The organism is Mycobacterium sp. DL99, assembly GCF_004762045.1.
GTDB lineage: Bacteria > Actinomycetota > Actinomycetes > Mycobacteriales > Mycobacteriaceae > Mycobacterium.
This window is the reverse complement of record NZ_SJOM01000007.1, coordinates 2,525,943-2,945,819: the sequence shown is the minus strand read 5'-3', so window position 1 is coordinate 2,945,819 and position 419,877 is coordinate 2,525,943. Positions and strand designations below refer to the sequence as shown.

Below are 419,877 nucleotides of genomic sequence, written 5' to 3'. Positions count from 1 at the left end.
GCCCCGATCGATGACGATAGTGCCGATTCGAAACTGTCGAAGTCTGCGCCGCCGGATCCACCGGTGAAGCTGTGGCTGTTGTCCGACGACGACGAGTTGTACCAATCAGGTTGGGGTGCACCGGCACCCATCGTGTCCTGATATTTCTTGGCCCACAGTGCGGCGCCGCCGCCGGCCACTGCGAACGGAATGTAGGCCAGGTAGAGATCCTTGCGGGCGGCGAAGTCGAACCGGGTCTCGGCCGAATCGGTGGACAACAGACGATGGAAACCCTCTGCCCGCGACCACAATTCCCGGCCAGCGGGGGTCCGGCGAGTGCCGACACCGCCAGACCAGACACCCACGGAGAACACGAAGAACGCGGCGAACGGCAGACCGCACAACGTGACCGGTATCCCGAACCACAGCCAGAACCCGGCCACCGCGGCGAGGAACGCCACCACGTTGGCGACGCATATCCACAGTTCCTTGCGGCGCTTGACCATGAAGCCGCCGTCGAACGCCCATTTGCGCACGGCGACCACCATGTCCGCCTTGGCCTTGCTGAGCTTCTTGCCCGATGTCGCGGTGTTGTTGGCGGAGAACTCGGCACCGCGGGACATCACCTTGAGCGCTGCACCCACGTCGATGCCGACCGGATCGACATCGGCCCACTCGGCCGGCTTGGCGAGACCTTTGATCTTCCAGTGTTGGGCACTGACCTGCCGCAGCTCCACGAGTCCACGCTCGGCAAGGTGGAACAGGGTTGCGCTCAGCCCGTTCTTGGGGACGCTCTCGGTACGGATGAACTCGGTCTGCACCGGCCCGAGCCCTTCCGGCGGGGCGTACTGCACCGGGAACCCCGGTGCGGGTTCGACGGTGGTCCTCGACCAGAAGTAGGCGAGCAGTCCCATCCCGGCGGTCAGCAACGCGAACCAGACCAGAGCGGTTACCGACCGCCCGAGGATCCGGTCCCACGTGTACGGCCACGGCAACGTCGTCTGCGGCGGTGGGGCCACGTCGACGCCGGCGCGCAACGTCACCGGGGTGTGTGGCTCCAGGCCGGTCGCCACCAGTCGCACGGTGTTGCCGTCGGTGCGCAGATCCGTGCAGGCGCTGCCGACGCCGAATCCGACACTGCAACCGGCGCCGGTGACCTCGGCCGGCAGCGTGACCGAGATTTCGGCCCGCTCGATCGTGTTGTTCCACGCGGGTGCGACGACGTTCCAGTAGAAGGCGGATCGGGCGTCGGGATTCCCGGTACTCCCGGCGAACTGACGGCCGGCACCGACGCTGCCCGGATCCAGGACACCAGCGATGGTGTAGCGGATCTCGAAGACGTGGCTGCCGTAGTCCAGGGTGGTGTCGGGGTCACCGACCTTTGCCACCCGGAACCGCTCACCCTTCTCCCACAGCAGTTGGTAGGGCGCCGGCGCGCCGTCCAGCGTGATCGACGTGATCTCGGGTACCTGCCGGAGGCGGGAATTGTTCTGGTTGGCCACGTCCCAGTAGCGGAAGATGCCGTGCCGCCCGCTGGGGAAATTACCGGTGATGGTCTCGACCGCGGTCATCCGTCCGGCGGTGTCAACGGTGAAATCAGCACGGTAATCGGTGATCAACACCGGATCGGCAGGCCCGCCGGCGCCCGACCCTGACCCGCCGGTGAACAGCAGCGGCCACAGCAGGCCAAAGGCGATGAGCCCCAACGTAAACAACCACGACCACACCCGGCGCATCGCAGCCTCCTGGTTCGGCACTCACCGGTACCGGGTGAAGTGTTCGCCCTACCCTATGTGCAATGGATCAATTTGGATACGACACGGTTGCTGATCCTTGTGGGCGCTGCTGCTGCTCGGCGACAGTACAGCGATCCACTATTAGCCGTTCCCACCGCAGACGCTGCGTCCTTGGAACACTACGCGGTGATACGGAGCCATCCGACTTCGCGCTCAAAATGCAGGATTGCAGCAAATGAGCCGGGTGGAACTCATGGGGTCTTGCATCGCGGTAGTGTTCGCCCAGGCACGGCCCTACTGGCTCAGGAGACAAATGACTACGACCGCCAGCGAGCGTCCCTCGACTCCACTTGCCACCGGCAGCGCAGGCCTCGACCCGGCTGAACCGTCGGGCGAGGATTCGCTCGGCTTCGATTTCGAGGCTCATCAGGTCCGCGCCGAAGACGAGTATCGACGCATACGGGGCACGTACCAGGATTTTGCAAAGACAATTCGAGATATCCTGGAACGGTCTCTGAATCACGACAATGTGATGGTTCACTCCATTGAATCGCGGGCTAAGGAAATTGAGAGTTTCGGCAAAAAAGCAGCGTCCCCACATCCCGAGGATCCAGACCGGCCCAAGTATGGGAGTCCACTTCAGGATATCACCGACCTCGCCGCCGCACGTGTGATTACATTCTTTCTATCCTCGTTGGCGCACGTCGACAAGATAATCAAAGATCAATTCGACATCGTCGAGCGAAACGATCGAGGAGGCGAGAAAAGCGGCGAAGCTCGTTTGGGGTACCAAAGCATCCACTACCTCGTGAAGATTAAAGACAATCGCATACAACTTCCCGAATACGCGCGGTTTAGTGGATTCATTGCTGAAGTCCAGGTGCGGACAATTCTCCAACACGCCTGGGCGGAGATTGAACACGAGATTCAATACAAAGCAGTAGACGTGCTACCAAAGGAAATTCGTAGACGATTCCTTGCGCTCGCCGGAATGTTGGAGATCGGCGATCGAGAATTCCAAGCACTGGAGGACGCGCACCGCAAACTACTAGAGGACGCCCGGAAACGCATCGCTTCTGGCGATCTCGATGTGGAGCTTACTCCCGATAGCTTGAAGACACTTCTCGACAAGAAATTGGGAGAGGATGGACGCATGCGAGAGTGGAGTTACAGTTTCGCAACCCGCATGCTGAAACACTTAGGCTTTACGTCAATCAAGCAGGTTGACCATGCCCTCGACGGCTATAACGATGACACCATCAGCAGAATCGCCAATGGTTCACGGATGGGACAAATTACACGCTTTGAAGACGTACTACTCGCCAGCATGGGTGAAAACTACAAAAACAATCATCCGTGGTCGGGAAAGGAAACCGACTGGTTTGAGGACTTATGCACCTTGAAACTAAAAAGGCTTGAACTCGCTGGTGTAAAAATCGGGAATTACGCCCCGAGGAACGACGTATAACGAGAATTTCCTGAGCAGTCGTCCCGTATTGACATCTAACCTCAACAATTTTTGCGTCACGCAGGCCGCGAGTAACCCATTCGCGGGTTTCCCCCTCGCTCTTATGTGGACCTTGATTCCGCACGGGAAGTTGCGAACGGCACGGTTGCAGCCAGTGCGGAAACCGTTGCAGCACTGCGTGCTTAGAGCCACAACGGGAGAAGTATCCGCCTTACCCGATATGCAGCGGGTCGATTTGGATACGACACGGTTGCTGATCCTTGCGCGCGCTGAGCACCGCGGTGGCCTTGCGGAGCGCGGCCGCCAGCTCCAGGCCTCCGTCGCGGGGCACCCGGACCAGCATCCGGCTCACCTCGGCGTCGGCGTCGAGGCCCGGTGGCCGGCGTGCGCCGACGGGCAGTTCCACCGGCCCGAGGATTTCCGCGATATCGGGCAGTTGCGCGGTCTCGAGTAGTGCCTCGACCGCTGTCGTCGTCCCGTCGATGGCCGCCATGTGCACGGCGGGTGGCAGTCCGACCTCGCCGCGCCCGTCGAGCTCGGCGTCGGCATGCCCCACCGGATCCCACCGGATCAGTGCCTGCACGGTGAAGATCGCCGACTCCGCCACCACGGCCACCACCCCGCCGTCGGTGCGCGGCCGAACCAGGGCAGCGGCGGCCATCCATCGGCGCAGGGTGTCCTCGGCGGCACGCAGATCCTGCCGGCCCAATAGCGCCCAGGCGTCGAGCAGCAGGGCCGCGCCGTACCCGCCTTCGGCGATCGGCTCCGCACCGGGCGTGCTGACCACCAGGGCAGGGCCAGCCCCCACCGTACCGAGCACCGCGTCGCCGCCCGAGGTGATCACGGAGGTGCCAGGAAACGCCCGGCCCAACTCCTCCGCGGTACGGCGCGCTCCCACCACGACCGCCCGCACCGCATCCGAACCGCAACGCGCACAACGCAATGCAGGTTCGGCCCGGCCGCACCACCGGCATTCGGCAGCTGCGCTCCCGCGGTCCGGCAGGGCCAGCGGGCCGGTGCAGTGCCTGCAGCGGGTCACGGCGCGACAGCGCGCACAGGCCAGCGCAGGCACGTAGCCGCGGCGCGGAACCTGGATGAGCACCGGGTGTTCGGCCTGCAGCGCCGAACGGGCCGCCTGCAGCGCCATGGACGGCAGCCGGGCGGTGTGGGCGGCCGGGTCGCGTTCCTGGGCGTACCCGCTGCCTTCCAGCGCGACCACCCGTGGTGCGGCGGCGCGGACCACCGGCCGGGCCGCCACCACGTCGTGCGCCCAGCGGGTGCGCACCAGGGCCTGTGCCTCGGCGGTCCGTGCATAGCCACCGATGATCGCGGCGCAGCGCAGCTGATGTGCCCGCAGCATGGCGACCTCGCGGGCATGGGGGTACGGCGCGCGCGGCTCGGCGAGGTTGTCGTCGCCGTCGTCCCACACCAGCACCAACCCGAGGTTGGTCACCGGGGCGAACACCGCACTGCGGGTGCCGATCACCACCTGGGCCTGTCCCCGCAGCGCAGCCAGCCAGCGGCGGTACCGGGCCGACGGGCCCAGCCCGGCCGACAACGCCACCACCCGCGACGCGGGCACCTGTTCGGTCGCCGCGGCATACAGCGCATCCACATCGCGCTGATCCGGCACCACGGCCACCACGCCCAGACCCGCGTTGACCGCCACGGCGGCCGCCTCGGCCAGCCGGTGTGTCCAGTTCTCCCCGGGTAGCGCCTGCCACACGGCCCGCGCCGCACGGCCTTCACCGATTGCGGTCAGGAACTGTTCGCCACGGCCGTAACGGGCCCAGGCGCTGGTGTCGACCGGGATGGCCGCGACCGGCTCCGGCTCGGCGGGAGTCTGCTTCTCGGCCCTGGCGTGGCGCGGCGGCACCGCCAGACGCAGCACGTCCGCGCGGGTTCCGGCGTAGCGGGCCGCGACGGCGTCGACGAGCCGCCGGATCTCCGCGGTGAGTACCGGCTCGGGCGAGACCACCCGATCGAGCCAGCCCAGCTTTCCGGTGTGGTCGGTGTCGGACCGCCGCTCCAGCAGGTACGCGTCGACCAGCCTGCCGTTGAAGCGCACCCGGACCCGCACGCCGGGCTGGGCATCGTCGGATTGTTCTTCCGACACCAGATAGTCGAACTCCCGGTCCAGGTGCGGAACGGTGAGCAGGGGAAGCACCCGCGCGATGGGCTCATGCTCGGCGGCGCGGCGGGTGATCGTCACTTCACAGCTTTAGCAGACTTGTCTGACGCCCGGCCGAAGAACATGCCCGCCGTGATCAGCAGTAGCGACGTCGCGTACGCCCACCAGATCGGAACGGCGAGCAACTGGTCGCCACGCACGAACTGACTGATGCCGATCATGGAGTCCGACACCGCGAAACACACCGCCCCGGCCGCGGTCCACGGGGTGGGCAGACGGGCCAGCAGCGCCGTGCACACCATGGCTCCGAGCACCGCGATGTAGGCGACCACCGGAACGGCCATCCCTTGTTCGACGAGCCGGGGCCAGAACCAGGTCAGCAGCGCCAGGCAGGCGAGGATCGTGACTGCGACGGCGATCAGGCGCGGCGTCGAGCGCCGCACCAGGGGCAGCAGTGCGCCCAGGAAGCACAGGTGCGCGACCAGGAATGCGGCCAGTCCGAGCACGAAGGACGGCTGCCACCACGGGATGGCGAGCAGGAAGTCGCCGAGCGCGGAGAACACCAGCGCACCGACCAGCCAGCGGCGTTCCCGCACGATCGGATGTGCCCACGCGGCCGCCGCCAGCAGCAGGGCAGGCAGCGCCTTGACCGCGGGCTGGGCGAAGAACTGGCCGGTGAGATCGGCACCGGCCGGCAAGCGCAGAGCCACCACGAGCAGAAACACCCCGTAAGCCGCGCCGACGACCGCGGCAGCGCCCCACAGCCACACCGTCCGGCGGTGTGCGTACGGTGGCGGGATGTCCGTTGCTGACGAGAAACCAGCTGTCGATGCCATCCTGCAGAAGGTACTGGAGGCGGTGCCGTTCCAACTATCCACCGATATAGGTGTCGAGGAGGCCCGGCGCCAGTTCAGTGAGATTCCGCGGCTGCCGGTCCACCCCGAGGTGCAGGTCGAGGATCGTGTGATCCCGGGACCGGCCGGCCCGATCCCGGTGCGGGTGTACCGGCCGCCGACCGCCGACGGCGCGACGCTGCCGGTGATCGTGTTCATCCACGGTGGCGGCTGGGCGCTGGGTGACCTGGACAGCTACGACGGCACCGCCCGCCAGCACGCCGTGGGCGCCGACGCGGTGGTGGTGTCGGTGGACTACCGTCTGGCTCCCGAACACCCCTACCCCGCGGCGGTCGACGACGTGTGGGCCGTGACGCAGTGGGTGGCCGCCAATGCCGCAGAACTGGGCGCCGACGCCGACCGGCTGGCCGTGGCCGGGGATTCGGCGGGTGGCAACCTCAGCGCGGTCGTGGCGCTGCTGGCGCGTGACGCCGGTGCTCCCTCGCTGCGTTTCCAGTTGCTCTGGTACCCGGCCACCACGTGGGACACGAGCCTGCCGTCGTTCACCGAGAACGCCGAGGCGCCGATCCTCGGACTCGACGCCGTCCAGGGCTTCTCCCGTTGGTATGCCGGACACGTGGATCTGTCCGATCCGCCGGCCACGCTGGTGCCGGCCCGCGCGGCGGACCTGTCCGGCCTCGCACCCGCCTACATCGCCGTGGCCGGACACGACCCGTTGCGTGACGACGGTATCCGCTACGCCGAATTGCTTTCCGCCGCAGGCGTTCCAGTGCAGCTGGACAATGCCGAGACCCTGGTGCACGGCTACCTCGGCTACGTCGGTGTGGTCCCCGCCTCCACCGAATCGTTCGAGAAGGCCATCGCCGCGCTGCGCGAGGCGCTGCACGGCTGACGGTTCACTCCCCTACTCGTCGGGATGATTCCGGTTGGGCCACAACGACATTCGACGCAGAATTCCGTCGCGCAGAGCCAGGGTGTGGAACAGCACCGCACAGATGTGCGCGGTGAACGTCGCGAACAACACGTAGGCGGCCACAGTGTGTGCCGTGCGCAGCGCCGCGTAGAGGGTGATGTTGTGTGGGGCGATCGCGGGCAGGTGCAACGCCCCCACCATCACCACCGGGGACTGCGCGGCCGACAGCATGGCCCATCCGATCAGGGGCTGCACCAAAAGCAGTGCGTACAAAAGGTATTCGGAATAGCTGGCGACCCGCCGCTCCACCGGTCCCATCGTGGCCAGGAACGGCGGCAGCCGATGGGTCAGCCGGTTGATCAGCCGCACGATCGCGAACACCAGGATCGCGATGCCCAGCGGTCGGTGGATCGCCAGCAGCAGCGGGTAGTAGCTGAGCGCGGCGATCATCGTCACCCCGATGAAGAACTGCGCGATCACCATGACCGCCATGGCCCAGTGCAGCAGTCTGGCCGGCAGGTTGAACCGCGTGATCGGCGGTTTCGTCTCGGTGGTCATTGCTCACCCCCGGGGACGACGACTGCGCTGGGCGACTTGGGTTCTCGGGCCCTCCGGTTGAACGAGCGGGCATAGACCGCGGATCGCGCACTCAGCAGCGGATCGTCGGACGCGGCCAGACCGTCGGGCAGCACCATCGGATCGAAGTTGATGTCGCGGGCGTTTCCAGGGGCCTCGGTGTGGACCGCGTCGATGGTGATGGTGCCCGCCTCGATCGTGGGGCGGTTCGCCGGCCATGGCAACGTCGGGTCGTTGGTGGGGTCACCGGGTTCGGCGAGCGTGAGGATCAGTTTCCAACTGACCGGGCCGCGGGCCACCGTGTCGATCAACGCCTCGAAGAGGCGGTTCTTGTCGTTGCTGTCCGGCGGTTCGGCGGGCTGTTCGGGTGACACGGGCTGTTCCGGCATGGCTGTCCACCGGATAAACGTCGTCTCGCCTTTGTCGTTGATGGCACGGAAGGCGTGCAGCCCGCGGTAGGTGCTGTCGGCGAATCCGGCGCTCGGCGGGTTCTGCTTGATGATTTTCATCGCCGCGGCGGTCTCCGGATGGGCGGCCAGGAAATCCGCCATCGCCTGCGGGTCCGGCTTGCCGGTCTGCGGTTGTGGGCGTGACGCGAGCATCCGGTCGTAGAAGCCCTGCGGGGTGTTGTCGGTGAACACCGGGATGTTGACCATCGCGATGCGCCACTGCTCGCCGTCGGGAAGCCGGAACATCAGGCCCAGTCCCCGGCCGGTGTCGGGCTTGTCAGGCTGGTCAGGCAGGCCGCCCGACAGTGAGAACCTGCCGACGACGGGCACCGTGCCGGGTTTGAACACCGCCGCCCGACTCACCTGAGCACCTGCACCCGTGCTGGTGAACGTTCCGGTGGCGGCCAGTCCCTTGGCATGGTTGCGCCGGAATCCGTCGTGCCGGCCGGCGATCTGTTCGAAGCGGTCGACGAAGTCGGCCGGCGTCAGCGCATCGGGCCGCAGCCAGCCGGCGGCCTCGGCGAGTCCACCGACACCGACCGCCGCGACACCACCGACCGCGGCCAGGCCGAGCAATGCTCTCCTGCGGTTGAGCGGCGGAACATCATCGGATTTCATCGTGGTCGCACCCCTCTTCGCCGCCGGACTTCCTCCAGCGTGAAACGGTATGCGGGCGCGCGCCGTTCATTCGGCCGAACGCGGTGCCGTGTCTGCGTATCGGCGTGCCATGCAACCGCGGAAGTCGTCGTGACGTCCATCGACGATCGACTGAACAGCAAGCGCATGTTTCTTCATGGCCTGCCGCATCAACTGAATCTGATCCAACAAGCCCGACTCTAGAAACGGGTGGACTCAGAAACGGGAACTCGGCACACTTATGATGCGGTTGTGCATACCTTGTTCAAGGATCCGCCTACTGGGTCCGCACATACTTGAACGGTATGCGCCAGGCTGGGTAACCGACCGTGTCACGGGGTGTGCATGCTGCGGATCCGCGGCGACACGAGAGGACTGCATGGGCGGTTTTGTTCGTTTCCAGGACGGTAACTGGTCATGGAAGAGTTCGATGACCAGCTTCTTGTTCGATTTTCTTGAGGACACGCTGCCGGAGGGGCCAGCGCGCCAGGAAATTCACGAACTGAATGAAAACAATGTCCTGATGCTTGATTTGCGGGATCCATCGCGTGGCGAGATGGTGGATCTCATCGCCGACCAGCTTCTTTCGTGGGTGGCGACAAACGCCGCGGACCCTGCAGCACTTTCCAAGGGTTACGGCGAGCTGGTTGACCTCGCCAAGATGCAACAGGGTCGCAATCAGGAGGCAGCCGAATTCAGGAAGTGATCGCAATCCTGACTTCTGGTTGACCACTACGGGATGTTCGGGGATCTGCATCCCGCGGCTGATACGTGTCTTTCCGCCGCCACGCGAAGCCCACCGCGGGTCGAGCCCTGAACAGTTACAGCTATCAAGTCACCCAACGCCACGCCGAAATCGCCGGCCAACAATGGTCCCTTCTGTTAGCGTCGTTCCGCCATCATGGAGTAGATCAGCGGTAGATCGCCCGGCTTCGGACCGGGAGGGCGCGGGTTCGATCCCCGCCTCCATGTCGACGCGACCGCCATGTCGCAACCTGGTGTAGCTCAGCGGCAGAGCATCCGGCTCTTAACCGGAAGGGCGTGAGTTCGAACCTCGCCGCCAGGTCACCACTTCAATTCTGGAGACTGACGTGCCCGACGAGCACTACCCCACCGCGTCCATGGCGTACGCGACCCAACAGCTGCAGCGCGCGATGGCCCGGGCAGTTGAGCTGGGCGATGCCGCGGACCGTGAGCGGGTGCGGCAGAAAGTACGACGCTGGGAAGATGTCGTGTTCGGGATCGCCAGCGGCCAGATTTCCGTCGGCAATCGCACACCTGTCGCCGACACTCCGGTTTGGGTGACCTTGGAGGTCGCCCACGGGGGCTTCGCCACCGGACGGTATCTGGCGGAGAGCGCACTCGATGACGACGAAGTGGCGCTGCTGACAACGCTGCCCGGCGATACCCCGGGTGCGAATGAGCGTGAACGGCTCAATCTGTGGTTTCTAAGCGATGCCGGGCAGACGCGGCTGCGCGAGGCCTTGCATAGCGGCCACTATCGCGTGGAGATACCTGAAGAGGCCGCTCTCAGCGTCGTAGTGCTGTTGTTGGACAACGGCTTCCCGGAACAAGCGTTGGACCTCGTCGCAGAACTGAGGCCGTTCATGAACCGGCTCAGGTTCACCCCACGGTTCGAGTCGGTGGCCCGCGTGTCGGGGGCTGCGGTGCGGCTGGCCTCTGCCACGCAGACGGCACAGTCATTACGAGCGGTGACAATGCCGCCCCAGATCGCCACGATGCGGGCAACGCTGGCCGTATGGAACCCACTGTATGACCGACTCGTAGCGCTGTGGTCCACCACAGTTGAGGGTGAACTGCCTCACCGCGACGGAACTCGGGCCGTGCATGGAGGCTGGCCCTGCCAACAATGGCCGCCAAAGTGGTCGCACGACAGGGCCCGCTGGCTCGCCGACTTCGAACAAGCATGCGACAGTGTTGAATTCGTTGGTCGCCACGCCCACCCCAAGAGCAATTTCGCCACGCTGCACCGCGCTCTTGAAAGCTGCCCAAACGGGGGTGAAACACTGCCCGTCCATGAGGTCGGCGGGATCCGTCGCGCTCTGGCGAACACGATCACCCGACACGGAGCCGCCGGCTCTCAGCACCGAGACACACTCCGAGCGACTCAGCTCAGAATCGCCAACGCGCCAACATACGCCGCACTGGCCCGCGTGCTCGCCCGACGCTTGGACCGCTACCCCGCGAACGCAGGTGTGCCTTCGCTAGATTCGATCGCCGCCGACGTCACCGAAGCCGATGAGACAGTCGACAGCATCCCCACGGGGACACCGATCCCGCAACACTTGCTGCAGAAGGCAACTCGCGCGCTGGAAGCGCCCGTGGATGAGTTGGTGCGCCGTGGTGTCATCAGCTCCAGCGAGGTGCTCGCGATCGTGCTGCCGCAGCTGACATCACGGCTTACAGCAGCAAGCATCGGCGATCCGGTGCTGGCCGGCCTCTATGAGCAGACCTACACGGCGTTCCGCCGCCGTCGCAGCCTGCTGCTCCTCAACCTCGAACACCAGGTGCGCTTTGAGGAATTGCCGTGGATCGCTGCGCTGCAACCATGCCGATCTCGGCACGCGGACAACGCCAAGGCGGCCCGGCAATCTCTGCGACAAGCCAGCATGCTTGCCTTGACCACGTTTCCCCACACCATCTTGCCCAACCCACTGATCCGCGAACTCGGCACGCTGGCGACCGAATCCGGGCTGCAACTGCCGCTGGTGGAGGAAGTCGCCGCTGACATCTTCATGGGCACCTTCACCTCAAAATGGCGTAGCGCCGCTGCTATCGCTAGCCGCACCATGGCCGGCACCCTCTACGCCGACTACTACGATCTCCCGCCTGCTTGGTTCTGGGCGGCCCGAAGCGACGCCCCGAAACGATGGGGAAAGCCGACAGCAGAGGACTTCGCTCAGGTATGCGCTAGGCGAGCCGAAGAGGCAGGCGCCACGGAATACCAAGCCCGCAACGGCTCCCGGGTCGCTCGCAACGGCGCCATTCTGGAACAAAGCCAGATCCTTACCACCCATAACCTTGCGACACTCGTGTACGAACTCGACCTCCTTGACCAGTTGCGCGATAGCTCACCCCAATTGGTCCGCAACACATTCACCTGGGCTATCCGACGACTCGCACAACCCACCCATGACTGGCACTCTGCACTGATCCAAATCAAGAACGCCGCATACGCCTGGCGTCAGGCAATCTTCCTGCTCACCTTCTGCGATCCTGCGGTGCAACAGTCACAGGTGGGGATGCTGCACGGCGAAGCCCTTGCGGCCGGCATCCACAACCAATTCCGACCAGCGATCGACGGACTGGACCACGTCATCGGCGGAAAGACATTCGCAGCGAGCGGCACCGTGCCGGCGGGTACGGGCCGACGTTTCCTCGGATGGGCAGTGGGCCGACACTGGTATCAGCCTCAGCCACAACGCCGGTGAGTCACAGATTGCCATCACGCGGGTCAGCCAATACGCCTGGCGGACACCAGCTTCACGGTCAATACGCAGAAGCCAGCCAGCACGGTCACAGCGCCGACCGCCGTAGGGAAAGCGATGCTCAGCGGGTTGTTCGCGGCCATGAGGGATAGCCACGCCGCGATCACGAGCACCGTGGCCGGCAGGCCCCAGCGTCGGCGGACGAGTCGCAGGACGCCCGGCGGTAGCCGTTTGGTTTGTTCCCGGTACAGCCAGGCCACTCCCACCGCTGCGGCGATCACCAGAATCGTGCCGAGAACGGCCATCACAACCGGATGCACCGTGGCGCTGAACAGCGACAGCATGAGCACGAACCAGACGACGAAAGTGGCGAGCGTGATCCCCGTGGTTCTACGCACGATCCCGCGGGCCAGCTCGGTGGCGTCGATCATATGGGCGTCGATCGCCGCCGAGGCGAGGGCGGAGTCGACCGACCGGACAAACCGAAAACGGTAGCGGGCGACCTCGGCGGCAACCCTGTGGGTAAAGGCTTCGCTGGGATCAAGGCGCAACGCTTCCATGAGGTGGGCGTCGGCGCGCCGCAGTGGGCCACGTCGCCGAACATACATATAGAGCCACGCCATGGCCCAGAAAATCAGCACCAAACCCCGGGTCAGCACCACGGCCACCACCGCCCACACCAGACCAACTCTGAGGAACTTGGCGCGGTCGATCTCGACGATCGCTTCCGATAGCGGGCCCAACGGTGAAGCCGGGGCGACGGTGCGGATCGACTCCGCGGTCGACTGCGCGGCCTTGCGTTGTTTGGCCCCGAGCTGGGCGCGCGTCAGCGTGTAGCGGTAGTAGGCGGGGGTATGTGCGAGTCGCACTGCCGCACTGGCAGATTCGACTGCCTCTTTGGGCTTACCGGCGCCGTTGATGATGGCTCGCGCCCGGATGTCATGGACCCAGGCCTGGTTCGGGTCGATCGACAGCGAGCGGTCAGCCCACTTCCGCGACTCACGCACATGGCCGTCCTCGTACAGCGCGGAGGCCAGAAGTCCCAGCAGCTCCGCATTGTTCGGGTCGCTCTGCAGCCCAGTGCGTGCCGCCTGAGCGGCCTCTTCGTTGCGGTCGAGATCGAGAAGAACCCGCACCTTCTCGGCGGCACGCTCGGCCATCGACGTCATCGCCGCTTCTTTCGCCTCGTGAGGTAGCGCTCGAGTTCGGCGTACTCTTCCCGGTTCTCGGCGAACGCGACATAGTTCTGGGCCAGGCTGAACCACGATGCCGTGCTGGCCTGGGTGTCCTTGAGTGCCGCGTCGAGGTGACGTTGGTTGACCGGTTGTGTGGAGCCGCGTCGCACCGAGTCGTGTAGTGCGAACTCGACGGCGCGCCGGCACAGGCCAGCCAGGTCCGCGCCCGAGTACCCGTCGGTGCGCTCGGCCACGGCTGCCAGGTTCAGCCGATCAGTCGGGCTGGTGCGCAGGTGGTGCGCCAGAATCGCCTCTCGGGCGGGTCGATCGGGCGGCAGCACCAGTACTTTCCGGTCGAATCGGCCCGGACGCAGCAGTGCGGGGTCGACGTCCCACACCTGGTTGGTTGCTCCGAGTACCAGCAGCCCCTCGTTGTCGCTGGTCGCCCCGTCGAGTTCGAGCAGCAACTGGTTGACGATGCTGCGGATGAAGCTCGAAGTCTGCGCACGCTTGTGGCCCAGCGCGTCGAGCTCGTCGATGAACAACACGGTCGGGCGCATCTGCCGGGCTTCTTCGAAGACACCCTTGATGTTCCGCTCGCTGTTGCCGAGCCATTTGTCGAGGATGTCGGCGATACCGACATGGATGAAGAACAGCCCGAGTTCGCCCGCCAGAGATTTCGCCAGGAATGTCTTGCCGCATCCGGGCGGACCCCACAACAGCAGACTGGATCGCAGTGCATGCCCGAACGACTTGCGCAGTTCCTCGTTACGCATGGGTTCGAGAAAGCTCATCCGCAGCCGCTGTTTGACGTCGTCCATGCCGGCCACATCGTCGAGCGTGAGCTCCGGGCGGACGATCTCCATCAGGTCACTGACAGGGATGGCGTCGTCATCGTCGTCGGCCGTGGCCCATGCTTCGGCCTGCGGCACCTGCGCCGGCGGCACCTGTTCAGGTGGCGGCGCGGCGGAAACCTGCTCGGGGACAGGCGATTGCGGCGTAACAGTGGGCATGCCGAAACCGTCGAGGGCCGCGGTCTTACGTACGAGGACCTCGGCGTCCCCAGGGGTCTGCTGCAGGAGAAGTTCACAGTGACCGAGCGCGGCGACGTACTGCCCGTCGTCGAGGAGCAGGTCTGCCAGGTGCAGGCGCAGTGCACGGTTGGCCGGGTCAGCGCGAACCGCACCGTCGATCGCAGCCAGAAGCTGAGGGTCTACAGCCATTCCGTGCCATCCTCCCGCCCACAAACGGTCATCCAACGGGACCGCGCACCGACAGAGTAATCATCTGCTCCGACTTGGACTTCTACTCCACATATATTGCGCGCATTGCTTGACGCAACGCTGTACCGTCCGCGTTGAACTCGGCCGTCAACAGGCGGGACAGCAGGACTCAGGCGATTTCGTGCACAGCCGAATAATCGAGCAGAGGATCCAATGAGCCGCAGCGAGGAAACCTCGTCCGATACGCAATACCCATCCGAGCCAGTCGGCGCGACCGATCCCCGCGACCTCACGCTGCCGCTGTACGGAGCGTCATTCGGCCAGGCGGTGTCGCGGTTCCTCCACAGCTACGCCCGCTTCTCCGGCCGCGCGTCGCGCAGTGAGTACTGGTGGGTCCAGCTGGCAGTCGCAGTAGTCGCCTTTATCTGCGCGGCATTCGCTGGCGTAGCCGGAGATGCCAGCGCGCTCGGGCGCGTGTCCCTGCTACCCGTGGCCGTATTCGTACTGGTGTGCGCGATTCCAAGCTGGGCACTCTTGGTCCGCCGGCTCCATGACGCCGACCTGTCAGGATGGATGTCCCTGCTATTCCTGTTGCCCTACATCGGATCCGTGTTCCCGATCGTCTTCGGTGTGCTGCCCTCCAAGCCGCTTGGTGAACGTTTCGACCACCGTGATGACTACGACGATGATTCGGCTCCCTGATCGGAATGCAATCGATGCCGCATCAGCACGGCATCTTGTCACCGACGGGTTCTCCAACGTGTTCGATGCCGAACCTCTGATGAGGACGGCTCCTGGGCAGCCTTGAGCGTGGTCCTCGCCGAATAGCCCAGCAGGGTCTCGATCTCCGATTACCCGCGTGGTAGCTCAGCCACTTGGCCGAGGGCGTCCGCGAACGGCCCTTCGACGAGAAGCGCGATGGATTCGTTGTCCCCGTCAATGCGAGTAATCGGCTGCGCCGAGCCGCCGTACCAGAAGTAAGTGTTGTAGCTGACCACCCCGCCCAGTGGATTGTCGGCCGCACTGACGGTGGCCGAGACGATCCAGGGTGCTGCTTCCAGCGTGGACTGCCCCACTCGGTGCAAGAACAACAGACCGCGGTGGGGCACGCTGAACAACACGCCCATCGGCGCGACACCATCGAGGACCGTCTCGATCAGCCGCGGCATGTTGAGGGCCTTGGACGCAATGAACAACGAGTCCCCCGACAACGCAAACACCTCATGGTCCAGCGCTTGGACATCGACAGGTTCGGCGTCCGTGTTGCGCTGACCGGCCTGGAAAAGCAAGTCGATGTCGCGGCCGGCGATGTCGCTGTCGCTGACGGTCTGCACGGCGGTAGGCAGATCGCGGCGAAGCTCGGCCACGAGTCCGTCGAAAGCCGGTCTGGCATAGTCCAGTGACAGCTCACCGCCGGTATCCGGTGTGATCAGCCGAGTCCGCATCTGAGCGAGGAATTCGGCATCGGACAGCTCGGACATCGGTGGGGCGTCCTGCCCAGCCAAGGTCTGGTCGACCTCGAATCGCACTGCGTCCGGCAGCTCCTCGACCGACACGTCACGGCAGCGCGTGTGCATGTTGCTCAGCCACAGCACGGTCCCCGCGTCGGTGGCCAAACGGTCGTCACCTGGCCTATCACCGGGTGCAGGGCTCACCGTCATTCCGCGACGCTGCAGGTCGTCGATCACGAGCTCGCGTACGTAACGGTGGCGGTCAGCTTCCGTTGCCAAGACCGTTGTCTTGCGTCGAGGTTTCCAGGGAAGACGCATCGTCACCTTTCTTTCGGCACGGCCGACGGGAATCGAATGCAAAGTATGGGTCAAAACTTGCGTGACCATAGGTGGAATCGCGCCAACTCAAACCGCACCTAGGCCAGGCCTGTGCCGATCCTTCGACACACCGGTAAGCCCCCTCGAGCGAGCCGGAGCTAGTGGGGATCTCGCAGTAACAGACCCAAATTCGCGATGCGCTCCGCGCGATAGTCGCCGAAGTCGATTCCCGTGAGTACTTTTTCCGCGCCGTCGATCAGGAGCCGGCACCATCACCTGAAAGCGACCACCCCGGACGACCGCACGCGAATCCTCGAACCCGCATCTACCGTTCGGGCATGATTGCGCGGTGAACTCGCGGCGACCGAGCCTCTTTGACCGGATGCTGTACTGGCTGGGATGGATTGGTCCGATCCTGTACTTGGGGATCGGCATCTGCATGAGCTGGCTGGCGATTCAATCGATCCCGAACACCCCCATGCCGAACCAATGGGTTGCGTGGGGAATTCTCGCGTTTGGTCTCGGGTGCTTACGGCAGGCCTACAAGGAGTTTCTCGAGGCCCGCGATGACGAGCTGCGTTTCTCGCCGCCCGACCCACCGCGGCCGGACTCGACCCCGTGGCAGCACCCGCTTGCGCCTGAACTGCGCGAACAACTGCTGTCCACGTTCGCGTTACTGGAAACGGCCGGGATTCTCGGGCCCGACGAAGTAGCCGATGACGACGTCATCGAATGCGCCGAACACACCGACGTATTCGAGGACATGGAGTTCCACTCCGTGACGATGGTTCTGGAGATGCTGGGCGACGAACGAGACCCGCCGCTTCGCCACCTCGCGTTCTTCACGAACCAGGTGGAGTACTACGACGACGATGCACTCGAGATCGTGCGCGAGTCTGCTCGCATCAGCGGATATGACGGGCCGTTGCGTCAGATCAGGTCCGACATGACCGGCGACTACCCACCGGGTGCCGACTTGGACCCGGCACCGAACGCCATCATCGAATTCGAGACGGGCACCGCCCGATACTCGCTGCCCTTCACCATGTATCGCAAGTACCTACCCAACGGGCTGATCGAACAGTTGGCACCCATCTTCGCCCGGCCCGAACGGGCGGAACGCTTCTACCTCGCGTGGGACAGCGAGAATCTGGACATCACATACGCAGACCCGGCGAAGATCTCGGAGTTCAACGCCGCCCTCGGACCGGAACCATCCTGGGTGGAAATCAAATGATCGGAAGGGTTTCTGAGAGCGGAGGTGGTCTGCGGGATGGGCACACATACGATCGTGATCAGGGGTAAGCCAGGCGTCGACAGTTTCGTTGCGGCCGTCCAAGGCTTGGACGACGACTACCCCTCCATGGGGGAACCCGAACAGATTCGCCGCGAACTCAACGCGCGCATCGCGGCCGCCGGGATCGCATCAGAGTGGTTCGATGAGTCGTCTGGCGTGAATTGTCCTGATGGCGTTGATGCGATCGACCTCTACATCCACGGTGGTCTTGTGCGATCGATCTTGGTCTCACGACCGACTAGTGACTTGTTAGAGATTCTGTGCCGCTGGGGTCAGGTGGTTGGGTGGCGGGTGTTTGATGTTGGCAGTGGGTCGGAGTACACCCTCGATGACATGATTTGAGAGCCGCTGTCCATATACCAATCGGCGAAATGCACTCGTGCACTTCCGTTTCCAGCGCGGGGTGACGGCATGAACAAGCGTCTGCCCGAAATTGGGCTGGAGCGGGCAGGCACTGGCTAGGGTCGGGGTGTGTACTGGAATCCGCTCCCGCCAGTTGCGACGTCGGTAGGCCTGGAAGTCATTCAGTACCCTTTCGGGACTGCGTTCCTCGGGCCGCCTGAGGGATATCTACATGGAGAGTGGAGCAAGCGGGATTGGCGCAACGTGCCGGGGCCGTTCTACTGCGCCGAAACCGACAACTGCCTAACCGGGTTCGTCGCACCGGCCAATGTCGCTTTCACGGATGAATTCGTCTCGGAGTTCGTCTACCGGCAGCCGCGTGATGAGCATGAGGTTCACCTGCTGCTGAGTGCGGCGTGTCAGGAGGTATTCGAAGCCTATGCGTGTGACGGAGACGAACACTGGACGCTGGCGCTGGTGCGAGAGTGGTGGGCCGAGCGGGACCGACTGCTCGACTGGATCGGTGCAGCCCAAGAAATGTGGTCCGAACACAGAGGTTGGGACATGACGTTCCTGATGAGCGAGTACTGGGCGTTCATCACGGGTGGTCTCGAAACCTATCTCCGAGAGTATGGATTCTGGCTCGAGCACCGCTGCCCCGCATTGCCGAACGAGGCGCTGCCAAGGCTTTCCTAGCGCGGAGAGTCGGCACCGGTCCCAGCTTCGTGGATTCGCCGAAGCCTGCCGATGGTTCATCGAACCCGTTGGGCTACAAGGAACTTATCGATTTGATGAACGCGGGCGACGCGCGCCCGACGAATCATTCCGGCTGACAGCGCACTGCGAGTGGCGACATCCTCGAAAGGTACGGTTCCGACATGATCGTCACACGATGTAGTGCCGACACGATCGAGCGCAATAGCGCGTTGGCCGCCGGGCGACAAGCGTCAATGCGATTGGGGTGTAACTGATGCCCCGCTGGGTGAGCATCCTCGTCGGAGTTGTCCTCAGCCCGATCCTGGGCCTCCTCGCCTACGGCGTCTCCACAAAAATCGTGCTCGCCATGCTGGAGACCTGCCTCCGAGAAGTCGACGCGGGTGACACCTTCATCGTCGTCACTCTGTTGGGACCAGCCGTGCTCACCATCGCCGCCACCGCGGTCACCTACACAGTGGTTCACCTACTCATTGAGCGTGACTGGTCGATATACGTCGCAGTCGCCGCAGCCTTCCTGGTCGCAGCGGCCATGGTCGTCTACGCAATCAACTCCCAATACAACGCCGTCCCAACCGAACTCTGTCCCACCGGCACCCCGTCGTGGTGGCCGTGGCAGGTGGACTAGTTGTCTCAAGCATCGAATGCCAGATGCAGCGGTCTCAGCATCGGCGATTGGTGAGGAGTCGCTGATTCCTTTGCCGGAACGGCCTTTTGCCGCGGCGGTGTGCAGTCGGTTGCTCCTGGAATTCCCAAAACCCTATTACTCTCCTGGCCAGCATGGCTACGACGGAGATCCACATCACCGCGGACGGCAGCGGAGCCAACACGTCATACCCGAACTCTTCCGTTGCGGGAAGCGGGATTTTATGGCCTCTCCGGTGGGTCGTTAGCGTCGGATTCATGGAGTGGAATTTTCGGTCGGCTGAAGAGTTGGTTGTCGCGTTGCGCGCTGGAGAGGTGTCCTCGGTGGAATTGACTGAGGCGGCGATCGCTGGGATCGAGCGAGATGACGAGGCGACCAACGCGATTTGTGTGCCGGACTTCGATCGGGCGCGGGCGGCTGCGCGGCATGCCGACCAGGCGCGTGCCCGGGGTGAGGATCGGCCGCTGCTGGGTATTCCGGTGACTGTCAAGGAGTCCTACAACATGTCGGGCCTGCCCACGACCTGGGGCATGCCCCAGTACCGCGATTTTGTGCCGGCCGAGGATGCGGTACAGGTATCGCGGCTCAAGGCCGCTGGTGCCGTGGTGCTCGGGAAGACCAATGTGCCGTTGGGGCTGCAAGATATCCAGAGCTTCAACGAGATCTACGGCACGACCAACAATCCGTGGGATAACGAGCGCACGTCGGGCGGATCCTCCGGCGGATCGGCGGCTGCCCTGGCGTGCGGATTCGGCGCGCTGTCCGTCGGCTCCGACCTGGCCGGTTCGCTGCGCACCCCCGCGCATTTCTGCGGTGTCTACGCCCACAAGCCGACAGTCGGGCTGGTGCCGACCCGCGGTATGGTCGCGCCGCCCGCACCGGCCCTGCCGACCGACCTCGACCTCGCCGTCGCCGGTCCGATGGCGCGCTCCGCGCGCGACCTCACCCTCCTGCTCGACGTCATGGCCGGACCCGACCCTCTGACACTCGGCGTCGCGTACGACGTGACGCTGCCGCCCGCGCGGCACGAGCGGCTCCGCGACTTCCGTGTCCTGGTCCTCGACCAGCATCCGCTCATTCCGACCGGGTCCGCGGTGCAGGCAGGTGTGAACCGCGTGGCCGACGCCCTCGTCGACAGCGGTGCCCGCGTCGAACGAGACAGTCTGCTGCCTGATCTGGCCGAGGCCGCGATGCTCTACACGCAGTTGCTGTTTTCGGGCTCCGCTGCACGTTTTCCCGTGGACGCGTACGAGCAGCTGCAGACCCGCTCCGCCGGACTGAGTGCCGACGACCAGAGTCTCGATGCGGCGCGGCTGCGCGGGATGGTGTTGAGCCACCGCGATTGGATCGAGGTGAACAACCGTCGCGAGCTCCACCGCCACGGTTGGCGGCAGTTTTTCGCCGAATTCGATGCTGTGGTGTGTCCGATCACGCCGACTCCCGCGTTCCCGCACGACCACGACCCCGACCTGCTGGAACGCCGGATCGACATCGACGGCGTCGAGTACCCGTACTTCGACCAGCTCGTCTGGGCTGGCCTGGCTACCATGCCCGGACTGCCCGCCACCGCCATACCGGCGGGCCGATCCCCCGAAGGTCTGCCGGTGGGAGTGCAGCTCATCGGACCGATGTTCGAGGACCGCACCCCGCTGCGGCTGGCCGAACTACTCGAACAGGAGATCGGCTGCTTCCAAGCACCGAGCTAGGGCAATCGAGCCCCCGGTCGTGCGGACAAGGATCACCGCGCCATTGGCAGGGTGCGCGCCGTTTCGAGGAATGCGAGTTGCTCTGGTGTGCCGGCAGACAGTGGGCGGTCGATACGGTCCAGAATGACCACCGATGGAGCCAGTATCGACTCGAGCATTGCGCGCCGAATTCGGTGGGTGCTACGGAAATTCGCTTCGAATACCGTCTTGACCAGCACCTCGAAAACGTCAGGGTCGATGTAGTAGTAATCCGACGCCATCTTGTTCAGCCCAGTCGGGACAGCTAGTAGATCTCCGACCTGCCCAACAAACCGAACGTACAGTTCGCCAACCTGCAGGGCCGGACTCCACACAGTGTCGTCCCCGACGTCGAAGATGAAACTCACGATGACCTTTCGCCACGCATGTTAGGTATGCCGAATCCAATTATTAGCCGGTACAGGTGATTCCACAGAGATTTGGACGTCCAGCGTTGGCTCATGTTCAGCGGCCTCGGTCACTCGGGCGTTCATTTCGTCAGCGTGTCTGTGAGAACGTGCTGGGTGGCACTCCGTGCCAGCGCTTGAAGGCGTGGCAGAACGTCGAGGTCTCGGTGTACCCGAGGCGCCGCGATACCTCGTCGACGGTCAGCCCGACATTGCACAGCAGATCGCGCGCGAGCGCCGAGCGTGCCTCGTTCACCAGTGCGCGGAATGAGGTGCCCTCCTCAGCGAGCCGGCGCCGTAGCGTGCGTGGATGCATATCGAGTTCGGCTGCCACCTCGGGCAGGGCCGGGAACCCGCCGGTATCGCGAAAAAGCTTGCTACGCACCACAGCAGTGATACCGCGACGGTGCTCATAACGCTGCATCAGCGCATCGCATTGGGCGATGCACAGATCGAGGGTATACGGATCGGCTTGCGGCAACGGCTCATCGAGCATGGCGCGGGGAAAGTGCAACCGGGAGTGGGCACGGCCGAACGCCACATTCGGGAGCGGCATCAAGGTCAAGAGCGGCTGCAGCACTTCCTCGTCAATCGATACCTCGGCGGTTATGCGGTCGGCGTACTGTGCCACCACCGGATACGCGAAACTGGTTGTGGTGGCGATCATTCCAGCGATATCCCGTTCAACGAAGAAGCGCTGGACATCGCGAGGAAGATGGCCGGCGTTGAGTTCCAATACGCAGTCTTCGGCACCCTCGAACAGCTGCAGATCGATCTGCAGGGTGGTCAGGGCGAAGTACCGCATCCCGATGCTGAACAGTTCGCGCAGCGTGGCACACGACATGACCGCGAACCCGAACAGACCCATGTGCGTCAGGGCCGACCGGCCACCGACATCGACGCCCAGTCCGGGTGCATCGGGCAACTGGGCCTGCAGGTGGCGCACCGCCAGAATCTCGTCGTGGGCGCTGATCACAGCATCGGGATCATCGAGATCTGCGGGCGTCAAACCGGTTCCGGCCAGGACCCGTGTCGCCGGGACGCCGCGCTCCACGGCCACCTCACACAGCACCCGGGTGGCATGAATCGGATGGCATACATCGGCTGACCACGCTGAACCTGACCTGGCCATGGCCCTCCAGCCGTTGTCCCAGAATCCCAACTCCGTGTCCGATAGTCCCATTCCCCGTCGGTCCTGTCACTCATACGCTGGATTCATGGCGGCTCCGGCGGCGCGACTGAACACGTGGACGATGACCCGCGAGGCCATCACGGTCGGATTCAGCACCGACGGCGGCTTCCTGAGCCGGACCCAAGGCCGGGACATCACCCGATTCCGCTGCGCAGGAAGACGTTTCGTATCGATTACGCATCCCGAATACATCGACCACGTGCTCCACCAGGCACGTCTCCGCTACGTCAAATCCAACGAGTACGAGCCGATTCGGGCCGCAGCGGGGATCAACCTGCTGACTGACGAAGGCGACTCCTGGGCGGGCCACCGAATGGTCCTGAATCCGACGTTCGCACGCCGTCACCTCAACACGATCGTCGACCTGATGATCGCCCCGATCGAACGGGCCACGACCGAACTCACCGAACAGGGCGACGGCGTGCAGTTCGACATGCACGCGGCGATGGTGGAAACAACCCTGCGGGTGGTCTCCAACGCACTGTTCAGCCAGGATTTCGGCCCGATCGTGCACAGCATGCGAGACCTCACGACGCGTGGACTCAGGCGTACCGAACTGCTGGCCAGACTCGGGCTCTTGGGCCTGCTCCCCCGTCCGGTCTACGACGCCATCGCTTCGAGCACGTTCTCCGGAATCCGGCTGCCACCACCGCTGCGCGAAGGCCAACGGATCGCCCTGGCCCTGGATGGCGCGGTGAACACCGTGCTCAACGATCGAATCGCCCACCCCACAGAATCGGCCGACCTACTCAATGTGTTGTTCGGCGCCGACGACGGAACCTGGCCACGCCGGCGCGTCCGGGACGAGGCACTGACGTTCATGCTCGCCGGGCACGAGACGACGGCCAACGCGATGGCCTGGTTCTGGTACCTGATGGCACGCCATCCCGACGCCCGGGACCGGATGCTGACCGAGGTGGACGAGGTTGTCGGTGCAGGTCGTCCGACGGCCGCCGACCTGACCCGGCTGCCGTGGACCACCGCGTGCCTGCAGGAGTCACAGCGGTACTACTCCGCGGTGTGGATCATCGCTCGCGAGGCCGTCGAGCCCGACGACATCGACGGCCACCACATCCGTCCGGGTACCACGGTGATCATCCCGATTCACCAGATCCACCACGACAGAAGGTGGTGGCCCGATCCGGAATCCTTTGACCCCAGCCGTTTCCTCGGCGATGCGACCAAAAGCCGCCCACGCTCGGCCTATCTCCCCTTCGGCGGTGGACGCCGCATCTGCATCGGACAGAGTTTCGCTCTGATGGAGATGGCGCTGATCGCCGCGATCATGAGCCGACGGTTCGTATTCGATCTCAATCCTGGTCACTCGGTGGAGTTGGAGGCTACGTTGACGTTGCGACCCAAACACGGCGTCCACATGATCGGACGCAGCCGGGAGGTGGCTTGATGCCCGACTTTCACACCCTCATCGTCGGCGCCGGCTTTTCCGGCATCGGCGCCGCGATCGCCTTGGACAAGGCGGGGCTGCACGACTATCTGATCCTGGAGGCCGGGGACGGAGCCGGCGGCACCTGGTTTTGGAACACCTATCCCGGTGTCGCCGTGGATATCCCGTCGTTCTCCTATCAGTTCTCGTTCGAGCAGTCGCGAAAATGGTCCCGCACCTACGCCCCCGGTAGTGAGCTGCGGGCCTACGCCGACAATTGCGTCGACAAGTACGGCCTGCGGTCCCGGATCCGGTTCGACACCACCGTCGCCCGCGCGGTCTTCGATGACGACGAGAACCTGTGGCGGCTCGATCTCGGTTCGGGTGAAGCGCTCACAGCTCGGTTCCTGGTCAACGCCAGCGGGGTGCTGACCATCCCGAAGCTGCCCGACATCGACGGCGTGGACTCCTTCGCCGGGGTCACCGTGCACACCGCCCGCTGGGACCACACCCTGGATTTGACGGGCAAGCGGGTGGCAATCATCGGCACCGGCGCGTCCGCGGTGCAGGTGATCCCCGAGATCGCACCGAAGGTCAAGCAGCTCACCGTGTTTCAACGCACGCCCATCTGGTGCTTCCCGAAGTTCGACGTGCCGATCCCGCCGGTCGCCCGCAGGCTGATGCGGCTGCCCGGCGGCCGGACGCTGCACCGGCTGATCAGTCAGGCGTACGTGGAGTTCACGTTCCCGCTGGCCGCGCAGTACTTCACGATCAACCCGTTCGCCAAGCGGGCCGGCGCGGCCGGCCGCGCCTACCTGCGCCAGCAGGTGCGCGATCCGGAGGTGCGCGACAAGCTCACACCGCGGTACGCGGTGGGATGTAAGCGACCCGGGTTCCACAACACCTATCTGGCCACATTCAACCGGGACAACGTCCGGCTGGTCACCGAACCGATCGACAAGGTCACCGGTTCGGGTGTCGCCACCACCGACGGTGAGAGCCACGACGTCGACGTGCTCATCCTGGCCACCGGCTTCAAGGTGATGGATGTCGATGCGCTGACCTTCGACATCGTGGGGTCGGGCGGACAGTCGCTGAGCGAGTTCTGGGAGCGGCACCGGATGCAGGCCTACGAAGGCGTCAGCGTTCCCGGTTTCGCGAACTTCTTCTCCGTGATGGGCCCATACGGCTACGTCGGGTCGTCGTACTTCGCGATGATCGAGGCCCAGACCCGCCATCTGGTGCGGTGCATCGAGCAGGCCGACCGCCGGACCGCCCGCCGCGTCGAGGTCCGCCAGGAGGCCAACGACCGGTACTTCGCCGAGATGATGCGCAAGCGTCACCGCCAGATCTTCTGGCAGGACAGCTGCAGCCTGGCCAACAGCTACTACTTCGACCGCAACGGGGATGTCCCGCTGCGGCCCGCCACCACATTCGAGGCGTACTGGCGCAGCCGGAGCTTCCCGCTGGACGACTACGCGTTCACCTCGTAGCCATTCAGGACTCGGCGCATGCCTTGATGGCGGTGAGGGTCTGCTCCATTCCGACTTCCAACAAGTCGGTGAACGCCTGCTGTCCGCCGAGGTGCGACTCGGTCAGTTCGAGCGAGAATTCCGATATCCCGTCGGGGGTTTCGCGCCGTTGTATGAGCACGGCGGCGTCGTCGTCAGCGGTGATCGAGAACGACCAGATCGTGTAATTCTCGGCGATTCTGAAGGCGATCTCGTTCTCGGGGGCATACCGCACCACCTCACCATGTGTGATCCACTCGAGCTCGCCGAGGCGGTTGAGGTTGGTGAACGTGGATCCGAGCCGGATGTCATCGTCGGGACCTCGCAACTTCACCGATACCACCTGCGGACTCCACTCCGGCATGCGACGCACGTCACGGATGACGTCCCAGAGCGCGGAAGGTGTCGTATCGATGGTGATCCGGCGTTCCAGTAGCGCCTTGAAGCCGGTGGCCATTGCTTCTCCAATCTATACGACCGATCGGTCGTGAATAGGTTCGTGCTGACCGTACGCGACCAGGCCGTCCCACGTCCACGGTCTGACTACTGTGAACTGATGACAGCCTTGCCTGCAGCTGACGGGCGCCGGGTGCGCGGTGACGCCACCCGCCGGCTGGTCGCGCGTACCGCAGCGGACGTTGCGACCACGCACGGCCTGGACGGGATCACCGTGGGTGGTCTGGCCGCGTCGACCGGGCTGAGCAAGAGTGGAATCCTCACGGTCTTCGGCAACCGCGAGGCGATTCAGCTGGCCGCGGTGGCTGAGGCGCGCCAGGTCTACATCGACGTCGTCATCCGTCCCGCACTGAGCGCTGCGCCGGGAGCCGCACGGCTCGACGCCCTTCTTGATTCGTGGCTGGCATACCTGCGCGCCGAGGTGTTCCCCGGGGGCTGTTTCGTATCGGCGACTTCGGTCGAGTTCGGGCATCGCACCGGAGCCGTGGCCGACGCGGTGCGGAACCTGAAGCGGGAGTGGCTGGATCTGCTGGAAAACGAGTTCTCCGTGGCGGGTTCACCTGATCCTGCGAAAGACGCCTTCCGGGTCGACGCCTACCTGTGTGCGGGCAACACACGCCGCGAGCTGTTCGGCACCGATACCGGGCTGGAGTGGGCACGTGGACTCGCGGGCGGCCTCGTGCAGCGCTACCGACAGGCGTAGCAGACGTCGTACTGGCCGGTTCGCGGTGACCGGCGTCTTAGGATTTGGACATGGGTGCAGGATCCGACGATGAAACCGCCGCCAAGAAGAAATTGTCGAACAAGGTGTACGAAGCCGAGTTGTTCCGGCTGCAAACCGAATTCGTGAAACTGCAGGAGTGGGTCAGACACACCGGCGCCCGCGTGGTGGTGGTGTTCGAGGGTCGCGACGCCGCCGGCAAAGGCGGCACCATCAAGCGGATCACCGAGTATCTCAGCCCCCGCGTCGCCCGGGTGGCGGCACTGCCGGCGCCAACTGAACGCGAGCGGGGCGAGTGGTACTTCCAGCGATACATCGCGCACCTGCCCGCCAAGGGCGAGATCGTGCTGTTCGACCGGTCTTGGTACAACCGCGCGGGTGTCGAACAGGTGATGGGTTTTTGCACGCCGCAGGAACATCAACTGTTCCTGCGCCAGACGCCGATTTTCGAGCAGATGCTGGTCGAGGACGGGATCCTGTTACGGAAGTACTGGTTCTCGGTATCTGACGATGAACAGTTGCGTCGGTTCCGGTCACGGCTGGACGACCCGGTCCGACAGTGGAAGCTCTCGCCGATGGATCTGGAATCGGTGTATCGCTGGGAGGACTACTCGCGGGCGAAGGACCAGATGATGGTTCACACCGATACCCCGCAAAGCCCTTGGTACATCGTCGAATCCGATGTCAAGAAGCACGCGCGGCTCAACATGATGGCGCATCTGCTGTCCACCATCGACCACCATGATGTAGAGCGGCCGCAGGTGACACTGCCGGAACGGCCCGTGCAGAGCGGTGATTACCGACGCCCGTCGCGCGACCTGGCCCGATATGTCGACGATCACGTGGCAACGCTGATCGGGGACCGAGAGTAGGGCCTACGGCACCAGGGCTCCAGCTCTTGCGGCGGAAGAGTGGCGTGCCCTCGAACGGGTTCCAGCTGGTGCTGCCACGGGTGGCGTGGAGGAAGTAGGCCCAGTTCGCGGTGCTGGAGTAGAGCACGCCGTTGTCGGTCACCGCGTGTATAGCTAGCTGTCGAGTCAGATCCGTGTTTGCTTGCGCCCGTGTGGTTCCGGTCTCTAAACGCAGTCAAGCCGCCACAGTCAGTGGCGGCTTGACATAGGAGCTACTGCTCTGCGAAAGAGGCGGCTAGACCGAAGCCTTCAGGTCGTCGACCTTGTTCAGCTGCTCCCAGGGCAGTTCGATATCGGTACGCCCGAAGTGGCCGTACGCCGCCGTCTGGGCGTAGATCGGCCGCAGCAGGTCCAGGTCGCGGATGATCGCGCCGGGGCGCAGATCGAACACGCTGCTGATGGCCTTCTCGATGCGGGCCGGGTCGACGGTCTCGGTGCCGAAGGTCTCGACGAACAGACCGACCGGGGCGGCCTTACCGATCGCGTAGGCCACCTGCACCTCGACACGTTCCGCCAGCCCGGCGGCGACGATGTTCTTGGCCACCCAGCGCGTCGCGTACGCGGCCGAACGGTCCACCTTTGACGGATCCTTGCCGGAGAAGGCGCCGCCGCCGTGGCGGGCCCAGCCACCGTAGGTGTCGACGATGATCTTGCGGCCGGTCAGACCGGCGTCACCCATCGGCCCGCCGAGCACGAACTTGCCGGTCGGGTTGACCAGCAGGCGGTAGTCCGACGTATCGAGGGTCTCGTGGCCGAGGTCGGCCAGCACGGTGTTGACGACCTTCTCCCGGATGTCCGGGGTCAGCTGACCGTCGAGGTCGATCCCGTCGGCGTGCTGGGTGGACAGCACCACGGTGTCCAGGCGCACCGGTGTCGTGCCGTCGTACTGGATCGTGACCTGGGTCTTGCCGTCCGGGCGCAGGTAATCGAGCACCCCGCCCTTGCGCACCTCGGTCAGCCGGCGCGCCAAGCGGTGGGCCAGCGCGATCGGCAGCGGCATCAGCTCCGGGGTGTCGCTGATCGCGTACCCGAACATCAGGCCCTGATCGCCGGCACCCTGGGCGTCCAGGGGATCCCCCGCGCCCTCGACACGCGCCTCGTGGGCGGTGTCCACACCCTGGGCGATATCGGGCGACTGGGCGCCGATGGCGATGTTCACACCGCACGAGGCACCGTCGAAACCCTTGGTCGACGAGTCGTAGCCGATCTCGAGGATGCGGTCACGCACGATCTTCGGAATGTCGGCGTAGGCGGAGGTGGTGACCTCGCCGGCGACATGCACCTGGCCGGTGGTCACGAGGGTTTCCACCGCGACCCGCGACTTGGGATCCTGCTCCAGCAGCGCGTCGAGCACCGAGTCGCTGATCGCATCACAGATCTTGTCGGGGTGTCCTTCGGTTACCGACTCACTGGTAAACAGGCGACCTTGGCTCACGGTCTGCTTCCTTCCTTGCCGATCTGAAAAGTTCTCAGTCTCAAAACTACTTAGTTAGGCGAATAATATCTATGCCCTGTTGCACCCAAGCGCGTGGGACGCAAATGCGCAACCCTTATCCGCATCTTGGTACGGACGTCGGATCACCCGTCGTGCGTGCCCAGAAACGCCGCGATCGAGTCCACGATACGGGTGGCCATCAGAGTCTTCGAACCGTGCTCGAGTGCGACCTCGGCACCATCGGCGCTCAGCAACCAACCGTCATTGTGGTCGACCTCGAACGCGCGGTTCTCCCCCACTGCGTTGACCACCAACAGGTCGCATCCCTTGCGCTGGAGTTTGGCCCTGGCATGGAACAGCACATCGCCGTTGGCGTCGCCGGTCTCGGCAGCGAAACCGACGATGGCCCGCATGTTCGGCAGCTGCCCATCGGCGCGGGCCCGCACCGCCCCGGCGAGCACGTCGTCGTTGCGGACGAGGTCGATGGAGCTGGGCTCGGACGCGCCGCCCTTCTTGATCTTGCTGGTGGCCACCTGCGCGGGCCGGAAGTCGGCGACGGCCGCGGCCATCACCAGGACGTTGGATTCCGGGGCGTACTTCGTCACCGCGTCACGCAATTGCGCGGCCGAGCCGATGTGCACCACGTCGACACCCGCCGGGTCGATCAGACCTGCGGTGTTACCCGCGACGAGCGTCACGTCGGCGCCGCGCTGGGCCAGGACCCGGGCCACGGCATATCCCTGCTTGCCGGAGCTGCGGTTGCCGATGAACCGCACCGGATCGAGCGGTTCGCGCGTACCGCCGGCCGTCACCAGGGCCTTGACCCCGTTCAGGTCGTAGGGCAGTGCGTCGGCCCGCTCCAGCAGGAGCTGCGCGAAAGTAACGATCTCTTCGGCCTCGGGTAGCCGCCCCGCGCCGCTGTCGGCCCCTGTGAGCCGGCCGGATGCGGGTTCCAGCACCACCGCGCCCCGACGGCGCAAAGTGGCCACGTTGTCGACGGTGGCCGGGTGGAACCACATCTCGGTGTGCATGGCCGGGGCGAACAGCACCGGACATCGCGCCGTCAGGAGCGTTGCGGTCAGCAGGTCGTCAGCCCGGCCGGCCACCGCGCGAGCCAGCAGATCGGCGGTGGCGGGTGCGACGACAACGAGATCGGCCTCCTGGCCGATACGGACGTGCGGAACCTCGTGCACGTCGGTGAACACACCGGTGTGCACGGGATTGCCCGACAGGGCCTCAAACGTGGCGGCTCCGACGAAGCGCAGAGCCGACTCGGTGGGCAGCACACGCACCGAATGACCGGCCTCGGTGAGTTGACGGACCAGGGTGCACGCCTTGTAGGCGGCAATGCCGCCGGCCACACCGACGACGACTCGCTTGCGCGCGCTCACGTGCCCGGCCCTGGCCTGGCTACTCGCCGCCCTCGGTGTGCTCGAGCAGGTCCTCGTGGATCTCCCGCATCGCGATGGAAAGCGGCTTCTCCTGCAGACCGGGCTCGACCAGCGGGCCGACGTACTCAAGGATGCCGTCACCCAGCTGGTTGTAGTAATCGTTGATCTGACGCGCGCGCTTGGCTGCGTAGATCACCAGCGCGTACTTGCTCGACGCGCGGGACAGCAACTCGTCGATGGGCGGGTTGGTGATGCCCAACGGTGTGTCATAGGCGCTGGCAGCGGACGAATCGATACCCAAGTCGTCCGCAGCGGCCAGCTGCGCGTCGGCGTGCGGGGTGCTCACGAAAAAGTCTCCTGGCGGTTAGCGAAAATGCGTTTAGTGGACAGCGTGCAGGTGGCTCGCGGACCCGATCGCGTCGGTCCCGGCACGATGAGTCATCGGCTGTCCACCAGCAAGGATACCAATTCAGCGCATGCGGTATCCAACTGGCGGTTTACGACTACCTGGTCAAAGTCGGACTTCGCGGCCATTTCGGCCCGCGCTGTCTCTAATCGCCTGGCCATCACCTCGGGCGTCTCGGTGCCCCGGCCGGACAATCGGCTGACCAGTTCGTCCCAGCTCGGCGGTGCCAGGAACACCGATATCACCTCGGGCATGGCCTGCTTGACGGCTCGCGCCCCGGCCAGATCTACCTCGATGAGCACCGGGCGCCCGGCCCGGGTGGCGTCGCGCACAGGCTGGGCCGGCGTTCCGGAGCGGTGCAATCCGCCATGGATGTCGGCCCATTCGAGCAGCTCACCGTCATCGATCAGCTGCTGGAATCGTTCCGCGGACACGAATATGTAGTCGACACCGTCGACCTCTCCCGGCCGTGGTGCCCTGGTCGTGACCGAGACAGAGAAATACAGGTCGGGAAGCCGCTCCCGCAGACAGCGGACCACGGTGGACTTCCCGACGGCGGAGGGACCGGACAACACGACGACCGGAGCCGTCGCTGTGTGTTGTCCAGCCCCTCTACCAGCGGTCAATGCGGGGGCCTCTACTGGTCGAACTTCTCCAGGAGGGCCTTGCGCTGACGATCACCGAGGCCGCGCAGACGGCGGGTCGGGGCGATCTCCAGCTCGGTCATGATCTCCTGCGCCTTGACCTTGCCGACCTTGGGCAGGGCCTCCAGCAGCGCGGAAACCTTCATCTTGCCCAAGACCTCATCGGTCTCGGCGTCGGTGAGCACCTGCTTGAGGTTGGTGCCGCCGCGCTTGAGTCGATCTTTGAGCTCGGCTCGCGCTCGACGTGCGGCGGCAGCCTTCTCCAACGCTGCCGCGCGCTGTTCGTCGGTCAACTGGGGAAGGGCCACGGGTTCCTCCGTCTCCTGGCGATTCTTCTTCGGCCATCTCTTGTTTTTTACGGCTGGAGTGCAAACCAGCCAGCGACGACGAACCTACCCACGCTGGCTGACGAAAGCGAACGCCACCCCCTGGTTACGGCGCTAAAAGCCCAGCGTGTAGTGCGCGCACGCGACACCCCGTTTCCGTCCGAAAACGCCGTCTGGCATCGCCCCGGCCACCACATCGGGCCGGATATTCCTGCAAGTCAATGGTTTTCGAGCGATCGACAGCTAACTACTCAGGCGCCCGGTACCGGTTCCGACACCACCGGACCCGGTTACCGCCGGGTATTCGAGAAAATTTTCGCTGGTCACGGCGTGTCGGGCGTGTCGGAGCCGGTGACGCGCACGTCGGGTGGGTGCATTTCACAACGCCTAGCCCGCGCCTAATTGCCACAAAGCAATTACACAGCTTGGCTAAATAGCCTTCACAGGGTCGGGAATCCATGACCCCCGAAGGGAAGCTGGATATGAACATCAAGCGTCTGACCTGCGCTTCTGCCCTCGTCGTAGCGCTCGGAACCGCCACCTTGGCGGCGGGAGCCGGCGTGGCAGCGGCCCAACCCGGACCGCCGTGCGGTTTCGGCAATTGCCAGGGGCCGGGCGGGCCGGGTGGACCGGGAGGACCGGGAGGACCGGGAGGACCCGATCGTCCCGGCGGCCCAGATGGACCAGGCGGACCTGATCACCCAGGCGGCGGACCCGGCGGCCCGGGTGGACCGGGAGGCCCCGGTGGACCCGGCTGGCCGGGCGGACCGGGTGGCCACGACCGACCGGGAGGTCCAGGCGGACCCGGCTGGCCCGGTGGGCCTGGCGGGCCGGGCGGACCTGGCGGGCCGGGCCCATGGGACAACCCGCCCCCACCTCCGCCGGACATGGCCTGGCGCGGGATCGACCAGGGCCGCTTCGATCACCAGCCGTTCAACTACAACGGCCACTGGGTGTCACCGTTCTTCAACCCGCAGTTCAACAACTGGGGCTTCTGGTTGTTCGGGATCTGGATTCCACTGTGACCCGGTGCGCCGCACCGTATCTGGCAGCGCGCTGACCAAACCGGTTGCATCCGAGCAATTCTCGTCGGAGGGACCGGGCCGCCCGGTGCGGCAAACCGTGCAGTGCTGACGAAAAGGCGGACCGCCACCCACGCGGTCCGCTTTTTCCGTTCTGTTGATGCCTTGCGACCCCATACGATATGACCGTGATCCGGTCTGTCAGTGCGGTCCTCATCCTGTTGTTGATCGGGCTGACAGCGAACGTCGCGGCCCCGGCCTGGGCTTGTGGATGCGGCGCATACATCCCCGACCGTGAGGGCGCCAGCGTCGCCGACGAGCGCGCCCTGGTCGCGTGGGACGGTGTCACCGAGGACATCCTGATGTCGTTCAACGTGCGGGGCAGCTCATCGAAGGCGGCCTGGATCATGCCGGTGCCGTCGGAAGCCGAAGTCACGCTCGGCGAACCGGCGGTCTTCAGCGCATTGTCCGCACTGTCGGCACCACGTATCGAGTACCACGACTCCTGGTGGCCGAGGTTCGGTTGGCTGTCGACGTTGTTCTCCCAGCGCGCCGGCGGCCTTGTCAGCGCTGCCGCTCCCGACAGGGTGACGGTGCGCAGCCAGCAGCGACTCGGGCCGTTCAACGTCACCCGGCTGGCCTCCGACGATCCCCATGCTCTGGCCTCGTGGTTGTCCGAGAAGGGATTTCCGCAGCCGCCCAGCCTGGCCGACAACCTCACGCCCTACGTCGCCGGAGGTTGGGAGATCGTCGCCATTCAGCTGTTTCCCGACGCCGCCGGCCAGTCCCTCACCGGCGATCTGCAGCCATTACGGTTGTCGTTCGCCTCCGGCACCGTGATCTACCCGATGCGCCTGTCTCGCGCGGCGAAACTTCCGCTCGCCGTCGACCTGTACGTGCTGGCCGACCACCGGATGGATCCGACCGCCCTCCCGGTCTCCGGACGCAACCCCGAGTTGCAGTTCGCCGGACGCATATCGAGCCGGATGCGCGAGCTCGATCCGTATCTCGAAGCGGGTGACTACCTGACCCGGTGGACCGACACGATCGACTCCCCCGCGTCGATCGACGGCGACTACGGCTTCGCCGCTGCCGCGGCGGACGACGACTACCGGGCCGTGATCTACCGCGAACGGGATCGGGGCGACCTCACCGGCCTGGCCCTGCTGGTGGCTGCCGGCATCGGTGCCGTGGCCGTCGTCGTACGGGTGGTGAGGGTCGGCGGCCGCCGTCAGGCGAGATAGGCAACTTCGTCGCGCAGGCGCTCGGCCGCCGCACGCAGATCCGCCACCGCCGGGCCCGCCCGCAGCACCTCGCGCGACACCGTGGGCAGCACCAGCCGGGCCCCGCCGAATCCGCCCAGCGCATCGGCGCGCCCGCCCTGAGCTCCGACGCCGGGCACCAGCACCGGCCCACCGAGCGCGCTGAGATCGGGCAGTTCGGTCACCGTCGCCCCGACCACCACACCCACCGAGCCGATGGGCCGGCCGGCAGCCTGGTTCACCGCGGCCACATCGTCGACGACGGACTGCGCCACGGTGCGTGACCCGGCCATGGCGCGCTGCACGCTCGCCCCCTCCGGATTGGAGGTGGCGGCCAACACGAACACGCCCCGGCCATGGGCCGCGGCCATGTCCAGCAGCGGCTGCAATGAACCGAAGCCCAGATACGGCGATGCGGTCACCGCGTCGGCCGCCAGCGGCGAGTCACCGGCCCAGGCCGCGGCATAGGCAGCCATGGTCGAGCCGATGTCCCCACGCTTGGCATCGGCCAGCACCAGCACCCCGGCCTCGCGCAGGGCAGCCATCGTGCGCTCCAGCACCGCGAAACCCGCCGAGCCGTAGGCCTCGAAAAACGCCACCTGCGGCTTGACCATCGCGAAGCCGGCGAATGCCGTCACGCAGATGTCGCTGAACGCGGCCAGACCGTCGGCGTCGGCGGACAGCCCCCACGCCTGCAGCAGCCCGGGGTGCGGGTCGATGCCGGGACACAACGGCCCCCGCTCGGACACCGCATCGGCGAGCCGTTGCCCGAAAGCCTCCATGGTCAGCGCGATTCCAGCTCGCTGTGCAGTTCCTGCAGTGACATCACGCCGATATCGCCGCGGATACCCGCCTCGATACCCTGCACCGCGGCCGAGGCGCCCTGCACCGTCGTCACGCAAGGAATGTTCATCGACACTGCGGCCGAACGGATCTCGTACCCGTCGACGCGCGGCCCGGAATTTCCGTACGGCGTGTTGATGACCATGTCGACCTCGCCGGCCTTGATGACGTCGACCGCGGACGGCAGATCGCGGCTTCCACTGGGTGGCTCAGAGTGCTTGCGCACCTCATCGCAGGGAATGCCGTTGCGGCGCAGCATCTCTGCGGTGCCCTCGGTGGCCAGCACCCGGAATCCGAGATCGGCCAGGCGCTTCACCGGGAACACCAGCGAACGCTTGTCGCGGTTCGCCACCGAGACGAAGACGGTGCCCTCGGCCGGCAGCGACCCGTAGGCCGCCGTCTGGCTCTTGGCGAAGGCGGTGCCGAAGTCGTGGTCGATGCCCATCACCTCGCCGGTCGACTTCATCTCCGGTCCCAGCAACGAATCGACCTGAGCCCCGTCGGCACGGCGGAACCGGTGGAAAGGCAGCACGGCTTCCTTGACCGCCACCGGAGCGTTGCGGGCAATGTTGGCCCCATCGCCGGTCTTGTTCAGCAGCCCTTCCGCACGCAACTCGGCGATGGTGGCACCCAGCATCACCCGGGCACAGGCTTTGGCCAGCGGCACCGCGGTGGCCTTGGACACGAACGGCACGGTACGGCTGGCGCGGGGGTTGGCCTCCAGCACGTAGAGCACGTCGTCCTTGAGCGCGTACTGGACGTTGAGCAGTCCGACCACGCCGATTCCATGGGCGATGGCCTCGGTGGCGCGGCGCACCGCTTCGATGTCGCTGCGGCCCAAGGTGACCGGGGGCAATGCGCAAGCCGAGTCACCGGAGTGGATACCGGCCTCCTCGATGTGCTCCATGATGCCGCCGATGTACACCTCGTTGCCGTCGCACAGCGCGTCGACGTCGATCTCGATCGCGTCCTCCAGGAACCGGTCGACCAGCACCGGGTGTTCCGGGGACAGCTGGGTGGCACGGGCGATGTAGCCCTCCAGGGTCGCCTCGTCGTAGACGATCTCCATGCCGCGCCCACCCAGGACGTAGGAGGGACGCACCAGCACCGGGTAACCGATCTCGGACGCGATCCGCCGGGCCTGCTCGAAGCTCGTGGCGGTGCCGAATCGCGGGGCCGGCAGGCCCGCGTTGACCAGAACCTCACCGAACAGGCCTCGGTCCTCGGCCAGGTCGATCGCTTCGGGTCCGGTGCCCACGATCGGGACTCCGGCGTCCTCCAGGCGCTTGGCCAGGCCGAGCGGGGTCTGTCCGCCGAGCTGCACGATCACACCGACGACACCGGGACCGGTCCCGTCCTCACCCTTACCCGAGGCGTCCTCGGCGTAGTAGACCTCCAGCACGTCCTCGAATGTGAGGGGCTCGAAGTACAGCCGGTCGGCGGTGTCGTAGTCGGTGGAGACCGTCTCGGGGTTGCAGTTGACCATCACGGTCTCGAACCCGACCGAACTCAACGTGGTCGCGGCATGCACGCAGCTGTAGTCGAATTCGATGCCCTGGCCGATCCGGTTCGGGCCGGAACCCAGGATCAGCACCTTGGGCTTCTCGGTCTGCGGGGCGACCTCGGTCTCCGCGGCGGGATCGAGCTCGTAGCTGCTGTAGTGGTACGGCGTCTTGGCGTCGAACTCGGCAGCGCAGGTGTCGACGGTCTTGTACACCGGGTGGATACCGAGGCGGCGGCGCAGCGCGCGCACGCCCGACTCGCCGGCCAGCTCCGGCCGCAGCGCGGCGATCTGGCGATCCGAGAGCCCGCTGTGCTTGGCCCGCCGCAGCAGGTCCGCGTCGAGCACCGGCGCTTCCAGCAGCTCGACCCGCTGCGCGACCAGACCGGCGATCTGCTCGATGAACCACGGGTCGACGCCGGAGGCCTCGGCCACCTGCTCGACACTGGCGCCCAGGCGCAGCGCGTGCTCGATGTCGTAGAGCCGGCCGTCCACCGGGGTGCGCAGACCGGTCAGCAACTGCTCGACCGTGACATCGGGGTCCGGGCCGGTCCAGAACCCGGCCCGGCTGGTCTCCAGCGACCGCATCACTTTGCCGAGGGCCTCGATGAAGTTGCGGCCCAACGACATCGCCTCACCGACCGACTTCATCGTGGTGGTCAGCGTGGCGTCGGCGCCGGGGAACTTCTCGAATGCGAACCGCGGTGCCTTGACCACGACGTAGTCCAGCGTGGGTTCGAAGCAGGCCGGAGTTTCCTTGGTGATGTCGTTGATGATCTCGTCGAGCGTGTAGCCGATGGCCAGCTTCGCCGCGATCTTGGCGATCGGGAAGCCCGTCGCCTTCGATGCCAGCGCCGAGGACCGCGACACCCGCGGGTTCATCTCGATGACGATCAGGCGGCCATCGCTGGGGTCGATCGCGAACTGGATGTTGCAACCGCCCGTGTCGACGCCCACCTCGCGCAGGATCGCGATACCCAGGTCGCGCATCTTCTGGTATTCACGGTCGGTCAGTGTCATCGCCGGCGCGACGGTCACCGAATCACCGGTGTGCACGCCCATCGGGTCGAAGTTCTCGATCGAGCAGACCACCACGACGTTGTCGCGGCTGTCGCGCATCAGCTCGAGCTCGAATTCCTTCCACCCATAGATGGATTCCTCGATCAGCACGTTCGCCGAAGGCGAGGCGGCCAGGCCGTCACCGGCCATCCGCTCGACGTCCTCGGCCGAGTACGCCATGCCGGATCCCAGCCCACCCATGGTGAACGACGGGCGGACGACGACGGGCAGTCCAAGCTCGGCGACGGTGTCGCGGACCTCGTCCATGGTGAAACACACACGGCTGCGGGCGGATTCACCACCCACCTTGGCGACGATGTCCTTGAACTTCTGCCGGTCCTCGCCGCGTTGGATGGCCTCGAAGTCGGCGCCGATGAGTTCGACCCCGTACTTCTCGAGCACACCGTTCTCGTGCAGGGCCACCGCGGTGTTCAGCGCGGTCTGCCCGCCGAGGGTGGCCAGCACGGCGTCGATCTTGTTGCCGCGCTCGGCCTGCTGGACGATGACCTTCTCGACGAAGTCCCAGGTGATCGGTTCGACGTAGGTGTTGTCGGCGTACTCGGGGTCGGTCATGATCGTCGCCGGGTTCGAGTTGACCAGGCTGACCTGGATGCCCTCGGAGCGCAGCACCCGGCAGGCCTGGGTGCCCGAGTAGTCGAACTCGCAGGCTTGGCCGATGACGATCGGGCCGGACCCGATCACCAGCACGTGGTTGAGGTCAGAGCGACGTGGCATCTACTTCTCTCCTGCCATCAGGTCGACGAACTGGTCGAACAGGTACTCCGCGTCGTGTGGTCCGGCCGCGGCCTCCGGGTGGTACTGGACTGAGAACGCCCGGCCGTCGGCCAGCCGGATCCCTTCCACCACACCGTCGTTGGCACAGGTGTGGCTGACCTCGGCTGCGCCGAAGGGGGTGTCGAAGGTCTCGCCCGCTTCGCCTTCGAGCGCGAAGCCGTGGTTCTGGGCGGTGATCGCCACCCGGCCGGTGATGTGGTCGATCACCGGGATGTTGATGCCGCGGTGGCCGAACACCATCTTGTAGGTGGACCTGCCCAGCGCACGGCCCAGGATCTGGTTGCCGAAGCAGATGCCGAACAACGGGATTCCGGCACTGAGTACCTCGCGGGTCACCGCGACGATGTGGTCGGCGGTGGCCGGGTCACCGGGGCCGTTGGACAGGAACACCCCGTCGGGTTTGAGGTCGGCGATCTGATCGAAGGTCACCGACGACGGCAGGACGTGGCTGCGGATCCCGCGCCGGGCGAAGTTGCGGGGGGTGTTGGTCTTGATGCCCAGGTCAACCGCGGCGACCGTAAACCGGTGACCGCCTTCGGGTTCCACGATGTAGGAGCTCTCGGTGCTGACCTGACCGGCCAGATCCGCGCCCAGCATCGAGGGCTGGTCGAGAACGCGGGCCACCAGCTCGTCGGTCCCCGCCAAGGCGGCGCCGGAGAACACCCCGGCCTTCATCGACCCGCGCGTGCGCAGGTGGCGCACCACCGCCCGGGTGTCGATCCCGGCGATGCCCACGATGCCCTGCCGAACCAACTCGTCGTCGAGAGTTCCGCTGGCCCGCCAGTTCGACGCACGCGGCGAAGGGTCGCGCACGGCGTAACCGGCCACCCAGATCTTGTCGTCACGGCTTTCGCCGTCCTCGGTGTTCCAGCCCGTGTTGCCGATCTGCGGAGCGGTCGCGACCACGATCTGGCCGTGGTAGCTGGGATCGGTGAGCGTCTCCTGGTAGCCCGACATGCCTGTGGAGAACACCGCCTCGCCGAGGGTCTGCCCGACCGCCCCGAACGTCGTACCGGTGAAGACGCGCCCGTCCTCGAGTACCAGGACCGCCTTTTCGTTGCTCTTGTTGCTCGTCATGCCTCTTCCTCCAGCCAGCGGTCGTACTCTGCGCGATTGTCGGCACGGAACCCGGTATCGATCTCGGTGCCCGAGGGCAGCCGCCACCTGATGGCCAAGATTCCGTCGTAAGTCAGTGCCTTGCCTGCGATTCCGCGTTCAGTCCTGATCGCGGTGACCGACTCGGCAGGGATCCAGATCGGCCCGGCACCGCTGCGCTGCATCATGATTCCCTCGGGATAGCGGGTCAGCACCGCCTTGGTGCGAAAGCCCAGATCCCCCGCGGCGACCTTGTCGTTCCAGTGCGGAACCAGCGTGCTGCCGACGTACATCCCTTTGGTGGCCGCGATCGTCGCCGCACCGACGGTGTCGGGCAGCGTCGGCAGCGTGCCGATCAGCTCGGCCTGGCGCTGCGCACGATGCAACCAGCCGCGCATCATCTGCCGGATCAGGAACGCGATCAGCACGGCCAGCACGGCGGCCAGCACCAGCGACGCGATCAGCGTGGGAGTGTTCAACGCGGACACTTCCCGTCCAGGGCGGTGATCTTGCCGCGCAGCAGCGTGGCGGTCACGGTCGCCGGCAGCGTCATCGATTCGAAAGGCGTGTTGTCCGAGCGGCTGGCCAGCTCGTCGCCTTCCACCGTCCAGGTCGCGTCGGGATCGATCACGGTGAGGTTGGCGGGCTCCCCCACCTCCAGCGGCCGGCCCTGATCGGGCAGACCGACGATCGCAGCGGGCGCCTCGCTCATCACCTTGGCGACGCCGCGCCAGGTCAGCAGGCCGGGACGCACCATGGTTTCGGCCACCACGGACAGCGCGGTCTGCAGGCCGAGCATGCCCGGGCGGGCTACCGAGAACTCGCAGCACTTCTCGTGCTCGGCGTGCGGGGCATGGTCGGTGGCAACACAGTCGATGACGCCGTCGGCCAGGGCCTGACGCAACGCCACGGCGTCACTGGATTCCCGCAGCGGCGGGTTGACGCGGTTGCGTCCGTCATAGCTGGCCAACCGGCCGTCATCGAGCAGCAGATGATGCGGGGTGACCTCTGCGGTGATGGAAATACCTTGTGCCTTGGCCCATTTCAGCAACTCCACGGTGCCGGCGGTGGACGCATGGCAGATGTGCACCCGGGCGCCGGCGTCACGGGCCAGGATCGCGTCCCGGGCCACGATCGACTCTTCGGCCGCGCGTGGCCAACCCGCCAAACCCAGCCGGGCCGCGTTCGGCCCTTCATGGGCGACGGCGCCGACGGTCAGCCGCGGCTCTTCAGCGTGCTGGGCGATGAGCACGCCGAGGCCGGTGGCGTACTCCAGCGCCCGCCGCATCACCAGCGGATCGTCGACGCACAAACCGTCGTCGGAGAACATCCGCACCTGGCCGACACCATCGGCCATCAGGCCCATCTCGGTGAGCTGCTTGCCTTTGAGGCCGACCGTGACCGCACCGACCGGGTGCACGTCGACCAGGCCCACCTGCTGGCCGCGGTTCCACACGTGGTCGGTGACCACCGCGGAATCGGCGACCGGATCGGTGTTGGCCATCGCGAACACCGCGGTGTAGCCACCCAGAGCCGCTGCGGCGGAACCTGTTTCGATGTCCTCGGCGTATTCGCGGCCGGGCTCGCGCAGATGGGTGTGCAGATCGACGAAGCCAGGCAGCAGCACCTGGCCGGCAGCTTCGATCACCTCGGCATCCTCGGGAGCCTTGAGGGCCGAACCGATCTCGGCGATCTGCCCATCGGCGATCAACACGTCGAGCGCGTCACCCTCACCGTAGAGACGGACCCCGCGGATGAGGACCGGCGGATTCGAGCCTGCGATGTGTTTCGTCATACGCTGATCGCCTCCCGATCCGCGCCCACCAGCAGATGGAACAGCACCGCCATCCGCACGTGAACACCATTTGAAACCTGTTGCAGAACGGCCGATTGCGAGGAATCGGCGACCGGGAACGCGATCTCCATGCCGCGCAGCATCGGTCCCGGGTGCAGCACCACGGCGTTGCCGGGCAGCATGGCCTGGCGCTTCTCCGACAGCCCGTAGCGCACCGAATACTCACGTGCGGACGGGAAGAACGCACCGTTCATCCGCTCGGCCTGGACCCGCAGCATCAACACCGCGTCGGCGGCGGGCAGTTCGGCATCGAGGTCGTGCGACACCGTGACCGGCCACCCGGACACCCCAACCGGCAGCAGCGTCGGCGGCGCGACCAGCACCACCTCGGCACCCAGGGTCGCCAGCAGCGACACGTTCGACCGGGCCACCCTGCTGTGCAGCACGTCGCCGACGATCACCACACGCTTGCCCTCGATGGAGCCCAGGCGTTGGCGGATGGTCAAGGCGTCGAGCAGCGCCTGGGTCGGATGCTCGTGCGTACCGTCGCCGGCGTTGATCACGCTGGGTCCGCCGCCGCCCTCCTCGGCGGTCCATTCGGCGAGCTGCTGAGCGGCACCCGAGGCCGGGTGGCGGATGATCAGGGCATCGGCCCCGGCCGCACGCAGGGTCAGCGCGGTGTCGCGCAGCGACTCCCCTTTGGCCACAGAGGATCCCGAGGAGCTGACGTTGATCACGTCGGCGCTCATCCACTTCCCCGCGACCTCGAACGACACCCGGGTCCGGGTGGAGTTCTCGTAGAACATCGTGATGACGGTCCGGCCGCGCAATGTCGGCAGCTTCTTGACCTCACGGCCCAGCAGCGCCTCACGGAAGCGGTCGGCGTCATCGAGGATCGCCGTCGCGTCATCCCGGGTGAGATCCTGCGCCGATAGGAGATGACGTGTCGTCATTTCGAAATCACCACCCCATCACGGTCGTCATCCTCGGACAGCAACACATGGACACTCTCGGTGCGGGACGTCGGCACGTTCTTACCAACGTAATCGGCGCGGACCGGCAGCTCCCGGTGGCCGCGGTCGACCAGCACCGCGAGCTGCACCACCCGCGGACGGCCGATGTCGCGCAAGGCATCCAGCGCCGAGCGCACCGACCGCCCCGAGTACAGGACGTCGTCGACGAGGATCACCACGGCGTCATCGATGCCGCCGGGCGGGATGGACGTTGCCGCCAACGGCCGCGGCGGCTTGAAGTTGAGGTCGTCGCGGTAGAGCGTGATATCCAAGGCACCGACCGGCAACGCCACATCGGCGAACTCACTGATCTTGGCGGCCAGGCGCGTGGCCAGCGTCACGCCCCGCGTGGGGATGCCGAGGAGAACGACCCGCTCACGTTCGGCGGGATCGTCAAGAGCGGTCTTTTCGATGATCTGATGGGCGATCCGGGAAATGGTGCGGCCGACGTCCGCCGCAGACAACAATTCCCGGTCGGCACTTGAAGAGCCCATGAGGTGACCCTGACCTCCTTCTCCGCCTCTCGGGACGGATCGTTAAAGGACGTCGAACTGCGGGGTAGCTTAGCAGGCCGCAAACACCCGGCCCGCCACGGTCACCTCGCAGAGTCTCTCGGTACGGCGTCCAGTTCGGTTCCCTTTGTCTCGGGCAGCAGCACGGTCGAGACGATGCTGACGACGACGAAAGCCGCCATCATCGCCCCGACAGCCCAGCTACCCAGCGTGGCCACCAGCACTCCGGCGACCAACGGTGGAATTGCCCCGCCGACGATGCCGGCCAGGTTGAACGAGAGACCCGCGCCGGTGTAGCGGTAACGCGTGGCGAAGATCTCAGGCAGGAACGACCCGATCGGCCCGTAGGACAGGCCGAAGATGCAGAAGATGCCGGCGATCGCCACCGCGAAGCCCACCGGTGAACCGGAGTCGATCAGCGGCATCACCACGAACGCCCATGGCAGGGCCAGCCCGAAGCCGGCGAGAATGACGCGCCGGCGGCCGTACCGGTCGCACAGCACCGCCGAAATCGCCGAGAAGATCATCAGCGCGACGCCGGCGAGCACGCCGACGCCGAGGATGAGGCTGCGCGGGTGCCCGATGCGGGTGCTGGCGTAGCTCATCAGGTAGGTGCCGCCCAGGAAGCTCATGGTGAAGATGCCGACCATGCAGCCCGCCGCGAGCGCCACCTGTCGGCTCTGAGTCCGGAACAGTTCGCTCAGCGGCGCCTTGGGCACACCGCCGGTCACCTGCTCGCGGGCGAAGACCGGCGTCTCGTCGATGCTCAGCCGCACGTACAGCGCCACGATCAGCAGTACTGCGCTGAACAGGAACGGCAGCCGCCAGCCCCAGTCCAGGAACACCGCGCTCTTCTCGCCGACGGTCAGGCTGACGATGAAGACCACCAGGTTGCTCACCGCGAGCCCGGCGCCCGCACCGAGTTGGGTGAACATCCCGTACATGCCGCGCTTTCCGACCGGCGCGTACTCGGCGCTCAGCAGCGCCGACCCGGCCCATTCTCCGCCGACGGCGAAGCCCTGCATCAGTCGCAGCACCAGCAGGATGATCGGCGCGGCGACGCCGATCGTCGCCGCGCTGGGCACCAACCCGACGCAGATGGTCGACAGACCCATGATCAACAGCGTCGCGATCAGAGTCTTCTTGCGGCCCAGTCGATCTCCGAAATGGCCGAACACCGCGGCACCGATCGGGCGGGACAGGAACGCGACCGCGAACGTGCCGAGTGAGGAGATGGTCGCCATCGTGGGACCCATGTTCGGGAAGAACACGTGAGGAAAGATCAGCGCCGCGGCGGTGCCGTAGATGTAGAAGTCGTAGAACTCGATCGCGGTGCCGACAAAGCTGGCGAATGCCACCCGCTTCATGGGGTGGGGCTCGGGTGTGGAGCCCGAGCTTGGGTCGCCGTCGATCTGGTCCTGCTGGGTCATCAGCCTCTTCTCACGCCATATCCGCCAGGGAAGTATCGCCCAAGCCGCGGCGATTCTTGTGGGGAATGCCCGGCAGGGCCCGGAGACTGGACTGCCGAGCCTTCCAGGGGGCCGCTAACGTGGCCCGGGTGAACCTCGACGGCAACCAATCGTCCATCCGTGAGGCCATCGACGCCGGACTGCTGGCCGGCGCGGTAACGCTGGTGTGGCAGGCAGGCAAGGTCCTGCAGGTCAACGCCCTGGGGCACCGCGACGTCGACGCAGGGCTGCCGATGCAGCGCGACACCGTCTTCCGGATCGCCTCGATGACAAAGCCTGTGACGGTGGCCGCGGCGATGGCGTTGGCTGAGGAGGGCAAGCTGGCCCTGAACGAGCCGGTGACCAAATGGCTGCCCGAACTGGCGGACATGCGTGTGCTGCGTGATCCGCGCGGTCCGCTCGACCGCACCGAGCCCGCGCGCCGGCCCATCACCTTCGATGATCTGATGACCCACCGCAGCGGCCTGGCCTATGTGTTCTCGGTGCTGGGTCCGCTGGCGTCGGCATACGGCAAGTTGTCGCTGCGCCAGGACCAGGACCGCTGGCTGGCCGAGGTGGCCAAGCTGCCACTGGCGCATCAGCCCGGTGACCGGCTCACCTACAGTCACTCCACCGATGTGCTGGGAATCGCGCTGTCCCGGATCGAGGGCAAGCCGTTGGCCCAGGTGCTGTCCGAGCGCATTTTCGCCCCGCTCGGCATGGTCGACACTGGCTTCTCTGTCGACGCGGCCGGCCGGCGGCGGGCGGCGACGATGTACCAACTGACCGCCGACAACACCCTGACCCACGATGTGATGGGTCCGGCACCGATCACCGATCCCCCGTTCTGCACGGGCGGGGCGGGGTTGTTCTCCACCGCCGACGACTATTTGAAGTTCGCCCGGATGTTGTTGGGCGGCGGCACGGCCGACGGCGTACGCGTGCTGTCCGAGGAGTCGGTACGGGTGATGCGTACCGACCGGTTGACCGCCGAACAGAAGCAGTTCCAGTTCCTCGGGGCGCCGTTCTGGGTCGGCCGGGGCTTCGGCCTGAACCTCTCGGTGGTGACCGACACGGCGAAGTCGCGCCAATTGTTCGGGCCGGGCGGACCGGGCACATTCAGCTGGCCCGGCGCCTATGGAACCTGGTGGCAGGCCGACCCTTCGGCGGATCTGATCCTGATCTATCTGGTTCAGAACCATCCGAATCTGTCGGTGGACGCCGCCGCTGTCAGCGGCAACACCTCAACGGCCAAACTGCAGACCGCACAACCCCGATTCGTCCGCCGCACGTATCAGGCGCTCGATCTCTGAGCGACTGATCGGCTCACCGTCACAGCGGCGCATACGCTGTGGCGCATGGAGCAGCCCACCATTCTTGTCAGCGGCGCCGGAATCGCCGGACCTGCATTGGCCCACTGGCTGAGCGATTTCGGATACCGGGTGATCGTGGTGGAATCCGCGCCAGGGATCCGGCCAGGCGGACAGACTGTCGACCTGCGTGGTGCCGGTCGCGACGTGGTGACCCGGATGGGTCTGATGGCCGAACTGCAGCGCCGGTTGATCGACCAGCAAGGGATAGCCTGGGTACGCGCCGACGGCAGCCGCCGCGCGGAGATGCCGGTGACGGCGTTTCACGGCAACGGCGTGGTGTCGAAGCTGGAGATCCTGCGCGGTGATCTGGTGGACACACTGTACGAGTCCACCAGGGCGCGCGCCGAATACCGATTCGGCACCCGCATCACCGTGCTGCATCAAAGCCCCGGCGGTATGGAGGCGGTATTGAGCGACGGCACCACGGTGACTGCGGATCTGGTGGTCGGGGCCGACGGGCCACACTCCTCGGTTCGCCGGTTGGCGTTCGGTCCCGAGGAGCAATTCGTCAAACTGCTCGGCGGCTATAACGCCTGGTTCACCGGCCCGGACACCGCCGGACTGGACGGCTGGTATCTCATGTATCAGAAGCCCGGGCTCAACGCGTCGATGCGCCCAGCACACGACTCGGCGCTCTGCAAAGCCGGATTGGCGTTCCGATCTGAGCCGCTGTCGTTCGACCGCCGCGACCCTGATGAGCAACGGGCGTTGCTGGCAAGGTATTTCGCTGACGCCGGCTGGCACTGCGAGGCGTTGCTGGCGGCGGCAGAACATGCAGACGACTTCTATTTCGATGCCTTCCTGCAGGTGCACATGCCGACGATCTCGAACGGTCGGGTGACGCTCGTCGGCGACGCCGGCTACTGCGCCTCACCGCTGTCGGGTATGGGCACCAGCCTGGCGCTGGTCGGCGCTTACGTCCTGGCCTGCGAACTCGGCCCGGCTGAATCCCTTGATGCCAAACGGATCCCAGGCGCGCTGATGCGCTATGAGGCGGTGATGAGGCCTTACATCGACCGGTGCCAGACCCTGGCGCAGGGTATCGACGGCTACCTCCCCAGGTCGTCCAGCGACGTAGCGGTAATGGCTCAGATGATGAAATGGATGCAGCGCCGGCCTTTTCGTCGGTATGCCGAGCGAAAATGGTTCACCACCGCCGACTCGATCAACCTGCCGGACTACCCGTTGCCGGTGGGCTGAGGTCCCGCCAAGCACCTCGGCGAGCAGACGCTGCCGCCAGCTTCGCCTCGGCGATCCGGTAGAGGCCGTCGAGTGCGGACTCCTCGATACTGAGGTATTCACAGACGACCTCGCGGGCAACCCCGGCGTCGCGCAACCGCAATGCCAGCGAGTACGGCAATGGCAGTTGCCGTAGCGCCTGCTCGCGTTTCTCGCCCTCGTCGGCCATGCGATCCAGGATGCGATGGATCAGCCGAGCCGAAGCGAGTAACCCCATACTCGAATCAGCGGTGCCGTCGGGGTAGCAGCGCGACCAGTTCGGCCCGGGTGGACACCCCGGTTTTCGCCATCGCGCGGTAGATATGTCCCTCGACGGTGCGCACCGACAGCCGCAGCCGGTCGGCGATCACCCGGCTCGACACCCCGGTGCCGAGCAGCATGGCGATCTCGCGCTCCCGGTCGGTCAGGGGCAGACGTTCGGCGGTGGCGACCAATGCCGGGGTGGTTGCACCGCCGCACGCCTCGGCCAGCGCCGTGGCCCGGGTCGCGGACGCCATCGCCGATCCGCGCATGCCTTTGCGCCGGTACGCCACCGCTGCCAGAGCAGCAGCGTCGGCGGCCGCCACCAGGTCGCCGAACTCCTCGAATGCGGTTGAGACCTTTGCCAACCCGTCACCGTCGTCTCGGGCAAGGGCCAGGGACAGTGCGGCGGCGGCACCGACCCGCGGTCCCTCGACCATCCCGGTCAACTCGTCGAGCCGGCGCGTACGGGAATGGTCGCCGAACTGTGCCGCGGTCTGTAGGCACCACACCTCGGCCGCCAACTGCCCGTTGGCCCCGGCGGTGTCGGCGGCCTCGAGCGCGATGTTGACGGCCTCCGATACCGCGCCCTGGGTCGCAGCGACCCAGGCCCGCACCAAGTCGTGTTCATAGGCGAGATAGCGCCAGCTGGCATGACGGTATCCGTCGAGTTCGGCCAGGGTGCCGTCGTCGGCCATACCCCGGATGGCCAGCGCCGTCACCCGAGGCAGGTGGAAACGGTAGCCGAAGCCGTTCCTCTCCCCCGCGGCCCGCATCATCTCGACCACCGGATCCAACAGTTCGGCCACGACGCCGAGCTGTCCGGCTCCCGAGGCGGCACGACCTGTCAGCGCGACGCCGAACAACTGGGCTGCGCCGGGCAGGTTCGCGGCGTGCCGGCTCAACTGCTTGGCCTCCTCGCGCGCCTCCCGGATCCTCCCGGCCAGCAACAGCGCACCGATGTGTGCGTCGGCGATGACGAACCGCGTGTGCGCGGCATCGAAGGAACCGTCCGTGATGCGGTAACCGACGTGGGCGGCTGTGACGGCCTCGTCCGCCCGGCCGGCATCGCCGCACGATGCGGCCACCGCCCACGTGGTCACCGCGCCCACGATGGCGGGCAGAGCGTCCAGATCGAGGCCGCCGAACGCGGCCCTGGCCCGCTCTGGATCGCCCATCGCGGCCCAGTACACCGTGTAGAACGCGTCGATCGCGGCCCGGGCTTCCGCCGGGATGCCCGCCGCCGCCTCGTCGACATGCCGCTTGGCGCCGACCGGATCGGCAAGCGACCACAGCATGTTGGAAGCGCGCAGGAAGGCGAGCCGGGCCCGCCCGTCGTCGGTGAGATCGGCGGTCTCGATGGCGTCGAGCACGGCGTCTGATTCCTCACCCCGGCTGAGCCACGACAAGGCGTGCGCGCGAATGAATTTCGCCTCTGCGTCGGCGCCGGCCTCGATCGCCCCGTGAGCCAACCGGTCGGCCAGCGACAGATCGGACATCCACACCGCGCCCTGTGCCGCCCGGGTCAACAACTCGGGATCGAGCGCCAGATCCGAATCGAGCATCAGCGCGGCCCGCCGCACCACCACCCGCATGGCGTCGCGGTCCTCCCGGTCACCGAGCGCCGTGGCCACCATCCCCCGCAGCCGGCGCAAGCGTGAACCCGGCACCCGGTTGCGTCGCACCTCGGCGTAGAGCGGGTGGGCGACGCGGACCTCGCGGTCGGTGGCATCGATCGTGATCAGGCCACGTGTCTCGGCAGCAGCCACCGAATCGGCATCGGTGATCGCGGTCAGCCGGTCCAGCTGGATCGGCTCGGCCACCGCCAGGACATCGACGACCTCACTCACCTCCGGCGGTAGCGCGCCGATCCTCGTCTCGATCAGTTCGACCAGCCCGGGCGGCATCACCGGATCTCCGGTCCACCGCCAGCGGCCCTCCTGACAGGCGAGCCGGCCCTGGGTGACTTCCTGTTCGACGATGTTGCGCAGGTAGAGCACGTTTCCCCGGGTGAGCCGCCATAACCGTTGTGCCGCTTCGGGATCGAGGGGGCCGCCGAGCGCGGCTGTCAGCAACCGGGTCGACTCGTCCCGGGACAGCGGCTGCAGGTCCAGCCGCTCGAACCGGCCACGGTCACACGCCGTCAGAACCTCGGCGGGTACCGGTGCACCGGTACGCACGGTCAGCAGGAGCTTGGCCGCGTCGCGCTGCACGATCTGTTGCAGCACGAAACCCGACAACCCGTCCAGCAGGTGCGCGTCATCGACGCAGACCAGCACCGGCTGACCGTTCGACGTCTCGGTCAGACCGTCGATCACCCGGCCGACCAGTGCCACACTGTCGGCATCCGACGTTCCCACCCAACGTGCAAACGTCCCCAACGGCAGCGCCCGGGCGGCTGATGTCCCCACCGCCCAACGGGTTTCATTGCCGGTGGCGCCCACGGTCGAGAGTGCTTCACGGGCGATACGGCTCTTGCCGACTCCGGCAGCTCCATAGATCACAATCCCGGACAGTTCGGTGGAGACCAGCGCGGCGTCGATCAGTCGGGTCTCCTCCAAACGCCCCGTCAGCGGCCAGGCCAGTCGCACGCAACGAGAGTAAGCCGAGGCAAGGTCGTTAGCACGGGTAACGACGAACTTCGGTGTTGCCGCTCGGCAGTGTGGAGAGATCAACCGGGATTACCCGGCAGGTAATTGTCTCGCTCACCGTCACCGCGCGATCCTCGACAACATGTTCACAGAGCCGCTACGCACACCAGACATCCACCGACTGACCGACCCGAAGGCCGATTCGACGCTGGCCGGGAAGGTAGCGGTCGTGACCGGCGCCACCGGTGGCATAGGCGCCGCAGCGGCCGAGGTCTTCGCGGCTCACGGCGCGTCCGTGCTCATCAGCGGACGTCAGGTGGATCGCGGCGAATCTCTGGCTGCCCGACTCGGCTCGTCGGTAGCATTCCACCGCGCCGACGTCGCCGACGAATCGCAAGTGCGCGGGTTGATCGAACATGCGCTGGAGCGATTCGGTCGGCTCGACGTGCTGATCAATAACGCGGGTACCTCGGGCACCCTCGGCTCCGTCGAGGAACTCGACCTGGGCGCCTTCGCTGAGACCCTGCGGGTGCATGTGCTCGGGATGGCCGCCGGGATCAAGTACGCCGCAGGGCCGATGACCATTCAGGGCGCTGGCAGCATTGTCAACGTGGCCAGCCTGGGCGGACATATTGCCGGGTGGACACCGGTGGACTACTCGGTGGCCAAGGCCGCGGTGCTGCAGTTGACGCGATGCGCCGCAGTGGAGTTGGGTGAGCAGGGCGTGCGGGTCAACAGCATCTCCCCCGGACCCATCCCCACCGGTATCCAGCTCAAAACCACTGGTGTCGACTCAGACGCCGCCGAGCAGGCGGCCCCGGCGCTGCAAGCCATGTTCGCCAGCGCCCTGCCGACGTGGCAACCGATGAAGCGGGTCGGCCGGACCGACGACGTCGCCGCCGCCTTGCTCTGGTTGGCCAGCGACGCCTCGAGTTTTATCAATGGCCAAGACCTCGCCATCGACGGCGGCATTTGCGCCGGACGGCCGGCCTCGATCTCGGCCAACGAGTATCTCCAGCTGTCCCAGCTGCTCAAGTAGTGAGCGCCTAGCGGGAAACTTCGGTGCTGCCGCTGGGTCACCGGCCGGTCGCGCCGTCGATCAGTTCGCGCAGAATGTCAGCGTGGCCGGCATGGCGGCCGGTCTCCTCGATCATGTGAGCCAGTGCCCAACGGACAGTGGGTGCGGGCCCTCCCGGCCGCGGTCGAGGAACCGGTGCAGACAGATCGGTGCAGTCGTCGAGCACTTCGTTGGCGCACTCAACTGCCTTCCGGTAGCGGGCGACGACATCAGCGATGCTGTCCGACGGTTCGACCGAGAACGTTGCCTGCCAGTCGGTGACGTCGTCCCCGAGAAAGATCCACCGTTCGACGTAGGTCAGGTGGTTGAGGAGGCCGAGCAGCGTGGTGCCCGATGGCACCGACGTCGTCCGTGCCATCGGTTCAGGTGCGCCGTCGACCTTCGCGGCGATCGACGTGCGGAGGTAATCGAGAAATCCGCGCAAGACCTCGGATTCGCTGTTCGCGGTACGGGGCGGCGGATTGTCGTGTCGGCGGTGTTGGCTGGTGGCCACCGGCCTCCTTCCTGCACTCGGGAGGGTCTGACTGCGGCACCCAGTATCACCGGAGCGGCGCCTTCCGACACGAAACTTGCTGTTCTGGCAAGGCAGCCCGAACCCCTCGCCGATCTCGCCAAAGGTGTACTCGCCCAAGCCGCGCGGGTGCGCCGCCGCTCACCCGGCCAAAGCCTGGCGGGCGTACGCGCGCACATCGGCATCACTGTCGTCCAAGGCCACGGTGAGTGCCTGACGGGCCGTCGACTCCGAACCCGCCCACCGGCTCAGGCTCAGCACAACGGCCTTGCGGACATCGAGATGCTGGTCGTCCAGCGCCCGCGACAGGGTGGGAACCGCCACTTCCGGTAGGGCCCCGGCCAACGCCCGTGCCGCGCCCTGGCGGATCTGCCAGGCCGACTCCGTGAACGCCTTCTCGACACTGACCACGTCGTCCCCGGTGCAGCCAACCGCGCCGAGTGCCGCCAGGGCCGCCGCCCGCACCAGCGGATCGGTGTCGTCGAGCGCCCCGCGCACCGCATCGGCGCCGGCACGCAGGGTCGCCAGTCCGCCTACCGCGGCGATCCGGACCTCCCGGTTCTCGTCGGCGGTGGCTGCCGCCACCCCGGTGTGGTCGTCGACCGACACCAGCGCCCGCATCGCCTCGATCCGCACCCGGTGATCGGAATCGGTCGACGCGAGGCGGTACGCCTGGGCGTCGCCGACCCGCCGGGAACTCAACAGGTAGACCGTGACCGCACGGACCACCGGGTCCGCGGACTCCAGCCGGTCGGCGAAAGCGCCCGGGTCGGGCAGGACCTCGACGAGTTCACGTACCGCATCCGCGGTTTCCCGTCGCACCTCGGCGTCGCCATCAGCCAGTGCGGCAACCAGCACGGGCTGGTACCCGTCGGGCAGATGCTCGACGAGAGTGGCGACCGCGGTTCTGCGCACGCCGGGGTCGGAATCTGCCAGGTAGGCGCTCAGATCCTCCAGGGAGGGCTCCTCCAACGCCAGGACCGCCGCGATACGTGGTGACGGCGGTTGCGCGGATCCGGCCGGGCGCACCCGGGAGCGTTCGGCGGCAGGCGCCCGGCCGCCGTGCAGGTGGGGCTGTTCGACGGTGGTCACCGGATCGTGGGAAGTCAGGTGGTCCAACTCCGGCACCGCGACGAAATACGGTGCCACCGGCCGCTTCACGAACTGCATGGCGCCGTCGGCGTCCTTGTAGAGGTTGAGGTGGTAGCGCCACTGCGCATCGTCGCGCTGCGGCAAATCGGCCCGCTCGTGGTACAGCCCCCAGCGTGACTCGGTGCGCGTGAGCGAGGACCGGGCCGCCATCTCCGCGCAGTCCCGGATGAAGGACACTTCCGCGGCGCGCATCAACTCGTGCGGGGTACGTGCCCCGATGCCCTCGACCTCGGTGGTCATGCGCTCGAAGGTCTGCACCGCGATCGACAACTTGGTGGCGGTCTTCGGCGGTGCCACATAGTCGTTGACGAACCGCCGCAGCTTGAACTCGACCTGCGGCTGCGGCGGACCGTCCGGGTGCCGCAGCGGACGATAGATGAGCTCGTGGGCCTGGGCCACCTGATCGTCCGGAAGCTCCACCGGCGCAGCCACATCCGACAGTGTCGAGGCGGCGTGCTCGCCGGCGAGATCGCCGTATACGAAGGCGCCGATCATGTAGTTGTGCGGAACGCACGCCAGATCTCCGGCCGCGTACAGGCCGGGCACCGTGGTGCGGGCATGCTCGTCCACCCACACTCCGGAGGCGGAATGCCCTGAGCACAAGCCGATCTCGGAGATGTGCATCTCGATGTCGTGGGTGCGGTAGTCGTGTCCGCGATTGGCATGGAACGTTCCGCGGGTGGGTCGCTCCGTGGTGTGCAGGATGTTCTCCAGCGTGGTCAGTGTTTCATCGGGCAGATGGCTGACCTTGAGGTAGATCGGCCCGCGGGCCGATTCGATCTCCTCCTTGACCTCGGCCATCATCTGGCCCGACCAGTAGTCGGAGTCGACGAACCGCTCCCCCAACGCATTGACCTGATAGCCACCGAATGGGTTGGCCACATAGGCGCACGCCGGTCCGTTGTAGTCCTTGATCAGCGGATTGACCTGGAAGCACTCGATTCCCGACAGTTCGGCGCCGGCGTGGTAGGCCATGGCATATCCGTCGCCGGCGTTGGTGGGATTCTCGTAGGTGCCGTACAGATATCCCGAGGCCGGAAGCCCGAGGCGGCCACACGCGCCGGTGGACAGGATCACGGCCTTGGCCGCCACCGTGACGAATTCTCCTGTGCGGGTGTTGAATGCAGCCGCACCCACCGCCCTTCCCCCTTGGGTGAGCACACGGACCGGCATGAGCCGGTTCTCGATGCGGATCTTCTCGCGCATCGAGCGTTGGCGCAGCACCCGGTACAGCGCCTTCTTGACGTCCTTGCCCTCGGGCATCGGCAGCACATAGGAGCCCGAACGGTGCACACGCCGCACGGCGTACTCACCGTGCTCGTCCTTCTCGAACTTGACCCCGTACCGTTCGAGCCGCTGCACCATCGCGAACCCACGGGTCGCGGTCTGATAGACGGTGCGCTGGTTGACGATTCCGTCGTTGGCCCGGGTGATCTCGGCGACATAGTCCTCGGGCTCGGCCTTGCCGGGGATGACGGCGTTGTTGACGCCGTCCATGCCCATGGCCAGCGCTCCGGAGTGCCGCACGTGGGCCTTCTCCAGCAGCAGCACCTGGGCGCCGTTCTCGGCGGCGGTCAACGCCGCCATGGTGCCCGCGGTGCCACCGCCTATCACCAGCACGTCGCAGTCGATGCGAATCGCGTCTGAAATATCGGGAATCTGGGTCAATTCGGTCACGGTTGCTCCAGGGCGGCAATGATCTCGGCGCGCAGCGCGGATCGTTCGGGATGGTCGGTTCGGGGCTGGGCCACCTCGATGAGGGTGCGCAGCGGCTGTCCGGCACGGCCGAGCACCGCAACGCGGTCACCGAGCGTGAGCGCCTCGTCGACGTCGTGGGTGACGAACACGATCGTGGTCGGATGGGCCTGCCAGGTGTCGATCAGCAACCGCTGCATAGCCGCCCGGGTCTGGGTGTCCAGCGCGGCGAACGGTTCGTCCATCATGACCGCACGGGGCGCACCGGCCAGCCCGCGTGCGAGTTGAACCCGCTGCCGCATACCGCCGGACAGGTTCTTCGGCAGGAACTCGGCGAATCCGGACAGGCCGACCTCGGCGATCCAGCGGTCGGCACGTTCGCGGCGACCCGCCTTGGGTTCACCCCGCAGCTGCAGGGCCAGCTCGATGTTGGACCGCACCGTGCGCCATGGCAGCAGCGCACTGTCCTGGAACACCATGCCGCGGTCCCGTGAGGTGGTGGTGACCGGATCGCCGTCGGCCAGCACCCGGCCGGCGTCGGGCCGCAGCAGCCCGGTCAACGCGCGCAACACCGTGGACTTCCCGCACCCCGACGGACCGGTGAGCACCAGGATCTCACCGGGCTCGACGGTGAGGCTCAGATCGTCGATCACCGGAGTGCCGGTGTAGGACAACCGGATTCGATCGAGTTCCAATCGCATTCCGGTGGCGGCCCGGCTAGCGGTGTCGGTGGGGCTCATCGCGTCACCTCCTCACCGCGCGGCAACCAACGCGTCGCCCGCCGGCCGATGAACTCGACCGCCGCGGCGGTCACGAAACCGAGTACGCCGATCGTGATGATGCCGACGAACACGTCGGGATAGTTCAGCACCGTGTACGCCTGCCAGGTGCGGTAACCCACACCGAGGCGGCCAGAGATCATCTCGGCCGAGATCACGCAAATCCAGGCAACCCCCATGCCGACCGAGAGCCCGCCGAACAGTCCGGGCAGGATGCCCGGCAGCACCACCTGGCGCAGCACGTCGAGATGACCGCCACCGAGGGTGCGCACCGAGTCCTCCCAGATGGTCGGAAGCGCACGCACCGCATGCCGGACGCTGACCATGATCGGGAAGTAGGCGGCCAGGAACGTGATGAACACGATTCCCGCCTCATCGCTGGGGAACAGCAGGATCGCCACCGGCACGATGGCGATCGCCGGTATCGGCCGGGCCAACTCGGTGAGCGGACCGAAGATGTCGGCGAACCAGGCGGTGCGCCCCAGCAGGATTCCGGTGATCACACCGACCACCGCGGCGACCCCGAACCCGGTGAGAATCCGGATCAGCGACTGGCCGAGGTCCAGCCAGTACTCCGGCGTGCCCAGCCGGTTCACCAGGGCCGCGGTGATTTCGGTGACGGTCGGCAGAGTGTCGAACCGCAGCCCCACCCGCACGTTGTTGGCGGTCAGCAGCTGCCAGAGGACGACCGCGCCGACCACCGAGGCCAGCCGCACCAGACGATGCGGCCAGACCGAAGGCGTGCGGCGGTGATGGGTTTCCGCCGGGTCGACGGGAGGGTCGCCGACCGTGACGGGCGGGGTATCGGTGGTGGTCACACCGCACCTGCCAGCGCTTGGCGGTAGTCGACGATCGCAGCGCCGGGATGCGCAGCGGTATAGCGTTCGGCACCGGCCTGGGTTCCGAACGGTAGGAAGCCCTCGGCGCCCGGTGCGGGCAGCCGCACCCACACGGACTTGTCGGCGAACCACCGGGTGCCCAACTCGGCGTCGGAGACATAGGCGGCGCGGACCTTCTTGCCCTCGCCTTCCGCCTGCCGGATCGCCTTGAGCAGGCAGACCGGCGTCGCGGCCGCCGTGGTGGTGTCCGATCCGTCGAGCCAGAGCTCGCCGGCCGTGGCGGGATTGTCGACGGCGGTGTGGCACACCGGGTCGGTGCCGCCCAACGCCGACGGGTTGGCGTTCGAGTTCAAAGCCTTGTCATAGTCCTGACCGCGCGCGGAGTACGCCGCCCGCAGGGGTCCGTCCTGCACGAAACCGGTCACATCGAGGTCGGCGAAATTGTCGATCGACTTCAGGTACGGCACATCGCCTTTGAGCGCGTCGATCAGTGACGGCTTGAGGGTGGTGTCGAACGAGGTGCCGCCCGGCCCGTTGTACAGGTAAACGACCTCCTGCGGCAGCCCACTGCCCTCGGCCACCAGGCGGGCCGCCTCCAGCGGCTTGGTGTTGAGGAAGTCGGTGGCGTCGAGTTGCGCCTGCAGGAACGCGTCGAGCACCTCAGGGTGCTCAGCCGCATACGCCCGGCGAACCACCACACCGTGCAGGGTCGGGTAGTTCAGTTCGGCACCGTCGTAGAGCAGCTTGGCCTTGCCCTGGTGGACCAATAGACCCGGCCAGGCGACGAACTGCGAAAGTGCCTGGACCTGACCGGATTCCAGCGACGACGCGCCGACCTGAGGCTGCTGGTTGAGCACCTCCACACCGGTCTTGGCGTCGATCCCGCCCTTACCGAGGGCCTGCACCAGCATGCCGTGGCCTGCCGATCCGACGCTGGCCGAGACCTTCTTGCCGGCCAGGTCGGTCAACGACTTGGCCGGCGAATCCGGTACCACCACAACCATGTTCAGTGCACCCTTGGGGTTGTACCCGGTGACCGACACGATCTCGGTCTTGGCGCGTTCGTTGGGCTGTGTCTTGGACCCGTTGATGAGCATCGGATAGTCGCCCATCGAGCCGATGTCGATCTTCTCTGCCACCATCTGCGCGGTGATCGGCGCGCCGGTGTCGTAGTCCTGCCACGTCACGTTGTACTTGGTGCCGGTGCGGGTCGTGATGTCAGCGAGACGGCGTTCCAGGTACCCCTGGGCGCGCAACAACGTTCCGGCGGTGACGGTGTTGATGGTCTTGGACTGGTAGCCGACGACGACGTCGACGGTGTCGGCCGATTTCGTCGCCGAGTCCAGGGAGCAGCCGGCGGTCGCGAGCGTGAGACCGGCGGTGAGGGCGATCAGGGCTGTTTTCACATCGGGTCCTCTAGCGGATGAGATAGGGCATGTTGACGGTGACGGCGCCGGTGGGACAGCGGGCCGCGCATGGGCCGCAGTACCAGCACTCGTCGACGTGCATGAAGGCCTTGCCGTTCTCGGGATTGATGGCCAGCGAATCCAGTGGACACACGTCGACGCACAGCGTGCAGCCCTCGATGCACAGTGACTCGTCGATGGTCACCGGGACATCGGCGCGCTGATTGACCAGTGTCATGCGTCTCTCCTAACGAGGTTGCCGCGCATGGTGATTCGGTCACCACGCATCCTGATGTACTCCAAGTCGACGGGCGTGCCGTCGTCCAGACTCGTGAGCCGTTCGGCCATCAGCAGCGCCGATCCAGCCGGTACCTGCAGCGTCGCGGCGGAATGCGGGTCAGCCGAAACCGCTTCCAGGGCAAGGCTTGCCCCACCCAGTCGGCGACCACTGACGCGTTCGATGAGCGCGAAGATGTCATTGCTCTCCAGCGGATGACCGATCACCTGCTCGCCGATCTCGGGAGTCAGGTAGGTCAGATCCAACGACAGCGGTAGGTCGGCGAGGTAGCGCAGACGCTCGATGAACACCACCTGGGCGCCGGGTTCCAGCGCGAGCTTGCGCGCCACCGCGGGCGGGGCCGAGAGGCGCTGCACGGCACGGACTTCATTACGGACGTCGCCGTAGTCCTTGAAGGTCTCCTTGAGTCCCACCAATGCGTCGAGGCCGTGGTCGTACTTGCGGGCCGCTACGTGCGTGCCCACCTTGGTGCCGCGGTCGATCAAGCCTTCGGTCTTGAGGACGGCGAGAGCCTCACGGATGGTGTTGCGGGAGACGAAGAACTCGGCGGCCAGCTCCGCCTCGGCCGGCAGGGCCCCGTCATACGTGCCTTCGTAGATCTGGTGGCGCAGTACATCGGCCACCTGGCGCGCCTGATCGGCACGCGCACGGCGACTCGGCAGCGATACAGGATGGGCTTCGGGCTGGGACGACACGCACTCAAGGTAAGGGGCGATTCATGCGTGTCGCAGTGCGGCGAATCTGCCGTTTGCCCAGGTTAACTGATTGCGCCGCCGGCCGACGAGCCGTACCTGGCGAAACCGCCGTTGCGGCTCGCATTGCGCCACCTCGGCCCGGACAAGAATTTACAAATCGCGATGATCGAAACGTCGCCAAGATCCGATTGAGTCAGCCCGAGGCGGGCCCGAAAAACTTTGGCCACTTTGACCACGTGAGTCCCAATTGGCGGATCCTTGTCAGGATGTCGAACTAGTGTTCGAATCATGGTAGTCGGGTTGGCGCAGGACCGGGGTGTGGTGCAGGCCGCCCAGGCCGGCCGCCGCGCCGCCACCGCGGCGCTGGCCGATGCTGATTTCACCGGGTTCGCCACCGCGGAGTTGCTGGCGCTCCAGTCCGAACGGGAACGGCAGGCCCGCACCGAGGCGATGATCGATCACCGGATCCAAGCCGCCCTGATGACTGCGGCCGCCCCGCACGAGATCGGCGGCAAGTCCTGGAAGGACGTGCTGGCCACCCGGATGCGGATCAGCGGCAAGCAAGCCGCACGCCGCGTGGCCGCCGCCGCCGAACTGGGCCCGCGCTATGCCATCGGCGGTGAGGTACTGGCACCGCGACTGCCCGCCTGCGCCACAGCACTGCTGGCCGGCACGATCAACACCGAACACATCACCATCATCGGTGACACCCTGGGCAAAGCGGCCCACTACGTCAGCACCGCCGAACTCGCCCAGATCGAATCCGACCTGGTGGCCGCGGCGACCCGGGACACCCCCGAAACACTGAAAGCCGCCGCCGACAAACTGCTGTATCTGCTCAACCAAGACGGCGACTCACCCGATGTCGCAGCACACCTGCGTGGGCTGCGGATCGGCACACAAGACGCCGACGGACTGGTACACGTCCAGGGCTGGCTGGACCCCGAGACCGCGGCATACCTGACCACCGTCACCGGCGTGTGGGGTGCACCGGGCATCAACAACCCCGCCGATCCCGAACCGATCCACAACCCCACACCCAACCCAGTCGACACCCCCGACACCGCAGCAGTGCCTGACGTGCCCGAGACCGACGTGGACGATCAATACAGTCCTGCTCACGAGGCTCCCGACGCCTCTCACGAGCAAGGCATCGCTCACGACCAACAGGACCAGGACGCGGCGGCCCGCCGTGACACCCGCACCCAGGCCCAGCGCAATCACGACGCGCTCAAAGTCGCATTGCGGGAACTGCTGATGTCCAAACGACTCGGCCAACACGGCGGCCTTCCGGTCACCGTGGTCGTCTCCACCACACTCGCCGAACTCGAAGCCGGCGCCGGAATCGCCGTCACCGGCTCAGGCATCCGGATGCCGATGAAAGACCTCATTCGCTTGGCATCCCACAGCTTTCACTACCTCACCGTCTACACCCACCACACCGCAGAACCCCTGTACCTGGCCCGCACCCAACGATTGGCCACCAAAGCCCAACGACTGCTGCTCTACAACCGGGACCGCGGCTGCACCCGCCCCGGCTGCACCGCACCAGCCGACCACTGCCAGGTCCACCACGCCAAAACCGACTGGCAACACGGCGGACAGACCAACGCCCCCGACCTCGCACTGAGCTGCGGACCCGACAACCGCCTGGCCGGCCTCGGCTGGACCACCACCATCGACCCAAACACCGGCCGCACCCACTGGCACCCACCACCCCTGATGAACACCGGTCAAGACACCCTCAACCACCACTTCCACCCAGAAGAACTACTCGTTCCCCCGGAACCAAGTGGTTGACGGGACCAACCCGCGACCCACTGCGCTCATCGCAATCACGCTGTCATACAACGTGATTGACTCCCATCAGGGCGCACTCGATATGTTCCGTGAGTGGTGAACGCTAGATCGTCGTCCGGCTGACCGTGACCGGGATGCCGTTGAGCGCACCGTTTCCGGACGGCTCATCGATGAAGTCGGGCAACGACAAGATGTTGGTGTTCACCCCGGGTGACGCGTTCGCGACGCCAAGCCGCGTGCCGGGCTGACCATGGCCCCAGCCGTGCGGCATCGACACCACGCCGAGCTTGATCGCGTCGGTCACCTCGACCGGCACCACGATCTTCCCGGCGCCCGAGGCCACTTCCGCGCTGTCGCCATCGGCGATGCCCCGCGATGCCGCATCCTGGCTGTGCATCAGCAGGGTGCATCGGTCGCGTCCCTTCATCAACGGGCCGACGTTGTGGAGCCAGGAGTTGTTGGACCGCAGATGCCGCCGGCTCACCAGTACCAGTTGGTCGGGGGCGCGATCGAGACGATCGGCCAGCCGCGGCAGGTCGTCGAGCAGATACTGCGGGGCCAGCCGGATCTTCTGGTCGGCGGTGCCGAGCACCTCTGGAACCCGGGGCACCATCGGCCCATAGTTGATTCCGTCCGGCTGGGCCTTGAGCTTGTCCAGGGTCAGACCGTCGGGATTCTCGCCGTACCGGTCGCCGAACGCGGCGGTCCGCAGTGTCAGATCGAGCATCCGCTCGGGACCGCCGTGGTCGTAATGCTTACGGATCTCGGCCCCGTCGAGCCCCTGGGTGAAGCACAGGTAGTCGAACCAACCGTCGTCGAGCGCGGCGATGTCGACATCCTCGGCCGGGGTTCCGGTGCACAGCCCGGTCAGCCGGATCAGGATCTCCCATTCCTCCGGTGCGTCGGGATCCTCGCGATGGAACACCGGCGGCGAGTACCGGGCGAAGCTGTTGATCGCCGCACCCAGCAGCAGGTCTGCGGAGTGCGGCTGCTCGAGCGCCGAGGCGCCGGGCAGGATGACATCGGCGTGCCGGGTCGTCTCGTTGAGCCACAGGTCCACCGAGATCATCGCGTCCAGCTGCGGCAACGCCTCGTCGAGTTTGTCGCCACCGGGAGTGGAGAGCACCGGATTGCCCGCGACGGTGATCAGGGCTTTGAGCTGCCCTTCGCCGGGGGTGGTGATCTCTTCGAGCATGCATGACACCGGGACCTGACCGAGCACCTCTTTGGCTCCGCGGACCCGGGTGCGGTAGCGGCCGAAGTTCGGCGCCCCGTCCTCCAGCCCAGGGATCGGCTGGCTCGTAATCGTCCATGCCGTCGGCCGGGCGAACATCGCGCCGCCGGGGGTGTCGAAATGCCCGGTGACGATGTTGACCACATCCACCAGCCAACTGGCCAGGCTGCCGAACTCCTGATTGCAGGTGCCGATCCGACCGTAGACCACCGCGCGCGGCGTACCGGCCAGCTCGCGAGCCAGGCCGCGAATGCGCTCCGCATCGATACCCGTTGCGGCAGCGACCCTTTCGGGTGACCAATCGGCCACAGCCTGCTGCAGCTCGGGCACCCCGTCGAGGTGCTGTTCCAGCTCGCCGAGATTGACCAGCCCTTCGTCGAACACGGTGTGGACGATCCCGAGCAGCAGCGCCGCGTCGGTGCCCGGCGTGATCGGCAGCCATTCGTCGGCCTTGGCGGCGGTCTGGGTCCGCACCGGGTCGATGACGATCACCTTGCCGCGCTTACGGATACCGGCGATGATGCCCATCACGTCGGGGGCGGCCAAGAGCGATCCCTGCGAGGCCGCCGGGTTGGCACCCATCACCACCAGCAGGTCGGTGCGCTGGATGTCCGGTGTCGGGAAGGCCCACCAGCTGCCGTACATCAGGTGCGACGACAGGTTCTTCGGCCACTGGTCGATGGTGCCCGGCGAGTAGGTGATCGGCATACCGGACAGGCCGAGCAGGATGGCCGAGTAGCGGGACAGCGAGAACGAATGCGCCAGCGGATTTCCGGTGTACGCCGCGACCGCGCCGATACCGTGCTTCTCGATCACGGGAGCGAGCAGTTCGGTGCAGCGACGGAACGCGGTGTCCCAGTCGACCTCGTGCCACTCGCCGTCGACCTTGATCATCGGCCGCCGGATCCGGTCGGGATCGTCGTGCAGCGCGGCCAGCGAGGCGCCTTTCGGGCAGATGTGCCCCGCACTCCACTGGTCGGACTTGTTCGGCCGAACGCTCGCCACCTTGCCGCCGGAGACCTGGATCTCCAAGCCGCACATGGCCTCACACAGCGGGCAGGCGTGCAGGTGCAGGCCGTCCTCGCCGACGTCCGCAATGCTTCTCGGCTCGTGTCCCATCAAGGCCTCCGGATGTCGGTACGGGTGAAAACACACGTAACAACATCGTGGCACCGAACGGCATCGATGATCCCGATGTCCGGGACAGTCCCTACTGTTCGGGGCGGTCCTGGATCGCGCCCTGCACGGCCGCGGCGGCGGCCCGGATCTGCGGGGTCACCAGCATCACCTGGCCCAGCACCCCGTTGACGAATCCGGGCGACTCATCGGTGGACAGCTCTTTGGCGAGCTCGACGGCCTCGTCCACAGCGACGGGTTCGGGGACGTCCTCGGCGTGCAGCAGTTCCCAGACGGCCACGCGGAGGATGGCCCGGTCCACGGCAGGCAGCCGCTCCAGCGTCCACCCCTGCAGGTGCGCCGAGATGAGATCGTCGATGTGGGCGGAGTGCTCGGTGACGCCGCGCGCCACCGACACCGTGTAGGGGTTGAGCGGCGTGACGTCGGCCTGATCCTCGGCCAGCGCGGCACGACCATCGGCCACCGCCTCCGGCGTCAGACCGCGCGCCTCAGCCTCGAACAACAGATCGACGGCGCGCTTGCGGGCCTGGTGACGGCCCCGGTCACCACGGCGGTCAGGCATGGTCAGCCATTCACGCGGCCGAGGTAGCTACCGTCGCGGGTGTCGACCTTGAGCTTGTCACCGGTGTTGATGAACAGCGGCACCTGGATCTCGGCGCCGGTCTCCATGGTGGCGGGCTTGGTGCCGGCGCTGGAGCGGTCACCCTGCAGGCCGGGCTCGGTGTGGGAAACCTCGAGCTCGACGGACACCGGAAGTTCCAGGTACAGCGGCGCGGACTCGTGGAAGGCGATCTGCACCGGCAGGCTCTCGAGCAGGAAGTCGGCCAAGCGGCCGACGAGCGCCTCGGACAACGGATGCTGATTGAAGTCCTCGGAATCCATGAAGACGAAGTCGTTGCCGTCGCGGTACAGGTAGGTGGCGTCACGGCGGTCCACGGTGGCGGTCTCCACCTTCACACCGGCGTTGTAGGTCTTGTCGACGACCTTGCCGGACACCACGTTCTTCAGCTTCGTCCGCACGAAGGCCGGCCCTTTGCCCGGCTTGACGTGCTGGAATTCGACGATCTGCCACAGCTGTCCATCGATTTGCAGGACGAGCCCGTTCTTGAAGTCGGCAGTCGATGCCATGAGGGTGTAGCTCCTAAGCTTTTGTCACAAAATGGCCAGTTCCTTGGGGAACCGGGTAAGCAGGTCGGGTGCCGCCTCTCCGACGACCAGGGTGTCCTCGATCCGGACACCGCCGCGATCGGGCAAGTAGACACCTGGCTCAACGGTGACCGCTGAGCCAGCAAGCAGTGTACCGGCGGCAGCGGCATTGATTCCCGGCGCTTCGTGGATCCGCAGCCCCACTCCGTGTCCGAGGCCGTGGCCGAAGTTGTCGCCGTAGCCGGCATCGGCGATGACCTGGCGTGATGCGGCATCCACCGTGCTCAGCGAAACCCCGGGGGCCAGCGCTTCGCAGCCGGCCTGCTGAGCGGTGGCCACCAGGTCATAGATGTCGCGCTGCCACTGTGCCGCCGGGCCCAGCACGAACGTGCGTGTCATGTCGGAGTGGTAGCCCTCCACCAGGGCCCCGAAATCGATCTTCACGAAGTCCCCCGCCGCCAGCACCGCATCCGTGGGCCGGTGGTGCGGGATGGCCGAGTTCGCGCCCGTCGCCACGATCGTCTCGAAGGACGGCCCGTCGGCGCCGTGATCGAGCATCAGGGCTTCCAGCTCGTTCCGCACCTGACGTTCGGTGCGGCCCGGCCGCAGGCCACCGAGCTCCAGCAGATCTGTGAGCGCCGCGTCGGCGGCCTCACAGGCCAACCGCAGCATCGCGATCTCCCCGGCGTCCTTGATCTCGCGCAGGGCCTCCACGGTGCCCGCCGCGCGCACCCACTCGACCGTGTCGCCGGCAGCCTTCTTCAGGGCGGCGAAGGAATCCACGGTCACCACGTGGCTTTCGAAACCCAGCCGCAGCGCCCCGCAACGCGCCGCGCGGCCGGCCAGATGCGACCCGCAGGCCCGCTCGATGACCACCTCGGCGTCCGGGGACTGCTGCGCGGCCTGGGTGCGGTAGCGCCCATCGGTGGCCAGCACCGGGGTGGCATCCTCGGCGAGGACCAGAAGCGCCGCGTTCGAACCGGTGAATCCGGACAGATACCGCACGTTGACCAGGTCTGTCACCAGCATCGCGTCCAGGCTCAAGTCGGTCATCCGACGCCGCAGCCGATCCCTGCGCTGGGAAATAGTCACGGTCTGTGACGCTACTCGCTACAGTGTGCCCCCATGAGCAAGTGGTTACTGCGCGGAGTGGTGTTCGCAACAGCGATGGTCATAGTGCGCTTACTGCAGGGAGCACTGATCAACGCCTCGCCGGGTAATGCCACCTGGTTCAGCCTGGGGCTGGTCACGTTGTTCGGTATCGGAGTGCTGATCTGGGGTCTACTCGACGGCCAGAATGACGCACGTGCCAATCCGGACCCGGACCGTCGTGCCGACATGGCGATGACCTGGCTGATCGCCGGCCTGTTCGCCGGCATCGTCAGCGGCGCCGTGGCGTGGCTCATCGGGATGTTCTACAAGAGCCTCTACACCGATGCGCTGCTTAACGAGGTCACCACGTTCGCGGCGTTCACCGCCCTTCTGGTGTTCCTGCTCGCGGTCGCCGGTGTGACCATCGGCCGTTGGCTGGTTGACCGCCACGCCCCGCCGATGCCCCGCCAACGCCACCACGGCCTGGCGGCCGACGAGCGTGCCGACACCGATGTGTTCGCCGCCGTGACCGCCAATGGAGCCACCGAGAACGCAGACACCGAGCAGACCACCTCGGTCGACCACCCCGAGCAACCCAAGCAGTAACGGGCCCCTGCCCGGGAGGGCAGAAGATTCAGGCGCGAGTGGCGCGGGCAGTCAGGCCCGCGCCACTTCTGCGTATGCGGCCGCCAACAGCGATGGATCCGGGCCTTCCAGACGACCCGGCTTCGCCAGCCCGTCGAGCACGACGAACCGCAACACTCCCGAACGGTTCTTCTTGTCGCCTGCCATGTAATCCATGAGTTGGGGCAGCGCGTCGCCGTCGTAGGTGACCGGCAGCCCGAGCGCGGTCAGCACTGTGCGGTGCCGGTCGGCGGTCTCGTCGTCGAGACGTCCCGCGAGCCGGCCCAGTTCGGCCGCGAACACCAGGCCCACCGACACCGCGGCGCCGTGGCGCCACTTGTAGCGTTCACGACGCTCGATGGCGTGCGCAAGGGTGTGGCCGTAGTTGAGGATCTCACGCAACTGCGACTCTCGTTCGTCAGCAGCAACCACCTCAGCCTTGACCGCAATTGCGCGGCGGATGAGCTCGGGCAGGACCGTCCCGGTGGGATCAAGTGCTGCTTCCGGGTCGGCCTCGATCAGGTCGAGGATGACCGGGTCGGCGATGAAGCCGGCTTTCACGATCTCCGCCATCCCGGCGACAATCTCGTTGCGCGGCAACGTTTCCAGGGTAGCGAGGTCCACCAGCACCGCAGCCGGCTGATGGAAGGCGCCGACGAGGTTCTTGCCGGCGTCGGTGTTGATCCCGGTCTTGCCACCCACCGCCGCGTCCACCATGCCTAACAGGGTGGTTGGCACGTGCACGATGTCGACGCCGCGCAGCCAGGTGGCGGCAGCAAAGCCCGCTACGTCGGTGGCCGCTCCCCCGCCCAGGCTGACGACAGCATCCTTTCGGCCAATACCTATGCGCCCCAACACTTCCCAGATGAAGCCGACGACGGGCAGCTCCTTGCCCGCCTCGGCATCCGGAATCTCGACCCGGTGGGCTTCAATTCCCTTGTCGGCCAAGTGTTGCCGGACCGCCTCGGCGGTCTGCGTCAGCACCGGCTGATGCAGAATCGCCACCTTGTGCCGGCCCTCGAGCGTATTGCCCAGTTCGCCGAGCAGGCCGGTTCCGATGATGACCGGGTACGGCCGGTCCACCAGTACCTCGACGATTACCGGGTCAGTCATCATTACGCTCCGCGTTGCGAGCGGCCAGGGCCGCGGGGGTGGGTATGGCTGTAGGTTCGGCATCAGAGGTGGCCGGGACGGTGTTGCCGCCCTCGGCTTCCGAACCGGAGGACTGTGCGGGGGCCGAACCGCGCCGCCACGGCGGGCGACGCCGGCGCCGCTTGATCGCCCGCGGCTGCTGAGCCTGCTTCTGGGGCGGGGGGCTTTCCAGTCGCGTGACGATCGTGCGCACCACCGCACCCGGATTGCGCCGGTTGGTGTTGATCCGCATCGTTGCGACCCGACGGTAGAGCGGCACCCGTTCGGACATCAGGGCACGGAATTTCTCCGCCCGGTCGGGCCCGGCCAGCAGTGGCCGGACCGTGGAACCGCCCGTGCGGCGGACCCCCTCGGCCGCGCTGATCTCCAGATAGACGACGGTGTGCCCGGCCAGTGCGGCCCGCACTCCAGGGGTGGTGACCGCGCCGCCGCCCAGGGACAGCACGCCGTCGTGGGTGGCCAGCGCCGAACGGATGACCTCTTCCTCGATCCGGCGGAACTCCGCCTCGCCGTCGGTGGCGAAGATGTCGGCGATCGTGCGGCCGGTGGTCTCCTCGATCGCGGCGTCGGTGTCGAGCATCGTGAGGTTCAGCGCTTTGGCCAGCCGGCGGCCGATGGTCGACTTGCCCGAACCCGGCAGGCCGATCAGTACCGCCTTGGGGGCCATCAGCCCAGGGCCTGCCCCGCCGGCTCGCGCTCGGCGACGGCCCGCAGGTAGGCGTCGATGTTGGCCCGGGTCTCCGCCAGCGAGTCCCCACCGAACTTCTCCAGCACGGCGCGGGCCACCACCAGTGCGACCATGGTCTCCACCACCACACCGGCGGCCGGCACCGCGCACACGTCGGAGCGCTGGTGGATGGCGACGGCTTCCTCACCGGTTGCCATGTCGACGGTGGCCAACGCCCGCGGGACGGTCGAGATCGGCTTCATCGCGGCCCGGACCCGCAGCGCCTGGCCGTTGGTCATGCCGCCTTCCAGGCCGCCGGCCCGGTTGGTCGAGCGCAGGACTCCGTCGGGGCCGGGGTACATCTCGTCGTGGGCGACGCTGCCGCGACGGCGCGCGGTCTCGAAGCCGTCGCCGATCTCGACACCCTTGATCGCCTGGATACCCATGACTGCGGCGGCGAGCTGGCTGTCGAGGCGGTTGTCGCCACTGGTGAACGAGCCCAACCCGATCGGCAGACCCGCGACGACGACCTCGACGACACCGCCGAGGGTGTCACCGTCCTTCTTGGCGTCCTCGATCTCGGCGATCATCGCTGCCTCGGCGTCCTTGTCGAAGGCGCGCACCGGGCTGTCGTCGATCGCCTCCAGGTCGGAGAACTGCGGCGGCGGACCGTCGTAGGGCTTGGACGCGCCGATGGAGATGACGTGCGAGACGACCTCCACACCGAGCGCAGCACGCAGGAAGGCGCGGGCCACGGTGCCTGCCGCCACCCGTGCAGCCGTCTCGCGTGCGCTGGCACGTTCCAGCACCGGGCGGGCATCGTCGAAGCCGTACTTGAGCATGCCGGCGTAGTCCGCGTGCCCCGGGCGGGGGCGAGTCAGCGGGGCGTTACGGGCGACATCGAGTTCGGCCGGGTCCACCGGGTCCGGAGACATCACGGTCTCCCACTTGGGCCATTCGGTGTTGCCGATCTCGATTGCGATCGGCCCGCCCAGGGTGGTGCCGTGCCGCACCCCGGCCAGCATGGTGACCTGGTCCTGTTCGAACTTCATCCGGGCGCCCCGGCCGTAGCCGAGACGACGACGTCTGAGCTGCACCCCGATCTCGTCGGAGGTGATGGGCACGCCGGCAACCATCCCTTCGAGCATGGCCACCAGGGCGCGGCCATGGGATTCACCAGCTGTGGTCCAACGCAACACGGGTGTCATTCTCCCACGTCGGGGTTTGCCTCCCGAAATCCGTGGTCAATCGTGACGAACGCTAGTGCTGTTGAGGCTGCTGCGGCGCCTGCTGATGCTGACCGTACTGATACCACCACTGCGCGTAGGCCCGCGCCTGCTCGACTTCCTCGCGCAGTTTGGCCCGCGCACCCGCGTTGCTCAGCAGCGAGAGCCAGTTCATGAACAGGATCGACAGGAAGCTCCACCAGCCCAGGACGAGGTTGTGCCGCTGGGCGCTGGTCAAAGCGGCCTCGCACTGCTCGGCGGTCCCGGTCACCACACGGGTCTGGTTGAACCACAAGACCAGCAAGCCGGTGTGCCGAGTCGTCTCCACCCGGAAAACCGGAACCGCGGGCGGCGGCGGATACTGCTGCGCGGCCTGCGGCCAATTCGGTTGTGACATGCGGACTCCCCCGGGACGAATCGCTACCGGTGATGAGCGTAAACGCGGATTCCGCGGGTCCTTCGCACCAAAATCGCGACCACGACTCGGCTACACCAGAACCAAAGCCACCGCGGCGGCACTCGCCGCACACATCGAGGGGCCGTGCGGCACCGTCCGAATCCCACGTAGGGCTGCACCCAACGCCAACACCGCGGTGCACACCGGTGCCGCCAGCGCCGCCAACAGCCAGACGTCCGCACCGAACGCCCCGGTCATCGCGCCCAATCCAATGGCCAGTTTGACGTCGCCGCCACCCAGGGCCCGCGGGGAGAGCAGATGCACCACCAGGTACGCGGCCGTCAACGCCAAGGCCCCGACTGTCGCTGCGAGACCGCGCCCGGCCACCGCCGCCGCCACCAAGACCAGCACCGCGCCCGGAAGCGTCAGCCAATTCGGCAGCCTGCGTTCGGCGATGTCGTAGCCGCTGAGTGCCAGCAGCCAGGCGGACACGACGACGGTCACCCCCAGCCCCATCCACCGAGGCTAAGCGCGGCCGGCTGCCTTCGAATGCGCTTCTTTCGCGAGTCAACGCGCCCGAAGAGCGGTGGCCGCCTCGCCCACAGCGTCGGCGAATCCGTCGAAATCCACGTCCGGCCCCAACGGCTGGAGCACCAGCGTCTGAGCTGGATAGCCGGCGAGGCCCGCGACGATCTCGTCGACCGTCCCGCTGACGCCGTAGCCGCCGGGTGCCAAACCGCGTTCCGCGGCCACATCGTCGAGGCGCTGCCGTCCGGTCGCACCGGGTACACACGCCAGGTACTGCACCGACTCAAATGGTGCGGAGACGACCCGGTCTGCCTGCCCGGCAGCCACGTGTCCGAGCGCTGCGCGGACGGAGTCAGGGGTGTTCCCGCTGTCGATGATCACGCCGTCGGCAATCTCACCGGCGAGCCGCAGCGTCTTCGCGCCGATCCCGCCGATGAGCACCGGAACGGGCTGGGGCGGCACCCAGTCCAGCTTCACCCCATCAAGACGCACGAACCTGCCTTCGGTGGAGACCGTCCGGCCGACCAGCAATTCCCTTAGCGCACTGTGGTATTCACGCAGCAGCGTCAGCGGAGAGGGCACGGCGGCCCCTGCCTGGCGCATCCAGGCCTGCACACCGTGACCGATTCCCACCCGGACCCGGCCGGGGAACATCGTGGCCAGGGTCGCGATCTCCATCGCGGTGGACACCACATTGCGCAGTGGCGCCGGGAGCACACCGATACCGACGGCGAGAGTTTCGGTACCAGCCAAGGCAACCGCCGCCTGCGCGATGCCGCCTTGCAGGAAACAGTCTTCCCACAACCAGAGTTCGTCGACGCCCGCCCGTTGCGCAGCTGCCGCACTGCGGGGCAGGGCTTCGGGTGAGCGGTCGGGACGAAACACCACGCCGACGCGGGGCGGGTGGCCGGTTCGGATCATGTTCGCCACCCTACGGTTACCCCGGCGCCGCCTGGAAAATCGCTTGCGGCCGTATGACACGGTCGTGTTGCGCACACTGGCGCAGTTGCGGACGGACGCTGCCGCTGTCTTCGCCCGACGCGCTCCCCGTCCAGACCCCGCTGGCGCGCCTGGTCGGATCCAAGGAATACCTCTACAGCTCCTACCACCTGGGAACGTTCGTCCCGTGACGGCTCAGCCCAGCGCGGCGCGCATCGCCTCTTTCGGGGCGGGCATCCCGGTGAACTGCTCCACCTGAGCGAAGGCCTGGTTCAGCAGCATCTGCAGCCCGTTGATCGCCTCACCGCCCGCCGCCTGGACGGCCTCGGCCAGCGGTGTCGGCCACGGATCGTAGATGGCGTCGAGCACGCGTGGCACCCCGGCCAGCGTGTCCGCATAGGCGGCGGCCGCCTCGGCCGGAATGGTGCTGACGGCCGCATCGGCGGTGGCTACCGCGTCGGTCAGCGCGGTGCCGCCGATGTCACACCAGCTGCCCTGCGCTCCGCACCGCCCAGCCAACTCCACCAACCGTGACGCCTTGCCCTCATCGCGTGCCACGACGGTGATCCGCTGCACGCCGAGCTCGGCCAGGGCGACCACGGCGGCCGGGGCGGTACCGCCGGATCCGATCACCAGCGCCGAGTCACCGGCCGTGCCGAGCGCACCGATCACGCCGTCGATGTCGGTGTTGTCGGCACGCCAGCCACCGGTCGGCATCCGGACCAGGGTGTTGGCCGAGCCCACCAGCTCGGCGCGTTCGGTGCGCTGATCGGCGAACTCCAGTGCGGCGAACTTGCCCGGCATGGTGACCGACAGTCCGACCCATTCCGGGCCGAGGGCACCGACGAGGCCGGGCAGTTGTTCGGCCGTGCACTCGATGCGTTCATAGGTCCACGACGGCAGCCCGAGTGCCCGGTAGGCGGCCAGATGCAGCTGCGGCGAGCGCGAATGGGTGATCGGCGAGCCGAGAACGGCGGCTTTGCGCCCGCTGTTTGGCACGGCGGGGGGTGGCCTGTCTGGCACGGCGGCGGGCCGCCTATCTGGCACTGTCGAGGACACCGTTGTGTTGCGCCAGTTCGATGTTGGCCAGGTGTTGGTCGTAGTCGCGGGTGAACAGCGTGGTGCCCTGCAGGTCGATGGTCACGAAGTACAGCCAGTCGCCCTCCGCCGGCCGCTCGGCGGCGGCCAGCGCTTCGGTGCCGGGCGAGCAGATCGGAGTCTGTGGAAGCCCTTGACTCATATAGGTATTCCACGGCGTGGTCCTGGCCCGGTCATCGTCGGTGGTCGCCACTTCCTGACGATCGAGGGGGTAGTTCACGGTCGAGTCGAACTCCAGCTTGCGGTGTTCGGCCAGCCGGTTGTAGATCACCCGCGCGACCTTGGCGAAGTCCTGCGGCTTGGCTTCGCGTTGTACCAGGGATGCGACGGTGAGGATCTGATACGGCGACATCTGCATTGCCGCAGCGGTGTCGAGCAGACCGCTCTGGGTGTAGAGCGTGGCGCTGCCGGCGATCAGGGTGGACAGGATGTCCTGCGGGGCGCCTGCGGGATCGACATTCCAGGTGCCGGGTGCGATCAGCCCCTCCAGCCGCCGGTGGTCGTTGGGCATCGCCGCGACGGGAGCGGCGGCCCAGTCCGGTACGGCCAGCGCCGCGGCGGGTGTCGATTGCGCGGCCGCGCGGAGCGCGTCGACCGGTACGCAGCGCTTCTCGCCGTCGAGTTCGACGCAGGAGGCCTGCGAGATCAGGGTGAAGACGCCTTCGGTGACGGCCTTGGTCTTGACATCGGCCGTGTCGTCGAGCTGGCGCCCCTCCGGAATCGTGAGCTTGCCCACTCGGCTCTCCGGATCAGCCAGGCGCTCAACGGCATTGGCGGCCGGGATCTCGGTGCGCAATTTGTAGAAGCCGGGCTGGATCGCCGAGATCGCCTCGTTCTCGTGCGCCGCGTCGACGAAGGCCTTGACCGTGGCGACCACTTTCTTGTCCTGCAGGGTCTTGGCGATGGCCGTAGTGGAGTCGCCGTCGTGGACCTGGACGACGACATCGGCCACGCCGTCACCCGCGTAGTCGTTGGCGGTGCCGGACATGCCGTGCCAGAACTTGGAGCCGAGGAACACCGCGCCGATCACCACCACGATGAGCGCTGCGATGGACAAGCCCCGGGTGGTGCGTCGCTTGCGGTCGTTGCGGGCTTTGCGGGCCCGGTCGGCCTTGCTCAGCCCACGCCGCGGTGGTCCGACCGCCTCGGGCTTCGCTTTGTCGGCACCCCACTTCTCAGCCATCCATGCCCTCTCCGCGCGCAGCCAGAGCCGCACGTCGCTGATCCAGCCAGCTCTGCAGAATGCCAACCGCAGCGGCCTGGTCGATCATCGCTTTCTGTCCCTTTGCCCGAACCCCCGCTTCGCGCAACGACCGTTGAGCCGACACAGTAGTGAGCCGCTCGTCGGCCAACCGCACCGGTATCGGGGCGATCCGGCGGGCCAGCACATCGGCCAGTTCGATGGCGTCGACTGCTGAGGTGCCCGCCCGGTCGGCGAGTGTGCGCGGCAGCCCGACGACCACCTCGACCGCCTCGTACTCGCCGATCAGGTTCACCAGTCTGCGCAGGTGCTTGCCCGAACGGTCCCGCTTGTCCCGCTGAACGGTCTCGACCGGGGTGGCCAGTATCCCGTCGGGATCGCAACTGGCCACGCCGATCCGGACGGTGCCGACGTCGATGCCGATGCGCCGCCCACGTCCGGGGTCGTCGTCCCCTGGGCGGTCCGGTAGCCGGTCGTCGACCGTGTCGGACACGAAGCTAGCCCCGGCCGATCTCGGCGCGCAGCGCGGCCAATGCCGCGTCGATACCCGCCGCCCCCTTACCGGAACCTTGTGCCATGTCCACTTTGCCGCCGCCGCGGCCGTTGACTGCCGCGCTGAACGGTTTCACCAGCTCATTGGCGCGCAGCCCCAGATCCTGAGCGGCCGGGTTGACCGCGACCACGAAGGGCACCGCGTCGTCCTCGCCCTCGGCGATCAGCGCGATCACCGCCGGGTCGCTGCCGAGCTTGCCCTTGATGTCGCCGACCAGGGTGCGCAGATCACCGCCCGACATGCCGCCGGCCATCCGCTGGGCGACGACCCGGACCTTGCCGATGGTCTCGGCGCCGGCGGCCGCGTTGGCCGCCGCGGCCCGGGCGTTGGCCAGGCGGGCCTTGTCCAGTTCCTTCTCGGCGGCCTTGAGACGCTCGACCAGGTTGGCCACCCGGGCGGGCACCTCTTCGGAAGGCACCTTGAGCGACGAGGCCAGGCCTGCCATCAGGGCGCGTTCCTTGGCCAGGTGGCGGAAGGATTCGAGACCGACGTAGGCCTCCACGCGGCGGATGCCGGAGCCGACCGAGGACTCCCCGAGGATGGTGACCGGGCCGATCTGGGCAGAGTTCCGCACATGGGTGCCACCGCACAGTTCCAGTGAGAACGGTCCGCCGATATCGACCACCCGCACCTGGTCGGGGTAGTTCTCGCCGAACATCGCCATGGCGCCCATCGCCTTGGCCTTGTCCAGTGCGGTGACGAAGGTGTTCACCTGGTAGTCGGCCTCGACGGCCTCGTTCGTGACTTCCTCGATCTGCGAGCGCTGATCGTCGGTGAGCGCGCCCTGCCAGTTGAAATCGAACCGCAGATAGCCCGGCCGGTTCAGCGAACCGGCCTGAACGGCGGTGGGGCCCAGCACCTGTCGCAGTGCGGCATGCACCATGTGGGTGCCGGAGTGGCCCTGCGTGGCGCCGTGGCGCCACTTGGGATCCACTGCGGCGGTGACGGTGTCGCCCTCGACGAACTCGCCGGACTCGACGGTGATCCGGTGCGCCCACAAGGTCTTGGCGATCTTCTGCACATCGGTGACGGCGGCCTTGGCGGTAGCCGAGGCTCCGGTACCGGAAATCGCGCCTTCGTCGGCGATCTGGCCGCCGGACTCGGCGTAGAACGGGGTGCGGTCCAGGATCAGCTCCACACGATCGGCGTCCAGGCCGTCGTGGGTCACCACAGGCACCCGCTTGCCGTCCACAAAGATGCCGAGAATCCTTGCTTCAGTGGACAATTCGTCGAAGCCGGTAAATTCGGTGGGCCCGGCGTCGACCAGCTCGCGGTATGCGGACAGATCGGTGTGGGCCTGCTTGCGCGCGGCGGCATCAGCCTTGGCGCGCCGACGCTGCTCGGCCATCAGCGTCCGGAAACCCTCCTCGTCGACCCAGAGGCCGGCCTCGGCCGCCATCTCCAGTGTGAGGTCGATCGGGAAGCCGTAGGTGTCGTGCAACGTAAATGCGTCGTCGCCGGAAAGCACCGTGGCGCCCGATTTCTTGGTCGCGGCGGCGGCATCGTCGAACAGCTTCGACCCGGCGACCAGGGTCCGGTTGAACGCGGTCTCCTCGGCGACGGCGATCCGGTTGATGCGCTCGAAGTCGGTGACCAGTTCCGGGTAGGACGGGCCCATCTCGTCGCGCACCGTGGACATCAGCCGACTCATGATCGGCTCCTCGACGCCGAGCAGTTTGGCGGAGCGGATGATGCGGCGCAGCAGTCGCCGCAGCACGTAGCCGCGGCCTTCATTGCCGGGGCTGACCCCGTCGCCGATGATGATCGCCGCGGTGCGGCTGTGGTCGCCGATGATGCGGTAGCGGACATCGTCCTCGTCGTCGCCGGCGCCGTATCCGCGGGGGGCGATCCCGGCGACCAGGTCGATCACCGGACGCACCAGGTCGGTCTCGTAGACGTTGTCCACGTCCTGCAACAGGCAGGCGATGCGCTCGACGCCCATACCGGTGTCGATGTTCTTGCGCGGCAGCGGGCCGAGGATCTCGAAGTCGTCCTTCGAGGTGCCCTCACCGCGCTCGTTCTGCATGAACACGAGATTCCAGATCTCGATGTAGCGGTCCTCGTTGGCCTCGGGCCCGCCCTCGATGCCGTATTCGGGCCCCCGGTCGTAGTAGATCTCCGAGCACGGTCCGCAGGGTCCGGGGATGCCCATCGACCAGTAGTTGTCGGCCATGCCGCGGCGCTGGATGCGCTCGAGCGGCAACCCGGCGACTTCCTGCCACAGCGCGATGGCCTCGTCGTCGTCCAGATAGACCGTTGCCCACAGCCTTTCCGGGTCGAATCCGTAGCCGCCCTCGCTGACCGGGTTGGTCAGCAGGGTCCAGGCCAGCTCGATGGCGCCCTTCTTGAAGTAGTCGCCGAACGAGAAATTGCCGGCCATCTGGAAGAAGGTGTTGTGCCGGGTGGTGATGCCCACCTCGTCGATGTCAGGCGTGCGGATGCACTTCTGGACGCTGGTGGCGCGGTCCCACGGCGGCGTGCGCGCACCGAGGAAGTAGGGCACGAACTGCACCATGCCGGCGTTGACGAACAACAGGTTGGGGTCGTCGAGGATCACCGAGGCACTGGGCACCTCAGTGTGGCCCGCCTTCACGAAATGATCGAGGAAGCGCTTCCTGATCTCGTGTGTCTGCACGTTGCTCGTGTCCTCGTGTTCGTGGGTGGCTGGGGTTGCGCAGGCAACCACCAGTTCGAACGCTTTACATTACCGTTCTGCGCGTTCACCCCGAAAAGGGCGACAAGCCTCACGCCCCCAGAAAGCTCAGCCGCACCGAACGCTGCGGGTTGTCGCGGTTCAGATCGACCAGCACCACACTCTGCCAGGTTCCCAGCAACGGTCGGCCCGCCTGGACCGGCAGCGTGACCGACGGCGACACCAGGGCGGGCAGCACGTGATCTGCGCCATGGCCGAACGATCCGTGGCTGTGCCGGTAGCGGTCGTCACGCGGCAACAACCGTTCCAGGGTATCGAGCAGGTCGTCGTCGGAGCCGGCGCCGGTCTCGATGATGGCCACACCCGCCGTCGCGTGCGGGACGAACACGTTGCACAGGCCATCGCGGTGCGCGCCGCAGAACCTGCGTACCGAGTCGGTGAGATCGACGATGCGGCGCCGTGAGGTGTCCACGTCGATCACATCGGTGTCCATCGGCCCAGCCTACGAGCCTCGCGCCACACCATTGCCACCTGCGACACACCGGAGGATGGTTGGGAGTGGAACCGGTGGCGCCACCGGGGCGCCGCCCTGGCAGGAAGGGGTGGACCGTGTTCGCACGTTCAACCACGATTGCGGCGCGCACCCGGGCCGTCAACGCCGGTATCGCCCATGTCCGCGACGAGGTCATGCCCGCCATAGACACCATCGACGGTTGTGTGGGCCTGTCTCTGATGGTGAACCGGGAATCGGGCGAGTGTGTCCTCACCACGGCCTGGCGGTCTGAAGATGCCATGCATGCCAGTGCCGACGCGGTAGCGCCGATGCGCCATCGGGTGGTGGAGGTATTCGAAGGCGCCGCCACCGTCGACGAATGGGAGATCGCGCTGGTTCACCGCGAGCAGTACTCCCGACCCGGCGCATGCGTACGGGCGACGTGGCTGCGAACCCGCCCCGAACTGTTCGACCGGGCCGTGGACTTCTACCGCACCTCGGTGTTGCCCGCGATGGAGGATCTCGAGGGTTTCTGCAGCGCGAGCCTCATGCTCGACCGCGGGACGGGACGTGCGGTGTCCTCGGCCACTTTCGACAGCGCCGAAGCGATGGACCGCAACCGCGATGAGGCACGGGCGTTGCGCACCGCCCGGCTCCGCGACCTGAGTGCCGATCAGATCGACGTCGGAGAGTTCGAACTCGTGCTCGCCCACCTGCGAGTGCCCGAGATGGCCTGACCCGCCCCGCGCCACGGTCTCGGTTGAATAATCAACCGGGACCGTGGTTTTCGTTTGGCCCGGCCGGTATCAGCGTCGCCGGCGAATGATGGCCCGCAGCTTGTCCACCCGGGTGACCAGCTCGCGTTCGAAACCGCGCCCGGTCGGCTGGTAGTAGTCCACCCCCACCAGATCGTCTGGCGGATACTGTTGCGGCACAACACCATCGGGATGATCATGGGCGTACTTGTAGCCCACGGCGTTGCCGAGTTTCTGCGCTCCCGAGTAGTGACCGTCCCGCAGCTGCGGGGGCACCAACCCGGCCTTGCCGGCCCTGATGTCGCCCATCGCCGCACCCAACGCCGTGGTCACCGCGTTGGACTTGGGTGCGGTGGCCAGATGCACCGTGGCATGAGCCAACGTCAGCTGGGCCTCGGGCATCCCGATCAGCTGCACGGTCTGGGCTGCGGCTACGGCGGTCTGCAGCGCGGTCGGGTCGGCCATCCCGATGTCCTCGCTGGCCAGGATCATCAGCCGGCGCGCCACGAAGCGTGGGTCCTCCCCCGCCACCAGCATCCGGGCCAGGTAGTGCAGGGCCGCGTCGACGTCGGATCCGCGGACCGACTTGATGAAGGCGCTGACGACGTCGTAGTGCTGATCGCCGTCGCGGTCGTAGCGCACGGCCGCCTTGTCCAGCGACTGCTCGATGATCTCCACGGTGACCTGTTCACCGGGTTCGGCGGCGACTTCCAACGCGGTCAGCGCCCGCCGCGCGTCACCCGCCGAGAGCTGCACCAGGAGGTCGACGGCCTCGTCGGTGACCGCGACAGCACCACCCAAACCGCGCGGGTCGGTGATCGCGCGGCGCAGCACGATCTCGACGTCCTGCGGGGCCAGCGGTTGCAACTGCAGGATCAATGACCGTGACAGCAGCGGCGCGACCACCGAGAACGACGGGTTCTCCGTGGTGGCCGCCACCAACAGCACGACCCGGTTCTCCACCGCCGCCAGCAGCGCGTCCTGCTGAGTTTTGGAGAAACGGTGCACCTCGTCGATGAAGAGCACGGTCTGTTCGCCGTGGACGGCCGCGCGCCGTGCCACATCGATCACGGCGCGGACCTCCTTGACGCCCGCGCTCAACGCCGACAGCGCCTCGAACCGGCGGCCGGTGGCCTGCGAGATCAGTGATGCCAGGGTGGTCTTGCCGGTGCCGGGCGGGCCGTAGAGGATGACCGATGCCGCCCCAGACCCCTCCACCAGGCGGCGCAACGGCGAACCGGCCTGCAGCAGATGGGTTTGGCCGACGACCTCGTCGAGGCCCGCCGGGCGCATCCGCACCGCCAGCGGCGCCGTGCCGGGTGCGGCAAGCGCGCCGGGGTCACCCGGCCCCGGGTCACCTGGCACGTCGAACAAACCGTCTGACACGCCTTCTGCTTACCACGCCGGCACGACGGACTACGCCGGCGCGGTGACGAAGTCGATCAGTTCCTCGACCCGGCCGATCAGTGCGGGCTCCAGGTCGTTCCAGTCCCGGACCCGGCCGCGGATACGCTGCCACGCCCGCGCGATGTCGGCCTGGTCCTGGTGTTGCCAGCCCAGAGCCTCACAGATGCCGTGCTTCCACTCCACGTTGCGCGGGATGGTCGGCCAGGCCTTCATGCCGAGGCGGGCCGGTTTGACGGACTGCCAGATGTCGACGAACGGGTGCCCGACCACCAGGGTGTGCTCACCGCCGGGGCCGCGGCGCACCGCCTCGGCGATGCGGGCCTCCTTGGAGCCGGTCACCAGGTGATCGACCAGCACGCCCAGCCGGCAGCCCGGTCCGGGCGCGAACTCGGCCACGATGTCGGCCAGGTCGTCGACGCCGCCGAGGTATTCGACGACGACACCTTCGATACGTAGATCAGCGCCCCAGACCTGCTCGACGAGCTCGGCGTCGTGGCGGCCCTCCACATAGATCCGGCTGGCCAGCGCGACCCGCGCCTTGGCATTCGGCACCGCGACCGATCCCGAGGCCGTGCGTGCCGGCGCCGCGGTCCGCTTGGGCACCACGAGGCTCACCGGCTTGCCGTCGATCAGGAACCCCGGCCCCATCGGGAAAGCCCGCACCTTGCCCCGGCGGTCTTCGAGTTCGACCCGGCCGCCCTCGATCCGCACCACCGCACCCACGTAACCGCTCTGGGCATCCTCGACGACCAGGCCCTTCTCCGCGGGCTGCTCCTTCGATCGAGTCAGCTTCGGGGTGTGCGGATTTCGGGCCAGAATGTCGGAACCGTAGCGATCAGTCACGCGGCGATCCTAGGAACGCCTGCGGCGAAAGCAGGGTTGCGACATACGATCGTGATCGTGCTGTTAGATCGGCCGACTGCCGATGGCATTGCCGACGGGACCATCTCGCTGGTGCTACGGCGTTGGGACAAGCCCCGGGCCAAACCGGGCGGAACCCAACGGACCCAGGCCGGCACGATTCGTATCGAGTCGGTCACCGAACACCCGGGCGGTTACCGCGTGAGCACCGCGCAGGCCCGCGCCGCGGGATATCCGGATGCTGCAACAGCGCAGGCCCAGCTCGACCGGAGACCCGCCGCGCACACCTACCTCGTCGCAGTCTCCTACCTGGGCCCGGACGAGCGGCCCGATCTGGCCGCCGACGACACACTTACCGACGCCGACATCCAGCTGATCGATGCCCGGCTGGACCGCTGGGACACGGCCAGCGGTGACGGCGCGTGGACCCGCAGGTACCTGACGATGATCGCGGCCAACGAGGCCGTCCGCGCACCGGATCTTGCGGCGCGCGTCGGCCTCGAAGTGCCGCGGTTCAAGCGACGGGTCCGTCAGCTCAAGGGGCTGGGCCTGACCATCAGCCTCGACGTCGGCTACCGGCTCGCCCCACGGGGGCGTGCCTACTTGGCGGCCACCAGGGTCAATCCGGATTCGTGAACCGGGCGAGCGCGATGCCTCCCACGATCATCGACAGCGCCAGGGCGCGCCCCGCGCTCAACAGGTCCCCGTGGATGAGCACACCCAGAGCGATCGCACCGGCCGCGCCGATGCCGGTGAAGACCGCGTACGCGGTGCCGACCGGCAGACCGCGCATGGCCAACGACAGCAGGTACACCGACAGCGCACCGACCGCAACGCACACCACGGTGGGCAGTGGCCGGGTGAATCCTTCGGTCGGCTTGATGCTCTGCGACCAGGCGACCTCCACCAGCCCCGCCAAACCCAATATCAGCCAACTCATTTCGCGTACTCCACGGCCAGGGTGCGGGCCACTGCAAGGGCCTGCGCCAGCGATTCGTCGTGTGTCGACCGAAACTTCGCCAGCGCGGGATCTACCCGCGCGTTGGCCATCTCGGCATTGATGAACACGGTGTCGGTCACGCCGTAGTGCCCGGCGACGAAATCCCGCAGGAACCGTTCCTGGTAGTCGAACGCGGCTTTCGGCGAGCCGGGTGAGTATGCGCCACCACGGGCAGTTGCCACGACGAATCGTCTCGGCGCCAGGGACATTCGCGGAAAGGTCACCTGGTCCAGCCAGGCCTTGAGCGAGGCCGGAATGGAGTAGTTGTACATCGGCGTGGCGATCAGCACGACGTCGGCCGAGCGCAGTTCACCCAGCAGCGGTTTCACGATCGCCCAGGCCGCGGCCTGCTCCGGCGTGCGCGCCAACTCTTCGAGCCGGTCCAGATCGGTATTGCCTGCGGCCAGTACCGCGTCACAGAGTTCGGTCCAGCCCTCACCGATGAACGGCACCGGATCGGCCGCGACATCCCGGTAGAGGTATCGGCCGTCCGGATGTGCGGCCTGCCAGGACCGGGCGAACTCCGCGCCGATCTGACGACTGACGGACCGATTGCGGGCGCTCGCGTCGATGTGAAGAAGCGTGGTCATGCCTACCTCCGAGTTAAGTGGACAATACGTCCGGTTCAGCATCGCAAGTAACCGGACATTTCGTCCACTTATTTCCCGGATCGGCTACAGTGCAGTGATGGACATCGGCGCAGACCTCCTTGCGTCCGACGACGCCGGCTCCGAACGGGTCGGCGCGCTGCGGGCCGATGCGGCCCGCAACCGCGCGAAAATCCTTGCCGCGGCGGCCACGGTGTTCGCCGGCCGCGATCCGCGAACGGTCACGATGGACCACATCGCCACGGCAGCCGGCGTCGGGCGTGGCACGCTCTATCGCCGTTACCCGAGCACCGGCGCCATAGCCGAGGCTCTGCTCGACGAACACGAACGCGCACTACAGCAGCAGCTATTGTCCGGCGAGCCGCCGCTGGGCCCGGGTGCGCCACCGGCCGAGCGACTCGCGGCGTTCTACGCGGCGATGATCGAACTCCTGGAGACGCACGCCGATCTGGCGCTCGGCGCCGAGACCGGGGGCGCGCGGTTCACCACCGGTGCATATGGTTTCTGGACCGCCCATGTACGCGCACTGTTGATGGAAGCCGGTGCGGCTGAACCGGATCCATTGGTCGATGTGTTACTGGCACCCTTGGCGGCAGAGAGCTTCGCCCACCAGCGCGCGCGTGGACTGAGCGTCGAACAGATCAAGGGCGCGCTCTCCCGGCTCGCCCACGGGATTCTCGATCCCGGTAGCCCGCCGGGGGTCTAGGCGGTGAGCTCGTCGATGACGGTGTGAACGAACCGCACCTTCTCCAGCACCGCCGGGGGCAACACGAACGGGTAGAGATCGTCGTGTCCCATCGACCGGTTCACCATGTTCAGCGACCATGCCAGTGGCAGCCACATCTCGATGATCGTGTCGAAACCGCTGGGCCCCAGTATTTTCCGTTCGAAGGTTGCCCCGGCCGGAGCAAATCCATAGGCCGCTGCAGTATCCAGGGTGTCGCGGATGTGCAGATAGTGCGCGAACGTCTCGGCCCAGTCTTCCGCCGCGTGCATACTGGCATACGACGACACGAATTCGTCATCCCAGCCCGCGGGCGGACCGCTCTGGTAGTGCCGGTCCAGGGCGGCCTGATAGTCGGCGTCCGGATCCCCGAACAACTCACGGAACCGCGCGGAGTAGCTCGCCGACGGGGCAACCAGCCGGTAGAAGTAGTAGTGGCCGATCTCGTGGCGGAAGTGGCCCAGCAAGGTGCGATACGGCTCATCCATCGCGATCCGGAGCTGCTCGCGGTGCACATCGTCGCCTTCGGCGAGATCCAGTGTGATGACGCCGTTGTGATGGCCGGTGAAGACCTTCTCGGACTCGCTGGAAAGCAGGTCGAACGCCAGCCCGAACTGGGGGTCCTGGTCGCGGCCGACGATCGGCAGCTTCAGTTCGTGCAGTTCGGCGATCAGCCGGCGCTTGGCCTGCTCCGCCTCGCCGAACGACGACATCGCCGCGGTATCGGTGTCGGCCGGCCGGGTCCGGGTGAGTGCGCACGAGGCGCAGAGCCGGCCGCCCTGCCCGATGTGCACCAGCCAATTGCATTCGGCCAGATGCAGATTCGCGCACAGCGCGTACTGGCCCTCATCGACGGCACCGGCGTGACCGTTCTGATCGGTGTCGGTGATCACCAGCAGCGCCATGTCGTCGAGCGAGAATCCCAGGGCACTGCCGCACGAAAGGCACAGAGAGTTCTCGAAAGCCAGGTGCTGGCCGCAGTTCGGACAGGTGAAATCACGCACGCAGCGATCCCCCTCGAACGGGCGGGTGCGGTGCCACATCCACGGACACCTCGATCACACTACTGTCCGAATCCGTGTAGATGATGCCGCGCAATGGGGGTACATCGGCGTAGTCGCGGCCGAACCCGGCCACGATGTAGCGCTCGTCGACCATCTGGTCATTGGTCGGATCCATTCCCAGCCAGACATTCTGCGGCGTCCACACCGACGCCCAGGCATGTGTCGCGTCCACCCCGATCATCCGTTCCTTGCCCGGCGGCGGATCGGTTGCCAGATAGCCGGAGACATAACTGGCGGCCAGACCGTTGGCGCGCAGGCAGGCGATGGCCAGCCGGGCGAAGTCCTGGCACACCCCCTCGCGCGCCGCCAGCACCTCGGCCACCTGGGTGGACACCGTGGTCGAGCCGGACCGGTAGGTGAAGTCGGAGTAGATCCTCGACGTCAGGTCCCGCAGCACATCGATCAGCGGCCGTCCGGGCACGAAACTCGGTGAGGCATATTCGCGCACCGCGTCGGTGATCTCCGGCGGCGACAGGTCCAGGGTGAACTCGGCGGCCAGCGCACCGTCGCCGCCGACCGGGCGGGCCAGCTCCCACGGCGCTCTGGCCGAAGCACCGGAATAGCGTTCGGGTGTAGGCGGATCCACCTCCACCACGGAGTGGCTCGTGATGCTCAGCGTGCGGTGGCGTTCGGTGACGTGGAAATACGAGCTGATGTTGCCGTAGGCGTCCCGGCTGGTGGAACGATCGGCCGCGTCCGGTTCGAGCACCAGCTCGTGGGACAGGCAACGCTGCCAGTCCAGGTCACGAGGCGTGAGAAAACCACGGCCGTAGGAGCTCGTGACGTCGTCGGAGTAGCGATAGACCGTGCGATGGGTGATGTCGTAGCAGCGGGTGCCGGGTTGGGTCATGGCACCACCCGCCGTTCGTCAGGTCCCCACAACGGTTGCATGCCGCCGGGCAGCGACAGGTGGGCCGCGGTGATCACTCCGGACAGGTCCCGCAGGCCGGCATGCATGCCGTCGAGCAGGGCAGCCAACTCGGCGCGGGTCCCCTCGCCGGTGACCTCCTCGAGGTCGGCCGGGTCGAGCCGGCGCAACCGGGTGGCCAGTTCGTCGACCAGACGTTCCGAACGCGACGAGCCCGACGATCCGGGCAGGGTCTTGAGACCGGATCGGATCCGCTCCAACTGGTAGATCAACGATCTGGGGTTCTCGGCATCGAACAACACCAGTTCCGCGATCGCTGCGATCTTGATCTGGCCGGGATTGCGCCGTCGGTAGATCACCGACGATTCGCAGGCGACCAAGGCCGACTCGGTCACCGCGCGTTCGGCTTCCGCGCTGCGCATCGTCGTCAGGGTGGCTCGCAGCAGCGCGGTGAGCGCCAGGCCCCGCTCGATGCGCTTACCGAGATCCATCATGGTCCAGCCGATGTCCTGCACCATCGACTCTGCCGCCACCCCGGACAACGCCAGCATGCCGGCCAGGGTCTGGCTGTGCGCATTGGCGAGGTAGAGGTCCGCGGAGGTGGGCGATTCGGGCGGAGCGGCCGATGGCCGCAGCACGGCACGTTCGACCCCGGCCAACACCATCCAGGTGTCGTTGGACATCTGGTCACGCACCGAGCGGGCGGCCAGCGCGAGGCGCTCCACCGATTGGGCGAGCGAGCCCGACCGGTGCCGGTCCGCGGTGGCCGACCACAGTGTGGCCGGGGCGATCGCGATCATCTCGTGATCGTCGTCGGCATCGCCGGTATCGGTGCCCGTGATCGATCCGAGCGCCGCCAACAGCACCGGAACACATTGGCTCTCTTCGAGATCCGGGCGATAGCGGAATTCGTGGTAGCGCTCTCGGGTGACGGTGAGCAACCGGGCCGTGCTCTCGGCACGTTCGGCGTAACGCCCCATCCAGAACAGGTCGGAGAGGACACGCGGCGAACTGACCGCCCGGGTAGAGCTGGGGATCGCGCCGGGCGCCACCAATTCGACCGAGACCACCGGGGCGCGCTCGGCTGTGACCCGCTGCGGGGTCCGCACCCAGACATCCTTGGCGGCAAGCGTGTTCATCCGGTAGGCAGAGTTTCCCGGGGCGACCACGTAGCCCAGCCCACCGATCATCGGGGCATACCCGCCGCGTTGCGCCACGGTGAACAACCGCATGCCGACATTTCCGGCCGACAACCCCTTGGCCCGATAATCGGTTGGTGCGGTGGAGAACTGAGGTAACTCCTGCCCCACCCACTCGACCGGCTCAGCCTCGATACGTGCCGCCAGATTCTCGCGATCTGCAGCCGACAGCGTCGGCCCGACGATCATCTCACCGCCGCTGACGGGCCGGATCAACAGTGAGGTCAGCTTGGTGAGCAGATGGGAGCGTTCGATGTCGATGCCGCCCCAGTACATCGGAGCGGCCGTCAGTTGCGGTTTCTCATCCAACAGCAGCTCGGCCAACTCCGGCAGAAATCGGGCCAGGCCCGGACTTTCCAGAATCCCGCTGCCCAGCGTGTTGACCACCGTCACCGCGCCGCGGCGCAACACCTCGACGAGGCCGACCACGCCGAGCCGGGAATCGGGGCGCAGATCCAGCGGATCCATGTAATCGGCATCGACACGGCGCAACACCACGTCGACGCGTTTGAGGGTGCCCAGCGACCGCATCCACAGCGTGCCGTCACGGACCACCAGATCGGCGCTCTCCACGAGTGGGAAGCCGAGCACACCGGCCAGGTAGGCCTGGTCGAAGGCTGTCTCAGAATGGATTCCGGGGCTGAGCACCACGACCACAGGCTCTTGGGCGGCCTCGGGCGCCGCGTCCAGAAGGGCCAGGCGCAGCGCCTGCGCCCACGGTGAGGCCGGCCGCGGGCCGATCCGCTCATAGAGGTCGGGGGCCGCGTGGGCGATGACGCGGCGGTCGGCCAACGCGTAGCCGGCGCCCGAGGGTGCCTGCGTCCAGTCCGCATTCACCATGAAGGAGCCGTCGTCGCCGCGGCTGACGTCGCAGCCGTGCAGAAACAACTGATGGCGTCCTGGCACCACGACGCCACGCGCGGCGCGCACGTATCCGGGATGGGCGAACAGCAACTGGGCGGGCAGTACCCCGCTGGTGATCGAGCGGCGGGCACCGTACAGATCGGTGAGCACCGCATCGAGCAGCCGGGAACGCTGCACCAGACCCGATTCCAGCGAATCCCAGTCCTGCGCCGAGATCACCAGCGGCAGCGCATCAAGATGCCAGGGGCCGGGTACGGCGGTGCCGTCACCGTCGGTGACCACCTCCCCGTGACGGTCCACCTGGATGTAGGTGATGCCGTCGTTGTCGACGAGGCCGCGCACCACGGCGCGGAGCCGGTCCAGACCGTCACGGCCCCGCTCGCCGACGCCCTCGGCCAGCTCCCGCCAGGCCGGGCGGACGTCGCCCGAGGCATCGACCAACTCGTCGTAACCGGCACCGCCGCCGTCGTCGCGCACGTCGAACAGCGCCTGCTGGGCCCGGGAACTGCGATAGGCGGCCAGTACGCCGTCAACATCCACACCGGTGTCCGCGGCAACACCAGTGGCTTGGGCTGACTCCGGTGAGCCGTTCGCACGTAGAACCATCAGTTAAGAACGGTACGCACCCGACGTAGATCCAGAATTCCGGGCGCGCCGACATCAGTGGATTGGCGTGCCTGCTTCTCCCTCAGATCCGCCAGGTCGATGGTGCCCGGGGTGAATCCCGCCGCTTCGAATCGACGGCCACGCCGCGACTCGGCCTCGACCGCGTTGACCGGTGGGGTGTCGTAGGACCGTCCACCCGGGTGTGCCACGTGGTACGTGCAGCCGCCCTTGGACTGCCCGGTGCTGCCGTCCACCAGTTCGAACTGCAGCGGGGAGTCCACGGTGATCGTCGGGTGCAGTGCGCTGGGCGGCTGCCAGGCACGGAACCGCACACCGCCCACCTGGACGTCGGGATTGTCGGTGGCCAGCAATGGGATCGGGTAGCCATTGGCGGTCACGATGTAGCGGTGCCGGTCGGCCCCGACCAGCCGCACCTGGACCCGCTCCACCGACGAGTCCACGTAACGGGCGGTGCCCCCGGCAGTCGACTCCTCCCCCAACACATTCCACGGTTCGATCGCGCCGCGCAGCTCGATCTCCACGCCGTCGCAGACCGTGGTGCCCACCCGCGGGAACCGGAACTCGGTGAACGGATCCAGCCAGCTGGTGTCGAAGTTGATGCCATGCGCCCGCAGGTCGGCCGCGACCTCGGCGATGTCATGAATCAGGAAGTGCGGCAGCAGGTATCGGCCGTGCAGATTTGCACCGTGCCGGATCAACGGAGCCCGCAACGGCTCCTCCCAGAACCTGGCGACCAGCGCGCGCACGAGCAGCGACTGCACCATCGCCATCTGGAAGTGTGGCGGCATCTCGAAACCCCGCAACTCCAACAGCCCCAGGCGCCCCCGCGCGCTGTCGGGGCTGTAGAGCTTGTCGATGCAGAATTCGGCACGGTGGGTGTTGCCGGTGATGTCGGTGAGCAGATGACGGAGGGCACGGTCGGTGACCCAGGCCTGTGCGGTCCCGCCGGCATCCGTGAGACGCGCGATCTCGGCGAAGGCGATCTCGAGTTCATAGAGCGCTTCCGACCGGCCCTCGTCCACCCTCGGCGCCTGTGAGGTGGTGCCGATGAACCGGCCGGCGAACAGGTAGGACAACGAGGGGTGGCGCTGCCAGTAGGTGAGCAGCGACACCAGCAGATCGGGCCGGCGTAACAGCGGTGAGTCGGCCGGAGTGATGCCGCCGAGGGTGATGTGGTTGCCGCCGCCGGTACCGCCGTGGGTTCCGTCCACGTCGAACGATTCGGTCGACAGCCGGGCCTGCCGGGCCTGCTCGTAGAGGGTCTCCAGTTGGGCCTTCTGTTCGGCGAAGCCGGCGGTCGGTGCGACGTTGACCTCGATGACGCCCGGATCCGGGGTGATCGACATGGCCGCGATGCGAGGGTCCGGCGGCGGCCCGTACCCCTCGATCACCACCGGCGTGTCCAACTTGGCGGCCGCGGATTCGACGCGGGCCACGAGGTCGACGAAATCGTCGAGCTCCTCGGTCGGGGGCAGGTAGATGTAGAGGAACCCGGACCGGATCTCGGCGACCAGCGCCGTGGTGGGTGCTTCGTCGGCGGGCTCGAGCGCGGCGTCGTCGGGTTCGGCGCGCACGTCGGTGCGCCGCGACAGCGGGTCGGCGTCGTAGGCCGGGCGCGGCGGATGCCAGCTGATCGCATTCAGCGGCAGCCGCAGCCCGGCCGGCGAATCACCCTCCGTGAGCACGATCCGGCCACGCCGCAGCTGCCAGTCCGCGCTGGCCCAGCCGGACCCGTCGGCGCGGCGGTGCAGGGGCAGGACGTAGGCGGCGGGCTGATCGACCGGGGCATCGAGCCGGGCCAGCAGCTCGGCCCGGGCGTCCGGGGTGTCATCGGCCAGGTCGTCGGCGGCGGCCACCGGCTCGCCGGCCGGCTGCCGCGCGGCGGCCGCCAATCGGCTCAGCGCATCCTCATATGCCGGGCGAACCTGACCGGCGGGAAGCCCGAAGTCGGCGGCGACCGCTGCGAGGATGCGCTGACCGGCGTCGTCGGCCAGGGCGGGCACCGCACCACCCCACGGATCGGCCAGCAGCGCCGCGTCGTTCCACAGTGGCTGATCGTCGGTACGCCAGACCAGGCCGATCTGCCAGCGCGGCAGGGGCTCGCCCGGATACCACTTGCCCTGGCTGCGCTGGATCAGCCCGGCCGGGGCCCACACCGCCTTGAGACGCGCCGCGAGCACCGAGGCTCGTTCGCGCTTGTGCTTGCCGTCGGCGTCGGTGGTCCATTCCGGATCGACCTGATTGTCGATCGAGACAAAGGTCGGCTCGCCCCCGACGGTGAGCCGCACATCGCCGTCGGCCAGGCGCTGATCCACCTCGGCACCCAGCTTCGTGATCGCTGTCCAGGCCGCGTCGGTGTACGGCAACGTCACCCTCGGGTCCTCGTGGATCCGAGTGACCACGTTGGAGTACTCCAGCGCGGATTCGCACGGTCCGGTGGCGCCGGTGATCGGGGCCGCCGATTCCGGGTGCGGGGTCGCCGAGAGCGGGATGTGGCCCTCCCCGGCGAACAGTCCCGACGTCGGGTCCAGGCCGATCCAGCCGGCCCCCGGGATGTATGCCTCGGCCCAAGCGTGCAAGTCGGTGAAATCCGCGGCGGGGCCGGACGGTCCGTCGAGGGCCTCTACGTCCGAGGTCAGCTGGACCAGGTAACCCGAGACGAACCGGGCCGCCAACCCCAGCCGACGCAGGATCGACACCAACAGCCACGCCGAGTCGCGGCACGAACCGATTCCGGTGCGCAGCGTGACGTCCGGGGTCTGCACACCGGGTTCCATCCGGACGGAGTAGCCGATATCGGCATTGACGGCACGGTTGAGCGCCACCAGATAGTCGATGGTGCGGGTGCCTGGCGGCACGGTGAAATTGCTCACCCACGCCTTCACCAGTTCGCCCGGACCGGATCCCTCGGCCTCCTCGTCGACCGGGCGCAGGTATGGCTTGAGATCCTCCAGCAGGGCTTTCGGGTACTCGAAGCCGAAGCTCTCTGCGTAATCCTCGATGAAGAAGTCGAACGGGTTGATCACCTTGAGATCGGCGATGAGCCCGACGGTGATGGTCAGCATGCGCGTCCGGTCCGGGAACACCAAGCGGGCCAGGAAGTTACCGAATGCGTCCTGCTGCCAGTTGATGAAATGGCCGGCCGGCTCGACGGTCAGTGAGTACGCCTCGATGGGGGTGCGAGAGTGCGGCGCCGGGCGCAACCGGATGACGTGTGGATGCAGCTCCACCAACCGGTCGAAGGTGTAGCTGGTGCGATGCTCCAGCGCCACTTTGATCCCCATCTACAGATCCCACCACATGGCGAACTCCCCCGCACTGCGTGCAACGGGCGGTCACGGTTGACGCGCCCGGATTCGGCCGTAGTCGGTCAGCGCTGGTTGAATTCAGCGGTGAGGTAACTGAGGTGAAGGGATGTGGCCGCCCGCGATGTGGAGCACCGTGCTGGTGATGGCCGCCGTGGCGGCAATCGATCCCCTGAGAATCGGGGTCGTTGCCTTCATGCTGTCGCGGTCCCGGCCCTTGCGTTTGCTGCTCCCGTTCTTTCTCTTCGCCTTCACCGCCAACGTCGCAGTGGGCGCCGCGGTGGTGTTCGTGTTCAAGAACGCCACGGGCGACGGCGGCAGCACGATGCCGCCGGGACTGGAGATCGGCATCGGCGCCGTGGCGCTGGTGATCGCTGTCCTGTCCGCGACAGGACAGCTCGAACGCCTGGTCAACCGGGTGCGCGCGCGACGGGCCGTACCGGTCGCAGTGGGCGACGGCACCGATACGCCGCCCGCGGAGGAGGCGGTGCCAGGTCTGTCGAAACTGCCAGCGGGGATGCAGGCCGCCCTGCGTGGTGAGGCACCGTGGGCCGCCGCGCTCCTGGGCCTCATCAACGGTTTCCCCACGCCCTACTACCTGGCCGCGATGGCTGCGGCCCTCACCTCAGGTGCCGCATTGGCCGAGCAGATGGCCGCAATGGTCGTGTTCAACCTCGTCGGTTTCCTGGCGGCGCTGATCCCGATCATCAGCTTCTGGGTGGCGCCGGAGGCCACCCGGTCGGGCGTGGAGCGGCTGTATGCCTGGATGGGCCGGCACCATCGCCTGGTGGTGGCCGTGATCGCCGGCGCGGTCGGAGTGTTCTTCCTGGCCTCGGGCATCAGCCACTTGTGACGGCGCGGCGAACCTTCGTGCGACTGCCGACTTTCGCGCGACGGTAGACCGCGAGCGTCAGCACACCGGCCATGGTGATACCCAGCAGGTTCACCAGCAGCTGCAGCACCGAATCGGCGGCGACATCCCAATCGCCGACGGTGGCGGCCACCACCGCGAAACCCGCGGCGGGGACGGTCGTCACCGAGATGAAGACACCCACCAGCGCGGCGGATTTCGACGATACGAGCGACAGCATCCCGGCGGCGCCGGCCAGCAGTGCGACGACGAATGAGAACGGTCCCACCTGGAAGATGAAGTCGACCTGGGTAAGTTCGCTGAACGTGGTCAGCTGCACCCATCCGAGCGCTTCGAATCCGAGTGTTGCCAGCCCGGTGACGACCATGGCCACCGGGAATCCGACCAGCAGCGCCGCGCCGGCCCGCCGTGCCAGCGAGACCCGGCGTTGGACGAGCGCGACGGCGAGCGCCGCGAGCGGTCCGAACTCAGGTCCCACCACCATGGCGCCGACCACGGTGATCGCCGAGTCGGTCACCACTCCGATGGCCGCGAGCAGGCACGCGATGCACAGGAACATCAGGAACGTGACACTGAGGCTGGATTCCTCGCGGGTCCGCGATACCAGCTCATCCCAGATCACCGCATCGGCTCCGTCACCGCCCGCGACATCCTCGGCGTGGTAGGCCGCGCTCGACAGCACGGTGTCGAGCGGCTCGAGGGTTATGGCGCCGAAGTGCTGCACATCAAGGGATTTCAACCGCTGGACAATCTCATCGGCCGCTTCCCGGGCGACATCGGCGGTGATCTGGTCACCGGCAGGATCAACCGCGGCACCGGCCAACAACACGATGTGGGCGACGCCGGGCTGCTCGCGCAGGACACGGAGAATCGGCTCACGCAGATCGGCCGGCGCTATGACGCGTAAGTGCAGCACCGGCCGAGACTAGCGGTTTCAGTCCCACCAGAAGGCCCACAGGGGGTGAGCCAGCATGCGCGCCAGCGCGTCGAGTGAGCCGGCCTGGGTGTTGACCGAATCGTCGCAGTACAGGTAAGCCTCCAGCGCGGCCGCCAGACCCTCCTGCCGGGTACGCGGCGGCTGGTCGACGGTCAGCAGCAGTGACTCGTCGTCGAGGGCGAGCAATTCGGTCCCGTAACGGTCTGACCAGCGGCGCAGGATCGCTGCATGCTCGACACCGCGAACGTCCGAGTTGATCGCGCCCGACCATTGGAGCAAGCCGGGTACCAGCCAATCGGCAGGGGTGGGCACCAGGGCCAACTGCGTGTACTCACTGCGAGAATCGAACTCGGCGAACTGCTGTTGCCAGTCTTCGGAGTCGACGGCCTCGAAGGCGGCCGGATGTCTCGGGATGTTGTATTCGGCTGTGCGCTCTTCGAATTCACGTTGCAGCCAGCGGACTCCGTCGAGTTCGGCCGCAAGCACGGGGCTGTCATCGGCGATACCGTCCATCCCGAGCCGGTGCCAGGCCGATTTGGTGAGCAGCACGGGCCACAAGCCCGTCGCCGGGAACTGGGAACGAACTGCCAGCCATGCCGCGGCGGCGGGTGCACCGGGCGGCACCGGTACCGACCACATGGGTGCCCGGTGGGCCAGCACGTCGTCATGGCGTTCCAGTTCGCCGAGATGGACGCCGAGCAAGGCCAGCGCGGCCGCCGGATCGGTAGGCGGCCGTACCGCGGCTGGTGGCGGGCCGGACGGGTCGGGCCTGAAGGGCGGCTGGGCAAGGGGCAGAACAGGTTCCGTAGCAATGGATTCCGGAAGGAACGGCCGTGCGGACGACGGCGCGAACGCTTCGACGGCCCGGCCGGTAAGGGCGCGGGCCAACCCGGTCAGGTCCGCGCTCACAGCGGCCACAGTGTTGTCCTGGATCGCCCAGACGGTCGGGTCCAGGTCGGGCCCCTGCCGGAGGAACGCGACGCCGTAGACCGGTACCACCCTGGGCTGATCGGCGAGCTTCGCGCTGGCGAGCCTCAGTGCCGCGTCACCACCGGGGTTGTGGCCCCAGGCGGAAAGCCACAGTTGACCTTCGCGCACCGCATGCAGCAACTCGCGAACCGGCCGACCGATGTGCATCCGCAAGGTCACCTCGTCGGCGTTGCGCCAGTCAGGCCAGCCGGAGCCCACCGGCACTCCGGCGGACAGGAAGTCACGGTGATCAGTGTTGAGCCGCAGAGAGAACCGGGACTCGAGGGCGTTCAGTTCGGCTTCGGTGAGTCCGGGTTCGATACGCCATCGGCCGTCTTCGGCGAGCGTCTCCAGCGCACGCGCACCCACCGTCACGACGTGTGACGCTCGACGCGAACGACGAGTTCGTCGGCCGGCACATGGTGTCCTTCCTCACAACGGATTTCGACGCCGGCCAGCGCACCGCACCCGTCATGCGCGAGCCGCAGCCCGGTGTCGTTGAGATGCTTGCGGCCCCACTCGAACATGGCCCACACCACCGGCATGAAGTCGGTTCCGGATTCGGTGAGCACGTACTCGTCGCGCTCGCGCTGACCGGGCTCGCGATAGGGCCGTTTTGCCAGCAGCCCGGCCGCCACCAGGTCGGACAACCGTGCTGAGGTTGCCGCCTTGGTGATCCCGACCCTGCGGGCGAAGTCTTCGAAGCGGGTCGTGCCGTAGAAGGCCTCGCGCATGATCAGCATCGCCGACTTGGTGCCGGCGAACGCCATGGTCCTCTCGATCGGGCAATGGCCCACTGCCGACCAGCTGTCCCGGTCGGCGAGCTTGCCCTGCAGCATTCCCACGGAATCAAACCCCATCCCTGAGTTGTTCTCACTATACCCAGGTGTTATACCTGGGTAGTCATCACAATACTCAGCGTGGAGCATCAGGAGGCCCAGATGACCGGATATGCAGACCGGGACGCAGTCATCGTCGGAGCGGTCCGGACCCCGATCGGCAAAGGCAAGGCCAACGGCGCACTGCACGGCGTCCTGCCGGCCGATCTGCTGGCCCACAGCCTGCGGGAGCTGATCACCCGCACCGGTGTCGACCCGGCACTCGTCGACGACGTCATCGCGGGCGCCGTGACCCAGGTCGGCGATCAGGCCGTCAACATCGCCCGCAATGCCCTGCTGGGCGCGGGCTTCCCGGAGACCGTTCCGGGGACCACCGTGGACCGACAGTGCGGCAGTAGCCAGCAGGCGATCAGCTTCGCCGCGCAAGGTGTGCTGGCCGGCGCCTACGACATCGTGATCGCCGCGGGTGTGGAGTCCATGTCACGGGTGCCCATGGGGAGCTCGGTACTGCCGGGCAGCGATCCGTTCGGCCTGGCCTTCGCCGAGCGCTACTCTGAAGGCCTTGTCCCACAAGGGATCAGCGCCGAGTTGATCGCAGCCAAGTGGAGCTTTTCCCGCGCCCGGCTCGACGAATTCTCGGCGGGCAGCCACGAGAAGGCGGCGCGGGCCACCAAGGACGGATTGTTCGAGGCCGAACTCGCGCCGATCGCCGGACTGAGCACCGACGAGATCATCCGCCCGGGGACGACGGTCGACACCCTGTCCGGATTGAAGCCGGCGTTCTACAACGAGGCCTATGCCGCCCGCTTCGGCCAGATCAACTGGGAGATCACCCCGGGCAACTCGTCGCCGCTGTCCGACGGCAGCGCGGCGGTGATGATCACCAGCGGGGCGATGGCCAGGAAGCTCGGGCTCAAGCCCCTGGCACGCGTCCATACCACCACCGTGGTCGGGTCGGATCCGCTGTACATGCTGACCGGCGTCATCCCGGCCACCGAAAAGGTGCTGGCGCGTGCGGGTCTGACGCTGGCAGACATCGACCTGTTCGAAGTCAACGAGGCGTTCGCCCCCGTCGTGCTGGCCTGGGCGCATGACACAGGTGCAGATCTGGGCAAGACGAACGTCAACGGTGGCGCGATTGCCATCGGCCATCCGCTGGGAGCCAGTGGTGCACGCATCATGACCACCCTGGTCAATGCGCTCGAGCAGCGCGGCGGGCGCTACGGCCTGCAGACGATGTGCGAGGGCGGCGGCATGGCCAACGCCACCATCATCGAACGCCTGTAGCCCGATTCCGGCCGAAACGGTATTCCAGCGGCGAAAGTGCGAGTCGCAGGCGGCTGGAATACCGTTTCGGCGCCGAGGGACTAAGCGCGGACGATTTCGAACAACGGGATGGACCGAGTGGTGTTGGCCTGGTAGTCGGCGAACACCGGCGCAACCTCGGTGATCTTCGGGTAGGCGGCGTCGCGCTCGGCATCGGGCAGTTCCCGGGCCGTTGCGTCGTAGGCGTCGGTGCCCAGCTCGATACGTACCTTCGGATTGGCCCGCAGATTGTGCACCCATGCCGGGTCTTTCGGCGCACCTGCGTACGACCCCACGATGAGCATCTTGCCGTCGACGGTCAGATAGGCCAGCGGCGAGAGCCGTGGCTTGCCCGACTTGGCGCCGGTCGTGTGCAGCAACAGCAGGTCGGCCTGCTCGAACGGGCCGCCGACCTTGCCACCGTTCCCCCGGAATTCCTCGACCACGTTGCGGTTGAAGTCATCGAGGTATTCCGTGTCGGTGTAGAACTTGCCCTTGTCCATCTCGGTCATGACTTCTCCAGCTTCTCCGGTGGCGCTTCTATTCCACGATGTCTGGCCCAGGTCGGTTCCAGACCCGTGAAAACGCGCCGAAAACGGTAGGCTCCTGCGATCCTGGCTATCTCTGACGATCCGGTCAATTCGCCTCGGACCGCCCAATCGGAGAGGGGCGCTACGTGCGGTGACATCGGCGACGCTCGACATCAGCGGCCGCGTGGTCGACCGACGACGCGAGCTGGGCGAACTTCGCGCCGCAGCGGCGTCAGCCGAACGGAACGGCGGGACATCCGTGCTCATCAGCGGGGTTCCCGGTGTGGGCAAGTCGACCCTCCTGCAGGCCTTCGGAGATGAACTCGCAGATCGCAACTGCACGTTCGCCTACGGCCGCTGTCGAGACGGGGCTCCGGCCCCGTATTCGGCGATAGGCGATGCACTCACCGCGCTGGTCCACTCCATGGTGGCAGCCGACCCGGCGGAGCGCGACGAATGGCGCGCGGATCTCAGCGTCGAGACTTCGCCGCTGACAGGCGTTCTCGGGGATCTCGTGCCGGAGCTGACCGACGCGCTCGGCGGGGCCGCACCGGTGGCCGACCTCGATGCCGCCGAGACCCGCCGCCGGTTGCACCGCGCCGTCATCCGTCTGCTTTCGATCACCGCCGCCCACCGGATGGTCGTGCTCGCCATCGACGACCTGCAATGGGCGGACCAGGACTCGCTGCTACTGCTGTCGGAACTGCTCGCGGTGGCACCTCGCGGTGTCCTTGTGCTCGGCGCGTACCGCGCAGGCGAGTTCGACGCAGCCGCAGCCGGCATCACCTCGCCCCACGTACGCAGTCTGGAGCTGGGCACGTTGGGCCCCGAGGACGTCGAGGAAATGCTCACCGACGTGACCGGCCGAAGCCTTGAGCTGGCCGAAGTGGCGGCCGAATTCCAACACCGCACCGGGGGCAATCCCCTCCAGATCCGCCAGCTGCTGTACCGCGCACAGCGTGAAGGAGCCCTGAACCCGGCCGGCGACGGACAGAGCCCGGTGTGGGATCTGCGCGCACTGTCCTCGATCGAGGTCTCCGCCACCGAGGCGGAGTTTCTCGGCAGCTACCTCAACCAGTTGCGTCCGTCCGATCTCGCGGTGTTGAGCTCGGTGTCCTGTATCGGCGGCGAGTTCGACCTGGCCGACGCCGCGGTAGCCTCAGCACAACCGTCAGACATTGCAGCACAAGCCCTTTGGGCATGTATGGAACTGCGGCTCGTCGAGGCGGTCGACAGCGGCGGCCGGCGCATCGCGAACGCGATCAGCCGTGACGCGCGTTACCGCTTCAGCCACGACCGGGTCGCCGAAACCGCTCGGGCCTACCTGTCCGACGACGCACAGCTCGAGGTGCACCTACGGCTGGGCAGGCGGCTGATCGAACTGGGCGACGAGCGGTTGTTCGAAGCCGCGCGGCACGTCGGGATCGGCGGCCTGGCCGGCACCGACGGCGCCGAGCGAATCCGCTTCGTCGACGTACTGCACCGCGCCGCCCGGAAAGCCCGGGCCCAGGCATCATTCCCCTTGGCGCTGGAGTACTGCCGCAATGCCCTGCGGCTGCTCGGCCCGCAGCGCTGGGCCACGAACTTCCCGTTGGCCAGGGAACTGCACCTCGACGCCGCGGACGCCGCACTGCTCGTCGGCGATGTCCCGGCGTTGTTCGCCTTGCTCGACGAGGCCGACGACGCGTTGTCCGACCCGGCCGACCGCGCCCGGCTCGCGTACCTGCGGCTCAAAGGTCGCGTCGCGCAGAACCGGTTGCGTGAGGCGATCGAGATCGGGCTGGCCGCGCTCGACGAGCTGGGCGAGCCGCTGCCTGCCCAGGCCGGCAAGCCACGGATGGCCAATGCGATGGTCCGGATGCGGCTGACGATGCGCCGTTGGAGCAACGACCGGCTGCTGGACCTGCCGTCCTGCCAGGATCCGCGCGTCATCGAGGTTCAGCGGATCCTCACCGAGATGCGCAGCATCTCCTATATCGTCCGGCCGAATCTCTTCCCCCTGTTGGTGCGCAAGCAGCTCGAACTCACCCTGGCCTACGGCCATACCCCGTCCTCGCCCCTGGTCTTGGCCAGCTACGGGCTCTTGCTGGTGATACTCGGTGATCGTTCGGGCGCCCAGCGGTTCGGGGAGGTCGGGCTGCAGCTGGCCGAGCGGCCGGAATTCCGGGAGGCCAGGCCGCAGACGCTGTTCATGCATCTGAACTTCATCCACCACTGGCGTCATCCACTGCGCGACGGGCTCGGCCTGCTCCGCGGCGCCGTCACCGAGGCCCTCGACCAGGGCGATCAGGAGTATGCCGGATTTCTTGCCGCGACCCTGATCTCCCAGTCGTTCTGGGTGGGCCGACCCCTCGCCGAGATCGACGCACTGGCACAGTCCCTGATCCCCCAGTTCCGTTCACAACGCGCACCCAGCATGCTCTGTCAGGCGCAACAACAGATGGCGCTGAACCTGATGGGCAGGTGCGAGGATCCCCTGCTGCTCGCCGGTGAGAGCGGCTACGACGAACGGGAGGTGCTGGCCGCGGCACAGCGTGAGGGCGACGAGGTCGCCATGGGGATCGTGGCGGCGATGAAGCAGGGTTTGTGTTTCTGGTCCGGCGACCACGCGGGCGCCATCCCGTTCACCGAGGAGGCCGTCGAGCACATCGACGGCCTGGTCGGCACCTCGGTCTCCCAGCTGGTCTACCTGATCGGCGCGTTGAGCCTGATGCAGAACGCGCCGCGCGACCGCGCGACCGCCCGCTTCGTCCGCCAGGCGATGAAGTTGCACCGCACCTGCGCCGAGACCGCGCCGGAGAACTACGCGGCGGCCTACGAGCTGCTCCAGGGCTCATGGGCGCGCGCCCACGGTCACTACGGCCAGGGTGAGCGCCATCTGCACCGGGCAATTGCGCTCGCCGAGACACACCAGCTACCCATGATCGGCGCCCGTGCCCACGAGGAGGCGGCGTTGCTGTACGCCGAGACCGGGCGAATGCCGCTGCGCGATCACATGTTGCGCTCGGCCTACCAACGCTGGCTCAGTCTCGGGGTGGCGATCCGCACGGACTGGCTTGCCCAGCAACATCCCTGGCTGCTCAGCCGCGACCTGGTACATCCGGGTGCGGTCGGTATCGACCCCGTCAGCGCCCACCAGTTGCTGCGGACCCTGGCCGGCGCGCGGACCGCCGATGGTGTGGCTCGCATCATTCTGGGCTCGGTCGCCGACACCACCGGGGCCCGCCGCGTACAGCTGCTCACCAGAGCCGCCGACGAATCCTGGGGTGTGCGCGCCTTCTACGAGCACGGCGCCGCCACGATCCTCGACGAGCGCTCGACCGAAGCGAGCTATGACGGCGAGCTGGTCCGGCTGGTTGCCTCCAGCGGTGTCCCGCATGTGGCCACACGCACTCTGGCGTCACCGATAGTGGTGCAGGACAGGGTGATCGGGGTGATCTGTGCCCAGCGCGACGATACCGGCGGACATTTCACGTCCGATCAGCAGGACGCGGTCATGTTCCTGTGCGCACAGGCCGCCGCACCGTTGTGGAACTTCCAGCTCGAGGCACGGCTGAAGGCCGCCGATGAGTACCGGCAGTCGCTGATCGACGTGCAATCCCGATTCGTGCCCAACGAGCTGCTGCGCATCCTCGACATCGACGACCTCCGCCGCGTACGCGCCGGCTACCGCGTCGAGCGCGAGATGACGGTCCTGATCAGCGATATCCGCGGTTACACCACGATGATCGAGGACATGAATGTTTCGGAGGCCGGCAATCTGGCGATGGGCTTCCTGCGCGCGGTCGAGCTGCCGATCATCAGCTGCAACGGTTTCGTCCAGGACGTACGCGGAGACGAGATCGTCGCCGTTTTCGAGACCCCGGACGACGCGGTCCGGGCTGGTCTGGCGATGCTGCGATCCTTGCGCGACCACAACCGGGAACGGCTGGCACACGGCTCCGAGGAGTTGCGCGCGGGCATCGGCATCAATACCGGAGCGGTGGGAGTCGGACTGGTCGGCGGCGTTAACCGCATGGTGCTGACCATCATCGGCGATGCGGTGAACCTGGCCGCGCGTATCGAGAGCACCAACAAACGTTACGGGTCCGCTTTGCTCATCTCTGATGCGACCATGACCCGGCTGGCTCGATCCCCGGGGTTCGACGTCCGACGCATGGAACGGGTGATGGTCGTCAACCGGCGCAGGCCGGTGACGATTTACGAAGTCTACGACGATGATTCGGATACCCTGCGGTCCGCCAAACGTGCGGCGCAACCCGCCTTCGCGGAAGCCTTCGCACTGTTCGACGCCGGGGATGTCGACCGGGCCCGCACCGCATTCAAGCGGTGTCAGCGATTGCTGCCGGATGATCCCGTCGCTCCGCTGCACCTGGCGCACTGCGAAGCGATGGCACGCGGCGAGATGACGCCCGGGCAGGAAGTGGTACTCCACCAGAAGTAGTTCACGCCGAAACGACCACACCCGCCGGTGCGGTCTGCGATGCTTTCCTGATCGGGGTCAGGGGGTCACCAAATGTATTTGACTACAGAACAATTGACCATCGCCAACCAGGCAGTCACCGAGACCTTCGAGCAGACGTGCATCGCCTGGCAGGCCATCCCCCATTGGAACACCTGTGACCCGGGCCAGCGCCGGGTACGCAACGACGTCGTCAACAATCCCGGCTTCTTACGAGTCCGCTCCCGGGAGGTCAGTTTCCAGGTCACCCTGGTCCAGACCACCGCGCCGACCCTCGATTCCCTGATCGACGAAGTGAACTGGGCTGCAACCAGACTCGCCCGCAGAGTGGACAACAGGGTCATCAGATCACTGCGCAACAATGCGTTCTACACATTCAACTTCGACGCCGCAACATCCCAAATCCTGTTGGACAACCTCATCGACGCCCGGGCAAAGATCGAGGATGCCGGTTACCGGTCCCCGTCGTGTCTCATCTCCGACACCCAGGGACTGAAGGAGCTCAGCGATCTGACTGCCGGCTATCCCGTCACCAATGAGCTGCTCGCCGCGGCACACGTCAACTCACTGCACCGCGCGTCACAGCTCAACAGGCAGATGGACGAGGTCGACAAGACCGGAGCGATCACGGGCAAGAAAAGGCCTGGCACCGTCATGGTGATGCTCGGCCGGCGCCAGCTCATCGCGCATGCAGGCGCCCCCGAGGCCTCACCGGGTGAGGAGCCGATAGACCTCGCCATCAGTGTGTTGCCGAGTCTCGAGGTACTCGGTGAGACCACGAACTCGCGGATCGAAATGGCCGTCCGAATCCGGTTCGCCCTGCGGATCAAGGAGAAGCGAAGTCTCGCGGCGTTGTACGGGAGGCCGGTCAAGAAGTGATCAGCCATGACCTCGACCCTTCCTGAGGCGCCCCCAGCGCACACCGAACCGAATCCACTCGACGCCTACCTTGCCCTGTGCAAGGAGGCCTGTGACGGCGAGATCACCAGGATCTACGGCAGCGGAACAGGATCCAGCGGTCTGCGGGAGTTGATCCTGGACTACCCGCGCCGCGGCGGGAAGGCGCTCCGGCCGGCGCTGAGCATCGCCGTCTGTCTGGGGCTCGGCGGCCATCTCGATGCCATCCTGCCCACCGCCGCGACACTAGAGCTCTACCACAACGCATTCCTCATCCATGACGACATCGAAGATGAATCATGGTGGCGGCGAGGCAAACCCGCTCTGCACATCGATCACGGCGTCCCGGTCGCGGTCAATGTCGGCGACGCCATGCTGTCACTGTCGCTGCAGCCGTTGCTGGACAACGTCGAGCGCATTGGATTGGGCCCCGCGCTGCGCATCCTTAAGGCCGTCGCGCACATGACCCGGCAGACCGTCGACGGCCAGGCGATCGAACTGGACTGGGTACGGACCAACACCTGGCGGCTCGACGACAGCGACTATCTCCGGATGGTGGAGCTCAAGACCAGCTGGTACTCGTTCATCACCCCACTGCAGGCCGGTGCCATCGCCGCCGGAACAGTCCCTGAGCACCTGACATCGCTGGAGCGTTTCGGCCGCCACCTCGGCGCCGCGTTCCAGATCACCGACGACCTGCTGAACCTGCGCGCCGCCCCCGAGGCCTACGGCAAGGAGATCGGTGGCGATCTCTGGGAGGGCAAACGAACCCTGATGCTGTTACACGCCCTGCGCGGCGCGGAACCGGCCGAACGAGAGCACGCCGTGCGCATCCTGGCCAAGCGGCGCCCCGGCGCTGAAGGCGAATCAGGGCTGACCGGCCTGCTCGATCGCCTCACCACCCGGGGCGAACTCTCCCGCACCGGCCACAGTGCGATCACGAAATTCCTTCATGCACAACACATCACCGAACCGAAAACCCTCGATGAAATTCACTGGCTCTTCGGTCTGCTGCACCGGACCGGATCGCTGACACACGCCAGGGACATCGCCGCCGAGCACGCCGGGCATGCCGCCGCGGTACTGACTGATCTCGACTGGCTGCCACCGAGCCACCATCGGCAGGCTCTCGCCGCCCTGGTCGACTATGTGCACGGGCGGACCCGATGAGTCCCGAAGTGCTGATCGGAATGCTCGCCGAGCTCGATCGGATCCGGGCTCTCACCCTCGACCTCACCGAGCGCCAGGCTCCACAGCTGCTGCCCGCCCCCGACGGTGCCTCACCAGCCGAGCGCACCGTCCACGAGCTGCTCGTGGGAGCCCGTCGCGCGGTTCTCGGCAATCCGGCGGCAGCCCGCGGGTTGCACGATCTCCTCGTCGCCGAGGGCCGGCGTTACGCGCGGAGCCCCGCGGGCGCGCGACTGCGCGACGCACTCATCGCCTCGGAGTCCGTGGAGAACCTTCGCCGCCTCTGGGAGACGGTGAGCCTCAACGTGCTCGACGGGCCGGCCGTATCCGACTCCGCTCCGACCGCATGGGCGGAGTTGCTCGCCGACGCCGTCATCGGACACGGGCTCGACGACGCGATACTGTCCCGCCTCCGTCCGGAGGGCTTCGCATGAGCCTCTCCGACCCCCGGGCGGCCCTGGCCGAGCAGAGCAGCTTCATCGAGTATCTGGTCGGTCTGGCGGCAGTGTCGCGCGCCATCCACGCCCTGGCCGGTGACGGCACGACACCCGTACCGCCCCGGCCCGCGGACGATTTCGTGCATGCGCTGCTGGGGCTGGCCAGCCTGGGGACTGCGATCGAGCGGCTGGCCGAATCCGCCACCGGACAAACCGCCGCGGCCCCGCCACCGGACAGCCCGAGGAGGTGGCTGCGATGACCGCAGTGCTCGCGGGCAGCGATTTCCTTCGCGCCCCTGTGCTCGCCGCGACGCACCCTGAAGCCTTCAAAGAGTGGCACCACTTCGTCATTCACGGGCCGGGCCGACACATCCTGATCAACTTCAGCCTCGCCGACGAGACAACCGCGACCGGACGTCATCACCTGGTGCCACGGGTGATCGTGATCGCCCACGACGACCGGTGGACCGGAGCTGTCGAACGGTTCGACAGCTCCGCGCTCGACGTGTCAGCCGACCTCGGCGACCTGACGATCGGCGGCAACCGGATGACGGTGGCCCCTGACGGCTACCGGGTGCTGATCGATCTCCCCGAGCAGGATATTCGGGGCGATCTCACCTTCGCACCGGTCAGCCGGCCGTTCGTGGTCAACAATCAGCCTGTCGGCGAGGGCCGGATGAACTGGCTGTTCGTGCCGCGACTGCGGGCCGCCGGACGGCTGTACATCGGCGGCCGCGAGCATCGCATCGAAGATGAACTCGCCTATCACGACCACAACTGGGGTCGCTTCCGGTGGGGTGACGACTTCGGCTGGGTCTGGGGCACCATCCTGCCCCGGGAATCCGGCGATCCGTGGTCGATGGTGTTCCTCCAGATGACCGACCGGCGTCGGTTGCACTACCTGTCCCAGGCGCTCTACGTGTGGCACCACGACGAGCCCGCCGCGATCTTCCGGCACGCCGCGGTCACCACCGAGCGCGTCGGCGTGCTGATGCGAGGGCCCGACTGCACCTTGCCACCCCCGATGCGGCTCGTCCTCGACGGTGCGGCGCCGGGGGTACCGGAGAAGTTCCGCATCGCTGCCGCGCGGGTCGACGACGAGGTACACGCCGAATTCCGGGTCGCTTCCTACGCGCGGCTCGCACAACCCAGCGAGCTCAGTCTCACCCGGTCGACGGTGCTCTGCGAAGCCAACGGCACCGCCACCGTGACCGGAAGAATCGGGGGCAGGCAGATCGACTTCGCCGGCGCGGGTGTATTCGAGTTCCTCTATGGCTGAACAGGTTTCGTCGCTGCTGCGGCGCTCGATCGAGCACCTCGCCGAGGAGGGGCCCGCCGGTTACCGGCTGCTCCTGCAACAGCTGGGGCCGCTGGTGGTCGAACTCGACGTGGACGGCGAGACCTTCGCACTGTCGGGTGGACACGAACTCCAGGTCACCGATGGCGGCGCGGACGCCCCCGCTGTGCGGATACGCACCTCCCGTTCCGCCATTCTCGACGTGCTGGATGCGACGGTCGGCCTCGGGGATGCCGTGGACACCGACAAGCTGTGCGTCCGAGGCACACTCGACGATGTACTGCGCGCACACGACACGCTTCTCGCCTACGTCCACGCCGCGGTCCGGGCGCCGGCACACCCGGCCCTGCTGAGAGCACTCCGCGCGGGTGCGCCATGACGTGCGTGTCGACGCCCGCGTCGTGCACCCCGCGCCCCACCGTCGTCGTTCTGGGCGCCGGAATCGCCGGCCTCACCGCGGCACATGAGCTGGCCGACCGCGGTTTCGACGTCACGGTGTACGAGCCGCGGGAGGACGAACGCAACGGATTCGACACCGCGACTCCCGGCAGCCATCCCCCGGTCAAGCTCGGCGGCCTTGCCGCATCCCAGTTCTCGACCATCGGCCCCGTCGGCGGCAGCCCGGCGGAACTGCGTCCGTTCCCGGGTCGCCGGGGCAATCCGTGTCCGCCCGAGTGCGCCGTCGCGGGTGAGCACGGCTTCCGCTTCTTCCCGGCCTACTATCTGCACATCTGGGATCTCTTCCAACGCATCCCGGTCTATCAGCGCACCGGTGCCGGCCAATGGCAGCCGACATCACGCACCGTCATGGACAACGTCCGGCGCGTCGTCACCCAGGGCACGACCGTCGACGGCAAACCCTCTCTGGTGTTCCCCCGCGAGCTGCCGCGCAGCCTTGCCGAATTCCTCGGCATTCTCCGCCAGCTCACCCAACTGGGTTTCACCGCAACCGATGTCGCAGCGTTCCAGGGCCGGCTCCTGCGCTACCTGGTGACCAGCCCGTTGCGCCGTGGTCGGGAATTGCAGAACCTGTCCTCCTACGACTTCTTCGTCGGGCGTGACAACGACACGACCGGCAGGCGGCTGTCCTACTCACCGAACTTCGAGGCGTTGCTGCGCGAAATGCCTCGCGTGCTGGCCGCATTCGACCCGCAGTGGGGTGACGCCCGCACGAATATCACCACCTATCTGCAGCTGTACCTGAACATGGACCGCCGCGACGACAAGGCCGACGGCGTGCTCAACGGCCCCACCACCGAGGCGTGGTTCGACAACTGGCATCGGCACCTCGTCGAGCTCGGGGTCCGTTTCGTCGCAGGGGCGGCCGCGCAGCTCACTGCGCCCGACATCGACCCGAGCCTGCCGGCGCACCTGAGGCCCCGGGTGCAGGTCGTGCTGACCGACGGCACCCGGCTGAACCCGGACTACACCGTGGTCGCCGTGGATGCCCCTGCAGCCGAACAGATCACGGCCGCCCTGCGGGTCGCCGGCACCGGTGGCACCGTCGCGGGCCTTGACGGCTTCACGACCTCCGCTCCGCCGCCGGACGGGCCGCTGCAATCGCAGCACACCCGGCCGCCGATCGCACGCGACCCTTGCCTCATGGACGAGATGGGACGCGTGCCCTGGGACCGGTTCCAGACCCTCAGTGGCATCCAGTTCTATTTCGACACGGAGTTCCAGCTGATCCGCGGGCACATGTACTACGCCGGGACCGAGTGGGCGCTGTCATCGATCAATCAGCACGGACTCTGGGAGAACCGACCCCGTCTTGCCCGCGACGGGTACGTCTCGGTGCTCTCGGTCGACATCGGGGATTTCAACGCGCCGTCCCGTCACCTGGTCGACGAGTTGGGACGCGGCAGGGCGGCCCGGGAGTGCACCGCCGACGAGATCGCCGCCGAAGTGTGGCGCCAGATCGTCACCGCCCTGACCAACGATGCCGACAACTCCGCGGAGGAATTGCTGCCCTGGCCCGTCTGGTTTGCGCTGGACCGGGGTCTGGTGATGGCCGACGGGCCGGGCCAGGGCAGGGGCCGGGTGGTCCGCAACGAAACCCCTTACCTGGTACCGATCATCGGGGACTGGGACAACCGGCCCGGTGGTGACCCGTGGAACCCGCACGGCACGTCGTGGAGCTTCGCTCCGACCGAGGAATGGTGGCTGCAGGACCTCGAGCAGCGCCATGTCTGGCAGGCCCGCCACGGCGGCTATCAGGTGCACCACAACTCGGTGGTCTTCGCCGGCACCTGGGCCAGGACATTCACCCGGATGACCTCGATGGAAGCCGCCTGCGAATCAGCCCGGCATGCCGTCAACGCCGTCCTCGATCACTACGTCTGGGTACGATCGGGCGGCCTTGACCGCCGCGAAAACACCACGCTCCCTTGGCTTTTCCCGTACGGGTTCCTCGATCAGGGGCTCTCCAGCCCGATCCGGATGCCTACGCCCGCCGGAGACTACTGCTACATATTCGACGTCGAGAACCGCGAACCCGCCGACACCCGGGCACTGCGCATCCTCGACTCCGAGTATTGCCAGCACTCACTTCCCCACCCGTTGGACACCATCGCCCCATCCGCTGTCCCAGCTCCGTCAGGAGGCCGACCATGACGTACCCACCCGACCACAACCAGCAGATCTACGCCTGTCTGCAGGCCTGGCGGCAGTTTCTGGAGCCGCTGACCGCCATGGCAGCCATGGCCGCCGGCATGGCGTACCCGGCTGGCCCGTGGACCGGGCCACCCACGTATCCCATGCCCGGTGCACCGAGCCTGCCGCCGTACCCGCCGACATACCCGGTACCGCCGCAGGCGCCCGCGGCACCGGCCGTCCAGCCCCCGGCCCAGATGCCGGCCGACTACGCACAGCAACTGTTCGGCTATCTGCAGGGCTGGCGACAGCAGCTCGAACAGATGACCGGCGCGCCACCTACGCCCCCGTCGTCGTACGGGAACGACGGGGGATCCCCGGGCCGCCGGCCGCTGCCGCCGGACGCGCCCGATGTCGGCAGAACGTCCCCACCGGCGGACGGCAGTCTCTACCCCAAGCAGGGCACGACAGCACCCGTCGAGCCGCCCAAGTACGCCATGGCGCCTGCCAACCCGGGCGGCAGTCTGATGCCCGGCGAGCAGCTCCAACGCGACAGCCTCAGGCAGGCGGCCGTGGTGGCGCGCGGACCGCAGATCGGCATGGCGCCGGTCGCCGAACTCGGTCGGGTGCGCCAACGTGACGTCACCGGCCCGCGCGTGACCAGCGCGCCGGTCGGGCGCACCGTCGCGGCGAACCCGGCGATCCAAACGGCACCACGGTCGAACTACGCCGCACTCACGAATCGCGCGCTGGGCAACGTCGAGAGCGGCTAAGCCTTCGACTCGGCCTCGGGCTTCGGCTCAGGCTTGGACTTCGACTCCGGCTTGGCGTCGATGCCCGATTCCTTGCGCTGCTGCGGGGTGATCGGCGCGGGAGCATCCGTCAGCGGGTCCACACCGCCGCCGGACTTGGGGAACGCGATGACCTCGCGAATCGAGTCCACCCCGGCCAGCAGCGCGGTGATGCGGTCCCAGCCGAAGGCGATTCCGCCGTGCGGCGGCGCCCCGAAGGCGAAGGCGTCCAACAGGAATCCGAACTTGTCCTGCGCCTCGTCGTGGTCGATGCCCATCATCGCGAACACCCGCTCCTGGATGTCGCGCCGGTGGATACGGATCGAGCCGCCGCCGATCTCGTTGCCGTTGCAGACGATGTCGTAGGCATCGGACAACGCGTTGCCGGGATCGGTGTCGAAGGTGCCCTCCGATTCGACCTTCGGCGCGGTGAAGGCGTGGTGCACGGCCGTCCAGGCACCCGAACCCACGGCCACATCGCCCGAGGCCGTCGCCACATCGGCGGGCTCGAACATCGGGAAATCCACCACCCAGGTGAATGCCCAGGCGGCCGGGTCGATCAGGTCCAGGCGCTTGGCGATCTCGATGCGGGTGGCGCCCAGCAGCGCCCGCGCCGTGCGGGCCGGGCCTGCCGCGAAGAACACGCAGTCACCGGGCTTGGCACCGACGTGGGCGGCCAGGCCGTCACGCTCGGCGTCGGTGAGGTTCTTGGCCACCGGGCCAGAGAGAGTGCCGTCCTCGCCGACCAGCACGTAGGCCAGGCCCTTGTGGCCACGCTGCTTGGCGAACTCCTGCCAGCCGTCGAGCGTGCGGCGCGGCTGCGACGCTCCGCCCTCCATCACGACCGCGCCCACGTACGGGGCCTGGAACACCCGGAACGGGGTGTCCTTGAAGTACTCGGTGCACTCGATGAGTTCGACGCTGAACCGCAGGTCGGGCTTGTCGGAACCGAACCGGCGCATCGCATCGGCGTAGCTGATGCGCGGCAACGGCAGCGGCAGTTCATAACCGATCGTCGACCAGACCGCCCGCAGGACCTGCTCGGCGATCGCCATGACATCGTCGGCGTCGACGAAGCTGAGCTCCATGTCCAGCTGGGTGAACTCGGGCTGCCGGTCGGCGCGGAAGTCCTCGTCGCGGTAGCAGCGCGCAATCTGGTAGTAGCGCTCCATGCCCGCCACCATGAGCAGCTGCTTGAACAGCTGCGGGCTCTGCGGCAGCGCGTAGAACGAGCCGGGCTGCAGACGCGCGGGCACCAGGAAGTCGCGGGCGCCCTCGGGCGTCGAGCGGGTCAGCGTCGGGGTCTCGATCTCGACGAAGTCGTGCTCGGACAGCACTCCACGGGCGGCCGCGTTCACCTTGGAGCGCAACCGGATTGCGTTGCCCGGGCCCTCACGGCGCAGATCCAGGTAGCGGTACTTGAGCCGGGCTTCCTCGCCGGCGGTCTCGTCGAGCTGGAACGGCAGCGGGGCACTCTCGGACAGCACGGTCAGCGAGGTGGCGTTCACCTCGATCTTGCCGGTCGCGATGTCGGGGTTCTCGTTGCCCTCCGGACGGACCTCGACCACGCCGGTGACGGCGACGCAGAACTCGGCGCGCAACCGGTGCGCGGCGGCGAGCACATCACCTTCACGGAACACCACCTGCGACACACCCGACGCGTCGCGCAGGTCGATGAAGATGACGCCGCCGTGATCACGGCGACGCGCGACCCATCCCGCCAAGGTGACCGTTTGACCGGCATCCGCGGCCCGCAATGAACCGGCGGCATGACTGCGCAGCACGAAAACTCCTGAATGTTGAGATCAGACGGGTGGTGACGAGTGACCAGTCTAGAGAGTCGCCTGCGGCGGTAACTTGGCAGCAGTGAACTCCCCCATCGCCGTCATCGGCCCGGGCGCCATCGGATCCACCGTCGCCGCGCTGCTACACGCCGCCGGCCGGACCGTCCTGCTGTGCGGACGGACCCCACGCGACGGCGTCGAGGTCCGGCCCGACGACGGGGATCCCATCCGGGTGCCGGGCCCGGTGCACACCGATCCGTCCTCGGTCGACGGCCCGCTCGACGTGGTGTTTCTCGCCGTCAAGGACACCCAGAACGCACAGGCAGCGGCCTGGCTGGACCGGTTGTGCGACGAGAAAACCGTGGTGTGCGCGCTGCAGAACGGTGTCGAGCAGGTCGAGCGGGTATCCGAGGTCAGCCGGTACACGGACGAGGCCCACGTCGTGCCGGCAGCGGTGTGGATCTCATCGGAGATGCAGCCCGGCGGCTGGGTGCGGTTGCGCAGCGAGGCCCGGTTGGTGCTGCCGGACACCCCGGCGGCGGCGACCGTGGCCGACACGGTGCGCGGTACCGGGATCGTCGTCGAACGCGATCCAGATTTCCGCAGCGCGGCCTGGCGCAAGCTGCTGGTCAACGCCGTGGTCGGGTTCATGGTGCTGGCCGACCGGCGCGCGGGGATGTTCCGCCGTGACGACGTGGCCGCGCTGGCGCGGCGCTATCTGACCGAGTGCCTGGCCGTGGCCCGCGCCGATGGCGCCGGCCTGGGTGACGAGGTGGTCGACGAGATCGTCGGCATGCTGGCCGCGGCGCCGGAGGACCTGACCACCTCGATGCTGACCGACCACCAGGCCGGCCGGCCTCTGGAGTGGGATATCCGCAACGGTGTCATCGCCCGCAAGGCGGCGGCGTACTGCCTGCCCACCCCGATCAGCGATGTCGTCGTCCCACTGCTGGCCGCGGCCGGCGACGGGCCGGGCTGACCCGCCACTAGACACTCTCCCCTAGGGTGTCTGGTCATGGCCCGGACCTATGAGTGTGAACGCGTCGAGTTGGACTTCATCGACCGTGCGCCGTTCCGCTTCGTCAGCACCGTCGACCTCGCCATCACGCCCGAGCAGCTGTTCGAGGTACTCAGCGACGCGACCTCCTGGCCACAGTGGGCCACCGTCATCACCAATGTGGAATGGACCAGCCCCGAACCCCGTGGTGTCGGCACCACCCGCACGGTCACGATGCGCGGGCACATCACCGGCGATGAGGAGTTCCTGGCGTGGGAACCCTTCTCCCACATGGCTTTCCGCTTCAACACCAGCACCTCGAACGCGATTTCGGCGTTTGCCGAGGACTACCGCGTCGTGGAGACGGCCGACGGCTGCCACCTGACCTGGGTGATGGCGATGAAGCCCAGCGGGCTCGCCGGGCGGCTCGGCATGACCATGGGTCAGCCGGTGATGGCATGGCTCTTCCAGCGGTTCCTGCACAACCTGCGCCGTTACAGCAACGAGCGATACGGCAAGTAGGGCGTCAGCCCAGCCCTTCCCACGCGACGCGTCGCGCCACGTCGGGATCGGCGACGGTCTCGTCGCGCGTGGAACGGATCACCCGGGTCAGGCGCTGCTCGACGTCGTACTGCGGCCAATCGGCGACCTCGGCCCGGGCGAAATCCAGCCAGGTGCGTTGCATCCGCCGACCCACCGACGGCTGGACGCGCCGGCCCAGCGGATGCAGCTTGCGCCCCAGATACGACCCGTAGCTGTGCTGGATGTGCACGATCTCGCTGCCGTGGGTGGCGCCAAGGCCCAATACCTTCAACGTCCAGGTGGTGTGGTCGAACCGGTACACGTGAGTCGGTGCGTGCCCACTGTAGGCATCGGCGAACGCCCAGGTCGGCGCCCCGAACATGACGTCGGAGCCGAACGCGATCAACGCCCGGCGGCGCGGGAGATCCGGATAGGCGGCCAATACCCGATCGCGATCGTGCGGGGTTCGGCGGCGCAGATAGTCCTCGACACCGGCCAACGTCGTCGGCAGCATCGGCGGCTTACCCCAGGCGAACATCGATGCCTCGTGGCTGTTGGTGCCGATGATCAACGGCACCGCGGACACCGCGCCCGCACGTGCGGCTTCGGTCGGGTGCAGCGGCAGCAGGTCGACACCGTGGGTCAGCCCGTAGGCCAACGTCGGTGTCTGCTGCGCACTCTCGAGCTGTAGCTGACCGGCCGCGCGGCGCAACTGACGCTGCGGCAGCACCTTGAGCGCCTCGGCGCCCACCCCGAGCAGTTGCATGAAACGCCGCGACTGGCGGGCCCGGTCTTCGCGATCGGCGATCAGCGGCAGCGCCGGACTCTGGGCGATGGCCCGGGCGAACAGACCGTCGGCCGCCGGGCTGGCCAACAGCGCCAACACCGATGTGGCCCCGGCCGATTCACCGAACACCGTCACCTGTTCGGGATCGCCGCCGAATGCCGCGATGTTGTCGCGCACCCACTGCAGCGCGGCGATCTGGTCGCGCAGGCACAGATTGTCGTCGAATCCCTCGCCCAGGTCACCGAGCTCGAATCCGCCAAACACGCCGAGCCGATACGTGACATTGACGACGACCACGTTGCCGTTGGCTGCCAGCCGCGAGCCGTTGTACAGCTGCAACTGGCCGGCGCCGTAGACGAACGCCCCGCCGGGGATCCACACCATCACCGGCAGCGATCCACCCGTATCGGGCGACCACACCGTGACCGTCAGGCAAGCCTCGTCGCGGACCTTGGGGTCGTCGCGGCCTCCCCCGACGAACGAACGCCCTTGTGGCGGCAACGGGCCGTGCTCGACGGCGTCGCGCACCCCGGTCCAGGGCACCACGGGCCGCGGCGCCAGGAAGCGCAGCGCGCCGATGGGCTGCTGGGCGTACTCGACACCCCGCCATACGCTGACCCCGCTTTCGCGGGTGCCGCGTAGCCGCCCCAGCGAGGTGTGGGCGATGGTCGCATGTTCCGCAACGACGGACACGTGTGAATCCTAATGTGGCAAGCTGAACGGGCTGTTGAGCACGCACCTACCGGCGAATGCGATGGAGTGACGCGATGACCTTCAACGAGGGTATGCAGATCGACACGAGCACCACCTCCAGTACCGGCGGTGGCCGTGGCCCCGGCCGTGGCATCGCGATCGGTGGAGGGATGGGCGGTCTGTTGATCGTGGTGCTCGCGTTGTTCCTCGGTGTGGACCCCGGCACCGTGATGCCTCAACAACAGCAGCAAATCGACACCAGCGGCGCCGGGGGCGAGGGATTCGATCTGAGCCAGTGCAAGACCGGCGCCGACGCCAACTCGAAGGTCGAATGCCGCGTGGTCGCCACCGGTAACTCCGTGGACGGCGTGTGGCAGCAACTGCTCAAGGGCTACACCCGCCCGCACGTGCGACTGTTCAAGGGTCAGGTCCAGACCGGCTGCGGTCCGGCCACCAGTGACGTCGGGCCGTTCTACTGCCCGGTGGACAAGACGGCCTACTTCGACACCGACTTCTTCCAGGTGCTCGTCGACCAGTTCGGTTCCAGCGGAGGCCCGCTCGCGCAGGAGTACGTGGTAGCCCACGAGTTCGGTCACCACGTGCAGGACCTCCTGGGGGTTCTCGGCCGGGCCCAGCGTGACCCTGAGGGCGCCAAGGGCGCGGGCGTGCGCACCGAACTGCAGGCCGACTGCTACGCCGGCGTGTGGGCGCACTACGCGTCGATCACCCGGCAGGAGGGCACCGACGTGCCGTTCCTGGAACCGCTGAGCGACAAGGACATCACCGACGCGTTGTCGGCGGCCTCCTCGGTGGGCGACGACCGGATCCAGAAGCAGGCCACCGGCCGGATCAACCCCGAGGCCTGGACCCACGGTTCCTCCGAGCAACGCCAGAAGTGGTTCACCATCGGATACCAGACCGGTGATCCGAACAAGTGCGACACCTTCGCCGCGAACAACCTTGGCTAGGGCCACCACCCCCGTCGACGCGGTAGCCGAGCGCTACCTGGACACCTATGCGCGCCTCGACCCGTGCGCAGCAACAGAACTGGGTATCACCGGACACGACGACGACGTCACCGACTACTCCCCGCAGGGAGTGACGGCACGCGCCGAGGCGGCCCGTGCCACCTTGCGGGAGCTCGTTGGGATCGAACCCGTCGACGACGTCGACGTGGTCACCGTGGCCGCACTGCGCGAGCGCCTCGGCGCGATCGTCGACGTGCACGATGCCGGCCTGGACCTGGGCGAGCTCAACGTCATCGCGTCGCCGCTGCAGACCATGCGTGACGTATTCGACCTGATGCCCACCGATACCGAGGATGATTGGGCGCTGATCGCCGCGAGGTTGGCGAAAGTACCCGAGCGGGCCGCAGGTTATGCGGACGCATTACGCGAAGCGTCCGGCACCGGCCACGCCCCCGCCCTGCGCCAGGTCACCCGCGGGGTCACCCAGTCCCGCCAGATCGCCCAGTTGTTCGCCGAGATGTGCACCGGCGCGGCGCCGGCAACCCCGCGACTTCAGGCGGAGTTGCAGCAGCGCAGCGACGCCGCGGCCGACGCCTACCGGCAATTGGGCGATGTGCTGCGTGAGGAGATCGCCCCACGGGCCCGTCAATCCGACGCCTGCGGGCGCGACGCCTACGGGCTCATGTCGCGGTTGTTCCTGGGTACCTCCGTCGATCTCGACGAAGCCTACGAGTGGGGTTTGGGGTTGCTCGATGCCGTTGTGGCCGAGCAGGAATCGATCGCCCAACAGCTCTATCCGGGTGCCACGGTCGCCGAGACGCTGCGCCGGCTCGACGAGGAGCCGCGATACGTCATCAGCGGTACGGACGCCCTGCAGGCCTGGATGCAGCAGCTCTCCGATCGCGCGGTGGAATCACTGGCCGGCACCCACTTCGACATCGAGGGGCCGCTTCGCACGCTTGAGTGCCGGATCGCGCCGACCCAGACCGGCGGCATCTACTACACCGGGCCGTCCGAGGACTGGTCGCGCCCCGGGCGCATGTGGTGGTCGGTACCGCCCGGGATCGAGCGATTCCACACCTGGCAGGAAACGACCACGGTCTTCCACGAAGGCGTCCCCGGCCACCATCTGCAGATCGGCCGCGCGGTGGCCCTGGCCGATCGGCTCAACCGGTGGCGGCGGCTGGGTTGTTGGGTGTCGGGCCACGGTGAGGGCTGGGCCCTGTACGCCGAGCGGTTGATGGCCGAGCTCGGCTGGCTCGACGATGCCGGCGACCGGATGGGAATGCTTGACGCGCAACGATTCCGCGCGGCCCGGGTGGTCCTCGACATCGGTGTGCACTGCGGCCTGACCGCGCCCGACGGTGAGGTGTGGGACGCCGAGCGGGCATGGAACTTCCTGACCTCACATTCGGCCATGGCCGAGGAGAACCTGCGCTTCGAGCTGGATCGCTATCTGGGCTGGCCGGGGCAGGCACCGTCGTACGCCATCGGGCAGCGGATCTGGCACGAACTGCGCGACGAGACCCTGCGCCGGGGATCGTCGTTGCGGGAATTCCACAGCCGCGCACTCGATCTGGGTGGACTGCCACTCGATGTGCTCAGATCGGCGTTGTCGTCCGGCTGACCGGTAACAGACACTGGTGTCATGGACCCCGCACTGGAACCCGACAACAAGGACTGGACCTGGGTACTGTCCCGCTGCTGCCCTGAGTGCGGGTTCGACCCGACGGTGGTGCACCGGAGCGAGGTGGCCGGCCGGATCCGCGACGATGCCGCACTGTGGGTGTCCCGCCTGCACCGCCCCGGGGTAGGTGTCCGGGCTCGTGCGGACCGCTGGTCGATTCTGGAATACGGCTGCCATATCCGTGACGTGCACCGGATCTTCGAGCACCGGGTGCAGTTGATGCTGACCGAGCACGATCCGCACTTCCCCAACTGGGATCAGGATGCCACCGCGATCGCCGACGACTACGGGTCGCAGGACCCGGGGACCGTCGCGACCGAGCTGTTCGAGGCGGCCGGGGTGGTCGCCGACACCTACGATCGCGTGCCGGCCGACGCCTGGTCGCGCCGCGGGTTGCGCAGCAATGGCAGCGAGTTCACCGTCGCGACGATCGCGATCTACCACCTGCACGACATCGTCCACCACGCGCACGACGTCGCGGAGATGTGAGTCCCACCGCGCTCAGCCATTGACCAGATTGAACACATATCGTTAATGTGTTCAAATGTCCGAGCCCGAGCGAACCGTGTCACCCGCACTGCTCGTTGCCACCGCGGAGACCCTGAGGCATTTGGGCCCAAGGCAATTCAGCCTTACCGCAGTAGCTGAGGCTGCCGGCGTATCCCGCGGCACCGTGCATAACGCGCTCGGCAGCCGCGACAACGCCATCAAGGTCGCGCTCGATCACCTGACGACGGCATTCATCGAGACCGTCGCCGCCGCGCTGGAGCACGAGACCTGCCTGACCGGTCAGGTCGCCGCCGCGGCGGGGGTCATCTGCGCGCACCGGCAGCAATCCGACTCGGTCATCGCCAGCGGATTCAACGAGAGCATCGTGGTGTTGCTGCTGCGCAATACCGGCGACGACTTGATGCGGCGCTCGATCGAGCTGTGGAAGCCGCGGGTGCGCGCGGCCCAGGAGCGCGGCGAGGTCGGTGCCGACATCGCACCGGCCCGGGCCAGCGAGTGGATCGTGCGAATGCTGATGAGCTTCGAACTTCTCCCACCCATCGGCGTGAACCTCGACAGTCCACGTGCGGTGAAACGATTCGTGTCCGACCACATCGTCGTCGGCCTGACCGGAAGGCAGTAATGAGCACGCCCGATTACGAGGTGGCGATCATCGGCGCCGGCCCCGGTGGCATCGCCACAGCACACATGTTGCGCCAGAAGGGTATCCGCGACTTCGTCATCATCGAACGCGGCAACGACTTCGGCGGCACCTGGCGCGACAACCACTACCCCGGCCTGGCCGTCGACATCCCCACCCTGTGGTACCAGCTGTCGTTCGCCCCCAACCCGAACTGGAGCAGGTTCTTCGCGCCCGGCCCGGAAATCGGCCGTTATCTGCAGGACACCGCCGCCGATCTCGGACTCTACGAACACCTGCGCCCCAACTCCGAGGTGATCCGCCAGCAGTGGGACGACACACACGGCTTGTGGCGATTGGAGATCCGCGACGGAGCGCCGGTGACCGCACGGTTCCTGGTCAGTTCCGTCGGCGGATACGTCAACGCCAAGAACACTGTCGACATCGAGGGCGTCGAAGACTTCACCGGAACCATCCTGCGCCCCAACGCCTGGGACGACAGCTATGACACCAGCGGCAAGCGCATCGCCGTGATCGGGACCGGATCATCCGGCGTCCAGATCACCGGCGCCCTGTCCGCGGAGGCCGCCAATCTCGATGTCTACCAGCGCACTCCGGCCTGGGTGCTGCCGAAGGTCGACTTCGACATCTCGCCGCGGATGCGCCGGTTGTTCCGGCTGCCCGGAGTGGTCCCAGCTGTCAATGCGGCGGGCCGGCTCGCCATGGACATCTTCATGGTGGCACCCATCATCCACGTGTTCTCCCGGCTGCCGGACAAATGGTTGCGCCGCTTCATGCCGCTCTACGATGGCTGGTCCCGGCTGCTGTACAAGCTGCTGCTGCGCGCTGTCGTCGACGACCCGGCGACCCGGCGAGAGTTGGTGCCGCGCTACGGCATCTTGGCCAAGCGGCCGGTGATCTCAAGCGCATTCCTGCCCGCGCTGAACAATCCGAACACCAACCTGATCACCACACCGATCGAGCGGATCACCACAACCGGGATTCGCACCGCCGACGGCGTCGACCACCCGGCCGACCTGCTGGTGCTGGCCACCGGCTACGAACTCTGGATCGACCCGGAGACCTACCGCCCGGACACGATCCTGGGCGCATGCGGTTTCGACCTCGCCCAGTACTACCGGGCGCACGGCCTGCAGAGCTACGCGGGCACGGCCCACCCGCGCCTGCCCAACCGCTGGGAGATCGTCGGCCCGCTCGGTTTCGTCGGATTCGCCTGGCTGGACTATGTCGAGACGGTCGCCGCACACGCCGTGCGGATCATCGATGAGACCCGCCACCGCGGCGCTCAGGTCGCCGCCGTCAGCCAGGACGCGTTCAACCTGTGGAACGAGCGGATGCGTCGCGACGGCCGCGTCGCGTACCTGTACTACACCGCGGCATCGGGCCTGAACACCTATTTCGTCAACTCCCAGAACGAAACCCCGTACTACCGGCCGCAGACCATCACCGGATCCCGGCAGTTCGCCCGGCACTCCCCGCTGTCCGACTACGAGTTCACCAATGTCCGCGTCTCCGCCCTACCCGAGGAGCAATCCGCATGAGCAACACCGATACCCCACTGGCCGGGCGCGTTGCCTACGTCACTGGTGCCGCCCGTGGGCAGGGCCGCTCGCATTGTGTGCGGCTGGCCCGCGCCGGCGCCGACATCGTCGCGCTGGACGCCTGCGCGCCGGTCGCCGAGCACAACGGGTATGCCGCCGCCACCCCGGAGGAGCTCGCCGAGACCGTGGCATTGGTCGAGGGTGAGGGACGCAAGATCCTGGCCCGCGAGGTCGATGTGCGCGACGCCGAGGGCCAACGCCGCCTGGTGGCCGATGCGGTCGAACAGTTCGGCCGGCTCGACATCGTCGTCGCCAATGCCGGTGTGCTCAACTGGGGCCGGTTGTGGGAGATTCCGGCACAGCAGTGGCAGGACATCATCGATGTGAATCTCACCGGGCTCTTCCACACCGTGCAGGCGGTGGTGCCTCCGATGATCGAAGCGGGCAACGGCGGTTCGATCATCGCGATCAGCTCGGCCGCGGGGATCAAGGCCGTTCCCGGCTGTGCGCACTACTGCGCCAGCAAGTTCGGTGTCGTCGGGCTCACCAATTCACTCGCTGTCGAGCTGGGCGAGTTCGGTATCCGGGTGAACTCGGTCCACCCCTACGGCACCGACACCCCGATGGGCAACGACCTGTCGATGTACAAAGTGCTGCAGGACCATCCGAACTACATCCACAGCTTCTCCCCCGGCGCGCTGCCGACGGATTCGCTCATCGCACCGGACAACATCTCCGACATCGTCGTGTGGCTGGCCAGCGATGCCTCGGCATTGGTCACCGCCGCCCAGATCCCGGCAGACAAGGGGTATCTCAAGATCTGAGCGGCGGCGCCGGTCTACAGCCGCGAGTGGGCCGAGATGGTGGTATCGGTGGTGCGCAGCGGCCGGATCAGCGCGTCCTGGCTGAACGACGCGATGAGCTCACCCTCTTCGGTGTGCACCGCGCCGCGCACGTACGACATGCCCGAGCCGACCTGGGTGCTCTCATGGCTGTAGAGCAGCCAGCCGTCCCAGCGGACCGGCTCGTGGAAACTCACCGTGACAGTCATCGGCGCGGTCGAGACGGTGAGATGAGCCTGGGCGGTACCGATGCCCTCGTGGGCCCGCATGGTGGTCGAAATACCCAGGTGCCCAGTGAAGTACGCGATCAGCGCCTTGGCCAGATCGTCACGGGCCGGCACCGGGTCATAGTGCAGCCAGGCGTACAGCTCGGGGGGACCGACCTCGTCGGGGCTGTTCACGTCCACCACGTCGACGAGCCGAAGCTCGCGGCCGATCATCGGCATGTGCGAGACGTTCGAATCGGCCGGGCCCGCGACCTCGGGCCGCGGCAGGTGATGGCGGATCACGTCACCGGACGGCACATCGGTGAACACCGTGATGGTGATGCAGCGCTTGCCGTTCTGCGACGCGGCGACCACCGCGGTGGCCGTGGACCGGCCTTCGCTGATCACATCGATGTCGAGTTCCACCGGCGGTCCGACCATCACCGCGCGGGCGAACACCGCGTGCACCGAGCGAATCGACTTGTCCGGAAACCGTTTGGCCGCTGCGACGATGGCTGCACCCACGATCTGGGTTCCTTCCACCACCTGACGCTCGTCGACACCGGCGATGCCGGTCTGCACGGTGAAGCGGTTCTCCCCCGCCGGTTCGGCGTCGAACAGGTCGAGCAGCATCTGCAGCGTCCACTGCGCCGGCTCGGCCTCTTTTGGTTCGGCTGTCATCGTCCTTGTTCCTTTCATGCATTGATGACTGTCTCGGCGAATTCCGAAATAGTTTGGGGTGCCGCGAAATCGGCGAACCACACGTAGAAGCGTTCGACCCCCTGGGCCGACAGCCCGGCGAAATGGGCGGTGAGTTCGGCAGCGTCACCGCACACCAGCCCGTCGCCGAGGTGCCCGAACAACCGGGTGCTGCGGTCGGTCACCGTCGAGCGGTCGGCGTCTCGACCCACGAAGCCGACCATCTGCTGTAGCGAGACCCGCGCCGAGCCCACCGTCGGCAGCAATGTGGGCAGTCTATCGAGCTGATGCGACGGGATGTTCCACCAGTCGGCATGAGTCCGTACCAGTTCCATCATGTGCTTGCCGGTTCCGCCCAGTACCAATGGAATTCGACGGGCCGGCCGCGGCGTCTGCGCTCGTTCGTCGTCACCGTCCCAGTACTGGTGCAGCAGCCGCAGATTCTCACCGAGCCTGCGTACCCGCGCCGCGGCGTCACCGGTCTCGATACCGAACCGCTCGAACTCCTGCGGCCACGAACCTGAGCCCAGGCCGAGCTCGAACCGGCCGCCGCTGGCTGCCGACAACGTGACGGCCTGTTTGGCCAGCACTGCCGGATGCCGGAAGGCGTCGCACAGCACCAGGTGGCCGATCTGGAGCCGCTCGGTGCGGGCCGCCACCCACGTGGCGACAGTCATTGCCTCCCAGATGTTCTGGTGCGTCGCGCCCGGGGCTTCCAGATGGTCGATGAACGCGATGCCGTCGAATCCACTGGCCTCGGCCACCCGCGCACGCTCCACGACGTCATCGACGTCCAGCCGTACCTGGGGCAGGAACAGGAACCACTCACTCACATCGCTGCTCCGCCCGCAGTCGATCCAACACAGTAATCACAAGCCGCCTATTGCTTCTACAGAACCGGTAACGTCATTCTCGCAAGTGCAGCATGACGGAGGTGATGGCGCAATGGTCAGGCCGGCCGAACGACCGTCCGACGGCGCACGCGCCGAGGCACAGGCGGACCGGGCCCGCCGCTTCATGAAATCGGCCCTGACCATCCTGGGCGAGACGGGACGCACCGACTTCACCGTGTTGGAGGTCGTGGAACGCTCCAAGACCTCATTGAGGTCGTTCTACCAGCACTTTTCCACCAAAGACGAGCTGCTGCTGGCCCTCATCGACAAGATCATGGCCGAGTCCACACAGCGCTGGCGCGCCGACACCGACGGGCTGCCCGGACCCGAAGCACTGCGGTCACTCATCGAGCGCATCACCATCCCTGCGTCGTCGAGCACCCAGGACAGCATCAACCGCGGCCTGACCTTCTACAACGACCATCTCGCCGAGTCGTTGCCCCGTGAGTACGCCCGGGTGCTGGCGCCGTTGCACGAGCTCATCGGCGACATCCTGCGACGCGGAATGGACTCGGGAGCCTTCCGTCCCGACATTGACATCCAGAGCACCGCGGCCCTGATCATGCAGTCCGTGCTGGGTGCGATGCGCCTGCGTTCACTCGGCGTGGAACTCAACGGAACGCCGATCGACGGCGAGCACATCTACGAGTTCTGCGTGCGCGGCCTACTGGCACCCGAATCTGCCACCTGAACAGCGCTTTTACGCGATTTTGAGCGATCGCCCGAATGGGCTCGTCGCCGCTGGTCATCACGTGGTAACGTCATTACCAGTTTCGAAAACAAGACTCTTCCAGGAGGCGAACATGCCGTCACGCGAGCTTCCCTATCCGGTGTTCGACGCCGACAACCACTTCTATGAGCCCAAGGAAGCGCTCACCAAATTCCTGCCCGAGCACCGCAAGGGCGTCATCGACTACATCGATGTGCACGGCCGCACGAAGATCGTGGTGCGCAACCACATCAGTGACTACATCCCGAACCCCACGTTCGAGGTCGTCGCCCGGCCCGGCGCCCAGGAGGAGTACTTCCGTCACGGCAGCGGCGGCAAGAGCTACCGCGAGGTGATGGGCAAGCCCATGAAGGCCATCCCGGCGTTCCGCAATCCCGAAGCGCGCCTTGAGGTTCTGGACAGCCTCGGCCTGGACTACACGATCATGTTCCCGACGTTGGCCAGCCTGGTCGAGGAGCGCCTGAAGGACGATCCGGACCTGATCCTCGACATCATTCACGCGCTCAACGAGTGGATGTACGAGACCTGGCAGTTCAACTACGAGGGCCGGATCTTCTCGACACCGGTCATCAACCTCGGCGTCGTCGACCGTGCGCTGGAGGAACTCGAGTGGTGTCTGGAACGCGGCGCCAAGACCGTGTTGGTCAGGCCCGCGCCGGTGCCCGGCTACCGCGGCAGCCGTTCGCTGGGTCTGCCCGAATTCGATCCGTTCTGGGATGCCTGCGTCAAAGCCGGTATCCCCGTGTGCATGCACGCCTCCGACAGCGGTTATTCCCAGTACCTCAACGATTGGGAGCCGGCCGAGGAGTTCACGCCCTTCAAGCCGACCTCGTTCCGGATGGTCGCGATGGGCAAGCGGCCGATCGAGGACACCATGGCCGCACTGGTCTGTCACGGTGCGCTGACCCGCAATCCGGATCTGCGCATCCTGTCGGTGGAGAACGGCGCCTCCTGGGTGCCGTACCTGTTCTATCAATTCAAGGACGTCTACTCGAAGATGCCGCAGGAGTTCCCCGAGGACCCGGTCGAGGCCTTCAAGCGTGCCATCTACGTCGCCCCGTTCTGGGAGGACGATTTCAAGAAGATGGCCGACCTGTGCGGTATCGACCGCATCATCTTCGGATCCGACTGGCCACACCCCGAGGGGCTGGCCGATCCGATCAACCTGGTCGACGACCTGCAGGCACATGGCCTCGACGAAGAGGGTGTCCGAAAGGTCATGGGCGGCAACCTGGTCGACCTGTTCAAGGTCGAGAACAAGAAGGTGTACCGGCCCGATGTCCCGGCGCTCGTCCTGAACTGATCCAGTCCTCCTCACACCCAAGAAGCTGGGCCGACTTTATGACCGATGTGGCAAATCCCGAACAGATGCTGTTCACCTCCACCGCGCAGGCCTTCCTGGAAAAGGAGGTGCCGCTGACCCGCGTGCGCCAGCTGCACGCCGAGGGAGTCGCGTTCGACTCCCAGTGGTGGGGCCGCGCAGCGGAATTGGGTTGGGCCAGCCTGCTGGTGCCCGAGGAGCTCGGCGGCGGCAGCCCGTCCGGGGACGGCGTCACCGACCTGGCGCTGCTCGCCGAGCAGGCCGGCCGCACGGTGGCGCCCGGCCCGTTGCACCCGGTCAGCATCGTGCTGGCCGGCCTGGTCGAAGCACCCAGCGGGCATGAGGAATTGATCGAGGCTCTGGTGTCCGGCGAGACCGTGGCGTCCTGGGCGGCCTATGAGCCCAACCGGCCGTTCGGGGCCCTGCAGTCCGCCACCGGCATCGGCACCACGGCAACCCGCACCGCATCGGGGTACCGGATCGACGGTGTCAAGGACCGCGTCGAAGCCGGCGACCAGAGCGGCACGGTGCTGGTGGTGGCCGTGTGCGACGGGCAGATCCGGCAGTTCGCCGTGCCCACCGATACGGCCGGGGTCACGGTCACCCCGCAGAAGTCGGTGGACCTGGTCAAGCGTTATGCCCGAGTGCAATTCGACGGCGTCGAGGTCGGCGAATCCGCCGCGGTGGGGTCCGCCGAGCAGACGCCGGCCATCATCGAACGCCAGCGCCAGGTGGCCCTGCTGCTGCAGTGCGCCGAGATCGTCGGAATCCTCGACGCGGTGCTCACGATGACCAATCAGTGGCTCGTCGACCGGCACAGCTTCGGTCGCCCGTTGGCCTCGTACCAGGCCCTCAAGCATCGCGCGGCCGACATGAAGATGTGGTTCGAAGCCGCGCGCGGCACCACGGCAGGTGCGGTGGCCGCGGTGGCCGAACGTTCCCCGGACGCACCGAAGCTCGTCAGCGTCGCGAAAGCCTATGTGGCCGAACGCGCTCCAGTGATGCTGCAGGACTGCGTGCAACTACACGGCGGCATCGGCGTGACCTGGGAACACGACCTGCATCTGTACCTGCGCAGGGTCTCCCTGTACCGAGCCATGTACGGCTCACCCGAAGACCACCATCGCGCGGTGTACGCGCTGAGCCGCAAGATCCGCGCAGCCGAGGAGGTTGGGGCATGACTGACACCGTGAGCACGACCGCCACGACTGAGTCTGCCGAAGAATTCGCCCTGCGCGCCCGGACCTGGCTGGCCGAGAACATGCCGTCCATCGATCCGGACAACCCCCCGTTCTCGGTGCGTGCCGAAACCGAATCCTGGGAGCGCGCAAAGGAACTGCAGAAGCGCCTCTTCGAAGGTGGATTCGCGGGCATCTGCTTTCCGCGCGAGTACGGCGGCCTGGGACTGGATTATGCGTACCAGAAGGCGTTCAACGACGAGTGCACCGCGTATGAGATGCCGCTGATCCTCAACACTCCCTCGTTCACCATCTGCGGCGCGACGATTCTCGACATGGGCAGCGAAAAGCAGAAGCGCGAGCGCATTTCAGCCGCGATCCGCGGTGACGAGGTGCTCTGCCAGTTGTTGTCCGAGCCCAGCGGCGGGTCGGACCTGGCCGGTGTGATCACCCGCGCAGAGCTGAAGGGCGACACGTGGATCATCAACGGCGCCAAGACCTGGAGCACCAGTGCATTTGCCGCCGACTACGGGTTGATGCTGGCCCGCACCGATTGGACCGTGCCCAAACACGAGGGCCTGACGATGTTCCTGGTGCCGCTGAACGCTCCGGGTATCACGATGCGCCGCATCACCGAGGTGAACGGTAACGAGGAGTTCTGCGAGGAGTTCTTCGATAACCTGGAGCTTCCCGCGGACGCCGTGGTGGGCGAGGTCAACGACGGCTGGACGGTCGCCTCGCGCCAGCTGCACCACGAACGTCGCGCTGTCGGGGGCGGATCCGAGTTCGCCAGCGGGACCGGGGCCGAGAACGCGAACGAGATGCCGCCGGATCACATCGCACTCGCCGAGGCCACCGGGCAGGGTGACGACGCCCGGGTCCAGGACCTGGCAGGCCGCGCCCTGGTGCGGCGCATCGTCAAGAAACAGCTCATCGACCACGTCGGCAGCGCCATCGCCAACGGCTCGCTGCCACCCAACGCGGGCACCCTGATCCGGCTGTTCCACGCCGAGACCACCGAACTCGAGGTCGACACCGCGTTGGCCATCGCAGGCACAGCAGGTGTGATCGACGAAGGTTCGGCAGATGTCCCCGGCCTGCTCGACATCGGGGTCCGCTACCTGTCTCGCCAGACAGGGTCGTTGGGCGGCGGCAGTTCGGAGATGGCACGCAATGTGATCGGCGAGCGGATCCTGGGCTTCCCACGCGAACACGCGGCCGACCGCGGCGTGCCGTTCAATGAGGTCAGGCGCAACAAGAGCTGACTGTCCTTCAGCACTGAGGCACGGTCGTGTCGACAGGTTTGCCGCGTACGGTGGGGACCAGTCAACGCAGGGGGAATCCCGATGCCCACCATTCATTTGGAACGAGTGATCGCAGCACCGCTCGAGCAGGTCTTCGACTGGATGGCCGACCCAGCGGGTCTGTCCACCGCACCGCTGGTGCTCCGGTCCCGGTGGGCGGCGGGTTCGTCGGAACCCGCCGTGGGGGCCGTACGGGCGGTGACCGGAGCCGGTATGTGGTTTCGGGAGGAGATCACGGCCTACGACCGCCCGAACAGTTACTCGTATCTGATCATCGGGTCTTTCCCGCCGTTCGATCACGACGGCGGCACACTGACTTTCGCACCCCGCGGCGACGGTACGCACATCGACTGGACGACGAGCTACACCCACCCCGCACGCGCCGGCGGTAAGGCGATGGAGGCCATCAGCTCACGGCTGCTCCCGTGGAATTTCCGCGGCATCCTCGCCAACTGCGCCAGGGCGCTGGAGCACTAGGCAGTCTCTCCAAGAAGACACTTCCCATGATAGGCATCATGCGATTAGCATGATGCCTATCATGCGAAATCCAGCGACGAAGCGTGCCGACAGCAAGCAGGAGTCTCAGGACCGGATCCTCGATGCCGCCGCACGCAGGCTGCGCGAAGAGGGACTGACCGGTGCCGGCATCGCCGCAGTGATGCGCGATGCCGGGCTCACCCATGGCGCCTTCTACTCCCACTTCAGCACCAAGGACGAGCTTGCGGGTGCGGCCTTCGCCCATGCCATCGGCACCGGTCGCCCGCGCTGGATCAAGCCGTCACACGGTGAATCCTGGCGAGCCCGCCTGAGTGGCCTGGCCAAGCGCTATCTCACTCCGGCACATCGCGACGACCTGGCGACCAGCTGCGCCTTCGCCACCTTGGGCTCCGAGGCAGCTCGTGGATCCGACGAATTTCGTGCCGCGTACGAACGCGAGCTCCGCACGTCGCTGTCCGCGATCTGCGGCGACGACACCGACGACGAACGGTTCGACGAGGCCATCGCGCTGATGGCAGTCTGCGTCGGCGGCATGACCCTGTCCCGGGCGGTCGCCGACCCTGAATTCTCCGCGCGCATCTTACGTAGCGCTCGGGCCGCCGCCGCCAAAGTTGCCGAAGACCAACCACATTGAGGAGAACGTCATGGTCAGCGCTGAACCGTACGGAAAGCTGCAGTACAAGGAAATCAACGGTAAGCAGATGGCCTACGTCGACGAGGGTGACGCCGCGGCCGCTTCGGCCATCGTGTTCCAGCACGGCAATCCCACCTCGTCGTACCTGTGGCGCAACGTGATGCCCCACCTGGAAGGCCTCGGCCGGCTGGTGGCGTGCGACCTGATCGGCATGGGCGGCTCCGACAAGCTCGACGATTCCGGGCCGGACCGCTACCACTATGCGGAGCAACGCGATTACCTGTTCAAGCTCTGGGACTCACTGGATCTGGGAGACCGTGTGGTGCTCGTCCTGCACGACTGGGGATCGGCACTGGGGTTCGACTGGGCCAATCAGCATCGCGACCGCGTGGCCGGGATCGCCTACATGGAGGCCATCGCGTCGCCGATGACGTGGGCGGACTGGCCCGACCCGGTGCGGGAGGTCTTCCAGGGTTTCCGCTCCCCCTACGGTGAGTCAATGGTCTTGGAACAGAACATGTTTGTCGAAGGTGTACTCCCCGGAGCGATCCGGCGCACACTGACCGACGAGGAGATGGACCACTACCGCGCGCCGTTCCGCGCGCCAGGTGAAGACCGCCGGCCTACGCTCTCGTGGCCACGCAACATCCCGGTCGACGGCGAGCCCGCCGACGTCGTCGCCATCGTCGAGGACTACGGCAACTGGCTCAAGACCAGCGACGTCCCCAAACTCTTCGTCAACGCCGAACCCGGCGCCATCATGCGCGGGCGCATCCGTGAATTCGTCCGGGCCTGGCCGAATCAGGCCGAAGTGACAGTTTCCGGTTCGCATTTCATTCAGGAGGACAGCCCCGACGAGATCGGTGCGGCCATCGCGGACTTCGTTCGCGGGCTCGCCGGCTAGTTCGTGGAGCTGGCTACGGCCTCGGGAACGACTGACTCGACTTCGCGGTCATCCCAGTCGCTTTCACCGCCAGGAGCATGCCCGCGGGTCAACACGAACAACGCTGTCGCGGCCAGTGCGGCACAGCTGAACATCAGCGTCCCCATCGGCACCGCGCTGTGCTCACCGGCCAGACCTACCAAGGGCGACGCCACGGCGCCGAGGCCGTATTGCACGAATCCGATGATCGCCGAGCCGGTTCCGGCCGCGTACCGGACCTCCCTGATCGCCAGCGTGGTCGCGTTGGCGAAGGTGAAGCCGACGGTAGCCATGAAGCCGGCCATCAGGGCCACGGTCACCCATGGCAACACCCCACCGACTGTGACATTGAGCAGCATCAGCAGCGTGACGATGACCATGGCCGAGACACCGCACAGCAGAAGCTTGCGTGGCGAGACGGTACGAACCAGCCGGGCCGACACCACACCCGACACGGCTACCGCCAGGGCGCAGGCGCCGAATGTGAGCGAGTAGGCCCGAGGCGACATACCGATGATGTTCTGGAGCACGAACGGCGAGGCCGAGATATAGGAGAACATCGCCGCCGCGGCGAAGCCGAGGGTAAGCGTGTAGCCCATGAAGCGGCGATTGCCGAGCACCGAAACAGCGTTTCGGGCAAAGGCGTTGATTCCGGCGGGACGGCGATTCTCGACGGGCAGCGATTCTCCTGCCAGGAAGAATGCACCGATCAGCATCAGCAGGTTCAACCCCGCGAGTGCGAAGAACACCGCGCGCCAGCCCAGGCCGGCGACCACCTGACCGCCGAGCACGGGCGCCAGGATCGGCGCCAGCACCCCGATGACCATCATCACCGAATACAGCTGCGCTGCCTGGGAACCGCGGGTGCGGTCGGTGATGATCGCCCGGGCGATGACCACCCCCGCGGCACCGGCGAATCCCTGCACGAACCGCAACGCGATCAGAACCTGGACCGACGGGCTGAACGCGCACAACACACTGGCCGTCAGGCAGGCGACGACGCCGATCAGCATCGGACTGCGCCGCCCGAGCCGATCGGAGAGTTGGCCGATGAACAACTGCCCTACCGCCAGGCCCACCAAAAAGGTGGTCAGGGTCAGCTGAATCATCGACGCCGACGTCCCGAACTCGTCTGCCATGCCCGGAAACGCCGACATGTACATGTCGACCGAGAACGGTGTTACGGCGGTGAGTAACGCCAGAACGATGATCAGTGCCACTGAAGGTGGCGTGGTGGCCGGAGTTGCCGATCGAAAAGCCATGTGCCCCTTACTTCAATATTTGAGCGTTAAGATTACTTATATCAATATACTTATTGACCCATAAGTATTGAAGGGTGATATGGACGACACTTCGCCTCCCGCCGACGGTGGCCGACTCCGCGAACTCGCACTCGTGCTGCACGACCTGTCTTGGCGGATCGCACGGTTGGGCCCGGCCCAGGTCGGAGTGGATCCACTTCCGGCATCTGAACTCGCAGTACTGCGCTCGATCATGGAGCAACCGGACCGCAGCGTGTCCGAGGTCGCCGACTCCCTGTCGATGCAGACCAGCAACGTGAGCACCGCGATCCGTGCATTGACCGAACGCGGGCTGGTCGGCAAACGGGTCGCCGACAACGACCGGCGCGTTTACCTGCTCTCCCCCACGCCCCGGGCCCTTCGCGAGCGCGACCAGATCGAGAACGCGATTGCAGCGACAGTCTCGGCAGCACTCGACGCCATCCCGAAAAGTCAGCTCAGCGCGCTACAGAAAGCCGCACCCGCCTTGGAGGCACTGACCCACCAGGTCGGGCCCCACTCGTGGTGACCACTGACGAATACCGGCTCAGAACAGCGTCGGCTGCACGGGCGACGCGGCAGTCGTAGCCGAACCGGCGTCGACAACCCGCGGTGCGCCCGTCAACCCATGCCTGGCGACCAAAGGCCGGACCCGGGCCCGCAGCATGTCGCGGTAGTCCGCGGGCAGGTATGCCCCACGCCGATACAGCCGCTGGTACTCACCGACCAGATCAGGACGCGCGCGTCCCAACCAATCCATGAACCAGCCCCGTGTCGAACCACGCAGATGCAGACCGAAAACGGTCACCCCGCTCGCACCGGCCGCCGCGATCCGGCCCAGCAACGCGTCGAGATGCTCGACGGAATCGGTCAGGTACGGCAACACCGGGGCGACCATGACGTGGCAGTCCAGGCCCGCCTCACGGATCGCCGAGATCAAGCCGAGGCGCGCTTGCGGCGAGGGTGTTCCGGGTTCGACGTCGCGGTGCAGATCTTCATCGCCGACCGCCAGCGACACCGCCACACTCACCGGCACCCGGTCGGACGCGTCGGCGATCAAACTCAGGTCCCGGCGCAGCAGTGTGCCCTTGGTGAGGATGGAGAACGGCGTGCCGGAATCCGCGAGCGCCGCGATGATCCCGGGCATCAGCGCGTAGCGGCCCTCGGCCCGCTGATACGGGTCGGTATTGGTGCCCAGTGCGACCGTCTCCCGGTTCCAGGACGGGCGACGCAGTTCGCGGCGGAGCACTTCGGCGACGTTGGTCTTGACGACCACCTGCGAGTCGAAATCCGAGCCGGAATCGAGGTCCAGGTACTCGTGGGTGGGCCGGGCGAAGCAGTAGCGACATGCATGACTGCAGCCGCGGTAGCCGTTGACGGTGAAGCGGAACGGCAGTGCGGATGCGGCCGGCACCTTGTTGAGGGCCGATTTGCACAGCACCTCATGGAAGGTCATGCCCTCGAACTGCGGCGAGCGGACGCTACGGACCAAACCGACCCGCTGCAGGCCGGGCAATGCACCGTCGTCGACTCCGACCGCTTGCCCATCCCAACGCACACTCCCATCGAACATCTGTTCGATGTTGATGTCAAGGTAATTCCACCCGTGTCGAACATGCGCAGACGAAGGCCGAATGGATACGTCGAATGAAGACTGGGTGCGCCGATGCCGCGGTTTCGGGTACGGCATCGGCGCGCGCCGAGGGCGCTTGCCCAGTCAAACGCACATCGGGCCGGAAGCGGAACCGCCCGACGTGCACTCGCTTATCGAACAACAGTTCGAGTGCGTAGTCAAGGCGGATCTCAGTCCGTGGGATCCTCGCGAATCCCGCATCGGGGCGTCAGCTCACCGATTACCACTGACCGAGCTGGCAGCGCGGGCTGTACGGATGATCGTTCTGGACGGCGATCTGACCGTCGACGGCGATCTCGCAGTGCGCGTTGGGCTGGGCCTGGCCCCCGTGCGTCGTGCTCGCGACGGTGAAGATCGCCCACTGCGGGTCGGCGAGCGTGGTCTCGAAGACCCAGGGCGCGTCGGGACCGACGTTCACCGTCGCCTTCTGCAGGTACTTGTACGCGTCCGCGTTGTAGGCGTCTTTGCTCGCAGGCTGCGCCGTCAGGTAGTAGAGGTCGAATTCGTAAGGCGCGCCAGACGTGAGCGTGTACTTCACCTGATGGCCTTGGCCCGCCGGGTCCGCATACGACGTTGCGTTGGAGACCGCCATACCCGCGGCCGCCAGAACCAGCGCCGCACCGACCGTGGTTGTCGCTTTTCGCATGTTCCTCATATCGACGCAGGCTACCGCCTTGTTACAGGTGCGACTAACGGGTCTCGTGACGCCGCGTCAACGGCAAACCAACTCTGCCTAGCTTGAGGTTAATTTGTTTGTCACACACAGACATTTCCCAGTAACAGCTGCGCTCTAACGTCCCGATTCGACACCCGCACAGGGTGTCAGCCTCTTGCACCGCTGCCGATCGTGATCGGCCGAGAAGCGCTGCCATTCAAGGGAAAGGTCGCCCATGCGAGTTCCAGGACGTGTCCCGTTCCGTCGGTCAACGTTAGCCGCAGGGAGTTTGATCGCAGTCGCCGGCTTGCTACTGGCCGGCTGCGGCAGCCGGGCGAGCGACACCGACACAGCAAACGCGACTTCCTGTGTGGACACCTCCGGCCCGAAGATCAAGGTCGGATCGTTGAACTCCCTGTCGGGCACGATGGCCATTTCCGAGGTGACGGTGCGCGACGCGATCAAGCTCGCGGTCTCCGAGATCAACTCCAAGGGCGGCGTCCTGGGCAAACAGATCGAACTGATCGGTGAGGACGGGGCGTCCGAGCCCACGGTATTTGCCGAGAAGGCCGAGAAGCTGATCAGCAGCGATTGTGTGGCTGCGGTGTTCGGCGGTTGGACGTCTTCGAGCCGCAAGGCGATGCTCCCGGTGTTCGAGAGCGCCAATGCCCTGCTGTACTACCCCGTGCAGTACGAGGGCCTTGAGTCGAGCAAGAACATCTTCTACACCGGCGCCACCACCAACCAGCAGATCGTCCCGGCACTGGACTATCTCAAGGAGAAGGGCGTCAAGTCGCTCTACCTCGTGGGCAGCGACTATGTGTTCCCGCAGACCGCCAACCGAATCATCAAGGCCTACGCCAAAGAGAACGGCATCGAGATCAAGGGTGAGGACTACACCCCGCTGGGCTCGACCGACTTCTCCACCATCGTCAACAAGGTCCGCAGTGCCGACGCCGACGCCGTGTTCAACACCCTCAACGGCGACTCGAATGTGGCGTTCTTCCGCGAGTACCGCAACGTCGGCCTGACCCCGCAGGAGATGCCCGTGGTCTCGGTCTCGATCGCCGAGGAAGAGGTCGGCGGCATCGGTGTGCAGAACGTCACCGATCAGCTGACCGCATGGAACTACTACCAGACGATCGACACCCCGGTGAACAACGCCTTCGTCAAGGCCTACAAGGACTTCGTCAAGGATCCCAAGAAACCCACCTCGGATCCCATGGAAGCCGCCTACGTCTCGGTCTACCTGTGGAAGAACACCGTCGAGAAGGCCAAGTCGTTCGACGTCGCGGCGATTCAGGAAAACGCCGGCGGCGTCAGCTTCGATGCCCCGGAAGGCAAGGTCACGATCGACGGCGAGAACCACCACATCACCAAGACCGCGCGGATCGGCGAGATCCGGCCCGACGGCCTGATCTACACGATCTGGGAGTCCAAGGGTCCGATCGATCCCGACCCGTACCTGAAGTCCTACCCGTGGGCCGCGGGGCTGTCCGGCTGACGAGCGAAGCGACGGGGGAATCGAACACCGCATGGACATCCTCATCGGCCAGCTGGCAACAGGATTGAGCCTCGGCTCAATCCTGTTGCTGGCCGCACTCGGCCTGTCCCTGACGTTCGGCCAGATGGGCGTCATCAACATGGCGCACGGCGAATTCATCATGGCCGGCTGCTACACCGCCTACGTGGTGCAGCAGGTCATCACCAATGCCGGTGCCTCACTACTGATCTCGCTACTGGTCGGGTTCCTCGTCGGCGGCGCCATGGGCGCACTGTTGGAGGTGACGCTGATCCGGCGGATGTACCACCGTCCGCTGGACACGCTGCTGGTCACCTTCGGCGTCGGCCTGATCCTCCAACAGGTGGCCCGCGACATCTTCGGTGCGCCTGCGGTCAATGTCGTTGCCCCGGATTGGCTCTCGGGTGGCGTCGAGATTCTCGGCGCCGTGGTGCCCAAGACCCGCATATTCATCCTGGTGTTGGCAGTCGTATGTGTGGCGGTGCTCGCCACCGTGCTCAAGACCAGCCCGATGGGGCGGCGGATCCGGGCCGTGGTGCAGAACCGCGATCTGGCAGAGACCAGCGGGATCTCTTCCCGCAGAACCGATATCACCACCTTCTTCATCGGATCCGGCCTGGCCGCCGTGGCCGGTGTGGCGCTGACGCTCATCGGCTCCACCAGTCCGACCATCGGCCAGAGCTTCCTGATCGATGCCTTCCTGGTGGTGGTGGTCGGCGGTCTGGGCCAGATCAAGGGCACCGTGATCGCGGCGTTGGCCCTCGGTTTCCTGAATTCGTTCATCGAGTACAGCACCACAGCGTCGCTGGCCAAGGTGATCGTGTTCGGCATCATCGTGATCTTCCTGCAGGTGCGCCCGCAGGGATTGTTCACGGTTCGGACCAGGAGTCTGGTATGAGCGCACTGACACAGGGAATACGGACGAACCTGGGCCGCTGGCAGACCTGGGCCGGATTCGGCATCGCGGCGGTGGTGCTGTTCGGCGTCGCCCCCGCCGCGCTGTCGGACTTCCGGCTCAGCCTGCTCGGGAAGTTCCTGTGCTTCGCGATCGTGGCGGTGGGCATCGGATTGGCCTGGGGCCGGGGCGGAATGCTGGTACTCGGGCAGGGCGTGTTCTTCGGCCTCGGCGGCTACATGATGGGCATGCACCTCAAGATCGCCGACGCCGAGATCCGCGGGCACGACGTGCCCGACTTCATGCAGATCGCCGGGGTACGGCACCTGCCTACCTATTGGGAACCGTTCGCCTCCCCCGCATTCACGTTGTTGGCAATCCTGGTACTGCCGACGGGAATCGCAGCCCTGCTCGGCTTCGGCGTGTTCAAGCGCCGGGTCAAGGGCGCCTATTTCGCGATCCTCTCGCAGGCGTTGGCCGCGGCGCTGGCGATCCTGCTCGTCGGCCAGACCAGCCTCGGCGGCAGCAACGGGTTGACGAACTTCCGAACCTTCTTCGGGTTCAACCTCAATGACCCGACAAACAAGCGGATGGTCTATTTCATTGCGGCAGCGACTCTGCTGATCGTGGTCGCCGTGGTGCGTCAACTGATGTACAGCCGTTACGGCGAGTTGTTGGTCGCCGTGCGCGACGGTGAGGAGCGCGTGCGGTTCCTGGGCTACGACCCGGCCAACATCAAGGTCGTGGCCTACACCCTGGCCGCTTTGTTCGCCAGCATCGCCGGTGCGTTGTTCGTGCCGATCGTCGGCTTCATCGCGCCGTCACAGGTCGGCATCGTGCCGTCCATCGCCTTCCTGATCGGGGTGGCGATCGGCGGGCGCACCACGCTGCTCGGCCCGGTTCTCGGCGCCATCGGTGTGGCTTGGGCCCAAACCCTGTTCTCCGAACGGTTTCCGTCCGGGTGGATCTACGCGCAGGGCCTGTTGTTCATCGTCGTGGTCGGATTCTTCCCCGCCGGCCTGGCCGGGCTCGGTGTGCTGTTCGCCCGGTGGCGGCGCCGGCGGTCCACCACAGCGGATGCCGAGGAGTCCCAGCCCGAGGCGGCATCAAACACCGATACGGAGAAAGTAGGTGCCTCATCGTGACCGGAGCCGAGCAGGCCACCGAGGCGCCCGAGCCGATGGCCGGCGGCAACGCCGGCATGGGTGCCGAGTATCTGGAAGTCCGCGGTCTCACAGTAGATTTCGACGGGTTCAAAGCGGTCAGCGATGTCGACCTCACCCTGTTTCAGGGTGATCTGCGCTTTCTGATCGGCCCCAACGGGGCGGGAAAGACGACCGTCATCGACGCCATCACCGGCCTGGTGGCAGCCACCGGTTCAGTGAACAAGTCGGGTGTGGAACTGCTCGGTAAGAAGGTGCACCAGATCGCCCGACTGGGCGTGGGCCGCACATTTCAGACCGCGAGCGTGTTCGAACAGCTGACGGTGTTGCAGAACCTCGACATCGCGGCGGGCGCGGGCCGTTCGCCGTGGACACTGCTGCGCCGCCGGCGCGGCATCCTGCCCGCGATCGAGGAAGCACTGGAAACCACCGGGCTGGCAGACCTGGCCGACAAACCCGCCGGCGTACTGGCTCACGGCCAGAAGCAGTGGCTGGAGATCGGCATGCTGCTGGTGCAGAACGCCGATGTCCTGTTGCTCGACGAGCCGGTGGCCGGGATGAGCCACGAGGAACGTGAGGAGACCGGAAACCTGTTGCGCCGCATCGGCGGAACCCGCACCGTGGTCGTGGTCGAGCATGACATGGATTTCATGCGGGCATTCGCGACCTCGGTGACGGTGCTGGCCCGCGGCCAGGTGATCGCCGAGGGTTCGGTGGCCGAGGTGCAGGCCAACCCGAAGGTCCAAGAGGTCTACCTCGGCACTGCCGCGGCCGGCGTGGAAGGAATCTCCTGATGCTCGAACTTCTCGATGTCCGAACCGGTTACGGCCGATCCGAGGTGATCCACGGCGCGAGCATCGCGGTGCCGTCCGACGGTGTCGCGGCGGTGATGGGTCACAACGGCGCAGGCAAGACGACGCTGCTGCGGGCGGCCGTCGGACTGCTCAAATGCACTGCGGGCAAGGTGCTTTTCGACGGTGAGGACATCACCAGACTGCGGCCGAGTGCGAGGGTGGCCCGGGGCCTGGCATACGTACCCCAGGGACAGCAGTCCTTCGGCCAGCTGACGACCGCCGAGAACCTTCAGGTGGTCGCCGATGGCCGGCGTAACGGCAAGGCGCTGATCGATGAGCAGCTGGACCTGTTCCCCGCCCTCAAGGAACTGCTCAACCGGCGGGCCGGTCTCCTGTCGGGTGGCCAGCGGCAACAACTCGCGATTGCCCGGGCATTGATCGCCAGCCCCACGTGCCTGATCCTCGACGAGCCGACCGAAGGCATCCAGCCGTCGGTGGTGGCCGAGATCGAAGCCGCGATCACGTCGCTGACCGCACGCGGCGATCTGGGCGTGCTGCTGGTGGAGCAGCACATCGGGTTCGCGCTGGAATCCGCTCAGCGTTACTACATCCTGGAGGCCGGCCGCATCACCTCGAGCGGCACCGGTGGCTCGACTTCAGAAGCCGACGTCCGGGCCGCAATGGCCATCTGACCCCCTGCACCGCGGGGCGATGGGTCAGGCCAGCCGGGAAAGCACCTCGGCCACAACGGAATCGGTGGCGATATCCACCTGTTCGCCGGTCGCGAGATCCTTGAGCCCGATGGTGCCGGCCTCGATGTCGCGGTCGCCGGCCACGAGCGCGTACTTGGCGCCCGAACGGTCGGCCGCCTTCATCGCACCCTTGAGCCCGCGGTCGCCGTAGGCCAGGTCCACCCGCACGCCGCCGGCCCGCAGCCGCGCGGCCAGCTTGGCCAACTCCAGCTTGGCGGCGTCGCCCAGCGGCACGCCGAACACCTCGACGCCGCCGACACCGGTCACCGACTTGCCCTCGGCCTGCAATGCGAGCAGCGTGCGGTCGACGCCGAGCCCGAAGCCGATGCCGGACACGTCCTGCCCGCCGAGCTGACTCATCAGGCCGTCGTAACGCCCGCCTCCGCCGATGCCGGACTGCGCGCCCAGCCCGTCGTGCACGAACTCGAATGTGGTCTTGGTGTAGTAGTCCAACCCGCGCACCATCCGCGGGTTGATCACATACGGCACACCGAGACCGTCGAGGTGCGCCTGTACCACCTCGAAGTGGGCCTTGGCACTATCCGACAGGTGGTCGAGCATGAGCGGGGCGTCGGCGGTCATCTCCCGCACGTGGGGCCGCTTGTCGTCGAGCACCCGCAGCGGGTTGATCTCGGCGCGACGCCGGGTGTCTTCGTCGAGGTCGAGCTTGAACAGGAAGTCCTGTAGCAGCTCCCGGTAGGCCGGCCGGCAGGTGTCGTCGCCCAGGGAGGTGAGCTCGAGGCGGAAGCCGTCCAGACCCAGTGACCGGAATCCGGCGTCGGCGATCGCGATCACCTCGGCGTCGAGCGCCGGATCATCGACGCCGATGGCCTCCACCCCGACCTGCTGCAGCTGGCGGTAGCGTCCGGCCTGGGGCCGTTCGTAGCGGAAGAACGGCCCCGAGTAGCAGAGCTTGACCGGCAACGCGCCCCGGTCCAGCCGGTGCTGGATCACCGCGCGGATCACGCCGGCGGTGCCTTCGGGCCGCAGGGTCACCGAGCGGTCGCCCCGGTCGGCGAACGTGTACATCTCCTTGGACACCACATCGGTCGACTCGCCCACACCTCGGGCGAACAGCGCGGTGTCCTCGAAGATCGGCAGTTCGATGTCGCCGTAGCCGGCGCGGCGCGCCGACGCCAGCAGGCCGTCCCGGACCGCCACGAACTGCGCCGACTCCGGCGGTAGGTAATCGGGCACGCCCTTGGGCGCCTGGAATGCAGATGTCACAGAGTCAAACCTTCGAGAAACGGGTTGGTGCGGCGTTCGTGCCCGATGGATGTGCGCGGGCCGTGTCCTGGTAATACCACGGTGTCGTCGTCGAGTACCAACAGCTTTGTCACGATCGACTCGAGCAGGTCGCGTCCGCTGCCACCGGGCAGGTCGGTGCGGCCGACCGAGGACTTGAACAGCGTATCGCCTGTGAAAACAGTCCTGTCGACCCGGAACACCACCGATCCCCTGGTGTGCCCCGGGGTGTGGTCGACGGTCACCGAGAGGCCGCCGAAATCGAGGGTCTGACCGTGCCGGTCCAGCTCAATCAGCTGTTTGGGCTCGGAGAGCAGCACACCGAACGCCAGGCGGGACAGCCGCCCAAAGACGGCGGGCCCGAAATCCTTGATCGGATCGGTCAGCATGAACCGGTCCTCGGGGTGGATGTAGGCAGGACAGCCATAGGTGTCGGCCACCTTCTGGGCCGACCAGATGTGATCGATGTGACCGTGCGTCAGCAGGACAGCTGCCGGGGTGAGCCGGTTCTCGTCGAGAATCCGGCTCAGCCGGTCCATGGCCCGCTGGCCTGGGTCGACGACGATCGCGTCGGCCCCTGGCCGCTCGGCCAGGACATAGCAGTTGCATGCCAGCATCCCGGCCGGGAATCCGGTTATGAACACGGCCCCAGTTTCCCACGGCCGCGCCGCCACCTGCGGTTCCCGCGGGTCGCAGACCCAGGACCCAAGCTCGCCTGGCAGACTCGTCACCAATCCCGACCGCCCACAAGGAGGACTGCCGCGGTGCCGACCAACGAAGAACGGCGTGAGACCGCCAAGCGCAAGCTGGAGGAACAGCTGGAGCGCCGCGCCGCCCAGGAACGCAAACGTCGCATCCTGACCATCGCGGGCTCAGCCGCTGCGGCAATCGTCGTCATCGCGGCCGTCGTGGCCACGTTCGTGTTCACCAGCAAGGACTCGGGCAGCACCACCGCCTCGGCGGACACCACCACCGCGACGTCGGGGGCGCCGGCCCAGCCTGCTGCCAACGGCCAGCTGCCGGCCTTCGTCGCACCCGCCGACCTCGGCGCCAACTGCCAGTACCCGGCCGCAGCTGCGGCCAGCAAGCCCGTCGAACCGCCGAACACCGGTAAGGTCCCCACCGATCCGGCCACCATCAGCGTCAGCATGGTCACCACCCAGGGGAACATCGGGCTCCAGCTCGACAACGCCAAGGCGCCGTGCACGGTCAACAGCTTCGCGAGCCTGGCCTCGAAGAACTACTTCAACGACACCCCGTGCCACCGGCTGACCACGGGTGGCCTGTCGGTGCTGCAGTGCGGTGACCCGACCGGCCAGGGCACCGGTGGCCCCGGCTACCGGTTCGCCAACGAGTACCCGACCAACCAGTACCAGCCGGACAACCCGGCGCTTCAGCAGCCTGTGCTCTACCCCCGCGGCACGGTGGCGATGGCCAACGGCGGGCCGAACACCAACGGCAGCCAGTTCTTCCTGGTGTACCAGGACTCGCAGCTGGCACCGAACTACACGGTGTTCGGCAAGATCGACGAAACCGGTCTGGCCACGCTCGACAAGATCGCCGCAGCCGGTGTCGCCGGCGGCGGACCGGACGGCGCACCGAATCTGCCGGTCGAGCTGAAGTCTGTGGCCCTGGACTAGTCCGCCGTTGACTGTCCCGCCCCCTTACAGCGGCTACCAGCCGGACGATCCCGGTTACGCGCCGGGTTATCCGATGGGATATCCGGCTGGTTACCCGCCGCCTGCCCGCACCAACGCCATGGCCGTCGCGTCACTGGTGTGTGCCGTCCTCTTCGCGCCGCTGGGCATCGTCTTCGGGCACATCTCGCTGTCGCAGCTCAAGCGCAGCGGTGAACAGGGCCGCGGCATCGCGATCGCGGGCCTGGTCATCGGGTACGTGATGACGGCGCTGGCGATCGTGGCGCTGGTATTGGCCGTGGTGTTGGCCTTCATCGTCGTCAAAGCCGCGGAGGACATGCCCCGGCACGACCGCTACACGGCCTCCCCGGGTTCAGAGCAACAACTGCCGGCATTCACGCCGCCGGCGAACCTCGGCGCCAACTGCCAGTACCCGGCCACCACCGAACCGGCCACCAAGCCGGTCAGGCCGCCGCGCACCGGCACGGTGCCGACCGAACCGGCCACGGTGGAAGCCGGGATCGTCACCGATCGCGGCAGCATCGGCCTCAAGTTGGCCAATGGCAAGGCGCCGTGCACGGTGAACAACTTCGCCAGCCTGGCCTCCCAAGGATTCTTCGACGGCACCCAGTGCCACCGGCTGACCACCGGAGTCCTCTCGGTGCTGCAGTGCGGTGACCCGTCGGGCAGCGGAACCGGTGGGCCCGGTTACCGGTTCCCCAACGAGTACCCGACCAACCAGTACCGGCTCTCCGACCCCGCGGTGCAGCAGCTCGTGGTCTATCCGCGGGGCACCGTGGCGATGGCGAACGCCGGGTCGGGAACCAACGGCAGCCAGTTCTTCCTGGTGTACGAAGATTCCCTGCTGCCGCCGACGTACACCGTGTTCGGCACCATCGACAACACCGGGCTGGACACCCTCGACGCGATCGCCGCCGACGGGGTCGCCGACGGCAGCGACGACGGCGAGCCCGCCACATCGGTGACGATCAAATCCGCCAGCTTGGGCTGAGCGGCGAGGCGTTCCGACGTACTGACCGGTGCGCCGGCGGGTCCTATGCTCACCGGTATGGATCGCGGCAGCCGGGATTCGGGCATATCCCTGGCTGAACTGCTGGCCGCGTTCTCGCTTGCCATGGATCTCGGTCTGGGGCAGCCGATGGAGCACGTGCTGCGGTCCTGGCGACTCGCCGCACGCCTGGGCGAGCGTGTCGGACTGATCGCCGAGCAGCGAGCCGATCTCTACTACACGGCGGTGCTGGGCTGGGTGGGCTGCATCGCCGACGCACCCGAGGTGTCGGCCTGGTTCGGCGATGACATCGCGTTTCGCGCCGACAGCTACCGCGTCGATCTCCGCGGGCTGGGCGGGGCGACATTCATGCTGTCGCACGCCGCTTCGGCCGGCCCCCTGCTCAACCGGGTGCGCAAGACCGCGACGCTCATCGCGACCGGTGGCCGCGACATCGAGCACGGGCTGATGTCGCACTGCCTGAACACCTCGACGATGGCCGAGCGGCTCGGTCTCGACACCGCCGTCGGTGACGCTCTGCGCCAATTCTTCGCACGGTGGGACGGCAACGGGGTGCCCGCCGGCCTCGGCGGCGACGCAATTGCCTTGCCGATGCGACTCTTTCACCTCGCCGACGTGGCCGAGGCGGTGCACCGAGACGCCGGGGTGGACGCCGCCGTCGCTGTCGCCACGTCGCGTCGCGGCACCCAGTTCGACCCGGCCGTGGTCGACGCATTCTGTGCAGCGGCAGGCGATCTGCTGTCCGACGGCGATGACGAACCGGACTGTCACGATCTGATCGCCGCCGAGCCGGCGCTGCAGCGACGTCTCACCGACGACCAACTCGACTCGGTACTGGAGGCATTCGCGGATTTCACCGACCTTCGATCGCCACACCGTGCCGGACATTCGCGCGGCGTGGCCGAACTCGCGGCGCAGGCCGCAAAGCTCGCCGGCCTGGCCGCGGGCGACACCGTCCTGGTTCGTCGCGCCGCGTTGTTGCACGACATCGGCCTGCACGGCGTACCCGCCACGATCATGGACAAGCCCGGGAAACTCAGCGCCTCCGACCACGAGCGACTGCGGCTGAGTTCGTACTACACCGAACGGGTTCTGGCCCGACCCGGCCCGGTGGCGCGCATCGGTGCGGTGGCGGCGCTGGCCTATGAACGTATGGACGGCTCGGGGTCGCACCGCGGCCTGTCCGGACCGTCGATCCCGGTGACCGGACGCATCCTCGCCGGCGCGGATTGCTACCGCGCCATGACTGAGCCGCGGCCGTACCGACCGGCGTTGTCCGCCAAGGCCGCCGGCGCTGAACTGCGGGCCGAGGTCCGGCGCGGAAGGCTGGATGCGGCCGCAGTCGACGCCGTTGTCGAGGCAGCGGGCGGCCCCCGGCATCGACGCCGCGTGGGTCCGGACGGGCTGACACCGCGGGAAATCGAGGTACTGGGGCTGATCGCCCGTGGCGCGTCCACCCGGCAGGTCGCGAACACGCTGGGGATCAGCCCGAAGACGGCCGGCACCCACATCGAGCGCATCTACACCAAGACGGGTTCGTCGACCCGCAGCACCGCCACGCTCTACGCCGTTACGCACGGTCTGCTGGACACGCTGACCGAAGCCGAAAAGTAGGGCGAATGCCCGACGACACCGGGCTTGTGCGCTCCTAGCGTTCACCTCACGAACCGAACGAGAACCCGTAGTGAGGACCGACGATGTCGACGACCATGCTGAATCTCGCCTCTCCCCTGTCCAATCTGCCCGAACACTGCGGACAGGCGCCGTGGCCCGACCACGAATACGTCAAGGGCTGGGGTGTTTTCGGGCTGCCCTTCGACAGCGGCCATGTGCTGGCGCTCCGGGTGTTCCCGGAGAACGACTTCGGGCCGTATCGCACCGTGTGGCACCGTGACCCGGCCGGGCAGTGGTCGATCTTCGTGCACGGCGACCGCCTCGACACCGCGTGCCCCCGCTACTACGGACCGGCGTGTGCCTACACCGGCTTCGCCGAGATCACCGTGGACTGGACCGGGCCCGCATCGCTACGTGTCACGGTCGACACCCCCGCACTGGACTGGACGCTGACCGCCACGGCGGGGCCGGTGCTGCGCGCCATGAACGCGGTCAGCCGGCGCCTACCGCTGAGTACCTGGCGGCCTCGGCCGCTGGTGCGGGCGCGCGAGATCCTGGCCGCGGGACTGGGCATGGGTCAGGTGCGCATGACCGGCGTCATGCCGAGCGGGCACGTCGGAACCCTGATGCCCCAACAGATGTACCTCATCACGACGGCGTCAGCCACCCTCGACGGCCACGACTTGGGCCGGCCGGCACGCCTGGCCGCCAACCCCGTCATCGGTGAGGTGACACTGCCCGCGCGCGGCGTACTGGCCGTCGGTCAGGCGATGTGGCAGATCCCGGTACCGGGCGTCAGGCCGCCGACGTGACGCGGTAGACGTCGTACACGCCTTCGACGTTGCGCACCACGCTCAGCAGGTGACCCAGATGTTTGGGATCGCCCATCTCGAACGTGAACCGGCTGATCGCGACCCGGTCGTTGGACGTCGTCACCGACGCCGACAGGATGTTGACCTTCTCGTCGGCCAGCACCCGGGTGACGTCGGAGAGCAGACGGTGCCGGTCCAGCGCCTCGACCTGGATGGCCACCAGGAACACCGACGACGGCGACGGCGCCCAGTTGACCTCGATGATGCGTTCCGACTGTTGTTGCAGCGACGCCGCATTCGTGCAGTCGGTGCGGTGGACGCTGACCCCGCCACCGCGGGTCACGAAGCCCATGATGGTGTCGCCGGGCACCGGCGTGCAGCACTTGGCGAGCTTGGTCAGGGTGCCGGGCGCTCCCGGCACCGCGACGCCGGTGTCGTCGGTGCTGCGCTGCCGCACCGGCATGGTCAACGGGGTGGACCGCTCGGCGAGTTCGTCCTCGGCCGCATCGTCGCCGCCGAACTGGGCGAGCAGACGCTGCACGACGTGGCGCGCCGAGACGTGACCCTCGCCGACCGCGGTGTAGAGCGCCGAGACGTCGGCGTAACGCAACTCCCGCGCCAGCGCGCCCATCGAGTCGGCATTGATCAAGCGCTGCAACGGAAGTCCGCCTCGGCGGACCTCCCGCGCGATGGCGTCTTTACCGGACTCCAGGGCCTCTTCGCGGCGCTCCTTGGCGAACCACTGCCGGATCTTGGCCTTCGCCCGCGGCGATACCACGAAGGTCTGCCAGTCGCGCGACGGACCGGCATTGGGGGCCTTCGAGGTGAACACCTCGACGACCTCGCCGTTCTCAAGCTTGCGTTCCAAGGCGACGAGCCGACCGTTGACCCGGGCCCCGATACAGCGGTGTCCCACCTCGGTGTGCACCGCGTAGGCGAAGTCGACCGGGGTCGAACCGGTCGGCAGGTTGATCACATCGCCCTTGGGGGTGAAGACGAAGATCTCTTTCACCGCAAGGTCGTAACGCAACGACTCGAGGAACTCGCCGGGGTCGGCGGCCTCCCGCTGCCAGTCCAGCAGCTGGCGCATCCAGGCCATGTCGTCGATCTCGGTGACGGCGTGACTGTGCGGAACCCCGTTGCGGCCCTTGGCTTCCTTGTACCGCCAGTGCGCGGCGATGCCGTACTCCGCGGTGCGGTGCATGTCCCGGGTCCGGATCTGCACCTCCAGCGGCTTGCCCTCCGGGCCGACCACCGTGGTGTGCAGCGACTGGTAGACGCCGTAGCGCGGCTGGGCGATGTAGTCCTTGAACCGGCCCGCCATCGGCTGCCACAACGAGTGCACGACGCCGACTGCCGCGTAGCAGTCACGAATCTCGTCGCACAGGATCCGCACACCGACCAGGTCGTGGATGTCGTCGAAGTCGCGCCCCTTGACGATCATCTTCTGGTAGATCGACCAGTAGTGCTTGGGCCGGCCCTCGACGACCGCGTTGATCTTCATCGCGCTCAGCGCCACGCCGATCTCGGCGCGCACCTTGGCCAGGTAGGTGTCGCGTGACGGCGCCCGGTCGGCGACCAGCCGCACGATCTCCTCGTACTTCTTCGGATGCAGGATCGCGAACGACAGATCCTCAAGCTCCCACTTGACCGTCGCCATACCGAGCCGATGGGCAAGTGGCGCAATGACTTCCAGCGTCTCGCGGGCCTTGCGGGCCTGCTTCTCGGGCGGCAGGAAGCGCATGGTGCGCATGTTGTGCAACCGATCGGCCACCTTGATGACCAGTACCCGCGGGTCCCTGGCCATGGCGATGATCATCTTGCGGATCGTCTCGCCCTCGGCGGCCGAGCCAAGCACCACCTTGTCCAGCTTGGTGACCCCGTCGACGAGGTGGCCCACCTCGGCGCCGAATTCGGCGGTCAACGCCTCCAGCGTGTACCCGGTGTCCTCCACGGTGTCGTGCAGCAGCGCGGCCACCAACGTGGTGGTGTCCATACCGAGCTCGGCCAGGATGTTGGCCACCGCCAGCGGATGGGTGATGTAGGGGTCACCGGACTTGCGGAGCTGGTCGGCGTGACGTTGCTCGGCGACGTCGTAGGCGCGCTGCAGCAACTGCAGGTCGGCCTTCGGATAGATCTCGCGGTGTACCGCGACCAAGGGCTCCAGGACCGGGTTGACCGCACTGCGCTGCGCCGTCATCCGGCGGGCCAGTCGCGCGCGCACCCGCCGTGAGGCGCTGGTCTTCGTGGCGTCGGGTCCGGTGGTGCCCGGCAACACCGGCGGCGACTGCACCGCCTGGCCCGCAGCCGCGTCCGTACCCGTATCGCCGGCCATCGTCACCTCCCGGTTTTCGCTCAGAATCCGAGGATATCCCTCACACCGTGTGCAGGCTGCTGACCCTCAGCGGTGCCACCACGTCCCGGCCGCCCAGGTCCGTCAATTCCAGCACCACAGCGGCGCTGAGCACGTTGGCCCCACTCGCCTCGAGCAGCTGTCGTGCCGCTCGCAGGGTCCCGCCGGTGGCCAGGACATCGTCGATGATCACAACGTTGCGCCCCGCGATATCAATCCCGTCGGCCGGGATCTCCAGCGTCGCACTGCCGTACTCAAGCTGATAGGTGACGCTGTGCACCGGAGGCGGCAACTTCCCGCCCTTGCGTACGGCCAGCACACCGACGCCGAGCCGCGTCGCGACCGCGGCACCCAGCAGGAACCCCCGCGCGTCCAGGCCGGCGACCAGATCGGCGTCGACCGCGGTGGCGGCCAGGGCGTCGGTGACCGCGCACAGGCCCCGCGCATCGGCCAGCAGCGGGGTCAGGTCCTTGAACTGCACGCCGGGCTCGGGAAAGTCGGGGACCTCCCGGATCAGTTTCTTGACCAACGATGAGATGTCCTGGCTCATGTGGACAGCTTCCAACGGTCCATGTTCCAGCCTGCACCCCACCGGGTCGGATTGCTGCTCACGGCGTACATCTTCGTCGATGTGAGTACGGTGCGCTGCTGGCGGTACAGCGGCAGGGTCGGCATGTCGTTCCACAGGATCGGTGCGCCCTCCCCTGCCAGCCGGGCCAGTTCCTTCGGATCGGTCGTGACGGCCTGTGCATCGATGATGCCGTCGACCCGCTCGTTGACGTAGCCGGGCAGGTTGTTGCCGTTGCCGGAGTGGAACGCGTAGGCGTCGATGGCCGAAGAACCCGAGGAGCCGCTGCCCGCGGCCCCGCCGGTGCTGGCGAGCAGTCCGTCGAACTCGTTGTTCCGCAATGCCACCGGCCCGGCCGTTGCCGATCCGGCGTCCTGCACGGTGATGCCCGCTGCGGCGCATGATTTCGCGATCGCGCCGACGGTAGCGGCCAGCCTCGCGTTGGGCGTCTGATACCCGATGCGTACCGTCAGCGGCTTGTTGTTGAGCGCGGCGCGGGCTGCGTCGGGGTTGGCCACACCGAATTGCCCGGCCTCGCCGACGTTCTCGGCCGCACTGAAGGCGTCGTCACTGACGGGACTCAGCCGGGAGTTGATGATCGGCGTCGCGGCGTTGCGGGCGATCACGTCGCGCGGGGTGCACAGCGCAACGGCCCGGCGCGCCGGCGGGGCGGCCAGCGGACCGCCCGGCGCGAAGATCAACTGCTCGATACCGGCCGACGGGCTCTCCATGCTGACGTAGTCGTCGGGCAGGTTGAGCAGGCCCGAGGATCCGGACTCGATGTCGACGACGTCGAAGGAGCCCTGGTTGACCCGCTCCTGGATGTCAGCCCCGCGTGGCCACACCGCGATCCGGTTGGTGACCGCCGGGGTGCCCCACCACTTGTCGTTGGCGACCAGGACCACCACGCCGTCCTTGGACACCGAGTCGATCCGGTACGGGCCCGAGGACGGGAACCGTTTGAGGTCGAGGTCCGGTTTCAGATCCCAGACGGTGTTCCACGCCTCGGCGATCCGGGCGATCGTCGGCTGGTCGCCGTTCTGCAGCGCGGTAACCACACCCCCGTCGCCGAGGTCGAGCTCGTCGGCGATGACGTGCGCGGGCATCAGCGAGGTGGCCGCGAACAAATGGCCGTAATCGAGGAATCCGCGGTCCTGGGCGAACGACACCCGGGCCCGTTTCTGGCCCGGTTCGCAGTCCACCGACCCGATATCGCGGTAACCCGCTCGGCTGGCGGCGTCGAACCCGGGAAACCGCCCGGACTGTGCGCCCCAGGCCAGCACCAGATCGTCACAGGTGATCGGCTTGCCGTCGGAGTAGACCGCCTTGTCGCTGATCACGTAATCGAGCACCAGCGGAGCGCGACCCACGACCGACACCGAGCCGAAGTCGTTGTCGGCGACCACCTGGCCTTCGGGCCCGTGATAGGCGAACCCGGTCAACGCCCGGGCGAACGCCTGCGGCCCGGCGGATGCGGCTCCCGCCACGGTGTTGGTGTTGTAGGTGGTCAGGGAGCCGTCGACGGCGTAGTCGATCGCGTCAGCCGCGCTGTCCGAACACGCCGCCAATCCCATCGCGACGACCACGGACAGCGTCGCCGCCGTCACCGCTGTCCGTGCCCGGGCGATGGCCCGCCACTGAACCATGCGGTTTACCGCCGGGTGTTCCGCTTGCCCGACGGACGTCCGGTCCGTGCCGCCGGACGCGCACCTGGCGCCGGCTTGGCCGGTGCCGGCTCGCCGGCGACCGAGGCCGTCACCGTCTCGGCACTGATTTCGGTGGATTCTGCGTCCGATGCTTCGGAGGCGTCCGCTGTGTCCTTCGTGGCCGTCGACGCCTTGGCGCCCTTCTCCCGGCGATTGAGCACCCGCTTGGTGTGCTTGCGCACGAGTTCCGTACGTTCGCGCAACGACACGAGCAGCGGCGTGGCGAAGTAGATCGACGAATAGGTACCGACGATGACGCCGACCAGCTGGACCAGGGCCAGATCCATCAGGGTCCCGACGCCCAGCAGCCAGACCGCGACCACCATCAGCGCGACGATCGGCAACACCGAGATGAGGCTGGTGTTGATCGAGCGCATGAACGTCTGGTTGACGGCGAGGTTGGCCTGCTCGGCGAACGTTCGGCGAGTGGTGTGTTCGAAGCCGTGGGTGTTCTCCTCGACCTTGTCGAACACGATCACCGTGTCGTAAAGCGAGAAGCCCAGAATCGTCAGCAGGCCGATGACGGTGGCCGGGGAGACCTCGAACCCGACCAGCGAGTAGACGCCGGCGGTCACGACCAGGTCGAAGACCAGCGTGGCCATCGCGGCCATCGCCATGTAGCGCTCATAACGCCAGGCGATGTAGATGGACGCCAGTACGACGAAGACCACGAGCGCGATCAACGCCTTCTGGGTGATCTGACCACCCCAGGTCTCGGACACCGCCGAGTCGCTGATCACCTGCTTGCTGGGCTGGCCGTCGCTGCCCTTGGGGTGGAAGGCGTCGAACAGTGCGGTGCGCAGCTGTTCGGTCTCATCGTTGGACAGCGTCTCCGAGCGGATCTGCACCGTGGCCGATGCGCCGCTGCCGACCAGCACGACCGACTCGGGCGCCCTGTTCAGGGTCTTGTTGAAGACGTCCTCGACCTGTTGGACCGTGACGATCCCCTCGGAGCCGGCCGACGGCATCGACACCTTCGTGCCGCCCTCGAAGTCGATCCCGAAGGTGAACCCGCGAAGCACCATGCTGGCGATGCAGATCGCGACGATGATGCCGCTGACCGCGTACCAGAACTTGCGGCGGCCGATCACCTCGAAGGCGCCGGTACCGGTGTAGAGCCGGACGAAGAATCCGTGCTTGGGCAGTGCCGCAGACGTGGATTCGATGTTCGGCGCCTCCACTGCGGTGTCCTTGACGTCCTCGGCGGTTGTGTCGTCGGTGGTCTTGCTCTTTGCAGCCATGTGCTTATCCCCGTCCCGCGGTCGCATGCGAAGCCTCCCGGCGTTCCCGCGCGATCTGTTGCACCGCGCCGAGACCGTTGAGGGCAGGTTTTGCCATCGTCGGGGACTTGGACGCCAGGTACACCAGCGGCCAGGTCACCAGGAACACCACCACGATGTCCAGGATCGTGGTCAGGCCCAGGGTGAACGCGAAGCCCTTGACCTGGCCGATCGCCAGGAAGTACAGCACCGCGGCGGCCAGGAAGGTCACGGCGTTGCCGGACACGATCGTCTTGCGGGCGCGCGCCCAGCCTCGGGGCACCGCCGACCGGAAGGACCGGCCCTCACGGATCTCGTCCTTTATTCGCTCGAAGAACACCACGAACGAGTCCGCGGTGGTGCCTATACCGATGATCAGACCGGCGATACCGGCCAGGTCCAGCGTGTAGCCGATGTATCGGCCGAGCAGTACGAGGATGGCGAAAACCATTGCGCCGGCAGCGACCAGAGACAGTGCCACCAGCAGGCCGAGCACCCGGTAGTACAGCAGCGAGTACAGCAGCACCGCGGCCAGACCGACGGCGCCCGCGATCAGCCCGGCCCGCATCGAGGACAGGCCCAGGGTCGCCGAAACCGTCTCGGCCTCAGACGATTCGAAAGACAGCGGCAGCGAGCCGTACTTGAGCACGTTGGCCAGTTCCTTGGCCGTGTCCGAAGTGAACTGGCCGGTGATCTGGGTGTTGCCGCCGGGAATGGCCTCCCGGATCTCGGGCGCGCTGACCACCTGCGAGTCCAAGGTGAATGCGGTCTGGGTGCCCACGTTCGCCGCGGTGAAGTCGGCCCAGGTCTTGGCTCCCCCGCTCTTGAAGGTCACGTCGACGACGTACTGGCCCTGCTGCTGGTTCAGGCCGGAGGTGGCGTTCTCGATCTCCTCGCCGCTCATGATCGACTTGCTCAGCAGGTAGACGGTCTGCCCGTCCTGGGAGCAGGTGATCAGGGGCAGGTTCGGGTCGTCGTTGCCGGCCAACACGTCTTCCTCACCGCAACGGGTGGCCTGGTACTGCAGCGCCAGGATCTGGATCGACGGGTTGGTGCTCTGCCGCAGTTCCTTCTCATCGGAGATGCGCTGGGCGAGGGCGGCCTTGGTGTCACCGGGCTTTGCCGGTGCCGGAGCCGGCGCGGGGGCCGGGGCAGGCGCCGGGCCGGGCTCACCCGGGGCCGGTGCCGGTGCCGGAGTCGGTTCGCCGGGAGTCGGCGGGGGGTCCAGTGGGTAGGGCCGCGGCTGCGGTGCCGGGACCGGCTCACCGGCCGGAGGTACAGGCTGTTCCCCTGCTGGCGGGACTGCCGGCGGCTCGCCCGGAAGGCCGGGCGCCACGCCCGGAATCCCACCGGGAACGCCCGGTACCACTCCCGGTGCACCAGGTGCCGCGGGCGCGCCCGGTGCCGCAGGGGCACCCGGAGCGCCGGCGCCCGGCTGCTGGCCCTGTTGGACCGGCGGCTTGGCAGGCATCGCGTGCACGACGGGCCGGATGTACAGACGCGCGGTCTGGCCCAGGTTGCGGGCCTCGCTGCCGTCGTTACCGGGAACCGTGATCACCAGGTTGTCGCCGTCGATGACGACCTCCGAGCCCGAGACGCCGAGACCGTCGACGCGGGCACTGATGATTTGTTGGGCCTGGTTGAGAGCCTCTCTGGTCGGCGTCGAGCCGTCCGGGGTGCGCGCGGTCAGCGTCACCCGGGTACCGCCCTGCAGGTCAATGCCCAGTTTGGGCTTGGCCTGCTTGTCGCCGGTGAGGAACACCAGCAGATAAACGCCGATCAGAAGGACCAGGAAAAGTGTCAGGTAGCGCGCAGGATGCACCGGCGCCGAAGACGATGCCACGTTTCTAGGGTCTCCTCGAGATCAGTTCGTCAGCACCGCAAAGGGTACGTGCTTGTCCTGGGTGCTCTGCGGTCAGTCTTTTTTGAGACCGTCGGCGTCGGTGACACCGGTGCTCTCGGTCAGTTCAGTCGCGGCCGACGGGGTGTCGGCGTCGGCGTCGGCATCGGTGTCCTCCTCGATGCGATCGCGCACCGCGAGCTTCATCCAGGTGGTGACGACGCCGGGGGCGATCTCCAGGTCGACGTTGTCGTCGGTGATACCGGTGATCGTGGCCAGCAGGCCCGAGGTGGTGTGAACGCGATCGCCGATCTGCAGCGAGTTGTGCAGGTCGATGGTCGCCTGCATGGCCTTGCGCTGACGACGCGACGCGAAGAACATAAACGCGCCCATGACGATCAGCAGGGGCAGGAAAATGACGAGATCCATGTCGATTATGTCTTTCGTGTTGTGTCAGATGTCAGGGCGACCGAGGCCACGATACCGCCGCCGACCCCGACGACCTCATTCGCCGCCGACTGGCGGGCGACGCGGCTAGGCTCAGTACGCGTTGTTTCCGGCGCAGCCGTTTGCGTATTGAGGAGGCAGTGTTGAGCCATCCCGAGCAGACCCGCCATCTGGCCACCACCATTCCCGGCCCCAAATCTGAGGCATTGACCGGCCGGAAAACGGCCGCGGTGGCTCGTGGCGTGGGTAACACAATGCCCGTGTACGCCGCCCGCGCCGGAGGCGGCATCGTCGAGGACGTCGACGGCAACCGGCTCATCGACCTGGGCTCGGGCATTGCCGTCACCACCATCGGCAACTCGTCGCCGCGCGTGGTCGAGGCGGTGGCCGCGCAGGCCGGGAACTTCACCCACACGTGCTTCATGGTGACGCCGTATGAGCAGTATGTCGCGGTTTGCGAGCACCTCAACCGGCTGACGCCGGTGCGCGGCGAGAAGCGTTCGGCGTTGTTCAACTCGGGCTCCGAGGCCGTGGAGAACTCGGTCAAGATCGCTCGGTCCTATACCCACAAGTCCGCCGTCGTCGCCTTCGACCACGCTTACCACGGGCGCACCAACCTCACGATGGCGTTGACCGCCAAGTCCATGCCGTACAAGCACGGTTTCGGTCCGTTCGCGCCCGAGGTCTACCGGGCGCCGCTGTCCTATCCCTTCCGCGATGCCGAGTTCGGCAAGGAGTTGGCCACCGACGGCACGCTCGCGGCCAGGCGGGCCATCGACGTGATGGAAAAGCAGATCGGTGCGGACAACCTGGCGGCGGTCATCATCGAACCCATCCAGGGTGAGGGCGGGTTCATCGTCCCCGCCGACGGGTTCCTGCCCGCGTTGCTGGGGTGGTGCCGCGACAACAACGTGGTGTTCATCGCCGACGAGGTGCAGACCGGGTTCGCCCGCACCGGCGCGATGTTCGCGTGTGAGCACGAGGGCATCGATCCCGACCTCATCGTCACCGCCAAGGGCATCGCCGACGGACTGCCGCTGTCCGGCGTGACCGGACGCGCCGAGATCATGGACGCGCCGCACGTGTCCGGACTGGGCGGCACCTACGGCGGCAATCCGATCGCGTGCGCGGCGGCGCTGGCCACCATCGAGACCATCGAGGCCGACGGGTTGGTCGGCCGCGCCCAGCACATCGAGGTGCTGATGAAGGACCGGCTGGGCCGGTTGCAGGCCGAGGACGACCGGATCGGCGACGTGCGCGGCCGTGGCGCGATGATCGCCGTCGAACTGGTCAAGGCAGGCACGACCACACCCGACCCGGATCTCACCAAGGCGCTGTGCGCCGGTGCCCATGCGGCCGGGGTGATCGTGCTGTCCTGCGGTACCTACGGCAACGTGTTGCGCTTCCTGCCGCCGTTGACGATCAGCGACGAACTGCTCGTCGAGGGGCTCGACGTGCTCGAGCTGATCCTGCGCGACCTCTGACGCCCTAATGCGCGTGGGTGTGGCGTCCACCGAACAGTCCGCCCCAGGTCCGATGTTCGGGGGCGGCCACGGCTTCGGTCGGCGGTGCGTCTGCGACGGCGACAGGCTCGGCCGATGCGGCATGCGCCGCGGGCCGTTGCGCGTACTCGACGTCACGCACACTGCGGACCGACAACCGGCCCACCGCCATGGCCCCCAGCAACACGATCAGCGCGCCGAGCCCGGAGAAGTACGCCAACTCGAGCGTCACCCGTTTCGCATCGGTCACCGCTATCGGCATCCCGGCGTCACCGATGCCCAACGGTCCCGCGAGTGCGCGACCCACCACGAACCAGGCTCCCGCCAGTACCGCCAGCCATGCGCCGAACAGGGCGGTGGCCCGGTTCCCCGAGCCCATCAGCAGCAGGCCGCCGAGAGCTGTCGCAGCGCCCGGAAGCACCTCCAACCAACCGCGTGCGGTGGTCCAGAACCAGGTCTGATCCGGGGTGAACGCGAAGTCGAAGTACGGTCCGACGAACGGGATCAGCGCACCCCAGATTCCCAGCAGGACCAGCAGGAACCCGCTGGCCGCTCCGCGACTGCGGGACATGCGCAGACGACTGCCGCGGGTATCGAATTCGGTCATGATGCCTCCTTTGACTCCCCCGTGGGTACCCGAACTCCAGCGGGAGTAACGCTCCTACCCTGAGGGAATGCGCCTTGCCGAGAACGCCCTGCGCGACACGTTGGCCGACGCCTGGGACCGCTGGGCGCAGCGGTGCGCCGAACTCACCGAACCTCAAGCGATTCCCGCAATCCGATAACGCGGTCACGGACCGGTCGCCACTACTGCAGGTCGACGGCCTTCACCCAGGAACGGGTCAGACTCACAGCACATTGACAGCTAAGAAACTGGTTTTCCGGAAATAAGTTTAGTTTCACTAACGTAGTAGTTCGGTAGCGCAACGTCGCGCCGGTGATTATTTCAGCTATCTGTAAAGAGGGTTCTTGATGTCGTTTGATACTCGTGATGAGCAACTGGCGAGCCGTATCGCCGATCTGACCGCCACCGATCCACAGTTCGCCGCCGCGATTCCCAGCGACACCGTCACCGCCGCCGTCGACGTCCCCGGCCTGCTCCTGCCCGAAATCGTCCAGACCGTCCTGCAGGGCTACGCCGAGCGGCCCGCGCTCGGGGAACGCGCCCTCGAATTCATCGCCGACCCGGCCACCGGACGGACCACCGCACGCCTTCTCCCCCGGTTCGACACCATCAGCTACGGCGAGCTCTGGGACCGGCTCCGCGCCCTCGCCGCCGCCTTGCACGCGTCCGGCGTCGCAGCCGGTGACCGGATCGCCATCCTGGGATTCACCAGCGCCGACTACACCGTGATCGACACGGCTCTGAGCCAGATCGGCGCGGTCTCGGTCCCCCTGCAGACCAGCTCCTCGCCCGAGTCGCTGGCACCGATCGTGACCGAGACCGAGCCGCGGGTGATCGCCGCAAGCGTCGACCACCTCGCCGATGCCGTCGAGCTGGCGCTCACCGCCCACGCTCCGGCCCAGGTGCTCGTCTTCGACTATCACCCCGAGATCGATGACCATCGCGACGCGGTGGCATCGGCCACCGAGCGACTGGCCGCGGCCGGCCGCGGCATCGCGGTCGACACCCTGGCCGACCTGCTGGCCCGCGGCAGCGAGCTGCCGACACCCCCGGCACCCGAGACCGACGGCACCGACCCGCTCGCGTTGCTGATCTACACCTCCGGTAGCACTGGCGCCCCCAAGGGCGCGATGTACCTGCAGAGCTCGGTCGGCAAGTTCTGGCGGCGCAACAGCAAGGCCTGGCTCGGACCGGTCAGCTCGGCGATCAATCTGAGCTTCATGCCGATGAGCCATGTGATGGGCCGCGGCATCCTCTACGCCTCCCTCGCCGCGGGCGGCACCTGCTACTTCGCGGCCCGCAGCGATCTGTCGACGCTCCTGGAGGACCTCGCCCTGACGCGGCCCACCGAGCTGAATTTCGTTCCGCGCGTGTGGGAAATGATCCACAGCGAATTCCAGAGCCGGGTCGATCACCGCCTGGCCGACGCCGGCCAGGACCGTGAGACGGTCGAGGCCGAGGTGCTGGCCGAGGTGCGGGACAAGGTCCTGGGCGGACGGTTCGTCGCGGCGATGACCGGCTCGGCGCCCATCTCAGCCGAGCTCAAGACCTGGACCCAGGACATGCTCGGAATTCACCTGCTGGAGGGATACGGCTCGACCGAGGCCGGGATGGCACTCTTCGACGGTGTGGCCCAGCGTCCGCCGGTGATCGACTACAAGCTGGTCGACGTCCCGGACCTGGGGTACTTCCTCACCGATCAGCCGTACCCGCGCGGCGAGTTGCTGATCAAGACCGAGAATCTGTTCCCCGGCTACTACAAGCGCCCCGAGGTCACCGCGTCGGTGTTCGACGAGGACGGCTTCTACCGCACCGGCGATGTCGTCGCGGAGATCGGTCCGGACCAACTGCGCTACGTCGACCGGCGCAACAACGTCCTCAAGCTGGCCCAGGGCGAGTTCGTCACGCTGGCCAAGCTGGAGGCGGTGTTCGGCAACAGCCCTCTCGTGCAACAGATCTACGTCTACGGCAACAGCGCGCAGCCCTACCTGCTGGCCGTGGTGGTGCCCACCGACGCGAACGTTTCGAAAGAGGCGATCAGCGAATCCCTGCAAGAAGTGGCCAGGGACGCCGACCTGCAGTCGTATGAGATCCCCCGCGATTTCATCATCGAGACAACACCTTTCACCCTGGAGAACGGTCTGCTGACCGGTATCCGCAAGCTGGCCTGGCCGAAGTTGAAGGCGCACTACGGCGAGCGGCTGGAGCAGCTCTACGCCGACCTGGCCGAGACGCAGGCCGGTGAGCTTCGAGCATTGCGGTCCCTGAGCCCCGACGCCCCGGTGCTGGAGACCGTGAGCCGGGCTGCCGGTGCCCTGCTGGGCGCAGCGGCATCCGACCTGGGACCCGATGCCCACTTCACCGATCTGGGTGGAGATTCGTTGTCGGCGTTGACCTTCGGCAATCTTCTGCGCGAGATCTTCGATGTGGATGTGCCGGTGGGCGTGATCGTCAGCCCGGCAACCGATCTGGCCGGGATCGCCGGGTACATCGAAACGCAGCGCAACGGATCCAAGCGGCCGACGTACGCGTCGGTGCACGGCAGGCACGCCGACGAAGTCAATGCCGCCGACCTGACGCTGGACAAGTTCCTCGACGCGGACACCCTGGCCGCAGCGCCGAGCCTGCCCAAGTCGCGCGCCGAGGTGCGCACCGTGCTGCTCACCGGCGCCACCGGCTTCCTGGGCCGCTACCTGGCCCTGGAATGGCTGGAGCGCATGGACCTGGTCGACGGCAAGGTCATCGCCCTGGTCCGCGCCAAGTCCGACGAGGAGGCACGGGCCCGGCTCGACGCCACCTTCGATGTGGGTGACCCGAAACTGCTTGCGCACTACCAGAATCTGGCCGCCGACCACCTCGAGGTGATCGCCGGCGACAAGGGCGAGGAGAACCTCGGCCTGGATCAGCAGACCTGGCAGCGGCTGGCCGATGACGTCGACCTGATCGTGGACCCGGCCGCACTGGTCAACCACGTGCTGCCCTACAGCGAGCTGTTCGGGCCCAACGCCCTGGGCACCGCCGAGCTGATCAAGATCGCGCTCACTACGAAGATCAAGCCGTACACGTATGTGTCGACCATCGGCGTGGGCGATCAGATCGAGCCCGGGAAGTTCGTCGAGAACGTCGACGTCCGGGAGATGAGCGCGGTCCGCAAGATCAACGACGGCTACGCCAACGGTTACGGCAACAGCAAGTGGGCCGGCGAGGTCCTGCTGCGCGAGGCCAACGATCTGTGCGGCCTGCCGGTCGCGGTGTTCCGTTGCGACATGATCCTGGCCGACACCACGTACTCGGGTCAGCTCAACCTGCCGGACATGTTCACCCGAATGATGTTCAGCCTCGTCGCCAGTGGTATCGCTCCGGGCTCGTTCTACGAACTGGATGCTGACGGCAACCGGCAGCGCTCGCACTATGACGGGCTGCCGGTGGAGTTCATCGCCGAGTCGATCTCGACGCTGGGTGGGCAATCCGTGGGGAGCTTCGAGACCTACCACGTGATGAACCCCTACGACGACGGCCTCGGCATGGACGAGTTCACCGACTGGCTGATCGAGGCCGGCTACCCGATCGAGCGCATCGCCGACTACGGGCAGTGGATCCAGCGGTTCGAGAGCACCCTGCGCGCCCTGCCGGACAAGCAGCGCCAGGCCTCACTCCTGCCGCTGCTGCACAACTACCAGCGACCCGAGCGGCCGATGCTGGGCGCCTTGGCCCCGACGGACCACTTCCGGGCCGCTGTGCAGGAAGCCAAGATCGGGCCCGACAAGGACATCCCCCATGTCAGCCCGGCGGTGATCGTCCAGTACATCACCAACCTGCAGCAGCTGGGCCTCCTCTAAGAACCCGTGCGCTCGTCCCACACCGGCGTGGGGCGGGCGCACGTCGGGGGTGACGCATCTCGCACCGCCGGAGCTGGCATCTCGAAATATAATTAGTTTTACTAACGTAGTAATTAGTAGGCGCGGAAGACGTGCCGACAGTATTTATTTTGATTTGCTCAGGGGACCGATATGACCACCGAAACACGCGAGGACCGGCTCCAACGCCGGATCGCAAACCTTTATGACACCGACTCACAGTTCGCCGGTGCCCGCCCCAGCGACGCCGTCAACGCCGCAGTCGCCCAGCCTGAACTGCGGCTGCCGGCCATCGTCAAAGGCGTGCTCGCCGGCTACGCCGACCGCCCCGCGCTCGGACAGCGCGCTGTAGAACTCGTCACCGACGCCGCCGGCCGCACATCGGCCCGGCTGCTCCCCCGCTTCGACACCATCACCTACCGCCAACTGGGAGACCGCATCCAGGCGGTCACCAACGCCTGGCACAACCACCCGGTGAAGCCCGGCGATCGCGTCGCCATCCTCGGGTTCACCAGTGTCGACTACACCACCATCGATACCGCACTCATCGAACTCGGCGCCGTGTCGGTGCCGCTACAGACCAGTGCCGCGGTCGCCACCCTGCGGCCCATCGTCGCCGAAACCGAGCCGACCGTGATCGCGGCAAGCATCGACTTCCTCGACGACGCAGTCGAATTGGTCCGCTCCGGACCCGCACCCCGCCGCCTGGTGGTGTTCGACTACCGGCCCCAGGTCGACGCTGAGCGCGAGGCCCTCCAGGCCGCCAAGGCCGCACTGGCCGATACCGATGTGGTCGTCGAGCCGCTGGCCGACGTCCTCGACCGCGGACGGTCACTGGCCGACGCCCCGCTCTACACCCCGGGTCAGGCCGACCCGCTGACCATGCTGATCTACACCTCCGGCAGCACCGGCACCCCCAAGGGCGCGATGTACCCGGAGACCAAGGTCGCCAACATGTGGCAGCTGGCGTCGAAGGCCACCTGGGACGAAAACCAGGCCGTGCTGCCCGCGATCACCCTCAACTTCATGCCGATGAGCCACGTCATGGGCCGCGGCATCCTGATCGGGACGCTGAGCTCCGGCGGCACCGCGTATTTCGCTGCGCGCAGCGACCTTTCGACCTTCCTCGACGATCTCGCCCTGGTCCGCCCCACGCAGCTCAGCTTCGTGCCGCGGATCTGGGACATGCTGTTCCAGGAGTACCAGAGCCGCCTCGACCGTGCCGGTGGCAGTGAGGACGAGGTGCTCGCCGAGGTCCGCAAGGGCCTGCTGGGCGGACGGTTCGTCTCCGCGATGACCGGCTCCGCGCCGATCTCTGCCGAGATGCACAGCTGGGTGGAACGCCTGCTCGATATGCACCTGCTGGAGGGGTACGGCTCGACCGAGGCCGGTTCGGTCTTCGTCGACGGCCACATCCAGCGCCCGCCGGTGATCGACTACAAGCTCGTCGACGTCCCGGACCTGGGCTACTTCCTCACCGACCAGCCCCACCCGCGCGGTGAGTTGCTGGTGAAGTCCGAGCAGATGTTCCCCGGGTACTACAAGCGTCCCGAGATCACCGCCGAGATGTTCGACGAGGACGGGTATTACCGCACCGGTGACATCGTGGCCGAACTCGGCCCCGATCATGTCGAGTACCTCGACCGGCGCAACAACGTGCTCAAGCTTTCGCAGGGCGAGTTCGTCACGGTCTCCAAGCTGGAGGCAGTCTTCGGGGACAGCCCGCTGGTGCGGCAGATCTTCATCTACGGCAACAGCGCACGTTCCTACCTGCTGGCCGTGGTCGTGCCCACCGATCCTTCCGTGTCGAAGCAGGCGATCAATGATTCGCTTCAGGACGCGGCCCGCGCCGCCGGACTTCAGTCCTACGAGGTGCCGCGCGATTTCATCGTGGAGACAACACCTTTCAGCCTGGAAAACGGTCTGCTGACCGGCATCCGCAAGCTGGCCCGGCCAAATCTGAAGAACCACTACGGCGACCGGCTGGAGCAGCTCTACAGCGACCTGGCCGCAGGTCAGGCCAACGAGTTGAGTGAACTGCGGCGCAGCGGTGCTGACGCCCCGGTCCTCGACACCGTGGGCCGGGCCGCCGGGGCACTGCTGGGTGCCGCGACCTCTGATCTCGCGCCCGATGCCCACTTCACCGATCTGGGTGGAGATTCGTTGTCGGCGTTGACTTTCTCGAATCTGCTGCACGACATCTTCGATGTGGATGTTCCCGTCGGCGTGATCGTCAGCCCGGCCACCGATCTGGCCGGTATCGCCGGCTACATCGAAGGCGAACGTCACGGATCCAAGCGTCCGACCTACGCGTCGGTGCACGGACGTGACGCTACCGAGGTGCATGCCGCCGACCTGACGCTGGACAAGTTCCTCGACGCGGACACCCTGGCCGCGGCGCCGAGCCTGCCCAAGGCCCCGGCCGAGGTCCGCACCGTGTTGCTCACCGGCGCCACCGGCTTCCTGGGCCGTTACCTGGCCCTGGAATGGCTGGAGCGCATGGACCTGGTCGACGGCAAGGTCATCGTCCTGGTCCGCGCCAAGAGCGATGCCGAGGCCCGCGCCCGGCTCGACGCCACCTTCGATGTGGGTGACCCGAAACTGCTTGCGCACTACCAGAATCTGGCCGCCGACCACCTCGAGGTGATCGCCGGCGACAAGGGCGAGGCCGATCTGGGTCTCGACCGCGCCACCTGGCAGCGGCTGGCCGACGACGTCGACCTGATCGTCGACCCGGCCGCACTGGTCAACCACGTGCTGCCGTACAGCCAGATGTTCGACGCGAATGCCCTGGGCACCGCCGAACTCATCCGCATCGCGCTCACCACGAAGATCAAGCCGTTCGTCTACGTTTCGACGATCGGTGTGGCCGGGGGCATCAAGCCCGGCGAGTTCGTCGAGGATGCCGACATCCGGGTGATCAGCCCGACCCGGCAGGTCGACGATTCTTACGCCAACGGCTACGGCAACAGCAAGTGGGCCGGCGAGGTCCTGCTGCGCGAGGCCCACGACCTCTGTGGCCTGCCGGTCTCGGTGTTCCGTTGCGACATGATCCTGGCCGACACCACGTACTCGGGTCAGCTCAACCTGCCGGACATGTTCACCCGGCTGATGTTCAGCCTCGTCGCCAGTGGTATCGCTCCGGGCTCGTTCTACGAACTGGACGCTGATGGCAACCGTCAGCGGGCCCACTACGACGGTCTGCCGGTGGAGTTCATCGCCGAGGCGATCTCGACGCTGGGCGTGCATGTCACCGAAGGGTTCGAGACCTATCACGTGATGAACCCGTACGACGACGGCCTCGGGCTCGACGAGTTCACCGACTGGCTGATCGAAGCCGGTTACCCGGTGCACCGCATCGACGATTACGGCCAGTGGTTGCAGCGCTTCGATACTGCGCTGCGCACGCTGCCGGACAAGCAGCGTCAAGCCTCCCTGCTGCCGCTGCTGCACAGCTACCAGCAGCCGTCGCATCCGTTGCTGGGCGCGGCCGCGCCGACCGACCGGTTCCGGGCGGCGGTGCAGGAAGCCAAGATCGGGCCCGACAAGGACATTCCCCATGTCAGCCCGGCAGTGATCGTCAAGTACATCACCAACCTGCAGATGCTCGGGTTGCTGTAAAAGACTTCCCCACAAGGGAAGAATCCCCTGAGCGGCCGCGGTCCTTACCAAGGACCGCGGCCAATCAGTATGTAGCGTGGCGAGATGGGCAGCACGCGGGTCTCCGGCCACGTCAATGCACCCCGCGTCGCGGTCTATCGAGCGCTCGTCGACGCCGACGCGATCGCGGCGTGGCGGGTTCCGGACGGTATGCGCAGCGAGGTACACGAATTCGACGCGCGCGAGGGCGGAACATTTCGCATCTCACTGCACTACGACTCGCCGGACGCCGTCGGGAAGTCCAGCGCCCAAACGGACACCTATCACGGTCATTTCGTCGAGCTGGTGCCGGACGAGCGGGTCGTCGAAGTGTTGGAGTTCGAGAGCGACGATCCCGCCGTGGGTGGCGCGATGACGATGACGACCACGTTGAGCGACGCCGGAGACGGCACCGACGTCCTCATCCAGCACGACGGGATTCCCGACGCAGTGGACGCGGCCGACAACGAGACCGGTACTCGGATGGCGCTGGCCGCACTTGCCGCGTGGGTGGAAAACCGCAGCTAGTCGAAGCATCCCGCCGGTGTCGGAGGCTCGGCGTAGTGTCGCACACATGTTCGAATCATTCGCGAAGATTGATCCCGATGCCGGCGAGGCGGCATTGCGGGATCGCATCGCCGAGCTCGAACAACTCAAGTCGGCCGCCGCAGCCGGCCAGGCCCGCGCCACCGCAGCCCTGGACGGTGCCCGCCGTACGAGGGAGGCCGCCGCCGGCGTCGCGGCCTCGCGCCGTGGCCGCGGGCTGGGTTCGGAAATCGGCCTGGCCCGCATGGAGTCACCCGCCCAGGGCAACCGCTACCTCTCCGACGCCCGCATCCTCGTGCACGACATGCCCTACACCTTGGCGGCCCTGGAGAACGGGGTGCTGACCGAATCGCGCGCCCGGTTGGTCGTGCGCGAGGCCGCCTGCCTGTCCCCCACCGAGCGGAGGCGCCTCGACGAACACCTCTGCGCCGACCACGCGAAGCTGATCGGCCTCGGCGATATCCGCCTGACCGGTGACGCCAAAGGCATTGCCTACCAACTCGATCCGGCAGCCGTTATCGACCGGGCCACCAGGGCACCCGAAGATCGCAACGTCACCTTCCGGCCCGCCGCTGACAACATGGCCATCGTCACTGCCCTGCTGCCTGCGACCGATGCGGCGTCCGTGCGCTACGCACTCACCGAAGCGGCCGACCGCTGCGCTGACGGCCGCAACCGCGGCCAAACCATGGCCGACACCCTCGTCACCCGCGTCACCGGCCGCGACACCACCAAACCGGTCCCCGTCGCGGTCAATCTCGTGCTTTCCGACAACACCCTCTTCGCCGGCAGCACGCAGCCCGCACATCTGCAGGGCCACGGACCCATCCCCGCAGCCGCAGCCCGACGCATGATCAGCGACGCCCTCGCCGACGACAACTCCTGGGCCACCCTGCGACGCCTGTACGCCGCACCCGACACCGGAACACTCGTCGCGATGGAATCCCGCTCGCGGCGCTTCCCCAAAGGCCTCGCCCGGTTCATAGCCACCCGCGACCAAACCTGCCGCACCCCCTACTGCAACGCCCCCATCCGGCACATCGACCACATCACGCCGCACCACCACCTCGGACCGACCAGCGCTGCCAACCGCCAAGGACTGTGTGAACACTGCAACTACGTCAAGGAAAACCCCGGCTGGCGGGTAATAGCCAAAGTCGACAAATCAGGCCGCCACACCACCGAACACATCACCCCCACCGGCGCCGTCTACCGCTCGACAGCTCCACCACTACCGGGAGGGATCCGGGTACTCACCCGAGAAATCCACCTCACCCGAATCTCAGCGTGAGCGGGCCGACCAGAATCCGACGAGCAACTGCTCGATCCGTTCACGGTCGATCAACAGCGGTGAGACGTGGCCGGTGCCTGCCACCGTCTCGACGCGGCAGTCGGCAATGGCCGTGCAGGTCTGCCGAGCCTCTGCCGGTTGCCAGCCCATCACGTCGTCACGAACCGCAAGCACCAACGTGGGAATCTGAATCTTGGCGAGCAGATCCGCCAGCCCGCTGCGGTGCAGCATCATCGAGCGCATCGCGTGCAGCATTCCCGTGCGGTCAGCCGTTCGGAACGAATCTAGAATCACCGCAGCCTGGTTCGGCTCGGCGTCGACGGCTGACGAACCGATGATCGAGTCAGACATTTGCTTCACGATGAACGCATTCGGACCGACCAGACGATAAAACCCGACCAGCGGCCACCCCTTCGTCCACTTCTCGCGCATCGTAAATGCCTGGACCGGGGTGCCGATGGTGGTCAAGGTCCGCAGTCTCGTGTGGTCGTCGGCTGCCAAACGGATGCCGACGTGACCTCCCCACGCATTCCCGACCCAGTCCACTGGTTCGTGCAATCCCAGTCCGTCCAGCGCCTGCTCAGCGGCCGCCACGCATTCCTCGAAGGTGAAATCACGCGTCACTGCATCGCTTTTCCCGTGGGATGGACCGTCGATCGCGTACACGGCGTGGTCGCGGGCCAACACAGGCTCGAGGAGACTCCAGGACTGCGAGTCAACGAAGAGGCTGTGCCACAAGACGACCGGCTGCCCCGCTCCGCTACAGCGCACGTGCAAACGGCCCAGTTCTGTGGTGACGAAACGGGAGCCGCTCATGGCAATCTCCAACTACTTCGGCAACCGAGATCTGGGCATTCGTAGCATCCTTTGGTGCAATGCCCTCGTCAAGCGACTCCGACCGCGAGCAACACGACCGCGATCAGCGGGAAGGCGCCCTGGGTGATCGCTGCGCGCGCCTTGTCCGGTGAGCTGGTCAACAGCACCGCGGCAGCGGCCAGCATCGAGCCGACCCCGGCGAACACGAGAGCGGCTCCAACCGCATTGTGCCCCAAGCCAACTGCGACGATACCGACCACTGTGACGATCGCCAGGAACAGGTTGTAGAAGCCCTGATTGAACGCGAGCTCCTTGGTCGCCTGCGCCTCTTCCTCGTTGATCCCGAAGGTGGCGCGGGTACGCGGTGAAGTCCAGGTCAGCGACTCCATCACAAAGATGTAGACATGCAGGGCCGCGGCGAGCGCGGCGAACACCAAACCGGCGATGACCATGCGGTCTATTCAAACAGCTCGGACTGCCCCAGTCCGGTAACTGGCGGTCGCATACCCAGATGAGTCCACGCCAACGGCGTGGCCACCCGGCCCCGCGGGGTACGGGCCACCATGCCGGCACGCACCAGGAAGGGTTCGCAGACCTCCTCGACCGTGGTCGCTTCTTCTCCCACCGCCACGGCCAGGGTCGACACCCCGACGGGGCCGCCGCCGAAACTGCGGGTGAGCGCCGACAGCACGGCGCGATCCAGGCGATCGAGGCCGAGCTCGTCGACGTCGTAGACCTCCAACGCGGCCTTGGCGATGTCGCGGGTGATCACGCCGTCGGCGCGGACCTCGGCGTAGTCACGGACCCGGCGCAGCAGCCGGTTGGCGATGCGGGGCGTGCCGCGGGAGCGCCGGGCGATCTCCGTGCCGGCCTCGGCTCCCAGTTCGATGCCCAGAATCCCGGCCGACCGGGCCAGCACCCGCTCGAGTTCGACCGGCTCGTAGAAGTCCATATGCGCGGTGAATCCGAACCGGTCCCGCAGCGGACCGGTCAGCGCCCCGGATCGGGTGGTCGCACCCACCAGCGTGAAGGGCGCGACCTCGAGCGGGATCGACGTAGCGCCGGGACCCTTGCCGACCACCACGTCGACGCGGAAGTCCTCCATCGCCAGATACAGCATTTCTTCGGCCGGCCGGGCAATGCGGTGGATCTCATCGATGAACAGCACGTCGTGCTCGACAAGGTTGGACAGCATCGCGGCCAGGTCACCGGCGCGCTCCAGCGCGGGACCGGAGGTGAGCCGCAGCGACGATCCCAACTCGGCCGCGATGATCATCGCCAGCGATGTCTTACCCAGCCCGGGCGGGCCGGACAGCAGGATGTGATCCGGTGTGCCACCGCGATTCTTGGCGCCCTCTAGGACAAGCGACAGCTGCTCGCGCACCCGCGGCTGACCGATGAACTCCCCCAGTGAGCGCGGGCGCAGGCTGGCGTCGACATCACCCTCACCGACTGTCAGCGCCGGCGAGACCTCCCGATCCTCGGGCTCGTCGGCTTCGTCGAACCGGCCCATGGCTATTTCTTACCCAGCATGGAGAGTGCCGCCCGTAGCGCAGAGGCCGTGGTGGCCTCGGGATCGTTGGCCAGCACCTTGTCGGTGGCCTCCTCGGCCTGTTTGGCGGCAAAGCCAAGTCCGACAAGGGCTTCCACCACCGGGGTACGCACCGCATGGCCCGTGGCCCCACCGATGGCCCCGGGGGTTACCGGACCGATCTTGTCCCGCAGTTCGAGCACCATCCGCTCCGCGCCGCGTTTACCGATACCGGGAACCCGGGTCAACGCCGTCACATCCCCGTCTGCGAGAGCCTGGCGCAGCGCCTGCGGGTCGTAGACCGCCAGCGTCGCCAACGCGATCTTGGGACCGACGCCTGACACCCCCAGCAGCGTGAGGAACAGGTCGCGGGCATCCCCGTCGGCGAACCCGTAGAGCGTCATCGAATCCTCGCGCACGATCATCGCGGTGATCAGCCGAGACTCGGTGCCACGGCGCAGATTCGCCAGGGTCGACGGAGTTGCCATCACCTTGTAGCCGACGCCGGCGGCCTCGATCACGGCATGATCGAGGGCGATGTCGATGACCTCACCGCGCACCGAGGCGATCATGCCCGCCCCGCCTTCGCAGTGGCTTTCAGTCGGGCCTGATACTTACGGCGCTGTTCGGCGGCCATCGCCTCGGCGGCAGCCATCCGCGCGATCATCGGGGCCCGCCAGCAGTGGCAGATCGCCAGTGCCAGCGCGTCGGCAGCGTCAGCCGGGGTCGGCTTGGCTTGCAGTGCAAGGATTCTGGTGATCATCTCGGTGACCTGGGCCTTGTCGGCGCGGCCGTTACCGGTGACCGCGGCCTTCACCTCCGACGGGGTGTGAAAATGCACCTCGATGTCGCGCCGGGCCGCGGCCAGTGCGATCACCCCGCCGGCCTGGGCCGTGCCCATCACCGTCGACACGTTCTGCTGGGCGAACACCCGCTCGATCGCGATCACGTCGGGCCGGTGGGTGTCCATCCAGTATTCGGCCACATCGCTGATCTCCAGCAGCCGCTTCTGCAGCGGCGCGTCGGCCGGGGTGCGGACCACGTCCACATCCAGCGCGGTGACCTGCCGGCCCTTGCCACTCTCGACCACCGACAGGCCGCAGCGCGTCAACCCGGGATCCACTCCCATCACCCGCACACGAACCCCTTCGTCAGAACATCTGTTCGAGAGCCTAGCGTGAGCCGGCGACAGCCCGGCGCAGGGACACGCTCATCCGTAGGGTCGGAGCTATGCGCGTAGTGATAGCCGGCGGGCACGGCAAGATCGCCCTGATTCTCGAACAGCTGTTGTCCGCACGCGGTGACGAGGTGGCCGGGCTCATCCGCAATCCGGCCCAGGCCGCCGACCTGCAGGCCGCCGGGGCCGAGGCCGTCGTGCTGGATCTGGAACGGGCGTCGGTGGACGAGGTCGCCGCCGCCCTCAACGGCGCCGACGCCGTCGTGTTCGCAGCCGGTGCCGGGCCCGGCAGCGGGGCGGCACGCAAGCAGACCGTGGACCGGGATGCCGCGATCCTGCTGGCCGATGCGGCCGAAGCCGCGGGGGTGGGCCGCTACGTGATGGTCTCGGCCCTGGCCGCCGACGACCGGTCGCTGGACGCCAACTACGACGAGGTGTTCCTGGCGTATATGCGGGCAAAGTCCGAGGCCGACGCCGACGTGCGGGCCCGGAGCGGATTGCGCACCACGATCGTGCGGCCGGGCGGGCTCACCGACGAGCCCGGCACCGGGAACGTGACGGTCGCCGAGTCGACCGGCCGCGGCACGATCCCGCGCGCCGACGTCGCGCGGGTACTGCTCGCCGTATTGCACGAGCCGGAGACCGCGGGGCGGACCTTCGAGCTGATCTCGGGCGAGACGCCTATCGACGCAGCGCTGCACCCGACGCGATGAACGACTTGATCTGATCGATGCGGGCGCTGGTCGCGTCCCAACCACGCACGGCTTCCTCGCCGACGATCTTGTGGTCACGGCGGATGACGATGATCCACGGCGTGCCGAACAGTGAGCGGGCCAGCACCCACAGCGGCAGCAGGAGCAGCAACAGCAGGAACTCCGCCGCGACCAGCAGGGCCAACACCAGCGCCGGGATCAAAAGCACTATCAGGGCGACGTTCAGCACGATGCTGATGATGTCGTCCCCGTTGCCGAAGGACGTATCGCCAAAACCCCACTCGTCGGGCATCTTTCGGCGCGGACGCCATGGCAACCAACGCCGGCGTACCGTCCATTTGACGCCCTCAGGGTCAAGGACGCTTGCCACTACTCTTCGTCGAGCTGCGCGGCGACATCGTCGGGGATGTCGATGTTGGTGTACACCTCTTGCACGTCGTCGCTGTCCTCGAGCGCATCGACGAGCTTGAGCACCTTGCGGGCGCCTTCCAGGTCGACCGGCACGCTCACCGAGGGCTGGAAGCTGGCCTCCGCCGAGTCGTAGTCGATGCCGGCGTCCTGCAGTGCGGTGCGCACGGCGACCAGGTCGGTGGGCTCGGAGATGATCTCGAAGGCGTCGCCCAGGTCGTTGACCTCCTCGGCGCCGGCCTCCAGGACGGCCATCAGCACGTCGTCCTCGGTCAGGCCGTTCTTCTCCAGCGTCACCACACCCTTGCGGGAGAACAGGTAGGCCACCGAGCCCGGGTCGGCCATGTTGCCGCCGTTGCGGGTCATCGCGACGCGGACCTCACCGGCGGCGCGGTTGCGGTTGTCGGTCAGACACTCGATGAGCACCGCGACACCGTTGGGGCCGTAGCCCTCGTAGGTGATGTTCTGCCAGTCGGCGCCACCGGCCTCTTCGCCGCCGCCGCGCTTGCGGGCGCGCTCGATGTTGTCGTTGGGTACCGAGCTCTTCTTGGCCTTCTGGATGGCGTCGTAGAGGGTGGGGTTACCGGCCGGGTCTCCCCCGCCGACACGTGCCGCGACCTCGATATTCTTGATCAATTTGGCGAACATCTTGCCGCGCTTGGCATCGATGACGGCCTTCTTGTGCTTGGTGGTGGCCCACTTGGAATGGCCGCTCATGCAGGTACGCCCCTTTTCCGGTTAAAACTCCGGCCCTCCAGTCTACGTGGCCGGTCCTACGGCGCTCGATAAGACGCCTACAGGGCCTGCAGCAAGACGAACGTCACGGCCGCCGCAACGCTGCACAGAACCGGCCAGTACCAGATGTGCCAACGCCGCCAATGCCCGATCGCCATGCCGATCGGCGCGAGCACAACCATCGCCAGGGTGAGCGCCGCCCATCCGACCAGGGTCCCAACCTCATCGGCTTGTTCGGGAAATGCCCCACTGAAACCCATCGGAAAGAGCGCGGCGAACGCCAACAACACGGCGATCAGGCCGACCACGGCCCATGCGACCCAACTGATCACCGACTCGACGACACCAGGCCGGCGCCGGGCGGACGTTGGCGACAGCGCAGACATGTCGGCAGCGTACCGCCGGTGCGCGGGCGGACCGCCGCGATTAATAGCACCTTCATCGTTTCATTAACGGGTTAGCATGCCCGCATGCCGTCAGGAGATGTCACCGTGCGGCTCCGCGGCACCAACCCGCGGCCACGCGCGGGGCGGCCCACCCAAGAACGGGCCGAGCAACGGCATCGCGAGCTCCTCGACTGTGCGCTGGAAGTGTTCCTGGACAACGGATTCGAGCGGTCCACCATCGAGAGCATCGCGGCGGCCGCCGGCATGGCCAAGCGCACCATCTATGGGCTCTACCCCGACAAGGCGACCCTGTTCGAGGCTGCGGTGCAACGCGCCGTGAACCGGTGGCTGGTCCCGATCGAAACGCTGCGGACAGCGGAGTCCGACGACCTCGAGGAAACCCTGCTCGCGCTCGGCCGAATCCGGTTGGCCGGCATCACAAGCCCCGCCGGTATCGCACTGCAACGCATCCTCAACGCGGAAGGCAACCGGTTTCCCCGACTGTTCCGGCTCGTCTACGAACAGGGCACCATGCCGGCGCTGACGTTCATCAGCGAGGTACTCACCCGGCACGCCGAGGCCGGAACCATTCAGATCGGCGATCCCGAAATAGTGGGAAGCGCATTCCTGAGTATGGCGGTCGGCGGCCCCGCCACCGGCGCAATGTGGGGCGTGGCATGGGACCCCGATGATCTGGACAAGCGGATGCGGACCTGCGTGCGCTTGTTCCTCGACGGGGTGAGGCCGCGCAAACCATGACCGGCTCGCTACATCTGAAAGGGACACCATGGATCAAGACACGTACGACAAGGGAATGGCGATCCGGACAGCAGTCCTCGGTGAGGAATACGTCCGCAAGGCGGCCGGGAACGTCGACGCATTCTCCAAGCCGCTGCAGGACCTGGTCACCGAATACTGCTGGGGCGCGGTGTGGGGCCGTGAGGGTCTGGAACTGAAGACCCGCAGCATGCTGAATCTGGCCATGATCGCGGTGCTGAACCGGCCGAACGAATTGAGCACACACATCCGCGGCGCCCTCACCAACGGCGTCACCCGCGAGGAGATCTGCGAGATCTTCCTGCAGGTGGGCATCTACGCGGGTATCCCGGCCGCGGTCGACAGCTTCCGGCTGGCCCGCGCCGTGTTCACCGACCTCGACGAGGAGCGTGCGTGAATCCCGAGATCGGCTTCATCGGGCTGGGCAACATGGGGTGGCCCATGATGGATCGGCTGCTGACGGCGGGATTTCCCGTGGTGGCCTTCGACGTACGCGAGGATGTCCTGGCCGAGGCTGCCGCGCTGGGCGCCCGGCAGGCCGACTCGGTGCGCGCTGTGGCCGACCGTACCGAGACGATTCTGGCCAGTCTGCCCACCCCGCAGATCTCCGAGTCCGTGGTGGCCGACGTCGCCGGCGGTTCCCGGGTCCAGCGCTTCGTCGACCTGTCGACAGTGGGAGGTCAAGCGGCACAACGCAATCACGCGGCTCTCGGCGCGCAGGGCATCGCCGCGCTGGACAGCCCGGTCAGCGGCGGGATGCACGGCGCGCAGGCCGGCACCCTGGCGATCATGGTGTCCGGACCGCGAGCGGAATTCGATTCGCTCGCCCCGATTTTCGAGGTGCTCGGCCGGGCGATCTTCGTCTCCGAACAACCCGGCGCCGCACAGACCATGAAGCTGATCAACAACCTGATGGCCGCCACCACCCTGGCCGCGACCGCTGAGGTGATGGTGATGGGCGTCAAGGCCGGACTGAGCGCCGACGTGATGATCGACGTACTCAACGCCGGATCCGGCGGCACGCACGCCAGCCGGGACAAGTTCCCGCGCGCAGTACTCCCCCGCACGTTCGACTACGGGTTCGCCACCGGCCTGATGGCCAAAGACGTCCGGCTCTACCTCGACGAGGCCACCACCCTCGGACTGCCGGCCGAGATGGCCGAGACCGTGCAACGGATCTGGGAGCAGACGCTGCACGCCGAAGGCCCCGAATCCGACTTCACCTCCGTCATCAAACCGATGGAGAAGGCCGCGGGCGTGATCGTCGAAGGAGGACACCGATGAGCATGCGCGGCGGCTATTTCTTGAGCGGTGCGCGCAGGTCGTACACCGTGTCCGAGCCCACCTTGGTCGGGGTGAAGTTCGCTTTCACCCAGTCGGAGATGTCGGTGTGGGAGTTGTTGCCGAAGAAGCCGCCGTGGTCCTTGTCCTTGGTTTCCGGGAGGATGTAGTAGGTGATCTGCCGGTCACCGACGTAGGTCTGGAACTGTTCCAGCGTCGGTGCCGGATCGGTTCCGGTGAAGCCACCTATCGCCATCACCGCTGTGTCGGTGGACAATTCGAGGCCGGCTGCGGCCCCGGACCGATTGATGGCCGCCGACCACGTGGTGTTGGTTCCCCGCAGCATCGCGTTCACCTCGGGATTGTCGGAGTTCCATCCATGCCCATGGCCCTGGCCGTCGTCGGGATCAGCCGGTCCCACGCTCGGACCGCCTCCGGTGTGCGGCTGGCCCAGCGTGGCCACGGTGTAGGCGGTAGATCCGGCCAGCCCTCCGATGATCGCCACCGCCAACGCGGCGGCCGCCATCCCGCGGGCGCCCGCCCGCAACGCCCAGAGCAGAGCCATGGTGGCCGCGACTGTCACCGCCAGGATCGACCAACGCAGCGGCGGCAGCCACGACGCATTGCGGCCCAGGATCCAGAAACTCCACGCCGCGGTGCCCAGAAGCATGGTGATCAAACCGATCTGGCCCAGCCGGTCAGTGCGCCGGCGCCACATCTCGGTAACGCCGATCGCGAACATCGCCGCCAGCGCCGGCGCCAGCGACAGGCAGTAGTACGGGTGGACCATGCTCTTCATGAAGCTGAGCACCAACCCGTCGATCAGCAGCCAGCTACCGAACAGGATGGTTCCGGCGCGGACCAGGTCGGTCCGTGGCTTCCCGCGCCGCGAGATCAGTACCAGCACCACCGCGAATAGTCCGGCGGGCAGCAGCCAGCCGATTTCGAAGCCGAACTCGCCGGTGAACAGGCGCGGTAGGCCGTGGGTCTGATTGCCGAACCCACCACCGTGCGGCGTGGAGGCGGGAAGCCCGGCCACCTCGGCCGCGGTGACCGGCCCGGCACCCATGTGGTTGTGACCGAGAACCCGGCCGAACCCGTTGTAGCCCAGCACCAGGTTCATGAAGTTGTCGTCGGTGGATCCGGCGAGGTAGGGCCGTGAGGAGGCCGGCCACACCAAGGTGAGCACCACGAACCATCCGGCGGAGGCGAGAAACGCCACCAGCGAGCCGGCCAGGTGCAGCAGACGTTGACGCATCGGAACCGCTGCGGCGACCAGGTACACCAGCCCGATGGCCGGCATGACCATCAGCCCTTCGAGCATCTTGGCCAGAAACGCGAACCCCAGCGCCACTCCGGCGAGAGCCATCCAACGGGCACCGTGGTTGTCCAATGCGCGCACCGCGCAGTAGGCGGCAGCCGTCATCAGCAACACCATCACCGCATCGGGATTGTTGAACCGGAACATCAACGCCGCCACCGGCGTCAGCGCCAAGACCGCACCGGCCAGGAGCGCCGCCCGCGGACCACTGATGCGGCGGACCGCACCGTGCAGCAGCGCAACCGAGCCGACAGCCATCAACGCTTCCGGGATGAGCATGCTGGCGCTGCTGAACCCGAACAGCTGGCCCGACAGACCCATCACCCACTGGGACACCGGCGGCTTGTCCACGGTGATGAAATTGGCCGGGTCCAGCGATCCGAACAGCAGCGCCTCCCAGTTGAGCGAACCGGCCCAGGCCGAGGCCGCGTAGAACTGATTACCCATACCGTTGACAGTGATGTTCCACAGGTAAGCCAGGGCGGTGGCGGCCAGGAGCGCGGGCAGCGCCAGGCGCTCGCGAGCGATCCGCGGGGTGCCTCGGGGGGCTTCGAGGGCAGGCTCGGCGGAGGCATCCTCCAACGTCGTCGTCACAGGTCCATTAAGTCGGGGCCGCCTTTGTCTGAGCTATGTGGCCGCCGGGGATCTGCTGTGATGACGCGCCCTACGAAATCGGCGCGACGACCGGCATCAGGTGTCCCGCGCTTATCCGTGGGCGATCGACGATGGCCGGCCGGCGGGGTTCGACGCGGCGCGTCAGATGAACCAGCGCCTGAAGGTCGATTGAGGGATCGACGCCCAATTCGCGATGAAGCACCTCGGCGTACGCGCAGAACACCCGGCGGGCCTCGACCAAGTTGCCCTCGGCCAGGTGCGCCGAGATCAGCGCCCGCTGAGCGGATTCACGCAATGGTTCACAACCCACCGCCACCATCGCCGACTCCACCGCCTCACTGAACCGGTGTTGCGCCGTCAGCATCTGACTCATCTTCTCCAGTGCGTGCAGAATCTTCTGGCGCATTAGCTCCCGCTCGGTGATTGCCCAGTCGTCGTAACAACCCGGAAGAAGATCAAGTGCCCGAACTTTCTCACCGAAATCGGAGAAATCACCATAGAGCGGGTCGCCGGCGAGAATACGACGCGCCCAATTGGACGTTGCATCGATGTCCACCGCGACGTGTTCGGCGAGCCCGATCGACCACTTATCCGCGTCGACAACGTCTACTCCCGCGCCCCGCAGGCGCCACAGCGCCGACCTCAGATTCCCCGCGGCGCGAATGTCGTCTCCCAGCGGCCACAGCGCTCCGGCGACGTATCGTCGCTCCAGCCTTCCCTTTTGGAGGGCCATGAACGCGAGCAGCCGTTTGCTCCCTTCAGGAACCTCACGCCTTTCCGCGCCGATGGAGACATACGGCCCGTTGACCAAGTGGACCGTCGGAATGCGATTGCCGGATGCGACCTGCACATCGCATTCCTGGTGAATTCCGCTCATAGCCCGCCCCTAGTTGTGGGAATTGCAGTATTACGAGGCTAACCACGCACCGTCACCGGCTTGTCACGACTGGCACCTTTGGCGTGTCGCCTTCAATGGCATGAATAATCATGTCATCGTCTCGTCCATATCAATCGAGTAGTCGACTACTCGATTTTTGAATAGGCGTCAGCCGTGACCGCTTTGATAGCGCCTCAGAAATGCGGCCACCTCATCAATCGCCGCACCCGCATCGGTGAAAGACTCCACTCGCTCGACCCGGCGGGCGTGAAGATCGCGCGAAGCCAGGTACACCGTCATCACCCGAAAGAGAACCTGGCCTTCGAGGACGTCCACGCTCACCGAGCACACGCCCGACGTCATCGGCTCATCGCTACTCATGACTGCCGACTCGCTACCGAATCTGCGGGGTTCGAATGATGAAGATCGCCTCGGCGAGGCGGGTGTGGTCGTAGGCCGGCACGATCACTTCGTTCTCACGCCACGTATCGAACGGCAGCAGGTCCACGCCGAGCAGTCCGGAACGCACCGACATCAGTGCCACCCGATGGTTTGAACCCGACGCGGTGGTGGCCAGAACCATCAACCGGTAATCGGTGCTCTCGTCGACTTTGGCTTGCAACTTGCCCAATTCGGTGTCGGTTTGGGGGCGTGCCCATGCATCGACGGGGAAGCTCAATGTCGCCACCTTGCTCGCCGAAAGGAGAAGTTCCGTGTGTTCCCCTACCCATTTCCCCACCACCGACCATCGCGACCCCCTGCCGGCACCCGGAAATTCCTCCACGTCCACCAGATAGACCGGCACCTTGTCGACCTTCGGCGGCCCGCAGGCCCGGACGAACACCATCCACGGGTATTCCCCCTGCGGTTTCAGCTGGGTGAGGTCGGTCCTGGCGGCAACGGGCACCAGCAGTTGCACGAACGGATGTGGCGCGGTTCCCGCCGCCACCGGGATGCGGTCGAGGTGTTGGGCCTGTTCGAGCGCCCGGAGCGCGCAGTCGGCCCGCACTTCGACGACCTCCAGATCGACCGCCGTACCGAACAAGCTCTTGAAGTACTGATCCGGGGCCTGATCCGATGGCCGGGGAAGGACGCCTGCCGGCGGGAGTTCCTCGAAGCTGCTCACCAATGCCGCCTCGCGCAGCTCCTCGTCGAGCCGATCGCGCTGCGCTTCGACCAAACTCTTGAGCTCGTCGGCCAGCCGCGTCTGCCTTCCCTTCTGGTGGAGCAGGCCCTCGAAGTCGTGAATCAGCTTGCGCTGCTTGTCCTCGCAGCTACCACCCGTGACCGTCAGCCCGGCTCCGGTATCCACGAGTTGTGCCTCGAATTGCAGTACCTGCGCCATGAAGATGTTCCACGGCCGCAACCCGAGGCGGTTCTCCCACACCGCCCGGGCCGGTCCGTCGCCGATGTCGCGGCGGGCAGTCCAGGTGTCCACCACCCACTTTCCGCCGACCTGGAACAGGACCGCCAGCCGCACCGGGCCGGACGGTGCGGCCGATTCCGGAGCCCCGGCCCGCCACAGCCTACCCAGCGGCCCACCGACCGGACGGCCCCCACCGGTCGGTGTGAGCCACGGATCCGAGCCGGACCGTTCCCGCTCGAAGTACCGTGACGCCAGCCGGTTTCGCTTCAATGATGCCGGTGCGCCGGCCAGCCCGTCGAGGCTGTCACGGCTGAGCCTGATCGTCACCGCCGCGTCCAGCCACGGCCGGATGGTGGCCCCGCCGCACGGGTCGCTGCAGAGTGTTCCGTAGACCGCTTCGCTGCCCGCGGCTCGCGGGTCGGCGGCGACCACCTCGACCACCCAGAATTCGTTGGCGCCGAGTTCGGGCAGGGCGTCGAGTTTCAGGGTGACGTCGCTGACCAGCCGCAGCGGCCGCCGGGAACCGTCGATCGCCAGGCCCGGCGCCACGTGAAGGTTGGGACCGTCGAGTGCCACGGTGTATCCGTAATCGACGCCGGGGCCCGCTGCGACACCGGCCAGAAGTGCGAATTCCTCTGCGTACGCCTGCATCTGACCTAGGTGCTCGGCGCGCAGGAACAGACCGTTCGCGGCGTTGAGTGCCCGCAGCCCACTGTCGGCGACCGTCACTTCCGGCGGCTGCGGCAGCGCAGGGGCCGCTTGCGGTGACGTGTCCACCGGTTTCCAGGTGGTCATTGTGCTGCCTCCGTCGGATAGAGCGGCTTCTCGAAAACGAGGACCGCGTCGTGGCCGTCGTTGCGCGAGCCCGGTGGGTCATCGACCAGCCCGGCCAGTGGAACTGACGGGTCCTCCCCGAACACGGGTGTCGGACCGGTGCCGTGGATGATCACCCGGACCGTGTCGTATGCAGGCGCGTCGGCAAGAGTCACCACGATTCGCTCTTCCCCGGGCCGGTAGTGCACGGTGTCGACGTCCTCGTCGACCCAGCCGCGGTGCGACAGCGAGGTGATCCGGACGGCGCGCCGGCCCGCCGACCCCGGGTTGAGTGGTTTGGTCAGGTGGATCGTGCACACGGTTTCGTCCTGCGACCATTCGACGAATCGCACGCGCGGCCCTCCGGCGTCCTCGGCGACCGGACCGATCACCGCCGGTGCCAGACCACACAGCAGCTCCTGAATGGTCGCGGTCGGCAACAGCGTTGTGCGGCAGGCGGGGTCGACATGTGCGTCGACCACTTCGAGACACCCGCTCGAGTCGTCCACCACGATCGTCACGCACGCGAGCGCGACGGCGGCGCACTCGGGCAGTACCGGATACATCGTCGAATGCCCCGTCATCGGGTCGTCCGGTGGCGCGATCTCGGCGACGTCGAGTGCAGCCAGGGCGCGGAACGCGGCGAGCAGCACCTCAGGGCGTTCGCCGGGCGGTGCCGCGGCAGCGCGGTGCCGGGCATGCAGAGCCTGTTCGCCGGCCGGATCGCACTCGCCGACATCGTCGATGCCGAGCAGGACCCGCACGCGGTGATACGGCTGTGGTCCGGTGATGCAGTGTCCGGGTCGCAGGCTCAGCTTGCTGGTCTCGACCACCCGGGAGTAGTCGTCATGTTTACGGCTGACGTCGCACGGGTCGGCCAGTGTGGGCACCGGCGCGGTGCGGCAGCAGTCGAAAGCGACCTCCAGGCAGACCGTGAACTTCCGCTTGCCACAACCTTCCGGTACGACGGATCCGTGGTGCTCTACCCAGTCGCGCAAGTCGACGCACCAGCTGGTCTCCTGGATGAGTTCACGTCCCAGTCCGTCGATCGCCAGTCCGGCGGTGACGCGCAGTTCCCGTCTCCCCTCGATGCACGCCTGGTAGCCCCAGACCACACCGGACCGGTGCAACCAGGCCGAGTGCAGCATCTGCTTGCCACGAGGATTGCCGGCGAGGACCCGGAAGTCGTCCTCCCCGAGCAACATTCCGTACGCGACCCGGAGGGCGAGAAACGGATTCGAGGCCAAGTCAGTGATGCACGAGTCGCATGTGCAGGACACCGTTTCGGTGTGGTTACAGGTCATTTCGTCTCCTCGATGGTTCGCCGGGGAACGGCATCGCGGCCTTCGTGTATTCACGACGCACGGCTGTGATGAGGTGGTTCTGCGTGACTGTCCGGTTCTCGGATGCGGCCATGAAGGCCGCCGCGATGGATGCGTTACGGATTGCCGCGCCCGTAACCGGGTACAGCCGGGCGAGGACGTCGAGATCGACGTCGCCGGCCAGATGCCCGGCCGGAAGGTGCAGTGACCACAACGCCAGGCGGGCTGGTTCATCTGGGAGCGGCAGGTCGATGACGAAGTCCATGCGGCGCAGGAACGCACCGTCGATGTTGTTGCGCAGGTTACTGGCCAGCAACACCAGGCCGTCGAATCGGTCGAGCCGCTGCAGCAGGTATGCGGTCTCCAGGTTGGCGTAGCGGTCGTGAGCGTCGGATACCTCCGTGCGGGCGGCGAACAACCAGTCGGCCTCGTCGACGAACAGCACGGCCTGGGTTCGCTCGGCGACGTCGAATGCGGCGGCAAGGTTCTTCTCGGTCTCCCCGATCCATTTCGACACCATCTGGCTGGCGTCGATCTGCAACAGGTCCGTCTTGGCAGCGGTCGCCAGCGCCTCGGCGGCCAGCGACTTGCCGGTCCCCGGCGGACCCGTCAACAACAGGCGGCATCCGCGCGACGCGCGGGCCTGGCCATTCAGGTACCAGTCCTCGAGCACTTGGGCCTGGTGCTCGAGTCGCGAAACGGCCTCGTGCAGTTGCACACCGGCGTCGTCGGGCAGGATCAACCGTTCCCACGGCACCGACGGCGTCAGCAGCTCGACGCCGGCCGGCAGGCTGACCCCGGCCCGGGCCCGGATCAATCCCGAGATGCCGCTGACATCCGTTTCGCCGTCGCCCAACCGATACCCGGCCCGGGCATCGAGGGCCACCTGCACGGTCAACGCCGGGTCGAGCGGATGGCGGGCCGCGAGATAGGAGGCCGCACTGTCGAATTCGGGTAGGGCCGCACTCCAGGCGTCGCGCCGGTCGGCGGGGGTGACCGGGCCGAGCGGCACCAGGATGACGGGCCGGTTCCGGCCTACCCGCAGCGATCCTGGCGGCGCGCAGACCAGCAGCGGCCCCGGCACATCATCGATGTCGAGAACAGCGGATCCGGCGGCAGGCTCGGTCAACGGGTCGACGACGAGCAGCGCCACAGCGTTGTGGGCCGCGGCATGCAGCGCAAGCAGCCTGATCGCTTCGCCGTCATAGGCCTTGGCCCGGCCCGCCATCAACTGCACACCGGCGGTCTCCCCGAGGGCCGCGCACCGCGCCAGACCCACGGTCTCGTCCTGCGACTGGACCAGCACGGTGCGGGCCCCCGGTGAGGTCAGCGCGGCGGCCGCCCGCTGCACAGCGGGTAGTGCACTCCATCGGGCCAGCCCCGGCGGCACTGCGCCGATATCCACTCCACGCACCGCATCCGGGAGCCTGCGGTGACCGTGCAGGGCCGTCCAGATGCCCGGGGCCGGCCGCAGCACCTGCTCGAACAACGGGGCATTGCCACCGATCCTCACGATGCCCTGACCGCAGAGCCGACCGGTCGAGATGATCCGGCGAAGGGTGTGCCGATCGATCTCCTTGCGCTCCAGCACAAGTGCGGCGATGCCCACGGTCGGCCATGGTTCCCCGATGGGCCCCATCGCCCGGAACGTCGCCGCGAGACCCTCGTGTTCCTCGGGCAGCCCCGCCAACAGCAACAGATCGCGCTCGGGGTCGGTGAGCCCGTAACGCTCGACGACGTTGCACAGCGGATCGGGTCCCGACAGAGCTGTCGCGTCACGGGTCGTCGCCCAATCACGCAGGAACCCGGCCGTCTCCGCGGCCCCCGATTCTTTACTGCCCGCAGCGGCGACGACGTCGGCGAGGATCATGGCGATGTCGGATGCCAGCGCTGACAATCCCAGGCTGCTCGGCCGTCCAGTCGGCGCCAGCGTGCTAGTCATAGCAGAACCTGACGACGCAACCGAGCCACGGTATCCATCCGGGATCGAGATCCAGACCCGCACGGCGCACATCGATGTCGACGTCGTCAAGGTCCAGATGCACGTCGATCCATCCGGGTTCCGCAACGATCGAGCCGCGACGGAGAGCAACGCGCATGCAGACATCCGCCGGGTCCTCGTCGGTCACATCCATGCGTTCCGCGGTCACCGCGAGCCACCGGGACGCGTACGTCTCAACCCGCCCCTGCTCCTCATCGGTGAGCGGCTCCGCGGGCCGGGGTGGCCCGCATAACGCGAGCAGGGTCGGGTCACCTGCGGAGATCGGGACCATCGCCTGGATCAGCGCGCCGAGGATGCGCCACAACGGACATCCGGCCAGGACCGGATCGGTGAAGAATTCGTCGGGGATACCGGCATCCGCGGCCGTGTTGAGGAAGAACAGCGCGCCCGCCCAGAGTGTCTGTGCGGGTTCATCCCGGTCGGCGTCGGCCGCGGCAGGCTCACAGTTTCCCGACTCTGTAGCCGGTGGCGTCGCATCGAACGCCGCAGCCTCGGATCGCCTGTCCGCACCCAGGAAGCCTGGTGCCGCCCGGTCCTCAGAGCGAATGAAATGATCTGCCACCACGGCGATTACCGTGTCCGAGTCAGTGCGCAACAAGACCGACGGAGCCGCCTCCGCAATGGCGATCACCGCCCAGGCCCATGCGAGCGGCCGCTCGACCCGGATGGACATCCGGGCCAGCGCCGCCGCCAGAACGGAACGGCCGACCACATCACCTGCCAGTGCCGCCGAACGTTCAGCGGGTCTGCCGGGGTGTTGAGCCGGGAACGATTCGACCGCGACTGTCCGCAGGGCTGGACCGTCCGGAAGGCCGGTGACGCCCGGCGCGATGCGGGTGGAACCGCCAAGTGCACCAAGGGCGATCGACGCCAACTCGGTCCAGCCGGTAGCGCCCAACACCCGGTGCAGGGATGTCGCGCCCATCGCTCGAACGCAGGCTGCCACCGCAGCAATCGCGTCCCGTGGATGTCGACCCAATGCGGCAAGAACCAGCCGCGCCTGGTCCCTGCCTGCCTCGCCCACGCCGCGATCGGCCGGGGACAGGAGCCCGACCTGGCGCCAGGCCCACTCGTGGCCGTCGTCGTGCCGTACCGCTGAGGTCAGGAAATCGATGAGGGCATCGACGATCCTCGGATAGAACACGAGACCGCCGGACCGGTCGGCGAGCGCGGCGGCGACCGCATCGACGAGCGCCCGTGACCACTGCGTTTCCAGGGCCGCATCGGACCGGTCGAAGTCAAGGGCCAGTGCGACGTCGAGCCGGCGAACACACCAATACCCCTGCGGTAGCGCCACTTCGGCCAGTGCGGCGTCGAGCCGGCTCGCTGCGACGTGCTGGAGCAGCGTGCTGATCCGGGATTCAGTGCCGGCCCGGTCATCGCTGTTCGCCACCGCGGTCGCGGTGAGCCGATCGATCGTCAACTCCGTCATCCGACCAGGACCTGTCCCGCGTAGGAATCCTGGCCCAACCGGCTGCCGATGGCCGGGGTACCGATGATGCCGTCAGCGCCCAGACGTACCTCACCGAGGCGCAGCGGGATCCAGTCGGCGGCCGGGCCGACGAACGACGTGATGCCGACCCGGACGGTGCCTACCCGCATGCCTGCGCCGAGTTCCTGCACCGAACCGGCGGTGTGCGCCGGCGCCTGGGTCTGCAGCAGGCCGGTCAGCACTTCGCATTGCTCATCGGTGAGATTCCCGGGTATCAGCAACGTGAACCTGTGCGCCGAGGTCGCGAACGATGTCGGTTGCAGAACAGTGCCACCGACGGTGAATCGGCCCAGGGTGCCTGTTTCACGCACGGAGGCACCGACGTTCGGAGTCTTATCGCCATCGGGGGTGGTGCCCAGTATGGTCCCGCCGATACCCCGTAGCTGCCAGTGCTCGATGATCTGTGTCTGGCGGTCGAGATAGATGTCGGCCATCCGCCGCAGCGCCCGGACCGTACCGCGGTAGCGGAACAGATCGAACGCCTCGGCCAGCAGGGTCCGCCGCGCCCCCTCCGGCCACCGCGGATCAAGCGCCAGCCCGAGGAAACTCGCCAGCCAAGGCAACAGATCGGCTCGCACGGTCGCCGGATCGAGCAGTAGCTCAGCACGCCGGTCGGCCTTCTGATCGAGATCGTGCAGCATCCCCTCGGCGGGCGCCAGCATCCGGAAGAGGTAGTCGGGATTGTTCTCGTCGCGGGAGAACACTCGCGGGAGGGTTTCGAGCAAGGCGTGCCCCGGCCGTTCCACCCTTATTGCCCGCAGGCGCGGCGTCACCCGTTCGGTGCCCTTGAGCGCCACCTCCAACCACAGGTAGCGGCCGCGAGGCGCATGCACCGGCGCCTCATAGAGGGGGAACTCGTCAGGGCAGGTGTCGTGCTGCGGCCGGCGGTAGACACCGAATACGGTGGCGTCGTCGAAGATCGGTCGCGTCGATGCGTCATCGGCCGTCATCGCACGGATGGACATCGCCGTGCCCTTCGGCAGACATGCGGTGAAGAAGGCTCTCCCCCAGCGGGTCCGGTCCACCCGGCTGTCGAGCGGACCGATCGTGACCGTCCCTTCGGTCAGGTGCTTGGCGACCGATCCGGTTGTCCACCGGATGCCGGCGACAGTGGTGTACGCGACGTGTCCGCGCGGATCTACACAGATGGCGCCGCCGTCGAAATCCGGTGCGCCCACCGGCTCCAGTTCCAGGTCACCCGTCGGCTCCCATCGCCGGAAGGGGTCCCCGGGCACGCCGGCCACAATGATCGTTCCGTCCGGCATGATGTCCAGGTCGGTGGCCGCGGTGGTCTCGATCAGCACCGTGCCGTCCGGACGTGTCACTACGCTCTGACCACCGCTGTTGCGCCACAGGATGATCGGTCCCGCCGACACCCGGATCGCCTCCAGTCCATGCGGATAGCACGGACGCACGAGGGCCGGCCCGGCCGCGGGCCCGCTTCTGCCCTCGATGAGAAACAGTGTTTCGGCACCCGGTATCAGCGCGACCACCCCGCCGCACTGCGCGGCCACGTCGACCGGCGCCCCGCACATGACGACACGATGAAGTACACGACCGGAATCCAGGTCGAGCACGCGGACCGCACGTTCGGCCCCGTCGGCGACATACAGCCGGTTTGCCTCGTCGACGGCCAGGCCGCGCGGTGCCGGGAACCCCGGCACGGTGCGCCGTTCCGTTGAGCCGGGGCTCAGTACATCGATGGCGTGCGCCCGGCTGCGGTAGGCCCGGCACTGATGGTCGAATGCCAGCCCGCCGGGTGGAACAGTCTGACGCTCATCCGGGCACGAGGTGGATTGGGGCCGATCCGTCCAACCGAGTTCGACGCCACCGCCCGGCAAGGGCACGGTGTCGCGGAGTTGGCAGTCCGCCCATTGTTCGGGCTCGACCACCAGGCTCAACGCTCGGTCGGCAGCCATCAGCACACGTCCGGCGGCAGCGGTACGGGTTCGGTTTCCGGTGGCGCGGGTTCGTAGGGCACACCGGCGGGCAGCGGCTCACCGGAAACGACGGTGAGGCCGACGATCTCGGGCATCTCCCAACGCTTGAGCTCGACAGTCTCCACGGTGTGGTAGCCCGTCGAGCCCGGGACCGCCAGCAATAGCCCTGTCATGTACTCGACGCCTTCGACCTGCACCGCCACGGCTTCGAGCTCTGCTCGACGTACGGTCCGCCCCAGCGGCCACCCGTTCCCGTCGGGGCCCAGCGGTGGCAGCCCCGACAGATACTGCCGCAGTATGGTGTCGACCCATCGGCGGACCGCATCCACCTGATAGCCCGACTTGACTTGAATTCCAGCTGATACCACAACTTTCCGATAGGTCGGCGGGATCACGTACAACTCGGTGGTGACGAGCCGACGGACATCGAGATAGCGGGCGACACTGCGCAGCAACACGAAATCGGGCATCGGTGCCGACGGGTTCTGCTGGTCCTCCGTAGGGAACACCACGACGCTGACCACACCGGCTGCGGCCACATCGGGTGTGTCGGGATGCAACAGTGGCAGCGTCTCGGCCCGGGCAACCCCGGCGACCTCCAACGCGAGATCACGGAAATCGTCGGCGATCACCGCACGGTCCCGCCGGTGCACCCGCGCGGGGATCTCGTCGAGGGCGTCGGCCAGGGAGGCGGGATCCACCCCTCCCGTCGCAGGGAACGGATTGACGGCATCTACTCCGGCGGCCGCGGTACCGATCTTCGAGATCGATTTCGCGACAACGTTTCCCGCTACTCCCCCGCCGTATCGATACGACCGTGTCCTGATCCGCTGGCCTCGCTGCGGCACCTCCTTACCGTCGAAAGTCACCGCACCGGCGGCGTAGTCGACCGTGAACGTGGAGGCGCCGACGCCGCCGGTCGCATACGGCGCAACCTCCGTCCAGGGCTTCCAGCCGTCGGTCTCTTCGACGTCCAGCTCGACGTTGCCCGGCAGCACGGGCCGTTGCGCCAAGGGGAAGCGCTGGTCGGTGTCGCCGTCACCGGTACCGAGGAACTCCGGTGTCGCCGTCAACGACTGGATGACGCCGACGGCATTGACCCCGATCCAACTGACATTGCGGATCGCATCATTGATGTGTACCTGCGCCGGTCGGGATACCCGAAGCCACGCAACAACGTTGGCCTGGTCCTTCTCATCGATCAGGGGTGGTGGGCTGTCGGCGCCGCCACCGGGGTTGACCGGGTCGTAGACCGGTAGCACCGGAAGCGTCTTGGGCAGGATGACCTCGACGGTGCCCGTGGTGGTCAGGCCGCGCGTGGTGTCGTCACCGATGTCGAGGGTGGTGAACGCCACCTTGGCGTCCGGGCCCTGCCACAGTTCCCACAACATCGCGGGAGGGTCCACCGTGAGTTGCGGTGACGCGAATGCCGCGGCTCCGGCCGCGTCGAGGTTCTGCAGCGCGAACGGTTCGGCCACCGTCGTGTCGAACGCCATCCCGATGTACACGCCTCGCCCGGACAGCTTGGACAGGTCGGTGGTCTTCGTGCGTTGCACGGCGATCCAGAGGAAATGGTCGATGCTCGCGCTGATGTCGACCGGCGCGGCACCGGGTTCGGTCGGGTCTGCCGGTATCTGGGCGGTCTCGTAGAAGGCGGCCATCGTCGGATCGAGATTCGCCCGGTGGGCGGCGTCAGACCTGCGGTCCTGTTCGGCCTGCGTATCGGCGTCGGCGACGCGAATCTTGGCTGCGGCGATCACGCTGATCGGCCAGACGACGATGTCACCCTGCGTTTCGAATTTGACCGAGCCGCCACTGGCGATGCTGCCCCGCGGAACCTCGACGCCCTCGGGAAGTTCTGTACTGCAGGCCACCACGGTGCCGGCCGGTTCCGCATTGCGTGGCGTGACACCCAGCATCCGCAGGAACGCGACCTTGGTGGTGTCCGGGATCTGATTGAACCGGTACAGAAGTGATTCACCGAGATAGGCGAACAACTCGAGCAGGGCGATGCCTGGATCGCTGCGGTTGAAGTTCGTCCACTCGGGGGTGTAGACCGGGATGCGGTCAACCAGCTCCTGACGCAGCTGCTCGAAGGTCCGGTTGTCGAGTATCGGACTGATCAGCGCCATGACGACGCCCCTAGGTCAGGTAGAACGGGTACACCAGGTTGTCCGGCTTGCGGTCGGCAACCCGTACGTAGGCGATCTCGATCCATACCAGAGAAGGTTCCTCACCCGGCGTCACCGCAACGTTCGTCAATCGAATCCGCGGCTCCCACTTCTCCAGTGCCGCGGTTATATCGCTCTCCATCGCCGAACGAGTCATCAACGAGTTCGTCTCCATCAGATACCGGCGCAGACCACACCCGAAGTCGGGCAACATGATCCGCTCCCCCGGCTCGGTGTTCAGGATCATCTCGATCGACTGCCGAACCAGATCCATGCCGTCAACCGTCGGCAGCAGCCCCGTCTTCTCGGGCCGCATGGGGAAACTCAGGCCGGTACCGAGCCACGCGTCAGCCACGTTGGAGGTCATGCGTGCAGTGTCGGCGGCCGGGCGTCACCGGGGCGTTGCCGGGACGATATCGACGGTGTACTCGTCAACCCACGTCATGCCTGCCCACACCTCCAACACATAGCGGCCGGGCTCGGACGGCGCACGGATCTCCACTTCGATAGGCTCTTTCGCCGTCACGGGTAGCGATTTGACTGTGACCGGAGGACCGTCGGTGGCTCCCGCAGGGACGACAACGATCCGTTTGGCCCCGCCGTCTCCCAGGCTGTCGTAATCCGCCGGCACCACCAGGTGGAATCTGATGAACGAGCCCACCTGCGTGCCACGGATGTCCTTGAACTCGAATCCGAGCTTGGTCCGTGGCTTCGGTATGACGTCGAGGGGGAACGTAAGCTGCGGCGTCTTGTGCTCACCGAGATCAGCTTGCGGCACATTGGGTCCGGTCGGCGGCGGGCCGTCGGGCATCCGAGTGGCGGAACGACCGACGACCAGTTCCAGAATCTTCATCAACCCGTCCTTGATCCCGTCGTTGATGAACCGCCGTATGGCGTCGTCGATCATCTTCTTCGCTTCATCCTTGGGCAGAACCGGCTGCAAGGAAGCGAGGAGGTCACGCAGCGTCCGCACCAGCCGATCTTTGGTCGCTGCGTCCTGGGCACGTTCGATCAACTCGGTCAGCACTGTGATCTGGCCGACGGTGTTCTGGGGCGTTGGTGCGGGTAACGGCCGGAACGGATTACTGGAGGGTGGCCGCTTCTCGTCGCCTCCCGGCGTTGCCGGGCTCGCTCCGGCGGCAGGCGGCGGGCTGTCCGTTTCGATCTCGAAGTCGGCGACGACGATGATGGACTTGCCAGTCGTGCCGAAATCAAAGTAGACGCTCCACTGCAATGTTCCCGCCCGATCGATCTGGAGTTGATGGATCGGCATGTCCCTCGCCGCGGGAGTCTTGGATCCGAGTGACACATCGAGTGCCGTGCGGTGACCGTCATAGCGTGGATGGTCGTCGCGATAATGCGCTTCGGCGAGAACCGTCCCGTCTTTGGCCGTGTACGTCATGTCGTTGGTGATCGCGACCGTGAATTGATCACTCGGGAACACGGCATCACCGGGATCGACCCAGAAGGTGTTGTGCAGGCGCAGCGTCTCCGGCGCCCGGATCTTGAATATCGAAGGATTCGACCAGGATTCAAATCCTGGTCCCAGAATCGTCGTACCCGCATGCATGCTGCTCGCCATCAAGCGGTTCATCGCGACGATGGTGAAGTTCGCCTGCGCTTCGTCCTTCGTCCACGTGCCGCCCGATGTCGGCGGATCGACGTCGCGCTCGATCTTCGGCGGCGCCGAGGTCCGTGATTGGGCGACGACGTGAGCCAGTTCGTGGCGCAGTAACCCGTCCCCCTCCTGGGTCCCCGGTCGGTACTTGCCGGGGCCGAACACCACGTCGTCACCGTATGCGTAGGCCGATGCGCCCTGCGCGACGGCCGATTCCGCGGCTTCAGACCCCGTGTGCAGGCGGACCCGGTCGGCGTCGAAGGTCTTGTCGTCGCCGAGCAGGCGACGTTCGGCATCCGAGAGCCGTCGGCCATTGCCGAGATCACGGTCCACGCCAAGGACGATCCTCAGCTCGCGTCACCGCAACGTTATCTACTACTGGATCTGCACCAACTGATTTCCGTTCTGCACGTATACGTTGTCGTAGCGCACCATCGATGTCTCCAGCAGCGCCTGCAGCTGACGTCCGACGGCGGCGACGTCCCGAATCCCTTGGCCTGTCACGTTGAAGACGATGTTCTGCTCGTATCCGGACATTCCCCAGCGGCGCCCCTCGACCTGCCGACGTGCCCGGGCCAGCGCGTCGGTGGACCGTTGTGACGGTGTACCCGTCACCTGGCCATCGGGGTCGATGCCGAGCTCGGCGACATCGAACCGCTTGACTTCAAAAGACCTGCCGCCCTGCCCACTTGGATCAGGCCGATAGTATTCGGGCACCGTGCTGCCCAGGGTCTCGCCGGGTCGCGCCCCGGGAGCCTGGATCCGGCCCGTCACCCATCCCGGACCGAACATCGCCTCCAGGACGGGCCCGAGTTCCCGCTCGGCGACCCGCCAGGCGGGCTCCCGCCGGAAGTCACCGGCGTCATCGCGCGGTGACCGCGGCGCCGTTTCCGTAACGCCGAGCGCGCCTTCCATATCGAAGGCGGTCTCGGTCGCGGCCGCATGCTCGAGCGCAATCTCGATGTGTTTCAACGCTGAAGGCAGCCGACCGGGCGCCACCTTGCCGATCAACGCATCGACCATCGCGTCGCTGAGCACGAGGTCGGATTCCCAGAGGAACTTGCCCAGAGCCTTCAGATCGGCCGGGGTGAAATGCTCGCCCAACCGTGCCACTCGTCCCGCCGAGCGGGTCCCCAGAGTGGAGGCGTCCTCGCCCCCGAAGCTCACGATCTCGTGCGGTTCCAAACCGAAATCGCTCAGCGCGGACATGATTTCGGAGGGTTTGCGAGGCTTGGCCGTGGGCTCGAACGCGGGCCGCGCCGGACCGCTGGGATTTCTCAGCGGGTGGTGAGCAAGCGCGTCCATCAGGTGGATGTCGTTGGCCGGAACGCCTTCGCGGAAATCCAGTAACGCATCAAGATCCTTGAGCAGCGGGTCGGACCGGGCCAGCTCGGTTCGGGCCGACGCTTCGTCCCGGGTCGCCTCGACCTTGCCCAGGATGTCGCGCAGTGTCGCCAGGTGTTCGGCCACGGGAACGCGACGGACGATGGTGCCGTCGGGCTTGATCTCGAACAAGCGCGCTATCCGGCCGTCCACGATCTCCACGACGAAATGTGCGTCATAGCGCATGGCATCGTGGTACTGCGCGCCCGCGACCGCCTCGTTCTTCAACTGTCCCAGGATATCCGGCGTGTACACCGAGGTCTTGGCGCCCGGCACCCCCATGCTGGCCACCGGTGGCGTGAGCGCGAGCTCGTGCGGGACGATCGCGTATTCACGACGGCTCATCACGCTGCCGATCTCCCACGTGCTGAGCCCCTCCAGGCTGCCCCGCCACGCGATCATGTCCGTCATGGCCGTGACGAATTCCTGCGCCGGCTTATCCGGATGCACGGAACTCCACTGCCGATACCACTCGGGCAGGACGGTGGCGTCGCCGCGCGCAATCGGAGCCAGCTGCTGGGGCGGCCCTTCAGCCAGCACCCGGACAACGGGCATCGGCAGCTTGTTGTCGGCCAATGCCCGGCCCGCGTCGGCGCGCGCGGCCCACCCGACGAAGCCTGAGCCACGTCCGGGCCGCAAGCTGCCGGCGAAGGTACCGAGGTCGCCCCACTTCGCGCCGCGTAGATGCGTGATCGCCTTGCCGCGGATCACGTCGGGCACATCGGGCGCGGAGACTTTCACAGCGTCGGCGACTGCGTCGAAAACCACCGGCGGCCCTGTCCCAGCAGGGAAGAACCACTGAATCGTGCCGTCGGAGTCACGGACCGAGAAGATGTTGTTACCTGCGGGCGTGACCTCGGTCAGTCTGCCCTGCGTTCTCAGACGCTCGAGGTAAGCCGCGATGTTCTCGGCCGATCCTCGGTAGGACCAGCTCTCGGGACCGGCACTGCGCACGTCCATCCGTACCTCGTCACGGGCATTGCGCACGGTTTCCAACATCGCGTCGGCATGGCCGTCGAGCTGGGCCCGCTGCGCAGCCGTGATCTCACCGAGTTCGGCGAACCGCGCGTGCAGACCTTTGGTGCGGCCGAGCAGCTCGACCACCCCGACGATGGACTTGTCGCCGGCCGCGACGTTGTCACGCGGTCCATTCAGCCACTTCCGAAGCGCTTCGCCGCCGGCCTGCAGCTGTTTGCGCAACGACTCCCATTCCAGACGAGCTTGTTTGGAGGCGGCGGCATCGCGCTGAATTGTGGTCTCCCCGGCGGGAAGCACCGGGGCGCGCACCAACGCTTCAGCGATCATGAACAGCGCCAGGTCGACCCCAGTATGGACCAGCACCTCGCCGGTCGACGCTGTTTTCGCGCCCGTTGGACCAGGGGTGCCGGGCTGCAGCGCATTCCACGTCAGCGTCCAACCCACCAGAGTGCCGTAGGTACCGCCGAGTCGTGCGGCGCCGGCGAGCAGCCCCGTATCGCCGACCCGTGCCGCGATACGGGCATCCACCCCGCCGAGCAGACGCAGCAGGAGGTAGTCCTTGGCTGCGTCCTCTAGGAGTCCGCCGAGGGTGACCGGACGCCCCTGATTGGCCGTGATCGCCAACCGCGTACCGGTGAATGCCAGCGAGCCGATGATCGTCGCCCCGGTCCGGCCGAGCCCCGCGATCGCCGGAACCGCCATCACCGCACGCATCGCACCGATCCCCAGCAAGGTCGCACCGATATTGGCGATCCAGACCACCATCCGTTGGGCAAAGCGCAGGGTATCGGCACGATCGCCCGCCCCGGCGAAGGCCTCCTCGGCCTGCCGGCGGACCTCGGCCCGGTCTGCGGCGCCGTGGCCGCGGCGGACCAGGTTGAACAGCGCTGCGGACAACTTCGTCATGACGGTGACCGACTTGAAATCCCCTTCGGTCTCCCACATCGCCTCGGCCAGCACCTCACCCTGCTCGCACAGAGCAACGCCCATCAGGATGTTCTCCGCGCGTGCGCACAGGTCGTCGAGAAGGGGCCCTTTCGTCACGACATAGCCCAGCCGCTCTTCGAGCGGTGCTGACGGCGACGGGTGGTCGGTGACCAGTTTCTCGAGCCCCGCCGTCACGGTGTCCCGCTCAGATTCCAGGTCCGCGATGGTGTCCCGTTGCGGGCGGACGGCGTTGTACCGCAGCCCCGTGGAGAACTTGCCGTATCCCTCGGGATCGATTGGTGTGGAGATCTTTTGGCTCACGTCGTTGATCGTCCTGGCGAATGAGTCCGCGATCTGTTCCAGCCAGGCGTCACGGGCGGTCTCCACGTCCGCAACCAATGTGGACAGTTGCGGCGTCAGAATTCCGCCGATCATCCGGGTGATGGCACCGTTCACTGCCACCACGGAGGCGGAGAATGACGCATTGCCGCCACCGGGATCGACTGCGAGCCTGTGTATCCGCGCCGCCGTCTCGACCGCCACGGCACTGGCGTCGACGTCGCTTCTGGCCTGCTGCAGGCCCGGGGTGTCGAGCCACGGGAGAAGCTGACGATAGTCGTTGAGCCGGTCCGCGACGGTCTTCGCCTCGGTGGGAAATCCGACGTTCAGCATCGCGCCGAGGAAATCGATACGGGCGAGGATCTCGGCGACGTTCGCGGTCGGCGGGCCGTAGAGCACCGGCAAGCGGGCCAGGAGATCATCCGAGATACCGATCTGGCGGGTGATCGCGGCGACGACCAGCAGCCGGAGGTTCTCATGCTCGGTATCCGGGTCCCCTTCCGGCACACTGCGATTCACCGGCGCGATCTGGTCGAGGATCAACGCCAGCCCTTCGCGCACCTGGGCATCGGTCCAACCTGCCACTTCCGGCGCAGTCAGCGTCGAGATGGTGGGGTCCGACCACCCGTCGACCCTGCGCACTCCGCGCCCCACCTGTTGTGCCACGTGGGCGGCTTCATGCGCAAGCACGCGCCCACTGGCGCGGCCGCCGGTGAAGATGTCCGAGCCGCGGGTGAACGCCTGAACCCGCAGAGTTCGGGTGAGATGCGGCGCGTCATGCAGTCGCGTGTTCCCGATGTCGACACCGGTGACCGCTCGTACCGACTCGAGCACCGGACCGAGCGAAGCACTCGTCTGGCGGGACGCGTCCGGTTGCACAACCCGGTCGGCTATCGCGTCAGCCTCGATCTCGGTGGCCGAACGCCCGTGCGATGGCTGCGGAACGACGTGCGCGACATCGTGCGCGAGGGCGCTCGACCGGTCGGCCCGTGGGGCCGAACCAGCGAGTGAATCGACGCCGGCTTGTCGTGGTGGAGCGCTGTCAGGTGGGCGGCGGTCACCACTCACCGACCACACAACGGGTCCTTGAGGGAGTCGGTCCCCGGCGGCGCGGGAGGCTCGATGACCCCGGCGGCGGGATCGGCCGCCAGTGCGACATCACTGACCAACGTATTCCGCTCGGTACCAGCAGGCTTCGCCTCCTTGAAGGCGTCGTACCAACCGGTGCTCTTCGTGCCGGCCTCGTCGATGAAACCGGCCCCGAACGCCAACTCGACCTGGAATCGCAAGTCGGCGTTGGCAGCGATGTCCAACTCACCCTTCGCTGCGGCCGTTGCCAGCGCACTGAACGATATCGACGGGGGGATACAGAATCGCAGCGCCAGCATCCACCACAGCTGGAACGCGAACACGATGATCGGCATGAACATCAGGAACAGAAACAGCGCAACGATGAAGAACAATTCAAACGCGAAGAAACAGATACCGCCACCGGCTCCGATGTTTCCCTGTTTCGGCTTGGGGATCCCGCCGAGCGGATTGAAGACCATCTGCGACCGGGGCGGCGTCGAAATCCGTAGCCCGCCGGGCCCCATCGGTTGTCCGGCGCGCGCTGCCAGGGCGCGAAAATCCGGAACAGAGATGGAGATAACCCGGTTCTTCGTTCCGTCCGGGTCCATCGGAGCCGCCAGTTTGAAGGGCTCGCTGGGGGTGCTGAACCAGATTTTCGGCGGGCAATGCTCGTGGCCGCGCGCCGGTTTGCGGGTGACGAATGCAACGATCTCGTATATTCCGTGCTCGTCGAGTTTCGGCCCGAAGTCCTTGCCGTCGTTGCTCGTTCCGTGGTCTGACGAGTACGTCGGGATGATGCCGAACCACAGGGACCGGGTCCCGGCCGCCGCACAATCGTCCTTGCGCGCCGGCAGCCGCCACATGGTGAAGGTCTGCTCATCGGGAATCGGCCCCTTGCCGTCACACGGCTTCCACTCTCCCGACTGCCCGGTTTTCACCCAGGCTTCCCGATCTGATTGCGGCGTGACCGCATCGATGAGCAGTCGGTTCTGCGCCGCGAATTCGCCGGCCGCCTTGTCACTCCACCACACCTCGCGTAGGTCGGGATCTTCCATGTCGGGGGTGATCGCCACCTTGGCCGCTGAACTGACAAGTGCGGCGGCCAGTTTGCGCACCGACTTGCCGTCGTCTGCAAAGGACACGACCTGGCGGCGCATCGCAAACGACACCTGAATGTCGTCGTGCCCGCCCGCCCGCGGCAGGCCGGGTTGATCGCAGAACACCTCGACGGTGACGGCGTAGAAGCGATCGTGATTGGGCTGGAAAAGCTTGCGCAGTTTGGTGCGCATCATCTTGTAGGTGGACAACCGCGAACGTCCCGTCCCGAACGGGCTCACCGGAACGGGATATCCCCAGTAGTCCTCGGGTTTCGGGGTCAGATAGACCGAGGCGTCCGCCATGATGTGGTCGACGAAGTCACTGCCGGAATACATCTGGATGCTGGGCCGTAGTGACCTGGCATCGCGCAGCCCGAAGGTTCCGGACTCGCGGACATACCAGGGCGCCCGAATCTGGAACCCGGCCTCGGTGGTCACAGCAGGTTTCCCACGCCCGGGGTGTATGCCGGTGAGATGACGAACGCACCTGCGGTGATCGTCTGGCACACGATGGTGTTGGTGAAGGTCGCCGTTGCGGTGTCGACCAGCACCTGGGGTGCATCCACCTTCACCATCACATTGGCGTGTACAGACACGTTGCCGACCCGATCGAGCACGATGCTGCTGCCGTTCTGGTGGCGGATGGTGATGTCGCCGGCGGAGTTGTCGAGCACGACCTTGTGCCCGCTCTCCATCGTGATGCTGACCTTCTCCGCACCGGCCTGATCGTCGAATTCCAGTTCACTGCCGCGGCGGGATCGCAGAACCCTGATGTCGTTCGCCCTGGCAGGTTTTCTGGGTTCGGCGGCCTTGCCGTGCCAGGCCGCGCCGATGATGTAGGGCCGGCGGAAGTTGCCCGCCTCGAACGCGACGACCACCTGACTGCCGACTTCGGGCAGTACCTGCAAGCCCTGATCGTCGTCGGCATACGGCGAGCACAAGGTCGCCCAGGCCCGCACGTCACGATCGCCGGCGCGCCCCAGCGTCGGGAATCGAACCTGGATCCGACCCAACTGGTCATCGTCCACAATATCGGTGACGATCGCCGGGTAGACACCGAAGTAACCCGGCGCCATACCGTCGTCGGGCATCGGAAGTGCCACTGTCCCACCTCGTCTCGACTACACGCGCGTTACCGTCGATGATCGCCCGGCCGCGTCACCACAGCGTCGCCGCATCACGCCAGGTTGACAGTGGACCGTTCGGCCTCGAAATGGGTGCGCAGACCGCGTTCCAGGTCGAAGGCGTGTTGTACCCGCGTCACGTAGTAGCCACCGCCCTCGAAGGCGGTACCGACGGCGCGCAGATCGAGGATGCTGCCGACCGTCATATCGGGTGTCCCCCGGGTCGTGCCCATCACCGTGACAAAGCCCCGCGCCCGCCTCAGCATTTCGGCCTTGGCATACGCGGCGGCCTCCGCCGAGTTCAACGCCACTTCGCGGACCCGCAGGGACACACTTGCGCCGAGCGCCTTCTCCAGCGCATCGGGGCCCACCCGACCGGGTGCGGCCTCGGCAGCCACCACGGCGGAATCCGCTCTCTCCTCGATGGTCTCGGCGGTCCGGGCGTCATAGCCGGTCACCACCACCTCGGTGCGCTGGTGTGCCAGATCGGCACAGAGCCGGATCCCGAGCAGCTCGTTGCTCTGGACCAGGGTCAGCTTGGTGCCGTTTCGCCTGGTCCGGGACGCGTAGTGCAGCACGTTGCCGTCACACCACAGCTCGGCTCGGGTCAGTCGGGCCCGCTCACGCAGGAACGCGAGATCACTCTGATTCAACTGCTGCACCACGTCGTAGCGGGGTCCGTCGGCATCGACCTCGGCCCGCAACCCGTGGAACCGGGCGATCTCATCGACGATGTCGGCATCGGTCGCGTCGGTGTAGGTGTGCGAGCGTCGGGTCATCCGCAAGCGCATGAACATGTCCTCGGCACTGACCACCACCAAAGGTGGTTGGGCATCGGCGAAGACGGCCTCGATCGCCGAGATGACCCCGTCGAACGCGACGCGTTGACCACTGCGGGGCCCTATCGCCACCTGGAGCGCCACCCCGAAATCGACCTGTCGGCCATCCAGATACTGCATTTTTTCGGGCGGCCCAGGAGCACCCGGTCCGGCGGCATTCAGGTACAGCCGCAACGTCTTGAGTCCTTCGACACCCTCGTCGATCTCCATCTTGACGCAGTCACGCGCCAGGTCAGGGACCGGTTCGCCCTTTACCGTGAACACCGGGGTGCCGAAGCTGATCGCAGGTTCAGTCACTGAACGCCTCCGCCCGTACCCGAAGTGCCAGCCAGTCGGCACGGTCCCGAGACTCGTGCCAGACGTCATCGCTGGATCGGCCGCCGCCCTGCGCCGCACCCGCGGCCGGTCCGCCACCGGACGACGAGGCGCTCACGTCGGTGTGAATCTCGTTGACATGCACGGTCATTACGCTGTCCAAATCCTGACCTGGGGCTTGAGCGGCACCGACCAGCCATAGGTCTGAGCGCGACGATCAAGGTCCAGGGATGCCCCTGCCGACACCGTGGCAGACGTCGGCACGGCGAAACCGGCACGTGCGCGGACAACGCCGGCATCGGCATTCGCCGACGCCTGCACGTTGACCGCTTGTGCGATGCCGCCCGCGGCGGAGAGGCTGAAACCGGCCGATACCTCCGCGCCGGCCCCGACCGCTCCGGTCGCGTCGACGGATACCGCCGCGTCGACGCCGCCCGAAAGGCCGGCGCCCACCGACACATCGGCGCCGAGCTGCAATTGGGCACCGGCGGACAGCGCCAGTGGGCTCGTCAATCCGGCCATGGCCGTCCGCCACGTTGCCGGGTCGGCGTTGAGCCGGGTCAGCGCCTGCTGCACGCTCTCACCCGCTTTGGCCGGCGTCGTCTGGACCGGTCTCTTGGTCGGCGCGGACCCAGGCGTGCCGTTCGTGGTGTTCTGCCCGGGCTTGGTCGCGGCCTCGGCATCAGCGTCGGCCGGCGAGAGCTGCAACCGGAGATCCTGCTCTTTGATCGACAAGCTCAGCTTGCAGCGCAGTGCCCGTCCTTGATCGTCGAAGTAGTCGAGATCTTCGGTGAGGCTGGTGACATTGCCTTCGAAACTCAGCTTGCCCCAGACGAATTTGATGCGGGGCGGTGGCGCGCCCTTGGATCCCTTCGGGGGGCGTACCAAAGCGACGATGTGTTTCGTCTTTTCCCGAACATCGAGGGGCTGGCCGTTCTCGTCGCCCTCCGCGGTGTCGTACTCCAGATCCAGCGACAGCACGGCGTTGCCTTGTGCCGCGTTCTGCCGGTTCGGCGCCTTGGTGGTGGCTCCACCGGTCGACTCGTTGGTGTACTGCAGTTTCAACGTCGTCGGATTGAACTGCACCTCGACCGGGTCGGTTTGTGCTCCAGCAGGCGGAGGTCCGGTCTTCTTGTCGTAGACCTGACAGATCGTCGCCTTCTTCAAGACACCCATGTCAATCCCCCAACCTGAGACCCTGATGCACGATGTGCAGTTCCTCGATCGCGACCTCGCCGGTCTTGGCGTTCAGCGCCGGACCCGTCACCTTGCTCGGCAGGCCCCGATCGAACGACCATTTCGCGACGATGCGCTTGCGTGACGGATCTCGTACAGCGACAACGCCGTTGTAGCGTGGGATGGGCAGCCGGCCTCCGACCATGCCGCTGATCCAGTCCCACATGCTGCTGTCGGCGGTGCCATCCTCGCCCGGTGTGCCTACGACGAACATGCCCCGTTTGAGCACAAGCGGTACCAGCTTGACCCGTCCCACCCGACGGATCACGCCGTCATTGAATCCGCCCTCGTTGTAATCCTTGATCTCCGCCTCGAGTTCGAGGCCACTGCATTCTGCGAAGGCCCCCGTATAACCGTTGAGCGGACCAGATCGGCCATCTACCGCGGTGAAGGTCACCTCGAAGTTGAAGGCTTGGAGAAGCTCACTGGTCTCATCCACCGACGCTCACCACCGATGTCCCGTCGACGCCCTGGATCAGGCGCACCACGATGAACTCGAGCGGCGCGGCCGGTGCGACACCCACCTCGGTGATCAGCTGACCCAGCGCCCGAGTCCGTTCGTCATTGACCGAGTCATCACATCGGACGAAGAACGACTCGGCTTCCGTGGCGCCCGCGAACGCACCTCGCCGGAAGAAGTCCCGCAGCATGCTCACCACCGCCTGCTGCACCGCGGTGCGCAGCGCCAGGGTTCCCGGCTCGAACACCAGATTCTCGCCGACCCGCCGCAAGGTCAGCGCCAACACCGTCATCAACCGCCGCACATTGAGTTGGCGGTACTCCGGATCGAAGGACAACGTCCGCGCCGAGGTGAGCCGGAATCCATCACGTTCGGGACGAAAGACGTTGACCGACATTCTGAAAAGGTCGGCGGCCGCGGTGTCGGTCATGGCAGAGGACACATTGACCGCGTCGGATGCCAGCTCGTTGGCGGGTCCTCGCTGCACCCCGGACAGCAGTTCCCGCTTGGCGGTGATCCCGGCCGCGAACGCCGAGGACCCGACGAACACCGGGCTGCCCCCCGACGTCGCAGCGGCCATCGCCAGCCACGGGTGGTAGCACGCCGCATAACTGGAATCGAACGCCCAGCGCCATTTGGCGATGTCGGACGTCTTCATACCGAACGGGACATCGAGTAGGGCGACGAATCTCTTCCGCAGGCCGGCTACCTCGACGACCCGTTGTTGTCGGGTGACGATCGCCTCGAAGTCGGCGGGGTCGTTCGGATCGAGCTGCGCCGCCGGTTGCTGTACGGCGGTGAGATTCAAGTCTGCCGTGCCGGTTCGGCAACACCGGACGAACTCACCGCCCGTGTCCGGCTTCCCCGCGACCACCAGCTGATCGGGCTGGCCTCGCCACACCCACGACAGGTCCGGAACACACAGCAGGCCGATATCGGGTACTCGGCCCATCCGGTCCACGCCGCGGTGATCGGTGTCGTCGTCAGCCGGATCCTGCCGGGCCGGTGGCACATCGTCGTAGAAGCTGTCGGCGGTGATCTGCTCCCATCGATCCCAGCCACGGGTCACCAACGTGAAGTGCAGGCTTCGCAGGAGGCCGTCGGTTGGTGACACCGCATCAATCAGCCCGTCAGCACTCGCCAGCGCCGAATCATCCTGCAAGGCCACGGGAATGAACTGCGCATGACCGGGGTGCAGGCCGAGCTCGGTGAATGCTTCGGCGCGGGGGCCGTCCGGGCCGTTGTCGGTGATTGTCAGTGTGCCGGTGACGATTTCGATATCGACCAGCTCTCCCGCCGGGAGCGGCAGTTCACGATCCACCACATACCGGGCGCTTCTCCCGCTTGCCGTCAGCGCATCAGCCGTCGCGACCAGCCAGCGAAGTTCGCCGGCCGGCGCCAGCTTCGGATGCCGAATCCGCACCAATGAGTACAGCGGTACCGCGTTATCCACCACCGGTTGCAGCAACATCGCTGCATCCGCATTGTCCGGCCAGACCGTCATCGGGACGGCGGCACCGGCGGCGAACGTGAGCGTGATGTCGAGATGGTTTCCCCAGCTGCCCTCGTTGGCAGCCGCAATCTGCCGCCCGGCGCCAGCGGAAGGGCACTCAAATATCGCCGTCGCCGGATCCGGCTGTGACGGCACCACCCGCAGCACCCACGCGACCTGTCCGCCCTGGCCGAAGAACGCATCCACCGCGTACGCGAGTTGGGTTGGGGTATCGCCCCGTTCGGGATCGGGCAGCCCACCGAACCACCGCACGTACTCGGACCAGCTGGTCACCCGGACCGGGGTGTGGCCGGGCCCCCGCGGCGCCAGACCGACGAATCCGGTCGCGTCGAGTCGCACCACCTCTGGCGTCGTATCCGGCTGCTGTGCCCGGATGTACACGCCAGGCCCGCCGAGCTGCAGTCCGGTCGTCATGGTGAATCAGTGTCCGGTTAGGCCGATTTGAAGTCGATCTGCTCGGCAACGAGGTGAAGTTCCTCCATGGCCACCTCGCCGCCGCCCTTGCCCGCCAGCGTCGGGCCCACCCACTTCTTCGGCTGCGCGGCCGAGAGCACCCAGCTGCACACCTCGTTGCGGGCCTCGTCGAGCAGTGAGATGGTCACCGTCCGCGGTTCGTAGGCGCCGTCGCGAGTCTCCTGCAGCCAGGTGAACAATCGAAGATCGCCGATCACCCCGCGCTTGAGCGTCACGTCGTCGGTGCTGTTGACGTTGGGCACCTTGCGCACATGGTTGAACTTGTCGTTGCCGTTGCGGTACTCGGAGAACTTGATCTCGTTGCCGAGACCGCTGACATCCGAGAACCCTCCGGCGATGCTGCCCTCGGTACCGTCGTCACCCAGGCGCACCAGAAAGTTGAACGCACCGTAGGGATTGGGCCGTGTCGCCATCATCTACCTCCTCAGACTCGTTGGGTCAATTGCTCTTGGCGTCGGCAGTCCACTGGCCGATGCGGAATATGACGAACTCGGCCGGATACGTCGGCGCGACACCGATCAGGCAGATCAAGCGGCCGTTGTCGAGGTCGTTCTGGGTCATGGTGGTCCGGTCGCACCGCACGAAGAACGCTTCCTGCGGCTTGGTGCCCATCAGTGCACCAGTCCGCCACACGGTGATCAGGAAGTCCTCGATCGTCTGACGGACATTGGCCCACAGCCGTTCGTTGTTCGGCTCGAACACCGCCCACTGCGTGGATTTGTCGATCGAATGCTCCAGATAGATGAACAACCGCCGGACGTTGACGTACTTCCACTCCGGGTCCGAGGACATCGTGCGGGCGCCCCACACCCGGTTGCTGCGGCCGGGGAAGAATCTGAGCGCGTTGATGCCTTCCGGGTTGATCACCGCCTGCCGGTCGTAGGTCACGTTGTACAGAAACTTGTTGATGCCGAGGATCACCTCGTTGGCGGGCGCCTTGTGCACACCGCGTTCGACGTCGCTGCGCGCGTAGATCCCGGCCGCGAATCCCGACGGCGGCAGATTGACGACCGCTGGTGGAGCCGACGGGTCGTTCGGGGCCGTCGGATCCGGGATCTCGACCCATGGGTAATACAAGGCCGCGTACGTGGTGTCGAACTGCGAACGGTAGTCACGGATCTGGGAGATCGACTGATTCTCGTTGGGCGGATCGACTACGGCGATCCGATAGCGCAGGTTCTCGCAGTGCTCGATGAGGTTGTCGACGGCGGTCTTCTGCTGGCTGCCGTCGAGCGCCGCGATGTCGGGGGCGGCGACGATCGCGATGTCGTCGATCTCCCCCAGCGCCGCCAAACCAGTTGCGGCGATGGCGGCATCGTCCGGATCGGACGGTTCTCCTTTCAGCGCGTCGGCGTCCAGTGGTTTGCCGTCACGTCCGCCGGTGAATATTGCCGCGGGATCGTGCTTGATGGCACCGGTGTATTCCCCGATCGCCGGCGGCGTGTCGAGTTTCGCGTCGAACCACACCAGCGCGTACTCGTCGACCGGTTTGTCGACACCGAGGGCCTTCGGGATCGCCCGGCGGTGGTCCCATCCGAGTTCCAGACCGTCGTAGATGTCGGTGCGCGCACCCATTCGCACCGTCACGGTCGCGGTCAGATGACACACCGCCTGCACGGTGGCATCCGGCGCTTGCGGAGCACCGCCACGGGTGGTGCTGAATCCCGGCTTTCCGTCGGGGAACGGCGTGTAGATCTTCACATTGCCGGCCACGGGATCGGTCTTCGTCTTGTCCGACGGCACGGCACTGACGTCCGCGAAGGTCTCCACGACCTCCGATCCGCTGAGTCCGCGGAACACCACGTTTCCCTGACCGTCCGTGGTCCGGATGTTCTTGCCGCGCTTGATCTCCACCTTGACGGTGATCGTGCCGCCGGCCGCGCCGGGCCAGCGGGCGCGCCATTTCCCCGCGACCCCGGAACCCAGGGACGCGAAGTCCGGATCGGCGTCGATCGCGGACCCCGAAGCATTGGTGAACGGGAACACCCGCGACACGTACAGCCGCTGACCGCCGTTGTCGAAGAACGCCCTGGCGGCGTATGCCAGGTAGAGGGTGTCTCCGCCCAGTTGTCCGTCGTCGCCGAGTCCGCCGAACGCCCGCTCATACTCGGTAAAGCTGGTCACCAGAACCGGTTTCGGCACCAGCGCTTGCTGCTGGCCGCCGGCGGTGCGCACGTAGGGCACCGGCCCGTAGCGGGCCACCCCGGCCATGCCGAAGGTGCTCGTCGGCACACCTTCAATGGATTTCGACCGGAAGCTCGTCTCCTCGACATACACACCGGGAGTCAGGTACTCGGGCATCGGTTCTCCTTTGGCTGGGTCACACAGTGAACGGAACGGCTGTGGGCAATTGGGTGGTGATGCCGACGGGCACGGTCACGTTCGTCGGCGTCGCCGACGTGATGTAGCCCGGCGGGGTGGTACGGCCCTGCAACAACGGGCTGTTCAGATCGGATGCCACGGGGGGAACCTGAGACTGTGGCACGGTTTCGACCACCAGGTCGGCCAACGGGTCTTCGGTCACCGTAGGCGGATTGGCCGGCGCGGTCACGACCAGCGTGACGGCCAGTGTGCTGGGTGCCGGTGGATGGAGGGAACCGGTGGAAACGATGACAAGGACGAACTCGCCGCGGTCGTCGCCATGTGCCCAGCCCACCGCCTGTCCGCCCGGACCGATCGCGGTGATGCGCGGCCACCGCGCCGCCGTCGCGTCCCGCATCACGCGGCCGCGGATGGCGGTGGTGGACCGCGGCATCTGGTATGCCGAGCCGGGGCTCAGCCAGGGCCGCAGCTCGCGGGATCCGACGGGGATATAGGGCCCGGTTCCGTTGTCGGAGGCCGTGATGTCAGCGTCGGTGCGCAACGGTGTCGTGAGCCGGCGCGGCACGTATCGACGGGTCGGGTCGGCGATTCGCACCGTGATGTTCGCGGGCATCGGTGGACGGTGCAGCCGGGTCGCCCGCCCGAGTCCGTGCTGGAGCAGGTCAGCGCAGGGCCAGGTCACGTCGTCGGGATAGGTCCGCAGGCGGGGCGCAACCTCTGCGCCGATGCGCACCTGAGTGCCCAGCGGGCTGTGCGTCACCGCGTCAGCACAATCGACCGCCAGCGCCAACCGATGCAGTACCCGCGCTTCACCGAAGGCCGTCTTGATGATCACGGCGTCACCTCGGTGTGTGCTGCGACCAGTGCCACGGGCTCGGCCGTCGTCTCCTGGCGGCCATCGATCCGGACCACCCGGGCCAGGTACGGCAGCGACAAGCGGTACTCGGTGGTCAGCGCCTGGAAGGCCTCACTCATGGAATCCTGGCCCAGCTCATCGAAGACCACCTGGATCGCGTCGCCGTCCTCCCAGTCACCCGAGGGGTGCAGCAGCGGACCGGTGAGGATGGGTTCGGTCTCCAGGATCTGGGCAGCCGCACCCAGGTACTCCAGCTCGTTCTCGACCGCGATGTCCCACGCGGCCACCAGGAAGTACAGGCGTAGCGGAATTCGAGGGATCCCATCGACATTCGCGACCGCTGACCACCCGGCCCTGGTCTCCCTGTCCACGACCACGCGGTAGAAGTAGACGGAGATGGCGGGGTACCGGATCACCGCGGTGGGGCTGCTCTCCACCTTGTCGAAGTCGCTGGTTCCGGCGAGCACGACGCGCGGCTTGGGCCCCGGCGGGAGCAGTTCCCCGATCCGGCGGTTCATCAGGTCGACGACGCTTCTGCCGACGGCAGCGATCGCACGGTAACCAGCCACCGGGCCATGGTTGTCCACGTTGCGTCACGGCGCCGTCGCGGAAGTCGTCGAGCGCCGTCAACCGCGACGCTGGCGTGACACACGGAGACGGACGATGGCCGCCACAAGGCGACCAAGGAGTGCGAATGACCACCGACCAGCCCGACCCGTGCGACCAGCCCGAGCCCTGCACACCATGCGGTGACGACGGTGGTTGTGAACCGAAATTGATCAACCGCCTGAAATGCAAACCTGCCGGCATTGCCGCACAGGCGAAGTCGAACGCCGAGAATCAGCCGGCAGTCACTGCCGCGCAGGACTCGTTCGATAAGACACGCCGCGACTACCGAGACGCCCGACAGCTCTACTCACACGATATCCACGACCTCGAACACGAGATCTGTTCCCTGGTCGAGAGGATCCGGTGCAAGTTCAAGCAGAGCCATGTCCCCGACTGTCTTGACGAAGCGTACGAGTGGATACGTGAACGACTGTGCCAATGCGCGACGGCGGAGCCGGAGCGCAACTGCGAATTCGACACCGACACCTGCGACCTCGATGACTGCGAGTTCCAGCATCTCAAGAAGAAATACGAAGACGACCTGGTTCGCGCACACGCCTACTTCGACAAACTCTCCACCGAACCCGCCGACCTCGCCAAACGCGTCGCGGACGCGAAAGCCGAAGTCTCCAAGGTCGATACCGGGTACCACGGTGATGACGCCACGACGGACATCAAAGAGGTGTACGCCCACGCCCTGATGACTCGACATCAGATCAAGAAACTATGGAACGGGTTCGACAGCTACGGCGAGTACGCCGACGAGTTGTGTTCTGCGCTCGTCTGCTGGACCAAGGCGGCCGACGCCGTGGCGATCATGGCCGGCCAGGACGCGATCCGCACCTGCCACGCAGAGGCCAGGAAGAAGCGCTGCGACGACCTGGCGGCCAACACCGTCAAAGAGATCCTCGCGCGATACGAACGCATCTGCGGGCGTGGCAAGGAGGACGAGCACGAATGTGACGAGTGCGAGCATGAGCACGACCACGAATGCGACGAGTGCGGGCACAACCACGGACACGGCCACGGATCCCGTGGTGACGAAACCCAATCTTCGTAGGCTCGCATGGGCACGCCGTTGCGCGGGGTCAACATCGCCGGAGCCGAAGTGGCCTACGACCCTGCTGTCGTACCTGTCGAAGGTGAGAACTACATCTGGATGTCGCTGCGCGACATCAACTATCTGGCAGACAACGGCGTTCCCTTCATCAGAATCACCTTCTCGTGGGAACTGGCGCAACCCGAACTCAACGGCGAGCTGAGCCTCGACGGCTACTTCGGTGTGCTGCTCAACCGGGTGCGCTACGCCACCGCGAAAGGTCTGACCGTGATGATCGAACCGCACGGCGGCACCTACCCCAACTTCGCGCGCTACAAAGGGGATCCGGTCGGCTCGGCAGCCGTCCCCGCCGACTCCTTCGGCGGCTTCTGGTCGAAAGTCGAGACAGCCCTGTCCGACTGCCCCACCGCGGTATTCGGGTTGTCCAATGAGCCCAACGGCATGTCCACCACCGGGTGGTTCACCGCGGCTGCGGCCGCCGTCGAGGCGGTGCATGGCATCAACTCCGAACGGCAGATCTTCATCTGCGGCAACGGTTTCAGCCAGCCGGCATCGTGGCAGGAAAGCTGGTACGACACCGACGACACACAGGTCTCCAACGCGTCGGCGTGGTCCCAGCATCTGGCGGGCGCGGACAACGTCGTCGCCAGCGTGCACACGTACTTCGACAGCGGCGGCGACGGATCCGGCGACGATGTCGTCAATCCCGACATCATCAGGCAGCGCCTGGAACCCGCCGTTGCCTGGGCCAGTGCCTCCGGAGTCCAGCTACACCTGACCGAGTTCGGCGCGAATCAAGCGACCCCGGGAGCGGCCCAGGCCGTGACGAATGCACTGGAATACCTCGATGCACACGATGACGTCGTCATCGGCTGGTCATGGTGGACCTACGGCGCGCCTGCCTGGTGGGCCGGCTATCACTTCACCCTCAGCCCAACCCAGGATTACACCGTCGACAATCCGAAACTCGCCTGGCTGCAACCCCACTTCGTCGCACCGGCACCGCAGCCGACCATCCGCCCATGGCTGAGCAACGCAACAGCACCGCCGGACGACCGCAACCCCTTCATCGCCCGGGTAAAGGTCAAGCCCGGAATGTACGCCGGGATAGGCGAGGGCACGTACTCCGTTCGGGTCCGGATCCGCACCACCCACAGTGACGCCGATACGTTCTGCGTCGCGGTCGTCCTCGAGAACCCGAACGATGGCGTCGAGATCGATTGGCACCACATCACAATCGACCTTCGTGGGCACACTCTGATCGACTGGTGGGACGCCGACGTGGTCGGGACGACAGGCTGGGTGACGGCCTCCCCGTCGGATCAAGGTCGCGTGATCGGTGCCCACAACAAGACATCGTTCGGGCTGTGCCTCAAGCGAGATGACACCCCGCTCCGGGCCGACGAGCAGATCCGCGTCAAGGATCTGCAGTGGTGACTGCCAGTGGATTCCGCACTGCCACCAAGCCCTTTGGCGTGAGTTCCCCGCTCAGTTTCGATGCCGCCCAACAGAAGAAACCCGAGCCGAAGCCGGGTTCCGCCCTCGCTGATAGGTTCCCCGATCCGCTCCGGCGAGCATTGGCATTTGGTGTCCGGCCAGCCCTCGAAGTCGGTGCAGCCGACGACCCACTTGAGTCGGAAGCGGATCGTACAGCCGCCGAGATCACCGGCATATCCAAGCCTTCGCGGCGACCTTCCCGCGGGCAACCCGCACCCCGGTTCAGCGCGCCCGAATCCAACTCCCTATGGGCTCGAATATCGGCTCCCTCCGCAGGTAGGGCACTGCCCTCGAGCCTACGCAGCCGGATGGAATCCGCACTCGGCGTGGACTTCTCGCAGGTGCGAATCCACGACGCAGCCCAGGATCGCGCCGACGCCGCTGCACTCGGAGCCCGTGCGTTCACCAGCCGCCGCGATATCTGGCTGGGACGTGATGCCGATGAAACCGATCACCGATTGTTGGCCCACGAACTGACCCATGTCGTGCAGCAGGGCGGAGCCCGTCCGATACCCGGTGCCGGCTCCCCCGAAAGCCCGATCTCCCGCGTTCCCAACTCAATCCAGCGAGAAGCTGTCCAGCCACCGCCCGTCGTGCCGCCGATGAGCCACGATACTGAGGGGTACCTCGCGCCGTCAGCGGATACCGCCCGTACAACCTCCGAGTGGGTGATGGGCGACGTGTGGCAGGTCGTGATGGAGGGTTATGAGGGCATCGACTTCACGATCCATACTGAAGATACCGGGATCACCGGTGGACGAACGCTTGTCGGCCAACCTGGTACTTGGCCAGGCTACGTTGCCCGCGGCATCGTAGATGACCTGCGGTCGTACTTGAAGTGGTCGTTCGAGCAGCCGGGCGAGTACCTGATGCGTCTGCGTCGCAACGCGGCGGGAGAACTCATCGCAAAGTCCTGGGAGCGCGTACGTAACCTGCCTCGCAGGCCGGCTCCAGGAGTGCCGCTGACCAAGGCGGGCGAGAACGTCGTCGTCGTGATCGGCTCGCCAAAGCCGCATCAGGCGTATCCGTACCAATTCGTTACCGCGGCCAAACAGGTTAAGGGTCATGCTATCTGGGTCGTGGAGCGCTCCGGCTACGAATTCGCCAACGTCGACCTCGGAAAGATCGTCCAGCTCGCGCCCGGCGGGCAGGTGCTGTGGGTGACATCGTCAGAGGGACTAGTGACGACACTGAACGGCATGCCACCGGCCAGCGTGCGACTGCTGAAGGTGTTCAGTCACGGCGTACGCGGGCAGGTGACCTTGCGCTACGGCTGGGACGATCACCCCAACTACGGCATCGACAAATCTGTCGCACAACAGATTCACGGGGATGTCTTCTCCGACCAGGCACTCATCGACCTCGAATCATGCAATGGGGGAACAAACGCCGACGGCGACTCACTTGCCCAGGCGATCGCGGATGCCACCGGCCGTGTCACCTTCGGTTGGGTAGGTCGTACGTCGTATGTGGACGTGAACCGTGGCACAGGTGGGGTGCGCGGCAGCGAAATAACATTCAGCTCAGACATTTTCGCAGAGCTGGCCTCACGATGGAACGCCGAAAGCGCGCCTTACCAGAAGTCGTTCGGGCCCCGGATTCAGCGCTCGGCGGCGCCGGACCAGCGACAGTTGATCCAACGCGAACTCAGCGACGAGGCGGCTCTGGAGGCCACGAGATCCCTGCCCGATCGTGTACAGAAGGGCAACGGCGGGCACGCACTGGCCGACGACACCCAGCGTCGCGAGTTTCTTCGGTCCGGGCGGGAGTGGTTCGGCAGCTACGACGCTACCCTCGACCATTTCAATGGCATGACCGCGGCCAGCGTTCCTGGAAATCCATTGGTGGCCGCCGAAACCAAGCCCCGGATCGAGGCTGCGGTGAATGAGGTCCACGGCCAGGTTCCCCCGCTGGATGTGGCATTCAGTTTCCGCTCCGCCTTCACCGCGGCCACGCACCTGAATTCCTTATCGATGCACACCCTGGGCTACGCCCTCGATTATGACCCGACAAAACTGCCGAGAATCGGGCGGGATGAAACCGCCGAGCTGATCCGCACCGTAACGGGTTCGGTGTCGAATCTGCAGCTGGGAGACTACGGCACGCGGCGCAACCTCATCGAGCGAATGGGCCAGGACACCGAAGCCCGCGAGGCTGCGCAGCAGCAGCCCGCACCGGATGCCGACGCAAGCCCAGTAGTCCCGGCGCCCGCGCACGAACGACTCCTGACCACTATCCGTAGCGAAAGTGACCGCCTCACTGCAACTTCAGCTGCGTTCCAGGAGAGCCTCGGTGCCCAGAAAGAGGCCTTTCTGCAGCTGCGGACGCGGTACTTCCAAGCCGCGGTAAGGGACAGGCCCGCAGTGCTCGCCGAGGTGCCGGCTGTGATCACACCCTGGCTAGGGGCACTGTCCACTGCGGAGGCGAACATCACGACAGCGGCAACGGCCGCTGGATTCACCATCGCGAGTCTGCCCGCCGCACGCGTCGTTCGAAGTGACCTCGACCGCTTGGGAAATGTCGCCGACCGAGCCCAGGCTGTCGCGGCCAAGGGTGGGGACATGACACCGACGAAATCACAGGCCAACCAGATTGCGCAGTGGGCACGTGCACTGGCGCCTACAGTGGTGACGCAGCCGGAGGATGCTTCATTCGCGGTGTCTGCGCAGCATTACGCTGACGCCGCGACAGCTCGGATTGCATTACTGCAGCCCCTCTGGGGCGCCAAGGAGCGCCTGGCTGTCATCACCCATCTGCGTACGCTTCTGGAGAACCCCCTGTTCCTATTCGGCACGGCCATCACCCCGAAAGGTGGCACACCCACCACCAAGGCCGAAGTCAGCGCACCCTCTGTGGCGCAGCTCCTCGAAAGGGGTTTCTACTCAGTCGGGAGCAAAGCACCAGGGGCGACAGCGGTGAGCCCGGATTTCCTGGTAGCCCTCGCCCGGCACGGGTTCGACGTGGGTGCGTCGTGGACCGGTGAGTACACGGATTCGATGCACGTGGAGCTCGTGGTGCATAAACCAACCGCCTGATGGAGTTGGTCCGTGAACAACTGCGCCTACAGCGAATCGACGAACAGCTTGTGGATGCGACGGTCCCCGGTCATCTCGGGGTGGAACGATGTCGCCAGCATCGAGCCCTGGCGCACCGCGACGATATGGTCGGCGGCGCGCGCCAGCACCTTGACGTCCGGACCGACCCGCTCGACCCACGGCGCCCGGATGAACACGGCATGCACCGGGGTATCGAGTCCCTCGAAGTCGATGTCCCCTTCGAAGGAATCGACCTGACGGCCAAAGGCGTTGCGCCGCACAGTCATATCGATGCCCGCCAGCGGAAGGGCCTCCCGCCCGTCTGTGCCGGCGTCCTTGATCTCGCTGGCCAGCAGGATCATCCCGGCGCACGAGCCGTAACAGGGCAACCCCGCGGCGATGCGCGCCCGCAGCGGTGCGAGCAGTTCGAACTCGCGCAGCAGGTGGCTCATCGCGGTGGATTCCCCGCCCGGGATCACCAGGGCGTCGACCGCGTCGAGTTCGGAGAGTCGCCGCACCGTGCCCGCCTCGGCGCCTGCCTCACGCAGCGCAGCCAGATGCTCGCGGGTGTCGCCTTGCAGCGCGAGCACCCCGACCCGTGGGCTCACGAGCCCTCCGCCGAGGTGAAGTTGCGCTGGTAGCGCGTCAGACCCTCTTGCATCACCGCGGCCACCATCTCTCCGTAGCGGTTGAAGATCTTGCCCTGAGTCAGCGAACGCCCGCCGCAGGCCGAGGGCGAGGACTGGTCGTACAGCAGCCATTCGTCGGCGCGGAACGGCCGCATGAACCACATGGCGTGATCCAGCGATGCCACCATCAGGTTCTTGCGCACATCGAGGTGGTTGACCTGGGCCGAGCCCAGCAGGGTCAGATCGCTCATGTAGGCCAGCGCGCAGATGTGCAGTACGTGATCGTCAGGCAGCGGGTCGCGGTGACGGAACCACACCTGCTGTTGAGAGGCCTTGCCGGGGATCCGCGCCACGAGGTCGCGCGGCACGATCCGGACGTCCCATTCGTCGAACTGGGCGAACCCGGCGTCGTCGAACGCTCCCCCGGACCGGAACCCGGGCAGGTCGTCGGGGCCGGGGGCCTCGGGCATCACGTCCTGATGTTCGATGCCGGTCTGGTCGGTCTGAAACGACGCCGACATCGTGAAGATCGTCTCGCCGTGCTGGATCGCGCTCACCCGGCGGGTGCAGAACGAGCCACCGTCCCGGATGCGCTCGACGATGTACACCGATGGCGCCCGGGCATCGCCCGGTCGCAGGAAGTAACCGTGCAGGGAGTGCACCTGGAACGTCGGCTCCACCGTGCGCACCGCCGACACGAGCGACTGACCGGCCACGTGGCCGCCGAAGGTCCGCTGCAGGAAACCCGACTCCGGGCTGAACACCCCACCGCGATAGATGTTGACCTCGAGCTGCTCCAGATCGAGGATCTCTTCAATCGCCATACGAGCTGTTTACCAGCCGCGTTCGGCGAGCCGGTGCGGCTGGGCGATCTCCTCGACATTGATACCGACCATGGCCTCACCCAGACCGCGCGACACCTTGGCCAGCACATCGGGATCGTCGTAGAACGTGGTGGCCTTCACGATCGCCGCGGCACGCTGGGCCGGGTTGCCCGACTTGAAAATGCCCGAACCCACGAACACGCCCTCGGCGCCGAGCTGCATCATCATCGCCGCATCCGCAGGGGTGGCGATACCACCCGCGGTGAACATCGTCACCGGCAGCTTGCCGGCCCGGGCCACCTCGGCCACCAGGTCATACGGCGCCTGCAATTCCTTGGCCGCGACATACAGCTCGTCCTCGGACATCGAGGTCAGCCGACGGATCTCGCCGCCGATCTGGCGCATGTGGGTGGTGGCGTTTGAGACGTCGCCGGTACCGGCCTCACCCTTGGAGCGGATCATCGCCGCACCCTCGGTGATCCGGCGCAAGGCCTCACCCAGGTTGGTCGCCCCGCACACGAACGGCACGGTGAACTTCCACTTGTCGATGTGGTTCGCGTAATCGGCCGGGGTCAGCACCTCGGACTCGTCGATGTAGTCCACACCCAGGCTCTGCAGGATCTGCGCCTCGACGAAATGCCCGATGCGCGCCTTGGCCATCACCGGGATGGTGACCGCGGCGATGATCCCCTCGATCATGTCCGGATCCGACATGCGCGACACCCCGCCCTGGGCACGGATGTCGGCAGGTACCCGTTCCAGGGCCATGACGGCGACGGCACCCGCGCCCTCGGCGATCTTCGCCTGCTCGGGGGTGACGACGTCCATGATCACGCCGCCCTTGAGCATCTCGGCCATCCCGCGCTTCACGCGCGCGGTACCGGTCTGGTTGCTAGAGCCGTTCTGGGCTGCGGTATCCACTGCAATCTCCTCCAAAGTCCTACTGATTCAGTCTAGTGGAGCCGCCAAATCCATTAAATCCGCACTCAACGGATGGCTTGCAGCTCGCGATGCGCAGATCCACGCGTATTCGCCAGTGTCGCAGCCGGCTGTTCGGCCAGTGCATTGGCCTGAGCCAGCAGCTCACCCAGTTGAAGCGGATACACGGCCTCCCCGCCGGCTACCAACTCGGCGATCATTGTCGCATCACACCAGCGGTGCCCGTGAATGTAGTGCCGTTCCAGGGTGGTGCGCCCCGTTGCCGACGGCTCGAAACGGGCCGTGCGGTGGATGAAGAAGAACTCCTCGCTGCGGATCACCGAGGCGTTGAAGTCGATGACGGCGTCGCGCCGCCATACCGGCCCGACAAGGTCGGCCGGTGCCGCCCGCAGCCCGGTCTCCTCGGCGAGTTCGCGGGCCGCGGCAACCGCCAGATCCTCGCCGGGCTGGACCGCCCCACCGACGGTGAACCACCACCGCGGCGCAGGTTTGTCCGGATCGTCGATCGCGGGGTCACTGCCGCGCAGCAGCAACACCGAGCCGGTTTCGTCGAGCAGCACCACGCGTGCCGAGGTACGCCGGCTCACCGGATTGACCTCGGCCTGGGAGTCCGGGCGCTCGACGATTTCGAAATAGGTCGGCAGCGCCGCCGTTCCACCCAGCCGCAGCACCCGCACCGCGCGGCGTTCCCGCAGGGCCAGGGTGTCGCGGACAGCATCGTTGTGGAAGCGCCGGGCCAGGAGCACCCGGGCCTCGGCATCGGCCAGTTCGGCGACCAGCGCCACCGGCAACCCGGCCGGATCGACCGCGGCCAGGGCGGCCGACAGGTCGTTCTCGGCGGCTTCACGCGCCGCACGCGGGGCCCGCTCGGCGGCATCCGCCAGCGCCGCGAGCCGCTTGCCCGCCGGAGCTCCCGCATAGGCATCGACTGCGACCGCGCGGGCCACGACAGCCCGGCGGGCCAGCGCGCCGTCGAGCGCCTGCCATGACAGGTCGTAGCGCACGTGGAGCCGGTCGAGCCGGTTGGCGGTCTGATAGGCCCACCCGCCGACGAGCAGCAGCACCACCAGGACGGCCAGCGCCGTCATCACGATCCAGGTCGGCATGTCTAGTCACCCACCTGAACTTTGACCCCGGCGCCGGCCACGGTCTCGTACACCCGCATGATCTGCCCGGCCACCACCGACCAGTCATAGCGGGCGACCCGCGCGGTGGCCCGGTCGATGTACTGCTCGCGTAGCGCGTCGTCGTCGAGCACCTCGATCAGCGCGTCGGCCAGGGCGTCGGCATCGCCGACCGGAACCAGCCGGCCGGCCTGCCCCTGATCGAGAACGCGGCTGAACGCATCCAATTCACTGGCCACCACGGCCGTTCGGGCCGCCATCGCCTCGACCAGCACGATGCCGAAGCTCTCGCCGCCGAGGTTGGGCGCGCAGTAGACGTCGGCGCTGCGCATGGCTGCGGCCTTGGCGTCGTCGTCGACCTGCCCCAGGAAACGTAGGTGCCCGGCGAGTTCGCCGGCCTCCTCTCGCAGCGCATCTTCATCGCCGCGGCCCACGATCAGGATCTCGATGTCGGAGAAACGGCGCACCAGTTTGGGGAGCGCGCCCAGCAGTACCGGCATGCCCTTACGCGGTTCGTCGAACCGCCCGAGGAACAGCACGCTGCGGCCGGGTCGCGGATACCCTTCCAGCCGAGGCGCATTCGCGAACGACGGTACGTCGACACCGTTGGGGATCTCGACCGCATCAGAGCCGAGCGCCTCCATCTGCCAGCGCCGGGCCAGGTCCGACACCGCGATGCGCCCGACGATCTTCTCGTGGAACGGGCGCAAGATCCCCTGAAACACGCTGAGAGTCAACGACTTTGTCGTCGAGGTGTGAAACGTCGCCACGATCGGCCCCTCGGCGGCCTGCAGCGCCAGCATGGACAGGCTGGGCGCATTGGGCTCGTGCAGATGCAGCACGTCGAAGTCGCCCTCGGCGATCCACTTCTTCACCTTCCGGTGGGTGGCCGGCCCGAACCGCAGCCGGGCCACCGAGCCGTTGTACGGAATCGGGACGGCCTTGCCGCCCGACACCACGTAATCGGGCAGCTTCACGTGCGGCGACGACGGCGCCAGGACGCTCACGTGGTGCCCGCCCGCGCGCATCACCTCGGCCAGTTGCAGCACATGGGATTGCACACCGCCCGGCACATCGAACGAGTACGGGCAGACCATCCCGATACGCATGGCCTCAGGTACCTAACCGGGCGCGACGTTCGGCGGACAGATCGGCCAGCCATTGCGGCTGCAGCATGTGCCAGTCGGCCGGGTGGGCGGCGATGTTCTCGGCGAAGCGGTCGGCCAACTGCTGGGTCACCACGGACACGTCCCCCGACGAGGTGTCGAGCGCGTCGAAGATCTCGACCACGCAGTCCTCCCCGTCGTAGTGGACGTGCGTCGGATGCAATGGGGCGCCGGTTTCGATCGCCAACTTGGCCGGACCGGCGGGCATCCGGGTGGGTTCACCGAAGAAGTCGACCTCCACACCGTTGCGGGTGAGGTCACGGTCGGCCATCAGGCAGACGAACTTGTTGTCCTGCAACCGTTCCGAGAGCACCTCGAACGGCGGGCGCTCCCCACCGGACAGCGGGAACACCTCGAATCCCAGACTCTCCCGGTAGTCGATGAAACGCCGGTACAGCGATTCCGGTTTGAGCCGTTCGGCGACAGTGGCGAAGGTGCCGAACTGCTGGGCCAGCCACACCCCGGCCATGTCCCAGTTGCCGCTGTGCGGCAACGCCAGCACCGCGCCGCGGCCCGCCTCGCGAGCGGCCCGCAGCTTGTCCGCGCCGACGAACACCTCGTCGAGACGCTTGGCCACAGCGGTCAGATCCATCGACGGCAACCGGAACGCCTCCCGCCAGTACCGGGCGTACGAGGCCAGTGAAGCACGCATCAGGTCGTCCGGCACCTCTGCCGGGGGCACCCCGATCACCCGGGCCAGGTTCTTGCGCAGCTGCTGCGGCCCACCGCCACGGGCGGCGTAGACGGCGCCCGCGTCGAACAGGTTGCGTGCCACCAGTTCGGGCATCGCGCGGACCAGCTGCCAGCCTGCCGCGTACCCCAGATCGGTCACCTGCCCGGACAGCGGAATGTTCACGAGGCTCCCGGGGGTTGCAGCAGGTCCATGGCGCCCGGCGACGTGCGCACCGCATGGATCCGCTGCGCGACGGTGATGACGCTGGCCACCGCCAACAGCCAGGCCGCGACATGCAGGAGCCATGGAATGTGCAGGAACGGCACACCCGAGAGCCCCGCGCCGACCAGCACGATCACCAGGCGCTCCGGGCGCTCGATGATGCCGCCGTCGCCGCGCAGCCCGCTGGCCTCGGCACGGGCCTTGATGTACGAGATCACCTGTGAGGTGACCAGGCAGATGAGGATCGCCACCACCAGCGTCGGGTCGTGCAGGCCGAACGCCGCCCACCACAGCAGGCCGGCGAAGATCGCGCCGTCGGCTATGCGGTCACACGCCGCATCCAGCACCGCGCCGAACCGGGTACCGCCGCCGCGTTCCCGTGCCATCGCCCCGTCGAGCATGTCCGCGAGCACGAAGACGAACACGGCGAACGCGCCCCACCACAGCTGACCCATCGGGAAGAGGGTCAACGCGGCGGTGACCGATCCGGCGGTGCCGACGATCGTGACGATGTCGGGAGTCAGACCCGCGCGCAGCGCCGCCTTGGCCACCGGCCGCGACAGCTTGGCGTAGGCCGCCCGGCTCATCAGGAACAGGTTGCTCACGTCTGGCGGGCCCATTCTCCTGCCAGCAGCTCCCGGGTCTCGCTCAGCAGCTGTGGAATGACCTTGGCGCCACCGATGATCGTGATGAAGTTCGCGTCGCCGCCCCAGCGCGGCACCACGTGCATGTGCAGGTGCTCGGCCAGCGATCCGCCGGCCGAGATGCCGAGGTTCAGGCCGACGTTGAACCCGTGCGGACGCGAGACGGCCTTGATGACGCGGATCGCCTTCTGCGTGAACGCCATCAGTTCGGCGCTCTCGGCTTCGGTCAGGTCCTCCAGCTCGGACACCCGGCGGTAGGGCACCACCATGAGATGACCCGGGTTGTACGGGTAGAGGTTGAGCACGGCGTACACGAGTTCACCGCGGGCCACCATGAGCCCGTCCTCGTCGGACATCTCGGGGATGTCGGTGAACGGCTGCGACGAACCGGCCGAGCCGATCTTGTTGTCGCCCTTGACCGCATCGACGATGTAGCTCATCCGGTGCGGTGTCCACAACCGCTGTAAGTGGTCGGGTTCACCCACGCCATGGTCGATGATGGCGTCTCCGCCGCCGTGGTCGATGATCGACCGCTCGTCCCCGGTCATTCGCTGGTGCCCACCTTGACCAGATCGGCCGTCGGCACCGCATTGTTGCGGTCGGCGATCCACTTCACGATCGCCTCCACCGCCTCATCGCGCGGGACACCGTTGATCTGGGTGCGGTCACCGAACCGGAAGCTGACGGCACCGGCTTCGATGTCTTTGTCACCCGCCAGGAGCATGAACGGCACCTTCTGGTTGGTGTGGTTGACGATCTTCTTCGCCATCCGGTCGTCACTGCCGTCGACCTCGACCCGCACGCCGCGTGACTTCAGTTGGGCGGCAACGTCATATAGGTAGTCCAGGTGCGCGTCGGCGACCGGGATACCGACCACCTGCACCGGCGCCAGCCAGGCCGGGAACGCACCGGCGTAGTGCTCGGTGAGCACGCCGAAGAATCGCTCGATCGAGCCGAACAGGGCGCGGTGGATCAGCACCGGGCGCTGCCGGCTGCCGTCGGCGGCGGTGTACTCCAGCTCGAAGCGATCGGGCATGTTGAAGTCCAGCTGGATGGTCGACATCTGCCAGTTGCGGCCCAGTGCGTCCTTGACCTGAACGGAGATCTTGGGCCCGTAGAACGCGGCGCCGCCCGGATCCGGGACCAGGTCCAGGCCCGAGGCCTCGGCGACCGACCGCAGGGTCTCGGTGGCCTCGTCCCACATCTCGTCGGAGCCCACGTACTTGTCGGGATCCTTGGTGGACAGCTCCAGGTAGTAGTCGTCCAGGCCGTAGTCCGAGAGCAGGTCGAGCACGAACTGCAGCAGCGAGGTCAGCTCGTCGCGCATCTGCTCACGCGTGGTGTAGATGTGCGCGTCGTCCTGGGTCATGCCGCGGACGCGGGTCAACCCGTGCACCACGCCGGACTTCTCGTAGCGGTACACCGAGCCGAATTCGAAGAGCCGCAACGGGAGTTCGCGGTACGAGCGGCCCCGCGCCCGGTAGATCAGGTGGTGCATGGGGCAGTTCATCGGCTTGAGGTAGTAGTCCTGGCCCGGCTTGCGGACCGTGCCGTCCTCGTTGTACTCGGCGTCGATGTGCATCGGCGGGTACATGCCGTCGGCGTACCACTCCAGGTGGCCCGAGGTGATGTAGAGGTGTTCCTTGGTGATGTGCGGGGTGTTGACGAACTCGTAGCCTGCCTCGGAATGCTTGCGCCGCGAGTAGTCCTCGAGTTCCTTGCGGATCACACCGCCCTTGGGGTGGAACACCGGCAGGCCGGAGCCGAGCTCGTCGGGGAAGCTGAACAGGTCCAGCTCGACACCGAGCTTGCGGTGGTCGCGGCGCTGCGCCTCCTCGATGAGCTCGAGGTGCTTGTCGAGGGCCTCCTGCGACTCCCAAGCCGTGCCGTAGACGCGCTGCAGGCTGGCGTTGTTCTGGTTACCGCGCCAGTAGGCCGCGCTGCTACGGGTCAGCTTGAACGCCGGGATGTACTTGGTGGTCGGGATGTGCGGGCCGCGGCACAGGTCGCCCCAGACCCGTTCCTTGGTGCGGGCGTTGAGGTTGTCGTAGGCGGTGAGCTCGTCGCCACCGACCTCCATGACGTCCGGGTCGCCGGACTTGTCGTCGACCAGCTCGAGCTTGTAGGGCTCACCGGCCAGTTCCTCGCGCGCCTCATCCTTGGATTCGTAGACGCGACGGGAGAACAGCTGACCGTCCTTGACGATCTTCTGCATCCTCTTTTCGAGCTTTTGCAGGTCCTCTGGGGTGAACGGCTCGGCGACGTCGAAGTCGTAGTAGAAGCCGTCGGTGATCGGCGGCCCGATACCCAGCTTGGCCTGCGGGAACATGTCCTGCACGGCCTGGGCCAGCACGTGGGCGCACGAGTGCCGGATCACGCTGCGGCCGTCCTCGGTGTTGGCGGCCACCGGCGTCACCTCGACATCGGTGTCGGGGGCCCAGGACAGGTCGCGCAGCCGGCCGTCAGCGTCGCGCACCACGACGATCGCGTCGGGCGTTCCGCGACTGGGCAGATCCGCCTCGCGCACCGCCGCGCCGGCGGTAGTCCCGGCCGCGACCCGGATCGGGGCAGCGGGGGCTGGGCTGGGGGCGGCGCTCATCGGGGAGTCTCCTACCATGCGAGGGCTAATGCGAACGCTGTCATGCTATCGGTGGGCCTGATCAGGACCCCAGCCCGATAGGGCTCTTGAGCCACTGCTGCTCCAGCCCGACCACTCCGGCGCTCCACCCGATCACTCCGAACAGCCACAGCGTGCCCACCACCACCAGTCCGGTGAACGCCGCACTGACCCCCTTGACCGCGATGTGCTGGCGGTCGAACCAGGCCATCACGGCGTCATAGCGGGCCCGGACGTAACGCAGCGCCCGCTTGGCGAAGTCGAACTCGCTGGCCAGGATCGCCAACCCGAGGAACACTATCGCCCAGCCGGGACCGGGGTACGGGATGGCCACGATGCCGACGGCCAGCACGAGTGTGCCGACGACGGCGACGACGATCCGGTAGGTGAAGTCGGCGGCCCGGCGCGAGCGCAGCCGTTCCCGCCAACTCGTCCAGCGCCGCTTCGCCTCGGCAAGGTTGGTCGCGAGACTCATGGCTGCCCCGGCTTGAGCCGGACGAACAACGCCTCGGCGTCGGCGAGCACGTCGTCGCCGTCGAGCAGGCGGCCCTCGACGAAGATCTTGCGTCCCTCGATGCGGTCGATCCCCGCCTGCACCTGTAGATCTTTGTCGATCGGGGCGATCTTGCGGTAGTTGACGTGCAGGTACGCGGTGCGTTGGTACATGCTGCCGGTCAGTTTGGCCGCGGTGTAGCCGAGCAGCGAATCGAACAGCAGCGCCAGCGAGCCACCGTGTACCGCACCGTTGCGACCGAGGTGGAAACGCCGGAAGTGCGCGGTCCCGGCGATCCGGTTGTCGGCGGTCCGTTCCAGATGCACCGGCACGTTGTTGACGTTGCCACGGTTGGGCAGGTCCATTCGCCGACCGGACGGTGAATTCCATTCGTCGGCTTCGTACGGCGCCAGCAGCGCCGACACCTTCTCGATCAGGTCGGCGGCCTCGGTGATCACCTCGTCGGGGGCATCGGCGCTGCGTGCGTGGTCCTGCAGGGTGCGCACCGCTTCGATGAACCGGCCGTAATCGGGGCCGCCGCGATCGGTGGGCTCGGGCGGGTTGAACCCTCCCCCGGGGTGCTTGCCGGCGGTGTCGTTTTCTGGGGCCACGAAGCCACCGTATTAGTGCCATGGTGGTGAGGTGAAACTGCACGACCTGGAACAGCGCTCGTTGACCTATCCGGAGGTGGGCGCCACGGCCGGCGACCTGCCCCCGGGTTACCGCCACATCCGGGCCTCGGCGGCGATCGGCACCGGCCGTGACCGCTTCGAGCGGGCCGGCGCGGAGGTGCTGCGGTGGGGCATGCAGCGCGGCGCGGGCCTACGGGTGCAGGCCACCACCGAGACCGCTGCGGTGGACACCGAGCTGGTGGTCCGGATCGGTCCCATTCCGGCGCCCTGCCGGGTGGTCTATGTGCTCGACGAAGCCGACCGCCGGGGGTTCGCCTACGGCACGCTGGCCGGCCACCCGGAATCGGGCGAGGAGTTGTTCTCGGTCCGCTACGACCCGGCGACAGACTCGGTGCATGCCGAGGTGGTCGCTTTCTCCCGGCCGGCCACGTGGTGGAGCCGGTTGGGCGGACCGGTGACGCGACTGCTCCAGCGGGTGGTGACGCGCCGCTATCTCACCGGCATCTAATTCACTCTGTTTCTCGCCTCATCGCCCCCGGACTACCTGACGACGGCCGAGCTGGGTTCGCGCGGCGCACCCAGCATGCCCCGGTGCGACGGCGGCACCCGTCCTCCTTCGTCGGTGATGCCATAGCGGGTCGCCAGTTCGGCACCGATCACGGTGTGCCCGGACAGCTGAGCCAGTTCCGGATCCCGGTACAGCGCGTCGATCAGATACCCGGTGAACTCCGGGGTTTCGGCATGTTCGGCGGTCTTCGCGAGTGCGTCGGGGTGCCCGGCGAAGGCGGCCTTCAGCTTCTCGGTCAGCAGGATGCCCATCCAGATCGACACCGTCGACACCCCGGTATCGGCGAAGTCGACCGCCATGTCCGCGGCCATCTTGTCCACCCCGGCCTTCTGCGCTCCGTAGGCCGGACCGTGCATGTAGCAGACCGACCCGGGCGAGGAGGTGAACGCGATCAGGCCGCGGTCACCGGCCAGCAGCAGCGGCGCGGCATACCAGGACGCCACATAGGCCGAACGCAAGCCCACATCCAGCACATCGGCCAGCTCGATCGGCTTCTCCCAGAAGGGTTTCGGGTTGACGAGGTCGTCGTGGACCGCCGCCGCGTTGTTGACCAGAAGATCCAGCCGGCCCTCCTGCGCACCGATCCGCTCGAACAGCGCGGCTACGGCAGCATCGTCGGAGTGGTCGAGTTGGACGGCGATGCCGCCCTCCCCCGGATCGGTCACCGTCCGTCCGGTGACATACACCCGCCAACCCGAGGCGAGCAGGGCCGCAGCGATCCCGCGGCCCGCGCCGCGACTCGCCCCGGTGACAACGGCGATCCGGGTATCCACGGGTATCAACCTACGGGGCGGGTTTCCCCGTGTGTGAAGGCCGTGACAATTCAGCGTGAAGGCAGGCCGAGTCGTTCGAGCTGCTGGCGCAGCCGGTGCCGCCCGGACAGGGAATGCGGACCGGCCAGCCGGCTCAGCACCCGCTCGCTCCAACTGCCCGACAGACCGTAACGCGTGTTGTAGACCGCCAACCGCTCGTCGTAGGTGGGCAGATGAGAGTCCGCCGCCTGCGCGTTGTACTGCTCGTGATGCAGTACCGCGGCCTGGGGCAGCCGCGGCTTGATCCCGGCGTTCTCCGTCGGATCGGGAGCCCCCACGGCGAGCCCGAATGTCGCCACGGCGTGCGGCGGCAGTCCCAGCTCTGCCGCCACCTCCTCGGGATGGTTGCGGATGGCGCCGACGAAAACCGTTCCCAGTCCCTGTGATTCGGCGGCCACCACGGCGTTCTGTGCGGCCAGCGCGGTGTCGACGAACCCGATGATCGTGGATTCCAGGTAGTCCGCGCCGTCCAGCGCGGCCCCTGACCGCTGCGCGAGCCGGCGGGCCCGCCCCAGATCGGCCACCCAGACCAGAAACAGCGGGGCCTCGTTGATGAACTGCTGGTTGTTCGCTAGGGCAGCCAGCCGGGCTTTGCGCTGAGGGTCCCGGACGGCAATCACACTCCACGGCTGCAGGTTCGACGAGGTCGCCGCGGACTGGGCCGCGGCGACCAGCGCCGAGAGCTGTTCATCGCTGACCGGTTGTCCGGTGAACTTGCGCACCGACCGGTGCGCCAGCTGCAGGGCCAATGTGGCGTTGTGGACCTTCAGCGTCGCGTCGACGTCGCCATAGCGCGCGATGACCGTCATCAGGAGCCGTAAAACGGTTCGCCGGAAACCGATTCGGACACCCGCCCGTCGACACCGGTGGGGACGTCACCTTCGAGCGTGACGCGGTACAGCACCCGGTCGTAGTCCAGGTGGCCCGCGTCGTCGATCGCCAGGTGCGCGGTGGCCCGGTTGTCCCAGAACGCGATACTGCCCGGAGCCCAACGGAACCGAACGGTGTACTCGGTGCGGGTCGCCTCCTCCCACAGCAACTTCAGAATCGCCTCACTCTGCGTCGGCGTGTATCCCCGGATCTCACGGGCACCGCGGGTGAATCCGGGGCTGACGAACAGTGCGCGCTCCCCCGTCACGGGGTGCACCCGGACCGCGGGGTGGTAGGTCACCAGGTTCGCCTCACGCACCTTGCGGTCACGCTGACTGCCGGCCACCGCCCGGGTGTTGAACTGGTGCCTGATGTCGAGCTTGTCGGCGAACTCCCGCAGATCCTCGGGCAGGTTCTCGTAGGCCGCAACGAGGTTGGTCCAAGCGGTGTCACCTCCGTAGGGCGGCAGGATGTGCGCCCGCAGGATCGAGGCCGCGGGCGGGTTGACCAGTGCGGTGACGTCGGTGTGCCAGCTGTTGTCGTACGAGGTGCGCCTACGGCCCAGATGGCGCTCGTAGCGGCGGCTGTCGATGGGCAGGATCTCAGGGAACCCCTCGGGCGCTTCCTCCTCATGCGGATGGGCCGGGGTCACCTTGCCGAACTTCCGCGCGAAGGCCACCTGTTCGGCGTGGCCGATCTCCTGGCCGCGGAAGAAGATCACCTTGTAGGTGTGCAGGGCATCGCGGATCTCTGCCACGACTGAGGCTTCCAACTCTTCGCGAAGGTCGACTCCGCGGATCTCGGCGCCGATGTAGCCGGCGACCGGCACGATGTCCAGACCGGTATCGGTGAGAGGGCTTCTATCCCTGACTTTTTCGGTGACGTCCGTCATCTGCGGGCTCCCTTGCGATGGCTTGAAGGTGGGCTGGCGAGGCGATCTGACCTGTCTCGCTCCGATCAGAGTCGGCGCGCGGGCGCATGCGAACAAGCGTCTCTGGCTACCGGAACCTTTCAGTGCGACTTAATATCTCGGGCAGCGCCCAGCTGCGCGAGAATTACAACCGCCGTGATTCCTGCGACGTGCGCTGCACAACGCCCTGCTCAGAGCCACGGCAGGCCCGCGACTGCGCACGCTCGGTACCTGGCCCCAACCGGCCGTTCTGCCATCATCACCTCGCAGGAGGTAGGAGATGCTGGACTTACGCCGGATGATGTTGCTGTCCGATCTCGCAGACCTGGGCTCGGTGACGGCCGTGGCCGAACACCGCAACATCACGAGTTCTGCGGTCTCCCAACAACTTCGTGTTTTGGAAGAAGAAGCCGGCGCCGTCCTGTTTCGCCGGGACGGGCGAACCCTCGGGCTCACCCGAAGCGGCCAGGTCCTCTCCGAGCACGTGCGCCGCGTCCTGGCTGCGGTCGACGAAGCCATGAGCGCGGTGGCCGAAACCAGAGACCGGGTGGCAGGGCAGGTCGCGATCGCAACGTTCAACATGGGAATTCCGACCCTGGCAATTCCTCTGATGCAGCGGCTCAGCACCGCGGAGCCGAATCTGCGTGTGCAGGTTCAACAGGACACGAGTGCGGCCGCGTTGCGCTCGCTGCGCCAGAGTGAGGTCGATATCGCCATTACCTGCCAGTACGACTTCCTCGGGCCCGACTCCACCGGCGGACTGACCACGGTGCCGTTGCTGTTCGAGCCGTTCGTGCTGCTGGCGCCGACGCACTCACACCTGCTTATCCGTTCGCAGGGCCTGTCCGCCCTGGCCGACGGATTCTGGGTGACCGGCCCGCAAGGCTCCGGCCTGGACATCGCCACCACACATGCGTGCGAGAGCGCCGGTTTCCCTCCACAGGTCAAACACCGGTTGATCGGAGCTCAGAACATCTGCGAGCTGGCGGCCACCGAGGTCGCGTCGGCCATCGTGCCCCGGCTGTCCGTTCCCACCAAACTGGAAGGTCTGATCGCCGAAGCCCTCCCCCTCGGCGGTCGCACCATCAGTGCCGTGGTCCGGGCCGGCCGGCAGCGCGATCCCAACATCGCGCTGATCCTGCGTACCTTGCGGACGATCGCAGAGCAGGCATTACCCGGGCAGTCAACCGAAGCGCTGGGTGTCCCATCGTGACGACATCCCGACCACTCGTGGTGTACGGAGTCGGCGCGATCGGCGGCGTGATCGCCGCCCAACTGCGCCTGGCCGGGTTCGACGTGACCGCCGTCGCCCGAGGTGAGCATCTCGACGCAATCCGCTCCCGCGGCCTCACCTTGGTCACGCAGACCGGGACCGACACCGTCGCGCTACCGGCCGCGGCGGACGCCGGCGAAGTCGACTGGTCGGCCGGACCGGTGGTGATACTGGCGGTCAAGAGTCACCAAACTGCCTCGGCCCTGGACGATCTCAGCGCGTACGCACCTACCGAAACTCCCGTGTTCATCGCTCAGAACGGCGTGGCCAACGAGGCTGCCGCCCTCCGGAGATTCGCCAACGTGTACGGCGTCACGGTGATGCTCCCGGCGGCGCACCTCGAACCCGGTGTGGTCATCCAACAGAGCCATCCGGTGGCGGGGATCCTCGATGTCGGCCGCTACCCCGCCGGACAGGACGGGCTTGCCGGACAGATCGCCGCCACACTGAGCAAGTCCCGGTTCCATTCGCAGGTCCGCGATGACATCGCGGCGTGGAAACACCGCAAGCTGATCGCCAATCTCGGCAACGGCGTGATCGCGGCCTACCGTCCGGGGCCCGATGCCGACGAGCTGATCGCCCGCGCCCGTGCGGAGGCCGAACACGTGCTCACCGCGGCCGGGATCGCGTTCGTCACCGCCGAACACGACGCACTACGCCGCGGGGATCTGCTGCAAGGCCGGGTTAACGACGACTACTTGAGCTCGACCTGGCAGAGCGTCGCCCGTGGCCACACCCAGGTCGAAACCGACTGGTTCAACGGTGAAATCGTGCTTCAGGCCCGCCTGCACGGTCTGCGCGCACCCGTCAACGAGCTGATCCAGCGGGTGACCGCCGAACATGCGCGGGTGGGCCGTCCCGTGCGTTCCCTCGACGCGGCCGCAGCGCTCAAGAAGCTCGGGGCCGCCGCGAGTCCGCCGCGCAGCCAAGACGTCCCGGTCGTCGCGCCCTAAGCAGCCGCCGTCCACGCAACCGGAAGGTGTTTGACACCGTGCACAAACGCCGACCTCAGGATGGCGGGTTCACCGATCGCCACGATGTCGGGAACCTGGCGACGCAGTTCGTCAAAGGCCACCCGGATCTCCCGCCGAGCGAGGTTGGCCCCCAGGCAGAAGTGCACTCCGCCGCCGCCATATCCGACATGAGGATTGAGGTCTCGCAGCACATCGAACCGCCATGGGTCGGCGAAAGTCCGCTCGTCACGATTGGCCGAGTTGTACCACATCGAGACTTTGTCGCCCGCCTTCATCTGAACGCCACTGCGCTCCACGTCCTGGGTGACGGTGCGCCGCATGAAGATGATCGGTGACGCCCACCGCACGATCTCCTCGACTGCCGTCGGCGTCACCCGGTCGAAGTCGTTCCACCACCTGGCACGTTCGTCGGGATAGCGGCTCAGCGCCACCATCCCGTGACTGATCGCGTTGCGGGTCGTGTCGTTGCCCGCGGCCGTCAGCAGGATGAAGAATGATGCGATCTCGTTGGACGACAATCGTTCTCCGTCAACTTCGGCCTGAACCAGACTGGTCGTCAGATCGTCGGCGGGATGGTCGCGGCGCTGTTCGGCCAATGCGACGCCGTAACTGGCCAATTCGGTGGCGACCTGTAGATAGGCGCCGAAGTCATCGGTGGACACCTCGTCGTCGCCGGCCCCCATGATGACCGAGGTCCAGTGGAAGAGCTTGGCCTGATCTTCTTCCGGAACGCCCATCATGTCGCAGATGATCTGTAGCGGCAGTGGCGAAGCCACCTCCTCGACGAAGTCCGCGGTGCCATCCGGATGTGCGTCGACCATCTCCGCCACCAGGCGATGCGCACGGTCCCGCACGCTCTGCTCGATCCGCGCGATCACCTTGGGCGTGAACGCCCGGTTGACGATGCACCGCAGCCGGGTGTGGCGCGGGTCGTCCAGCGTGATCATCGACCCGAAGAACTCGGCGATCTCGGCGGGGACCTCGTTGAGTGATGTGCTGGTCGGGCTTGAGCTGAACAGCTCGGGGTGCCGGCTGGCGAAGTGCACGTCCTCGTAGCGGGTCAGTGCCCAGTGCCCGGCACCGGCGGGGAATCCGGCGAAATCAGCCACCCCGAAAAATGAGATCGGCGCGTCGTGACGGAGAGTGGCGAACGCCCCGTCACGCACATCGTCGTCACGGCCCCAGAAGTCGAGCGATCCGAGGTCGATCTCGGCAAGTGGCACCGACGGCGGCGCGGTGCCGTTGGTGCGGTGGGCAATGCCGGTGATTGCTGTCATCGTGATCCTCCCCGCGTTCCCGGCGACGCGGACCATCGATCATCGGCCCGCCGCCTATGCGCAGTGTGACATCCCCCACAGCGACGGTCCAGCATTGTGAGTCCAATCGTGCTGCGGCTATTGGCGTTCGCAATCAATCCGCCGCACCACCGCGATCTCATCGCTGGTCGTCAACCACGCGTCAGGTCGCGCGGCGAGATACTCCAGAACCTGCTCGAGGTACTTGTGCCGGAAGGGTTGCCCGATCACGAACGGGTGCAGCGCCAACGCCATCACCCGGCCACTGGTTGCCGAATCCGCGCGCAGTTGCTCGTACTGGTCGATCACCATCTGCACGAACTCGCCTCCGGTGAAACCTTTCCCGAAGATCAGAAGGTCGTTGAGTTCCACCGAGTACGGCACGCTGAGCATGCCCGGCACGGTCAGCGGATAGGGCTGGTCATCGTTGGTCCAATCGAGAACGTAGTGAAAACCGAGTTCGGCCAACAGTTCCGGGGTGTGGGAGGTTTCGGTGAGGCCCGGGCCCATCCAGCCGCGCGGACGCCGGCCCGTGGCATCGGCGATGTCGTCGGCGATCTCGGCGAGAATCTGCCGCTCCTCGTCGACGGCCAGTCCGGTGTGCAGGATCGAGTTGGTCTGCCCGTGCGCCAGCCACGTCCAGTTCCGTTCCACACCCGCAGCCACAATCTGCGGATGATGCTCGATCACGGCTGAATTCAGCAGCACGCTCGGACGGATGCCGTACCGGTCCAGAGCCTCGATCGTGCGCCAAATCCCCACTCGGGCGCCATAATCCCGCCAGCCGTAGTTGAGTGCATCGGGGGTCAGCTCCGCGGTCCCCGGCCAGATACTCGTCGAGGGCCGGTCGACCAGGAAGTGCTCGACGTTGAGCCCGATGTACACCGCGACTCGCGCGTCGCCGGGCCAACGGATCGGCGCGCGTTCAGTGATCGGGCTGTAGGTGAAGGGCGGTTGCAACGTGGTCATGACGAACGGTACGAGCTGACACCAATGTCAGGGTCAAGTCGCGCCGGTATAACTGGCATATGCGTATTGGCGAGCTCGCACGCCGCACCGGGGTCAGCCAACGGTCGCTGCGGTACTACGAGCAGCAGGGCCTGCTGACGTCGGACCGCACGCCCGGCGGGCAACGCGAGTATCCGGAGAAGGCCGTCGACCGGGTCATCCGTATTCAGGAGCTCTACGCCGCCGGGCTACACAGCCGCACCATCTCCTCGCTGCTGCCCTGTATGCGCGATGCCGACGGCGGACCTGCCCCGCAGGCCACGCCCCGCCTACTCACCGAGCTATCGGCCGAACGCCACCGGCTCGAACAGGCGATCCGGGACTTGTCGACCTCACGCGAGATTCTCGACGGCGTGATCGACGCCGCATCAGGGTGAGGCAGCGCCTAAAGACTGTCGAGTGCTGCCTGTAGGCGTCGCCCGACCTCGGCGGCGATATCGACCAGCGCGGGTTCGTCGGTGACCTCGGCCATCAGGTTGGGATTCATCGCCTCGACGACGACCACCGCGCCGTCACCGCGACCGGTGCGCAACACCACGTTGCACGGCAACAGCACGCCGATCGGCGGAAATGCGTTGAGCGCCTGCTGAGCGAACTGCGGGTTGCAGGCGCCCAGGATCAGGTAGTCGCCCAACTCGTCACCGGCACCACTGCCGAGTTTGGCGTTGAGCGTCGTCCTGATATCGATCTCGGTCAACACACCGAACCCCTGATCGGCCAGCGCGTCTCGCGTGCGAGCGACAGCCTCGTCGAACGGGCCTCGTGTGGTGGCCACCAACGCGATGTCCATCTCGTGGTTCCTTTCGTCCTGTCGTTACACGCCAGACGAGCGCACATCCTCCTGCCACGTTACCCGCCGAGGTATCACCCAGAAAGGAATGATCGAGCCTTGCGGCGTTCGCGATTCTCGTATCCACCCGCGCGCAGACGGATGGAATCGATACCCCCGGGGGTATGTTGGAAGGGTCGAGTGCCTGTCAGCGACGGGCACCTCGCGATCACCAGACCCCCAGCAAGACAAGGAGAAGACAATGACGACTCGCAACATCGGCTACGCGGATTTCGAATCAACGATCCGCGACAACGACATCGTGCTCGTCGATTTCTGGGCTACGTGGTGTGGTCCGTGCCGGGCTTTCGCCCCGGTCTTTGAGCGGTCGGCCGCCAGCCACCCCGAGATCGTGCACGCCAAGGTCGACACCGAGCAGGAAAGCGAACTCGCCGCTCTGATGGAAATTCGATCCATCCCGACCATCGCGGCCTTCCGCGAAGGAGTCCTGGTCTTCAGCCAACCCGGCGCGCTGCCGGCGGCGGCACTGGAAAATCTCATCTCCCAGGTCGCGGCCCTCGACATGGACCAGGTCCGGGCCACGATCGCGGCCCGGAAAGCCACGAGTTCCACTACGGCGAACTGAAACGAGCAAGACCATGTGTTACACCGTGAAGTGCTCGAGCTGCGCGAAGACGACCTGGGACGGCTGTGGCCAACATGCGGCCGAAGTCATGCGGTCGGTACCAGTGACGAAGCGCTGCACCTGCACCGACACGCCCGTGGGTGACCGCGCCCAGGAATGACGACACGGCCGTGGGGAAGAATCGTGGCCGCCATGACTGACGACGACTCCCCCGCCATCAACCGGCGGCCGCACATCCTGAGGCTCGCCGCCTTCGCGGCGTTTCTGTTCGGCCTGTTCTACCTGGTGGCCGTCGCCCGCGTGATCGATGTCGATGACATCCGAGGCCTGGTCGCCTCCACCGGCCCCGCGGCACCGCTGGCGTATGTCGTGGTGTCGGCCTGTCTCGGGGCGCTGTTCGTGCCGGGTCCGATCCTGGCCGCGGGCAGCGGGGTGTTGTTCGGCCCGGTGCTGGGCACCTTCGTGACCTTGGGTGCGACCGTCGGCACCGCGGTGGTGGCCAGCCTGATCGGCCGGCGCGCGGGCCGCGACAGCGCCCGGGCCCTACTCGGGGCGCAACGGGCCGACCGGCTGGACCACCAGATTCAGCGGGGCGGCCTGTGGGCGGTGGTCGGGCAACGTTTCGTCCCCGGACTGTCCGACGCCCTGGCGTCCTATGCCTTCGGCGCGTTCGGTGTGCCGTTGTGGCAGATGGCGGTCGGGGCGTTCATCGGTTCAGTGCCGCGCGCGTTCGTCTACACCGCGCTGGGCGCGTCGATCGGTGATCTGTCGGCCCCGCTGGCGTATACGGCGATCGGGGTGTGGTGCGTCACGGCGGTCATCGGGGCGTTCGCCGCCCACCGTGGCTACCGATCCTGGCGCCGCCACTCCGGGGCCGATCAGGCCCCGGAGCAGACCTCCTAGCCGCTACTTTCCGAAACCTGCGTTGCGCAGCGCGTCAGCCATCGAGCCGGTCGGCTGGTTCGAATCCCGGCGACCGGAGTTGTTGCCGCGGTTCTGGTTTCGCCGGTCCCCGCCGCGTCCCTGGTTTCCGCCGCCCTGGTTTCCGCCGCCGCGCCCTTGATTGCCGCCACCGTCACGACGGTTCTGGCCTCCCTGGCCGCCCCGGTCGGGCCGCTTGCCCTGCTGCGGGGTGTCGTTGAGCCGCAGAGTCAAGCCGATGCGCTGCCGCTCCACGTCGACGTCGACGACCTTGACCTTGACCACCTGCCCGGACTTCACCACCTCGTGCGGGTCGGAGATGAACCGGTCGGCCATCGCCGAGACGTGCACGAGACCGTCCTGGTGTACACCCACGTCCACGAAGGCGCCGAAAGCCGCGACATTGGTCACCACGCCCTCCAGCACCATGCCGGGCTTGAGGTCGCCGACCTTCTCGACGCCGGCGGCAAAGGTGGCCGTGGAGAACGCCGGACGCGGGTCACGGCCGGGCTTCTCCAGTTCGCCCAGGATGTCGGTCACGGTCGGGATACCGAATCGCTCGTCGGCGAAGTCGGCGGGCTTGAGCCCCCGCAGGGTGCGCTCGTCACCGATCAACTCGGCCAGCGTCACGTTGGAGCGGTCCAGGATGCGCCGCACCACCGGGTAGGACTCGGGGTGCACGCCGGAGGCATCCAGCGGGTCCTCGCCGTCGCGGATCCGCAGGAAGCCCGCGCACTGTTCGAAGGCCTTGGGGCCCAGGCGTGGAACATCCAGCAGCGCCTTGCGGCTGCGGAAGGCGCCGGCACTCTCGCGGTGCGCCACGATGGCCTCGGCCAGGGATTCGGTAACGCCCGACACCCGGGCCAGCAGCGGCACCGAGGCGGTGTTGAGATCCACACCGACGGCGTTCACCGCGTCTTCGACCACCGCGTTGAGGCTGCGTGCCAGCGAGCCCGGCGTCACGTCGTGCTGGTACTGCCCGACGCCGATCGACTTCGGGTCGATCTTGACAAGCTCGGCCAGGGGGTCCTGCAGGCGGCGGGCGATCGAGACCGCGCCGCGCAGCGTCACGTCGAGGTTCGGCATTTCCCGGGCCGCGTATTCCGACGCCGAGTACACCGATGCACCGGCCTCGCTGACCATGGCCGTCACCGGTGCCTTCGCCCCGGCCGCCCGGATGTCCGCGATCAGCTCGGTGGCCAGGGCATCGGTCTCACGCGAGGCGGTGCCGTTGCCGACGGCGATCAGCTCGACGTTGTGCCGGGCGATCAGGGCCGCCAGGACGGCTTTCGACTGATCCCACTGCTTCTGCGGCTGGTGCGGGAAGACCGCGCACGTGTCGACGACCTTGCCGGTGGCGTCGACGACGGCGACCTTGACCCCGGTGCGGAAACCCGGGTCCAGTCCGAGGGTGGCACGGGTACCGGCCGGTGCGGCCAACAGCAGGTCCTTGAGGTTACGGGCGAACACCGCGACCGCCTCCTCCTCGGCGCGCTGACGCAGCCGGATGCGGGCGTCCACGGCGGCCGAGATCATCAGCTTGGCGCGCCAGGCCAGCCGCACGGTGGTGGCGAGCCACGGGGTGGCCGGAGTCTTGGCGGCCATGTCGATGCCGAGCGACTGGGCGATCATCGCCTGGTAGAGCTCGTCGTCGCCGCCGTCGAAGTTCAGCGACAGCGCCTGCTCCTTCTCGCCGCGCAGCACCGCGAGCACCCGGTGCGACGGCATGTTCTCCAGCGGCTCAGAGAACTCGAAGTAGTCCCGGAACTTCTGCGCGGCGGGGCTTTTCGCGGCCTCTTCAGACCACGGACCGGTGCGCAGCGAACCGTCGGCCCAGAACTTCTCGCGGGTGGCGCCAACAAGCTCGGCGTCCTCGGAGGCCCGCTCGATGATGATGTGGCGCGCGCCTTCCAGCGCCGCGGGTGCATCGGCGACGTCGTCGTTGAGGAACTCACCGGCAGCCTCGTCGGGCACCAGCGTCGGATCCGTCAGCAGACGATCCGCCAGCGGTTCCAGGCCGGCCTCCCTGGCGATCTGGGCCTTGGTGCGCCGCTTGGGCTTGTACGGCAGGTAGATGTCCTCGACCCGGGCCTTGGTCTCCGCGGTCATCAAGGCCGCGCGCAGTTCATCGGTGAGCTTGCCCTGCTCGTCGATGGAGGCCAGCACGGCCTCGCGGCGCTGGTCGAGCTCACGCAGGTAGCCCAGGCGTTCCTCCAGCGTGCGCAGCTGCCCGTCGTCGAGACCGCCCGTGACCTCCTTGCGGTACCGGGCGATGAACGGGACCGTCGAGCCCTCGTCCAGCAGTGCCACCGTGGCGACGACCTGCCCCTCGGCTACGGCGAGTTCCTCGGCCAGACGGGCGGTTACGGATTTGATGGTTCCGACGGTAACGCTCTGAGTCACGTCGGAGGACCCTACCGAATCGGACCGACAACACCCGGACACGGGGAAGTGTGTGTCCTGCCACGAAAAAACGGCCCCGGAATATCCGAAGCCGTTGGTCGTGATGGTGGTCCCGGCTGGGTTCGAACCAGCGACCTTCCGCGTGTGAGGCGGACGCTCTCCCACTGAGCTACGAGACCGTGGGAACGACGTCGAACACTAGCACGCATACCCGGCCAGGCCCGAATCGGCATCCACCCGATCGACTTGTTTGATTTGCCAAATATGCATGCCGACGTGGGCGTATGGTCACCCGTCATGGTTCACCTGCGGGTTCGCTGGCCAGCGGTCGGCGGCGCGGTTTTTGCTGCTAGTGCACTATTTTCCGGCTGCCACAGCGCCCCGGCCCCAATGACAGATCGAGCCCCGGACGTAACGCCGAGTGTTCGTGGTGTGTCCAGCCTTACGAACCGGCAGGTCAACGAGCTGACCGGCTTCACCTCGCCGTCCGGCAACGTGGGGTGCTACCTCGACGCCTCGACGGCGCGTTGCGATATCCGCGACCGTAGCTGGGCACCACCGCTGCGCCCGGCGAGTTGTGAGTTCGCTTACGGCCAGGGCATGACACTGAGCCCCGGCCGGCCCGCCGAGTTCGTCTGCGCGGGCGACACCGCCTTGGACGCCGGCGCCGAACTGGGCTACGGGGACTCGATCACGGCCGGGACATTGCGATGTGAGAGCGCCGACACCGGCATCACATGCCGCGACACGAAGACCCGTCACGGATTCACCTTGTCGCGGCAGGCCTATCACCTGTTCTGAAACACCGTTTTTGGCCGCGCGTTGCCCTCCCGTAATGGGGATTTGTGTCTGCGAGCATCCGTGGACTAATGTTCTGCATCGCGACGGGCGACGATCTCGCTCGTGGCGCGCGGATGTAGCGCAGTTGGTAGCGCATCACCTTGCCAAGGTGAGGGTCGCGGGTTCGAATCCCGTCATCCGCTCGAAGGTGCGATTTGTGGCATCAACCCCAGTGGTGGAGTGGCCGAGTGGTGAGGCAACGGCCTGCAAAGCCGTGCACACGGGTTCGATTCCCGTCTCCACCTCCAAGTAAGAGTTTCAACCCGCGCGATTAGCTCAGCGGGAGAGCGCTTCCCTGACACGGAAGAGGTCACTGGTTCAATCCCAGTATCGCGCACCACAGCAGTGCAGGCCCGGTTTTCGAACCGGGCCTTTCTGCTGTTTGCGGACAGTCATACCCGGTCGATTCGGCTACCCGACCCTGCGGCGTCGCACTCGGCGCACGTAAGTGGTTGCCGGGTGACGCATTTCGGCGGACACCCGATCCCGATTCTTAGTTACCGACCGGCGGGGGCGGCGCAGGTGGAGCGGCGACCGGCGCCACCGGAGCGGCCGGCGGGCCGGGGTTCTGCATGAGCGGGCCGATTGACGGCGGCGGGGGCACCTGCGGAGCGGGCGGCGGTGGCCGGTGGAACTTCGTCGATCCGGGTGGTCTGGACGGGCACGGTGATCACCGCACCTTGCAGTCCGCACTCGTTGGATTGGATGGTGGTGGTTTGAACGCCGGCCAGCCCGCCGTCAGGCTGCGGCGTCAATGCCAACGCCGTATCCATTGCCTGCGCTTGCCCGACGATCGGCGCCTCGCAGGGCAGCCAGCCTCTCGAGGGATCACCCTGCCAAGAATTGTTGAGGAAGCGGAAGACGGCCGTCATCCCGCCACCTTCCATGTGGGGGACGGCATGGTTGGAGCTGTCCATCCGCGTCGACGTCGCAACACATCCCGACGGTTTGCAGGTCGATCGGAATGCCCACCAATAACTCGCGATTTGGTTGCCCGCCCCCGGCCAGGGAATGCCGTTGAGGGTGGCGTGGGGGTTGCCGTAGTCGAGGCGGTAGAGGCCGTCAAAGACCGGGCCGCTCGGCGATGGGGCGATCGCCACGTCCGTGGCGCTCGCAATGGCTGCGCTCGGCGGTTGGCTCGGCTGCTCGCTCGCTGCGGCGCCAGCGGATGGCCACAGCTGCCACACTCCGACTCCGGCGACGACGCCAACGGCGGCGGCAGCCGCTACGGGCGCCCATTTCGCGGGTACTCGATACCCGGCGGTCCGTTGGCTGGCCGCCGGTGCGGCCGGCGCCGGCGTCAAAGTCAGTGCGGGCATCGGCGTTTCATCGGCCAGCGCGTGCGCGAAAGCGCCGCAGCTGTCGAATCGATCAGCCGGGTTCTTGGCGAGGGCTTTGGCCAGCACCGGATCGAGATCGGCCAACTCGGGCCGCGTGTCGGCCAACACCGGCGGCTTCGAGTTGACGTGCCGGCTCACTATGACAGCGGGATTGGAGTGCGCGAACAGTTGCATCCCGGTCAAGAGGTGATACGCGGTGCAGGCCAGCGCGTACTGGTCTGCGCGGCCGTCGACGTCCTCCCCCACCAGTTGCTCAGGTGCGGCATAGTCGGGCCGGTCCGCAGGCCCGATGCTGCGCGCGATACCAAGGTCGGCGAGAACGGCGCGCGGCTCCGCATAACCGTCGACCTCAGTGAGGATGATGTTGGCCGGCCTGACGTCACGATGCAGCAAGCCATGCTTGTGTGCGTAGTCGAGCGCCCCGGCGACCGCGATGATGATGTTGAAAACTTGTTCGCGCGACAGGCCGTTCGGGTACCGCTGATCGAGGAGACCAGCGAGATCCGTGCCGTCGACGAAGTCCATCGATATCCAGAGCTGACCGTCAAATTCCCCGCGACCGCGGACCCTGGCGATGCTGGGGTGCCACAGTGTGGCGGCCACATCCGCCTCACGGCAGAACCGTTCCCTGTACCCGGGTTCGGCGGACCAGTCCTCGGGCAGCACCGTCAGCGCGTCACGGCCGGGGCGCCTGGGGTGCTGCGCGAGGTAGACCTCCCCCGTCTCGCCTGGCCCCAGCAGTCGATCGATCCGGAACACGGAGAACGTCTCACCGACGTTGAGCGGCATCCACGAATCCTACGAACTGCCCTGTGACGTCTGCCGCGGGCATCCGGATCATCGACACCGCCCCGCTGACGTGCACCTTTTACGTTGCCCCGCAATGCAAGTCAAAACCGAGTGATTTGTGTCTGCGCGCATCGGTGGGCTAGTGTTCTGCATCGCGACGGGCGACGATCTCGCTTGTGGCGCGCGGATGTAGCGCAGTTGGTAGCGCATCACCTTGCCAAGGTGAGGGTCGCGGGTTCGAATCCCGTCATCCGCTCAAAGGTGCGATTGTGGCTTCGATCAGCGCTTGGGCACGTACCGTTCGGTCGTCCAGCGGCCCAGTTCTGTGCGCCATGTGAGCTCGACCTCGGTGCCACCCGCGGCGGCCAGGACAACACCGAGATCGACAGCGCCGCCCGGTTCCACCGAACTCACGGTCTTTTCGGCCGCCCCAGAGGCGTTCGACGCTTTGGCCGTGACGGAGCGGGCCTTGTCACGGCCCGTGTTCTCCACTCGCATGACACCGTCTTCGGCCCAGTCGACGCGCCATGCGACGAACGACTTCTCCGCACCGAGTTCGCGCCCGCGGGCCGCCTCGTCCATCACCTGTCCGATAAGGATTCTGAGGTCAGCCTGATTCGCGCGAATCCGATTGGCGAGCACTTCGTTGCGCCACGCGACGGCACCGATCGCCAACAGGATCGGCCAGAACAGCAACATCACAGCGATCGCCCACCCGAACAGTCCACCCACACCGCGCAGACTATGCGCTGCCCGCCACGCACCGGCGTAATGACTCACACCGACACGACCGTGCCGCCCCGCCGATGTGCACGGAGTCGAAAGCGTCCTCGATCGCCGCGATCTCGTCTCGCTGAAGCCTGTATCGGCCGGGGCTCCGATGTCCCGTACCCGGCGGCGTGCCAGCAGCAAATTATCAGTTGCGTCAACAAACCGCCGGGGTATCGGTCAGTCGGACTGATCGCTCCCCGCGATCGCATCCTGGATCCGCTGGCTCAGCGCGGGATCCCAACCCTTGGGCGCCAGGATGTCGACCCACAGGTCAGTGGCGTCCGGGCCGAAGGCATGCCCGTACCCGTACGGCACGTCGGCGGAGAAGATCATGTCCAGCGTCACCTGCCAGAACGTCACGAACGGCAGCCACCGCATCCCCGGGTCCACGTCGGGCCCCAGCGGTTCCCGCAGCCAGTCCGGGCGATGCAGCAGCAGATCGAAGGACCACCAGGTGATCGGGTCGCCGGCATGCTGCCAGAACACCACGCGCGGAAACTCCCACGGGCCAGGAAGATTCACATCGGAGGTCCGAGAAGCGAAGCGGATGTGGCGGCCGTCGTCGACCACCGGCAGGCGCTCCAGCGAACCGGGATCCCGGTTGGCGGTGATCCTGCTCCATGGCTGCGCGAAGTTGGGTGTACCGACCAGCAGCGCACCGTCGGTGCGGGCGACGATGTCCGCACCGGAGGCGAACGCCGACTGTCCCCCGAAGGAACCCAGGCTCTCCCCGAACACCACGAGTTTCGGCCGCTTGGCTTCCGGCAGGGCAGCCCAAACCCCGTGCACCGCTTCGAACAACGCCTGCCCGGCCAACGGCGGGGTCTCCCGGTCGGCGATGAAGGACAGCGCGCTGGGCAGGAACGAATACTGCATCGACGCGATCGCCGTGTTCCCGCCGTTGAGGTATTCGAGGGCGGCCGCGACGTTGGGGTTCACCCAACCCCGACCTGTGGTGGTCACGACGGCCAGCACCTTGCGCTCGAAGGCGTGGGTGCGGCGCAGTTCGGCGATCACCTGCTCGGCAATACCTTCGACACTGTCCGCGGAAGTGCGGCCGGCGTACACCCGGATCGGGGTGAGCGCCGGGGTGCCGGTCACCGTCGAGATCTCTTGGGCGCTCGGGCCACCGGCTACAAAGCTGCGCCCTTCGCGCCCGAGGGTGTCCCATGCCTGCGCCGAAGCCGGCGAACCGGAACGCTCCGGCGCACTCGGTTGCGCCACGCCTTCGGCGGTGCTCTTGTCGGCCACTTTCGCGGAACGTTCGGCCATGCTCAGCAGTCCGCGATGCAGGGCACCATCGAGCCCCATCACCACCAGGGTCACCACGATGACCACCGCGGCCAGCCGGGCCACCGGGCCGGGTACGACCCGCCCGCCCATGTCGGTCAAACGATTGGTGGCCCAACGCAATCCACGTCCGATGGCGACCAGCGCCATCGCGATGGCCACCGCGATCAACAACACCAGAAAGTAGAAGGACCGCTCAGTGCGCGGCATCCCGATGAGATCGCGCAAGATCTGCTGCCACCATGACCCGAGTACCAGAAACATCGGGACGACCACGACAGCGGCACCGGCCAGCGTCCACCACCCGATCCTGCCGGTGCGCGACGACCATTGCGGGCTGATCCCGCAACGGCGAACCGCCCATGCGATGGCGCACCCCAGCCCGTACCCGATCCCGACACTGATACCCGTCGCGACCCCTTGCAGATACCAGGCGCGCGGTAGCAGTGACGGGCTCATCGACCAGGCGAAGAACAGCAGTGCCACCGACAAACCGACCGGGTGCAGGGTGCGCGCAGCAGTGGCGAAGCGCGAAGGGATGGGTAAGCCCCGCAAGGCATGCAGCACGAAGTACCACTTTCATTCAGTTGGGTACCGAGACTGTAGTGGACCGGGCGAACGCGACCCGGCAGCTAAGCCTGGACTAACAGACTCCGCTGTGATCGCGGGCGTTAGAGTCGAGCGTGCCCAGGATCAGCGCCTCATCGGTCGAAGAACACCGCGAGCTGGTCCAGCAGCGCATCTTCGAGGCTTTCGCCACACTCATGGCCGAGCACAGCTTCGACGCGATCACGATGGCCAAGCTCGCGGCCGAGGCCGGGATCGGTCGGACCGCGATCTATCACCACTTCCCCGACAAGGAATCAGTGGTGATCGCGTTCGCCTCGCACGAGACGACCCGCTACCTCGACGGGTTGCGCGCCGCCCTGTCCGAGGTCGATGATCCGGTCGGACGCCTTGGGGTCTACATCCGGCATCAGCTGGAGGCCGGCCAGGAATTCCACATGGGTATGGGCATGCAGCTCTACGGCGCATTGTCGACCGAAACCATGCTGGCCATCCGCGACCATGTGGTGGCGGTCGAGGACGTACTGCGCGACATCCTGACGCAGGGCGTGGCCACCGGGCAGTTCGTCATCGACGATGAGCCCGCCACGATGTCGTTGATCCATGCGTGCCTGGCGCCGCGCCACCTTCCGGTGGAGGCGATCGAGCGGTTCGTCCTGCGCGCACTCGGCGCCACGCGCTAGCCGCGACCCACCCCCGAACCCGTAGCCCCCCGAACCTGTCGGCACCGTGCTAGGTTTTCGACAAGTTGTCAGGATGCTGACAACGTGTCAAAGTTGAGCCCTAGCAAGTGGAGCCGAGAATGCCGCCAAGTGCCGTCGCAACCGAGTCCGTCCGTTCACTTTCCGCGGCGATGCGTCAGGACTCGACCGACCAGCACAACGCCGCCGAGCAGTCGCCGTTTGTCACCGAACTTCTGAGCGGCCGGGTCAACGAGCAGGGCTACGTCGACTATCTGCTGCGACTGCGGGCGATCTACGCCGCACTGGAGACCGCCATCCGGCAGCACCGCAACGACCCTCTCGTCGGCGCCGTGTACGACCCCGCACTCGAGCGGTTGGACGCCATCGACGCCGACCTGGCGCACTGGGCGCCCGGCGCGGATCGCGACGTCGACTCACCTGCGGCGCGCGCCTACTGCGCCCGGTTCGCCGATGCCCCCTGGGGCGGCGCGCTCGTGGCGCATCACTACACCCGCTACCTCGGTGACCTTTCCGGTGGCCAGGCCATCGGTCGCATCTTGGGACGCTCGTTCGACCTCGACGGCGAAGGGCTGGCGTTCTACGACTTCCCGATGCGGCCCAAGCCGTACAAGGACGCCTACCGCGACCGCCTAGACGGGCTCGACCTCGACGGGGACGACATCGATCGCGTGGTCGACGAGGTGAAACTGGCCTTCAGCCTCAACCAGCGCGTGTTCGACGAACTCGCCGAGAAGCTGCCCGCCTACCGCCGCTGAGCTCAGCCTCCAGATTGACGATTCCGCCAAGACATAGGAAGTTCATACCCCAAATCGCTTGAAGTTAGCTTATGCTAACCATACTTGTCCGATGGGGGAGCAAAGCGATCGAGAGGAGATACCGGGGCACCTGCATGCACTGCACCCCGGACAACGCCGATGACTATCTGCACCCCCATTCCCACGGCGGCAAATAGCGACGCCACACCGTCCCCCAGCCTCGTGGGCGGTCCGCGATGACCGCCCCGGTCTGGATGGCCGTACCGCCCGAAGTGCACTCGGCCCTGCTCAGCAGCGGCCCCGGCGCCGGACCGCTGTTGGCAGCCGCCGGAGCATGGAGTTCGTTGAGTACCGAATACTCCCTGGCGGCAAGCGAATTGACCGCTTTGATGGGCACTGTGCAGGCCGGAGCATGGGAGGGTGCGAGCGCCGAGCGTTACACCGCGGCACATGTTCCCTACCTCGCCTGGCTGAGCGAGACCAGCGCCAGCACCGCGGGGGTGGCCGCCCAGATCGAGACCGCTGCGGCGTCCTACACCGCCGCGCTGGGGGCCATGCCGACGCTGGCCGAGCTGGCGACCAACCGCGCAACCCTCGGTGTGCTGGTGGCCACCAACTTCTTCGGGATCAACATGGTCCCGATCGCCGTCAACGAGGCCGACTATGTCCGCATGTGGATCCAGGCCGCGACCACGATGACCGTCTACCAGGCCGCCACCGAGATCGCGGTGGCGACCACACCGATATCTGCGGCCGCACCACTGCTGCTGGCACCGGGCGTCGGCGAAGCCGGTTCGGTGTCGGCCACGATGATGCAGGCCACCGCCGCGACGGAGGCCACCGAATCTGGCTCGTCCCTCAGCTTGAGCGACTTGATCAGTTCGTACGAGGAGTTCGTCAAGTGGATCGAAGCCAACGATCCGATCGGCAATTGGCTGGCCGGGAAATCTGAGCATTTCTATGGGATGTACGACCAGCTCAGGGAATTCATTCTCGAGCCCTGGAAGATCCCCCAGGTCCTCGCCGAGATCATTGCCGACCCGTCGCTGCTGTTCACCACGTATATCAACGTGTTCTTCCTCGGTGCGTACACGGCAGTCTTCGCGGTGCTGGGCACCCCGTTGTACGCCGCGGCGGTCGCTGCGGCCTCCCCTGCGATGCTCGGCATGCTCGGGCTCGTCGGACTGGCGCAGGCCTACGACATTCCGATCGACGCGCCCGCCGATGAGATGAACCCGCCCGCCGAGCAGCCTGCGGTAGCCGCGCTGCCCGGCTCCCCGGCACCGTCATCGGCGCCCGCGAGCGCACCGACTGCGCCGACACCCGGCTCGGCACCGGTCACCCCGGCGCCCTCGCCTACACCGATGGCCACCGGCGCGGAAACCAGCATCTACGCGGTGCCGGGCGGCGGTCCTGGGTTCGGTTTCGGCCCGACGATGCGGTACAGCGCGACCGCCCAGGCCTCCGACTCAGTCGGTGCATCGGCCGCTGCCGCCGCGACAGCGGCCGCGATCGACAAGCGACGGGCCCAAGCCCGCAAGCGTCGCGGCGGGACGGCCAAGGACCGCGGTTACCGCTACGAGTTCATGACGGCCGACGGCGAGGCCGCCACACCGCCACCGGAGCAACCCGCCGACACCAGCGCCTCCGGCAGCGGCGCCGGAAACCTCGGATTCACCGGTACCGCAGCGAAATCCGTTGTTGCCGGCCCGGCCGGGCTGACCACGCTGGCCGATGACACGTTCGGCAGCGGCACCACGACCCCGATGATGCCGGGCAGCTGGCAATCCGGGGCCGACGAGTCCGAATCGAGCGGGAACTAACCCTCTCGCTTCGCGAGCTCGCGCAGCACCAGATCCGTTGCGTCCCAATCCATGCACTTGTCGGTGACCGACTGGCCGTAGGTGAGCGGGCGGGCCTCGGGCGACTGGGCACCGGCAATCAGGAAGCTCTCCAGCATCACACCGCTGATCGGCAAACCGTCACGAACCAACTGGGCCACCTCCGCGGCCACCGACGCCTGGCGGACATGGTCCTTGCCGGAATTGGCGTGGCTGCAATCGATCACGACACGAGCGGGCAGCCCGGCACCGGTCAACTTGGCTGCGGCGGCGGCCACCGCGTCGGCCCCGTAGTTCGGTCCGTCGGTCCCGCCGCGCAGGATCACGTGGCAGTCCTCATTGCCGGCGGTGCTCACCACCGCGCCGCGGCCCATATCGTCCATACCGAAGAAGACATGCTCGGCGGCAGCGGCTTTCACGCCGTCGACCGCGACCTGGATGTTGCCGTCGGTGCCGTTCTTGAACCCGACCGGCATCGACAGGCCCGACGCCAGCTGGCGGTGCACCTGCGACTCGGTGGTCCGGGCGCCGATCGCACCCCAGGCCACGGCATCCGCGATGTACTGCGGGCTGGTCGGTTCCAGGAACTCACACCCGACGGGCAGGCCGATGTCGATGATGTCGAGCAGCAGCTGACGGGCGATGCGCAATCCGCGGGCCACGTCGAAGGTGCCGTCCATGCCCGGATCGTTGATCAGGCCCTTCCAGCCGATGGTGGTGCGCGGCTTCTCGAAGTACACCCGCATCACGATCTTGAGCTGGTCTTTGAGTTCGTCGGCCACCTTGACCAACCGGCTGGCGTATTCGAGCGCGGCCGCGGGATCGTGCACCGAACACGGGCCGACGACCACCAGCAGCCGGTCGTCACGACCGGCCAGGATGTCGGCGATCTCGTCGCGGTCGCGGGCCACCCGTTCGGCGCGGCGCTCCCCCAGCGGGAACTCGGTCAGCACATCGTGCGGGCTGGGAATCGCGCTGAAACTACGGACCCGCCGGTCCGATGTGGTGGGGGCGTTGGCGGTCTGCGCCAAGTTCATTTTCAGGTGCCTTCCTGGTGGTGGGCACCTGGCAGAGAATCCGGCGCCCTATAACGACGAAAGGCAGCGACCGATGGTCACTGCCTGGGCTCCGGGTGGATGCGTGCTTAGTGCTGCGCTTTATCGGCTCCGCCCGGAGCCTTGATAAAGCGCCAATAGCTGGCACACACACCGATAGTCACGTCGGCCAGGCTACACGACTGCCATCGCGGGGCCACAACCGGGGAGTTCACAAGCATGGTTTGTGACTACAACCTACGATCCTGAACATGCCGCTCAGCGCCCGGATGCCCGAGCTGGCAGCGTTCGAAGTGCTGCTGGCGATCGCCCGCACCGGCAGCCTCGGAGCTGCCGGCCGTGAGCTGGGACTCACCCAGCAGGCGGTGTCCTCGCGGCTGGCGTCCATCGAAGCCCAGACCGGGGTGCGGCTGGTGCAACGCGGCCCGCGCGGATCCCGTCTGACCGCGGCCGGGGCGGTCGTCGCCGAGTGGGCCGACCAGTTGCTCGACGTCGCGGAACGCGTCGACGCCGGGCTGGCTGCGATGCGCACCGAAAGCCACAGCCGGATCACCGTTGCGGCGAGCCTGACCATTGCCGAGCAACTCATGCCGCGCTGGTTGGTGTCACTGCAGGCCGACGCGGCACGCCGGGGTGTGACCGCGCCCCAGGTCATCCTCACCGCGGCCAACAGTGACCAGGTGATCGCCGCAGTGCACGACGGGTCGGCCGACCTGGGCTTCATCGAATCCCCAGGTGCACCAGCCGGTTTACGCAGCCGCGTGATCACCCATGACGAACTGGTCACCGTGGTGCCCCCGGATCACAAGTGGGCCCGCCGATCGGCCCCGATCAGCCCCGCCGAACTCAACGAGACCGCACTGGTATCACGCGAAACCGGTTCGGGCACAAGGGATGCCCTCAGTTCTGCACTGCGATCCGCATTGGGTCCAACGACCAGTCAGGCCGATCCTGCGATCGAATTGTCCTCGGCGGCAGCGATGCGCGCCGCAGTGCTGGCCGGTGCCGGGCCGGCCGTGATGAGCCGGCTGGCCGTCGAAGACGACCTCACGCTCGGCCGGCTGCGCGAGGTGCCCATCGCCGGCCTGGATCTGCATCGCGAATTGCGGGCCGTCTGGTCGGGAGGCCGCACCCCGCCGGCCGGGGCGGTGCGCGACCTGCTCAGCCACATCGCTTCACATCAACATCGCCGAGAGTGACGCAAAGGTCGTTTCCGCAATGGATTTACGACCTCTGCGTCACACTCGGCGCAACCGCCAAGGGTCAGCCGCGCAGTAGCTGACCGGACCGCACCCCGCGCAATGTGTTGGTGGCGACGGTCGCCCAAGCGCCGAGCAACAGTACGTACAACGCGACCGCAAGCCAGGAGATGGCCACCGCACCGGTGGCGGCACCCAACGCGGACGCACCGGTCACGCAGGTGCCCACCGGGAAGGTGAAGCTCCACCAGGTCAGGCTGAACGACAATCCGCGCCGCACCGCATGCACAGTCAGCGCCGTCGCGAGGCAGAACACGAACGCCCCGAATCCACCCATCACCAGGCCGTACACGACGCCGAAGGCATGCAGCGCCGACACCGTGGCCGCATCGGTGAGCACCGATCCGGCATGGGCGGCCAGCAGATTGGCCGCGGTGATCGACTGGCCGACGACACCCAGCACGATCCACACCGTGGGAATCGCCTGCACCTGGCCGAAGCCCCCGTGCATGAGCCGCGAGTACACCATGGTCGTGGTGATCAGGCCGGCCAGCAGGCTCAGGCCGAACATGGCATAGCAGGCCACCAGCAGGGTCATCCCCGCCTGCCCCGGACCGAGGTGTGACAGCAGCAGGGCACCGGTAGACGCCGAGACCATGGGTGAAACAACGGGCATCATCCAGGCCGGGACCGCCTCCACATCGGCGTGGTCCTCCCGGGTGATCATCGCGAACGGAAGCCACAGGGCGACAACCAATCCCAATACCGTACCGGCGGTCCACAGCACCACGTCCAGCGCCAGCGCCGCGGACGGACCGATGATGGCGGGCCCGAGCAGCAGCGACCCCGCACCGACGGTGAGCAGCGCCATGGCCGGGGCCCCGTAGAACTGACCCACCACATGATGCGCGGCATAGGCTTTCGCCTGTTCGCGGTGCCGGATCCAGTGCGTGGCGAACGCCGCGGTGAGCACCACCAACACGGTGCCGGCGAGAATCCAGACCGCAGTGGCGAATCCGTGCAGACCCGGCAGATGCAGCGGCAGGGTGGCCGCGGCCGTCGCGACGATTCCGGTACCCATCACCGAGGCGAACCAGTTCGGCGTGATGTGCCGGAAGGCCGAACCCGCACTGTCCAACTCGTCCAGCGCAGCGGTGTCCAGCAGAGCGGTATGGAACGGCCTCGAGGCGGTGTAGGTGGTCACGTCAACAATGTTCGCGGCGGCAAGCGATCACCGGTAGGCACCGCGATGTTGTGGGGCCACAAACCAGGCTTGTGACCTAGACGTAGCGGTTACGGCCGGCGAGCGCACCCGCCACCATCTGCACCAGGTAGATCACCAGCATCATGGCAAACGGCGCCGTCCAGCCGGCGGTCATGTTGTGCAGGAGCCCGAACAAGAACGGACCCACACCGGCCAGCAGGTACCCGAAGCCCTGCGCCATCCCCGAGAGCCGCGCAGTGTCCTCGGCGTTCCGCGCGCGCAGCGCAATCACGGTGAGCGCCAACGAGAACACGCTCATCCCGATGCCCACGAAGAAGCTCCACAGCAACGGCGCCGCGCCGGGATCGACGAGCAGGCCGATCATCCCGACCATCCCGACCACGCCGAGCCCCACGATCCAGCCACTCTGGTTCTTCTGCTTGGCCGCCAGCGGCGGAACGATCAGGCTGATCGGGACGGCCAGGATGGACACCAACCCGAGCAGGAGACCGGCGTCGGTCTTGCTGACGCCGCTGTCGATGAACACCTCGGGCAGCCAGCCCATGACGATGTACGCCAGGAACGACTGGCAGCCGAAGAACAACGTGATGGTCCAGGCCAGCGGGCTGCGCAGCAGCGAGCGACCGGTCGTCCCCGACGAGGCCGCTTCGGTGCGGGCCGTGCTGATTCCCCGCGCGCCCACCAGCCAGAACAGCAGCGCGACGACGGCCACCAGGGCCCAGGAGCCCAACGCTCCCCGCCAGCCACCGAGCAGTGGCTCCAGCGGCGGGGTGACCGCAGATCCCAGTGCCCCGCCGCCCTGCAGTGCGGCGGTATACACGCCGGTCATCAGGCCGATCCGGGCGGGGAACGAACCCTTGATGACGACGGGGATGAGCACGTTGACCAGTGCGATACCCCCGGTGGCCACCAGCGTTCCGCCGATCACCACGTACGGGCCGTCCAGCACCCGGGCGACCAGGCCGATGCTGAGGATCACCAGAGCGACCGAGATCGCCCGGCCCAACCCGATCCGGCGGGCCAACCACGGTGCGGTCAGTCCGGCTGCCGCAAAGCACAGCCCCGGCAGAGTCGTCAGCACGCCGGCCCAGACTGCCGAGGCCCCGAGCGATTCGCGCATTTCCCCGAGGACCGGTCCGATACTGGTGATCGCCGGGCGCAGGTTCAGCGCGGTCAGGACCACCGCCACGACCAGCAGGGCACCGCCTGCCGCCATCGTCCCGGGACGGACCTCTACGGCACCGTCGAGCTCGAGCTCCAGATCGTGCTCGTAACTGTTCAGGGTTTCTTTGCGCAGGGTCCCACTCACCCGGCTATGATGCCATACATCCCATGATTGGATGAAAGGACTTTCGAGTGCCGCTCGCCACAACGCGACGCACGGGCCTGGTCGATCAGGTCATCGAGCAACTGCGCACCCTGGTCACCTCCGGCGAATGGCCGGTCGACAGCCGGATCCCCACCGAATCCGAACTGGTCGAGGCGCTCGGGGTGGGACGCAACACCGTGCGCGAAGCCATCCGGGCACTGGCACACAACGGCATCTTCGAAGTCCGACAGGGCGACGGCACCTACGTGCGCGCCACCAGCGAGGTATCGGCAGCGCTGCGCCGGCTGTGCGGATCCGAGCTACGCGATGTGCTGCAGGTCCGACGCTGCCTCGAGGTGGAAGGCGCCCGCCTGGCCGCCACCGCGCGCACCGAAGCAGACCTCGCCGAGTTACGCGCCCACCTCGCACACACCGACACCACCGACCACGCGCAGTTCACCCACTCCGACACCGAGTTCCACCTGGCCGTCGTGCGCGCTTCGCACAACCCGGTGCTGATCGAGATCTACCGCGGGCTACTGGAGGCGATCACCGCCAGCGTCGCGACCACGAGTGCGGCTCCCGGCGGCATGTTCCCGCACGACGACCTCGTCGAGGCGATCGCCGCCGGCGATGTGGAACGCGCCGGGCGCGAGGCCGCGGGCTTCCTCGACGAAATCCTGGCCCGGTCACCCGTTCAGGACTGCTGACGCTTTGCGTGCCGATTACGTGGCTACAGGATCAGGCTAAAACTATAGGTGCGCAATTGCGCACGTATTGACATACTGGTGGCGTGGCGAGCCATCCCCTGCGCATCCCGCTGTTCCGGCGCCTGTACGCGGCGCAGGTCGTAGCGCTGCTGGGCACCGGTCTGCTGACCGTCGCCCTGGGGTTACTGGCCTACGACGTCGCCGCCGACAACGCCGGGGCCGTGCTGGGAACCGCCCTGGCGATCAAGATGACCGCCTACGTCTTCGCGGCCCCGCTGATGGCCGCGGCCACCTCGCGATTACGGCCCCGGTCGGTCCTCATCGCGACCGATGTGCTGCGAGCCGCGGTCGCGCTCTGCTTACCGTTCGTCGAATCCGTCTGGCAGATATACCTTTTGGTATTTCTGCTACAGGCCGCATCGGCCACCTTCACGCCCGCCTATCAGGCGGTGATCGCATCAGCCCTGGCAGACGAGCACACGTACACGAAGGCACTATCGTTGTCCCGCCTCGCCTACGACCTGGAATCACTGGCCAGCCCGATGCTCGCGGCGGCCCTGCTGACCGTGGTCGGCTATCCCACCCTGTTCCTCGGAACCGTCGTGGGATTCCTGTCGTCGGCCACCGCCATCTCGCTGGCACGAGTCCCCGCTGCCCCGCAGGCCCCACGCCCGGCTCAATTTCGGGACCGCCTGCTCAACGGTGCACACATCATGCGGTCATCTCCAGACCTGCGCGCCCTGCTGGCCCTCAACGTCGTCGTCGCGGCAGCCACCGCACTGGTGGTGGTCAACACTGTGATCTACGTCCGAACCCTGCTCGACGGTCAGGACAGTGGTCTTGCGATAGCGCTGGCGTGTTTCGGCGGTGGTTCAATGCTGGTCGCATTGACTGTGCCCCGCCTACTCAATCTGATCTCCGACCGCACGGTCATGCTCGTCGGTGCCGCAGCTTGCACCGGAGCACTCTGCACCACAACCCTTTTCATCCTGGCCACACCCTCCGGAGCCGCGGGGTGGATCGCCATGTGCACACTGTGGGCGATCACCGGTGCAGGCACCTCGATGATCAACACTCCGTCAGCCCGCCTACTGCGCCGCAACTCGACCGTCCAGAACCGCACCGAGGTCTTCACCGCGCAGTTCTCGCTGTCGCACGCCGGTTTTCTGCTCACGTACCCGATGGCCGGCTGGGTCGGCGCCACGCTCAACCAGGCTGTTGCCGCCCTGTTATTGGCCGCACTGGCTACACTCGCGACACTGGCGGCAGTCACGATGTGGCCGCGTCACGGGAGGGAGTTCCATGGCACCACGGCCCGGGAGCCCATCGTCGCGGTTGCAGGACAGCCTGGTCCATGAGGGCGCACCAAACCAGGAGAGGCTCGACGTCGCCAGCGAGACGTTCCGAATGCTGGCGGATCGGACCCGACTGCACCTGCTATGGCTCCTGACCCAGGGCGAGGCCGATGTGACCGCACTTGCCGAGGCCACCGGAGCCTCTCGCACCTCGATCAGTCAACACCTGGCAAAACTCCGTTTCGCCCGCATGGTTGAAACCCGCAAGGACGGACGACGGGTCTTCTATCGGCTGCGCGACGGGCATCTGAGCCGTCTGGTCCAGGAGGGACTCAACCACGCCGATCACCGCGTCACCGGGGAACCTGCGCACCCCTGAACCTAGAAGGGCGCGTCCTCCATGCGCGTCCGGGTCAGCGGCAGCCGCAGCAACAGCCGCGCTCCCCCCAGCGGGCTCTCCAGCAAAGCGGCTGTGCCACCGTGCAATTCGGCCTGCTGGGCAACCAGCGCCAAACCCAGACCGGATCCCGAACGCGATGCGGTCGAGCCACGGGCGAACCGCTCGAACACCTCGGCCCGTTCCGCCTCGGGCACCCCGGAACCGTTGTCGTCGACCACGATCTGCACGTCGTCGGCGGAACTGACTGCGCTGAGCCGGATTTCGGTGGCACCACCGTGCTTGACGGCGTTGGCGATGGCGTTGTCGATCACCAAGCGCAGGCCCGCCGGCATGCCCAGCATCAAGACCGTCGGCGAGGGCATCAGAGTGGCCCGTAAGCCCGGATACGTGCGCAGCGCGTCGTGCGCGGCGCGATCGAGCAGCTCGGTGACATCCATCGGCACGAAATCCTCGACCGTGGTCAACTCCCCCTGGGCCAACCGCTCCAGGGCGGTCAGGGTGCCCTCGATGCGACTCTGCGTGCGCAGCACGTCCCCGATCACCTCCTCGCGCTGCTCATCGGTCATGTCCAGAGTGGACAGCACTTCCAGATTGGTGCGCATCGCCGTCAGCGGGGTGCGGAGTTCATGGGAGGCCACTGCGGCGAAATCGCGGGCCGACTCCAGCGCGGCCTTGGTGCGCTCCTGCTCGTTGCCGATACGCGCCAGCATGCCCTCGACCGCCTCGGCGATCTGAACTGCCTCGCGCACACCGCGCACCTGCACCTCGTCCGGCTTGGACTGGGCGTTGATCGCCCGCGCCTGCTGGGCCAACAGCCGGAACGGCGTGATCATCACCAGCGAGATCACCCAGCCCACCACGATGGTGCTGCCGATGACGCCGCCGCAGATCAGCAGCACCCGCAGGTGCAGCTCGTCGATCCGCCGTTGCGTGTCGGCCAGCGGTGCGCCGAGCGCGATGCTGGCCGGTCCCGCGGTGAACGTGCGCACGCGGTACTCGACCCCGTCGATCGTGGTGTTGGCGTACCCGTTCTCCAACCGGGGCAGGACGATGTCGCTGGGCACCGAGACGCTGACGCCGCCGATGTGTGCGGTGCGGACCAGGCCGCCGTCATCCGGCATGGACTTGTCGGCCGAGCCCTGCTTCGTGGCGGTGAGCAGCGTGCTCACATCACCCAGACTGCTCAATGAATCCAGCCGCCGGTCCAGCTGGCTGTACTGGTCGTTGGTGACACCGACCCACACCCAGGTCCCGAGCGTGATGACTGTGACGACCACCGACAGTGCACCGACGATGACGATGGCGCGCAACGACAGCACCCGCATCACCGGCCGCAGCACGGGTCGCAGGAGCCGGAGCACACGCTCTTCGAGATTCACCGGCGCTATCTTGCCCGATCCGCGCGGGTCGATGCCCGGCCACTACGTCGCCGACAGCCTCCATCGTCAACTTGCGGTTGACGATGACGGGTCGTCAACTTAGAGTTGACGCATGAGCCAACCCGTCACCGTCACCAACCCCGTCCGTCTCGACGACCTCATCGGCGCGATCAAGAAGGCTCACACCGAACCTCTTGAACAGTTGATCGATGCGGTGATCGCCGCGGACGCCCTCGGCGACATCGCCGACCACCTCATCGGACATTTCGTCGACCAGGCCCGCCGCTCGGGCGCCTCATGGACCGACATCGGCAAGGCCATGGGCGTCACCAAGCAGGCGGTCCAGAAGCGCTTTGTGCCAAAAGTTCCCGATTTCGACCCGGCCGCACTCGACCCGAATGCCGGATTCGGCCGGTTCACCCCGCGGGCCCGCAACGTCGTCGTCGTCTCCCAGAACACCGCGCACGCGGCCGGCAACGCGGAGATCACTCCCGAGCACCTGCTGCTGGCACTGTTCTCCGAACCCGACGGACTCGCCGCCAAACTCCTTGCGAGTCAAGGCATCACCGCCGAGGCCGCCCAGGCCGCCATCACCCTTCCGCCACCCGCCGGCGAGGTTCCGGCACTGATCCCGTTCAACGGGGGCGCCAAGAAGGCGCTGGAACTGACCTTCCGCCAAGCACTTCGGCTGGGCCACAACTACATCGGCACCGAACACATCCTGCTCGCCCTGGCCGAGGCCGAAGCCGAGGACGGACCGCTGCACCGCCTCGGCGCCGACCCGCAACGGTTCGAGACCGAACTGACCGCCGCCCTGGAATCGTTGACTGGGAAAGATCAAGACACCGCCGAGGACTGACACCTGGAATGAAAGCGCCCCCGTAGCCGTAGAACCAGATGTGAAACTCAACGACGCCGCACGCGAATTCATCGGCGCAGGTGCCGACGCCACTCTCGTAACACTGAATCCGGACGGCAGCCCGCAGGTATCGCTGGTCTGGGTGGCGTTGCAGTCCACCCCGGACGGCGACGAGCTCGTCACCGCGCATCTGGCCGAACACAAGAAGGTCCGCAACGTCCGCCGCGACCCGCGGGTCGCCGTAACGATCGCCGACACCGGTCCGCTGCGCGACACGATGCGTCCCTACCTGTCCATCACCGGCACGGCACGCATCGTCGAGGGCGGCGCACCGGAACTTCTCAAGGAACTGGCGCAGACGCTTTCCCCACCGAACGTTCCGTTCCCGCCGAAGGACGCACCGGCCGGCTGGCTCACCCGCATCCGGATCGACAAGGTCGGCGGCTTCGGGCCCTGGGTGTCCTGACCCATCCGGCTGTAACACGTTTCACTTTGTGCGATCATGCGTGGCATGCCTCGCTGGTTTGCGCTCATGTTCACGGCCATGGTGGTGGCCGTCACCGCCCTCGTGGCCCCGCCGGCGGCCTCGGCCGAAGGCGCCCCCATCGGCAACATCGGTCAGACGCTGCGGGTCCAGACCGCCAACGGCATCGTCGCCGACGTCACCGTGCACGACGTGCTCGCCAGTGACGTCCCGCCCGGCTGGGGCTGGAACGGCTCGCCGCGGTGGCGGGCCCAGGGCGGGCCGTGGCGGGCCCCGATCACGGTGACCACCATCTCTGCGCCCAACCCCTACGCGATGGCGCTGGGGTTCACATTCAACGGCGTCACCCCGTACGCCGACGCGTACGCGCCCAAGCACACCGATGCGCCGAACCGGCTCGAAGCGGCGCTGCGCAACGCGCCTCCGGGAGCCACCGTCAACGGCGACGTCTACTGGGATGTCTACCGCGCACTGGTCACCAACGTGGTGCTGACCGACACCAAGACGGGCGAGCACCTGGCGCAGTGGAATCTGTGGCAGCCGGGCGCGCCCCTGCCTTGATCACCCACGAGCGCTCGCGCGAGGAGCCGTGGAGATAGCGCCGGCCACCGCGGCTGACCTTCCGGAACTCGCTGCGGTCGCGGCCGCCACCTTTCCCCTGGCCTGTCCCCCGTCGGTGACGCCGGACAACATCGCCGCGTTCATCGCCGAAACCCTCTCCGAGGAACGCTTCGGCGAGTACCTCACCGATCCGAACCGGATCGTGCTGGTGGCACGCGATACCTCAATCACCGGATACGCCATGCTGATTCACGGTGTCCCCGACAACAGTGACGTCCAGCAAGCGGTGACGCAACGGCCCGCACTCGAGCTGTCCAAGATCTACGTGCTGCCCGACAGCCACGGCGGCGGTGCTGCCCAGGCTCTCATGACCGAGTCACTGCGCGCCGCGGCCGAATCCGGCGTCGGCTGCGTGTGGCTGGGGGTCAACCAACAGAACCAACGCGCGCAGCGCTTCTACGCCAAGAACGGTTTCACCATCAGCGGCACCAAGACCTTCCGGCTCGGGACCCGCATCGAGAACGACTACGTGATGGTCCGTCCGGTCTAGACGGTCTTCTGCTGCGCGGCGGCGGTCAGGGCCAACAGACGCGACGTGGCCCGCAGGTACTTCTTCCGGAACCCGCCGGCCACCATCTCCGGACTGAAAATGGTGTCCAGCTTGGTCCCCGACGCCAGCACCGGGACACCCGCGTCGTAGAGCCGATCGGTCAGCGCCACCAGGCGCAGCGCCACGCTCTGATCCTCGATCGGGTGCACCCCGGTGATGAACACCTCGGTGACACCTTCGATCAACGCGTGATAGCGCGACGGGTGCATGGTCGCCAGATGCGCACACAACGCGTCGAAGTCGTCGAGGGTCGCTCCGGTGACGCCCTCGGCCCGCTGCGCCACTTCGTCATCGGACAGCGGCTCGGGGGCCGGCGGCAGATCGCGATGCCGGTAGTCGGGCCCCTCGATCCGGACCGTCGTGAAGATCTGTCCCAGCGTGTTGATCTCACGCAGGAAGTCCTGCGCGGCGAACCGGCCCTCACCCAGCTGTTCGGGCAGCGTGTTCGAGGTAGCCGCGATCGACACCCCGCGCTCCACCAGCGCCGAGAGCAACCGCGAGATCAGTGTCGTGTTGCCCGGGTCATCGAGCTCGAACTCGTCGATGCACACCACCACGTACTCCGAGAGCAGGTCGATGCACTCGTTGTAGCCGAACACACCGGCCAGCTGGGTCAGCTCGCCGAACGTGGCGAACGCGGTCGGTGCCTCGCCCGCCGAAAGCGTGTAATAGGTGGAGGCCAACAGGTGGGTCTTGCCGACGCCGAACCCGCCGTCCAGGTACAGCCCGACCCCGGGCAGCACCTCACGCTTGCCGAACAGCTTCTTCTTGCCTGCCCGCCGAAGCGCTGCCTGCTCGCAGAAACTGCGGCAGGATTGCACCGCGGCGGCCTGGGACGGTTCGGCCGGGTCCGGGCGGTAACTGTCGAAGCTGACGTCGGCGAACGTCGGCGGCGGAACCAACTGTGCGACCAGCCGCTCCGGCGTGACAGTGGGATGACGATCGGCGAGATGAGCGACGCCGCTGGACCCGTGCATTCAGGCAGCGTAACGACGTGCTCCAATTCAGTTCATGTCCGATGACACCGCCGGGACCGACCTGACCGTGCTGGGAAACGTCGACAAGATCGCCGACGGCCAGCTGGCCGATTACTACACCTACCCCGATGACCTGCGGCGATGTTGGGTGCGAGGCAACATGATCAGTAGCCTCGACGGCGGTGCCACCGAGGACGGCAAGTCCGGCGGCCTGGCCGGTCCGGGTGACCGGGCTGTGTTCAATCTCATGCGCCAGACCGCCGATGTCATCCTGATGGGCGCGGCGACGGTGCGGATCGAGAACTACTCCGGCGTGCAGCTGTCTGCCGCCCAGCGGCAGGAGCGCCAGCGCCGTGGCCAGGACGAAGTGCCGCCGATCGCCGTCATCACCGCATCGGCCGAGCTCGACCAAAACTCCAAGTTCTTCACCCGCACCGAGGTGGCACCGCTCATCCTCACCGCCACCAAGACCGTCGCCGACGCACGACACCGGCTGGGCACTCTCGCCGAGGTCCTCGACGCCTCCGGTGCGGACCCCACGCGCGTCGACCCGGCGGTCGCACTGCGAATCCTGGCCGAACGCAAGCTCTTCCGGGTGCTGACCGAGGGCGGCCCGTCGCTGTTGAGCCTGCTCATCGAAAACGACCTGCTCGACGAGCTTTGCCTGACCGTGGCACCGATCCTGCTCGGCGGCGTGGCCCGGCGCATCGCCACCGGTGCGGGCCAGGCGCACACCCGGATGCGGCCCTCGCACCTGCTCACCGACGACGAGGGCTACCTGTACACCCGCTACGTCCGCGGGCACTGACAACCCTGTCGCTACTGTGGTCAGCATGCGTCATCAGCTGGTGAAAGCCCTGAGAAGGTCGGCGGTCGCCGTGCCCGTCCTGTCACTGGGGCTCACTGCCTGTGCGCCGCTGTTCGCCGCAGATCCGCGGTATGCCACCAACTCCGGCGCTCACCCGCAGGGACAGCCCGTGACCACCTCGGCGGCCCCGCCCGGTGCGCCCGGCATCGAAGCGCCGAAGAACGACCTGTCCTGGCGGGACTGCACCCCGCGGGTGTTCAGCGGTGCCGGCGTCCAGCCGCCCGCCGACGTCACGCTGGACTGCGCGACCTACGACGCCGATCTCGACTCCATCAACGGGGCCACCGGCACGATCAGCATCGGCGTGGTGCGGGCCCGTTCGACGCAGACCCCGCCCGACGCCGGACCGCTGGTGATGACCACCGGATCCGACATCCCCACCTCGGTGCAGCTGCCGACATGGTTGGCGCGCTCGGGAACCGACATCCTCAAGACGCATCCCATCGTCGCCGTGGACCGGCGCGGCATCGGCATGTCCGGCGCCATCGATTGCCGCGACGTCTACGACCGCCAGGAAATGCTGGACCAGACGCAGTTTCAAGCCGGCGACGATCCGGTGGCCAACCTCGGCGCGGTCACCATGACCGCCACCACCAGCTGCACCGACACCATCGCCCCGGGCGACTCGGCCTACGACAACGCGCACACGGCCGAAGATCTGGAACGGCTGCGCAGCACCTGGGATGTGCCCTCCCTGGCGCTACTGGGCGTCGGCAACGGCGCTCAGGTGGCCCTGGCCTATGCCGGCTCGCACCCCAACAAGGTGTCGCGGCTGATCCTGGACTCCCCGCTACCGCTGGCACTCAGTGCCGAGGCCGCGGCCGAACAACGTGTGAAGGGCCAACAGGCCGCGCTGGACGCGTTCGCCGCCCAGTGCGTGGCCGCCAACTGCCCGCTGGCCCCCGATGCGAAGGGCGCCGTCGACGCCCTGCTGGCCGACGCGCGGGCCGGCCGCGGACCCGGCGGGGCCTCGGTTGCCACGCTGGTCGACGCGATCACCACCGGAATGGGCTTCCCCCAAGGCGACCGGGTGGCCGCCACGAACAACCTGGCCGGCGCCCTGGCTGCGGCTCGCGCCGGTGACGCCGGTCCGATCTCGACCTTGATCACCCAGGCCGACAGCCTGCGCCAGACCGACGGCCAGTTCGTGAACTCCTGCGGCGACGCGCTGAACCGGCCGACCCCGGACCGGGTCCGTGAACTGGTGGTCGCCTGGGGCAAGCTCTACCCGCAGTTCGGCGCCGTTGGGGCGCTGAACCTCGTCAAATGCCTCAACTGGCCCAGCGGCACCGCACCAAAAGACCCGCAGGACCTCAAGATTCCGGTGCTGCTGCTCGGCGTGCACAACGACCCGATCGTCGGCAACGAGGGCGTCGCCGCCGTCGCCGCCACCATCATCAACGCCGGCGCCAACAACCGGCGGGTGATGTGGCAGGGCATCGGCCACGGCGCCAGCATCTACACCCCGTGCGCGCTACCCCCGCTCACCGGCTATCTCGACAGCGGCAAACTGCCCGAGACCGACACCTACTGTCCTGCCTGACGCGGGGCCCGATCGACGTCGGTATAAGGTTCGCTGGTGGCCGAAGCAGAATCCACGACCAATCCCATCAGAGTCGGTCTTCTGAACTCCTTCCGTCCCCGCACCTCCCCGCCGAGCACCGCCACGGTGCTGCGTTCGGTGCTGTGGCCGGTCGCGATTCTGTCGATCATCCATCGCAGCTATGTGCTGGCCACCAACGGCTACATCACCGACGATTTCGGTCCGGTGTACCGCGCGGTGTCGAATTTCCGTCGGCACTGGGCCATCTACAACGAACATTTCAACTTCGTCGACCCGCACTACCTCTACCCACCGGGCGGCACTCTGCTGCTGGCCCCGTTCGGGTTCCTGCCGGAGTTCGCGTCGCGGTTCTGGTTCGTCGGGATCAACTCCGCGGCAGTCATCATCGCCGCATGCGTACTGGTACGACTGTTCAAATTCTCATTGACCTCGGTAGCGCTGCCGGCCCTGCTGCTGGCCATGTTCTGCACCGAATCGGTCACCAACACACTGGTTTTCACAAACATCAACGGCTGCCTGCTGCTGGCCGAGGTGTTGTTCTTCTGGTTCCTGCTCAAGGGCGGCACCCGCAACGAACTTTTGGCAGGGGCGGCGATCGGCCTGACGCTGGTGGTGAAGCCGTCATTGGCACCGCTGCTGCTGTTGCCGGTGTTGAACCGGCAGTGGCGCACCCTGATCACCGCGTTCGGTGTGCCCCTGGCGTTCAACGCGGTGGCCTGGCCGCTGTCGGCGGACCCGATGGGCTTCGTGCGCAACACCGCGCCCTACATCCTTGAGACTCGCGACTACTTCAACTCCTCGATCCTGGGCAACGGCATCTACTACGGGCTGCCGATGTGGTTGATCATCGTGCTGCGCGTGATCGCGGTGGTGCTGACGGTGGTCAGCCTGTGGCTGCTCTACCGCTACTACCGCGAACGCGACCAGCTGTTCTGGATGCTGACCTCGTCAGGCGTCCTGCTGATCAGCTCGTGGCTGGTGCTCGGACTGGCCCAGGGCTACTACTCGATGATGCTGTTCCCGTTCCTGATGACGGTGGTGCTGCCGAACTCGGTGATCCGCAACTGGCCGGCGTGGCTGGGGGTCTACGGGTTCATGACGATGGACCGCTGGCTGTTGTGGCGCTGGCCGACCACCGGCCGGTTCCTGGAGTACATGAAGATCACCTACGGCTGGTCACTCATGCTGGTCGTAGTGTTCTGCGTGCTGTACTTCCGCTACCTCGACGCCAAGCAGGACGGCAGGCTCGACGAGGGCATCGATCCGCCGTGGCTGAACCGTGCCAAGGAAGCCGAATCAGTTTGAGGTGAACTGCATGACCTGACCCGCCAGGCGGGTCCGGGTCTGCATCGGCAGGCCGTGGTGCGTGCAGACCTCATCGAGCTCGTCGGGTTCGACCAGCCGGAACGGTGACCGGTCGAGCCGGTGGATCGCCGTTGCCATCGGGGTTCGGGTCAGGTCGTAGCCAGTGAACACACCGCCCGGCCGCAACACCCGGGCGATCTCGGCGACGGCCTTCTCCCATTCCACGATGTGGTGCAGCATCAGGCAGCTCAGCACCGAATCGAACGAGTCGTCGGCGAATGGCAGGTCGGTGGCGTCGGCCCCACGCACGGTCACGTCTGGATATGCCTGCAGCCGCCGGGCGGCGGCGCGCACCATCGCCGGGTCGAAGTCGGTCGCGGTGATGGCCAGATCCGGATTGCCCTGCCGCATCCGGGCCGCGATATCGCCACTGCCCGAGCCGATTTCGAGAACATCGTGACCCAACCGATCGACCGGGATGCTACCGAGCACGGCCTGCCCGGTTCCCCCACGCCACAGCGCCGTCTTGCAGAATGCGCGCTCGATCCGTGACATCGCCGGCATGTGAGCTCCCCTGTCATAGGTGATTGATCCAGTCTCGAGCATCACGCGCGTCCCCGCCGGGCGCTTGGACGGATCTGCCTGATCAGTTCAACGCTCGCGCTCGATGAGCAAAAGTAGCCCAGCAGCACACACCCGATCCCCCGTGGCGGTAGCCTCACCTCACCAAATCGACCAAGGGGGCAACCATGAGCCAGGCCGACGACAACTATCTGCCTGCGGTGCCACCACCCATCCAGTCACAGCAGCCACCGCCGATCCTGCAGCCCAATCTCAGCCCACCGCCCGGCTACTTCGGCGCCACCGGCCCACAGCCTTACCTATACCCGGCCCCGCCCGCAGTCCAGGTCAACATGTATGCGCCGGCCGCGCCGACGAAAAACCCCGGGCTCGCGGCCTTGCTGGCCGGACTGTTCGGCTGCCTGGGAATGCTCTACGCAACGGTGCCGGGCGCCTTCATCATGTTCGGCATCAACGCGTTGCTGCTCATCATCGGATTCTTCACCCTCGGCTTGACCTGGTTCCTCTGGCTGTTCACCTGGATCGGCGGCATGGTGTGGGCCTACATGGCCGCTGACGCACACAACAAGAGACTGATGCCACCGCCCTACCCGCCCACCGCCCCGTACTGACCGGATGCGACCTGCTGACCCGATGCCGCGGTCACGGCGCCCCGCGCTCGTACGGATCCGTCATGCCTGGCGCGCACCGGCGGGCAACACGTAATTTGGGTTCATGACGACCGACGGTCCCAAGCTGCAACTGACCGATGACGAGTGGCGCGCGAAGCTGACCCCTGAGGAATTCGCGGTGCTGCGCCGGGCGGGCACCGAGCGGCCCTTCACCGGTGAGTACACCGACACCAAGACCGAAGGCGTGTATGAGTGCCGGGCCTGCGGCGCCGAGTTGTTCCGCAGCACCGAGAAATTCGAATCCCATTGCGGCTGGCCGTCGTTCTTCGATCCGGCCGATTCGGCCGCGGTGATCCTGCGGTCGGACACCTCGCTCGGCATGCGCCGCGTCGAGGTGCTGTGCGCGAACTGCCACAGCCACCTGGGGCACGTATTCGAGGGCGAGGGCTACCCCACCCCGACCGATCAGCGGTACTGCATCAACTCGATCTCACTGAAGCTGGTGCCCGAGACCGCCTGAGCGCCCTGACCTGAGCATTTGTTCCAGAAGGGTCCACCGCGAGCGGGCGTATGCCGCCATCTCGACGGCCACGCTGTCTCACCGAACATCGACCATCGGTACCGGTTGTCGCAGACAATGGCGAGAAGCCGGTGCAACCGGTCGCATCAACGGAGCAGTCGGCCGGGGAGGTGGCGCACATGTATCGATCCGCGCAGGACCGCCGTGACCTGGGCCGGACGGCGCGGTCCTCCTTCCCCAGATCGGCGCTGGCAGACCTGCCGTCCGCCGCAGGCCGCGCGGATCCGGTGGCGCTACTGCAATCCCAGGCCGCGACGCGGATAGCCGATCTCATTCCGATCCGCTACGGCCGCATGCTGGCAACGCCGCTGGCGTTCTTCCGCGGTGCAGCGCTGATCATGGCGTCGGATCTCGCGGTAGGGGCACACACCGGGCTCACCACCCAACTCTGCGGCGATGCGCATCTGTCCAATTTCGGCCTGTTCGCGTCGGCGGAACGCAATCTTGTGTTCGACATCAACGACTTCGACGAGACCCTGCCCGGGCCGTGGGAATGGGACGTCAAACGGTTGGTCGCCAGTCTGGCGGTCACCGCTCGTGTCAACGGATTTCAATCCGTCGACACCGCCAACATAGTGCGCGCGTGCGCGGCCGCCTATCGGGGACGCATGCAGGAACTGGCCGAGATGCGCGAACTGGACGTGTGGTACGCACACACCGTTGTCGACGCTGCGCTGGAAGACACCGTCGACCCGGAGTACGCGGCGTCGATCCGGCTGACCGCCGCCAAGGCCCGCAGCCGCGACAGCCTGCAGGCTGCGTCCAAGCTGACCGAGGTCGTCGACGGCAGACGTCGGCTTGTCAGCAGCCCGCCACTCCTGGTGCCCATCGAAGAACTCGTCGGCGCCGATGAGGCCCACCGCTACGAGCAGCAGATGGACACCCTGATGGAAGGCTACCGCGCAAGCCTAGAGACCGAACGCCGTTGCCTCGTCAACCGGTTCCGGTACGCGGCGATGGCCCGCAAGGTGGTCGGGGTCGGCAGTGTTGGGCTGCGGTCGTGGGTGGTGATGATGCTGGGGCGCGACGGCGACGATCCATCGCTGATGCAGGTGAAGGAAGCCCAGCCGTCTGTGCTTGAGCGCTTCCTCGGCGCCAGTGAATACCCCAATGCCGCGCAACGGGTCTCGGTCGGCCAACGGCTGATGCAGGCCAGCAGCGACATCCTGCTGGGCTGGCTACACGCGGTGGGACCGGACGGCCACGAAGCGGATTACTACGTGCGGCAATTGCGCGATTGGAAGGGCTCAGTGCCCATCCAGTCATCCGACCCGAAGCTGCTCGCCGACTATGGGCGGTCCTGCGGACACGCGCTGGCGCGTGCCCACGCCCGCACCGGCGACCGCATTGCGATCGCGGCCTATCTCGGCCACGGGGACACCGCCGATGCCGCGTTCGTACGGTTCGCCGAGAGTTACGCCGACCAGAATGACCGCGACTACGCGGCATTCAAGGAGGCGGCCGCCGGCGGACAGATCAGGGCCGAGTCCGACCTGTAACAGCACAGCGAATCACGTTCAGCGAACCAGGATTCCCCGGTGGACCCCGCTGGAACTCCAGTTTGGTGGTGGAGAACCGGGGTGTCGTTTGCCGGTCATGGGTACAACACGATCACGTCGGCGACACAGGCAGGCCGGGCGTCACCGTCGATTTCGTAGGTCACGGTGAATACCCCTTCCACGCCAGAGGTCTTCTGCCGGGCGCTCATCACCGTGACCACTCCGCGGATCTGCGTTCCCACCCGCACCGGCGCCGGGAATCGCACCTTGTTCAACCCGTAATTCAATGCCGAGGTCAGCTCACGGATCTGCAGCACCTCCGAGATCACCAAAGGCGCAAGTGACAGTGTCAGATACCCGTGCGCGATCGTGCCCTTGAACGGCCCCCTGGCCGCACGCTCCGGATCGGTGTGAATCCACTGGTGATCGCCGGTCGCCTCGGCGAAAAGATCGACCTGCTGCTGGGTGATCTTCATCCAGTCGGTGGTACCGAGCACCTGACCGACCAGCTTCAGCAGGTCTGCCGGTGCATCGAGAACAGTTGTCATCCCAGGCCTCCCGTGGTGATCTGACCGCAGAACTACACACCTTGGATCCGCGCACCGATGGACCCGGCCTGCCGCTCAGCTGACGGGATCGCTTGCGCGAATTGACATATCAGCGGGCCACTCGATTCGCTGACATTTCAATCCTCACCGCCGGCCGGCCGATCTTCGTTGTCACCGCGAACAACATCGACATTCCTACGATGTACCCACGAACACGGGCCCGCCGCGTCGGGCACGGCGCGTCGGCAATGTTCGGGACGACACCATCACCGGCCGGATGTTGTTCTGACAGACAACTGCAGCCGAACCGCAGAGCGCAACAATAAATCTCTCGACGTACGGCGGGCCACGCTGCCCGCTGGCGCCGAAAGGTAGCAGCGTCCCCATCACGTGACAACCGACACCGGGAGGACCGATGACCACCACCAATCCGAACCCGACGAAACCGCATGGATTGTTCAGCGAAGCCCTCGACGACCTCGCCGCATCGACCAAGCATTGGTGGCTGCTCCTGGTCACCGGCGTGGCATGGATCATCATCGCGATCCTCATCCTGCGTTTCAATTACACGACCGTCGCCGCGATCGCGATTCTGTTCGGGGTCTTCTGCTTCGCCGCCGCGGCCAACGAGGTGATGGTGAGCGTTGTTACCCCCTCACGTGGCTGGCGCATCCTGCACGGACTGCTGGCGATACTGTTCGTCATCGTCGGCATATTCGCATTCATCCGCCCCGACGACACCTTCATCGGCCTGGCCGCGATCATGAGCTTCTACTTCATCTTCCGCGGCGCATTCGACATCGCGACAGCGTTCACCGTGAGCCGGGTGCCGGGCTGGTGGGTTCTGCTGCTGGTCGGGATCCTGGAGATCGGCATCGGCTTCTGGGCGGCCGGCTCATGGAACGTCTCGGTCGTCGTCCTTGTCTCATGGGTGGCCGCTGGTGCGCTCATTCATGGTGTCGGACAGATCAGTTCGGCCTTCATGGTCCGCAAGGTCAACCGGGGTGTCACCGAAACCGCCGCGGCCCTCGGAGGCCGGCACACAAACCCGGCAGGCGTGTGATCCGATGGCCGGACGGCGCGAGGAGCTTGCGCGGCTGATCCCACGTCGGGTGCTCAACAGTCAACAGCGCCATCACCCGACGGTTGTGCAGGAGGCACTCAAACGAAATCAGAGCTTCCAGCTGCGAGTCGCCGACAGGATCACGGCTTTCGCGGGCTCGATGAGCTTCGTTTTCATCCACGCCGTGCTGTTCGCCGTATGGATGGTATTCCTCGAACGTACGCCGTGGCCGACGCTGACCCTGGTCGTATCGCTTGAGGCCATCTTCCTGTCGACCTTCGTGATGATCGGCCAGAACCGGCAGGCCGCCTTCCAACAGGCCAAGGCGGATCACGACTTCGAGACACAGGAGCTGGAACTCAAGACCAATACCGAGCTCACCCGTGAGATCAATGTGCTCACAAGGGAATTACACAAGCGATTCATGGGTCAGGTTCAACAGGACCCGGGTGCTCCCGGTGCCACATGAGCCGGTGCTGGACCTCCAGGGCCAGACCTAACTCGGCGACGTCACGGGGCTTCGCCAACGAGCGACCGGTGCGCTGCTCGATCCGGTGCAACCGGTAGCGCACCGTATTCGGGTGGCAGAACAGGATTTCTCCCACCGACCGCAGCGAGCCACCATTGTCGCGCCACGCCCTGAAGGTGTCGAAGAGAACGTCGCGTTCACTGCGGGCCAATCCGTCGAAGCACTCGACGATCGGTGTTGCGAGCTTCACCATCACCTCCGGTGCGCTGACCGCCGCGGTGGCCAGTATCGAACCGTCGAATACGGAAACGTATGTCCCCGGGTCGCGCCGGCCACGCATCGACACGCGCGCGTGGCGCAAGGCCTCCGCTGCCTGGCGGAGATCGTCGAAACGTTCACTGACGCCGACCCGCGCGGTGGCCATTCGGGTCACTAACCCCAGCACGCCATCGAGGTGGCTGTCGTCGCGCACATGGACGATTCCGACCTGCAGATCGGGCAGCGATCGCCACACCGAAAACCCGTCCATACTCCGTAGTTTCGGCTCGATCCCGGGCAGCGACTCAGACCCGAACTCGACGACCTCGGCGGCGATCACCACGAACGGGCCGTCGCTGGGCAGCCCGAGCAACTCCGCCGCCTCCCATACGCTCCAGTCGTCGAACGGGCGCCTTTGCAGCACTTCATCGATCAATGCGGATCGCTCGTCGCGGTGGCCGTCGAACAGGCGGGCCCGCTCGCGGTGATAGGCATCGGCCATCGCGGTCGACAGAATATCCTGAGCGGCAAAGATTCTCGCGGTCATCACCCGTAAGAGCTCGTCACTGTGCCGCTCGCAGTTCGAGGACTCCTGCGCGGCCGCGGCCCACACCTCGCGCACCCCGACCCGGTACGCGTCCAACACCGACGCGAGAGGAACACCGTCGCGAGCGCGTGCCGCTCCGAGTTCGATCGCGGGAGCCGGATCAACCGGTGCATGCCCGGAGAAGGCAACGAACACCGACCGCATGTTGGCCGCGCAACTCGTCGTCACCAGATCGACCGGCACCGGCCGCGTCCGGTAGATCTCGACCTCCCGGCTGATCGTCCGCGCGATGCGGGGTGCCAGGTCGTCGGTGCGCTCGCGGAGTGCGCGTCCCACATCCGCGAGCTGATCGTCGACAAGCTCCCCGAGCATGCGCGGAACAGTAGGCGGCGGATGCCACTGTTGCGTTGTCGCTCGAAGACGAATTGGTCCTCCGCTGCTGTGCATGGGATACCACCACCTCAGACCGGCACAGGGCAGGCGACCGTGACCCCGTACCACTGGCACACGAGAAGTGCTATTTCGATGTCGGCGTCGTGGGCGTTGCCCTGGTTCGCCATGAGTCGACCGTAGAACCTCATGGCGGCGCGTGGAGGCCAAATCGGCCCCGGTCGCCCCGAACTGCGTCTACTCAGTCCACGCGGGAGGCGTGCACCTCCCAGAACGGCATGTGCACCCGGCCGTCGACCAGCCATGGTTCGATCACCCGCAGTCGCTCCAGCAACGGGGCCATCTCCTCGGCCATGTCGGGGTTACGCGCAGCCATCGTCTCGAAAACCTCGACGCTGACGTTGCCCTGGTAGGTGGTTGTTCCGAGATAGGTGATCTCCCAGCCTCCATCGGGAAGGACTTCACGGAAATCGTCGGCAGTCATCGAACGCGGCATCCTGAAGCCGTTGACGTTGTGCTCACCGAACTCGTACATGTACAGCCGTGCACCGGGTTTGGTGGCCCGGTGCAGCGCCCGCGCGTACGACTTCTGCAACTCGGGCTCACCGGTGAAGACGTGATAGAACGCGGTGTCGACGACGGTGTCGAATCTGCCCTCGAGGCCGTCGAGTTTCGTCGCGTCGGCCACCCGGAAATCCACTGTCACACCGGCCTGCCGAGCGTTCTGCCGGGCCCGCTCGATCGCGGCTGGCGACGCGTCAACACCCGTGGCCGACAACCCTTTTGACGCATAGTGGATGGCGTGATGACCGGGCCCGGTGCCGGGATCGAGCACCTCACCCTTGACGGCGCCCAGCGCGACGAGCTGCTGCACGACCGGCTGCGGCCCACCGATGTCCCACGGTGTCGCGGCGGGCAGTCCATGTGCCGTCCGCTCGTCGCGGTACATCTCTTCGAAGCGATCGGATTCTTGCGGAGCAGTCATGCCCGCGAGGGTAGACCCGCGGTCTGAAAGCCCAGGTCAACTACCTTGGCCGGCAGACACAAATGTCCCCAACACGCCGGGTGTATGGGGACATCTGTGTCTGCTCGCGCAAGAAAACTACGGCAGCTTGGCGACCAGATCTTCGACGCTGACCCGCGGGCCGGTGAAGAACGGCGTCTCCTCGCGGGTGTGACGGCGGGCGTCGGTGGCCCGCAGATCGCGCATCAGGTCGACGATGCGATGCAGCTCGGGTGCCTCGAAGGCCAGGATCCACTCGTAGTCGCCGAGGGCGAACGCGGGCACCGTGTTCGCCCGCACGTCCTTGTAACCGCGGGCGGCCATGCCGTGCTCGGACAGCATGCGCCGGCGCTCTTCCTCTGGCAGCAGGTACCACTCGTAGGAGCGCACGAACGGGTACACGCAGATGTAGTTGCCCGGGTCCTCACCGGCGATGAAGGCCGGGACGTGGCTCTTGTTGAACTCGGCCGGGCGGTGCAGCGCCACGCTGCTCCACACCGGGTCGCTGACCCGGCCCAGCGCGGTGGTGCGCCGGAAGTCCGAATAGGTCGCCTGCAGCGCCTCGATGTTGTCGGCGTGGGTCCAGACCATGAAGTCCGCGTCGGCCCGCAGCCCGGCCACGTCGTACAGGCCGCGCACGACCACACCACGCTCTTCCTGAGTCTTGAAGAAGGCCGTCGCCTCGTCGATCACCGGGGTCCGTTCGTCGCCCAGTTCCCCGGGGCTCACTGCGAACACCGAGAACATCAGGTAGCGGATGGTGGAGTTCAGTTCGTCGTAGTCGAGCTTGGCCATACGCCTATCGTGCCACGCCGCTGTACACCAGTTCCGCGGCCGCCCGGGTGGCGGTGCCCACACACGCCGGCACCCCGATCCCGTCGAGATAACCGCCCGCCACCGCCAGCGTCGGGGGCAGTCCCGCACGTAGTTCGGCGACCAGATCACCGTGCCCGGGGCCGTACTGCGGCATCGCGTCGATCCAGCGGTGCACATGGCTGTCCACCGGGTCCACCGTGACACCGAACAGCGTGGTCAGATCGCGGGCCGACCAGGCCAGCAAGTCGTCATCGCCGGTGTTGGCGGCCATGTCGTCGCCATAGCGTCCGAACGACAACCGCACCATCTCGACGTTCCCGCGCCGGCCCCACTTGCGCGAGGACATCGTGACCGCCTTGGCATTGAGACGTTCCCCCGCGGCCACGAGTACACCCGACTGCTGCGGCAACGGTGTGCCGCCCGGCAGCGCCAGGGCCACGACCGCCGCCGAGGCCACCCGGATGCGCCGGGCGGCTGCTGCCGTGCGCGGAGCGATGTGTTCGATCAGTGACGGCAGGTGTGGCGCCGGCACCGCCAGCATCACCGCGTCGGCGTGCCAACTGGCGCCCTCATCGTCGAGCACCGACCAGCCGCCTCCACGACGGTCCACCCGCACCGCGGCGACCTGCGCCCACCGCACGTCGGCGCGGCGACGCAGCTCGTCCAGCAGCACGGTGTAGCCGCCGTCGACCGCCCCGAACACCGGTGCATCCGACGGTGGCGGCAGCGCCTCACGCACCGCCTCGGTGAGGCTGTGCGCCCCGCGGTCCAGTGCCGCCGCCAGCGACGGCACGGCCGAACGCAACCCGATCGTCGCCGAGGAGCCCGCGTACACGCCGGTGAGCAACGGATCCACGGACCGGGTCACCACCTGCGAACCGAACCGGTCACCGACCAGCTCGGCGACCGACGGATCGGCGCCCGGGCTCCACCGCAGGGGCCGGGAGCGTTCATCGAGGATCCGCGCCACGGTCTCGTCGTCGACGAGACCGAGCAGCGACGACGCCTGCGCCGGAATGCCCTGCAGGGTGCCCTGCGGCAGCTGATGCAGCCGCGCCCCGCTGTAGATCAGCGGCCGGGTGCCGGTGGGGCTGAGCTGACGGCCGGCCAGGCCCAGCTCGGCGAGCAGGTCCAGCATCTCGGGTCGGCGCACCACGAACGCCTCGGCACCGACATCGAAGGGTTGCCCGCCGACCCGTTCGGTGCGCAACACCCCTCCGAGCCGGTCAGCCGGATCGAGCAGCGTGATCACCGCTCGCGGCCCGGCCGCGAGCCGCAATCGGTACGCCGCGACGAGTCCTGAAATACCGCCGCCGACAACGCAATAGGACACACTCACAGCGAGTGCACCAATGTCACCGCCTCGGTGATGATGCCGGGATCGGTCGCCGGCAGCACACCGTGGCCCAGGTTGAAGACGTGACCGGCCGCTCCGGCTGCCACTGCGGCACGCCCGTCCTCGACCACGCGGCGCACCGCGACCTCGGCCACCGGCCACCCCGCCAGCAGCACCACCGGATCGAGGTTGCCCTGCAGGGCACTGCCCGGTTTGACCCGGGCCGCGGCGTCGACCAGCGAGGTGCGCCAGTCCACCCCGACCATGGTGGCCGGCGCGGTGCCCAACGCCTCGGACATCGCCCCGAGCAGCTCGGCGGTGCCGACGCCGAAATGCGTCATCGGCACACCTGCCGGGGCCATGGCGGCGAACACCCGCGTGGTGTGCGGCAGCACGTAGGTGCGGTAGTCGGCCAGCGACAGCGTCCCGGCCCAGGAGTCGAACACCTGCAGGGCATCGGCCCCGGCGTCGACCTGGGCCTGCAGGAAGGTGATGGTCAGATCGGTCAGCGAAGTCATCAGCGCATGCCAGGTGGCCGGCTCCCCCAGCATCATCGCCTTGGTGCGCTCATGGTGACGGCTGGGGCCACCCTCCACCAGATAGGAGGCCAGCGTGAACGGCGCGCCGGCGAAGCCGATCAGCGGCACGTCGCCCAGCTCGCGGACGAGCATCGAGACGGCCTCGGTGACCGGCGACACCTGCACCGGATCAAGCGGTTTCATGCCCTCGACATCGGCCACCGACCGGATCGGGTGTTCGATGACCGGGCCCACGTCCGGCACGATGTCCAGACCGATCCCGGCGGCCTTCAGCGGCACCACGATGTCGGAGAACAGGATCGCGGCGTCGACACCGTGCCTGCGCACGGGCTGCAGGGTGATCTCGCAGACCAGTTCGGGGTCGAAGCAGGCCTCCAGCATGCGGTGCTGGGCACGCAGCGCACGGTACTCCGGCAACGAGCGGCCGGCCTGCCGCATGAACCACACCGGCACACGGTGTGGGGTGCGGCCGCTCGCGGCGGCAAGATAGGGGGAATCGGGCAGCTCCCGGCGGGTATTCATCGGCTCCTATGGTGCCATGTGCCCGTGGGCGCAGGCCGTTGCCGGTTCGTGACGCCCGGACTTCGGCGCGCCTGCTTCCTGTCCTGGCAGTATCCGCTAGCGTCAAACGCCGTGACCTCTGCCGAACCGGCCCAGTTCCGGACGGCGGTGGCGGCGATGAACGCCACCACCGTACGGCCAGAAATCGAACTGGGTCCGATACGCCCGCCACAGCGGTTGGCGCCTTACAGCTACGCGCTGGGCGCCGAGGTCCGACATCCCGATACGGCGGTCATCCCGGAGCGCTCCGAGGGAGACGCGTTCGGCCGGCTGATCCTGCTGCACGACCCCGAAGGCGCCGAGGCCTGGGACGGCACCATGCGCCTGGTCGCCTACATCCAGGCCGACCTGGATTCCAGCGAAGCCATCGACCCCCTGCTGCCCGAGGTGGCCTGGAGCTGGCTGGTGGACGCCCTTGAATCGCGTGCCGAGCACGTCACCGCGCTGGGCGGCACCGTCACCGCCACCACGTCGGTGCGCTACGGTGACATATCCGGCCCGCCGCGGGCACACCAGCTTGAGCTGCGGGCCTCCTGGACCGCCACCGATCTGGAGTTAGGGCCGCATGTGGAGGCATTCTGTGAAGTGCTCGAGCACGCGGCCGGGTTGCCCCCGGCTGGTGTCACCGACCTGAGTACCCGTACGCGCGCGTGAGATGACTGACGAAGACCCAGACACTGCCGAGCCCCAAGAGGCCGACTCAACCCCGCTGCTCTCGCCCGCCGAAGGGGTTCCCGAGGTCTGCGTCACTGCGGGTGAGATCTCTTCTGCAGCAACCTCTCTTGCCAAAGGCAGCGGGCCCTTCGCGATCGATGCGGAACGTGCGTCCGGCTTCCGCTACTCCAACCGCGCGTACCTGGTGCAGATCCGTCGCTCCGGTTCGGGCACAGCGCTGATCGACCCGGTCAACCACGGCGGCTCCCCCATCGACGCGATGGCGCCGGTCGCCGAAGCCCTGTCCCAGGACGAATGGGTGCTGCACGCCGCCGATCAGGACCTGCCGTGCCTGTCCGAGATCGGCCTGCGCCCGGGCAAGCTCTACGACACCGAATTGGCGGGCCGGCTGGCCGGTTTCGAGCGGGTCAACCTGGCTGCGATGGTGCAACGGCTGCTCGGCCTGCAATTGATGAAGGGGCACGGCGCGGCCGACTGGTCCAAACGTCCACTGCCGCCGGACTGGCTCAACTACGCCGCCCTGGACGTCGAAGTGCTGCTGGAACTGCGCCACGCGATCGCCGCGGTCCTCGAAGAGCAGGGCAAAACCGACTGGGCGACACAGGAATTCGAGTACCTACGCACCTATGTGGCACAGCCCACCCGGCGTGACCGTTGGCGGCGCACCTCCGGCATCCACAAGGTGCGCAACCCGCAGGCATTGTCGGCCGTACGCGAGCTGTGGACCACCCGCGACTCCATCGCCCGCGGCCGCGACATCGCGCCCGGACGGATTCTGCCCGACGCCGCGATCATCAACGCGGCGACGGCCGATCCCAAGACCGTCGACGAGCTCATCGCGCTGCCGGTCTTCGGTGGCTCCAAACAGCGGAAAAGCGCCAAGGTCTGGCTGGACGCACTGAACCGGGCCAGGGAGAGCACCGACTCGCCAGAGGCCAACGACAGCCAGAGCGGCCCGCCCCCGGCAGCCCGTTGGGCCAGGCGCAAGCCAGAAGCCGCCGCCCGGCTCGAAGCCGCTCGCGCCGGCCTGGCCGAACTGTCGGAGCGCGTTTCGGTGCCTGCCGAGAACCTCATCACCCCCGAGGTGGTGCGCCGACTGTGCTGGGACTGGCGTCCGGTCGCCGATGTGGCCACCGCAGTGGAGGAATTCCTCGTCGAGTCCAACGTCCGTCCGTGGCAGCGGGAGCTGACCGTGCCGGTGCTGACCAAGGCGCTCAGCTCCACCGACTGACGCTCACCCGCTGACCCGGTCGATGTGGGCCAGGAAATGCGACAGCACCGCCTGTGGATCCTCGATCTGCGGCCAGTGCGCGATGTCGTCCGCGAGCATCACCACATCGGGATCGGGAATCACCTCGCGATAGCGCTTAGCCATGTGCCGCCCCGAATTCGGGTCCGACGGCCCGTCGATCAACCGCATCGACACCGAGGTCTCCCGCATGGCTCGTACCCACCGGTTCCGGTGGGTGTAGCGGTCGTTGACGAACCGGCCGACCTTGTGGATGACCCGCTTGCCGTCGTTGTACTCCAGGATCTGGTGGAACTTGTCCATGAGCTCCGGCGACGGTTTGGTGTTCACTCCGAACATCTCGTTGATGGTGGGCTCCACGATCCGACGCGAGAACCGACTGCCCTGCAGCGGACTCATGATGTCGCCCAACGGGGTTCGCGACATCACCTTCTGCAGCAGCCGTGGGGTGTAGGCCTCGTTGAACAGTCCGCCGTTCAGCCAGGTGATCGAGTCGATGTCCAGTGCCCCGTAGGACCGTCCGCCGAACTCGTGGCGGGCCAACAGCTCCTGACCGACCGAATCACCCAGGTCATGGGCCAGGATGTGGGCACTTCCGACCCCGAGGTGATCCAGCAGCGCCTCGTGCATGTCGGCGTGGTCGGCTACTGAGTAGCCGTAGGCGACGGGCTTGTCGGAGAAACCCATCCCGATCATGTCCGGCGCGATGACGGTGAACCGCTCGGTCAACGTGGGCCAGATCAGCGACCAGTCCCAGGAGTTGAACGGATAGCCGTGAATGAGAAGAAGATTCGGTCCGTTTCCCTCGACCCGGTAGAAGATGTCGAAGCCCAGGTAGTCGAAGAACCGCCCGGCGTCCTTCCAGCTCTGCAATTCGGCATCCATGCCTGCAATCCTGCCCGGACGCTAGTCCACCTGATGCGTGACTTCCTGCTCGCCCTCCGACGCACCGATCGCGGCGATCCAGCCTGTGATCCGACGGGCGATGTGCTGGTCGGTCAGACCGATCTCAGCGAGTACCTCGCCACGCGAAGCATGATCCTGAAAGACCTGCGGGACACCGAGGTCCCGGCACGGCACATCGATTTCGGAGTGGCGCAGCGCCGCCGACACCGACGAACCGATGCCGCCATGCACACCGTTGTCCTCGACTGTGACCACCAGTTTGTGACCGCGGGCCAGCTCGCCGAGGGCCTCCGGGACCGGCAGGACCCAGCGCGGATCCACCACCGTGACACCGATGCCCTGATTGCGCAGTCGCTCGGCGACCGCCAGGGCCATCGTCGCGAACGAGCCCACCGCGACCAGTAGTACGTCGTGGTTCAGACCGGTTGCCGGGACGGCGAGCACATCGACGCCACCGCGCCGCTCGACTGCCGGAATATCGTCGCCCACATCACCTTTGGGGAACCGGAGGGCGGTCGGGCCGTCGTTGACAGCCAGCGCCTCGCCGAGTTCTTCCCGGAGCCGCGCACCGTCGCGGGGGGCGGCGACCCGGATGCCCGGAATGATGCCGAGAATCGAAAGGTCCCAGACCCCGTTGTGGCTGGCTCCGTCCGGCCCGGTGACACCGGCCCGGTCCAACACCATGGTGACGGGCAGCTTGTGCAGCGCCACATCCATCATCAGCTGGTCGAACGCGCGGTTGAGGAACGTGGAGTAGATCGCCACCACCGGATGCAGGCCACCCATGGCGAGCCCGGCCGCCGAGGTCATGGCGTGCTGCTCGGCGATGCCGACGTCAAAGAACCTGTCGGGGAACCGATCCCGGAATGCACTCAGACCGGTCGGCCCGGGCATGGCCGCGGTGATCGCCACGATGTCGCGCCGTTTGCCGCCGATCCTGACCAGTTCGTCGGAGAACACCGACGTCCACCCGAGGCCCGACGCCTTGGTGGCCAGCCCGGTCTCGGGGTCGATCACGCCGCACGAGTGCATCTGATCGGCCTCGTCGTTCTCGGCATGCGTGTAACCCATGCCCTTGCGGGTGACCACGTGCACGATCACCGGGGCATTGAAGCCGCGGGCATGGCGCAGCGCGCTCTCCACCGCATGCTCGTCATGGCCGTCGATCGGACCGACGTACTTGATCCCCAGATCGGTGAACATCACCTGCGGGGCAACCGCGTCCTTGATGCCGGCCTTGATGCTGTGCATGCACTGATAGCAGAACTCGCCCACGATGGGCAGCCCGCGCACGGCCTTGCGGCCCTCTTCGAGGATCCGCTCGTAGGCCGGCTGCAGGCGCAGACCCGCGAGGTGGTCGGCGAAGCCACCGATGGTGGGCGCATAGCTGCGGCCGTTGTCGTTGACGACGATGACCACCGGGCGACCACCGGTGGCGATGTTGTTCAGCGCCTCCCAGCACATGCCGCCGGTCAGGGCGCCGTCACCGACGACCGCCACCACATGGCGATTGCGGTGTCCGGTCAGCTCGAAGGCCTTGGCCAGACCGTCGGCGTAGGACAGGGCCGTGCTGGCGTGGCTGGACTCCACCCAGTCGTGCTCGCTCTCGCTGCGCGACGGGTACCCCGACAGACCGTCCTTGCACCGCAGGGTGTCGAAATCCTGGGCGCGCCCGGTCAGCATCTTGTGCACGTACGCCTGATGGCCGGTGTCGAAGATGATCGGATCGTGCGGCGAATCGAACACGCGATGCAGCGCCAAGGTGAGTTCGACGACACCCAGATTGGGGCCAAGATGTCCGCCGGTTGCAGCGACCTTGTGGATCAGGAACTTACGGATTTCCTGTGCCAGATCAGTCAGCTCGGACTGTGACAGGTGCTGTAGATCAGCGGGACCGCGGACCTGTTCAAGCATCCAGCCAGTGTACGCACGCATCCCGAAGTCAGTCCTGCCGAGGCTGATAGACATCGGGCACACCGTCGTGGTCGGCATCGAGGGTTTCCAGCTGGTGGATACGGCGATATGCGGCATTGCGCGACACCAGAACGACCGAGGCGAGTAGGCCTGCCACCACCGATCCGGTGACCACCGCGATCTTCACGTCGTCGTCGGCCACGGACGCATGCCCGAACGCCAGTTCACCGATGAGCAGCGACACCGTGAAACCGATCCCGGCCAACATCGCGACACCCAGCACATCCCGCCAGGCGAGATCCTCGTCCAGGCTCGCGTGAGTGAAACGGGCCAGCAAATATGTGGTTCCCAGCACACCGATGGGTTTCCCGAGCACCAGACCCGCGATCACCCCGATGGTCACCGGATGCGACAACGCCGTGGCGAAGCCCGACCAGCCACCGACCGTCACGCCCGCGGCGAAGAACGCGAACACCGGCACGGCGAACCCTGCCGAGAGGGGCCGTACGAGGTGTTCGAAGTGCTCGGCCGACGCGTGGCGGCCCAGCACCGGAACGGTGAAACCGAGCACCACGCCGGCCACCGTGGCATGCACGCCACTGGCATGCACGAGCGCCCAGGCCAGGATGGCCGGCGGCATCAGAATCCACCACTGACGCATCCCCCGCTGCACCGCGACCGCGTACAACCCGATCGGGATCAACGCTGCCGACAATGGCCCGAGCGCCACGTGATCGGTGAAGAAAACCGCGATCACCGTGATGGCCAGCAGATCGTCCACGACCGCCAGCGTCAGCAGGAAAATCCGCAGCGCGGCAGGAAGGTGGGTGGACACCACGGCCAGCACCGCCAGGGCGAAGGCGATGTCGGTGGCGATCGGCACCGCCCACCCGTCGATGTTCTCCGGATGGCCCGAGAACAGGTTGATCCCGACGAAGATCGCGGCGGGCACCACCATGCCGCCCACGGCCGCCGCAATGGGCAGCGCAGCCCGGGCCGGATCCCGCAGGTCCCCCGCGACGAACTCCCGCTTGAGCTCCACACCCACGACGAAGAAGAAGATCGCCAGCAGTCCGTCGGCCGCCCAGGCCGACAGACTCAGGTCCAGATGCAGAGACTGTGGGCCGACGACGAACTCCGAGAGTCGGTGATAGCCGGATGACCACGGTGAATTGGCCCAGACCAGCGCCGCGCCGGCGGCGGCCAGCAGTAACGCCCCGCCGACCGTCTCCGTGCGCAGCAGCTCCGACACGCGCTGCCACTCCGGCCAGGTCCCGCGTGCCAGCAAGCGTCGAGTGCTGTGTTCACGGCGATTGTTCATCGGGCTCCTGAGGTCAGCATGCATCGAACGCCGACCAGACTTCCCGGCACACCTGCGATTCACGCTAACAGGTGGAATACGTGAGCAAATCCCCGACGAAGTCCATGGCAGCGCCTCAAACCGGCGGCAAAACACCGACCATCATGATTACGTAAGGTGTAGACGAAGTCGATTACTCCGGGGTGCGGGTTGAGTCCATTCGATAACTACTACGCGCGTACTGCCCTGCTCGCTGCGCAGGGCAAGCGCACCTGGATGCAACGCCTCGTCGGGGTCACCATCATCGGACTGAGTCTGGTCCCGCTGCTGTTGCTGGTCAGCCCGAAAGGCCCGCACGGCGGCCTCCAGTACGTGGCTGTGGCCGTGGCCATCGGCGGCCTGACCCTCGCGCAGTGGTGGTGGCGGCGGCAGTGGCCCAGCCGCACCCAGTCGTGGACCGTCGTGTCCATCGGCACCGCCTGTATCGCGGCGACCTGCATCCTGCTGGTGGACCCGGTTGTCGGGCTGATGGGTTCCAGCTCGTTGAGCCTGATCACCGCCTATACGGCCTTCCTGCACAGTCGCCGGGTGCTGCACCTGACCTGGGTGGCCTCCGGCGCGGTGGTGGCCTTCCTGGGCGTGCGGGTAGGGCTGACGGATGTCTGGCTGGGGGCCGTGGGCACGCTGGTGGCGCTCCTCGTGATCCTGAGTACCTCGGCGCTGTGCCGGATGGCGGTCGAGTTGATCGAACCCGACCGGGTCCAGCACCCGGGCGAGATCGACCCGTTGACCGGCCTGCTCAACCGCGAGGCGTTCGACATGCACACCGCCACGATGCTGGGGTCCCACAGCCGCCACGACGACCAGTACCTGGTGATCGTGGCGGTCGGCATCGATGACATGGCGCTACTGAGCGACATGGATGGCAGCCACAGCACGTTCCATGCCCGGGTTGCCGTCGCCCAAGCCATCCGGGAGACCGTTCGCCACAAAGTCCCGCTGGCCCACGTGTCCGACAGCGAATTCCTGATCGCCGACGTGTTCAAGACCAACGACCCCTCACCCCTGGTCAACCGGATCCGGATGGCCATCACCACTACGCCCATGCGCCTGACGGCCAGCATCGGCACGGCCTGCAGCCAGTTGCGCCCGCTGACCGAACTGCCCACCCCGCAGGTCGTCGACGCCCTCGTGGCACTTGCCGACACCGCGATGAACCAGTCGAGGGCCCAGGGCGGCAATCGGGCCACCTATGCGCATTTCCCCACTCCGACGATCGGCCCCGACGCCCAGGAGTGAACGGGGCCGCCCGTCCTGATCAGCGGGTCAGCACCGCGACGCACTCCACATGGTGGGTGAGCGGGAAGGAATCGAACACCCGCAGATCCTCCACGGTATAGCCGTGCCGTAGATACAGCCCGATGTCGCGGGCAAATGACGCTGCCTCGCAACCGATGTGGATGACCCGCGGCACGCCGGTGGCGGCCAGCGCATCGATCACCTCGCGGCCGGCGCCGGTGCGCGGCGGGTCGAGCACCGCGACGTCGGGGCGTCCCGACTCGGCAGACAGGGCGCGTCGCACCGAGTCGGTGACCACCGAGACCCAGGGCAGGTCGGCCAGTGCGGTGCGCGCCGCACGCGACGCCCCACGCGAGGTATCGACGCTCAGCACGCGACCGTCGGGCCCGACATGTTCGGCCAGCGCCGCGGCGAAAACTCCGGCACCGCCGTACAGGTCCCACGCCGTCATGCCCGGCTGCAGCCCGGACCATTCGGCCACCAGCCCGCTGTAGAGGGCGGCTGCATCGCGGTGGGCCTGCCAGAATGCCGTCACCGGAAGCGTCCACTGCCGTCCGCCGACGCGCTGCACCGCCTCGTAATCGCCCTCGATGACGCGGGTGGCATTTTTGGGGCCGGCCGCGCGGCTGCCTTTACCGCCGGCCGGCTTGGGACCCGATTGCACGATGTGCCTGCGGCCGTCGGAGTCCAACACCACGTGCACGTGCGCCCCTGGTGTCCAACGCATCCCGGCCAGGCCGTCGGTCAGCTCGGCGGGCAGTTGTCCGCAATCGAGGTCGGTGACCAGTTCGGCGCTGTGGTAGCGGTGGAACCCGGCCCGGCCGTCGGCGGTGGTGTCCAACCGCACGCGGGTCCGCCAGCCGCGGGCCTCACCGGTGCCGACCGGTTCGGCCACGGCGGTTTCCTCGTCGCGCCAGGTGAATCCGCCCAGCCGGGCCAACTGGTTGGCCACCACCGAGCCCTTGAGTTGCCGCGCCGCCGTTGGCTCGGCGAACGCCAGATCGCAGCATCCGGCACCGTCCACCCCGGCGATCGTGCACAGCGAGGAAACCCGGTCCGGCGAAGCTTCGACGACCTCGACAACCTCTGCGTGCCAATACGATCCACGTTCGTCGAACACGTTGACCCGCACCGTCTCACCGGGCAGGGCATACCGGACGAACACCACGCGCCCGTCATGGCGGGCCACACAACTGCCACCGTTGGCAGCCGGGCCCGTGGTCAGCGTCAGTTCCGTCATTCCAGGAATCCTCTACGCGCATCACCCGGGGTGACCCGGGGCTGCAGCGCCCTCAAGCGCTCCGACGAATTCAGTTGCCACGGAACCGATGTCACCATCACGTTCGGAATGAACAACAGCCGGCCCTTCAGGCGCAACGCACTCTGGTTGTGCAACACCTGTTCCCACCAGTGACCCACGACGTATTCCGGGATGAACACCGTCACCACGGTCCGCGGCGATTCCTTCGTCACCCGTCTGACGTAATCCAATACCGGGCGCGTGATTTCGCGATAAGGAGAAGCGATCACCTTCAGCGGCACACTGACATCGCTGTCCTCCCACTGGTGCACCAGGGCACGGGTCTCGGCGTCGTCGACGCTGACGGTGATCGCCTCCAACACGTCCGGCCGGGTCGCTCGCGCATAGGCCAGCGCCCGCTTGGTCGGCAGGTGCAGCTTCGACACCAGGACCACCGCGTGGTTGCGGCTGGGCAGCACGATGTCGCCGTCTTCACTTTCGTCCTGCCCCTCGAGCTCGTGGGCCACGGTGTCGTAGTGCTTGTGGATGAGTTTCATGATCACGAACAGGGCGCTCATCGCCAGGATCGCGATCCAGGCACCGGCCAGGAACTTGGTCACCACCACGACCACCAGCACCGTGCCGGTAGCCGTCAGACCGACCGCGTTGATGATCCGCGACCGCATCATGTGCCGCCGCACCGCCGGATCGGTTTCGGTGCGTAACAACCGGGTCCAGTGCCGGACCATGCCGATCTGGCTGAGCGTGAACGACACGAACACGCCCACGATGTAGAGCTGGATCAGCGCCGTCACCTCGGCGCGGAAAGCCACCACGAAGGCGATCGCGGCGAAGGCCAGGAACAGGATGCCGTTCGAGAACGCCAGCCGGTCACCGCGGGTGTGCAGCTGCCGCGGCAGGTACCGGTCCTGGGCCAGGATCGACCCCAGCACCGGAAACCCGTTGAACGCGGTGTTCGCCGCCAGCACCAGGATCAACGCGGTGACCCCCGCGATCAGGTACAGGCCCACCGGGAAGTTGTGGAACACCGCGTCGGCGAGCTGCGCGATCAACGTCTTCTGGTGGTAATCGGCCGGCGCACCGATCAACTGCTCTTGGGGCCGTTCGGCCATCTGCACTCCTGTCGCCTTCGACAGCAGGATGATCCCCATGAACAAGGTGACCGAGATCACCCCGAGCAGCAGCAGGGTGGTCGCTGCGTTGCGCGACTTGGGCTTACGGAAGGCGGGCACCCCGTTGCTGATCGCCTCGACACCGGTCAGCGCCGCCGAACCCGAGGAGAACGCCCGAGCCACCAGGAACACGAGTGCGAAGCCGAGCACCTCGCCGTGCTCGGGACGCATCTCGAAACCGGCGGATTCCGCGCGCAGCGGGTGATCCAGAACGTAGATCTGGAACAGGCCCCAGCCCAGCATGATGTACATGCCGATCATGAAGGCGTAGGTGGGAATCGCGAACGCGGTGCCCGATTCCCGCAACCCGCGCAGGTTCATCGACGCCAGCAGCAGGATCGCCACCACCGCGAACAGCACCTTGTGCTGCGCGACGAACGGCACCGCCGAGCCGATGTTCGACATCGCCGACGACATCGACACCGCAACTGTCAGCACGTAATCCACCATCAGCGCGCTGGCGACCGTGAGCCCCGCGGTGGGCCCGAGGTTCGTGGTGACGACCTCGTAATCCCCGCCGCCGGACGGATACGCATGCACGTTCTGCCGGTAACTCGCGATCACGATCAACATGACGCCTGCGACCGCAAGGCCGATCCACGGCGTCAGGGAATAGGCGGTCAGCCCTGCCACCGACAGCACCAGGAAGATCTCCTCCGGCGCGTAGGCGACCGACGACAAAGCGTCGGAGGCGAACACCGGCAGAGCGATTCGCTTGGGCAGAAGGGTGTGAGAGAGCTTGTCGCTGCGGAACGGCCGCCCCAGTACCAACCGGCGCGTCGCCGTCGAAAGCTTGGACACGAGAGCCAAGACTAAGCCCGAAAGGGAAAAGTCGTCACAAAGCTGTAGCGTTCGAGGGCACGGACAGTGCAACAGCACGTTTCTGCCACCGGAAAGGACCGTCGGGTGCGTGTAGTCGTCATGGGGTGCGGCCGGGTAGGCGCCTCCCTCGCAGACAGCCTGGCCCGTATCGGCCACGAGGTCGCGGTCATCGACCGTGACAGCACCGCGTTCCACCGGCTGTCGCCGGAGTTCGCCGGCGAGCGCGTGCTCGGGATGGGCTTCGACCGCGACGTGCTGCTGCGCGCCGGAATCGAGGAGGCCGGCGCGTTCGCCGCGGTCTCCTCGGGCGACAACTCCAACATCATCTCGGCCCGGGTGGCCCGCGAAACGTTCGGTGTCGAGCGCGTGGTGGCGCGTATCTACGACGCCAAGCGTGCCGCGGTCTACGAGCGGCTGGGCATCCCCACCGTGGCCACGGTGCCGTGGACCACCGATCGACTGCTCAACGTGTTGACCAGGGAGACCGAGACCACCAAGTGGCGGGATCCGTCGGGCAACGTGGGCGTGGCCGAACTTCCGCTGCACCAGGATTGGGCCGGGCACTTGGTCACTGACCTGGAGGCCGCCACCGGCGGCCGGGTGGCCTTCATGATCCGGTTCGGCAACGGCTACCTGCCCGAACCGAAGTCCGTGATCCAGGCCGGCGACCAGGTGTACGCGGCCGCCGTGTCCGGGCACATCGCCGAGGCACTGGCCATCGCGGCGCTGCCGCCGAGCGAGGACTTGGAGTCCCACTGATGAAAGTTGCCATCGCCGGGGCCGGCGCCGTCGGCCGCTCCATCGCCCGCGAGCTGCTCGACAGCAATCACGACGTGACGCTGCTGGAGCGCAATCCCGACCATATCGACGTCGACGCCATCCCGGCCGCGCACTGGCGGCTCGGTGACGCCTGCGAGCTCTCCGTGATGGAGTCGGTCAAGCTCGAAGAATTCGACGTGGTGATCGCGGCGACCGGTGACGACAAGGTCAATGTCGTCGTCAGCCTGTTGGCCAAGACCGAATTCGCGGTGCCCCGGGTGGTGGCCCGCGTCAACGATCCACGCAACGAGTGGCTGTTCGACGAGAACTGGGGCGTGGACGTGGCCGTGTCGACGCCACGCATGCTCGCCTCGCTCGTGGAGGAGGCCGTTGCGGTCGGTGATCTGGTGCGCCTGATGGAGTTCCGTAAGGGGCAGGCCAGCCTGGTCGAGATCACGCTGCCCGACGACACCCCGTGGGGCGGACGTCCCGTCCGGCGTCTCGACCTGCCCCGTGACACCGCGCTGGTGACGATCCTGCGCGGAGCCAGGGTGATCGTGCCCGAATCCGATGAGCCCCTCGAAGGTGGTGACGAACTGTTGTTCGTGGCCGTCACCGAGTCCGAGGACGAACTGCGGGAACTGCTGCTGCATCCGGCGCCGCGCTAGCCCGGCGTACCGCGCTCAGTCGGCGCTTTGAGCCGCGTCCTGCGCGTGTAGGGCGCGCTGCGCGGCCCGGATGGCCAGATAGGTCACCAACGCGGCGACGGCGGTCAGCGGCCAGCCCATCGCGATGCGCGCGAAGCCCAGCCAGCCCGTCTGGTCGGAGTCATAGAGGTACTGCTGAACCAGAAATCGCGATGCGAACACCGCGACCCAGGTGAGCGTGGCGACATCGAAAGCCACCACGGCCCGACGGACATCACGCCAGGCCCGGTCGTGTGAATTCACCCAGCCCCAGATGTAGCCGACCAGCGGGCGCCGGATCAGCACCGACACCCCGAACACGACGGCGTATACCAGTGAGCTCCAGATCCCAAGCAGGAAATAGCCTTTCGACTCCCCCACCACGTAGGCGATCAGGGCACTGACGCCGACGGCGAAGAACCCCGACACCGCGGGCTGAACGGATTCTCGGCGGATCAACCGCCAGATCAGGATCAGGGTCGCCACGCCGAGCGCGGCGGCGATCGCGGGCATCAGCCCGAACGTGGTGGAAACCGGGACGAACACCACCACCGGCAGCGATGAATAGATCAGCCCGCTGATGCCGCCCATCTGGTCGAGCACCGCTCGGCCGCCGCCATGGGCAGGGGTCGGCGCCGGATCACTCTCGGGGGGCTGAGGTGCGTCGCCTGTGTTCTTTTCGGCCTGGCTCACTTCTGGATTTCGTAGCGGGGGTTGTAGATCGCCTTGGCGCCGTTCTCCAGCTTGCCGACCCGGCCGTGCACCCGCAGGGTACGGCCCGACTCGATACCCGGAATGCGGCGCTGCCCGAGCCACACCAACAACACCGTGTCGGTCCCGTCGAACAGTTCGGCTTTGATACCGCCGGAACACCCCTTGCCGTTACATTCGACGCTGCGCAGAGTGCCGACCATCGTCACTTCCTGGCCGCGCTGCGCGTCGATCGCCCTGAGCGCGCCGGTATTGGCGGCCTCGTCGCTGAGCTCTTCGACATCAAGCTGTTCGGGGTCTTCCGTCAGGCGTCGCGTAAGCCGGCGCAGATACCCTTCGGCCGTAGCCATGGCCTCTCCTGACCTTCTGCAGATCCACTGTGAATCCGCCCAACCAAGGCCACGGTAGACCTCTTGTTGAGGGAATGCCACGTGGGGTACGGGTCGGCGCGCCGAGGATTTGACGGGGCAGGCACGATCGTGTGATGAGCGTCATTCTGCACGGTGTCCCAACCGTTCTGCTGCCCGGTACCGGGTCCGACGATAACTACGTCTACCGGGCATTTTCGGGTGCGTTGCACGCCGCCGAAGCTCTGGTGGTGACCCCACCACCCACGCCGGACCGGCTTGTCGAGGGTTACCTGCACGCGCTGGATGACGCGGCCCGATCGGGCCCGATCGCGGTCGGCGGAGTGTCCATCGGCGCCGTCGTGGCGCTCCGGTGGGCGTTGGACCACCCCGGCCACACCGTGGCGGTGCTGGCCGCCCTGCCGCCATGGACGGGCTCCTCCCAGCACGCCCCTGCCGCGCTGTTGGCCCGGCAGTCGGCGGAGCTGTTGCGCCGGGACGGGTTGGCCGCCACGGTCGCGCAGATGCGTGCCTCCAGCCCGCCGTGGCTGGCCGACGAACTGGCCCGCTCCTGGGTGGGCCAGTGGCCGACCCTGCCCGATGCGATGGAGGAAGCCGCCGGTTACCGCGCACCCGGCAGTGCCGAACTCGAACAACTCGCGGTACCCATGGGCGTCGCGGTGGCCACCGATGATCCCGTGCATCCGGCCGAGGTCGGATACGAGTGGGTGACCGCGGCGCCGCGGGCGGCGCTGCGATCGGTCACGCTCGACCAGATGGGGGTCGATACCGGCGTGCTGGGTGCGGCATGCCTGGCGGCGCTGCAGGAGGCCGCGAGCGACACCGTGGGGCGTTGAGGGCGGGGGTACTACCCGCCGGTGATGGTGCGCAGCTGCTGCATCGCCGAGCCCTGCACGCTGCGGCGCGCCGCCGGCTCGGCCGGCGGCTGATCCTGCGGCAGCGCCTGTGCCGCGGCGGCGAGCTGCTGGGCGGCCTGCTGCATCGCGGCCTGTTGCGCTGCGGCGCGCAGTTGAGCCGCCATCGGCTCGGGCAGCTCCACCTGCAGCGGCGTGCGCACCGGCAGTGGCGTGTCACCGCGACGAATCACGCTGTCTGCCAATGATGCCCGCGCCTCTTCGGTCAGCGCGTCGATGGTCTCGGGGGCGCCGTTGACCACGCAGCGCACCATCCAGCGGTAGCCGTCGACGCCGATGAAGCGCACCACGCCGCCGTTACCCGCGCCGACCACCTCGCGACCCCAGGGGCCATCCTGGATGTTCACCGAGCTGGCGTCCTTGCGCAGTGACTCGGCGAGCTCGCCGGCCACCTCACGCCAGAGGCCGGCACTCTTGGGTGCCGCGTAGGCGGCGATGGTGAACCGCCCGTTCGGGGTCACCACCCACACCGCGCTCGGCGCCCCGGCCTCGTTGAGCTCGACCTGGACCTGTCCGCCGTCGGGCATCGGGATCAGTACCGAGCCGAGGTCGAGCCGGCCCTGTGCCGCGACCTCGGGATCGTCGAAGTCCTCGATGTCGAACGGGCCGTCGTCGGAGCCCTCGTCGAAGTCGTCGGCCTGCTCCACTGGTGCCGGTTGCTCGACAACCTGCTCGTCATCGTTCTGACGAGCCGAGTCGTCAGCCGAATCGTTGCTCTTGCGCTTTCCGAATGCCATCACAAACTCGCATGTCCGCCGGAGGAACCGTGGCCGCCGTCGCCACGGGAGGTGTCAGCCAGGCCCGCCTCGTCGAATGAGGTCACCTCGACCAACTCGGGCAGTTCTACCCGCTGAACCAACAGCTGGGCAATCCGGTCACCGCGGTTGATGACGATCGGCGTGTCGGGATCGAGGTTGATCAGCGAAACCTTGATCTCGCCGCGATAACCGGCGTCTATCGTGCCCGGGCTGTTGACGATCGAAAGTCCCACGCGGGCAGCCAGACCCGAGCGCGGATGGATCAATCCCACCATTCCGTGCGGAATGGCCACGGCAACCCCGGTCGGCACGAGCTCGCGTTGCCCGGGGGCCAGCTCGACATCGCGCGCGCTGTAGAGGTCTACGCCCGCGTCCCCATCGTGCGCCCGGCTGGGCATCGGTAGTTCGCGGTCTAATCGGACGACCGCCAGAGAGGTGGACACGACGTCACAGATTACTCTGAGCCGCGTGTCAGACACGCGCGCAACCACCCAAAGCGTTCACTACCGCGAACGTTTGTGGGTCCCGTGGTGGTGGTCCCTGCCGGCTGCGGTGCTGGCAGGGGTGATCGCATTCGAGATCGGCCTGGCCGCGCCGGCGATTCCGGCGTGGTTGCCTTACGTGCTGCTCTTCGGCGTGGCGGGGGCCGTGCTGATGTGGTTCAGCAAGACGGAGTTGAAGGTGGTGCGCGACAACGCCGGCGACACCGAGTTGTGGGTCGGTGACGCACACCTGCCGACCAGCGTCATCTCCCGGACCGCGGAGGTACCGCGGTCGGCCAAGTCGGCCGCGCTGGGTCGTCAGCTCGATCCCGCCGCTTTCGTCGTACACCGGGCCTGGGTGGGCCCGATGGTGCTGGTAGTGCTCGACGATCCGGATGACCCCACCCCGTACTGGCTCGTCAGTTCGCGCCATCCGGATCGTGTCCTGGGTGCGCTCCGCGGCTGAGCCGCGAATCAAGCTTGAGCGGCTGAGCCGCCGTCAGGCGGCGCAGTCCGTGCAGATCATCACGCCGTTCTTCTCGCTTGCCAGCCGGCTCCGGTGATGCACCAGGAAGCAGCTGGAGCACGTGAACTCGTCGGCCTGCTTCGGAACCACCCGTACCGACAGTTCCTCGCCGGACAGGTCTGCGCCCGGCAGCTCGAACGACTCGGCCGATTCTGATTCGTCAACATCCACCACGGCGGACTGCGCCTCGTTGCGCCGCGCCTTCAGCTCCTCGAGCGAATCCTCAGAAACCTCGTCTGCTTCGGAACGCCGTGGAGCGTCGTAGTCGGTAGCCATCGTCTGTGTCCCCTCCCTTACCTTGCAGCAGAGCTTTGTACCAGCGTCGAACGCATTCCCCAAATGATTCGTGCCCGTATTGCCACACGTTTCAGTGTGATTTACATCACACTACCGTCTGAGCACTGCTGCGTCAGCGAACACCTTTACCCCTAGAGTGCAGATGTGGTCGCGCAAATCACCGATGGAACCGCCTTCGACCGGCATGGTCGACCGTTCCGTCGGCGCAGTTTCGTTCCCGGCATCGTGCTCTTCGTCGCGCTGGCGGTGGTGACGATGATCGTCTGGATCATCGCCCTCAATCAGCCCGCAGATGTGCGCGAGGCCACGGCCTGTAACCCGCCGCCCGCCACCGATCCGGCTGCCCCCAAACTCGGCGAGCAAGTGGCCCGCTCGGCCATGACCGACGTCACACCGGCACCGCTGGCCGAGACCAGGATCCGGGTCCTCAACGCCAGCGGCCAGGGCGGCCAGGCCGGCGAGGTGGCCGGTGCACTGCGCGATCTGGGCTTCGCCCAACCCGAAGCGGCGAACGACCCGATCTACGCCAGCACGCGGCTGGAATGCCAGGGCCAGATCCGGTTCGGCCCGTCCGGACGCACCGCTGCCGCCGCCGTGTGGCTGGTGGCCCCGTGCACCGAGCTGTTCCAGGACGAAAGGCCCGACGCAGGGGTCGATCTGGCGCTCGGCACCGAATTCAGCGAGCTCGCCAGCAACGACGACATCAAGGCCGTGCTGGCCAGCCTGCGGCCCGACGCCACCGCGCCGTCGGATTCCGCGCTGCTGTCAAAGATCCATACCGGCGCCTGCTAGCGCGTCGTGCAGGGCGTCGGCGATGGCCGGCGCCGACGCCGCCACGTACTCGGCACCGGGAGCGGTCGGCAACCACACCGTCGCTCCCGCCTCTGCGGCGATCAGCGCCGCCGCGGCCCAGTCCCAGACCTGGACGCCCTCTTCGTAGTAGGCGTCCAACCGGCCTGCGGCGACCATGCACAGGTCGAGCGCACACGAGCCGATGCGGCGAACGTCCCGCACCGAGGGCAGCACCTGGGCCAGCACCGCGGCCTGACGCGCGCGCTGGCCGGGATCGTAGGCGAACCCGGTCCCCAGCAGCGTCATGGACAGGTCCTGGACACCGCTGCACCGCAGCGGGCTCCGGACCCCGTCCCGCACCACCTCGGCACCATGCCCCAGGGCAGCCGAGTACACCTCACCGGCAGGCACATCGGCCACGGCTCCGGCCACCGACCGCCCGTCGTACTGCACGGCCACCGACACCGCATAGGCCGGTATCCCGTAGACGAAGTTGACCGTGCCGTCGATCGGGTCGAGCACCCAGCTCAGCCCCGGGCGGTCATCCTGCTGACCGCCCTCCTCCTCCCCCAGGATCGCCTCTTCGGGCCGCAACACCGCCAGCCGCTCGCGCAGCCACCGTTCGGTTTCGGTGTCGACGATCGTGACGGGGTCGGTCGGGGTGCTCTTAGATCTCACGGCACCGGAAGCCACCGGGCCGCCCGAGGGCTCGACGGCGCCGAACACCTCGGCGCGGCGGCGGGCGACGAACTCGGCGGCTTCGGTGGCCAGCTGCTCGGCCACCACCCGCAAGGCGGGAGCATCGAAACTGTTGTCGGTCACGGCCCTATCGCAGCATCTTCTGCCCGAAATGTCGCTTCGCGGTGGATGTCAGACCACCCGCGGGTGCGATGTTCAACGACTAGGGTGAGGTCGCGCCTTGGTTTGTCCCCATCCTGTCCGACAGCCTGCTCACCGCCTGTCCCACAAAGGAGCACCCATGACCGCACCCGATGCACCCGCGGCAGATCCGGTTCCCGCCGCCGAAGCCCCACGCCGCGGATTCGGCGTCGACGTGGGCGGCAGCGGCATCAAAGGCGGCATCGTCGACCTCGATACCGGGCAGCTCATCGGCGAGCGGTTCAAGCTCGACACGCCGCAGCCGTCCACCCCCGAATCGGTGGCGAAAACGGTGGCTGCGGTGGTGGCCGAGTTCGGCTGGACCGGCAGCGTCGGCGTCACCTACCCGGGCGTCGTCACCGACGGCGTCGTGCGCACCGCGGCCAATGTCGACAAGGGCTGGATCGGGGTGAACGCCGCCGAGGTGATCAGCGCCGCGCTCGGCGGGTTGCCGGTGCGTGTACTCAACGACGCCGACGCGGCAGGCCTTGCCGAGGAGCGCTACGGGGCGGGCAAGGACAACTCCGGTGTCGTGGTGCTGCTGACCTTCGGCACCGGCATCGGCTCGGCGGTGATCCACAACGGTGTGTTGTTGCCCAACACCGAATTTGGCCACCTGGAAGTGGACGGCAAGGAGGCCGAACACCGCGCCGCATCCTCGGTCAAGGAGCGCAAGGAGTGGAGTTACGCGCGGTGGACCGAAGAGGTCAACAAGGTGCTGGTGACGATCGAGAACGCGATCTGGCCGGACCTGTTCATCGCAGGCGGCGGCATCAGCCGCAAGTCCGACAAGTGGCTGCCACTGCTGAAGATCCGCACCCCGATCGTTCCGGCGGCTTTGCTGAACACGGCCGGCATCGTGGGCGCGGCCATGGCCAGTCAGGACCAGGAGCCCGCCGGCACGCAGGCTACCGCCGGGTAACTTTGCCGCTTTCGGTCGGTCACGTGCCGAAATTTGCCGCTCGGCACGGTGAACACCCACACTGTCGTTACAATGGTCTTCGGCGGCCGCCTACCGAATAGCGGTGAATATCCCCAGCCGATAAGAACGCCAACATTCGATAGCAGACGCTTTCGGTGGAGTATGCCCATGCTCGCCGAGAAATTTCGTGAGACCGAAAGGGTGTACGTGGCAGCGACAAAGGCAAGCCCGGCGACCGACGAGCCGGTGAAGCGCACCGCTACCAAGACTCCCGCCAAGAAGGCCCCGGCCAAGCGGGCAGCCAAGAGCACCGCGGCCAAGGCCGAGGGCGGCACCGCCACCAAGCGCGCTCCCGCCAAGAAGGCGCCCGCCAAGAAGGCCACCAAGGCCGCGGCGGGCAAGCCTGAGGACGTCAATGACGATCTCGAGACCGGCGACGACCTGGAAGCGGGTCCCGGCGAAGATCTCGACGTAGAGGACACCGACCTCGAGCTCGACGACGACCTCGACACGGATGACGACGTCGAGGACGCGGGCGACGACGAGGACGAGGACGAGGCTGAGGAAGGCAAGGCCGCCAAGGCCGCCGCACCGGCCAAGGCGGCCAAGGCCGACGAGGACCACCCCGAGCCGTCCGAGAAGGACAAGGCATCCGGCGACTTCGTGTGGGATGAGGAAGAGTCCGAGGCGCTGCGGCAGGCACGCAAGGACGCCGAGCTGACGGCTTCGGCCGACTCGGTCCGCGCCTACCTCAAGCAGATCGGCAAGGTCGCCCTCCTCAACGCCGAGGAAGAGGTCGAGCTCGCCAAGCGCATCGAGGCCGGGCTGTTCGCCACCCAGAAGATGGCCGAGTTCGCCGAGAAGGGCGAAAAGCTCACCACTCAGGTGCGACGCGACTTCCAGTGGATCTGCCGTGACGGAGATCGCGCGAAAAACCATCTGCTGGAAGCCAACCTGCGTCTGGTGGTGTCGCTGGCCAAGCGCTACACCGGCCGCGGCATGGCGTTCCTGGACCTGATCCAGGAAGGCAACCTGGGCCTGATCCGTGCGGTCGAGAAGTTCGACTACACCAAGGGCTACAAGTTCTCCACGTACGCCACCTGGTGGATCCGCCAGGCCATCACCCGCGCCATGGCCGACCAGGCCCGCACCATCCGTATCCCGGTGCACATGGTCGAGGTCATCAACAAGCTCGGCCGCATCCAGCGCGAGCTGCTGCAGGACCTGGGTCGCGAACCCACGCCCGAAGAGCTGGCCAAGGAAATGGACATCACGCCGGAGAAGGTGCTGGAGATCCAGCAGTACGCGCGTGAGCCCATCTCGCTGGACCAGACCATCGGCGACGAGGGGGACAGCCAGCTCGGTGACTTCATCGAGGACTCCGAGGCCGTGGTGGCCGTCGACGCCGTGTCCTTCACGCTGCTGCAGGATCAGCTGCAGTCCGTGCTGGAGACGCTGTCCGAGCGTGAGGCCGGCGTGGTCCGGCTGCGGTTCGGCCTGACCGACGGTCAGCCTCGCACCCTTGACGAGATCGGCCAGGTCTACGGCGTGACCCGCGAGCGCATCCGCCAGATCGAGTCCAAGACCATGAGCAAGCTGCGTCACCCGAGCCGCTCCCAGGTGCTGCGCGACTACCTGGACTAGTCCGCTCGACCAGCCACGACGACATCGGCCCCCTCCGTCTGACGGAGGGGGCCGATTTCTTGCCGCCGGCGCGGCGAAACTACGCCGGCCTACCCGCGGTCATCAGCCGTCCGAATCGGCCGAAGCCTTGTCGGAACCCGCGGCATCGCGCGAAGCGCTTGGCGCGCCCGCACTTTCGGACACCTTCTTGGTGGCACCGGTGATGCTGCCGATCGACGACCTCACCGTCGACCTGAGCTGATCGGCGGCATCGGAAACCGCGGTACGCACCTGCTCACCGGCGCGCTTGACATCGACGAAGGCCTTGCCGGGCCTGACCATGTTGCCGGCGGTCAGGTCGGTCGCACCGTTGCCCCGCACCGCGGAGGTGACCTTCGGGGTCGCACCGGCGCGATCGGAACCGGTCGATTCCGACGCTTCCTTCGGATCGGCCACCGCAGCGTTCAACGGCTTCAGCAGGTCCGTGACCGAACCGGTGTTCGGGAAAACGCTCTTGGCCGTGTCGGACATCTTGTCGGTGAGCTCCGACACCGCATCGGAATCCGGATTGCGTACCTCATCGATGGCTTTGCCGACCCGCTTGATGACCTCGGCATTGATCGCCCGGTTGAACTTGGCCACCGAGAAGGACGCGTCGGCCACACTGCGGTTGATCGCCGTCGCAACCTTGATCACGTCACCGGTGGCGAACGAGTCGGTGACCTGCTTCATGGCGGCTTCGAGCTGGCGGGTCAGCGTCCGCACCTGTAGCCCGACCTCATGCCCGAATGTGGGCTCGGGGCTGAACCGCTGGCCGTTCCAGTCCACCAATGTCCAGCCGTCCTCGGGGTTTCCCTCGATGACGACGTAGTCGGTGTTGCCCAGCGCGTGCTGGCTCAGCAGCATGCCCTTCTCCGCCAAGGTGAGGTTCTTGGCATTCATCATGGTCCAGAACATGATGGTGCCGCCGTGCGAGAACACGACGACGTTGCGGTCGCCCTTGTCGTACATGGTCTTCAACGCGCCGTCGACGCGCGCGTCGAACTCATTGCCGTCGATCGAACCCGGGATGCGTGCGCCGAGTTGACCGGCGAACGCCCAGGCGATCGGGGCCTTGAGGTAACCGCCGAGTGCCCCGCTCTCGGGAGTGCCCTCGTAGTCGCCGGCCTCGATCTCCTGCAGGCCGGGCAGCACCTGGATCGGCAGACCCAGATAGGCCGACATCGGTTCTGCCGTCTGCTGGGTACGGATCATCTGCGACGCATAGATGGCGTCATAGTTGTTGTCCCCCAGCTTGTCGGCCACTGCCCGGGCCTGCTCTCGCCCCAGCGGGGTGAGCGACGGGCCCGGCGTCGAGGTGTCGATGTTCCCCGACGTGTTGCCCGCGGATTGACCGTGCCGCACAAAAGTCACCCGCATGTTCTCGGCGGCCCACGCCGGCAGCACGGACATCACGAAGAAGCCGATGGCAGTGAGCATGATGCTAAGGGCTCTCCATCTCGTTCTCGAACGACGACGCACAGCGGGTACGGCGCCGTTGTCGAACTTGCTATGTCGGTCCATTGCCTCTCCATCTATTTGGTTGTCGAGCACGCCGTGATGACGGCCCGGAATTGCCCGGCCCTTGGCGGATTTCGCGCTTGGGAGCGACGCTCGAACCGACCGCCTCGGTATGTCCGATGCCTCAGCGGGCCCGGCCATGTGATCGTGCGCACCCCCCGCACATCCCGGAACTGCTGTCTCGCTCAGCGGTACAAGACTTTTGGCGGTGTGGTATAGCCGGGGTGCGGCCCGCACCCGTTCGGGCCTCAATCGTGCTGGCCGAGAGCCGGACTCGTTGATCCCGCTGCGCGGAACACACACCCCGGGGCCGGCGCCAATGTGGTTTGGTGGGATGCAGGACCGGTTGCCGGGTACCGACAACCCGACGAAAAGGCGGAAATGAAAGTCGATCCGGAGATCGCGGAACTACTGCCCGTACTGAATGCCGGCTTTCCTGCTGTCGAGACGATGAGCGGGGCCGAAGCCAGGGCCGCCGTGCGGTCCCGGTATCGGCCGACAGACCGACCACAGCCCATCGGGTCAGTCGAGGACCGGACGATACCGGGACCCGGGGGTGATATTCCCGTCCGGATCTATTGGCCGGAAACGTCTTCCGATGCCCCGGCACCGATGGTGGTGTTCGCGCACGGCGGCGGATTCGTGTTCTGCGACCTCGACACGCACGACGACCTGTGCCGGTCGCTGTCCAACGGCATCGGCGCGGCGGTGGTGTCCGTCGACTACCGGCTGGCGCCGGAGTCACGTTGGCCGGCAGCCGCCGACGACGTGTACGCCGCATTGTGCTGGGTTGCGCGCAACGCCGACGAACTCGGCGGCGACGCCTCGAAGATCGTCGTCGCCGGCGACAGCGCCGGCGGCAACCTCGCCGCCGTCACCACGATCCTCGCCCGCGATCGCGGCGGTCCGGACATCGCGTGTCAGGCGCTGCTGTATCCGGTGACTGCCGCGGACTTCGACACCGAGTCCTACCGCCGGTTCGAGACGGGGTTCTACAACACCCGTGCCGCCATGGCGTGGTACTGGGACCAGTACGTTCCGGACGCGGACGACCGCGCCCACCCCCATGCGTCGCCACTACGCGCGGATCTGTCCGGACTGCCACCGGCAGTGGTGATCACCGCGGGTTTCGACCCGCTGCACTCCGAAGGCGAAGGCTATGCCGAAGCGCTTGCAGCCCAGGGTGTTCCGGTCGCGCACCGGAGTTTCTCCGGCGCCATCCACGGGTTCATGACCATGCCGGCACTCACCCTAGCCGGCACCGCCAGGCGGCAGGTGTGCGCCGACATCCGAGCGGTGCTGGACCGCGACGGCTGACCGATCCCTGTGCCGGAGGTCGGCGCCCGAAGCAGCCGGCCCCCGCAGGGACCGCCGCTAGACGGTCAGATCCTGGTGGATGTCGAAGCCCTTGTAGCCGGCCGCTGCGACGTCGGCGATGATCTCGCCGTACACGCCGAAGCCGCCGACGAACGGCATGAACACCCGCGGCCGGCCCGGGATGTTCGCCCCGAGGTACCACGAATTGGCCTGCGGCATAAGCGTTCCAGCGGCACGGCGGGTGCACTCAGCCACCCACTCGGCCGCCGCGTCCTCGCGCGCCTCGATCGCCGGAGCGCTCTGAGCATCGAGATAGGCGATCGCGTCGGCCACCCAGTTCAGGTGCAACTCCGAATGCAGCACCATGTTGGCCAGCACCGAAGGCGCGCCTGGACCGGCGATGTTGAACAGGTTCGGGAAGCCCGGGACACCGAGGCCGAGGTAGGTCTCCGGCCCCTCGGCCCACGCCTCATTGAGGGTCCGGCCGCCCCGGCCCACCACGTTGAGCTTCTGGACCGATCCGGTCATCGCGTCGAATCCGGTGGCCAGCACCAGTGCGTCGAGCTCGTAGTGCTCCTCGGTGGTGTCGAGACCGGAGGCGTCGATCCGCTCGATCGGCGTGGCCCGCAGATTCACCAACGAGACGTTGCCCCGGTTGAAGGTCTGGAAGTAGTTGTCGTCGGTACAGATTCGCTTGGCGCCGATCGGATGATCCTTCGGGATCAACACGTCGGCCACGGCGGGATCGTCGATCACGGCCCGCACCTTCTGCTCCCAGAACAGGCGCGCGGTGTCGTTGGCCTCGATGGTGAGCAGCTGATCCGGGAAGGCCTTGGAGAACAACACACCGCCCAATTCCCAGCGCCGCTCATAGGCCTGCTGCAGTTCCTCGGCGGAGACCTCCAGGGCGGACTTGGGATGAGGCTGGTGCGGTGAGCCGCCACCACTGAGCATCGAGAGCCTGCGCCGCTCGGTGTAACCAGCCTTCTGCGCGGCCCGCGTCTCGTCGTCGAGCGGAATGTTGCCGGCCGGCACGCTGTAGTTCGGGGTGCGCTGGAAGACGTAGAGCTGTGCGGCTTCTTTGGCGATGTACGGGATCGCCTGGATGCCCGAGGATCCGGTGCCGATCACGCCGACCCGCTTGCCCGTGAAATCAACACCTTCGTGCGGCCAGTGCGCGGTGTGGTAGACCTCGCCGGCGAACGAATCGAGGCCCTCGATCGCCGGGATGTTCGCGTTCGACAGGGGCCCGACCGCCAGGATGCAGAACCGCGCGGACACCACGTCGCCGCGGTCGGTGCGGACCTGCCAGCGCAGCGTCTTCTCGTCGAGCACCATGTCGGTCACGCGGGTCCCGAAGGAGATGTCACGCCGCAGGTCGAACCGGTCGGCCACGTGGTTGAGGTAGGCCAGGATCTCCGGCTGGGTGGCGTACTTCTCGGTCCAGTTCCACTCCTGCTCAAGGTCGGAATCGAACGAGTAGGAGTAGTCGACGCTCTCGACGTCGCAGCGGGCGCCCGGATAGCGGTTCCAGTACCAGACGCCGCCCACCCCGTCGGCGGCCTCGAACACCCGCACCGAAAGGCCCTGCTCGCGAAAGCGGTGCAGTGCGTACAGCCCGGCGAAACCGGCTCCCACGACAACGACATCCACCTCCGCGGAGGTGCGTTCGGCGGTACCTGACGGAGCTGGCTGGGCTGTCACTGTGTTGCCTTTCACTTCAAGATTCGACTTGTCACGTTACGAACCAGGGTGTGCGGCGGACACCCGTTGTCTCACTCACCGGTACGAGGGGCCTCCGGGCTCCGCAGCAAACGGCGCCGGGGCGGGCCGCAGTTACCCTCCGCCGGAACTGAAGTCTGTCTGACCGGTAATTTCGCACCGGACCATGGGCTGATTCCGAATAGGTTCGGGCGTCCACGTCTGGGTGTCTGGCGAACGGGGGAAGGAGTGAAGCGGTTGCCGGGCATGGATGCCATGTTCGTGTCGATGGAGGGCACGGAGTGGCCCCAGCACTGCTCCCGCTGAATGGGACTTTCCGGCACGCCAACACCGCGACGAATATCGTGGCGTTCATACCCGACGGTGCTGCGGCGAGGATCGACACTGAATCCAGCCGACATTCACCCTGAAAGGAAGTTGTTGGGATGCAAGCAGATTCGGATAGCTTGTCGGACGTCGTGGCGATCGTCACCGGCGGCGCACGCGGCCTCGGCGCGGCGTTCGCTCAGCACATCGTCGCGCGTGGCGGCAAGGTGGTGATCTCCGACGTCCTCGATGATGACGGCGCCGCGCTGGCCGCCGCGCTGGGGGCCAATGCCCGTTACGTCCACCTCGACGTGACCGATGCGGCACAGTGGAAATCCGCGGTCGAGCTGACCCTGGCCGAGTTCGGCAAACTGAACGGCCTGGTGAACAACGCAGGCATCTCGACCGGACAGTTCATCGAGCACGAGCCACTCGACCACTTCCGCACCGTGCTCGAGATCAACCTGGTCGGCGTCTTCAACGGCCTTCAGGCGGTCATCGCCCCGATGCGCGCGGCCGGCGGAGGTTCCATCGTCAACATCTCCTCGGCCGCCGGCCTGATGGGCCTGGCGCTGACCGCCGGGTACGGCGCGTCCAAATGGGGCGTGCGCGGGCTGAGCAAGATCGCCGCGGTCGAACTGGGTCCGGACCGCATCCGGGTGAATTCGGTGCATCCCGGCATGACCTACACGCCGATGACCGCACAGATCGGCATCGAACGGGGTGAGGGCAACTATCCCAACACCCCGATGGGCCGCGTCGGCGAGGCCGACGAGATCGCCGGCGCCGTCGGCTACCTGCTGTCCGGCGCCTCCACCTACGTCACCGGCGCCGAGATCGCCGTCGACGGCGGCTGGACCACCGGTCCGACCGTGAAATACGTGATGGGACAGTGATAGTGATGAATCGACTTGAGGGCCGCCGGATCCTGGTGACCGGCGCAGGATCCGGCATCGGACAGGCCACCGCGCTGCGACTGCTCGACGAGGGCGCCGCGGTGGTGGGCGCCGACATCTCGGCCGACGGGCTGGAGGCCACCCGGCAGAGCGCGCAGCAGGCCGGCACCTCGGACCGGTTCACGGTGCTGACGATGGACATCGGCGACGAGGCCTCGGTGATCGAGGGCGCGCGAACCGCGGTCGAGGCGCTCGGCGGCCTCGACTCGGTGGTCAACGCCGCGGGCATGTTGCGCGCGGTGCACACCCATGAGATGAGCCTGCAGGCCTGGAACCAGATCATCGCCGTCAATCTCACCGGGACATTCCTGGTGATCCGTGAAACCCTGCCGGCGCTGCTGGAGAATCCGCGGAGCGCGATCGTGAACTTCAGCTCGACCTCGGCGGCGTTCGCGCATCCGTACATGGCGGCCTACGCGGCCAGCAAGGGCGGAATCCAGGCGATGACGCACTCACTCGCGCTGGAGTACGGCAAGCAGGGTCTGCGAGCCGTCAGTGTGGCGCCGGGCAGCATCAAGTCCGGAATCACCGACGCCACACCGGGACTCGTTCCCGCCGACAGCGACTGGTCGTTGTTCGCCAAGCTGTCGCCGATCATGCCGACCACCTTGGCCTCCGGCGGTGCCGGGATGGGTGACCCGTCCGCGGTCGCCGGCGTGATCGCGATGCTGGTCTCCGACGACGGCGCGTTCATCAGTGGCACCGAGATCCGGATCGACGGTGGAACCCACGCCTGATCACCGGCAACGAAAACGGTGGGCGGCGCTGACAATCAGCGCCGCCCACCGTTTTTCCGTCAGTTACGGGGCTACCGCCCTTGACTCGCCGACCACGGTCGCAAGCCCGACGTGCGCATCCCGCCACCACCGCTGCACCGGGCTGGTTCGGCGCAGCGCGTCAACGCTTGAGTGACAGACGATCTCATCGATCGCACGCACCGCCCTGCGGGCTGCGGCGATCTGATCGCGGCGCGCACGTGCCCGCATACCGGGGTCGATGGGCCCGTCCAATACCCGGTTGAACGAGGCCGTCAGCGTGTCGAGCAACGCCAGCCGCGACGCCCGGATCTCGGCGGCCGCGTGTTCGGAGACCGGGCCGTCGGAGTCCACTGTCCCGACATGCTGGGCCAGGGCGCCCTCGGCCATGCCGATCACCGCGGCCGTGATGCCCAGCGGCGCAATGGTGCTCAGCGGAATGTGGTAGATCGGATTGCGCAGACCCGCGTGTCCCGCCGCGGTGCCGTCGACGATGCTGTTGTGATTCAACAGCCGATGCCCGGGAATGAACACGTCGGCGATCGTGATGCTCTTGCTTCCGGTGCCGATCAACCCGATCGCATCCCAGGATTCCTCGACGATGCACAGATCTGACCGCGGGACGAGCGAGTAGCCGAGCCCGTTGCTATCGCCCGTGCCGACCACACGGGCCCCGACGACAACCCACTCGCAGTGGTCGATCGCCGCGACCGACCGCCACTCGCCCGAGAGCCGATAGCCGCCGTCGACAGGCAGGAGCAGTCCGGCCGGCGTGTGCGCCGAGGCGATCCAGATATCGGAGTCCGCCTCCCACACCTCGTCGCGCAGACGCCGGTCGGCCGAGGCCAATGCCCATGGCGGCACGCCGACCGAACCGGCGACCCAACCCGCTGACCCGTCGAGCCGGGCGATCTCGAGAACGGCCTCGGCGAAGTCGCCGGGATGGGTCTCGATACCGCCGAACTCCGCGGGCTGCAGCATGTGCATCACCCCGGACTCGCGCAGCGCATCGACCGTCCGGTTGTCGAGCCGGCCGAGCGTCTCGTTGACGGGCCCGAGTGCCTGTATCCGATCGGCATTCTCATTGATGCCGTCCAGAACGTCCCTGGTCATTTCAACACCACGCATCCAAAACTCCCTTGTCGCGCGTACCGCGTGCTGACCACCATGGTCGGGTACCGCAATCAGGTGGTTGCGGCAGCATCCCGCTGAGTGAGATCGTGAGTGACTCACTGTTCGACGTCCTAGGGGGCGCAGGTGCCGGCATCCACCAGCAACGCGACATCACTACCACGCGCCGAACAACGGGAGACGGCCGTGTCGATGGTGGATCGCGTGGCCCTGATCCTCAACGTCTTCGACGAGCCCGGCAAGCACCTGCGGCTGGACCAGATCGCGGGCCGCACGGGCCTTCCCCGGTCCTCGGTGCACCGGATTCTCAAGCAGTTGCACAGCGCCGGCCTCCTGCAACACCGCCCCGATGGCTATGCGCTGGCCGCCTCCCCGCTGCCCGTGACCAGGATGGTCGACCACTCGCAGTTGCGCAGCGTGGCATCGCCGACCCTGTCGCGCCTGCATGCCGACACCGGACTGGTGGTTCACCTCGGCGTGCTGTTCGGCGGTGACGTGGTCTACCTCGACAAGGTGGCCGGCCGCAACAGTGCTGTGGTGCCGACCCGCGTCGCCGGGCACTCGCCCGCGCACGCCAGCGCATTGGGGAAGACCATGCTGGCCCAGCTTCCCGCCGAGGAGGTGGACGCCGTCCTGGGGCCACGGCTGACCCGGTCCACCCGATCCACCATCAGCGATCTGGAGACCCTGCACCGGGAACTGGCCCGGATCCGGTCCCGGCACGGGCTCGCCTACGACAACGAGGAGTTGGCGATCGGACTGACCAGCGTGGCGGCCCCACTTCGGTCGGCCGACGGCGAGGTGGCGGGCCTGTCCCTGACCGGCGCGGTGCCGTTGCACCGTCTGCAGCGAACCGCCCCGTTCGTGATCCGTGCGGCCCGGCACATCTCCCAGCAACTGGGAGCCGGCCGGGATGCGGTGTCGGCCTCCCCGTCGCACGCGCAGGCCACCGACAACCTGTTGTCCCGCGTGCTGCGGACGCTGACCTCTGACGCGTGGGTCTGAAGGCGGCGGCTACCAGAGGATCTCGTCGACCTCCATGCCGAACGAGTGACGGCCGACGAGGGCCAACACCTGCTCCACGTTGCTGGCCACGTGGGTCTGCGCCGTCTGGACGTCGCGCCACACCCGTTCCACCAATGGGTCCTCGATATCACGGCCGCCCGAGTGCGCGATGAACGTCCGGATCGCCGCGACGGCACGCTCGGAGGCCAGCACCTGGTCGCGCCGCGACCGCAGCACCAGGTCGCTGTCCGGGGTGAGGTCGGCACGGACACAGTCCATGAGATCGCCGAGGTTGCGTTCGATCTGCCGGACCGACAACTCGAGATCGCTGCACGCCATCGCCACCGGATCAACCGACGAGCCGGCCCGGGGCCGCAACGCCGAAAGGATGTTCTCGGCGGCGCCGAGCAGAGGAGCCGTGCCGGTGTGGGTGTACATGGTCGGTTGCGGCAATCGGTACAGCGGAGCCAGCCTGCCGAGCTGCTCGCCGCTGACCCAGCCGAACGTGCGGTACCGCGGCACAACCGCACCCGAGACGACGACATCGTGCGCACCGATACCGCGCAATCCCACGCTGTTCCAACTCGATTCCACGACGTAGTCGGCTCGTGGCACCAGGGCCACCAGGAAATCCTGGGCCGCACCGTCCTCGCCGACCAGCACCGCTGCGGCCATGAGCCACGACGAGTGCAGGATTCCGGTGCACCGGCTCCACCGGCCGGATAACCGGAAGTCGTCACCGATTCGTTCGAGCCGGCCGGTCGGGGCGTACGACTCACAGAGCAGGGTCCGCGGATCCCGGCCCCAGACGTCGCGCTGGGCCTGCTCGTCGAACAGCGACAGATGCCAGGTGTTGACCCCCAACCACCCGGCCAGCCAGCCGGTGGAGGTACATGCCGCGGAAAGGTCGCGCGTGACCGCCAGGTACTCGGCCGGATCGGCCTCCATCCCGCCGAACGCCTTGGGTTGCAGCATCGCAAAGAAACCCGCGTCGTGCAGGCCGCCGATCACCGAGGGGTCGACGGCCCCCGTGTGGTCGACATCGGCGGCGGCCTGGGCGATCGCCGGCAGTGCCTGGCGCACTGCGGCGCGCACATTCTGCGTCATCAGTGCCGCCCTGTCCTGCCCGTCGGGTATGTCACCATCGTGGATACCATTCGTCGCCCCTCCCAGGAGGTCATATGGCCGAGCCGCCCGCTGCGCGCGGCGTCGATCCCGGCGTCTCGGCTACTGAATCGATTGCCGTCCTGCGCGAGCCGTCGTCGCGGTTGCTGCAGCCGGCCCATTACGGCGGGCGTGCGGTGTCCCGATCGGCTTCGGAGGCAGTCGATTTCGTCACCGCCGTGGCCGGCCTCGCCGAGCGCGACGGGTCGGGCGGGTGGTCGGCCGCGGCGGTCAATGCCGCCGCCTACACGGTGGCAGGCCTCGGCGACACTGCCGCCGAACGGGTGTGGGGCGCCGACGCCGGTGCGTTGGTCACCGCCGGCCGGGAACCGACGGGGCGGTTGACTCCTGACGGCGCGAACTTCCGGCTGACCGGTCAGTGGGAATCGGTGACGGCTGCCCTGTTCGCGGACTGGGTGCTGCTCAGCGCCCGGGAAGGGGATTCGGTCCGGTGTGTCCTTCTCCCCCGCGATGTGGTGCAGGTAGCCCGACAGGCCGGCGTGCGCGGCTTGGATTCGGCCGGAATCGGTGACGTCACGGCGTCCGATACGGTCATCGACGCACAAGCCGTGTTCCCGTATCCAGACGACAGTTCTTGTGACACCGGCGATTTCGACGATGCCCCACCTTCCTGCCTGGTACTCGACTGGGCCGGGCAGGCCGCTGCCGTCGTCGGCGCCGCCGCCGGCGTGTGGCAGGCACATGTCGGCCAGGTCCGCCAGCGGCTGGCCACCTCGTACGGCAGCGAGGACACCACGGAACTGACATCGTCGGCGGTGCTGGTAGCCAAGGCGGAATCTGACATCGACGCCGCGCGGCTGCAACTCGTCGCGGCGCTGAGCGCCGATGCCCCCGCCGCCGCGACGGCGCTGCGCCAGGCCGTCACCCGCGCCCGCAACGCCGCCGATCAACTGCTGAGCAGCGGCAGCCGCCACGCACTCGATGCGACGGATCCGGTGGCCCGCCTCTGGTTCGATGTCCTAGCCGGATACCGCCTGACGATTCGAAGCATCGGCGGGGATCCCAGCGCCGGCTGAACCTGCCCGCGCCGCCAGCTCCGCCAGCGCGTGCGGCACCCGGTCAGCGATGCCGTACGGGTCCGACACCTGATCGCCACAGGTCAGCACGCAGATCGCCATCTCGTCGCGGTAGCTCCACCCGGTGAAGTTCAACCCCATCGGGAACACGATGGGCCCCGAGGAGATGAGCTGTTCGATCGGTGCGCCGCCCCAGTACAGCGTGTTCTGCGGGCCGCGCATGTTGGACGCGATCAGGCTGAACATCGGGCGGCGCTTCATCTTGGCCCCGAGGATCGGCAGTACCCGCGAGTACAACCAGAACAGCGGCCAGTACTCCATCCAGTCGTGCTGCAGCCAGGCGTCACGCTCTGCCTGTACCTCACGCGCGGCGCGGGTCGCCGAGGCGATCGCGGCCAATCGCTCCACCGGATCGGCGATGTGGGTCGCGAGGTGGACGTTCCAGCGCGCCACCTTGTTACCCCACTCGGCCTCGGTTTCGGTTTCGTCCGGGCGCATCGAGACCGGCACCACCGCGGTCAAGCTTTCGTCGCTGAGCTGTCCGTTCTCGGCCAGGTAGTCGCGCAGGGCCCCACCGCAGATACTGAGGAAGACGTCGTTGATCGTGACGCCGAAAGCCTTTGACACCCGCTTGATCTCTGTCACGTCACAGCGCCGGTAGGCGAATCGGCGGCTGGCCGAGAACGGTTCGTTGAACGGCATGGCCGGCGCGGCGAATGCCTCTGCGTAACCGGGCTTTCCGGCCTTCTGCCGGCGGCGGATCACGCCGGTGACGGCCACGGTACGGGCGATGATGCTCGGAAAACGTGCCAGTGCCGCGATCTGGTGACGCAGGACCAGCGGCCACCAGATCCACGGTGCCGGGCGCCGCTCGTTCGGCAACGGCGTCGATTGCGGCTGCGGCAACGGAGTCTGCGGATCGGTGCTGTACAGGGTTTCCAGCAGCCGCAGAGATGCGGTGCCGTCGGCCACGGCGTGGTGGATCTTGAGCACCAGGGCGATGCGACCGTCGGCCAGACCCTCGACGAACCACAGTTGCCAGGCAGGCCGGTCGCGGTCCAGGGCCACCTCGAAGATCTCGCCGATCGTCGCGGCGAGCTCCTCGTCGCCACCGGGTGCGGGCGCAGTGGTCCGCTGCACGTGGTGGTTGATGTCGATCCGTGGCCGCGAAACCCACCACGGCCGGCCGAACCCCACCCGCGGGGACAGCAACTGCCACTGCATGGGCTCGATGTTGTCGACCCAGCCCTGCACCGCGGCCTTGAGCCGGTCGAACGTCAGTGGCTCGGACATCTGGCTCGGGTCGAGCACGACAGCCTTCATCGTGTGCTGCGGTTGGACGGAGCTCTCCCACGCCAGGAAGCTGTTGTCCTCACCCTTCAAACGCCGCATTCTCACCCTCGCTTGTCCGGCCGCCGATACGGCACTTTCTGTGGCTGCCATCACTCTTATCCAAACGTGTGTCCCAGTAGACAAGCTGTCCCGCCCAGCGAGACTCGGCAACCCGCAGCCGCCTCGCTGCGACCTACGGTTTGCGCCATGAAGCGAGCCATTCCGCGCCCTGCCAGCCTCGCCGCCAAGGTCAACCGGTTCCGGGTGATCGCCCGCAGCATCGCGGTGCTGCGCGAGTCAGGGCTGTCCGGTGGAGCTGCCGACGGCATCCGGCAGGCAAAGCTGGTCCGCCAGTTCGGCGGCTTCGCCGCCGTCATCGAAAGCGCCGCCACCCGCGACCCCAACGCCATCGCCATCACCGACGAATGGGGCGACGTGACGTTCGCCCAGCTCAACGATCGGGTCAACGCACTCGCCCGGGCCTGGAACTCCCGGGGAATCGGAGCGGGCTCGGTCATCGCGGCACTGTGCCGGGACCATCGGGGACTGGTCACCATCCTGGCCGCGGCCAGCAAGGTCGGGGCACAACTGCTGCTGATGAACACCGGCTTCGCCAAACCCCAGCTGGCCGATGTCGCGGCCCGCGAGAAGGTCAACGTGCTGATCTACGACGAGGAGTTCACCGACCTCGTCAGCGCCATCGATCCGGGCGTACGTCGTTTCCTGGCGTGGACCGATGACCGATCGACCTCCGACGTCGAAGGCTCGCTGGAAGGCCTGATCGCCGCCACCTCGCCGGCACCGGTGGCCGCACCCGCCAAGCCCGGCGGCATGACCCTGCTGACCAGCGGCACCACCGGCACACCCAAGGGCGCCCCGCGCGGCAAGACCTCTCCCCTGTTCTCGGCGCAGCTGTTGGACCGGGTGCCGCGGCGCCGCGGTCAGACCTGCATGCTGGCCGCCCCGATGTTCCACGGCACCGGACTCGGTCAGGCCGTGCTGTCGCTGGCGCTGGGCAACCGCCTGGTGCTGCGACGCAAGTTCAACCCCGAGGAGACGCTGCGCGCAGTCCAGAACCACGCCTGCGACGTGCTCGTCGTGGTGCCCACGATGCTGCAGCGAATTCTCGCCCTGCCCAAGGACATTCGCGACAAGTACGACACCTCGTCACTCAAGATCATCTTCGTCTCGGGGTCGGCTATGCCGCCCGACGTGGTCAAGCGCACCCTCGCCGAGTTCGGTCCGGTGCTCTACAACCTTTATGGCTCAACCGAACTCGCGGTAATGACGGTGGCGATGCCCGAGGACCTGCTGCACGATCCGCGCACCGCGGGCCGGGCACCGGTGGGATGCGCGGTGCGCCTGTACGACGATGCGGGCAACGAGATCACCGAACCGGGCGTGATCGGCCGGGTTTTCGCCGGCAGCGATGTGAGCTTCGCGGGCTACACCGACGGCCGCACCAAGGAATCGATCGAAGGGCTGCAGAGCAGCGGCGACGTCGGGCACTTCGACGACACCGGCCGGCTCTACATCGACGGCCGTGACGACGACATGGCGATCTGTGGCGGTGAGAACGTCTATCCGCTGGAGGTCGAGAATCTGATCACCAGTCATCCCGAGGTGGACGAGGTGGCGGTGATCGGGGTCAGCGACGACGATTTCGGTCAACGGCTCAATGCCTATGTGGTGCTGGTCGACGGCGCCACCCTGGCCCCCGACGACATCAAGGACTACGTGCGGGCGAACCTGGCCCGGTACAAGATCCCCCGGGACGTCGAGTTCCTGGGCAGGCTGCCCCGCAACGCCACCGGCAAGGTGCTTCGCGGTGAGCTGACCGGGGGTTCCAAGTGAGCGACTCCGAAACCATGAAGCGTGAGGTCGCCGGTCGGATGGGCGACGCGTTCGCCCCGATCCTCTCCGGCGGCAGCGACCCCATCGCCGCCGCGGCCGAGGTACGGGCCCGGCTCAAGGCCAGCCGCCGACCGGCCAGACCCATGCAGGTGAGCCGCGTCGAGAACCGTGCCATTCCCGGTCCCGCCGGTGAGATTCCGGTACGGATCTACCATCCGCTGGACCCCACCGACTCCCGCATCGACACTGACGCGGGACTACCTGTCCTCGTCTATTTCCACGGCGGCGGGTTCGTGCTGTGCGACCTCGACTCCCATGACTCGTGCTGCCGCAGGCTCGCCAACGGCATCGTCGCGATCGTGGTTTCGGTCGACTACCGGCTGGCGCCGGAGCATCCGTATCCCGCCGCGGTCGAAGATGCCTGGGCCGCAACCGAATGGGTGGCCGCCCACGTCGGCGACCTCGGCGGCGACCCTGACCGGCTGGTGATCGCGGGCGACAGCGCGGGCGGCAACCTGGCGGCGGTGGTGGCGATGACGGCACGGGACCGCGGCGGGCCGCACATCGCATTCCAGGTGCTGATCTACCCGGTGGTCGATCAGCGCCGTAAGTCCTCGCTGTCCAGCCCGCACACCAAGAGCGGGGTGCTGACCGCCGAGCACATGCAGTGGTTCACCGCGCAGTACCTCGGCGACAGCGGCGCACAGGCAGAGGTGTCGGCATCGCCGATTCTCGGTGACATGACCGGACTTCCGGATGCGCACGTGTTGACCGGGGCCCTGGATCCGCTGTGCGAGGAGGGCGAGGAATATGCCCGCATGCTCGCGGCCGGCGGCGCCGAAGTCAGCGTCCGGCGCTACGAGCGCGGCTTCCATGGATTCTTCAACCTCGCCGACCACCTCCCCGCCGCCGCCGAGGCCACCGAAGACGTGTGCGCCGTCGTTCGCGACGCCCTGTGCTCCACGACCACACCTGAAAACCATTGAAAGGCAACCCATGAAGCTGAGGAACACCCGCGCTCTGGTCACCGGCGCGAGCCGCGGACTGGGCAAGAGCATCGCCGAGGTGCTGGCCGCACGCGGCGTCGACGTCGCCGTGGTGGCCCGCGATGCCGAGTCGCTCAACCTGCTCGCCAAGGAGATCGGCGGCAAGGCCTACCCGACCGACCTCACCGATCCCGCCGCCGTCGAGGCACTGCTGGACCAGGTCGAGGCCGACGGCCCCGTCGACATCCTGGTCAACAATGCCGGAATCGACCGGGTCGGCCTGTTCCCCGACGCCAGCGCCTCCGACGTGCAGAACCTCCTGCAGGTCAACCTCGCCGCACCCCTGGAGTTGTGCCGCCAGGCCATGCCGCGGATGGTGCGCCGGGGCCGCGGTCACATCGTCAACGTGTCGTCCTACGGTGCGATCGCGCAGGGTCCCGGCGTCACGTTGTACGGCACCTCCAAGGCCGGCCTGAGCCATTTCACCGCCGGTATCCGCGCGGAGCTGCGGGGTAAGCCTGTGGGCACCACGCTCGTCCAGCTCGGCGAGGTGAGGACCGACATGATCGACCACATCCGGGAATTCACACCCGCGCGCAAGACGATCGAGCGGTTCGAACGCCTGCGGATGCTGCCTTCGTCCGCACTCGAGCCCGAGGTCGTGGCCACTGCCATCGCCGACGCCATCGAACGCAACAAGCGCCATGTCGTCATGCCGCGTCAGATCGTGGCCATGGCCAAGGTCACCGAGTTCCCCCGCCGGATGTCGGAGATCCTGCTGACCGGCATCGACCAGAACGAGAAGTAGCCATGGTGAACGCGAAGCTGATGGATCTGTCCGGCAAGGTCGCGATCGTCACCGGCGCCGCCCGCGGACAGGGTGAAGCCGAAGCGCGGTTGTTCGCCGCGCTCGGTGCCCGGGTGGTACTGACCGACGTCCTCGCCGAAGAGGGTGAGCCGGTCGCCGAATCGATCGGCCCCGCCGCCCGCTTCGTCCGCCACGATGTGGGCAGCGAAATCGATTGGCGCACAACCGTCGATACCGCGATGGCGGAGTTCGGACGGGTCGACGTGCTGGTCAACAATGCCGCCATCTGCAAGGTGGTGCCGCTGGCTGAGCAGGACACCGCCGGATTCGAGCAGATGCTGCGGGTCAATCTCATCGGCGCCTTCCTCGGCATGCAGGCCGTCACGGAACCGATGAAGGCCGCCGGCGGCGGCTCGATCGTCAACATCTCGTCACAGGCCGGTGTGCAGGGACTCGCGGGCTACACCGCATACGGCGCATCGAAGTGGGGCTTGCGCGGCATGTCGAAGGTCGCGGCAATCGAGCTGGGCCCGTTTGGCATTCGGGTCAACACCGTCTATCCCGGCATGATCGACACGCCGATGATCGCCCATCTCGAGGTGGAACGCGGTCTCGGAGGTCATCCCGGTGCGCCACTCACGCGCGTCGGTACCCCCGAAGAGGTTGCCGACGTCGTGGCATTCCTCGCCTCGGACGCATCGTCGTACATCACCGGCGCGGATCTGACCGTCGATGGTGGCGCCAGTGCCGGCCGCATTCCGGTGACGCCGGTTCACGCCGGCTGACCGCGATTCCGCGCTGCGCGCCCCCTCGACGCACAGCGCGGACTTCGCCGACCTCACGCCCCGGGCAGCACCAGGATCTTGACGTGCGCCTCGGGGTCACGCAGCGCCTCGAAAGCGTCGCCCAGCCCGTCCAGACCGACCCGGCCGGTGATGATCGCCTCGGCGTCGATCTCGCCGTCGGCCAGCCGCTTCAGCACGGTGTCATAGGCCTCATGGTAGGGGCCGTGGCCGAAGTTGATCGCGATCTGCCGGAACTGGGCGACCACCGGGATGATCGTCTCGTCACCGAAAGGTGAAGCCACGACCTGGATCCGGGATCCGAACGGCAAGGTGTGGGTCAGCGTGTTGAGGGTGCCGACGCGCCCGCTGCACTCGTAGGCGATGAGGATGCCATTACCGCCGCGGCCTTCCATGAGCATCGAATTCCACAGCTCGATGGGATCCTGCTCGTTCGGGTCGACCACGATGTCGGCACCCATCTTGAGTGCCAGCTCGCGGCGCTTGGGCGATGGCTCGGCGGCGATCACCGTGTGCGCACCGTGGGCCTTGGCCGCCAGGATCGTGCCGAGACCGATAGAGCCGCAACCGATCACCAGTGCGGCGTCGGCCTCGGTGAGCCCCGACTGCTGCACGTGCATCTCGCCGACGTGCAGCGGCTCGGCCAGCGTTGCGTGCTCGAGTGACAACCCGTCCGGCACCCTGCGCACCCAGAACCCGTCGACGACGATGAACTCGCCGAAGGCACCGTGGTATTCGTTCGAATAGCCGATGATCGTCGGTATGCCGGTGCCGGCCTCGGTGGCGACGCCGATACCCGCGACCCGGTCACCCACCTCGAAATCGGTGACGCCCGGACCGCATTCGACGACCGTGCCGGCGTACTCGTGTCCGAGCACGATGGGCTTGCTGTGGTCGAACACCGCGAGCGGGAAGCCCCCGGCGGCTGCGACCGACACGAACCGGCACGGATCCTTCGACATGCTCAGATCGCTGCCGCAGATGCCGCAGGCCACAACCTTGATGCGCAGTTGCCCGGGCCCGGTGGCCGGAGGCTCGGTGACGTCGGTGACGGTGAACGTGCCTTCGAAGTACTGCGCCGCGCGCATCAGGCCCCCTGCCCGGCGAGCTGCTCGGCAGGCTGGCCGTAATAGTCGGTGTGCGCCTTGGTGATCGCGCCGATGAGGCCGCCGAGAAGGTACTGGCTGTTGTCCTCGGCGAATTGCATGCTGGCCTGCCGGCCGACGTTGCGGTTCTTGAAGTGCGGGACGACCTCGGAGGCGAACAGTTCGTAGCTGCGCTTCGTGTCCTCCCAGCCGGCCATGTCCACATGCATGATCAGCAGCGTGCCGAATCCGCCGGTCTTCTCGATGAGACGCTCGATCTGCGCGATCGCATCCTCAGGCGTTCCGATGATGACCTGGCCGAACTCGCCCAGGTTGTCGGTGCGCCACTGGTTGATGATGCCCTCGGGGGTCTGCGCCCAGTCGGGGTTGATGCCCTGCTGGCGGTTGACGTATTCGGCGATGGCATGGATCCGGCGGCTGACGGCCCGCTCCGCGTCGGCGCGGGTCTCGGCGATGAACATCGGATTGACCAGGCGCCAGGTGGAGCGGTCCGCCCGGTGTCCGTTCTCGGCCGAAACCTTCTCGTAGACACCCCAGTTGCGGTCGAGCACGTCGAATCCGGTCGGTGAGCTGGCCGCCAGCGACAGCAGGGACAGCCCGTGCGTGCCGGCGAGCACCGACCCGTTCGGAGAGATGGTCGACGCGGTCGCCACCTCGATGCCTGCCGGATCGTAGGTGGGCAACTGGGCCCGCGCATCGCGGAGGGTGAACCAGTCGGTCTCCATGTTGACGACCTCGCCGCATAGCAGCCGAAGTACCGCCTCCAGCGCCTCGCCCTGCATGCGACGCTGGTCGCTCGGGTTGATCCCCATCATGTGCGCGTCCAGCGGGATCTTGCCCGGCCCGGTGCCGACGATCAGCCGGCCGCGGGTCTGCAGATCGAGTTGGGTGATGCGGTCCGCGGTGACCAGCGGGTGGTGGTAGGGCAGCGACATCACGCCGGTGCCGAAGCGGATGCGCTCGGTGCGCTCTGCTGCTGCGGCGATGAACATGTCTGGCGCAGGGACGATTTCAGACCCGGTCGAGTGGTGCTCACCCATCCACGCCTCGTCGAAGCCGAGATGGTCGAGGTGTTCCATCAGGTCGATGTCACGCCGCAGCTGCAGTGCCGGGTCGGCGTTGAGGGGGTGGTAGGGCGCCAGGAACGCCCCGAACTTGATCGAACTCGAATTCCACATGTCCCGGACGTTATCTGGATCAATTGATTGGATCAAGTGATCCATAAATTCAGCCGCGAAAGCTCCCGCTGGGTAGGACGGATCAGTTCAGGAACCGAGGAGGCGATCGACGCCGCCGACGACGAAACACACCAGGTCGTCGTAGAAATCGCGCAGTTCGTCCTCGTCGAGACGGCTGCCGTTACGGCGCCATTCGTCGGCCCGACTCAGCGCTTGGATGAAGTTCATGATCGAGATGGCCCAGCGCAGTTCCAGGCGCGCCGGGTCGGAATCCGGAAAGGCCCGCTGAACTTGGGTGAACAGTTCGTCGGGCAGGTGCTGCTCGGTAGCGAGAAGCACCGGATTGTTCTCCTGCGAGATCTGCGCGATGATCTTGATCCACCGCATTCCCCGGACCCGATGGCGCACCAGCAGTTTCAGATACGGCTCGGTGACCGCGCGGACCAGGGCGTCAGGACTCGGCGCGACCGGATCGGCGGCGAGTACCGCCACGTTGACCGCGATCTCGTCGCGCACCGGCGCACCGACGTCGGTGAGCACCGCGCGCAGCAGGTCATCCTTGGATCCGAAGTGGTAATGCACCGAGGCCGCACCGAGGCCCGCGGCGGCATTGACCGCGCGCACCGATACCGCATCGACCCCTTGAGCGGCGAACAATCGTTCGGCGGCCTTCACCAGGCGCAGCCGGGTGGCCGCGCCCTGCCGATTCTGGGCTGCGCCGGACACCCGACGAGCATGTCACGGGCCGCACCGGCCGCTGAGTGCGCTCTACCGCGACGGCGTGTCGCCGGTCAGCGGCGCGAACCGCCCCTGGTCGTCAGGCACATAGGCCGTGGTGCTCATCACAGCGCCCACCGGCAGCGGGCCGTACAGATGCGGGAAGAGCATCGATTCAGGGTCCGTCGGAACCCCCGGCTCCCAGCGCACCGGATCCATCAACTTCTCCGGATCGATGTGCAGCAGCACCAGGTCGCCGCGTCCGGAGTAGAGCCGGTTGGCCGGCAGATGGACCTGCCCCGGAGCCGAAAGGTGGACGAAGCCCTGCACCCCGAGTGAGTCCGGACGGTGTTCGCCGCTACGCTGAGCCGTCAGCCAGTCCTCGACGCTGCACAGGTGAACCAGGACACGCGGCGATGGATGCATACCGTCAGCTTGCCCCGCCAGCAACACGGCGGCCAAGTGAGACACGACACACCGGTGAACCATTGGGGAACAAGGCCGGAATCCAAAACGTCTGACAGAGTAGACATACGCAATCAAGGCGCCTTTGCCGAGATGCGCAGAGCAGAAGACGGAGGAGCCATGAACGCAACTCTGACAAGCCCCGAGCTAACCAGAGCCGATCGCTGCGATCGTTGCGGTGCGGCCGCACGCGTGCGCGCGAAGCTGCCCTCGGGGGCGGAGCTGCTCTTCTGCCAGCACCATGCCAATGAGCACGAGGCCAAGCTGGTCGAGCTGGCCGCAGTGCTCGAGACCAGCGCGGCCGAGGCATAACGGCCGTCGGCGCGGCACCTTTCGTAACCTCCGACACCACCCCGCCTGGGCAGGAGCACGTTTCGTCAGTAATGCTTGACTGGTCATGACTGGCCAGCCACTTCCAGTACCACCATCACGCCACCACATCTGGCACATCACTCGACGCACGTTGTCGAAGAGCTGGGACGACTCCATCTTCTCGGAGTCTGCGCAGGCGGCGTTCTGGTGCGCGTTGTCACTGCCTCCCCTCCTGTTGGGGATGCTCGGCAGCCTGGCCTACATCGCACCGTTGTTCGGGCCGGACACCTTGCCGACGATCCAGGATCAGCTGATCAACGCGGCGAACAGCTTCTTCTCCCCCAACGTCGTCAACGAGATCATCGAACCGACGATCCGTGACATCGTGCGGGGCGCCCGGGGCGAAGTGGTGTCCGTGGGCTTCGTGATCTCGTTGTGGGCCGGGTCGTCGGCAGTCTCGGCGTTCGTGGACTCCATCGTGGAGGCCCACGACCAGACGCCGTTGCGGCATCCGGTGCGGCAGCGCTTCTATGCGCTGGGGCTCTACGTGATCATGCTGGTCTCCGCCATCGGGGCCGCGCCGCTTCTGGCGCTGGGCCCGCGTGCGATCTCCGAACACATCCCGGACAGCTGGGACAACGTGCTGCGCTACGGGTATTACCCAGCGCTTTTCCTGGCGGTTTTCATCGGGGTGACCATTCTGTACCGGGTCTCGTTGCCTGCGCCGATCCCGACGCACCGACTGATGCTCGGCGCGATACTGGCCACCGTCGTGTTCCTGGTCGCCACATTCGGGCTGCGGATCTATCTGACCTGGATCACCAGCACCGGCTACACCTACGGCGCGCTGGCCACACCGATCGCGTTTCTACTGTTCGCGTTCTTCCTGGGTTTTGCCATCATGCTCGGCGCCGAACTCAATGCGGCCATTCAAGAGGAGTGGCCCGCGTCGGACACCCACGCCAGGAGACTGCGGGAATGGCTGGAGGACAAAGCCCTCAACGGCGGCCACAACAGCGGGGCCCAGGCACCGGCCGAAACCCGTGTGCCCGAGTCCGCCGAGCCGCCGCTACAGCCGCCTACTTCTTGAGCGATTCGTAGATCTTCTTGCAGTCGGGGCACACCGGAGAGCCCGGCTTGGCCGACTTCGTCACGGGGAACACCTCGCCGCACAGCGCGACCACATGCGTGCCCATGACGGCACTTTCGGCGATCTTGTTCTTCTTGACGTAATGAAAGAACTTGGGGGTGTCGTCGTCGGTCCCGTCGTCGACGCGTTCGTCGGTGTCCGGGCGCTCGATGGTCTGGGTCTGCATAGTTTTATTGTGCCTGGCTGCGGGGCATAGAGAAATCCGCCTGTCACCACCTGGTCCAGGTGTGGAACAGTAGAGGCATGAAACAAAGCCACGAGCTGAGTTTCGACGACGATTTCGGCGACGATTTCGGCAAGGAAGCCCGCCCGGTACTCATCACCAAAGCCGCACCCGCATACGAAGTGCAGCATCGCCAACGCGTCCGCAAGTACCTGACGCTGATGGCCTTCCGCATTCCGGCGCTCATCCTCGCGGCGGTCGCCTACAACATCTGGCAGAACGGGCTCATCTCGCTCGCGATCATCGCGGTGTCGATACCGCTGCCCTGGATGGCGGTGCTGATCGCAAACGATCGTCCCCCGCGCAGCGCCGAGGAGCCACGGCGCTACGCAGGTCGCGGCGAGCGGATTCCACTGTTCCCGACCGCGGAGCGGCCGGCGTTACAGAAGGAACCGTTCATGCCACCGCAACCGGACTCAGCGCGATCCGGCGACGATGCCCCAAGCTGAGCGGCTTCTTTAGCTATTCTCAGGACATTCTCAGGTCGCTTCGGAAAAACCGCAGCTCAACGGGCATGAATCCGGGGATCGGTGGGAACTCTCATGGCGTCTACGACGTTGTAGATCATGACAGTTCGAGCTGATCAGGAGGCCGTCATGGCAAATGCCACCACAAGCCGCGTCGACAGTGATCTGGACGCCCAGAGCCCTGCCGCCGACCTCGTGCGCGTGTATCTGAACGGCATCGGCAAAACGGCGTTGCTCAACGCCGCCGATGAGGTAGAGCTCGCAAAGCGCATCGAGGCAGGCTTGTACGCCCAGCACGTGCTGAACACCAAGAAGCGTCTGGGCGAGAACCGCAAGCGCGACCTGGCCACCGTCGTCCGCGACGGTGAGGCGGCCCGCCGGCATCTGCTGGAAGCCAACCTCCGCCTGGTGGTCTCGCTGGCCAAGCGGTACACGGGTCGCGGAATGCCGCTGCTGGACCTGATCCAGGAAGGCAACCTGGGTCTGATCCGCGCGATGGAGAAGTTCGACTACACCAAGGGCTTCAAGTTCTCCACGTACGCCACATGGTGGATCCGCCAGGCGATCACCCGCGGGATGGCGGACCAGAGCCGCACCATCCGTCTCCCCGTCCACCTGGTCGAGCAGGTCAACAAGCTGGCCCGGATCAAGCGTGAGATGCACCAGAACCTTGGCCGCGAGGCCACCGACGAGGAACTGGCCGAGGAGTCCGGCATTCCGGTCGAGAAGATCAACGATCTGCTGGAGCACAGCCGCGACCCGGTGAGCCTGGACATGCCGGTCGGCACCGACGAAGAAGCCCCGCTGGGCGACTTCATCGAAGACGAGAACGCGATGTCGGCCGAGAACGCCGTCATCTCCGAGCTGCTGCACACCGACATCCGCCACGTGCTGGCCACGCTCGACGAGCGCGAGCAGCAGGTGATCCGGTTGCGGTTCGGCCTCGACGACGGCCAGCCCCGCACCCTGGACCAGATCGGCAAGTTGTTCGGTCTGTCCCGCGAGCGGGTCCGCCAGATCGAGCGTGAGGTGATGGCCAAGCTCCGCAACGGCGAGCGTGCCGATCGGCTCCGCTCCTACGCCAGCTAGTCCCTCCTGACGATGTGCCCCGCCGGTTTCCGGCGGGGCACTTCGCATATCCAGGCATTTTCCCCGCATATCCTGGGGTTTTGCGCCACGATGTGACCTGCCCGACGCCGCTATGTTGCGCCGCAGTTCAAACGCCGGAAACGGTAGACTGTCCGGTGACGTTGGGGCTGGGAAGGCGCGCATGAACGATCTGGTCGATACCACCGAGATGTACCTGCGGACGATCTACGACCTCGAGGAAGAGGGCGTGGTGCCGCTGCGTGCCCGCATCGCCGAACGCCTCGACCAAAGTGGTCCGACGGTCAGCCAGACGGTGTCACGCATGGAGCGCGACGGCCTGCTGCACGTCGCCGGTGACCGCCACCTGGAGCTGACCGACAAGGGCCGTGCCCTCGCGGTCGCCGTGATGCGCAAGCACCGGCTGGCCGAACGGTTGCTCGTCGATGTGATCGGGTTGCCGTGGGAGGACGTCCACGCCGAGGCGTGCCGCTGGGAGCACGTGATGAGTGAGGACGTGGAGCGGCGCCTGGTCCAGGTGCTCGACAACCCCACCACCTCCCCGTTCGGCAACCCCATCCCGGGTCTGTCGGACCTGGGCGTCGGCGCCGCAGGCTTCGACGATGTCAGCCTGGTCCGGCTCACCGAACTCCCGGTCGGGTTGCCGGTGGCCGTGGTGGTGCGTCAGCTCACCGAGCACGTTCAGGGCGACACCGAGCTCATCGGCCGGCTCAAGGACGCCGGAGTGGTGCCGAACGCGCGGGTCACCGTCGAGGCCAACGACCACGGCGGCGTGATGATCGTGATCCCCGGGCACGAGCAGGTCGAGCTGCCCCATCACATGGCGCACGCGGTCCGCGTCGAGAAGGTCTAGCGACTCAACCGGCCCTGCGCCCCCACGCCCTTCGCCGCGGCAACTGGACGCCGAGCTGCTCAGCCAACCGATACCCGGTGGCCGCGAGCTCCCGGATCCGCTCGGGGCGCATCCCCGATTGCAGTGCGGTGTCGAGCATTCCGGCCATCCGGTGCGTCGGCCGCGCCTGCAAGGCGGCATCCAGCGATACCCCGGCCAGCGGACCGTCGCCGCGTGCATACGCCGAAAAAGCCAGCAGGACAAGCGCCTCCACGCGCCACGGCTCGGGCAGATTGCGGGCCGACAGAGCCCACAGGGCTTCGGCCTGCTCCGCGCACTCCCCCACCGCCAGCGCATAGAGCGTGTCGCGGACCCGGGGGTCGGCCAACCCGACAGCCAGCCGCGCCAACTCGGCACCACCGGGCACATCACCCTCAGCCAGCGCCAGGGCCGCCGTCATCGCGGCCTCGATGTCGCTGCGCACCTCGGCGTCGGGCCGAGTGTCCGGACAGCCGGGCCGCTGCGCCACGAGCGCCAACGGCCGTTTCATCGAGTCGCGCGCGACCGGATCCGGCCGGATCACCTGCAGCAGTTCGTCGCGGCTGGCGTAGAGCCGCCTACCGTCCAGCACCGCCGCTGCCGCCAGCGGCGACGCACTCGGGTCATCCACCCGCCCCTGTTCGCCACAACCGTCGGCGCAGTGCCAGAATCCGCCGACCGCCACCTTGTCCACCACATGCGCGGCATAGAGCTCGATGCCGTCGGCGGCGAGCGCCTGTTCCAGCACCGACGCCAGGTCGCGGTAGCGGTCGTCGCACACCCGGCAGTCCCTACTGTGGTCATCCACCACCACGGCGATCACCGCGTCCACGCCGGCTGTGGCGGCGAGGCCGACCAGGTGCGCGATGCGCTCGGTCATGTCCTCGGTCAGATCGGCGCGCATGACGCAGCCCAACTCGCCCCGGTCGACGGTGACCAGAACGAGGCTGCGGTGCGGGACGAATCCGAGCACCGCGGGCAGTGCGGCGATCAGCGCACCGGGACGGGTGAGATGGAAGTCGAACTCTGACGAGGATGGCGATGGTGTTGTCATGGCCCGACCGTGCCAACCGGCGCCGTCACGGATCGGCACCCGAGCCGTCGGTTGCGGCCGGCTGGGGATGGACTCTGTGCTGGGGATAACCAAAGGCATTTGTTCATCCGGTATTCGGTCTCGCCGACATGCGAGGAGCAGGCAACCGGCGTAGACAGGTTGTCCATGGGTTCGATGCAGGAGTACGACCTCGTCGTCATCGGTTCCGGTCCGGGGGGTCAACGCGCCGCCATCGCCGCGGCGAAGCTCGGCAAATCCGTTGCGGTGGTCGAACGGGGCATGATGCTCGGCGGTGTGTGCGTCAACACCGGCACCATCCCGTCCAAGACACTGCGGGAAGCCGTCGTCTACCTGACCGGCATGAGCCAGCGCGAACTCTACGGCGCGAGTTACCGCGTCAAGGACAAGATCACGCCGGCCGATCTGCTGTCGCGGACCCAGCACGTCATCGGCAAGGAGATCGACGTCGTGCGGTCCCAGCTGATGCGCAACCGGATCGAGCTCTACACCGGGCACGGCCGGTTCGCCGACGACCACACCATCGTCGTCGAGGACCCCAGCCGCGCCGAATTGGTCACTGTCCGTGGCCGTTTCATCGTCATCGCCACCGGAACCAAACCGGCCCGGCCCGCCGGCGTGACGTTCGACGACGCCCGGGTGCTCGATTCCGACGGCATCCTCGATCTCAAGACCCTGCCCACCTCCATGGTGGTGGTCGGCGCCGGAGTCATCGGGATCGAATACGCCTCGATGTTCGCCGCGCTCGGCACCAAGGTCACCGTGGTGGAGAAGCGCGACAGCATGCTCGAGTTCTGTGACCCCGAGATCATCGAGTCGCTGCGCTTCCATCTGCGCGACCTCGCGGTGACGTTCCGGTTCGGTGAAGAGGTCACCGGCGTCGACGTCGGCCCGTCCGGCACCGTGACCACCCTGGCCAGCGGCAAGCAGATCCCCGCGGAGACCGTGATGTATTCGGCTGGGCGCCAAGGCCAGACCGATCACCTCGATCTGGCGAACGCCGGCCTGGAATCCGACGCCCGCGGCCGCATCTACGTCGACGACAACTTCACCACCAAGGTGGACCACATCTATGCGGTGGGCGATGTCATCGGATTCCCGGCACTGGCCGCCACGTCGATGGAGCAGGGCCGGCTGGCGGCCTACCATGCCTTCGGCGAGCCCACCAAAGGCATGATGAGCCTGCAGCCGATCGGCATCTACTCGATCCCGGAGGTGTCCTTCGTCGGCGCGACCGAGGTCGATCTGACCAAGGATTCGATCCCCTACGAAGTCGGTATATCCCGCTACCGCGAACTGGCGCGCGGCCAGATCGCCGGGGACTCCTACGGGATGCTGAAACTACTGGTGTCCACCGAGGATCTGCGGGTGCTGGGCGTGCACATCTTCGGCACCAACGCCACCGAGATGGTGCACATCGGGCAGGCCGTGATGGGGTGCGGCGGCACCGTCGAATACCTCGTCGACGCGGTGTTCAACTATCCGACGTTCTCCGAGGCGTACAAGGTCGCGGCGCTGGACGTGATGAACAAGCTGCGCGCGCTCAACCAGTTCCGTTACTAGCAGTCGGATTCCAGCGCCGCGGGCGCCGCGTCGCCGGGTCCGCCCGCCTCGGCTCTGGCCAGCAATCGGTCGATCCGGCCATCGAAGTGTGGCGAGTAGGACACGTCGTCGTCGCATCCACCGCCGTCGAGCCCGCCGACCAACCCGGTCACCGTCGAGCCCGAAACCCACGGCGCGCCACTGAAACCGTCGGTCAGGCCCGCACAGGCCAGAGACGGGAACCCCTGCGGCGACCACGCGGTGGCGCCCCGGCAGGCCAGCGGGCTACCGCCCTCTCCCATCGGGTAGCCGGTCACCGTCACCGGAACACCCGGCGCAGGCGCTGACCCCAGGGCCAGCCCGCCGCCGGCCGCCCCGAGCAGGCTCGCGCCGGACCCGCCGGTGACCCGCACGATGGCGTAGTCGGCCTGCGGATCCTGCTCGGCGATCCAGCGCGGGTCCAGATACGCCGCCTCGACGTGCCAGGAATCGCCACCGCCCTCACCGAAGCCGGGAATGAACGTGGTGTCGACACCGTCGAGAAGGCAGTGCGCGGCCGTCAGGATGAGATCGCCGGACGTGCTGGCCAGCACCGATCCGCTGCAGGTGTGGGTCGTGGTGTCGCCGAGGAACAGTGCCCCCACCCGCCGGTCCGGCATCACCGACTCGGCCCCGGCCTGCGACAACGGGCTGGCCACGACCGACGGGCTGCTGGGCGGGACCGTTGTGGGGCCGGCGCCTGCGGTCCGGTTACCCGGCCCGGTGCACGCCGCGACCAGAGCGGTCACCGCCGCCGCCGCGACTGTGAGCTTCACCATCGGGGTCACCTGCATCATCACGATTTTGCCTGATCGCGCCGATTACCGCCGGAATGCCGGGCCCGACCCGGCGCGTTCGCATGCACAAGCGGGGCGGAACGAACCCGCAGCCCGGGTATGCGAGACACTAGATGGCATGGTGGTGGGCCGTCACAGCGTCCTACCGCAGCGAGGAGACGAAGCGAGATGACCGACAGCAGCGACACCCCCGACCAGCACTACCAGCCCGATCAGAGCGGCATGTACGAGCTTGAGTTCCCGGCGCCGCAGCTGTCGTCGTCGGATGGCCGCGGCCCGGTGCTGATCCACGCCCTGGAGGGGTTCTCCGACGCCGGTCACGCGATCCGGCTGGCCGCCGAGCACCTCAAAGACACCCTCGACACCGAACTGGTCGCGTCCTTCGCCATCGATGAGCTGCTCGACTACCGGTCCCGCAGGCCGCTGATGACGTTCAAGACCGACCACTTCACCAGCTACGAGGAACCCGAGCTGAACCTGTACGCGTTGCATGACGGCGTGGGCACGCCGTTCCTGCTGCTGGCCGGCCTGGAGCCGGACCTGAGGTGGGAGCGTTTCATCACCGCGGTGCGGCTGCTCTCCGAGCAGCTCGGGGTACGGCGGGTGATCGGCCTCGGCACGATTCCGATGGCGGTGCCGCACACGCGGCCAGTGATGCTGACCGCCCACTCCAACGACAAGGAGCTGATCGCCGACCACACCCCCTGGGTCGGGGAGATCCAGGTTCCGGCGAGCGTGTCCAACCTGCTCGAGTTCCGCATGGCTCAGCACGGCCACGAGGTGGTCGGTTACACCGTGCACGTTCCGCACTACCTGGCCCAGACGGCCTATCCGCCCGCGGCCGAGGCACTGCTCGCCGAAGTGGCCCGGACCGGTTCGCTACAACTGCCGTTGGAGAAACTGTCCGAAGCCGGTGCCGAGGTGTACAGCAAGATCAACGAGCAGGTAGAGGCCAGCACCGAGGTCGCCCAAGTGGTGACCGGGTTGGAGCGCCAGTACGATGCTTTCGTTGCCGCACAGGAAAATCGGTCCCTGCTGGCGCGTGACGAGGAACTGCCCAGCGGTGACGAGTTGGGAGCCGAGTTCGAACGGTTCCTCGCCCAGCAGACCGGTGACAAGTACAAAGACGACAAGTACAAAGACGGACGGGATGGCTTCGGCGACGGATTCCCGAACGGCGACAACCACTCATAGCAGCCCGGTGGCGGGCCGAGAGCGAGGTTGACCAGCATGACTGAGCGCAAACCCCATCTGCGGTCCGTGCGCGAGCTCGCCCCGACGCTCGAGTACCGCACCATCCACGGATACCGGCGCGCCTTCCGGGTGGCCGGATCCGGACCGGCGATCCTGCTGATCCACGGCATCGGTGACAACTCCACGACGTGGCACACCGTGCAATCGGCGCTGGCGCAGCGGTTCACCGTGATCGCCCCGGATCTTCTCGGTCACGGCAGCTCCGACAAGCCGCGCGCGGACTATTCGGTGGCGGCGTACGCCAACGGCATGCGCGACCTGCTGAGCGTGCTCGACATCGACCGGGTGACCGTGGTCGGGCATTCTCTGGGCGGCGGCGTGGCGATGCAATTCGCCTATCAGTTCCCTCAATTGGTCGACCGTCTCATCCTGGTCGGCGCCGGTGGGGTCACCAAGGACGTCAACGTGGCGTTGCGGGTTGCCTCCCTGCCGATGGGCAGTGAGGCGCTGGCACTGCTGCGGCTGCCGCTGGTGCTGCCGGCATTGCAGCTGGCCGGCCGGGCCGCGGGCGCGGTGTTGGGCTCAACTGGCCTCGGGCATGACATCCCGGACATGGTGCGCATCCTGGCCGACCTGCCGGAGCCGACGGCATCGGCGGCGTTCGCCCGGACCCTGCGCGCCGTCGTGGACTGGCGTGGCCAGGTCGTCACCATGCTGGACCGCTGTTACTTGACCGAATCCGTTCCCGTGCAACTGATCTGGGGCGACTGCGACTCGGTGATCCCCGTCAGCCACGCCCGGATGGCCCACGCCGCAATGCCCGGCTCCCGGTTGGAGATTTTCTCCGGATCCGGGCATTTTCCGTTCCACGACGATCCCGACCGCTTCGTCGAGGTGGTCGAACGCTTCATCGACACGACCGAACCGTCGGTCTACGACCAGGACCGGCTCCGCAGCCTGCTGCGCAGCGGGCGAACCGAATCCGCGATGACCGGGCCGTTCGACACCCAGATCGCGGTGCTCGACGCGATGGACGCCGACGAGCGCAGCGCCACCTGACCCTTCTCACCCACATCGGCCCCGGGCGGTCCGCCCGGGGAGCGTGAGCTGCGACGTAGCATCGATCTATGGCCATCGACGTCACCGTGTTACGAGTGTTCACCGACTCCGAAGGCAAGTACGGCAATCCGCTCGGGGTGGTCGACAACAGCACCGTCGCCCCCGGGGACCGGCAGCGGATCGCCACCGAATTGGGTTACAGCGAAACCATATTCATCGATCTGCCACAGCCAGGCGGTAACTCGGCCAGCGCCCACATCTTCACCCCGGCCACCGAACTCCCGTTCGCCGGGCACCCGACGGTCGGCGCGTCGTGGTGGCTGCGTGAGACCGGGTTGCCGGTCCACACCCTGCGAGTGCCCGCGGGGATCCTCCAGGTCGAGTACGACGGAGATCGCGCCGTCGTCAATGCACGCTCGGAATGGGCTCCGGAGTTCGCCATCTATGACTTGGCCTCTGTCGATGAGTTGCTCTCCGCCGACCCCGACGACTTCGACGATGCCGAGGAGAACTATCTGTGGGCCTGGATCGACGAGGCGAACGGAACCTTGCGCTCCAGGTCGTTCGCGCCGCACCTGGGCATTCCGGAGGATGAGGCCACCGGGGCGGCGGCGGTACGCATGACCGACTATCTCAGCCGGGATCTGACGATCATCCAGGGCAAGGGCTCGGTGATCGAGACCCGCTGGAGTCCGGAGGGCTGGGTTCGCCTGGCCGGCCGCGTCGTCAGCGATGGCACCACCCGACTGGACTGAACCTGGATCGAACTACGCCTCGGCGCGGTGGGCCCGCAGCGCCTCGATCTCGCGCTCGAAGTCCTCGGCTGACGAAAACGACCGATACACCGAGGCGAACCTCAAGTAGGCGACCTCGTCCAGTTCGCGCAACGGTCCCAGGATCGCCAAACCGACCTCATGGCTGGGGATCTCCGGCGTGCCGAGTCCGCGGACGGCGTCCTCGACCTTCTGCGCCAATACGTTGAGGGCGTCGTCATCGACCTGCCTGCCCTGGCAGGACCGGCGTACCCCGCGGATGACCTTCTCGCGGCTGAACGGCTCGGTCACCCCGCTGCGCTTCACCACGGCCAGCACGGCTGTCTCCACTGTGGTGAATCGACGTCCACACTCGGGGCAGGACCGACGGCGCCGGATGGCCTGCCCTTCATCGGTCTCGCGCGAATCGACCACACGCGAATCAGGGTGACGGCAGAACGGACAATGCATTACCGCTCCTTCGTCATGCCGCCGGACAACTAGCTCGAGCGCCCTTGAGCGTACCCGCGATGCCAACGGGAGACTCACCGCCGGGTCCAGTGGGGTGTAGCGGCTCACGCCGACGCCGGCCAGTGTGGCTGGCAGCCACGACGATTCAACGGTCATCGCACTGCTCAGCCAACCGGGGCGAGCAGCGTCTGCCCTGCGTCGACTGCCGCGGAGTCGAGCTGGTTGAGGTCACGGATCTGCTCGACGACCCGGGACACCGGGGCATCCGGGGCGACCCGCCGGGCCACCTGCTGCAGCGTCTCCCCCGACTTCACCTGGACCACCGCCAGTTCGGTCGGCGTCGGCGTCTCGGACCCCATGACCCCGCCGAGTTGGGCCACCAACCCCAGCCACACCGTGATGCCGGCGGCGACCAGCGCCAACAGGACCGTGGTCAGCGGGGTGATGGGCCGGCTGCGATGAGATGCCCGCGACATCAGCACTCCGGTTCCGCGGTACCGGACCGCACCGCCGGCGGGACGGGACGGCGCCGGCCGCTGGACCCGGCGCACCGGCCGGGGTGCGCCCGCGCCGAACTGGGCGCGGGGCGACTGCGACTGCGGCGTGGCCCGAACAGCGCGGGAACGGCTATCGGCGGGGATATCGATGATCGCCATCTGACTGCCTTTCGGTGGGACGTATTCGCTCTTGTGTTCGAACATAGTCGCTCAAGTGTTCGATGGATAGAACATGTGATCGAACTGTTGCCAAACGATAGAACGGGGTACCGACAAGTTCGGGCCACAAATCCCGCACACCGCCCACGCGACGGCCCTCGCGCATCCCACCTGCGGACACGCCCGCGACACACGTCGAACACATGTTTGATTAATGTTCGACCAGCGACTACATTCGGCCCCATGAGCGACGACCGCAGCAGGGATGGCAGCACCGACAGCCCGGCCGGATCGGACGGCGCGGGCCCACGCCGGGCCGAGGGCGGCCTCACCGACCGGCAACGAACAATTCTCGACGTGATCCGGGCGTCGGTCACCAGTCGCGGCTACCCGCCCAGCATCCGCGAGATCGGCGACGCGGTCGGCCTGACCTCGACGTCGTCGGTCGCCCATCAGTTGCGCACCCTGGAACGCAAGGGTTACCTACGACGCGACCCCAACCGGCCGCGCGCGGTCGACGTGCGTGGCGCCGACGATCCGGCAGCCGCGGTGGTGTCCACCGACGTGGCCGGCTCCGACGCGCTTCCCGAGCCGACGTTCGTCCCGGTGCTGGGGCGTATTGCCGCAGGCGGTCCCATCCTGGCCGAGCAGGCCGTCGAGGATGTCTTCCCGCTACCCCGCGAACTGGTCGGCGAGGGCTCGCTGTTCCTGCTCAAGGTCGTCGGGGACTCGATGGTCGACGCCGCCATCTGCGACGGCGACTGGGTGGTGGTGCGCCAACAGAGCGTGGCCGACAACGGGGAGATCGTGGCGGCCATGATCGACGGCGAGGCCACCGTCAAGACGTTCAAGCGGACCCGCGGTCAGGTCTGGCTGATGCCCCACAATCCGGCGTACGACCCGATCCCGGGTAACGACGCAGCGGTGCTCGGCAAGGTCGTCACCGTGATCCGCAAGATCTGACCGACCGAGATCGGACCCGGCCGAATCCGAAGGATGGCCGGGTCCGTTCGATTCAGTCCGTCCGCACGAATCCGTTGGTGCGAGCGAATTCCTCACTGGCGAACCAGATTTCGGCCACCGCGTCGTCATATTCACTGCTGTCGGGCGCCCAGTACCGGCCGGACTTCGTGTCGGCCTTGATGGGGTAGCCCTCCGGCGCGCGGCGCGCGTCCTCCAGCGGTAGATGGATGGCCGTGGCACTGGGGATCTCGTCGAGTTCGATGGCCGCATGTCGCCCGCTGTGGGCCTCGCTGCTGTATGCCTCGGACTCGGTGATGACACGGGTCGGCGCCGTGTCGACATTGTCCTGATCGCTCGGCACGGCCAGGCCGCTCAACGCCGCGAAACCTTGCGCCTCGCGTGCGCCGCCGGCCGGACCTGCGAATGCCCCGGTATCCACCATGTCGTCGTCTGCGAGTTCGGCTTCGATCTCGTCGTCGGCGTCACCCTCGGCGACTTCCTCGAAGTCCGCATCGATGGGGGTGTCGAGGTCCTCGTCCTCTTCGAAATCGTCGTCGAAGTCATCCTCTTCGAAGTCGTCATCGTCCTGGTAGCCGTCGTCGTAGTCGTCGAAGCCCTGTCCCGCCTCCGGGCCGGCCAGCCGTGAGGAATCCTCCGGCGGCTCGTCGTCCTCCCCCGGTGATCCGTAGCCACTGGCCGATCCGTGGGGAGCGGCCCACTGGCTGACCGGGATCGCGATATCGGTCGGGCCGTCGAACGGGGACGCCACACCGCTCGCCGAATCCTCACCCGGCCCGGCGAAACGCGCCGTCGAGGCTTCACCGGCACCGTAGGCAGTGCTCGGCCGGTACCCGCTCGCTGCATCGGCGCCCCGGTCGTCGGCGAACTCGTCGTGGTCGTATCCCCGCGATTCGTAGTGCGCTTCGTCGTAGCGGCCGTCGTCATACTGCGGTTCGCCGGCACCGTCGTAGTCATCGTCGAACGGATCGTGGTCGAAGTCGTCATCGCCACCGGCACGGCGACGGTGCCACAGTGCCGCCCCCACGATCAGACCCGCGAGCAGCAGCACCGGGACCACCGCGATCAGCCACCACCAGCTCCAATGCCAGCTGAACGGCTTCTTCGCATCCGCGCCCGACGGCTGCGGACCACCGGCATGAGGTTGCCCGACACCCGGAACCTGCAGGCCACTCAACTCGGAGGCGAGTTTCGAGGGCTCGGTGGTGAACTTGTTGGCATCGCGGTCCCAGGAGATCGCTCCCCCGCTGAACCGCTGGCTGATGACGGTGCCGTCTTCGGTCTGGTCGGCCATCGGGGCGCCCAGTGCGCCCTTCGCCCCGCCCAGCTTGTCCCAGGCCGCCTTCATCGCGCCCCGGACGATCACCGCGCCGTAGTCGGGGGTCCAGAAGATGACGGGGTTGTCGGCCGCGGCGAAGGTGCTGATCCGGCTGTTCGGGCCCAGCCCGCCCTCGGACTCGCTGGCGGTCGGGAAGCCCAGATCGCCTTCGGGGCCGCCGACGCTCTCGTACTTCTCCAGCAGTTGACCGGTGATGGCGTTGGCCCCGGTGGCCGGGGTGTAGAAGATCTTGCCGCCCACGTAGTTCTGGCCGACGCCGCCGTCACCGATCGGGTACTGATCGCCGTCCTTGGCTCCCAGCGGGCCCATCGGCCCGCCTGCCGCCCGACGGGCCGCGGCGATCGCGGCGGCGGGATCCGACGGTACGTCCAGACCGGCGAGCTGATCGGCCAGTTCCGGCGGCACGGTGGTGAACGTCTTCGTCTTGCGGTTCCAGGAGATCTCACCGCCGGTGAACTTCTGGGAGCTCACATCGCCGTCGAACGTCTCGTCGTCGGCCGGAACGCCCAGCACTCCGGCCGAGCCGCCGAGCTTGTCCCACGCGGCGTTGATGGCGCCCCGGACCACCCGGGCACCCGTGGCCGGAGTCCAGAAGATGACGGGGTTGTCCGGCGCGCTCAACGTCGAGTTGCGGCTGTCCGGGGCACGCCCGGCGCCCTCGTCGATGGTGGGGAATCCCAGATCGCCGTCGGCTGGGCCGCCCAGCGACTCGTACTTCTCCAGAATCGCGCCCTGCATGAAATGCGCGCCGGTCGCCGGGGTGAAGAACATCTTGCCCCCGGCGAAGTTCTGCGCGAAGCCCGAACCCACCGCGTAGACGCCGCCTTGGCGCGGTCCCAGCGGCCCGCCGTCGCCGCCGTTGGCCTCCCAGGCGGCGGAGACCGCCGCGTCGGCGTCCGACTCCGGGGTGGCCGACGCCACCGCCGGCCCCATCAAAGCAGCGACCACGAGTGCGAGCAGGCCGACCGCCAACCGCCACACGGCCGCGTTCAGCCTCGCTCCAGGCCTAGTCATGCGCTCTCCCCGCTCGTTCGGCAAAGTTTCCTCAGAAATGTCCCGCCCCGACAACTTTGCTTCAGCAGGTGAGGATAACCAAGGAACGTGGCCGATCATGCCCAAAAAAGCCGCAATATCTGGGTCTGACGACCCAGATATGGGCTTCTCGGGTCGTCAGGCGGGGTAGTTCGGACTCATCAGACGCCCAAACTGCGTCCGATGATCTCCTTCATGATCTCGGTGGTGCCGCCGTAAATGGTCTGCACCCGCGCGTCCAGGTAGGCCCGTGCGACCGGGTACTCCCGCATGTAGCCGTAGCCGCCGTGCAGCTGCAGGCAGCGGTCGATGAGGTCGACCTGCTTCTCGGTGGAGTACCACTTGGCCATCGCGGCCTGCTCCACGGTGAGCTTCTCGTCGAGGTGCAACCGGATGAACTCGTCGACCATCATCCGCACCACGGTGGCCTCGGTCGCCAGTTCGGCCAGCAGGAACCGGCTGTTCTGGAAGCTGCCGATGGGCTTGCCGAACGCCTTGCGCTCCTTGGTGTACTGCACCGTCTGCTCCAACACCGCCTCCATCGCCGCCGCGGCCATGATGGCGATCGAGATGCGTTCCTGCGGCAGGTTCTGCATCAGGTAGACGAAACCCTGCCCTTCCTCGCCGAGGAGATTCTCGACCGGCACCTTGACATCGGTGAACGACAACTCGGCGGTGTCCTGGGCCTCCAGGCCGATCTTGTCCAGGTGCCGCCCCCGCTCGAAGCCCTCCATTCCGCGCTCCACCACCAGCAGGGAGAAGCCCAGGGCCCCCTTCTCGGGGTCGGTCTGGGCGACGACGATCACGAGGTCGGAGTTGATGCCGTTGGTGATGAAGGTCTTCGACCCGTTGAGTACGTAGTGGTCGCCGTCGCGGACCGCGCGGGTCTTGATGCCCTGCAGGTCGCTGCCGGTACCGGGTTCGGTCATTGCGATCGCCGTGATCAATTCACCCGTGCAGAACTTGGGCAGCCAGCGCTGCTTCTGCTCCTCGGTGGCCAGCCGGAGCAGATAAGGCGCGACGACGTCGTTGTGCAGGCTGAAGCCGATGCCGCTGTAGCGGCCGGCGACGGTCTCCTCGCAGACGATCGTGTTGTACCGGAAATCGTCGTTGCCGCCGCCGCCGTACTCCTCGGGCACCGCCGTGCCGAGAAAGCCCTGCTTACCCGCCTCGAGCCAGACGCCGCGGTCGACGATCTTGTCTTTTTCCCACTGGTCGTGAAACGGCGCGACGTGCTTGTCCAGAAACGCCCGGTACGACTCGCGGAACAGCTCGTGCTCCGGCTCGAACAACGTGCGGTCGTACTTCACAACACTGCCCATGGTGTGACCTCCGGTACTGGTTACGGATTTGGGGGCCAACCTATACCAACCGGGTGGTTGGTCAGCTCCGGGGAGGGCCGATACCGCCCGTAAACTCGGGCCATGCCCCAGTCCCCCGCGAGCCTCGCGCACTGGGGCGCCTTCACCGCCGACCTCGCCGACGGCGATATCACCGCCGTCACACCGCAGGCCGGCGACGCCGACCCTTCGCCGTTGCTCGGCAACCTCCCGGGCTCAATCCGGCACCGCTCCCGCATCGTCGGGCCCGCGGTCCGGCGCGGCTGGCTGAGGGACGGCCCCGGCCCCAGCAGCGAGCGGGGTGCCGACGAGTACGTCGCGGTGTCCTGGGACGACCTCACCGAATTGCTGGCCGACGAGCTGCGGCGGGTCGTCGACACCTACGGCAACGAGGCGATCTACGGCGGCTCGTACGGCTGGGCCAGCGCCGGACGCTTCCACCACGCCCAGAGTCAGGTGCACCGCTTTCTGAAAATGCTTGGCGGCTATACCTTTTCCCGCCATTCCTACAGCCTGGGCGCGACCGCGGTGATCATGCCCCGGGTGGTCGGAACCCACGACGACCTGTTCAAACGCTCCACCGACTGGGATGTCATCGCCGAACACACCGACCTGCTGGTCTGCTTCGGCGGCGTCGCGCTGAAGAACACCGGCATCAATCACGGTGGCACCACGGCACATCCGGCCCGCGATGCGCTGCGCCGGTTGCGTGACCGGGGCGCACAGATCGTGTCGTTGAGCCCGCTGCGCGACGATATCGACGGCGACTGTCATTGGCTGGCCCCGGTCCCCGGCACCGACGTGGCGGTGATGCTCGCGCTGGCCTACGTCTTGGCCACCGAGGGACTGGCCGATCTCAACTTCCTGGACACGCACTGCACCGGGTATCCGCGGTTCGAGCGGTACCTACTGGGCCGCGACGACGGTGTCGCGAAGAGCCCGCAGTGGGCCTCACGGCTCAGCGGCCTGCCGGCCGAGGAACTGACCGCACTGGCCCGGCGGATGGCCGCCGGGCGCACGCTGGTCACCGTCAGTTGGTCGCTGCAGCGGGTCCGGCATGGCGAGCAGGCTCCGTGGATGGGCCTGACCCTGGCCGCGATGCTCGGCCAGATCGGGATCCCCGGCGGAGGTTTCGGACACGGCTACGGGTCGATGAACGAGCCGGGGCTGCCGCCGCTGCGCTGCGGCCTACCCGCGCTGCCGCAGGGGCCCAACCCGGTGCAGACGTTCATCCCGGTCGCCGCGGTCACCGACATGCTGCTGCACCCGGGTCAGCCGTTCGATTACAACGGCCTGGCGCTGACCTACCCCGACATCAAGTGTGTGTACTGGGCCGGCGGCAATCCGTTCCACCACCACCAGAACATTCCGAGATTGCGCCGGGCCCTGTCGCGCGTGGACACCATCGTGGTGCACGATCCGTACTGGACGGCGATGGCCAAGCATGCCGACATCGTGGTGCCCTCGACCACCGCCTATGAACGTGAGGACTACTCGGGATCACGTAATGACCCGCTGCTCGTGGCCATGCCCGCGCTGGCGCAGGCGTATGCCGACTCCCGCGATGACTACACCACGTTCTCGACGCTGTCCGAGCGGCTCGGCTTCGGCGAGCGATTCACCGAGGGCCGAACGGCGCGGCAGTGGCTGGTCCACATGTATGAAAAGTGGTCTGCCGGGCTGGATTTCGAGGTTCCCGGATTCGACGAGTTCTGGGCTGCGGGCAGCTTGCGGTTACCCACCGAGCCAGGGCTGACACTGCTCGCCGATTTCCGGGCCGACCCGGTCGGGCGGCGGCTGGCCACCCCGAGCGGCCGCATCGAGATCTTCTCCGCCGACATCGACGGGTTCGGCTACGACGACTGCGCCGGCCACCCCCGCTGGTACGAGCCGACGGAGTGGCTCGGCGGGCAGCGAGCCCGGGCGTATCCGTTGCACCTGCTGGCCAATCAGCCCGCGACCCGTCTGCACAGCCAACTCGACGGCGGTGCCACCAGCCAGGCATCGAAAGTCCAAGGGCGCGAACCGATCCGGATCCACCCAGCTGACGCGGCGGCACGCGGTCTCGTCGATGGCGACGTGGTACGGGTGTTCAACGACCGTGGGGCGTGCCTGGCCGGCGTGGTGATCGATGATCGACTGCGCCCGGCGGTGGTGCAACTGTCGACCGGGGCCTGGTTCGATCCGGCCGATCCAGCCGACCCCGGTTCGATGTGCGTGCACGGCAATCCCAACGTGCTCACCGAAGACGTGGGCACCTCTTCGCTGGCGCGGGGATGCACCGGCGCTCACGTCCTGGTGCAGGTCGAGAAGTTCACTCGCCTGCTGCCCCCGGTGCGGGCTCACGAGCCTCCGGTGATCCAGGAACGCTGAAACCGTTGGGCGGCCACCACTTCGGCCGTTTTCCCGGTAGCAGTTGCGTGCCGGTGCAAGGATCCCTTCAGCGCTGACCGCGGCGTCAGCAGAAGGAGATCCTGGCCGATGCGATTCTCACCCCGTTCTGCTGCCAGGTCGCTGCTGGTGGGCGCCGTGGCCCTGTCCGGTTCCGCCGCGATAGCACTCACCACGACCTTCACCGCCGACGTCGTGCTCAGCGCCACGGTGCTGGTGGTTCCGGGTACCGGCACACCGAATCCGGCGTTGTCGCAGAACTACGAGGATCACGCGGTCCAGTACTACGTGGCGCCGGGCAGCACCTGCACCGACGTGACGTGCGTCGGTGTTCCCTACATCGCCCAGTTCTGGCCGTTCCCGTTCGCCGGGTGGGGCGGACTGGAGGGCGCCAAGTGGAACGTCTCGGTGCAGAGCGGTCTCTCAAGTCTGGCCACCGCCTACGGTGCACAGCTGACCCCACCGGCTCCCGGCCAAGAGCAGAACTACAACCCGGACCACGAGGTCGTGATCTTCGGCTATTCGCAGGGCGCCACCGTCGCCGGCATCTACAAGCGCAATCTCGCATATCTCAACAACGCAGGCGACCCGACGTTGCCCACCAACGTCTCATTCGTGCTGATCGGCAACCCGAACCGGCCCAACGGCGGCTTGTTCGAGCGGCTTGCAGCACTCGGCACCGTGCCCATCCTGGACGCGACGTTCGGCAATCCGACGCCCACCGACACCGCGCCCGACGGGGTGATCAACACCGATGACATCGCGCTGCAGTACGACGGCGTCGCCGACGCACCGTCCTGGGTGCTCAACCCGTTGTCCCTGGCCAACGCGCTCGCCGGGTTCGAATACGTGCACGGCACCTACCTGGCCCCCAAGGGCAGTGACGAGGCCGGCGCGACGCCTTACGGATACACGCCCGAGCAAGTGCAAGCCGCGGTCGCGAACGCCCAAGCGAATTGCTCGGAGGCCACTCACTGCCAGGTACACGGCGACACCCGCTACATCACCCTGCCGGCGAAGTACCTGCCGATCATGCAGCCGCTGATCGACCTCGGCGCGGCGACCGGAACATCCGCCGTGGTGATACCACTCGTCGATCTGGTCTCACCGATGATGCAGACGTTGATCGAAACCGGCTATGACCGTGGTGATTACGGCAGCCCGACGCCGTTCCAACTGGTGCCGAGGGTCAACCCGGTGAAGCTCGTCACCGACCTCATCAACGACATCCCAGAGGGAATCCAGGCAGCACGCAACCCTGGCCTCGACCCGTTGCCGGGCTGGTCCGACCCGACCGAATCCGCGGATACCGCCAACGCGCAAGACTACGTGAAGGTTTCGCACACCACCGCCATCGCACCCGAGTCGCCCAAGCTTCCCGAATTGCCCGAACTCAATGTGCTCAAGGCGAACCCGTTGACCAAGGCGACCACCGACTCCGAAGGCACGCCGACCACCGAGACCAAACGGCCGAAGCTGCGCGCCGGCGACGTCCGGCCGGCGCGTGATCTGGCGAAGTCGATCCGCAGCACCGTACGTAAGGCACTGGGCGGCCAGGCCACAGGCAAAGACAAGGCCAAGCCGGCCAGCGCCACCGAGAAGAAGCCTGCGGCGGCCTGACGCCCGCGCTGAGAAGCGCTCAGAAAGTGGCGAACTCGCTCAGGCTCGCCGCCAGCGCCATCGGTACCCGCGCCTTGATGCGGGTGCCGTCGGCGGTGTGTTCGGTGGCATCCACCCGACCGTCGGCATGCACCCGCGCCACCAGGTCCCCACGGTCGTAGGGGATCGTCACGTCCACCGTCGCGTCGGTCGGGGGGATCATCTCCGCCATCCGGGCCCGCAGCCGGTCCAACCCCTCACCGGTGTGCGCCGAGACGAATACCGCGTCGGGCAGTGCGCGCCGCAGCGTCGCCAGCCCGAGGTCGGTGGCCGCATCGATCTTGTTGACCACCAACAACTCCGGCGGTGGAGCGATGTCGTATTCGGCGACCACATCGTTGACCACCTGGCGGACTGCGTTGATCTGCGCCAGCGGATGGTCGTCTGCGCCGTCCACCACGTGCACCAGCAGGTCGGCGTCGACCACCTCTTCGAGGGTGGACCGGAATGCCTCGACCAGCTGGGTGGGCAGGTGCCGGACGAAGCCGACGGTGTCGGTCAGCACGAATGGCCGCCCGTCGTCGAATTCTCCACGGCGCGTGGTGGGTTCGAGCGTCGCGAACAGGGCGTTCTCCACCAGCACGCCGGCCCCGGTCAGGGCGTTGAGCAGGCTGGACTTACCGGCGTTGGTGTAGCCCACGATCGCCACCGACGCGGCCTCCGAGGACAGCCGCCGGCTGCGCTGGGTGTCGCGGATCTTCTTCATGTCGCGAATCTCGCGGCGCAGCTTGGCCATCCGCTCACGGATGCGGCGGCGGTCGGTTTCGATCTTGGTCTCGCCGGGCCCGCGGGTTCCCACGCCACCGCCGGCCCCGCCGGCGCGGCCGCCGGCCTGGCGCGACATCGATTCACCCCAGCCGCGCAGCCTGGGCAGCATGTACTCCATCTGGGCCAGCGACACCTGCGCCTTGCCCTCCCGGCTGGTCGCGTGCTGGGCGAAGATGTCGAGGATCAACGCGGTGCGGTCGATGACCTTGACCTTGACCACTTTCTCCAGCGAGTTGAGCTGCGCGGGTGAGAGTTCACCGTCGCAGATGACGGTGTCTGCTCCGGTTGCGAGTACCACCTCGCGCAGTTCCATGGCCTTGCCCGAGCCGATGTAGGTCGATGGATCGGGCTTGTCCCGGCGCTGGATCAGCCCCTCGAGCACTTCCGAGCCCGCGGTCTCGGCCAGCGCCGCCAACTCGGTCAGGCTGGCATCGGCGTCGGCGGCGCTGCCCTCGGTCCACACGCCGACCAGGACCACGCGCTCCAGCCTCAGCTGCCGGTATTCGACCTCGGTGACGTCGGCGAGTTCGGTGGACAGCCCGGCGACGCGGCGCAGCGATGCGCGGTCTTCGAGGTCCAGCTCGCCTGTGCTGGGGGTGACGGGATGTTCTGGATGAGTCATATGTACTTACAGGTTGTCACGTGGATCGGGCCGCCCGCACTCCAATTACTTGTGCTCAGCGTTCCACCACTGCTCGGACAGGTCACCTCGGGCCACCAACACAGACGGTCCACGCAGGTAGCTGGTGGACTCGGTGATCGTCACGGTGACCTCCCCTCCCGGGATGCGCACCCGCAACGCCCCCGTGTCGGCACCCTGATGGGCCAGTGCCGCCAGGGTGGCCGCGACGGTGCCGGTGCCGCAGGAACGGGTCTCGCCGACACCACGCTCGTGCACGCGCATCGACACCGCACCATCGACCGGGACGGTGAGGACCTCGACGTTGACCCCCTCGGGGAACAGCTGCTCGTCGAAGGACACCGGCGCCGCGACGTCGAGCGCCGCCAACTCCCCCTCAGTCAGCCCGACACACGCCAGATGCGGATTGCCCACGTCGACGGCCACGCCGCTGACGCGGCGGCCACCGACCACCGCGGTTCCCGTGCCGAACCGGTTGGCCTTGCCCATCTCGACGGTCACGTCCGCAGTGGTGGCGTCGACGCTGTGCAGCACCACGGGGCGTGGGCCGGCCAACGAGCCCACCACGAACTCGTCGGCGGATTCCAGGCCGGAGGCGCGCAGGTAGTGCGCGAACACCCTCACCCCGTTGCCGCACATCTGCGCGATCGAGCCGTCGGCGTTGCGGTAGTCCATGTACCAGTCGGAGGCCGCAACCCCGTCAGGCAGTCGCTCGAAGACGCCGGCGGCCTGTGCGGCCCCGGCAGTCGTCACCCGCAGCACGCCGTCGGCGCCCAGGCCGCGGCGGCGGTCGCACAGCGCGGCCACGGCGGCCGGGGTCAGCGACAGCGCGGCGTCGAGGTCGGGCAGCACCACGAAATCGTTCTGGGTGCCGTGCCCTTTGGCGAAGATCACCTGATCAGGATACGTGCCGCCACGCCCGCAGCGCGTCGTGCACCAGGCCGTCGGCGGCCCCGTCCAGCCACACCACCCGATGGTCGCGCCGGAACCAGGAGCGCTGCCGGCGCACGTAGCGGCGGGTGCCGATGAAAGTGGGCTCCAGGGCGGCGGCGCCGTCTCCCCCGGCGTCGAGGTCGGCCAGCACCTGCGCGTAACCGAGCGCCCGCGCAGCGGTGACCCCGTCACGTAGTCCCCGGCCGATCAGTGTCCGCACCTCGTCCACCAGGCCGTCGGCGAACATCAGGTCGGTGCGTTGTTCCAGGCGCGCATCGAGAACAGATGTCTCCCAATCCAATCCGATGATCGCGGTGTCCCAGCGCGGCGTGCCGATGCTCGGCGCCGAGGCGGCGAACGGTTGGCCGGTGAGCTCCACGACCTCCAGGGCCCGCACGATCCGCCGGCCGTCGGTGGGCAGGATCGACGCTCCTGCGGCGGGGTCCACCCGGGTCAGCTCGGCATGCAGGGCGGCCACTCCCACCTCGGCCAGCCGGCCTTCCCACCGGGCCCGCACCGCTGGATCGGTCGCCGGAAACGTCCATTCGTCGAGCAGCGACTGGATGTAGAGCATCGAGCCGCCGACGATCACCGGGACGGCGCCGCGGGCCGCGATGGCCTCGACATCGGCCGCGGCGTCGCGCTGGTAGCGCGCCACCGTGGCGGTCTCGGTGACCTCGAGCACATCGAGCTGGTGGTGCGGGATGCCGTGGCGCCCGGCCACGGGCAGCTTGGCCGTGCCGATGTCCATGCCGCGGTAGAACTGCATCGCGTCGGCATTCACGATTTCGCCGCCCAGTTCCTCGGCAACCGCCAATGCCAGCGCCGATTTCCCGGTGCCGGTGGGCCCGATGATCGCGATCGGTCGCGTCATGGCAGCCATTCGCCGACGAAGTAGCCAACCCCGTAGGGCGCACCGCGGTACAGCTCACGTGCCGAGCCGGGAGCGGATCCGGTCAGGCCGGCCAACACCTGGTAGGCGACCCTGCCGAGTACCGGTTCGGGCAGCTCGGCCAGCGCGGCGAGGTCACCGGTGGCCAGGGCGTCGTCGAGGTCCTGCTGGGTGGCAGGAGAATCCGGCAGGTAACCGCCGGGAGCCGCCGGAGTGAGGGTGTGCAGCCCGTCGGCGACGATGAGGACGCCGATGGGATCCGTGGATTCGTCGATCTGGGCGCGCAGCGCACGGCCGTGCGCCAGTGCTTCACCTACCGGGTGGGACGCAGCGTAAGCGTGCACCTCGATGTCGGTATCGGGTGCGGCCTGGCCACGGATCCACCCGGCCACCAGCACACACAGCGGTAGTTCAGCCGGCGCGCCCACCGGGCCCGGGCCGAGCGCCACCGGGACGTCGACGCCGTAGCCGGCGAAGGTCCCGGCACAGTCGGGTCCGTACACCTCGTCGCGGGGGCCGACGCCGACGGCCAGCCAACGCGCAGGTAGCGAACCCGCCGCGGCGATCACCGCATCGCGCAACCCGGCCACCTCGGCCGCCGCCACACCCACGAGTTCGGGTACGAGAACCGGCGTGGCGGGGACGATCGCGATGGCGCTGAGCACGTCACCAAACTAATGCGCGGCCCGTGCTGCGCCGCGAGGAGTGCTGGTGATCGGCGCCTTCGACACCGCCGGATGCGGTCGATCCGTCACCGCCCGACGGAGTTTGTCAGGGCATTGCGCCGAAAGCCGTGGGCACGGCACAGCACGACCTGCTTGAATAGCGGACAAGCAACAGCATCAGGCGCCGCGTCGCGCGGCAGATGCGCGGGTGAACCGCGCGGAGTACGAGGAGCGGATATGACAACCAGTGAGCCAGGCGGAGCCACCCCCCCGACCACCTCCGGGCCCACGCCGAAGCCCACGCCCTCGCCTATCCCAAGGCCAGGCCCACCCCGCCCCGTTCCCGGGCCCAGCCGGGTTGCTCCCGTGGTCGCGGTGGCACCGACCGGCGACCCACACCGGTTCGGCCGGGTGGACGACGACGGCACGGTGTGGTTGATCAGCGGATCCGGTGAGCGCGTCATCGGCTCGTGGCAGGCCGGCGACACCGAGTCGGCGTTCGCCCACTTCGGCCGGCGCTTCGATGATCTGCACACCGAGGTGGCCCTGCTGGAACATCGGCTGTCCTCCGGCACCGGCGATGCCCGCAAGATCAAATCGGCGGCCGCCGCCCTGGCCGAAGGTCTGCCCACCGCAGCAGTTCTCGGCGACATCGACGCATTGGGCGCTCGTCTGACGGCAATCCTGGAACACGCCGATGAGGCCGCCAAGACCGAGCGGGCCCAGCGCGACGAGCACCGTGCCGCCCAGACCGCACGCAAGGAAGCACTGGCCGTCGAAGCCGAGGAGCTGGCTGCGAACTCCACGCAGTGGAAGTCCGCCGGTGACCGCCTGCGCGAGATTCTCGACGAGTGGCGCACCATCACAGGGCTGGATCGCAAGCTCGACGACGCCCTGTGGAAGCGCTACTCCACCGCCCGGGAGACCTTCAACCGCCGTCGCGGCTCGCACTTCGCCGAACTCGACCGCGGCCGCGTCGGCGCCCGACAGCTCAAAGAGGGGCTCTGCGACCAGGCCGAGCAACTGTCCGGGTCGACCGATTGGGGTGCCACCGCGGCCGCCTTCCGGGACCTGCTGACGCAGTGGAAGACCGCGGGACGCGCCGCCAAGGACGTCGACGACGCACTGTGGCACCGGTTCAAGGCCGCCCAGGACACCTTCTTCGGGGCCCGCAACGCCGCGAACGCCGAACGTGACGCCGAGTTCAAGGCAAATGCCACCGCCAAAGAAGCGCTGCTGGCCGAGGCCGAGAAGATCGACACGACCGATCTGGACGCGGCCCGCGCGGCATTGCGGACCATCGGCGACAAGTGGGACGCGATCGGCAAGGTCCCCCGCGAACGCGCCGCCGATCTGGAACGACGACTGCGCGCCGTGGAGAAGAAGGTCCGCGACGCCCCGGCCGGTGGCGTCGATCCCGAGGCCCAGGCTCGTGCCGATCAGTTCCGCTCACGTGCCGAGCAGTTCGAGCGCCAGGCCGAGAAGGCCGAAGCAGCAGGACGGGCCAAAGACGCCGCCGAGGCCAGGGCGAGCGCTGAGCAGTGGCGCCAGTGGGCCGACGCTGCAGCCGAGGCGCTGGGCAAGCGCAGCTAGGTCTGGTCCGGCTTCTCGCCGGCGGTGTCGGGCTTGGCACCGTCGGTGCCGGGCTTGGCGCCGTCGGCCTTCGTGACGTCGGGCTTGGGCGTGCCCGCACCGGGGATGCCGAGCACGCCGTGCTGCTGTTGCTCCGCGACTTGGCGGCGACGATCCGCCTCGGCTGCCAACTGCAGTGCGGTGCGCGACCACACCACCCGCGCCCAGTGGAACGTGAGCACGATTACCGCCAGCCAACCGATGATCAGCCCGATACCGGGGCCTGGATGACCCGCCGCGGTCTGGCGTGACCACACCGCGAGCATCCCGAGTGCACTGGCTACCGCCGAACCGGCCAGGGCCACCCAGGCCAGCGCCCAGCGGCGGGTGATCAGCGCCAAGGTCGAGAACCCGACCGAGAACACCAGTGCCAGCCAGGTGAACACCCGCGACGGCAGTGAGATGCCGTCTGCCAGGGCCGTGGCGTCACCGACCAGAACGTCGAAGCCCTTGCTGGAACCGGTGTGCGGCAGCACGAACGACAGCAGCACCACGAACACCAGGATCGCCACCACCATCGCACGCGGACCCGAGTCGAACTCCCGGGTGACCTTGCGTTCGACGGCGGCCAGGTCGCCCTTGAACCGCTCGAAGTCGCTCTCGTTGCTCAACAGCCACATCCTTCTGATGACGGTGGGGTCTGCGGCGCACCGATCCGCGGCAACCCCAGGCCGACGCCGGTACGGGGGCGCTGACCGGCCGCGTGAGCGTCGCCGGCGCGGGTGCGCCGATGGGTGGCCAACGGGGCGTCGGCGATCAGATGATGCGGCGCGGCGCCGGTCACCGTGGTGGTCACGATGTCGCCGGGCCGAATGTCGTTGTCGCCGGGGGCGAAATGCACGAGCCTGCCGTCGCGGGCCCGGCCCGACATGCGGGCGGTGGCGGCGTCCTTACGTCCCTCGCCGGTCGCGACCAACAGTTCCACCGCCCGGCCGATCTGAGCCTGGTTCTCCTGCAGGGAGATTCGCTCCTGCAGCTCGATCAGCCGCTGATAGCGTTCGGTGACAACCGCTTTCGGCAACTGGTCGGGCATCTCGGCCGCCGGGGTGCCGGGCCGGATCGAGTACTGGAACGTGAACGCGGTCGCGAATCGCGACTGTTCGACGACGTCAAGGGTGGCCTGGAAATCTTCCTCGGTCTCACCGGGGAAGCCGACGATGAGGTCGGTGGTGATCGCGGCGTCGGGAATCGCGGCCCGGACCTTGTCGATGATGCCCAGGTAGCGCTCGGCCCGGTACGAGCGGCGCATCGCCTTGAGAATGCGGTCTGAACCGGACTGAAGCGGCATGTGCAGCGTCGGGCACACGTTGGGGGTCTGCGCCATCGCCTCGATCACGTCGTCGGTGAACTCGGCTGGGTGCGGTGAGGTGAACCGAACCCGCTCCAGCCCCTCCACGTCGCCGCAGGCACGCAGCAGTTTGGCGAACGCGCTGCGGTCGCGCGGCAGTTCCGGGTCGGCGAACGACACCCCGTAGGCGTTGACGTTCTGACCCAACAGGGTGACTTCGAGCACGCCCTGGTCGGCCAGGGTCTGCACCTCGGCGAGGATGTCGCCGGGCCGCCGGTCGACCTCTTTGCCGCGCAGCGAGGGCACGATGCAGAACGTGCAGGTGTTGTTGCAGCCCACCGAGATCGACACCCATGCCGCGTAGGCGGATTCGCGCGTCGCGGGCAGGGTGGACGGAAACTCCTGCAGGGCCTCGACGATCTCGACCTGGGCGGTGCGGTTGTGCCGGGCCCGGTCCAGGAGCACGGGCAGGGACCCGATGTTGTGGGTGCCGAAGACCACGTCGACCCACGGGGCGCGGCGCAGCACCGAGTCGCGGTCCTTCTGCGCCAGGCAGCCGCCGACGGCGATCTGCATGTTCGGATCGGCCTGCTTGCGCGGGGCCAGGTGGCTGAGGTTGCCGTACAGCTTGTTGTCGGCGTTCTCCCGCACCGCACAGGTGTTGAACACCACGATGTCGGCGTCGGAGCCGTCCTCGGCCCGTCGGTATCCAGCGTCCTCGAGCAGGCCCGACAACCGCTCGGAGTCGTGCACGTTCATCTGACAGCCGTAGGTGCGGACCTGATAGGTGCGCACGGCACGCTGCGAGGCCGGTGCCGTGGACTCCTCGCGCGAGCGCTCGTCGGCGTCGCCCGTCGCGTCCCGGTTCACCATCGTCGTCACGGCCTCAATGGTACGGAGGCTCCCGAAACGCTAACGCGGCGGATTGACGAGATCCGGGCAGGCTGGACGTTCCCTGGGTAAGGTCACCTGCCATGGGAAGCCCCGGCGAGCAGCCGCAGGTCGACAATGCAGCACTTATAGATGTGCCGATGATCTCACTGTCGGGAGTCAACAAACACTTCGGATCTCTGCACGTACTGAACGACATCAACCTCGAAGTGGGCCGCGGCCAGGTCGTGGTGGTGCTCGGCCCGTCGGGTTCAGGCAAGTCCACGTTGTGCCGCACGATCAATCGGCTGGAGACCATCGATTCCGGCAGCATCGCGATCGACGGCCAGGTGCTGCCGGCGGAGGGGCGCAAGTTGGCCCAGCTGCGCTCCGATGTCGGCATGGTGTTCCAGTCCTTCAACCTGTTCGCACACAAGACGATCCTGCAGAACGTCACGCTGGCGCCGATGAAGGTGCGCCGGAAGTCCAAGACCGAAGCCCGCGAGAAGGCGATGGCCCTGCTCGATCGCGTCGGGGTGGCCAACCAGGCCGACAAGTACCCGGCCCAGCTGTCCGGTGGTCAGCAGCAACGCGTCGCCATCGCGCGCTCACTCGCCATGAACCCGAAGGTCATGCTGTTCGACGAGCCCACCAGCGCCCTGGACCCCGAGATGATCAATGAGGTTCTGGCGGTGATGACCTCATTGGCCGGCGAGGGCATGACGATGGTGGTGGTCACCCACGAGATGGGTTTCGCCCGCCGGGCATCTGACCGGGTGGTGTTCATGGCTGACGGCGCCATCGTCGAGGACGCACCGCCGGCCGAGTTCTTCGACAATCCGAAATCCGATCGCGCCAGAGATTTTCTCGGCAAGATCCTCCATCACTGACGCAGTCCCGAAAGGAACCCGAACATGCCATTCGTGCCGTTCAAGTTGGTCGGTACCCTCGCGCTCGCGATCGCCCTCCCCTTCGCCGCGACCGCGTGTGGCGGCGGCGGTGACTCCGGAAAGATCGTCATCGGCACCAAGTACGACCAGCCGGGGCTCGGTCAGAAGAAGCCCGACGGCACCATGTCCGGTTTCGACGTCGATGTGGCCAAGTACGTGGCCAAGGAACTCGGCTACCCCGAGGACAAGATCGAGTGGAAGGAAGCGCCCTCGCCGCAGCGCGAGACGCTGATCCAGAACGGTCAGGTCGAATACATCGTGGGGACCTACTCGATCACCGATGCACGCAAGGAGAAGGTCGACTTCGCCGGCCCCTACCTGCTCACCGGGCAGAGCCTGTTGGTCCGGGCCGACGAGAACGACATCACCGGGGCAGCCTCGCTGGAGAACAACAAGAAGCTGTGTTCGGTATCGGGTTCGACCCCGGCGCAGAACATCAAGACGAAGTACCCGAAGGTGCAGCTGCAACAGTTCGACACCTATTCGGCCTGCGTCGACGCGCTCAAGAACGGCATCATCGACGCGGTGACCACCGACGAGGTGATCCTGGCCGGCTTCGCCGCGCAGAGCCCGGGCACCTTCAAGATCGTCGGTGACACGTTCTCCGAGGAGCGTTACGGCATCGGCCTGAAGAAGGGCGACACCGAACTACGCAAGAAGATCAACGACGCGATCGAGAAGATGGAATCCAGCGGGGCCTGGAAGGAAGCGTTCGAGCGCAACCTCGGCCCGGCCGGCATCAGTACCCCGGCGCCGCCCGCCGTCGACCGAAGCTGAGTCGGAGACAGCGCACCGACCGTGGAGATTTTCGACGCACACCGCGATCAGATATTCGCGGCGTTCTGGACCACGATCCAGCTGACGGTGTACTCCGCGATCGGTGCGCTGATCCTGGGCACGGTACTGGCCGCGATGCGGCTGGCACCGACGCCGGTAATGAACTGGCTCGGCACCGCCTACGTGAACATCGTGCGCAACACACCGTTGACGCTGATCATCTTGTTCTGCTCATTCGGTGTGGGCCAGACGCTGGGCATCACCCTGGTGGACCCACATTCGCCGACGTCGATCGCGGACAGCAACTTCCGTCTGGCTGTGCTCGGGTTGACCGTCTACACCGCGTCTTTCGTGTGTGAGACGGTGCGCTCGGGGGTCAACACAGTTCCGCTGGGCCAGGCCGAGGCGGCCCGCTCACTGGGTCTGAGTTTCGGACAGAATCTGCGAATCATCCTGCTGCCCCAGGCATTTCGAGCGGTCATCATCCCGCTGGGATCAGTCCTGATCGCATTGGCGAAGAACACCACCATCGCCTCGGCGATCGGGGTGGCGGAGGCCGCGCTGTTGATGAAGGAAATGATCGAGAGCACTGCCGCGCTGCTGATCGTGGGCGCCATCTTCGCGACCGGGTTCGTGATCCTGACCCTGCCGCTGGGGCTGTTGTTCGGGTGGTTGGGCAAGCGACTGGCGGTGGCACGGTAATGAGCGCATCGGTCCTCTTCGACGCACCCGGTCCGCGGGCCCGAATCCGCAATGGCGTCCTGACGGCGCTGACCGTGGTCGTCGCCGCGGTGGTGCTCGGCATCGTGATCTCACGCATGTCGGCCAAGGGACAGCTCACCAGCGAAAAGTGGGAACCGTTCCTGACCGCCGACCTGTGGCGGACGTACGTCCTGCCCGGCGTGCAGGGCACGCTGACCGCCGCGGCGATCTCCATCGTGTTGGCTCTGATCCTGGGCGTATTGCTCGGTGTGGGCAGGTTGACACCGATTCCGCCGATCCGCTGGGTCTGCGCCGTGATCGTGGAGTTCTTCCGCGCGGTCCCGGTGCTGATCATGATGATCTTCGCGTATTTCCTCTACGCGATGTACGACGTGTTCCCGTCCAAGCAACTGGCACTGGCCGGCGTGATCACCGGCCTGACCCTCTACAACGGTGCCGTGATCGCCGAAATCGTGCGGGCCGGCATCAACACGCTGCCTCGCGGGCAGCGTGAGGCAGCGGCCTCGCTCGGCATGTCGTGGGGACAGACGATGCGACTGATCCTGCTGCCGCAGGCGATCACCGCGATGCTTCCGGTGCTGGTGTCTCAGCTGGTGGTGGTGCTCAAGGACACCGCGATCGGCTACCAGATCACCTTTGTGGAGATGGTGCGCCAGGGCACCGTCATCGGGTCGGCATACGGCAACTACCTGCCAGCGCTGATTGTGATCGCCGTCTTGATGATCACGGTGAACTTCACGCTGTCCTCGTTCGCCACCTGGCTGGAACGGCGACTGCGCCGATCTGATCGAGGTCCCGCACCGATGGAGGCCGAGGCTGTCGAGCAGGAAGGCGCACCGGGCGCGCAGGTGCTGCACGCCCAGCGGGACTGACCCGGGTATAGCGACACAATGCGGCCGCTATACCCGGCGGCGCTCCCGCTCGCCGGCCAGCTCGACGCTGACGACGTCGAAGGCCATCGACTGGTTATAGCCGCGCCGGGCCAGCATGCCGACGAGCCGACGGGTCACCTTCACATCGCCGTCATCGTCGTCGAGCCGTTCGCGACGCAACTTGTCACGGACCAACTGCTCGGCCCGTTGCCGTTCGGCAGCCGGATCCAAGTCGGCCAGCGCGGCGTCGATGACCTCGTTGTCCACGCCCTTCTTTCGAAGTTCGACGGCCAAGGCGCGCTTGCCTTTTCCCGCGTTGGCGTGCCGGGACCGCACCCACTGCTCGGCGAAGTCCTCATCATCGATGAGACCGACCTCGGTGAGCCGGTTGAGCACCTTGGCACTGAGGTCCTCTTCGTAACCCCGTTTGGTGAGCTGTTCGGTCAACTCGGCGCGGGTGCGGGCCCGCACGGTGAGCAGGCGCAGGCAGACGTTCTTGGCCTGCTCCTCACGTTTGCGAGGATCCTGCGCCTGCTCCCCCTCGGGCTTACCCGACGGCTCAGAAGTCAACCGGGGCGGGAAGGACGTCATCAGCCTTCGCCTCGGCGGTCACGACAGCACCGATACCGAGCTTTTCCTTGATCTTCTTCTCGATCTCGTTGGCGGCGTCGACGTTCTCCAGCAGGAACTTGCGGGCGTTCTCCTTGCCCTGGCCCAGCTGCTCACCCTCATAGGTGAACCAGGACCCGGACTTGCGGATGAAGCCGTGCTCGACACCCATGTCGATGAGCGAGCCTTCACGGCTGATGCCGTGGCCGTACAAGATGTCGAACTCAGCCTGCTTGAACGGCGGTGAGACCTTGTTCTTGACGACCTTGACCCGGGTCCGGTTACCGACCGCGTCGGTGCCGTCCTTCAGCGTCTCGATCCGCCGGACGTCCAGACGGACCGAGGCGTAGAACTTCAAAGCCTTACCGCCCGTGGTGGTTTCGGGCGAGCCAAACATCACGCCGATCTTCTCGCGGAGCTGGTTGATGAAGATCGCGGTGGTGCCCGAGTTGTTCAGCGCGCCGGTCATCTTGCGCAGCGCCTGGCTCATCAGGCGGGCCTGCAGACCGACGTGGCTGTCCCCCATCTCGCCCTCGATCTCGGCACGGGGCACCAGGGCCGCCACCGAGTCGATCACCAGGATGTCGAGCGCACCCGAGCGCACCAGCATGTCGGCGATCTCCAGCGCCTGCTCACCGGTGTCGGGCTGGCTCACCAGCAGTGAATCGGTGTCAACACCGAGCTTCTTGGCGTAATCGGGATCCAGTGCGTGCTCGGCATCGATGAACGCCGCGATGCCGCCGGCGGCCTGAGCGTTGGCCACCGCGTGCAGCGCCACGGTCGTTTTACCCGAGGATTCCGGGCCGTAGATCTCGACCACGCGGCCGCGCGGCAGACCGCCGATGCCGAGGGCCACGTCCAGGGAGATCGAGCCGGTGGGGATCACCGAGATCGGCTGGCGCACCTCCTCGCCGAGGCGCATCACCGAGCCTTTACCGAAGTTCTTGTCGATCTGGGCCATCGCCAGTTCGAGCGCTTTTTCGCGATCCGGGGCCTGGGGCGCCATGGGGGTCTCCGTCCTAGTGATGTTCGGTGATCGGTTTCGATCAGTTGGCCGTGACGCTAGAGGCAGCCACTGACAAGTCGGCTTGACCAGCATCTCGCCATCGCATGCCGACAACAGTAGACGAACACCTGTTCGATTCAAGTAGACACGCCGTACGTGCACTCAAACCGGCCTATCGTGGGAGCATCCGGCCCGGAGACGGGGCAGCGATGCACGAGATGGCGATCACCCAGAGTGTTGTCGACGCGGTGTGTGAGCACGCCGCAGGCCGGCGCGTGCACAGCGTGAAGCTCGAGGTGGGCGCGTTGTGCGCGGTCGTCCCGGACTCCATGCTCTTCTGCTTCGACCTGGTCACCGAGGGCACGGTGGCCGACGGCGCCCGCCTCGACCTCGACATCCACCCGGGAGCGGCACACTGCCGCAGCTGTGGAGCGCAGTTCTACCTGCCCGACCTGATCCTTTTGTGCCCGTGCGGAAGCGCCGACGTCGAGGTGACCGCCGGCCGGGAACTGCGGATTCTCTCGATGGAAGTGAGCTGACATGTGTGCAACCTGCGGCTGCGGCCAGGACGGGGCAGTCATCACCCTCGCCGGTCACGACCACCCGCACGAACATCCGCACCAGCATCCCCACGACCACGACCACGACCACCAGCCACCCCTGGAGTCCATCTCCCTGGAACAGAAAGTGCTGGCCAAGAACGATCTCATCGCCGAGCAGAACCGGCAGTGGCTGGCTGAACGCGGCATCGCCGCGTTCAACGTCACCAGCTCGCCCGGCGCGGGTAAGACCACCCTGCTCGAGCGCACGATCCGCGATCTGTGCCCCACCCGGCCGATAGCGGTGATCGAAGGCGATCAGGAGACCCTGCTCGACGCCGAACGGATCCGGACCGCGGGTGCGCGAGCGGTTCAGGTCAACACCGGGGCGGGCTGCCACCTGGACGCGGCCATGGTCAGGCGTGCCCTGGAGACGCTCGATCCCGCACCCGGGACCCTGCTGTTCATCGAAAACGTCGGCAATCTGGTCTGCCCCGCCCTGTTCGACCTGGGTGAGCACAGCAAGATCGTGGTCGTCTCGGTGACCGAGGGCGCCGACAAGCCCCTGAAGTACCCACATATGTTCGCTGCCGCCGGACTGGTGCTCCTCAACAAGGTCGACCTGCTGCCCTACGTCGACTTCGATATTGAAACCTGTTGCGGCCATGCCCGATCCGTCAATCCCGAGGTGACCATCCTGCCGACGTCGGCCACCCGGGGAGACGGCCTGGACGTCTGGTACGACTGGCTTGACGCAGCCGTCAAATCCCACCCCGTTGACAAGGCTTTCCACCCGGAGTAAACCCAAATTTCAGCGCCGGAAAAAATGGCGTGCGTCTGGATCGAGACGTTGGGGCTCACAGCCCGGGCCCCGGAAAGCTGTGACCTATGCCAACCGAGGCAGCAGTCAAAGCAGAAGAGGCGCTGATCCATGTGCTGTGGATCAACGCCGGTCTGAGTTGTGATGGTGATTCGGTGGCGTTGACTGCCGCCACCCAGCCGAGCATCGAGGAAATTGCCCTTGGGGCACTCCCCGGCTTGCCCAGGATCGCCGTTCATTGGCCCCTGATCGACTTCGAGTGTGGGCCTAGTGGAGGTGCCGACGACTTTCTCGCCTGGTTCTTCAAAGCCGATCGCGGCGAACTGGATCCGTTCGTCCTGGTCGTCGAGGGATCGATTCCGAACGAGCAGCTCAAGAGCGAGGGCTACTGGTGCGGATTCGGTAACAACCCCGCCACCAATCAGCCGATGACCACCAGTGAATGGCTGGATCGGCTGACACCCAAGGCGACTGCCGTGGTAGCGGTGGGCACCTGTGCCACCTACGGCGGTATTCACGCCATGGCCGGCAATCCGACCGGAGCCATGGGGGTTCCCGACTATCTCGGCTGGGACTGGAAGAGCAAGGCGGGCATTCCGATCGTCTGTGTGCCGGGTTGCCCCATCCAGCCCGACAACCTCGCCGAGACGCTGACCTACCTGCTCTACATGGCCACCGACCAGGCGCCGATGATCCCACTCGACGAGGCGTTGCGGCCCAGATGGCTGTTCGGCAACACCGTTCACGAGGGATGCGACCGAGCCGGTTACTACGAGCAGGGTGACTTCGCGACGGAGTACGGATCGCCGAAATGCATTGTGAAACTGGGCTGTTGGGGCCCGGTGGTGAAATGCAACGTGCCCAAACGAGGTTGGATCAACGGAATCGGCGGCTGCCCGAATGTCGGCGGCATCTGCATCGGGTGCACGATGCCCGGGTTCCCGGACAAGTTCATGCCTTTCATGGACGAACCGCCGGGCGGCAAGGTGTCCACCACGGCATCGTCGATGTACGGATCGGTGATCCGCAACCTGCGCCGCGTCACCGGACGCACCGTCGACAAGGAACCCAGGTGGCGCCACACCGGAACGAAGCTGGAGACCGGGGCGACCCGCACCTGGTAGTGCCCGGGTTCGGGCATTCCCACTGCTGCCCAACGCCTTCCACCGCTGCCGGTACACGGAGCCCTCGGCGCCCTCTGTATCGATTCCACGAAAGAGAAGTTCGATGACGACCACAATTCCCGGACCCTCACAGGCGAAGCGCGAACCAGGTCAGCTGGTGGAGATGTCGTGGGATCCCATCACCCGCATCGTCGGCAGCCTCGGCATCTACACCAAGATCGACTTCGACAACCGCGAGGTGGTCGAATGCCACAGCACGTCCTCGATCTTCCGTGGCTATTCGATCTTCATGAAGGGCAAGGATCCTCGCGACGCGCACTTCATCACCAGCCGCATCTGCGGGATCTGCGGCGACAACCACGCCACCTGTTCGTGCTACTGCCAGAACATGGCCTACGGGGTCAAGCCTCCGCACCTCGGCGAGTGGTTGATCAATCTCGGTGAGGCCGCCGAGTACATGTTCGACCACAACATCTTCCAGGAGAACCTGGTCGGCGTGGACTACTGCGAGAAGATGGTCGCCGAGACCAATCCGAGCGTGCTGGCCAAGGCGGAGGCCACCGCGTCACCGCATGCCGACGCCCACGGCTACCGCACGATCGCCGACATCATGCGCGCGCTCAACCCGTTCACCGGCGACTTCTACCGGGAGGCGCTGCAGGTCAGCCGCTGGACCCGGGAGATGTTCTGCCTGATGGAAGGCCGCCACGTCCATCCGTCCACGTTGTACCCCGGCGGCATCGGCACCAGCGCCACCGTGCAGTTGATGACGGACTACATGACGCGACTGATGCGCTACGTCGAGTTCATGAAGAAGGTCGTCCCGATGCACGACGACCTGTTCGACTTCTTCTACGAAGCCCTTCCCGGGTACGACAAGGTCGGTCTGCGCCGGACCTTGCTCGGCTGCTGGGGTTCGTTCCAGGATCCCGAGGTGTGCAACTTCGCCTACAAGGACATGGAGCGCTGGGGCAACGCCATGTTCGTCACCCCCGGCGTGGTGGTAGACGGCAAGCTTGTCACGCACTCCTTGCTGGACATCAATCTCGGTATCCGAATTCTGTTGGGCCACAGCTACTACGACGACTGGTCCGATCAGGAGATGTTCGTCAAGACCGATCCGCTGGGCAATCCGGTCGACCGGCGTCACCCGTGGAACCAGCACACCAACCCCAAGCCGCAGAAGCGTGACTTCGACGAGAGCTACAGCTGGGTGATGTCGCCACGGTGGTACGACGGCAAGGACCATCTGGCCTTGGACACCGGTGGCGGCGCACTGGCCCGCATGTGGTCCACGGCGCTGGCCGGGCTGGTCGACATCGGCTACGTCAAGTCCACCGGACGCAGTGTGCAGATCAATCTGCCGAAGACCGCCCTGAAGGGACCCGTCGAGCTCGAGTGGAAGATCCCCGACAAGGGCAGCAACACCATCGAACGCAACCGGGCCCGTACTTACTTCCAGGCCTACGCGGCGGCCTGTGCGGTGCATTTCGCCGAACAGGCCCTGGCCGAGATCCGCGCCGGACGCACCAAGACCTGGGAGCGTTTCGAGGTTCCCGACGAGGGCATCGGATGCGGGTTCACCGAGGCGGTGCGCGGCGTGCTCAGCCACCACATGGTGATCCGGGACGGCAAGATCGCCAACTACCACCCGTATCCGCCGACACCGTGGAACGCCAGCCCGCGCGACACCTATGGCACGCCGGGACCGTACGAGGATGCGGTGCAGGGCCAGCCGATCTTCGAGGAGAACGACCGGGAGCACTTCAAGGGCATCGACGTGATGCGCACGGTGCGCAGTTTCGACCCGTGCCTGCCATGTGGCGTCCACATGTACCTGGGCGAGGGTAAATCACTGGACCTGTTGCACTCCCCCACGCAAGCAGCTACCGGGGAATGACACATGCCGCCCGCCACGACGCCGTTCCCGGACAACTCTGACGACGACACACGATGGCGCACGGCGGGTGATCGGATACAGGCCCTGCTGGATGCCGGCGCGGCCCGGGGTCCCGGCGCGCTGGAGAATGCCGAACAGCTCGTGCGCGAGCTCACCGACCTCTACGGCGCGGCGCTGGGACGGCTGCTGCGGATCGCCACGGACCATTCCCCCGAGCCGGCGGATGCGGTCACCGAGGCGGTGGCTGCCGACAACCTGGTGGCCAGTCTGCTGCTGGTGCACGGGCTGCATCCGTATCCGGTGCACCGCCGCATCGCCGACGCGCTCGACAGTGTCCGTCCCTACCTCGGATCCCACGGCGGTGATGTCGACCTGATCGAAGTCGACGGCCCGGTCGTGCGGCTGCGGTTCACCGGAAGTTGCAAGAGCTGCCCGTCGTCGGCCGCCACGCTCGAGCTGACGATCGAGGACGCGATCCGGGCGGCGGCGCCCGAGATCTCGTCCATCGACGTGGTCACCGCCGGCCCCGAGCCGAATCTGATATCCGCGGAGTCGCTGCTGGCCCGGGTACACCCCGACGGACATCGGCACGCCACCTGGCGGCCGGTTCCGGAACTCGACGAGTTGGCTGCTGGTGAGGTCGGCGGATTCGAGGTCGGCGCGACCGCGGTGCTGGCCTGCCGAATCGGTGCGCAGCTGTTCGTCTACCGGGATCGCTGCCCGCAGTGCACGCGCGGGCTGGCCGGCGCCACGCTGACCGGCTCGGTGCTGCACTGTCCGAACTGTGGTTCCGGATTTGACGTGGTCCATGCCGGGATCGGCGCCGACGGCGAATCCGGTTCGCACCTCGAGCCGATACCGCTCTTGGCGCGTGACGGAGTGAGCTCGATCGCGCTGGCCGAGGAGGTCGCGTCATGACCGGGCCGTTGGACGTGCTGGCCCGCATCCGCGCCGCGGCGCCCGGACCCAGGCGGGACGGCCAGAGCTGCGAAATGTGCGCCGAACCTATCACCGAACCGCATCAACACGTGGTCAATGTGGCTGGGCGGCAACTGATGTGCGTATGCCGCGGGTGCTATCTGCTGTTCACCGACGATCATGCCCAGCTGCGTTACCGGGCCATCGGAGACCGCTACCTTCACCTCGCCGACTTCGGTCTGGGCCGGCGGGACTGGGAGGCGCTGCAGATCCCGGTCGGTCTGGCGTTCTTCTTCTGGAATTCGGCGCTGGGACGTGTGGTGGCGTTCTATCCCGGCCCCGCCGGGGCAACCGAATCCGAACTGCCGCTGGACGCCTGGGCCGGTGTCCGGCGTTCCGATCCGAGGGTGGACCTGATCTCCGAGGACACCGAGGCATTGCTGGTGCAGGTACCCGACGACGAAACCCGGTCGCCCACCTGTCATGTGGTACCGATCGACGCCTGCTACGAGTTCGTCGGACGGCTGCGGATGTTGTGGCGTGGATTCGACGGTGGCCAGGACGTACGCGACTACGTCGACGAATTCTTCGACAGTCTCGCCGACCGCAGCACGGTGGTGACGAGATGACCGGGCCCAACGCCACCCCCACTCCCGACGTCTCGACCGACGTCACGTTCGCGGTCCTCGACATGGCGCCCGAACCGTATGCGGTGAGCCCGATCCTGACCGCCCGGATCGGTATCACCGCCGTCGGCGAGACCCCGGTACACGCGATCGCGCTGCGCTGCCAGATCCGCATCGAACCGGGGCGGCGGGATTACACCGATACGGAGGCCGCCGGGTTGCTCGACCTGTTCGGCCCGCGGGACCGCTGGGGCACGACACAACGCACCTTCCTGTGGCAGCACAGCACCGCGATGGTGCCCGGATTCACCGGCACCACCCTCGTCGAGCTGCCGGTCAGCGGAACCTACGACTTCGACGTCGCGGCGGCGAAGTACCTGCACGCACTGCGCGGCGGCTCGGTACCGCTGCGATTCCTGTTCAGCGGCACCGTCTTCACGCCAGGTGCCCGTGGATTCGCGGTCCAGCAGATTCCGTGGGATCGCGAGGACCCGTTCGACATGCCGGTCACGGTGTGGCAACAGCTGATGGCACAGCATTTTCCGAACACGGGATGGCTGCGGCTCGGCCGCGACACCCTCGACGAGCTGGCCTCCTACAAGACACGCTGGGGCATGCTGTCGTTCGACGAAGCGATCGACACCCTGCTGGCACGGCAGGAAATCCGATGAACGGCAATCTGGACCAGGTCCTCGCGGTCGCCGACGCCGTCCTCTACGAGGGCTATCTGCTCTACCCGTACCGGGCGAACTCGGCCAAGAACCAATGCCGTTGGCAGTTCGGCGTACTCGGCCCGGCCGATGCCGAGCAATCCGGTATCGGTGAGGACAGCTCGCTGTCGGCGCAACTGCTGGTCCGCGGTCACGGGCACCCGCAGATCACGGTCACCGTCCGGTTCCTGCAGCTGCAACGCCGAACCGCCGAACTCCGCCACAACGACGGCAGCTTCGAGCCGGTCGACGAGCTCACCGCCGCGGGGCAGTCCTGGCTGACCTGGGATGAGGCGGTTGAACATCAGATCGCCTTCGGCCCGTTCGACATCCCCGATCTGGAGGCGCCGCGGACGCTTCCCATGGCGGTGCTATCGGGCACCGACATCGAGAGCGTCGACGGTGGCCGGATCGTTCGCCGCCGTCGCGAGCTCCACGGCGAGTTCACCGTCGCGGCAGAAGCCGACGCGGGCTTGATCCGGCTCACGATGACGGTACGCAACTGTGCGGCACCCGCGCGCGACAAGGACGATGCGATCGCGGTGTCGTTGATCGGCACACACCTGATCATCGAAGTCACCGACGGCGAGTTCATCTCACTGCTGGAACCGGACGCACGCGCCGCCGGGGCGGCGTCGCGGTGTCGGCACCATCGTTGCTTCCCTGTGCTCGCGGGGAAGCCGGGCACGCACGACCTGATGCTCGTTTCGCCGGTCATCCTCTACGACCATCCGGAGATCGCCGAACAGAGCCAGGGCGACCTCTTCGACTCGTGCGAGATCGACGAGATCCTGACGCTGAGGGTCATGACGATGACCGACGAGGAGAAAGCCAGCGCCCGGGCCACCGATCCCCGGGCAGCCGAGATCATCGACCGCTGTGACTCGATGTCCCCGGAGGCGATGCTCGACCTGCACGGTGTCCTGCGCGATCCGCACGCCGCGGATCCAGGCCTGATTCCGCAGATACCCGACGGCATCGATTGGTGGGATCCCCTGGCCGACAACGCCGTGGATCCCGCCGTCGATGCGGTCCTGATCAACGGGGTGCGCGTCTGCCGCGGCAGCCGGGTGCGGTTGCACCCGTCCCGCCGGGCCGACGCGCAGGACATCTTCTTCGCCGGCCGCACCGCACAGGTGGCCTCCGTCCACGAGGACGTCGAGGGCGAGCGGCACATCGGCGTCGTGCTCGACGACGACCCGGCCGCGGATCTGCACGCGTGGTACGGCCGCTATCTGTACTTCGCCGCCGACGAAGTCGAGCCATTGGTGCAGTGAGAGGAGTTCGAGATGGAAGTTGTGGGTTGGATCGCTGTCATCGCCGTCGCGGCGGTCGTGGTCGCCGGCGTACTGGTCGGGGTCCGGTCGATCCCCGACGCCCGGCGCTATCTGAAGATGCGACGGATGTAGCGGGCGAGGTGCGATCACGTCTTCAGTTCTGGTAGCCGGCATCGGCAATATCTTTCTCGGTGACGATGGATTCGGTCCCGAGGTGATGCGGCGTCTGCCGCCGAGCCTCGCCGGTCCGGATATTCGGCTGTGCGACTACGGGATTCGAGGCGTGCACCTGGCCTATGACCTGCTCGACGGCTGGGATTCCCTCGTCCTGGTCGACGCGTTGCCCAGCCGGGGCCGCCCCGGCGCGTTGCACGTGTTCGAGGCTGATCGTGAAAGCCTGTCGGGTGCTTCGGGTCTGGACGCGCACGCGATGGATCCCACTGCGGTGTTCGCCAGTCTGCGGGCGCTGGGAGGTAGCCCGCCCTACACCGTCGTCATCGGCTGCGAGGTGGCCACCGTGGCTGACGGTATCGGGCTCTCGGAGCCCGTTGCGGCCGCGATTCCCGGCGCCGTAACTGCGGTCGAAGCTGCCGTGGCACGGTTGTCGGCCCCGGTCAGGGAGGGATGAGTCATGTGCCTCGGAATCCCCGGCCAGGTGGTGCGGATGCTCCCGGGATACGGCGACCAGCTCGCGCTCGTCGACGTCGCGGGCGAGCACCGCAAGGTCAATGTCGGCATGCTGCCCGACGAGACCTTCTCCCCCGGCGACTGGGTGATCATCCACATGGGTTTCGCGGTCGAGAAGACCGACCACGCCGGCGCCGAGGCCGCGATGCGGGGCCTGGAGTTGCTGGGGCGCGGCCGCAACACCGAGGTGCCACCGTGACCGCGCGGCGCCGGCTGCGTATCGGCGTTCACGGAGTCGTCCAGGGCGTGGGCTTCCGGCCGTTCGTCTACACCACGGCGGCCGCGCTCGGGCTGACCGGCTGTGTCCGCAACGACAGTTCCGGCGCCGTCATCGAGATCGAAGGTGCCCCCGGCGATCTCGAGGCGTTCCTGTACCGGTTGCGCACCGACCCGCCCGTGTTGGCGGTGATCGAGTCCGTCGACACCCGGCCGATACCCGTCTGCGGTGGCACCGGATTCACGATCGCCGACACCTCCAGGTCCGGCGGCGGCCGCACCCTCGCCTCCCCCGACGTGGCGATGTGCCCGGAATGTACTGCCGAGCAACGTGATCCGTCCAACCGTCGGTACCGACACGCCTTCATCAACTGCACCAACTGCGGGCCCAGGTTCACCATCATCGCCTCACTGCCCTATGACCGCGATGCCACCACGATGGCGCGTTTCGCCATGTGCGCCGAATGTGCACGTGAGTATGCCGATCCGGCCGACCGCCGCTTCCACGCGCAGCCGGTGTGCTGCCCGAGCTGCGGCCCGACATTGCGGTGGGACCACGAATCCGGTGCGCTCACCGGCGAAGCCGCGCTGCGGCGGGCCAGGCGCCTGCTGACCGACGGAGCGATCCTCGCGGTCAAGGGCATCGGCGGTTACCACCTCGCCTGCGACGCCGCGAACCCCACCACGGTCACCGAACTTCGTCGGCGTAAACAGCGGGGCGACAAGCCGTTCGCGGTGATGGTTCCCGATCTGCCCACCGCGCGCCAGATCGCCGAGGTCCACGACACTGCAGCCCGGGTGCTGTGCGGACCGCAGCGGCCGATCGTTCTGCTGCCCCGCGCGCCCGGTGCACCGGTCGCCGAATCAGTGGCACCCCGCAACCCCGACCTGGGCGTCCTGCTCGCCTACACGCCACTGCACACCCTGCTGTTCGGGCTCCCCGGCGATCCGCCCGGCCCCAGGGTTCTGGTGATGACGTCGGCCAATGTCAGTGGCGAACCGATCTGTTACTCCGACGACGATGCGCGACGCCGGCTCTCACACATCGCTGACGGATGGCTGATGCATGACCGCGAAATCCTGGTGCCCTGCGACGATTCGGTGGTCCGGGTCGCCGACGGCGAGGAGCTGGCCATCCGCAGATCCCGGGGGTACGCGCCGCTGCCGGTCGCCCTGCCGGTCGCGGTGCCGCCGACCCTGGCGGTCGGCGCCGACCTCAAGAACACCATCGCGGTGGCCGACCACCGGTACGCCTGGCTCAGCGCCTACATCGGCGATATGGACAGCCTGGCGACATTGTCGGCGTTCGAGCGTGCAGTCCACCATCTGGAGGCACTGACCGGCGTCGAACCCGAAACCCTCGTCTGTGATGCGCATCCGGGGTACCGCTCCAGCGACTGGGCTCATCGCAATGCCGGGTCCCACCCGGTGAGGCCAGTCCAGCATCACCACGCCCATATCGCCGCCGTCATGGCCGAACACGGCCTGGACGGAACACAGCAGGTGCTCGGATTCGCTTTCGACGGAACCGGATACGGACCCGACGGCACGGTGTGGGGCGGTGAGGTACTGGTCGCCGACTACAAGGGCTATCGGCGGGTTGCCCACCTCACGCAGGTACCGATGGCAGGCGGTGACACCAGCGTGCTGCGCCCCTACCGGATGGCTCTGTCCCACCTGTGGGCGGCCGGGCTGCCGTGGGATGCCGATCTACCGCCGGTCCGCGCGTGCCCCGACGACGAGCTCCGGACCCTGGCACATCAACTGGCGACCGGTTCCAGCTGCGTTGCGACGTCGAGCATGGGCCGGTTGTTCGACGCGGTGTCGGCGTTGATCGGGGTGCGACAGACGGTGGCCTACGAGGCGCAGGCAGCCATCGAGCTGGAAGGGATTTCACGTGGCACCGAGGCGGGCGCTCGCCGGTATGCCTTCGAAGTGGACTCCGGCGCGTCACCCGTCACCATCGACCCGGCCCCCGTACTCGCGGCGATCATCGCCGACCTGCGCACCGGTGTGACACCTGCGGTGATCGGTGCCCGGTTCCACCGTGCTGTCGCCGGGCTCATCGTCGAGCTGGCACTCGAACTGGTCGAGACGAACGGTTGCACGGGGCAGCCGGTGGCATTGTCCGGCGGGGTTTTCCAGAACCTCCTGCTGCTGCGCCTGACCTTGGCCGGAATGCAACAACAGGGCCTGAAAGTGATCACCCACCGCCGGGTGCCGCCGAACGACGGCGGTCTCGCCCTGGGCCAGCTACTGGTCGGGAATGCGGGGTGAAGCCATGACCGCGTTGCCGACCCAACAACTGGCCACCGGATACCGGCTGTTCGCCCGGTATGCCTTCCCGCCCAACGAGCTCGGGTACTGCGGCCCTACCGGACCGGCAGTCACACCCGGGGACAACACAACCGAGTTTGCTTCACATGCAAAGGAATTCGACGGCGCGTGGCCGTATCTGCATTCTATCGCCGAGGCAGTCGGTGCCGACCCGCTGGACGCCGAGGTGGTTCGAAGCTATTGGGTCGGCGGACCGCTCCTGGACCGGGTGGATCCGACAATCCTGCTGGCCCAGCTGCGGGCAGCGTTCCGGGGTCAGGTGACGGGAGGGCTCGACACCGTGTCCGCCGCCGGGACGACTGCCGGCGCGGCACTGGCCCACCACAGCTTCCACGTGTTCGTCGTGTACCCGTGGATCCGGTTCCTGGACCGGGATCCGGGCACCGCCCTTCATGTCCTGCAGAACTGCCGGATCCGTTGGGGCACAGTCGCAGCGGTCGAGGACGAGCACGTCGTCGTCGCGTCCTGCCCGTTGGTGCTGGACGACACTCGCCTCACGATCGGCGAGCCCGTCACCGAACGCATCCGGTGGAGCCGGGACGGGAAATCCCTGACAAACATTCCCGCACCGGGTGACACCGTGTCCGCGCACTGGGATTGGGTGTGCGACACGCTGACGCCCGGCGAGACCACGGCGCTGGCCGACGCCACCCGCGCCACCCTCGACCTGATCAACACAGGAGGTCGATCATGAGTACCACGACACCGGCCGTCACCACAGCGGCCGTCACCGGGTCGCCGGGGGCGCCTTTCGTGGACACGGACCTGGCCGCCGATCTGGCCGCGGCAGCACTGGATGTGGCCCGCAAGTTCCACGACGGCGCCACACTCTGGGTCATTGCGCCCCAATGGGAACCGCACGCCCATCACGTGGCCGTCGAGTTCGTCCATCCGGTCATCGTCGGCAAGCGCGCGCTGCCCTCGGTCGCGCTGGTCGAGCCCGATCCGGTGGCCCAGGCCCGGGTCGCCAGTCAGCCCGGAGATCTGCTCCTGGCCGTCGCCTCAGCCGACCAGCCGGCGGCGGTCGATGCCATGCGGCGGGCCGCCGCATGGGGTGTCACGACGTTGTGGATCGGCTGCGGCCCGCGCCCCCCGGCCGGTGCCGCCCACCACATCCTGTGGGTCGACTCCGATGACCCGATGGTCCCGGCCACCGGCCGGTTCGTCCTGATCTACCACCTGCTGTGGGAGCTCACCCACGTGTGCTTCGAACATCCCGGCCTGTTGACGCCCGCAGATGAAGACACCGGGCCGGCCTGCGTCACCTGCGGTGACGAAGGACGTCTGGCCGAAGTCGTGATCGCACCCACCGAAGCCGGTGGACGGGCCCTGGTCCGCAGTGCTGCCGGAGAGGAATGGGTGGACAGCGCCGTGCTTGAACAGGTCACCGTCAACGACCTGATCCTGATACACGCGGGTACGGCGATCGCGATGCCGCCGGAAGGCAGGTGAAGTCATGACCAACACCGAGAGCACGGGCTTCCTCTACCCGTTCATCGAATCGGAAGAGACCGACGTCCGAGCGCTGCTCGACGACCTGGCGGCCTCGGCACGCGGCAAGGCCGCCGAAAGCGCTCGGCTACAACAGGAATCACTACAGGAGTACACCGCGGGCCTGAACGCGGCCGGGGCCGCCATGGCCGACCGCTTCCTGCGCGGCGGCCGCCTGTACACCCTGGGAAACGGTGGCAGCTCCACCGACGCGGCCACATTGGCCTCCCTGTTCAGCCGGCCCGCAAGGGGAAGGCCGGTGGCCGCCTGGTCACTTGCCGCCGACGAGGCGGTGGTCACCGCGCTGGGCAACGACGTGGGTTTCGACCTGATCTTCAAACGCCAGATCATCGCGCACGCCCGCGATCGCGACATCGCCATCGCACTGTCCACGTCGGGTAACTCCGAAGACCTCATGACAGCCATCGCCGAGGCCAAGTTGCGTGGCGTACTCACCATCGGATTCTCGGGGCACGACGGCGGACGGATGGCGATCGTGGCCGGGGAGTCCGGGGATCTGGACTTCTGTTTCACCGTGCACAGCCAGAGCATTCACCGCATCCAGGAGAGCCACGCGATGCTCGGTTATCGGCTGTGGACGGTGGTGCAGGACCACATGGCACGGGCGTACGCATCATGAGCACCGTCGCCGCCTCGACCGCAGCCCAACGCGAGGACCGCGTACTGGAGCGGATCGAGAAGTTCCGGCAGCGACGCCCGCGCCTGATCGACGAGGTCGTGACCCTGGCGCACGGCGCCGGCGGGAAATCGTCGGCAGCACTGGTCGATGCGGTCTTCGTCGAGGCGTTCCGCAACCCCGAGCTCGAACAGCTCGGGGACGCCGCCCTGCTGCGTACCCCGTCCGGTGACACGCTGGCGTTCTCCACCGATTCGTATGTGGTTGCGCCGCATCGCTTCCCGGGCGGTTCCATCGGGCACGTCGCAGTACACGGAACCATCAACGACCTGGCGGTCTCGGGCGCCCGCCCGCTTTGGCTCTCGGCAGGCTTCGTCATCGAGGAGGGCTTCGCAATCGCCGAGTTGCGCGAGATCGTCGCCGACATGAGCGAGGCCGCCGCGCGGGCCGGAGTCCAGATCGTCACGGGCGACACGAAAGTCGTCGGTAAGGGCGCCGCCGACGGCATGTACATCTGCACCGCCGGGGTCGGCATCGTGCCGGCGGGCAGACGGTTGTCGCGGGAGAACGTCCGCACCGGGGACCGGGTCCTACTGTCGGGCACGATCGGCGACCACGGAATGGCGGTCATGCTGGCCCGCGGTGACCTTGCCATCGATGCCGACATTGCCTCTGACACCGCACCTCTGCACGAGCTCGTCGAGATTCTGCTGGCCGCCGCACCGTCCACCCGGTGGATGCGCGACGCCACCCGCGGAGGTGTCGGCACGGTGTGCAACGAACTGGCCAAGGACTCACCGTTCGCGGTGATCCTCGACGAGGCCCGCATTCCCGTCGAGCCACAGGTCGCGGGTGCCTGCGACTTACTCGGCATCGACCCGCTCTACGTCGCGAACGAGGGAAAGTTCCTCGCGATCGTCCCGGCCGACGAGGCGGACGCCGCGGTCGCCGCGCTGCACGCGCATCCGCAGGGCGCCCGGGCCACAGTGGTCGGCGAAATCGTCGCAGAGCCGCCCGGGATCGTCGCGCTGCGTACCGCCTTCGGCGGCAGCCGGATCGTCGACATGCTCGTGGGCGACCCGCTCCCCCGGATCTGCTAGGTGAAAGGAGCAGTCCCATGTGTCTGGGCATTCCCGGCCAGGTCGTCGACATCGTCGACGCCGAGGCCCACCTCGCCAAGGTCGATGTCAACGGGGTACGCCGGGTGATCAGCGTCCGCCTGCTCGCCGACGACAACCTGCAGGTCGGTGACTGGGTCCTGGTGCATGTCGGGTTCGCGATGGCCAAGATCGACGAGCGCGAAGCGACGCTGACGCTCGATCAAGTGCAGAAAATGGGCGCCGACTACACGACGGAGATCGACGCCTTCAATTCCTCCGAAATCGCCTGACGCAAAGAGGTGTCCGCATGAAGTTCGTCGACGAATTCCGGGACCCGGCGGCCGCCCGCGCCCTGGTGAAAGCGATCACCGAGCTTGCCGCCGGTGACGAGTTCAAGTTCATGGAGGTCTGCGGCGGCCACACCCACACCATCTACCGGCACGGGATCGAGCATCTGCTCCCGGAGTCCATCGAACTGGTCCACGGGCCCGGATGCCCGGTGTGCGTGATCCCCATGGGCCGGGTGGACGACGCGATGTGGCTGGCCGAACAGCCCGGCGTCATCTTCACCACGTTCGGCGACATGATGCGGGTGCCGGGGTCCAACGGCAACCTGATCGAGGCCAAGGCCCGCGGCGCCGACATCCGGTTCGTCTACTCACCACTCGACGCACTCAAGATCGCCCGCGACAATCCCGAACGCCATGTGGTGTTCTTCGCGGTCGGGTTCGAGACGACGGCGCCGTCCACCGCCGTCACGCTGGTGCGCGCCCGCGCACTCGGCGTCGACAACTTCAGCGTGTTCTGCAACCACGTCACCATCGTCCCGCCGATCAAAGCCATCCTGGAGTCACCTGACCTGCGGCTTTCGGGATTCCTGGGGCCCGGCCACGTCTCGACCGTGGTGGGTCTGCGCCCCTACCGCTTCGTCCCCGCCGTTTACCACAAACCGATCGTGGTGGCGGGCTTCGAACCACTCGACATCCTGGCCTCGGTGCACATGCTGCTGCGCCAGATCCGCGACGGCCGCTGCGAGGTGGAAAACCAGTACACCCGGGTGGTGCGGCCCGAAGGTAATACCGCGGCACTGAAACTGATGGCTGAGACCTTCGAACTACGGCCGCACTTCGAATGGCGCGGGCTCGGCTTCATCTCGCAGAGCGCGCTCAAGATCCACCCCGACTACGCCCACTACGACGCCGAGCTGATCTTCGAGATGCCCGGTGTGCGCGTTGCCGATCCCAAGGCCTGCCAGTGCGGTGAGGTGCTCAAGGGCGTCATCAAACCGTGGGAGTGCAAGGTGTTCGGGACGGCCTGCACACCGGAAACCCCGATCGGTACCTGCATGGTGTCCCCCGAGGGGGCCTGCGCGGCCTATTACAATTTCGGCAGATTGCATCGCGAAACCGCGCAGCTCCTGCTGCGGCATTAGCGATCCGGGATCAATGACGCCAGTTCGGAAAATTGTCGAGATCCCGCAGCGTCAACACGAACCCGAATGCGCCGACAGCGACGGCCAGGAAGTAGCCGAGCGCCGCCTGCCATCCGGTCAACGTCGACGCCACCAACCAACACAGCAGCACCGCCGCGATCACCAGCAGAACACCGTAGAGCGGTGTCCGCATCGGATGATCACCAAGACCCATAAGTCCGGTATACGCCGAAAGTACGGGTGGGAAAAGCCCCGGCTTGACCGTTCACCACTGATCGCGCGGGACGTCGAAGTCCGCGCACAGCGCCCGCCACACGTTGCGCGGCTCCACCCCGTCCTCGATGGCCTGTGCGGGTGTGCGGCCGTTGAGGGCAGTGAGCACGTGGTCGACGAGCAGCGAACGACCCCGCATCGAGCCGAACTGGCCTTCTACGAGCTCATTGAATTCCGTCAACCGCACGGGCCCAACCTACCCAGTGCCCGCGAGTGCGTCATGGCACACCCGTACCGGATCCGTCACCTCGGACAGCGAGGCGCCACCGCGCTGAGCGGCCGCACGGTGGGAGGATGACCCGAGCACGGTGCCGACCGCAGCGGTCAGCGAGTCCGCGGAAAGTGGCCGCACCAGCTGCCCACTGCCCTGGCGCACAACCCGATTGGCGATCTCCCACTGATCACCGCCACCCGGCACCACCACCATGGGCACGCCGGCCAACAGTGCCTTGGACACCAAGCCGTGCCCACCGCCGCAGATCACCAGATCGGCGTGCGACAACAACTCGTCCTGGCGGCCCAGTCCCACGGCTGCCCACGGCGGCACCTCGACATCGGCGCCCCCCAGTCGCGACACCACCACACGCGCCCCATCGGGCAGCGTCTCACCCGGCCGCAGCGAGTCCAGGACCAGTTCCGACATCCCCTGCGTCCCAGTGGTCGCGGTCGACGGCGCCACCATCACGACCGGCCCCGATCCCGGCGGCACGGTCAGCACCGCGTCGGTCGGCTCGAAATGCAACGGGCCCACCACCACGGCCTCGGCCGGCCAATCCGGGCGCGGCACCTCCAACGCGGGCAGGGTGGCGATCAACCGCCGCAACGGACCGGGGTCGACCGACGGAAGGCCGAGGTCAGCGCGCACGACAGCGCGCTCGGCCAGGCCGGCCCGCACGGACCTCGCGGTCAGCGCCCGCATGACGGCGTCGCGCAGCCGTCCGCGCAGGCCGACACCGGGAGCCAGCCCGCTGCCCAGTGGCGGCAACCCCTTCGACGGCAGGTACAGCGGATGTGGACTGAGCTCGACCCACGGCAATCCGAGCAGCTCGGCGGCCAGCCCGCCACAGGCGGTGATCACATCGGAGACCACGAGATCCGGTTGCAGCTCCCTCAGTCCGGGGACGTTGAGCTGCGCCATCCGCCCGGCACGCTGGTGAATCTTGGCCCCGGCGTCGGCATCGTCGTCGGCATCGGTGGCGTCGAGGCCGACGAGTTCGACTGCGTCGATACCGGCGGCCCGCGCGGTGTCGAGCCATTCCACCCCGGTCAGCAGCGTGGGGGTATCCCCCGCGGCCAGGAACTTCAGGCACAACGCCAGGGCCGGGAAGGCATGTCCGGGATCGGGTCCGGCGACCACAGCTACGCGCACCGGCCTACCCTGCCACAGCGCTGCACCATTAGGCTGCGGGCATGGCTGACCAATCCACCACCGCAGCTGCGTCCCAGACCAGCACGGTCGAGACCTTCCTCAACGCACTGCAGGAGCAGGACTTCGACACAGCCGAGAGCACACTGGCGCAGAACCTGGTGTATCAGAACGTGGGGTTTCCGACTGTGTACGGACGCAACCGCGCGATGAAGCTGTTCCGGTCGATGCCGGGCCGGGTCGGCTTCGAGGTGAAGATCCACCGGATCGCCGCCGATGGCGCGGCCGTGCTGACCGAACGCACCGACGCGTTGGTGTTCGGGCCGCTGCGCCTGCAGTTCTGGGTATGCGGGGTGTTCGAGGTGCACGAAGGCCGAATCACGCTGTGGCGGGACTACTTCGACATGTTCGACATGCTCAAGGCGACGGTGCGCGGCCTCGTCGGCGTCGTCGTGCCGGCACTGCGCACCTCGCTGTAACCGCGATTCAGGCGCGGCGCAGCTGACCGAGTTCGTCGAACGCCTGCGCCCAGCCGACCAGGCGATCGGTGGCACCGGTCAACTCGCTGCGGTAACGCTGCTGCGACAACGGCGACGCAGCGCCGTGCCCGCTGTTCACTGTCGACACCAGTTGCGCTGCGGCAGTGACCATTTCGTTGTACTGCCGTACACCCTGGCCGAGCTGGGCGGTGAACGCGTTGATGGTGGGCACCAGATGCTGACGCGATTGCGGGGCGTTGCTGATCGCGCGTTCCATCGAGACCACTTCGGTGGCGGTGGCTGCCATCGTCCGCGCAGTGTGGTTGGCCACCGCGGTCAACTCACGCAGTTCCTCGGCCGGGAGCATCCGGCCGCGCTCCAATACGCCGAGTAACGAGAACATGCCTCGCTCCGAGGCCACCAGCGCCGCCATGGGCTGGCGGGCCGCCGAACCCCATGGCGGCAACCGGCGTCCGGAGACCGGACGCTGCGCCGGAAGCGGTTCCGCGCGCAGCCACCGGTAGCGGAGCCAGAACAGTGTGGCCGGGAAGGCCGCGCCGGCTGCGATCGCTCCGCTGATGATCAGGCCCCAGACCGGTGTGCTCCACGACGCCAGCAGCGCCGTCACGAGCACCCAGAACACGCTCGACAGGGTGAAGAACACCCCGAAGCGCAGCGCCCACCGCCGCTTGCGCAACAGCTTTGCGCGCGGATCGGCGGCGGCGCTGAGCTTTTCGGTCAGCGCACCGGACAGATCGGCCGCGGTATCGATAGCCCGCTGCGCCAGCGATCTCCAGGCGTCCGGTCGGCCGGTCTTGGTAGCCATGATCTACAACACTCGAATCGCTATTGGCCGAGCGGGTTTTCGGGGGTGGCAGGAGTTTGGCTGGCCGCCGGGGAGGCCGGCGTGGCCGGGGCGGCGTCACCGCTGGGCAGTGCGTCGCCACGCATCGAAGCGCGGATCTGCTCGAGCCGGGAGTGGCCCGCCATCTGGACGCTGGCCTGCTGGACCTCCATCATGCGGCCCTGTACGGAGTTCTGGGCCAGCTCGGCCTCGCCCATCGCGTTGGCGTAGCGGCGCTCGATCTTCTGGCGCACTTCGTCGAGGCTCGGGGTGTTACCCGGCGCGGCGACCTCACTCATCGACCGGAGCGAGGAACTGACCTGCTCCTGCATCTTGGCCTGCTCCAGCTGCGACAGCAGCTTGGTGCGCTCGGCGATCTTCTGCTGCAGCATCATCGCGTTCTGCTCGACGGCCTTCTTGGCCTGCCCGGCGGCCTGCAGGGCCTGATCGTGCAGCGCCTTGAGGTCCTCGACGCTCTGCTCGGAGGTCACCAGCTGCGCTGCGAACGCCTCGGCTGCGTTGGTGTACTCGGTGGCCTTGGCCGCATCGCCGGCAGCGGTGGCCTGATCGGCCAGCGTCAACGCCTGGCGGACATTGACCTGCAGCTTCTCGATGTCAGCGAGCTGACGGCTCAGCCGCATCTCCAGCTGGCGCTGGTTGCCGATGACCTGGGCGGCCTGTTGGGTAAGCGCCTGGTGCTGACGCTGGGCGTCCTCGATGGCCTGCTGGATCTGCACCTTCGGATCGGCGTATTCGTCGACCTTGGAGCTGAACAGCGCCATCAGGTACTTCCACGCCTTGACGAACGGATTGGCCATTGGTTCGTTCCGCCTTATCTGTCGGGCTTGTCAGGCCCTTGATGGGGCCTTGTCGTTCAGGTTGCCGCAATTCCTCTGATGCCAACTTATCGGTTCCGGACATGCAGCCACAGCCCCGCACGCTGTTCGCATGGGTGTTTTGCGAAAATTCGCGCCGAAGGGACGAGCAGCGCAATCAGGCCGGCGCCGGGACCGTGCTCATGTCACGCAACGGCCATCGACACGACCTGTGGAATGACCACCTTGGTCGCCGCGTCGATGTGGGCGACATTGGCGTGGGCCGGCACCTGGACCGCGGCGCCGGCGTGTTCACGCTCGGCCATGTTCTCGCCCGCATCGGTGAGTACCCGCGACAGCGGCACGTCCAGGGCGTCACAGATGGCGCTGAGCAGTTCGCTGGAAGCCTCCTTGCGGCCCCGCTCCACTTCGGAGAGGTACCCGAGGCTCACCCGCGCCGCGTCGGACACTTCACGCAACGTCCGCCCCTGCTCGGTGCGGGCGTTACGCAGCACGTCGCCGATCACCTCACGCAGCAATGTCGTCATCGCGCTCTCCTTCGCCTCGCCTGTCACAGGTTCGCTAAAAAGACCAACGCCGCCGGCCACCGCAAGGTTCCCGAAGGAAACCGTTGAACAGATTTCGGTTACTGGTTCTCGACCAGGAAGCGCAATCGGGCGATCGCCTCGTCGACGGCGGCGCGGCGGATATCCCAGCGTGAGCCGGACAGCGAAAGCTCGATGACCTCGGTGTCGACCGGGCCGGCCAGGCCGATGAACACGGTGCCCACCGGGTGCCCACCGTGCGGTTCCGGCCCGGCCACGCCGGTCAGGCCGACACCCCAGGTAGCTGCGCAACGCTGCCGGGCCCCAACGGCCAGCGCCCGTGCGGTGGGAGCCGCGACCGGGCCGACCGCATCGAGCACCTGCGGAGCCACTCCGGCCAGCCAGATCTTGGTGTCCTCGTTGTAGGTGACCAGGCCGCCCTGCAGAACCGCGCTGGCCCCCGACACCCCCGCCAGCGTCGCCGCGAGCAGCCCGCCGGTGAGCGACTCGGCGGTGGCCACGCTCTGTGAGCGCACCGTCAGGTCGGCGACCAGGGCCCTGGCGTCGTCAGTGAGCAGCGGATCGTCCACGCGAATCCCTGATCGCGGATATGACGTAGTCGGCACCGGTAAGCACGGTCAACACCACGGCCGCCCACATGATCACCCAGGCGACATCGAGCCAGATGGCGGGCCACGCATGCAGCGGCAGGATGAACAGCCCGATGGCCACGGCTTGCACCAGTGTCTTGAGCTTGCCGCCGCGGCTGGCCGGGATCACGCCGTGCCGCAGCACCGCGAACCGCAACACGGTGATCCCGATCTCACGGGTCAGCACCACCGCGGTGATCCACCACGGCAGATCGCCGAGCATCGACAGGCCGATCAGCGCTGCCCCGATCAGCGCCTTGTCGGCGATCGGATCGGCCAGAGTGCCGAACTCGGTGATCATCCCGTAGCTGCGGGCCAAAGCCCCGTCGAAATGGTCGGTGATCACCGCGACGGCGAACACCGCGAAAGCGGCGATCCGCCAGCCGGTTTCATGGCCGTCGCCGGCGAACAGAAATACGAGGAAGACCGGAACCAGCACCATCCGCACTCCCGTGAGCACGTTGGCGAGGTTGGCCACGCGCGCACGCGGGACCACCGGATCGGTAGAAGGTTGGCCCGGCACCGCAACAGAATATCGGTTGCCGTAACCGATACTCTTGCGCCTGTGAACCCAGGCAGTGTCGAGCCGCGCAAACACCCTGTGGTGCGCCGCGCCCGCACGTCCGATGTCCCTGCGATCAAGAGCCTGGTTGACGTCTATGCGGGCAAGATCCTGCTGGAGAAGAACCTGGTGACGCTGTACGAGGCGGTCCAGGAATTCTGGGTGGTCGAACTCGACGACGAACTGGTCGGATGCGGCGCGCTCCATGTGCTGTGGGCCGACCTCGGCGAGGTACGCACGGTGGCCGTGCATCCGAAGGTCCGCGGGACCGGCGTCGGCCATGTGTTGGTCGAGCAGTTGCTCGATGTCGCCCGCGACCTCCACCTGAGCCGGATCTTCGTGCTGACCTTCGAGGTCGACTTCTTCGGCAAGCACGGTTTCGAAGAGATCGACGGCACGCCGGTGACCGCCGAGGTGTACGAGGAGATGTGCCGCTCATACGACACGGGTGTGGCGGAGTTCCTCGACCTGTCCTACGTCAAGCCCAACACCTTGGGCAATACGCGGATGCTGTTGACGCTGTAGATCGGCATCCGTTCGAGGGGGGATTGTTGCGGAAATCGACAGGCGCGGTGCTGGCCGTAGCCGGTGTGGCCGTCCTGGCCAGTACCGGCGGTTGCAGCCTGATCAACGACCTCACCGGCGGGCACAAATCCGGCGCAGAGGCGATCACACGCCAGCTGCAGTCCATGCCGGGCATATCCACCGTCGACCTCGACTACACCCACAACATCACCGTCGGGGAGCTCATTTACTTCAGGGCCGAGGTGGCTTCCTCGGCAACACCGGAGCAAGCCGGTGCGGCGGCCAAGACATTCATGGAACAGGGCCTACGTAAGGATCTGGACCGCGCCAACTCCACCGAGTTGACGCTGACCTACCCGCTAGGCGGCTCCCGTCCCAACTACTCCGTGCGAAGTAACTCCGCCGCGTGGGTCCGCCTGGAGTCCGGGTGGGACCTGACGCTGGTCGCCGACACTGTGGCCACCTGGCTGAGCGCGGCACGCTCACCCATCGTCGAGTCGGTGCGGACTGCCACTGCCACCTCGAGTGACACCAATTCCTTCGCCACCACGGTCACGGTGCGCCCAGAGGCGACCTCCGCTCAGGTCGAGGCGCTGAAAGAGCAGGTGCCCGGCCTGCGTGACGCGACCTGGAAGCGCAGCTAGTTCGACGACGGGTGAGACTCCACAAATCGTCGGTCTAGAACCCGTCCGGATCGTCGGCGGCGGCGCCGTTGGCGTCCGAGCCGCCTTGGATCAGCATCAGCGTGCCGGCCAGCTCATCGGGCTTCACCAGCACCTCGCGGGCCTTGGAGCCCTCGGACGGCCCGACGATGCCCCGGGTCTCCATCAGGTCCATCAGGCGGCCGGCCTTGGCGAACCCAACGCGCAGCTTGCGCTGCAGCATCGAGGTGGACCCGAACTGGCTCGACACGACCAGTTCCACGGCCTGCAGGAAGACGTCCATGTCGTCGCCGATATCGCTGTCGATGTCGCGCTTCTCGACGGTCTTGACCGTGACGCCGTCGATGAACTCGGGCTGGGCCTGCTCCTTGGTGTAGGCGACGACGGCCTGGATTTCCTCGTCGCTGACGAAGGCGCCCTGCACGCGGATCGGCTTGGGAGCTTCCGACGGCTGGAACAGCGCGTCACCCTTACCAGTGAGCTTCTCGGCGCCGACCTGGTCGAGGATGACGCGCGAGTTGGTGGCGTTGGTGACACCGAATGCCATGCGGGACGGCACGTTGGCCTTGATCAGGCCGGTGACCACCGACACCACCGGCTGCTGGGTGGCCAGCACCAGGTGGATACCCGCGGCGCGGGCCTTCTGGGTGATACGGACGATCGCGTCTTCGACGTCGCGCGGGGCCTGCATCATCAGGTCGGCCAGCTCGTCGACGACGCACAGGATGTACGGGTAGGTCTTGTAGACCCGCTCACTGCCCAGCGGCGCGGTGATCTCGCCCGAGCGCACCTTCTTGTTGAAATCGTCGATGTGCCGGACACCGCTGGCGCTCATGTCCTGGTAGCGCTGCTCCATCTCCTCGACCAGCCAGGCCAGCGCGGCGGCGGCCTTCTTCGGGTCGATGATCACGGGCGTGATCAGGTGCGGAATGCCTTGGTACGGCGGAAATTCCACCATCTTCGGGTCGACCAGGATCATCCGGACCTCGTCCGGCGTCGCGCGCTGCAGCAGCGACACGAGCATCGAGTTGATGAAGCTCGACTTACCCGAACCGGTGGAGCCGGCCACCAGCAGGTGCGGCATCTTGGCCAGGTTGTAGCTGATGAAGTGGCCTTCGACATCCTTGCCGATGCCGAACACCATCGGATGGTGGTCCTTGCGGGTGGTCGGTGCGCTCAGCACGTCCTTGAGCCGGACCATCTCGCGGTCGCTGTTCGGCACCTCGACACCGACAGCGGACTTACCGGGGATCGGCGCCAGCAGGCGGATGTGCTCGTTGGCCACCGCGTAGGCCAGGTTGCGCTGCAACTGGGTGAATCGCTCGACGCGGACGCCGGGCCCAAGCTCGATCTCGTACCGGGTGACGGTCGGGCCGCGCTGGAAACCGGTGACCGTGGCGTCGACCTTGAACTGCTCCATCACCTCGGTGATGGCGTTCACGATGCGGTCGTTGTCCCGGCCGACCCGCTTCGGTGGGTCACCGTCGGCCAGCAAGTCCAGCGGCGGCAGGGTGTAATCACCCTCGATCACCCGGTCGATCACCAGGGTGTCGTCGGTCTCCTTGGCCGGCTTCGACCCGGATTCGGTTCCGGCCTTCTTGCGCCGCGGTTTGACGGCGGGCTCGGGGACGGTGGGTGCGTCAGATTCGTCGGGCAGCGGGTAGTTGTCCATCGGCGTGCCGGTCGGCGCCTTGGGCGCCTCGATCGCGGCTGTCGGCCAGGTCTGGGCCTGCGTGTCACCGCCTGCGGTGTCGTCGTCGTAGTAGCCGTCGGACAGGTCGTCGTAGCCGTCCTCGTCATCGAACTCGTCGGCGTAGTCCCCGTCGTAATCGTCGTCATAGTCGTCGTCGTGGAACGCCCGGGTGCTGAACATGCTCCGCAGCGTCGAGGGCACCTCACGGATCGTCGTCCCGGTGACCAGCAGCAGACCGAACAGCACACCCATGAACAGCAGCGGCGCCGCGATCCACTCGGTCAGCCCGTCCGACAGCGGCCCGCCGATGGCGAAGCCGACGAATCCGGCGGCATGCTGACGTGCGACGGGATCCTGCGGCGAGCCCGACCACAGGTGCCACAGGCCCAGCATCGGCAGTGCGATCATGGCCGATCCCAGGATCAGCCGGGGGCGGGATTCCGGATCAGGTTCGGTGCGCATCAAGACGACGGCAACGGCGCCCAGGACGACGGGCACCAGAACAACCGGGCCTCCGATGAGGGTGCGCACTGCGGTGTCGATCCACTGCCCCACCGGGCCGGCCGCATGGAACCAGGAGCTGGCAGCCACGACGACGGCGATGCCGAGCAGCGCGAGAGCCATACCGTCACGGCGATGGCCGGGTTCGATATCGCGGGCGCGCCCCACCGAGCGGGCGGTCGAACCGGCTCCCTTGGCCAGCATCAACCAGCCGGCGCGGGCACCTTGGCCGAGCTTCTGGCCGGCGGCAGAGACGGGTGAGGCCTGGGTCCGGCGGGCGGGCTTACGCCGTGGCGCAGCCGGGCGACCCTTGCGGGCCGGCGCCGGACGCCGCGAACCGCCCCGCGAGCTGGCATTCGACCTGCTCGAACGCGCTCCGGATCGGCCGGCGGTCTTGTTAGCCATGACCGCAAGCCTAGTCGCATATGCCCCACAATCACCATCTGCCACACGGGTCACAAGACGGTCTCAAATGACACTTAGCCATACGAACCAAATCCACCCGCTTATCGCCTAGGGTGGACGCTCGTCCAGTTTCGGCACTCATCGAGGAGTTCTGCACATATGCCTGTTGTCGTCGTCGCCACCATGAAGGCCAAGCCCGAATCCGTCGACGCAGTGCGCGAGGCCTGCACCAACGCCGTCGCAGCCGTCCACGACGAGCCGGGCTGCCAGCTGTATTCGCTGCATGAGGCCGACGGCACCTTCGTGTTCGTCGAGCAGTGGGCCGACGCCGATGCACTCAAGGCGCACAGCACCGCCCCGGCGATCGGCACCCTGTTCGGCTCCATCGGCGAACTGCTCGACGGTGCCCCCGATATCAAAATGTTGCAACCCGTCGTCGCGGGTGACCCCGCCAAGGGACAGCTGCGCGCCTAATGGCCACCGAAGCTCCCCTGGCCGGCAAGGTCGCCTTCATCACCGGCGCTGCGCGCGGCCAGGGGCGGGCCGAGGCCCTGCGACTGGCCTCCGACGGGGCCGACATCATCGCGATCGACCTGTGCCACCAGATCGAGTCGGTGCCCTACCCGCTGGCCACCCCCGAGGATCTGGCGGCGACGGTCAAGCTCGTAGAAGAAGCGAGCGGCCGGATCGTGGCCCTTCAAGCCGATGTGCGCGATGAGGAAGCTCTGCGAACGGCGCTGCAGACCGGGGTTGATCAGCTCGGCCGGCTCGACATCGTCGTCGCCAATGCCGGGATCGCCCCGATGCAGTCGGGCCCCGACGGCTGGCGCGATGTCATCGACGTCAACCTGACCGGCGTACACCACACCGTCGAGGCAGCGGTCCCGATCATGGTCGCCCAGGGCGACGGTGGATCGATCGTGCTGATCAGCTCGGCAGCCGGCCTGATCGGTGTCGGCGGCGGGGACCGCGGCTCACTCGGTTACACCGCCGCCAAGCACGGGGTGGTGGGCCTGATGCGGGCCTACGCCAATTTCCTGGCCCCGCACAGCATCCGGGTCAACTCGATCCACCCCACAGGAGTGGACACCCCGATGATCAACAACGAGTTCACCCGGGATTGGCTGCGCCACATCTCCGAGGAACTCAACGCCCCAACCGATTTCTCCAACGCGCTGCCGGTGCAGGTGGTACAGGCGGAGGACATCGCCAACGCGGTGGCCTGGCTGGTGTCGGATCAGGCGCGTTACGTCACGGGCGTGACACTTCCCGTGGACGCCGGCATCGTCAACAAGCGATGAGCGATCCCGTCGCCGCCACCGCGATCGGCCCGATGGTGCTCGCCGCCGTCGAGCAGTACGAACCGGTGCGGCGACGGCTCGTCGACGACGAATTGGCGTTGTCGTTCCTCCCGGCGGGACTCCGTGCGTTCACCCGGGCCGCGCGTTGGTCCGTTGCCCGCAGACTTCTGATCGGGGCGACCGAACGCTCGGGACCTGGGCTGTGGGCGAATCTGACCTGCCGCAAGCGCTACATCGGCGACAAGCTCACGCAGGCCCTGCCGAATATCGACGCCGTGGTGATTCTCGGCGCCGGCCTGGATACCAAGGGCTACCGGCTTGCCCGGCACACCGCGATCCCGGTGTTCGAGGTGGACCTGCCGATCAACATCGAGCGCAAACGCTCGGTGGTGCGCGGCGCGCTGGGAACCGTGCCGGACTCGGTGCACCTGGTGCCGGTGGATTTCGAACGCGATGACCTGGCCGCCGAACTGGCCAGGCACGGCCACCGCCGTGAACACCGCACGTTCTTCATCTGGGAAGGCGTGACGCAGTATCTGAGCGCTGAAAGTGTCGCGGCGACATTCGAGTTCCTTCGCTCGGCGACGCCGGGGAGCCTGTTGGCATTCACGTATGTCCGCAGCGATTTCATCGACGGCACCAACCGGTACGGGGCCGAATCGCTGTATCGGCGGTTCCGCGTCCGCAGCCGGCTGTGGCAGTTCGGGCTGGACCCGGACCGGGTGGCGTCGTTCATCGAGCCCTACGGCTGGAATTTGATCGAGCAGGCCGGGCCCGAGTACCTCACCTCGCACTACATTTCACCCGCCGGCCGGAAGCTGACCGCCTCACAGGTGGAATGGACGGCTTTCGCCGAAACGTGCTAGCAGGCAACCAGCGCGTCGAGTTCCGCGGCATCGACACCGGCCAGTCGCCGATGCATGGCCTTGGCGATGCGGCCGGCCTGCAGCTTGGCCCGCTCGGCATACGGACCTGAGAACAGCTCGTCGACGGTGTCGGTCCACAGGGTCAGCCAGCGCACGAAATGTTGCGCCGACAACGGATGACGGGCGTGCAGTTCACGGTGCACGATCAGGGCGCTGCCGTGGTAGAGCCCGGCGCGGAACAGCACGGTCTCCCAGAAATCGCACATGACAGGCAGATGGGATCGCAGGCCCTTGGCGCGCAGCTCGGAGAACGGTTCGGCGAGCACCGGATCCGACAGCGCGTTGCTGTAGAAGCGCCACAGCAGCAGCTCGACATCCTCGCGGCCTGCCAGGTCTTCAGACATCGGACTGATCCCTTCCGGGCCGGTCGCACGTCGCCCTAGTTTCTACAATCTCCTGTTGTATAAACTCTAGCGATGATCCCCGCGATCGGGAAGCGCCGAGTCGACGTGCTGAGCACGTTGAAGGCCTCTGCAACGCCGATGACGAGCGCGCAGATCGCCGCCCGACTCGACGTTCACACCAACACCGTGCGGTTTCACCTGGAGCACCTCGAGGCCGGCGGGCAGGTGGAACGTGTCCAACCTCACCACCGCAGCCCCGGGCGGCCCCCGCAGCTGTACCGGGCGGTGCGCCGGATGGACCCGACCGGACCCACCCATTACCGGATGCTCGCCGAGATCCTGGCCAATGGATTGGCTTCCGACGACGACCCCGCCGCCAAAGCCCGGGAGATGGGGCGTGCCTGGGGACGCACGATGCCGCGCCCGGCGATCGACTCCCCCGTTGACGCCCTGGTACAGACACTCGATGACATCGGTTTCGCGCCGGAGCCACCCGAGAATGATCAACTCCGGTTGCGCCACTGCCCATTTCTCGAATTGGCCCAGACCCGCGCCTCGGTTGTGTGCCCGATCCACCTGGGGTTGATGCAGGGGGCGTTGGAAAGCTGGCAGGCACCGGTTGCGGTCGAGCGACTCGACGCGTTCGTCGAACCGGATCTGTGCGTGGCCCACCTGGGCCCGAAAGGAGATTCATGATGAACGCCGGTCTGGCTGTCGCGGTCGCCGTGACCTTCTGCTGGCTGGGCATGGTGCTGGCGATCTCGTTCATCGAGGCGCCGCTGAAGTTCCGGGCACCGGGCGTGACGCTGCAGATCGGACTCGGCATCGGGCGCATGGTTTTCCGTGCATTGAACACGGTGGAAACCACGTTCGCCGTCGCCATCATCGTGACCCTCGCCCTGCACCGCCCGTCCGAAGCGGCGATCACGGTCTTCGCGATTGCCATCGTGGCGCTCGCCGTTCAACTGATTGCCGTGCGTCCCAAGCTGACTCAGCGCTCCAACGCCGTACTCGCCGTCGCCCCGGGCGAAGAGCCGGCGGGGCGTTCACAGGCGCACTACGTCTATGTGGCCTTCGAACTCATCAAAGTGATCGCCCTGCCGACCGGCGGGATTCTGCTACTTGCCGGCTGACTCCAGGCTCGGCGTCTTGACTTGAACCACAAGACCATTCGAGTACGGCCGGTGCGGGTCGCGCGGACTCGCCTCGGGAAGAATGAGACGCCAGCCCTCATACGGATTCTTCTCACCTGCCACAAGAAATCCACCCCTGGCGCCCGGGCCCGCGAGCTCGTCGGCACTGCGGATCGGACCGTCGGCGAACAGGTCGCCGGCCTGCATATGGGCCGCCGGATCCGACGCCAACCGCCCGAGCCACGAGACGATCGCATCGTGCACGTAAGCCGCCTCCGCGTCGGATAGCCGGGCGTCGATCAGAATTGCGGCCTTGCCGCCGGGAAAACCGGCCGGGTACACGTCGCACAGGAGTCCACCCCGCGTCACCCGGTCATAGAAGCGACGCGCCAGGATGGACGGCATGAGCTTCGACCCCACGACGACAGCGACGAGCGCTACCACGAACACGATGGTGACGGTGGTACTGGGTCCGCGCTCCCGGACAACGAGCGAATACACCGCCCACGAGAAAACCACCGCGAACAGGACGCCTCCGACGACGAGCAGATATCGAAGAAAGAACGGGTACTCCACCGCACGCTTTGCTTCGTCCACCGAGCTGAACGGCGGAATCGGACGGCGTCGCCCGAATGGCACCTCAGGCGCTGGTCGGCTCACCGACCCAATCTAACCGCTCCGGCGAGATGACCGGAGCACCAATTTGGCTAGATCTCGATGACCGTCGGCACGATCATCGGCTGGCGACGGTAGGTCTCCCCCACCCACTTGCCCACCGTGCGCCGGATCGCCTGCGCGATGCGGGTCGGGTCCGTGATGTTGTCGGCAGCAAGGCTTTCCAGCTCCCGCTCGACGTTGCGGGCGACCGGCTCCAGCGCTTTCGGGTCTTCGGAGAATCCGCGCGAATACAGATGGGCCGGCGCGGCGGGCTTTCCGGTCTCGCGGTGGACGACTACCGTCACCGCCACGAAACCCGAAGACAGGATCAGGCGTTCACCAAGGGTGGCGTCCCCGACATCGCCGGTGATCAGCCCGTCGACGAACATCTTGCCGACCGTCACCGCACCGGAGATCGAGGCCTTACCGGCCACCAGGTCCACACTGACACCGTTCTCGGCCAGCACGATGTTCTCCGGCGGAACCCCGGTGCTCGCGGCCAGTGCCGCGTTGGCGCGCATGTGCCGCCAGGTGCCGTGCACCGGCATCACGTTGCGGGGACGTACCCCGTTGTAGAGGAACAGCAGCTCCCCCGCGTACGCGTGGCCGGAAACATGCACGCGCGCTTGGGCATTGGTGACCACACGGGCGCCGATCTTGGCCAGTGCGTCGATGACACCGTAGACCGCTTCCTCGTTGCCCGGGATCAGCGACGAGGACAGGATGATCAGATCGCCTGCGGTCAGCGTGATGCTGCGGTGCTCGCCCCGCGACATCCGGGACAGTGCGGCCATCGGCTCACCCTGGGTACCGGTGGTGATCAGGACGACCTTCTCGGGCGGCATCATCTCGGCCGCGCCGATGTCGAGGATGTCGGCATCGTCGACCTTCAGGTAGCCCAGCTCGCGGGCGATGCCCATGTTGCGCACCATCGAGCGTCCGACGTACGAAACCTTCCGACCCAGCGCCACCGCCGCATCTGTGATCTGTTGTACGCGATCGACATTCGATGCGAAGCAGGCCACGATCACCCGGCCCTCGGCGCCGCGGATCAACCGGTGCAGCGTCGGGCCGACCTCACTCTCGGACGGGCTGACACCCGGGTGTTCGGAATTGGTCGAGTCACACAGGAACAGGTCGACGCCGGCGTCCCCGAGCCGCGACATGCCCGGCAGGTCTGTCGGGCGGCCGTCGAGCGGCTGCTGGTCGAGCTTGATGTCGCCGGTGTGTAGCACGGTGCCGGCACCGGTGTGGATCGCGACGGCCAGACACCCCGGAATCGAGTGGTTGACCGCGAAGTACTCGCATTCGAAGACGCCGTGCTGGCTGCTCTGCCGCTCGGCGACCTCGACGCACACCGGCTTGATCCGGTGTTCACGGCACTTCTCGCGGATCAGCGCAATGGTGAACTTCGAGCCGACCACCGGGATGTCCGGACGCAGCTTGAGCAGGAACGGAATCGCCCCGATGTGGTCCTCGTGGGCATGGGTGACGACGAGCGCTTCGACATCGTCGAGACGGTCCTCGACGTGGCGCAGATCCGGCAAGATCAGGTCGACGCCGGGCTCGTCATGCCCGGGGAAGAGCACCCCGCAGTCCACGATGAGCAATCTGCCCAGGTGCTCGAAGACCGTCATGTTGCGGCCGATTTCGCTGATTCCACCCAGCGCGGTAACTCGCAGACCGCCGGGGGCCAGTGGCTTGGGGGGCGCGAGTTCGGTGCTCACTATCGCAACACCGCAGCCGCACGCATATCGACGGCCAGCGCCTCGATCTCGGCCGGGGACGCCGGGATCTGCGGCAGTCGTGGCTGACCGGCATCGAATCCCTGCAACCGTAGGCCTTCCTTGGACATCGTCACCCCACCGAGGCGGGCCTGGGCGGCAGCCAGCGGGGCCAACGAGACGTTGATCTTGCGGGCAGTGGCGATATCGCCAGAGTTGAACGCGGTCAACATGTCCCGCAACTGGCCGGCGGCCAGGTGACCCCAGACGCTGACGAAGCCGACGGCACCCATGGCCAACCAGGGCAGGTTCAGGGCGTCGTCGCCCGAGTAGTACACCAACCCGGTCTCGGCGATGATCTGGCCGCCACCGTGCAGGTCACCCTTGGCGTCTTTGACGCCCACGATGTTCGGGTGCGCGGCCAGGGCGTGGATGGTCTCCCAGGCGATGGGAATGGAGGACCGCGGCGGGATGTCGTAGAGCAGGTTCGGCAGATCGGTGGCGTCGGCGACGGCGGTGAAGTGCGCGATCAGACCGGCCTGCGGGGGCCGTGAGTAGTACGGCGTCACCACGAGCAGGCCGTGTGCCCCCTCGGCGGCGCAGGCCTTGGCCAGGTGCACGCTGTGGGCGGTGTCATAGCTGCCCGCGCCGGCGATGATGCGGGCCCGGTCCCCGACTGCCTCCAGCACGGTGCGCAGCAGCGCGAGCTTCTCGTCATCGGTGGTGGTCGGCGATTCGCCGGTGGTACCGGAGAGCACCAGGCCGTCGCAGCCGGCGTCGATCAGGTGATTGGCCAGCTGAGCGGCCGCATCGAGATCGAGCGAGCCGTCGGGCTTGAACGGCGTAACCATTGCGGTCAACACCGTGCCCAACTGCGCCGTTACATCGATTCCGCTCGTACTCACGCGCCAAGATTACCCGGTGGTCTCAAGCCTCTGTGGCCAGAGGCGACGTTGCCACCTCACTACCATCCGCAAGCGTCGAAATCTCGAAATCGGAGAACACCGCCGGAGCCGCTTCGACGAGCTCACGCAGGCAGGCGATTGCGAGCCTGCGGATCTCCACATCAGCGTGTTCGCTGGCCCGCATCGCGATGAAATGGCGCCAGGCGCGGTAGTTGCCCGTGACCACGATCCGGGTCTCGGTGGCGTTGGGAAGCACCGCCCGCGCGGCCTGTCTGGCCTGCTTGCGACGCAAAACAGCGTTCGGTTGATCGGCGAACTTGGCTTCCAGGCGAGCCAGCAGTTCGGTGTAGGTGGCGCGGCTGGCGTCGGCGGCCGCGGTGAAGATCTCCACCAGCTCGGGGTCGCCCTCGAACCCCGGCGGCACCACCACCTCGGCGTCGTTCTCGGGTACGTAGCGCTGCGAGAGCTGTGAGTACGAGAAATGCCGGTGCCGGATCAGTTCGTGGGTGGCCGATCGGGAGATACCGCTGATGTAGAAGGACACCGAAGCGTGTTCGAGTACCGAGAAGTGCCCGACGTCGATGATGTGGCGGATGTAGCTCGCGTTGGTCGCCGTCCTCGGGTTGGGCTTCGACCAGCTCTGGTAGCAGGCCCGGCCGGCGAACTCGGTGAGTGCAGGCCCACCGTCGGCGTCGGTGCTCCACGGCACCTCAGGCGGTGCCTGGAATTCCGTCTTGGCGATCAGCTGCACGCGCAGCGGCGCGATCTCGGCCACTCGCCCACCCTACTGTCGAGCCTTCGGGGGCTCCTCACCACCGCGCCGACTTCCACGCCTGGCTGTTACTCGGCCGGATTCACGTCCCCGCGGCAGAAAATTGGTGAAACGAGCACTCATCGGTAGATGGTCGCGACCCACGGTTGGGTGCAGAACTGCTGTGCGGCGGTCGCCGGGTCGACACCGGCGGCCTTCATCGAGGCCGTCCGGGTGGCCAGGGCACCTGGCGGATAGTCGGCGTTGTCGAGCGCACAATCGACGTTCCGGTTGCGGATCCACTCCCGGTTGTCCCCTGGGCTCTTCGGCCAATCCGGGACCTGCACATCGAGTGCGAGGGCCTCGGCCAGGGTATCGGCGTCCCACCGGTACAGGGTGACGGTTCCCGCGCCCGCGCCGGAATGTGCGTAGTTGCCGAAGAACCCTTCGGGCGTTCGATAGAACTGCCGAAATCCGAACAATTCGCCGGCCCGCACGAAGTGTGGAGGCTGTCCGGTCAGCCGCCACACCGCCATGGGTTCACCACCTGTCCCGCCCCGTCCGGTGACCACCAACAGGACCGGGCTGCCGCTCTGGTCGATGTCCTGCAGCATCGCGGCCACCCCGGTCTGGCCGATCTTGTCGGTGGGTTCGCGGAACTCCTGGACGGTTTTGCCCCCGTTCTGCAGGCTGAACGACCACGCCGGGTCACTCGACACGGTGATGGTCGAATGATCATCGAGAGTCAGTGCGCAGCGGATGTTTTGGGCATCCAACGCCGGTTCGAAGGAGATCGACACGGTGGCACAGGCCGGCAAAGCCTGTGGTTCCGTCGTCCGGGGGGAACCGGCCGAGGTCGTCGTCGGCACCTCGGGGGCGGAATGCTCTGGTGTGCAGCCGCTGAGCACTGCGGCCACGGACACAGCGGCCGTCGTCGCGATCGCACCGAACGTCAACGAACTCCGGCGGAATCGCGCCGATAGAAATCCACGGATCTGCACCCTCGGAGCGTATTACCGGCCAAGGCGGTGAGCTCGCACCTCCTACAATCGCCAGATGTCCCGCGCTGACGCGTTCGCACCGGCACACCAGGACGGTTCGCGGTGCTGATCGGTGTGGCCGCCGCGCTCCTCGCCTGCGTGGGTTATGGAACAGCATCGGTTCTACAGTCGTATGCCGCGGGACATTCAGGTGCGGCAGCCGACACCGCGGAGAACGGCCCCACCCTGCGGTCGACCATTACCGCGATGCTCGCACCGATCTTCATCGCGGGTATGGCGCTCGACCTACTCGGTTTCGTCGGCAGCCTGGTATCGGCGCGGTTGATCCCACTGTTCCTGTCGCAGACGATCATCAGCGCCAACCTCGTGGTGACCGCCGTGCTGAGCATTTTTGTTCTCCACATCCGGCTACATCGGCGTGACTGGGCCGCGATCGCCATAGTCCTTGTGGCGCTGTGCGTCCTGGGGGCCACCGCCGGGCACCTGGGCGACCGCGATCCCGGTGCGATCCTGCATTGGGGTGTCCTGGTGGTGTCTGCGATCATCCTTGGCCTGGGCGCCACGCTGGTCCGGCTGCTCGGGAGGAATGCCGCCGTGCCCGCTGGCCTGATCGCCGGGGTGCTCTTCGGGGCGATGGCGGTCGCGGTGCGTGTCGTCGACGGACTCGAGCCCCTGAATGTGGGTGTGTTGATCGCCGACCCGGCGTTGTGGGCCATTCTGGTCGCCGGCCTCGGCGGGTTCTATCTGTTCACCGTTGCCCTGCAGGTCGGCTCGGTGAACGGGGTGGCAGCGGCATTGGTGGTCGGCGAAACCGTGGTCCCCGGCATCGTCGGCGTCGTTCTGCTGGGCGACGTTTCACGACCGGGGTTCGGCTGGCTGGTGGCCATCGCCTTCATCGCGGCCGTCGCCGGCGCGGTCGCGCTCGCCGTCTCCGGCGCCGCCGAGTACGAGCGCGCGAAGAGCTCCTGAACGTCGCTGAACTCCCAGGCCACGACCCACATGCGCCGGCCGTGACCACCTGATCCGAACTTGTCGGCCCCTTCCTCTTTACTGTCCTGTTCCCTGACACCGGGTGGCGGGTTCACAGCTTGGACCCTGCCCCGCCCCCGGCCCACCCGCCTGAAACGGAAGGTCCATCGATGCTACGCAGAATCTGCGGCGCGGCCATTGCCAGCGCCGGCAACACGCGCCGAAACGCTCTGGCCCTGTGCGTACTTGGCGCAGCGCTCGCACTGACAGCCTGCGTGTCGCCGGACCGGGTCTCGAAGGATCCCACCGACGCACCGACGTGGGATGCCGGGCTGTCGTCATCCACGACGCCATCCCCAGCCGCGTTGCCGCCCACGCCCGCTGACTTCGTCGTCGGCGTCGTCGTCACCGAACAGAAGTGTTACGGCTCGGCCGGCTGCAACTACCGGTACACCATCAGTCCGCGGTACGTGAGCACAAAACCGTTGCCGGACAAGACAACCGTGATTTTCAAGGTCACCGGTGGCGACCAGGACCAGGTCGGCAACTTCACCATCGACGCCGACGGCACGGCGACCTTCGACCGGGAGACCGGCATTTCCGGCCCGGAGGGCGCTGACCTGCAAGCCACCGTGACTCAGGTCCTCCCCGGCCGTGGCGCGCCGTAGGTCGCGCTCACCCCAGACCGGCGAAATGGTCGCTGATCGAGGGGCAGCGACCATTTCGTCCTCCTTATCCCCCGATCAGCGGATCCGGAGTTGGTCCGGGCTGCGGGCCGATCGGCGGACAGACCGCCGTCCGAGAATGAACGAAGCTGAGGGCTCACTCGATATCCCTGCAGCGCACCGCATCTCCGCAATACCGAACCGAAAGTGATCATGAGAGGAACGACCGTGCACTACGAAATGTTCGATCTGGTCCGAGAACGCGCCAACGAGAAAGACTGGGACCTGATCTTCGACAGCGGCCCGAATGCCGAGTACCGCACCATGGTGTGGGAACACCCACTGCTCAGCGCAACAGGTGTGGCGACCGAACTGGAGATCGGGTTCAGCCCGGATGGTCGCATCATCTTCTCCGAGCGGCGACTCGGCGGCGTCGCGCACAAACGCATCAAGCCCACCAGCGCGTTCGCCTCGACCGATCTCTATCTCGCGGCCCTGCAGATGATCTGACCCGCCGGATCGACCGCGGAACCTGACCGGACCGCACCCCTCCGCTCCGCGTCGTTTTCGACCCTAGGGCTGTTGTTCGACGGACGACCCCGACCCAGGTGTCGAAAACGGCGAGCGCCGAGCGCCAAACTCACCTCTTGACCTAATTACGTGACGTATCGTAACTTAATCGTGTGTCCTCACTCACAGGCCCGGGACGGCCGCGTGATCCACAAACTCAGCACGACATCATGAGCGCCACCCGTCGCCTGCTGGCACGTGACGGCTATGACCAGCTGTCCATCGAGGCCATCGCCCGCGAGGCCGGCGTCAGCCGGCCCACCATCTACCGGCGTTGGCCGTCGAAGACCCATCTGGTCTTCGACGCCGCCTTCGGCCTGCCACCCGGCGGTGAACTTCTCCCGGTCTCCGAAGATTTCGAGACCGACCTGCGTGGCTTCATCTCTGCGGTGCTCACCTTCTGGCGTGATCCCGTTGTCGAGGCCGCCGCACTCGGCATCCTCACCGAACGTCGCCGCGACCCGGAATTGCACATCCGGACCCAGCAAGTGCTCGACGAGCGGACCAAGGGCGCCTTCCGCGCGCTGGTCTCCTCCGGCGTGGAGCAGGGCCGGATCCGCCCCGATGTCGACGTCGACATGGTCTATCAAGCGTTGATCGGCACCGCGTTCTACACCGCCCACATGGAACCGGACATCGACGTCGACGACACCGCAGATCGATTGTGCTCCTTGCTGATCGAGGGAGCAGGACGTATCCACCCACCAAGGAAGGACCAACCATGACCGACAAGGCCGAACTGTCGGAGGCGTTCAACGCGCTTCTCGACGCGGTGCGCGCCATCGAGCAGAAGTTGCTCACCGCCGAACCCGCGCTGAGCGAACCCGACCTGCTCGACGGGTACCGCCTGGCGTTCAGCGTGCTGCGCGTCGCCGTCGACGCCTACGTGTGGGGCGACCGCGACAAGCCGATCCTGGTCGACGCCACCAGCCCGTATCTCAAATGGGGCGGCGACAACGCGGACGCCTTCTATCAGCTCGCCCCGCTGAATCCGGCCCGCACCTACCGCGTCACCGGTAACCGGGGCGATGCCGTGTACATGTCGATGACCGTCTACGGCGGGCCGGGCGAGGGCCGCTACAGCGACCGCATCGTGGGCACCATCAACAATCGCGACCTGGAATTCGACGAGTATGGGAACTTCGAGTTCATCATGAGCCCCGACCCCCACCCGGGTACCTGGCTCAAACTGGATGCCGACGCCGAATTCGCTTTGACCCGTAACTATATGAACGATTCCGGGACCGAACGCCGGCCGGAGTGGCGGATCGAGACGGTCAATCCGCCCGCCCGGCGCTCGGACAGTGCCGCGGAGCTGGCCCGCCGCTTCCGCTACGCGAAGAACTGGCTGCAGGAACAGGTTTCGTTCCTGCCGACCAAGGTGGAGCCCGCCAACCAGCTGCACCCGCCGTTCCCGGTCCCCCAGAATGCCTACGGGTGGTCCGCCGGCGATGCTGCATACGCCATGGGCTCCTACGATCTGACGTCGAATCAGGCCCTGATCATCGAGGGCACCTCACCGGAGTGCGTGTTCTGGAACCTCTGCCTGTGGAATCCGTTCCTGCACACCTTCGACTACACCCACGAGCGTGTCACCATCAACGGCGCACACGTCACCTACGAATCGGACGGGTCCTGGCGGATCGTCGTCAGCGAGAAGGACCCGGGCCACCCGAACTGGGTCTCGACGGCCGGGCGGTCCACGGGCCTGATGTGGCTGCGCTGGTTCCTGCCCGAGGAGACTCCCGCGCAGCCGCAGTGCCGCGTCGTCCACGTGGCCGAGGTCGGTGCCCTGTGACCACCAACGTGCAGCGTCCGGCACCGATCCGGTTCGACGACCTGGCAAACCCGGTGTATCCCCCGGCGGCTCAACCGATTCGCGATGGACTCGCCGCCTACGGCGCGAACCTGGACCTCAACCCGAACGCGTTGCTGACGGCTGCAACCGAGCGGTCCGGGCTGGACGATTTCGGCGACCCGGCGTTCCGGGAACGTCTCGACGTGCTGTGTACCGCACTGCGTGACGAAGCGGGTCTGTCCGATACGGGCGTGGGGATCGTGTTCGAGCAGCTGGTGGGCAACCTGGTCAACCGGCTGCGGTTGGAGGCGCTGATCACCGACCACCCCGAGATCGAGGACGTCGCGATCGAACGGCCGATCATCATCTGCGGTCTACCCCGTACCGGCACCACGCATCTACACAACCTGCTCGCCGCCGACCCGGCTCTGCGCTATCTGCCCTACTGGGAGAGCCTCGAACCGGTGCCCGGACCCGGCGAGGACACCCCGGCACCGCGTCGGGATCGCTGCGCGGCCGGCCTGGAATTGGTGAACACCTCGATACCGGAGTTTCGCCGGATGCACGACATGACCGTCGAGCATGCCCACGAGGAGATCCAGCTGCTGGCCAACGACATCTCCGGCATGCTGTTCGAAACCGCCTATTACGTGCCGAGTTTCACCGCCCACTACAAGGCACATGACCAGGCGCCGTCCTACGCGTACGTCAAGCGCACCCTGCAGGCGATGCAATGGATCCGCGGCGGAACTCGCTGGGTACTCAAGTCACCGCAGCATCTGGAACAGTTCCCGACCCTGGCCGCAACGTTCCCGGACGCGACTTTCATTGTCACACACCGTGATCCAGTTGATGTGACGCTGTCGATGATGACCATGATCTGCTACGCCATGCGGATGGGTGTGACGCAGCCCGATGTGGCTAGGATAACCGGGCACTGGCTGCAGCGCATCGACGATCTGCTCGCGGGCTGCATCCGCGATCGCGACGCGCTGCCCGCCGGGCAGTCCATCGACGTCCGATTCGATGAGTTCATGGCGGACGAGCAGGGCACGCTGGCCCACATATACCGACTCGCCGACCAGCCGTTCGGTGACGACGTGCGTGCGGCGATGAGCGACTTCCTCACCGAACACCCGCGCGGACGCTACGGCGGGGTCATCTACGACGCTGCGAACCTTCAACTCGATCCGGCCGCTCTGGCCGAGCGCTTCCGGGACTACCGCGAGCGGTTCCTCGGCTAGGGCACCTAGCCACAGTCGGGACCTGTACACAGGCCGTCAATGCCTCGACCGCCGAACCTGGCCGACCGTCAGTCGGCCAGGCCTCCGGCGCGCCGCATCGCGGCCGAGATGTGTTCGAAGTCGATCGCCAGGTGTGCGCGTGCCAGTGCTTCGGCGTCGTCCCCGCGACGCTCGACGATCGCATCGATCAGCTGTTCGTGCTCCCGCAGTGCCCGTAGCTCCATCTGGCGCATGGTCGCCGATTCACCCCACAGGTGGGCCGGTGCGGCGATGCTCACGGAGGCTTCCAACTCGAGCAGCATCTGTTTGAGCACGGTATTGCCGGCCGCGTCCATGATCGCCAGGTGCAACGCGCCGTCCGCCTGCTGGGCGGCCAGACCGCTCTCCGCGCCGCGGTAGGCCTCAAGCCGCTCCCTCAGCACCACGAGGTCACGGTCCGTTCGGGCCTCCGCGGCCGCACGGCATACCGCACCGTGGATTCGGCAGATGGCGTCGCAGCGGTCCCGTAGTTCATCGAGCCGCGTGGTCAGGGTGCGCCCAACGGCGGCGGTCGAAGATTCCGGCCATTGCTGCAGCACATAGGTGCCGCCGCCGCGACCGCTGCGCCGGGTCTCCACCAAGCCCAGCTCGACCAGCCTGGCCAGGGCCGCGCGTACCGTCATCCGGCCGACCCGCAAGGACGCGGCGAGCTCCCGTTCCGATGGCAGGCGGGAGCCTGGCAGGTATTCGCCGATCGCCACTGCGGTGACGAGACGGTCGGTGATTTCATCCACCCGCGACGAGGATTCGAGTTCGCGCTCTAGCAGCCCGGGCGTGGCGCCCGCGGGCTCTGTCGTCTGCGGCTCGGGATTCCCCATGGGCACACAATATCGACGTCTCAAATTAAATCCTGATTAATGGTCTTGCTACGAGACCATTATTGGTTCATGCTGTGCGCCATGCCTTGTTCCACCCGCACGGTGACCTTCCGCGGCCACGAGACCTGGGTCCAAATCACCACCCCGGAAACCGCACGCCCCGGCGCCCTCCCCCTGTTCGTCTTGCACGGCGGACCCGGCATGGCCCACAACTATGTCGCCAACATCGCCGCACTCGCAGACGAGACCGGCCGCACCGTGATCCATTACGACCAGTTGGGCTGCGGGAACAGCACACACCTGCCCGACGCACCCGCCGACTTCTGGACCCCCCAGCTCTTCGTCGACGAGTTCCACACCGTCCGCGAGGCCCTCGGGATCGACCGGTACCACGTGCTCGGACAGTCCTGGGGCGGCATGCTCGGCGCCGAGATCGCTGTCCGCGCCCCGGCGGGACTGACCTCGCTGTCGATCTGCAACTCCCCCGCCTCGATGCAGCTGTGGGTCGAGGGCGCGGCCGAACTACGCGCTCAACTGCCCCCGGAAGTCCAGTCCGCGCTGGAGCGCCACGAGGCCGATGGCACGGTCACCGATCCCGAATACCTGGCCGCCACAGAGGAGTTCTACCGTCGCCACGTCTGCCGGGTCGAGCCGATGCCCAAGGACTTCGCCGACACCGTGACCCAGATGGAGGCGGAGCCGACTGTGTACCACACGATGAACGGGCCCAACGAGTTTCACGTCATCGGGACTCTGCGCGACTGGAGCATCATCGACCGGCTGCCATCGGTCACCGCCCCGACACTCGTCATCGCCGGCGAGTTCGACGAGGCCACCCCGGCGACCTGGCAGCCCTATGCCGACCTCATTCACGACGCCCGCAGTCACGTGTTCGGTGATACCAGCCACTGCACTCACCTGGAGAAACCCGTGGAGTTCCGCTCGGTGATCGCCGAGTTCCTGAATCAGCACGATCTGGCCGCTGCCGCCCGGGTCTGACCCTTCTCCCCTTCCACTCGACAGGAACGCCATGGCAACCGAAGCGGCCGCCGCCCATCTCACCACCGGTGAAGGGCAACGCGATCTCGAATCATTCGGCTACAAGCAGGAACTCAGCCGCTCCGTCTCCACGGCCGATCTCATCGTCTACGGCTTGGTGTTCATGGTGCCCATCGCACCGTGGACCATCTTCGGGACGGTCTACAACAGCGCGTCGGGCATGGTGCCGCTCGTCTACCTGATCGGTCTGGTCGCGATGGTGTTCACCGCGCTGGCCTACTCCCAGATGGCCAAGTCGTTCCCGTTGGCGGGGTCGGTGTACGCCTACGTGGGCCGCGGTATCCACCCCGGCCTGGGCTTCTTCGCCGGCTGGGCCATCCTGCTCGATTACCTGTTGATCCCCACCCTGCTCTACGTCTTCGCCGCCGAGTCGATGGTCGGACTGTTCCCGGGCACTCCGCGCTGGGTGTGGGCGATCGTCTTCGTGGTGGTGAACACGATCATCAACCTGCTCGGCGTAGGTTCGCTCAAGCTCGTGAACCGCGTATTCCTTGCCGTGGAACTGGTTTTCGTCGTGCTGTTCGTGATCATCGCGGTACGCGCCATCAATGGACAGTCACTGCCCGACGTCGGATGGAGTGCGCTGCCGATCTGGAACTCCGAGGTGGTCACCGCACCGTTGATCGCGGCGGCACTGTCGATCGCGGTGCTGAGCTTCCTCGGATTCGACGGCATCTCGACGCTGGCCGAGGAATCGACCGGTAAGAAGAACCCGGCCGGCCGGGCGATGATCGTCGCCTTGTTCGTGGTGGCGTTCCTGTTCATCACCCAGACCTGGCTGGCCAGCCTGCTGGCCGGAGGCCGCGAATCGTTCGGTGACGACGAGGTGGGAAACGCGTTCTTCCTGCTGGTACAGGCTGCGTCGAGCACAGGCTGGATGAACGCGTTCTTCGTGGTCAACGTGCTCGCCGTCGGTTTCGCCAACGCCATGGCCGCCCAGGCCGCCACCAGCCGGTTGCTGTTCTCGATGAGCCGCGACCGCCAGCTGCCCGCATTCCTGTCCACGATCAGCTCTCGCAAGGTGCCGATCGCAGCCATCCTGGTGGTCAGCGCCCTGAGCCTGGTGCTGGTGCTGTTCTTCGTCGGGCAGATCGGATTGATCTCGTCGCTGGTGAATTTCGGTGCGCTGTTCGGCTTCTGCCTGCTGCACGCCTCGGTCATCTGGTACTACCTGGTGCGCCAGAAGTCCAAGAACTACCTGCTGCACCTCGTGGTGCCGACCATCGGCTTCCTGATCATCGGCTACGTGTTGATCAACGCAGACGCGCTGGCGAAGATCGGCGGTGTCGTCTGGCTCGTGATCGGCGCAATCATCTTCGTCACCAATATGATCCGAGGACGCGGGGTCCCCGAGCTAGCTGAGGAACCGGCGACGTAACGGCTCGGCGAGGTCGCCACGGCCCCCCACCTCGACCTCGCCCACCCCCAGCCACGACGCCATCGTCCTCAGCTCGACGGCCAGGGCCTCCGCCACCCGCGCGGGGTCCTGGCCGTTCTCTATGAATGCCCCTGGTACCTGCAGCGCGGCGTCGGTGCGTTTGAGATCCACCCGCGCCACCAACTCGCCGTCGAGTAGGAACGGCCATACGTAGTAACCGAACTGGCGTTTGGGCGCGGGTGTGTAGATCTCGATCCGGTAGTGAAAATTGAACAACCGCTCCACCCGGGGCCGGAAGAAGATCAACGGGTCGAACGGGCACAGCAGCGCAGTCCCCCGGTCACGGCGCGGCACGATCTGCCCCGCGCGGAGATACGCCGGGGTTCCGTCGATGTCGACGGGCTCCAGCTCCCCGTCGGCCACCAGCTTGGCGATCGCCGGCTTGACCTGTCTGGCCCCCATCCGGAAATAGTCGCGGATATCGGCCTCGGTGCCGACACCCAGCGCGGTGGCCGCCCGCAGGGCCAGCTCACGGACCGCCTCATCGTCGTCGACCTCCCGGGCCAGCACCGCCGGTGGCAGCACCCGTTCGGTCAGGTCGTAGTGCCTGGCGAACCCGACGCGGGTCGCCGTCGTCAAAACCCCTGACGACCACAGCGCCTCGGCCACCCACTTGGTGTCGCTGCGGTCCCACCATGGCCCTTTGCGGCCGCGTGGCTCGGATTCCAGGTGGGCCTCGATCTGACCGGCGGTGGACGGGCCGAGCTCGGCGACCGCGGTGACGATGTCCTCGGCCAGCTTCTGGTTCTTCCGGACGATCTCGGTGCCCCACCGGCCGTGGGTGTACTCACGCATCCGCCACCGCAGCAGCGGCCAGTCCTCGACGGCCATCAGCGCGGCCTCGTGCGCCCAGTACTCCACCAGCAGCCGGGGTGAGCGCGCACTGTGCGACCACGCGGCCCGCTCCAAGATGTCGCGGTCATACGGCCCCAGCCGACTGAACACCGGGGCGTAGTGCGCTCGCACGGCCACCGACACCGAATCCAGCTGCAGCACCTGGATCCGGGAGATCAGCTTGCGCAGATGGGCACGGGTGACCGCACCGCGGGGCCTGGGTTCGTGAAACCCCTGCGCGGCGACGGCAATGCGGCGGGCCTGCGCGCTCGTGAGGGTAGCCACGATGCCATCGTTCCCTATGCCACCGACAAGTAGCGGAGCGGATTGGAGCGAGGGTACCGACAAGTCGATGAGGCGCATTGGCGATACTGGTCCGCGTGGCGTTCGAGTGGGATGCGTTCGAGACCGAGTTGACCCTGGCCGCTGCCAACGCGGTCCGCGCGATGGTCGAGGCGGCCGGGTCAGAGACGCCGTATGCCGTGGCGTTCAGCGAGTTCTACGCCGAGACCACCGGGGTGATCTACCTGCCCAACCTTGCCCTGGCCACCGAGGAATCGGTGGAGGAACCCGATTGCCGGTTCAGCCCGCCCGATTGGGAGCACCAGGACTATGAGTGGGGCGACACCGATTCGCGGTGGGGTGAGCGGCTCAGCGCGGCAGTCACGGGATTGCCTCGTGCGCAGTGGGAGCAGGAATGGGACCGGTTCGCACAGGCGATGTTGAATGTCGCCGCGCGCACGCGGACCGCACTCGTCGCCGACGGCACCCTGCCCAACGACGCGGTGGTCTATCTCGACGACGAGGACGCAGATCTTCTGGTTCGTTCGTTGACCGCCGATGAGCTGCGGCGTCATTTCCCCGAGTATGTCGCGGCCACGGAGGCCGAACGAGACGTGCTGGCGATGCCGGTTGAGCAGCGAGTGGCGGTCCTCGCCGCGGCGGCGGGCCTGGCTCCCGGGCCAGCCGGCGTGCTCGGCCGCGAACGCGCGACCGAGCTCCTGCTCGACACCGGTGCGGCTGCGGTGCCCGTCGGACTCGCGGCCCTCGGGCACCCCGAGACCGCTTGGACGGGCGGCAAACTCCTCGCCGACCTGAACATCGCGACGCCCGAGGTGATGGACGCACTGTGGGCGGCACTACCGCTGCGGGGTAACGCCCACGACTGGGTGGCGACTGCCCTGGGGCGCCTCGGTGCCGGGCTGGAGGTGTTGGCACGCCACGACCTGCCGGCTGGGAGCAGGGCGGCCGCAGTCGCCGCGCCGTACCGTTCGTTCCGTGATCACGGGCGCGGGCACCCGCCGTTGGATTACACGCTGCTGGCCGCCGGGCTCGCCGATCCGGCAGTCGCCGCGATCGTGGCAGAAGATCTGAAGCCGGGACGAGGGTTCTGCACGCTCGACGCTGCCGACCTACCGGGCGCCCGGCCCGGGCTCGAGCATCCCGAGCCGGTGATCCGCCGTCACGCGGTCATCGTCCTCGGTGATCTGATCGGGCTCATGGGCCCCGGCGACCTCGACAGCGATGAGGTGACGGCCCTGGAGAAACGGATCGCCGAGCTCGCAGCCGAAGACCCCGACAGCGAGGTGCGCAGGCTGGCCGGCTACAGCGTGCGCGCGTAGCTGCAGTACCGGTACCGCAGTCCTGAACTGCTGGTCAGCCAGTCGCCCGTGGTCTTCGTCCAGGAATCGTCGAGCTCGGGTGCCATCGCGTCACCCTCGGTCGGCGGCAGGTCGAGGTCGATCTCGGTGACCTCGCATCGGTCCGCGAATCGCAGGGCTTGTGCATAGATCTGCCCACCACCGATCACCCAGCCCCGGAATACGTCACCGATCTCGGTGACCACCTCGGCGCCGTCGGCCACATATCCGGGGTTGCGGGTGATGACGACGTTGCGCCGCCCTGGCAACGGGCGAACCTTGGCCGGCAGCGACTCCCAGGTCAGCCGGCCCATCACCACGGTCTGCCCGAGGGTGAGTTGCTTGAACCGGGCCTGATCTTCCGGCAGATGCCATGGGATGTCGTTGCCACGGCCGATGACGCCGGTGCTCGACTGCGCCCAGATCAGCGCCAGGCGCCGAAGATCGCCTGTCACATGCTTATCGGTCATACCGCGACGGGCGCCTTGATTGCCGGGTGCGGATCGTAGTTCATGATGGCAACGTCCTCGTATTGGTAGTCGAAGATCGAATCACGGTGCGCCAGAACGAGTTCCGGATAGGGCCGGGGTTCGCGACCCAGCTGCAGAGCCACCTGGTCGACGTGGTTGTCGTAGATGTGGCAATCACCGCCGGTCCAGACGAACTCACCGACACCCAGCCCGGCCTGCGCGGCCATCATGTGGGTCAGCAGGGCGTAACTGGCAATGTTGAACGGGACGCCCAGGAAGAGGTCTGCGCTGCGCTGATACAGCTGGCAGGACAACTTCTGATCGGCGACATAGAACTGGAAGAAGGCGTGGCACGGCGGCAGCGCCATCTGCGGGATCTCGCCGACGTTCCATGCCGAAACGATGTTGCGCCGCGAATCGGGGTCATGCTTGAGCAGTTCGAGCGCATTCGAGATCTGGTCGATGTGCTCACCGGACGGGGCCGGCCACGACCGCCACTGCACCCCGTAGACCGGGCCGAGATCGCCCGTGTCACTGGCCCATTCATCCCAGATCGTGACACCGTGGTCCTGCAACCACCGCACGTTCGAATCGCCGCGCAGGAACCACAGCAACTCGTAGATCACCGATTTGGTGTGCACCTTCTTGGTGGTGATCAACGGAAAGCCGGCGGCCAGGTCGTAACGCATCTGGTGCCCGAACAGACTGCGGGTGCCGGTACCGGTGCGATCGGACTTCCGCACCCCCTGTTCAGTCACCTTCCGCAAGAGGTCCTCGTAGGGCGTCTGGATCGGCACACACTCAGCTTACGTGCCGTCACGAGGAGTAGAACGGTAGCCATGCCGACCACCACAGACACGATCACCACTGCCGATGGCACCTGCCGCGTCACCGTCGCCACGCCGGAGGGGGATGGCCCCTGGCCCGGGGTCGTGATGTTTCCCGACGCCGGCGGCCTGCGTCCCACGATGGAAGATATGGCGGCCAAGCTGGCCGGATTCGGTTACGTCGTGCTGGTGCCCGACGTGTATTACCGCACCCCCGGCTGGGGTCCCTTCGACCTCAACACCGTGTTTGCCGACCAGGAGCAGCGCAAGCAGCTCTTCGAGCTGATGGGCACGCTCACCCCGGAGATCTTTGCCGCCGACGCCGAAGCGTTCTTCGACTACCTCGCCGGCCGGCCCGATGTCTCCGGCGAGAAGTTCGGCACCACCGGCTACTGCATGGGCGGGCGGGCGTCCCTCATCGTCGCCACCCGGGTGCCGAAGCGGGTCGCGGCCGCGCTGTCCTTCCACGGCGGCAGGCTGGCGGTCGAAGACGATCCCGACAGTCCTCACCTGCTGGCCGACAAGATCCAGGCGACGGTCTACATAGCCGCCGCCGAGAACGATGCCTCCTTCACCGAGGACGACGCCAAGAGGTTGGAGGACGCGCTGTCCGGCGCCGCCGTCGACCACACCATCGAGTTCTATCCCGCAGCGCACGGCTTCGCGGTGCCTGATCATGCGGCGGTCTACGACGAGGCGGCGGCAAAGCGGCACTGGGAGAACACCGAGCGGGTGTTCGGGGCCGCGTTCGCCCCGGCATAGGCAGTAGGCGACGATTGACGCGTGTATGACCAGCCCTTCTCCGACGAGTCCCATCCCACCGAGCCCGGATTCCGGATCGACCCGGTACTGGCCCGGAGCTGGTTGCTGGTAAACGGCGCACAGTATGAGCGGTTCGCCCCCGCGGCCCGCTCCCGCGCCGACATCGTGGTACTCGACATCGAGGATGCGGTCGCCCCCAAGGACAAGGTGGCCGCTCGCGAGAAGGTGACCCGGTGGCTGGCCGACGGCAACAGTGACTGGGTCCGGATCAACGGCTTCGGCACCCCGTGGTGGGCCGATGACCTGGACATGTTGACCGGCACATCGGTGGGCGGCGTCATGCTGGCGATGGTCGAATCGGTGGACCATGTCACCGAGACGGCCCGGCGGTTGCCCGATGTGCCGATCGTCGCCCTGGTGGAGACGGCCCGCGGACTCGAGCGGATCACCGAGATCGCCTCGGCCAAGGGAGCATTCCGGCTCGCGTTCGGCATCGGCGACTTCCGCCGCGACACCGGTTTCGGCGACAGCCCGGCAACCCTGGCATATGCGCGGTCGCGGTTCACCATCGCCGCCAAGGCCGCCGGACTCCCCGGCGCCATCGACGGCCCCACCGTCGGGTCCAGTGCGCTGCGACTGTCGGAGGCCACCGCGGTGTCGGCCGAGTTCGGCATGACCGGCAAGATCTGCCTGACGCCCGATCAGTGCCCGACCGTCAACGAGGGCCTGGCCCCCTCCCAGGATGAGATCAGTTGGGCCAAGGAGTTTTTCGCCGAATTCCAGCGCGACGGTGGCGAGATCCGCAACGGGTCAGACCTGCCCCGCATCGCTCGGGCCAACAAGATCCTCGATCTGGCGCGGGCGTACGGCATCCACGAACCCGAGTACAGCGACGACCCGGATCACGTGCCGGCCCCGTCCGACACGTATCACTACTGAGCTTGGTTCAGGCCGGCGGTTTGGCGTCGTTGCGGTGCATGAAGGTGTTGATCCCGCGGGCCACACCGCGGCCCGCGTAGATGCCTGCCGCCACTGAAACGACGATCATCACGACGAATGTCAGTGTCCAGTTGGTCCGGCTGTGGCTGACATTCCACCAGATGAAGGTGAACAGCAGCGCGCAGATGAAAACCACGATGTCGCGCCAGTTGCCGCGATAGGACATCGCGGCCCGACGAATTTCGCGGGAGCGGTCACCGGCCTCGATGAGTTCGTCGATGCGCCGGTCGATGCTCGCCTGCATCCGGGCCCGCCGGTCGACCTGATCTTCCGGAATCCGGGCCAGCAGGTCGAGATCTTTGCTGATCATGCCGCGGACATCCGGCGGCTTGAGATTGCCCGCCGCTACACCCAATAACGCACCACCGGCGATGGGTGCCGCCCCCAGCGCGAGATCAGCGAATCCTGGCATTACGTCCCTCCCTCACTCCATCAGCGTTGCGGCCAAGGTGCCGCCCAGCTCGTAGGCCCGTTCCCGGACACCGGCGTCGAGCGCACCCGTGACTTCAAGCACATCAGCCGCTTTGACCAACGCCAGCCCCGTCACGATCTTGTCGACCGCGTTCGCCGCGCCGACCGTGTCGTTGTTGCCGTGCACCCACAGCCCGTACGGACGCCCGGCCACGTGATCGAGGCTCGGGTAGTACACGGTATCGAAGAAGTGCTTGAGGGCACCGCTCATGTAGCCGAAATTGGCTGTGGTGCCGAACAAATAGCCGTCGGCGGCCAACATGTCCGTGACGGTCGCAGCTAACGCCGGCTTCAGTTCGACCGTCACGCCGGAGATGTCCGGATCGTGCGCCCCGGCAAGCACTGCCTCGAGGAGCTCCCGCGTCGCCGGCGACGGCGTGTGATGCACCACGAGCAGCGTCTTGGTCATGACGGCTGCTGTTCCTGCATCCGCACCGCCGTGCGCATGGTCTCGCGCGCGCGGCCCCGGTCGCCGGCGAAGTCGTAGGCGCGGGCCAGCCGGTACCAGCGAACCCAATTGTCCGGGTCGGCTTCCAGTTCGGCCTTGACCGTCGTGAACAGTTCATCGGCCGCGTCGCGCTCGATACGCCCCGACGGCCGCGTCGGCAGCTCGCTGACGTCGAGTTCCATGCCCTGCTCGCGCGCGAGACGGGCCAACCGTTGGTGCGCCAGCCCGGCACGCAGCGTGGTGACCAGCACCCAGACACCGATCAGCGGGAACGCCAGCAGTGCCAGGCCCAGTCCGATCGCGGCCGGCTCGCCCGAGGTGATGAAGATGAACGCGGTGCGTCCGAGCATCAAGAAGTAGGCGATCAGCGCCAGGCACATGAAGCCGATCACCAGTTGGATGCGCAGCGACCGCGCGCCGTCACTCACGACAGATCGAGCAGCGGTTCAATGCCGATGGTCAAGCCCGGCCGCTCGCTGACCTTGCGCACAGCCAGCAGCACCCCCGGCACGAACGAGGATCGGTCCAGGCTGTCGTGGCGGATCGTCAGCGTCTCCCCCTGGGTGCCGAACAGCACCTCCTGATGGGCGACCAGCCCGGCCAACCGCACCGAGTGCACCGGTACGCCGTCCACGTCGGCACCTCGGGCGCCGTCGAGACCGGTGCTGGTGGCATCCGGGTTGGGCGGCATGCCTTTTCGCGCCTCGGCGATGAGCTTCGCGGTGCGCGCGGCCGTGCCCGACGGTGCGTCGGCCTTGTGCGGATGGTGCAGTTCGATGATCTCGACCGATTCGAAGTACCGCGCCGCCTGCTGGGCGAAGTGCATGGACAGCACCGCACCGATCGCGAAGTTGGGCGCGATGAGCACCGCGACCTCCGGCTTTTCCTTGAGCCAGGCTTCCACCTGTTCAATGCGGTCCCAGGTGAATCCGGTGGTCCCGACGACGGCGTGAATCCCGTTGTCGATGAGGAACTTCAGATTGTCCATCACCACATCGGGATGGGTGAAGTCGATGACCACGTCGGTCATCGTGTCGGTGAGCAAGCTCAGTGGGTCACCCGCATCCACGCCGGTGGAGAACGTCAGATCCTCCGCGGATTCGACCGCGTGCACCATGGTCGCGCCGACTTTGCCCTTAGCCCCGAGAACGCCAACTCGCATGGTTGCGAGCCTACTGCCGGGGTTGCCCACAGGTTCGGACCGGTCCGACATGGGAGCCGCCCGCGGTGGCGGGTCCATCAGCGCCATCCCGGCGACCAGATGACATCACCATTTTACTTCCACTTGACATAGTTCATTTTGGAAGTAAATTGTGAGCCGCACCACTCACCTATCCACTTTCTTGGAGGTCACCCGATGTCAAGCGACGTTTCACTCGTCCGTCCAGACGCCGCAGATGTGGACTTCACCCGGTCGGGAGTATCCCGTTTCCCCAACCGCGACCTCGGCGTCCCGAGGTTCAGCTGCGAGGTGGGAGTTCCGCTCGCAGAGCAGAAGGAGCTCGGCCACAACCGCTGGCACCCCGATATCCCGCCACTGCACCATCTCGGACCGGGCGACGAGGTAATCCTCGAGGCCGGCGGCTACGACGATTACCAGTTGCAAGACGTCGATGACGACCAGGACGTCCGCGACTTCGATCTCACCCGCACCCACCCGATCACCGGTCCGGTATATGTCGACGGCGCACAACCGGGCGATCTGCTGGTGGTCGATGTGCTCGACGTGCTCCCGCTGTCAGGCATCGGCTACTCGAACATCCTGCCCGGGATGGGCGGACCGCTGGCCAGTTGGTTCCCGGACGGCTTCAAGACGGTCTGGGACTTGCACGGCCTGTTCGCCACCAGCCGCCAGATCCCCGGCGTGGAGATCCCCGCGATCAGCCATCCCGGAGTCATCGGCGTCGCCCCCTCACACGAACTGCTCGCGATCTGGAACGAGCGGGAGGACCCGCTCATCGCCGAGGGCCTCGCGGCGCCGCGTGCGGACGCCATGTCGACCGCGGTGCTGCGCACGCTGGAGGGCAAGGAGTGGGAGCGTGTCGCCGCGACCGCGGCCCGGACGGTCCCACCAAGGGAGAATGGCGGCAACCTCGACATCAAGAACCTCTCCCGCGGTTCGCGGGTGTACTTCCCGGTGTTCGTCGAGGGTGCCTTGTTCTCCACCGGCGACTTCCACTTCTCCGAGGGCGACGGCGAAATCACCTGGAACGCCATCGAAATGGACGGCGTCGGATGGTTCCGGTTCAACCTGATCAAAGACGGCATGGCCAGGTACGGCGTCCGCACACCGATGCTGCGACCGTCACCGGTCGACCCAAACCTGGGTACCCGGTATCTGTCGTTCACCGGACTGTCCGCCCGCGGCAAGGAGCAGAAGTACATCGACGCCACGATGGCCGCGGTGGATGCGGTCGAGCAGGCAATCGAGTATCTGGGCAAGTTCGGCTACACGCCCGAGCAGGCCTACACGATCATCAGCGTGGCGCCGTGTGAGATGCACGTGGGCGGCATCGTCGACATCCCGAACGCGGCTGTGACACTGAAGGTTCCGCTCGACATCTTCGACAAGGACATCCTTCCCAAGTAATCCGTCGGACGCGGCGCCGGGCCCTGAAAAGCCCGGCGCCGCAAGAGCATCCAACAGAAAGCGGGCACAGATGAGCAATGTCGGACTGTTCTACGTCGGCGCCGTCCTGATCGTGAACGGCATCATGCTTCTCGGGCGCATCTCCCCCCGGTCGGCCGCACCACTGAATCTCTTCGTCGGCGCGATGCAAGTGGTGATCCCGACCGTGCTGCTCATGACTGCGGACGGGGATGCGGCGACAATCGCCGGCGCCGCCGGTCTCTATCTGTTCGGATTCACCTACCTGTGGGTCGGCATCAATGGCATCACCGGATGGCCACCCGAAGGGTTGGGTTGGTTCTCCCTCTTCGTGGCAGTGGCCGCTGTCGGGTACGCGGCCCACACCTGGAGTGCCGGCGGCCGGATCTTCGTCGTGATCTGGCTGGCCTGGGCAACGCTGTGGCTACTGTTTTTCCTGGTCCTCGGACTCGGACGCGCCCAACTCACCCGGTTCACCGGAGCACTGGCGGTCGCCGAGGGCGTTCTGACTGCAGCCGTTCCCGCCGGCCTGGGCCTCGCCGGGGTGTGGACCGACTCCGCCACCGGAGCAGTGATCGCGGCTGTTCTGGGGTGCGCCGTGTTGGTCACGCTGTGGCTGATCACCCGCACCACGACGACCGCCGTACCGGTCTCGACGTCGAGGGCTCTGCGGACCAACAGCTGATCGCGCCCACTTCGACCGGTCTCAGTCGCCGGCAAGCTTCGCCAGAAGCGTTCCCAATTCACCCAATTCCGCCCCGGTCAGCGGGGAACACGCCCGCTCGAGTGCAGCCGACACCGCCGGAGCCAGTTCACGATGCCGGTCGACGCCACGCTCACTCAGGCGGACCATCATGCGGCGCCGATCGTAGGAATCCAGCGTCCGGTAGACCAGTGCTGCGTCGACGAGCCGGTCCACCGTGCGAGTGAGGCTCGGCCCGGGTATGAGGGTGACGGTGGAGACCGAACTCATGGTGGCTTCCCGCACCGATGCCAGATGGTCGATCACCCGCCATTGGTCCAGCGTGAGTCCCGAACCGGCAAGGCCGCTGCGCACGGCGGCACGCACCAGCGCGGCGGCCCGGTCGATGGCGAGCGTTTCCAGCAACGGGACGACCTCGTCCCGATCGGTCCGCACAGTTTGACCCCCTTGCTGGACTTCGTTCCAAACGCAATACTTCCAGATGAATATTACGCTGCTGTGCCCATGCGATGGGGCGCAAGGAGGCATGGCGATGTCGCGGAATTACCGCATCGGACTTGTCATTCCACTGCGAGGCCCGGGCGGGATGTACGGCCCGTCATGCGAGGCCGTGGCGAAGCTCGCCGCCGCCACGCTCAATGACAACGGCGGCATCCTCGCCCGCGAAGTCGAGATCGAGGTGATCGACGCCAGCCTCCCCGGCCCCGAACTGCAGAACGAGATCATGCAATTGATGTCCCACGACCAGATCCACGCGGTGACCGGCTGGCACATCTCGACGGTCCGTGAACAACTCGCACCGGTGCTGACCCACCGGATCCCCTACGTGTACACGTCCCTCTACGAGGGTGGCGAGTCCCGCCCGGGTGTCATCTGTTCAGGCGAAACTCCCGCGTTGCAGATCGCACCCGCGCTGCGGTGGCTGCAGGAGAACATCGGCGTCCAGCGGTGGGCGGTGGTCGGCGCGAACTACGTGTGGCCGCGGCGCACCGTGCCGGCGATTCGGGAGTACTGCCACCAACTGGATCTGCAGATCGTGGAGGAGGTCTACGTCAACTACGGCACCACCGACTATTCCCGTGTCCTACCGCGCATCGAGCACAGTGGCGCCGAGGGCATCATCATGCTGCTGGTGGGCCGCGATGCCGTGGCGTTCAACCGAGCCTTCAGCGAACAGGGCCTGCATCACCGCATCCTCCGGTTCAGCCCGCTGATGGAGGAGAACATGCTGCTGGCCAGCGGCGCGGATGCCACCGAGAACCTGTACGTGGCTGCGAGCTACTTTCAGAATCTGGTCTCGGCGAGCGCACAGGACTTCATGTCCGACTATGTGCACAGATTCGGGCCGAGCGCGCCACCGCTGAACAACGCCGCTGAATCCTGTTACGAGGGTGTCGCCACACTCGGTGCCCTGGCGACCGCGGCCGCGTCGACCGACGTAGACGAGATGGCGCTACATCGCGGCTCGGTGAGCTATGACGGTCCACGCGGTTTCGTCCACGCCAGCGGTGGGCTGATGCATCAAGACGTGCACATCGCCGTCGCGGACGGGTACGAGTTCGACGTGGTTGCCACGTTGTGAGATCCGAGCCGCCTTGGTTGGTCGGGGATCCCCGGATATCGAGACGCGTTCACCTAGCGTAGGCGTATGCGCCTCTTTCCCATCGCCCTCGCCGTCCTTGCTATGGCGGGCTGTTCCGACAACGCGGCCGCCGATGACACCACGCTCGACGGCCGCACGTTCGTGTCGGAGCGGGTCGAAGGTGACCAGATCCCCGGCGGCGGGCCGTTGACGGTCGGTTTCGACGGGAATCGGATCAGCACGTACGCCGGCTGCAACCACGGCTCGGGCACCGCCGATCTGGCCGAGGGCCGGATCACCACCCAACTGGCCATGACGATGATGGCCTGCCCGCCGCCGGTCGGCGATTCGGATGCCTGGGTGTCAAAGTTCTTCGACGCCAAGCCAACCTGGGCGCTGTCCGGCGATTCCCTCACGTTGCGCACCGACGCCGCGACCGTCACGTTGCGGGACAAGAAAGTGGCCGATCCGGATCGCCCGCTGACCGGCACCACCTGGCAGGTCACCAGTCTGGTGTCCGCGCAGGCGGTCACCACCTCGGTCGCGCTCGAGCAGTCCAAGCCCACGTTGACCATCGGGGATGACGGCGCGGTCAGCGGCTCGACCGGCTGCAACCGGATCACCGGCCACGCAACAGTTTCCGGGTCACCGGCCGTCATCGACTTCGGCCCGTTGGCCACCACCAGGATGGCCTGCCCACCGGAGGTTGCCGAGGTTGAGCAGGCCGTGCTGCGAGTGCTCAAGGGCACGGTGCAGACCTCCGTCGACGCCGACGAGTTGAAGCTCTCAGGCGCCGACGGCAACGGATTGGTACTGCGGGCGCAGTGATGTCAGAGCGGTGACGCCCCGCGCAGGTGCTCGAAGATCAGCGAGGTCTGCGTGCCCGCGACGTCGGCGTCGGCGTTGAGGTGCTCCACCACGAACGCCCGCAGATCCTCGGTGTCACGCGCGGCCACGTGCAGGATGAAGTCGTCTCCCCCGGCCAGGAAGTACACGTCCATCACCTGCGGCAGTTGGCGGATATGGGCGATGAAGTTTCGGATCTTGCCCCGCGCGTTCGACTGCAGACTCACCGAGATCATCGCCTGCAGGCTGAGCCCCACCGCAGCCGGATCGATGTCGGTATAGAAGCCCCGGATCACCCCGATCTCCTGGAGCCTGCGCACCCGACCGTGACAGGTCGACGCGGCGACCCCGACCGCGTCGGCCAGTGCGCTGTTCGACATACGGGCATCGGCATGTAACGCGAGCAGAATTCGGCGGTCCACCTCGTCGAGTTCAGCCCGAACATCCTTCGGCGAACGGGCCGTGCGGCCCGGCATGTTTGACGATTCTTCAGACACCCAGCGACTCTAACGAATCTTCATCGGAGATATTGCTCACTTACCGAAGGTTCTTCACAATTATTGTCAGCACCCAACCTTGAAGGAGCGACCATGCTCGTCGGCATCCCGACCGAGATCAAGAACAACGAGTACCGAGTGGCGATCACCCCGGCGGGCGTGGCGGAGCTGACCCGACGCGGTCACGACGTGATCATTCAGGCCGACGCCGGCGAAGGCTCAGCCATCACCGACAACGACTTCAAGGCCGCCGGTGCCGAGATCGTGGCCACGGCCGACCAGGTCTGGGCCGAGGCCGAACTGCTCCTCAAGGTCAAGGAGCCCATCGCGGCCGAGTATTCGCGCATGCGCAAGGGCCAGACGCTGTTCACCTATCTGCACCTGGCGGCATCCAAGGAATGCACCGACGCACTGCTGGCCTCGGGTACCACCTCGATCGCATATGAGACGGTTCAAACCGCTGACGGGGCGCTGCCGCTGCTCGCCCCGATGAGCGAGGTCGCCGGCCGCCTGTCCGCACAGGTCGGCTCCTACCACCTGATGCGCACACAGGGCGGCCGCGGCGTGCTGATGGGAGGCGTCCCCGGCGTCGCGCCTGCCGAGGTCGTCGTCATCGGCGGTGGCGTCGCCGGCTACAACGCCGCCCGTATCGCCAAGGGCATGGGCGCCCACGTCACGGTGTTCGATCTGAACATCAACACGCTGCGCAAGATCGACAACGAGTCGGGTAGCAGCATCGAGACCCGCTACTCGTCGTCCCTGGAACTTGAGGAGGCCGTCAAGAAGGCCGACCTCGTGATCGGCGCGGTGCTGATCCCCGGGGCCAAGGCCCCCAAGTTGGTCACCAATTCGACGGTGTCCCACATGAAGCCGGGCGCGGTGCTGGTCGACATCGCCATCGACCAGGGTGGCTGCTTCGAGGATTCGCGTCCCACCACCCACGACGATCCGACGTTCGCCGTTCACGACACGGTGTTCTACTGCGTGGCCAACATGCCCGGCTCGGTGCCGCGCACGTCGACGTTCGCGCTGACCAACGCCACCATGCCGTACGTGCTCAAGTTGGCAGACAAGGGCTGGAAGGCCGCCTGCGAGGCCGACCAGGCACTCGCCAAGGGCCTCTCTACGCATGAGGGCGCGCTGCTGTCCGAGCAGGTGGCCATCGACCTCGACATGCCGTTCACCGATCCGGCCACTGTCCTGGCCTGATCTCACGCACCGCCGCCCGGCTGGAGTTCGCTCCGGCCGGGCGATGTGCATTCCAGTACCGGCGATGCCCGGCAGCCGCCCGTATGCACGCTGTTCACCGCACATTCGACCGGTGGCTCGACGCCGGTGCTTGGATCGAAAGGGCAAGCCTCACAAGGCCTTTTCCTCCGATCTACGTTCCAGGACTGAGGAGTCACCCATGGTCAACCTGCCCGTCGCGCACCAGCCCCGCCCGTTGCTGCCCGAGCTCTCGGAGTTCTTCGCCGGGATCACACCGTTCGCCAGCCTGCGCCCCATCTTCGAGCGCAACCTCATGCGCATCGAGGACGAGGTCACCGAAGACCACTACGAACTGCGGGCCGAGATCCCCGGTATCGATCCCGCGAGCGATGTTCAGATCACCGTGGCCGACGGCCAGCTGACGGTGAAGGCCGAGCGTTCCGAGCGAGCCGACACCACGGCGCGGTCGGAGTTCTCCTACGGCTCGTTCCTGCGCACCGTGACGCTGCCCGCGGAAGCCGACGAGGAGAACATCACGGCCGGCTACGAGCGCGGCATCCTTACCGTGCGCGTGCCGTTGTCGCAGAACCCCGCGGGAGCCCGGCAGATCGCGATCCAGGGTGCCGAGAACGGCTCGGCCGCAATCGGATCCGCCGAGCACTCAGAGTAACGACGGCAGCACGAGAGCCGTCAGCTCACCGATGAGCGGGCGCAGGTTGTCGGCCTTCGGGTCGTCGGCCTGTGACCGCGTCATCACAGCCAACAACAACCGTTGCCCGTCGGGCCCGTAGGCGATCCCGACATCGTTGGTGCTGCCGTAATCCCCGCTGCCGGTCTTGTCGGCAGTGGTCCAGCTGTCCGGGAGTCCGGCGCGCATGCTCGATGTCTGATTGGCCCGCATCCAGTCCTCCAACTGGCGGCGCTGCGGCGGGTTCAGCGCGTCACCGGCCAACATCGCCCGGTACCCGATGGCCAGCGCAGCCGGGGTGGAGGTATCCCTCGGGTCCCCCGGTATCGCCGAGTTCAACTCGACCTCCCAGCGATCCAGGCGGGTGCGCTCGTCTCCGACGCTGCGGGCGAACGCGGTGATACCCGCAGGCCCGTCAATCGTTTTCAGCAGCAGGTTGCCCGCAGTGTTGTCACTGCGCTGCAGCGCCGCCTGACACAACTCCGCCAGCGTCATCTCGGCACCGGCGTAGGTCTCGGTGACCGGAGAGTTCGGCACGATCGCCTCCGGGTCGACGAACACCCGGTTGTCCAGCGAAATCTGGCGGCGGCCGACCATCTGCAGCACGCGCCCGGCGGCATAGCCTTTGAAGGTCGAGCAGATCGCGAACATCTCGTCGTGCCGGTGGGTGAGCGTCCGCCCGGAAGCCAGATTGGCCGCGTACAAGCCGATCAGGACGTTGTCACGACGTTCCAGTTCCGCGATCTGGTCATCGACCGGGGCGGCGAAAGCCGGTGCGGCGTTACCCACACCGACGGCAGCCGCCGCCACGAGCGAACCGATCAGAACATTGCGTCGCGAGAGTCCCGTCATCGGACCCAGCGTAGCGGGTCAGCCGGCGATAGCTTGAAGTTGTTGCGGCAGAGTCTTTTTGGACCGATGTGGGCCGAGTACCGCGGCACCATAGTCGCGAGACAGCAACTGGTGGGCCACCGCGTTGACCTCTTCGAGAGTAACCGCATCGATCTGGGCCAACGTGTGATCGATGGTCCGGTGTTCACCGTAATTGAGCTCGCTGCGCCCGATCCGGTGCATGCGCGATCCGGAATCCTCCAGCCCGAGCACCAGCCCACCGCGCAACGAGCCCTTGGCGATGCGGCATTCGTCGGCGGTGATCCCGTCTCGGGCAACGCCTTCCAGAACATCGGTGGTCACCCGGACCACTTCGTCGAACCGTTCCGGCTGACATCCCGCATACACCGAGAGCGCCCCGCTGTCGGCGAAGGTATCCACCGTCGAGTACACCGAGTAGGCCAGGCCGCGGGATTCCCGGATCTGTTGGAACAGACGGGAACTCAGACCACCGCCGAGCGCGGTGTTGAGCACCGACAGCGCCCAGCGGTGTTCCCAGTGCCGGCCGGGCGTGCGAACGCCCAGCGACACGTGGGTCTGCTCGCCGTCGCGGTCGACCACGAGCAATGACGGCTTGCCGCCGACCCGTCCAGCGCCCTTACGCGGTGCCACCGCGGTGCGCCCCGCTTCCAGCCGCGGACCGAAATGCTCCCGCACCAGCGACAATACGACGTCGTGGTCGATGTTGCCCGCCACCGCCACGATCATCCGTTCGGGCGTGTATCGACGGACGTGGAACGAATGCAACTGCGCGCGTGTCATCGTCTCGATCGACTCGACGCTGCCGATCACCGGACGTCCGACCGGGTGATCACCGAACATCGCCGACAGGAAGACGTCACCGAGACTGTCCTCGGGATCATCGTCGCGCATGGCGATCTCTTCGAGGACGACGTCGCGTTCCACCTCGACGTCCTCGGTGGCACACCGACCCCGCAACACGACGTCGGCCACCAGATCGACCGCGAGTTCCAGGTCGGAATCGAGCACGTGGGCGTAGTAGCAGGTGTGCTCGCGAGTGGTGAACGCGTTCAGCTCACCGCCGACGGCATCGACAGCCTGAGCTATCTCGACCGCGCTGCGCGTCGGGGTGGCCTTGAACAGCAGGTGCTCCAGGAAGTGGGCGGCACCCGCGACGCTTCGTCCTTCGTCGCGGGAGCCGACACCCACCCAGACTCCGACGGATGCGGAACGCACCGACGGGATGTACTCAGTGACCACCCGGAGTCCGCCGGGCAGATCTGTCCGGCGGACATGTGTGGTGTTCAGTGCAGACGCCTTGGTTCGAGCTGAGGTGATCAGGACTCGGCAGCAGCGGCAGCGGCGTCGGCCGGAGCCGGAGCACCGTCGGTAGCTGCCTCGGCCTTCTCCGCGCCCTCTTCGTCGACGAGCACCAGCGAGATCTTGCCCCGGTTGTCGATATCGGCGATCTCGACGCGCAGCTTGTCGCCGACCTTCACCACATCCTCGACCTTGGCAATGCGCTTGCCGCGGCCCAGCTTGGAGATGTGGACCAGGCCGTCACGACCCGGCAGCAGCGACACGAACGCGCCGAAGTCGGTGGTCTTGACCACGGTTCCGAGGAACCGCTCACCGATCTTGGGCAGCTGCGGGTTGGCGATGGCGTTGATCTTGTCGATCGCGGCCTGCGCCGCCTCGCCATTGCTGGCGCCGACGAACACGGTGCCGTCGTCCTCGATGGAGATCGACGCGCCGGTCTCCTCGGTGATCGAGTTGATCATCTTGCCCTTGGGCCCGATGACCTCACCGATCTTGTCAACCGGCACCTTGATCGTGGTGATCCGCGGTGCGTACGGGCTCATCTCGTCGGGCGTGTCGATGGCCTCGGCCATCACGTCGAGGATCGTCAGGCGCGCGTCCTTGGCCTGCGCCAGCGCACCGGCCAGCACCTTGGACGGGATGCCGTCGAGCTTGGTGTCGAGCTGCAGGGCGGTGACGAAGTCCTTGGTGCCTGCGCACTTGAAGTCCATGTCGCCGAAGGCATCCTCGGCGCCGAGGATGTCGGTCAGCGTCACGTAGCGGGTCTCACCGTCGACCTGGTCGGAGACCAGGCCCATGGCGATGCCGGCCACCGGCGCCTTGAGCGGAACACCGGCGTTCAGCAGCGACAGGGTCGAGGCACACACCGAGCCCATCGAGGTCGAGCCGTTTGAACCCAGGGCCTCCGACACCTGACGGATGGCGTACGGGAACTCCTCGACGCTGGGCAGCACGGGAACAAGGGCCCGCTCGGCCAGCGCACCGTGGCCGATCTCGCGGCGCTTGGGCGAACCCACGCGACCGGTCTCACCGGTCGAGAACGGCGGGAAGTTGTAGTGATGCATGTAGCGCTTGCTGGTCTCGGGCCCCAGCGAGTCGATCTGCTGGGCCATCTTGACCATGTCCAGCGTGGTGACACCCATGATCTGGGTCTCGCCGCGCTCGAACAACGCGCTGCCGTGCGCCCGCGGGATGATGGCCACCTCGGCCGACAGCGCCCGGATGTCGGTCACACCACGGCCGTCGATACGGAAGTGGTCGGTCAGGATGCGCTGGCGCACAAGCTTTTTGGTCAGCGAGCGGTAGGCCGCGCCGATTTCCTTCTCACGACCGGCGAAGGTATCGCCCAGACGCTCGAGCACCTCGACCTTGATCTCGTTGGTGCGGTCGTCGCGCTCGTGCTTACCCGCGATGGTCAGTGCCTCCGACAGCGCGTCGGTGGCGACCGCGGCCACGGCGTCGTAGACGTCGTCGGCGTAGTCCGGGAACAGCGGGTAATCGGCGATCTCCTTGGCGGCCTTCTCGGCCAGCGCTGCCTGAGCGTCGCACAGCGTGGCGATGAACGGCTTGGCCGCCTCAAGGCCCTCGGCGACGACGGCCTCGGTGGGAGCCTGGGCGCCGCCGGCGACCAACTCGATCACGTTCTCGGTGGCTTCGGCCTCGACCATCATGATCGCGACATCGTCGCCCACCTTGCGTCCCGCGACGACCATGTCGAAGACAGCCTTCTCCAGCTGCTCGACGGTCGGGAAGGCGACCCACTGGCCATCGATCAGGGCGACGCGCACGCCGCCGACCGGACCGGAGAACGGCAGGCCGGAGATCTGCGTCGACGCCGAGGCGGCATTGATGGCCAGCACGTCGTACAGATCCTTCGGATCCAGGCTCAGCACGGTGACCACGACCTGGATCTCGTTCCGCAGACCGCTGACGAACGACGGGCGCAGCGGCCGGTCGATCAGGCGACAGGTCAGGATCGCATCGGTGGAGGGACGGCCCTCACGCCGGAAGAACGAGCCGGGGATCCGGCCCGCGGCGTACATCCGCTCCTCGACGTCGATGGTCAACGGGAAGAAGTCGAAGTGGTCCTTCGGCGTCTTGCTGGCGGTCGTCGCGCTCAGCAGCATGGTCTCGTCGTCGAGGTAGGCGACGACGGAGCCGGCGGCCTGCTGCGCGAGCCGCCCGGTCTCGAAACGGATGGTGCGGGTGCCGAAGCTCCCGTTGTCGAGGGTTGCGGTGGATTCGAACACACCGTCTTCAAGTTCAACTACAGACATAGAGTCCGTTGGCCTCTTTCGTTCTTTCAGCTGTTTTCGCGGCGTCACGGTGGCGATACGCCACGGGCCCTGGTTACGGCTACGGCCGTCGATCGAAGCGGCCGGATAGGCCCCGACAACGGGGTTCCGGCAGCCACTACCGAAGACCGCCCGACCAGGCGGGCCCGATATGACTCGCAGGAACAACGCCCGCGGATCGCGGGTGCCGCACCTGGTGTTCAGCGCAGATTCCAGCCACTGAACGCCCTCATGCTACACGGCAGCAACGGCCCAACAGCCATCCGTGCCAGCTAGGACACGTCCTCCACGCATACGGTGAACTGGCGTTCCGGGTATGCGTAGCCCACGCCGCTGGTGCACTGATCAACGTTCGACACCCCGCGGAGGACCTCGGTGGCCCGTTGCCGGTGCGGCGCAGACGAATCCGCGCAGTCCACCCGATACGGGTCCTTGTCGTTCTGCGGGTCGATGCTCATGCAGCCGCCGGTGATCCAGTCGATGTCCAGACAGAGTGTCTGGGTCTCCTCACTGAATGCGCTGCGCACGGAGTAGTAGGTGTCGACGTCGCCCGGGCACTGGTCGCTGTCGGTGACCGTGGAGATCACCTTGTAGTTCGACGCGTCGCTGCCGCACTCCGCCCGGCTGGCGTCGGGGCGCTCGTACGTGCCGCTCATCTTCAGGCAGTCCCCTGCCTTCATGTCCGCGGCCGCAGCTGAGGAGCAGGCGGTCAATCCGCCGAGGAAAAGTAGCGCGGCTGCCCCGAGAGGGGCAGCCGCGGAAAGTGGTGGCATCGACGCCGCGTCAGCGACGCAGCCCGAGGCGCTCGATCAGCGAGCGGTAACGCGCCACGTCAACCTGGGCGACGTACTTCAGCAGCCGGCGACGACGGCCGACGAGCAGCAGCAGGCCGCGACGCGAGTGGTGGTCGTGCTTGTGCTGCTTGAGGTGCTCGGTCAGGTCCGAGATCCGCTTGGTCAGCAGGGCGACCTGGGCCTCCGGCGAACCGGTGTCGGTCTCGTGCAGACCGTAGCTGCTCAGGATTTCTTTTTTCTGGTCGGCAGTAAGCGCCACGAAAGTAACTCCATCATTTCAGTCCCGCGAACATATTCTCGGCACAGCCACCGCGGACTGCAGCATGCACCGGATCGGCGAGAAGTCTAGCAGCACCGCGGCGAGCCGCGAATTCAGCACCGCGGCGAGCCGCGAATTCAGCCTTGGGTCTGCGCAGCCAGAATCGCGCGCGCCTTGTCGGCATCCCGCTTCATCTCTGCGACCAGTTCTTCCACCCGGTTGAACTTTTCCATGCCCCGGATCCGGGAGATGAAATCGACGGCGACATGCTGCCCGTACAGGTCGGCGTTGGTGTCGAGCACGAACGCCTCTACCGTGCGGGTACGTCCGGAGAAGGTCGGGTTGGTGCCCACCGATACCGCGGCCTGATACCGCTCGCCGGGGATCACCGTGCCCATCATCGGGCCGTGGCCCAGCACCGTGAACCAGGCGGCGTAGACGCCGTCAGCCGGAATCGCGGAGAACATCGGCGGCGCCACGTTGGCCGTCGGGAAGCCCAGCACCCGGCCACGCCCGTCGCCGCGCACCACCACGCCCTCGACCCGATGCGGTCGGCCCAGCGCCTCGGTGGCGGCCACCACGTCGCCGGCGTCGACGCAGGAACGGATGTATGTCGACGAGAACGTGACCCGCTCGTCGCGGTGCTCGGCATCGAGCGATTCGGTCACCAGCGACATGCTCTCGACCGCGAAGCCGAACCGCTCCCCCGCCTTCCGCAGCATCTCGACATTCCCGGCGGCCTTCTTGCCGAACGTGAAGTTCTCCCCGACCACCACTTCCAGCACGTGTAGGTCCTCCACCAACAGCTCGTGGATGTAGCGCTCGGGGGTGAGCTTCATGAAATCCGAGGTGAACGGCATGACGAGAAATACGTCGACGCCGAGTTCCTCAACCAGCTCAGCCCGCCGCGTCAGCGTCGTCAGCTGTGCCGGATGACTACCCGGAAAAACCACCTCCATCGGATGTGGGTCGAAGGTCATGAGAACCACCGGCACTCCACGTGACCTGCCCGCTTTTACCGCGTGGCTGATCAACTCCGCGTGTCCACGGTGAACCCCGTCGAACACCCCGATGGTGACTACACACCTGCCCCAGTCCGTGGGGATCTCGTCCTGCCCACGCCAGCGCTGCACGCGATCAGCCTACGACCCGAACGCCACGCGGTCTGCTCTAGATCCCCCGATCAGGTGATGATTGCCTAAACTTTCCTACTGTGAGTCCAGACGGTAACCATCAAGACCTCTCCACGGTTGCCCAGGACTATCTGAAAGTCATCTGGACAGCCCAGGAGTGGTCCCGCGAAAAGGTCAGCACGAAACTGCTGGCCGAGCGGATCGGCGTGTCGGCATCCACGGCCTCGGAATCCATTCGGAAACTCGCCGACCAGGGCCTGGTCCATCACGAGAAGTACGGCGCGGTGACGCTGACCGACGCGGGCCGGCGCGCGGCGCTGGCGATGGTCCGTCGGCACCGGCTGATGGAGACCTTCCTGGTGCAGGAGCTGGGCTACGGCTGGGACGAGGTGCACGACGAGGCCGAGATCCTCGAGCACGCCGTGAGCGACCGGATGCTCGACCGGATCGACGCCAAGCTGGGCCACCCCACCCGCGATCCGCACGGCGACCCGATCCCGGCCGCCGACGGCCAGGTGCCCACCCCGCCGGCCCGGCAGCTGTCGGCGTGCCAGGACGGCGACGCCGGCACGGTGGCGCGCATCTCCGACGCCGATCCGGAGATGCTGCGCTATTTCGACAGCGTCGGCATCAGCCTCGATTCCCGGGTGCGGGTGCTGGCGCGACGCGATTTCGCCGGCGTGATCTCGGTTGTCATCGAAGGTCCCGGGAGTCCGTCGGATTCTGGTGGCGGAGATGACACCAGCGTCCAGGTCGAGCTGGGCAATCCGGCCGCTGAAGCGATCTGGGTCGTCGCGAGCTGACGACACGCGGGAGAAGATCACCGCGATTTTTACCCGTGCGCGATCGCCGATCCGTCACCAAGATGACCTGTTCGTGACTGTCTCTCTGCACTGGTTCCTTCCCACCTACGGCGACAGCCGGCTGATCGTCGGCGGCGGCCACGGCACGCCCGCGGGCGCTGCCGGTGGTGACCGTGAAGCCTCGATCGACTACCTGGCCTCGATCGTCCGTTCCGCCGAACGGTTCGGTTTCACCGGCGCGCTCATCCCGACCGGGGCCTGGTGCGAGGACGCGTTCATCACCGCCGCGCTGCTGGCCCGCGAGACCACCTCGCTGGCATTCCTGGTGGCGTTCCGCCCGGGTCTGGTCAGCCCGACGCTGTCGGCTCAGATGGCGGCGACGTTCGCCCGGCATGCGCCGGGACGGATCCTGCTCAACGTCGTCGTCGGAGGCGAAGCGCATGAACAGCGGGCGTTCGGCGACCACCTGGACAAGGACGCACGGTATGCGCGCTGCGACGAGTTCCTCGACGTGGTGCGGCGGCTGTGGGCCGGCGAGACGGTGACCCACAAGGGTGAGTACGTCGACGTCGAGGAGGCCTCGCTGGCGCTGCCACCGACCCCGGTGCCGCCGCTGTACTTCGGCGGCAGCTCGCAGGCCGCCGGCCCGGTGGCCGCCCGGCACTCCGACGTCTACCTGACCTGGGGTGAGCCGCCGGCGGCCGTCAAGGAGAAGATCGAGTGGATTCGGGCGCTCGGCGAGGAACAGGGACGCAAGCTGCGGTTCGGCATCCGCCTGCACACCATCTCGCGGGATACCTCCGAGGAGGCCTGGGCCCAGGCCGACCGCCTCGTCGCCGCGCTCGATGACGAGACCGTGGCCGCAGCACAGGCCGGACTGGCGCGCAGTCAGTCCGAGGGCCAGAAGCGCATGCTGGCCCTGCACGAGGCCAACCGCGCCAACGGCACCTGGAGCGATGCCCGCAGCCTGGAGATCGCCCCGAACCTGTGGTCAGGCGTCGGATTGGTGCGAGGCGGGGCCGGCACCGCGCTGGTGGGCAGTCACACCGAGGTGGCCGACCGGATCGCCGAGTACGCCGAGATCGGTATCGACGAGTTCATCTTCTCCGGCTATCCGCACCTGGAGGAGCTGTTCTGGTTCGGCGAGGGTGTGGTGCCGATCCTGCGTGAACGCGGGCTGTTCGGCGGCGGCTCACCATCCGGCGCGCCCGCCTCGATTCCGTTCGTCGGCGCGCCGCGATGACGGATCTGGCCGGAGTCACCCGCATCTCGTCGGCTCAAGCGGCGCTGTCGGTAGCGACTCAGCTGTCGAGGTCGTTCGCCGAGGGGGCCGCTGCCCGTGACGCGCACCGGATCCTGCCGCACGAGCAGGTTCAGGCGCTGAAGGACTCGGGGCTGCTGGCGCTGACGGTGCCTACCGAGCATGGCGGGCTCGACGTACCCGTCGGCGTTCTCGCTGAGGTGCTGCGACTGATCGCGCACGGAGATCCGTCCATCGGCCAGATCCCGCACTCGCATTTCACGTTTCTGGAGGCCCTGCGGCTGCAGGGCACGCCGGCGCAGCAGGCGTACTTCTACGGGCTGGTGCTGGATGGGGCGTTGTTCGCCAATGCCCAGTCGGAACGCGGACCGCATCCCGTCGACGTGGACACCACCACGCTCAGTGCATCAGGCACCGATTACGTCCTGAGCGGCCGGAAGTACTACTCGACCGGGGCACTGTTCGCGGACTGGCTGATCGTGCGGGCATCGCTGGCCGACGGTTCGGGGCAGGTGCCGACGGCCGCGACCCCGAAGGCCGTCGCGTTCGTGCCACGTGACGCCCGTGGGGTCGAGGTCGTCGACGACTGGGCCGGCATGGGTCAGCGCACCACTGCCTCGGGCACCGTCACGCTCGAATCCGTCGAAGTGCCGGCCGCGCACGTCATCCAGTTCAGCCCGATCTTCGGGCGCCCCACGGTGTACGGGGCACGGGCGCAACTACTCCATGCCGCCCTCGACGTCGGTATCGCCACGGCCGCACTCGAAGAGGCGGTACGTCAGGCCGCCAGAGCCCGTCCGCATTTCGAGGCTTCGGTGTCCAGCGCTGTCGAAGACCCGACCTTGGTGCAGGTCGCCGGTGAGCTGACCGTGACGGTGCGGGGCGCGCAGGCGCTGCTCACCGAGGCGGCCCGTCAAGTCGATGCGGCCCGAGCCGATCTCACCGAGGACAGTGCCGCGGAGGCCTCGATCGCGGTGGCGATCGCCAAGGTGGCTGCCGCCCGGGCGGCGGTGGAAGCCGGCAGCGCACTGTTCGAGTTCGGTGGGACCCGCAGCGCCTCGGCATCGGGCAACCTGTCGCGGTACTGGCGTGACGCCCGGACCCACACTCTGCACGACGCCACCCGCTGGAAGATCCGACACATCGGCAACTACACCCTGTCAGGCACGAAACCGCCTCGCCACGGCCAGCTTTGAGCCGTTCCCCGCTACAGCGTGGCGGGGCGCAACACCACGACGTTCTTGGTGCGTGACGAGCCGTCTTCCAGCAGAGCGATGACCTGGCCGTCGGGTGCGGTGGCGGCATAGATCCCGTCGATGCCGGCCGGGGTCAGCGCCCGCCCGTGCCGGGTGTCCTCGGTTTCCTCCGCGCTCAGATCGCGACGCGGAAAGCCGACCAGGCAGGCCGCGTCGAGTGAGTAGCTCAGCCGCGCCTGCTCGGCGAGGTCATCCAGGGTGCGCGCCTCGCCCAGGCCGTAGCGGCCGACCTTGGTGCGGCGCAATGCCGTCAGGTGCCCTCCGACACCGAGTGCAGCACCCACGTCGCGGGCCAGGGCGCGGATGTAGGTGCCCGACGAGCAGTCCACATCGACGTCCACATCGACGAATTCGTCCACCCGCCGGACCGCAAGGATGTCGAACCGACCGATGCGCACGGGCCGGGCGGCCAGCTCGACGGTCTGCCCTTCGCGGGCCAGCTTGTAGGCCCGCTGTCCGCCAATCTTGATGGCGCTCACCGCCGAGGGCACCTGCTCGATGTCCCCGCGCAGCGCCGCGACAGCGGACTCGATCTGCTCATCGGTCACATGCGCAGCTGAGACCGATTGCAGCACTTCACCTTCGGCATCGTCGGTCGTGGTGGTCTGCCCCAGCCGGATCGTTGCCGAATACGACTTGTCGGTGGCGGTGAGCAGGCCGAGGATCTTGGTGGCGCGCTCGATCCCGACCACCAACACCCCGGTCGCCATGGGGTCGAGCGTTCCGGCGTGGCCGACCTTGCGCGTGCCGAACAGCCGGCGGCACCGCCCCACCACGTCATGGCTGGTCATCCCGGCAGGCTTGTCGACGATCACCAAGCCGGCTTCTGGACCGCTCACAGCACGATCGCCGTCAACGTGACACCGTCGCGCACCGACCAACGACCTTCCAGTGCGGTCAACGGCGGGCCGTGTTCGGCGGCCGGGTCGATGAGGATCTGGGACCGGAACGTTCCTCCCGTGCCGGACCCGTCCACCCCGAAGGTGATGTGGGCATCCTCGAATCCGAGCCAGCGGTGCGTCAACGGGTACCAGGCCTTGTAGGTGGCCTCCTTGGCGCAGAACAGGATTCGGTCCCAATGCAGACCGTCGGGCAGTCCGCCGAGTTCAGAGCGTTCCAACGGCAGCGAGATGGCGCCGAGAACCCCGTCGGGCAACACGTCGTGAGGCTCGGCGTCGATGCCGACCGACCTCACCCCACCGACGCGGCCCACCACGGCACCCCGAAAACCCTGACAATGCGTCAGGCTGCCGACGATGCCATCAGGCCAGCACGGCTCGCCGTTGTCCCCCTTGAGGATTGGCACCGGGCCCACGCCCAGCGCACCCAACGCCTGGCGTGCGCAGTAGCGCACGGTGGTGAACTCATTGCGCCGCTTGGCCACCGCGCGGGCCACCAGGGCCGCCTCCTCGGGCAGCGCTGTCAGGCCCGGCGGGTCGTCGTACAACTCGGCCGCAGCGAGATCGTCCGGCATATCGGGCAGCACCTGCCCCAGCAATGTGTCGCTCATGCGCGCCTGGCCTTGATCCGCTCCTGCATCTGCTGAGCGTGGGCACGCATCTCGGCGGTGATCTGGAAATGCCCGCCGAACTCGTTGAGATATCCCGGTGCGTAGTTGGGGTCCGGCAGGATCTGGCGCAGCCAGCGGAAAGGCTTGCGGCGACGCCACTCCCGCGGATAGCCGACCGATACCTCTTCGAAGCGCACGTCGTCGTACCAGGTGGTACGCGGAATGTGCAGGTGGCCGTACACCGAGCAGATCGCGTTGTAGCGGGTGTGCCAGTCCTTGGTGGCCGTCGTGCCGCACCACAGCGAGAACTCGGGATAGAACATCGCGTCGCAGGGTTCGCGGACCAGCGGGAAATGGTTGACCAGAACCGTCGGGTCGATCCAGTCCAGATCGTCGAGCCGCTTGCGGGTGGCCGCCACTCGATCACGGCACCACGCGTCACGGGTCGCGTAGGGCTCGCTGGACAGCAGGAACTCGTCGGTGCCGACGACGTTACGGTCCCGGGCGATGGCCAGCCCCTCAGCCTTGGTCGAGGCCCCCTCGGGCAGGAAGGTGTAGTCGTAGAGCAGGAACATCGGCACGATCGTGGCCGGACCACCCTGTTCGGTCCACACCGGGAACGGATGCTCGGGGGTGATCACACCCATCTGGTCGCACATGTCGACCAGGTAGTCGTAGCGCGACCGGCCGAAGATCTGCATCGGGTCCTTGTTGGTGGTCCACAGTTCGTGGTTACCGGGAACCCAGATGACTTTGGCGAACCGCTTGCGCAGCAGGTCCAGCGCCCATCGGATCTCGTCGGTGCGCTCCCCGACGTCACCGGCGACGATCAGCCAGTCGTCGGGCGAAGCCGGGTACAACGACTCGGTGACCGGCTTGTTTCCGTTGTGCCCGGTATGCAGATCGCTGATCGCCCACAGGATCGGCTGCCGGTCCCTCGTCTCGTGATCCATCACCACAGTTGCACCACCACAACGGACCAGCCTAACCGGGCGTCGGCGCTGCGCGTCGTTGACAACTAGAACAGGTTCTCGTTTATGGTCGAGTCCGTTGCGACTGACCGCTACACTCCCCGCAAGCCGGGGAACGTTTTGCCACCAAACTATGAGGGGGTGTGATGGCCGCCAAGTTGCGACTGCTGTCGGCGTCGACAGGGCTGGTTGCGGCGTTGGTATCGGCGGTGATCGTGTGGCAGTCGGGCCCGACCGAGCGTGCGGGCGCCGGTCCGCTTCAGCTCGATGTCACGGATCTCCCGATGACCAACGTGTCCACGACCATCAAGTGGCCGGTCGTCGAGACCACGGATCCGTCACCGTTCGATCCGTGCAATGACATCCCGTTCGACGTGGTCCAGCGGATCGGTCTGGCCTTCACCCCGCCGGAGCCCGAGGACAGCCTGCGCTGCCACTACGACGCCGGCGACTACCAGATGGCGGTCGAGGCGTTCGTCTGGCGCACCTACGAGAAGACCATCCCGGCCGATGCGGTCGAGCTGGATATCAATGGCCACCGAGCCGCGCAGTACTGGATCATGAAGCCGACCGACTGGAACGACCGCTGGTGGGTCACCTGCATGGTGGCATTCAAGACCAGCTACGGCGTCATTCAGCAATCACTGTTCTACTCCCCCATACACTCGCCGAGCCAGCCGGACTGCCTGCAGACCAACCTGCAGCGGGCCCACGAACTGGCGCCGTACTACAAATTCTGAGACATCCGGAGTTCCGGATAGTGCGGGGACCGATCCGTAGCCTGGTCGCGTGAGCACATTCCGCCGGTACACCGGTAAGGCCGTCAGCAGGATTCTGGGGCTGCCGCCGCACGAGACGGACTTCACCGTGCAGCACGGGCTGCGGGTGCCGATGCGCGACGGCGTGGAACTGGTTGCCGACCACTACGCGCCCGTCACCGACCGTCCCGCGGGCACGTTGCTCGTCCGCGGCCCGTACGGCCGCCGCTTCCCGTTCTCACCGGTGTTCGCGCAGGTGTATGCCGCGCGGGGTTATCACGTGGTGTTGCAAAGTGTGCGTGGCACGTTCGGCTCCGGCGGACAGTTCACCCCGATGATCCACGAAATGGCCGACGGTGCCGACACCGTGGCCTGGTTGCGGGACCAGCCGTGGTTCACCGGGTCGTTCGCCACGGTGGGGCTGTCATACCTCGGCTTCACTCAGTGGGCGCTGCTGGTCGATCCGCCGCCGGAGATGAAAGCTGCCGTCATCACCGTCGGCCCGCACGATTTCAGCTCATCGGCCTGGGGCACCGGCGCGTTCTCCCTCAACGACTTTCTGGGCTGGAGCGCGATGGTGGCCCGCCAGGAGGAACCCGGCGTGGTGCAGGCGCTGACCCGGCAGCTGCGAGGCCCGGCGGAGCTGGCCAAGGCGACCGCCGGATTGCCGATGGGTGCGGCCGGCCGACGGCTGCTGGGCACCGGAGCGCCATGGTACGAATCCTGGCTGGAGCACCCAGAACGCGAAGATCCGTTCTGGGACCGACTGCGGTTCGATGAAGCTGTGCAGCAGGTCGAGGTGCCCATCCTGTTGCTCAGTGGGTGGCAGGACCTCTTCCTGGACCAGACGCTGGAGCAGTACGAGCAGCTACACCGGCGCGGCGTCCCGGTGGCATTGACGGTCGGGCCGTGGACTCACACGCAGCTGCTGACCAAGGGGCTCACCACCGTGGTCGGCGAATCGCTGGACTGGCTGGGCGCCCACCTGGCCGGCGATGGCGAAACCGACCGCAGCACGGTACGGATTCATGTCAACGGACACGGCTGGGTGGAGCAGGCCGACTGGCCACCGGTCATGCCCGAACACGAGTTGTTCCTGCAGCCGGCGGGGCGACTGGCCGATACCCCACCGTCGGAATCCGCACCATCGTCTACATTCACCTACCACCCCGCCGACCCCACCCCCACCGTCGGCGGCCGCATGCTGGCCGCGGCCGGCGGTTACCGCGACGACACCCGGCTGGCCCGGCGCAGAGATGTGCTGACGTTCGACGGCGACCCGCTTCCCGCCGATCTGTACGTGGCGGGCAACCCGGTCGTCGAGTTGGCCCACAGCTGCGACAACCCGCATCACGACATCTTCGTCCGGATCAGCGAGGTGGACGGAAAAGGCCGGTCCCGCAACGTATCCGACGGATTCCGCCGAATGAACGGTCACACCGGACCGGTCCGCCTCGAGCTGGACGCTGTCGCACACCGATTCCGGGCAGGGTCACGGATCAGGGTGATGATCGCCGGTGGCTCGCACCCGCGGTTCGCCCGCAATCTCGGCACCGCCGAGCCACCGATCTCCGGTTCCCAGCTGGTGCGCGCCACTCATACCGTGCATCACGGCCAGGGCGGGGTGTCCCGGCTGGTGCTGCCCGCCGGACCGATGCCGCCGTCAGCCGACTGAGGTCCGCACCCGCTCGGCAACGTCGCGCAACATCGTGTCGTCGTGCACCGGTGGGCCCCGCCTCGCCTGCACCGGCAGGTCGACCCAGCTCTTGCACCCGGCGTACTCGGGCGTCCGGGCCAGCCGGATCGGCTCACGCAGCGGGCTCACCTGGACGACCAGGACGGTCAGCCGGTGTTTGGGGCGGAAATCGAGCCGGTCCGCCCGCACCGATTCGGCGGTCCAGATGTGCAGCGGTGCGAGCTCCTCGATCGCTTCGGGCTGTTTGACCTCCACTGCAGCAACAACTTTCGCTCCAGCTCGAATGATCACCGCGTCGTCGGTGCTGTCCTGCGCGGCAGCGGCGAGCAGGTCTGCGTGTTGGAGCCGCACCCGTTCGGCATGGCTGTGCGCAACCGTCGGAAACAGCAGGAACTCGGGCGCGGCCACCGAGAACCGCTTCTCGTGGATGCCGCCCTTGCGCAACAGCACGGTCTGACGGCCATCGAGCAGGGCGTGCACGGCCGCGCTCCACTCCTTGAGCGCGGGCTGTGTCACTGTGCAGCCAGTCGGGCCCGGACCTCTGGACGACGCAGCGGAGGAACGGTTTTGGGCGGCTGACGGCGCGGGGCCAGCCGCTCGAGCAGTCGCATGGTCGTGGCGGTGACCTCGGCGACGGCCTCCTCGAACGCGTCGACGTTGGCGCCGGTGGGCCGGGTGATACCGCTGACCTTGCGCACGTACTGGCGCGCCGCGGCCTCGATCTCTTCGTCAGTGGCGGCGGGCTCCAGCCCGCGCAGCTCGGTGATGTTGCGGCACATGACACCCACGATAGGCGCGCGGAGCCTGGTGGCTAGCGTGAGTGGATGACCAGCACCGCCGTTCTCCTCGTCGATACCACCGACCGGGTTCGCACCCTCACGTTGAATCGGCCCCAGTCGCGCAATGCGCTGTCGACGCAGCTCCGCACGGAGTTCTACGGTGCCCTGCGCACCGCAGAGGCTGATGACGACGTTGACGTCGTGATCCTCACCGGCGCCGATCCGGTGTTCTGCGCCGGTCTGGACCTGAAGGAACTCGGCGACACCACCGAACTGCCCGATATCTCGCCCAAATGGCCGGCCATGAGCAAGCCGGTGATCGGCGCCATCAACGGTGCAGCGGTCACCGGGGGTCTGGAGCTGGCGCTGTACTGCGACATCCTGATCGCCTCCGAGCACGCCAAGTTCGCCGACACCCACGCCCGGGTGGGGTTGCTGCCGACCTGGGGCCTGAGCGTGCGGCTGCCGCAGAAGGTCGGAGTGGGCCTGGCCCGGCGGATGAGCCTGACCGGCGATTACCTCTCGGCTGCCGAGGCCCTGCGGGCCGGGCTGGTCACCGAAGTGGTCCCCCATGACGAGCTGCTGCCCGCCGCCCGGCGGGTGGCCGCCTCGATCGTCGCCAACAATCAGGCCGCCGTCCGAGCCCTGCTCGCCTCGTATCACCGCATCGACGAGTCCCAGACGAATCAGGGACTGTGGATCGAAGCGGCCTCGGCGCGCGAGTGGATGGCGACGGCAACCGGTGACGACATCGCGGCCAGCCGCAGCGCCGTGATTGAGCGGGGACGCGCGCAGGTGCGCTGACGCCGCCTTCTTTCCCGGGCCGGCCGGCGCCCGGTGTTGCTCGACACGACCTACCTTTGGGGAGTGCACACGGAGGTGAACGTCTTGCCGTCCTGTGCGGCGACGTCAGTTTCGTTGAGCCAACCCACACCGGTGAACCAGTAGGTGTCCTCAGGATGGTTCGGCGATCCGTCCACGATTTCGGAGACCTCGGTACCCGACCCGAACACCACTGATTTCGCACCCGGGGGAAACGCGTCGACCCGCAAGGTCAGTTGCTCTGCGGTACGCCAATCCACGCCCTGCGGCCACGGCTGCGTGACCTGCAACCCGGCGGGGTACGGCCCGCCCAGGGTCAAATGCTCAACGTCCGCTCCCGCCGGACTGCTGGCTGTGAGCACCAGCTCAGGTTCCCCGAGGTTGTAGCTCAACGAGATTCGCTTGACAGCGATGCACGGCGCACCGGTCCAGATCTGCAACTTTCCGTCAGTGACACGCGCGCCCCATGACGGAGTAAGTGTCGGCGCGAACGGTGCCCTGGTCTCACAGCCCGACGACGCCGACAGCGCAAGGATTGCCACAACTACCGCGATACGGCGGCGCATCAGTGGTAGCCCCCGTCCGACAGGCCGGCGTCCTCTTCCAGAGGGTGGACGCCGCCCTTCCCCTGGATGATCCCGCCCGTGCCGTAATCGATTCCCATTCTCACCGGCCCCTTTTCAGCCCACTGCTGCGAATGCCGCTCTTCGTGATGGAGTAGCCGATCCAGGTCCAGGCCGCCTTGAACCGGCACACCACCCTCGCGGCCGTACCACATGTTTCCGGAGTCGATGATTGCGCGAAGCTGTTCAGCCGGGTTCTTCACATCGTTGATGTTCACGGCGAAGATGTCGCCGTAGGTGGAACCGCCCTGGAATGCCGCCCAATCGGTTGGCTTGCCCCCCAGCGCCATCAGCATGCCGTTCGGCGTGGTCGCCATAGCCGCGCCTGTGTAGGGAAGCCCGGCGGCCGCCGTATAGCTCCAGGAGTTGGCGTTCTGCCGATCGATGATTCTCTGGACCTCGGCGGCGGAGTACGGCACCTCCTCGAAGTCGTTCTGGACATCGTCAGAGGTGCCCGCCTTGCCGTCAGGGCCGAGTTCGGCCTTGCCGTAATCCGTTCCCGCATTGACGATGTAGGTCATCAATGCGGCCTTCTTCACCTTCTCAGGACTGGTGCCCGACGGGATGAGGAAGAACGATTTACCGTCGGCGTCCTTGACCTCCTCCATGCCGTTGAAGACGTCGAAATCCTCGGGGTCGATGTCGTGGGTCCGCGCGATGTCGACGATCGTCTCCGGTGACACATCCTGGCGAGCCGCATTCAGCAACCATTCCCGGTAACGCCCCTCCGCCGGGCCGTCGAGCACGCCCGCGTCACGCAGCGCCCGCTCGTATTGTGAGAGCTTTTGCTCCGGTGTCGCATTGGGATCCTCGGCAGGCGATTCGTCCGGCCCGGCGAAGTCAATGCTCTCGGCTGCTTCGATATCGCCGCGCTCATAGCGGTCGGCAGCCAGGAGCAGTTTGTCGGCGTACTCGGACACATCGTTGCCCAACGACTGTGCCTGCCGCGCCAGTGCGGTACCCACGTCCCGGCAGGCGCCTGCGGTCTCGAGTGCCGACAACGAACCGGACGCCCCCGACACCGCCGGACCCGCCCGACCCCGGTGAAACTCGACTGAGGCCTGGTTCAACCCGTTGGCACTGAGACGCATCGCCTCGATGCTCACCGCCAGCGGCTGATTCATGTCTGCGTCAGCCCCTGCCGATCTTGCGCAGTGCGGCGGCCGTGGCCTTGTCCGCCGCGTCGAACTTGTCGAGCGCCGTCTGAATTCTCGTCTGCAGCTTGAGTTGCCTGATCTTGACCTCGAGCGCATTGCGCGGCGACAGCGCCGCCCACCACAGCAGACGCCAGCCAGCGGTCACCGATCCGTTGTCGGCGATGTTGAAGTACTGAGCCTCACCACTGTTGACGAGGTCGGAGAGTTCCTTGCGTATGCCGGTGAGCGTCTCGCCGGACGCAGCCATCTTGTCGGACAGCTTCTGCAGCTTCGTGCGGTAGAGCTGCTGATCGCCGAACATCTCGTCGGCGTTGACTCGCGCGCCGTCGGATGCCGTACCGGTCCACTTCGACGCCAGAGCATCCATTTGAGACCGCTCGCCGGCAAGCTGAAGGTCTATTTCGGAGCCGGCCGCCTTGACCTCTCCAGCGGCGCTGACCAGTGCTTCGGGTCGAGAACCCAGGACCTGCGATACCGTCAGCGGCATCCCGACGCCCCCTGTCTGCCTAAGTCCTTCTCAGTATGGGGCCACCAGTTGGGCGGACAATGCGCCAATTCGGCCGCGAAAGCCCACGTGTCACGTACCGGTGCGGTCAGCCGACCGATGAGGATCAGTCGACGAGCCAGCCCGTCCCGGTTTGGTCGGCAGCAAGCTCCTCGACGCTCATCCCGTCGACGAGCCGGTCCAGGGCGCCGATCATCGTGGCACAGTCGCGGGCGGGGTGTTCGGCGGGGCAACGCAATGCGTGCGTCAGAAACTGTTGCGCCCCTTTGGCTTGCGCGATCACCCGATCCAGCGCGGCGATCTGCTCGCGCACCGTCTCACGCCACTGCTCACTCGGCGCGTCCAGCACCGCGGCCGCGGTGTCGAGCGGAAGACCCAATCGGTTGACGATCTTGAGCAACGCGAGCCGACGAAGCTCCTCGGGTCCGTACATCCGCTTGCCGGCCCGCCGCAGCCGCGGCGACACCAGCCCGCGTTCGTCGTAGTACCGCAACGCCGACGGGCTCATCTGCAACCGCGCGGCGGCCTCGCCGATCGGGATCACGTCCATGCCGCCATTTGACTTCAACCCACCTTGAACCGGCAAGGTCTACCCCATGAACGCCGCGCGTGCGATCAATCACCATGCCGACCACCCCGGTTTCTCGGGGGTCACCGGGGTGCTGTGCGGATTGGCCTTCCTCCTGGTGGGCCGGGCGAAGGCCAGGCTGGCCGCCGATACCGCGCACATCTCCTCGGCGGACCATGTCGTGGACGTGGGTTGCGGACCCGGTACCGCCGCCCGGGTGGCCGCCCGCCGCGGCGCTCGGGTCACCGGCGTCGACCCCGCGTCGACCCTGCTCCGCATCGGGCGCCTGGTCACGCCGAGGCGCATGCCCATCACCTGGAGTGAGGGCACCGCAGAACACCTTCCGGTGCCCGACGGCTCAGCGACGGTGGTGTGGGCACTGGCCACAGTGCACCACTGGCAGGATGTCGCCATGGCGGTGGCCGAGGCACACCGGGTGCTGATTCCCGGCGGGCGGCTGATCGCGATCGAGCGTCAATCGGCTGACGACGCCACCGGACTGGCCAGTCACGGCTGGACACGGCAGCAGGCCGAGTCGTTCGGGATGTTGTGCCGCGACGCGGGATTCAGCGACGTGTGTGTCGCGGCGCAAGGCAAGGGACGCGACGCGGTGTGGGTGGTCAGCGGTACGCATCCGGCTCTCTAGTCAGCGCCCCACAAATGAATGGCTCGCCGTCGGTACCTGCTGGCACACTCACCCACATGAGCCACGGACTCTTCGACTGCATCGGACTGCCGCTGCACGGCTCGGACACCGCCACCACCTTTGTTCACCAGCACTGGGGCGAACTGCGTGGGTACCCGATGCCGGGCGGATGGTTCAACGCTGTCTGGCGAGACCCTTCAGGCGCCGAGATCGTCGTCAATGTGCACGACAGCGGCGAGATCGAGGTCGTCCCCGGGTTCGCAGGCGGCCCGACTGCGCGGATCACCGAGGTGCACTCGGCAGAGGGTACCGACACCGTTGTGGCGGACGTGGTCGATGATGACGGCACACAGATAACCCGACTGTGCGCTGACTCCGGCCAGTGGCGGTTTCTCCCACCGGCCTCATCCGATGCGACGTTCGAGGCGCTCATCACCGGTCTGGCACTCGACGTGCATGTCTACGCCGACCGGCAAGCGTTCAATGCCTCCCCAGAGTCGGACATGGGCCCGCTCACCACGCCGCAGACACTTCCGAACGGGACCGTGATGGACCGCCTGCGGTTGGGCGCCGAGAGCTTCATTCCGGCCGGGATGTTCCAGGACCCCTGGACACCGATGGCTGTGTTCTCCGCGACGGTCGAGCATTCGTGCACCAAGACCGTCGAAGCCACCGGCGGCTCATTCCATGTGGCCCGGGTGAGCGCCCTCGGAGCACTCGGCATCTATCTGTGCTGGCCGACCGACCTTGGGCCCCTGGCCGAGCCGGGCAACACCGTGTACGCCGAGGCCTACCTGACGGCGACGCTCCCCGAGCTCCGGCGTCGACACGCTTCGGACAACAACTGATGGGGTCACGACTCGGAGTGATCGTCCTTGCCGAATCCGGGCCAGAGCTGTACTACGACCACTGGGCCGCACAAACCGTCGGGCTGGACATCGCGCTCGACGGTTTCGAGGCCACGCTGGCACGTGTTCGAAGCATGACGCCGATGGGTGTCGACACGCCCGCGCAGTGGCATGGCGCGACGTGGATCGAAGGGTCGCTGCTCATCGATCTGATCCAGCGGCACGTTGTATGGGCCGAGGAGAGCTCGTATCTGTACCTGCCGCGGATCGTCAATCATCTGATCGAGAAGACCTGGCCGGGTTGGTCGGCAGTGTGGTCCCCTGAAGGTGTCCGCGGGACCTTGTGGTTGACCGGCGTCGACCCTGCAACGATCTTCACCGAGAACAGCTACTCACAGCGGACCGTGGAAGATCTGACGTGGTTCGTACCTTGGGCTGAGGGTGGCACCTGTGACGCCTTATCCGTTCGCCTTGACTCCGAGCAAGTGATCGCCTGGCGCGGCGAAGGCTCCCTCGACTTCATCGCCCAGCTCGGACCGGACCTGATCCGCTCAGTGGCCGTAGAAGCGCTGGCGCGCAGCGGTGCTGGTGAACCCGTGCTCTGGGACTCCGAGCGCTGCAACGAGGGCCCGGCCACGGGGATTCACTTGGACTTCACCACGAAGACCGCGCGATGGTGGGCGATCTGCGACGACGACCGGCAGATCGATGCGTTCGACGGGCTATGGCCCGGCTGGTCGGTCGAGACCGTCGGCGACGCGTACGAGTTTCACGAGCATGCCACCGGAAAACCCATGCGGAGCTGGGCAGAAGAGATCGGCACCGTGCGAGACACCGTCCAACGGATGCTCAGCAATGGGCCCCGTGAAAACCCACTGCTGCGCGTCGCATCCCTCATGGCCGACCAGGGCGAGCAGATCACGATCAACGCTGCCGCCCTCAAATTCGAACCGGCCTCGGACTTCAGCGGCGCACCGCGTGCCATCGCGGCTCTCGATGAACTGGACGCAGTCCGCCCGCTGACGCCGGCGCGGTTTGTCAACAGGCACGGGCAGGTGTTCGAGCCCTCTCCGTCGGGCAGGTGGCCCGGCCCGTAGCCGGCTCAGGCGGTCCCCGGCACCAGCCAGCGACCGGAGAACGCGCGCCAGCCGACGAAGATCAGACGCAGCACCATGAACGTGCTCAGGCCAGACCAGATGCCGAACAGCCCCCAGCCGTGGATCAACGACAACCAGATCAGCGGCAGGAAGCCGACCAGCGCACTGGTCAGGGTGGCGTTCCGCATGAACTTCGCGTCGCCCGCACCCAGGAGCACGCCGTCAAGCGCGAAAACGACACCGGCCACGGGCAATTGGGCCACCATGAACCACCACGGTACCCCGATGGCGGCCAACACCGTTTCATCGTCGGTGAACACCGACGGCAGCACCGACGATCCGACGGCGAACACCACGGCCAGCACCACCCCGGCCAGGGTGGAGAACAGTGTCACCCGCCAGGCCACGCTCTTGGCATGCGCGAGCTGACCGGCACCCAGCGCCGCGCCCACGAGCGATTGCGCGGCAATCGCGAGCGAATCCAGTACCAGTGCAAGGAAACTCCACACCTGCAGGACCACCTGATGCGCCGCAACGGAGGCGGCACCGAATCGCGCTGCCACCGCCCCGGCGGACAGGAAGCAGGCTTGGAACGCCATCGATCGCATCAGCAGGTCGCGGCCCATGGTCAACTGGGCCCGTAGCACCGCGGGCTGGACCCGCAGCGCTACCTTCTCGATCACCAAGGCACGTAGAAAGAGCAGCGCCGCCACCCACTGGCCCACCAGGTTCGCCACCGCGGAACCGGGCAGCCCCAGGCGGGGCAGGCCCAGCCAGCCGTAGACCAGCAGCGGGCACAGCACCGCCGACACCGCAAACCCGAACACCACGTAGTGCAGCGGGCGGGCAGTGTCCTGCACCCCGCGCATCCAGCCGTTTCCGGCCAGCGATACCAGGATCGCCGGGGCGGCCAGGATGGCGATCCGCAGCCATGGCAACGCGGCGTCCGCGATGTCGGAATGTCCGGCGATCGCGGTGAGCAGCGGCACCGCCGCAGCTTGCACCACCGCGATGATGAGCAGCCCCAGCCCGAGCGCCAGCCAGGTGGCCTGCACGCCTTCGCCTACGGCCGACCTTCGGTCACCTGCTCCGAACAGCCGGGCCGAGCGCGACGTGGTGCCGTAGGACAAGAACGTCCCCTGGGAATTAACCAGGCCGAGGACCAGGCCGCCGATGGCCAGCCCGGCGAGGCTGAGCGCACCGAGACGGCCGACGATCGCAATGTCGAACAGCAGATAGATGGGCTCGGCCGCCAGGACGCCCAGCGCCGGAAGCGCCAGACCGGCGATGCGACGGGTGGTGGCCGGCGCGACCGGAATGTCGCCTTCCGGCTCAACCATGTGACCACACGGAGTCAGGCAACATGCCCCCTGACGGAGTCAGGCAAGTGCCCGGGCAAGCGCCTGAACAACATCGTCAGCCGGGCCTGCCGCGGAATAGCCGGCCGCATGGGGATGGCCGCCGCCCCCGAACGAACTGGCAACTGTGGCCAGATTGAGCGACTTCGCCCGCATCGAAACCGACCAGTGTTTCGGCTCGATCTCTTTGAACACGGCGGCCACCTCCGCCTGCTGGGTGGTGCGCACGATGTCGACGATGCTCTCGACTTCCTCGGGCCGGGCGCTGGACCATTCGTCATGCGGCACAACGGCATACACGAGCCCGCGGCCACCGACAGCCTCCGGCAGCAGCCGCGCCGAGGCCAGCACGCGCGACAGCATCGGCAGCCACGCAAACGGGTGGGTGTCGAGCAGTGCGCGGCTGATCGAGGCGTTGTCCACTCCGAGTTCGACCAGCCGGGCCGCCAACCGGTGCGCCCGCGCAGTGGCCCAGCGGAACGAACCGGTGTCGGTGGTCAGTCCGGCGTACAGGCAGTGCGCCACCCGTTTGTCGATGGGCTTGTCCCAGGCATCGAGGAGTTCGGCCACCAGCATCGTGGTGGAGTCCGCCGTCGGATCGACGTAGTTGGCGGTGCCGAACAGCTGATTGGACGCGTGGTGGTCGATGACCAATACCTCGCGACCGTTCTCGGCCAGTTCACGCAGTGCGCCGAGTCGGTTGACACTCGGAATATCCACTGTGACAACCAGGTCCGCGTCATTCCGGATGAGATCAGGAGCGACCATCAAATGCCCGCCCGGCAGGGTCTGCAGGGACTCGGGCAGCTGATCGGGAGCCGCGAAGGCTACCTCGACCTGCTTACCCGCGTCATCGAGTACCTGCGCGAGCGCCAGCCCGGCGCCGATGGTGTCGGCATCGGGATAGACGTGGCACACGACACTGACGCTCGCCGCATCCGACAGGAGGTCGGCTGCCGCGCGCGCGTCGACACGCAGACCGGAAAGGCCCCCGTTGGGAGCCTCCGAATGAGCAGTATCAGTCATCCGTTCGATCGCGGTCACCGGCATCCTCTGTGTCTGCCCCGTCGGCAAGCCCGTCCATGTCCTCCGCCCCGCTCACACGGTACGGGTCTTCATCACCGGCGTGCTTGGCGCCCTCTCGAACTCTCGCCAAATCCTCGTCGGCAGCCCGCGCCCGGGCCAGCAGCTCCTCCATCCGGTGCGCCGCATCGGGCACGGTGTCGCGGACGAACGCCAGGGTCGGGGTGAATCGCACCCCGGTCCCGGCGCCCACCTTGGTCCGCAACACACCCTTGGCACTCTCCAGCGCCGCCGCCACACCGGCATAATCCGGTTCCTCATCGAGACTGGTCCCGATGACGGTGTAGTACAGCGTGGCGTCGTGCAGATCACCGGTCATCTTGGCATCGGTGATCGTCACGCCGTTCAGCCGCGGATCCTTGATCTCGTACTCGATCGCCGAGGCGACGATGGTGGAGATCCGTTTGGCGAGCCGCTTGGCCCGTGCGGGATCAGCCATCGGTTATGTACGCACCTTCTCGACGAGTTCGTACGTCTCGACGACGTCGCCTTCCTTGATGTCGTTGTAGGTCAGCGTCAGACCGCACTCGTAACCTTCGCGGACCTCGGTGGCATCGTCCTTCTCCCGCTTGAGCGAGGACACCGTGAGGTTCTGCGCGACCACCATGTTGTCACGCAGCAGCCGGGCCTTGGCGTTGCGGCGCATGATGCCCGAGGTGACCAGGCAGCCGGCGATGTTGCCGACCTTGGACGACCGGAAGATCGCCCGGATCTCGGCGCGGCCGAGCTCCTTCTCCTCGTACACCGGCTTGAGCATGCCCTTGAGGGCCTTCTCGATCTCGTCGATCGCCTGGTAGATCACCGAGTAGTACCGGATCTCCACACCCTCGCGGTTGGCCAGCTCGGTCGCCTTGCCTTCGGCACGGACGTTGAACCCGATGATGATCGCGTCCGAGGCCGATGCCAGGTTGACGTTGGTCTCGGTGACGCCACCGACACCGCGGTCGATGACCCGCAGCTCCACTTCGTCGTCGATCTCGATGCCCATCAAGGCTTCCTCGAGGGCTTCGACCGTACCGGCGTTGTCGCCCTTGAGGATCAGGTTCAGCTGGCTGGTTTCCTTCAGTGCCGAATCCAGGTCTTCCAGGCTGATCCGCTTACGGCTGCGTGCGGCCAGGGCATTGCGCTTGCGCGCACTGCGCCGGTCGGCGATCTGGCGGGCGATGCGGTCCTCGTCGACAACCAGGAAGTTGTCACCGGCACCCGGCACCGACGTGAAGCCGATGACCTGGACCGGACGCGAGGGCAGCGCCTCTTCGACGTCGTCGCCGTGCTCGTCGACCATGCGGCGGACGCGACCATAGGCATCGCCAGCCACCACCGAGTCGCCGACACGCAGGGTGCCGCGCTGGATGAGCACCGTGGCCACCGGACCGCGACCGCGGTCCAGGTGCGCCTCGATCGCCACACCCTGGGCCTCCATGTCCGGGTTGGCCCGCAGGTCCAGGGATGCGTCGGCGGTCAGGACGACCGCCTCCAGCAGCGCCTCGATGTTGGTGCCCTGCTTGGCGGAGATGTCGACGAACATGGTCTCGCCGCCGTACTCCTCGGCCACCAGGTTGTACTCGGTGAGCTGAGCCCGGATCTTGGCCGGGTCGGCGCCTTCCTTGTCGATCTTGTTGACCGCCACCACGATCGGCACATCAGCGGCCTGCGCGTGGTTGATGGCCTCCACCGTCTGCGGCATGACGCCGTCGTCGGCCGCAACCACGAGGATCGCGATGTCGGTCGCCTTGGCACCACGGGCACGCATGGCGGTGAACGCCTCGTGACCCGGGGTGTCGATGAAGGTGATCGGCCGGACGTTGCCGTCCAGATCGACCTCGACCTGGTAGGCGCCGATGTGCTGGGTGATGCCGCCGGCCTCGCCCTCGCGGACAGTGGCGTTGCGGATCGTGTCCAGCAGTCGGGTCTTGCCGTGGTCGACGTGACCCATGACGGTGACCACGGGCGGGCG

Annotated in this window: 403 protein-coding genes, 7 tRNA genes and 3 pseudogenes (1 of these 413 cut by a window edge); 193 read left to right on the top strand and 220 right to left on the bottom strand. The window is 66.9% G+C overall.

Features of this window, described 5'->3' with window-relative positions; genetic code table 11:
* On the bottom strand, positions 1-1,715 hold a 1,715-nt coding region (locus tag EYZ64_RS14695; protein WP_135460012.1), incomplete at its 3' end, for a DUF2207 domain-containing protein.
* Positions 1,716-2,028: 313 nt separating this feature from the next.
* Between EYZ64_RS14695 and EYZ64_RS14690 the strand changes: the two genes are divergently transcribed.
* Entirely contained in the window at positions 2,029-3,183 is a 1,155-nt protein-coding gene (locus tag EYZ64_RS14690; protein WP_167857833.1) for a GTP pyrophosphokinase, read from the top strand.
* A 211-nt stretch (positions 3,184-3,394) separates the two neighbouring features.
* Here EYZ64_RS14690 and EYZ64_RS14685 read toward each other — a convergent pair whose 3' ends face one another.
* Positions 3,395-5,395 carry a primosomal protein N' gene (locus EYZ64_RS14685; protein WP_135454200.1) on the bottom strand — a complete coding sequence of 667 codons (2,001 nt, stop codon included), beginning with the start codon at positions 5,393-5,395 and terminating at the stop codon, positions 3,395-3,397.
* Positions 5,392-6,150, bottom strand: a complete 759-nt coding sequence (locus EYZ64_RS14680) for a lysoplasmalogenase (RefSeq protein ID WP_167857832.1) — start codon at positions 6,148-6,150, stop codon at positions 5,392-5,394. The genes EYZ64_RS14685 and EYZ64_RS14680 overlap by 4 nt, the downstream gene beginning before the upstream one ends.
* On the opposite strand from EYZ64_RS14680, the gene EYZ64_RS14675 reads away from it, so the two are divergent.
* Positions 6,113-7,060 (top strand): alpha/beta hydrolase, encoded by a 948-nt coding sequence (locus EYZ64_RS14675; RefSeq protein ID WP_167857831.1) that lies wholly within the window; start codon positions 6,113-6,115, stop codon positions 7,058-7,060. The two genes, EYZ64_RS14680 and EYZ64_RS14675, sit on opposite strands and share 38 nt — an antisense overlap.
* A 12-nt stretch (positions 7,061-7,072) precedes the next feature.
* On the opposite strand, the gene EYZ64_RS14670 is transcribed toward EYZ64_RS14675, so the two are convergent.
* Both EYZ64_RS14670 and EYZ64_RS14665 read right to left on the bottom strand, forming a co-directional pair.
* Positions 7,073-7,639, bottom strand: coding sequence for a cytochrome b (locus tag EYZ64_RS14670; protein ID WP_135454198.1), 567 nt, complete (start codon positions 7,637-7,639; stop codon positions 7,073-7,075).
* Positions 7,636-8,724 carry a catalase family peroxidase gene (locus tag EYZ64_RS14665; RefSeq protein WP_135454197.1) on the bottom strand — a complete coding sequence of 363 codons (1,089 nt, stop codon included), beginning with the start codon at positions 8,722-8,724 and terminating at the stop codon, positions 7,636-7,638. The genes EYZ64_RS14670 and EYZ64_RS14665 overlap by 4 nt, the downstream gene beginning before the upstream one ends.
* A 448-nt stretch (positions 8,725-9,172) precedes the next feature.
* Here EYZ64_RS14665 and EYZ64_RS14660 point away from each other — a divergent pair, with 448 nt between their 5' ends.
* The 4 genes from EYZ64_RS14660 (at position 9,173) to EYZ64_RS14645 (ending at position 12,194) form a co-directional block, all read left to right on the top strand.
* The gene (locus EYZ64_RS14660) at positions 9,173-9,448 is read left to right on the top strand and encodes a hypothetical protein (protein WP_135454194.1); all 276 of its coding nucleotides are present in this window, start codon (positions 9,173-9,175) and stop codon (positions 9,446-9,448) included.
* 194 nt (positions 9,449-9,642) lie between these two features.
* A tRNA-Arg gene (locus EYZ64_RS14655) sits at positions 9,643-9,714 on the top strand.
* Between the two features lie 22 nt (positions 9,715-9,736).
* Positions 9,737-9,808, top strand: a tRNA-Lys gene (locus EYZ64_RS14650).
* 25 nt (positions 9,809-9,833) lie between these two features.
* Positions 9,834-12,194: a hypothetical protein gene (locus EYZ64_RS14645; RefSeq protein ID WP_135454192.1), complete on the top strand. Its 2,361-nt coding sequence runs from the start codon at positions 9,834-9,836 to the stop codon at positions 12,192-12,194.
* A 23-nt stretch (positions 12,195-12,217) separates the two neighbouring features.
* Here the strand turns inward: EYZ64_RS14645 and EYZ64_RS14640 are convergent, their stop codons facing one another.
* Both EYZ64_RS14640 and EYZ64_RS14635 read right to left on the bottom strand, forming a co-directional pair.
* Positions 12,218-13,360 (bottom strand): tetratricopeptide repeat protein, encoded by a 1,143-nt coding sequence (locus tag EYZ64_RS14640; RefSeq protein ID WP_135454190.1) that lies wholly within the window; start codon positions 13,358-13,360, stop codon positions 12,218-12,220.
* A complete protein-coding gene (locus EYZ64_RS14635; RefSeq protein ID WP_135454188.1) occupies positions 13,357-14,589 on the bottom strand; it encodes an ATP-binding protein in 1,233 nt (410 codons plus the stop codon). The genes EYZ64_RS14640 and EYZ64_RS14635 overlap by 4 nt, the downstream gene beginning before the upstream one ends.
* A 213-nt stretch (positions 14,590-14,802) precedes the next feature.
* Between EYZ64_RS14635 and EYZ64_RS14630 the strand changes: the two genes are divergently transcribed.
* Positions 14,803-15,291 (top strand): DUF805 domain-containing protein, encoded by a 489-nt coding sequence (locus tag EYZ64_RS14630; RefSeq protein ID WP_135454186.1) that lies wholly within the window; start codon positions 14,803-14,805, stop codon positions 15,289-15,291.
* Between the two features lie 149 nt (positions 15,292-15,440).
* On the opposite strand, the gene EYZ64_RS14625 is transcribed toward EYZ64_RS14630, so the two are convergent.
* On the bottom strand, positions 15,441-16,319 hold the full coding sequence (locus EYZ64_RS14625; protein ID WP_135454184.1) for a hypothetical protein: 879 nt from the start codon (positions 16,317-16,319) through the stop codon (positions 15,441-15,443).
* Positions 16,320-16,707: 388 nt separating this feature from the next.
* Here EYZ64_RS14625 and EYZ64_RS14620 point away from each other — a divergent pair, with 388 nt between their 5' ends.
* The 5 genes from EYZ64_RS14620 to EYZ64_RS14600 all read left to right on the top strand — a co-directional run bounded on the left by EYZ64_RS14620 (position 16,708) and on the right by EYZ64_RS14600 (position 21,063).
* The gene (locus EYZ64_RS14620) at positions 16,708-17,595 is read left to right on the top strand and encodes a hypothetical protein (protein ID WP_135454182.1); all 888 of its coding nucleotides are present in this window, start codon (positions 16,708-16,710) and stop codon (positions 17,593-17,595) included.
* A gap of 36 nt (positions 17,596-17,631) precedes the next feature.
* Positions 17,632-17,997, top strand: coding sequence for a hypothetical protein (locus EYZ64_RS14615; protein ID WP_135454180.1), 366 nt, complete (start codon positions 17,632-17,634; stop codon positions 17,995-17,997).
* A 129-nt stretch (positions 17,998-18,126) separates the two neighbouring features.
* On the top strand, positions 18,127-18,693 hold the full coding sequence (locus EYZ64_RS14610) for a ferredoxin (protein WP_286174914.1): 567 nt from the start codon (positions 18,127-18,129) through the stop codon (positions 18,691-18,693).
* Positions 18,694-18,967: 274 nt separating this feature from the next.
* The gene (locus EYZ64_RS14605) at positions 18,968-19,339 is read left to right on the top strand and encodes a hypothetical protein (RefSeq protein ID WP_135454178.1); all 372 of its coding nucleotides are present in this window, start codon (positions 18,968-18,970) and stop codon (positions 19,337-19,339) included.
* Between the two features lie 275 nt (positions 19,340-19,614).
* A complete protein-coding gene (locus tag EYZ64_RS14600) occupies positions 19,615-21,063 on the top strand; it encodes an amidase (RefSeq protein WP_135454176.1) in 1,449 nt (482 codons plus the stop codon).
* Between the two features lie 32 nt (positions 21,064-21,095).
* Here EYZ64_RS14600 and EYZ64_RS14595 read toward each other — a convergent pair whose 3' ends face one another.
* A complete protein-coding gene (locus tag EYZ64_RS14595; protein ID WP_135454174.1) occupies positions 21,096-21,449 on the bottom strand; it encodes a DUF6086 family protein in 354 nt (117 codons plus the stop codon).
* Between the two features lie 130 nt (positions 21,450-21,579).
* Entirely contained in the window at positions 21,580-22,620 is a 1,041-nt protein-coding gene (locus EYZ64_RS14590) for an AraC family transcriptional regulator (protein WP_135460008.1), read from the bottom strand.
* Between the two features lie 85 nt (positions 22,621-22,705).
* Between EYZ64_RS14590 and EYZ64_RS14585 the strand changes: the two genes are divergently transcribed.
* A complete protein-coding gene (locus EYZ64_RS14585) occupies positions 22,706-24,085 on the top strand; it encodes a cytochrome P450 (protein WP_135454172.1) in 1,380 nt (459 codons plus the stop codon).
* A complete protein-coding gene (locus tag EYZ64_RS14580; RefSeq protein ID WP_135454170.1) occupies positions 24,085-25,557 on the top strand; it encodes a flavin-containing monooxygenase in 1,473 nt (490 codons plus the stop codon). Before EYZ64_RS14585 ends, EYZ64_RS14580 begins: the two co-directional genes overlap by 1 nt.
* Before the next feature lie 4 nt (positions 25,558-25,561).
* On the opposite strand, the gene EYZ64_RS14575 is transcribed toward EYZ64_RS14580, so the two are convergent.
* A complete protein-coding gene (locus EYZ64_RS14575; protein ID WP_135454167.1) occupies positions 25,562-26,032 on the bottom strand; it encodes an SRPBCC family protein in 471 nt (156 codons plus the stop codon).
* 99 nt (positions 26,033-26,131) lie between these two features.
* On the opposite strand from EYZ64_RS14575, the gene EYZ64_RS14570 reads away from it, so the two are divergent.
* Together EYZ64_RS14570 and ppk2 are read left to right on the top strand one after the other, a co-directional pair.
* Positions 26,132-26,734, top strand: a complete 603-nt coding sequence (locus EYZ64_RS14570; protein ID WP_135454165.1) for a TetR/AcrR family transcriptional regulator — start codon at positions 26,132-26,134, stop codon at positions 26,732-26,734.
* Between the two features lie 50 nt (positions 26,735-26,784).
* Complete coding sequence (gene ppk2 / locus EYZ64_RS14565) at positions 26,785-27,624, top strand: polyphosphate kinase 2 (RefSeq protein ID WP_135454163.1); 840 nt, start codon at positions 26,785-26,787, stop codon at positions 27,622-27,624.
* Between the two features lie 274 nt (positions 27,625-27,898).
* On the opposite strand, the gene metK is transcribed toward ppk2, so the two are convergent.
* The 5 genes from metK to mihF form a co-directional block, all read right to left on the bottom strand.
* Entirely contained in the window at positions 27,899-29,098 is a 1,200-nt protein-coding gene (gene metK, locus EYZ64_RS14555) for a methionine adenosyltransferase (RefSeq protein ID WP_135454161.1), read from the bottom strand.
* Between the two features lie 143 nt (positions 29,099-29,241).
* Positions 29,242-30,489, bottom strand: coding sequence for a bifunctional phosphopantothenoylcysteine decarboxylase/phosphopantothenate--cysteine ligase CoaBC (gene coaBC, locus EYZ64_RS14550; protein ID WP_135454158.1), 1,248 nt, complete (start codon positions 30,487-30,489; stop codon positions 29,242-29,244).
* 19 nt (positions 30,490-30,508) lie between these two features.
* Complete coding sequence (gene rpoZ / locus EYZ64_RS14545; protein ID WP_135454156.1) at positions 30,509-30,835, bottom strand: DNA-directed RNA polymerase subunit omega; 327 nt, start codon at positions 30,833-30,835, stop codon at positions 30,509-30,511.
* 92 nt (positions 30,836-30,927) lie between these two features.
* Positions 30,928-31,521, bottom strand: a complete 594-nt coding sequence (gmk, locus tag EYZ64_RS14540; RefSeq protein WP_135454154.1) for a guanylate kinase — start codon at positions 31,519-31,521, stop codon at positions 30,928-30,930.
* A gap of 11 nt (positions 31,522-31,532) precedes the next feature.
* Positions 31,533-31,847, bottom strand: coding sequence for an integration host factor, actinobacterial type (gene mihF, locus EYZ64_RS14535; protein WP_003880790.1), 315 nt, complete (start codon positions 31,845-31,847; stop codon positions 31,533-31,535).
* Between the two features lie 500 nt (positions 31,848-32,347).
* On the opposite strand from mihF, the gene EYZ64_RS32040 reads away from it, so the two are divergent.
* A complete protein-coding gene (locus EYZ64_RS32040) occupies positions 32,348-32,890 on the top strand; it encodes a hypothetical protein (RefSeq protein WP_167858112.1) in 543 nt (180 codons plus the stop codon).
* Between the two features lie 179 nt (positions 32,891-33,069).
* A complete protein-coding gene (locus EYZ64_RS14525) occupies positions 33,070-34,131 on the top strand; it encodes a DUF2330 domain-containing protein (RefSeq protein WP_135454152.1) in 1,062 nt (353 codons plus the stop codon).
* Here the strand turns inward: EYZ64_RS14525 and pyrF are convergent.
* The 8 genes from pyrF to EYZ64_RS14485 all read right to left on the bottom strand — a co-directional run bounded on the left by pyrF (position 34,119) and on the right by EYZ64_RS14485 (position 44,129).
* Positions 34,119-34,931 carry an orotidine-5'-phosphate decarboxylase gene (gene pyrF / locus EYZ64_RS14520; RefSeq protein WP_135454150.1) on the bottom strand — a complete coding sequence of 271 codons (813 nt, stop codon included), beginning with the start codon at positions 34,929-34,931 and terminating at the stop codon, positions 34,119-34,121. The two genes, EYZ64_RS14525 and pyrF, sit on opposite strands and share 13 nt — an antisense overlap.
* Positions 34,932-34,933: 2 nt before the next feature.
* A complete protein-coding gene (carB, locus tag EYZ64_RS14515) occupies positions 34,934-38,287 on the bottom strand; it encodes a carbamoyl-phosphate synthase large subunit (RefSeq protein ID WP_135454148.1) in 3,354 nt (1,117 codons plus the stop codon).
* Positions 38,288-39,424, bottom strand: coding sequence for a glutamine-hydrolyzing carbamoyl-phosphate synthase small subunit (gene carA / locus EYZ64_RS14510; protein ID WP_135454146.1), 1,137 nt, complete (start codon positions 39,422-39,424; stop codon positions 38,288-38,290).
* Positions 39,421-39,921 carry a PH-like domain-containing protein gene (locus EYZ64_RS14505; protein ID WP_135454144.1) on the bottom strand — a complete coding sequence of 167 codons (501 nt, stop codon included), beginning with the start codon at positions 39,919-39,921 and terminating at the stop codon, positions 39,421-39,423. Before EYZ64_RS14505 ends, carA begins: the two co-directional genes overlap by 4 nt.
* Positions 39,918-41,237, bottom strand: coding sequence for a dihydroorotase (locus tag EYZ64_RS14500; protein ID WP_135454142.1), 1,320 nt, complete (start codon positions 41,235-41,237; stop codon positions 39,918-39,920). The genes EYZ64_RS14505 and EYZ64_RS14500 overlap by 4 nt, the downstream gene beginning before the upstream one ends.
* A complete protein-coding gene (locus EYZ64_RS14495) occupies positions 41,234-42,190 on the bottom strand; it encodes an aspartate carbamoyltransferase catalytic subunit (RefSeq protein WP_135454140.1) in 957 nt (318 codons plus the stop codon). Before EYZ64_RS14495 ends, EYZ64_RS14500 begins: the two co-directional genes overlap by 4 nt.
* On the bottom strand, positions 42,187-42,744 hold the full coding sequence (gene pyrR / locus EYZ64_RS14490) for a bifunctional pyr operon transcriptional regulator/uracil phosphoribosyltransferase PyrR (protein WP_135454139.1): 558 nt from the start codon (positions 42,742-42,744) through the stop codon (positions 42,187-42,189). Before pyrR ends, EYZ64_RS14495 begins: the two co-directional genes overlap by 4 nt.
* A gap of 101 nt (positions 42,745-42,845) precedes the next feature.
* Entirely contained in the window at positions 42,846-44,129 is a 1,284-nt protein-coding gene (locus EYZ64_RS14485) for an MFS transporter (protein ID WP_210115652.1), read from the bottom strand.
* 191 nt (positions 44,130-44,320) lie between these two features.
* Between EYZ64_RS14485 and EYZ64_RS14480 the strand changes: the two genes are divergently transcribed.
* Together EYZ64_RS14480 and EYZ64_RS14475 are read left to right on the top strand one after the other, a co-directional pair.
* Complete coding sequence (locus tag EYZ64_RS14480) at positions 44,321-45,523, top strand: serine hydrolase domain-containing protein (RefSeq protein ID WP_135454135.1); 1,203 nt, start codon at positions 44,321-44,323, stop codon at positions 45,521-45,523.
* A gap of 45 nt (positions 45,524-45,568) precedes the next feature.
* On the top strand, positions 45,569-46,783 hold the full coding sequence (locus EYZ64_RS14475; RefSeq protein ID WP_135454133.1) for an FAD-dependent monooxygenase: 1,215 nt from the start codon (positions 45,569-45,571) through the stop codon (positions 46,781-46,783).
* Here EYZ64_RS14475 and EYZ64_RS14470 read toward each other — a convergent pair.
* Positions 46,749-46,991 carry a hypothetical protein gene (locus EYZ64_RS14470; RefSeq protein ID WP_286174906.1) on the bottom strand — a complete coding sequence of 81 codons (243 nt, stop codon included), beginning with the start codon at positions 46,989-46,991 and terminating at the stop codon, positions 46,749-46,751. The two genes, EYZ64_RS14475 and EYZ64_RS14470, sit on opposite strands and share 35 nt — an antisense overlap.
* A 55-nt stretch (positions 46,992-47,046) precedes the next feature.
* Positions 47,047-49,653 (bottom strand): LuxR C-terminal-related transcriptional regulator, encoded by a 2,607-nt coding sequence (locus EYZ64_RS14465; protein WP_135454130.1) that lies wholly within the window; start codon positions 49,651-49,653, stop codon positions 47,047-47,049.
* Positions 49,654-49,795: 142 nt separating this feature from the next.
* Between EYZ64_RS14465 and EYZ64_RS14460 the strand changes: the two genes are divergently transcribed.
* On the top strand, positions 49,796-50,692 hold the full coding sequence (locus tag EYZ64_RS14460) for an SDR family NAD(P)-dependent oxidoreductase (RefSeq protein WP_135454128.1): 897 nt from the start codon (positions 49,796-49,798) through the stop codon (positions 50,690-50,692).
* 37 nt (positions 50,693-50,729) lie between these two features.
* On the opposite strand, the gene EYZ64_RS14455 is transcribed toward EYZ64_RS14460, so the two are convergent.
* The 7 genes from EYZ64_RS14455 to EYZ64_RS14425 all read right to left on the bottom strand — a co-directional run bounded on the left by EYZ64_RS14455 (position 50,730) and on the right by EYZ64_RS14425 (position 58,106).
* The gene (locus EYZ64_RS14455) at positions 50,730-51,224 is read right to left on the bottom strand and encodes a DinB family protein (RefSeq protein ID WP_135454126.1); all 495 of its coding nucleotides are present in this window, start codon (positions 51,222-51,224) and stop codon (positions 50,730-50,732) included.
* A gap of 159 nt (positions 51,225-51,383) precedes the next feature.
* Complete coding sequence (locus tag EYZ64_RS14450; protein WP_135460007.1) at positions 51,384-54,062, bottom strand: fumarate reductase/succinate dehydrogenase flavoprotein subunit; 2,679 nt, start codon at positions 54,060-54,062, stop codon at positions 51,384-51,386.
* A 5-nt stretch (positions 54,063-54,067) separates the two neighbouring features.
* Complete coding sequence (locus tag EYZ64_RS14445) at positions 54,068-54,829, bottom strand: ABC transporter ATP-binding protein (protein ID WP_135454124.1); 762 nt, start codon at positions 54,827-54,829, stop codon at positions 54,068-54,070.
* Positions 54,826-55,686, bottom strand: coding sequence for an ABC transporter permease (locus EYZ64_RS14440; protein ID WP_286174905.1), 861 nt, complete (start codon positions 55,684-55,686; stop codon positions 54,826-54,828). Before EYZ64_RS14440 ends, EYZ64_RS14445 begins: the two co-directional genes overlap by 4 nt.
* The gene (locus EYZ64_RS14435; protein WP_135454122.1) at positions 55,683-57,113 is read right to left on the bottom strand and encodes an ABC transporter substrate-binding protein; all 1,431 of its coding nucleotides are present in this window, start codon (positions 57,111-57,113) and stop codon (positions 55,683-55,685) included. The genes EYZ64_RS14440 and EYZ64_RS14435 overlap by 4 nt, the downstream gene beginning before the upstream one ends.
* 10 nt (positions 57,114-57,123) lie before the next feature.
* Positions 57,124-57,351 carry a 4Fe-4S dicluster domain-containing protein gene (locus EYZ64_RS14430; protein WP_003880761.1) on the bottom strand — a complete coding sequence of 76 codons (228 nt, stop codon included), beginning with the start codon at positions 57,349-57,351 and terminating at the stop codon, positions 57,124-57,126.
* Positions 57,348-58,106 (bottom strand): GntR family transcriptional regulator, encoded by a 759-nt coding sequence (locus tag EYZ64_RS14425; protein ID WP_286174902.1) that lies wholly within the window; start codon positions 58,104-58,106, stop codon positions 57,348-57,350. Before EYZ64_RS14425 ends, EYZ64_RS14430 begins: the two co-directional genes overlap by 4 nt.
* A 288-nt stretch (positions 58,107-58,394) precedes the next feature.
* Between EYZ64_RS14425 and EYZ64_RS14420 the strand changes: the two genes are divergently transcribed.
* Positions 58,395-59,906, top strand: coding sequence for an HNH endonuclease signature motif containing protein (locus EYZ64_RS14420; RefSeq protein WP_135454120.1), 1,512 nt, complete (start codon positions 58,395-58,397; stop codon positions 59,904-59,906).
* 103 nt (positions 59,907-60,009) lie between these two features.
* On the opposite strand, the gene EYZ64_RS14415 is transcribed toward EYZ64_RS14420, so the two are convergent.
* From EYZ64_RS14415 to EYZ64_RS14400, 4 genes are all read right to left on the bottom strand, one after another.
* Positions 60,010-62,259 carry a molybdopterin-dependent oxidoreductase gene (locus tag EYZ64_RS14415; protein ID WP_135454118.1) on the bottom strand — a complete coding sequence of 750 codons (2,250 nt, stop codon included), beginning with the start codon at positions 62,257-62,259 and terminating at the stop codon, positions 60,010-60,012.
* Between the two features lie 91 nt (positions 62,260-62,350).
* Positions 62,351-62,839 carry a transcription antitermination factor NusB gene (gene nusB / locus EYZ64_RS14410; RefSeq protein ID WP_135454116.1) on the bottom strand — a complete coding sequence of 163 codons (489 nt, stop codon included), beginning with the start codon at positions 62,837-62,839 and terminating at the stop codon, positions 62,351-62,353.
* Between the two features lie 2 nt (positions 62,840-62,841).
* Positions 62,842-63,405 (bottom strand): elongation factor P, encoded by a 564-nt coding sequence (gene efp / locus EYZ64_RS14405; RefSeq protein ID WP_044518154.1) that lies wholly within the window; start codon positions 63,403-63,405, stop codon positions 62,842-62,844.
* 24 nt (positions 63,406-63,429) lie between these two features.
* Complete coding sequence (locus EYZ64_RS14400; RefSeq protein ID WP_135454114.1) at positions 63,430-64,515, bottom strand: M24 family metallopeptidase; 1,086 nt, start codon at positions 64,513-64,515, stop codon at positions 63,430-63,432.
* 33 nt (positions 64,516-64,548) lie between these two features.
* Between EYZ64_RS14400 and EYZ64_RS14395 the strand changes: the two genes are divergently transcribed.
* On the top strand, positions 64,549-65,121 hold the full coding sequence (locus EYZ64_RS14395) for a B-4DMT family transporter (RefSeq protein WP_135454112.1): 573 nt from the start codon (positions 64,549-64,551) through the stop codon (positions 65,119-65,121).
* Between the two features lie 51 nt (positions 65,122-65,172).
* On the opposite strand, the gene aroB is transcribed toward EYZ64_RS14395, so the two are convergent.
* From aroB to EYZ64_RS14340, 11 genes and pseudogenes are all read right to left on the bottom strand, one after another.
* Positions 65,173-66,252, bottom strand: coding sequence for a 3-dehydroquinate synthase (gene aroB / locus EYZ64_RS14390; protein WP_135454110.1), 1,080 nt, complete (start codon positions 66,250-66,252; stop codon positions 65,173-65,175).
* A gap of 181 nt (positions 66,253-66,433) precedes the next feature.
* Positions 66,434-66,958 (bottom strand): annotated as a pseudogene (locus EYZ64_RS14385) (shikimate kinase); the annotation flags it as partial.
* Complete coding sequence (gene aroC / locus EYZ64_RS14380) at positions 66,958-68,157, bottom strand: chorismate synthase (protein ID WP_135460005.1); 1,200 nt, start codon at positions 68,155-68,157, stop codon at positions 66,958-66,960. The gene aroC and the pseudogene EYZ64_RS14385, both read right to left, overlap by 1 nt.
* A 61-nt stretch (positions 68,158-68,218) precedes the next feature.
* On the bottom strand, positions 68,219-68,581 hold the full coding sequence (locus EYZ64_RS14375; protein ID WP_135454106.1) for a hypothetical protein: 363 nt from the start codon (positions 68,579-68,581) through the stop codon (positions 68,219-68,221).
* Positions 68,582-68,671: 90 nt separating this feature from the next.
* Complete coding sequence (locus tag EYZ64_RS14370) at positions 68,672-69,097, bottom strand: prepilin peptidase (RefSeq protein ID WP_135454104.1); 426 nt, start codon at positions 69,095-69,097, stop codon at positions 68,672-68,674.
* Between the two features lie 51 nt (positions 69,098-69,148).
* The gene (locus EYZ64_RS14365) at positions 69,149-70,030 is read right to left on the bottom strand and encodes an LLM class flavin-dependent oxidoreductase (protein ID WP_135454102.1); all 882 of its coding nucleotides are present in this window, start codon (positions 70,028-70,030) and stop codon (positions 69,149-69,151) included.
* 213 nt (positions 70,031-70,243) lie between these two features.
* Entirely contained in the window at positions 70,244-71,047 is an 804-nt protein-coding gene (locus tag EYZ64_RS14360) for a shikimate dehydrogenase (RefSeq protein WP_135454100.1), read from the bottom strand.
* 37 nt (positions 71,048-71,084) lie between these two features.
* Complete coding sequence (locus EYZ64_RS14355; RefSeq protein WP_135454098.1) at positions 71,085-72,329, bottom strand: endolytic transglycosylase MltG; 1,245 nt, start codon at positions 72,327-72,329, stop codon at positions 71,085-71,087.
* Positions 72,322-72,840: a Holliday junction resolvase RuvX gene (ruvX, locus tag EYZ64_RS14350; protein WP_135454096.1), complete on the bottom strand. Its 519-nt coding sequence runs from the start codon at positions 72,838-72,840 to the stop codon at positions 72,322-72,324. The genes EYZ64_RS14355 and ruvX overlap by 8 nt, the downstream gene beginning before the upstream one ends.
* A gap of 4 nt (positions 72,841-72,844) precedes the next feature.
* The gene (alaS, locus tag EYZ64_RS14345; RefSeq protein WP_135454092.1) at positions 72,845-75,535 is read right to left on the bottom strand and encodes an alanine--tRNA ligase; all 2,691 of its coding nucleotides are present in this window, start codon (positions 75,533-75,535) and stop codon (positions 72,845-72,847) included.
* 109 nt (positions 75,536-75,644) lie between these two features.
* The gene (locus tag EYZ64_RS14340; RefSeq protein ID WP_170856270.1) at positions 75,645-76,034 is read right to left on the bottom strand and encodes a secondary thiamine-phosphate synthase enzyme YjbQ; all 390 of its coding nucleotides are present in this window, start codon (positions 76,032-76,034) and stop codon (positions 75,645-75,647) included.
* 128 nt (positions 76,035-76,162) lie between these two features.
* Here EYZ64_RS14340 and EYZ64_RS14335 point away from each other — a divergent pair, with 128 nt between their 5' ends.
* On the top strand, positions 76,163-76,783 hold the full coding sequence (locus tag EYZ64_RS14335) for an antibiotic biosynthesis monooxygenase (RefSeq protein WP_135454090.1): 621 nt from the start codon (positions 76,163-76,165) through the stop codon (positions 76,781-76,783).
* Positions 76,784-76,852: 69 nt separating this feature from the next.
* On the opposite strand, the gene EYZ64_RS14330 is transcribed toward EYZ64_RS14335, so the two are convergent.
* Positions 76,853-78,187 (bottom strand): replication-associated recombination protein A, encoded by a 1,335-nt coding sequence (locus EYZ64_RS14330; protein WP_135454088.1) that lies wholly within the window; start codon positions 78,185-78,187, stop codon positions 76,853-76,855.
* A gap of 30 nt (positions 78,188-78,217) precedes the next feature.
* On the bottom strand, positions 78,218-79,051 hold the full coding sequence (locus EYZ64_RS14325) for a DUF3097 domain-containing protein (protein ID WP_135454086.1): 834 nt from the start codon (positions 79,049-79,051) through the stop codon (positions 78,218-78,220).
* Between the two features lie 57 nt (positions 79,052-79,108).
* Between EYZ64_RS14325 and EYZ64_RS14320 the strand changes: the two genes are divergently transcribed.
* On the top strand, positions 79,109-79,705 hold the full coding sequence (locus EYZ64_RS14320) for a hypothetical protein (protein WP_135454084.1): 597 nt from the start codon (positions 79,109-79,111) through the stop codon (positions 79,703-79,705).
* Here EYZ64_RS14320 and EYZ64_RS14315 read toward each other — a convergent pair.
* Positions 79,689-80,009 carry a DMT family transporter gene (locus EYZ64_RS14315; protein ID WP_135454082.1) on the bottom strand — a complete coding sequence of 107 codons (321 nt, stop codon included), beginning with the start codon at positions 80,007-80,009 and terminating at the stop codon, positions 79,689-79,691. The genes EYZ64_RS14320 and EYZ64_RS14315 overlap by 17 nt on opposite strands.
* Entirely contained in the window at positions 80,006-80,659 is a 654-nt protein-coding gene (locus tag EYZ64_RS14310) for an FMN-dependent NADH-azoreductase (RefSeq protein ID WP_135454080.1), read from the bottom strand. The genes EYZ64_RS14315 and EYZ64_RS14310 overlap by 4 nt, the downstream gene beginning before the upstream one ends.
* A gap of 97 nt (positions 80,660-80,756) precedes the next feature.
* Here EYZ64_RS14310 and EYZ64_RS14305 point away from each other — a divergent pair, with 97 nt between their 5' ends.
* Positions 80,757-81,383, top strand: a complete 627-nt coding sequence (locus tag EYZ64_RS14305; protein ID WP_135454078.1) for a TetR/AcrR family transcriptional regulator — start codon at positions 80,757-80,759, stop codon at positions 81,381-81,383.
* Here the strand turns inward: EYZ64_RS14305 and EYZ64_RS14300 are convergent.
* From EYZ64_RS14300 to EYZ64_RS14285, 4 genes are read right to left on the bottom strand one after another with little or no spacing between them, the layout of a single operon-like run.
* On the bottom strand, positions 81,380-82,405 hold the full coding sequence (locus tag EYZ64_RS14300) for a zinc-binding metallopeptidase family protein (RefSeq protein ID WP_135454076.1): 1,026 nt from the start codon (positions 82,403-82,405) through the stop codon (positions 81,380-81,382). The two genes, EYZ64_RS14305 and EYZ64_RS14300, sit on opposite strands and share 4 nt — an antisense overlap.
* Positions 82,398-83,315: a transglutaminase family protein gene (locus EYZ64_RS14295; protein WP_135454074.1), complete on the bottom strand. Its 918-nt coding sequence runs from the start codon at positions 83,313-83,315 to the stop codon at positions 82,398-82,400. Before EYZ64_RS14295 ends, EYZ64_RS14300 begins: the two co-directional genes overlap by 8 nt.
* Positions 83,312-86,002, bottom strand: coding sequence for a circularly permuted type 2 ATP-grasp protein (locus EYZ64_RS14290; protein ID WP_135454072.1), 2,691 nt, complete (start codon positions 86,000-86,002; stop codon positions 83,312-83,314). Before EYZ64_RS14290 ends, EYZ64_RS14295 begins: the two co-directional genes overlap by 4 nt.
* Entirely contained in the window at positions 86,002-89,307 is a 3,306-nt protein-coding gene (locus tag EYZ64_RS14285) for a transglutaminase family protein (RefSeq protein WP_135454070.1), read from the bottom strand. Before EYZ64_RS14285 ends, EYZ64_RS14290 begins: the two co-directional genes overlap by 1 nt.
* A 130-nt stretch (positions 89,308-89,437) precedes the next feature.
* Here EYZ64_RS14285 and EYZ64_RS14280 point away from each other — a divergent pair, with 130 nt between their 5' ends.
* Complete coding sequence (locus tag EYZ64_RS14280) at positions 89,438-90,181, top strand: GAP family protein (protein WP_286174895.1); 744 nt, start codon at positions 89,438-89,440, stop codon at positions 90,179-90,181.
* Here EYZ64_RS14280 and EYZ64_RS14275 read toward each other — a convergent pair.
* From EYZ64_RS14275 to EYZ64_RS14265, 3 genes are read right to left on the bottom strand one after another with little or no spacing between them, the layout of a single operon-like run.
* Positions 90,168-91,115 carry a DUF389 domain-containing protein gene (locus EYZ64_RS14275; protein ID WP_135454068.1) on the bottom strand — a complete coding sequence of 316 codons (948 nt, stop codon included), beginning with the start codon at positions 91,113-91,115 and terminating at the stop codon, positions 90,168-90,170. The two genes, EYZ64_RS14280 and EYZ64_RS14275, sit on opposite strands and share 14 nt — an antisense overlap.
* 18 nt (positions 91,116-91,133) lie before the next feature.
* A complete protein-coding gene (locus EYZ64_RS14270; RefSeq protein ID WP_135454066.1) occupies positions 91,134-92,480 on the bottom strand; it encodes a DUF4253 domain-containing protein in 1,347 nt (448 codons plus the stop codon).
* Positions 92,477-92,965 carry a winged helix-turn-helix transcriptional regulator gene (locus EYZ64_RS14265; RefSeq protein ID WP_502702970.1) on the bottom strand — a complete coding sequence of 163 codons (489 nt, stop codon included), beginning with the start codon at positions 92,963-92,965 and terminating at the stop codon, positions 92,477-92,479. Before EYZ64_RS14265 ends, EYZ64_RS14270 begins: the two co-directional genes overlap by 4 nt.
* Positions 92,966-93,046: 81 nt before the next feature.
* On the opposite strand from EYZ64_RS14265, the gene EYZ64_RS14260 reads away from it, so the two are divergent.
* Positions 93,047-94,231, top strand: coding sequence for a thiolase family protein (locus EYZ64_RS14260; protein ID WP_135460002.1), 1,185 nt, complete (start codon positions 93,047-93,049; stop codon positions 94,229-94,231).
* An 80-nt stretch (positions 94,232-94,311) separates the two neighbouring features.
* Here the strand turns inward: EYZ64_RS14260 and EYZ64_RS14255 are convergent, their stop codons facing one another.
* Positions 94,312-94,761 (bottom strand): nitroreductase family deazaflavin-dependent oxidoreductase, encoded by a 450-nt coding sequence (locus tag EYZ64_RS14255; RefSeq protein ID WP_135454064.1) that lies wholly within the window; start codon positions 94,759-94,761, stop codon positions 94,312-94,314.
* Between the two features lie 169 nt (positions 94,762-94,930).
* On the opposite strand from EYZ64_RS14255, the gene EYZ64_RS14250 reads away from it, so the two are divergent.
* The 8 genes and pseudogenes from EYZ64_RS14250 (at position 94,931) to EYZ64_RS14215 (ending at position 106,425) form a co-directional block, all read left to right on the top strand.
* On the top strand, positions 94,931-99,223 hold the full coding sequence (locus EYZ64_RS14250; RefSeq protein ID WP_286174893.1) for an AAA family ATPase: 4,293 nt from the start codon (positions 94,931-94,933) through the stop codon (positions 99,221-99,223).
* A gap of 72 nt (positions 99,224-99,295) precedes the next feature.
* Positions 99,296-100,120 carry a hypothetical protein gene (locus EYZ64_RS14245; RefSeq protein WP_135454062.1) on the top strand — a complete coding sequence of 275 codons (825 nt, stop codon included), beginning with the start codon at positions 99,296-99,298 and terminating at the stop codon, positions 100,118-100,120.
* A 6-nt stretch (positions 100,121-100,126) separates the two neighbouring features.
* A complete protein-coding gene (locus EYZ64_RS14240; protein WP_135454060.1) occupies positions 100,127-101,308 on the top strand; it encodes a polyprenyl synthetase family protein in 1,182 nt (393 codons plus the stop codon).
* Positions 101,305-101,760 carry a hypothetical protein gene (locus EYZ64_RS14235; protein WP_135454058.1) on the top strand — a complete coding sequence of 152 codons (456 nt, stop codon included), beginning with the start codon at positions 101,305-101,307 and terminating at the stop codon, positions 101,758-101,760. The genes EYZ64_RS14240 and EYZ64_RS14235 overlap by 4 nt, the downstream gene beginning before the upstream one ends.
* The gene (locus EYZ64_RS14230) at positions 101,757-102,023 is read left to right on the top strand and encodes a hypothetical protein (protein WP_135454056.1); all 267 of its coding nucleotides are present in this window, start codon (positions 101,757-101,759) and stop codon (positions 102,021-102,023) included. Before EYZ64_RS14235 ends, EYZ64_RS14230 begins: the two co-directional genes overlap by 4 nt.
* Entirely contained in the window at positions 102,020-103,042 is a 1,023-nt protein-coding gene (locus EYZ64_RS14225) for a hypothetical protein (RefSeq protein WP_135454054.1), read from the top strand. The genes EYZ64_RS14230 and EYZ64_RS14225 overlap by 4 nt, the downstream gene beginning before the upstream one ends.
* Positions 103,035-103,439 carry an SCP-2 sterol transfer family protein gene (locus EYZ64_RS14220; protein WP_135454052.1) on the top strand — a complete coding sequence of 135 codons (405 nt, stop codon included), beginning with the start codon at positions 103,035-103,037 and terminating at the stop codon, positions 103,437-103,439. Before EYZ64_RS14225 ends, EYZ64_RS14220 begins: the two co-directional genes overlap by 8 nt.
* Positions 103,436-106,425, top strand: a pseudogene (locus EYZ64_RS14215) (FAD-dependent oxidoreductase). The gene EYZ64_RS14220 and the pseudogene EYZ64_RS14215 overlap by 4 nt, the downstream one beginning before the upstream one ends.
* On the opposite strand, the gene aspS reads toward EYZ64_RS14215, so the two are convergent.
* A complete protein-coding gene (aspS, locus tag EYZ64_RS14210; protein ID WP_135454050.1) occupies positions 106,422-108,227 on the bottom strand; it encodes an aspartate--tRNA ligase in 1,806 nt (601 codons plus the stop codon). The pseudogene EYZ64_RS14215 and the gene aspS sit on opposite strands and share 4 nt — an antisense overlap.
* Before the next feature lie 82 nt (positions 108,228-108,309).
* Here aspS and EYZ64_RS14205 point away from each other — a divergent pair, with 82 nt between their 5' ends.
* Both EYZ64_RS14205 and EYZ64_RS14200 read left to right on the top strand, forming a co-directional pair.
* Positions 108,310-109,206, top strand: coding sequence for an oxidoreductase (locus EYZ64_RS14205; protein ID WP_135454048.1), 897 nt, complete (start codon positions 108,310-108,312; stop codon positions 109,204-109,206).
* Between the two features lie 36 nt (positions 109,207-109,242).
* Complete coding sequence (locus EYZ64_RS14200) at positions 109,243-109,746, top strand: SRPBCC family protein (RefSeq protein ID WP_135454046.1); 504 nt, start codon at positions 109,243-109,245, stop codon at positions 109,744-109,746.
* A gap of 4 nt (positions 109,747-109,750) precedes the next feature.
* Here EYZ64_RS14200 and EYZ64_RS14195 read toward each other — a convergent pair whose 3' ends face one another.
* Positions 109,751-111,226 (bottom strand): carboxylesterase/lipase family protein, encoded by a 1,476-nt coding sequence (locus tag EYZ64_RS14195; RefSeq protein WP_135454044.1) that lies wholly within the window; start codon positions 111,224-111,226, stop codon positions 109,751-109,753.
* Positions 111,227-111,300: 74 nt separating this feature from the next.
* Between EYZ64_RS14195 and ypfJ the strand changes: the two genes are divergently transcribed.
* The 6 genes from ypfJ to EYZ64_RS14165 are packed head-to-tail and all read left to right on the top strand — an operon-like array spanning position 111,301 to position 117,396.
* Positions 111,301-112,194, top strand: a complete 894-nt coding sequence (ypfJ, locus tag EYZ64_RS14190; RefSeq protein ID WP_135454042.1) for a KPN_02809 family neutral zinc metallopeptidase — start codon at positions 111,301-111,303, stop codon at positions 112,192-112,194.
* Positions 112,187-113,821, top strand: coding sequence for a DUF885 domain-containing protein (locus EYZ64_RS14185; protein WP_135454040.1), 1,635 nt, complete (start codon positions 112,187-112,189; stop codon positions 113,819-113,821). Before ypfJ ends, EYZ64_RS14185 begins: the two co-directional genes overlap by 8 nt.
* A 21-nt stretch (positions 113,822-113,842) precedes the next feature.
* Positions 113,843-114,370, top strand: coding sequence for a DinB family protein (locus EYZ64_RS14180; RefSeq protein ID WP_135454039.1), 528 nt, complete (start codon positions 113,843-113,845; stop codon positions 114,368-114,370).
* Between the two features lie 55 nt (positions 114,371-114,425).
* Complete coding sequence (locus tag EYZ64_RS14175) at positions 114,426-115,013, top strand: TetR/AcrR family transcriptional regulator (protein ID WP_135454037.1); 588 nt, start codon at positions 114,426-114,428, stop codon at positions 115,011-115,013.
* Positions 115,013-116,572: a flavin-containing monooxygenase gene (locus EYZ64_RS14170; protein WP_135454035.1), complete on the top strand. Its 1,560-nt coding sequence runs from the start codon at positions 115,013-115,015 to the stop codon at positions 116,570-116,572. Before EYZ64_RS14175 ends, EYZ64_RS14170 begins: the two co-directional genes overlap by 1 nt.
* Positions 116,569-117,396, top strand: coding sequence for a mycofactocin-coupled SDR family oxidoreductase (locus EYZ64_RS14165; protein ID WP_135454033.1), 828 nt, complete (start codon positions 116,569-116,571; stop codon positions 117,394-117,396). Before EYZ64_RS14170 ends, EYZ64_RS14165 begins: the two co-directional genes overlap by 4 nt.
* Positions 117,397-117,410: 14 nt before the next feature.
* Here EYZ64_RS14165 and EYZ64_RS14160 read toward each other — a convergent pair whose 3' ends face one another.
* Together EYZ64_RS14160 and EYZ64_RS14155 are read right to left on the bottom strand one after the other, a co-directional pair.
* Positions 117,411-118,301 carry an acyl-CoA thioesterase gene (locus EYZ64_RS14160; RefSeq protein ID WP_135454032.1) on the bottom strand — a complete coding sequence of 297 codons (891 nt, stop codon included), beginning with the start codon at positions 118,299-118,301 and terminating at the stop codon, positions 117,411-117,413.
* A 14-nt stretch (positions 118,302-118,315) separates the two neighbouring features.
* Positions 118,316-119,152 carry an LLM class flavin-dependent oxidoreductase gene (locus EYZ64_RS14155; protein ID WP_135454030.1) on the bottom strand — a complete coding sequence of 279 codons (837 nt, stop codon included), beginning with the start codon at positions 119,150-119,152 and terminating at the stop codon, positions 118,316-118,318.
* Positions 119,153-119,264: 112 nt separating this feature from the next.
* Between EYZ64_RS14155 and EYZ64_RS14150 the strand changes: the two genes are divergently transcribed.
* From EYZ64_RS14150 to EYZ64_RS14120, 7 genes are all read left to right on the top strand, one after another.
* A complete protein-coding gene (locus EYZ64_RS14150; protein ID WP_135454028.1) occupies positions 119,265-119,903 on the top strand; it encodes a TetR/AcrR family transcriptional regulator in 639 nt (212 codons plus the stop codon).
* Between the two features lie 112 nt (positions 119,904-120,015).
* Positions 120,016-121,245, top strand: coding sequence for an amidohydrolase family protein (locus tag EYZ64_RS14145; RefSeq protein ID WP_135454026.1), 1,230 nt, complete (start codon positions 120,016-120,018; stop codon positions 121,243-121,245).
* A 38-nt stretch (positions 121,246-121,283) separates the two neighbouring features.
* Positions 121,284-122,444 carry an acyl-CoA dehydrogenase family protein gene (locus tag EYZ64_RS14140; RefSeq protein WP_135454023.1) on the top strand — a complete coding sequence of 387 codons (1,161 nt, stop codon included), beginning with the start codon at positions 121,284-121,286 and terminating at the stop codon, positions 122,442-122,444.
* Positions 122,441-123,706: an acyl-CoA dehydrogenase family protein gene (locus EYZ64_RS14135; protein WP_135454021.1), complete on the top strand. Its 1,266-nt coding sequence runs from the start codon at positions 122,441-122,443 to the stop codon at positions 123,704-123,706. The genes EYZ64_RS14140 and EYZ64_RS14135 overlap by 4 nt, the downstream gene beginning before the upstream one ends.
* Positions 123,707-123,787: 81 nt before the next feature.
* Positions 123,788-124,222 carry an SRPBCC family protein gene (locus EYZ64_RS14130; RefSeq protein ID WP_135454019.1) on the top strand — a complete coding sequence of 145 codons (435 nt, stop codon included), beginning with the start codon at positions 123,788-123,790 and terminating at the stop codon, positions 124,220-124,222.
* Between the two features lie 61 nt (positions 124,223-124,283).
* The gene (locus tag EYZ64_RS14125; protein ID WP_167857829.1) at positions 124,284-124,877 is read left to right on the top strand and encodes a TetR/AcrR family transcriptional regulator; all 594 of its coding nucleotides are present in this window, start codon (positions 124,284-124,286) and stop codon (positions 124,875-124,877) included.
* A gap of 10 nt (positions 124,878-124,887) precedes the next feature.
* Positions 124,888-125,781 (top strand): haloalkane dehalogenase, encoded by an 894-nt coding sequence (locus EYZ64_RS14120; protein ID WP_135454015.1) that lies wholly within the window; start codon positions 124,888-124,890, stop codon positions 125,779-125,781.
* Here the strand turns inward: EYZ64_RS14120 and EYZ64_RS14115 are convergent.
* A complete protein-coding gene (locus EYZ64_RS14115; protein WP_135454013.1) occupies positions 125,778-127,061 on the bottom strand; it encodes a multidrug effflux MFS transporter in 1,284 nt (427 codons plus the stop codon). The genes EYZ64_RS14120 and EYZ64_RS14115 overlap by 4 nt on opposite strands.
* 79 nt (positions 127,062-127,140) lie before the next feature.
* Here EYZ64_RS14115 and EYZ64_RS14110 point away from each other — a divergent pair, with 79 nt between their 5' ends.
* Positions 127,141-127,608, top strand: a complete 468-nt coding sequence (locus EYZ64_RS14110) for a MarR family winged helix-turn-helix transcriptional regulator (protein WP_135454011.1) — start codon at positions 127,141-127,143, stop codon at positions 127,606-127,608.
* 18 nt (positions 127,609-127,626) lie between these two features.
* Here EYZ64_RS14110 and EYZ64_RS14105 read toward each other — a convergent pair whose 3' ends face one another.
* Together EYZ64_RS14105 and EYZ64_RS14100 are read right to left on the bottom strand one after the other, a co-directional pair.
* A complete protein-coding gene (locus tag EYZ64_RS14105) occupies positions 127,627-128,637 on the bottom strand; it encodes an Rv2578c family radical SAM protein (RefSeq protein ID WP_210115651.1) in 1,011 nt (336 codons plus the stop codon).
* Positions 128,638-128,932: 295 nt separating this feature from the next.
* Complete coding sequence (locus EYZ64_RS14100; protein WP_135454006.1) at positions 128,933-129,367, bottom strand: Rv2576c family protein; 435 nt, start codon at positions 129,365-129,367, stop codon at positions 128,933-128,935.
* Between the two features lie 235 nt (positions 129,368-129,602).
* On the opposite strand from EYZ64_RS14100, the gene urtA reads away from it, so the two are divergent.
* Genes urtA through urtE form a run of 5 tightly spaced genes read left to right on the top strand, consistent with a single transcriptional unit; the run spans position 129,603 to position 134,433 of the window.
* Entirely contained in the window at positions 129,603-130,871 is a 1,269-nt protein-coding gene (gene urtA / locus EYZ64_RS14095) for an urea ABC transporter substrate-binding protein (RefSeq protein ID WP_135454004.1), read from the top strand.
* 31 nt (positions 130,872-130,902) lie between these two features.
* Positions 130,903-131,787: an urea ABC transporter permease subunit UrtB gene (gene urtB, locus EYZ64_RS14090; RefSeq protein ID WP_135454002.1), complete on the top strand. Its 885-nt coding sequence runs from the start codon at positions 130,903-130,905 to the stop codon at positions 131,785-131,787.
* Between the two features lie 17 nt (positions 131,788-131,804).
* Positions 131,805-132,929, top strand: coding sequence for an urea ABC transporter permease subunit UrtC (urtC, locus tag EYZ64_RS14085; RefSeq protein ID WP_135460000.1), 1,125 nt, complete (start codon positions 131,805-131,807; stop codon positions 132,927-132,929).
* 56 nt (positions 132,930-132,985) lie between these two features.
* Entirely contained in the window at positions 132,986-133,741 is a 756-nt protein-coding gene (gene urtD, locus EYZ64_RS14080) for an urea ABC transporter ATP-binding protein UrtD (RefSeq protein ID WP_286175283.1), read from the top strand.
* Positions 133,741-134,433 carry an urea ABC transporter ATP-binding subunit UrtE gene (gene urtE, locus EYZ64_RS14075; protein WP_135454000.1) on the top strand — a complete coding sequence of 231 codons (693 nt, stop codon included), beginning with the start codon at positions 133,741-133,743 and terminating at the stop codon, positions 134,431-134,433. Before urtD ends, urtE begins: the two co-directional genes overlap by 1 nt.
* A 24-nt stretch (positions 134,434-134,457) precedes the next feature.
* On the opposite strand, the gene hisS is transcribed toward urtE, so the two are convergent.
* Together hisS and EYZ64_RS14065 are read right to left on the bottom strand one after the other, a co-directional pair.
* Entirely contained in the window at positions 134,458-135,720 is a 1,263-nt protein-coding gene (gene hisS / locus EYZ64_RS14070) for a histidine--tRNA ligase (protein WP_135453998.1), read from the bottom strand.
* On the bottom strand, positions 135,717-136,382 hold the full coding sequence (locus EYZ64_RS14065; protein ID WP_135453997.1) for an MBL fold metallo-hydrolase: 666 nt from the start codon (positions 136,380-136,382) through the stop codon (positions 135,717-135,719). Before EYZ64_RS14065 ends, hisS begins: the two co-directional genes overlap by 4 nt.
* A gap of 120 nt (positions 136,383-136,502) precedes the next feature.
* On the opposite strand from EYZ64_RS14065, the gene EYZ64_RS14060 reads away from it, so the two are divergent.
* The 4 genes from EYZ64_RS14060 (at position 136,503) to EYZ64_RS14045 (ending at position 140,831) form a co-directional block, all read left to right on the top strand.
* Positions 136,503-137,378, top strand: a complete 876-nt coding sequence (locus tag EYZ64_RS14060; protein WP_135453994.1) for a peptidylprolyl isomerase — start codon at positions 136,503-136,505, stop codon at positions 137,376-137,378.
* Between the two features lie 7 nt (positions 137,379-137,385).
* The gene (locus EYZ64_RS14055; protein WP_286174885.1) at positions 137,386-138,387 is read left to right on the top strand and encodes a peptidylprolyl isomerase; all 1,002 of its coding nucleotides are present in this window, start codon (positions 137,386-137,388) and stop codon (positions 138,385-138,387) included.
* Positions 138,388-138,444: 57 nt separating this feature from the next.
* Entirely contained in the window at positions 138,445-140,019 is a 1,575-nt protein-coding gene (locus tag EYZ64_RS14050) for an HD domain-containing phosphohydrolase (protein WP_167857828.1), read from the top strand.
* Between the two features lie 83 nt (positions 140,020-140,102).
* Positions 140,103-140,831 (top strand): hypothetical protein, encoded by a 729-nt coding sequence (locus tag EYZ64_RS14045; RefSeq protein WP_210115512.1) that lies wholly within the window; start codon positions 140,103-140,105, stop codon positions 140,829-140,831.
* Here EYZ64_RS14045 and EYZ64_RS14040 read toward each other — a convergent pair.
* From EYZ64_RS14040 to yajC, 6 genes are all read right to left on the bottom strand, one after another.
* The gene (locus EYZ64_RS14040) at positions 140,815-143,166 is read right to left on the bottom strand and encodes a RelA/SpoT family protein (RefSeq protein WP_135453992.1); all 2,352 of its coding nucleotides are present in this window, start codon (positions 143,164-143,166) and stop codon (positions 140,815-140,817) included. The two genes, EYZ64_RS14045 and EYZ64_RS14040, sit on opposite strands and share 17 nt — an antisense overlap.
* Before the next feature lie 40 nt (positions 143,167-143,206).
* On the bottom strand, positions 143,207-143,734 hold the full coding sequence (locus EYZ64_RS14035; protein WP_167857827.1) for an adenine phosphoribosyltransferase: 528 nt from the start codon (positions 143,732-143,734) through the stop codon (positions 143,207-143,209).
* Positions 143,731-145,398, bottom strand: a complete 1,668-nt coding sequence (locus tag EYZ64_RS14030; protein ID WP_135453987.1) for an ABC transporter substrate-binding protein — start codon at positions 145,396-145,398, stop codon at positions 143,731-143,733. The genes EYZ64_RS14035 and EYZ64_RS14030 overlap by 4 nt, the downstream gene beginning before the upstream one ends.
* Positions 145,399-145,403: 5 nt before the next feature.
* A complete protein-coding gene (gene secF / locus EYZ64_RS14025) occupies positions 145,404-146,699 on the bottom strand; it encodes a protein translocase subunit SecF (protein ID WP_135453985.1) in 1,296 nt (431 codons plus the stop codon).
* A gap of 4 nt (positions 146,700-146,703) precedes the next feature.
* Entirely contained in the window at positions 146,704-148,560 is a 1,857-nt protein-coding gene (secD, locus tag EYZ64_RS14020; RefSeq protein WP_135453983.1) for a protein translocase subunit SecD, read from the bottom strand.
* Positions 148,561-148,632: 72 nt separating this feature from the next.
* Positions 148,633-148,986 (bottom strand): preprotein translocase subunit YajC, encoded by a 354-nt coding sequence (yajC, locus tag EYZ64_RS14015; RefSeq protein WP_135453981.1) that lies wholly within the window; start codon positions 148,984-148,986, stop codon positions 148,633-148,635.
* A gap of 161 nt (positions 148,987-149,147) precedes the next feature.
* Here yajC and gabT point away from each other — a divergent pair, with 161 nt between their 5' ends.
* Positions 149,148-150,488, top strand: a complete 1,341-nt coding sequence (gene gabT / locus EYZ64_RS14010; protein ID WP_135453979.1) for a 4-aminobutyrate--2-oxoglutarate transaminase — start codon at positions 149,148-149,150, stop codon at positions 150,486-150,488.
* A 4-nt stretch (positions 150,489-150,492) separates the two neighbouring features.
* Here the strand turns inward: gabT and EYZ64_RS14005 are convergent, their stop codons facing one another.
* A complete protein-coding gene (locus tag EYZ64_RS14005; RefSeq protein WP_135453977.1) occupies positions 150,493-151,113 on the bottom strand; it encodes a hypothetical protein in 621 nt (206 codons plus the stop codon).
* Positions 151,114-151,478: 365 nt separating this feature from the next.
* Here EYZ64_RS14005 and car (EYZ64_RS14000) point away from each other — a divergent pair, with 365 nt between their 5' ends.
* From car (EYZ64_RS14000) to EYZ64_RS13985, 4 genes are all read left to right on the top strand, one after another.
* Entirely contained in the window at positions 151,479-154,970 is a 3,492-nt protein-coding gene (gene car, locus EYZ64_RS14000; RefSeq protein ID WP_135453976.1) for a carboxylic acid reductase, read from the top strand.
* Between the two features lie 171 nt (positions 154,971-155,141).
* Positions 155,142-158,609, top strand: a complete 3,468-nt coding sequence (car, locus tag EYZ64_RS13995) for a carboxylic acid reductase (protein ID WP_135453975.1) — start codon at positions 155,142-155,144, stop codon at positions 158,607-158,609.
* Positions 158,610-158,693: 84 nt separating this feature from the next.
* Positions 158,694-159,155 carry an SRPBCC family protein gene (locus EYZ64_RS13990; RefSeq protein ID WP_135453974.1) on the top strand — a complete coding sequence of 154 codons (462 nt, stop codon included), beginning with the start codon at positions 158,694-158,696 and terminating at the stop codon, positions 159,153-159,155.
* A 46-nt stretch (positions 159,156-159,201) separates the two neighbouring features.
* Positions 159,202-160,464, top strand: a complete 1,263-nt coding sequence (locus EYZ64_RS13985) for an HNH endonuclease (protein ID WP_135453973.1) — start codon at positions 159,202-159,204, stop codon at positions 160,462-160,464.
* Here EYZ64_RS13985 and EYZ64_RS13980 read toward each other — a convergent pair.
* The 5 genes from EYZ64_RS13980 to ruvC form a co-directional block, all read right to left on the bottom strand.
* Positions 160,456-161,280 carry an alpha/beta fold hydrolase gene (locus tag EYZ64_RS13980; RefSeq protein ID WP_135453972.1) on the bottom strand — a complete coding sequence of 275 codons (825 nt, stop codon included), beginning with the start codon at positions 161,278-161,280 and terminating at the stop codon, positions 160,456-160,458. The genes EYZ64_RS13985 and EYZ64_RS13980 overlap by 9 nt on opposite strands.
* Positions 161,281-161,348: 68 nt before the next feature.
* Positions 161,349-161,732 carry a DUF1304 domain-containing protein gene (locus EYZ64_RS13975; RefSeq protein WP_135453971.1) on the bottom strand — a complete coding sequence of 128 codons (384 nt, stop codon included), beginning with the start codon at positions 161,730-161,732 and terminating at the stop codon, positions 161,349-161,351.
* Between the two features lie 5 nt (positions 161,733-161,737).
* Complete coding sequence (gene ruvB, locus EYZ64_RS13970) at positions 161,738-162,793, bottom strand: Holliday junction branch migration DNA helicase RuvB (protein WP_135453970.1); 1,056 nt, start codon at positions 162,791-162,793, stop codon at positions 161,738-161,740.
* A gap of 2 nt (positions 162,794-162,795) precedes the next feature.
* Positions 162,796-163,383 (bottom strand): Holliday junction branch migration protein RuvA, encoded by a 588-nt coding sequence (ruvA, locus tag EYZ64_RS13965; RefSeq protein ID WP_135453969.1) that lies wholly within the window; start codon positions 163,381-163,383, stop codon positions 162,796-162,798.
* Positions 163,380-163,949, bottom strand: a complete 570-nt coding sequence (gene ruvC, locus EYZ64_RS13960) for a crossover junction endodeoxyribonuclease RuvC (RefSeq protein ID WP_135453968.1) — start codon at positions 163,947-163,949, stop codon at positions 163,380-163,382. Before ruvC ends, ruvA begins: the two co-directional genes overlap by 4 nt.
* Before the next feature lie 92 nt (positions 163,950-164,041).
* Here ruvC and EYZ64_RS13955 point away from each other — a divergent pair, with 92 nt between their 5' ends.
* Positions 164,042-164,701 carry an SDR family oxidoreductase gene (locus tag EYZ64_RS13955; protein WP_135453967.1) on the top strand — a complete coding sequence of 220 codons (660 nt, stop codon included), beginning with the start codon at positions 164,042-164,044 and terminating at the stop codon, positions 164,699-164,701.
* On the opposite strand, the gene EYZ64_RS13950 is transcribed toward EYZ64_RS13955, so the two are convergent.
* The 3 genes from EYZ64_RS13950 to EYZ64_RS13940 all read right to left on the bottom strand — a co-directional run bounded on the left by EYZ64_RS13950 (position 164,670) and on the right by EYZ64_RS13940 (position 166,230).
* Positions 164,670-165,071 (bottom strand): hypothetical protein, encoded by a 402-nt coding sequence (locus EYZ64_RS13950; RefSeq protein ID WP_135453966.1) that lies wholly within the window; start codon positions 165,069-165,071, stop codon positions 164,670-164,672. The two genes, EYZ64_RS13955 and EYZ64_RS13950, sit on opposite strands and share 32 nt — an antisense overlap.
* A complete protein-coding gene (locus tag EYZ64_RS13945; RefSeq protein ID WP_135453965.1) occupies positions 165,071-165,826 on the bottom strand; it encodes a YebC/PmpR family DNA-binding transcriptional regulator in 756 nt (251 codons plus the stop codon). The genes EYZ64_RS13950 and EYZ64_RS13945 overlap by 1 nt, the downstream gene beginning before the upstream one ends.
* A 77-nt stretch (positions 165,827-165,903) precedes the next feature.
* Positions 165,904-166,230, bottom strand: coding sequence for a hypothetical protein (locus EYZ64_RS13940; protein ID WP_135453964.1), 327 nt, complete (start codon positions 166,228-166,230; stop codon positions 165,904-165,906).
* An 84-nt stretch (positions 166,231-166,314) separates the two neighbouring features.
* On the opposite strand from EYZ64_RS13940, the gene EYZ64_RS13935 reads away from it, so the two are divergent.
* From EYZ64_RS13935 to EYZ64_RS13925, 3 genes are read left to right on the top strand one after another with little or no spacing between them, the layout of a single operon-like run.
* The gene (locus EYZ64_RS13935; RefSeq protein ID WP_135453963.1) at positions 166,315-166,989 is read left to right on the top strand and encodes a TetR/AcrR family transcriptional regulator; all 675 of its coding nucleotides are present in this window, start codon (positions 166,315-166,317) and stop codon (positions 166,987-166,989) included.
* 28 nt (positions 166,990-167,017) lie between these two features.
* On the top strand, positions 167,018-167,404 hold the full coding sequence (locus tag EYZ64_RS13930) for a carboxymuconolactone decarboxylase family protein (protein WP_135453962.1): 387 nt from the start codon (positions 167,018-167,020) through the stop codon (positions 167,402-167,404).
* Positions 167,401-168,291 (top strand): NAD(P)-dependent oxidoreductase, encoded by an 891-nt coding sequence (locus EYZ64_RS13925; RefSeq protein WP_135453961.1) that lies wholly within the window; start codon positions 167,401-167,403, stop codon positions 168,289-168,291. Before EYZ64_RS13930 ends, EYZ64_RS13925 begins: the two co-directional genes overlap by 4 nt.
* Positions 168,292-168,304: 13 nt before the next feature.
* Here EYZ64_RS13925 and EYZ64_RS13920 read toward each other — a convergent pair whose 3' ends face one another.
* The 23 genes from EYZ64_RS13920 to EYZ64_RS13820 form a co-directional block, all read right to left on the bottom strand.
* Positions 168,305-170,203, bottom strand: coding sequence for a glycosyltransferase family 39 protein (locus EYZ64_RS13920; RefSeq protein WP_135453960.1), 1,899 nt, complete (start codon positions 170,201-170,203; stop codon positions 168,305-168,307).
* Positions 170,204-170,273: 70 nt separating this feature from the next.
* Entirely contained in the window at positions 170,274-171,101 is an 828-nt protein-coding gene (locus EYZ64_RS13915; protein ID WP_135453959.1) for an AfsR/SARP family transcriptional regulator, read from the bottom strand.
* Between the two features lie 168 nt (positions 171,102-171,269).
* Positions 171,270-171,482: a hypothetical protein gene (locus tag EYZ64_RS13910; RefSeq protein ID WP_135453958.1), complete on the bottom strand. Its 213-nt coding sequence runs from the start codon at positions 171,480-171,482 to the stop codon at positions 171,270-171,272.
* A gap of 13 nt (positions 171,483-171,495) precedes the next feature.
* Complete coding sequence (locus tag EYZ64_RS13905; RefSeq protein WP_135453957.1) at positions 171,496-173,262, bottom strand: hypothetical protein; 1,767 nt, start codon at positions 173,260-173,262, stop codon at positions 171,496-171,498.
* Complete coding sequence (locus EYZ64_RS13900; protein WP_135453956.1) at positions 173,259-174,584, bottom strand: hypothetical protein; 1,326 nt, start codon at positions 174,582-174,584, stop codon at positions 173,259-173,261. Before EYZ64_RS13900 ends, EYZ64_RS13905 begins: the two co-directional genes overlap by 4 nt.
* On the bottom strand, positions 174,574-176,544 hold the full coding sequence (locus EYZ64_RS13895; protein ID WP_167857826.1) for an ATP-binding protein: 1,971 nt from the start codon (positions 176,542-176,544) through the stop codon (positions 174,574-174,576). Before EYZ64_RS13895 ends, EYZ64_RS13900 begins: the two co-directional genes overlap by 11 nt.
* Positions 176,537-178,036: a hypothetical protein gene (locus EYZ64_RS32035; protein ID WP_167857825.1), complete on the bottom strand. Its 1,500-nt coding sequence runs from the start codon at positions 178,034-178,036 to the stop codon at positions 176,537-176,539. The genes EYZ64_RS13895 and EYZ64_RS32035 overlap by 8 nt, the downstream gene beginning before the upstream one ends.
* A complete protein-coding gene (locus EYZ64_RS13890; RefSeq protein WP_135453954.1) occupies positions 178,033-180,015 on the bottom strand; it encodes a phage tail protein I in 1,983 nt (660 codons plus the stop codon). The genes EYZ64_RS32035 and EYZ64_RS13890 overlap by 4 nt, the downstream gene beginning before the upstream one ends.
* Positions 180,015-182,168: a putative baseplate assembly protein gene (locus tag EYZ64_RS13885; RefSeq protein ID WP_135453953.1), complete on the bottom strand. Its 2,154-nt coding sequence runs from the start codon at positions 182,166-182,168 to the stop codon at positions 180,015-180,017. The genes EYZ64_RS13890 and EYZ64_RS13885 overlap by 1 nt, the downstream gene beginning before the upstream one ends.
* 10 nt (positions 182,169-182,178) lie before the next feature.
* The gene (locus tag EYZ64_RS13880; RefSeq protein ID WP_135453952.1) at positions 182,179-182,574 is read right to left on the bottom strand and encodes a GPW/gp25 family protein; all 396 of its coding nucleotides are present in this window, start codon (positions 182,572-182,574) and stop codon (positions 182,179-182,181) included.
* 24 nt (positions 182,575-182,598) lie between these two features.
* Complete coding sequence (locus tag EYZ64_RS13875; protein WP_167857824.1) at positions 182,599-184,158, bottom strand: eCIS core domain-containing protein; 1,560 nt, start codon at positions 184,156-184,158, stop codon at positions 182,599-182,601.
* 42 nt (positions 184,159-184,200) lie between these two features.
* Positions 184,201-188,286, bottom strand: a complete 4,086-nt coding sequence (locus EYZ64_RS13870; RefSeq protein ID WP_167857823.1) for an eCIS core domain-containing protein — start codon at positions 188,284-188,286, stop codon at positions 184,201-184,203.
* Between the two features lie 230 nt (positions 188,287-188,516).
* Positions 188,517-190,058 carry a hypothetical protein gene (locus EYZ64_RS13865; protein WP_135453949.1) on the bottom strand — a complete coding sequence of 514 codons (1,542 nt, stop codon included), beginning with the start codon at positions 190,056-190,058 and terminating at the stop codon, positions 188,517-188,519.
* Positions 190,055-190,723 carry a phage baseplate assembly protein V gene (locus EYZ64_RS13860; protein ID WP_210115511.1) on the bottom strand — a complete coding sequence of 223 codons (669 nt, stop codon included), beginning with the start codon at positions 190,721-190,723 and terminating at the stop codon, positions 190,055-190,057. Before EYZ64_RS13860 ends, EYZ64_RS13865 begins: the two co-directional genes overlap by 4 nt.
* A 74-nt stretch (positions 190,724-190,797) precedes the next feature.
* The gene (locus EYZ64_RS13855; RefSeq protein WP_135453948.1) at positions 190,798-191,880 is read right to left on the bottom strand and encodes a phage late control D family protein; all 1,083 of its coding nucleotides are present in this window, start codon (positions 191,878-191,880) and stop codon (positions 190,798-190,800) included.
* Positions 191,873-192,049, bottom strand: a complete 177-nt coding sequence (locus EYZ64_RS32030; RefSeq protein WP_167857822.1) for a hypothetical protein — start codon at positions 192,047-192,049, stop codon at positions 191,873-191,875. The genes EYZ64_RS13855 and EYZ64_RS32030 overlap by 8 nt, the downstream gene beginning before the upstream one ends.
* Entirely contained in the window at positions 192,049-193,074 is a 1,026-nt protein-coding gene (locus EYZ64_RS13850) for a CIS tube protein (RefSeq protein ID WP_135453947.1), read from the bottom strand. Before EYZ64_RS13850 ends, EYZ64_RS32030 begins: the two co-directional genes overlap by 1 nt.
* Position 193,075: 1 nt before the next feature.
* Complete coding sequence (locus EYZ64_RS13845; RefSeq protein WP_135453946.1) at positions 193,076-193,573, bottom strand: phage tail protein; 498 nt, start codon at positions 193,571-193,573, stop codon at positions 193,076-193,078.
* Positions 193,566-195,521 (bottom strand): phage tail sheath subtilisin-like domain-containing protein, encoded by a 1,956-nt coding sequence (locus EYZ64_RS13840; protein WP_135453945.1) that lies wholly within the window; start codon positions 195,519-195,521, stop codon positions 193,566-193,568. The genes EYZ64_RS13845 and EYZ64_RS13840 overlap by 8 nt, the downstream gene beginning before the upstream one ends.
* Positions 195,522-195,538: 17 nt before the next feature.
* Positions 195,539-195,994, bottom strand: a complete 456-nt coding sequence (locus tag EYZ64_RS13835) for a phage tail protein (RefSeq protein ID WP_135453944.1) — start codon at positions 195,992-195,994, stop codon at positions 195,539-195,541.
* Between the two features lie 25 nt (positions 195,995-196,019).
* Positions 196,020-197,882 carry a phage tail sheath family protein gene (locus tag EYZ64_RS13830; RefSeq protein WP_135453943.1) on the bottom strand — a complete coding sequence of 621 codons (1,863 nt, stop codon included), beginning with the start codon at positions 197,880-197,882 and terminating at the stop codon, positions 196,020-196,022.
* Between the two features lie 19 nt (positions 197,883-197,901).
* The gene (locus tag EYZ64_RS13825) at positions 197,902-198,738 is read right to left on the bottom strand and encodes a hypothetical protein (RefSeq protein ID WP_135453942.1); all 837 of its coding nucleotides are present in this window, start codon (positions 198,736-198,738) and stop codon (positions 197,902-197,904) included.
* A complete protein-coding gene (locus EYZ64_RS13820) occupies positions 198,735-199,328 on the bottom strand; it encodes a Pvc16 family protein (RefSeq protein ID WP_135453941.1) in 594 nt (197 codons plus the stop codon). Before EYZ64_RS13820 ends, EYZ64_RS13825 begins: the two co-directional genes overlap by 4 nt.
* A 125-nt stretch (positions 199,329-199,453) precedes the next feature.
* On the opposite strand from EYZ64_RS13820, the gene EYZ64_RS13815 reads away from it, so the two are divergent.
* The 4 genes and pseudogenes from EYZ64_RS13815 (at position 199,454) to EYZ64_RS13805 (ending at position 204,960) form a co-directional block, all read left to right on the top strand.
* Entirely contained in the window at positions 199,454-200,428 is a 975-nt protein-coding gene (locus tag EYZ64_RS13815; RefSeq protein ID WP_135453940.1) for a hypothetical protein, read from the top strand.
* A 6-nt stretch (positions 200,429-200,434) separates the two neighbouring features.
* Positions 200,435-201,865, top strand: coding sequence for a glycoside hydrolase family 5 protein (locus EYZ64_RS13810; protein ID WP_135453939.1), 1,431 nt, complete (start codon positions 200,435-200,437; stop codon positions 201,863-201,865).
* A 368-nt stretch (positions 201,866-202,233) separates the two neighbouring features.
* Positions 202,234-202,368: pseudogene (locus EYZ64_RS32660) on the top strand (eCIS core domain-containing protein); the annotation flags it as partial.
* Positions 202,369-202,527: 159 nt separating this feature from the next.
* A complete protein-coding gene (locus EYZ64_RS13805; protein WP_286174872.1) occupies positions 202,528-204,960 on the top strand; it encodes a hypothetical protein in 2,433 nt (810 codons plus the stop codon).
* Positions 204,961-204,986: 26 nt separating this feature from the next.
* Here the strand turns inward: EYZ64_RS13805 and pdxT are convergent, their stop codons facing one another.
* From pdxT to EYZ64_RS13750, 11 genes are all read right to left on the bottom strand, one after another.
* Positions 204,987-205,568, bottom strand: coding sequence for a pyridoxal 5'-phosphate synthase glutaminase subunit PdxT (gene pdxT / locus EYZ64_RS13800; RefSeq protein WP_135453937.1), 582 nt, complete (start codon positions 205,566-205,568; stop codon positions 204,987-204,989).
* Entirely contained in the window at positions 205,565-206,413 is an 849-nt protein-coding gene (gene tesB, locus EYZ64_RS13795) for an acyl-CoA thioesterase II (protein WP_135453936.1), read from the bottom strand. Before tesB ends, pdxT begins: the two co-directional genes overlap by 4 nt.
* Before the next feature lie 9 nt (positions 206,414-206,422).
* On the bottom strand, positions 206,423-207,334 hold the full coding sequence (gene pdxS / locus EYZ64_RS13790) for a pyridoxal 5'-phosphate synthase lyase subunit PdxS (protein ID WP_135453935.1): 912 nt from the start codon (positions 207,332-207,334) through the stop codon (positions 206,423-206,425).
* A 65-nt stretch (positions 207,335-207,399) separates the two neighbouring features.
* A complete protein-coding gene (locus tag EYZ64_RS13785; RefSeq protein ID WP_135453934.1) occupies positions 207,400-208,458 on the bottom strand; it encodes an NUDIX hydrolase in 1,059 nt (352 codons plus the stop codon).
* Positions 208,459-208,460: 2 nt separating this feature from the next.
* Positions 208,461-209,585, bottom strand: coding sequence for a glycosyltransferase family 4 protein (locus EYZ64_RS13780; protein WP_135453933.1), 1,125 nt, complete (start codon positions 209,583-209,585; stop codon positions 208,461-208,463).
* A 4-nt stretch (positions 209,586-209,589) separates the two neighbouring features.
* Entirely contained in the window at positions 209,590-210,498 is a 909-nt protein-coding gene (locus EYZ64_RS13775; protein WP_135453932.1) for a phosphatidylinositol mannoside acyltransferase, read from the bottom strand.
* Entirely contained in the window at positions 210,495-211,142 is a 648-nt protein-coding gene (pgsA, locus tag EYZ64_RS13770) for a phosphatidylinositol phosphate synthase (protein ID WP_135459994.1), read from the bottom strand. Before pgsA (EYZ64_RS13770) ends, EYZ64_RS13775 begins: the two co-directional genes overlap by 4 nt.
* The gene (locus EYZ64_RS13765; protein WP_135453931.1) at positions 211,139-211,729 is read right to left on the bottom strand and encodes an ATP adenylyltransferase; all 591 of its coding nucleotides are present in this window, start codon (positions 211,727-211,729) and stop codon (positions 211,139-211,141) included. The genes pgsA (EYZ64_RS13770) and EYZ64_RS13765 overlap by 4 nt, the downstream gene beginning before the upstream one ends.
* The gene (gene thrS / locus EYZ64_RS13760) at positions 211,726-213,780 is read right to left on the bottom strand and encodes a threonine--tRNA ligase (RefSeq protein ID WP_135453930.1); all 2,055 of its coding nucleotides are present in this window, start codon (positions 213,778-213,780) and stop codon (positions 211,726-211,728) included. Before thrS ends, EYZ64_RS13765 begins: the two co-directional genes overlap by 4 nt.
* 61 nt (positions 213,781-213,841) lie before the next feature.
* The gene (locus EYZ64_RS13755) at positions 213,842-214,273 is read right to left on the bottom strand and encodes a TIGR02611 family protein (protein WP_135453929.1); all 432 of its coding nucleotides are present in this window, start codon (positions 214,271-214,273) and stop codon (positions 213,842-213,844) included.
* Entirely contained in the window at positions 214,270-214,902 is a 633-nt protein-coding gene (locus tag EYZ64_RS13750) for a PaaI family thioesterase (protein ID WP_135453928.1), read from the bottom strand. The genes EYZ64_RS13755 and EYZ64_RS13750 overlap by 4 nt, the downstream gene beginning before the upstream one ends.
* A gap of 31 nt (positions 214,903-214,933) precedes the next feature.
* Here EYZ64_RS13750 and EYZ64_RS13745 point away from each other — a divergent pair, with 31 nt between their 5' ends.
* Positions 214,934-215,431: a DUF1990 domain-containing protein gene (locus tag EYZ64_RS13745; RefSeq protein WP_135453927.1), complete on the top strand. Its 498-nt coding sequence runs from the start codon at positions 214,934-214,936 to the stop codon at positions 215,429-215,431.
* A gap of 32 nt (positions 215,432-215,463) precedes the next feature.
* On the opposite strand, the gene EYZ64_RS13740 is transcribed toward EYZ64_RS13745, so the two are convergent.
* The 3 genes from EYZ64_RS13740 to EYZ64_RS13730 are packed head-to-tail and all read right to left on the bottom strand — an operon-like array spanning position 215,464 to position 218,065.
* Positions 215,464-216,264 (bottom strand): SDR family NAD(P)-dependent oxidoreductase, encoded by an 801-nt coding sequence (locus EYZ64_RS13740; protein WP_135453926.1) that lies wholly within the window; start codon positions 216,262-216,264, stop codon positions 215,464-215,466.
* A 50-nt stretch (positions 216,265-216,314) separates the two neighbouring features.
* Positions 216,315-217,112, bottom strand: a complete 798-nt coding sequence (locus EYZ64_RS13735) for an NADPH-dependent oxidoreductase (protein WP_135453925.1) — start codon at positions 217,110-217,112, stop codon at positions 216,315-216,317.
* The gene (locus EYZ64_RS13730) at positions 217,112-218,065 is read right to left on the bottom strand and encodes a TauD/TfdA dioxygenase family protein (RefSeq protein WP_135453924.1); all 954 of its coding nucleotides are present in this window, start codon (positions 218,063-218,065) and stop codon (positions 217,112-217,114) included. Before EYZ64_RS13730 ends, EYZ64_RS13735 begins: the two co-directional genes overlap by 1 nt.
* Positions 218,066-218,363: 298 nt before the next feature.
* Here EYZ64_RS13730 and EYZ64_RS13725 point away from each other — a divergent pair, with 298 nt between their 5' ends.
* Positions 218,364-219,296 carry a LysR family transcriptional regulator gene (locus EYZ64_RS13725; protein WP_135453923.1) on the top strand — a complete coding sequence of 311 codons (933 nt, stop codon included), beginning with the start codon at positions 218,364-218,366 and terminating at the stop codon, positions 219,294-219,296.
* Positions 219,293-220,309, top strand: a complete 1,017-nt coding sequence (locus EYZ64_RS13720) for a ketopantoate reductase family protein (protein ID WP_135453922.1) — start codon at positions 219,293-219,295, stop codon at positions 220,307-220,309. The genes EYZ64_RS13725 and EYZ64_RS13720 overlap by 4 nt, the downstream gene beginning before the upstream one ends.
* Here EYZ64_RS13720 and EYZ64_RS13715 read toward each other — a convergent pair.
* Both EYZ64_RS13715 and EYZ64_RS13710 read right to left on the bottom strand, forming a co-directional pair.
* Positions 220,306-221,607, bottom strand: coding sequence for a cytochrome P450 (locus EYZ64_RS13715; protein WP_135453921.1), 1,302 nt, complete (start codon positions 221,605-221,607; stop codon positions 220,306-220,308). The genes EYZ64_RS13720 and EYZ64_RS13715 overlap by 4 nt on opposite strands.
* 117 nt (positions 221,608-221,724) lie before the next feature.
* The gene (locus EYZ64_RS13710; protein ID WP_135453920.1) at positions 221,725-222,594 is read right to left on the bottom strand and encodes a polysaccharide deacetylase family protein; all 870 of its coding nucleotides are present in this window, start codon (positions 222,592-222,594) and stop codon (positions 221,725-221,727) included.
* Between the two features lie 59 nt (positions 222,595-222,653).
* Here EYZ64_RS13710 and EYZ64_RS13705 point away from each other — a divergent pair, with 59 nt between their 5' ends.
* Complete coding sequence (locus EYZ64_RS13705; protein ID WP_135453919.1) at positions 222,654-223,010, top strand: MerR family transcriptional regulator; 357 nt, start codon at positions 222,654-222,656, stop codon at positions 223,008-223,010.
* 8 nt (positions 223,011-223,018) lie between these two features.
* Here EYZ64_RS13705 and EYZ64_RS13700 read toward each other — a convergent pair whose 3' ends face one another.
* Positions 223,019-223,423, bottom strand: a complete 405-nt coding sequence (locus EYZ64_RS13700) for a DUF302 domain-containing protein (RefSeq protein WP_135453918.1) — start codon at positions 223,421-223,423, stop codon at positions 223,019-223,021.
* A gap of 241 nt (positions 223,424-223,664) precedes the next feature.
* On the opposite strand from EYZ64_RS13700, the gene trxA reads away from it, so the two are divergent.
* From trxA to EYZ64_RS13690, 3 genes are read left to right on the top strand one after another with little or no spacing between them, the layout of a single operon-like run.
* On the top strand, positions 223,665-224,048 hold the full coding sequence (gene trxA, locus EYZ64_RS13695; protein ID WP_135453917.1) for a thioredoxin: 384 nt from the start codon (positions 223,665-223,667) through the stop codon (positions 224,046-224,048).
* A 13-nt stretch (positions 224,049-224,061) separates the two neighbouring features.
* The gene (locus EYZ64_RS32770; RefSeq protein ID WP_502702964.1) at positions 224,062-224,208 is read left to right on the top strand and encodes a DUF8730 family Cys-rich protein; all 147 of its coding nucleotides are present in this window, start codon (positions 224,062-224,064) and stop codon (positions 224,206-224,208) included.
* A 32-nt stretch (positions 224,209-224,240) separates the two neighbouring features.
* On the top strand, positions 224,241-224,951 hold the full coding sequence (locus EYZ64_RS13690) for a TVP38/TMEM64 family protein (protein ID WP_135453916.1): 711 nt from the start codon (positions 224,241-224,243) through the stop codon (positions 224,949-224,951).
* Between the two features lie 3 nt (positions 224,952-224,954).
* Here the strand turns inward: EYZ64_RS13690 and EYZ64_RS13685 are convergent, their stop codons facing one another.
* Entirely contained in the window at positions 224,955-227,372 is a 2,418-nt protein-coding gene (locus EYZ64_RS13685) for a Tex family protein (RefSeq protein ID WP_135453915.1), read from the bottom strand.
* A gap of 104 nt (positions 227,373-227,476) precedes the next feature.
* Positions 227,477-227,551: transfer RNA gene (locus tag EYZ64_RS13680), tRNA-Val, on the bottom strand.
* A 253-nt stretch (positions 227,552-227,804) separates the two neighbouring features.
* On the opposite strand from EYZ64_RS13680, the gene EYZ64_RS13675 reads away from it, so the two are divergent.
* The 4 genes from EYZ64_RS13675 to EYZ64_RS13660 all read left to right on the top strand — a co-directional run bounded on the left by EYZ64_RS13675 (position 227,805) and on the right by EYZ64_RS13660 (position 228,552).
* On the top strand, positions 227,805-228,173 hold the full coding sequence (locus EYZ64_RS13675) for a DUF6636 domain-containing protein (protein WP_135453914.1): 369 nt from the start codon (positions 227,805-227,807) through the stop codon (positions 228,171-228,173).
* A gap of 109 nt (positions 228,174-228,282) precedes the next feature.
* Positions 228,283-228,355 (top strand) — tRNA-Gly (locus EYZ64_RS13670).
* Between the two features lie 31 nt (positions 228,356-228,386).
* Positions 228,387-228,460 (top strand) — tRNA-Cys (locus tag EYZ64_RS13665).
* Positions 228,461-228,477: 17 nt separating this feature from the next.
* Positions 228,478-228,552 (top strand) — tRNA-Val (locus EYZ64_RS13660).
* Between the two features lie 157 nt (positions 228,553-228,709).
* Here EYZ64_RS13660 and EYZ64_RS32415 read toward each other — a convergent pair.
* A complete protein-coding gene (locus EYZ64_RS32415) occupies positions 228,710-230,341 on the bottom strand; it encodes a serine/threonine-protein kinase (RefSeq protein ID WP_135453913.1) in 1,632 nt (543 codons plus the stop codon).
* A 183-nt stretch (positions 230,342-230,524) separates the two neighbouring features.
* Here EYZ64_RS32415 and EYZ64_RS13650 point away from each other — a divergent pair.
* Positions 230,525-230,597: transfer RNA gene (locus tag EYZ64_RS13650), tRNA-Gly, on the top strand.
* A gap of 23 nt (positions 230,598-230,620) precedes the next feature.
* Here EYZ64_RS13650 and EYZ64_RS13645 read toward each other — a convergent pair.
* Complete coding sequence (locus EYZ64_RS13645; RefSeq protein WP_135453912.1) at positions 230,621-231,073, bottom strand: hypothetical protein; 453 nt, start codon at positions 231,071-231,073, stop codon at positions 230,621-230,623.
* A gap of 216 nt (positions 231,074-231,289) precedes the next feature.
* Complete coding sequence (locus tag EYZ64_RS13640) at positions 231,290-232,969, bottom strand: alpha/beta hydrolase (RefSeq protein WP_502702963.1); 1,680 nt, start codon at positions 232,967-232,969, stop codon at positions 231,290-231,292.
* A gap of 116 nt (positions 232,970-233,085) precedes the next feature.
* Here EYZ64_RS13640 and EYZ64_RS13635 point away from each other — a divergent pair, with 116 nt between their 5' ends.
* From EYZ64_RS13635 to EYZ64_RS13625, 3 genes are all read left to right on the top strand, one after another.
* A complete protein-coding gene (locus EYZ64_RS13635; protein ID WP_135453911.1) occupies positions 233,086-233,652 on the top strand; it encodes a TetR/AcrR family transcriptional regulator in 567 nt (188 codons plus the stop codon).
* Between the two features lie 119 nt (positions 233,653-233,771).
* Positions 233,772-234,428 carry a biliverdin-producing heme oxygenase gene (locus tag EYZ64_RS13630; protein WP_135453910.1) on the top strand — a complete coding sequence of 219 codons (657 nt, stop codon included), beginning with the start codon at positions 233,772-233,774 and terminating at the stop codon, positions 234,426-234,428.
* A 236-nt stretch (positions 234,429-234,664) separates the two neighbouring features.
* Entirely contained in the window at positions 234,665-236,251 is a 1,587-nt protein-coding gene (locus EYZ64_RS13625; RefSeq protein ID WP_135453909.1) for a PPE family protein, read from the top strand.
* Here the strand turns inward: EYZ64_RS13625 and EYZ64_RS13620 are convergent.
* Positions 236,248-237,306, bottom strand: coding sequence for a 3-deoxy-7-phosphoheptulonate synthase (locus EYZ64_RS13620; RefSeq protein ID WP_135453908.1), 1,059 nt, complete (start codon positions 237,304-237,306; stop codon positions 236,248-236,250). The two genes, EYZ64_RS13625 and EYZ64_RS13620, sit on opposite strands and share 4 nt — an antisense overlap.
* A 269-nt stretch (positions 237,307-237,575) precedes the next feature.
* Between EYZ64_RS13620 and EYZ64_RS13615 the strand changes: the two genes are divergently transcribed.
* Positions 237,576-238,523 carry a LysR family transcriptional regulator gene (locus tag EYZ64_RS13615; RefSeq protein ID WP_135453907.1) on the top strand — a complete coding sequence of 316 codons (948 nt, stop codon included), beginning with the start codon at positions 237,576-237,578 and terminating at the stop codon, positions 238,521-238,523.
* A gap of 64 nt (positions 238,524-238,587) precedes the next feature.
* On the opposite strand, the gene EYZ64_RS13610 is transcribed toward EYZ64_RS13615, so the two are convergent.
* Both EYZ64_RS13610 and EYZ64_RS13605 read right to left on the bottom strand, forming a co-directional pair.
* Entirely contained in the window at positions 238,588-239,727 is a 1,140-nt protein-coding gene (locus EYZ64_RS13610; protein ID WP_286174867.1) for a TDT family transporter, read from the bottom strand.
* 76 nt (positions 239,728-239,803) lie between these two features.
* Entirely contained in the window at positions 239,804-240,964 is a 1,161-nt protein-coding gene (locus EYZ64_RS13605; RefSeq protein WP_167858110.1) for a CynX/NimT family MFS transporter, read from the bottom strand.
* A 140-nt stretch (positions 240,965-241,104) separates the two neighbouring features.
* On the opposite strand from EYZ64_RS13605, the gene EYZ64_RS13600 reads away from it, so the two are divergent.
* The 3 genes from EYZ64_RS13600 to EYZ64_RS13590 all read left to right on the top strand — a co-directional run bounded on the left by EYZ64_RS13600 (position 241,105) and on the right by EYZ64_RS13590 (position 243,441).
* Positions 241,105-241,767: a FadR/GntR family transcriptional regulator gene (locus EYZ64_RS13600; protein WP_135453905.1), complete on the top strand. Its 663-nt coding sequence runs from the start codon at positions 241,105-241,107 to the stop codon at positions 241,765-241,767.
* An 83-nt stretch (positions 241,768-241,850) separates the two neighbouring features.
* Positions 241,851-243,125: an MFS transporter gene (locus EYZ64_RS13595; protein ID WP_286174865.1), complete on the top strand. Its 1,275-nt coding sequence runs from the start codon at positions 241,851-241,853 to the stop codon at positions 243,123-243,125.
* Positions 243,070-243,441: an ArsR/SmtB family transcription factor gene (locus tag EYZ64_RS13590; protein WP_135453904.1), complete on the top strand. Its 372-nt coding sequence runs from the start codon at positions 243,070-243,072 to the stop codon at positions 243,439-243,441. The genes EYZ64_RS13595 and EYZ64_RS13590 overlap by 56 nt, the downstream gene beginning before the upstream one ends.
* A gap of 2 nt (positions 243,442-243,443) precedes the next feature.
* Here EYZ64_RS13590 and EYZ64_RS13585 read toward each other — a convergent pair whose 3' ends face one another.
* Positions 243,444-244,787, bottom strand: coding sequence for a sensor histidine kinase (locus EYZ64_RS13585; RefSeq protein WP_167858109.1), 1,344 nt, complete (start codon positions 244,785-244,787; stop codon positions 243,444-243,446).
* A 166-nt stretch (positions 244,788-244,953) separates the two neighbouring features.
* Between EYZ64_RS13585 and EYZ64_RS13580 the strand changes: the two genes are divergently transcribed.
* From EYZ64_RS13580 to EYZ64_RS13565, 4 genes are read left to right on the top strand one after another with little or no spacing between them, the layout of a single operon-like run.
* Positions 244,954-245,700, top strand: coding sequence for a Clp protease N-terminal domain-containing protein (locus tag EYZ64_RS13580; RefSeq protein ID WP_135453902.1), 747 nt, complete (start codon positions 244,954-244,956; stop codon positions 245,698-245,700).
* Positions 245,701-245,740: 40 nt separating this feature from the next.
* Positions 245,741-246,166, top strand: coding sequence for a PPOX class F420-dependent oxidoreductase (locus tag EYZ64_RS13575; protein WP_135453901.1), 426 nt, complete (start codon positions 245,741-245,743; stop codon positions 246,164-246,166).
* Between the two features lie 45 nt (positions 246,167-246,211).
* Positions 246,212-246,745, top strand: coding sequence for a hypothetical protein (locus tag EYZ64_RS13570; RefSeq protein WP_135453900.1), 534 nt, complete (start codon positions 246,212-246,214; stop codon positions 246,743-246,745).
* 28 nt (positions 246,746-246,773) lie between these two features.
* Positions 246,774-247,295, top strand: a complete 522-nt coding sequence (locus tag EYZ64_RS13565) for a GNAT family N-acetyltransferase (protein ID WP_135453899.1) — start codon at positions 246,774-246,776, stop codon at positions 247,293-247,295.
* Here EYZ64_RS13565 and zapE read toward each other — a convergent pair.
* Complete coding sequence (gene zapE, locus EYZ64_RS13560) at positions 247,292-248,332, bottom strand: cell division protein ZapE (RefSeq protein WP_135453898.1); 1,041 nt, start codon at positions 248,330-248,332, stop codon at positions 247,292-247,294. The two genes, EYZ64_RS13565 and zapE, sit on opposite strands and share 4 nt — an antisense overlap.
* Before the next feature lie 34 nt (positions 248,333-248,366).
* Here zapE and EYZ64_RS13555 point away from each other — a divergent pair, with 34 nt between their 5' ends.
* From EYZ64_RS13555 to aftC, 3 genes are read left to right on the top strand one after another with little or no spacing between them, the layout of a single operon-like run.
* Positions 248,367-249,140 carry a pyrimidine reductase family protein gene (locus EYZ64_RS13555; RefSeq protein ID WP_135453897.1) on the top strand — a complete coding sequence of 258 codons (774 nt, stop codon included), beginning with the start codon at positions 248,367-248,369 and terminating at the stop codon, positions 249,138-249,140.
* A 25-nt stretch (positions 249,141-249,165) separates the two neighbouring features.
* Positions 249,166-250,743 (top strand): alpha/beta hydrolase, encoded by a 1,578-nt coding sequence (locus EYZ64_RS13550; RefSeq protein WP_210115508.1) that lies wholly within the window; start codon positions 249,166-249,168, stop codon positions 250,741-250,743.
* Positions 250,744-250,776: 33 nt separating this feature from the next.
* A complete protein-coding gene (gene aftC / locus EYZ64_RS13545) occupies positions 250,777-252,069 on the top strand; it encodes an arabinofuranan 3-O-arabinosyltransferase (RefSeq protein WP_135453895.1) in 1,293 nt (430 codons plus the stop codon).
* Here the strand turns inward: aftC and EYZ64_RS13540 are convergent.
* Entirely contained in the window at positions 252,061-252,633 is a 573-nt protein-coding gene (locus EYZ64_RS13540; protein WP_135453894.1) for a class I SAM-dependent methyltransferase, read from the bottom strand. The two genes, aftC and EYZ64_RS13540, sit on opposite strands and share 9 nt — an antisense overlap.
* A gap of 185 nt (positions 252,634-252,818) precedes the next feature.
* Between EYZ64_RS13540 and EYZ64_RS32230 the strand changes: the two genes are divergently transcribed.
* The 3 genes from EYZ64_RS32230 to EYZ64_RS13525 all read left to right on the top strand — a co-directional run bounded on the left by EYZ64_RS32230 (position 252,819) and on the right by EYZ64_RS13525 (position 255,341).
* Positions 252,819-253,262 (top strand): hypothetical protein, encoded by a 444-nt coding sequence (locus EYZ64_RS32230; protein ID WP_210115507.1) that lies wholly within the window; start codon positions 252,819-252,821, stop codon positions 253,260-253,262.
* Between the two features lie 103 nt (positions 253,263-253,365).
* Positions 253,366-253,782, top strand: a complete 417-nt coding sequence (msrB, locus tag EYZ64_RS13530; protein WP_135453893.1) for a peptide-methionine (R)-S-oxide reductase MsrB — start codon at positions 253,366-253,368, stop codon at positions 253,780-253,782.
* A 179-nt stretch (positions 253,783-253,961) separates the two neighbouring features.
* On the top strand, positions 253,962-255,341 hold the full coding sequence (locus EYZ64_RS13525) for a DUF2252 domain-containing protein (RefSeq protein WP_135453892.1): 1,380 nt from the start codon (positions 253,962-253,964) through the stop codon (positions 255,339-255,341).
* Positions 255,342-255,436: 95 nt separating this feature from the next.
* On the opposite strand, the gene EYZ64_RS13520 is transcribed toward EYZ64_RS13525, so the two are convergent.
* Complete coding sequence (locus EYZ64_RS13520) at positions 255,437-255,889, bottom strand: MaoC family dehydratase (RefSeq protein WP_135453891.1); 453 nt, start codon at positions 255,887-255,889, stop codon at positions 255,437-255,439.
* A 415-nt stretch (positions 255,890-256,304) separates the two neighbouring features.
* Between EYZ64_RS13520 and EYZ64_RS13515 the strand changes: the two genes are divergently transcribed.
* Both EYZ64_RS13515 and EYZ64_RS13510 read left to right on the top strand, forming a co-directional pair.
* Positions 256,305-256,952, top strand: coding sequence for an HdeD family acid-resistance protein (locus tag EYZ64_RS13515; RefSeq protein WP_135453890.1), 648 nt, complete (start codon positions 256,305-256,307; stop codon positions 256,950-256,952).
* Positions 256,953-256,956: 4 nt separating this feature from the next.
* The gene (locus tag EYZ64_RS13510) at positions 256,957-257,421 is read left to right on the top strand and encodes a DUF1003 domain-containing protein (protein WP_135453889.1); all 465 of its coding nucleotides are present in this window, start codon (positions 256,957-256,959) and stop codon (positions 257,419-257,421) included.
* Here the strand turns inward: EYZ64_RS13510 and EYZ64_RS13505 are convergent.
* From EYZ64_RS13505 to hemE, 5 genes are all read right to left on the bottom strand, one after another.
* Complete coding sequence (locus EYZ64_RS13505) at positions 257,375-258,598, bottom strand: PucR family transcriptional regulator (protein ID WP_167857821.1); 1,224 nt, start codon at positions 258,596-258,598, stop codon at positions 257,375-257,377. The genes EYZ64_RS13510 and EYZ64_RS13505 overlap by 47 nt on opposite strands.
* Positions 258,599-258,857: 259 nt before the next feature.
* Entirely contained in the window at positions 258,858-259,601 is a 744-nt protein-coding gene (locus EYZ64_RS13500; protein WP_210115506.1) for a class I SAM-dependent methyltransferase, read from the bottom strand.
* 117 nt (positions 259,602-259,718) lie between these two features.
* A complete protein-coding gene (gene hemQ / locus EYZ64_RS13495; RefSeq protein ID WP_044517907.1) occupies positions 259,719-260,414 on the bottom strand; it encodes a hydrogen peroxide-dependent heme synthase in 696 nt (231 codons plus the stop codon).
* A gap of 4 nt (positions 260,415-260,418) precedes the next feature.
* A complete protein-coding gene (locus EYZ64_RS13490) occupies positions 260,419-261,774 on the bottom strand; it encodes a protoporphyrinogen oxidase (RefSeq protein ID WP_135453887.1) in 1,356 nt (451 codons plus the stop codon).
* Positions 261,771-262,832 carry a uroporphyrinogen decarboxylase gene (hemE, locus tag EYZ64_RS13485; RefSeq protein ID WP_135453886.1) on the bottom strand — a complete coding sequence of 354 codons (1,062 nt, stop codon included), beginning with the start codon at positions 262,830-262,832 and terminating at the stop codon, positions 261,771-261,773. Before hemE ends, EYZ64_RS13490 begins: the two co-directional genes overlap by 4 nt.
* Positions 262,833-262,943: 111 nt before the next feature.
* Here hemE and EYZ64_RS13480 point away from each other — a divergent pair, with 111 nt between their 5' ends.
* Both EYZ64_RS13480 and EYZ64_RS13475 read left to right on the top strand, forming a co-directional pair.
* Positions 262,944-263,525: a DUF3000 domain-containing protein gene (locus EYZ64_RS13480; RefSeq protein ID WP_135453885.1), complete on the top strand. Its 582-nt coding sequence runs from the start codon at positions 262,944-262,946 to the stop codon at positions 263,523-263,525.
* Between the two features lies 1 nt (position 263,526).
* Positions 263,527-264,777 (top strand): HRDC domain-containing protein, encoded by a 1,251-nt coding sequence (locus EYZ64_RS13475; RefSeq protein WP_135453884.1) that lies wholly within the window; start codon positions 263,527-263,529, stop codon positions 264,775-264,777.
* A 3-nt stretch (positions 264,778-264,780) separates the two neighbouring features.
* On the opposite strand, the gene EYZ64_RS13470 is transcribed toward EYZ64_RS13475, so the two are convergent.
* From EYZ64_RS13470 to nhaA, 3 genes are read right to left on the bottom strand one after another with little or no spacing between them, the layout of a single operon-like run.
* Complete coding sequence (locus EYZ64_RS13470; RefSeq protein WP_135453883.1) at positions 264,781-265,680, bottom strand: alpha/beta fold hydrolase; 900 nt, start codon at positions 265,678-265,680, stop codon at positions 264,781-264,783.
* A gap of 21 nt (positions 265,681-265,701) precedes the next feature.
* A complete protein-coding gene (gene dxs, locus EYZ64_RS13465) occupies positions 265,702-267,615 on the bottom strand; it encodes a 1-deoxy-D-xylulose-5-phosphate synthase (RefSeq protein ID WP_135453882.1) in 1,914 nt (637 codons plus the stop codon).
* 28 nt (positions 267,616-267,643) lie between these two features.
* On the bottom strand, positions 267,644-268,936 hold the full coding sequence (gene nhaA / locus EYZ64_RS13460; protein WP_135453881.1) for a Na+/H+ antiporter NhaA: 1,293 nt from the start codon (positions 268,934-268,936) through the stop codon (positions 267,644-267,646).
* 189 nt (positions 268,937-269,125) lie between these two features.
* Here nhaA and EYZ64_RS13455 point away from each other — a divergent pair, with 189 nt between their 5' ends.
* Complete coding sequence (locus EYZ64_RS13455; protein ID WP_135453880.1) at positions 269,126-270,214, top strand: GGDEF domain-containing protein; 1,089 nt, start codon at positions 269,126-269,128, stop codon at positions 270,212-270,214.
* 19 nt (positions 270,215-270,233) lie between these two features.
* Here the strand turns inward: EYZ64_RS13455 and EYZ64_RS13450 are convergent, their stop codons facing one another.
* Both EYZ64_RS13450 and EYZ64_RS13445 read right to left on the bottom strand, forming a co-directional pair.
* Complete coding sequence (locus EYZ64_RS13450; protein WP_135453879.1) at positions 270,234-271,454, bottom strand: class I SAM-dependent RNA methyltransferase; 1,221 nt, start codon at positions 271,452-271,454, stop codon at positions 270,234-270,236.
* Positions 271,451-273,448 carry an APC family permease gene (locus EYZ64_RS13445; RefSeq protein ID WP_135453878.1) on the bottom strand — a complete coding sequence of 666 codons (1,998 nt, stop codon included), beginning with the start codon at positions 273,446-273,448 and terminating at the stop codon, positions 271,451-271,453. The genes EYZ64_RS13450 and EYZ64_RS13445 overlap by 4 nt, the downstream gene beginning before the upstream one ends.
* A 105-nt stretch (positions 273,449-273,553) precedes the next feature.
* On the opposite strand from EYZ64_RS13445, the gene EYZ64_RS13440 reads away from it, so the two are divergent.
* Positions 273,554-274,228, top strand: coding sequence for a potassium channel family protein (locus EYZ64_RS13440; RefSeq protein WP_135453877.1), 675 nt, complete (start codon positions 273,554-273,556; stop codon positions 274,226-274,228).
* Positions 274,228-274,896, top strand: coding sequence for a potassium channel family protein (locus tag EYZ64_RS13435; RefSeq protein WP_135453876.1), 669 nt, complete (start codon positions 274,228-274,230; stop codon positions 274,894-274,896). The genes EYZ64_RS13440 and EYZ64_RS13435 overlap by 1 nt, the downstream gene beginning before the upstream one ends.
* 15 nt (positions 274,897-274,911) lie before the next feature.
* Here the strand turns inward: EYZ64_RS13435 and EYZ64_RS13430 are convergent, their stop codons facing one another.
* The gene (locus tag EYZ64_RS13430; RefSeq protein ID WP_135459988.1) at positions 274,912-275,505 is read right to left on the bottom strand and encodes a DUF3159 domain-containing protein; all 594 of its coding nucleotides are present in this window, start codon (positions 275,503-275,505) and stop codon (positions 274,912-274,914) included.
* Positions 275,506-275,603: 98 nt separating this feature from the next.
* Positions 275,604-275,975 (bottom strand): OB-fold nucleic acid binding domain-containing protein, encoded by a 372-nt coding sequence (locus EYZ64_RS13425; RefSeq protein ID WP_044517882.1) that lies wholly within the window; start codon positions 275,973-275,975, stop codon positions 275,604-275,606.
* A 134-nt stretch (positions 275,976-276,109) separates the two neighbouring features.
* On the opposite strand from EYZ64_RS13425, the gene EYZ64_RS13420 reads away from it, so the two are divergent.
* Positions 276,110-276,829, top strand: coding sequence for an alpha/beta fold hydrolase (locus EYZ64_RS13420; protein WP_167857820.1), 720 nt, complete (start codon positions 276,110-276,112; stop codon positions 276,827-276,829).
* A gap of 11 nt (positions 276,830-276,840) precedes the next feature.
* On the opposite strand, the gene EYZ64_RS13415 is transcribed toward EYZ64_RS13420, so the two are convergent.
* Both EYZ64_RS13415 and dut read right to left on the bottom strand, forming a co-directional pair.
* Positions 276,841-277,644: a DUF3710 domain-containing protein gene (locus tag EYZ64_RS13415; RefSeq protein ID WP_167857819.1), complete on the bottom strand. Its 804-nt coding sequence runs from the start codon at positions 277,642-277,644 to the stop codon at positions 276,841-276,843.
* Positions 277,644-278,108 (bottom strand): dUTP diphosphatase, encoded by a 465-nt coding sequence (gene dut, locus EYZ64_RS13410; protein WP_135453873.1) that lies wholly within the window; start codon positions 278,106-278,108, stop codon positions 277,644-277,646. The genes EYZ64_RS13415 and dut overlap by 1 nt, the downstream gene beginning before the upstream one ends.
* A 25-nt stretch (positions 278,109-278,133) precedes the next feature.
* Between dut and EYZ64_RS13405 the strand changes: the two genes are divergently transcribed.
* A complete protein-coding gene (locus tag EYZ64_RS13405; protein WP_135453872.1) occupies positions 278,134-278,613 on the top strand; it encodes a DUF3093 domain-containing protein in 480 nt (159 codons plus the stop codon).
* A 33-nt stretch (positions 278,614-278,646) separates the two neighbouring features.
* On the opposite strand, the gene EYZ64_RS13400 is transcribed toward EYZ64_RS13405, so the two are convergent.
* Positions 278,647-278,949, bottom strand: coding sequence for a DUF4193 domain-containing protein (locus EYZ64_RS13400; RefSeq protein ID WP_019344626.1), 303 nt, complete (start codon positions 278,947-278,949; stop codon positions 278,647-278,649).
* Positions 278,950-279,114: 165 nt separating this feature from the next.
* On the opposite strand from EYZ64_RS13400, the gene cei reads away from it, so the two are divergent.
* Complete coding sequence (cei, locus tag EYZ64_RS13395) at positions 279,115-279,762, top strand: envelope integrity protein Cei (RefSeq protein ID WP_135453871.1); 648 nt, start codon at positions 279,115-279,117, stop codon at positions 279,760-279,762.
* On the opposite strand, the gene EYZ64_RS13390 is transcribed toward cei, so the two are convergent.
* The gene (locus tag EYZ64_RS13390) at positions 279,736-280,584 is read right to left on the bottom strand and encodes an inositol monophosphatase family protein (RefSeq protein ID WP_135453870.1); all 849 of its coding nucleotides are present in this window, start codon (positions 280,582-280,584) and stop codon (positions 279,736-279,738) included. The genes cei and EYZ64_RS13390 overlap by 27 nt on opposite strands.
* 157 nt (positions 280,585-280,741) lie before the next feature.
* On the opposite strand from EYZ64_RS13390, the gene ppgK reads away from it, so the two are divergent.
* Together ppgK and EYZ64_RS13380 are read left to right on the top strand one after the other, a co-directional pair.
* Entirely contained in the window at positions 280,742-281,563 is an 822-nt protein-coding gene (gene ppgK / locus EYZ64_RS13385; protein WP_135453869.1) for a polyphosphate--glucose phosphotransferase, read from the top strand.
* A gap of 207 nt (positions 281,564-281,770) precedes the next feature.
* The gene (locus tag EYZ64_RS13380) at positions 281,771-283,207 is read left to right on the top strand and encodes an RNA polymerase sigma factor (RefSeq protein ID WP_135459987.1); all 1,437 of its coding nucleotides are present in this window, start codon (positions 281,771-281,773) and stop codon (positions 283,205-283,207) included.
* Between the two features lie 102 nt (positions 283,208-283,309).
* Here the strand turns inward: EYZ64_RS13380 and EYZ64_RS13375 are convergent, their stop codons facing one another.
* The gene (locus EYZ64_RS13375) at positions 283,310-284,665 is read right to left on the bottom strand and encodes a histidine phosphatase family protein (protein ID WP_286174857.1); all 1,356 of its coding nucleotides are present in this window, start codon (positions 284,663-284,665) and stop codon (positions 283,310-283,312) included.
* A 462-nt stretch (positions 284,666-285,127) separates the two neighbouring features.
* On the opposite strand from EYZ64_RS13375, the gene lipP1 reads away from it, so the two are divergent.
* Positions 285,128-286,063, top strand: coding sequence for a LipP1 family hormone-sensitive lipase (gene lipP1 / locus EYZ64_RS13370; protein WP_135453868.1), 936 nt, complete (start codon positions 285,128-285,130; stop codon positions 286,061-286,063).
* Positions 286,064-286,120: 57 nt separating this feature from the next.
* Here the strand turns inward: lipP1 and EYZ64_RS13365 are convergent, their stop codons facing one another.
* Positions 286,121-287,767: a flavin-containing monooxygenase gene (locus EYZ64_RS13365; protein WP_167857818.1), complete on the bottom strand. Its 1,647-nt coding sequence runs from the start codon at positions 287,765-287,767 to the stop codon at positions 286,121-286,123.
* 443 nt (positions 287,768-288,210) lie between these two features.
* Here EYZ64_RS13365 and EYZ64_RS13360 point away from each other — a divergent pair, with 443 nt between their 5' ends.
* Together EYZ64_RS13360 and EYZ64_RS13355 are read left to right on the top strand one after the other, a co-directional pair.
* Positions 288,211-288,987, top strand: coding sequence for a glucose 1-dehydrogenase (locus EYZ64_RS13360; RefSeq protein WP_135453867.1), 777 nt, complete (start codon positions 288,211-288,213; stop codon positions 288,985-288,987).
* 5 nt (positions 288,988-288,992) lie between these two features.
* Positions 288,993-289,784: an SDR family NAD(P)-dependent oxidoreductase gene (locus EYZ64_RS13355; protein WP_135453866.1), complete on the top strand. Its 792-nt coding sequence runs from the start codon at positions 288,993-288,995 to the stop codon at positions 289,782-289,784.
* A 63-nt stretch (positions 289,785-289,847) separates the two neighbouring features.
* Here EYZ64_RS13355 and EYZ64_RS13350 read toward each other — a convergent pair whose 3' ends face one another.
* Entirely contained in the window at positions 289,848-290,915 is a 1,068-nt protein-coding gene (locus EYZ64_RS13350; RefSeq protein WP_167857817.1) for an acyl-CoA dehydrogenase family protein, read from the bottom strand.
* Between the two features lie 210 nt (positions 290,916-291,125).
* Between EYZ64_RS13350 and EYZ64_RS13345 the strand changes: the two genes are divergently transcribed.
* Positions 291,126-291,938, top strand: coding sequence for an IclR family transcriptional regulator (locus tag EYZ64_RS13345; protein WP_135459984.1), 813 nt, complete (start codon positions 291,126-291,128; stop codon positions 291,936-291,938).
* Between the two features lie 9 nt (positions 291,939-291,947).
* Here EYZ64_RS13345 and EYZ64_RS13340 read toward each other — a convergent pair whose 3' ends face one another.
* Complete coding sequence (locus EYZ64_RS13340) at positions 291,948-293,045, bottom strand: acyl-CoA dehydrogenase family protein (protein WP_135453864.1); 1,098 nt, start codon at positions 293,043-293,045, stop codon at positions 291,948-291,950.
* 74 nt (positions 293,046-293,119) lie between these two features.
* Here EYZ64_RS13340 and EYZ64_RS13335 point away from each other — a divergent pair, with 74 nt between their 5' ends.
* Positions 293,120-294,139: an acyl-CoA dehydrogenase family protein gene (locus tag EYZ64_RS13335; protein ID WP_135453863.1), complete on the top strand. Its 1,020-nt coding sequence runs from the start codon at positions 293,120-293,122 to the stop codon at positions 294,137-294,139.
* Here the strand turns inward: EYZ64_RS13335 and EYZ64_RS13330 are convergent.
* Entirely contained in the window at positions 294,083-295,531 is a 1,449-nt protein-coding gene (locus tag EYZ64_RS13330) for a wax ester/triacylglycerol synthase family O-acyltransferase (protein WP_135453862.1), read from the bottom strand. The genes EYZ64_RS13335 and EYZ64_RS13330 overlap by 57 nt on opposite strands.
* 147 nt (positions 295,532-295,678) lie before the next feature.
* On the opposite strand from EYZ64_RS13330, the gene EYZ64_RS13325 reads away from it, so the two are divergent.
* From EYZ64_RS13325 to EYZ64_RS13310, 4 genes are read left to right on the top strand one after another with little or no spacing between them, the layout of a single operon-like run.
* Entirely contained in the window at positions 295,679-297,325 is a 1,647-nt protein-coding gene (locus EYZ64_RS13325) for an AMP-binding protein (RefSeq protein WP_135453861.1), read from the top strand.
* The gene (locus EYZ64_RS13320; protein WP_286174853.1) at positions 297,322-298,311 is read left to right on the top strand and encodes an alpha/beta hydrolase; all 990 of its coding nucleotides are present in this window, start codon (positions 297,322-297,324) and stop codon (positions 298,309-298,311) included. Before EYZ64_RS13325 ends, EYZ64_RS13320 begins: the two co-directional genes overlap by 4 nt.
* A 10-nt stretch (positions 298,312-298,321) precedes the next feature.
* Positions 298,322-299,119 (top strand): SDR family NAD(P)-dependent oxidoreductase, encoded by a 798-nt coding sequence (locus tag EYZ64_RS13315; RefSeq protein WP_286174852.1) that lies wholly within the window; start codon positions 298,322-298,324, stop codon positions 299,117-299,119.
* A 5-nt stretch (positions 299,120-299,124) separates the two neighbouring features.
* Entirely contained in the window at positions 299,125-299,904 is a 780-nt protein-coding gene (locus EYZ64_RS13310; RefSeq protein WP_502703013.1) for a glucose 1-dehydrogenase, read from the top strand.
* 53 nt (positions 299,905-299,957) lie between these two features.
* On the opposite strand, the gene EYZ64_RS13305 is transcribed toward EYZ64_RS13310, so the two are convergent.
* The 4 genes from EYZ64_RS13305 to EYZ64_RS13290 all read right to left on the bottom strand — a co-directional run bounded on the left by EYZ64_RS13305 (position 299,958) and on the right by EYZ64_RS13290 (position 303,349).
* Positions 299,958-301,010: an alcohol dehydrogenase catalytic domain-containing protein gene (locus EYZ64_RS13305; protein ID WP_135453859.1), complete on the bottom strand. Its 1,053-nt coding sequence runs from the start codon at positions 301,008-301,010 to the stop codon at positions 299,958-299,960.
* Positions 301,010-302,206 (bottom strand): LLM class flavin-dependent oxidoreductase, encoded by a 1,197-nt coding sequence (locus EYZ64_RS13300; protein ID WP_135453858.1) that lies wholly within the window; start codon positions 302,204-302,206, stop codon positions 301,010-301,012. Before EYZ64_RS13300 ends, EYZ64_RS13305 begins: the two co-directional genes overlap by 1 nt.
* A gap of 87 nt (positions 302,207-302,293) precedes the next feature.
* Positions 302,294-302,932, bottom strand: coding sequence for a TetR/AcrR family transcriptional regulator (locus tag EYZ64_RS13295; RefSeq protein ID WP_135453857.1), 639 nt, complete (start codon positions 302,930-302,932; stop codon positions 302,294-302,296).
* A 42-nt stretch (positions 302,933-302,974) separates the two neighbouring features.
* On the bottom strand, positions 302,975-303,349 hold the full coding sequence (locus tag EYZ64_RS13290; RefSeq protein WP_135453856.1) for a DUF952 domain-containing protein: 375 nt from the start codon (positions 303,347-303,349) through the stop codon (positions 302,975-302,977).
* 159 nt (positions 303,350-303,508) lie between these two features.
* Here EYZ64_RS13290 and EYZ64_RS13285 point away from each other — a divergent pair, with 159 nt between their 5' ends.
* Together EYZ64_RS13285 and EYZ64_RS13280 are read left to right on the top strand one after the other, a co-directional pair.
* On the top strand, positions 303,509-303,700 hold the full coding sequence (locus EYZ64_RS13285) for a DUF7455 domain-containing protein (RefSeq protein ID WP_003880579.1): 192 nt from the start codon (positions 303,509-303,511) through the stop codon (positions 303,698-303,700).
* An 85-nt stretch (positions 303,701-303,785) separates the two neighbouring features.
* Positions 303,786-304,790, top strand: a complete 1,005-nt coding sequence (locus EYZ64_RS13280; RefSeq protein WP_135453855.1) for a YihY/virulence factor BrkB family protein — start codon at positions 303,786-303,788, stop codon at positions 304,788-304,790.
* On the opposite strand, the gene EYZ64_RS13275 is transcribed toward EYZ64_RS13280, so the two are convergent.
* The gene (locus EYZ64_RS13275) at positions 304,780-305,016 is read right to left on the bottom strand and encodes a DUF3039 domain-containing protein (RefSeq protein ID WP_044517849.1); all 237 of its coding nucleotides are present in this window, start codon (positions 305,014-305,016) and stop codon (positions 304,780-304,782) included. The two genes, EYZ64_RS13280 and EYZ64_RS13275, sit on opposite strands and share 11 nt — an antisense overlap.
* Positions 305,017-305,075: 59 nt before the next feature.
* Between EYZ64_RS13275 and EYZ64_RS13270 the strand changes: the two genes are divergently transcribed.
* The 3 genes from EYZ64_RS13270 (at position 305,076) to EYZ64_RS13260 (ending at position 307,500) form a co-directional block, all read left to right on the top strand.
* Positions 305,076-305,522 (top strand): DUF3099 domain-containing protein, encoded by a 447-nt coding sequence (locus EYZ64_RS13270; RefSeq protein ID WP_286174849.1) that lies wholly within the window; start codon positions 305,076-305,078, stop codon positions 305,520-305,522.
* 117 nt (positions 305,523-305,639) lie between these two features.
* Positions 305,640-306,629, top strand: a complete 990-nt coding sequence (locus EYZ64_RS13265; RefSeq protein ID WP_286174847.1) for a sigma-70 family RNA polymerase sigma factor — start codon at positions 305,640-305,642, stop codon at positions 306,627-306,629.
* A gap of 181 nt (positions 306,630-306,810) precedes the next feature.
* Positions 306,811-307,500: an iron-dependent transcriptional repressor DtxR gene (locus EYZ64_RS13260; RefSeq protein ID WP_036444961.1), complete on the top strand. Its 690-nt coding sequence runs from the start codon at positions 306,811-306,813 to the stop codon at positions 307,498-307,500.
* Positions 307,501-307,504: 4 nt separating this feature from the next.
* Here the strand turns inward: EYZ64_RS13260 and EYZ64_RS13255 are convergent, their stop codons facing one another.
* Complete coding sequence (locus tag EYZ64_RS13255; protein WP_135453852.1) at positions 307,505-308,572, bottom strand: DUF4192 domain-containing protein; 1,068 nt, start codon at positions 308,570-308,572, stop codon at positions 307,505-307,507.
* 174 nt (positions 308,573-308,746) lie between these two features.
* Between EYZ64_RS13255 and sthA the strand changes: the two genes are divergently transcribed.
* Positions 308,747-310,153, top strand: a complete 1,407-nt coding sequence (gene sthA, locus EYZ64_RS13250; protein WP_167858107.1) for a Si-specific NAD(P)(+) transhydrogenase — start codon at positions 308,747-308,749, stop codon at positions 310,151-310,153.
* Here the strand turns inward: sthA and EYZ64_RS13245 are convergent.
* Positions 310,150-310,950, bottom strand: a complete 801-nt coding sequence (locus EYZ64_RS13245; RefSeq protein ID WP_286174845.1) for a trypsin-like serine peptidase — start codon at positions 310,948-310,950, stop codon at positions 310,150-310,152. The genes sthA and EYZ64_RS13245 overlap by 4 nt on opposite strands.
* A 186-nt stretch (positions 310,951-311,136) precedes the next feature.
* Between EYZ64_RS13245 and EYZ64_RS13240 the strand changes: the two genes are divergently transcribed.
* The 3 genes from EYZ64_RS13240 to EYZ64_RS13230 all read left to right on the top strand — a co-directional run bounded on the left by EYZ64_RS13240 (position 311,137) and on the right by EYZ64_RS13230 (position 313,976).
* Complete coding sequence (locus EYZ64_RS13240) at positions 311,137-312,162, top strand: proteasome assembly chaperone family protein (protein ID WP_135453849.1); 1,026 nt, start codon at positions 311,137-311,139, stop codon at positions 312,160-312,162.
* Between the two features lie 36 nt (positions 312,163-312,198).
* Positions 312,199-313,221: an alpha/beta fold hydrolase gene (locus EYZ64_RS13235; RefSeq protein ID WP_135453848.1), complete on the top strand. Its 1,023-nt coding sequence runs from the start codon at positions 312,199-312,201 to the stop codon at positions 313,219-313,221.
* Positions 313,222-313,289: 68 nt separating this feature from the next.
* Complete coding sequence (locus EYZ64_RS13230; protein WP_135453847.1) at positions 313,290-313,976, top strand: PhzF family phenazine biosynthesis protein; 687 nt, start codon at positions 313,290-313,292, stop codon at positions 313,974-313,976.
* Between the two features lie 12 nt (positions 313,977-313,988).
* Here the strand turns inward: EYZ64_RS13230 and nrdR are convergent, their stop codons facing one another.
* Both nrdR and EYZ64_RS13220 read right to left on the bottom strand, forming a co-directional pair.
* Positions 313,989-314,444, bottom strand: a complete 456-nt coding sequence (nrdR, locus tag EYZ64_RS13225) for a transcriptional regulator NrdR (RefSeq protein ID WP_019348288.1) — start codon at positions 314,442-314,444, stop codon at positions 313,989-313,991.
* Between the two features lie 164 nt (positions 314,445-314,608).
* Positions 314,609-315,145, bottom strand: coding sequence for a LysM peptidoglycan-binding domain-containing protein (locus EYZ64_RS13220; protein ID WP_135453846.1), 537 nt, complete (start codon positions 315,143-315,145; stop codon positions 314,609-314,611).
* A gap of 198 nt (positions 315,146-315,343) precedes the next feature.
* On the opposite strand from EYZ64_RS13220, the gene lexA reads away from it, so the two are divergent.
* Complete coding sequence (lexA, locus tag EYZ64_RS13215) at positions 315,344-316,063, top strand: transcriptional repressor LexA (protein WP_135453845.1); 720 nt, start codon at positions 315,344-315,346, stop codon at positions 316,061-316,063.
* Positions 316,064-316,115: 52 nt separating this feature from the next.
* On the opposite strand, the gene EYZ64_RS13210 is transcribed toward lexA, so the two are convergent.
* Together EYZ64_RS13210 and EYZ64_RS13205 are read right to left on the bottom strand one after the other, a co-directional pair.
* Positions 316,116-318,434 carry an LGFP repeat-containing protein gene (locus tag EYZ64_RS13210; protein ID WP_135453844.1) on the bottom strand — a complete coding sequence of 773 codons (2,319 nt, stop codon included), beginning with the start codon at positions 318,432-318,434 and terminating at the stop codon, positions 316,116-316,118.
* Between the two features lie 179 nt (positions 318,435-318,613).
* Positions 318,614-319,774: an acyl-CoA dehydrogenase family protein gene (locus EYZ64_RS13205; RefSeq protein WP_135453843.1), complete on the bottom strand. Its 1,161-nt coding sequence runs from the start codon at positions 319,772-319,774 to the stop codon at positions 318,614-318,616.
* Positions 319,775-319,876: 102 nt separating this feature from the next.
* On the opposite strand from EYZ64_RS13205, the gene EYZ64_RS13200 reads away from it, so the two are divergent.
* Together EYZ64_RS13200 and EYZ64_RS13195 are read left to right on the top strand one after the other, a co-directional pair.
* Positions 319,877-322,165: a molybdopterin-dependent oxidoreductase gene (locus EYZ64_RS13200; protein ID WP_135453842.1), complete on the top strand. Its 2,289-nt coding sequence runs from the start codon at positions 319,877-319,879 to the stop codon at positions 322,163-322,165.
* A gap of 108 nt (positions 322,166-322,273) precedes the next feature.
* A complete protein-coding gene (locus EYZ64_RS13195) occupies positions 322,274-323,803 on the top strand; it encodes a PE-PPE domain-containing protein (protein WP_135453841.1) in 1,530 nt (509 codons plus the stop codon).
* A 19-nt stretch (positions 323,804-323,822) separates the two neighbouring features.
* On the opposite strand, the gene hflX is transcribed toward EYZ64_RS13195, so the two are convergent.
* From hflX to EYZ64_RS13175, 4 genes are read right to left on the bottom strand one after another with little or no spacing between them, the layout of a single operon-like run.
* Entirely contained in the window at positions 323,823-325,232 is a 1,410-nt protein-coding gene (gene hflX, locus EYZ64_RS13190; RefSeq protein WP_135453840.1) for a GTPase HflX, read from the bottom strand.
* Positions 325,233-325,277: 45 nt separating this feature from the next.
* Positions 325,278-326,144 (bottom strand): diaminopimelate epimerase, encoded by an 867-nt coding sequence (dapF, locus tag EYZ64_RS13185; RefSeq protein WP_135453839.1) that lies wholly within the window; start codon positions 326,142-326,144, stop codon positions 325,278-325,280.
* 4 nt (positions 326,145-326,148) lie between these two features.
* Entirely contained in the window at positions 326,149-327,057 is a 909-nt protein-coding gene (gene miaA, locus EYZ64_RS13180) for a tRNA (adenosine(37)-N6)-dimethylallyltransferase MiaA (RefSeq protein ID WP_135453838.1), read from the bottom strand.
* Complete coding sequence (locus EYZ64_RS13175) at positions 327,054-327,740, bottom strand: class III extradiol ring-cleavage dioxygenase family protein (RefSeq protein ID WP_135453837.1); 687 nt, start codon at positions 327,738-327,740, stop codon at positions 327,054-327,056. Before EYZ64_RS13175 ends, miaA begins: the two co-directional genes overlap by 4 nt.
* A 237-nt stretch (positions 327,741-327,977) precedes the next feature.
* Between EYZ64_RS13175 and EYZ64_RS13170 the strand changes: the two genes are divergently transcribed.
* Positions 327,978-329,333 carry a DUF349 domain-containing protein gene (locus EYZ64_RS13170; protein WP_135453836.1) on the top strand — a complete coding sequence of 452 codons (1,356 nt, stop codon included), beginning with the start codon at positions 327,978-327,980 and terminating at the stop codon, positions 329,331-329,333.
* On the opposite strand, the gene EYZ64_RS13165 is transcribed toward EYZ64_RS13170, so the two are convergent.
* Together EYZ64_RS13165 and miaB are read right to left on the bottom strand one after the other, a co-directional pair.
* Positions 329,330-329,992 carry an Rv2732c family membrane protein gene (locus EYZ64_RS13165; protein WP_135453835.1) on the bottom strand — a complete coding sequence of 221 codons (663 nt, stop codon included), beginning with the start codon at positions 329,990-329,992 and terminating at the stop codon, positions 329,330-329,332. The two genes, EYZ64_RS13170 and EYZ64_RS13165, sit on opposite strands and share 4 nt — an antisense overlap.
* On the bottom strand, positions 329,980-331,533 hold the full coding sequence (miaB, locus tag EYZ64_RS13160; RefSeq protein ID WP_135459981.1) for a tRNA (N6-isopentenyl adenosine(37)-C2)-methylthiotransferase MiaB: 1,554 nt from the start codon (positions 331,531-331,533) through the stop codon (positions 329,980-329,982). Before miaB ends, EYZ64_RS13165 begins: the two co-directional genes overlap by 13 nt.
* 158 nt (positions 331,534-331,691) lie before the next feature.
* Here miaB and EYZ64_RS13155 point away from each other — a divergent pair, with 158 nt between their 5' ends.
* From EYZ64_RS13155 to EYZ64_RS13140, 4 genes are read left to right on the top strand one after another with little or no spacing between them, the layout of a single operon-like run.
* On the top strand, positions 331,692-332,420 hold the full coding sequence (locus EYZ64_RS13155; RefSeq protein WP_167858105.1) for an amino acid ABC transporter ATP-binding protein: 729 nt from the start codon (positions 331,692-331,694) through the stop codon (positions 332,418-332,420).
* 24 nt (positions 332,421-332,444) lie between these two features.
* A complete protein-coding gene (locus EYZ64_RS13150) occupies positions 332,445-333,257 on the top strand; it encodes a glutamate ABC transporter substrate-binding protein (RefSeq protein ID WP_135453833.1) in 813 nt (270 codons plus the stop codon).
* A gap of 21 nt (positions 333,258-333,278) precedes the next feature.
* A complete protein-coding gene (locus tag EYZ64_RS13145; RefSeq protein WP_135453832.1) occupies positions 333,279-333,959 on the top strand; it encodes an amino acid ABC transporter permease in 681 nt (226 codons plus the stop codon).
* Positions 333,959-334,852 carry an amino acid ABC transporter permease gene (locus tag EYZ64_RS13140; protein WP_135453831.1) on the top strand — a complete coding sequence of 298 codons (894 nt, stop codon included), beginning with the start codon at positions 333,959-333,961 and terminating at the stop codon, positions 334,850-334,852. Before EYZ64_RS13145 ends, EYZ64_RS13140 begins: the two co-directional genes overlap by 1 nt.
* A 27-nt stretch (positions 334,853-334,879) precedes the next feature.
* Here EYZ64_RS13140 and recX read toward each other — a convergent pair whose 3' ends face one another.
* Together recX and recA are read right to left on the bottom strand one after the other, a co-directional pair.
* Positions 334,880-335,443 (bottom strand): recombination regulator RecX, encoded by a 564-nt coding sequence (gene recX / locus EYZ64_RS13135; RefSeq protein WP_135453830.1) that lies wholly within the window; start codon positions 335,441-335,443, stop codon positions 334,880-334,882.
* Entirely contained in the window at positions 335,412-336,467 is a 1,056-nt protein-coding gene (gene recA, locus EYZ64_RS13130) for a recombinase RecA (RefSeq protein WP_135453829.1), read from the bottom strand. Before recA ends, recX begins: the two co-directional genes overlap by 32 nt.
* 209 nt (positions 336,468-336,676) lie before the next feature.
* Between recA and EYZ64_RS13125 the strand changes: the two genes are divergently transcribed.
* The 18 genes from EYZ64_RS13125 (at position 336,677) to hypD (ending at position 352,281) form a co-directional block, all read left to right on the top strand.
* Positions 336,677-337,006 (top strand): hydrogenase maturation nickel metallochaperone HypA/HybF, encoded by a 330-nt coding sequence (locus EYZ64_RS13125; protein WP_135453828.1) that lies wholly within the window; start codon positions 336,677-336,679, stop codon positions 337,004-337,006.
* Position 337,007: 1 nt separating this feature from the next.
* A complete protein-coding gene (gene hypB / locus EYZ64_RS13120; RefSeq protein WP_135453827.1) occupies positions 337,008-337,808 on the top strand; it encodes a hydrogenase nickel incorporation protein HypB in 801 nt (266 codons plus the stop codon).
* Positions 337,809-337,894: 86 nt separating this feature from the next.
* On the top strand, positions 337,895-338,950 hold the full coding sequence (locus tag EYZ64_RS13115) for an NADH-quinone oxidoreductase subunit B family protein (RefSeq protein WP_135453826.1): 1,056 nt from the start codon (positions 337,895-337,897) through the stop codon (positions 338,948-338,950).
* Between the two features lie 103 nt (positions 338,951-339,053).
* On the top strand, positions 339,054-340,850 hold the full coding sequence (locus tag EYZ64_RS13110; RefSeq protein WP_135453825.1) for a nickel-dependent hydrogenase large subunit: 1,797 nt from the start codon (positions 339,054-339,056) through the stop codon (positions 340,848-340,850).
* Positions 340,851-340,853: 3 nt separating this feature from the next.
* Positions 340,854-341,768, top strand: a complete 915-nt coding sequence (locus EYZ64_RS13105; RefSeq protein WP_135453824.1) for a NifU family protein — start codon at positions 340,854-340,856, stop codon at positions 341,766-341,768.
* Complete coding sequence (locus EYZ64_RS13100; RefSeq protein WP_135453823.1) at positions 341,765-342,397, top strand: DUF5947 family protein; 633 nt, start codon at positions 341,765-341,767, stop codon at positions 342,395-342,397. Before EYZ64_RS13105 ends, EYZ64_RS13100 begins: the two co-directional genes overlap by 4 nt.
* Positions 342,394-343,065 (top strand): DUF6084 family protein, encoded by a 672-nt coding sequence (locus EYZ64_RS13095; protein WP_135453822.1) that lies wholly within the window; start codon positions 342,394-342,396, stop codon positions 343,063-343,065. Before EYZ64_RS13100 ends, EYZ64_RS13095 begins: the two co-directional genes overlap by 4 nt.
* Positions 343,062-344,381, top strand: a complete 1,320-nt coding sequence (locus EYZ64_RS13090) for a hypothetical protein (RefSeq protein ID WP_135453821.1) — start codon at positions 343,062-343,064, stop codon at positions 344,379-344,381. The genes EYZ64_RS13095 and EYZ64_RS13090 overlap by 4 nt, the downstream gene beginning before the upstream one ends.
* Before the next feature lie 12 nt (positions 344,382-344,393).
* A complete protein-coding gene (locus EYZ64_RS32765) occupies positions 344,394-344,513 on the top strand; it encodes a DUF6893 family small protein (protein WP_135453820.1) in 120 nt (39 codons plus the stop codon).
* Positions 344,514-344,526: 13 nt separating this feature from the next.
* Positions 344,527-345,009: a hydrogenase maturation protease gene (locus EYZ64_RS13080; protein WP_135453819.1), complete on the top strand. Its 483-nt coding sequence runs from the start codon at positions 344,527-344,529 to the stop codon at positions 345,007-345,009.
* Positions 345,010-345,012: 3 nt separating this feature from the next.
* Positions 345,013-345,267 carry a HypC/HybG/HupF family hydrogenase formation chaperone gene (locus EYZ64_RS13075; protein WP_135453818.1) on the top strand — a complete coding sequence of 85 codons (255 nt, stop codon included), beginning with the start codon at positions 345,013-345,015 and terminating at the stop codon, positions 345,265-345,267.
* The gene (gene hypF, locus EYZ64_RS13070) at positions 345,264-347,561 is read left to right on the top strand and encodes a carbamoyltransferase HypF (RefSeq protein ID WP_135453817.1); all 2,298 of its coding nucleotides are present in this window, start codon (positions 345,264-345,266) and stop codon (positions 347,559-347,561) included. The genes EYZ64_RS13075 and hypF overlap by 4 nt, the downstream gene beginning before the upstream one ends.
* A gap of 4 nt (positions 347,562-347,565) precedes the next feature.
* Complete coding sequence (locus tag EYZ64_RS13065) at positions 347,566-348,315, top strand: DUF6390 family protein (RefSeq protein ID WP_135453816.1); 750 nt, start codon at positions 347,566-347,568, stop codon at positions 348,313-348,315.
* Complete coding sequence (locus EYZ64_RS13060; RefSeq protein ID WP_135453815.1) at positions 348,312-349,073, top strand: phosphoheptose isomerase family protein; 762 nt, start codon at positions 348,312-348,314, stop codon at positions 349,071-349,073. Before EYZ64_RS13065 ends, EYZ64_RS13060 begins: the two co-directional genes overlap by 4 nt.
* A gap of 4 nt (positions 349,074-349,077) precedes the next feature.
* Positions 349,078-349,752, top strand: coding sequence for a D-sedoheptulose-7-phosphate isomerase (locus EYZ64_RS13055; RefSeq protein WP_135453814.1), 675 nt, complete (start codon positions 349,078-349,080; stop codon positions 349,750-349,752).
* Positions 349,749-350,849 (top strand): hydrogenase expression/formation protein HypE, encoded by a 1,101-nt coding sequence (gene hypE / locus EYZ64_RS13050; RefSeq protein ID WP_135453813.1) that lies wholly within the window; start codon positions 349,749-349,751, stop codon positions 350,847-350,849. Before EYZ64_RS13055 ends, hypE begins: the two co-directional genes overlap by 4 nt.
* Before the next feature lie 17 nt (positions 350,850-350,866).
* Positions 350,867-351,139, top strand: coding sequence for a HypC/HybG/HupF family hydrogenase formation chaperone (locus tag EYZ64_RS13045; RefSeq protein ID WP_135453812.1), 273 nt, complete (start codon positions 350,867-350,869; stop codon positions 351,137-351,139).
* A 17-nt stretch (positions 351,140-351,156) separates the two neighbouring features.
* Positions 351,157-352,281 (top strand): hydrogenase formation protein HypD, encoded by a 1,125-nt coding sequence (gene hypD / locus EYZ64_RS13040; protein WP_135453811.1) that lies wholly within the window; start codon positions 351,157-351,159, stop codon positions 352,279-352,281.
* A gap of 10 nt (positions 352,282-352,291) precedes the next feature.
* Here hypD and EYZ64_RS13035 read toward each other — a convergent pair whose 3' ends face one another.
* The 3 genes from EYZ64_RS13035 to EYZ64_RS13025 are packed head-to-tail and all read right to left on the bottom strand — an operon-like array spanning position 352,292 to position 353,923.
* Positions 352,292-352,495, bottom strand: coding sequence for a hypothetical protein (locus EYZ64_RS13035; RefSeq protein ID WP_135453810.1), 204 nt, complete (start codon positions 352,493-352,495; stop codon positions 352,292-352,294).
* 51 nt (positions 352,496-352,546) lie between these two features.
* Complete coding sequence (locus EYZ64_RS13030) at positions 352,547-352,741, bottom strand: DUF3046 domain-containing protein (protein WP_135453809.1); 195 nt, start codon at positions 352,739-352,741, stop codon at positions 352,547-352,549.
* A 9-nt stretch (positions 352,742-352,750) separates the two neighbouring features.
* Entirely contained in the window at positions 352,751-353,923 is a 1,173-nt protein-coding gene (locus EYZ64_RS13025; protein WP_135453808.1) for a glycosyltransferase, read from the bottom strand.
* A gap of 41 nt (positions 353,924-353,964) precedes the next feature.
* Between EYZ64_RS13025 and EYZ64_RS13020 the strand changes: the two genes are divergently transcribed.
* Positions 353,965-354,399, top strand: coding sequence for a limonene-1,2-epoxide hydrolase family protein (locus EYZ64_RS13020; RefSeq protein ID WP_135453807.1), 435 nt, complete (start codon positions 353,965-353,967; stop codon positions 354,397-354,399).
* Between the two features lie 7 nt (positions 354,400-354,406).
* Here EYZ64_RS13020 and pspM read toward each other — a convergent pair whose 3' ends face one another.
* The 5 genes from pspM to pgsA (EYZ64_RS12995) all read right to left on the bottom strand — a co-directional run bounded on the left by pspM (position 354,407) and on the right by pgsA (EYZ64_RS12995) (position 357,776).
* Positions 354,407-355,225, bottom strand: a complete 819-nt coding sequence (pspM, locus tag EYZ64_RS13015) for a phage shock envelope stress response protein PspM (protein WP_135453806.1) — start codon at positions 355,223-355,225, stop codon at positions 354,407-354,409.
* Positions 355,226-355,245: 20 nt separating this feature from the next.
* Positions 355,246-356,061, bottom strand: coding sequence for a phage shock protein PspA (pspA, locus tag EYZ64_RS13010; protein WP_135453805.1), 816 nt, complete (start codon positions 356,059-356,061; stop codon positions 355,246-355,248).
* 203 nt (positions 356,062-356,264) lie between these two features.
* Complete coding sequence (gene clgR / locus EYZ64_RS13005) at positions 356,265-356,606, bottom strand: transcriptional regulator ClgR (RefSeq protein WP_135453804.1); 342 nt, start codon at positions 356,604-356,606, stop codon at positions 356,265-356,267.
* Positions 356,607-356,704: 98 nt separating this feature from the next.
* Positions 356,705-357,193 carry a CinA family protein gene (locus EYZ64_RS13000; protein WP_090425257.1) on the bottom strand — a complete coding sequence of 163 codons (489 nt, stop codon included), beginning with the start codon at positions 357,191-357,193 and terminating at the stop codon, positions 356,705-356,707.
* Positions 357,171-357,776, bottom strand: coding sequence for a CDP-diacylglycerol--glycerol-3-phosphate 3-phosphatidyltransferase (gene pgsA, locus EYZ64_RS12995; RefSeq protein WP_135453803.1), 606 nt, complete (start codon positions 357,774-357,776; stop codon positions 357,171-357,173). The genes EYZ64_RS13000 and pgsA (EYZ64_RS12995) overlap by 23 nt, the downstream gene beginning before the upstream one ends.
* 42 nt (positions 357,777-357,818) lie before the next feature.
* Between pgsA (EYZ64_RS12995) and EYZ64_RS12990 the strand changes: the two genes are divergently transcribed.
* Together EYZ64_RS12990 and EYZ64_RS12985 are read left to right on the top strand one after the other, a co-directional pair.
* Positions 357,819-358,340 carry an amino-acid N-acetyltransferase gene (locus tag EYZ64_RS12990; protein WP_210115505.1) on the top strand — a complete coding sequence of 174 codons (522 nt, stop codon included), beginning with the start codon at positions 357,819-357,821 and terminating at the stop codon, positions 358,338-358,340.
* Positions 358,341-358,366: 26 nt separating this feature from the next.
* Positions 358,367-358,984: a hypothetical protein gene (locus EYZ64_RS12985; protein WP_135453802.1), complete on the top strand. Its 618-nt coding sequence runs from the start codon at positions 358,367-358,369 to the stop codon at positions 358,982-358,984.
* A 34-nt stretch (positions 358,985-359,018) separates the two neighbouring features.
* On the opposite strand, the gene EYZ64_RS12980 is transcribed toward EYZ64_RS12985, so the two are convergent.
* Positions 359,019-361,601, bottom strand: a complete 2,583-nt coding sequence (locus EYZ64_RS12980; RefSeq protein WP_135453801.1) for a DNA translocase FtsK — start codon at positions 361,599-361,601, stop codon at positions 359,019-359,021.
* Between the two features lie 159 nt (positions 361,602-361,760).
* Between EYZ64_RS12980 and EYZ64_RS12975 the strand changes: the two genes are divergently transcribed.
* Genes EYZ64_RS12975 through EYZ64_RS12965 form a run of 3 tightly spaced genes read left to right on the top strand, consistent with a single transcriptional unit; the run spans position 361,761 to position 363,768 of the window.
* Entirely contained in the window at positions 361,761-362,075 is a 315-nt protein-coding gene (locus EYZ64_RS12975) for a putative quinol monooxygenase (RefSeq protein ID WP_135453800.1), read from the top strand.
* The gene (locus tag EYZ64_RS12970; protein ID WP_135453799.1) at positions 362,075-362,902 is read left to right on the top strand and encodes a mycofactocin-coupled SDR family oxidoreductase; all 828 of its coding nucleotides are present in this window, start codon (positions 362,075-362,077) and stop codon (positions 362,900-362,902) included. Before EYZ64_RS12975 ends, EYZ64_RS12970 begins: the two co-directional genes overlap by 1 nt.
* The gene (locus EYZ64_RS12965) at positions 362,899-363,768 is read left to right on the top strand and encodes an SAM-dependent methyltransferase (RefSeq protein WP_135453798.1); all 870 of its coding nucleotides are present in this window, start codon (positions 362,899-362,901) and stop codon (positions 363,766-363,768) included. The genes EYZ64_RS12970 and EYZ64_RS12965 overlap by 4 nt, the downstream gene beginning before the upstream one ends.
* Here EYZ64_RS12965 and EYZ64_RS12960 read toward each other — a convergent pair.
* Entirely contained in the window at positions 363,765-364,172 is a 408-nt protein-coding gene (locus tag EYZ64_RS12960; protein WP_135453797.1) for a group III truncated hemoglobin, read from the bottom strand. The genes EYZ64_RS12965 and EYZ64_RS12960 overlap by 4 nt on opposite strands.
* A gap of 72 nt (positions 364,173-364,244) precedes the next feature.
* Here EYZ64_RS12960 and EYZ64_RS12955 point away from each other — a divergent pair, with 72 nt between their 5' ends.
* Positions 364,245-364,868 carry a helix-turn-helix transcriptional regulator gene (locus EYZ64_RS12955; RefSeq protein ID WP_135453796.1) on the top strand — a complete coding sequence of 208 codons (624 nt, stop codon included), beginning with the start codon at positions 364,245-364,247 and terminating at the stop codon, positions 364,866-364,868.
* Positions 364,868-365,305, top strand: a complete 438-nt coding sequence (locus EYZ64_RS12950) for a hypothetical protein (protein ID WP_135453795.1) — start codon at positions 364,868-364,870, stop codon at positions 365,303-365,305. The genes EYZ64_RS12955 and EYZ64_RS12950 overlap by 1 nt, the downstream gene beginning before the upstream one ends.
* Here EYZ64_RS12950 and EYZ64_RS12945 read toward each other — a convergent pair.
* The 5 genes from EYZ64_RS12945 to EYZ64_RS12925 form a co-directional block, all read right to left on the bottom strand.
* Complete coding sequence (locus EYZ64_RS12945; RefSeq protein ID WP_135453794.1) at positions 365,291-365,965, bottom strand: hypothetical protein; 675 nt, start codon at positions 365,963-365,965, stop codon at positions 365,291-365,293. The genes EYZ64_RS12950 and EYZ64_RS12945 overlap by 15 nt on opposite strands.
* A gap of 47 nt (positions 365,966-366,012) precedes the next feature.
* Complete coding sequence (locus tag EYZ64_RS12940; RefSeq protein ID WP_135453793.1) at positions 366,013-367,689, bottom strand: ribonuclease J; 1,677 nt, start codon at positions 367,687-367,689, stop codon at positions 366,013-366,015.
* Positions 367,689-368,591, bottom strand: a complete 903-nt coding sequence (dapA, locus tag EYZ64_RS12935) for a 4-hydroxy-tetrahydrodipicolinate synthase (RefSeq protein ID WP_135453792.1) — start codon at positions 368,589-368,591, stop codon at positions 367,689-367,691. The genes EYZ64_RS12940 and dapA overlap by 1 nt, the downstream gene beginning before the upstream one ends.
* Before the next feature lie 22 nt (positions 368,592-368,613).
* Positions 368,614-369,366 (bottom strand): FAD-dependent thymidylate synthase, encoded by a 753-nt coding sequence (gene thyX, locus EYZ64_RS12930; RefSeq protein ID WP_135453791.1) that lies wholly within the window; start codon positions 369,364-369,366, stop codon positions 368,614-368,616.
* Positions 369,367-369,482: 116 nt separating this feature from the next.
* Positions 369,483-370,343, bottom strand: coding sequence for a hypothetical protein (locus EYZ64_RS12925; protein WP_135453790.1), 861 nt, complete (start codon positions 370,341-370,343; stop codon positions 369,483-369,485).
* 102 nt (positions 370,344-370,445) lie between these two features.
* Between EYZ64_RS12925 and EYZ64_RS12920 the strand changes: the two genes are divergently transcribed.
* The 6 genes from EYZ64_RS12920 (at position 370,446) to EYZ64_RS12895 (ending at position 375,589) form a co-directional block, all read left to right on the top strand.
* Positions 370,446-371,312 carry a DMT family transporter gene (locus tag EYZ64_RS12920; protein ID WP_135453789.1) on the top strand — a complete coding sequence of 289 codons (867 nt, stop codon included), beginning with the start codon at positions 370,446-370,448 and terminating at the stop codon, positions 371,310-371,312.
* A gap of 170 nt (positions 371,313-371,482) precedes the next feature.
* Positions 371,483-371,980, top strand: a complete 498-nt coding sequence (locus EYZ64_RS12915) for a hypothetical protein (protein WP_286174825.1) — start codon at positions 371,483-371,485, stop codon at positions 371,978-371,980.
* A 210-nt stretch (positions 371,981-372,190) separates the two neighbouring features.
* Entirely contained in the window at positions 372,191-372,487 is a 297-nt protein-coding gene (locus tag EYZ64_RS12910) for a hypothetical protein (protein WP_210115504.1), read from the top strand.
* A gap of 230 nt (positions 372,488-372,717) precedes the next feature.
* Positions 372,718-373,272: a TetR/AcrR family transcriptional regulator gene (locus tag EYZ64_RS12905; protein WP_167857815.1), complete on the top strand. Its 555-nt coding sequence runs from the start codon at positions 372,718-372,720 to the stop codon at positions 373,270-373,272.
* Positions 373,269-374,345, top strand: a complete 1,077-nt coding sequence (locus tag EYZ64_RS12900) for a DUF1214 domain-containing protein (RefSeq protein WP_135453787.1) — start codon at positions 373,269-373,271, stop codon at positions 374,343-374,345. The genes EYZ64_RS12905 and EYZ64_RS12900 overlap by 4 nt, the downstream gene beginning before the upstream one ends.
* A complete protein-coding gene (locus tag EYZ64_RS12895; protein ID WP_135453786.1) occupies positions 374,342-375,589 on the top strand; it encodes a sulfotransferase family protein in 1,248 nt (415 codons plus the stop codon). Before EYZ64_RS12900 ends, EYZ64_RS12895 begins: the two co-directional genes overlap by 4 nt.
* 68 nt (positions 375,590-375,657) lie before the next feature.
* Here the strand turns inward: EYZ64_RS12895 and EYZ64_RS12890 are convergent, their stop codons facing one another.
* Positions 375,658-376,446, bottom strand: coding sequence for a FadR/GntR family transcriptional regulator (locus EYZ64_RS12890; RefSeq protein ID WP_135453785.1), 789 nt, complete (start codon positions 376,444-376,446; stop codon positions 375,658-375,660).
* A gap of 69 nt (positions 376,447-376,515) precedes the next feature.
* On the opposite strand from EYZ64_RS12890, the gene EYZ64_RS12885 reads away from it, so the two are divergent.
* Together EYZ64_RS12885 and EYZ64_RS12880 are read left to right on the top strand one after the other, a co-directional pair.
* Positions 376,516-377,445, top strand: a complete 930-nt coding sequence (locus tag EYZ64_RS12885; protein WP_135453784.1) for a proline iminopeptidase-family hydrolase — start codon at positions 376,516-376,518, stop codon at positions 377,443-377,445.
* Positions 377,446-377,476: 31 nt separating this feature from the next.
* Entirely contained in the window at positions 377,477-378,883 is a 1,407-nt protein-coding gene (locus EYZ64_RS12880; protein ID WP_135453783.1) for an APC family permease, read from the top strand.
* On the opposite strand, the gene EYZ64_RS12875 is transcribed toward EYZ64_RS12880, so the two are convergent.
* Entirely contained in the window at positions 378,860-380,062 is a 1,203-nt protein-coding gene (locus EYZ64_RS12875; protein ID WP_135453782.1) for a winged helix-turn-helix domain-containing protein, read from the bottom strand. The genes EYZ64_RS12880 and EYZ64_RS12875 overlap by 24 nt on opposite strands.
* Positions 380,063-380,157: 95 nt before the next feature.
* On the opposite strand from EYZ64_RS12875, the gene EYZ64_RS12870 reads away from it, so the two are divergent.
* Positions 380,158-381,399 (top strand): DUF4303 domain-containing protein, encoded by a 1,242-nt coding sequence (locus EYZ64_RS12870; protein ID WP_135453781.1) that lies wholly within the window; start codon positions 380,158-380,160, stop codon positions 381,397-381,399.
* On the opposite strand, the gene EYZ64_RS12865 is transcribed toward EYZ64_RS12870, so the two are convergent.
* Together EYZ64_RS12865 and EYZ64_RS12860 are read right to left on the bottom strand one after the other, a co-directional pair.
* Positions 381,381-381,887: a dihydrofolate reductase gene (locus EYZ64_RS12865; protein ID WP_135453780.1), complete on the bottom strand. Its 507-nt coding sequence runs from the start codon at positions 381,885-381,887 to the stop codon at positions 381,381-381,383. The genes EYZ64_RS12870 and EYZ64_RS12865 overlap by 19 nt on opposite strands.
* Positions 381,884-382,684, bottom strand: coding sequence for a thymidylate synthase (locus EYZ64_RS12860; RefSeq protein WP_135453779.1), 801 nt, complete (start codon positions 382,682-382,684; stop codon positions 381,884-381,886). Before EYZ64_RS12860 ends, EYZ64_RS12865 begins: the two co-directional genes overlap by 4 nt.
* A 42-nt stretch (positions 382,685-382,726) precedes the next feature.
* On the opposite strand from EYZ64_RS12860, the gene EYZ64_RS12855 reads away from it, so the two are divergent.
* Complete coding sequence (locus EYZ64_RS12855; protein WP_135453778.1) at positions 382,727-383,476, top strand: dienelactone hydrolase family protein; 750 nt, start codon at positions 382,727-382,729, stop codon at positions 383,474-383,476.
* A gap of 21 nt (positions 383,477-383,497) precedes the next feature.
* Positions 383,498-384,415, top strand: a complete 918-nt coding sequence (locus EYZ64_RS12850; RefSeq protein WP_135453777.1) for an HpcH/HpaI aldolase/citrate lyase family protein — start codon at positions 383,498-383,500, stop codon at positions 384,413-384,415.
* A 7-nt stretch (positions 384,416-384,422) separates the two neighbouring features.
* Here EYZ64_RS12850 and EYZ64_RS12845 read toward each other — a convergent pair whose 3' ends face one another.
* From EYZ64_RS12845 to dapB, 4 genes are read right to left on the bottom strand one after another with little or no spacing between them, the layout of a single operon-like run.
* Positions 384,423-384,887 carry a hypothetical protein gene (locus tag EYZ64_RS12845; RefSeq protein WP_135453776.1) on the bottom strand — a complete coding sequence of 155 codons (465 nt, stop codon included), beginning with the start codon at positions 384,885-384,887 and terminating at the stop codon, positions 384,423-384,425.
* 12 nt (positions 384,888-384,899) lie between these two features.
* Entirely contained in the window at positions 384,900-385,355 is a 456-nt protein-coding gene (locus tag EYZ64_RS12840; RefSeq protein ID WP_135453775.1) for a flavodoxin family protein, read from the bottom strand.
* Positions 385,352-385,822: a hypothetical protein gene (locus EYZ64_RS12835; RefSeq protein ID WP_135453774.1), complete on the bottom strand. Its 471-nt coding sequence runs from the start codon at positions 385,820-385,822 to the stop codon at positions 385,352-385,354. The genes EYZ64_RS12840 and EYZ64_RS12835 overlap by 4 nt, the downstream gene beginning before the upstream one ends.
* Positions 385,819-386,556: a 4-hydroxy-tetrahydrodipicolinate reductase gene (gene dapB / locus EYZ64_RS12830; protein WP_135453773.1), complete on the bottom strand. Its 738-nt coding sequence runs from the start codon at positions 386,554-386,556 to the stop codon at positions 385,819-385,821. The genes EYZ64_RS12835 and dapB overlap by 4 nt, the downstream gene beginning before the upstream one ends.
* A 195-nt stretch (positions 386,557-386,751) precedes the next feature.
* Here dapB and EYZ64_RS12825 point away from each other — a divergent pair, with 195 nt between their 5' ends.
* On the top strand, positions 386,752-387,984 hold the full coding sequence (locus EYZ64_RS12825) for an acetamidase/formamidase family protein (protein WP_135453772.1): 1,233 nt from the start codon (positions 386,752-386,754) through the stop codon (positions 387,982-387,984).
* Between the two features lie 70 nt (positions 387,985-388,054).
* Positions 388,055-388,687, top strand: a complete 633-nt coding sequence (locus tag EYZ64_RS12820; RefSeq protein ID WP_135453771.1) for an AmiS/UreI family transporter — start codon at positions 388,055-388,057, stop codon at positions 388,685-388,687.
* Between the two features lie 21 nt (positions 388,688-388,708).
* Here the strand turns inward: EYZ64_RS12820 and EYZ64_RS12815 are convergent, their stop codons facing one another.
* Complete coding sequence (locus EYZ64_RS12815) at positions 388,709-389,140, bottom strand: MarR family winged helix-turn-helix transcriptional regulator (protein WP_167857814.1); 432 nt, start codon at positions 389,138-389,140, stop codon at positions 388,709-388,711.
* A 97-nt stretch (positions 389,141-389,237) separates the two neighbouring features.
* Between EYZ64_RS12815 and EYZ64_RS12810 the strand changes: the two genes are divergently transcribed.
* Together EYZ64_RS12810 and EYZ64_RS12805 are read left to right on the top strand one after the other, a co-directional pair.
* Positions 389,238-390,287 carry a substrate-binding domain-containing protein gene (locus tag EYZ64_RS12810; protein ID WP_286174822.1) on the top strand — a complete coding sequence of 350 codons (1,050 nt, stop codon included), beginning with the start codon at positions 389,238-389,240 and terminating at the stop codon, positions 390,285-390,287.
* A gap of 66 nt (positions 390,288-390,353) precedes the next feature.
* A complete protein-coding gene (locus EYZ64_RS12805; RefSeq protein WP_135453768.1) occupies positions 390,354-391,115 on the top strand; it encodes an META domain-containing protein in 762 nt (253 codons plus the stop codon).
* Positions 391,116-391,117: 2 nt separating this feature from the next.
* Here EYZ64_RS12805 and aldR read toward each other — a convergent pair whose 3' ends face one another.
* Positions 391,118-391,630 (bottom strand): HTH-type transcriptional regulator AldR, encoded by a 513-nt coding sequence (gene aldR / locus EYZ64_RS12800; RefSeq protein ID WP_450068892.1) that lies wholly within the window; start codon positions 391,628-391,630, stop codon positions 391,118-391,120.
* Positions 391,631-391,723: 93 nt separating this feature from the next.
* Between aldR and ald the strand changes: the two genes are divergently transcribed.
* On the top strand, positions 391,724-392,839 hold the full coding sequence (gene ald, locus EYZ64_RS12795; protein WP_135453767.1) for an alanine dehydrogenase: 1,116 nt from the start codon (positions 391,724-391,726) through the stop codon (positions 392,837-392,839).
* Positions 392,840-393,038: 199 nt separating this feature from the next.
* The gene (locus EYZ64_RS12790) at positions 393,039-393,509 is read left to right on the top strand and encodes an Hsp20/alpha crystallin family protein (RefSeq protein ID WP_135453766.1); all 471 of its coding nucleotides are present in this window, start codon (positions 393,039-393,041) and stop codon (positions 393,507-393,509) included.
* On the opposite strand, the gene bla is transcribed toward EYZ64_RS12790, so the two are convergent.
* From bla to EYZ64_RS12760, 6 genes are all read right to left on the bottom strand, one after another.
* A complete protein-coding gene (gene bla, locus EYZ64_RS12785; RefSeq protein ID WP_135453765.1) occupies positions 393,501-394,379 on the bottom strand; it encodes a class A beta-lactamase in 879 nt (292 codons plus the stop codon). The genes EYZ64_RS12790 and bla overlap by 9 nt on opposite strands.
* 18 nt (positions 394,380-394,397) lie before the next feature.
* Positions 394,398-395,687 carry a M16 family metallopeptidase gene (locus EYZ64_RS12780; protein ID WP_135453764.1) on the bottom strand — a complete coding sequence of 430 codons (1,290 nt, stop codon included), beginning with the start codon at positions 395,685-395,687 and terminating at the stop codon, positions 394,398-394,400.
* Between the two features lie 29 nt (positions 395,688-395,716).
* Positions 395,717-397,975 carry a polyribonucleotide nucleotidyltransferase gene (locus EYZ64_RS12775; protein ID WP_135453763.1) on the bottom strand — a complete coding sequence of 753 codons (2,259 nt, stop codon included), beginning with the start codon at positions 397,973-397,975 and terminating at the stop codon, positions 395,717-395,719.
* 290 nt (positions 397,976-398,265) lie between these two features.
* A complete protein-coding gene (gene lppU, locus EYZ64_RS12770; protein ID WP_502702958.1) occupies positions 398,266-398,766 on the bottom strand; it encodes an LppU family putative lipoprotein in 501 nt (166 codons plus the stop codon).
* Between the two features lie 10 nt (positions 398,767-398,776).
* The gene (gene rpsO, locus EYZ64_RS12765; RefSeq protein WP_135453762.1) at positions 398,777-399,046 is read right to left on the bottom strand and encodes a 30S ribosomal protein S15; all 270 of its coding nucleotides are present in this window, start codon (positions 399,044-399,046) and stop codon (positions 398,777-398,779) included.
* A 137-nt stretch (positions 399,047-399,183) separates the two neighbouring features.
* Positions 399,184-400,179 (bottom strand): bifunctional riboflavin kinase/FAD synthetase, encoded by a 996-nt coding sequence (locus tag EYZ64_RS12760; protein ID WP_135453761.1) that lies wholly within the window; start codon positions 400,177-400,179, stop codon positions 399,184-399,186.
* Positions 400,180-400,259: 80 nt separating this feature from the next.
* Between EYZ64_RS12760 and mntR the strand changes: the two genes are divergently transcribed.
* The 3 genes from mntR to EYZ64_RS12745 all read left to right on the top strand — a co-directional run bounded on the left by mntR (position 400,260) and on the right by EYZ64_RS12745 (position 403,439).
* Positions 400,260-400,982, top strand: coding sequence for a manganese-binding transcriptional regulator MntR (gene mntR, locus EYZ64_RS12755; protein WP_135453760.1), 723 nt, complete (start codon positions 400,260-400,262; stop codon positions 400,980-400,982).
* 73 nt (positions 400,983-401,055) lie between these two features.
* On the top strand, positions 401,056-402,225 hold the full coding sequence (locus tag EYZ64_RS12750; RefSeq protein WP_167857813.1) for an LLM class flavin-dependent oxidoreductase: 1,170 nt from the start codon (positions 401,056-401,058) through the stop codon (positions 402,223-402,225).
* Positions 402,222-403,439 (top strand): SfnB family sulfur acquisition oxidoreductase, encoded by a 1,218-nt coding sequence (locus tag EYZ64_RS12745; RefSeq protein WP_135453759.1) that lies wholly within the window; start codon positions 402,222-402,224, stop codon positions 403,437-403,439. The genes EYZ64_RS12750 and EYZ64_RS12745 overlap by 4 nt, the downstream gene beginning before the upstream one ends.
* Positions 403,440-403,450: 11 nt before the next feature.
* Here the strand turns inward: EYZ64_RS12745 and truB are convergent, their stop codons facing one another.
* From truB to pptH, 3 genes are read right to left on the bottom strand one after another with little or no spacing between them, the layout of a single operon-like run.
* Entirely contained in the window at positions 403,451-404,338 is an 888-nt protein-coding gene (truB, locus tag EYZ64_RS12740) for a tRNA pseudouridine(55) synthase TruB (RefSeq protein WP_135453758.1), read from the bottom strand.
* Positions 404,335-405,009, bottom strand: a complete 675-nt coding sequence (gene pptT / locus EYZ64_RS12735) for a 4'-phosphopantetheinyl transferase PptT (protein ID WP_135453757.1) — start codon at positions 405,007-405,009, stop codon at positions 404,335-404,337. The genes truB and pptT overlap by 4 nt, the downstream gene beginning before the upstream one ends.
* Complete coding sequence (pptH, locus tag EYZ64_RS12730; protein WP_167857812.1) at positions 405,006-405,962, bottom strand: ACP phosphodiesterase PptH; 957 nt, start codon at positions 405,960-405,962, stop codon at positions 405,006-405,008. Before pptH ends, pptT begins: the two co-directional genes overlap by 4 nt.
* Positions 405,963-406,126: 164 nt before the next feature.
* Between pptH and EYZ64_RS12725 the strand changes: the two genes are divergently transcribed.
* Positions 406,127-406,720, top strand: a complete 594-nt coding sequence (locus EYZ64_RS12725; RefSeq protein WP_135453755.1) for a DUF3558 domain-containing protein — start codon at positions 406,127-406,129, stop codon at positions 406,718-406,720.
* 49 nt (positions 406,721-406,769) lie between these two features.
* The gene (locus EYZ64_RS12720) at positions 406,770-408,413 is read left to right on the top strand and encodes a CocE/NonD family hydrolase (RefSeq protein WP_135453754.1); all 1,644 of its coding nucleotides are present in this window, start codon (positions 406,770-406,772) and stop codon (positions 408,411-408,413) included.
* Here the strand turns inward: EYZ64_RS12720 and EYZ64_RS12715 are convergent.
* Both EYZ64_RS12715 and EYZ64_RS12710 read right to left on the bottom strand, forming a co-directional pair.
* A complete protein-coding gene (locus tag EYZ64_RS12715) occupies positions 408,402-408,950 on the bottom strand; it encodes a DUF1802 family protein (RefSeq protein ID WP_135453753.1) in 549 nt (182 codons plus the stop codon). The genes EYZ64_RS12720 and EYZ64_RS12715 overlap by 12 nt on opposite strands.
* Positions 408,947-409,213 carry a DUF2277 domain-containing protein gene (locus tag EYZ64_RS12710; protein WP_167857811.1) on the bottom strand — a complete coding sequence of 89 codons (267 nt, stop codon included), beginning with the start codon at positions 409,211-409,213 and terminating at the stop codon, positions 408,947-408,949. The genes EYZ64_RS12715 and EYZ64_RS12710 overlap by 4 nt, the downstream gene beginning before the upstream one ends.
* 45 nt (positions 409,214-409,258) lie before the next feature.
* On the opposite strand from EYZ64_RS12710, the gene EYZ64_RS12705 reads away from it, so the two are divergent.
* Entirely contained in the window at positions 409,259-410,017 is a 759-nt protein-coding gene (locus EYZ64_RS12705; protein ID WP_135453751.1) for an enoyl-CoA hydratase, read from the top strand.
* Positions 410,018-410,067: 50 nt separating this feature from the next.
* On the opposite strand, the gene EYZ64_RS12700 is transcribed toward EYZ64_RS12705, so the two are convergent.
* From EYZ64_RS12700 to EYZ64_RS12685, 4 genes are all read right to left on the bottom strand, one after another.
* Positions 410,068-410,577, bottom strand: coding sequence for a hypothetical protein (locus EYZ64_RS12700; protein WP_135453750.1), 510 nt, complete (start codon positions 410,575-410,577; stop codon positions 410,068-410,070).
* Positions 410,578-410,600: 23 nt separating this feature from the next.
* Positions 410,601-411,782 (bottom strand): type VII secretion target, encoded by a 1,182-nt coding sequence (locus EYZ64_RS12695; protein WP_135453749.1) that lies wholly within the window; start codon positions 411,780-411,782, stop codon positions 410,601-410,603.
* Positions 411,783-411,789: 7 nt separating this feature from the next.
* Positions 411,790-412,302: a WXG100 family type VII secretion target gene (locus EYZ64_RS12690; RefSeq protein WP_167857810.1), complete on the bottom strand. Its 513-nt coding sequence runs from the start codon at positions 412,300-412,302 to the stop codon at positions 411,790-411,792.
* 124 nt (positions 412,303-412,426) lie between these two features.
* Complete coding sequence (locus tag EYZ64_RS12685; RefSeq protein ID WP_135453748.1) at positions 412,427-412,870, bottom strand: MerR family transcriptional regulator; 444 nt, start codon at positions 412,868-412,870, stop codon at positions 412,427-412,429.
* 46 nt (positions 412,871-412,916) lie between these two features.
* On the opposite strand from EYZ64_RS12685, the gene EYZ64_RS12680 reads away from it, so the two are divergent.
* Genes EYZ64_RS12680 through EYZ64_RS12670 form a run of 3 tightly spaced genes read left to right on the top strand, consistent with a single transcriptional unit; the run spans position 412,917 to position 415,479 of the window.
* Positions 412,917-413,534: a class I SAM-dependent methyltransferase gene (locus EYZ64_RS12680; RefSeq protein WP_135453747.1), complete on the top strand. Its 618-nt coding sequence runs from the start codon at positions 412,917-412,919 to the stop codon at positions 413,532-413,534.
* A 56-nt stretch (positions 413,535-413,590) separates the two neighbouring features.
* Positions 413,591-414,382, top strand: a complete 792-nt coding sequence (locus tag EYZ64_RS12675) for a hypothetical protein (RefSeq protein ID WP_135453746.1) — start codon at positions 413,591-413,593, stop codon at positions 414,380-414,382.
* The gene (locus EYZ64_RS12670; RefSeq protein WP_135453745.1) at positions 414,382-415,479 is read left to right on the top strand and encodes a hypothetical protein; all 1,098 of its coding nucleotides are present in this window, start codon (positions 414,382-414,384) and stop codon (positions 415,477-415,479) included. The genes EYZ64_RS12675 and EYZ64_RS12670 overlap by 1 nt, the downstream gene beginning before the upstream one ends.
* Before the next feature lie 5 nt (positions 415,480-415,484).
* Here EYZ64_RS12670 and EYZ64_RS12665 read toward each other — a convergent pair whose 3' ends face one another.
* The 4 genes in view from EYZ64_RS12665 to infB are tightly spaced (at most 39 nt apart) and all read right to left on the bottom strand, a layout consistent with a single transcriptional unit that may run on beyond the window.
* Complete coding sequence (locus EYZ64_RS12665) at positions 415,485-416,819, bottom strand: MATE family efflux transporter (RefSeq protein WP_135453744.1); 1,335 nt, start codon at positions 416,817-416,819, stop codon at positions 415,485-415,487.
* 39 nt (positions 416,820-416,858) lie between these two features.
* Entirely contained in the window at positions 416,859-417,863 is a 1,005-nt protein-coding gene (locus tag EYZ64_RS12660) for a DHH family phosphoesterase (protein ID WP_135453743.1), read from the bottom strand.
* Positions 417,856-418,359 (bottom strand): 30S ribosome-binding factor RbfA, encoded by a 504-nt coding sequence (gene rbfA / locus EYZ64_RS12655; RefSeq protein WP_135453742.1) that lies wholly within the window; start codon positions 418,357-418,359, stop codon positions 417,856-417,858. Before rbfA ends, EYZ64_RS12660 begins: the two co-directional genes overlap by 8 nt.
* 3 nt (positions 418,360-418,362) lie before the next feature.
* A protein-coding gene (gene infB, locus EYZ64_RS12650) for a translation initiation factor IF-2 (RefSeq protein ID WP_135453741.1) crosses the window boundary here: on the bottom strand, positions 418,363-419,877 show its 3' portion. 1,311 nt of this gene lie beyond the right edge of the window; only the last 1,515 of its 2,826 coding nucleotides appear in the window; its start codon lies beyond the right edge, outside the window — the gene reads right to left on this strand; its stop codon occupies positions 418,363-418,365.

Bases quoted from the DNA above. Each gene is read 5' to 3' on its own strand.
- EYZ64_RS13095 (WP_135453822.1), top strand. From the start codon at position 342,394: ATGACCGGGCCCAACGCCACCCCCACTCCCGACGTCTCGACCGACGTC.
- EYZ64_RS14115 (WP_135454013.1), bottom strand. From the start codon at position 127,061: ATGGCTTTTCGATCGGCAACTCCGGCCACCACGCCACCTTCAGTGGCA.
- EYZ64_RS13930 (WP_135453962.1), top strand. From the start codon at position 167,018: ATGGATCAAGACACGTACGACAAGGGAATGGCGATCCGGACAGCAGTC.
- urtA (WP_135454004.1), top strand. From the start codon at position 129,603: ATGCGAGTTCCAGGACGTGTCCCGTTCCGTCGGTCAACGTTAGCCGCA.
- EYZ64_RS13765 (WP_135453931.1), bottom strand. From the start codon at position 211,729: ATGACCGGGGACGAGCGGTCGATCATCGACCACGGCGGCGGAGACGCC.
- EYZ64_RS32035 (WP_167857825.1), bottom strand. From the start codon at position 178,036: ATGACGGAGTTGACGATCGATCGGCTCACCGCGACCGCGGTGGCGAAC.
- EYZ64_RS13580 (WP_135453902.1), top strand. From the start codon at position 244,954: ATGAGCCAACCCGTCACCGTCACCAACCCCGTCCGTCTCGACGACCTC.
- EYZ64_RS32230 (WP_210115507.1), top strand. From the start codon at position 252,819: ATGAGCCAGGCCGACGACAACTATCTGCCTGCGGTGCCACCACCCATC.
- EYZ64_RS12845 (WP_135453776.1), bottom strand. From the start codon at position 384,887: ATGCCAGGATTCGCTGATCTCGCGCTGGGGGCGGCACCCATCGCCGGT.
- EYZ64_RS13910 (WP_135453958.1), bottom strand. From the start codon at position 171,482: ATGAGTAGCGATGAGCCGATGACGTCGGGCGTGTGCTCGGTGAGCGTG.
- EYZ64_RS12705 (WP_135453751.1), top strand. From the start codon at position 409,259: ATGACCAGCACCGCCGTTCTCCTCGTCGATACCACCGACCGGGTTCGC.
- EYZ64_RS13730 (WP_135453924.1), bottom strand. From the start codon at position 218,065: ATGACGGACGTCACCGAAAAAGTCAGGGATAGAAGCCCTCTCACCGAT.
- EYZ64_RS14220 (WP_135454052.1), top strand. From the start codon at position 103,035: ATGGCTGAACAGGTTTCGTCGCTGCTGCGGCGCTCGATCGAGCACCTC.
- EYZ64_RS14260 (WP_135460002.1), top strand. From the start codon at position 93,047: ATGACCGGATATGCAGACCGGGACGCAGTCATCGTCGGAGCGGTCCGG.
- EYZ64_RS13205 (WP_135453843.1), bottom strand. From the start codon at position 319,774: ATGGGCAGTGTTGTGAAGTACGACCGCACGTTGTTCGAGCCGGAGCAC.
- EYZ64_RS14290 (WP_135454072.1), bottom strand. From the start codon at position 86,002: ATGGTTCTACGTGCGAACGGCTCACCGGAGTCAGCCCAAGCCACTGGT.
- EYZ64_RS13020 (WP_135453807.1), top strand. From the start codon at position 353,965: ATGGCTGACCAATCCACCACCGCAGCTGCGTCCCAGACCAGCACGGTC.
- EYZ64_RS13280 (WP_135453855.1), top strand. From the start codon at position 303,786: ATGACTGGCCAGCCACTTCCAGTACCACCATCACGCCACCACATCTGG.
- EYZ64_RS13945 (WP_135453965.1), bottom strand. From the start codon at position 165,826: ATGAGCGGCCATTCCAAGTGGGCCACCACCAAGCACAAGAAGGCCGTC.
- EYZ64_RS14475 (WP_135454133.1), top strand. From the start codon at position 45,569: ATGGAGCAGCCCACCATTCTTGTCAGCGGCGCCGGAATCGCCGGACCT.
- EYZ64_RS12890 (WP_135453785.1), bottom strand. From the start codon at position 376,446: ATGGGGAATCCCGAGCCGCAGACGACAGAGCCCGCGGGCGCCACGCCC.
- hypE (WP_135453813.1), top strand. From the start codon at position 349,749: ATGAGCACCGTCGCCGCCTCGACCGCAGCCCAACGCGAGGACCGCGTA.
- EYZ64_RS13840 (WP_135453945.1), bottom strand. From the start codon at position 195,521: ATGACGACCGGACTGCAGCTCGGCGGGCCTGGCGTGTACATCCGGGCA.
- EYZ64_RS14420 (WP_135454120.1), top strand. From the start codon at position 58,395: ATGGTAGTCGGGTTGGCGCAGGACCGGGGTGTGGTGCAGGCCGCCCAG.
- EYZ64_RS13400 (WP_019344626.1), bottom strand. From the start codon at position 278,949: ATGGCTACCGACTACGACGCTCCACGGCGTTCCGAAGCAGACGAGGTT.
- EYZ64_RS13755 (WP_135453929.1), bottom strand. From the start codon at position 214,273: ATGAGTCTCGCGACCAACCTTGCCGAGGCGAAGCGGCGCTGGACGAGT.
- EYZ64_RS14680 (WP_167857832.1), bottom strand. From the start codon at position 6,150: ATGGCATCGACAGCTGGTTTCTCGTCAGCAACGGACATCCCGCCACCG.
- EYZ64_RS14285 (WP_135454070.1), bottom strand. From the start codon at position 89,307: ATGGGGATCAAAGTGGCGCTGGAGCATCGCACCAGCTACACCTTCGAC.
- EYZ64_RS14585 (WP_135454172.1), top strand. From the start codon at position 22,706: ATGGCGGCTCCGGCGGCGCGACTGAACACGTGGACGATGACCCGCGAG.
- EYZ64_RS13835 (WP_135453944.1), bottom strand. From the start codon at position 195,994: ATGGCGACACGGCCCAATCCCTACGGTGCGTTCAACTTTCTGGTGCGC.
- miaA (WP_135453838.1), bottom strand. From the start codon at position 327,057: ATGACGCGACCGATCGCGATCATCGGGCCCACCGGCACCGGGAAATCG.
- pptT (WP_135453757.1), bottom strand. From the start codon at position 405,009: ATGAGCGACACATTGCTGGGGCAGGTGCTGCCCGATATGCCGGACGAT.
- EYZ64_RS13555 (WP_135453897.1), top strand. From the start codon at position 248,367: ATGTCCGATGACACCGCCGGGACCGACCTGACCGTGCTGGGAAACGTC.
- EYZ64_RS14160 (WP_135454032.1), bottom strand. From the start codon at position 118,301: ATGACAGCCGAACCAAAAGAGGCCGAGCCGGCGCAGTGGACGCTGCAG.
- EYZ64_RS14525 (WP_135454152.1), top strand. From the start codon at position 33,070: ATGACCGTGATCCGGTCTGTCAGTGCGGTCCTCATCCTGTTGTTGATC.
- EYZ64_RS14225 (WP_135454054.1), top strand. From the start codon at position 102,020: ATGACCGCAGTGCTCGCGGGCAGCGATTTCCTTCGCGCCCCTGTGCTC.
- EYZ64_RS14430 (WP_003880761.1), bottom strand. From the start codon at position 57,351: ATGACACTGGTCAATCAGCGCGCCGATGTCCCGGTGACCATCGACGAG.
- EYZ64_RS12775 (WP_135453763.1), bottom strand. From the start codon at position 397,975: ATGTCTGTAGTTGAACTTGAAGACGGTGTGTTCGAATCCACCGCAACC.
- EYZ64_RS12680 (WP_135453747.1), top strand. From the start codon at position 412,917: ATGAACGCCGCGCGTGCGATCAATCACCATGCCGACCACCCCGGTTTC.
- zapE (WP_135453898.1), bottom strand. From the start codon at position 248,332: ATGCACGGGTCCAGCGGCGTCGCTCATCTCGCCGATCGTCATCCCACT.
- msrB (WP_135453893.1), top strand. From the start codon at position 253,366: ATGACGACCGACGGTCCCAAGCTGCAACTGACCGATGACGAGTGGCGC.
- tesB (WP_135453936.1), bottom strand. From the start codon at position 206,413: ATGGCGATTGAAGAGATCCTCGATCTGGAGCAGCTCGAGGTCAACATC.
- EYZ64_RS14500 (WP_135454142.1), bottom strand. From the start codon at position 41,237: ATGACGAAACACATCGCAGGCTCGAATCCGCCGGTCCTCATCCGCGGG.
- EYZ64_RS14355 (WP_135454098.1), bottom strand. From the start codon at position 72,329: ATGGCTGAGAAGTGGGGTGCCGACAAAGCGAAGCCCGAGGCGGTCGGA.
- EYZ64_RS12820 (WP_135453771.1), top strand. From the start codon at position 388,055: ATGAGCAATGTCGGACTGTTCTACGTCGGCGCCGTCCTGATCGTGAAC.
- pyrR (WP_135454139.1), bottom strand. From the start codon at position 42,744: ATGGGCTCTTCAAGTGCCGACCGGGAATTGTTGTCTGCGGCGGACGTC.
- EYZ64_RS13420 (WP_167857820.1), top strand. From the start codon at position 276,110: ATGAGCGTCATTCTGCACGGTGTCCCAACCGTTCTGCTGCCCGGTACC.
- hflX (WP_135453840.1), bottom strand. From the start codon at position 325,232: ATGACTCATCCAGAACATCCCGTCACCCCCAGCACAGGCGAGCTGGAC.
- EYZ64_RS13105 (WP_135453824.1), top strand. From the start codon at position 340,854: ATGCCGCCCGCCACGACGCCGTTCCCGGACAACTCTGACGACGACACA.
- EYZ64_RS13725 (WP_135453923.1), top strand. From the start codon at position 218,364: ATGCTGGACTTACGCCGGATGATGTTGCTGTCCGATCTCGCAGACCTG.
- pspA (WP_135453805.1), bottom strand. From the start codon at position 356,061: ATGGCCAATCCGTTCGTCAAGGCGTGGAAGTACCTGATGGCGCTGTTC.
- EYZ64_RS14615 (WP_135454180.1), top strand. From the start codon at position 17,632: ATGGGCACACATACGATCGTGATCAGGGGTAAGCCAGGCGTCGACAGT.
- EYZ64_RS13955 (WP_135453967.1), top strand. From the start codon at position 164,042: ATGCGCGTAGTGATAGCCGGCGGGCACGGCAAGATCGCCCTGATTCTC.
- efp (WP_044518154.1), bottom strand. From the start codon at position 63,405: ATGGCATCGACTGCCGACTTCAAGAACGGGCTCGTCCTGCAAATCGAT.
- secF (WP_135453985.1), bottom strand. From the start codon at position 146,699: ATGGCTGCAAAGAGCAAGACCACCGACGACACAACCGCCGAGGACGTC.
- aroB (WP_135454110.1), bottom strand. From the start codon at position 66,252: ATGACTGACCCGGTAATCGTCGAGGTACTGGTGGACCGGCCGTACCCG.
- EYZ64_RS14170 (WP_135454035.1), top strand. From the start codon at position 115,013: ATGAGCACGCCCGATTACGAGGTGGCGATCATCGGCGCCGGCCCCGGT.
- EYZ64_RS13570 (WP_135453900.1), top strand. From the start codon at position 246,212: ATGCCTCGCTGGTTTGCGCTCATGTTCACGGCCATGGTGGTGGCCGTC.
- EYZ64_RS14580 (WP_135454170.1), top strand. From the start codon at position 24,085: ATGCCCGACTTTCACACCCTCATCGTCGGCGCCGGCTTTTCCGGCATC.
- EYZ64_RS13260 (WP_036444961.1), top strand. From the start codon at position 306,811: ATGAACGATCTGGTCGATACCACCGAGATGTACCTGCGGACGATCTAC.
- ald (WP_135453767.1), top strand. From the start codon at position 391,724: ATGCTCGTCGGCATCCCGACCGAGATCAAGAACAACGAGTACCGAGTG.
- EYZ64_RS13155 (WP_167858105.1), top strand. From the start codon at position 331,692: ATGATCTCACTGTCGGGAGTCAACAAACACTTCGGATCTCTGCACGTA.
- EYZ64_RS13255 (WP_135453852.1), bottom strand. From the start codon at position 308,572: ATGACAACACCATCGCCATCCTCGTCAGAGTTCGACTTCCATCTCACC.
- EYZ64_RS13700 (WP_135453918.1), bottom strand. From the start codon at position 223,423: ATGGACATCGCGTTGGTGGCCACCACACGAGGCCCGTTCGACGAGGCT.
- EYZ64_RS13235 (WP_135453848.1), top strand. From the start codon at position 312,199: ATGACTGAGCGCAAACCCCATCTGCGGTCCGTGCGCGAGCTCGCCCCG.
- EYZ64_RS13550 (WP_210115508.1), top strand. From the start codon at position 249,166: ATGCGTCATCAGCTGGTGAAAGCCCTGAGAAGGTCGGCGGTCGCCGTG.
- dapB (WP_135453773.1), bottom strand. From the start codon at position 386,556: ATGCGAGTTGGCGTTCTCGGGGCTAAGGGCAAAGTCGGCGCGACCATG.
- EYZ64_RS14280 (WP_286174895.1), top strand. From the start codon at position 89,438: ATGTGGCCGCCCGCGATGTGGAGCACCGTGCTGGTGATGGCCGCCGTG.
- EYZ64_RS13935 (WP_135453963.1), top strand. From the start codon at position 166,315: ATGCCGTCAGGAGATGTCACCGTGCGGCTCCGCGGCACCAACCCGCGG.
- bla (WP_135453765.1), bottom strand. From the start codon at position 394,379: ATGACGGGACTCTCGCGACGCAATGTTCTGATCGGTTCGCTCGTGGCG.
- EYZ64_RS14445 (WP_135454124.1), bottom strand. From the start codon at position 54,829: ATGAGCCCCACCGACACCGCTAGCCGGGCCGCCACCGGAATGCGATTG.
- EYZ64_RS13690 (WP_135453916.1), top strand. From the start codon at position 224,241: ATGACTGACGACGACTCCCCCGCCATCAACCGGCGGCCGCACATCCTG.
- EYZ64_RS13785 (WP_135453934.1), bottom strand. From the start codon at position 208,458: ATGCCGACCTGGATCGTGATGACGGCGCTGGCCGTCCTGGTGGTGCTG.
- EYZ64_RS13360 (WP_135453867.1), top strand. From the start codon at position 288,211: ATGCAAGCAGATTCGGATAGCTTGTCGGACGTCGTGGCGATCGTCACC.
- EYZ64_RS12685 (WP_135453748.1), bottom strand. From the start codon at position 412,870: ATGGACGTGATCCCGATCGGCGAGGCCGCCGCGCGGTTGCAGATGAGC.
- ruvA (WP_135453969.1), bottom strand. From the start codon at position 163,383: ATGATCGCCTCGGTGCGCGGTGAGGTCATCGACATCGCCCTCGATCAT.
- sthA (WP_167858107.1), top strand. From the start codon at position 308,747: ATGCAGGAGTACGACCTCGTCGTCATCGGTTCCGGTCCGGGGGGTCAA.
- EYZ64_RS14470 (WP_286174906.1), bottom strand. From the start codon at position 46,991: ATGGCCGACGAGGGCGAGAAACGCGAGCAGGCGCTACGGCAACTGCCA.
- EYZ64_RS13525 (WP_135453892.1), top strand. From the start codon at position 253,962: ATGTATCGATCCGCGCAGGACCGCCGTGACCTGGGCCGGACGGCGCGG.
- EYZ64_RS14245 (WP_135454062.1), top strand. From the start codon at position 99,296: ATGTATTTGACTACAGAACAATTGACCATCGCCAACCAGGCAGTCACC.
- EYZ64_RS13615 (WP_135453907.1), top strand. From the start codon at position 237,576: ATGCCGCTCAGCGCCCGGATGCCCGAGCTGGCAGCGTTCGAAGTGCTG.
- EYZ64_RS13240 (WP_135453849.1), top strand. From the start codon at position 311,137: ATGACCGACAGCAGCGACACCCCCGACCAGCACTACCAGCCCGATCAG.
- EYZ64_RS13830 (WP_135453943.1), bottom strand. From the start codon at position 197,882: ATGCCCGAGTACCTGACTCCCGGTGTGTATGTCGAGGAGACGAGCTTC.
- carB (WP_135454148.1), bottom strand. From the start codon at position 38,287: ATGCCACGTCGCTCTGACCTCAACCACGTGCTGGTGATCGGGTCCGGC.
- EYZ64_RS13345 (WP_135459984.1), top strand. From the start codon at position 291,126: ATGGTGGATCGCGTGGCCCTGATCCTCAACGTCTTCGACGAGCCCGGC.
- EYZ64_RS12880 (WP_135453783.1), top strand. From the start codon at position 377,477: ATGGCAACCGAAGCGGCCGCCGCCCATCTCACCACCGGTGAAGGGCAA.
- clgR (WP_135453804.1), bottom strand. From the start codon at position 356,606: ATGACGACATTGCTGCGTGAGGTGATCGGCGACGTGCTGCGTAACGCC.
- EYZ64_RS14100 (WP_135454006.1), bottom strand. From the start codon at position 129,367: ATGAGGAACATGCGAAAAGCGACAACCACGGTCGGTGCGGCGCTGGTT.
- EYZ64_RS12915 (WP_286174825.1), top strand. From the start codon at position 371,483: ATGCTACGCAGAATCTGCGGCGCGGCCATTGCCAGCGCCGGCAACACG.
- EYZ64_RS13940 (WP_135453964.1), bottom strand. From the start codon at position 166,230: ATGTCTGCGCTGTCGCCAACGTCCGCCCGGCGCCGGCCTGGTGTCGTC.
- lipP1 (WP_135453868.1), top strand. From the start codon at position 285,128: ATGAAAGTCGATCCGGAGATCGCGGAACTACTGCCCGTACTGAATGCC.
- EYZ64_RS13880 (WP_135453952.1), bottom strand. From the start codon at position 182,574: ATGACCTCCAACGTGGCTGACGCGTGGCTCGGTACCGGCCTGAGTTTC.
- EYZ64_RS13165 (WP_135453835.1), bottom strand. From the start codon at position 329,992: ATGTGGCTGTTGAGCAACGAGAGCGACTTCGAGCGGTTCAAGGGCGAC.
- EYZ64_RS13990 (WP_135453974.1), top strand. From the start codon at position 158,694: ATGGGCAGCACGCGGGTCTCCGGCCACGTCAATGCACCCCGCGTCGCG.
- EYZ64_RS14140 (WP_135454023.1), top strand. From the start codon at position 121,284: ATGACCGATGTGGCAAATCCCGAACAGATGCTGTTCACCTCCACCGCG.
- EYZ64_RS12745 (WP_135453759.1), top strand. From the start codon at position 402,222: ATGACGGATCTGGCCGGAGTCACCCGCATCTCGTCGGCTCAAGCGGCG.
- EYZ64_RS12905 (WP_167857815.1), top strand. From the start codon at position 372,718: ATGAGCGCCACCCGTCGCCTGCTGGCACGTGACGGCTATGACCAGCTG.
- EYZ64_RS12695 (WP_135453749.1), bottom strand. From the start codon at position 411,782: ATGAATCAGCCGCTGGCGGTGAGCATCGAGGCGATGCGTCTCAGTGCC.
- EYZ64_RS13285 (WP_003880579.1), top strand. From the start codon at position 303,509: ATGAACGCAACTCTGACAAGCCCCGAGCTAACCAGAGCCGATCGCTGC.
- EYZ64_RS12965 (WP_135453798.1), top strand. From the start codon at position 362,899: ATGAGCGATCCCGTCGCCGCCACCGCGATCGGCCCGATGGTGCTCGCC.
- EYZ64_RS13980 (WP_135453972.1), bottom strand. From the start codon at position 161,280: ATGAGCGGCTCCCGTTTCGTCACCACAGAACTGGGCCGTTTGCACGTG.
- EYZ64_RS13805 (WP_286174872.1), top strand. From the start codon at position 202,528: ATGAGCCACGATACTGAGGGGTACCTCGCGCCGTCAGCGGATACCGCC.
- EYZ64_RS32415 (WP_135453913.1), bottom strand. From the start codon at position 230,341: ATGCCGCTCAACGTCGGTGAGACGTTCTCCGTGTTCCGGATCGATCGA.
- EYZ64_RS13625 (WP_135453909.1), top strand. From the start codon at position 234,665: ATGACCGCCCCGGTCTGGATGGCCGTACCGCCCGAAGTGCACTCGGCC.
- EYZ64_RS14130 (WP_135454019.1), top strand. From the start codon at position 123,788: ATGCCCACCATTCATTTGGAACGAGTGATCGCAGCACCGCTCGAGCAG.
- EYZ64_RS13110 (WP_135453825.1), top strand. From the start codon at position 339,054: ATGACGACCACAATTCCCGGACCCTCACAGGCGAAGCGCGAACCAGGT.
- ppgK (WP_135453869.1), top strand. From the start codon at position 280,742: ATGACCGCACCCGATGCACCCGCGGCAGATCCGGTTCCCGCCGCCGAA.
- EYZ64_RS14255 (WP_135454064.1), bottom strand. From the start codon at position 94,761: ATGACCGAGATGGACAAGGGCAAGTTCTACACCGACACGGAATACCTC.
- EYZ64_RS14030 (WP_135453987.1), bottom strand. From the start codon at position 145,398: ATGGTTCAGTGGCGGGCCATCGCCCGGGCACGGACAGCGGTGACGGCG.
- ruvB (WP_135453970.1), bottom strand. From the start codon at position 162,793: ATGGGCCGGTTCGACGAAGCCGACGAGCCCGAGGATCGGGAGGTCTCG.
- EYZ64_RS13520 (WP_135453891.1), bottom strand. From the start codon at position 255,889: ATGACAACTGTTCTCGATGCACCGGCAGACCTGCTGAAGCTGGTCGGT.
- EYZ64_RS14665 (WP_135454197.1), bottom strand. From the start codon at position 8,724: ATGAAATCCGATGATGTTCCGCCGCTCAACCGCAGGAGAGCATTGCTC.
- EYZ64_RS13055 (WP_135453814.1), top strand. From the start codon at position 349,078: ATGACCAACACCGAGAGCACGGGCTTCCTCTACCCGTTCATCGAATCG.
- yajC (WP_135453981.1), bottom strand. From the start codon at position 148,986: ATGGATCTCGTCATTTTCCTGCCCCTGCTGATCGTCATGGGCGCGTTT.
- EYZ64_RS13895 (WP_167857826.1), bottom strand. From the start codon at position 176,544: ATGACTAGCACGCTGGCGCCGACTGGACGGCCGAGCAGCCTGGGATTG.
- EYZ64_RS12975 (WP_135453800.1), top strand. From the start codon at position 361,761: ATGCCTGTTGTCGTCGTCGCCACCATGAAGGCCAAGCCCGAATCCGTC.
- EYZ64_RS13815 (WP_135453940.1), top strand. From the start codon at position 199,454: ATGACCACCGACCAGCCCGACCCGTGCGACCAGCCCGAGCCCTGCACA.
- EYZ64_RS13500 (WP_210115506.1), bottom strand. From the start codon at position 259,601: ATGACTGCTCCGCAAGAATCCGATCGCTTCGAAGAGATGTACCGCGAC.
- urtE (WP_135454000.1), top strand. From the start codon at position 133,741: ATGCTCGAACTTCTCGATGTCCGAACCGGTTACGGCCGATCCGAGGTG.
- EYZ64_RS14175 (WP_135454037.1), top strand. From the start codon at position 114,426: ATGTCCGAGCCCGAGCGAACCGTGTCACCCGCACTGCTCGTTGCCACC.
- EYZ64_RS14675 (WP_167857831.1), top strand. From the start codon at position 6,113: ATGTCCGTTGCTGACGAGAAACCAGCTGTCGATGCCATCCTGCAGAAG.
- EYZ64_RS14670 (WP_135454198.1), bottom strand. From the start codon at position 7,639: ATGACCACCGAGACGAAACCGCCGATCACGCGGTTCAACCTGCCGGCC.
- dxs (WP_135453882.1), bottom strand. From the start codon at position 267,615: ATGCTTGAACAGGTCCGCGGTCCCGCTGATCTACAGCACCTGTCACAG.
- EYZ64_RS13710 (WP_135453920.1), bottom strand. From the start codon at position 222,594: ATGACCACGTTGCAACCGCCCTTCACCTACAGCCCGATCACTGAACGC.
- EYZ64_RS13905 (WP_135453957.1), bottom strand. From the start codon at position 173,262: ATGACCACCTGGAAACCGGTGGACACGTCACCGCAAGCGGCCCCTGCG.
- EYZ64_RS13210 (WP_135453844.1), bottom strand. From the start codon at position 318,434: ATGACTAGGCCTGGAGCGAGGCTGAACGCGGCCGTGTGGCGGTTGGCG.
- EYZ64_RS14495 (WP_135454140.1), bottom strand. From the start codon at position 42,190: ATGACGACACGTCATCTCCTATCGGCGCAGGATCTCACCCGGGATGAC.
- EYZ64_RS13540 (WP_135453894.1), bottom strand. From the start codon at position 252,633: ATGCCGGCGATGTCACGGATCGAGCGCGCATTCTGCAAGACGGCGCTG.
- EYZ64_RS12690 (WP_167857810.1), bottom strand. From the start codon at position 412,302: ATGCCGCTGACGGTATCGCAGGTCCTGGGTTCTCGACCCGAAGCACTG.
- car (WP_135453976.1), top strand. From the start codon at position 151,479: ATGTCGTTTGATACTCGTGATGAGCAACTGGCGAGCCGTATCGCCGAT.
- ypfJ (WP_135454042.1), top strand. From the start codon at position 111,301: ATGACCTTCAACGAGGGTATGCAGATCGACACGAGCACCACCTCCAGT.
- EYZ64_RS13275 (WP_044517849.1), bottom strand. From the start codon at position 305,016: ATGCAGACCCAGACCATCGAGCGCCCGGACACCGACGAACGCGTCGAC.
- EYZ64_RS13265 (WP_286174847.1), top strand. From the start codon at position 305,640: ATGACAGTTCGAGCTGATCAGGAGGCCGTCATGGCAAATGCCACCACA.
- EYZ64_RS14485 (WP_210115652.1), bottom strand. From the start codon at position 44,129: ATGAAGCGGGTGGCATTCGCCAGCTTTGTCGGCACCGCGATCGAGTTC.
- EYZ64_RS14125 (WP_167857829.1), top strand. From the start codon at position 124,284: ATGCGAAATCCAGCGACGAAGCGTGCCGACAGCAAGCAGGAGTCTCAG.
- EYZ64_RS13290 (WP_135453856.1), bottom strand. From the start codon at position 303,349: ATGCATCCATCGCCGCGTGTCCTGGTTCACCTGTGCAGCGTCGAGGAC.
- EYZ64_RS14370 (WP_135454104.1), bottom strand. From the start codon at position 69,097: ATGGGGCTGGGGGTGACCGTCGTCGTGTCCGCCTGGCTGCTGGCACTC.
- EYZ64_RS13850 (WP_135453947.1), bottom strand. From the start codon at position 193,074: ATGGGTGTCTTGAAGAAGGCGACGATCTGTCAGGTCTACGACAAGAAG.
- EYZ64_RS13065 (WP_135453816.1), top strand. From the start codon at position 347,566: ATGACCGCGTTGCCGACCCAACAACTGGCCACCGGATACCGGCTGTTC.
- EYZ64_RS32030 (WP_167857822.1), bottom strand. From the start codon at position 192,049: ATGACCGTGCATGTCAACGAGATTCACACCGACGTGAGCGCCTCGTCG.
- hypD (WP_135453811.1), top strand. From the start codon at position 351,157: ATGAAGTTCGTCGACGAATTCCGGGACCCGGCGGCCGCCCGCGCCCTG.
- EYZ64_RS12970 (WP_135453799.1), top strand. From the start codon at position 362,075: ATGGCCACCGAAGCTCCCCTGGCCGGCAAGGTCGCCTTCATCACCGGC.
- EYZ64_RS13355 (WP_135453866.1), top strand. From the start codon at position 288,993: ATGAATCGACTTGAGGGCCGCCGGATCCTGGTGACCGGCGCAGGATCC.
- EYZ64_RS14040 (WP_135453992.1), bottom strand. From the start codon at position 143,166: ATGGCCGGCGATACGGGTACGGACGCGGCTGCGGGCCAGGCGGTGCAG.
- EYZ64_RS13590 (WP_135453904.1), top strand. From the start codon at position 243,070: ATGGCACCACGGCCCGGGAGCCCATCGTCGCGGTTGCAGGACAGCCTG.
- EYZ64_RS12710 (WP_167857811.1), bottom strand. From the start codon at position 409,213: ATGTGCCGCAACATCACCGAGCTGCGCGGGCTGGAGCCCGCCGCCACT.
- EYZ64_RS12665 (WP_135453744.1), bottom strand. From the start codon at position 416,819: ATGGTTGAGCCGGAAGGCGACATTCCGGTCGCGCCGGCCACCACCCGT.
- EYZ64_RS13510 (WP_135453889.1), top strand. From the start codon at position 256,957: ATGGCCGGACGGCGCGAGGAGCTTGCGCGGCTGATCCCACGTCGGGTG.
- EYZ64_RS14035 (WP_167857827.1), bottom strand. From the start codon at position 143,734: ATGAGCCAGGACATCTCATCGTTGGTCAAGAAACTGATCCGGGAGGTC.
- EYZ64_RS14180 (WP_135454039.1), top strand. From the start codon at position 113,843: ATGGACCCCGCACTGGAACCCGACAACAAGGACTGGACCTGGGTACTG.
- recA (WP_135453829.1), bottom strand. From the start codon at position 336,467: ATGGCGCCCCAGGCCCCGGATCGCGAAAAAGCGCTCGAACTGGCGATG.
- recX (WP_135453830.1), bottom strand. From the start codon at position 335,443: ATGACGTCCTTCCCGCCCCGGTTGACTTCTGAGCCGTCGGGTAAGCCC.
- EYZ64_RS13150 (WP_135453833.1), top strand. From the start codon at position 332,445: ATGCCATTCGTGCCGTTCAAGTTGGTCGGTACCCTCGCGCTCGCGATC.
- miaB (WP_135459981.1), bottom strand. From the start codon at position 331,533: ATGGTGAACCGGGACGCGACGGGCGACGCCGACGAGCGCTCGCGCGAG.
- EYZ64_RS12675 (WP_135453746.1), top strand. From the start codon at position 413,591: ATGAGCCACGGACTCTTCGACTGCATCGGACTGCCGCTGCACGGCTCG.
- EYZ64_RS14235 (WP_135454058.1), top strand. From the start codon at position 101,305: ATGAGTCCCGAAGTGCTGATCGGAATGCTCGCCGAGCTCGATCGGATC.
- EYZ64_RS14120 (WP_135454015.1), top strand. From the start codon at position 124,888: ATGGTCAGCGCTGAACCGTACGGAAAGCTGCAGTACAAGGAAATCAAC.
- EYZ64_RS12825 (WP_135453772.1), top strand. From the start codon at position 386,752: ATGTCAAGCGACGTTTCACTCGTCCGTCCAGACGCCGCAGATGTGGAC.
- urtD (WP_286175283.1), top strand. From the start codon at position 132,986: ATGGGTGCCGAGTATCTGGAAGTCCGCGGTCTCACAGTAGATTTCGAC.
- EYZ64_RS13315 (WP_286174852.1), top strand. From the start codon at position 298,322: ATGAAGCTGAGGAACACCCGCGCTCTGGTCACCGGCGCGAGCCGCGGA.
- EYZ64_RS13470 (WP_135453883.1), bottom strand. From the start codon at position 265,680: ATGGATGCCGAATTGCAGAGCTGGAAGGACGCCGGGCGGTTCTTCGAC.
- urtB (WP_135454002.1), top strand. From the start codon at position 130,903: ATGGACATCCTCATCGGCCAGCTGGCAACAGGATTGAGCCTCGGCTCA.
- hemQ (WP_044517907.1), bottom strand. From the start codon at position 260,414: ATGGCCAAGCTCGACTACGACGAACTGAACTCCACCATCCGCTACCTG.
- EYZ64_RS13985 (WP_135453973.1), top strand. From the start codon at position 159,202: ATGTTCGAATCATTCGCGAAGATTGATCCCGATGCCGGCGAGGCGGCA.
- EYZ64_RS13810 (WP_135453939.1), top strand. From the start codon at position 200,435: ATGGGCACGCCGTTGCGCGGGGTCAACATCGCCGGAGCCGAAGTGGCC.
- EYZ64_RS14395 (WP_135454112.1), top strand. From the start codon at position 64,549: ATGAGCAAGTGGTTACTGCGCGGAGTGGTGTTCGCAACAGCGATGGTC.
- EYZ64_RS13515 (WP_135453890.1), top strand. From the start codon at position 256,305: ATGACCACCACCAATCCGAACCCGACGAAACCGCATGGATTGTTCAGC.
- lppU (WP_502702958.1), bottom strand. From the start codon at position 398,766: ATGCCACCACTTTCCGCGGCTGCCCCTCTCGGGGCAGCCGCGCTACTT.
- EYZ64_RS12790 (WP_135453766.1), top strand. From the start codon at position 393,039: ATGGTCAACCTGCCCGTCGCGCACCAGCCCCGCCCGTTGCTGCCCGAG.
- EYZ64_RS14365 (WP_135454102.1), bottom strand. From the start codon at position 70,030: ATGATCCGAACCGGCCACCCGCCCCGCGTCGGCGTGGTGTTTCGTCCC.
- EYZ64_RS32770 (WP_502702964.1), top strand. From the start codon at position 224,062: ATGTGTTACACCGTGAAGTGCTCGAGCTGCGCGAAGACGACCTGGGAC.
- EYZ64_RS14045 (WP_210115512.1), top strand. From the start codon at position 140,103: ATGTCGACGACCATGCTGAATCTCGCCTCTCCCCTGTCCAATCTGCCC.
- car (WP_135453975.1), top strand. From the start codon at position 155,142: ATGACCACCGAAACACGCGAGGACCGGCTCCAACGCCGGATCGCAAAC.
- EYZ64_RS12960 (WP_135453797.1), bottom strand. From the start codon at position 364,172: ATGTCTGAAGACCTGGCAGGCCGCGAGGATGTCGAGCTGCTGCTGTGG.
- EYZ64_RS14570 (WP_135454165.1), top strand. From the start codon at position 26,132: ATGACAGCCTTGCCTGCAGCTGACGGGCGCCGGGTGCGCGGTGACGCC.
- EYZ64_RS14660 (WP_135454194.1), top strand. From the start codon at position 9,173: ATGACCAGCTTCTTGTTCGATTTTCTTGAGGACACGCTGCCGGAGGGG.
- EYZ64_RS13220 (WP_135453846.1), bottom strand. From the start codon at position 315,145: ATGTTCGAACACAAGAGCGAATACGTCCCACCGAAAGGCAGTCAGATG.
- hypB (WP_135453827.1), top strand. From the start codon at position 337,008: ATGTGTGCAACCTGCGGCTGCGGCCAGGACGGGGCAGTCATCACCCTC.
- EYZ64_RS12910 (WP_210115504.1), top strand. From the start codon at position 372,191: ATGAGAGGAACGACCGTGCACTACGAAATGTTCGATCTGGTCCGAGAA.
- EYZ64_RS14135 (WP_135454021.1), top strand. From the start codon at position 122,441: ATGACTGACACCGTGAGCACGACCGCCACGACTGAGTCTGCCGAAGAA.
- ppk2 (WP_135454163.1), top strand. From the start codon at position 26,785: ATGGGTGCAGGATCCGACGATGAAACCGCCGCCAAGAAGAAATTGTCG.
- EYZ64_RS12660 (WP_135453743.1), bottom strand. From the start codon at position 417,863: ATGACTGATACTGCTCATTCGGAGGCTCCCAACGGGGGCCTTTCCGGT.
- EYZ64_RS13075 (WP_135453818.1), top strand. From the start codon at position 345,013: ATGTGCCTCGGAATCCCCGGCCAGGTGGTGCGGATGCTCCCGGGATAC.
- EYZ64_RS14230 (WP_135454056.1), top strand. From the start codon at position 101,757: ATGAGCCTCTCCGACCCCCGGGCGGCCCTGGCCGAGCAGAGCAGCTTC.
- EYZ64_RS13900 (WP_135453956.1), bottom strand. From the start codon at position 174,584: ATGACCTGTAACCACACCGAAACGGTGTCCTGCACATGCGACTCGTGC.
- EYZ64_RS14305 (WP_135454078.1), top strand. From the start codon at position 80,757: ATGGACATCGGCGCAGACCTCCTTGCGTCCGACGACGCCGGCTCCGAA.
- EYZ64_RS13350 (WP_167857817.1), bottom strand. From the start codon at position 290,915: ATGACCAGGGACGTTCTGGACGGCATCAATGAGAATGCCGATCGGATA.
- EYZ64_RS13450 (WP_135453879.1), bottom strand. From the start codon at position 271,454: ATGACGGAACTGACGCTGACCACGGGCCCGGCTGCCAACGGTGGCAGT.
- rbfA (WP_135453742.1), bottom strand. From the start codon at position 418,359: ATGGCTGATCCCGCACGGGCCAAGCGGCTCGCCAAACGGATCTCCACC.
- EYZ64_RS13375 (WP_286174857.1), bottom strand. From the start codon at position 284,665: ATGCTCACTGCCATCGGCTTCTTCGTGATGTCCGTGCTGCCGGCGTGG.
- pyrF (WP_135454150.1), bottom strand. From the start codon at position 34,931: ATGGAGGCTTTCGGGCAACGGCTCGCCGATGCGGTGTCCGAGCGGGGG.
- EYZ64_RS13780 (WP_135453933.1), bottom strand. From the start codon at position 209,585: ATGCGTATCGGGATGGTCTGCCCGTACTCGTTCGATGTGCCGGGCGGT.
- hemE (WP_135453886.1), bottom strand. From the start codon at position 262,832: ATGAATACCCGCCGGGAGCTGCCCGATTCCCCCTATCTTGCCGCCGCG.
- EYZ64_RS14575 (WP_135454167.1), bottom strand. From the start codon at position 26,032: ATGGCCACCGGCTTCAAGGCGCTACTGGAACGCCGGATCACCATCGAT.
- EYZ64_RS14590 (WP_135460008.1), bottom strand. From the start codon at position 22,620: ATGGCCAGGTCAGGTTCAGCGTGGTCAGCCGATGTATGCCATCCGATT.
- EYZ64_RS13705 (WP_135453919.1), top strand. From the start codon at position 222,654: ATGCGTATTGGCGAGCTCGCACGCCGCACCGGGGTCAGCCAACGGTCG.
- EYZ64_RS12865 (WP_135453780.1), bottom strand. From the start codon at position 381,887: ATGACCGATAAGCATGTGACAGGCGATCTTCGGCGCCTGGCGCTGATC.
- lexA (WP_135453845.1), top strand. From the start codon at position 315,344: ATGAGCGACGACCGCAGCAGGGATGGCAGCACCGACAGCCCGGCCGGA.
- thrS (WP_135453930.1), bottom strand. From the start codon at position 213,780: ATGAGCGCCGCCCCCAGCCCAGCCCCCGCTGCCCCGATCCGGGTCGCG.
- EYZ64_RS13885 (WP_135453953.1), bottom strand. From the start codon at position 182,168: ATGGCGCTGATCAGTCCGATACTCGACAACCGGACCTTCGAGCAGCTG.
- EYZ64_RS13585 (WP_167858109.1), bottom strand. From the start codon at position 244,787: ATGCGGGTGCTGTCGTTGCGCGCCATCGTCATCGTCGGTGCACTGTCG.
- nusB (WP_135454116.1), bottom strand. From the start codon at position 62,839: ATGCCTGACCGCCGTGGTGACCGGGGCCGTCACCAGGCCCGCAAGCGC.
- EYZ64_RS12980 (WP_135453801.1), bottom strand. From the start codon at position 361,601: ATGGCTAACAAGACCGCCGGCCGATCCGGAGCGCGTTCGAGCAGGTCG.
- nrdR (WP_019348288.1), bottom strand. From the start codon at position 314,444: ATGCATTGTCCGTTCTGCCGTCACCCTGATTCGCGTGTGGTCGATTCG.
- EYZ64_RS13415 (WP_167857819.1), bottom strand. From the start codon at position 277,644: ATGGCATTCGGAAAGCGCAAGAGCAACGATTCGGCTGACGACTCGGCT.
- EYZ64_RS13915 (WP_135453959.1), bottom strand. From the start codon at position 171,101: ATGAGCGGAATTCACCAGGAATGCGATGTGCAGGTCGCATCCGGCAAT.
- EYZ64_RS13715 (WP_135453921.1), bottom strand. From the start codon at position 221,607: ATGACAGCAATCACCGGCATTGCCCACCGCACCAACGGCACCGCGCCG.
- EYZ64_RS14050 (WP_167857828.1), top strand. From the start codon at position 138,445: ATGGATCGCGGCAGCCGGGATTCGGGCATATCCCTGGCTGAACTGCTG.
- EYZ64_RS13630 (WP_135453910.1), top strand. From the start codon at position 233,772: ATGCCGCCAAGTGCCGTCGCAACCGAGTCCGTCCGTTCACTTTCCGCG.
- EYZ64_RS14460 (WP_135454128.1), top strand. From the start codon at position 49,796: ATGTTCACAGAGCCGCTACGCACACCAGACATCCACCGACTGACCGAC.
- EYZ64_RS32765 (WP_135453820.1), top strand. From the start codon at position 344,394: ATGGAAGTTGTGGGTTGGATCGCTGTCATCGCCGTCGCGGCGGTCGTG.
- EYZ64_RS14150 (WP_135454028.1), top strand. From the start codon at position 119,265: ATGGTCAGGCCGGCCGAACGACCGTCCGACGGCGCACGCGCCGAGGCA.
- EYZ64_RS14200 (WP_135454046.1), top strand. From the start codon at position 109,243: ATGGCCCGGACCTATGAGTGTGAACGCGTCGAGTTGGACTTCATCGAC.
- EYZ64_RS14315 (WP_135454082.1), bottom strand. From the start codon at position 80,009: ATGAGTTGGCTGATATTGGGTTTGGCGGGGCTGGTGGAGGTCGCCTGG.
- EYZ64_RS13100 (WP_135453823.1), top strand. From the start codon at position 341,765: ATGACCGGGCCGTTGGACGTGCTGGCCCGCATCCGCGCCGCGGCGCCC.
- EYZ64_RS14605 (WP_135454178.1), top strand. From the start codon at position 18,968: ATGCCCCGCTGGGTGAGCATCCTCGTCGGAGTTGTCCTCAGCCCGATC.
- EYZ64_RS13890 (WP_135453954.1), bottom strand. From the start codon at position 180,015: ATGGCTGCCGACCGAGCGTTGAGCCTGGTGGTCGAGCCCGAACAATGG.
- EYZ64_RS13195 (WP_135453841.1), top strand. From the start codon at position 322,274: ATGCGATTCTCACCCCGTTCTGCTGCCAGGTCGCTGCTGGTGGGCGCC.
- EYZ64_RS14310 (WP_135454080.1), bottom strand. From the start codon at position 80,659: ATGACCACGCTTCTTCACATCGACGCGAGCGCCCGCAATCGGTCCGTC.
- EYZ64_RS12950 (WP_135453795.1), top strand. From the start codon at position 364,868: ATGAACGCCGGTCTGGCTGTCGCGGTCGCCGTGACCTTCTGCTGGCTG.
- EYZ64_RS14240 (WP_135454060.1), top strand. From the start codon at position 100,127: ATGACCTCGACCCTTCCTGAGGCGCCCCCAGCGCACACCGAACCGAAT.
- EYZ64_RS14110 (WP_135454011.1), top strand. From the start codon at position 127,141: ATGGACGACACTTCGCCTCCCGCCGACGGTGGCCGACTCCGCGAACTC.
- EYZ64_RS12670 (WP_135453745.1), top strand. From the start codon at position 414,382: ATGGGGTCACGACTCGGAGTGATCGTCCTTGCCGAATCCGGGCCAGAG.
- EYZ64_RS14415 (WP_135454118.1), bottom strand. From the start codon at position 62,259: ATGGGACACGAGCCGAGAAGCATTGCGGACGTCGGCGAGGACGGCCTG.
- EYZ64_RS12805 (WP_135453768.1), top strand. From the start codon at position 390,354: ATGCGCCTCTTTCCCATCGCCCTCGCCGTCCTTGCTATGGCGGGCTGT.
- EYZ64_RS14600 (WP_135454176.1), top strand. From the start codon at position 19,615: ATGGAGTGGAATTTTCGGTCGGCTGAAGAGTTGGTTGTCGCGTTGCGC.
- EYZ64_RS14005 (WP_135453977.1), bottom strand. From the start codon at position 151,113: ATGACCGAATTCGATACCCGCGGCAGTCGTCTGCGCATGTCCCGCAGT.
- EYZ64_RS14265 (WP_502702970.1), bottom strand. From the start codon at position 92,965: ATGGGGTTTGATTCCGTGGGAATGCTGCAGGGCAAGCTCGCCGACCGG.
- EYZ64_RS13340 (WP_135453864.1), bottom strand. From the start codon at position 293,045: ATGACGCAGAATGTGCGCGCCGCAGTGCGCCAGGCACTGCCGGCGATC.
- pspM (WP_135453806.1), bottom strand. From the start codon at position 355,225: ATGGCTACCAAGACCGGCCGACCGGACGCCTGGAGATCGCTGGCGCAG.
- EYZ64_RS32040 (WP_167858112.1), top strand. From the start codon at position 32,348: ATGAACATCAAGCGTCTGACCTGCGCTTCTGCCCTCGTCGTAGCGCTC.
- EYZ64_RS14295 (WP_135454074.1), bottom strand. From the start codon at position 83,315: ATGACCCAACCCGGCACCCGCTGCTACGACATCACCCATCGCACGGTC.
- EYZ64_RS13045 (WP_135453812.1), top strand. From the start codon at position 350,867: ATGTGTCTGGGCATTCCCGGCCAGGTCGTCGACATCGTCGACGCCGAG.
- EYZ64_RS13335 (WP_135453863.1), top strand. From the start codon at position 293,120: ATGGCCGAGCCGCCCGCTGCGCGCGGCGTCGATCCCGGCGTCTCGGCT.
- EYZ64_RS12840 (WP_135453775.1), bottom strand. From the start codon at position 385,355: ATGACCAAGACGCTGCTCGTGGTGCATCACACGCCGTCGCCGGCGACG.
- EYZ64_RS13735 (WP_135453925.1), bottom strand. From the start codon at position 217,112: ATGACGGTCATCGCGCGCTATGGCGACGTCGACGCGACGCTGAAGGTC.
- EYZ64_RS13170 (WP_135453836.1), top strand. From the start codon at position 327,978: ATGACAACCAGTGAGCCAGGCGGAGCCACCCCCCCGACCACCTCCGGG.
- EYZ64_RS12900 (WP_135453787.1), top strand. From the start codon at position 373,269: ATGACCGACAAGGCCGAACTGTCGGAGGCGTTCAACGCGCTTCTCGAC.
- EYZ64_RS13425 (WP_044517882.1), bottom strand. From the start codon at position 275,975: ATGGCTACGGCCGAAGGGTATCTGCGCCGGCTTACGCGACGCCTGACG.
- EYZ64_RS14690 (WP_167857833.1), top strand. From the start codon at position 2,029: ATGACTACGACCGCCAGCGAGCGTCCCTCGACTCCACTTGCCACCGGC.
- EYZ64_RS14640 (WP_135454190.1), bottom strand. From the start codon at position 13,360: ATGACGTCGATGGCCGAGCGTGCCGCCGAGAAGGTGCGGGTTCTTCTC.
- EYZ64_RS13325 (WP_135453861.1), top strand. From the start codon at position 295,679: ATGAAGCGAGCCATTCCGCGCCCTGCCAGCCTCGCCGCCAAGGTCAAC.
- EYZ64_RS13035 (WP_135453810.1), bottom strand. From the start codon at position 352,495: ATGGGTCTTGGTGATCATCCGATGCGGACACCGCTCTACGGTGTTCTG.
- EYZ64_RS14635 (WP_135454188.1), bottom strand. From the start codon at position 14,589: ATGGCTGTAGACCCTCAGCTTCTGGCTGCGATCGACGGTGCGGTTCGC.
- EYZ64_RS14630 (WP_135454186.1), top strand. From the start codon at position 14,803: ATGAGCCGCAGCGAGGAAACCTCGTCCGATACGCAATACCCATCCGAG.
- carA (WP_135454146.1), bottom strand. From the start codon at position 39,424: ATGACGAGCAACAAGAGCAACGAAAAGGCGGTCCTGGTACTCGAGGAC.
- EYZ64_RS13305 (WP_135453859.1), bottom strand. From the start codon at position 301,010: ATGCGCGCGGCGCAGTACTTCGAAGGCACGTTCACCGTCACCGACGTC.
- EYZ64_RS14165 (WP_135454033.1), top strand. From the start codon at position 116,569: ATGAGCAACACCGATACCCCACTGGCCGGGCGCGTTGCCTACGTCACT.
- EYZ64_RS13245 (WP_286174845.1), bottom strand. From the start codon at position 310,950: ATGGTGAAGCTCACAGTCGCGGCGGCGGCGGTGACCGCTCTGGTCGCG.
- pptH (WP_167857812.1), bottom strand. From the start codon at position 405,962: ATGGATCACGAGACGAGGGACCGGCAGCCGATCCTGTGGGCGATCAGC.
- EYZ64_RS13090 (WP_135453821.1), top strand. From the start codon at position 343,062: ATGAACGGCAATCTGGACCAGGTCCTCGCGGTCGCCGACGCCGTCCTC.
- EYZ64_RS13125 (WP_135453828.1), top strand. From the start codon at position 336,677: ATGCACGAGATGGCGATCACCCAGAGTGTTGTCGACGCGGTGTGTGAG.
- EYZ64_RS13435 (WP_135453876.1), top strand. From the start codon at position 274,228: ATGAAAGTTGCCATCGCCGGGGCCGGCGCCGTCGGCCGCTCCATCGCC.
- EYZ64_RS13230 (WP_135453847.1), top strand. From the start codon at position 313,290: ATGGCCATCGACGTCACCGTGTTACGAGTGTTCACCGACTCCGAAGGC.
- EYZ64_RS13430 (WP_135459988.1), bottom strand. From the start codon at position 275,505: ATGGGCGGCATCAGCGGGCTGATCTATTCATCGCTGCCGGTGGTGGTG.
- EYZ64_RS13620 (WP_135453908.1), bottom strand. From the start codon at position 237,306: ATGAACTTGGCGCAGACCGCCAACGCCCCCACCACATCGGACCGGCGG.
- nhaA (WP_135453881.1), bottom strand. From the start codon at position 268,936: ATGAACAATCGCCGTGAACACAGCACTCGACGCTTGCTGGCACGCGGG.
- EYZ64_RS12885 (WP_135453784.1), top strand. From the start codon at position 376,516: ATGCTGTGCGCCATGCCTTGTTCCACCCGCACGGTGACCTTCCGCGGC.
- EYZ64_RS12855 (WP_135453778.1), top strand. From the start codon at position 382,727: ATGCCGACCACCACAGACACGATCACCACTGCCGATGGCACCTGCCGC.
- trxA (WP_135453917.1), top strand. From the start codon at position 223,665: ATGACGACTCGCAACATCGGCTACGCGGATTTCGAATCAACGATCCGC.
- EYZ64_RS13975 (WP_135453971.1), bottom strand. From the start codon at position 161,732: ATGGTCATCGCCGGTTTGGTGTTCGCCGCGCTCGCCGCGGCCCTGCAT.
- EYZ64_RS13300 (WP_135453858.1), bottom strand. From the start codon at position 302,206: ATGTGGAATTCGAGTTCGATCAAGTTCGGGGCGTTCCTGGCGCCCTAC.
- EYZ64_RS13605 (WP_167858110.1), bottom strand. From the start codon at position 240,964: ATGGCGGCAGGCGGTGCCCTGCTGGTCGTGGCGGTGGTCCTGACCGCG.
- EYZ64_RS14145 (WP_135454026.1), top strand. From the start codon at position 120,016: ATGCCGTCACGCGAGCTTCCCTATCCGGTGTTCGACGCCGACAACCAC.
- EYZ64_RS14375 (WP_135454106.1), bottom strand. From the start codon at position 68,581: ATGTCACAACCGAATTGGCCGCAGGCCGCGCAGCAGTATCCGCCGCCG.
- EYZ64_RS12955 (WP_135453796.1), top strand. From the start codon at position 364,245: ATGATCCCCGCGATCGGGAAGCGCCGAGTCGACGTGCTGAGCACGTTG.
- EYZ64_RS13060 (WP_135453815.1), top strand. From the start codon at position 348,312: ATGAGTACCACGACACCGGCCGTCACCACAGCGGCCGTCACCGGGTCG.
- EYZ64_RS13140 (WP_135453831.1), top strand. From the start codon at position 333,959: ATGAGCGCATCGGTCCTCTTCGACGCACCCGGTCCGCGGGCCCGAATC.
- EYZ64_RS13330 (WP_135453862.1), bottom strand. From the start codon at position 295,531: ATGCGGCGTTTGAAGGGTGAGGACAACAGCTTCCTGGCGTGGGAGAGC.
- EYZ64_RS13115 (WP_135453826.1), top strand. From the start codon at position 337,895: ATGCCAACCGAGGCAGCAGTCAAAGCAGAAGAGGCGCTGATCCATGTG.
- EYZ64_RS13200 (WP_135453842.1), top strand. From the start codon at position 319,877: ATGCCCCAGTCCCCCGCGAGCCTCGCGCACTGGGGCGCCTTCACCGCC.
- EYZ64_RS12810 (WP_286174822.1), top strand. From the start codon at position 389,238: ATGTCGCGGAATTACCGCATCGGACTTGTCATTCCACTGCGAGGCCCG.
- EYZ64_RS13475 (WP_135453884.1), top strand. From the start codon at position 263,527: ATGACTGACGAAGACCCAGACACTGCCGAGCCCCAAGAGGCCGACTCA.
- EYZ64_RS13505 (WP_167857821.1), bottom strand. From the start codon at position 258,598: ATGCTCGGGGAGCTTGTCGACGATCAGCTCGCGGATGTGGGACGCGCA.
- EYZ64_RS12725 (WP_135453755.1), top strand. From the start codon at position 406,127: ATGGCCGCCAAGTTGCGACTGCTGTCGGCGTCGACAGGGCTGGTTGCG.